The sequence below is a fragment of the Halobaculum rubrum genome, from assembly GCF_019880225.1.
Classification (GTDB): Archaea; Halobacteriota; Halobacteria; order Halobacteriales; family Haloferacaceae; genus Halobaculum; species Halobaculum rubrum.
On sequence record NZ_CP082284.1, the window covers coordinates 779,432 to 1,227,376 of the forward strand.

The following is a 447,945-nucleotide window of genomic DNA, read 5'->3' on the forward strand; positions in this document are numbered from 1 at the left end:
CGACGCCGCCCCCGTTCGGGACCGAAACGAGGCTCCACGTCGAGAGCACGGACGCCGGGAGCGTGAACCGAACGCCGACGTGAACGCCGTCGAACGCGAGCACGGACTGGATCTTGCCCGTATCCAACGCCGCGAGGACGAGGGGAACCAGCGCGAGCGGGAGATGTGAGAGCGCGTCGTCGACGCCGTCCGAGAGCCGCGTCGTGATGGAGGGCACGGACGGCCGTGTTCTATCCCCGCTCGATAGTCTTTGTGGGAAATGCTGTCGGCGGCGGCCGTGCAATCACTCGGCCACGACGAGTACCCGCGTGTTCCCGCGCCTGTCCGCGTACTGTCCGCCGGCCGGCGGCTTGATCGAGACGCTGAGCGTCCCCTGCTCGCGGTTCGGGCCGAGCGTCGGGGCGACGGCGACCGTCGCCGTGCCGTTCGCCCCGGTTCGGGCGGTTGCGACGCCGTCGAGGCGGGCCGTGTCGCCGGCGACGACGATCGTCGCGTCCGCGACCGGGCGGCCGTCGGCGTCGACGACCGTCACCGAGAGGTCCTGCTCGCCCGGCGTCGTGACCTCCGGCGTCGGGCGCGCGTCGAGTTCGGTGACGGCGAGCCCCTGCACGCCGCTGATCATGTTGAGCATCACGCTGAGGCTGGCGACGCCGACGACGAGCGCGATCACGAGTCTGACCGGGAGCCCCTCGATGGCGCGGTCGTCGCGGCGCAGTTCCGCGAGGCGGCGACGCTCCGTCGCCGCGGCCGAACGGAGTCGAGCGCGGAAGTCGTCTCGGGTCGAGGAGGTGCTGTCGGGAGACACACGTCCCGGTGGCCCCGGATTCGTATTTGAACGCTCGCACGAGGGTTCATCACGGATACCGAGACCATCCCCGCCGTGCACGTGATCGGCAGGGAGAACGGCGGGACCGGGTACGGACGCGAGCCGGAGGGCGACGACGAGTCCCGGTCGAAGGATCGACCGACCGCCGGACCGATCGCGCCGCTCGGGCGGTTTCGCGCCCCGGACGACAGCGTCGGCGCCCGCGTGGCCGTCGACGTCGACAGCCCACACGCGGCGCTCGTCGTCGGTAAACGCGGGGCGGGCAAGACGCACACGCTCGCGGTGTTGGCGGAAGGCGTGGTCGCGGCCGACGGGGTCGCGCCGGTGGTGATCGATCCGATGGGCGTGCTCTCCGGACTCGCGGCCGACGGCGGGACGGTTCACCGTCATCCCCGGGTCAGGCCTGACGCGGTCCCGCCGGCGGCGTGGCCGACGCTGCTGGATCTGGATCCGGCGGGCGCGGTCGGTTCGCTCGTGTGGCGCGCGGTCGCCGAGTCGTCGGCTCCGTCCGTCGCTGCCGCGCGCGAGTACGTCGACGACGCGGACGCCGCCCGCCCGGCCCGTCGTGCCGCGGACACGCACCTCGCGCTCGCGGCCGAGTGGGACGCGTTCGACCCCGACGGGCTCGCGCCGCGGGCGCTGGCCACGGGCGAGCCGACGGTGCTCGACTGCTCCGGTCTCCCGCCGGCCGCGGCCGGGGCGGTCTGTGCCGCCGTCGCCCGCGGGCTGTACGACGCGCGAGTTCGAGAGACGATCGACCGCCTGCCGTGGCTGTTCGTCGACGAGGCGCACGCGTTCTTCGACGGCGTCGCCGGCGACGCGCTGGCGACGCTGCTCACCCGCGGCCGCGCGCCGGGCGTCTCGCTCGCGTGTGCCACGCAACGACCCGCGGCGCTGCCGGCGGTCGCGGTCTCGCAGGCGGACCTGCTGGTGGCTCACCGGCTGCACAGCCGCGCCGACATCGACGCGCTCGCGGCGGCCAGGCCGCTCGCGGTCGCCGACGGCCTCGCCGAGCGGCTGCCGACCGGCGTCGGCGAGGCGCTCGTCGTCGACGACGCGAGCGAGACCGCGACCACGGTGCGGGTCCGCGAGCGCCGGACCCCGGACGAGGGTGCAAGTCCCAGGGCGAGCGACCGCGGTCGAGGCGACCCGGACGGCGAGAACTGCGACCGGGACGATCGAAACGAGCCCGACGAGTGAAGCGTTATCCGGGCCGACACCCAAGCGGGGGCATGGACGTGATGCGGTCGTGAGCGCCGGCGGCGGGGACGGCTCGATCCGAACGAAGCTCGTCGCCGGCGCGGTCGAGAAGCCGGTGCTCGGCGTGTTCGTCGTGGTGATGCTGCTGATGGCCGCCGGGTTTCTCGTCGCGTTCCTGCTGGTTGTCCTCTGACCGACTGATCGACAGTGCCCCATTTTCTAGGGAGGTCTCGCGGTGCGTCTCCGCCAACGGCAGCGTACGGTCGAACGCGGCGTACATCTCCTCGGTGACATCGGCGGTATCGACATGGAGCAGTCAGCACACGATCACTTGCCCCACGGCGGGAGGCTGTAGACTGAGGGGTTAGTGGCCGATCTGGACGTTGCCCCAATAACCTCGGAGAACCGGTTATTCGTACGGAATAGATCCGTCAAATTCGTACTCCTCAGCCCAGTTAATCGAAGGGTGGTCGATATCGGCGGAGAATCGAAGCTCCATCTTCTGTGATGTTGCGTCATCGACCCTGATCCAATAGAACGTTCCCGTCTCTGGATATCGAACGAGAAACGCATCAACCGAATCGGCGTACGTCGTCTCGTGATACGCGCCGTCCCGCGTCGTTTGTGAGTGTGTATTGAACCGTATCGTCTCAGACTTGTTCTGCCAAGCGGTCTTGCACTGAACACGGAACAGTCGGTCTCCGTTGTCGACGATCAGATCGTACGCGTCGTTGTCACCGAACGGGATCGAGACGTTGTATCCGTTCGAGATCAGAGTTCGAAGTGCGTCGGCTTCCGTTTCGTCGCCTACCTGTTTGGTGTTCACCGTTCCATGGGCCATATTCCAGATAGTTTGTCATGGAATATGAAATTGAGATCGGATCTCGCCACAACGAGCGCTTCCGAAGCTGAACGAGGATATGACACACAGGGGGTTCGAACTACGGTTGCATCAGATACCTCTGTTCGTTCAACACTTGAGGTTCGCGCGTACTGTGGATCCGCTGCGGCACGGATAGCTCGCACCGCACATCGTTCAAAACGTGTCGGAAGAAGCGCCCGGAGCGGGATTTGAACCCGCGTCACAACCGTGACAGGGTTGTATGATGGGCCACTACACCATCCGGGCGTGCATCGCGTCGGCGGGTTTCCACCACGCCTCTGCGCATTCATTCCTTTCCCGGGTACGTAATTAAGACTTCTCATCCGATCCCGCCGTGTCCCGCGATACCGTGCGCCGTAACGTTCATATCCGCGGGGACGGATCGGCTACCGTGCAAGCGGTGTGGTGGCCAGCTACCGGTCCCCAACTCGTTTGACAAGCGTTATGTGGCCGGGACGTATATACCGCCGTAGTATCTCGTGAAGACTTCTCCCCAGCAAACACGGCCGCGCGCGACCACGAACTTCCCCAAGCCATGGTAAACGTAAGCGAACACGAACTCGTACCCGATCACACGCTCCTCGAGGACGACGACGAGATCGAGGAGGTGCTCGACGAGTACAACATCAAACGGACAGATCTCCCCAAGATCAAGCGGACGGACCCCGCGGTGCCCGACGAGGCCGAGACGGGCGACGTGATCCGCGTCGAACGGGACTCACGAACCACCGACACGGCGATCGTCTACCGACTGGTGGTAGAATGAACAGGGAGGCACGACGCTCCGTCTCCCGGGAGTACTTCTCCCAGGAGCGGCTCGCGGAGCACCACTTCCGGTCGTTCAACAACTTCCTCGACCGCGGCATGCAGCGCGTGGTCGACGAGAAGGAGACGATCGAGACCGACATCGGCGACAAGGAGGGGCAAGAGCCCGTCTACGTCGAACTCGGCGACGTTCGGATGACGACCCCGCGCGTCCGCGAGGCCGACGGCTCCGAGGAACTGCTGTACCCGCAGGAGGCGCGCCTCCGGAACATCACCTACGCCGCCCCGGTCTTCATGGAGATGAAGATCATCCGCGGCGGCGAGGACGAGCCGGAGACCGTCGTCGACCAGACCGAGACGAAGGTCGGCCGGATGCCGATCATGGTCGGCTCGAACAAGTGCAACATCTCCGGGTTCTCCGACGAGGAGCTCATCGAGATCGGCGAGGACCCCGTCGACCCCGGCGGCTACTTCATCGTCAACGGCTCCGAGCGCGTGCTCATGACCAGCGAGGACCTCGCGCCCAACAAGATCCTCGCGGAGTACGACTCGAAGTACGGCGACGAGATCCAGGTCGCCAAGACGTTCTCTCAGCGCCGCGGCTACCGCGCGCTCGTCCTCTGTGAGCGCAACCGCGAGGGGCTGCTCGAGGTGAGCTTCCCGTCGGTGTCCGGCTCGGTCAACTTCGTCACGCTCGTGCGCGCCCTCGGGCTGGAATCCGACGAGGAGATCGTCCACCGCGTCTCCGACGACCCCGAGATCGTGAAGTTCATGCTGGAGAACCTGGAGGAGGCCGACGTTCAGACCGAGGAGGAGGCCATCGAGACCCTCGGCGAGCGCGTCGCCTCGGGCCAGGGGAAGAACTACCAGCTCAAGCGAGCCAACTACGTCATCGACCGCTACCTCCTGCCGCACCTCCACGAGGAGGGCGTCGAGGAGGAGGACGTCCGCATCAACAAGGCGTACTACCTCTGCCGGATGGCCGAGGCCTGTTTCGAGCTCGCGCTCGACCGCCGCGAGTCCGACGACAAGGACCACTACGCCAACAAGCGCCTCAAGGTCTCGGGCGACCTGATGACGGACCTGTTCCGGACGGCGCTCAACAAGCTGGCGCGCGACGTGAAGTACCAGCTCGAGCGCGCCAACATGCGCAACCGGCAGCTCACCGTCAACACGGTCGTTCGCTCGGACGTGCTGACCGAGCGGCTCGAACACCCCATCGCGACGGGGAACTGGGTGGGCGGCCGCTCGGGCGTCTCCCAGCTCGTCGACCGGACGGACTACATGGGCGTCCTGTCGCACCTTCGTCGCCTCCGCTCGCCGCTGTCGCGGTCGCAGCCGCACTTCGAGGCGCGGGACCTGCACGCGACCCAGTGGGGTCGTATCTGCCCCTCCGAGACCCCGGAGGGCCCGAACTGCGGGCTGGTGAAGAACTTCGCGCAGGCGATGGAGCTCTCCCAGAACGTCGAGGACGAACAGGGACTGAAGCGAGAACTCGCGTCCATGGGTGTCGAGGGGATCCCCGGCATCAAGGGCGTCGACCGCGCGTCCGCGGACGACTAACATATGGCAAGCCAACAACGAGAAGCGAAAGTCTACGTCAACGGGAGCCTGGTCGGGACCCACCCGGATCCGACCCAGCTCGCTGCACAGATCCGTGAGGCGCGCCGCCGCGGCGACGTCTCCGACATGGTGAACGTCTCGGTGAAGGACCGCACCAACGAGGTCATCGTCAACGCCGACGCCGGCCGCGCTCGGCGGCCGCTCATCGTCGTGGAGAACGGGGAGCCGCTCCTCGACGACGAGACGATCGAGGCGCTGGAGGACGGCGAGATCGAGTTCGAGGACCTCGTCGACCACGGCATCGTCGAGTTCATCGACGCCGAGGAGGAGGAGGACATCTACGTCGCCACCGACGAGGAGGACGTCAACTCGCGGACGACGCACCTGGAGATCGACCCGCAGCTCATCTTCGGCATCGGTGCGGGGATGATCCCGTACCCCGAGCACAACGCCTCGCCGCGCATTACAATGGGCGCGGGGATGATGAAGCAGTCGCTCGGACTGCCGTCGGCCAACTACCGCATCCGGCCGGACACGCGCCAGCACCTGCTCCACTACCCGCAGCTGTCGATGGTCAAGACGCAGACCACCGAACAGATCGGGTTCGACGAGCGTCCCTCGGCGCAGAACTTCGTCGTCGCGGTCATGTCCTACGAGGGGTTCAACATCGAGGACGCGCTCGTCATGAACAAGGGGAGCGTCGACCGCGCGATGCAGCGCTCGCACTTCTTCCGGACCTACGAGGGCGAGGAGCGCCGCTACCCCGGCGGCCAGGAGGACCGCTTCGAGGTCCCCTCCCAGGACGTGCGCGGCGCTCGAGGCGAGGACGCGTACACCCACCTCGACGAGGACGGCCTCGTCAACCCCGAGACGAAGGTCGACGAGAACTCCGTCCTGCTGGGGAAGACGTCGCCGCCGCGGTTCCTCGAGGAGCCCGACGACATGGGCGGGCTCTCCCCACAGAAGCGGCGCGAGACCAGTGTCACGATGCGTTCGGGCGAATCCGGTATCGTCGACACGGTCACGCTGATGGAGGGCGAGGACGGCTCGAAGCTCTCGAAGGTCTCGGTGCGCGACGAGCGGATCCCCGAGCTCGGGGACAAGTTCGCGTCCCGGCACGGCCAGAAGGGCGTCGTGGGGCACCTCGCTCCGCAAGAAGACATGCCGTTCACCGAGGACGGGCTCGTTCCCGACCTCGTGATGAACCCGCACGCGCTCCCGTCGCGCATGACGGTGGGCCACGTGCTGGAGATGCTCGGCGGCAAGGTCGGATCGCTGGAGGGACGCCGCGTCGACGGCACGGCGTTCCAGGGTGAAGACGAGGACGCGCTCCGCTCGTCGCTGGAGGAGCACGGGTACAAGTCCTCGGGGAAGGAGGTCATGTACTCGGGCGTCACCGGCGAGAAGATCGAGGCGGAGATCTTCGTCGGGACGATCTTCTATCACAAGCTGTACCACATGGTGAGCAACAAGCTGCACGCCCGTTCGCGCGGGCCGGTGCAGGTGCTCACCCGCCAGCCGACCGAGGGGCGCGCCCGCGAGGGTGGTCTCCGCGTCGGCGAGATGGAGCGGGAGGTGCTCATCGGCCACGGCGCCGCGCTGGCGCTGAACGAGCGGCTGCTCGACGCCTCCGACAAGGAGACGGTGTACATCTCCGAGGAGACGGGGATGGTGGCCGTCGAGGACGTGGAGCAGCGTCGGATCTACGACCCCATCACGGGCGACGAGGACGACATCCACGAGATGGAGATCAGCTACGCGTTCAAGCTGCTGCTCGACGAGATGAAGGCGCTCGGCATTCGACCGACCCTCGAACTTGAGGACGCAGTCTAACTATGGCAGGCCAGACACCCAAAGAGATCGGCGGCATCAACTTCGGGCTGATGGACCCGGAGACGTATCGAGACATGTCCGCGACGAAGGTCATCACCGCGGACACGTACGACGACGACGGCTACCCCATCGACATGGGGCTGATGGACCCGCGGCTGGGCGTCATCGACCCGGGACTGGAGTGCCGCACCTGCGGCAAACACTCCGGGTCCTGTAACGGGCACTTCGGCCACATCGAGCTGGCGGCGCCCGTCATCCACGTCGGCTTCACGAAGCTCATCCGTCGGCTGCTGCGCGCGACGTGCCGCAACTGCGGCCGGCTCGCGCTCACCGAAGAGGAGAAAGACGAGTACAAAGAGAAGCTCGTCCGCACGAAGGATCTGGGCGGCGACCCCACCGACGTGCTGAAGTCGGCGGTCCGACAGGCCCGCAAGGCCAGCACCTGCCCGCACTGCGGCGAGCCGCAGGCGGACATCAAACACGAGAAGCCGACCACCTACTACGAGGTGCAGGACGTGCTCTCGGGCGACTACTCGGAGCTCATCACCCGCGCGATGCAGCCCGACGAGCCCGAGGACGACGACGAGGAGGTCGACGAGAGCGAGGCGATGTCCCCGATGGATCTCGCCGACGAGACGGGCATCGCGCTCGACCGGATCAACGAGATCCTCTCCGGCGAGTTCCGCCCCCGCAAGGAGGACCGCAAAGCGCTGGAGAAGGCGCTGGGCATCGACCTCACCGTCGAGGACATGAACAAGCTGATGCCGAGCGACATCCGCGACTGGTTCGAGGACATCCCCGACGAGGACCTCGAACCCCTCGGCATCCACCCGCAGAAGTCCCGCCCCGAGTGGATGATCCTGACGGTGCTGCCGGTCCCGCCGGTCACCACCCGTCCCTCGATCACGCTGGACAACGGTCAGCGCTCCGAGGACGACCTCACACACAAGCTGGTCGACATCATCCGGATCAACCAGCGGTTCATGGAGAACCGCGAGGCCGGCGCCCCGCAGCTCATCATCGAGGACCTGTGGGAGCTGCTCCAGTACCACGTCACCACCTTCGTCGACAACGAGATCTCGGGCACGCCGCCGGCGCGCCACCGCTCCGGTCGCCCGCTGAAGACGCTCTCCCAGCGCCTCAAGGGCAAGGAGGGTCGCTTCCGCGGCTCCCTGTCGGGCAAGCGCGTGAACTTCTCCGCGCGGACCGTCATCAGCCCCGACCCCACCCTCTCGCTGAACGAGGTCGGCGTCCCCGAGCGGGTCGCCGAGGAGATGACACAGGTGATGAACGTCGCCGAGCGCAACCTCGACCGCGCCCGGCAGTACGTCCGCAACGGGCCCGAGGCCCACCCCGGCGCCAACTACGTCAAGCGGCCCGACGGCCGCCGGCTGAAGGTAACCGAGAAGAACTGCGAGGAGCTGGCCGAGAAGGTCGAGCCGGGCTGGGAGGTCAACCGCCACCTGGTCGACGGCGACATCGTGATCTTCAACCGGCAGCCCTCGCTGCACCGGATGTCGATCATGGCCCACGAGGTCGTGGTCATGCCGTACAAGACGTTCCGGCTGAACACGACCGTCTGCCCGCCGTACAACGCCGACTTCGACGGCGACGAGATGAACATGCACGCGCTCCAAAACGAGGAGGCGCGCGCGGAGGCGCGCGTCCTCATGCGCGTGCAAGAGCAGATGCTCTCGCCACGCTTCGGCGAGAACATCATCGGCGCCATCCAGGACCACATCTCGGGGACGTACCTCCTCACCCACGAGAACCCCGAGTTCACCGAGACGCAGGCGCTGGACCTGCTCCGGGCCACCTCGGTCGACGAGCTGCCCGAGCCGGACGGCACCAACGAGGCGGGCCAGGCGATCTGGACGGGTCGAACCGTCTTCTCGGAGCTGCTGCCCGACGACCTGAACCTCGAGTTCACCTCCTCGACGGGCGACATCGTCCGCATCGAGAACGGCCAGCTCGTCGAGGGGACCATCGACGAGGACGCCGTCGGCGCGTTCGGCGGCGAGGTCGTCGACACCCTCACGAAGGTGTACTCGAAGACGCGTGCCCGCGTGTTCGTCAACGAGGTGGCGTCGCTCGCGATGCGCGCCATCATGCACTTCGGCTTCTCGCTGGGTATCGACGACGAGTCGATCCCGCCGGAGGCGACCGAGCAGGTCGACGAGGCGATCGACTCGGCGTACGAGCGGGTTCAGGAGCTGATCTCGACGTACGAGGGGGGCGATCTGGAGAGCCTGCCCGGCCGGACGATCGACGAGACGCTGGAGATGAAGATCATGCAGACGCTCGGCAAGGCCCGCGACTCCGCGGGCGAGATCGCCGAGGACCACTTCGCCGACGACAACCCGGCGGTCATCATGGCTCGCTCGGGCGCCCGCGGGTCGATGCTGAACCTGACCCAGATGACGGGCTGCGTCGGCCAGCAGGCGGTTCGCGGCGAGCGCATCAACCGCGGCTACGAGGACCGCACGCTCGCGCACTACGAGGCGGACGACCTCTCGGCGGAGGCCCACGGCTTCGTGGAGAACTCCTACCGCTCGGGGCTCACCCCCGAGGAGTTCTTCTTCCACGCGATGGGCGGCCGCGAGGGACTGGTCGACACTGCGGTCCGGACCTCGAAGTCCGGCTACCTGCAGCGTCGCCTCATCAACGCGCTCTCGGAACTGGAGACGCAGTACGACGGCACGGTTCGGGACACCTCCGACACCATCGTCCAGTTCGAGTTCGGCGAGGACGGCACCTCGCCGGTGAAAGTGTCCTCCAACGAGGACACCCCCATCGACATCGAACAGATCACCGACCGCGTCGTCGACGCGGAGTTCGGATCCGAGGAGGAGAAGGAGCGCTTCCTCGGTCGCCGCGAGGCGCCGACGAACCTCTCGGAGTACGCCGGGCCCGGCCTCGACAAGGCGGGCGGCGTGGGGGTGAGCGATGACTGACAGCGGGTCGGTCGACCGCTTCGTCGACGCGCACGACGGGGTCACCGAGGACATCGCGCTGGTCGTCGAGGACACCGAGTTGCCGCGGCGACTGAAAGACGAGATCTACGAGAACATCGACGGGCGCGGCGGCGTGACCGTCGAGCAGGCCAACGAGATCGCCCAGGCCTCCGAGTCGCGCTACCTCGACACGCGCGTCGACCCGCTCGACCCCGTGGGGACCGTCTCCGCGCAGAGTATCGGCGAGCCCGGAACGCAGATGAGCGTCCCCGCGGACGAACGCGTGCTCGTCAGCCGGAACGGCGAGACCGACGTGGCCGAGATCGGACCGCTCGTCGACACGCTGATGGAGTCCCTGGAGGTTCGCGAGATCGACGGCCACGAGGTCGCACTCGCGCCCGAGGGGCTGGAGGTTCCGAGCCTGCGGACGGACGAACAGGTCGAGTGGAAGCCGGTCGAGGAGATCAGCCGGCACGAGACGCCCGAGGAACTGCTTCGGTTCGAGCTGCAGTCCGGGCGGACGATCCGGGCGACGAAGGCCCACTCGTTCGTCACCCGCCGCGACAACGATGTCGTCCCGGTGACAGGAGCAGACCTCGACGAGGGAGACTGGATCCCGGTCGTCGCGGACCTCGACGGAGCCAGCGACGCTCCGGACGCTGTCGACCTTCGAGAGCACCTCTCGGGCGAGAACTACTGGTTCACGTCGACGCTCACCGACGGAGGCGCGACCACCGATGCGACGTTCCCCGCCGGGAACTCGCAGGTCGCAAACAAGCGATCGGCGCTCGACGCCGGCGACATCGAGGAGGGATACGCGTATCCGGTTGGGGGGAGCGTCGGCCTGCCCGAGGAGCTTCCGCTCGATGAGACGACCGGATTCTTCTTCGGCGCCTGGCTCGCCGAGGGGAACGTGACGGAGTACTACACCTCCGTGTCGAACGTCGACGAGACGTTCCAGGAGGGCGTTCGGGCGTTCGCAGAGCGGTACGACCTCTCGGTGAACGAGTACGAGAACACGAGCGGGTTCGCCGACGGCTACGATATCCGTGTGAACGGAACGGTCCTCGCGGACCTGCTTCGCGCGACGTGTATGGACGACGGCGAGAAGGTCGTCCCCGGATTCGCCGTCGGCGCCCCGGACGAGTTCGTCCGCGCACTCCTTTGCGGCTACTTCAGCGGCGACGGCAACGTCGGGTCGAACTCGATCCGGTCGAGTTCCACGAGCGGGCGACTCACCGCCGGCATCGCGCTACTGCTGTCGCGTGTCGGAGTCTACGCCACGCTCGGCCGGACCGACGACTCCCGGACGCTTCGCGTCCCCGCGAAGCACGTCGGACGGTTCCACGATCGCGTCGGGATGGTCGGCGAGCGCGGCGCCGCGCTCGCCGACCTCGCCGACGCGGTCGACGCCGACGGACCGGACACGACCGACCAGGTCCCGAACTTCGGCGACGCGCTGCGCGAGGTCGCCTCGGAGGCCGGCATCCCGAGCCGGCAGGTGAACGCCGCGACGAACCGACAGCGGATCGGTCGGAACCGCCTCGCCCGACTCCTCGAAGAGGCGAAGGAGGCCGGCGTCGATTCCGAGGCGCTCGTCGAACTCGAACGCGCCGTCGACGGAGACGTAGTCTGGGACCGCATCGCCTCGATCGAGACGGTCGAGAGCGACCACGAGTACGTGTACGACTTCTCGGTGGAGGGGCTGGAGACGTTCACCACCGCCGAGGGCGTCGTCACGCACAACACGATGAACACGTTCCACTACGCGGGCGTCGCGGAGATGGACGTGACCCAGGGGCTCCCCCGGCTCATCGAGCTGGTGGACGCCCGGAAGACGCCGGACACGCCGATCATGGTCGTCCACCTGGACGAGGAGCACGCGACCGACCGCGAGAAGGCCCACGAGGTCGTCTGGCAGCTGGAGGCGACGAAGATCCTCGCGCTCGGGGACGTGTCGACGAACGTCGCGGACATGATCGTCCGCGTCGACCTCAACGAGGACACGCTGTTGGAGCGGTGGCCCACCCACGAGGACCCGACGGAGATCGCCGGCATCGTCGCCGACATCATCGAGGACTCGTTGGGCGTCTCCACACGCCACTCGGGCACGGCGATCGAGTTCGGCCCCGACGAGCCGAGCTACCGCGAGCTGCTCCAGCTCGTCGAGGAGCTCCGGGACATCGTGTTCAAGGGGATCGAGGAGGTCTCTCGTGTCGTCATCCGGAAGGAGGAGGTCGACGACGACGGCGACGAGGAGTACGTCCTCTACACCGAGGGGTCGGCGTTCGCCGACGCCCTGGAGATCGAGGGCGTCGACGCCTCCCGGACCACGTGTAACAACATCCACGAGATCTACCGGACGCTCGGCGTCGAGGCGGCCCGCGAGACCATCATCAACGAGACGATGGAGACGCTCGAGGAGCAGGGGCTCGACGACGTGAACATCCGCCACCTGATGCTCGTCTCGGACATCATGACGAACCGCGGCACCGTCGAGTCGATCGGCCGCCACGGCATCTCCGGGTCGAAGGACTCCGTACTCGCGCGCGCGGCGTTCGAGGTGACGGTGAACCACCTGCTCGACGCGGCGATCCACGGAGAGGCCGACGACCTCAACGGCGTCATCGAGAACGTCATCGTCGGGAAGCCGGTGTCGATCGGCACCGGCGACGTGGACCTCCGGATGGGCTCGGCCCCCGACGTGAAGTCCGCGGACGACTGACGGTGCGCGTCGAGATCACCGACGAGGCGCGGCGGTACATCGGGACGTTCGACGAGCTCGTCGGCGTCGCGCCGACGGACTGCCTCGTGGTCGAGGGCGGCGATCGGCTCGTCTTCCTCGTCCCCGCGGGCGAGATGGCCGAGGCGGTCGGCCCCGGCGGGAAGACCGTCGAGCGCGTCGAGGAACAGCTCGGCGCGTCGGTCGAGCTGGTCGAGGACGCCGACACCCCCGAGGCGTTCGTCGCGAACGCGCTCGCGCCGGCGGCGGTTCGGGGCGTGACGGTGAGCCGGCAAAACGACGTCGTCGCGTACGTCGAGGTCGCCGAGGCCGACCGCGGGGTCGCCATCGGCGCCGGCGGCTGCAACATCGAGATCGCGCGGACGCTCGCGAAGCGCCACTTCGACATCGACGACGTGCAGTTAGCCTGAGCCTCCCGTCGGTACGCGCCGACTGTTTTTCCGGCTCGACCGCGAGCCACGGCGGGATGAGGTCGTTCCGGATCGAGGCGCCCGAGCCGGTGCCGGTTCCCGTGCCGGTCGGCACCGCGACGGACGCGCTCGTGAGTGCGCTCGTCACGGCTGGCTGGATGCTCGCGGTCGCGATTCCGGCGTACGCTGTCGGTCGAGTCGTGGTCGTTCCCGCGACCGCCCGCGTCGTCCGCTCGCGGAACCCGCACAACCCGACGATCGTCGACGCGACGCGAACGTACGTGACCGTGCTGGTGCTCGTCGTCGCGGCGATGTTGGGGCTCGTCGCCGGCGGCTACGGGCGGACGCTCGCCAGTTCCACCGTCGTCATCGCCGCCGTGACGCTCGCGGTCGGCATCGCCGGGCAGGACCTCATCGGGTCGCTCGTCAGCGGCCTGTTTCTCGTCGCCGACCCGGAGTTCAACGTGGGCGACTGGATCGAATGGCCCGGCGGCGAGGGTCGCGTCGAGCGGGTCGACTTCCGCTCGACGCGTGTCGGAACCGTGGCAAACGCGGTCGTCACCGTTCCGAACACCGTACTGACGGCCGACGCGGTCGTTCGTCCGTACGCTCGAGGCCACGTGCGGGCGCGGGAGACGGTCCCGGTGGCATACGGCGACGATCTCGCGGGGGCGACGCGGGAACTCGCTGTCGCCGTGGCGACCGTCGAGGGCGTCGCCGACGCCACCGCTCCGAGAGCGTGGATCGAGACGCTCGGCGACGACAACGTGACCCTGACCGTCGAGTACCGGATCGACGATCCGACCGTCTCCCGCGTCAAACACGTCCGCGCGACCGTCAGGGATCGGGCCGTCGACGCGCTCCAGTCTATCGGAGCGACGCCCGGACCGCCGGCCGGTCGCGAACTCTCCGGAGCGGTCACGACGGGTGACTTCGAGTGACCCGTGGCCGGTCGGTGTCGACGACGCTCGCTGCGCGCCGTATTCGAGCGGAAACGCCCGCTGCGCCCGTCGACGTAAGCCGCGAAACGGACGCAGATCGGACGAGAGGTACCGCTAATCGCCTCTCGCGTCGTCTCGCCGTCGCGGAAAGGGAACCCTTAGGTAGCTCCGCTGAAAACCACAGTGCACGATGGCCAACGGCAAATACGCCGCGCGGAAGCTCAAGAAGGACCGCCAGAAGCGGCGGTGGTCCGACTCCGAGTACGCGCGACGCGAGCGCGGTCTCTCCGAGAAGTCCGACCCCCTCGAGGGCGCCCCCCAGGGTCGCGGTATCGTCCTGGAGAAGGTGGGTATCGAGGCGAAACAGCCCAACTCGGCGATCCGGAAGTGCGTCCGGGTTCAGCTCATCAAGAACGGGAAGCAGGTCACGGCGTTCTGTCCCGGCGACGGCGCGATCTCGTTCATCGACGAGCACGACGAGGTCACCATCGCGGGGATCGGCGGCGCGAAGGGTCGCGCCATGGGCGACCTCTCCGGCGTCAACTACAAGGTCGAGAAGGTGAACGGCGTGTCGATGATCGAACTCGTCCGCGGCAACGCGGAGAAACCCGTCCGATAATGAGCGAGTCAGAGCAAGACGCCGACGCCGAGACGTCGGAACCGGACGAGTCCGCCGACTCCGAGGAGGCCGTCGAGAACGCGCTGCTGTTCGGCGAGTGGGACGTCTCGGAGATGGAGTACTCCGACCCGTCCACGCGGAAGTACATGACCGTGACTCCCATCGCGCACACGATGGGTCGCCACGCGTCCAAGCAGTTCCAGAAGTCCGAGATCTCGCTGGTCGAGCGGCTCATCAACCGCCTGATGCAGACCGACGAGAACACCGGCAAAAAGCAGCAGGCCCAGCGCATCGTCCGCGACGCCTTCGACACGATCCACGCGCGCACCGAGGACAACCCGGCGCAGGTGCTCGTCGAGGCCGTCGAGAACGCCGCCCCGCGCGAGGAGACCGTCCGTCTGAAGTACGGCGGCATCTCGGTCCCGAAGGCCGTCGACGTCGCGCCCCAGCGCCGCGTCGACCAGTCGCTGAAGCTCATCGCCGAGGGCGTCCAGGGCGCCAGCTACAAGACGACGACCAGCGCCGCCGACGCGCTCGCGGACCAACTCGTCGGCGCCGCCCGCTACGACGTCCAGACGTACGCCATCTCCCAGAAGGAGGAGGCGGAACGCGTCGCCGCCGCCGCGCGCTGACCGCGACGGCACCGACGCGACACTCGCGGCACGGCCGCCGCGTCCGCTCCGTTTCGCGTTCGTCGGCAGAACTCACCCGCGAGCGACCGCGTTCGATCCGCTCCGTGCGCGCATCGGCTCTCTCCGTGCGCGCAGCGTCCCGCACACCGTCGCTCGATTCGAACCGCTCACGGAGGGTCGGTCGGCCGATACCCGGTCAGCGCTCGGGCCCGCAGATGTCGTCGAGGGACCGAACGGACCGGAGGAGCGGTCGAACCCGATCGTACGCGGGGCCACACGAGACCGTCCCCGCGTCGCGGTTCCAGTCGATAACGTTCGAGTCGGCGAGCTTCGGGAGGTGGACGTGTCTGAGATGGAGAGACAGCGCGTCGATGTCTTCCTCCGGTCCGGCGATGTCGTCGGGAACGGACACGGCTCCCTCGGACGGCGACCGGTCGGCCAACTCGAAGAGGAGCCGCCGCCGGGGTTCGTCCGCGAGGAGTTCGAACCACGTGTCGTACGTTTCCGCCGACACGTGCGTGTCCTCGGACATGAGTCCGAGAACACGTTGTAAGCACTTTGCCGTTTCGGCTGTATCTGCCGGAACCCAACCGCGACGGCGACCTCGATCGAGCGTCGCGACGGCGTGCCCGCCGGCTACTGCCCGTAGCCGTCGAACTGCTCGATGGCGGTGTCGAGTTCCGACTCCGGGAGTTCCGTCGGCTCGCCGACGGCAGACGACTGAAGATACAGCCGCGAGAGGTCCTCGACGTGGGTGGTGTGCTCCAGCGCCGTCTCGATGTCGTCGGCAGTGACGACGACCCCGTGGTTCTCGATGAACGAGGCCGTGGCGTTCGCCTCCTCCATCGCGGCGACGACGTTCGCGGCGAGTTCCTCGGTGCCGTAGGGGGCGTACTCGGCGACGGGAACCCGCTTGCCGACGGCGACGATCATGTAGTGGATCGGGGGGAGCTCCTCGTGAAGCACGGCCATCGTCGTCGCCCACGGCGAGTGGGTGTGGACGATCGCGTCGGAGCCGTAGCCGCGGTAGATGTGGCGGTGCATCGGCACCTCGCTCGAGGGCTTCATCCGGCCGGCGACTCGTTCGCCGTCCAGATCCACGACCGGCACGTCGGCGGCGTCGAAGGCGTCGTAGGCGACGCCGGTCGGCGTGACGGCGAAGCGGTCGCCGTCGCGGACGCTGAGGTTCCCGGTCCGCCCGGGCGTGAGCCGCGCGAGTTCGGGCGCGTGCTCGACGACGGCCTCGCGGGCCCCACGGAGAACCGCCGGGTTCGCCTCGTCGCTCACAGCGCCACCTCCGTCACCGCGGCCAACGAGTCCAGGCGGTAGTCCGGCGTCCGGATATCGTTCGGGTCGGCCGCGGTGCCGCCGGCGTCGGCGGCGTCCGCGTCGCCGGCTCCTCCGTCGGCATCGGCGTCCGGTCCGTTGAACAGCGCCGTTTCCATCCCGAGCGCGTTGCCGCCCTCGATGTCGTTTACGGGCGAGTTGCCGACGACGAGCGCCTCCGAGGGCGTTCGGTCGAGCCGGGCGAGCGCCGTCGTGAAGACCGGCGCCGCCGGCTTCTCGCGGCCGACCTCCTCGCTGGTGACGAGCGCGTCGAGGCGGTCGTCGATCCCGAGGCGCGCGAGTTTGCGCAGTTGGACGCGCGTCGTGAGGTTCGTCACGACCGCCACGTCGACGCCGGCGTCCCGGAGCGCATCGAGGGCGGGGCGAGCGTCGTCGAAGGCCGTCATCTCCGCGAGGTACGCGTCCCAGTAGGCGTCGCCGAGCGCGCGCGCGAGGTCGGCGTCGAACGACCCCGGGAGGTCCGCGACCAGCCGCTTGTAGTAGATGTGGCGGCTGTGGCTGCTGGCGGTAGCCCCGACCTCGCGTTTGGTCGCGCTGCGAGCGCACGCGCGTCGCGCCTCGAACGCGTCGGCGTCGAGGCCGCCGCCGCGGTCGCGGTACGTCTCGAAGGCGGCGCGCGTGCCCGCCTCGTTACACGGGCCGTACGGGTAGAGCGTGTCGTCAAGATCGAACAACACGGCGTCGACAGCCATGCCCAGTGCTGCGTCCCCTCGCCGCATAGGTGTTCGGTCCCCATCGACGTCGACCGGGACCGAGCCGGTCCCCGAACCGACGCCACCGCTCACCCTCGCGTTCGCGATGGTATCGTTAGTGATACCCGGAGGACGAGACATTTACCCGGGGAACGCGGTGGCTCGCGCATGGAACCGGTCACCCGCCCGTTCGTGGGTGTCGTCGTCGCGGTGCTCGCGGGCGCGGCCGCCGGCGTCCCGTTCCTGCGGACCGTGGCGGCCCGCCGGGCGTTGCGGCCGTTCGGCGGCGGTCCGGACGGCGACGACCCGTACGCTGCGGCGGGCGTGTTCGTCGGGCTCTCGACCGCGTACGCCGGGCTCGTGGTTCTCTCGGGTGAGACCGCCGTCGACGCGGGACCGTTCGGGCTCACGGTGACGCTGCTGCTCCCGTTCGGCTTCGGCGTCGCCGCCGCGACCGTGTGGCTGCCGTCGGTCGGGATCGAATGGCGGCCGACCGGTGAGGCACGCACGGACGCCACGCTCACGTTCACGGCGTTTCTCGCGACCCTCACCGCGACGGCCGCTGGCGGGTGGCTGTTGCTCGGGTGACCCGTCGAGCACGCGGTCGGCGCCCGGGGGACCCGGTCGGCGACGAACGTTCAAGTACTGAAACGGCACCAGTGGGGACCACGGGCGATGGGCGCGCCCGTCCGGCTCGCGAGCCATATCGGTTCCCCGAAGATAACCGTCGGTTTCAGGCGGACCGGCGGCCGAGCCGCCCGAACGCCAGCACGCGGCCGCCAGCGAGGAGCGCGAGGCTCGTCCCCGTGACCAACAAGAACGGGACGTAGTCGCCGCGGGCGTTCGCGGCGAACACGCCGACGGCGAGGACGGCGCCGACCACGCCGACGGTCGCGAGTCCCGACCCCGCGCCGACGTGCCAGCCGTCCCGCGCGCCGCGGGACCGGGCCGCCGATCCGCCGATCGCGGCGACGGTCGCGAGGGCGGCGAGGAAGCCGGCGAACGCCGCGTCGTAGGCGCCCGAAGTCGGGAACGTCGGGAGGACCGGTTCGAGCCAGTCGAACGCGACGACGAGGAGGTACCCGGGGACGCCGAACGGCGGCAACGGCACCGCGTACAGGAGCGCGTACAGCCCGACGACGACGACGGCCGCGGCGACCCAGTCGCGCAGGAGCGTCACCGGCGCGTACGGCGGTCGAGTCGTCCCGCCGCCGTCGGTCACGGGCGGGCTCGGAGCGACCGTGTCGCCGTCCGGTCGGTCGGCTCCGGTGGACTCCGTGGAGGGGTCGGATCCCATGGCCGACCCTTCGCGGTCGCTCGCGAAGTAGCTACCGCCGTCACCCACCATCGGAGTCCTCGGTTCCGTCGGGACCCGTCCCCGTGATCAGTCCGCGGCGGCCGAACCGCCGCCCGCGTCGACGGCGTACAGCCGCGCGGCGTCGACCAGCGCCTTGCGGTACTCCGACTCCGACGGGTCCGCCGCGAGCGACCGGAACAGCCGAGTGAAGCCCTGCACGTCGACCTCCGGGGCGTCGTCGGCGGCGGCGTGGACCAGATCGTACAGGCGATGTCCCTCGTCGACGAGACCGTGGCGTTCGCACATCGCCAGCGCGAACGCGGCGTTGACCGCGGTGATGTCCGGGTCCGAGCCGGGCGTCATGCGTCGCGAGTCGGGATGGGGGTGATCGCGCGGGCGGTCGGCGACGGCCGCGGCCAACTGCGACTCGAAGAACGTCGCCAGCTTCTCGCCCGGGCCGACGGAGAGCGTGATGTCGTCGGCGTACACGTCCTTCATGTGGTTCGCGATCTGGTAGCAGTGGTGCACCTTCCGGCGCTCGACCGACGCCCCCGACAGCGCGAGAAACAGCGCCTCGTCCGTCGACTGGTGGTGCGACGGGTGCGGCTCCTCGTAGCGAGCCATGTGCGACAGCTCGTGGAGCGCGAGCTCGCGTGCCATCGCCGAGGTGGCGGCCTTCCGGGAGACGTTGAGCACGTGGCGGTCGTCGTAGTGGCCCGCCCACGTCCGCTCGTCGGGATTCTCGCGAACCTGGACCTCGACGGGAAGCGAGAGGTCGTGTTCGGTCTCGAACAGCGTCGCCGCCCCGAGGAAGGGGTCGGGCGGGACGGCGCCGCGGACTCGGATATCCATGTGTGTGATTGGCATGGTCCGGATCGATTTGACTCTTGTGCCGATCGAGTGGGCGCACGACGGCGATCGAACCGACCCACGAGACGGCGTACCACGCGGTGTGGCCCGTGGATTCGAGGGTTTCGGCGTCGGCAAAGCACTACCCTTTTGACCGGGCGGAGAATACCGGTCGGTAATGGGCCGACGAAAGAAAATCGTACAGGAATGTGAGGAACTGATGGATCAGCCGGAGCAGATCCGGAACATCGCCATCGCTGCTCACGTCGACCACGGGAAGACGACACTGACGGACAACCTGCTCGCCGGCGCGGGCATGATCGCCGACGCGGACGAGGCGACGCAGCTCGTGATGGACACCGAGGAGGACGAGCAGGAGCGCGGGATCACCATCGACGCGGCGAACGTCTCGATGACACACGAGTACGAGGAGGAGAACCACCTCATCAACCTCATCGACACGCCCGGCCACGTCGACTTCGGCGGGGACGTGACCCGCGCGATGCGCGCCGTCGACGGCGCGCTGGTCGTGGTCGACGCCGTCGAGGGCGCGATGCCCCAGACGGAGACCGTCGTCCGGCAGGCGCTCCGCGAGGGCGTCAAGCCGGCGCTGTTCATCAACAAGGTCGACCGCCTCATCTCCGAGCTCCAGGAGGGGCCCGAGGAGATGCAACAGCGGCTTCAGGCGGTCATCTCCGACGTGAACGAGCTCATCCGCGGGATGACCGAGGAGATGGACGACATCGAGGAAGACTGGACCGTCTCCGTCGAGGAGGGTACCGTCGGGTTCGGCTCGGCGCTGTACAAGTGGGGCGTCTCGCTCCCGTCGATGCAGCGCACCGGCATGTCGTTCGGCGACATCATCGAGCTGGAACAGAACCACGAGCGGCAGGAGCTCCACGAGCGCACGCCGCTGTCGGACGTCGTGCTCGACATGGTCGCCGAGCACTTCCCGAACCCGCTGAAGGCGCAGCCGTTCCGCGTCCCGCGCATCTGGCGCGGCGACGACGAGTCCGATGTCGCCGAGAGCATGCGAACCGTCGACCGCGACGGCGACATCGTCTTCATGGCGACCGACATCGGGATGGACCCGCACGCCGGCGAGATCGTGACGGGTCGCGTCTTCTCGGGCACGCTCGAGAAGGGCCAGGAGCTGTACGTCTCCGGCACCGCGGGGAAGAACCGCGTCCAGTCGGTCGGGATCTACATGGGCGGCGAGCGCGAGGAGCTCGACCGGGGCGTCCCCGCGGGCAACGTCGCGGCCGTCACCGGCCTGAAGGACGCCATCGCGGGCTCCACGGTCTCCGACAAGGAGATGACGCCGTTCGAGTCGATCGAGCACATCTCCGAGCCGGTCATCACCAAGAGCGTGGAGGCGAAGTCGATGGACGACCTGCCGAAGCTCATCAAGACGCTCCAGCAGGTCGCCAAGGAGGACCCGACCATCCGCGTGGAGATCAACGAGGACACGGGCGAACACCTCATCTCCGGGCAGGGTGAGCTCCACCTCGAGGTCATCACCCAGCGCATCCAGAAGAACCAGGGCATCCCGGTGCAGACCGGCGAGCCCATCGTGGTGTACCGCGAGCAGCCGCAGGAGGGCTCTCGCGAGGTCGAGGGCGTCTCGCCGAACCGTCACAACAAGTTCTACATCACCGTCGAGCCGATGGCGGACGACGTCGTCGAGACGATCCAGCGGGGTGAGGCGTCGATGGACATGCCCGAACTGGAGCGCCGCGAGGCGCTGCAGGAGGCCGGCATGGACAAGGACACGTCCCAGAACGTGGAACACATCCACGGGACGAACGTCCTCATCGACGACACGAAGGGGATCCAGCACCTGAACGAGACGATGGAGCTGGTCGTCGAGGGCCTCGAGGACGCGCTCGACGACGGTCCTCTCGCCGCCGAGCCCGTGCAGGGCGCACTGTTGCGCCTGCACGACGCGCGGCTGCACGAGGACACCATCCACCGCGGCCCGGCGCAGGTCATCCCCGCCGTCCGGGACGCCGTCCACCGCGCGCTCATCGACGGCGAGATCCGCCTGCTCGAGCCGATCCAGGACGTCCGCATCGACGTGCCCAGCGAGCACATGGGGAACGCCTCCGGCGAGATCCAGGGCCGCCGCGGCCGCGTCGACGACATGTACCAGGAGGGCGACCTCATGGTCATCGAGGGCATCGCGCCCGTCGAGGAGATGATCGGCTTCTCCAGCGACATTCGCTCGGCCACCGAGGGCCGCGCCTCCTGGAACACGGAGAACGCGGGCTTCCGCGTGCTGGTCGACAACCTCCAGCGCGAGAAGATCATGGAGATCCGCGAGCGCAAGGGCATGAAGCTGGAACTGCCCCAGTCGATCGACTACATCTGAGGTAGCGCACCGGCCGGCGCGGTCGGAACCCGCTTTTCTCTCTCGTTCTCGCTCCCGGCGGGTCGCGCCGGCAGGAGCCGTCGGTTCGGTCGGCCGCGACTCCGTCGAACCGTCGATGGCTCCGTCGGTCCGTCGAACCGTCGACGATACCGCCGATACGCCGATGGACCGTCGGCTGATTCACAGGATCGTTCACACACTGGCAAGCATCGCCACGGTGGAAGGCTTATCATCTCCCCGTCTACACAGGGCAAGTATGCCAAGTGGCACGACCCACGGTCGGCGCGACGGCTGCGAACGAGCGACCCAGCCCCGCACGCCGATCACAATTATCGGGTCCGGAGCCACACCCCCCGGCGGAACACGGTCGACGGCGGACACGAGCGGCGAGGCCGGCAGTCGTCGCGTCGGCGACAGCGCCCCGGCGGGGACGGACGCGGCCGACCGGAGGGCACGGTAGATGCCCTCCGAGTCGACGCCCGCCTCCGGCGAGCAGCCGGTGGCGTCCGAGGAGGCCCCGGAGACGGACGGCGGCCACAAGACCGAGTTGCAGGCACACACCATCAGGCTCGAGTTGGTCGACGAACCCGGACAGCTGCTGGCGGCGCTGAAGCCCATCGCCGACCACGGCGCGAACCTGCTGTCGATCTTCCACGAGCGCGGGAGCCTCACGCCGCGGGGCCGGATCCCCGTCGAGGTCGACATCGAGTGTCCGCCGGACCGCTTCGAGGGGCTCCTCGCGGACCTCCGCGACCGCGGCGTCAACGTGATCCAGGCCGACGCCGAGGAGTACGGCGACGAGGTGACGGTCGTTCTCGTTGGCCACCTCGTGGACACGGACCTGTCGGACACGCTCAAGAAGATCCAGGACTGCTCGGGGGCCTCGGTCGCCGACATCGACCTGTCGGCGCCGGCGGGCGCCGGCTCGTCGGCACACTCGAGCGCCCGGCTCCGCCTGCGGGCACACGCCGGCGAGACGGCGCGCGTCGTCGAGACGGTCCGAGAGGTCGCCGCCGAGAAGGACATCGACGTCATCGCGCCCCTGGAGGGCAGCCGATGAAGCTCTGCGTCCTCGGGGCCGGCGCGGTCGGCCGCTCGGTCGCGGAGCTGGCACCCGAGTACGGCCACACGGTGACGGCGCTGGCCGACTCCTCGTCGGCGGTCCTCGATCCGAACGGCGTCGACGTGGAGACGGCGCTCGCGCGCAAGGACGCCGGCGAGGCGCTCGGCGGCGACGACCCCGGCGACGCGCTCGCCGCGGAGTACGACGTGCTCGTGGAGGCGACGCCGACGACGCTCGGCGACGCCGAGCCGGGGTTCTCGCATCTGCGCACCGCACTGGAGCGCGATAACCACGTCGTGCTCGCGAACAAGGGCCCGGTCGCCGAACGCTACGCCGACGTGCGCGCGCTGGAGGCCGACTCCGCGGGCGAGGTGTACTTCGAGGCGACCGTCGGCGGCGCCATCCCGGTGTGTGCGACCGTCGACGACCTGGGGGCCGAGCACGTCTCGGCGGTCCGCGGCGTGCTCAACGGGACGGCGAACTTCGTGCTCTCGCGGATGGCCGCCGAGGGACTCGACTACGACCACGTGCTCGCGGAAGCCCAGGATCTCGGCGTCGCCGAGGCGGACCCATCCTTCGACGTGGAGGGCACCGACGCGGCGCTGAAGTGCGTCATCCTGGCGAACGCGCTGCGCGAGGCCGACTGCGACTCCCTCGAGGAGCTTCGGGAGGTCGAGGTGACACTCGCTGACGCCGACGTGGAGGGGATCCGCGACATCCCGGGCAGCGCCCTGGAGTTGGCCGCCGAGGACGGCCGGACCGTTCGGCTCGTCGGCGAGGCGACCCGCGACGGCGTCAGCGTCGGCCCGCGACTGATCCCCGAGAACGGGACGCTGTCGGTGACGGGCACCCGAAACATCGTCGAGATCGACCACGAGTACGCGGGCGGACTCGCGATCTCCGGCCGCGGCGCCGGCGGCGAAGAGACCGCGAGCGCGGTGCTGGCCGACGTGGCCCGTCTGGAGTAGCCGGGTCGAGCGACCACCGGGCGACTCCCAGCGGGGCGATCGAACGACCGACAGCGGAGCCGCCGGTCGCCGACTGTCGCAGCCGCCGCGGTCGTCGACCGGCCGTGCAAATCCGACACACGGCACGGACACACACGCAAAATCGCATGAGGGCGCAGGGATACGCTGCTGAACGTATCGAAATGGTTTTAGGGCGTTCGGACGTTACAAGACCTTACAGAGCGCCTCAGCGCGTGATTCCACTATGAGCGACAAACCCCACCAAAATCTGGCCATTATCGGCCACGTCGACCACGGGAAGTCTACGCTCGTCGGGCGGCTCCTCTTCGAAACAGGGAGCGTCCCCGAGCACGTAATCGAGCAGCACCGAGAGGAGGCCGAGGAGAAGGGCAAGGGCGGCTTCGAGTTCGCCTACGTCATGGACAACCTGGCCGAGGAGCGAGAGCGCGGTGTCACGATCGACATCGCCCACCAGGAGTTCGACACCGACGAGTACTACTTCACCATCGTCGACTGCCCGGGCCACCGTGACTTCGTGAAGAACATGATCACGGGCGCCTCGCAGGCCGACAACGCGGTGCTCGTCGTCGCGGCCGACGACGGCGTCGCGCCCCAGACCCGCGAGCACGTCTTCCTGGCGCGCACGCTGGGCATCAACGAGCTGATCATCGGGATCAACAAGATGGACCTCGTCGACTACGACGAGGGCAAGTACAACGAGGTCGTCTCCGAGGTCGAGGACCTGCTCAACCAGGTCCGGTTCGGCACCGAGGACGCGAGCTTCATCCCGATCTCGGCGTTCGAGGGCGACAACATCGCCGATCGCTCGGACAACACGCCGTGGTACGACGGCGAGATCCTCCTGGAGGCCCTCAACAGCCTGCCGGAGACGGAGCCGCCGACGGACGCGCCGCTTCGGCTGCCCATCCAGGACGTGTACACCATCTCGGGTATCGGAACCGTCCCCGTCGGACGGATCGAGACCGGCGAGATGACCCCCGGCGACAACGTCTCCTTCCAGCCGTCCGACGTCGGCGGCGAGGTGAAGACGGTCGAGATGCACCACGAGGAGGTCGACTACGCGGGGCCCGGCGACAACGTCGGCTTCAACGTCCGCGGCGTCGGCAAGGACGACATCCGCCGCGGCGACGTCTGTGGTCCCGCGGACGACCCGCCGTCGGTCGCCGAGACCTTCCAGGCGCAGGTCGTCGTCATGCAGCACCCGTCGGTCATCACGGCCGGCTACACGCCCGTCTTCCACGCCCACACGGCGCAGGTCGCGTGTACCATCGAGTCGCTCGACCAGAAGCTGGACCCGTCCAGCGGCGAGGTCGACGAGGAGAACCCGGACTTCATCAAGTCCGGCGACGCGGCCATCGTGACGGTGCGCCCACAGAAGCCCCTCAGCATCGAGCCGTCCAGCGAGATCCCGGAGCTGGGTTCCTTCGCGGTCCGCGACATGGGTCAGACCATCGCGGCCGGCAAGGTGCTCTCCGTCAACGAGCGGTAAATGCCCGAGCAACAAGCGCGCGTCCGACTCGCGGGCACGAGCCCCGACGACCTGGACGCCATCTGCGACGACGTCCGCGAGATCGCGGACAAGACCGGCGTGGCGCTGTCGGGCCCCATCCCGATCCCCACGAAGACGCTCGAGGTCCCGTCGCGAAAGTCCCCGGACGGCGAGGGGACGGCGACGTGGGAGCACTGGGAGATGCGCGTCCACAAGCGGCTGATCGACATCGACGCCGACGAACGCGCGCTCCGTCAGCTCATGCGGATCCAGGTCCCGAACGACGTCTCCATCGAGATCGTCCTCGAGGACTGACCTGAGGCGCACCGGACCACACGGTCCGATATCTGACGCCGATCTCTCCGTTTTCCGCTCCGTAGCGACGCCACCGTTTTGCGCCACCGGCGCCAGCGATCGGTATGGACCCTCCGGCGGCGTCGGCACGGTCCCGCTCGAACCCGCTGCGTCCGGTCGCCGAGACGCTGGCGGCGATGGCGGTCGTCTCCGGCGCGTTCTGGCTCGTCGGAGCCGTCGCGAGGCCGCTGGCGAGCTCGCTGTTCGTGCTGTCGACGCCGGTGGTCGTACGGCCGTGGACGCTGGTGACGAGCGTGTACGCCCACGCCGGGCTCGGGCACCTCCTCGCGAACGCCGTCGTGGTGGCGGTCGCCGGCCTCCCGGTGGCCGCGAATACGACCCGGGCGCGGTTTCACGCGTTCGTGCTCGCGACGGGCGCGCTCGCCGGGCTCGCACAGGTGTGGCTCGGCGGCCTGCTCGCTCCGTCCGGTGTCGGCGTCGTCGGCACCAGCGGCGCCGCGTTCGCGCTCGTCGGCTACGTCGTCGCCGCCAACCCGGCCGTCGACGCGCTCGGACGGCTCGCCCGACGACTGGACGCGCCGCCGCGCGTCGTGGTCGGTGCCGTCGCCGTCCTCGCGCTCCTCGTCGCCGTCGCGTTCAGCGGCCCCGGAAGCGCGCTGATCGCCCACGTCGTGGGGCTGGCGTGCGGGCTGGGGGCCGGTCGGCTGCGGCTGCTTCGTGTGTGAGGAACGCACGAGGGAGGGTCGAAACGGAACCCTCAAGTGCGATCCCGGGGTTCGATACAGTGCGGGCTCGTAGATCAGTGGTAGATCGCTTCCTTCGCAAGGAAGAGGCCCTGGGTTCAAATCCCAGCGAGTCCACTCCCCTTCGCGGTTCTCAAGAAGGTCTCGTTATTCCGGTAGTGACCGGTGTTTCTCCACCGTTTCCGTCTTAGCGTCTCGTAATAATACCCCCCGGCACGGGAGAGTTCACAACGGGGAGTCTTCCGGGCCGTCGGAGTCTCACGATTACAGCGAAGGATTCGGGGGGCGATCAGCGTGAAACCGTTCGTCCGCGCGTCCCGCCTGTACGACGCCGCGACCTCCGTTCATAAGCACCGACTCGTTCAGCAACTCGGGTACCGCGGGATTCGGCCCCCGGTGCATACCCTTGACCACATGACCGACCGAACCAGCCTCAAGCTGACCGACGAGCGGAAACGAGAGTTCGACCGAGCCGCCGAGATCGTCGCCTCCGGCCCCGAAGACGATCCGCCGCGCTCGAAAGTGATCGATGCCGCGCTTCGGCACCTCATCGAGTCGAAAGAGAACATCGAGGGCGCCCGCGACGACGTGGACCCGACCACGATTCAGAAAGTCGCGAACACGTCCGTTCTCGGGTTGCGGTACCGGACGCGCGTCGAGAGTCGGTTTCGGTAGCTCAGAACGTGAAGCTTCGACTTGATTCGGCTTCGACCTCCTCAACGCCTGCGTAGTAGTATTCTTCCACGTTCCGGTGTGAGACAGCGATTCACGGGTATTCCCGTTCGACAGGTCAGCCATCTGCCGGGCCTTCGCCCGAGCGCGGTTCATCGCTTCCTCCGAGTAGAAGCGCGCGTCTTCCGTGTTCGCCGCGTCCCGCGCCTCCTCGAAACTGTCCGCCGCCGAGTCGAACAGCGACGACGCCGCGCCGTACTCGTTTTGTGCTCCTTCCGTGTTTCCAGCGTCTTTCATCTCGGCCGCCTGGGATGCCGTCGAGTTTGCTTCCCCGTACAGGGTGCGGCCCTCGCTGTACGACTGAACGACGGCATCGTTCGCGAGGCAACCCGTAAGTCCGCCGAGGAGGGCCAGAGACGCCGACGACGTGATGAACCCCCTACGGTTCATATTTTTAGCTCTACAACTGGGTTGATAAATCTATGAGCCGTCGGTATCAGAGCCGAGTACCACACGCAGAAAACGAACGTCTCTACTCCTCGCCGCCGTCCGCGATCCGCTTCCCGCCGGCACGGTAGTCCTCCGGGTCGCCGCCGAGATCTTCTGCGAGCGCTTCCCGCAGTTCCTCGCCCTGCTCTTCCATCGCCTCCTTGAACTCCGCGAGTTCCTCGTCGGTCATTGGTTCCGTATTCCGTGCCATTCCTCGTACCTCTTGATATACCGTTCACCGTGTTCGGATAAGTGTTCTTCGGCGAACGACAACGCCTCGCTCGGCGGCATCGGCGGGGACACCTCTCCACCGTCGATCTGCTCGCCGTCGCGGTACACGTCCATGTGGACGCCCTCTTCCAGCACGTCGTGCCCGAAATCCGATTCAGGGTCATGGTCAAAGCGCACGACGGGTTCCCACCCGTTGCCCCGGTCGTACTCGATCTGCACGACGAAGCGGGTTATCGTCCCGTTGTCGGAGGTGTAGCCGATTCGCCGCCGTACGCGGTAATCGAGCGGAGTGGTGAACTCGCGATCGTACTCGCGCGGGTCGTCACTCATCGTCGCGTTCGAGGTCTGAGGCGTCGAGGTCGCCCGAGAGGAATTCACGGCCGAGTCCCGAAAGCTCGTACAATCCGCTTTCCTCGCTCTTCTGGAGTAATCCTTCTTCGGCTAATTCTCTCAGACGCTTATTCACATACTGCCGATCGTACTCGATGTTGGCAGAGATCACCTTTGCGGACGCCTCTATGTCGTGATTCTCGAAGAATAGTAGAACCTCGTAATCAACAGGGCTGAACCACGACACTCGTTCTACCATTTCATCAATCCGGCTCATGCCGTCTCAAAAGGCGGTTCTATGTGGTTTCAATCTAACTACGTTCGTATATAGTCTAACACTACGTACGTCGTCAGACCTATACCACGGACCGGCATATCGGGGAGTCGAGCGCGATTCACCCGGGCCGCGTCGCTGCCGACGTGAGTCCGTGAAAACGAGAGCGGACCGACGGTAGGGCGTCGGTCCGGGTGGTCGCGCCAACGACCGAACCATGTTGACCAGGGGAACACGCGGGGAAATAGACCCGCGAACGACGACAGCACCGCTTCACTTCCGGTCGCGGCCACGCTCCGATACTGGCCGCCCACCCGTACGACGGCGTTCGATTCCGCACATCCGCCGGTTCCACTTACAGTCCGCCCACAAGGCTCGAGTTCTTTACGGGTTGGTCCCTTCAGCCACCTATGTCGGATCGAACACGACGAATCGAGTTGGACGACGACATAGATCGTCTGCGGTATCGCTGCCCCAAGGGCCACACCTCGTGGGAGCCGACGAACAATCACTTCTGGTGTGCGACGTGCGCGCGACGGCATGCCGACGCAGCATTCACGCATCTCGTCGATCACAAGACGCGCGAGGAGATCCGCTCGTCGAGGATGTCGTCGAGGAGCACTTCGGGATCGACGACGCGTACGGCCTCGCCGAGTAGTGGATCACCCCGATCCGAACACCGGCGCGTCGGCGATGGGGCGATTCAGTGAGCAGTTCGCAGGATCGGCTCATCTCCGCCCCGATCGTGTCGTGTTCGCGCTAGAGGGCGCGGTCCAACCGACAGCACCGTCGCTGGTCGGTGTGAGCGCGTCGAAAGAATGGGTCCGCGTGAAGCGGACGTGACCGGGTTACGGCCGGTCAGTCGTGATTAGTTAGTTGTTGCGACGAGCGGCCAGCAGCGCGGCGCCCATCAGGGCGATGACTGCCAGCACCGCGCCGAAGCCGGGCGTCGACGTCGAGGTCGTCGTCTCCTCGCCGCCGTCGTCGGGCGTCGCGGTCGCGGTCGGCGTGCCCTCGTCAGGCGTCGCCGTCGCGGTTGCCGTCGCGGTTGCGGTTGCCGTTGCCGTCGCGGTCGCGGTTGCCGTGCCGTCGTCGGCAGGCGTCGCGGTCGCGGTCGGCGTGGCCGTGCTCTCGACGAGCACGCCGTCAGCCGACGCTGAGAAGGCTGCCTGGCGGGCGCTCGCGGTGAACGTGTCGCCAGCAGCGTTGTTGCTCAGGTTGAACGTTGCCTCGAACGAGCCGTCCGAAGCGACAGTCACGGTCTGCGTCTCGATGAAGCGCGGCTGCGTCTCGTCGGTGGACTGGACGCGAACCGTGAACTCCGTCCCGGGCGCGACGTTCGTCGTACCCGTGATGGACGCGTTCCCGGCGACTGCTTCAACCTCGTCGTCAGCGTTCGTGTCGAAGCTGCCCGTTGCCTCCTCGACACTGAAGTTCGCTGCGGCGGTCTGGTACTCGTCCTCGGCGTTCTCTGCGGTGACATCGCTGTCGATGTCGAGGAGGTGCTCGTCCTGCACGTTGACCTCCGTCTCGACGTTGTCACCGTCCTCGAAGCCATTGCTCTCGAGGAGGCTCGAGTCAACGAAGACGTAGTAGTCCGAGGATTCCTCGTCGTACACGACCGTCAGGCCGTCAGGAGCACTGCTGCCCTGCTTGCTCAGGTTGAGCATAGCGGGGTCAGCGTTCGAGCCGGGGTTGGTCTCTTCGAAGAGAACCTCCAGCACGGGCTGGCCGTACGCGTTGTTGGTCTGCGTCGCCTTGTAGAAGGCGGTGGTCGTGGAGTCGTCGCTGGCACTCACGTTCGCGAGGATGCCCTCGAGACCATCAGCGGAAACCTGGTGGACCAGGACGTCGTCCATGCTACCATCGGGGTCGATAGCGACCGTGTCAGTCGGCGTGACCTGGCCGTCCTTCGCCGAGTCGATGGCTGCGACCTCGTCGACGTCCTCGTCGTCGATCGCGTCAGTCACAGTCTCGAGCGTGTCGTCGCTCGTCCGCCAGAGCTGCTGGCTCGGTGCCGAGCGCTCCTCGATGATGAGCGTGCCGACCTCGTCGGGGCTGTCGGCCGTCGCGGCCGCGTCGCCCGTGCTCGTACTGACGATGTAGTCGCCAGTGTCGAGAATGTCCGAGAGGTCCTGCTCGTCGTCGCCCTGGTTGTCCAGCACGACTGTGTCGTCAGTGCCCTCGCTGTCGCCAGCGAGCGTGACGATAGTGCTGCCGGTCGTGCCGGCAGTGTAGGTGTTGAAGTCGAACGTAACCTCGCCGTCGTCATTGCCGTCCGTGACAGTGACGTTGGCTTGGTAGCCGTCCTCAGCGATGTCGCCGATGAGGACGGTCGCCTCGGTGGCGCCGTTGTTCAGTTCGATCGTGAACTCAGCCTGGTCACCCTGCGTGACCGTGACCGTGCCCGCGCCGAGTGCGGACTCGCCCTCTTCAGTCTCGCTGACGGTCACGTCGTTGGTCGACGCCGTGACGCCGGTGTCGACGTCAGTGAGCTCGACCGAGTAGGTGCCCGTATCCGAGAGCGAGCCGACGTCGAACGTGCCCTCACCGGAGCCGTCAAGCGTGACGGTTGCGGTCTTGACAACGTCGTCGTCGGAGTCGGTAACCTCGACGGTGATGTCGCGGTTACCGGCGTTGGCGGTGACCTCGCCGGTCAGAGCGTCGGCAGTCGTGATGTTCTCCTCATCAACCGAGGCGTCTAGACCCAGGCTGCGGATACCGAGGCTGTAGGCCGCGTCAGTACCCGAGAACTGGTACGTGGTGCTCGTATTCCGGTCGGACGTGTCGAAGAGATACACGTCGCTGTTGACACCGGAAGTGCCAGAGAACACGAAGTCAGTCTCCGTGTCGATTTCGAAACTGGCGTCGGAAGTGGACTCGAAGTTCAGAGCCACAACTTCACCCTGGAACGAGTTGCTGTCCGGTGTATCGTCAGCCGTACCACCGTCAGCGTTGATCGTCTGGGACGAGACGGTAACGCTCACGTTACCAGGCTGGCTGGAGTTGCCGACCCGGTCCTGAATCGCGTTAATGTTGACCACAACATCATCCGAGGGGTCAACGGCGGAGCTGAGCGGGATCTCGAGCGCACCGTTGTCCGAGGCTGTTGCGATAGTTCCGGTACTGACAGTGTCACCGTTGACGTAAACCGTAACGTTTGCGCTGTCCAGCGCGGTCTCGGTCGTGGTGATGTCGGTGTTGTTCTTGAATACGGGGTCGTTGAACGCGACCTCAATGTCGTCAGTCGTGTCAGAGTTGTCGTTGGCGAATGCGACCGCACTACTGACCTGAGGGTCGTCCTCGTTGGTCACCCGAATGTCTCCGAGAGTACCGGAGATTGAGGTTCCACCAGAGTCACCACCACCGATAGAGACGGTGTAGTAGTCTTCGGTCTGCGGTGTCGTCACCGTCCCGTTGACGAAGACGCTGTAGTCACCTGCAGTACCACCGTTGAAGGTGACAGTAATCGTGTCAGCTTCTCCGTCAGCACCATCAGCAGAACTGGTAGCGACGGATGCTGTCACGGTGTTTCCGCTAGGGTCCTTTACAACGACTGAGTCAGTCGTCAGGCTGGTGAATTCTGTATCAGCGACCGAGGTGGTACCGTCGTTCGGGAGAGTGAACGTAACGGTGTCACTACCACCAGCAGTATCACTACTGAGTTCAACAGTAGTGTTGAATTCATAATCTATACTAGTGCCTGTTGCGGCCGATTCCGGAGAGAGACTCTGGTTAGAGAGGTCTCCGACTGCCGCAGCGGCTGTGCCTGCAAACGCGATAGTCCCAGCGAAGACGCTGAAGACCATCAGCGCTGTCAGGAACAGCGCGCGGATCGTATTGTTGTTGTCTGTCATGGTTTGCTTTGAATCGCACCGCACTGCATCGCATTGCACCGGCAGCGTCCTCCCGAGCCTGCTGCAGACGCCCGCCTGCCACACCCGACACCGGTTGTCGGTGGACAGCCGGACTCGGTCTGGGGCTGCGTGGCTACCAGCGTATTCGGGTAGGGGTATCAGAGACAAGTGGCGGTCACGGTAAATACTTTGTGCGAACGACATGGGTGTGATAACCCATCACACGGGCGAGAGAGGACTCCAGACGCCCGATCTCGAAAATCCGGTCTCGATCGACTGTGAACGGTATCGTCGACGTTCGACCCGAATCGAGACCGACGTGAGACCCACGCTGTCTGTACGGGCCCACAGCGGGGGGGCGCCACGTTCCTCGGGCCGGGAATTCGCCTGCCCCTGCCTTGTTTCACGCGGTAGTGACCCACAGGCCGTCGTCGGACCGTTCGCGAACGTCGCGGGCGCCCGCGGGCGCGGACAAGTTCGGCGGTTCACGTCGGCGACGGTGGGGCTCAGTCCGCGACCGCCAGTCGCTCCACGAGTTCGTGCAGCGAGTCGACGTCGTACTCCGGCGTCGGGTCGGGATCGGCGTCGGCGTTGAACTCCCGCCGGACGAGCGCGGCGTCGATGCCGGCGTTGTGGGCGGCCGCGACGTCGGAGGAACGGTCCCCGACGTAGACGGCCCGGTCCGCCGTGAGATCACGCAGGGCGCGTTCCATGTATCCCGTCGCCGGTTTCTCGGCCCCGACGTCCTCGATCCCCGGTCGAAGGCCGTACCAGGTGTCGAAGCGGTCCCGGAGGTCGAACCGGTCGAGGACGGTCTCGACGGCCGTGTGCTGGTTGTTGCTCACGATCCCGCGGGCGCCCGGGAGGTCGAGGGCCGCCCCCGCGTCGTCGTACAGCGCCTTCTCCCCGTCCTCGATCGCGGTCGCCTGGTTCGCGGTGACCAGCTCGTTGCGGCGGCGCCAGAGCCGGTCGAACGCGACCTCGTGTGTCGACTCGAAGCGGGCGGTCGCGTCCTCGAGGCCGCCGCGGAGCGTGCGAACCGCCCGGAACTCCTCGTCGGTCGGCTCGTCGATGCCCGCCTCCCGCAGCGCGCGCTCGGCGGCGTCGTCGAACACCCACGACGGCGACCGCTCGATCAACACCCCGTCCATGTCGAACACCACGGCGTCGTAGTCCATGCACTTCCCAGCGGTGCCGATCTCATCAGACTGGCGGCTCCGGCCGGCCGCCGCGAGGGCGGACCGCTCTGTCGAGGGTCCCCACGGACCGCAACGGTGCCGTACCTCGGTTTTACTTCCACTCCGCATGGCTCGCGTACAAGTCACCTCCCCCCGCATGGGTACGTATGAGCACGACACCGACCGTCGCCTCGCCCGAACGCGTCGACGTGGAGTCGAGCACCCGAGCGCGCATCGACGTGACGGGGACGAGCGTCACCGAGGTGGAGTCGTTCCTGGAGCGCACCGAGAGCCGGATCTACTTCGAGCGGCGCGGCGCGACGACCGACCTGGTGGTCGTTGCGGACCGACGGTAGGCCATCGGTCGCACGGACGGCGGGGGGATCGAGCGGACGCGCCCCCGCGCCGGCGGGATCACTCCGGAACGGTGTCCGGGCGGTCGTACTGGGCGTCCTCGGGGTCGTCCATCACCTCGACGCCGCGGTTGTTCACCGCGTACGAGTCGAGGCCGACCTCCTGCATGAACTGTTTGTACAGTCGCTCGGCCGTCTCGCCGTCCTTCTGCTTGTCGGAGGCGCTGTCGCACAGCTCGACGAGGGTCTCGGGCACGTCGTTCTCGTGGACGATCCAGTGGTTGATCAGGTCCGAGAGCCGACGGATCGGGCTCGTGAAGTGCCCGTAGATGTCGAAGTTGAGCGCGTGGTGGCCGCCGAAGGGGTCGTTCATGTACTTCGCGCGGGGCATCACCTTCAGCACCGCCCGTTGGATCTTGTTGAGCTGTCGGTCCGGCGCCTCCTCCAGGGCGGCGTTGACCGCCTTGCGCGGGTCGTCGCCCCACGCGTCGCCGGGGATCGAGACCCCGTCGAGCTCCTGGATCTCCTTGAGCGCCTCGTTCCACTGCTCGGGCGTCGGCTGCGGGTGGACGCGGTACATCGCCTCGACGCCGCGGTTCCACATCAGCTCGTGGGTGACCGCCTTGTTCGCCTTCAGCATGCACTCCTCGATGATGGTGTGTGCGCGGTCGCGGCTCGGGTTGAGCACGAGCGAGCCGTCCGCCTTGCGCTGCTCGTGGAGCTGGTCGGCCACCTCGTACGCGAGCGTGCACTTCTCGTGCAGCGGCGCGTCGGGGTCCTCGAGGCGCGCCTCACACTGCTTGTAGGTGAGGCGCTCGTCGGAGTTGATCACCGACTTGTAGATGTCCACCTCATCGAACGAGAGCGTCTCCTTGTCGATGTGCATCTCGACGGTGTGCGCGAGTCGGTCCTCGTTGGGGACCAGCGAGCAGACGGTCTCCGCGAGGATCGGCGGGAGCATGTGGACGGTGTAGCCCGGCAGGTACACCGTGTTGCCGCGCTCGACTGCCTCCTCCCACATCGCGGAGTCCGGGTGGACGTAGTGGCTCACGTCGGCGATGTGGACCCACAGGTGGTACTCGTCGGCCGCCTCCTCGACGGAGATGGCGTCGTCGAAGTCCTGGGCGTCGGCGGGGTCGGTCGTCCACGTGGTCAGCTCCCGGAGGTCCTGTCGCTCGTCGATCTCGTCTTGGATCTCCTGTTGGACGCCCTCGGTGCGGTCCTTCGCCTCCCGTTTCACCTCCGGCGGGAACTCGTCGCGGATCTCGAACTCCGCGAACAGCGACTCGCGTTTGTCCGCGAGCGCGTCCGCGAGGCCCTGCGTGATGGTGACCGGACCCTGGTCCTCGGCGGTGCCCTGGGCCGGCTCCTCTTCCGACTGTGCGTCACTCATGGCGCGAGCTACGGTTGTGTGGTACGTGAGGGTTTCGGGGAGTGCGTCGCCGAACGAACGAAGTGAGTGAGGCGACGGTCGAAGGGCGGCGCGCTTGCGGGCGCGCCGCCCACGAGGAGTGCGTGGTCGACGGAGCGAACGAAGTGAGCGACCGGGCCCACGGAGACACGACGGAGCGGTCCGTGTGCCGCGCCGTCCGAGAACTGCGTCAGCGAGCGGGTAACGCGACCGAGCGAGCCGACGGCGCCGCGGCCTCAGTCCTTGCGACCCCCGGTGTCCTCGGCGTCCTCGGCGTCGGTCTCCGCCTCGCCGTAGCGACGCGAGACCTCGCGCTGGTACGCCTCGACGTACGTCTCCTGTGTGTCGCCGCCGGCGGCCGCCTCGACGTCGACCAACAGCGCCTCCAGATCGTCGCGCGGCTGGTGTGAGAGGTCGCGATAACACCCCTTACAGAGGTACTCGAACTCCTTGTCGCGTCGGTTCCAACGATCGCCGTGCTTGTCGTACTCGCGAGCCTCCTCGCGGGGGAGCGACTCGCCGCAGGCGATACAGACGACGGCGGACCGGTCCCGGTCCCGCCGGGATCCCCACATGGACCGTACTCCGGCGTCGGTCGACTTAGCGTTTGTCGTGCGATCGGCACCCACGCCGCGGGTACCCCGGGCGACAGACGGGCCCCGACGCCGAGCGGTCGATTTATCCGCCGACGCGCGGAGGAACGAACATGGACGTCAAGTCACGTCACCACCTCCGAAGCGACGCCGTCTCGGAGATCCGCGACGCGCTCGCCGATCGCCTCGGCGTCGACCTGGAGGGCGAGTCCTTCGAGCTGGTCGAGCTGACCGGCTCCCCCTTCGATCTGGTGCTCGTCGACGGCGAGCCGGACGTGCTGTACTACGAGCCCGACGACGGCGACCGCGAGCCGTTTCTCACGGTCCGGGGCGCCAACGACCACCCGCCCGACCGGGGCGTCGTCACCGTCGACGCCGGCGCGGTGTCGTTCGTCTCCGACGGCGCCGACGTGATGCGCCCGGGGATCACCGAGGCCGACGACTCGATCGCCGAGGGCGACCTCGTCGCGGTCGCCGAGGAGACCCACGGGAAGGTGCTCGGCGTCGGCCGCGCGCTCGTCGACGGCGCGGAGATGGCCGGCGACTCGGGCAAGGTCGTGAAGTCGCTCCACCACGTCGGCGACGACCTCTACGAGTTCTCGATCTGAGCGGTTGCGACGGCGCCGTCGACCGCCGATCAGGCGACGAACACGGTGACCGCGATGGCGACGGGACTCCACACCAGCATGCCGATCCCGTAGAAGAACAGCCGGACGTCCGAGGGAAGCGACTCGGGCGCGTTGTCGGCGGCGTCGCTGACGGTCCCGGCGACGCCCATCGAGTCCGCGTTGGATATCGCCGTCGTCGTGCGGACGTTCCCGCCGCCACCGGCCGCCCACAGCAGCGTCGCGAGGCCGGCGACGAACGTCACGACCGCCGCGGCGGTGCCCGCGAGCGCGACGAGGACGGCGACGGTCCCGCCGGCGGCGAGGAGGCTGTAGCGGAGCAGTCCGCGACGGAGGAGGGCCCAGTCCATGCGCCGACGTGACCGCGTGTCGACAAAATGGTTCGGACGGAACGGTGCCCGCCCGCGATCCCGGCCGTCGGGATCGCGGTTCCCGTGGATCACTCGGCGGTGGCCTCGGCGTCCCCGTTCGGGTCGCCGTCGGCGTCCTCGTCCCGCCGATCCCCGGCGTCCGCCTCGTCCCCGTCCTCGTCGTCTTCCCGTTCGTCGGCGTACTCCTCCATGAGGATCTCCCGTCCCCGTCGCGCCTCCTCGAACGTCTCACGGAGGTCGGCGATGGGGGTCTCCGTGGCGTCGACGCGCAGGTCGTCGTAGTAGGTGCCGACCGCCCGCTCCTCGGTCGTCGCCACCTGCAGCGCGGCCGACTGCACCGGGAGGTGCTCGCGCTTGTCGCCCCCCTCCGCGTGGCCGGCCTCCAGCGCGTCGATCAACCGCTCCGCGAGCGGGGCGTCGCCGAAGGCGTCCGACTCGTAGGCGCTCGCGACCGCCTCGATCACCGCCTCGCCCGTGAGGAGGTTGCCGGCGACGGTGTAGTTCTCGCCACCGGTGTGGCCGTACCAGTCGTTGCACTCCTCGCCGGAGAACGTGAACGTGCCGTCGGCGTCGACGCCGTGAAGCTGGCGCTGCTCGGCGCCGTCGTCGGCGTTCAGAAGCGACTGGAGCGCGTCCTCGACGGCGAGGCCGTCGTCGATGTACTCGATCCCCTTGCGTCCCAACTCCACGTTCACGAGCGACTGCGTGGCGACCGCGCCGTTCTCGGAGACGAACGGACAGAGCGTGCCGACGCCGGGTAGCCGAGTCGTGACCGCGACGCCGAACCGAGTCTGTCGGTCGCCCTCCTCGTCGGTGTACTCCTCGCGGACGCAGATACTGAAGGTCACGTCGTCCCCCGCTGGGTGCGGTCGACGCAAAAAGGCGGGGGTCCCGGAACGCGGGAGGCCGAACGGCGAAGCTTCCGGAACGCGAGAGGTCGAACTGCGGGGTGCCCGGAACACGAACGCCGGAGTCAGACGCGCGTCCGCGCCGCGTCCGACGTACAGACTTATGGGTGGAGGGAGTTTGGTGGCGTACATGGGCATCATGAGCAAGATCCTCGGGGGCGGGGGGACCCACAGCGCCGAGGACTACGTCGAACTGGACCTCGACGACTTCGAGAACGCCCGGGGCGGCGCCGGGATGCAGGTCCACATCGCGGAGATCTCCGACCAGCGAGACGTCATCGACATCAAGGACGCCGTCTACGACGGCGACTTCGTCATCGCCGACATCACCCGCCACTCGACGACCGACCAGACGGTGGAACGCATCATCGACGAGCTCCGGCAGGTCGTCGGCGAGGTCGACGGCGACATCGTTCAGAAGGGCGACGACCAGCTCGTCATCACGCCCACCGGCGTGACGGTGAGCCGCGAGAAGCTCGGCGAGTAGGAGCGACGACCCGCACGGAGTTCCGGTTCAGGCGTCGAACTCCGTCAGCTCCGAGCGCTGTTCCTCTTCGGCAGGTGCGTCCGTCTCGTGAGCGGAGGTGTACGCCGTCCGGTACCGGTTGATCTTGCGCAGGAGAACCAACGCGAACACGCCGTCGAACATCGCGATGTAGACGAACGACGACGCCAGCGTCGGCAGCCCGACGAACGCGCTCAACGCCGCCGAACCGATCCCGACGGTGGAGTTGTACGTGGCGTGGATGAGCGCGGCGATGACCAGGCCCTTCACGACGATCGGCCCGCGGTTCTCGGGGTTGAACTTCGCCAGGCCGAGGTAGTAGCCCGCGAACGCCGAGTAGATGACGTGCCCCGGTCCGGCGAGCGCGCGAGTGAAGGTGATCCCGCCGCCGATCCCGATCAGCCCCAGCCCGAGGTCGAGTCCGCTCTGCTCGATGCCGCGGGAGATGTACAGCGCGTTCTCGATGAACGCGAAACCGAGGCCCGCCATCGCGCCGTACACCGCGCCGTCGAGCACCGAGTCGAAGCTGTCGTGGCTGTAGGCGTACAGCCGGACCGCCAGCAGCTTCACCGTCTCCTCGACGGGCCCGACGATCAGGAAGAAGAACGCGACCGTGCCGAGGAAGCCGATCGGGCTGAAGTACGGCTGCGCGACGGAGTTGAGTATCGCCGCGAAGTTCGCGGTGAGCACGCCGAGCATGAACGTCGCGACGAGCAGCCCGAGCGGCGCGCTCGTGGTGATGTCCGAGCGATAGACGTACGCGGCGAGCGCGAACGCGGGGATGGCAGACAGGAGCGTGAGCGCGCCGATCGCCGGGTTCGTCACCGCCGAGAACCCGCCGATCCCGACCAACAGAAGCCCCGCGACGAGGATCGTTCCCCACCGGGCCGATCCGGAGAGAAGCCGATAGATCGCGACCGAGAGTCCGTCGAGCGACGTTCGCTCCTCCCAGGTCGCCACGTCGTACAGATCCACCGAGGGGTCCGCCGCGTCCTCGATCGGGTCGGTGCGCTCCTTCTTGCCCATCGTGTGTGAGCCGGAGACGCGCCGGAGACTTGTGTCTTGTTGCAGGTCGGACCCGGAGGCCGTTCCGGCGGACCGCCGACCGGAACAGTCCCGCTTCCCGGACCGGTACGTTTGACACGCGCCCCGCCCAAGCCGCGGTATGCACTTCGACCCGCGCGAACAGGCGGCGCTTCGCGAGGTCGGCCTCGACGCCGACGACCTCGAAGCCGCCTCGGAGCTGGTTGCGGACGCGGTCGACGAGGCGGCGACCGACCTCGCCGACTTCTTCGAGGGCGACGGGCCCTACTACTCGGACATGGACACCGCCCACAGCGACGGCGGGGTCCGCGAGCACGACGTGGACCACCTCGACGTGTACACCCACGCGGCGGACCTCCGCGGCTACCTGCGGTTCGACCGCTGGGGCGTTCCCGTCGAGGACGGCCGCGTGCTGAACGACGAGACCGTCGAACTCACCCTCGGCGACACCGTGAACGACCGCGTGCGCTTCGCGACTGACCCCGACGCGTTATGAGCGGCGACGGGAACGGCGGCGCGGGAGCGGACGCCGACGGCGACGAAGCCGCGTCCCAGCGCGTCCGCGTCAGGGGTATCTACGCCACGGCGCTCACCCGGTCGCTGCTCGACGCCGGCCACGACGTGGTGCAGGCGAGCCCCCCGATCCGGCGTCGGTTCGACGCCGACCTCCCCGCCGCCGACCACGACGCCGGCGTCGAGACCACCGACGACCGACAGGGCGTCGGCGTCGCGGGCGACCCGGCTGCGGTGGCGACGCTCCGTGACCACCTGCTCGACGTGGGGCTCGACGCGCTCGCGTGGGACGATCCCGCGCCGCTGGGCGCGGTGTTCGACGGCGTCGTCTCGGAGACGCTCGGCGGCGGGGCGGTGATCGACCTCGGCGAGTCGGGTGCGGAGGGGTTCCTCCCGTTCGACAACGCCGACGGCTACGTCGGCGAGGACGACGTCCTCCGCGTGCAGGTGCTCACACCGGCGTCGCCGTGGGCCGACGACCGCCCGACGCTCGACACCCGCGTCCGCGCGATGGCCGGCCTCGCGACGCTCGTTCCCGGCCGCGAGGGCGTCCGCGTCAGCGGCGCCGACGACGCCGACGCCCGCGAGTTGGCCGGGATGACCGACCTCCTCTCGGCCGACGTGCCCGACGGCTGGGGGATCGAGTGGAGCCGGGACGCCCGCGACGCGGACATGGACGCGCTCGGCGACGCGCTGACGCGGGCGAGCGAGCACGCCCGGACGCTCGACGGCGCGCTGGAGAAGCCCCAGAACGAACCGGGACTGCTCGCGTCGCCGACCGCGGGCGCGTGGGTGTGGTTCGGCCGCGAGTGTCGCTTCGCGCTGGACGACCTGCGCCGCGAGGTGACGACGACGATGCCCGGCCACCACCGGACGAAGGCCGCCTCGCGGTCCGCCTCCGCCGGCGTCGATCTGGCGGAGGCGCTCGTCGCGTCGGGCGAGTTCGCGCGCGACCCCGGCGACGACACGGACTTCCCGTTCGGCGTCGTCACGGAGCAGTTCGGCCCGCACGTGGGCGACCGCGTCGCCATCGGCCACGGGAAGCCCGACGGCCGGCTCATCGTCCTCGGGCGCGGCGAGGTGACCGACCTCGACCCGTCGGACGGCTCGGTGACGGTCGAGCGTCGGATGAGCGCCGGCGGCAGCTACGACGCGCTCGACACCCGACGGGAGGCGGGCGACGTGGCGACGACGACGTTCCGAGAGGGGCGGTGGTGGTACCCGACGGTCTACCGCGGCGAGGACGGCAAGCGAAAGGGCACCTACGTGAACGTCTGCACCCCCGTCGAGGCGTTCCCGGACTCCCTGCGCTACGTCGACCTCCACGTCGACGTGGTGAAACACGGCGACGGCCGCGTGGAGCGCGTCGACGACGACGAACTCGACGAGGCGGTCGAACGCGGCAACCTCACGGAGGAACTGGCCGAGAAAGCCAGAAGCGTGGCGACGGCGCTGGAGCGGGCGCTGTAGTCGGGCGCGTCAACGGGACCTGCGACCGAACGGACGGTGCCTCAGAAGTGGTCCGACGACTCCGTCGAGTACTGGAGGTCGCCGCCGCGGCCGCCCTCGACGGTGCTGGAGCCCATGTCGCCGGTGTCGGGGACCTTCACGTGAACCTCCTCGACCTCGTCGAAGTCCATGATCAGGTCGCGTTTGATGTTCTGTGCGGTGAGATCGGAGATGCCACAGCCCGAACAGGTGCCGCCGAGCTCGACGACGACGACGCCCTCCTCGGCGTCGGCCTCGCGCACGACGCTCGTCCCGCCGTGCATCTGGATGATCGGCATCTGTCCGACCATCCACGTCTCGACGCGCTCCGCGAGGTCGCTCATTACCCCGTATTGGTCGCCGAAGGGTTGAAAGCTTGCGGTTGCACGGCCCCCGAAGTCGGCGGAAGAAACACCCTCACGGTCGTTACGGACGGATCCCGCGGCGTCGGCGACTCACTTCACGCCGACGGCAACTTACTTCGGGTCGTCGCCGTCGCCGCGGCCACCGTCACCGCCGGCAGTCCCGGCGTCGCCGAAGCCGGTCGGTCGCCACCCGGCGAGCGCCGCGGCGACGCTCGCGCCGACCCCCACGCCCGCCACCGCGCCCGCGACGCCGAACCCCGGGGCGGCCGCGCTGGAGTCCGTCGATGTGGTCTCGGTCCCTCCTGGGGTGTCGGTTTCCGTTCCCGTCGATCCCGTCGTCGGCGACCCGGTCGCCGGCGGCTGCCTCGTCTCCGTGCCCTCGCCGTCCAGCCGTGAGCGGTCGCCGCCGACGCCGGCGCGGTCGGGGAACGTCCACAGCCCCGCGGGGGCGCCGGCGCGCGTCCCCATCGACGGCGCGATGAAGAACTCCCCGGGAACCGCGAGGGAGGCTCCCCAAACCCGGGCCGCGTCCGGGTCCGCCCACCACGTCTCCTCGACCGGGTCGCTCGGGTCGGACACGTCGTGGCGCTTCACGCCGCCCTGGTACCACGAGGTGTACAGCGTGTCGTCGGTCAGGTCGAGGTTGTGCGCGGTCGTCCAGATCCCGTCGAACATGGGGTTCGGCGACGGCGGCGGGTCGATGCTCGACAGGTGAGCGGGGTCGCCGGGGTCGGACACGTCGTACAAGTCGACGCCGCTGGGCCCGCCGATCAGATCGCCGTCGTACTCGACGGCCCAGCTCTCGCGCCCGACCGCGAGGGTGTCGCCGCCGGGCGCGAGCACGGCGACGTGGTGGTTGCCGGGCGGTACGGTCCCCGCCCGCGGCGGCGGGTCGCGTAACGCGGCCGGGTCTCCGGGGTCGACAGCGCCCAGCAGGGTCGGGTCCGAGGGGTCGGACACGTCGAGCAGGTACGTCCCGGCGTCCCAGTACGAGGCGGCGGCGACGCCGTCGCGGACGGTCACGTCGTGGATCGGCCGGAGCGCGCGCGACACGTCGCGCCAGGACTCGTCGGCGTCGAACAGCGACCAGCGGCCGACCTCGGAGCCGTCCTCGACGTCGACGACGACGAGGGGGGACCCCTCCTCCCCGTTGCCCGTCAGATAGCAGTACCGGCCGTCGAGGTCGCAGTTGTGGATCGGGAACTCGGTCCGGTGAAAGGCCACCTCGTCGGGCTTCCCGGGATCGGAGACGTCGACCGCGAGGACGCCGTGTGGGCTCTCCTGACCCGGGTGCGCGGGTCCGACGGCGACGAGGCGGTCCCCCGAGAGCTTCACGTCGTTGACCTGTCCGAAGGGCCCGCTCTCGCGGTCGGCGAGGAGGTCGCGCCGCTCCGCCAGCACCGTCGGCTCGGCCGGGTCCGAGACGTCGACCGTCGCGTACCCGTCGCCGAGCGCGAGGTACGCCGTTCGACCGTCCGCCGAGACGACCGCCTCGCGGGTCCCAGCCACCTCGACGGAGCCGAGCGGAGCGTACGCACCGTCGGTCGAGTCGTCGCCGGAGTCGTCGCCGGCGGTGCCGGTGCCGTCGCTGTCGGTCGTGGAGTGTGCGCTCGCGAGAGCAACGGGGGAGGACCGACCGGCTGAACTGGAGATACCACCCGTGCCGAGGGCCGCCCCGGCAGCGCGGAGGACGCGACGGCGTCGCATACCTGACTGTCGGGGGCGGAGCCGGATAGGGCTAGCGGCGGTCGCCATCGGGCCGAACGGATCGACGGCCGGCGCCGAGGGAAACGATGCGATCGAATCCGGGAGCGACGTCGTGCGCTCGCCGGTGCCGCCGGGCTACGTCGTGCGCTCGCCGGTGCCGCCGGGCTACGTCGTGCGCTCGCCGGTGCCGCCGGTGATGGCGGACGCGAGCGCACCCTTGACGACCACGTCGTCGCCCATATCCGTGAGTCGCACGTCGGGGACGTTGACGAAGGTCGTCTCCTCCAAGCGCTCGCGGACGGGATCGAGCACGAGGTCGGGGTTGTTGAGCGCGACGGCGCCGCCGACGCGAACCACAAGCGGGGCGTACGCGTTCGCGAGGTTGGTGAACCCGATCACATTCCAGTCCGCGACGCGGTCGATGACGCGGTCCGCGAGCGGGTCCGAGCCGTGTGCTTCGAACACGTCGACCGCGGAGAAGCCGGGATCGTCCAACGGGAGGTCCGTGGGGAGGTGGTCGTCGGTCGTCTCCGCGAGGTGTCGGGCGTACGCCGGGATGTTGTTGCCCGAGCAGTACGCCTCCCAGTGCCCGTCGCGACCGCACCCGCAGGTCATCGCGCCGTCGGGGTCGACGACCATGTGCCCGACCTCGCCGGCGTTGCCGTCCCACCCCGAGAGGACGTGGCCGTCGACGCAGACCCCCGCGCCGAGTCCCGAGGAGATGGTGACGTACGCCATGTCGTCGGGGTTGCGGTCGCTGTGAAAGCGCTCGCCGATGACGCCCGCGATCGTGTCGTTGTGGAGGTACACCTCCTCGGTGTCGAGCAGCTCCGAGAGCGGTCCGACCAGCGGGACCTGACCGATCCCGGGGACGTTCGCCGGACCGTCGATGATGCCCTCGGCCAGGTCCAGCGGGCCGATAGAGGCGATCCCCGCCGCCGTCGCGTCCGCGGGGTCGACGCCGACCGCCGCGCACGCCTCGCGGACGACGCGCAACACGGCCTCGGTGATCGCGATGCCGGAGGTTCGTGGAGTGGCGGTCTCCGCACGCGAAAGGATGTCCGCCCGGTCGTCGCCGACGACGGCACGGAGGTTCGTGGCCCCCAGATCCACGCCCACGTAGTAGGCCATCACCACGATGGTTCGGGCGGCCGCACTTACGGATACCGCTTTCTCACACGGACCCGAGTGAACGACTGGCCGTCGACAGCGATCCGGCCGCCGCTAACCGAGGGACGGACGGTCGATCGACCCCGAACTGACGGTCGATCCCCCCGAACGAGCGTTACTCCTCGCGGACGAACGTCACCGGACACGGCGCCGACAGCAGGATCTGCTGGGCGGTCGACCCGAAGACGGCCTTCCCTGTCGGGGACCGCTTGCGGCCGCCGACGAACACGCGGTCGGCGCCGACCCGCTTCGCCAGGCCGGCGATCGCCTCGCCGGGGTCGCCGACGACGCCCTCGACCCCGAACTCGACGCCGGCGGCCTCGATCGCCTTCGTCGCGCGTCGAACGCTCCCGAGCCGCCGAGCCACGTCCGTCGGCGTTCCGTCGACGCCCTCCAGCCGCGAGAGCGCCTCGTTCACGGCCGACTGGCTCTCGAACACGTGGGCGACGACGATGTCCGCCCCGATCTGGGCGGCCAGATCGATCGCCTCCTGGGTCATGTAGTCGAGCCGGTCGCCGTCATCGCGCTTCACCGTCAGCAGGATCGTCTCGATGCTCATACCCGTACTACTCCCCCCGAGGGGAAAAGGCTAGTGCTGATTTACTCATATTCGAAGTAATGTTTATCATGGTCTGAAACATCCGTTTTCGATGCTCTCGACGTGTGCGGTCGCGAACCAAGCCAAGAACCAACGTGCAAACACTGGCCGCGAAACGAGGGGTCGATCCGTTGTCGCAAACCCGGAGAAAGGCGTGGATCGCGAGCTCAGTAGTCGGGCGCGTCGTCCTCGACGTCGCGCTTCATGGAGTCGCGGCGCGACTTGGCGTCGCGGCCGGTCGAGTCGAGCAGGAACGTGTTCTTCGCGTCGACCGCGTCGGCGGCGGCGTCGGCGTTGCCCTCGGCGATGACATCCTCCGCGGGGCGCTCCTCGAAGTGGACGGCGAGTTTGTCCTTCTTGCCCGAGTACGACGCCGCGCCGGCGACGATGCGCTCGAACACGGGGTTGTCGGGGTCCTCGACGACGTACAGTTCGTGTCCCTCCCACTCCTCTGTTCCGGAGACGGGTCCGAACCGCTCCTCGATCTCCGCTTTCAGGTCGGGCATTCGGTCCTCGAGATGTTCGCCGCGACGCATCTTGTACTGCTTCATGCCCGCTCGTTCGCCGGGGGACGGTAAACACGTTTCGTCAGCCGCCGCTGCGACGGGTCTGTCCGTCGGAGCCGTGCGATCCCGGACGTCGGCTGCCGTGCCGATACCGGCCCGTGCGGGATCGAGGCGAGTCGAACGCCGGGATCCGACGGCGACCGCTCGACTCGCGGCGAGGAACGAACCCGGACGGCACAGTCGACGACCGGCCGTCCCGGAACACCCGACGCAACGCGCTCGGACCGGTCGGGCTCGTGGCGTCGCGGGCTACTGGAGCTCGCGCTCCTCGATGTACCCGCGCTTGCACTCCGGACAGATGTCGCCGGCGCGCATGGAGGAGGCGCCGACGCGTTCGGTGTTGCCACAGTCCGGGCAGACGTAGACAGTGTCGACGTTGTCGACGGTCGTCCGTAGCTCGACGTTGGGGGTCGAGCGTCCGGCGTCGGCTGCGTCCGTCGGACTCCCGTCGCCGCCGCCGACATCGCCGCGTCCGTCGTCAGCGGCCGCGGGAGCAGCGGACTCCTCGTTCGCAGCAGCGTCGGCGTCGGCCTCGATGAACTCCACGTCCTCCTGGCGTGCGACCTCGGGATCGACCTGCGGGGTGAGGTTGCCGTCGACCGAGACGTCCGCGTCGTCGCCGTCGAGTTCCGCGTCGTACCCCTCGTCCTCGACCGCCTGCTCGGGCCAGTCGGCGGGGCCGTCGCCGTCGATGAACTCCGCGTCCTCGCCGGTCGGGTCCGCGGCCGCGCCCGGCTCGTCGGCCCGCTTCGCGTCCGGGACCACGTCCGTTCGGGCCTCGTTGGCGGCGTCGTCCTCGGCGGTCGGGTCGGCGTCGTCACCGAGGAACTCCACGTCCTCGTCCTCGCCCTCGGCGGGGCTGTGCGGGCCGTCGGCGTCGGGCCACTCCCCTCGCTCGGGTTCCCCCTCGGGAGCGTCGTCGCCGCGGCGGTTCGCGTCGGCGTCCGGCCACTCGCCGTGGCCTCGCTCGGCCGACTCGGACGGCTGTGCCGGCTCGCCGTCGGCGTCGAGGATCTCCGCGTCCCCCTCGACGTCGGCGTCGACGGAGCCGTCGGTCGGCTCCGCGGTCGGGTGGTCGAAGCCGTCCTCGGTCACCGCCGCGCCGTCCTCCGCGCTGTCATCCGCTGACACGTCGACTGCGACCGTCTCGTCGGCGGGGGAGTCTGACGCCGCGGCGCCCGTCGCGTCCGAGGTGCCGGTCGTGTCCGCCGTCTCGGCGGTCGTCGCGTCGGCGGTCGCCGTCTCGGCGGTCGTCGCGTCGGCGGTCGCCGTCTCGGCGGTCGTCGCGTCGGCGGTCGCCGTCTCGGCGGTCGTCGAATCGGCCGCCGCCCCGCCGTCGCCGCCGGTCGAGTCGGAGCCGTCGGCGTCGTTCCGGTTCCGTCCCGCCGTCGTTACCTCCTTGTTCTCGGAGACGACACGCGTCTCGCCGCAGCGACTGCACTCTTTCACCTCCGTGATCGTGGTGATGACCTCGTCCCCCCGCACCTCGCGGTCTCGTTCCGTCCTCGGCTCCGAGAAGTCGTGGCCGAGGAGACATCTGAGTCCCATTGTGCCTACGAATCACCCAAACCCATAAAAGGGTTCGCTCGCGTCCGACGCGCGGCACGCGCGCTGCGGCGCCGAGCGCCGGCGGCGTCCGCCGAGTCGAGGCTCGCGCCTCCGGTACACGTAAGCCGACTCCGGGCGATCACTCGAGCATGAGGGTGCCGCCCGAGTTCCGCGACAGGGACGACACGCAGGTGGCGGTTCTCGACGCGCTCGTCGGCCGCGCCGACGACGGGATGACGGTGCTGGAGCTCCGTTCGGGCGTCGACGCGACGATCGACGAGGTCGAGGACGCGCTGTCGGCGCTGAAGACGGCCGGACTGATCGACGTCGAGCAGGCGGACAGCCGGGTCCGGATCTATCCCGACGACCGCGTCGTTCCCGACGCCGGCGAGCACGTCGACGACGAGCCCGGGCTGCTCGAAGCGATCCGACGCCGGCTCGGGCTGTGACCGTCGCGGCCGGGGGTTCGATCCCCCGGCCGACGGACGACGGCTCCGGGCTTCGTTCTCCCCAGTGGTCCGTCCGACTGCGGTTCCGGTCCTCTTTTGCCGGCCGCGGACCTGCGTACGCGTATGAGTCTCGTCGCCGACGTGCACGCCGACCACGGCGCCACCTTCACCGAGCGGGGCGGACGCGAAGTCGTCGCCGACTACGGTCGTCCCGACAGCGCCGTCCGCGCCGTCCGCAACGGCGTGGGCGTGATCGAGATGGGCTACGGCGTCGTCGTCGTCGAGGGCGACGACCGCGTCGAGTTCGTCGACAACGCCGTCTCCAATCGGGTCCCGAACGCGGACGGCGAGGGCTGTTACGCGCTGTTGCTCGACCCGCAGGGCGCGATCGAGACGGAGCTGTTCGTCTACAACGCCGGCGAGCGCCTCCTGCTGTTCACGCCGCCCGAGCGCGCGGGACCGCTCGTCGACGCGTGGGCGGACAAGATCTTCATCGACGACGTGCAGCTGCGCGACGCCAGCGCCGAGTTCGGCGTCTTCGGGGTTCACGGGCCCACCTCGACCGAGAAGATCGCCTCCGTGCTCAACGGCGCCGGGTCGCCCGAGCCCGAGCGCACGTTCGTCCGCGGCCGGATGAACGACGTGGGCGTCACGGTGATCGCGAGCGACAACCCCACCGGCGAGGAAGGGTACGAGGTCGTCTGTGCCGCCGACGAGGCCGAGGACGTGTTCGATACGCTCCTCACCCGCGGGCTGAACTCGGCACCGTTCGGCTACGCCACCTGGGACACGCTCACCGCCGAGGCGGGCACCCCGCTGTTCGACACGGAGCTACGCGGTCGGCTCCCGAACGTCGCCGGGGTCCGCTCGGCGGTCGACTTCGAGAAGGGCTGCTTCGTCGGACAGGAGGTCGTCTCGAAGGTGGAAAATCGGGGGCGACCGAGCAATCGACTCGTCGGGCTTCTCCCTGCCGAGACTCCCGAATCCGCCGCCGCCGTGTTCGCCGGCGACACCGCCGTCGGCGACGTGACCCGCGCGGTCGACTCCCCGTCGCTCGACGCGCCGATCGCGCTCGCGTACCTCGACTTCGACGCCGAAGTCGACGACCTGTCGGTCCGGGTCGACGGCGACGAGATCGCCGCCGAACGCACCGACCTTCCGTTCGTGGAGGGGCACGCTCGCTCGTTGCGCCTGCCGACGTACTCCGAGGCTCCCGAGCGGACGTAGCGACGTCGGGGCTTCCGCGGTCGTCGTCGCCGGCTCACCCATCGAACGCCGAGGCCAGACGGGTTAGGAGAACAGCTTCTTCAGATGCTCCCGGGAGAAGAACGAGCTCGGCTCGTCCATGTGGACGCCGATCTCGCCGGAGAGCGCCCACAGCCCCGCCCGCTGCACCGGCTCCGGGAGCGAGTACGCGCGGCGAATCCAGTGGCCGAGCCGGATCTCCCGACTCAGCTCCTCGCGCCACCCCCCCTCGTAGCGCGCGAGCGTGGTCGGGTCCTGCGGGTCGATGACCTCGGCAGCAACGTCGGCCGCACGCATCCCGTAGAGGATGCCCCCGCCGGTGAACGGCTTCGTCTGGGCGGCCGCATCGCCCACCAGGAACCCCCGGTTCGCGACGGTGCGCTCGGGTGGACCGATGGGGATCGCGCCCGAGCAGAACCGGTCGGTCTCGACGCCGTACTCCGCGGTGAGCCGGTCGAACAGCTCGTTCACCTCGTGGCCCGGCGGCGCGGCGAGGCCGTACTCGACGCCGGCGTCGCCGCGGGGGATGCGCCACGCGAAGAAGCGCGGCGCGGTGAGGTGGACGTCGACGTAGTCGCCGTGATCCGCCTCGTCAGTGAACGCGAGCACGCCGTGGAGCGTCTCGTCCGGCTCCGGGAGGTCGAGTTGTTTCCGGACCCTGGAGACGGGGCCGTCGGCGCCGGCGACCATCCGCGCCTCGAACGTCTCCTCGTCGCCCCCGACGCTGGCGGTCACCTCGACGTAGCCCGGCCGCTCCTCGACGCTCGTGACGGTGTGCCCCTCGCGCACGTCGGCGCCGGCCTCCCGGGCGGCCGCCGCGAGCGTGCGATCGAGTTCGACGCGGTCGATGACGTTCGAGATCTCCTCGCGCTTGTAGAAACGGTCGCCCGGCGAGTCGGGGCCGCCGACGTGGAAGTCGGCGCCGAAGACGCGGTTCTGGAGCAGTCGCTCCTTCGCGTCGGCGGGAACGTAGCTCCAGATGTCGGTGGAGACGTGCCCCGAGCAGGCCAACGGCTCGCCGATCGTCCCCTTCTCGAGGGCGAGCACGTCGTAGTGGGCCTCCGCGGCCCGCCGAGCGAAGCGCGCGCCCGCCGGGCCGACGCCGACCACGACGAAGTCGTACATACCTCCCGGTTCGTGCGAACGGAGATATATCTCGTGGGTCGGCCCCGTGAGTGCTGTCGGGCGACGCCCGCGTGATCCATGGGCTGACAGGCGGCCGAACCGACGGAGTCCGACGGCTCCGTCCGATCGCGCGGCGGATGGCCGCACGCTCACGGCTCGCGCCGTTCGCATCGAGGCCTCCCGATGGTCGGCCTCGCACCCGCGAACCGCCGCGCGGCAGTCGTCAGGTCACGGGAGTGCTGGATCCGCTATCCGACTTGAACTTACGCGAGCACGACGAGTCCGCGAGCCGTCTGATCGCCGATCCGTTCTGCCCAATCAACGCCGACCGCGGACCACGACCCGCCCGCGTCGTCGCTCCGGAACAGCCCGCGATTCGACAGCGCGTAGAACTCGCCGGGGTCGCCAGAGGCGAGCACCGGCCGAGTGACGCCCGCTCCAAGTGGGAGACCTCGGTCGTCCAGCCGCTCCCAGCGGTCGCCTCCCTCCCGTCGATAGACGTACGTCTCCGCACGCTCGGCGGAGTGTGCCTCGCGTGCCCCGCGGGCTGCTGAGACGAGCACACGGTCCGGATCGCCCGAGTCGACGGCGACGCTCCAACAGTAGGTGCGGTCGAGTCCCTCCTGCGGGTGCGTCCACGTCTCGCCCCCGTCGGCCGTCTCGGCGAAGCCGTCGCCCGCGGCACACCACGCCCGGCCGGGAGCGTCGGAGTGGGTCGCCATCGAGTGGGTGTCGCGTCGGGAGTCCGCCACGCGGTCCGTCCACGTCTCGCCCGCGTCGCGGGTGGTCACGAGCGCGCCCGCCTCGACGGCGACATAGAGGTGATCGGGATCGTGCGGATCCGGTTCGATCCACCGGACGTGGTGGGTGTGCGGACGCGGCGGGAACGCCCACTCGTCGCTGGAGGGGAGATCGACGAGGCCGTCGCAGTGGGTCCATGTCTCGCCGCCGTCGGCCGAGCGATAGACGCGGGACGGCTCCGTTCCCGCCCAGATCACGTCGGGGTCGTGCGGGGACACGGCCGTCGCCATCACCGCGTCCTGCTCGATGGGCTCCGCGCCGACACGCTCGAACGTCTCGCCGGCGTTCGCCGAGCGCCACAACCCCGACTCGAACGTGCCGACGAACACGCGATCGGGGGCGTCGGGATGGACGGCGACGCATTCGAGCGCGCGGCCGTCGAGGTCGTCGGCGACGCGTGCGGTCGCCGTATCGGAACCGAGATCGACGACGCGGAAACTGTCACGCATCGCGGCGTAAACGGTGGGCATAGCTGTCCGTTCGCGACGGGAAGCGAAAAAGGTCGGCCGGTGGCCCGCGCGTGCGCCGGTCAGTCGTCGGTCGCGGGGGCCTCGACGGCGTCCTCGGCGTCGCCGTCCCCCTCGCCGGTCGTGTCGTCGGCTGCTTCGGCAGCCAACGCGGGCATGCGCCGGTCGCTGCGGGGGCCTTCGGCGGCCACCTTCGGGAGGTAGTCGCGGAGGTACCGGCCCGTGTGCGACTCCTCGATCCGTGCGACCTCCTCGGGCGTCCCCTCGGCGACGACCTCGCCGCCGCCGTCGCCGCCCTCCGGGCCGAGGTCGACGATGTGGTCGGCGTTCTTCACGAGGTCGAGTTCGTGCTCGATGATGACGACCGTGTTCCCCTTGTCGGTGAGCCGGTGGAGCACGTCGATGAGCTTCCGCTCGTCGGCCTTGTGTAGTCCCGTGGTCGGCTCGTCCAGCAGGTACAGCGTGTCGCCGGCGTCCTTCTTGCCCAGTTCCTCGGCGAGCTTCACGCGCTGGGCTTCCCCGCCCGAGAGCGTGGTTGAGGGCTGGCCCAGTTGCATGTAGTCGAGACCCACGTCCTTCAGCAGGCCGAGGCGACGTTCGAGCCCGGAGTGGGACTCGAAGAAGTCGTACGCCTCCTCGACGCTCATGTCGAGCACGTCCGCGATGGTCGCGCCCTTGTACGTCACGTCGAGCGTCTCGTCGTTGTAGCGGGCGCCGCCGCACTCCTCGCAGGGGACGTGCACGTCCGACAGGAAGTTCATCTCGATCTTGACGGTGCCCTGCCCGCCGCACTCCTCACAGCGACCGCCCTTCACGTTGAACGAGAAGCGGCCCTTGTCGTAACCGCGCTGGTTCGCCAGCTTCGTCTCGGCGAACAGCTCGCGGATGTAGTCGAACACGTCGGTGTAGGTCGCGGGGTTCGACCGCGGCGTCCGGCCGATGGGCGACTGGTCGATGAGCCGTACCCCCTCGATGTTATCCATCCCCGAGATCCGGTCGTGCTCGCCGGGGTCGACCTCCGTGTTGTCGTTCATCTCGCGGGCGAGCCCCTTGTACAGCACGTCGTGTATCAGGGTGGACTTCCCGGAGCCTGAGACGCCGGTGACGGCGGTGAACTGTCCGACCGGGATCTCCACGTCGACGTCCTTCAGGTTGTGCTGGCGCGCGCCCTCGATCGTAAGCGCGGCGTCGCTGTCGCGGCGCGTCTCCGGCACCTCGACGACCTCGCGACCGGCGAGGTAGTCGCCCGTCACCGACTCGTCGGTGTTCACGATGTCGTCGAAGTCGCCCTGCGCCACGATCTCGCCGCCGCGTTTGCCCGGCCCGGGACCGATGTCGATGACGTTGTCGGCGCGTCGCATCGTCGCCTCGTCGTGCTCGACGACCAGCAGCGTGTTGCCCAGGTCGCGCAGCCCCTCCAGCGTGTCGAGCAGGCGGTCGTTGTCGCGCTGGTGGAGGCCGATACTCGGCTCGTCGAGGACGTACAGCACGCCCACGAGCCCGGATCCCACCTGCGTGGCGAGGCGGATACGCTGGCTCTCGCCGCCCGAGAGGGTGGAGGCCTCGCGGTCGAGCGTGAGGTACTCCAGCCCGACCTCCTCCATGAAGCCGAGGCGCGCGCGGATCTCCTTGAGGATCTCCTCGGCGATGGTGCGCTCGCGCTCGGTCATCGTCTCCTCCATCCCCTCGAAGTGCGCCAGCGCGTCGCCGATCGACAGCTGATTCACCGCCGTGATCGACGTGCCGTCGACGTACACCGAGCGCGACTGCGGCTTCAGGCGCGTCCCCTCGCACTCGGGACAGGTCGTGACGGCCATGAACTCCTCGATGTGCTCGCGCGTGCGGTCGGAGTCGGTCTCGACGTGACGCCGCTCCAGGTTGGGGATAACGCCCTCGAACCGCTGGGTCTTCCGGCGGACGCCGTTCTTCGTCTGCTGTTCGAACTCGACCTCCGCGTCGGTGCCGTAGAGGAACTGTCGCTGTTCTGACGCCGAGAGGTCCTCGAACGGCGTCTCGACGCTCACGCCGAAGTGGTCGGCGACGTTGTCGAGGCGGGTGCGGTAGTACGAGCGGTTGTAGCTCCACGGCTCGAACACGTGCTTGATCGGCTGGGAGGAGTCGGTAACGACGAGATCCTCGTCGACCTCCTTGGTCGAGCCGATCCCCTCACACTCGGGGCAGGCGCCGTGCGGGGAGTTGAACGAGAACGAGCGCGTCTCGATCTCCGAGAAGTCGATGCCGCAGTGGGTACACGCGAGTTCCTCGGAGAACTCCACGACGAGGCGGTCGTCGCCGTCGCCCGCGAGGTCGCCCGTCGACCGCGACTCGTTGCCGCCGAGATCGAAGTCGCCCTCCTCGGGCGGGTCGGGGAGGATCAGCTTCAGCGTGCCCTCGGCCTCCTCGAGCGCGGTCTCGACCGAGTCGGTGATGCGCGATCGGTCCTCCTCGCGGACCGTTACGCGGTCGACGATCACGTCGATCGTGTGGTCGTAGTTCTCGTCCAGTTCGGGACGGTCCAGCGAGAGGTCGAACTGCTCGCCGTCGACCTCGACGCGCGAGTAGCCGTCGGCGACGAGCTCGTCGAACAGGTCCTCGAAGGCGCCCTTCTGGTCGCGGACGACCGGCGCGGCGATCATCGCGCGGGTGCCCTCGGGCAGGTCGAACACGCGGCGGACCATCTGCTGGGCCGACTGCTCGCCCACCTCGCGACCGCACTCGGGACAGTGCGGGTGGCCGACGCGGGCGTACAGCAGGCGCAGGTAGTCGTGCAGTTCGGTGACCGTCCCGACCGTCGATCGGGGATTGTTGGCCGCGTTCTTCTGGTCGATCGAGATCGCCGGCGAGAGCCCCTCGACGCTCTCGACCTGCGGCTTGTCCATCTGCCCGAGGAAGTTGCGGGCGTACGCCGACAGCGACTCGATGTACCGGCGCTGTCCCTCGGCGTAGACGGTGTCGAACGCGAGCGACGACTTTCCCGACCCCGAGAGGCCGGTGACGACGTTGAACTGCTCGCGGGGGATCTCCACGTCGAGGTCCTTGAGGTTGTTCTCCTCGGCGCCGCGGACCTCGATGAACTCCTTGGGCACTACGCGTCACCCCGCGATCGGGGAGTGAGTCGGTGACGCACGGCTCTGCCGTTCATTACGAACGTCCTGGGGGTCGGAGCCACTTAACGGACGCGTCATCCGGACACAGGCCGGCGTGAAGGTTCAAGTACCGGAACAGGACCAGTCGCCGTGTGACCTGACCACGGTCGTCGGGGACCCAAAGCGTGCGAGGCCGACAGAACGGCGGCCTCGATGCGAACGGCGCGAGCCGTGAGCGCGTGCGGTCCACCCTCGACGAGCACGCGGTGAGCCGACCGAGACCGCGACGCGAGGACCGCCTGTCAGCCCACCACGCCGCGGACGAGACCGCCGACGGCACCCCCCACGACGGCGACGCCGACCGCGACGCCGAGCGGCTGTGTCATCGTGAGCGCGGTGTCGAGTCCGCCCGCCAGCGACAGCGATACTGCCGTCGCCGTGAGCGCGAGGAGCCCGAAAGCGATACCCGCGGCGACGCCACGGGCCCACGTTCGCTGCGGGAGCGCGACGAGCGTCGCCCCCGCGACCAGACCGAGCCAGTGGACCGACGCGAGACCGAGGCCGGCGACCACCGCCACCGCCGTCGCGATCCACCGGGTCCGACGATCGCCGCCGGATGTCACTCGCCGTCACCCCCGACGAACCGCGCCGCGAGGTCGCCGCGCATCGCGCGGTCCATCGGCTTGTACTCGCCGTTCGCCCAGCGACGGAGTTGGCTGTCGTAGTCGTCGCTGTAGACGTTCCCGTCGTTGCCGCCGGGGAGGATACACCGCGAGGTCGTTCCGTCCATCGGACACACCTGTCGCCAGCTGCTGCCGGCGCCGGCCTCGACGCGGACGTTGAACAGCGTTGCCGCCGATCCGTCGGTCGGGTAGCGCGGATAGTTGAGCCACGACTGGTCGAACGGATGGTCGATTGCCGTGCGATTGTAGTCGCCGTACGTCTCCCAGCCCTCCGCTTCGATCCGCTCGCGCGCCTTCTCGAAGGCGTCCGCCGCCGCGCTCGCGCGCCCGCCGTCGAACCACTCGTCGCCGAGCGTCGCGAGCGCCCACCGGTTCGGAGCGTACGCCGACGCGTCGCGCCGACCGTCGAGATCGCCGAGGGCGTCGGCGACGAACCGACCCTCGTAGGCGTCGAGGAAGTGGACGAACAGCAGCGGCGCCCGCGCGCCGCGCTCGGCCTCGCCGTCCCACTCCAGAACGGCGTCGAGGTCGTCACGGGCGTCGCCGGAGAGTTCGGAGCGGGCCTCCTCCAGTACCGACCGGTAGTGCTCCAACCGGCCGTCGTGCACGTCGCGCTGGAGGTCGCGCAGGTCCGCGGGCGTCACGTCACCTCGCTCGACGAGCGTGTCGAGGCGCTCCCACAGTCGGATCCCGCGGAACGGCTCGCTGTAGTCCTCGGCGAGATAGTACGGGTAGTCCGCGTCGTCGACGACACGCTGGTTCGCGGTGCCGACGTAGTGGGGGTCGTCGTCGTGTGGCATCTCGTCGAACGGGATGAACCCCTCCCACGACGACTCGCCGTACGGCGTGTACCCGGCCCACTCTCCCTCCCGAGCGGAGCCGTCGAACACCCGCGTTCCGGGGACCAGCTCGCCGTCGGTTCGTCGGATCGGGACACGTCCGGTGACGCGGTAGCGGACCGAGCCGTCGCGACCGGCGTAGACGAAACACTGCGTCGGCTCGTCGAACTCGCGTAGCGCCTCGTCGATGTCCTCGGCGTCGCGCGAGCGGGTGATCCCGAGGATGCCGTTCGTCGCGTTCGTCGCCGAGAGGCCCGTCCACGCGACGCCGAGTTCATCGCGGAACTCGTCGCCGCCGGCACCGGCACTCAGCACCGCGCCGTGGACGGACTTCTTCACCTCGACATCCCGGTCGGGCGCCCCGGCGACTTCGATCGACCGGGTCTCGGTCTCGAACGATCGCCAGCGGTCGCCGTACCTGTACTCCGCCCCGTCAGCGCGGGTCTCGTACTCGTAGAAGTCGATCACGTCGCAGCCGGCGTTGGTGAACCCCCACGCGCCGCGGTCGTTCTCGCCGATGATCACGAACGGGACTCCCGGGAAGGTGACGCCGCGGACCTGATAGTCGGGGTGGCGAAGTACCTGCTCGTACCACACCGGCGGCGCCATCAGCGAGAGGTGCGGGTCGTTCGCCATGATCGGGTCCCCGCTGTCGGTGTGGTCGACTCCCACCGCCCACGAGTTGGATCCCGCCCACGCGGGCGGTTCGACTCCCGCGAGCCACCCGTCGAGGCCGGGATCGGTCCCCACCGCGGCGCGATCGGTTTCGTTCTCGGCGTCGCTGGTTGCCGGCGGAAGCCGCGACGCGTCGCCGTCGGGCCTCGCCCAGTCGTCGGTCGCGCCGGCGTGGCCGAGGATCGCCGCGTCGTGGTCTAGCCGGCGGGGCATGATCGTCTCGGCGGCGTCGGCGCCCAACTCCGCCCGGAGCGTCTCCCTGCGGAGCGTCCGGAAGCTGCCGGTGAGCGTCCACGCGATCTGCTTTTCCGCCAGCATCACGTCCGCGGGGGTCCACGGTGCCGGCTCGTAGTCGAGGAGTTCGAACTCGACGGGCGTCGGGAGGTCCTCGCGGGCGCGGTTCACGCCCTCGCAGTACGCCTCGACGAGCGGCCCAGCCTCAGTGTCGCGAACGAGATCCCACGTCGCGTCGGCGGCGGCCGCGAAATCCATCCGAACGTGGAAGCGGTCGGAGTCGAGCGTCGCCTCTCCGACGACCGCCGAGAGCTGCCCGCGCATCTGCCGCCGTTGGAGGTCCATCTGGAACAGCCGGTCCGCGCCGTGGGCGTAGCCGGCCGCGAAGTAGATCGCGGCCTCGCCGTCCGCCTCGATCCGAGGAACGGCCGCACCGTCGTAGCGGAGCGTCGCGTCGCCGTGGTCGCTCGCGATCCGTAGGGGCGGGTCGTCGCTCGCGGCGTCCCACACTCCCCCCGAGAGCGGCGCGAACGCCGAAAGGTAGCCGCGAACCGGCCCGAGGAAGCCGCCGGCCGCCGCGCCGCCGGCGACGGCACCCAGCAGCGCTCGCCTCGTCGTGTCGACTGAACGTTCGGTCACGTCCGTCGGGACGCGCGATCGGTTGATAAGTCCACAGGCACCCCGGCGGCGGAAAGATTCATTATCATGGGAGCTGTTGACACGGGTGTCAATGCCAGACACGAAGCGCGGACGCGAACGACAGGGGCGCAAGAAGCTCGAGCAGCTGGAACAACACCTCGCCGAGCGAGCGGTGGAGACGCTCGACGCCGACGACGCGCTCCCGGAGTATCCGCCAGAGGACACCGACTCCGAGCTGCTGTCCGCGCCGCCGCAGGAAGCCGAGTGACGGCGAGGCTGCAGGAGGACCCGTCTTTTTGCCGCGCGGTCGCCAACTCCGGTCGATGACAGAGCGTGCGACGTACGCCACCGTCTACCTTGGTGCGCAGCTCTCGCCGGCGGAGTCGACCCTGGATCTCGACTGGGCCGACGACGCCGGCGACCGGACCGACGACCACGAGTTCGCGGTGTCGACCGACGATCCCCGCGAGGCGTATCTGGAGATCCAGGCGTTCGACGTCGCGGAGTACGGCCACGAGGTGCTCGTGAACGGAGACCCCCTGTCCGGATTCGACATCCCGCCGAACGAGGGGTGGCAGCTGTGGACCGACACCGTGGCCGGTGCCGACCTTCGCGAGGGGACGAACACGCTCGCGATCGCGCGCGACACGGACACCGACGACGCCTTCGCCGTCGGGACGGTCCGCGTGCACTGGAAGGAGTCCGTCGACGGAGGTCGTCCGAAGAACCCAGTCGACGAGTAGCGACCGCGGTTTGAACACATATAAACGCAGATTCGTGTCGTCTTTGATCGGTCGGAATCACCGTGGATATTGTCACCAGTTACCATTCGGTGTAGCGTCTCAGTACTGCGATTACGGTGAGGAGTGCGGTCGCGGAACCGATGAACCGCAACCACACGAGACACAAGGTTTTATATAGAATCACAACCACAGTTACTCCTGTACATGAGCCAGCGACGTATGCAGGGTCAGCCCATGGTCATTATGGGTGAGGACTCTCAGCGAGTGAAGGACAAGGACGCACAGGAATACAACATCTCCGCGGCACGCGCCGTCGCCGAGGCCGTTCGGTCGACGCTCGGCCCCAAAGGGATGGACAAGATGCTCGTCGACTCGATGGGCGACGTAACCATCACGAACGACGGCGTCACCATCCTCCAGACGATGGACATCGACAACCCGACGGCCGAGATGATCGTCGAGGTCGCCGAGACCCAGGAGGACGAGGCCGGCGACGGGACGACGACGGCCGTCGCCATCGCGGGCGAGCTCCTCAAGAACGCCGAGGACCTCCTCGAACAGGATATCCACCCGACGGCGATCATCAAGGGCTTCCATCTCGCCAGCGAGCAGGCCCGCGCGGAGGTCGGCGAGATCGCCACCGACGTCGATCCCGACGACGAGGAGCTGATCAGGAAGGTCGCCGAGACCTCCATGACCGGCAAGGGCGCGGAGCTGGAGAAGGAGGTTCTCGCGGATCTCATCTATCGCGCGGTCAAGCAGGTCACCGTCGAGGCCGACGACGGCTCCCACGTTGTCGACCTCGAGAACGTCGCGATGGAGACCCAGACCGGCCGCTCGGCCGGCGAGTCCGAGCTCCTGCAGGGCGGCGTCGTCGACAAGGACCCGCTCCACGACGACATGCCCTCGTCGGTCGAGGACGCGAAGGTGCTCCTGCTGAACGACCCCATCGAGGTCGAGGAGGCCGACGTGGACACGCAGGTCTCGATCGACTCCCCCGATCAGCTCCAGTCGTTCCTCGACCAGGAGGAAAACCAGCTCAAGCAGAAGGTCCAGCAGATCAAAGAGACGGGCGCGAACGTCGTCTTCTGTCAGAAGGGCGTCGACGACATGGCCCAGCACTACCTCGCGAAGGAGGGCATCCTCGCGGCCCGTCGCGTCAAGAAGTCCGACCTGAGCTTCCTCAAGAACATCCTCGGCGGCAACATCGTCTCCGACGTCGACGCCGCCACCGAGGCCGACCTCGGCTACGGCTCGGTGTCGCGTGACGACGCCGACGAGCTGTTCTACGTCGAGGGCGGCGACGACGCCCACGGCGTCACGCTACTGCTGCGCGGCTCGACCGACCACGTGGTCGACGAGCTGGAGCGCGGCGTCCAGGACGCGCTCGACGTCGTCTCCACGGCCGTCTCGGACGGCCGCATCGTCGCCGGCGGCGGCGCCATCGAGGTCGAGCTCGCCTCGCGCCTCCGCGACTACGCCGACTCCGTCGAGGGCCGCGAGCAGCTCGCCGTCGAGGCGTTCGCAGACGCGCTGGAACTCGTCCCGCGCGTCCTCGCCGAAAACGCCGGCCTCGACTCCATCGACACGCTGGTCGACCTCCGCTCTGCCCACGAGGGCGGCGACCAGACGGCCGGCCTGAACGTGTTCTCCGGCGATGTCGAGGACACCTTCGAGTCGGGCGTCGTCGAGACGGCCCACGCCAAGGAGCAGGCGCTCTCCAGCGCCACCGAGGCCGCGAACCTCGTCCTCAAGATCGACGACATCATCGCCGCGGGCGACCTGTCCACCGGCGGCAACGACGACGAAGAGGGCGGCGCGCCCGGCGGCGGCATGGGCGGCATGGGCGGCATGGGCGGCATGGGCGGCGCGATGTAAGCGAGGCCGACCGAAGGGAGGCCTCGAAGCGAACGGGGAACGCAGTTCCCCGTGAGCCCGAGCGACCCGCGAGGTGTGAAACCGGGCACAGCCTGACCACTCACACGGGCACCCGACCGCCGCACCGCTTTCGATCGAACCGTCGACTTCTTTCGACGCCGCGACCGACTCGCGAGCGACAGCCACGATCGGGGACGGCGCCGCTCAGCAGATCACGTAGTACGGATACAACTCTCCGTCCCCCGTGATCTCGACGTAGACGTTCCCGTAGCACCGGGAGGTCTCGATCGTGACCGACTCCGTCGCGTTCAGCGCGGTCGCCGTGATCGTGAACCGCTCGATCCCGTCGGGGTCCGCCTCCGCCGTGTCGTAGACGGCGCGCTCCTCGCCGGCATCGAGATCGTCCGTCCCCTCGTGCACCGTCTCGTTCGTCGCCTCACGAACGACGGTCACTTGAACCGTCACGCTCCGGTTCCACTCGTTCGTCAGGGTGACCGAGTGGGAGGCGTCCCGCTGCTCGGAGGCGTACTCCGTCTCCGGGGGCGTGTACGTCGGTGTCGAACTCGCCGCCGTCGGCGAGGACGTGGGAGTCGGCGAGGACGTGGGAGTCGGCGACGAGGTTGGCGTCGGCGTGCCGTCGTCCGCCGGTCCCGTCCCCGGCGCCGGGCTCCCGAGACAGCCGGCCGTGACGATCACGACGAGGAGGACGGCCGCCAGCGGCGTCGATCTGGAGGGCATGACGCACCGTCGTACGACGCAGCACCGAAAGTGCCTTCGGGAGGGACAAACGGTCGTCTGACCGTATCGACGTCCGAGAAAACGAGGTCAGATCGCGTGAGGGCCGAGCGGGTCAGCGAACGGGTTCCGCACGTTACGCGTCCGCGGCGTCGTCGTCGCCGCCGTCAGCACCGTCGCCCGCGTCGCCGCCGGCGATGCCGGAGACGGCCTCACCGAGGGAATCAACGCCCCCGTCGAGGAACGACCGGATCGTGTCGTGGATGTCGCCCACGAAGTCCGGCACCGGGCCGGGGAGGTCGGTCGGCGGGCCGGCCTGGCCGACCGTTCCGTCGTTCGCGCCGGCGTCCGCGGGGGCGTTCCCCGGGGCCGCGGCGGCGACACCGGTCACTGCGAGCAGAGCCGCGAGTGCGATCGCGGCGAGTTTCGTTCGGGTCATGTTGCACTCATGCGTGTGCCCTCCGGGGTAAAGAGGGGTGTAGACCCGAAAGCCGAGTTCGAGTGTTTCGGCGCTCAATAAGCACGATTAACCCGAATTAATTCGAGATCGTCCCGTCGCCGACGCGGTTCGACGCCGGACCGACCGATCCCGCCCACGGTCCGACTCGCGCGCGGTGTCCCGTCGACCGCGACGCCGTACCGGTGGCTTCTAATCGGGTCGCGCAATTCTTGCGATCATGAAGACGCTGCTGCTCAACAGCGACGACGTGCACGAGAACGCGGCGATGGACGAGCTCGTGCCGGCCATCGAGGAGGCGTTCGCCGCCTACCAGCGCGGCGACGCCCAGATGCCGCCCAAGAGCTACATCGATCTCCCGACGTACAACGGCGACTTCCGCTCGATGCCCGCCTACCTCGACGCCGGCGACTGGGACGCGGCGGGCGTCAAGTGGGTGAACGTCCACACCGACAACGAGGAGCAGTACGACCTCCCGACGGTGATGGGAACGATGATCTACTCGGACCCGAAGAACGCGTTCCCGCTCGCGATCCTCGACGGCACGGAGTTGACGATGAAGCGCACGGGCGCCGCCGCCGCCGTCGCCACCGACCACCTCGCCGTCTCGGACGCCTCCTCGCTGGGGATCGTCGGCGCCGGCGTCCAGTCGTACACTCAGTTGGAGGCCATCTCGTCCGTCCGCGACATCGAGGAGGTCGTGATCTCCGACCTCTCGGAGGAGCGCGTCGCCCGGTTCATCGACGCCTTCGAGGACCGCTTCGACGTCCGCGCGGGCTCCATCGAGGAGGCCGCCGGCTGCGACGTGCTCTCGACGGTGACGCCCGTCGAGGACCCGATCGTCTCCCGCGACGCCGTCGGCGACCACACCCACATCAACGCGATGGGCGCCGACGCCGAGGGGAAACACGAACTCGCGGACGAGGTGCTGCTCGACGCGACGCTCGTCATCGACGACTACGAGCAGACCACCCACTCCGGGGAGATCAACGTCCCCTACGCGGCGGGCGTCCTCGGCGACGACGACATCGACGGCCAGATCGGCGAGATCGTCGTCGGCGAGAAGGCGGGTCGAACGACCGACGACGGTATCACCGTGTTCGACTCCACGGGCCTGGCGATCCAGGACGTGGCCGCCGCTCACGTCGTGTACGAGCACGCGAACGAGCGCGACAACGGCTACGAGTTCGATCTGCTCGGACTCGACGAGTAGCGTCGCGCCGGCCGCTCGATCGACACCTCGGGTCCGCTCACTCCGCGGACTCCGCCTCGCCAAAGATCGCCTCGATCACCTTGCTCACGCCCCAGACAACCGCGACAAACGGGAGCAACGGGACCAAGAGCACGAGCAGGCCGAGAAACACCGCCCAGCCGACCACGTTCATCTCGTCGTCCGAGTGCGATGTGTAGCCGGGCGTGACCGTCCGGTAGGTCGTCTTCAGGAGGCCGGCGTCGTCGTCCGCGTCGCGGATGTCGGTGTCGGTACTCATGTACAAGCATACGTTCGATGACAGCATATCGCTTGTGTCGGTTGGCACATCCTGAGACCGGTCGCGAGTCGGTACTACCGCCGTGTTCGATGGAAAGGTATAGGGGCGGAAGCGGCCGAACGAGCACATAAGAGATGTCCGAGGAGGGTTACGACCACACGGCGGTCGAACGACGCTGGCAGGAGGCGTGGGCGGAGGCCGACGCCTACCGGACGCCGGACGACGCCGAGGATCCGACGTACGTGCTGGGGATGTTCCCGTACCCGTCGGGGAAGCTCCACATGGGCCACGTCCGTAACTACACGATCACGGACGCGTACGCCCGCTACCGGCGGATGCAGGGCGACGACGTGCTTCATCCGATGGGGTGGGACTCGTTCGGGTTGCCCGCCGAGAACGCCGCCAAGGAGCGCGACTCGAACCCGCGCGACTGGACGATGGACTGCATCGACACCATGCGCGGGCAGATGGAGGCGATGGGGTTCGGCTACGACTGGGATCGGGAGATCACCACCTGCGAGCCGGAGTACTACCGCTGGAACCAGTGGCTCTTCGAGCAGTTTCACGAGGAGGGCCTGGTCGAGCGGCGCGCCGCCGAGGTGAACTGGTGTCCCTCCTGTGAGACCGTCCTGGCGGACGAGCAGGTCGAAGGCGAGGACGAACACTGCTGGCGCTGTGACACGCTGGTCGAGCAGCGCGAACTGGACCAGTGGACGCTGGGGATCACCGAGTACGCCGACGAACTGCGTTCGGCCATCGACGACCTGGAGGGGTGGCCCGACAGCGTCCGCGAGATGCAGCGCAACTGGATCGGCAAGCAGGAGGGTTCACGCGTCGAGTTCGAGGTGAGCGAGGCGCGAAGCGCCTCGGGGAGCGGCGACGGGGAGGAGCCGCGGACCTACGGTCCCGTGGAGGCGTTCACCACCCGGCTGGACACCGTCCACGGCGCGACGTTCTTCGCGCTGGCGCCGGACCACCCCATCTCCGAGGAGCTAGCGGCGGAGAACGACGAGGTTTCCCACTTCGTCGAGGAGGTCGCCGACCCCGACGGCGACGAGCCGAACGGCATCGAGACGGGGCTGACCGCCACCAACCCCGCGACCGGCGAGGAGGTGCCCGTGTTCGTCGCCGACTTCGTCCTCTCGGACGTGGGAACGGGCGCGCTGATGGGCGTCCCCGGCCACGACGAGCGCGACCACGCGTTCGCCGAGCGCATGGGCGTCGACATCGTCCCCGTCGTCGCGCCCGAACTCGAGGACGACGATACCGACGCGGCGCCCGAGCCCCCGGACGTGAGCGAGGACGCCTACACCGAGGACGGCGTTGTCGTCAACAGCGGAGAGTACGACGGCCTGTCGAGCGCGGCGGCGCGCGAGGCGCTGACCGCCGACATCGCCTCCGCGGAGTTCCACACACAGTACCGCCTGCGCGACTGGCTGATCTCCCGGCAGCGCTACTGGGGAACCCCGATCCCGGTGATCCACTGCGACGACTGCGGCCCCGTCATGGTGCCCGAGGAGGACCTGCCGGTCGAACTGCCGGAGTTCGTCAACACGACCGGGAACCCGCTTGACGCCGCCACCGAGTGGAAACACACCACGTGTCCCGACTGCGGCGCCGACGCAGTGCGGGAAACGGACACGATGGACACGTTCGTCGACTCCTCGTGGTACTTCCTGCGCTACGTCTCGCCGGACTTAGACGACGCGCCGTTCGACGCCGAGCGCGCGAACGACTGGATGCCGGTCGACCAGTACGTCGGCGGCCTGGAGCACGCCGTGATGCACCTGCTGTACGCGCGGTTCGCCACGAAGGCCATCGCGGACATGGACATGCTGGAGCACCGCGAGCCGTTCACGAACCTGCTGGGACAGGGCATGGTGCAGTTGGAGGGCGAGAAGATGTCCAAATCGAAGGGCAACACCGTCTCCCCCCAACGCATCGTCGACGAGTACGGCGCCGACACCGCGCGCCTGTTCATGATGCAGGCGGCCCGCCCCGACACGGCCTTCGACTGGTCCGAGGAGGGCGTCAAGTCGACCCACCGGTTCCTGGGGCGGCTGGCCGAGACCGTGCGTTCGTTCGCCGGGAGCGACGCCGACGGCGATGCTGACGAGGACGGCGACGCCGACCCGGCCGCCCGGTACGTCCGCTCGGAGGTCGACGCCGCGGTCGCCGTCGCCACGGAGAACTTCGACGGCCTGGGCTTCGATCTGGCGACGCGCGAGGCACAGCAGCTCGTCGGGACGCTACGGAGCTACCGCACGTACGTCGACGAGGTGCACGCGCCCACGTTCGAGCGCGGGCTGGAGGCGGCGATCAAACTGCTTGCCCCCGTCGCGCCGCATCTGACCGAGGAGCTGTACGCGGAGCTGCCCGCCGGCGACGGACTGCTGGTCGACGCCGACTGGCCGACCGCCGACGCCGACTTGGAGGAAGTCGACAAGCGCCGCCAGCTTGTCGAGAACACCCGCGAGGACGTGCGCAACATCGTCGACGTGGCGGGGATCGAGGATCCCGAGCGCGTCGACGTGGTCGTCGCTCCCGAGTGGAAGCACGAGGCGCTGGAGATCGCCATCGACAGCGACGCGCCGAACCTGGTCGGCGAGCTGATGCAAAAGCCGGAGATCCAGCGGCACGGCTCGGCCGCCTCCGACTACGCGAAGGACCTGCAGGCCGAGCGCGAGGCGTTGCGCCTCGCGTTGGCTCCCGACCGTGAGCGCGAGGCGCTGGAGGCGGCGGCGTGGCTCATCGAACGCGAGTTCGAGGCGCCGGTTCGGGTGCTGTCGGCCGAGGAGGCGGACGACGCGGTCGCGAACGAGGCCGAGCCGGCTCGCCCGGCGATCGATATCGCGGAGTAGCGGGCGCCGCGCGACTTCCCCTCACACTCACTCACGTTCGACTTTCTCACTCCCGTTCGTTCCAGTCGAGATCCACGTCGCGCCGTGCGTCGGGGCCCGCCGCGAACGGGCCGAAGCCGTACACGACGACGAACACCGCCAGCGCCGGCAGGAAGTTGCCGACGAGCGGGAGCAGGACGAACGGGAGGTCGACGAACACGGTTCGCGGGGCGAACGCTGCGAGCAGCGCCACCCACGCGCCCGGCAGGACGATCAGACCGCCGGCGACCTCGACTCGGCGAGCGCGGTCCGTCGCGCTCGCCGGCGCGCCGCCGCGCCACGCGCCCGCGAGGGCCGCCAGCGCGACGACACCCGCGAGGAGGCCGCCGTCGGCCGGCCCCGCGAAGCCGGCGGACCAGCCCGGGGCGTCGAGGAAGGCGAGGACGCCCGCCAGCGACACGCCGAGGTGGACCGCGGCGAGTCCCCACGCCGCGGCGGCGACCGCGCGGTCGCGGGGCGTTCCGGGCGTGGTCTCCGTCGACGACGTGGACTCGGACACGGACGATAGAACGCGATCGGCGCCCAAATCGGCGTCGAATCCGGCCGGCATCGGCCCCGGCGAGCGTCAATCGTGGTCGCTGTCGACCGGGGCGACAGGGAGTGACTGAAGAAAGAGAGGTGTGATAGCAGGGAAAGATGGAACGCGATAGCGAGGAACGAAATACCGATCGGAGGTCAGTCGATCCGCCCGATCAGTTCACGTCGATGTGGTGGCCCTCGTCGCCCTCCTCGTCCGCGTGGACCTTGGGGAGGGTGACGGTGAGCACGCCGTTGGCGTAGGTCGCGCTCGCGTCGTCCTCGCGGACCTCGGCGGGGAGGGTGATCGAGCGGCGCAGCGACTCGGCGCGGCGCTCGCGGCGCAGGTACGCGCCGGCGTCGTCGCTCTCCTCGTGGCTGATCTCGTGCTCGGCGCGGATCGAGAGGACGCCGTCGCGGACGGTCAGGTCGATGTCCTCCGTCTCGAAGCCGGGGAGGTCGGCCATTACCGCGATCTCGTCGTCGTACTCGGCCATGTCGACGTCGATACCCGAGCGTCGCATCCCGTCGAGGTCGCCCCAGTCCATTCGCCCGACGTTGCGGGACATGCGGTCGAACATCCGGTTCATCTCGTCGAAGGGAGTAATGTTACTCATGAAATATCACCGAGTTAAGAAACGTCTCATCAGGTATTAAACACCGCTGGACGCGTGATAGCCCGCTTCACGGCTCGATATCCGGTCTCGAGACGACACCTACGCCTCGCGGACGCGGGCACCGACGGGTAACCGTTTTCACCGCCCGTCCCGCAGGTCGGATATGAACGTCACCGTCATCGACTACGGCGTGGGCAACCTCCGGAGCCTCCGCCGCGGACTCGAACGGGCCGGCGCGGACGTGGTGGTCTCCGACGACCCAGACGCGATCCGCGACGCGGAGGCGCTCGTGCTCCCGGGCGTCGGCGCGTTTCAGGAGTGTGTGACCAACTCCGAGCCGTTCCACGACGTACTGATCGAGAAGGCCGAGGACACGCCGATCCTCGGCGTCTGCGTCGGGCTCCAGCTCATGTACGAGGAGAGCACCGAGGGCGCCCCCGAGGGCGAGACCGTCGAGGGACTCGGTCTCATCCCGGGGCGCGTCGAGCGACTCCCCGACTCGGTGAAGGTGCCGCACATGGGCTGGAACGAACTCGTGCCCGAACGCGATCACCCGATCACGGACGGGATCGACGCCGGCGACTACGCGTACTTCGTCCACTCGTACTGCGCGGACGTGACCGATCGCACCATCGCATCCTGCGAGTACGGCCGCCGATTCGCGGCCGTCGCAGCCAACGAGGCGGGGAACGTGATCGGCACGCAGTTCCACCCGGAGAAGAGCGGCGAGACCGGACTGAAGGTCCTGAGCAACTTCGTCGAGTACGCCGAGGCGTACCACGCCGGCGAGGTCGCCGCCGCCGAGTGACAGAGCAGATGAACCCGCTGCCGTCCCGGCCGTAGCTCGACCGCGACCGGCTGACGCGCCGCCGACCACACGGATCCGTTCTCCGCTTCCCGCGAACGTTGAAGTCGGAAGCCGGGACCAGGGCCGCCGTGCGGTGAGCACGGTCCCCGGCGGGAAGCGGGTGCGCGACGCCGGCGTCGGGGTGCCGTCGCGGGGCGTCGCCTGTTCGCCAGCCGATCCGACAGCCGTCGGTTCGGGTCGCGAACCGGCTCAGTACACCACGTGCTCGGTGTCGTACGAGCCGAGGACGCGGACCCAGCCGTCGCCGACGAGATCCTCCACATCGGCGAGCGCCGCCTGTGCTCGCTCCTCGTACAGGCCGGCCTCGAAGTCGATGTGGAACAGGTAGTCGCCGAGTCGCTCGCCGCTCGGGCGCGACTCGATGCGCGAGAGGTTCACGTCGCGGTCGGCGAACGCCTCGAGCAGCTCCAGCAGCAGCCCGGGGTAGTTCGCGCTGGGGTAGACGACGACCGAGGTCTTGCCGCCGGCCTCGGTCCGCTCGTCGTCGCCGGCGATGACGAGGAACCGCGTCGCGTTCGACGACTGGTCCTGGATGTCCTCGGCGAGCACGCGCAGGTCGACGCCGTCGTCGTCGGCGGCGTTCGCGGGATGGCCGATGCCGGCGACCGTCGGATCCTCGCGGGCTCGCTCGACGCCGCGAGCCGTGGAGGCGACGGCCTCCCGCTGGGCGTCGGGGTACTCGCGTTCCAGGTAGTCGCGACACTGCGCGAGCGCCTGCGAGTGGGAGGCGACCACGTCGAACGTCTCCGCTTGCGCCAACAGCGCGTGGCGGATCGGCGTGACGAGCTCGCGGACGACCGCCACGTCCGCCTCGATGAGCGCGTCGAGGCTCTCGGTGACGCTTCCCTCGATGCTGTTCTCGACGGGAACGACCCCGCGGTCGTACTCGCCGTCGGCCACGGACTCGACGATAGCCGTGACCGACTCGCGGAAGGCGACGTCGTCGGCGACGGCCCGCGCGGCGCGATGGGAGTACGTGCCGGCGGGACCGAGTGTGACTGCCTGCATACCCCGCCGTGCGCCGGCGACCCCGATAAGGACACCGGGTCCGTCAGAACTTCCACACGACGACCCGGACCGAGCGGGATCCGGCTCTCAGAAGCGATCGCGTAGCTCCGCCCGCAGGTCCGCCACGTCGAGGTCCTTCCGTGCGAACAGCACGAGCAGGTGGTACACGAGGTCGGCCGCCTCCGCAGTCAGCTCCTCGTCGTCGTCGTCTTTCGCCGCGAGGATCGTCTCGGTCGTCTCCTCGCCGATCTTCTCGAGCACCGCGTTCTCGCCTTTCTCGTGGGTGAACAGCGAGGCGGTGTACGAGCCCTCGGGGAGGCGCTCCTTTCGGTCCTCGATCGTCGCGAACAGCGCGTCGAGCACCTCCTCGTCGGCGACCGCGGTCGACTCGGGATCGGAGTCGCCGTCGGGGACATCGGAGTCTGTGTCGGCCGCGGCGTCGTCGCTCACGCGTCGACCTCCGCGTCCGCATCGGCGTCCGTCGGGATCGCCGCGTGCTCCTGCCCGAAGAACGCCAGATCGTGGATCCGGGAGTCGGGCGTCAACTCGGGGTGGAACGAGGTGGCGATCACCGAACCCTGCTTGACGGCGACGGGGTCGCCGTCCCACTCGGCGAGCACCTCGACCCCCTCGTCGAGCTCGCTCGCGGCTTCGCCGCTCCCCTTCGAGCCCACGGACTCGCTGTCGATGACCGGCGCGCGGATGAACACCGCCGGGAACGGGTCGTCGAGCCCGGTCACTGACAGCGGCGCCTCGAAGGAGTCCGCCTGCCGACCGAACGCGTTGCGGTCGACGCTCACGTCGAGGAGGTCGAGCGTCGCAACCCGGTCGTCCTTGGCGTCGCGAGAGGCGACGATGAGCCCCGCACACGTCGCGAGCAGCGGCTTGTCCGCGGCGACGTGCGCGCGGATCTCCTCGTCGATTCCTTCCTCACGCAACAGCCGGGAGATCGTCGTCGACTCCCCGCCGGGCATGAGCAACACGTCACACTCCGGGACGACGCCGGCGTCGCGGATCTCGACGACCGCCACGTCGACGCCGTGGCTCGCGGCCGCGCGGCGGACCGCGTCGGCGTGCTCCGAGACGTCGCCCTGGACGGCGATAACGCCCGCTTTCATGCGGGAGAATCGACGGGCTGCGAGTGAAAAGCTGTCGTTCGGACGGAGTCAGAACGCGAACCCGAGGATCAACACGAGGATGCCGAAGAGGAGCCCGAAGGCGACGACGGTCTTCGGGTCGATCCGGATCGCGTTGCGGTCCTCCGCGTCGAAATAGCGGACGAGCCCCGCGCTGGACATCAGGCCGCCGCTGTTTTCTCCGCTGCTCATACTGCGGTGATCGTGGGTCGTCCGCCTAAGCCTTTCGACCGGCACTCCCGCGCGGCCGGACGAGGGCGGCCAGTGAGTAATCCTTATGCGCGGCCCGTCGCAACGGGCGGTCGGCATGAGCGTTCGACTCAAGGACTTCTACGCGGACTGGTGTGGCCCCTGTAAGACCCAGGACCCGATCCTCGACGAGCTCGAGGCTGACTACCCTGACGTGAGTTTCGAGAAGGTCGACGTCGAAGAAGAGCAGGAGATCGCGAACCAGTATCAGGTGCGCTCGCTCCCGACCCTCATCGTCGAGAACGACGACGGCGTCGTCGACCGCTTCGTCGGCGTCACCCAGCGCGAGGACCTCGAGGAGGCGCTCGCGCAGGCCGGCGCGTAACGCCGAGTCGCCGCCGACCCGTCGCGACCGAGCGGTTCTCAGTCGGGCGTCCGTACCGATGACCAGCGCCGCTCGGGTTCCGACCCGACTCGCAACCGTTAACACGGGCGCGGCCGCTTCACACACGTATGGCATCTTTCGAGGCGGCCGAGCGCCGTACGCTCGATAAACTCATCTGCATGCGGTGCAACGCCCGGAACCCGAAGCGCGCGGACAACTGTCGCAAGTGCGGCTACGGGAACCTCCGCCCCAAGGCGAAGGAGCCCAGAACCGCCTAACGGCGACGGCCGGGCGTCGCGCCCGCCGGCGCCGCAGTTGTTTCGACCCACAGTGTCGCCAGCCGCCGTGCCGCCGACTTCCCGGCGGACGGCGTCGAACGCGCCCTACTCCTCCGGGTACTTCGGCTCGCGGCGTTCGGCGCGCGCGAGCGCCCGCTCGATCACGTCGCGGACGGAATCGCCGCCGGCCTCGGCGTGGAACGCGTCCCCGTGGCCGGCGTACAGCGACTCGACGGAGTCGGGGAGCCGGTCGAGCAGCTCCCGAAGGCTCTCGACGAGTCGCTCGCGCGACTGCCCCGCCATGTCGGTTCGGCCGAACGAGCCGTCGTCGAACGCGCCGTCGTTGTACACGACCACGTCGCCGGAGAACAGCGCGGTCTCCGCGACCAGCGAGACGTGGTCCGTGGCGTGTCCCGGCGTGTACACGACCTCGGCCGTCTCGTCGCCGATCTCGACCTCGTCGCCGTCGTCGAGCGCGTGGTCGCGCCGCGGGTGATCGCCGTAGGCGTACAGTTCGGCGTCGAACGCGTCGAGCACCGCGTCCAACTCCCCCACGTGGTCGTGGTGCTGGTGCGTGAGAACCACCCGGTCGAGGTCGTCGGTGTGCTCGGCCACCGCGTCGACGACGCCCGGCATCGTCCCCGCGTCGACGAGCGTCGGCACCCCGCCGTCGACGAAGTAGGCGTTGCAGGTGAACTCCTCGGCCTCGCTCGTGACGTTGACCGCGTCCATGTTCGAACGCTGTGGCGCCGCGCGTAAAAGCCGACCTGCCGCGGCAGCGACGCAGTCGCGGACTCGTCGCGTCGACCGGACCGACCCCCAGATATTTCTGGCGGTATCGGCTATGTATAGACGGTATGGGCTTCGGAAGCTACGACGAATCCGAACAGGAGAACCAGGCGCTCGATTCGGATCTCGACGAGGACACCGTCGACGGCGGCGGCGACGCCGACCACGACGGCGACATCGAGTTCGAGTTCGAAGCCTCGAACGACGAACTCCTCGACACGCTCGAGGAGATCAAGGACTGACGGTCGTCCGGTCGCCGAGCGGGCCCCGACTGCCGCGCCACACAGCACCGTGACCCCCGGAACCCGCGCGCTCGGCGTCGCCGTCTCGGCCGACGGCCGGTCGGACGACGAGCCGCCCGCCCGCGCGACGGTCGCGGCCGCGGTCGTCCGGACCGACCGCGTGGTCGACGGGCTCTCGTTTTCGACGTGTACCGTCGGCGGGAGCGACGCGACCGCCGCCGTGGTCGAGTGCATCAACCGGCTCGGGCGCCCGGACGCGCGCCACGTCCTGCTCGCCGGCGTCGCTCCGGCGTGGTTCAACCTGATCGATCTCCGCCGCGTCCACGAGGCGGCCGAGCGCGCGGTCGTCGCGGTCTCGTTCGAGGCGAGCTCCGGGCTCGAACCCCACCTACGCGAACACTTCACCGGCGACGCCCTCGACCGACGGCTGACCGTCTACGAGTCGCTTCCCGATCGGGAGCCGCTGTCCCTTGACGGCGACGAGATCGGCGGTGGCGGCGACGACGCGGTCGACATCGACGGGAGCGGTGACGACGACCGAAAGAGCGAGCGCGAACCCGACGTGTGGGTCCGTCCGGTCGGCGTCGACGCCGGCGCGGCTCGCCGTATCGTCACCGCGCACACGCCCGAGGGACAGGGTCGTCCCGAACCGCTCCGGGTGGCGAGGCTCGCGGCTCGCGCCGGTCGTACGTACGCCGAGCGGCGGGCGGAAGCCGCGTCGAATGCCGGACCGAGTTCGGCGTCGAAGGACGCCCGAGACGGGTAGGTTTACCTCCGCGGCGGGTCGCGTTCGCGTATGAGCGAGCAGTCGCTGGACGGGGACCTGTGCGTGTCCGACTGCGAGCGCTGTCCGGCGCTCGCGGAGTCGCGCTCGCGGATCGTCAATGGGACCGGGCCGACCGACGCCGACCTCGTGTTCGTCGGCGAGGCCCCGGGTGCCACCGAGGACGAGCAGGGCGAGCCCTTCGTCGGCCGTTCGGGAACGGTGCTGGACGACGCGCTGCGGGACGCCGGCCTCGCACGCGCCGACGTGCGCATCACCAACTGCGTGCGCTGCCGCCCGCCGGACAACCGCGACCCCCACAGCGACGAACTGGACAACTGCCGCGGCTACCTCGCCGAAGAACTCGCGCGCGTCGATCCCGAACTCGTCGTCACGCTCGGAAAGGTGCCCTCACAACACCTCCTCGGCCGCTCGGTCGCGGTAACGAACGAGGCGGGCGAGGTGTTCGACGCCCGCGTCGGCGACGCGGCGGTCCGCCTGCTGGTGTGTCTCCACCCGGCGGCGACGCTGTACGACCGGAGCCAGGCCGACGCGTTCGAGGAGACGATCCGGACGGCCGCGGAGCTTGCGGGGCTCACGGACGGGGATTCGGGCGGACAGTCGTCGCTGGGTGACTACTGAGCGTCGCCCGAGGTCGATCCCCTTCTCCCGGCGCGCCACAGCGCCCCGACCGCGAGCCCGAGGACGAGCCCGGACAGGTGGCCGCCGTTGACCTGGACTGGCGCGTGCGGGAGGCTCACCAGGAGGTTGCCGACCACCGCGAGGACGGACGAGAGCCCCACGAGCGCGGCGACGACGTCCAGTTCCGTGATCCGCCCCCGGAAGCGGATCCCGCGGACCAGCGCGAACCCGCCGAGCGCGTAGCCGAGCCCGCTGATCCCGTAGAACGCGACGTTCGACTCCGGACTGTACGCGAGCAGCACCGCGTAGCCGACCCCGAGCGTGAGGACTGCGCCGGTCGCCACGAACGCCCAGTAGCCCCGCGGCGAGAAGTGGCGCTCCTGCGGAGCCAACACCAGCAACACGAGGACGTTCGAGAGGAAGTGCGGCACCCCGCGGTGGAGGAACAGCGACAGGAGGTACACCGAGTCGTCGCCGCGGAGATAGAGGAACGCCGTCAGCGCCCGCACCGACGACGCGCCCGTGAGGTACGTTCCGACGACCTGCAGCAGGAACACGCCGGCGGTGAGCAGCACCAGCGTCAGCGTCGTCCCGGTGCGGGCCGACCGGTACTGGCGGACCAGCGACGAGACGAACGCGTTCCAGTCGTCGCCCGACTCCGGCAGCCCGTCCGTCTCCATCGCCCTCCGTTCGGGGACGGCCGACCTTAGGAGTTCCTCGATCGCGGCCAGCCGGCGACGGACCGGGATCGCCGGAGGACTGCGACCGGACGGGCCGCCGAAGGCGGCGCGACCGCTGTGGAGCGATGGATCGGCGAAAAACGGGAATTCGGTCGAGTCGCGGGCGTTACTTGCCGCCGCGGTCGCCGCGCGAGATCGACGGACGGGTCTTCTCGGTCCCCTTGCCGCGCTGATCCAAGCCGCGGTTGTTCTTGCCCGCGTTCGTGAGGCCGCGGAACGCGCGGCCGCGCTGGGAGTCGTCGCAGATCCAGTTGAGCTCGTCGTCGTTCTCGATCGCGGGGTGCTCGGGGTCGACGAGGATCACTTCGGTCCACTTCTGGGAGCCGTCCTGCCCGACCGGGTAGGAGGCGAGCACGCGGAGGTTCGGGTACTTCCGCGAAACGCGCTCCTCGCCGATGCGCTGGATCGACTTCCGGCGGCCGATGCGGTTGACGCCCTGGCGCTTCGAGCGGCGGCCCGCCTTGTGGCGCTGCTTGCGCGCGCCGCCCTTGCGGACGGAGACGCGCGTCATCACGACGCCCTGCTTGGCCTTGTAGCCGAGCTCGCGCGCCTTGTCGAGGCGGGTCGGTCGGTCGATGCGGACGATGGCGCCCTCGTCGCGCCAGTCCTGTTTGCGCTGCCACTGCAGTTCCGCGAGCTTGCCCTCGTCCTGGTTCCGCCAGGCTTCCTTGATGTGGGAGTAGAAGCTTCGTGCCATTGGTGGTCTCCGCGGGCGCTTGCGATTCAACCGCGTCGGGGAACCCCCGAGCGGTCACATTTCGTCCCGGCGTACCGGGTGCCCACTGGCGGCCCACCTGCCAGCGAGTTGGTCGTAGTTCCGTCCTATCGCTGTTAAGGGCTGCGTTTCGCGTCGTCGGTCCCGTCGGCTCCACCGAGGTCGTCCCGACGGACCCGGGGTCCGACCCCGAGCGCGGGGACGATAGCCACCCACCCGGCGATCACGAGCACGAAGCCCGCGACCCCGTAGTACAGGTGCGAGCAGCAGTAGTAGCCGCCGCCGAAGCCGCGAAGGAACTCCCGGCCGCCGTACGCGACCGCGAGGGTTCCGACGGCCGCGACGAACGGCCTGGAGAGCGGTTCGGGGTAGCGGGCGAGGAGGCGCGGGGACCAGACGGCGCCGACCAAAAGCGCCGCCGCGACGAGTTCGTTCACGGCCCAGTGCTCACGACGGGTCGTGAAAAACCCGCCGCAGCGGCGTGCGTCCGTCGCCTACGCCTCGGAGCCTGCGAACGCTCGCACCGACTCGAACTCGCCGTCGACGATCGCGTCGGCGACCGCGTCGGCGTCGACGTCGGGCGTCTCGCTCGGGTACTTCCGGACGAAGTAGCTCACGATGTTGTCCACGTCGCGCGCGAGCAGCTCGTCGGCGTTCTCGTGGTCCGTCTCGACCGACTGGGGCCAGTCGAAGATCACGATCCCGTCATCGCTGACGGCGACGTTGTACTCGGAGATGTCCGCGTGGACGTAGCCCGCGCGGTAGGCCAGATCCATCTCGCGGAGGACAAGATCCAGCACGCCCACCGCCTGCTCCGACCGAAGCTTCGCGTTCGCCAGCTCCGGGCCGGGGAGCTTCTCCATCACGATCGCGTGGCGGTTGTGGTCGATCGGCCGCGGCACCGATACCTGCGGATAGAGGTCCTCCAGCGCGCCGTACTCGCGCTCGGCGGCCTTGCGTGCGGTGTACTGCCAGGAGACGTGATTGTTGTCGCTGGTGTAGTCGCGCTCCTTGTTCACCTCGCGGAAGTTGGTGTACCCCTCGCGGTGGAACTTCAGCGCCATCGGACGGTACGTCTCCACCTCGTACACGTCGCTTTCCTTCCCGACGCCCAGCGACGAGCCCATCCCGGTGACCGTCTCGCGCTCGGCGAACGTGTGCAGCGCCAGCGCGTCGTATCCCATGAAGGTGAGCTGGTACCCCTCGTACTGGATCGTCTCGCGTCGGATCAGGTCGCGGTCGGCACAGCGATCGATCCGGTACTCGGCGTTCTCCTCGGAGAGCCCGGCGTACCCCGGGATCTTCTCGACGTTGACCCACTCCGAGAAGCGCATGCCCTGCTCGACCCCCGAGAGGAGATAGAAGTCCTCGGGCTCGAGCTCGGCCATCGTTTCGGCGACGTTTCCGACCATTACCCGTGTGTCGTCGCCGCGAGGTGAAAAGGAGTTCGCGGCGGGGACCGGTCGATGGCTCGGTCGTCGACCCGCCGGCTCGCGACCGGCGGCTCTTTGGTCGGCAACCGGCGGCTCTTTGGCCCGCGGCGCCGGACTTCCGCCATGAGCGATTCGGACGCCGAGCGCGACGCGGTCGGCGCGGACGACGGCTCCGCGGGCCCGCTCGCCGACCGGGAGTGGCGACTGATCCGCGAGGAGTCGCGGCCGGGACCGCTGAACATGGCGCTCGATGAGGTCGCCGCCGAGACCGCCGCCGACGGCGGCCCCCGCACGGTCCGCGTGTACCGCTGGGAGCCGTCGTGTCTCTCGATGGGATACACGCAGGACCCCGAGACGGTCGACTGGGACCACTGCGCCGACGCCGGGGTCGACGTGACGCGCCGGCAGACCGGCGGCGGCGGCATCTATCACGACCACGACGGCGACGTCTCCTACTCGATCACCGCACCCGCTTCGGAGTTGCCGGGGAAGCTCCTCGACGCCTACCACCGGCTGTGTGAGCCAGTCCTCGACGCCTTTCGCGCGCTCGGCGTCGACGCCGACTACGCCGACGAGGAGCGCCCGGCGATCTATCACCCAGCGTGCTATCTCCGCGCCCTCCATCCGGCCCACGACGTGTGCGCCGACGGCGGCGCGGGACGGAAGCTCTCGGGCAACGCGCAGTACCGGCGGGAGGCGAGCGTCATCCAGCACGGTTCTGTCACGTTCGACGCGAAGCCGCGCGAGCACCTCGCGGTCTTCCGCGACCACGGGGTCGAGGAGGAGCGATTCGCCGACCGCGTCGGCGGGATAACTGACTACGCAGACGCGACCCGCGAGGCGGCCGTCGCCGCGTTCGAGGACGCGCTGGCGAGGTGGGCCGACGCCGAGGCGGGCGGCTGGACCGACGCGGAACTCGACCGGGCCGAGGAGATCGCCGACGAGAAGTACCGCAGCGACGGCTGGGTTCGCGAGCAGCCGGGTCGGCGATAGTCGCTTCGGGCCGTCAGAACCCGAACGGCCGTGGTCACCTGGGCGTCGGCGAACTCCCGCGAGCGGCCGGTTTCGAAGCCGCTTTGACCCCCGACTCGTCACCGGAGGGTATGAGCGCAGACAGCGACGCGACGCTCCGGATCGGCGCCCACGAGTCCATCGCCGGCGGCACGTACAACGCCGTCGACGCGCTGGTCGACGACGGCGGCAACTGCGGCCAGATCTTCACTCACTCCCCGCAGGTGTGGCAGAGTCCGAACATCGACGACGACGAGGCCGAGCAGTTTCGCGGGCTGAGCGACGAACACGGCGTCGGCCCGTGGGTCATCCACTCGTCGTACCTCGTGAACCTCTGCACGCCGAAGGACGACCTCCGCGAGAAGTCGGTCGACTCCATGCAGGAGGAGGTCGACGCCGCCGCGACGCTCGATATCCCGTACGTGAACGTCCACCTCGGCGCCCACACCGGCGCGGGCGTCGAGCAGGGGCTCGACAACGCCGCGAGCGCCCTCGACGAGCTCGAGGTCCCCGACGGCGTGACCGTCCTCGTCGAGTCGGACGCCGGCTCGGGCACCAAGCTCGGCGGCGACTTCGAGCACCTCGCGGCCGTGCTGGAGCGCTCCGAGCAGGACCTGGACATCTGCCTCGACACCGCCCACGCGTTCGCCGCGGGCTACGACCTCTCGACGGCCGAGGGCGTCGCGGAGACGGTCGCCGAACTCGACGAGGTCGTCGGGCTGGAGCATCTGGAGTGCGTCCACCTCAACGACTCGAAACACGAGTGCGGGACGAACAAAGACGAGCACGCCCACGTCGGCGAGGGCCGCATCGGCGAGGAGGGCATGCGCGCGTTCATCAACCACGAGGACCTGCGCGACGTGCCGCTCGTGCTGGAGACGCCGACGGAGGACGGCAAGTCCTTCGCGTGGAACATCGAGCGCGTTCGCGAGCTCCGCGAGTAACCGAGTCGCTCTCCGACACCGCATCCGCAGCCCACCACACTCACCGTCCCCGACCCGATGACCCGGAGTCCCCGTTCCCTGCTCGGTCAGTTCGTCCTCTGGACCGCCGGTGCCGTCGGCGTGCAACTGGTTCTCGGCGTCTCCTGGGGAGCGTCCGGGAGCGTGTTCGACCCGGCCGCGCTCGCGGACGCCGCGGTCGTCGGCGCCTGCGTCGCCGCCGGCGGCGTCGCGGCGTCGCCGCTGTCCGTCCGCGGCCGGGACGTCGTCGGCGTGCTCGTCACCACCGCCCTCCTCACCGCGCTGGCGACGACGGCGTTCGGCGCCGACGCGACGACGGCGAACGACCTCGCCTCGCTGGTCGCCGGCTACGGCGTGTTCGTCGCGCTCGCGTACACGGTCGGGTGGACCGTCGACGGCGTGCTCCGGCGGGGCGTCGTCATCGATGACGGCGCGGTGACGTTCGCCGGGGACCGGTAGCCGCCCGCGGCGCGGAATCGGCCATCCGTGCGGGCCACCCGGAGGTTGATACCACGGCGCACGCTGGCTCCCGCATGGCACCTCCGACGACCGACCTCGACTCGACGGTTACCGACGACGCCTCCGACGCGTATCGAGAGTTGATGGGGCAGTACGAACGGATCGCCCACCTCGAAAGCGGCAGCGGCGTCCTCTACTGGGACCAGCAGGTGACGATGCCGACCGGCGGCACCGCCGCCCGCGGGAAACAGCTCGCGGCGCTGTCGGCGACGACCCACGAGAAGCTGACGAGCGACGCGATGGCCGACGCGCTCGACGGCGCCGAGGACGCCGACCTCGACGACGAGCGCGCGGCGAACGTCCGGGAGATCCGGCGGCGACACGAGCGCAACCGTTCGGTGCCCGAGTCGCTCGTCGAGGAACTGACCGAGCACCGCTCGCACAGCCAGCAGGTGTGGAAGGAGGCGAAGGCCGACGACGACTTCGCACGGTTCGCGCCGGCGCTGGAGACGCTGCGCGACCTCCAGATCGAGCGCGCGGAGGCGATCACGCCCGATCGCCCCGCCTACGAGGTCATGTACGAGGACGGCGAGCCGTACCTCCCCCTGGAGCGGCTGGAGGAGATATTCGAGGAACTGAAGACGGGACTCGTCCCGCTCATCGAGGAGATCGAGGCCTCAGACGCCGATCTCGCGTCCCCGTTCGTCGCGGCGGGTCCGTACGACGACGACACCCAGCGCGGGCTCTCGGAGGCCGTGCTGGACCTGCTGCACTACCCCGACGATCGCGGGCGACTCGACGTGTCCGCCCACCCGTTCACCTCCGGCAACCAGTTCGACGCGCGGATCACGACGCGCTTCAAGCCGGAGGACCCGATGGACGCGTTCACCGCGACCGTCCACGAGTTCGGCCACGCCAGCTACGAGCTCGGCCTGCCGGACGGCCGCTTCGGCGAGCCGCTCGGTGCGTCGCTGTCCTCCGGCGTTCACGAGTCGCAGTCGCGGTTCTGGGAGAACCACGTCGCCCGAACCGAGCCGTTCTGGGAGGGGTTCGTCGACGAGGCGAACGACCACCTCGGCACCGACGCGACCGCGCGGGAGGCGTACGAGGCGGTGAATCAGATCTACCCGGACAACCTGATCCGCGTCGAGGCGGACGAGCTCACCTACCACCTCCACATCATCCTCCGGTGTGAGATCGACCGCGCGATCGTCGAGGGCGACATCTCGATCGAGGAGGTTCCGCGGGTCTGGAACGAGAAGATGGACGACTACCTCGGCGTCGTCCCCGACACCGACGCCGAGGGCTGCCTGCAGGACATCCACTGGAGCGGCCGCTTCGCCGCGTTCCAGGGGTACACCATCGGCTCGGTGCTGGCGGCGCAGTTGGACCACGCGATGCGCGAGGACCTGGGCGACGTGGACGCGCTGATCCGCGAGGGCGACCTCGAGCCGCTGTGGGAGTGGATGACCGAACACGTCCACCGACACGGCCGGCGGTACCCGACGGACGAACTGGTCGAGGAGGCGACCGGCGAGCCGCTGACGGCCGAGTACTTCCTCGACTACGTCGAGGAGAAGTTCGGCGAACTGTACGGGCTCTGATCGGCGGAGGGAGGCCCCGCGTTCGCCGCGCGGGGCTCAACGCCGCGCACAACGAGGTCCGCTCGCTCACGGCGAACCGCGATCCGACCACTCCGCGGCGCCGCCTCGGACGATCGGAACCGCCTTCCGGCGGTTTCACGAACGATAGACTCGCCAGAAGGTATATGTGTACCCATGGTATAGCGTAACATGTATGGCGTCGGCACCGAGCCCGGATGGCGACCTGTTCGACGAGTTCCTGACCAGCCGCGGCCACGACGTGGAGACGGCCCGATGGGAGGAGTCCTATAACAAAAAGCAGTGTCCCGACTGCGGCGGGCTTCACGACGGCGACGCCGCGGAGTGCTCGGTGTGCGGCTGGCGACCCGAGACATCCCGCTGACCACGCCGTGAACTGACGACACGACGCATCGACGAAGCGATCGGCGGACCCGCGCCCCGGCCGCCGACAACGCGACGCGAGGGCGCCGATACGAACCTTCTGCCGACCGGACACGTCCGTTCGTGAGGGCGAGCCACGTCGCTTATGAGTCACGGACGAGTGGACATGGTAATGAGCGACCCGACGGTTACCCGCCTGTTCGGTGGTCCGGGCAGCGGGAAGACGACTGCGCTCCTCGACCGCGTCGAGGGGCTCATCGACGAGGGGACCGACGTCCGCGATATCCTCGTCGTTTCGTACACGCGCGCGGCGGCCGCCGAGGTCCGCGAGCGCCTCGCCGAACGCCTCGACACGACCCCGCGTCACCTGCAGGGGAACGTCTGCACCATGCACGCGAAGGCGTACGAACTGCTGAACCTCTCCCGAGGCGACGTGGTCGGCGAGGACGACAAGGAGGAGTTCTGCGACGACTACGGCGTCGAGTTCGAGGACGAGTACTCCGGCGGCGGCCGCCGCACCGCGCGCTCGACGACGCTCGGAAACAAGGTGATCGCCACCTCCCAGTGGCTCCAGCGCACAGAACGCGACGTGTCCGACTGGTACGACGTGCCGTTCCAGTGGGATGTCGAGGAGGTCCGGCTCCCCCCCGAGATCGACCCGAACGCCCAGGAGGGGAACAAGTACACCCCGACGTGGCCCGGCGACGACGACCGCCTCAACGTGCCCGAGGCGATCCGGGCGTGGCGCGCGTACAAGGGCGACGAGGGGCTGGTCGGCTTCGCCGACATGCTCGAACGGGTTGCACAACGCTCGCTGCTGCCAAGCGTCGATCACCTGGTGATCGACGAGTTCCAGGACATCACGACGCTGCAGTACGACGTGTACCAGGAGTGGAAGCCGCACATGGAGTCGTGCCTCATCGCCGGCGACGACGATCAGGTCGTGTACGCCTGGCAGGGCGCCGACCCCGCGCTGCTTCTGGACACCGAGGTCGACAACGACGAGGTGCTGCCGAACTCCTACCGGCTCCCCTCGAACATCCTCAACGTCGTCAACACGGAGATCCGCCACATCGACAGGCGCCAAGAGAAGGACCTCAAACCCCGCACTGAGGGCGGCGCAGTCGAGGCCATCGACTCCCCGTCGATGCTCGATCTCGTTCGGAACGTCCGCCACACCGTCCAGAGCACGGACGACGAGACGGTGATGGTGCTGTTCCGCGCGCGCTATCAGATGTTCGACTTCATCGACGAGTTCATCGCCGAGGGGATCCCGTTCTCGTGTCTCACCGACCAGCGGATGTGGACCGACCGCCTCACCGACTACGTGCGCGCGATCGAGGCCGTCGATCGCGACGAGGTGCTGACCGCGCTGCAGGCGCGCCGCCTCGCTGACATCCTACAGGACTCGGCGTTCGGCAGCAACGAGCGCGACGAACTGTACGACTTCCTCGACGACGTGGAGGAGACCGCCGACGAGGACGACCTCGCGGAGATACCGCTGTCCCCCGAGGACGTGAGCGAGTTCGTCCCGTTCATGCCCGACGGGCCGTCGGCCGCCGACATGGCCCGCAAGATCACCAGCTTCCAGCGGAAGTCCGTGAAGGCGTACTTCGCGGGCGGGTACGAAGGCGAGGACCCCAGCCGGGTCCGCCTCGGCACGATCCACTCCGCGAAGGGTCGCGAGGCCGACCACGTGTTCGTCAACACCGACCTCACCGAGAAGGTGGTCGAGCAGATGGCCGCCCAGGCCGAACAGCAGGGCCTCGACGTGACCGGCGTCGACGGCGAGGAGTTCACCAAGTCCACCAGCCCGGTGCCGGTGCTCACGAACAACGAGCGCCGGGTGTTCTACGTCGGCATGTCCCGCGCTCGCGAGCGGCTCGTCCTCATGGAGAACCTCGTCACCGGCGCGCCGACGCTGCCGATCTCGGTCGTCCTCCACAACGAGATCCGCGAGGCGGACCCCCAGGCGATCGTCGACGAGATCGTCGAGGAGGTCGAGGCGCCCGACCCCGAAGTCGAAGCGTAGATGCCCGCACAGCGAGACGGCCCCGCGTCCGGATCCGCCGACGCGCTCGACACCGACGACGCGCCGCTCGCGGCCGAACTCGCTGACCGCGACGCCGTCGGACTGGTCGCCGTCGGCGACCGCTTCGACGACGACATCCGGTGGCTGACCCGATTCTCCGGTCCGGACCGCGACTACGCGTTCGTGGCGACTCCCGCGAGCGATGCGGATCCGGACACGAACGAGGGTACGGACGGCGTCCACGCCACCCTGTGTGCGCCCGCGCTGTTCGACGAACAGGCGCGCCGGGAGTTCCCCGGCGACGCCGTCCGCGTCGACGACCAGGGCGATCCGGCTGGCGTTCGCGCCGCCGCCGCGCTCGCCGACCGCGGCGTGGAGTCGGGCACCGTGCTCGTCCCACGGGGGATCCCCCACGACGCGGCGGTGTACCTCGAACGGGCGGGCTACGAGGTCGCCTCGACCGACGCGGTCGCACGCGCCCGCGAGACGAAGACCGACGCGGAGGTCGGCCGACTGCGCCGCGTCCAGCGCGCGGCGATCCGCGGGATCGCCCGCGCCGAGGCGATCCTCGCCGAGGCGACCGTCGACCCCGATGCGGACGACGGCGCCGGCGCGGTGCGCTGGAACGGCGGCGTGCTCTCGACCGAGCGCCTCCGACGACAGGTGAACGAGGTGCTCGCGGCCCACGGGGTCCGCGACGCCGGCAACACCGTGATCGGCGCGGGCGCGACGGCCGCCGACCTTCACTACACCGGCACGGACGTGATCCGCCCGGGCGAGACGGTGCTGCTCGACGTGTCGCCACGTGGCCCGGACGGCTACTACGGCGACGTGACGCGGACGTTCGCGGTCGACCCCGACGGCGGCTGGGAGCGCCGAGCGTACCTCGCGGTCGAGGCGGCCCGGGAGGCCGCACTGGAGGAGGTCGCCGCGGGCGTCCCGGCCTCGACCGTCCACGAGGAGGCCGCCGCCGAACTCGCGGCCCACGGCTTCCGCGTCGACTCCCCCGAGGTGGGATTCACCCACTCGACGGGCCACGGCGTCGGCATCTCGCTCCACGAGGGGCCGTCGCTGGGGGGCGACGACGAACTGGCGGCCGGGAACGTGGTCACGATCGAGCCGGGCGTGTACGACCCCGAGGAGGGCGGCGTCCGCCTCGAGGACCTGATCGTCGTCACCGCCGACGGGTTCGAGTTCCTCGGCGAGTACCCGTTCTCGCTGGTGCCGCGCGACCGCGAGTAGTCGGTCCCGGCTCTATCGCTCGTCGGCGTCGTCGGGCTCGTCGACCACGGCGCCGACGGCCGTCTCGGCCGCCTTCGCCGGCACGTCGTCTGGGCTCGTGAGTCGACGGGGCAACACGACCATCAGGACCGCGATCACCAGCGCTACCGTGCCGAACACGGTGTCGCCGTTGAGGACGGTCTGGATCCCGTAGACGGCGACCGGGAGCGCGAAGATCAGCGTCGCCGCGAGTCCGACCTGTTCGAGGATGCCGAGCGCCACGCGGGCCGCTACAGCGGCGGGCGTTGAAACCCTGTCGCCCGGGTTCGGCTGTCGGACACCCGCACCGGAATCACTCGGCCGTTGAGACCGCCGCGGGGAGCCGGTCCGGATCGTCGACCGACAGCCCGGTCGTGACGAGCAGCCGGAGGCCGCGCGCGACGCTCATGTCGATCTCCGCGTAGTCGTCGGGGTGGATCATCACGAGCTTCCCCGCGGTCGGGTTGGGGCTGTGCGGGAAGAAGACGGTCATCAGCTCCTCGCCGGCCGCCCGGCGGACGCTCCGCGGGGCGGGGTTCGTGACGAACCCGATCGACCACGTGCCGTCGTGGGGGAACTCCGCGACGACGACTCGGTCGAAGCCGTCGCCGGGCGTCGCCAGCGACTCGCTCACCTGCCGGACGCCGAAGTACACCGCCCGGATCACCGGCAGGAGCCGAACGCCCCGCTCGAACCCGCCGAACAGCCGTCGCCCCGCCTCGTGGGAGGCGACGAAGCCGACGAGGGTGATCACCAGCGCGACGAACCCGATCGCCAGCGCCGTCGCGAGCGCCTCGTTGCCCGCCACCTCGGCGAGACCCGTGCCGCTCACGAGCGGCGCGAGCGTGACGGTGAGCCGGTCGACCGCCCAGTCGAGAACGAACAGCGTCACCGCCAACGGGAGCACGACGAACAACCCCGCGACGAAGCTCGAACGCAGCCGCGCGATCGTGTCCATATCTATCGACGCGGGCGGACCCCGGATAAGTTCACGCGTCTCCGGGGGCGTCTCGGTATCGGAACGCTTTCCGCTCGTGAGACACTTCTGTCGGGCATGTTCACCGGAATCGTGGAGACCGCGGGCGAGGTGGTCGGGCGCGAGGAGACGCCCGACGGGCTCCGCCTGCGCGTCGCGGCCGGCGGGCTCGACGACCTCCACCACGGGCAGTCGATCGCCGTCAGCGGCGTCTGTCTCACCGTCGAGGAGTTCGGCGAGCGCGACGACGACCGCTCGTGGTTCTCCGTGTTCCTCGCCGCCGAGACGGTCGCGAAGACGTACCTCGACGACCTGCGCGAGGGCGACGCGGTCAACATCGAGCGCGCGCTCGCCGCGGACGGCCGCTTCGACGGCCACGTGGTGCAGGGCCACGTCGACACCACAGCCGAGATCACCGGGATCGAGCGCGTGGGCGAGGACTGGCGGTTTACCTTCTCGGTCCCCGAGGGGTTCGACCGCTACGTCGTCGACAAGGGCTCGGTCGCGCTCGACGGGATCTCGCTGACGGTCGCGGAGAAGCGCGACGGCGAGTTCGACGCCGCGATCATCCCGACGACGTACGAGTTGACGAACCTCGGCGAGAAAGCGGTCGGCGACCCGGTGCACGTCGAGGTCGACGTGGTCGCGAAGTACGTCGAGGAGATGCTGGCGGGGTACGCGGAGTCGCTGGTGGAGGCGCCGGAGTCGGCGCCGTCGGCGGACGACTAGTTCTTCGCGGTCGGCGCGCGCCGGCGGGCCTGTTTGCCCGCCGGACACGCGCAAGGGACGAGCGAGCCGTGAGTGGAGCGAACGGTGAGTGAGTCGGCTGGGGAGGGTGTGGCTTCGGTGCGGTCGCTGTGGGCGGGACTGAAAGGGGCTGCCGCGCTCGTGAGACGAGACGACGTAAGCACCGCAGTGAACGCAGTGAGCGAGGAGCGCAGCGAGTCCCAGCCCACGAGCGTGGCAGGGGCTTTCGCGCTCATCACCACGGTTTTCCGCAGAGCACTCGACGGCGATCCGCTGTTGACGGGTACAGTTCCGTCACGCCAGATGACGCAAGACAGGGATTTGAACCACGCCGAGACGGGCCTGCTCGCTCGCGTTGCTCGCTGCGCGGGCTGCGACTCGTCTACTTCAAATCCCTGCGTACGGGTCTCACGGACTCGCGGCTCGCTCGGAGGTGTTCACTTCGTTCACGTCTCGCGTCGCTCGCGGTGCGAGTCCTTCAGAAGACGCCAGGACAGGGATTTGAACCCTGGATCCCATAGGGGAACACGCTTTCCAGGCGTGCGCCTTACCACTCGGCCATCCTGGCTCGTATCGATCCTTCCCCGCTGTGAGTTTTAAGCCTGTCCCTTCCGCGTCAGTCGATACTCGAACCGATAGGCGGCGACGGCCACCATCGCGCCCACGACCGCCGCGAGCGCGAACAGCCCGGCGAACCCGAACGGGAGCCCCGGCCCGACCAGCACCAGCGCCTGCCCGGCGACGAGCACGACCAACAGCCCGATCGCGCCCCACAGCAGCGCCGACTTCTCGCGGGACACCGCCTACGACACGTCGACGACCGCCTCGATCTCGACGCCGACGCCCTTCGGGAGCGCGCCCGCCTGCACCGCCGAGCGCGCCGGTGGCTCCGCATCGAAGTAGGTGGCGTACGTCTCGTTCATCTCCTCGAAGTCGTCGATGTCCGCGAGGAACACCGTCGTCTTCAGCACGTCCGAGGCGCCGCCCCCGGCCTCCTCCACGATCGCGAGGAGGTTGTCGAGCGCGAGCTCGGTCTGCTCGGCGATCGGCGCGTCGTCCCGCAACTCGCCGTCCGGCGTGAGCGGGATCTGCCCCGCCGTGAACAGGAGGTCGCCGTTCGTCGTCGCCTGGCTGTACGCGCCGACCGCGGCCGGCGCCTCGTCGGTGGAGACCACACGCTTCATACACGAGAGTGCGACCGGCCGGCGCATAAATCGCGGGGGAGTCGGTCGGCTCGGTGAGGCGTCGGCCCGCCGCCGCTACGGCGGCGTCGCGTCAGGCCTCCACATCGACCTCGTAGCCCGCCTCCTCCAGCGCGGCGACGACCTCCGCGGCGTGCTCGTGTCCGTGGGTCTCCAACTCGATCTCCAGGTCCGCGGCGTCGACGGCGATGTCGCGGGAGGTGCGGTCGTGGGTCAGCGCGTACACGTTCGCGTCCTCGCGGGCGATGATGCTCGCGACACGCTCCAACTCGCCGGGGCGGTCCTTCAGCTCCAGCGAGACCTTGAGGTACCGGCCCATTCGCACGAGCCCGCGGAGGATCACCGTGATCAGCGTGTTCATGTCGATGTTCCCGCCACACAGCGCCGGGACGATCACCTCCCCGTCCCCGTAGTCGAACCGCTCCTCCAGCACCGCCGCAAGCGCCACCGCGCCCGCCCCCTCGACGACGGTCTTCGAGCGCTCCAGAAGGAGGGTGAGCGTCTCGGCGATCGCCTCGTCGTCGACGGTGACGACCTCGTCGACGCGCTCGCGGATGTACGGGAACGTGTGCTCGCCGACCTCGCGAACCGCGATGCCGTCGGCGACCGTGTCGACGCCCTCCAGTTCGACTCGCTCGCCCTCGCGCACGGAACGGGCCGCCGAGTCGGCACCGGCCGCCTGCACGCCGACGACGCGCACGTCGTCGAGCGCGCCCTTCAGCGCCGTCGCCACCCCCGATATCAGCCCGCCGCCGCCGATGGGGACGACGACCGTGTCCACCTCGGGGCACTGGTCGGCGATCTCCAAGCCGATCGTCCCCTGCCCGGCCATCACGCGCTCGTCCTCGAAGGCGTGGACGTACACCCTGTCCTCCTCGCGTTCGAGCTCGTGGGCGTGCGCCTGCGCCTCGTCGTAGTCGATGCCGTGGAGGACGACGTCGCCGCCGTAGCGTTTGGTCGCCTCGACCTTCGAGACCGGCGCGTACTTCGGCATCACGATGGTCGAGTCGACGCCGGCCCGCGTCGCCGCCAGCGCGACCCCCTGCGCGTGGTTGCCGGCGCTGGCGGTGACGACCCCCCGATCGCGTTCCGCCTCGGAGAGGGCGGCGATGCGGTTCATCGCGCCGCGGATCTTGAACGCACCGGTCCGCTGGGTGTTCTCCAGTTTCAGGTTGATCTCCGCCCCAGTCAGCTCCGAGAAACTGTGCGAGTAGTTTAGAGGCGTCCGTACCGCGACCTGTTCGACGTGCTCGCGGGCGGCGAGCACGTCCTCGTAGTCGAGCATACTCCGGCTTCGCCGGTCGCCGGTGTATCGGTTGTGATCACCGCAGTCGGTCGGCCGGGGATCGAACGGAGTCGCCGCCCGAGACCGGTCGGCCCCAGGATCGGGCCGGCGGCTCGCGAACGGAACGTGGGGAAAGAGGGGGAATGCACGCGTGTGACGTGCGATCGCAGACAGACACCCCGAGTACATAAAAGTAAGTCACGCGGAGTGAAAGTGAAACCGCAAGACAGCAACCACGTATCCTCGGTGTCAGACGCTTGTCCGCCTCCCGTCGCGCGCTTCAACTTTGCGGCTGTATCCGTACCGTGACGCCGCGGTCACGGACCGTGCGCGCGACTCGCGCCTCGAAGGGTCCGTTCCCCGGCCACGCCGCCGGCGCGTCGAGCCGCTCGGGGTCGCCGACGTACACCGCGGCCTCGCCCTGTGGGTCGCCGTCGGGACGGATAAGTGGAACCGAGACCCGTACGTACAGCCCGTCGTCGACGCGCTCGTACGCGTCGAGCGCCGCGATCTCGTCGGTGCGCAACAGCCGACCGCCGACCGCCGCGTCGTCGCCGAGACCGTCGTCGCCGACGCGGTCGCTGCTGTCGTCCTCGACCGGCGGTGCGAGCGTCGGGTAGCGACCTTCGACGACGCGCAACCCCTCCAGCCTCGCGGCGCCGGCGAACGCGAACGAGTCGAGCAGCTCGCGCACCCGGGCGGGCTCCGTCAGCGTGCCGTACACGAACACGTCCATGGGAGCCACAACCCGCCCGCGGGCTTGGCTGTTGGGGCGGTCGGAGCCCGTGGGCCAACCGCGGCTTCCGGATCGAGCGTCCCGCGGCGTTCCGCTTCCGGAACCGCCAAACCGCGACCGTTCGACGGACCGATATGAATCGCGAGCGCCTGCTCGGCGTCTGGCGGCGCGTGCTCTCGCTCGCGTGGCCCGTGATGGCCGAGCAGACGTTCCGCACGGCCATGCGGACGACCGACATCGTCGTCACCGCGCAGTTCTCCCCCGCGGCGGTCGTCGCCATCGGCCTCGCGGACCTGTACGCCCGGTTCCCGCTCCGCATCGGGCTCGGCCTCGGCGGGGGCGCGATCGCGCTCTCCAGCCAGGACACCGGCGCCGCCGCCGACGCCAATCGCGACGAGGCGGTGACACAGGCGCTCCTGATGGGCCTGCTCGCGGGCGTGCCGTTCGTGTTCGTCGGGCTGTTCCTCGGCGAGCCGATCATCGCACTCCTCGGGGCGGACGCGAACACCGCGGCGCTGGGGGGAACGTACCTCGCCATCGTGTTCGCCACCGCGCCCGCGCGCCACGTCGCGCTCATCGGCGCGCGGTCGCTGCAGGGCACCGGCGACACCCGCACCCCGATGTACGTGAACGTGCTCGCGAACGCGCTCAACATCGCTGGGTCGGTCGTCCTCGGGCTCGGCCTGCTCGGCGCGCCGCGGCTCGACATCGTCGGTGTCGGCATCGCGACCGCCGCCGCGAACGTGCTCACCGCCGCGCTCCTGCTGGCGGCGATGGCGACCTCGTGGGCCGACGCGAGCCTCGTCCGCCCGCGCGACACGGTGATCGCGAGACAGCTCCTCCGGGTGTCGACGCCGCGGGTGCTGGAGGGCTTCTCCGCGACGATCGCGGAGTTCCCATTCAACGCGCTGCTGCTCGGGTTCGGCACGGAGGTCAACGCCGGGTTCCAGATCGGCCGGCGGATGTACCAGCAGGTGACCGGCCCGCTCTCGCGCGGCTACAACGTCGCCGCCAGCGTCGTCGTCGGGCAGTCGCTCGGCGACGGCGACGCCGACGGCGCCCGGTACAACGGCTACGCGGTGACGGGGCTCGGGCTCGCGACCGTCGGCGTCATCGGCGTCCTTCTCGTCGCGCTCGCGCCCGCGTTCGTCTCGGTGTTCACCGACGACGCCGGGACGGTTCCGCACGCGGTCGCGTTCGCCCGCGTGTACGGCGCGACCGCCGCGTTCCTCGTGGCCTTCACCGTCCTCTCGGGGGCGCTTCAGGGCGCCAGCGAGACGCGCGTTCCCCTCGTCGGACGGCTCGTCGGAACGTTCGGCTTCCTGCTGGGAACGACGTATCTCGTCGGCGAGGTGCTCGGTTTCGGCGCACGAGGGGCGTACCTCGCGGTCGGCCTCCAGTACGTCTGCATGACCGCGATCGTCGTCTGGGGGTTCCGCTACACGAACTGGGCGGATCGGGCGGCCGAGATGATGGCCGAACGCGGGAGCGCCGACGGCGACGAGGCCGAAGGCACGGGGGGCCCCGAGGGGGCGTGATCCATCGTTACCGCGTGACAATGGGCCGATAGCTACAAGTTTGGATCCCTCGCCCGGCCGGCGTGTCCCTTCGTTCCCGCGTCGCCGCCGGACTCGACGGCGCGCTGCCGGCCGGGTGGTACCCGACGTGGCGGCGGGCCGTCGGGCTCGGCGCCCCCGTGACCGCCCGCAACGGCGTCGGCCAGTTGATGCGGACGACCGATGTGGTCATCTCGGCGGCGCTGTCGCCGGCAGCGGTCGTCGGCCTCGGCATCGCCGACCTCTTCGCCTCGCTGCCGTTCCGCGCGAGCGGCGGCGTCGTCGGGGCATCCGCGACACTCACGAGCCAGGACACCGGCGCGGGCGCCGACGCCAACCGCGACGAGGCGTTCACTCAGGCGGCCCTGCTGGCGGCGCTCGTGACGCTCCCGTTCGCGCTCGTCGGGATCAGTCTCGGCGCGGAGGTGCTCCGGCTCGTCGGCGCCGACGCCGCGTCCGCCCGGGAGGGTGCGCGCTACCTCGCGCTCGTCTCCGTGCCGATGCCGCTCGGGGCGTTCGCGGCGGTATCGAGCGCGACCTTGGAGGCCACCGGCGATACCAAGACGCCAACGTACGTGTCGGTGCCAGCTTCGGCGTTCAACGCCGGCGCCTCACTCGTGTTTGGCCTCGGCCTGCTCGGCGCGCCCCGGCTCGGTATCGTCGGCATCGGCGCCGCCTCGCTCGTCGCGATGACCGCCCGGTCGCTCGTGCTCGTCGCCTACGCCCACCTGCGGGGTCCGGTGAGGTTCGTCCGTCCGCGCGACCCGACGATCGCGCGCCAGATCGTTCGCATCGGCGTCCCACAGAGCGCCGCGGGCGTCGTCACGGCCGTCGCGGTGTTCCCGTTCAACACGCTCGTGCTTCAGTTCGGAACGGCCGCGAACGCCGGCTACCAGCTCGCGTGGCGGGTGTACACGCAAGTGCTCGCGCCAGTCGGCAGCGGCGTCGGCCGCGGCGCGAGCATCGTCGTCGGTCAGCGTCTCGGCGAGCGCGCCGCCGCGAGCGCGGACGACACCGCCGACGGCGTGACCGACGACGATACGCCGGCGGCTCCGAGGGATGAGCCGGGGGTCCGAGGCGAGGCTGGGCTTCCCGTCGCGCGGGTCGCGACCGCGCTGGTCGTGCTCGGGGGCGGGATCGCGCTTGTACTCGGCGGCGGCGTCGCCCTCGCGGCCGGGTCGATCGCGCGACTGCTCGCCGAGGACCCGACGGTCGCCGCGGCCGCGACCCCGTTCGTCACGGTGCTCGGGCTCTCGGGGGTGCTCGGCATCACCAACGTCGTCGCGTCGGCGTCGCTCGACGCCGCCGGGGAGACGCGCGTCCCGCTGGCCTCGCGGGTGATCGGGATGTTCGGCGGCTACGTCGGGGTGTCGTGGGGGCTGTACGAGCTGGCCGGCTGGGGCATCGAGGCGGCCTACGCCGGTCAGTTCGCCTGCTACGTCCTCATGCTCGCGGTGACGGCGTGGGGGCTCGTCCGGACTGACTGGGTGGGCCGGGCGACCGCCATGCTCGACGAGCGAGGGAGCGTCGGCTCGGACGGGTGACGGAGCGAAAACGGACGACGAAACGCGGCGACGAGCCGGAAGCTGCGAGCGCGAGGTGGGTGTGGCGCCTACCGGCGCGCGTACCGGACGAGTTCGCGGCCGAGGAAGCCGACCGCGAGGCCGGCGCCGAACGCGCGGCCGAGTTCGGTGCGGCGGCGGGCCGCGTACTCCTCGGGGAAGTAGTCGGTCATGAGGTCGAACATGCGCTCGCCGACCTCGTGACGGACGAGCCGTCCGCTCTCGCCGGCTCGATTTCGCGCCTCGCTCCGGACCTTCTCGGCGTACTCGCTGTAGTCGTCGCTTCGGGGACTTTTGATCTTTAGATCCATACACACTATAGCCTCTCCATACGGATAACTGTTTCTCAGACGCGTGTGATCACGCATCTCGGATCGAGATTCCAGAAAAATCGATCGACCGTACTACCAGGTTTCGATCTACCGCTCGTCGATCGGCACCCACTCCGCGTCCGTCTCGCCCACGTAGCGAGCCCGCGGACGGATCAGCCGGTTGTCCTCGAACTGCTCCATCACGTGCGCGGCCCAGCCGCCGACGCGCGAGACGGCGAAGATGGGCGTGTAGACGTCGATCGGGATGCCCATCTGGTAGTACGTCGTCGCCGAGTAGAAGTCGACGTTCGGCGCGAGGCCCTTCTCCTCGGCCATGTACTCCTCAATGGCGACGCTCATCTCGTACCACTTCCGGTCGCCGGCGGCCTCGCCGAGTGCCTCCGAGCGGTCGCCGAGGATCGTCGCGCGCGGGTCCTTCACGTTGTAGACGCGGTGGCCGAAGCCGGCGACGCGGCGGCCCTCATCGAGCGCCCGCTTCACCCACTCGACGGGGTCCTCGTCGGCCTCGTCGACCTCCTGGAGCATCCGCATCACGTTGGCGTTGGCGCCGCCGTGGAGGCTTCCCGAGAGCGTGCCGACCGCGGAGGTGATCGCCGAGTGCATGTCCGCGAGCGTCGACGCCGTCACCGTCGCCGAGAAGGTGGAGGCGTTGAGGCCGTGGTCGGCGTGAAGCACGAGCGCCTGATCGAACACGTCGGCGGTGACCTCGTCGGGCACCTCGCCGTTGAGCATGTACAGGAAGTTCTCGGCGTGCCCCAGGTCCTCGCGCGGCTCGACGGGCTCGTCGCCGTCGCGGACGCGCGCGAACGCCGCCAGCGCCGTCGGCAGTTTCGCCGTGATCCGGCGCGCCTTGCGAACGTTCGCCTCGGGGTCAGTCGGGTCGGCGTCGGCGTCGGGGTCGGCCGCCGACAGCGACGACGCCGCGGTGCGCAGCGCCGCCATCGGCTCCTCGTCGGCCGCCGCGAGGCGCGTGACCGTCTCGAGGGTGTCGTCGTCGAGGCCGCGCTCGGCGCTCATCGCGTCCGCGAACGCGGACAGCTCCGACTCCGTCGGGAGTTCGCCGTTCCACAGGAGGTACAGCGTCTCCTCGTAGGAGGCGTGCTCGGCGAGGTCCTCGATGGTGTAGCCGCGGTAGACGAGTTTCCCCTCGTCACCGTCAATGAAGCTGAGGTCGGACTCGGCGACGAGGACGCCCTCCAGTCCCCGCTTGAGTTCGTCGGACATACCTCGGAGTTCCGAGGGGCGGCCGAAAAACGTTATCTTTCGGGAAGAACCCACGCATCCCGCCGGGCGCGACGCCGTCGCGCCGATCGACCGCGACGCGGCTCCATCGATCCCGCCGCGCCGGGCTACTCCGCCAGCGAATCGTCGCCGGGCGTGACGCCCCAGGCGCCGCCGTCGCCGCCGCCGCCCGTCTTGAACGTTCCCCGCGCGTCGGCGACGTGGGTGCCGTCGACGTCCTCGATCGTCACCTCCGCCGTGGCGACGGTGCCGCCGTCGCGCACGACCTCCGCCTCCGCGCGCAGGTCGGTCGTCGCCGGCGCGAGGTAGTCCATCCGCATGTCCACCGTCGGCGTCGGCTTGTGATGTAGCGAGATGACCGCCGCCCCCGCGGCGGTGTCCGCCAGCGCGTACGTGACGCCGCCGTGGGCGATCTGCCGCCCCGGCACCGACGACAGCTCCTCGCGCATGGGGAGTTCGACGACCGCGCGTCCCTCCGCGGCCTCCACCACCTCCATCCCGAGGTGGTCGGCGAACGGCATCCCGTTGAGCAGGTCGGCGACGCTCATCGCTCCCTCCGCTCGGCGTGCGCTGCGAGGTCGTGCATACGCTCGCGGTCGACACCGGGAAGGAAAAACGGACCGAACCGGCGTCGCGGTGGTCGCCGTCCCCGCCCGCGCGTCCGCCGGATCGCGCTCAGTCGGCGGTGACGCCGCAGCCGTGCTCGTAGTCGATCCCCTCGATCGAGTCGATGGGGTCGTCGCCACACACCGGGCAGTCCGGGTTGCGGCGGTACGGCACCGTCTCGAACGTCATGTCCATCGCGTCGTAAAACAGGAGCCGACCGTCCAGCACCTCGCCCGCATCGAGCAGGAGCTTCACGGCTTCGGTCGCCTGCACGCAGCCGACGGTTCCGGGGAGCACGCCCAGCACGCCCGTGCTCGCGCAGTCGGGGATCTCGCCCGGCTCGGGCGCTTCGGGGAACAGACAGCGGTAGCAGGGCCCCTCGGGCACCAGCGTGGTCGCCTGCCCCTCGAACTTGTAGATGGAGCCGTGGGCGACCGGCGTCTCGGTCAGGCGCGCCACGTCGTTGACGAGATAGCGCGTGCCGAAGTTGTCCGAGGCGTCGACGACGACGTCGTAGCCGGCGATCAGCTCCTCGGCGTTGGCGGCGTGCAGCCGCGTCTCGTGGGGCTCCACGTCCACGTCGGGGTTGAGGTCGCGGACGTACTCGGCGGCCGACTCGGCCTTCGGGCGCCCCACGTCGGCGTCCGCGTGGACGATCTGTCGCTGGAGGTTCGACCGCTCCACCTCGTCGTCGTCGACGATGCCGATGCGGCCGACCCCGGCGGCCGCGAGGTACTGGACGACCGGCGAGCCGAGCCCGCCGGCGCCGACGACGAGCGCCGAGCCCGAAAGCAGCGCCTGTTGACCCGCCGGGCCGACCTCGTCGAGGATGATGTGCCGCGAGTAGCGGTCGAGTTGGGTGGAGTCGAGCGCGAGTCCGGTCATGTCCGTTCGTCGTTTCCGTGAGGCCATAAGCGCCCTGCCGGCGGCGAGGCGGCCGGTGAACTGTTCGGCTCCGGCCGTCGAGAGGGACGATTCGGGAGCCGCGTTCCGCCCGTCGCTATCGATCGTCGACGGCGCCCCGGACGAGCGTGGCCTCCGCCCGCCGGATGTGCTCGGCCGCCGTGCTCGGGGCACAGTCGAGGCGCTCGGCCACGTCCGCCACCGTCGCACCCCGCGGCTCCTCGTAGTAGCCGGCGTCGACTGCGGCGGCGACGACCTCGCGCTGGCGATCGGTGAGTCCCCCGCCGGGAGCGACCGCCGCGCCGGCGCCGCTGCGAACCCGACGGACCGACACGTCCACGCCGTCGGGGATTCGGTCGATCGCCCGTCCGAGCGCGTCGCCGGTGCCGACGACCGAGAAGCGCATCGAGCCGTCGGTGTCGTAGACGACCGGCGGGACGACCACGACGTTCTCGTCGGCGAACGCCTCGACGAGTCCGCGGTCGCGCTCGGTGAGGCGTTCGCGGACGTACAGGTAGAAGCCGTCGACGGTGGACTCGGCGGACGGTTCGACGACCTCCGTCGTGTCGACGCCGTCCAGCGCGGGGAGGAACGGCTCGGGTGGCCCGTCGATGTGGAACAACAGGACGTTCGTCTCGCCGATCCGCGGGTTCCACTGGAGCAGTCGCGTCGGGCCGAACTCCGGATGGTCGGCGACGAACGCGTGCATCGGATGCGTCGACGCCTCGTCGGGGTCAAGCCGGAGGGCGAGCGTCTTCACGCCCGGACGGGTCGCGTGCCCGGCACATAAACGATCCCAGATATGCGGGAAAACGGTCAGCGTCCTGTGGGATCGACCACCGGACACGACCGGCGATCCGTCGCGTTCCTCGCGGCGGCCACCGGCTACCCCCGCATCCATGAGCACACAGACGCCAGCGGAACGACCCGACAGCGACGACCCGATCGCGCCACCCGACGAGCTCGCCGAGCTGCTGGGCGATCGCGTGATCGGTCGCGAGGAGCACCTGAACGCGCCCGGCTACGTGATCCGCCCGGACGCAGTACAGGACGTGCTCTCCACGCTGAAGAACGAGGCGGGCTACGACCACCTCTCGTGTGTCACCGCACAGGAGTACGAGAACCGCTACGAGTCCATCTACCACCTGAAGGCGTATGACGATCCGACTCGTGAGGTTTCGGTGGTCGTTCCCGCGGACACCGATGCGCCCCGAAGCGAGTCGGCGGAGCCGGTGTTCCGGACGGCCGACTGGCACGAGCGCGAGGCGTACGACCTGATCGGTATCGAGTACGACGACCACCCCGACCTCCGCCGCATTCTCCTCCCCGAGACGTGGACGGGGCATCCGCTGTCGCTCGATTACGACCGGACCCGTCCGCAGATCGTTAGATACGACGAGAACGCCAATCCGCTGGAGTCGGACACCCGCGCCGAGCGGGACACGGATACGATGATGCTCAACATCGGGCCACACCACCCCGCGACCCACGGGGTGATGCACCTGGAGGCGACACTGGACGGCGAGCAGGTCGTCGACGTGGAGCCGGACATCGGCTACATCCACCGCTGCGAGGAGCAGATGTGTCAGAACGGAACCTACCGCCACCAGATCATGCCGTACCCCGACCGCTGGGACTGGGGCGGCGCCGGCCTGCTCAACGAGTGGGCGTACGCCCGGGTCGCCGAAACGCTCGCGGACATCGGGGTGCCGGAGTACGCGCAGGTCGTTCGGACGATGAGCGCCGAGCTGTCGCGCATCCTCTCGCACCTGCTTGCGGTGGGCGCGTACGCGCTCGACGTCGCCGGCGACTTCACCGCGACGTTCATGTACGCGATCACCGAGCGCGAGACGGTTCAGAACATCCTTGAGGATCTGACGGGCCAGCGGCTCATGTTCAACTACTTCCGCCTCGGCGGGGTCGCGTGGGACCTCCCCGAACCCCGCGAGGAGTTCTTCGAGAAGACCCGCGACTTCCTCGAGGAGTTGCCCCGGCGGCTCGCGGAGTTCCACGACCTGCTCACGGGCAACGAGATCATCCAGATCCGAACCGTCGACACGGGCGTGCTGCCGCCGGAGGTCGCCAAGGACTACGGCTGTACGGGACCGGTCCTCCGCGGCTCCGGCGTCGACTACGACCTCCGCCGCGACGACCCCTACGGCTACTACGACGAACTGGACTGGAACGTCGTCACCCAGGAGTCCGGCGACAACTTCGCCCGACTGCAGGTCCGGCTTCGGGAGATGGAAGAGTCCGCGAAGATCATCGAGCAGTGTCTCGATCTCCTCGAAGGGTGGCCGGAAGCCGATCGCTCGGTGCAGGCGAACGTCCCGAGAACGATCAAACCCGACGACGACACCGAAGTGTACACCGCCGTCGAGGCGGCGAAGGGCGAACTCGGCATCTACGTCCGTGCCGACGGGACGGACGAGCCCGCGCGGTTCAAGATCCGCGGGCCGTCGTTCTCGAACCTTCAGGCGCTGCCCGAGATGGCCGAGGGCGAACACGTGCCCGATCTCATCGCGAGCCTCGGAAGCCTGGACACGATCATGGGCGAGGTCGACCGCTGACGCGGATCGGCCGACCGCGACGTTCGACTGGCTGTCCGCTTGGCCGGGTCCCCTCGGTGACGGGCCGTGACCGGAAACCGCCGGCGCGTCGTGTCCCGTTCCCGAAGGGTTACGCGCCGGGCGCCCGTCGTACAGTCCATGTCCGACAACAGACGCTTCCACCTCGCGAAGCGACCGGAGGGCGTACCGAGCACAGACACGTTCGACCTCCGCGAGGTCGACCGCCCCGACCCGGGTCCGGGCGAGGCGCTCGTGCGCGTGCTGTACCTCTCGGTCGACCCGTACATGCGCGACCGGATGCGCGCCGGCGAGTCGTACGCCGACCCGTGGGAGGTGGGTGACCCGCTTCGCGGCGGCGCCGTCTGCGAGGTCGTCGAGTCCAACGGCGCCGGGTTCGAGCCGGGCGACACGGTCGTCGGCAACCTCCCGTGGGCCGAGTACGCGACCGCCAGCGGGTCGGATCTCACGCCGGTCGACACCGGTGGCCTCCCCGTCTCGACGGCGCTGGGCGTGCTGGGAATGCCCGGCCGCACCGCCTACTTCGGCACCCGCGAGGTCGCCGAGCCGAAGGCCGACGACTGGATGGTCGTCTCCGGCGCCGCCGGCGCGGTCGGCTCCGTCGTCGGCCAACTCGGCGAACTGCAGGGCGCGAACGTGGTCGGGATCGCCGGCTCCGACGAGAAGTGCGAGTGGCTCACCGACGACCTGGGCTTCACCGCCGCGATGAACTACAAGGAGGAGGACGTCGGCGCTCGCCTCGACGAGGTCGCCGACGGCGTCGACGTGTACTACGACAACGTCGGCGGCCCCGTCACCGACGCGGTGTGGGGCCGGCTGAACGTCGACGCCCGCGTCGCGGTCTGCGGACAGATCGCCCTGTACAACGACGAGGAACTCCCCACCGGCCCGCGGAAGCTCGGCAAGCTCGTCGAGGCGCGCGCCCGCGTCGAGGGCCTGCTCGTGCGCGACTTCGCCCCGCGGTTCCGCGAGGCGACCGAGCACCTCGCCGGGCTGGTCGCCGCGGGCGACCTGCAGTACCGCGAGACGGTCACGGAGGGCATCGAGAACGCCCCCGACGCGTTCCTCGGGCTGTTCGAGGGCGAGAACGTCGGCAAGCAGGTGGTGAAGGTCGCCGAGACGGGCGAGTAGCGCGGGAGCGTCCGATCCGCGGCGACAGCCGACTCGACCCGCGCGGTGGTCAGTCGAACCGGACGCCCAGGTCGTGCAGGTCCTCGTTGTTCGTCGCGACGTTGATCAGCAGCGGCGTCAGCGACTCCACCTCCGCGGCGTTCGAGAGCCCGCCCGCCGACAGCGCGCGCAGTCCCTCGATCTCCTCGGCCAACCGCGAGACGGTGTCGGCGGCCGCGTCGTCGTCGGCGAGGACGAGCGTGTCGATGCCCAGGTTCTGCGAGAGATCCGAGAGCCGCCCGGCCGCGAGGTTGTGGAACGCGCCGACGACCGGCACCTCGTCGGGGACGGCGTCGCGCACGAGCGCGGTCACGCTGCCCGCGCCCGGCGGGTGATAGTGGAAGCCGTCGTCCTCCCGTTTCATTCCCGCCGCGGGCGTGACGACGACGTCGTCGGCGTCGAGGTTGCCGGCGACCGCCTCGACCGTGTCGGCGACGTGGTACGGCGGCACCGCGAGCACGACCACGTCGGCGCGGTCGGCCGCCATCGCGTTGTCGAAGCCCTTGACAGTCGCGTCGCCGCCGGCCTCTGCGACCGTCGCGGCGTAGTCGTCGGCCGCGGCGCGGGCCTTCTCGGGGTCGCGGGAGCCGACGAGCAGTTCGTGATCCGTGTCGCGGCCCCAGCGCACGGCGAGCCCCTCGCCGATGTCGCCGGTGCCGCCGAGCAGCGCGATTCGCATGGGCGGACGTGAGTGCGGGCCCGCGGTAAGCGTTGCGTGACCGGACAGGGCTGACGGTATCCCGCGGATCCCCTCCCGGCCGCCGTGTACGCCTCGGGATCCGCGGCGCCGCCGGCTTCATACGATCCGACTCGAATCCGAACGCATGGCCGTCCCCGACGCCGTCGACGTCCTCCTCCGTCCGACTCCCGACGAGCGCGCTCGCCCGGGGCGCGCGTTCCTCGGCGACGACGAACTCCTGCTGGCGACGACGCGTCACGGCCGCCTCACCCGGCTGCTCGCCGGGGCGGGGAACGGCCTCCTCGGCGACCTCCCGGAGTCGCTGGGGTGGTATGACCCGCACGCGGTCTCGCGAACCGAGGCGGTCCACGACCCCGAGACGCTGCGGATCCGCTACGGCGACCTCACGGGGCTCGCGCCGATCGCGCGACCGACCGGCTTCTCGCTGTACCTCCGCGTCGACGGCCGGAGCGAGGAGGTTCGGCTGGCGTTCCGCTCCGACGACGAGCGCGCGGAGGCCGTGTCGCTCGCGCGGGCGCTCCGCGATCGGGCGCGCGCCGCCGGGGGCGACCCCTCGGTGTTCGACCCCGGGGGACGGACGCGCCTGCTGCCGCTCGACGAGTGAGCACGCAAGTCACGACTGTGGCGGATCACCTCCCGACCGCACCGCCGCGCTTGTACACGAACCAGTACGCCAGCACCGGCGACACCACCAGCATCGGCCCGACCGTAAGCGCCAGCGTCAGGCGGTCCGGCGGGACGAACTGCGTCGCGAGCGCCAGCGCCAACAGGTCGAGCATCGCCACGAAGGTGAGGAATCGAACGAGTCGCGCGATCCGGGTCCGTCGGTCGTCGCCCCGCCCGTTACCGTCCTGTCCGTCGTCGCCCCGCCCGTTACCGTCCTGTCCGTCGTCGCCCCGCCCGTTACCGTCCTGTCCGTCGTCGCCCCGCCCGTTACCGTCCTGTCCGTCGTCGCTGCCTCGCTCGCTCACGGGGCGGTCACTCCAGCAGGTCCGGCAGGTCGTTCACGCTCTCGACGACGGCGCCGGCGCCGGCGTCGGCGTACCTCGCTCGACCGTCGTCGCCGGTGAGTCCGCCCGTGAGGACGCCGATCCCGTAGTAGGCGGTCGAGTCGTCCGCGGCGTCGGCGTTGACCGCGGTGCGCACGTCGTCGAGGGTGTCGCCGACGAACGCGACGGTGTCGGCGTCGGTTCGCTCGGCTAACGTCACGAGCGCCCGGGGATGAGGCTTGCCCTCCTCCCAGTCGTCCATCGTGAACCGGCGGTCCGCGGCCACGTCGAGGCCGACGCGGTCGAGGGCGATGTCCGCCTCCGCGGCGGGGCGGCCCGTGAGGACGCACACCGGGTAGCGGTCGGCGAGCGCCTCGACGGTCGCTTCCGTCAGGATCACCGGCTCGTCGTGGATGAACCCCGGCGCCTCGAACGGCGGCTCCCCGCCCTCGATGTCGCGGTACAGTTCGGCCCCGAGGTACAGCGCCTGGAACGTCTCGCGCAGCGCGTCGGGGTCCCACTGGGCTTCGATCTCGTCGGCCGCGTCGTCGCCGAGAGCGTCGCGGATCGTCGCGCGGGCGCCCGCGAGGCCGGTTCCGTTGGCGGCGATCGCGGCGGTGAACCCCGCGACGTCGGCGTCGAGTCCGCGCTCGCGGGCGAGCACGTACAGCGCGACGGCGTCGCTCAGCTCCCAGTCGTTGTTGAAGCCGCCGGCGTCCTTGAACGGCTGGAGGTCCTCCCGGGGAAGGGTGTCGCCGTACAGCCGCTCGACGCTCTCGACGACCGCCCGACGGTACGAATCCGCCACGTCGACGAGCACGCCGTCCACGTCCAACACGACCGTGTCGACTCGCATACGAACGGGAGGGGGTGGGCGGCGTATGGGCGTTGCGACTCCGTGTGATGGGCTGCTCCGCCACGACGGCGGTCACCTCACTCGACGAGCACGGCGACAGGCGCCTCACTCGACGAGCACGTCGTCGGGGTCGCGAGCGACGTACAGCGTGTCGCCGCCGGGCAGCGCCAGCGGCGTCGCGTCGACCGCCGGCGGGTCGCCGCCGAGCGTCGTGAAACAGCAGGCGGCGTCGACCGCGTCGGCGACGCCGACGAGTGGGCGGTGCAGTTCCGGCGGGGAGTTGAGCGCGTACACGCAGTCGACGCGGTAGTGGGCACCCGGCTCTCGACAGTCCGCGGCGGCGACGATATCGTCGCGGACGAACGCGACTCCCTCGGGGGGATCCCGCTCGACCACGTCCGTCGCGGCCACCGCGCGGCCGTCGCTCGCGAGGCCCGCGGCCACCGCGTGGCGGGTGCCGACTCCGACCTCGCAGAGTCGGTCGAACCGACCGAGTTTCCGGCGGACTGCGGCGCGACGATCGTCTGACACGGTCGGGTAACTTATGTTCGCACCCATCATAAGCACGTTCATGCTTGTCGACATCGTGCCCATCGGGGACGTCTCCGCGCAGGTGAAGCGGGAGGCGTCGGCGGGTCTCCGCTCGGTGTACGACTGCGACGTGACGGTTCACGACGAGCAGTCGATCCCGGAGGGCGCGTACGACCGCAGCCGCAACCAGTACCGCGCCGAGCAGTTCATCGAGCTCGTCTCGCGGACCGGCGGCGGCGAGAAGAACATCGGGATCACCCCGCAGGACCTGTACTACCGTCGACGGAACTACGTCTTCGGGCTCGCGTACCTCAACGGCAACGGCTCGGTCGTCTCCACGTACCGTCTCCAGACCTCCTCGGACGGCGGCGTCACCTCCAAGCCTTCCAGCGAGGTGTTCTCCGATCGCGTCCGCAAGGAGATCGTCCACGAGATCGGCCACACCCTCGGCTTGGAGCACTGCGACAACAGCAAGTGCGTGATGTCCTTCTCCCCGACGGTGCGCGAGGTCGACGTGAAAGAGGAACACCTCTGTGGCACCTGCGCCCGCGAACACCTGTAGCCCTCCGCACCGACCGTTTCGCGCGTTCGGGTCCCGTCGGTTCGTTCGATCTCTCGTTCCAACGTTCCCGCTCCGGCGGACAGCTATATTGCCGCGGGGCGACGACATCGAGTCGTCATGTCCGAGAAAGTCATCGACCTGCTGCGCGAGGCGTACGGCGACGAGATGGAGACGGTAATGAACTACCAGACGAACGCGATCGTCCTCGACGGCGTGCGCGCCGAAGAGATCAAAGAGAGCCTCCAGACGGACATCCAGGAGGAGCTGACCCACGCCGAACAGCTCGGGAACCGACTGAAGCAGCTCGACGCGCGGCCGCCGGGATCGGCGGAGTTCACCGCGAGCCAGGACTCGCTGCAGCCGCCGGAGGACTCGACGGACGTGCTGTCGGTTATCGAGGGCGTCATCGACGCCGAGGAGGGCGCCATCGCGTTGTACCGCGACCTCATCAAGGCGGCGGAGGCGGCGGACGACCCCGTCACCGAGGATCTCGCCGTGACGATCCTCTCCGACGAGGAGGCCCACCGCTCGGAGTTCAACGGGTACCGCAAGGAGTACAGGCGGGACTAGGTCGGGTCGTCGCGGCGGAGTTCGTTCCGGAAGCGTGACCGGCGACGAATCGAGCGAGAGAACCGAACCGGCCTACCGGGAGTAGTAGTACTCCCCGTCGCTTTTCTGCTGGCGGTCGAGCTGCGAATCGGGCTTGTTGATCCGCGGGCGCCCCGTCCGCTCGTCGCGGCGGAACGTGATGTCCAGGTCGCCGAGGAAGTCGTTCATTCCCGAGCGCATCCCCTGGGGCCGGGTCGCGTGTCCGTGCACGGCGGGCTCGCCGTCGAACACCATCAGCCGGTCGGCCAGCAGGTCGATCATGTAGATGTCGTGGTCGATGACCATCACCGTCGCGTCGTGGTTCTCGGCGTACCGGCGGATCGCGGTCGTCGCCTGCACGCGCTGTTCCACGTCGAGGTGCGCCGACGGCTCGTCCAGCAGGTACAGGTCGGCGTCCTCGGAGAGACACGCCGCGATGGCGACGCGCTGGCGCTCCCCGCCCGAGAGGTCGGTGAGGTTCTGCTCCATGATCGGGTTGAGCTGGAGCGGGCGGGCGATCTCGGTGTCCCAGTAGGAGGAGCCGAAGTCGTCGGCGATCGACGAGAGGAACGCGTCCACGCGGATCGGCTGGTCGATCTCGATGTACTGCGGCTTGTACGCGATGTCGAGCCGGACGTCGAGTTCGCCCTCGTCGGGCTCCAGCTTCCCGGCGAACAGCTTCGCCATCGTCGACTTCCCGATCCCGTTGGGGCCGACGATGCCCAGCACCTCGGACTCGTGGACGGCGCCGCCGTCGACCGAAAGCGAGAACTCCCCGTCGGCGTAGGACTTCTCGAGGTCGGGGTACTCGAACAGCACCTGCGAGCGCGTGATCTCGCGGGGCGCGTGCTCGTCGAAGGTGATCGAGTCCGGCCGGATCCGCATGTTCTCGTTGTCGAGATACCCCTTCAGGTACTCGTTGATGCCGTTTCGGGTGGACTTCGGGTCCGTGACGACGCCGTACGCGCCCGGCTCGCCGTAGGTGACGTGCAGCGTGTCCGCCAGCAGGTCGAGGATGGCGAGGTCGTGCTCGACGACCATCATCGAGCGCTCGCCGTCGTCGGCGAGCTCGCGGATGAGCCGCGCGGCGGTCATCCGCTGGCCGATGTCCAGATACGGCGTGATCTCGTCGAGGAAGTAGAAGTCCGCGTCGCGCGCGAGCGTCGCCGCCAGCGCGACGCGCTGGAGCTCGCCGCCGGAGATGGAGTCGATGTCCTGGTCCATCACCGGACCGATCGAGAGCCGCTCCACGAGGGAATCGAGCACGCCGCGCTCGTCGGTCCGTTCGAGCAGCTCGCGGGTGTTGCCGTCGAACTGCTTGGGGATCTGGTCGACGTACTGCGGCTTGCGGGCGACCTCGACTTCGCCCTCGATGACGCGCTCGATGTAGTTCTGGAGCTCGGTTCCCTTGAAGCGCTCCAGGACCGCGTCCCAGGTCGCCTCGTCGGCGTGATCGCCGAGGTTCGGGATCAGCTCCCCCGAGAGCATCTTCACCGCGGTCGACTTCCCGATCCCGTTGGGACCGAGGATGCCCGTCACCGTCCCAGGTTCGGGCACGGGAAGGCCGTACAGTCCGAACGCGTTGTCGCCGTAGCGGTGAACCGGATCGTTCTCCAGTTCCGACGGGAGGTTGATGATCTCGATGGCGTCGAACGGGCACTTCTCGACGCAGATCCCGCACGTCTCGCCCAGACAGATCTCCTCGGATATCCACACCTGGTCGGGGCCGCCGTCGTACGGTTCGTCCTCCGCGTAGTGGTCGCCGCGCTCGACGATGCAGTCCTTCCCGGTGCGGTTGGGCGGACAGAAGTTCGCGCACTCGTAGTTACACCGATCGGGCTGACACCGGTCGAGGTCGACGACCGCGATGCTGTCGTCGGCCATCTATCGGAGGTTCGCCGAGAGGATGACGCCGTAGGAGATGAACCACAGCGTGAAGGTCATGAACGCCACGTACAGGTTGTCCTTGATACCGAAGTCCTCGATTTCAACCCCGAGGAGCTTCAACAGTGGGATCTGAACGAAGACCGCGACCGCGACCACCAGAAGGGCGAGCCGGTTCGTCGCGGCGTCGACGCCGACCCCGAGAAACGGAAGGGAGGCGGAGACGAGCGCCGCGGCGATGCCCGCCAGACACGCGACGGTGGTGACGGTCACCCCGCGCAGGTGGTCGGAGAGCCCCGAAGCTGTTTCCGTAGCCATGGGCGTAGGTCCGCCAGCCGGCGACAAAAGGGGTTCGCTTGGCCGATGCCCGAACACGGACACCGAATAATGTTCGGTGTACCTTTATCAGTGTCCGGTGTTTCGATTCGTAACGATGGCCGGAACCGACGAGGAGTCACTCGACGATCTCCCTCCCAGCGCGAAGCTCGTGTTCAAAGTACTGGAGTACAACGGACCGTTGACGCAGAAAGGCATCGTCGAGGAGTCGATGCTGTCCGCCCGGACCGTCCGGTACGCGCTCGAACGACTCGAAAACATCGGTATCGTCGACGAGGACGTCTACTTCGCCGACGCCCGACAGAACCTCTATCAGATCGACGCACCCCAGAAGGCGGAAGCCGACGGCGGCCAGGAAGCGACCTGCGCCGAGTGAGCCGGTAGCCCCGCGACCGACGCGCGTCCACACGATTTCGGTGTTCTCGACCGGGTTGCGAGGGGGGAGCCACAGCCACGAGGATTCAAGTCGGAAGCCGGGACCACGCCGTTCCGTGCGGTGACGCCGACCGCGCGCCGTCCCGCGAAACCCCGGGACTCGACGGCGTGCGATCCCGACGGGTCCCGGTGTCAGCCCCACGGAACCCTACCCGACGCACGAGCGACCGCGTCGGCGTCAGGCCGGCACGACGGTGATCGTCCGCTTGCGATCGATGGCGTCCTCCAGCTCCTCGGCGATGGCGCTCCCCCGCGAGACCTGGATGTCGCCGCCGCGGCCGACCGTCGCCGTGAACAGGTACTCGTCGTCGGCGCGGACCTCGACCGTCTCCCCGACGTGTTCGTCCATCCGGATCACGACGTGGCGGCTCGTGATCTCCGGCTGGACGACCTCCCCCTGCGGCTTCGGCGTCGACGCGGGATCGCCCGCGCCCGAGGCGCCGGCGGCCCCCCCCGAGTCGCCGGGACGGTCGGCGTGGGTTCGCACGTCGATGTCGATGCCGAGGCGGTTCTCGATGTCGGTGATCCGGCCGCCGCCCTTGCCGATCACGTAGCTGATGTCGTCCTCCTCGACGTAGACGACGGCGTCGTTCTGGCCCTGCAGCTCCACGTCGACGTGGCCGCGCGCGACCGATCGGATCTCGCGTTCGATCTCCTGTCTGGCGAGGCGGTCGACGCCCGTCTCGCCGCCCCCGCCGTCGGCGCCGTCGAGCGGCACCGTGACGACCTGGTTGTTGAACGTGTAGATCTCGTACTCCGGAACGCCGGTCTCGAAGTCGACGACCTGGATCACGGGACGCGAGAGGTCCTCGGCGGTCAATCCCTCGGGCACCTTCACCTGGGTCGTCACGTCGTAGACGGTGTCGACGGCGCCGGCCTCGATGAACACGACGGTGTCGACGACCTGCGGGATCATCCCCAACTCGACGCGGCCGACGAGCCGCTGGAGCGCGTCGATGGCGCGCGTCGCGTGCGTGACGCCGACCATCCCGACGCCCGCGAGGCGCATGTCCGCGAACACCTCGAAGTCGTGGGTCTTGCGCACCTCGTCGTAGATGGTGTAGTCCGGCCGGACGAGCAGCAGCGAGTCGGCCGTGTTGGCCATGTCGCCGCCGAGCGCGGTGTACTGGGTGATCTCCTCGGAGACCTGCAGGTCGCGCGGCTTCTCCATCGTCTTCACCGCGTAGTCGCTGTCGTTGAGGAACTCCGCGACCGCCTGCGCGAACGTCGACTTCCCGGCGCCGGGCGCGCCCGCGATGAGGACGCCGCGCTGGCGCTCGGTGAAGCGGTCTCGCAGTTCGTCCGCGAACTCGTAGTCGTCGAGCGTCGTCTTCGCGATCGGCCGGACCGCCGTGATCTCGACGGCGTCCGAGAACGGCGGGCGAGCGACCGCGATCCGGTAGTTGCGGTACTGGACGATCGTCATCCCCGGCTCCGACAGCTCGATGAACCCCTGGTTCGACGCGCGGGCGGTTGCCTCGATCTCGTCGGCCCACACGGCCATCTGCTCCTCGTCGCTGAGGTCGCCCTCCTCGTCGATGTGGACGTAGTGGAGGTCGGTGATGTCGCCGCGTTTCGCCTTCGGACGGGTTCCCGTCTTGAGGTGGACGGACATCGTGTCGTCGGTGAAGAACCGCTCGACGTCGAGGCCGTCGTCCTCCGTGACGCCGCGGGGCACCGCCTCGACGTACTCCACGTCGAGACCGGTCGCCTTCCCCGCCTCCGCCTGCACGAAGTCGGAGGTGAGGAGGACTGCCTCGTGTTCGACCGCCAGCTCCCGGATCAACGCGTCGATGTCGCCCTCGCCGGCACCCTCCTGCTCGGCGACGGTCGGACGACGACCGACGAACTCGGCGGTGATCGTCCCCTCGTCGGCGAGCTCGGCGATGCGCTGGAGTTCGGCGAGGCCGTCCCAGCCGGTGTCGTGGCCGGCGTTGGCCTGCGCCTCCAACTCGCCGACGACGGCCTCTGGGACGAACACCGTCGCCCCCTCGTAGTCCCCGTCCGCGACCCGCTCCGACACGCGGCCGTCGATGACCGCGCTCGTGTCCGGCACGACGTTCATATCGGATGTGGGGTCGGGAGCGGTTTAAGACTGCTTGCACGCGGTCGGTCGGCCGGAACGCGGCGACGCCGGAGTTATGCTCGCGCCGACCGCCCGGACGGGTATGAGCGACGACGACGCGAGCGGTGGCCTCGACGAGGAGACGAACGCCACGGATCCCGACGGCCTCCGCGCGCTCACACGCGAACTGGTGTCGATCCCGAGCCACGACGACCCGACCGCCGCCGGCGACGCCATCGAGTCGTGGCTCCGCGCGGAGACCGACGCCACCGTCGACCGCGACGAGCACGGCAACGTGTTCGCCCGCACGGGCGACCCCGACGCGCCGACCGTCGCGCTCGTCGGCCACCACGACGTGGTGCCGCCGGCGAAGTCGCAGACGACCGTCGGCGACGACGGCGAGGAGCGGTACGTGCTCGACGAACGCGACGGCCGGCTGTACGGCCGCGGGAGCGCCGACATGAAGGGCGCCGTCGCCGCCGCGATGTGCGCCCTCAGGGACGCCGACCCCGACGGGGTGGAGCTGTGTTTCGCCTCGTTCGTCGGCGAGGAGCTGGGCGGCGTCGGCGCCCGCGCGGCCATCGAGGACGGCTTCACGCCGGAGTTCGCCGTCGTCGGCGAGGGGTCGACGAACTACTCCGGCGAGGGCGTCACCGACGTGGTCGTCGCGCACAAGGGGCGGCGCGCGAGCACGCTCGTCGCCTCGGGCGAGAGCACGCACGCGAGCATCCCGGAGAAGGGCGTCAACGCCGTTTACAGCGCGTGCGACGCCGTCGACGTGGTCCGCGAACTCGACTTCCCCGAGACGACCGTCATGGGCGAGCGTGTGCGCGGGAGCGTCGCGGTCACCGAGATCGACGGCGGGACGGCGTGGAACGTGGTGCCGGATCGCTGCGAGGTGACCGTCGACGAGCGGACGGTACCGGGAGCGCGCGCGCCGTTGGAGCGCGCCGAGTCGATCGACGGCGTCGAGTGGAGGGTCGAGCAGGACCTCCCGCCGATGGCCTGCTCGGACGACGCGTTCGCGGACGCGGCGCTGACGGTTGCCCGCGACGTGCAGTCGGGCACCCCCGAACACGTCGTGAAGCCGCACGCGACCGACGCCGGGTGGCTCGCGGAGGCGGGCACCGCCTGCGTGATCTGCGGCGCCGCCGAGACCGGCGAGGCACACACCGACACCGAGAGCGTATCCTACGAGGTGCTCGACCGCTGTTACCGGATCTACCGCAGCATGGCCGAGGACGCAGAAGCGTTCGCGTGAGCCGTTCACGTGAGTCGTGACGCTCGCTTGCGCGAGCGTGAGCGCGGTCGCGTAACGGTTGGTTGAAGGCGGGTCGGCGGCAAGGTTTGCGTGATGGCTACCGACGCACATGGGAGCGGGGCCGAGACGGCCGACGCGTATACGGAACTAGTGGAGCGATTCGAACGCATCAACGGCGTGCAGGGCGCCGCGGGCGTCCTCGGATGGGACCAGCAGGTGATGATGCCCGAGGGCGGCACGCCCGCCCGCTCACAGCAGCTGTCGGTGCTCTCGTCGCTGAGCCACGAGCTGCTCACCGACGACCGCACCGCGGAGCTGCTCGACGAGGTCGAGTCGATGGACCTGGACGAGGAGGGGGAGGCGCTCGTGCGCGAGGCCCGTCGCGAGTTCGAGCGCGCCGACGCGGTGCCGACCGAGCTGGTCGAGGAGATCTCCGAGACCTCCACGGAGGCGCTGGGCGCGTGGGAGCAGGCCCGAGCCGAGGACGACTTCGAGCAGTTCGCGCCGTACCTCGAGACGCTCGTCGACCTGAATCGACAGTACGCCGAGCACATCGATCCCGACCGCGACGCCTACGAGGTGCTGTTCGAGGACTACGAGCCGTGTCTCCCGCTCTCGCAGGCCGAGGACATCCTCGAGACGCTGAAGGAGACGCTCGTCCCGATGATCGACGAGATCCGCGAGTCCGACGCGGACGTGACCACCGACGCCTTCGACGGCGAGTTCCCCGCCGACGCACAGGAGGACCTCTCGCGGGACGTGCTCTCGACGCTCGGGTACGACTGGGACCGCGGGCGTCTCGACGTCTCCTCACATCCGTTCACCTCCGGCAACGTGTACGACTGCCGCGTCACGACTCGCTACGACGAGTCGGACCCGCTCGGCGGCCTGATGGCCACCGTCCACGAGTTCGGCCACGCGTTCTACAACCTCGGCCTGCCCGAGGAGCAGTTCGGCACGCCGCTGGGCGAGTCGCGCGACCTCTCGGTCCACGAGAGCCAGTCGCGCCTCTGGGAGAACCACGTCGGCCGCTCGCCGGCGTTCTGGGAGCTGGTGACCCCGAAGTTCGCGGAGCGCTTCGACACCGACGCGACGGCGCGGGAGGCGTACGAGTCGGCCAACCAGGTGTACGAGGACAACCTCATCCGCGTCGAGGCCGACGAGCTCACCTACCACCTCCACATCGTCATCCGCTTCGAGATCGAGAAGGCCCTCATCTCGGGCGAGCTGGACGTGGAGGACGTGCCGGAGGTCTGGAACGACAAGTACGAGGAGTATCTCGGGATCCGCCCCGAGACGGACACGAACGGCTGCCTGCAGGACATCCACTGGAGCCACGGCAACTTCGGCTACTTCCCGACGTACTCGCTGGGCTCGGTGCTGGCGAGCCAGCTGTTCAACGCCGCCGAGGACGACATCGGGAACATCTACGGGGCGGTCCGCGAGGGCGACTTCGAGACGCTGCAGGAGTGGCTCCGCGAGAACATCCACGAGCACGGGAGCCGCTACGAGACGAACGACCTGGTCCGCGAGGCTACCGGCGAGGACTTCACCGCCGACTACTTCGTCGACTACGTGACGACGAAGTACGGCGACCTGTACGACCTCGAGGAGTCGGTCTGAGCGGCACTCGCTAGTGGACTGACGAACGACTGTTCTCCCGACTCGCGGCCGTCCCGATCCTCGCGCGGTTACGATCGCTGCTGAGCGGCGACCTCTAGCAATTCCTTCAGGTCGTCGTACGGGATGCCGCCGGCCATCGACTCGTAGGTCCCCTCCTCGCGGAGTTCGGCGGCGACCTCGCCGAGCAGCCCGAGCGTCGCGCGCATCGGACCGGAGCCGACCGAAACCCGCGCGACCCCCGCCTCCGCCAGCGCGTCGACAGACGGCGCCCCCGGCCCGCCGAGGACGTTCAGCGGGGCGTCGAGACGGTCGACGAGCGCCCGGATCGTCTCGATGTCGGAGACGCCGGGCACGAACAGACAGTCGCTCCCGGCGTCGACGTAGGCGTTCGCGCGGTCGACCGCGCGGTCGAGGCGGTCGCCCTCCTCGCCGACGCCGAGCCAGAACACGTCCGTGCGGCCGTTGACGACGACCGGGACGCCCGCGTCCTCGGCGGCGTCGCGGGCGGCCCGGATCGCCGCGACGTGGTCGTCGACGGGGACGAGCGGATCGTCGGGGTCGCCGGTACCGTCCTCGAGGTTGACCCCGACGGCGCCGGCGTCGATGGCGGCCGAGACGGTGTCGTACACCGCGTCCGGCGTGTCGCCGTAGCCGGCCTCGATGTCGGCGGAGACCGGATGCGCGACGGCGTCGGCGATCCGCTCGACGACCGCGAGCATCTCCGCACGCGAGAGGACTTCGCCGTCAGGCACGCCCCGAGAGACGGCGATGCCGGCGCTCGTGGTTCCGATCGCGTCGAAGCCGGCGTCGGCGAAGACGATCGCGCTGGCGGCGTCCCACGCGTTCGGGAGGACGAGCGGCCCGTCGTCGGCGTGATGGAGCGCGCGAAGCGCCTCGCCCCGCTCGCGCTGTGTCTCGTAGTCCATTGGCGACAGTACGCGCGCGGCCGGCATGAATCCCGCCGGCGACCGCGGGAGCGATCCCCCGACTTATCACCGCCGGCCCGTCAGCAACGGACAACAGACGATGCGTCGCTTCACTGCGGACTATCTCGAACGTACGCGCCGCGGGATGTGGGCGTCGCGCGAGGCGCTCGCGCCGCTCGATCTCGACGGTCGCCGCCGGGTCCTCGATGTGGGGTGTGGGACGGGCGAACTCACCCGCGTGCTGGCCGAGGAGGCGCCCGAGGCCGCGGTCGTCGGCGTCGACGCGGACACGGACCTGCTCGCGGCCGCCCGCGACGTGGGTGGCGAGGCGATCCCCGGCGACCGCGACGACCACAGCGATCCGGAACACGATCGAGAGGACAACCCGGCCAGCCACGACATCGACTACTGCGCCGGCGACGCGACCCGCCTTCCGTTCCCTGACGACGCGTTCGACCTCGTCGTCTGTCAGGCCCTCCTGATCAACCTCCCCGAGCCCGCGGCGGCGGTGCGGGAGTTCGCGCGCGTCTCCTCGGAGTTGGTCGCCGCCGTCGAGCCCGACAACGCCGACGTGGAGGTGACCTCGACCGTCGACACCGAGGCGTCGCTGGAGGCCCGCGTCCGCGAGGCGTACATCGCGGGCGTCGAGACGGACGTGGCGATGGGCGATCGCGTGCGTGAAGTGTTCGCCGAGGTCGGCCTCTCCCCCATCGAGTCGCGGCGCTACCGCCACGAGAAGCGCGTCGAGCCGCCGTACTCGGAGACGGACCTCACGGATATCACCAGAAAGGCCAGCGGCGCCGGCCTCGCGGACCACGAGACGGAGCTCCGCCGAGCGCTCGACGGCGACGGCGAGAACGGGACCGGTTGTGGGAACGTGGACGGGGGTGGGGACGGAGACGGTGGGGGGGACGGCTACGACGAACTCAGGCGCGAGTGGCGCGAGATGGGTCGGGAGGCCGCACGGCAGGCACAAGCGCGGGAGTACGAGCGCATCGAGACGGTCCCGTTCGACGTGACGGTCGGTCGGATCTGAGGCGACGCGTCACGTGTCGCCCGGGTCGGCGATGTCCGTCCTACACCACGTCGCCGCGGACGGTCGTACCCTCCTGCCGCTCGCGATACGCCGTCATCGCCTCGGCGATCTCGGTCGCCTCGCCCTCGTCGACCCCGAGCATCTCCAGCGCGCCCGACAGCGTCGGGAACGGGAGTTCGCCGTTCCGGAGTTTCGCCGTCGTCTCGGTCGCCCGCTGCCCCTCGCCGTACAACTGCACGCCACGAGGGTCGAGCACCTGCTCGTGGGCGCCGCGGTCGAGCGCGCTCTGCAGGCGTTGTCTGACGTTCCGGTCGAACGGCGCGTTACACACCTCCAGGTGGATCGGCTCGTCCTCGGGCAGGAGGTGCGCGGCGAGGCATTTCTCGGGCGCGGCGTAGCCGTTGTCGTTGGCACGGATCTGCTCGGGGTACTCGCGTGCCCACTCGGCGGAGACGGACTTCCCGACGCCCTTCACCCCGTGGGATCGCTCGAACTCCGCGGCGGCGTCGGGGTCGTCGCCGCGCATCAGGAGGTCCTTCGTCACGTACACGTCCAGCCGGTCGATCGGGTCGAGACCGAGCGCCACGTCGCCGTACACCCACACCTCGCGGACGGGGACGGGCATCGGCCCCTCGTCGACGGCGTCGATGATCGCCTCCACCCGGTCGAGGGCCGCCTCGCGCTCCATGCCCTCGCTTCGGCACGCGCCGGTGAAGCGTCTTACGCGTCGCGTCCGGCGTCGGACGGGGACCGATCCGCCGTCCGCTCCGACGCCCGCGCCGCCCGAGCGCTGAAGTGAACCGTCCGCGAGGCGGCGACCGTGTTCGAACCCCTGTTCCCCAACTGGTCCTCGCCGGCCGCGGTCGCCGGGCTCGTCGCGCTCCTCGCCCTCTCGAACGCCACGCTCGTCGCCCTCGTCGCCACCGCCTCGTGGGGCGACCGACGCCGAACGGCGCTGGCGACGGCCGTCGCGGTCGGCTCCGTCGCCGCCGCGGTGTCGGTGCTTCGCGTCGGCGGCCTCGGCAACGCTGGCGGCAACGTCGAACTCCTCGCGCGATTCATGCTGATCCTCGTCGCCGGCCGCGCGGTCGTCTCCCGGCCGACGGCCGTCCGCCTCGTTGTCGGCGCAGTCGCGGTCGTCGGCGCGCTGGTCCTACTCCTGGTGACCGTGCCGCTGTACGGCGAGGCGACGGTCGCGCCCTGAACCGACGGACGCTCCGGCCCCATTCCGCCGGATGACGACCGGGCCTCGACGCCGCCCGTGCGAAACGGGTATGCCCGCGCCGCCGCAACTCGCCGCTAATGGACTGCGACAGGTGCGGCGCCGACGCGGTGATGCACGCCGCCTACTCGGGAGCACACCTCTGTGAGTCGCACTTCCGGGAGTCGGTCGAGCGGCGCGTCCGCCGTCGCGTCCGCGAGGACGACCTACTCCCCGACGACGCGACGCCCGAGGACCCCGAGCGCTGGGTTATCGGCCTCTCGGGGGGGAAAGACAGCGTCGTGCTCGCGACGGTCCTCGACGAGACGTTCGCCGAGGACCCGCGGATCGAGCTGGTCGCGCTCTCCATCCACGAGGGGATCGAGGGGTACCGCGACGAGTCGCTCGTCGCCTGCGAGGAGCTGACGGCCGATCTGGAGATGCGCCACGAAGTCGTGAGCTACGAGGAGGAGCTCGGCGTCCGCATGGACGACGTGGTCGAGGACGACCCCGAGAACATGGCCGCCTGCGCCTACTGCGGCGTGTTCCGCCGCGACCTGCTGGAAACGTACGCCGAGGACTTGGGCGCCGACAAACTCCTCACCGGCCACAACCTCGACGACGAGGCACAGACGGCGCTGATGAACTTCCTCGAGGGCGACGTGGCCCAGATGGCCAAGCACTTCGACGCATCGATCGGTCCGTTCCCCGAGCGGCGCGAGAGCGACCACTTCGTCCCCCGCGCGAAGCCCCTGCGCGACGTGCCCGAGAAGGAGGTCGCGCTGTACTGCCACCTCCGCGATCTCCCGTCGCACATGGCCGAGTGCCCGCACGCCAGCGAGGCGTACCGCGGGGAGATCCAGGAGCTCCTGCTCGATATGGAGGAGCGCCACCCGGGCGTCCGCCACTCGATCATGGCCGGCTACGAGGAGCTGTCGGGCGTACTCGCTGACGAGTACCGCGACGACGACGGCGAGGGCCCGGACCTGTCGCCGTGCGAACGCTGCGGGTCGGAGACCGCCCGCGACGTGTGCAGGAAGTGCGAGTTGGTCGACGCCATCGAGGCGGCGTGAACGGTCGCGACGGCCGTCTCGGTCGCGTAAACGGAGGAACCTGTGGCGAGTCGATGGCGGTCGCTGTCACGCGTGGAAAGCGATAGAGAGTCGAGATTGATCCGGAAAACGGCCGTTACCGGCCGGATCGGTTCGCCGTCCCGTCGATCGCGTCTCGTTGCCGCCGCCGGCTCCCACCCGGAGGCGTCGGCGTCGCCGTCAGCGGATGACGTCGAGGCCGTTGCTCCGCTCGGTGGACTCCTCGCGGCCGCCGTCGGACTGCCAGGCGGCCTCCTGGCCGTTACCGCTCTCGGCGTTGGCCTTCGCGTCGAAGTCGAGTTCCGAGGCCTCCCCGCCCTCGATGCTCTGCCGTGACTTGTCGGCCTGCTTTTGCGTGCTCGGGCCGAGCACCTGCGCGCTCTGGACGCCGGTCATGATGGCCATGACGCGGACCTTCCCCTTGTACTCCTCCTGGATGCGGGCGCCCCAGATCACGTTCGCGCTCGCCTCGAGGCGCTCGGTGATGTTGTCGGCGATGCCCTCGGCCTCCTTCAGCGTGAGGTCCGGGCCGCCGGTGATGTGGACGAGGCCGCCCGACGCGCCGCGGTAGTCCACGTCCAGCAGCGGGTGGTTCATCGCGTCGTTGACCACCTCCTGGGTCTTGTTCTTGTCCTGGGTCTCGCCGACGAGCATCACCGCGACGCCGCCCTGGTTCATGATCGTGGACATGTCCGCGTAGTCCAGATTGATCAGGGACGGCTGGGTGATGGTCTCGGAGATCCCCTTCACGGTCTCGGCGATGATCTGGTCCATCACCGAGAACGCCTTCCCGATCGGCAGGTTGGGGACGTAATCGAGGAGGCGGTTGTTGTCGAGCACGATGATCGAGTCGGCCTCGTTGCGGAGCTCCTCGAGCCCCTCCTCGGCCTTCACCGTGCGGGCGCGCTCGACGTTGAACGGCGTCGACACCATGCCGACGACGATGGCGCCCTGCTCTTTGGCGATCTTCGAGATGACCGGCGCCGCGCCGGTGCCGGTCCCGCCGCCCATGCCGGCGGTGACGAACACGAGGTCCGCGTCGCCGAGCACCTCCTTGATCGTTCCCTGGGCCATCTCGGTGGCGCGCTCGCCCATCGAGGGGTCGCCGCCCGCGCCGAGCCCGTTTGTCAGGGACTTGCCGACGAGGATCTTCGTGTCGGCCTCGATCATCTTCAGGTGCTGCTTGTCGGTGTTGATCGCGACCGTCTCGGCGCCGTCGACGCCGATGTTGTACAGTCGGTTGATCGTGTTGTTGCCCGCGCCGCCCGCGCCGACGATGACGATCCGGGGCTCCCCGAACTCGTCGTCGTCGTCGCCGACCGCCTCCATGTCGCGCTGCTCGGCTTCCGCGTTCGCCAGCGCGTCCTGAACGATGTCCTGCATCGTTACACCTTGGCCCAGCTGCGCTTACTGCGCTCGCCGCGCGTGCGCTCGCCGGACGTGTCGGCCTGCTCGTTGAGCATGTCGCGGACGGCGGACCGAATCGCCTCGCTGCGATTCGGGAACTCCCCCGTTTCGACCATCTGTTCGACCTCCTCGATCTGCTGTTTCGGGATTCGTAGTGTCACACGCTCCATTGTTGTATTCCCCCGGTAAGACGACGACACGCACATGCGTGGCCTCACATCGACGGCCGGAGTTTCCCCGCCCCGACACCCATGTAAGACAGGCCGTCTTACGCACCAGTACCAATATACCGTTTGTATATAAAGATGTCGGCGGTTGTATGACCGATACCGTCAATATGTCTTACGCCGGCCGTCGGGGACGGCCGAGCCGACAGGTCGTCTTACGGCGCGTCGAGCACGTCGGCGGCCGGCGTCCGACGACCGCATCCCGGGCAAAAGCCCCAGTCGGAACGGATCTCGTCGCCACACTCACAGAACAGGCGTCGCGTCGCCTTCTCGCCGCAGTTGGGGCAGAAGACGTGATCGTCGGACAGGTCCTCGCCGCACTGCGCGCAGCTTCGTTCGCCTGCGTCCGACGCGGCGTCCGCCGAGCGTGGTCCCTCGGTCGCGGGCCCCTCCTCCGACGCGGCGTCCGCCGAGCGTGGTCCCTCGGTCGCGGGCCCCTCCTCCGTCGCGGTCGCCGCGGGTTCCGCGTCCGCGGATGCGGGCTGTGAGACGCCCGCGGACGGGTCGACCGCGGCGCCCGCGCCGTCGACGTTTACCGTGAGGTTCACCGACGGAACGCGATCGCCGGCCCCGCCCGGAACGCCGAACGGACGCGCTCCGCCGACGGCCGCGTCGGTGGCGCGGCGGCGGGTTCCGAACTCCTCGTCGAGCCGGGCCGTCACCAGCTCGTCGACGCGGGCCGCGAGCGCGTCGTCGAGGGACCCGGCAGTGTCGACGGCAGCCCCCGACGGACTGCGCGTACCTGTGTCGGAAGCGTCGGCCGCGTCGGCGGCGTGCTGCTCCTCCGCGGCGTCGAGGTGCTCGCGGAGCGCCTCCCGCATGACCTCGCTTTTCGACCCCTCGAGCCTCTCGAGGCGGTCGACGAGGTCCGCGTCCGCGCGGAAGGTTATCTTGCTCATACGAACCGTATTTCGATAGGATACATATCAATCTATCCCACGGATCCGTCCGGATCCCCTCACACGCGTAAGACGGGCGCACGACTCCGCGTGTGGCCCTCGTGTCGTCGTCACCACGAGAGTCGCGGCGCGATCCCATCCGTCTTACACGTCGCCGGCGTGCGTCCGCGCATGCGACATCGCGAACACGGCGACGTGGGAGCGGTGACCGAGATCGGACTGGGCACGTGGAACATCGGCAGCGACTGGGGCGACGTGTCCGACGAGGCGGGTCGGGAGGCGATCCGGGCGGCCCTCGACGCCGTCTCGACGGTTATCGCCGGCCCCGCCTCCCCGGCGCACATCGGGAGCAACGTCGCCGCCGCGGATCTCGGTCCGGTCTCACCGGCTCCACGACGCCGTTCGCGACGTATACGAGGAGTACATGGCGAAGCACGTCCACGATCGCTGGTTAATTAGATTAGTCTAATCTTTTCTTTTGGTCGTAACGACTATACAGTTCAGTCGCACTCATACAGGTGAGCATGACCGACACACGCGACCCGGCGAGTTCGCCGGGAACGACCAGACGGCGGTTCCTCGCGGGGGGCAGCGGCCTCGCCGCGGCGGGGCTCGCCGGCTGTCTGGGCGACGCGGCGGGACGCGGCGGGAGCGACGACGGTCCGACGGTCGTCGCCTCCTTCTTCAGCTTCTACGATTTCGCGCGGAAGGTGGCGGCGGACACGCCGATCACGGTTCGGAACCTCGTTCCCACCGGGCTGCACGGCCACGGCTGGGATCCGGACGCGAGCGTCACCCGCGACATCGTCGACGCCGACGCGTTCGTTCACGTCGGCGAGGACTTCCAGCCGTGGGCCGATCGCGCCATTCAGACGCTGCGGGACGACGACGTGAACACGCAGCTCGTCAACGCTCGCGAGGGGATCGAGCTCGTCCCGCTGGCCGAGAGCCTGGACCGGGACGAGGAGGGCGTCGGCGAGGGCCGCGGGAACGACCCCCACTTCTGGCTCGACCCACGGCGCGCGAAGACGGCCGTCGACAACATCGCCGAAGGGCTCGTCGAGCTGGCGCCCGAGCACGAGGACAGTCTCCGCGACAACGCCGAGACGTACAAGACGGCGGTTCTGGACCGGATCGACGCCGACTACGAGGCGATCTTCGACGCCGCCGACCGCGACGTGGTCCAGCTGGCCGCCCACAACGCGTTCCAGTATATTGCCGACCGCTACGGCGTGCAGATGCGCCCGCTCGTGGTCAACCTCGCCGCCAGCGGCGACGTGAAGCCGTCCGACATCATCGAGGCCAAGCGCGTCATCGACGAGAACGACATCCGCTACATCGGCGCGGGCGTCTTCGAGACGCGCCGCCCCGCGAAGCAGCTGCTCGCGGAGACCTCGGTGGAGGCGTACTACCCGGTGACCCCGTACGCCGGCGTGCGTGAGGACTGGGTCGAGAACGACTGGGGGTACGAGGAGATCGCGGACAAGGTCAACATGCCAACCTTCGAGGTCGTCCTCGGGAACACGCCGCCCGAGGAAGCCGGCTACGACGGGTGGAACGAGGAGTGGAGGAACTTCGAATGAGTCACCCAGACGCCGGCGTCGCCGAGCGCAACGGGCAGGGGATATCGGACGCAGATGGCGAGAGCGACACGGCGATCGAGGTGTCCGACGTGACGTTCGGCTACACCGCCGCGCCGGTGGTCGAGGACGTCGATCTGGCGATCGAGGCGGGCGAGTACGTCGCCGTCGTCGGCCCGAACGGGTCGGGGAAGTCGACGCTGATGAAGCTCATGCTCGGTCTCCTCCGTCCGGACGAGGGCGAGGCCCGACTGTTCGGCGAGCCGGCCCACGCCTTCGACGACGGCGAGCGCGTCGGCTACGTCTCCCAGCACGCCAGCGCCGCCAAGGAGATGCCGATCACCGTCCGCGAGGTGGTGAAGATGGGACGGTTCGCGCACGTCGGCTTCGGACGGCTCTCGGCCGACGACTGGGCCATCGTCGACGAGGCGCTGGCGACGGTCGGCATGAGCGCGTTCGCGGACCGCCGGATCACGAAGCTCTCGGGCGGGCAGCGCCAACGGGCGTTCATCGCCCGAGCACTGGCGGGCGAAGCCGACCTGCTCGTGCTCGACGAGCCGACCGTCGGCGTCGATGCCGAGTCGGTGGAGGCGTTCTACGACCTGCTCGAAGCGCTCAACGACGACGGCATCACCGTCCTGCTCATCGAGCACGACCTCGGTGCCGTCGTCGACCACGCCGACCGCGTCGTCTGTCTCAACCGCGAGGTGTACTTCGACGGCCCGACCGACGAGTTCGTCGAGAGCGACGCCCTCGCGCGGGCGTTCGGTGCCGCCGCCGGCGTCGTTGGGGGCGACCGATGACGCTTCCGACCGGGGCCGCCGACGCGTTCGCGGGCCACTGGCCGAGTCCGCTCCAGTCGGGAGGGAGCGCGCTCGACCCGCTCCTCGCACCGATCTACTACCTGCTCGACCTGTGGTCGCTGTTGCTGGGCGCGCTGGGGAACGCGACCGGGCTGGAGCTACTCCAGTACGGCTTCATGCACCGCGCGATCCTCGTCGGCATCTGTATCGGCGTGATGGCGCCGCTCATCGGGACGTTCCTCGTCCACCGACAGCTGGCCCTCATCGGCGACGCGCTCGCACACACCGCGTTCGCGGGCGTCGCCGTCGGGCTGTTTCTCAACGGCGTTCTCAGTCTCGGCGTCTCGCCGTACCTCACCGCCGTCGTGGTCGCCGTTCTCGCCGCCCTGTTGATCGAGGTGATCTCGGAGGTGACCGACGCCTACAACGACGTGTCGATGGCGATCGTGCTCTCGACCGGATTCGCGCTCGGAACGGTGCTCATCAGCCTCAACGCCGGCGGACTCGCGGTCGGGATCAACCAGTACCTGTTCGGCAACCTCTCGACGGTGTCGGCGGAGAACGCCGCGATCCTCCTCGTGCTGTTCGCGGTCATCGTCGCCACCGTCGCGCTCACGCGAAACCAACTGTTGTACGTCACCTTCGACGAGACGGCCGCCGAGGTGTCGGGGATCCCCGTGAACTGGTACAACCGCGTGATGGTGATGCTCACGGCGCTGGTGGTCGTCGGCGCGATGCAGATCATGGGCGTCATCCTCGTCGCCGCGATGCTCGTCGTCCCCGTCGCGGGCGCGACGCAGGTGTCCCGCAGCTTCACCGGATCGCTGCTCACGTCGGTCGTTCTCGCCGAACTGGCCGTCCTGCTCGGCATCGGGGTCTCCTACTATGGCGAGGCGACCGCCGGCGGCGTCATCGTCCTCGTCGCCGTCGCGATCTACGTCGTCGCCGTCGCGATCGGGAAGCTCCGCGAGGCTCGCGGCGACGAGGACGCGCCCGAACTCGGCGGCATCGACGCCGACGACGGGGTCGCGTGATCGACGCGACGCGCGCAACAGCGGACACGGCGATTTCGTATAGCAGCAACTAGTTTATTTTCGGGATCGATCGACGCAGCAGCACCCGGCGCCGCTTCCCCGAGGCTTATCCCGCGAGCGGCGAAGCCGCTGCCATGGCGACGAAGCTCCCCGAATCGGAGTTCGACGCGCGGCTCGCAGAGGTTCGCGGGCGGCTCGCGGACACCGACGCGGACGCGGCGACGTTCCTAGGCGCGACGAGTATCGAGTACCTCTCGGGCTTTCATCACATCCAGACCGAGCGGCCGGTCGTCCTCGCGGTGACGGAGGACCGCATGGAGATCACGGTCCCGCGCCTGGAAGTCGAGCGCGTGGAGCCGAACCCCCGGATCGACGCCGTGCATCACTACTTCGACTACCCGCAGGGGAAGCCGATCGAGACGGCGGCGGCGATGCTGGAGGGGATGGGCGTCGACTCGGTCGTCTCCGACGCCGACGGCGCGCCCGGGGTGATGGGCTACGAGGGCCCCTCGCTCTCGGAGTTCGTCGAGGTGGACTCGCAGTCGTGGGTCGACCGGATGCGCTGGGAGAAGACCGACGCGGAGGTCGACCTCGTGCGCGAGTCGGCGAAGTGGGCGAACCTCGCGCACCGCCACCTCGCGGACTACACCGAGGTCGGCGCGCACCCGGTGACGGTGAGCCAGCGGGCCACGACCGAGGCCTCGCGCGCGATGCTCGACACGCTGGGCGATCGGTACGCGGTGCGGACCCGGGGAAGCGGCCCAGTCCACGCGGGCTACATCTCCGGCTCGGAGACCGCCCTTCCGCACGGCCACACTCCGAACGAACGGCTCTCCGAGGGGGACGTGTTGATCACGGGCGCGTCGGCCAACGTCGACGGGTACCACTCGGAGCTGGAGCGCACCATGTTCGTCGGCGAGCCGAGCGACGAGCAGGTCCACTACTTCGAGCTGATGCTGGAGGCGCAGGACATCGCGATCGACGCGCTCGGCCCCGGGCAGTCGATCGCCGGCGTCGACGAGGCCGTCCACGACTACTTCCTCGAACAGGGGATCGAGGACACCGCCCAGCACCACGTCGGCCACAACATCGGCCTCGGGGGCCACGAGCCGCCGTACCTCGACCGAGGCTGGGACGAGTACGACCACGTCGGCGAGAGCGACGCCCAGATGGCGCCGGGGCAGATCTACACCATCGAACCCGGGATCTACACCGACGAGTACGGCTACCGCCACTCGGACACCATCGCGATCACCGAGAGCGGGATCGAGTGGCTCACGTACTTCCCGCGCGATCTGGAGTCGAACGTCATCCGGTAGCGAGAGACCCCGAAAACCACTGAAACGCCGTTTTCCCGCGCCGTCGCGACAGTCCCGAACCACAGAGCGCCGGGCGGGTCGCTCGGTTATACACCGGTATCCGCGATATCGAATCGCCGAACCGGCCTCGATAGATTCATACCGACGCCGCGGACACCGCCGTGCGTGAGCGCCGTCTCCTTCGCCCTCTTCGACACACTGGTCGACGCGGACCTCCCCGACGACCCCGCCGCGGCCGTCGGCGACGAACTCCGGGGTCGCGGCGTCGACGTGCCCGACGACTGGGCGGACGCCTATCGCGAGACCCGCATCGATCCACCCGCCGGTGCGGAGGTACCGCTGCCGGCACACGTGAGCCGGGCGCTCGCATCTCGCGGCGTCGACGCCCCGGGCAACGCCGCCCGCCGGGCCGTCGTCGCCGCGTTCGACCCGTCGGTTCGCACCCGCGACGGAGCGGTCGACGCGGTCGCCCGTGCACGAGAGGACGGCCCGGTCGGCCTGCTCGCGAACTGTGCGGTGCCGGAACTCGTCGGGCGCGTCCTCGTGCGCTCGGAGCTGTCGCGCGACGACTTCGACGCCGTCGTGACGAGCGTCGCCTGCGGATGGCGCAAGCCGGACCCGCGGGCGTTCGAGCGCGTCGCCGACTCGCTCGGGGTCGATTCCGCGGGTCTCACACACGTCGGCGTCGACCCGACCGTCGAGGGCGGCGTCACGGCGGTCGACGGTCGGTTCGTCCGCGCCGACGCGAACGGGCCGGTGCCCCGAATCGGGTGACCGGCGGCCCGAAGGCGTCGAGTCCGCCGATCACGCACCGGTAACGAAGAACAGCAGCATCGAGATGGCCAGCGACGCGAGGATGACCGCCGCCGCCAGCGCGCCGCCCATCGAGACGGCGGCGTTGGCGTGGCTCGCGAGCGACTCGGTCCGGTCGTTGCCGAACACCGTCACCTCGGCGTGCTCGGTGGCCATCCCCGCCTCGACGGGGTCGACGTCCGCGACGGCCCGGGTGGCCACGTCCACGACCACGTCGGTGAGTTCGTCCCGGTCGATGGCGGCGCCGACCTGGTTGTCGGCCTCGACGGTGTTGACGATGTGCGTGTCGGTCGTCATCACCTCCGCCTCGTCGGCGTCGACCGCGTCGACGACGGCGTCGATCAGATGACCCCGGAGACCGGGCTCCATGTTGTTGCCGTCGACGAGCACGTAGGCGGTGGTCTGCGCGCCGCCGTCGCCGTCCGCGTCGACGTCGGTCACCATCGCGCGGATCCCGAGCGGGCCGATCCCCTCCTGGGGAGTCCACTCGGTTCGCTCCCAGGCGACCCCGGCCGAGAGGTCGCCACGCGGCGCGACCGCGAGACGCTCGGCGGCACGGCGCGCCGCCTGGATCATGTCGAACGACCGCGTCGATCCCGGCGTCACGTGGCCTAGGTCGGGGCCCTCGAGGCCGTTGTTGGAGTTGTGGGCGTCCGCGAGCAGCACGTCGTCGAGCCCCTCGGTGCGCGCCTCCGCGGCCGTCGAGAGCCCGACGGCGTAGTCCACGTCGTCCGCGAAGCCGGGCGCGAACGTCGAGACGAGCAGGGCGTCGTCGTCGAACGCCTGCCCGAGAATCGACGCCTCGCCGGCGGTCGTGCGGACGCTCTCGCTCGCCTCCGGGGAGTACGTGAGCCGCTCGTGGGCACGGTCGACCGCCTCGAGGACGGTGTCGACCTCGCGCTCGGTGACGAGATTGAAGTCGTGCCCGGCGGTCGCGTGCGGCGGAAACGCGAGCCCGTCGGTCGCGGCCGCGACGCGAACCGGGAGGTTGCCGCCGCCGATCTCTCCCATCGGACCGGGGTGGATCATCGGCAACACCCAGCGAGCCTTCTCGTCGCCGTCGGGCGTGCGGAACGCGAGGACGGTGACCGGGACGACCGCCTCCTCGCCCAACTGCTCGAAGAAGTCCTCCAGCTCCCGGCTTCCCTCGGCGACGTGCCCGATGAACCCCTGGAGGAAATCGAGCACGGAGACGCCGAGCGTGTTTCGCCACGGCCGGTCCACGACGTAGAGGAACGTCCACACCGCCGCCGCATACAGCGCACACGTCAGCCCGAGCACGAGGAAGTGGTCCGGGCTGATCGCCGACAGCTCGGGCGGCGCCTCTTCGGGCCGGGCGAGGTACGGCATGAGGAACGTGTCGAGCAGGGGACCACCCACTTCGAGCAGGCGGAGCGTGCCGCTGTAGACGAACAGCAGCACCGCCGCGACGACGGTCTGGATGCTCGCGGGCACCGCCGCCACGGGGAGCGACGACCGCGAGACGGCCATGATCACGAGCAGGCGGACCGCGAACACCGACGCCAGCGCGACGACGAGCACGTCGAAGACGAACCGCTGGGACAGCGGGGTCAGGTACGCGGCGAGTCCGCCCACCGCGAGGAAGGCGACGATGACGACCTCACACACCAGCGCGAGCAACGACGATCGGTTCGGCGTGAGTTTCCCCCCGACGAGCCGGTCGACCCAGGCGGTGGCGAGCCCGGCGACGACCGTCGGGATCCCGATGAAGAACACTCCTTCCCAGGCGTCGCGCCCGACAAACAGCACGCCGCGCCACACGACCGACGTCTCCGGACGCTCGAACGCCCCGACGCCGGCGACGGCCGCCAGCAGGAGGGCGAACGCGACCGACGTGTACCACGACGGCGCGCGGAAGATGAACCGCGAGAGGCCGGCGAGGTTACTTTGGGTCGCAGTCATACGCGTTGACGGTGGCGAACGCGTGCGGGACCTAAAAATGAGGCGTACTCGGCGCGCGGGACGGTGGTACGTGACAGGAACTGTGGAGGCTGTCCGATGGGTGGGGCGACTACCGGCAGATCTCGACGAAGTTCTCGAAGACCTCCTGCCCGCGCTCGGTGTGGCTCACCTCGGGGTGCCACTGGACGCCATAGAGATCGCGGTCGGTTTCGGACATCGCCTCGACGCCGCAGACGTCGCTGTCGGCGGTGACCGTGAACCCCTCCGGCGCCTCGACGACCTCGTCGGCGTGGCTGGCCCAGGTTCGTGTTCCCGGCGCGAGCGACCCGACCAGCGGGTCCTCGTCGTCCAGGATCCGCACGTCGACGTCGGCGTAGCCGCCGTAGTCGCCCGACTCGACGCGGCCGCCGAGTTCCTCGGCGATGAACTGCAGCCCCAGGCAGATGCCCAACACGGGCACGTCCAGATCGAGGTACTCGGCACAGCGGCCGACGCGGTCCATGCTCGGCCCCCCGGAGAGGACGAGTCCGTCGGCGTCGATGTCGGCGGGGTCGGTGTCGTTGTCGAGGATCTCCGTGTCGACCCCCACGTCGCGAAGCGCCCGGCCTTCCAGGTGCGTGAACTGTCCGTGGTTGTCGATGACCACGATGCGCGGCTCGCTCATACGGGGGATTGCGCGGACGTGGTGAAAAACCGCCCGCTTCGCACCGAGAGATGCACGGACGTGTGTATCCGTCCCGTCGTCGCCCGAGCCCTTCAGCCGTCGTCGCCGTAGCGTTCGCTGGCGGCCGAGAACCCCAGTTCGCCGAGTTCGTCGCTTCGGCGGCTCTCCCGTTCGGCGACCGCTTCCGGGTCGGGGCTCGCGTCGTCGTCGACGCGGGCGAACGACCGGTGGACCTTGGTGTGACACCACCGGCACAGGCCCACCGTGATCTCGTGAGACGGGCTTCGATCCGCGTCGCCGTCTTCGGAGTTTCGGGCGCCGCCGGCGTCACCCGCTCCCTCGCCGTACGAGAGGTGGTGTTCCTCCACGAGCGGCCGGCGCTCGTCGTGGGCGATGCGGACCTCCGCCAACCCACACCGCGCGCACTCCTTGGCGTCGGTCGTCGACCGGTAGTGCGGACAGTCACGCCAGTCCGCGTCCTCGTCGGCGGCGACGCAGTCGTAGTCGGCGCGGCGACGGTCCGCGGCGAACTCGGGGTCGTCGCCCGCGCGGTCGAGCGCGAACCGACAGCGCCCGTCGCCGGTGAGGTGATCGCAGCGGCCGGCGAACTCGTAGGGGTCGTCGACACCGACCGACGTGCCGTCCGGCGTCCGCTCCATGGGTCGTCTCGTGTCGGGTCGGATAAAAAACGCTCACTCCCGCGGGACGCTGATGTCCTGCAGGTCGCCGCCGCATTCGGAACAGGTTCCCGGACTGTGCTCCGCCTCGGTACGCGCCGAGCACTCCCGGCACTCGAAGACGCGCACCGTTCCGGTGTGGTAGGGGTCTGGGCGCATCGTTGTATGGTAACGTACCACACAGTAATAAGCGACGCGGTGGGTTCCCTCTCGACCGCATCGTTTCACCGCACAGTCGTTCGATCTCGTCGCGTAGGCATGGATCGGGACCGACGAAACGGATACGTTCATACCGACGGGCCGTCCACCACGCCCCGTGCGAGTGATTCACCGGTCCGGGGCCATCGACGCCGAGGACGAGTCGCCGTCGGCGCCGCGCGAGCACGTCCTCGCGACGGACGTCGACGTGGCTGACTCGTTCTGGTCGCAGGCGCGGGGGCTGATGTTCCGTCGGTCGGTCCCCGACGAGTACGCGCTCGTGTTTCGGTTCGACGAGCCCGACTCGCGGAGTCTCCACATGGCGTTCGTCCCATTCCCCATCGACGCAGTCTGGCTCGTCGACGGCGAGGTGTCGACGGTGAAACGCCTCCGCCCGTGGGTCGGGCTCGGGTGGGGAACCGCGGACACGATCGTCGAATTGCCGGCCGGCGCCGCCGACGGCGTGGAGTCCGGCGACACCGTCGAGGTCGTCGAGTAGCGGTCGCGAACGGGGCGACGATACCGGCGGTGTCCGCGTCTCACTGCCTCGGGAGGGCTTATATCGGTTCACAACATTGTTGCGGCCATGCGTCGAGCGACACTGGCGGGGGCGCTGCTCGTCGGGAAGGGGCTCGACGCCGTCTCGACGGTGGTCGTGCTCCGACACTCCGACTCCGTGCGCGAGTCGGTACCGCTGTCGCGGGCGCTGATGGCGTGGCTCGGACCGGCGGGGGGAATGGCGGTGCTCACCCTGATCACGATGATCGCGGTCGGGCTGCTTGCGGAGTCCGGCGTCCTCATCGACCGCCACCTCGACGGCGAGACGCCGGAGCGGTACGTACCGAGGCTGCGCGCGACGGTGTATCTCGGCTGTGCGGCGTGGTTCGGATCGGTCGGCCTGTGGAACTTCTCGCATCTGCTGTGACCGCGGCGGGGAGGTCGGCGTCGACGACGCCGGCGTGGTCGGTGCGTCGGATCTCCGGGAGTATTTATCCGATGCGGCCGAACCGCCCCGCGTGAGCTACGTCGTGGAGGTGAAGCCGTCCGCACGCAAAGCGAACGCGGCCGTCGGCCACGCCGTGCTGTACGGGGGTGCCCGCCGCGAGTTCGGCGACCGCGGCGCCGCGGAGGCGTGGGCCGAGGGGCTCTCGACGGGCGCCGACCGCCCGGTGTGGATCCACGCGGCCCACCCTGCCGACTGTAGCGACGTGGACGCGTACCTCGTCTCGCGCCAGCGGCAACTGCTCGACCTCGACGGCGCGTACGACAAACGACGGCGACGCCTCCGCGGCGACGACGGCGGCGATCCGGGGACCCTCGACGCGTACGCCGACGGCGGAGAGTGACGGGGCGAGCGGAAGCCCGGAAATGCACAACCGGAGTGGATTTAGTAGTCGGGCGACCGTACGGCTCGTCGACATGGTATCCGAAGGCGACGCCGCGCCGACGTTCACCGCGACGTACAAGGGCAGCGACCACGAGACGTTCGACCTCGCCGACCACCTCGGCGACGGGCCGGTCGTGCTCGCGTTCTTCCCGGGCGCGTTCACGCCCCCGTGTTCCAACGAGATGGTGGCGCTGCAGGGGCACCACGACGACTTCGCGGCCGCCGGCGCGACGCTGTTCGGCGTCAGCGCCGACTCGGCGTTCTCGCTGGGCGCGTTCGCCGACGAGTACGACCTCGCGTTCGATCTCGTCAGCGACATGCCCGGCGACGCCATCGAGGCGTACGGCCTCTCGCTCGACATTCCGGACCTCGGCCTGTACGGCGTCGCCAACCGTGCGGTGTACGTCATCGACGACGCGGGCGACGTGACGTACGTCTGGGAGACGGACGATCCGACGAACGAGCCCGACTACGGGGAGCTGCTGGCGGCCGTCGAGGACGCCTGAGGCGGCACGAGCCGGCTCCCGACCGGGTGACCGGCCCGTCTCACTTGTGATGGTGTATCCACTCGCTGGCCGGCACGAACTCCGATCCCCCACAGGCGCCACACGACTCCGGCGGTTCGAAGCTGTGCTCGCCGCCGTCGAGGTGGATCGGCGTGCCGGCGTGCGTCACGCTGCAGTGAACACAGACGTACTTCTTGAGGCTCTCCGGGACGTGTGCCATACTGAGAACGTCACGCTCAGCAAGCATAGTCGTTCGGCGGCACGGCTCCTCGCGACTCGCTCCGCTCCCTGCGCACCTCCCTCCAGGTAGTCGTTTCGCGCTCACGGGTGCGAGCGCCACAGCGGGCGCTCGCAGAGAGGTTCGCGCGAAAAGCGCCGAGGGGGAGAGTTGAACCACGCCCGGACGTGCTCGCTTCGCTGCGCGCCCGGTCTACTTCAAATCGTCCCGCACAGCCGACACCGGCGACACGGTCGCGAGCACACGAGGTGCTCGCGCTGTGGTGTCGCCGGAGAACGCCGAGGGGGAGATTCGAACTTCTGAAGACGGTCGCCTCGCTTCGCTCACGGCTCGCTTCACTCCCCGTTCGCAGTCGCGGTCTCACTTCGTTCGACCGCGCACCGCTCGGCGCTGCGACTTCCGTGTTCAAATCTCACCACGAGTTGTTCGACGCTCGCGAGGGCGGCTCGCACACGCCTCGCGGTGCTCGCCGTGTTGCTCGCGTCAGAAGCGCCGAGGGGGAGATTTGAACTCCCGAGTCCGAATGGACAGCAGATTTCGAATCTGCCGCCTTGGCCAGGCTAGGCTACCTCGGCTCACCTTCACGTCCGGCGGTCAGCCTGTAAACGGTTTCGGTTCGATCGACGGTGTGTCACCGCTCCCCGAAGCCCGAGGCTTCTTGCCGGTCGAACGCCCCAACCGGGTATGGACGTTCCCGACGCGAGCGCGGCCTGTACGGACGTGCTCGACACCCTCCGCGCCGCCATCGTCGCCGAGGACGCCTTCTTCGAGGACATCCTCCTCGGCCTGCTCTCCCGCGGACACGTGCTCATCGAGGACGTGCCCGGCACGGGCAAGACGCTCACCGCGCGGTCGATGGCGACCGCGCTGGGGCTGTCGTTCTCGCGCGTGCAGTTCACCCCGGACCTGCTCCCCTCGGACGTGACCGGCACGACCGTCTACGACGAGGGGACCGGCGAGTTCGAGTTCAGCGAGGGCCCGATCTTCGCGAACGTCGTCCTCGCCGACGAGATCAACCGCGCGCCGCCGAAGACGCAGGCGGCGCTGTTGGAGGCGATGGAGGAGGAACAGGTGACCGTCGACGGCACCACCTACCCCCTCCCGGAGCCGTTCTTCCTCATCGCGACACAGAACCCGGTCGAACAGGCCGGCAACTTCCCGCTCCCGGAGGCGCAGCTCGACCGCTTCACGGTGAAGACGTCGATGGGCTATCCCGATCTCGACGGGGAGATCGAGCTCCTGCGCCGGCGCGCCGGCCGCGGCGAACAGGACCCGAGCGTCGAGCCGGTGCTCGACGAAGAGCGGGTGCTCGGCGCCCGGGCTGCGCCCGAGTCCGTCCGCATCCACGACGACCTGCTGGAGTACATGGCGGCCGTCACGCGCGCCACCCGACAGGACCGCCGCGTCGCGGTCGGGGTGTCGCCGCGGGGCACCCAGCGACTCTTCGAGGCGAGCCGCGCGGCGGCGACGCTCGACGGCCGAGCGTTCGTCACGCCCGACGACGTGAAGCGCGTCGCGACCCCGGTGCTCGCACATCGGCTGGTGCTCACGCCGGACGCGAGCGTCGACGACGTGGCGAAAGTGGACGTGCTCCGGGCGGTGCTCGACCGCGTCGAGGTGCCGACCGTCAGCGACGCCGAGACCGAGGCGGCGGAGTAGTCGGGGCACCCCCGAGCGCACCGCACGCGCTCACCGAACCGCGCTCACCAACGCGATCGCCCCGACCAGCAGGAACACCAGCGCGACGACCGGCTGGCCGCCCGCGGCGGCGACGTAGACGCCGAACGACACCGCCGCGGCGACGGCGCCGACCGCGACGGAGCCGGCGGCGTGGGTCGCGACGTTTCTGGTCGCGTCCGTCTCGCGGCCGAGCTGCTCGCCGAGACCGACCGCGTGCTCGCCCAGATCCCACGACAGCGACGCCGCGACCCCGCCGACCAGAAGCGGTCCCGGTCCGGCGCCCGAGAGCCCGCCGGCCAACAGAACCCCCGCGACCAGCGCCGTCGCGCCCGCCCCGATCACGCGGCGAGAGCCGACCCGCGTGCCGATCGTGACGAGCAGGACGCCCACGCCCGCGACGCCGCCGCCGGGTGGGGAAACCAGCCCGAGCGCGGCCGCGCCCACGGCGGCCGCCAGTGCTGCCAGCGCGATCCCGAGCCGGGGCGGCTTCCGCGTGACCGTCACCGCGACCACCGCGCGCCCACGCGCTCCAGTTCGGTCGCCAGCGACGCCTCGCCCCAGTCGAGCACGCGGATGCCGGCCGATCGGAGCCGCGAGACGCGGTTCGCCCGTTCGACGCCGGCGAGGCGGTGGCCCGGCGTGTCGTCGGTCGTCGGGTCCGGGGAGATCACCGTCACCGCGTGGCCGTACGCGTCGAGCCGTCGGGCGACCGTCGCGGCGTAGTCGTCGGGCAGCGGCGTGCAGAACAGCACCTGCGCGTCCGCGGGGAGCCACCGCCGGAAGCGACGCACCCACGTGGTCGGGAGGAAGCGCTCGTCGCTCGGCGTCGGCGCCAGCGACGGGTGCGTCGCCAGCAGCTCGCGGGCGCGGGCGGCGTGGTCGTCGCCGACGCCGGGGTCGAGCCGGCAGTCCCCGGGGGCGAACGCCGCGACGCCGACCCGGTCGCCGCTGTCCAGCAGGGCGGGCACCGCCTGCGCGGCCGCCTCGACGCTCCGCTCGACGGCGTTGGGCGACTCCGGGTTCGGCGCGAGGTACGCCTCCTCTCGCGCGTCGATGCAGACGACGACCGTCGCCGCACGCTCCTCGCGGAACTCGAGCGTCGACAGCTCGCCCGTTCGTGCGTACCGCGCCCAGTTCACGCGCTTGGCGGGGTCGCCGTGGCGGTACTCCCGCGTCGAGTGGAACTCGATCCCGGCGCCGCCGACGTCCGTGGGGACCCGCCCCGAGTAGACGGTCGTGAGCCCCCGCAGGGGGAGCGACGCCGTCGCCTCCAGTTCCGGCGCACACCGCAGCGTCGTCGCGCCCTCGGCGTCGATCCGGGCGTCACGCTCCCTGGATCCGCTGGGGTTGCGCGCGAGCACGTGGACAGGATCCCACTCGTGGGCGCCGCGGATCGCCGTCACGCGGTAGCTGAACGTCGCCGTCCGTCCCGGTCGGAGCGCGGTTCCGAGCCGCGCGGGGTCGTCCGTCGCCAGCGCGGCGGGGACGCCGTCGACCGCCCGGAGGTCCGGCAGCACGCCGTCGCCCTCGTTGCGGATCCGCAGCGTGACCGTCACCTCGTCGCCGGGATCGGGGGTCGGATCCGAGAGTTCGCGTTCGATCGTCACGTCGAGGTCGGGCGCGGCGTCGCCGCGGGCGTACGCCGCGAACGCGACCCCCAGCGCGCCCACCAACACGAGCGGCGGGTGGCGCAGCAGGACGCCGAGTCCGACCGGAACGAGCGCCAGCGCGGCCATTCCCGTCCATCGCCCCGTGGGCACGACGCCCTTCGGGCGGATCTGTCCGAGCGGGTCGACGTTGCGGCCGTTGGCGCCGGTCGACCCGTCGGCCTGCTCCCGACCGCCGGCGGCGCCGCCCGTCACCGGCGCACCTCCGCGAACGCGTCGCGGGCGGCGTCGACTCGGCGTCGACCCGCCCGGCGGACGCCGGCGAGGACGTACCCGGGGACGCTTCGGGCGCGTTCGTCCCCCGTCGCGCCCGGGACGGCGCCGTCGGCGTCGCCGACCGCGAGGCCGTCGGCGTCCGCTCTGGCGGCCGAAAGCGCGTCGACGGCGTGGACGACCCCGTAGCGGAACTCCGCGTCCGCGCCCAGCAGCCGCCGCAGGCGCGCCCCGGGCGGCGGCGGTACGTCCGAGCCGAGGAACCACGCGGCGACGGGGTCGTCCGTCCAGCCGCCGCCGTCGACGGCGGCCGAGACCTCGCCGTCGGCGTAGTCGCCGCGGGCGCGTAACGTCTCCTCGGCGACCCGGCGGAGGTGCCGGTGGAACTCCCGACGGCGCTTGATACTGGCGCGAGAGAAGCCTCCTCGGGTGAGCAGTTCGTCGTCGGCGTCGCCGGGAACGGGGACCTCGTACCGCTCCTCGGGGTCGCCCGTCTCGATCGCGCGGTGGTCTGCCGTCCGCGCGTCGTTGGCGTATCGGATCCCCTGGACGAGCGCGAGCACGCCGGCACCGGTGACGAACACGTACGTCAGGTCGAACAGCCCCGCGAGCCCCCGCTGGGCGACGACCACGAAGCCGAACGCGACCGCCGCGACGCCGACCGCGGCGACGGCTCTCATTCGCCGTCACCTCCGCGGGCACGGTCGTCAGTGGGGTCGGCGTCGGGTGACTCCGCTTCGTCTGGCAGGTCCTCGCCGGCGTACGCCTCCTCGATCCGCCGGAGCGCGGCGACGGCCTCGCGCTCGCGCTCGGCGGTCGCCGGCTCGTCGCCGTATCGGACCGCCTCGAAGGCCTCGGTGAGCGTGGTCACGTCCTCGCGGGCCATCCCGGCGTCGACGGCGGCGGCCGCGAACTCCGCGGGCGTCGTCGACCGGGGGTTGTCGACCGCCAGCGCGCCCGTCATCTCGCGCCACGCACGGTACACCTCGTTCTCCAGGTCGGCGTCCGACTCCAGCCTGTCGGCGGCCTCCCCCGCCCGGGCGCCGACCGCCTGCCGGCGCTCGGGGGCGGGCGGCTCCGGCGCCTCGTCGGCGAGCTCGTCCTCGTCGTCGCCGGTGGAGACGAACAACAGGAGGACGCTCCCGAGGATCGCGACGACCAGCAGTAGTCCGACGAGGGCCGTCGGCGCCGAAAGCGCCTCGCCGGCGGCGTTGGCACCCGAGGACCCCCCGCCCGACGGGAGCAGCGAGGTGTTCTCGACGGCCGACTCGGTGGCGCCGATGGCGACCGCCGTCGGGTTCGATCCACACGAGATGAGCGCCAGGTACAACACCCCGAACGGGAACAGCGCCGCCGCGACGAACAGGCCGCTGATGAACCACGATCTCGTCGTGCGGTACATCGACGCGAGGAACAGCCCGACCCCGCCGAGGAGGGCGAGCTGTACCCCCGGCCGGGTGAGGAGCTCGACGCAGACGCTCAGCTGCAGCCGAGCCTCGCCGGACGGCTCGTCGCCGCCGAGGTCGATCGATCCGTCGCCGTCCGCGCCGATGCCCGCGTCGTCCGGGGCGGTGCCGGCCCCGACGCCGCCGGCGGCGCTCGTCGTTGCGGAGTCCAGCGTCGCGGCGGCGACGCCGAGCGCGAGCACCGCGAGGAGGGCCAACGCCGCGGTGACCAGCGTCCGTCTGTCCACGATGTGGTCCGGTAGCGCGTGCCCCGATTAAGGGATTTCGACGCCAGCGGGCGAACCCGGTTTCGATCGCCGCCGGCTGCATGGCGACCCCGTCACGGAACCGGTCTGGTCAGTACGTCAACAGTACCTGGAGCGCCTCCGCCGGCCGACGGTCGAGGAGGTCGTACGCGTCGGGCGCCTCGGCGACCGGGAGCCGATGAGTGACGAGGCGGTCGGTGTCGATCTCGCGCAGGCGACGCCACGCCGTCGCGAGGCGGCGTCCCACCGTCCAGCGTCCGCGACGCTCGGGCGCGAGCGTGCTCACCTGACTGGCGCGGATGTCGATCCTGCTGCGGTGAAATCGGCCGTCCAGCGACAGTTCCGTCGGCTTGGTGCCGTACCACGACCCGACGACGACACGGCCGTCATAGCCGGTCGCGTCGACGGCGTCGTCGAGCGCCGCGGGGTTGCCCGACAGCTCGTAGGTCAGATCGGCGCGGCCGGGTATCCGCGACTCGTCGCGGTCGTCGGCCCCCGTCTGCGGCGTCGCCGTCGCCGAACCCGATGGCTGGGTTGCGGACGGGCCGCCTCCTCCGTCGCTCGCCGGACCGTCCGCGAACAGGGACGCGGGATCGACGGCGTCCGGATCGACACTTCGATCGGCGCCCATCGCCTCGGAGCGGTCGCGTCGGCTCGCGAGCGGATCGACCGTCACCAGCTCCGTGAGAGGGAACGACGACAACAGCGCCGTCGTGAGCAGTCCGATGACTCCCTGCCCGAACACGACCGCGCGCTCGCCGATCGCGGGTTCGCCGTCGAGCGACAACGTCACCGCCGTCTCGACGTTCGGGAGGAACACGGCCCGCTCGGGCGGGACTCCGTCGGGCACGCGACTGACCGTGTCGACGCCGACGACGAACCGACTGGCGTGCGGGTGAAACGCGAGCACCGTCTCGCCGCGCCACGCCGGGTCCACCTCCGGGCCGACCGCGGTCACGGTGCCGACGGTGGCGTAGCCGTACGGGAACGGGTACGAGAACGATCCCGACAGCGACGGGAGGGTCTCGTCGACGGCGGTCTCCGGGTTCATCTCGCCCCGATACAACAACAGCTCCGTTCCGGGACTGATCGCCGACACCGTGGCTTCGACGACGAGTTCGCCGGGTCCCGGGTCGGACACGTTCGTCTCTTGTACCGCCACTTCTCCGGGGCCGGTGAAGTATACCGTCCGTCCCGTCACGGATCACCACGCCCCCGATGTGGCGAGGGTAGTGCGGGCGAGACCGACAGACGCGCTCGGCGGAGCGCGTCCCGTGCTGTGTCCTGCGCTGTCATCTTCCGTACCAGGAACCTCATCCGTATAATTGCTCGGACAGATCGCCGGACAGACCCGCGATGGCGTCGTCAGTCCTCGTCCTCGCGGTGACGAACCGTGAGTACCGGAACGTCCGAGAGGCGGACGAGCTTCTCTGTGACGCTGCCGAGCAGGTAGCGACCCACTCCCGTGCGCCCGTGCGTTCCCATGACGACGAGGTCGATCCCCTCGTCCTCGACGTACTCGAGGATCTCGCGGTGGGGAACGCCGGTCCGCACCGCGGTGATCGTCGTCACGTCCGCCGCCTCGGCGCGTTCGGCGACCTCGTCGGTCGACTCCTGTGCGCCCTGCTCGAGGGTGTCGTACACCGATCCGAGCCCCTCGTTGACGGTGTAGATGGGCTCGACGACCGCGAGCGCGTGCAGCGTCGCGCCGTACGTCTCGGCGAGACCGATCGCTCGATCGATCGCCCCGTCGACGGCCGTACTCCCGTCGGTGGGAACCAGAATGCGTTCGTACATGTGAACAGTGAGGCGAGCGAACATGTTAGATCCGATGGATGGTTCCCGGAACGTGGGGACAGGCGGCTATGTGACCGTGCCGAGATTCACGAGGAACGCCGCGTACAACACCAACAGCACGACCCCCTTCCCGGACGGTGGGTTCACCGTCTTGCGTGATGAAGTAGTACGGCAGCGTGGCGAGCAGCATCGCCGGGAGGGCGTACCTTCGGACACTTTCGGGGACCGCGACGGGTGCGATCAGACTCGGGACGCCCATCACGGCGAAGGTGTTGAAGACGTTCGACCCGAGGACGTTGCCGACGGCGATATCGAGGGCACCGCGACGGACTGCGGCGGCGCTGACGGCGATCTCCGGCAGCGACGTACCGATCACCGCCGTGACGGCGACGAGCTCCGCGCCGACGAGGAACGGCGAGGCCCCGGCCGCGAGGCTCACACGCTCGGCCGTCGAGGCGAACGCGTCGGACGCGATCAACAACGCCGCCGGCGCGACGACGGGTCCGGAGGGGACTATCGATCATGCGGTCGACAAGTCGTGAAACGGCTGCGGGGCGGTCGTCGAACGCTTCGACCCGACCGGGGAGCTCTCACGCGACGTCGCTGAAGGCCGCCTCCGCGCCGACGGCGTCTAGATGGTTGTCGAGATCCGCTCGGACCGACTCGAGATCGTCACACAGCGTCTCGTACGCGGCGGTCGAGGTCTCGCCCGCGATCTCCAGCGCCGCCTTCTTCGACGCGAGCGCGAAGAACTCCCGGCTGCGTTCGTCGTAGGAGGCGCGCTCGATCAACACCTCGACCAGCCCGACCAGTTCGGCCTCGTCGACCGGCTTGATACGGTAGTCGTCGAAGGGCATGTCGACGATGTCGGCCGTCGGCTCGACCGCGGTGAGCATCGCGACGCGACAGTCTGTCTCGGCCGCACGCAGTTCCCGGAGTACGTCGTCGCCGTCCATCCCCGGCATCCGTCGGTCGATCAGCGCCACGTCGACCGAGTCGTCGGCGACCGACAGCGCCTCCTCCCCGTCGGTCGCCGTCCTGACCTCGTATCGGTCCTCGAGGTACGCGCTGTACAACGAGACCAGTTCCGACTCGTCGTCGACGAGGAGGACCGTCGCGTCGTCGTTCACGGCTCCCCCGACCTCCGTCGCGTCGGATCGATCGTCCGAGGTCCCATACGGTACCTGTCCCGTCGCCCCAACAAATAGCCACTCATCGAGGTATCATATCCGATACTCCTCGGACTGTGTGCGGGGGGCCGGAAGTCCCACAGACGGGCGCGACGGGAGGACACCGGATCGGCGAGAGACGGCGTCGGAGAGCCCGAGCCGTCACCCTCATCGCGATCGAGCGATCACGCTCCGGCCAGCGTTTCCTCCAGCAGTTTGCGTTGTGCCGCCGCGAGGTGCTCGGCGAACGTCGAGGGCGCGATGTCGAGCGCCTCGGCGACCGCGCTCGCGTTGGCTTCGCGGGGGCGCTCGAAGTAGCCCATCCGGTATGCGATCCCCAACACCTCACACTGGCGGTCGGTGAGCCGCCCGCGGTCGACGAGAGTCCGATCCGGCGCCGCGTCGCCGCTCGCCGCGCCGTGGACGAGGTAGCGGACCTCGACGCGCTCGGCGATTCCGTCGAGCGCCGAGACCACGTCGCGGAGGCGTTCGAGGTCGGGCAGATGGAGCGTTACGACCAGAACGCCGTCCTCCGCGCGCGCGTCGGCGATCGGACAGTCGAGCTCCTCGATGATCCGGCAGGGGCACTCCCCGTCGCGCGGGCGGTCGTACCGGTACACCCGCTCGTCGCCGAGCTCGACGACGGACGCCGCCGCCGGGACCGCGTCCGTCCGGTCGACCGCGTCCGGGTCACGGGCCCGGAACTCCTCGGTGTGTGTGTCTTCCACATGCGTCCAGTTGATGCCCGTGAGCGGGCCGTCGTGCGCGATCGACGCCGCGACGACCGGACAGTTCCCCGCGCCGTGGATCGCGACGCCCGCGCGGACCCCGGCGGGCGTGTCTCCCGCACAGTCGTCGGCCGGCCTCCCTCCGGTTCCCATCGGATCGTGGAAGGGACGACGGACACAAAGGCATGATCCCGGACGAGTGAGCCGCTCGGCGGGTCCTCCGAGAACACCCACAATACTGTGGGTCGGTCGGTATCGGTTCGGGTCTCGGAGCCGGGCCCGTGCAACGGACGATCCACGCGGTCGGAGCGCTCGCCCTGGTCGGCTCTGGAGGCGGGATGAGCGTCGCGGCGGCCGTCGGACTGGCGGCCGGGGGCGACGCCCACTTGTGGGCCGGGGCGGGGATCGATACGGAGCTGCTGACCGGCGCTGTCGCCCTCGCCGTCGTCGCGACGAGCCTCGGCTACACCGCCGTCAAGGAGGCCCGATGGGCGCTGCGGGCGGACGGGTTCCACGTCACGCGAACCGATCTCGGAAACGCGGTCGCCGTCGCCGTCGCGGCGCCGGTCACCTACGCGCTCTCCGTTCAGGTTGGCGTCGGGCCGGTCGTGGCGTCCGCGCTCGTCGGACTCTGCGCGTTCCTCCTGACGGAGACGTACGGCGCTCCCGCGTACTGCGGCTCGTTCGTCGGGATGGCGACCCCGGCGGCCGACGCCGATCTCGGGGCGGTGACCGCCGCTGGCCTCGTCGCCGCCGGCGTCTTCGTCGCGGCCAAGCGCGCGTTCAACGGGTTCGGCGGGAAGCTCGGGACGACCGCGTTCGTCGGCTGTCTGTCGGTGGCGGGGCTCGGCGGCCTCACCCCCGGAACAGGATCGGTCCCGAGCCCGGCCGTCGCGGTGGGGCTCGTCCTCGCGGCGGCCGTCGCCGCTCCCGTCACCTTCGTCGTGAGCGTCCGGCTCGACCACGGCCCGGTCGTCGGCTCCGCGATCGTCGGAATCGTCGCCGGGATCGTCTGTCCCCCGCTGTTCGCGGCCGGCGAGGCGGTCGCGACGGTCGCCTTCTGCGCGTCGTTCGCCGGGATGGCCACGCCGGAGCGGGTTCCCGGTCCCGCCGCGATGCTGCTGGCCGGCGGGACCGCGGGCGCCGTGTACGTCGGCGCGGCGCCGTACTTCGTCGGGTTCGGCGGGAAGCTCGGCACGATCGCGTTCGCCGCCTGCCTCGTCACCGCCGGGGTCCTCTCGCTCGGTCACGTCCTCCCCTCGGTCGACGGCGACGCTGTAACGAGGTGACGGTGGACGTGGCCGACGGATGACGGTCGCTGGCGATACGAGCGATACTTAAAACACCACGCTACGCTGGTGTCATCGGGAGGACCGTGGAACCGCTACCGCGGCGTGATGACCGAGCCGACCGAGACGCCCGAGCGGAGCTTCGAGTCGAACCCCACCGTCTGTCCCTTTTGCGGCGTGGGCTGCAGCGTCGAGTACGCCGGCAACGGAAGCGCGACCGGCGTCGAGGGACCGGTGAACGCCCGCGGAGAGATCTGTCCGAAGGGCGCGGCCGCGTTCGATGTGGTCGACCACGAGGACCGCCTGACGGAGCCGCTCGTCGAGCACAACGGCCGCCTCGTGACGGCGCCGTGGGAGGAGGCTCTCGACCGCGTCACCGACGGGATCGAGCGGGTGGTCGACGAACACGGCGCGGACGCCGTGCAGTTCTTCGCCTCCTCGAACTGTACGAACGAGGAGAACTACGTTCTCCAGAAGCTCGCCCGAGTTCTCGGAACGAACAACGTGGACAACTGCGCGCGGCTCTGTCACGCCTCGACGGTCGCCGCGATGAACGAGCGGCTCGGCGCCGGTGCGATGACGAACACTCTCGATGACCTGCGGGAGGCGGACTGCCTGTTCGTTAACGGCGCGAACCCGGCGGAGCAACACCCGGTGGCGTTCCGTTCGTACCTTCTTCCGGCGATCCGCGACGGCGCGACGCTGATCCACGTGGACCCGCGGGCGACCGACACGACCGAGACGGCAGACGTCCACCTCCCGCTGCGCCCCGGGACCGACATCGAAGTGGCGAACGCGATCGCGGCGGTGCTCGTCGAGGAGGGTCTCGTCGACGAGGCGTTCCTCGCGGAGCGGACGGCCGGGTTCGACCGGCTGCGCGAGTACCTCGCCGACGTCGATGTCGCGGCGAACGCCCGAACGGCCGGCGTCGACCCGAAGACGCTTCGGGAGGCGGCGCGGGCGTACGGCGAGGCAAACCGCGCCGCGATCGTGACCGGGATGGGGACGAGCCAGCACCGCTGCGGCACCGATAACGTCCATGCCCTGCTCAACCTCGCACTGTTGACCGGCAATATCGGCCGGCCCGGAACCGGTGTGAACCCCCTGCGGGGCCAGAACAACGTGCAGGGAACCAGCGACGTCGGCGGGCTCCCGGGTGTTCTCCCGGGCTACGAGCCCGTGACGGATCCGGACGCCCGCGAACGCGTCGCCGCGGAGTGGGGCGTCGAGCCGTCCCCCGAACCCGGCCTCACCGAGGTCGAGGCGACACACCGGTTCGGCGACGAGGTGCGGGCTGCTGTCGTCTTCGGCGAGAACCCGGCGGTCACCGAGCCGAACGCGACCGCGGTCGCGTCGGCGTTCGAGGCGCTCGACTTCTGCGTCGTCATCGACCTGTTCGAGACGGCGACCACGGCCCACGCGGACGTGGTGCTTCCGGGGAGCGCGTGGGCCGAGAAGGCCGGCACCGTGACGAACACGGACCGCCGAGTGATGCGGATGCGGTCGAACGCCGACCGTCCGGGGAACGCCCGGCGCGACCTCGAGATCCTGAGTACGCTCGGGCGTCGGTTGACCGACCGGCCCGACGCGTTCGCGTACGACGGGCCGGCGGCGGTGTTCGAAGAGTTAACGCGCGTCTCGCCGATCTACGGGGGGATGAACTACGAGGAGATCGGCGATGGCTACCAGCGTTGGCCCCGCTCAGCGACGGACGACGCAGGGACGAACGTGTTGCACGAGGAGACGTTCGCGACGGGCGAACGGACCGCGCCCCTCAGGGTCGTCGACCCGGTCCCGCCCGCGGACGACCTCGAGACGGGCGAGCTGACCCTGACGACCGGGCGCGTGCTTCAGCACTTCAACAGCGGAGCGCTCACCCGCCGCTCGCGCCGACTGATGGCGATGTGCGGCGAGGACGTGCTCCAGATCCACCCGGCGGACGCGGCCGATCGCGGGATCGACGACGGCGACCGGGTCGTCGTCTCGAACGAGCGCGGGACCGTCGAGACGACGGCCGAGGTCACGCCGGCGGTTCGCGAGGGAGTGGTGTTCTGCACGTTCCACCACGCGGAGCCGCTCGTGAACGCCCTGACGGGGGACGCGCTCGATCCGGATGCGGGGATCCCCGAGTTCAAGCACTCGGCGGTCGCCGTCGATTCGGCCGCCGAGGTCGACGCGGTCGAATCCGACTGAGGGGGCGGCCAGAGACGTCGAGCGTATTGGCCTCGGCCTGGCGGGGACGGTTTCGTATCCCAGTTGACAGTGTACGGCTGCTGTTGGAGTGGTCGAACCATGGAACCGCTGGGCGGGTGTACTAACCTAGAACGGCGCGTCCGGACCCGCACCGCCGGTCGAATCGGTCTCGACCGCATCCGCGTCGACGTTGAGCGTCTCCGCGAGCTCGCCCCGCTCCTCCAGTTCCGCGAGGATGTCGCTGCCGCCGACGAACTCGCCGTCGACGAACGTCTGCGGGATCGTCTCCCAACCGCTCTCGGCCTCGAGGGCCTCGCGGAAGGCGTCGAGGTTCTCGAGCGTGTCCACCGTCGCCACGTCGTCGCGGTACTGGCTGATCAGCCCGATCGCGCGCTTCGAGTAGCCGCACTGGGGCATCCGGGCGGTTCCCTTCATGAACAACACCACCTCGTTGTCGGCGATCGCGTCGGCCGTGCGATCGTGTGCCGCCTCGGCGTCGATCCCTTGATCCGTTGGGTCGAAAGTCACAGTATCTCTCGTATCGGAGCGACCGTGTTAGGAGTTGTGCCGAGGTCGATCGTCGTCGCGGGACTCGCCAGTGTCGTCAGAGGCGTCCCGATCGGGACCGTCGGCGCCATCGTCACGGCCGTCGGCGCCGTCGGCGGACCCGTCCGTATCGTACAGCGAGACGTCCCGATTGCCGTCGAGGTCGCCGCCGGCGCGGACGACGGCCCGAGCGGCGACGGCGCTGACGAGGACGACGCCGGCGATCAGCGCGGCGTGGAAGCCGAGCAGCGGATCCGAGTCGAGGTCGCCGGGGGCGAGCATCCCGAACCCGACGACGAACGCGACGAGCATCGCGACGGGGACCGCGTTCACCGTCAGGTCCGAGAGCGTCCGTCCGGAGATCACGCTCCCGGCTGTTTCGGGCCGGGAATCGTCGGTCCCGTCCGCGGTGCCAGGGTCGGAATCAGAGTCGAGCGCCACGAGTTACCGTTAGTGAGTAACCGAGTGCGCCTGAACGTTGCGCCGGGTCAGTAGTCGCCGAGCACGCCGAGGCGACGCGCCCGCCGGGTCGCGAACTGGAAGACGACGTAGCCCCCCGCGAGGTAGCCCGCGGCGACGGCGACCAACAACGCGAGATCCGCGAGCGGGAACTCCCACAGACGGACGCCGTCGACCATCGCCCGCTGGAGCATCGCGCTCCCGTGCGCCAGCGGCAGCGCCCGCAGCCAGGGCTGGTCGAGCACCGGCGCGGAGACGAGCACGACGAAGCCGAACTGGAGGAGGTTCAACCAGTTGCCGACGCGCTTGTACAGGACGGTGACGCCGCCGGCGGCGAAGCCCAGCCCGAGCACGGAGACGATCGCCAGCCCCGCGACGACGACGACCGTGAGCGGCGCGATCTGCAGCGTCGTCCCCGTCGTGACGAGCATCACCGCCAGCACGACCGCGGAGGTGAGGAACGTCCGGATCACCTTGGCGACACCCTTCAGCAGCGCGACGGGGGCGAAGCCGAACGGCGTGGTGACGTGCCGCTCCAAGGTCCCCCACTGCACCTCGCTGGCGATGTCGTTGGACACCGACGAGTACGCGCCGACCGCGAGCGTCCACAGGAAGTAGCCGACGACGATCCCCGACAGCGAGTCGGCGAGCGCCCGCCCCGCCAGCAGCCGGCCGCCGAAGAACAACAGCCCGAAGAACACAAGCGAGATGACGATCCCGCCGACCGCGTTCGCCGGATACCGGACGAAGATCAGGAACTCCCGGTAGAGGACCGCCCGAGCGAGGTCGCGATACGTCGCCGGACGCGGGTCGTCGCGGGCGGCGGCGCCGTCGTCGCCGGCGGCGACGTCGTCGTCGATATCCGTGTTCGCGGCGGTCACTGTGCGCCTCCCTCGTCACCGATCGCGGCGGCGGGCCGGTTCGTCGCCCCTCCGGCTTCCCGTCCCACCGTGGACCGAGCCGGTTCCGTCGCGCCACGGTCGCCGGTCAAGCGGACGAACACGTCCTCGAGGCTCGGCTCGACCGTCTCGACGCGGTCGAGCGTCACGCCGGCCGCACGCAGCGCGTCGAACAGGTCGTACACCGCGTCGCCGTCGGTGACGACCTCCAGGGACGGCGGGTCCCCGTTCGCGTCCGCGTCGGCAACGTCGAACCGCCCCTGGAGGTCGTCGATCGTCGTCCGCGAGAGGTCGTCGCTCGCGACGCGCACGCGGTAGTCGTCGACCGTGCCGAGCAGTCGCTCGACCGCGTCGTCGGCGACGATCGACCCCTCCGACACGACGATCACGCGGTCGCAGACGTCCTCGATCACCCGCATGTCGTGGCTACTCACGACGACCGTGAGGTCTTCCTCCTCGGCGAGCCGGCGGATCTCTCGCCGGAGCGTCCGCGACCCCTCCACGTCGAGCCCCAGGGTCGGCTCGTCGAGGAACACCAGCTCCGCCCCGCCCGCGAGCACGCTCGCCAGCGACACCTTCTGTTTCATTCCCCGAGACAGCTCGCGAACGGGCGTGTCGGCCCTATCGGCCAGGTCGAGCCGGTCGAGCAGGCGGTCGTGGCGGTCGGCGACCGAGTCGGGGGCGACCCCGCCGATCGTCGCGAAGTAGCGGAGGTTCTCCCGAACCGTCAGCCGCCAGTAATCGTTGCGCGCGCCCTCCAGCATCGCGTCGACGTTGGCGTAGGCGGCGCGCCGCCCGTCGGTCGTGTCCCGGCCGAGGACGCGGACCGTCCCCTCGTCCGGGATGACGGTTCCGAGGATCGACTTGATCAGCGTCGTCTTGCCCGCGCCGTTGGGACCGAGCAGGCCGACGACCGACCCGCGCTCGATCGCGAACGAGACGTCGTCGACCGCGGTGACCGCGTCGTCGCCGGAGCCGAACCGCTTGGAGAGCCCCTGAACGGCCAACGCGGGCGTCCCCTCGGGGTCGGGGACGCGGCCGTCCGGTGTCGGTGTCATTGACAGGAGTAGTCGTGCGTGGCGGATAAGCGGTAGGGCGACGGTAGCAGCGACGGCGATCGCCCATCGGGACGTGTGCGGGACGTCCGCCCCCCTGTTCGACGATCGGCGTATCGGCACAGGGAAACAACGGGCATCGATATCGGAGATCTCACAGCCAACGTTATACTTCCTGTAGCGCTGATCGGACACAATGAACGGGGCATCCGACCGGGAGGATATCTCGGATCTGGGCGCGATCCGGCGGATGTACCGCATCACCGCCGACTACGAGCGGTCCTTCGAGACGAAGGTGTCGGACCTGTTGGAGCTCGGCCGGGCGTATCTCGGGGTGCAAGCCGGGTTCCTCACGGAGATCGACGACGACGAACAGCTCATCGTCAACGCCAGCGGCGACCACCCGCTGTTACAGCCGGGGGAGTCGTGTCCCCTCGAGAAGAGCTACTGCCGGCGGACGCTCTCACACGACGGCTCGCTCACCGTCCAACACGCCGAGGTGGAGGGGTGGGAGGACGACTCCGCGTACGAGCAGTTCGGACTGGAGTCGTACATCGGGGCCGAGGTGCTCGTCGACGGCGACACCTACGGGACGTTCTGTTTTGCCGACACCGAGCCGCGGGAGGACCCCTTCAGCGAGCCGGAGTCGACGTTCGTTGAGCTGATGGCCGAGTGGGTGAGCTACGAGCTCTTCCAGAAACGGGCGACCGAGCGCATCGAGCGACAACGTGACCAGTTGGAGGAGTTCGCCCGGGTCGTCTCACACGACCTCCGGAACCCGCTCAGCGTGGTACAGGGGTATCTGGACCTCGCAGAGCAGACCGGGGAGCCGGAGCATTACCACCGGTGCCGGAACGCGCTCGACCGAATGGAGTCGCTGATCGAGGACCTGCTGGTGTTGGCTCGGGAGGGCGAGCCGATCGCCGAGACGGAGTCCGTCGACGTGAGCGAGGTGGCGGGCGACTGTTGGTCGTTCGTCGAGACCGAGGGGGCGACGCTGACCGTGGAGATCGACCGCCGGATCACCGCCGACGGGAGCCGGCTCCAGCAGCTGTTCGAGAACCTCTTTCGGAACGCGATCGAACACGGCGGCGGCGACGTCGCCATCCGCGTCGGCGAGTTGCCCGACGGGTCGGGGTTCTTCGTCGAGGACGACGGTCCGGGGATCCCGGAGGCCGAGCGAGGGCGGGTCCTCGATCACGGCTACTCCACGGCGGAGGACGGAACGGGATTCGGGCTCACGATCGTCACGCAGATCGCGGACGCCCACGGCTGGGACGTGACGGTGGCCGAGAGCGACGACGGCGGAGCGCGGTTCGAGATATCGGGCGTCGAGTGACCGGCACCGCCGTCGATACCCGACACGAAGGCGATCGCCGAGAGTCGGTCACACGTGCTCGCCGGACTCGACGACGGCGACGAACGAGGCCGTGCTGGAGGAGGTTGCGCTGGAGACCCTCCGCGAGTTCGCGGTCGACTGGGACGACCGACGGGGACGCCGATGCCACGGCGCGCCGGCGGCGGTCGCGACAGCGGTCGGCCGACCCGCTACCTGGGAGCGTCAACCACGCGATCACGTGGGCATCGGGACCGCCGGCGTCGACCTGGATCACTTCGGATACACCAACCCTCAAGTGCGGTCGAAACCTCGGTGAACCGGATGAGGAACCGATCCCGTACTGCGGCGTCCCCCGTCACTCCGTACTACGGGGACGGGTTCGAGGACCGACGGGACGAACTCGAGGCGACAGTTGACCGCCTCTCGACGGACGCCGGCGTCCCGCTCGACGCCCTCCGCGTGCTCGACGAGCTCGGCGCCGGCGCGGCCGGGAGGCCCGACGCGCCCGCCGTGGTCTTCGCGACCGAGGCCGATCCGATCCCGGCGGGCGTCGACCGACCGGTCGTCTGGGTGACGCCGAAGCCGGGGGTCGCCGGGGCGGCAATCGACGCGGGCGCCACGGACGCGATCGTCTGGGAACCGGGCGAGGACATCGACCTGCTCGCGGCGAAGCTCGAGCGGCTCTCGACGTCCGGCGAGCCGGCGGAAGACCCCGACGGCGAGCCGCCGGTGGTGCTCGAACGAGATCCGGCGGCTGACGGGACCGCGACGCTCGTCGACGGCGAGCACGACGACGCGCTCTACGAGTACCTCGTCAAGACCGTCGGCGACGCGGTGTACGTCCTCGACGACGAGGGACGGTTCACGTTCGTCAACGACGCGCTGTGCGAGATGACGGGGTACGACCGGGAGGAGCTGCTGGGGTCGTCCGTGCACCGGATCAAGGACGACGAGACGGTCGAGGAGGCGGAGGAGGCCCTCCGGGACCTGCTCAGGGACTACGGCCAGCGCGAGGGCGGCGAGCTGTCGATCGCGAAGCTCGACGTCGAACTCGTCAGAAAGGACGGTCGGCGTGTTCCCTGCACGGACCGGATGACGCTCAGACCCCACGAGGGCGGCTCGTTCTCCGGCACGGTCGGGACCCTCCGCGACGTGAGCCGCCAGCGTCGGCGGGAACGTATCCTGAACAACCTCCTGCGGGCGACCCAGGGGATGGTCGGGGAGGCGACGGCCGCCGGCGTCGCCGAGCGCGTCGTCGACGTCGCGATGAACACGATCGACGCAGAGAGCGCCGTCGTCCGGGAGCACGACCCCGAGACCGACGAGCTCGTGCCGATCGCGGTCCCCGACGCCGTCCGCGAGCGGATGGGGGATCGCCCGCGGTACGGTTCCGACGAGGGTCCCGTCGGGACGGCGTTCACGGAGAACCGCATCGTCAGGGTCGACGACCTCGACCACGTGGACGCAGATCTCGACGAGACGGCCACGTACCTGCCGATCGGCGACACGCGCACCCTGAGCGTCGGTCATCGCAGCGACGGGTCGTTCTCGAGCGAGGGACGGCAGTTCCTCGAGCTGTTGGCGGCGACCGCGGCGTCGGTCTTCGAGCGGGTCGACCGCGACAGGGAGCGCCGCCGGTACCGGGCCGCCGTGGAGGCCGCCGACGACATGCTGTTCACGCTGGACAACGAGGGCGAGTTCACGCTCGTCACCGACTCGCTCGCGGCGATGCTCGGGACGACTCCGGCGGATCTCGTCGGGACGCACGTCGCCGACGTGCTCTCGGGGGGCGCGGTCGCGGACGGATTCCTCGATCCGCCGATCCGCCCCGGGTCGACGGCGACTGAGACCGAACTGGTCTCCCGGGACGGCGAGGCGATCCCCGCCCGGATAGTCGTCTCCTCGATCGACGGCGTCGGTGCCGACGGCGTCGTCGGGACGGTGCAGGACATCCGCGAGCTCCGGACGGCGAAGGCGGAGGCCTCGCGACAGCGCCGCCGGTTCACCGAGCTGTTCGAGACCCTCACCGATCCTCTGGTGGAACTGAGCTTCGAGGGGGACGAGGCGACGATCCGCGCGGTCAACGACCGCTTCGTCGGCCTGACCGACGCCGGCGCCTCGACCCTCCGGGACGCGCCGCTGTCCGCGGCCCGAGCGTCGATCCCCGGGCCGATCGTCGACGCCCTCGTGGAACTCGGCGGCGCCGAGGGGACGGTCGAGCGGGAGGTCGACGTGCAGACGCCCTACGGCCGCCGATCGTATCTGTTGCGGAACGTTCCCTACCGCGACGACGGCGTCGCGCGGGCGTTCGTCGTGCTGACCGACGTCACGGAGGTCAAACAGCAGGAGACCCACCTGCGGGTGCTCCACCGACTGTTGCGCCACAACCTCCGAAACCAGACGAACGTGATCCTCGGTCGAGCGGAGCTGGTCCGGGCGGCGGACGACCTCGAGGACGCGGCGAACCACGCCGGGAAGATCGAGGAGGCGAGCAGCTCGCTCATCGAGACGAGCGAGACGGCCCAGGCGATCCAGCGGACGCTCCACGACAGCGACGGCGAGGTCGGGGGCGAGCCGGTGCCGGCGGCGGCGATCGAGGAACGGCTCGGTCGGCTCGCCGGGTCGATCGCGCCGGGGACGGACGTTCGGATCGACGTCGACGTCGCCGGTCCCGTTCCGTACGACGGCACCGTCCACCGGGCAGTCACGGAGCTGCTCGATAACGCCGTCGAGTTCGGCACGCCGGAGCCGGGGTCGACGGTCGAGATCCGAGTGACGGATCTGGACGCGGAGACGGTCCGGATCACGGTCGCCGACGACGGGCCGGGGATCCCGGACGCGGAGTGGTCGGTCGTCGCCGGCGATCGAGACATAACGCAGCTCCAACACGCGTCCGGGTTGGGGCTGTGGCTGGTGAAGTGGGTCTCCGACATGCACGGCGGCAACCTGCGGCTGGTGTCGGCCGACGAGGGCGGGACGACGATCGCGCTCGATCTGCCGACCGCGTGAGCCGGGGCGATCCGCTCGCGTGCGCTGCCGGCGACTGATCCGCGATCCGCTCGCGTACGCCGGCAGCGACCGGTCCTCGGAACCGACACGAACAATTATGTCAATCCTGACCAATTATCGTGTGGTATGCGAGCAGCAGTCCTGCGCGAACACGGGGAACCGCTCGACGTAACCGAGGTCGACGACCCGGAGCCGGAGCCGACGGGCGTGGTCGTCGAGGTCGAGGCGTGCGGGATCTGTCGGTCGGACTGGCACGGCTGGCAGGGCGACTGGGACTGGCTGGGCATCCAGCCGCAGCCGGGACAGATCCTGGGTCACGAGCCGGCCGGCCACGTAACCGCCGTCGGCGAGGACGTGACGAACTTCGCCGAGGGCGACCACGTCGCAGTCCCGTTCAACCTCGGCGACGGCACCTGTATGCAGTGTCGAACCGGTCACGGGAACACCTGCGAGAACCCGATGCCGCTGGGGTTCGTCGAGCCGGTCCCCGGCGCCTTCGCCGAACTGGTTCACGTCCCGGCGGCCGATCACAACCTCGTCCACCTGCCGGACGGCGTGGGCTCCGTCGACATGGCGGGGCTGGGCTGTCGGTTCATGACGGCCTTCCACGGCTTGGCCCACCGAGCGCCCGTCGAGGCGGGCGACTGGGTCGCCGTCCACGGCTGCGGGGGGGTCGGCCTCTCGGCGGTCCACGTCGCCGACGCCCTCGGCGCGAACGTCGTCGCCGTCGACCTCGACGACAACAAGCTCTCGACGGCCGAGGAGCTCGGCGCCGCCGAGACCGTCAACGCCGGCGACGCCGACGACGTGCCGGGGGCGGTGCAGGCACTCGCGGGCGGCGGCTGTCACGTCTCCGTCGACGCGCTCGGCATCGCCGAGACGTGTCGTAACTCGGTACTCAGCCTCGGCACGCGGGGAACGCACGTCCAGATCGGCCTCACCACCTCCGAGGACGAGGGGATGGTGAGCCTCCCGACGGACGCGATGGTGATGAAGGAGATCGAGTTCGTCGGCTCGCTGGGACTGCCGCCGACGCGGTACGACGAGATCTTCCGGATGGTCGCCCGCGACAAACTCGACCCCAGCGCCGTCATCAGCGAGACGGTGTCGCTGGACGACGTGAACGACAAGCTCTCGGCGATGACCGACTTCGGCACCGAGGGGATCCCGGTGATCGACGAGTTCTGAGGGGGAGAAGCCGGGCAGTCGGTCTCCCCGGCCACAGGTGGTTTACTGTCGGCCCCGTGAAGTCGGACCGATGCACGCCGACGAGATCGATCCGCAGGCCCGGGCGGCGGTCAAGCGACAGGACCGGTTCCCTCTCCCGCATAGCCGGTACGGGCTGAAGCTCCTCCGACTCCTCATGCGACCCGTCACCTGGGTACAGAACCGGAACCCCCCGAGCGTCGGCGCCGTCGTCGACCGATCGATCCCCGGTCCCGCCGGGGACCTCGACGCCCGCCTCTACCTCCCCGACGGCGACGGGCCGTATCCGACGGTCGTGTTCTTTCACGGCGGCGGGTTCGTCCTCGGGAGCATCGAGACGCACGACTGGCTGTGTCGCCACCTCACGAGGGAGAGCGGCTGTGCGGTCTGTTCGGTCGACTACCGCCTCGCTCCCGAACACCCCTTCCCCGCGGCCGTCGAGGACGCGTCCGCCGCCGTCGAGTGGGCCGCCGCGAACCCGGACGCCGTCCGGGGGACCGGAACCGTCGCGGTCGCGGGCGACTCCGCCGGCGGGACCCTCGCGGCCGCCGTCGCCCTCATGGCCGCCGAACGCGACGGGCCCGAGATCGCCCACCAGACGCTTCTGTATCCCAGCGTCGGCGTCGACCCGGACCGGCCCTCGATGCGCGACCACGCGGGGATCGTGCTCGACGAGGCCGACATCGAGTGGTTCGGCGACTGCTACTACGGGAGCGACGTCCACCGGCGCAACCCGTACGCCGACCCGGCGAACGCGGGCGACGTCTCCGGCGTCGCCCCCGCGACCGTCGTCACCGCGGGGTTCGACCCCCTTCGCGACGGCGGCCGGGCGTACGCCGAACAGCTCGTCCGCGACGGCGTCGCCACGCGGTACGTGAACTACGAGGACATGGTTCACGGCTTCATGACGATGCGGGGCGTCGATCGAACCCACGAGGCGATCGCGGCGGTCGCCGACGAGATCGCGGACGCGCTCGCCGACGAGTGAGGCTCCGTACAGCCGACGTGCCGGCGCCGTGCGGTCAGGTCAGCAGGCGCCGCCGCCCGCGCCCGCCGCCGCCGCGCCGGCGCCCGCACAGCTGGCGGCGCTCGCGCTCGCGGCCGCCGCGGCGGCCGTCCCGCCGACCACGACCGCGGCGTCGTCGCTCCGGCTGTAATCGACCGGCTTGCCCCACGCGACGGGGGCGACCTCGTCGTCGATGTCGTCGGCCGCCTCGACGGCGGCGCGGAGGTCCGCGACCGAGTAGCCCGCGTCGGTCGCGAAGCGGTCGACGAGATCCGTGGTGAGCAGCACCCGTCGACACTCCTCAGCCTCGAACAGCTCGTCCCCATCGAACGTGAACTGCACGTCGTAGTGGCGGACGAACACGTCCTCGAACGGCTCGTGGATCGCGGCGGCGGCCTCGCCGACGAGGTCCCACACGAGGTCGCGGTCCGGTTGCTCGACGTGCTCGCCGAGCGAGAACCGTGCGACCGGGACGACGACCGGTTCGCCGTCGGGACCCTCGTTGACGACCGCGACGGCGGTGATCCCGCAGTCCTCGACCGGATAGCCGGCGCGGTCGACGGCGTCCCGAAGCGCCTCATCGGCGGTCTCCTGACGCGATTCGATGTCGACCTGTTCGTCGGGCGTGTCGGCTCCGAGCAGTCGCTCCAGCAGGGAGGGCATCGAACGAGGTATCGGGGGACTGGGACTTCGGTGTTCCGGCCGCGGTCGCCGCCGCCGTCCGGCGCGGCCTTTTCATCGTCGCGTCCGTTCGTCCGTCCGGGATGACCGAACCACGGACGGACGACGACGGCGCCGACGCGGAGGAACCGGAGCGGAACGTCCTCGGCGAACCGCTCCGAGAGTGCAGCGCCGACCCCGAGACCGGCTTTCTTCGTGACGGCCGCTGTCGTCACCTCGCCCGGGACCCGGGACGCCACGAGGTGTGTGCGGTCGTCACCGACGAGTTCCTCCGTTACTCGCGCGACCGCGGCAACGATCTGGTCACGCCGCGGCCGGACCTGGGGTTCCCGGGCCTGTCCGACGGCGACCGGTGGTGTCTCTGTCTGCCGCGTTGGGAGGAGGCGCGAGCTGCCGGCGTCGCGCCGCCGGTCGTGCTCGCGGCGACGAACGAGGCGGTACTGGAGGAGGTCTCACTGGAGACACTCCGCGAGCACGCCGTCGACGACGAGTGATACCACCGGCGGGCGACACTGCCGGTCAGCCGCCGTCGGTCATCGATCCGGCGAAGTACGCCGCGTCGGCGGCGAGTGAGTCCCGCCCGGAATCGGCGACGACCGTGGTAAAATCGTCGCCGTCGCAACGCGCACAGCGCGCCGGCTCGTCGAGGTCGGCGTGGACGAGCCCGCACCGGTCACAGGAGACGTACCGTAGTCCGAGCACGGCCGTCAGGAGGCACCGGCACCACAAAACGCCGCCGGCGATCACGGTCGGTGGTTACAGTCAGCTGTCCCCGAGTCCCGGGAAACGGGTCAGGGGCGTCCCTCCGGGACCCGCGTTCGCGCTCGGACCGCGGTCGTTGAGACCCGCTGTCGATGTCGAAACCCACCGACAAACCGTTACGGAAGTACGAGGAGAAAGTCCCGTGCTTTAGCGCGGGTATGAATCCGACACCTCTCCGCAAACACCGTCCGAACTACCCAAACCGATGGTTTAACTAACTCATCACCCTACTAACAGCCAACCGAGGCGGCCTGCCCGCCCGCTTAATCGGACAGTATCGGGATTCCCTGATTCCACGCAGAAGGCACCCCCTTCTGCCCGGAACACGGGGTGCAGTCACCAAAAGTATCTCCGAATCCCACGCCGGGATAGGAGTACCGGCTGGGTGGCACAGCCAGTAGCTGTCCGTCGGGGTGGCTACAAATCGTAACCATCCCAACCCAGCGGTGCGGTACCGTGGGAATCCTCGCCCTTTCAGCGCGGAGAGGATGTCAATCCTCCCGGATCGCGAAGACGAACTCGGTGCCGCTCCCGAGGGGGTCGTCGGCGGTGACGGTCCGGTCGACCCGGAACTCCGCGTCTTCCAACTGTGCGAGCGTCGCCTCCCGACCGGGCGTCGAGAAGAACATGTCCCCGTCCATCCAACCCCGGCGGACCGTCTCGTAGCGCCCGCCCGGCAGGGTCATCAGGAGGCGGCCGCCGGGGCGAAGCACCCGAGCGAACTCACGATACACCGTCGGCTGGTCCTCCCGCGGGACGTGAAAGACGGCGTGGTAGGCCGTGATCCCGTCGATGCTCGCCGTCCGAATCGGGAGACGGCTCATCTCGCCGTGAACCAGTCGACTCCCGGGAGCGCGCTCGCGTGCGAGGGCCAGCCCCGCCCGAGAGACGTCGAGGCCGACCGCGTCGTCGGGGAGGTTCGCGAGCGTGCGGGCCCCGTCGCCGCAGCCCGCGTCGAGCACCAGCGGCGCCGGCGGGAGGTCAGCGAGCAGGTCGTCGATCAACGCGGCGTCGGAGCCGTCCGGGTCTCGACGCCGGGCGTACGTCGCGGCGACCTCGTCCCACGCGCGCATCACCGCCTCCGAGTCCATCCGCGACATACGTCGAACACGTGCGCGGTCGACAAAGGTTCGATCCCGGCCGCGAGCCTGGGCGCCGCACGGAGGCGGTCCCCGACACCCGCCGGCGACCGAACTGGTTTATTCGGTCGGTCGAAGTCACGAGCGTGAACAGATACGAGGCTGTCCTCTTCGACCTCGACGGGACGCTCTGCCGGCAAACCGGGGACGTGACGGCGGCGTACGAGGCTGCCTTCGAGTCGGTCGGCATCGACCCGTTCGGCGAGCCGGGCGCGCTCTGGCCGCTGCTGGACGGCCCGCCGGACCCCGACGACCACGTGGGGTATCTCGCGACGGGATTCGCCAGGCTGGCGACTATCCACGACCGGCGGGTCGACCCGGTGGCGTTGTCGACGGCGTTCGTCGCCGCCGTCGACCACGGTGCCGTCGAGTTCACGCCCGGCGCGGAGGCGGCCCTCGACGGCGCCCGGGAGACGGCTCGAACCGGACTCGTGACGAACGGACCCCGGAGCAGGCAGTCACCGAAGGTCGAGGCGCTCGGACTCGCCGAGCGTCTCGACACGGTCGTGTACGCCGGGGATCTCCCGCGTCGAAAGCCCCACGTCGAGCCGTTCGACCGCGCGCTCGGGGCGCTCGACGTCGCGCCGGCGGACGCCGTCTACGTCGGGGACTCCCTGAAGTACGACGTCGCCGGTGCCTTCACCGCCGGACTGGACTCCGTCTGGCTCCGGCCCGATCCGGATGCTGACGACGAGGGGTACCGTCCGACGTGGACGCTCGATTCGCTCGACGCGTTCGACACCGTTCTGGAGTACCCGGGTGAGGCGGGTGACTGACCCGAGGGCGGCCGTGCGCCGGGCGTTCCCCGAACGGGACGTCGCGTCGGTCTCGCCGGTTCGGCGCGGGAACCGCAAGGCGACCGCCGTGGTCGAGTTCACGGTCGGCCCGCCGGTCGTCGTGCAGACCGGCGGCGACGTCGACGCGCTCCGGTCGGAGGCGGCCGTGACGATGGCGATCGACGACGCGACGTCGATTCCCGTGCCGACGGTGCTCGCCGGCGGCCTCGCCGGCGACGACGCGTACGTGATCACCGAACTGGTGCGAGGCGAGGACCTCCACGAGCGGTTCGCGGGTCTCGATCCCGGGCGACGGCGCGAGATCGCTCGTTCCTTCGGGCGGTACCTGGGCGAGATCCACGCCGCCGCCACCTTCGGGAGCTTCGGCGATGTGGAGCCAACGGGCGAGGAGTGGGCGGGCGAGGAATGGCCGACGGAGGCGACGGTATCGACGCTCGGGGTTCACGAGCACACGGAGCCGGTCGCGTGGCTCGGGCGCTACGGACGCGCCGCGCTCGACCGACTCCCGCCGGCGTTCGACGCGGTCGCCGCCCGGATCCGGCGACGACTCGACGAGGCCGCGGGCGACGCAGTGCGGAACGCGGCCGGGCGGGTGTCCGAGCCGGTGCTGTTCCCGTGGGACCTCCGACCGGGGAACGCCCTCGTCGGCGAGGGCGGCGTCGCCGCGGTGCTGGACTGGGAGTCGCCGATGGCGGCACCGGCCGCGCTCGCCGTCGCGAAGGTCGAGTACCTCGTCGTCGACTGGTACCTCGACGACCCGAGCGCGGAGCGAGCGGCGTTTCGAGCCGGCTACGAGGCCGTGCGTCGGTACCCCGAGGTCGACCCGCTCGCCCGGGCGCTCGCGATCGCGGACACCGCGGTCGACTCGACCGGCGCGGTGACGAACCCGATGTACCCCGAAGTCGGCCGGGAGGCGGCGATCGGGTTCCATCGACACGCGCTGGCACGGACGCTTTGACCCTCGGCTTCGGACAATCGCTCTGTCCGCCGTTAGTGAGACGGTGTCGATGGATGAGATGAACGACAAGCTCTCGGCGATGACCGACTTCGGCACCGAGGGCATCCCGGCGATCGACGGGTTCTGAGGGGTGAGAAGTCGGGCGGTCAGTTCCCCGGGGGAGTGCGGGGGAATGTCTACCGTGAGAAGGTGCATCAGCGCACGCCGGCGGGCGCGAACGCGCTCGCCGACAAGTGACCGCCCGGTCGACCGGCGCGCCAGCGACACTGACGGACGCGACTCTCGCCGGAACCGACGGAGCGCTCACGCAGAGCACGGGCTCGGTCGTCTCTCCCGGTTCCGAGCCGGGGCCGTCTCACCGATATCGTCGATATCGCCGGAGTCGTAGTACGTGCGGAGTTCGACGATCCGCCGCACAGTTATCTCCTCTTCGACAACCATTAATTTTCAATGTAAAGTACTAAATACCATATCGAGCCAGATGTGGTAATGACCGATCAGACGGGCGATCGGCCGAGCGTGCCGGCGCCCGAACCGCCCGACTCCGCCGATGCCTGGTACGCGCCGGACGTGCGGGCGCAGTACGAATCGTATCCGGGCGTCGTCGCCACCGTCCGCGAGCGGCGCGGCGCCGCGGGCAGCCAGTTCAGCTACGAGACGCGCGAGCCGAGCCTCGGCCCAGCCGGCGAGCGGGCGGTCGAGCGCGTCGCCGACCGCTTCGACGCGGGGCAGCACCGCCGACCGCTCACCCGGGCGGGTGCCCTCGAGCGCGCCGACGCCGGCTTCGAGCCGAAGTACGAACGCGCGCTCGACAGACTCGTCGACGCGACGCCAGCGTTGCGCCGGCGCGTCGACTACCACACGCTTCGGGAGTTCCGACTGCTCGGACGGGTGACGCCGATGGCGCTCGACGATCGGGTCGAGGTCGCCGACGTGAGCGGCGAGGACGGGCGAGTCGTCGTCCACACGAGCGACTTCGCGCCGGCCGTCACCGAGGTGCCCGTGAACGCGTTGTACGTGGGTCGGGTCGCCAGCGAGCGCCTGCGGACCTACGAGGTGAGCTTCCAAGGGTTCGCGGTCGAGGTCGCGGTGTACCGCGATCGACTCCTCGGCGACGACCGGTTCGCGACGAAGTACGCCGTCCGCGAACCGCCGCTGCTCCCCGGCGACGAGGAACTCATCGCCGAGTGCAAGGAGCGCGTCTGGGAGACGACCGCGACCGAGGTCGTCGAGGATCGGGCCGCGTTCGTGCGTGAACGCGCCCGCCGGTTTCTCTCCCGCCGACTCACGGCCCGAGACACTCGCGCGTGGCTCGACGCGACCCGCTTCCGGGTTCGGTCCGCCCTCGCCGAGTACGATCTCGCGGTGCCGCCGGTCGACTCCCGCTACGCCCCGGACCGGCTCGCGGACCTCGTGTACTACGTCCTCCGCGACTACGTCGGACAGGGCGTCCTCACGATACCGCTTCGCGATCCTCACCTGGAGGACGTGGAGGCGAACCGCGTCGGCGAGCGCGTGAAGGTCGTTCCACGGGCCGGGGCGGACGCCGACGGTCGCGTCCCGACGAACCTCGCGTTCGACTCGGAGACGGAGTTCGTCAACGTCGTCACCCAGCTGGCCGCGCTCGACGGGACCGAGCTGAACGCCTCGAACCCCAGCGCCAAGGTGAACGTCGACCTCGACGGCGTCCCGGAGACGATCCGGTGTGCGGTCGCGCTCCCGGTCATCTCGGGCGGCGGCCCGCACCTCTCGGTGCGCAAGCAGTCGAGCGACCCGCACACGCCGGTGGATCTGGTGAACTCCGGAACGCTCCCGACGGAACTCGTCACGCTCCTGTGGATGCTGTACGAGCACCGCGGCGTCGTCCTGTTCTCCGGCCCGACCGGCGCGGGGAAGACGACGTTGATGAACGCCCACACGCCGTTCATCCCGTTCGACGCCCGACCCGTCTCCATCGACGAGGGGAGCCGGGAGGTGTCGCTTCCCCACGAGACGGGCATCTCGCTGACGACGCGCGACCACGAGAACGAGTTCAAGCGCGTCACGATGGCGGACCTGATGACCGAGACGAACTACCTCAACCCCGACGTGGAGGTGATCGCGGAGGTGAACACCCCCGAGTCGTTCGAGACGTTCGGCGAGAGCCTCAACACCGGCCACGGCGTGCTCGGCACCACCCACGCCGACGACGTGGACGCGCTCGTCAACCGGGTCATCGAACAGGGGCTTCCGCCGTACCTCCTCGGCGAGATCGACCTCGTCGTCTTCCCGCACAACGCCGACGGCGACCGCTACGTCAGCGAGGCGATCGAGTTGAGCGACGGCGGCGCGTTCGACGACTGTGCGGGTGCGGGCGGCGTCGTCGAGAAGGACGGGACCACGGTGGGCTGGAACCAAGTCCTCGACCGCGGCCCGGACGGCGACTTCTCGTTCGCGTACGACCACTCGGAGTTGGGCGACGCGACCCGCCGGCTCGATCACCGGGTGTTCCACCGGATCGCCGACCGAACGGACCGGACCGTCGACGCCGTCGAGCGGGAGTTCCACCGGAAGCACCGCTACGTCCGCTATCTCGTCCGCGAGGACGTGACCGACGTCGAGGAGACGTTCGACTTCCTCGCGGACCTGCGCACCGACGAGGCGGCGACCGTCGAGCGCGTTCGGCGGGAGACGACCGCGCGCAACGGGGCAACCGACGGCGCGGACTCCGTTGCCGGGGATACTGCGGCCGGTAGCGGGCGCCACACCGACCGCGAACGGCCGAACGGGCCCGACGGATCGGAGGCCGACCGATCGGACATCGAACACGCGGAGGAGGATCGTCAGTGAGCGATCTCGCCTCCGGAGGCGGCACCTCGTCGGGCGAGTCGGAGTCGTCGTCCCGTGCGCGCGTCGGGATCGACGGCGGCAACGATCTCTCGGTGCTCGACCGGGCGCTGTACACACTGTTCTCACGTCACGCCGACACCCGCCGCCACGCGGCCGACCGGAAGCGCCACCGCGGGGCGGCGATGTCGACGAGCTTCGACGTGTACGTCGCACGAGCGTACGGCCTCTCGTGGGTCGTGTGTGCGCTCGTCACCGGCTGGACGCTCGTGATCGTTTCCGCGGTTTCGTCCCCGATCACGGCTGCTATCACGGCGAAGAGCGAGGCGTACATCGGCGTCGGCGCCGTCCCGCCGCTGTACGTCGCCGCCGCGGTCGCCGGCCTCGCGGGGACCGCCGCGAAGTACGCGACGGTCCGACTGGCCGGCGTTCGGCTCCGGTGGCGGACGAAGGCGCGTCGGACCGGCATCGAGCGGACGCTTCCGGGCGCGGCACGCTTCCTCACCGCGCTGTCGTCGGGGAGCGACGGGCCGCGAGCGATGCTGCGGCGCGTCGCCGACAACGACGCGTACGGCGAAACCGCGGTCTCGATCCGTGCGGCGCTCACGACGGCCACCCTCACGGGGAGCCTGAACGAGGGGATCGGCCGCGTCGCTCGCGACACGCCGTCGCGTGACGCGCTCGCCCCGTTCCTACTGAAGTTCCGCGAGCACGCCGCACAAGGTGAGGACGCGTTGAGCGGGTACCTCACGCTGGAATCGCGGATGCTCGGCCACCGGAGCGAGCAGACCCGCGAGCGCAACGCCGACATGATGGAGCTCGTCGCGGAGTTGTTCGTGGTGTTGCTCGTGCTTCCCGCGCTGTTAGTCATCGTCCTCACGGTGATGAGCGTGCTCACGCCGGGACTGTCCGCGGAGATCGTGACGCCAATCGGGACGGCCACCAGGCGTGCGATCGCGGTGTACGGCGCTGCCGGGGCGGTCCTCGTCGTTGGCGTCGCCGCGGCCGCGTTCGTCACCGAACTCCGGCCGACAGGCCAGCGAGCACACCACGCGCCCCCGAGCGACCTGTCGTCGTTGCTGCGGTCGGTTCCGAGCAACCCCGCAAGCGCCGCGATCGCGCTCACACCGGTCGGAGTCGTCGCGCTCGGCGGCCTGTTCGCGGGCGGCGTCGACCCGGTGAACGCCGCGCTGCTCGGCTACGCGGCCTACGCCGTCCCCGTCGGCGGGGTGGCGCTGCGTCGCGGGCGAATCGACGACGCGAAGGACCGCGAGATCAGCGACTTCGTCCACGCCGTCGCCGGTCGCGTCGCCCTCGGCGATCCGCTGGCCGCGGCGGTCGAACACACGGCCCGGAACGTGGACCTGGGTCGGTTGAACCCGGACGTCGCCGACCTCGCGTTCGCGCTCGGCATCAGTGGCGGACGCGAGGAAGATGTCCAGACTGAGGCGCTCAGGCGCTTCACCGAGCGCGTCGGGACACCGTTGGCGGCGCAGACGATCGGACTCGTCTCCGGCGCGCTCGACGCCGGCAGCGACGCGGACGCGGTGTTCGAGACCCTGCAGACGGAGGTCGGCCGGCTCTACCACGAGAAGCGCGCGCTCCGTGCCAACATGTTCGTGTACGTCGCCGTCGGCTGGACGACCGCGCTGCTCGTCGTCGGGATCGTGGTCGCGGTGAACCTCACCGTGCTCGACGGGTTCTCCGATCTCGCGTCGCTGTCGACCGGCGGCGGCGCGCTGGACCCGACGGCCGTCGACCCCGAGCGCGACCGCCGCCGGTTCTACGTGGTCGCACAGGCGACAGTCCTCTCCTCGGGGCTGTTCGCGGGCGCCGCGGGTCGCGGCGGCTACGCGATGCTCCTGCACTCCGGGGCGCTCGTCGTCGTGTGTTACGCAGTGTTCGCGGTCGCGGGGTTGCTGTGATCGCCGGCAGTCGCCCCGACGGGGGCGACGACCGCCGCGGCGACCGTCGGGCACAGTCGCACGTCATCGGCATCGCGCTGTTGCTCGGCATCACCGCGGTCTCGATGGCCGGCCTCACGGCGACCGTCGGCACCGTCGTGGAGTCGAACACCGCGGGCGTCGATGCCGGCCGGGTCTCGGCGGACCTCGATGCCGCCCTCGCACCCGTGGAGGTGACCGGCCATCACCGGGGCACCGTCTCGTTCAGCGACGGTCGGTTGCACACCGTGAACCGGACGGTCCGGATCTTGAACGAGAGCGGCCAGGTCCGACGACTGGAGGTCGGCGGCGTGGTCTGGGCGAGCCACGGCCACCGCGTGGCGTTCGTCGCCGGCGCGGTCGTGCGGGGGCCCCCGGGTAACGCCGTCATGGACGCCGACCTTCCGCTGGCAACGTCGGCCGGAACGACGGTCGTCGGCGTCGCCGTCCTCGGCGACGCGCGCCTCTCGTATGCGGGGGGCGGGCGCGTTCCCCTGTCGACGCGGGTCAGCCACGACCGCAGCGCCTACGGCGACGGCGAGTGGCGAGTCGCCGTCGAGACCGCCACGCCGCGCCCGTGGCGGGCGTTCTTCGAGGAACGCGGCGCGGTCACGACCGTTCGCGACTTCGACGACGACGGCGTCGACAGCGTCGTCGCGCGGTTCCCGGGCTCGCGTGAGCTCCATCTGGTCGTCCATCGGCTGCACGTGGAGGGGGGACGATGACCGGGGGGCCTGGAGAGGGCGGTCCGGCCCGCCGGCCTCGCGTGGACGGTCCGACCCGGCCGCGTCGCGTCGACGCCGCCGCTCGGAACGGCGATCGTCGCGATCGTGCGGTGACGCCGATCGTCTCGAAAACGCTAGAGATCGGACTCGTCTTGCTGTTCGTCGGCGGGCTGTCGACGGCGCTGTTCGGCGGCGCGGTTCCGGACTACCGCGACGCCGCGGCCGACCGCGTGGGCGACCGGGCGCTCGCCGGCGCCGCGACGGAGATCGAGAACGCCGTTCCGCCCCGCGCAGCGTCGGTTCGCGTCGAGCGCCGCGTCGACCTCCCGGCGACGATCCGCGGATCGAGCTACCGGGTCGTCGCCGGCGACGGGCGTGTCCGACTCGACCACCCGAACCCGTCGGTCGGCGGATCGCTCCGGCTCGCGCTTCCCGGACGCGTCGCGTCCGTGAGCGGAACGTGGCGCAGCGGCGCCGAGACAGTGATCACGGTCGCCGGTGGAGACGGCCGACTCTCGGTCGAGTTGGTGAGCCGATGATCCGACCGGCTCGGCGACGAGTCGACGGATCGCCCGACCGCGGGCAGGCGAACCTCGCGGCGCTGGTCGCCGCGTTGATCGTCCTCTCGGCGACGGTCGGCGTGACGCTCGGCCTCGCCGAAGGAGCGCTCGCGGGCGCCGACCGCCAGCCGACCGATCGGCGCGCGGCGGTCGCCTCGACCGAGCGGCTGATCGCGGCCGACTCGCCGGTGACGCGACGAAAGAACGTCCTGAACGCCAGCGCGCTCGATACGCTCTCGCCCGAACGACTGGTCGCGCTCGCGCCGCCGCTGACGGACGCCGCCTTCGTCGTCCGGGTCGACGGCCGACCGGTCGTCGAGCGGGGCGACCCGGCCGACGGCGTCTCGTTCCGTCGGATCGTCCTCGTCTCGGCCGTCGAGGAGCGAACGCTGACCGTCGCCGCCGACGGCGCGGTGACGCTTCCCCGGCGGACCGACAGCGTGCGGCTCGACTTCGCCGAGGCGGACGTGGAGACGGTCCGGGCGAACGGCCGGATCGTCCTCCACCGACCGGGCGGACTCCGCGGCGCACGGACAGTGTCCGTCAGCCGGTCGGAGACGCTCACGATCTCGTTCGACGCGAACGCGACCGGGACCGTCGTAGTGACGTCGACCCCGGAGCGAACCCGAAAGGCCACCCTGGAGGTGCGAGTCGATGCCCGATGAATCGCGTTCGGTGTGTGCCGTGTCGGACCGCGCTCAGCTCTCGCTTCCCGTCGTCGAGGTCGCCGTCGGCGTCGCGTTCCTGCTGGCGGTCGCGGCGTCGTTCGGACTGGCGCTGCCCGCACCGGCGACCGCGGAGGCACAACTCGACGCGTACGCCGACGACGCCGGCACCGTGCTCGCCGAGGAACCGCCGCGACATGCCGGCGATACGCGGCTCGGGGAGGTGACTCGATCGCCGGCGGCGTTTGAGCGCGAGCGCGAGGCACTGCGCGATCGAGTGCGGCGGATCCTCGGGGACAACCTCCTGTTTCGCGTGGAAACCCCACACGGCGCGGTCGGCTTCGACCGCCCGAACGGGGTGGCCACCGGCCGCGCGTCGGTCACGACCGCCGGGGGAGAGGTGGTGTTGTGGGTGTGGTACGTATGAACGGTCGCCGGGAGGACTGCGATCGTGCGCAGTTGGTGCTGCTCGCGGCTGCCGTCGCCGCCGCCGCGCTGGTTCCGATGGCGCTGGCGTACCTCACGCTGGGCGCACACCCCGACGTCGCCGCGACCGCCGAGCGCGACACCCCGGGCGAGGACACCCTTCGCGCGCTCGATCGGGCGGCGCAAAACGCTTCGGCCGCGGTCGGCCGGCACCCGTGGAGCGGGCGCGAGCGGGCGGTTGCGACGTTCGACGCGGCGCTCGCGAGCGACGTGCGCGGGATCGAGACCGCCCGGCTGTCGGAGACGGTCGCCGTTGACGTGACACGAAACGAGACCGCCGCGAGGGCGTGGGCGACGGGGAACTGCCCCGACGGCCCGAACCGCGCGTTCGGCGCCTGCGACGTGGTCGACGGCGTCGTCGTGCAGGAACGCGCCGGCGAGGCGACGCTGTTGGCGATCGCGTTCGACGTGCGCGTGACCGAGCAGGCGGGCACGACGAGGCTGACGGTCGTCCTTCGGGTCCGGTAAGGTGCCGCCGTGCGGACGGCGGGGTCGACCGCGTGGCGGGTCCGACCCGTCCGTGACGGAACACCCGACTCCGCGGCAGCGCGGGCGCCGATCGGGTTTTTGCATGCGGCGGAACGCCCCTCGAACGTGAGCGTACTCCTCGCCCTCTCGTACGTCGCCCACGTCGTCGCGGGCGGGCTCTGGACCGGCGGCGTCGCGTACGCGGCGGTGGCGGTTCTCCCGGCTGCACGCCGCGGCGACCTGTCCGCCCCGGGCCTCGGCCGCTCCGTGGACTGGCTGCTACAGACGACGCGGGTGACGGGCGTCGTGTTGCCCGTGACCGGCGGCTACCAGATCTGGCGACTGTATCCCCTCCCCCGGCTGTTCGGGACAACCCGCGGCCACCTCGTCCTCGGGATGGTGGCGCTGTGGGGGGTGATGAACGGCCTCGTCGAACTCGGCGTCTATCGAATGCGCATGGCGGAGGGCTCCCGGATGGGGCTCGGCCGGCACACGATCGAGCGGTTCGGGCTGGACGACGACGCCGACGCGCGAGGGGCTGCCGAGGTCGCCCGTCCGTACGTGCTGGCGGCCGCCGCGCTGGGTGTCCTGCTGCTCGTCGACGCGGCGCTGCTGGCCGGTAGTCCGGGAGGCGTCTAGCGACCGCGAACCGTCCACGGGATCTGGAGGTCCGGTCGATCACGGTTCGACGCCGTACCGTGCTCGAACATCATCGGGCGAACGACCAATCGGCTCCGTCGCGAACCTCCGAGTATGGCCCACGCCGACGCCGACGGCACCGGAACCGACACGGGACCCGCGACCGACACGAACGACCCTCGGGTGCTCGACGTTCGTGATATCGACGCGCCGCCGTTCGAACGTATCACCGGCGCGCTGGCGGATCTCGACCGCGACGAGACGCTGGTGATCGTCAACAGCTTCGATCCCGAGCCGCTGTACGGCGAACTCGACCGCCGCGGGTTCACCCACCGATCCTCGCAGGTGGCCCCGGACGAATGGCGCGTCCGCGTCGAACACGAGTGAGAGCCGGGCGCAGACGAAGGTGTTCGGGGGGAAGGCTACCGGGCTTGCGACCACACGAAAGAGCAGATGCCAACTGAAACGATCGACATCCGTGACATTCCGCCCGCGAAGCGACATCCGACGATCCACAACGCGTTCGCCGACCTCGACGCCGGCGAGTCGCTGGAACTGATCAACGACCACGACCCGCAGCCCCTGTTCTACGAGTTCGACGCCGAGGTCGACGACTTCGACGCCGACGGCTACGAGGTCGAACAGCGCGGCCCCGGGAAGTTCGTCGCCCGGTTGCCGAAAGAATAGCGCCGGCGGAGCCGAGGTCGAAGCGGTCGATCGGGAATCGGGAACCGGTCGGAACCCGACGGTCGGTCAGTCGTCGGCGGGCGCGGCGCTCTCCGTCCCGTCGGGCCCGCCGGCGGCGACGGTCGACTCGTTCGCGGCGACCCACCGGAGCAGCAGGAACGCGAACACGTACTTCGCGAGGATGTCCAGCGCCGAGTACGCCCACGACGTGAGGCCGACCGACTGGACGACGGCGAGCCCCTCGACGCCGAGCGCCCACACGATCGGGTAGCCGAGCCACAGGACGACCGTGAGGACCCTGAGCGTGTCGAATATCTCGTCGGTGCCGGCGGCGGTCGCGGCGTCGGCCCACTCGGTCAGCAGGGCGTACAGCACCACCGCGAAGAACGCACAGCTGATCAGGTAGAACGCCCACCGCAGGGGGTACGACGAGGTGACCAGCGCGGCCGCGAGACCGGTGACGCACATCCCGATGTCGGCGGCGATCACCGTGAACAGGCTTCCCCGGTCCACGTCGGCAAGCAGGCCGAGCGCGAGGAGGATCATCGGCGTCGACAGCGCCCACGTCAGGTAGCGACCCCACTGACTCAACACCTCCTGGCCGCCCAAGGGATGTCCGACCGGCATCGTGATCACGCCGACCGTCAGCCCGGAGACGAGCCCGGTGTAACTGGAGATCGACACCAGCGGGATCATGAGCGTCGCGGCCCAGATCAGCTTCGCCCGGGAGGACTCGACGTTCCGACCCATGTACACGAACAGCAGCGCCGACAGCCCGGCCAGCGCGATGTTCGCCCACAGCGAGGAACTGAGCAACACGTCGCCCTGGATCTGTGAGAACACCTCCGACTGTGTCACTTGGAGCGGCGATACGTGAACGGCTTGACTCCATCCGACTGACATACACCTACCACATGGCTCCGAAGCATATCAATATGACAGGAGAGGAAATCAGTTGTGGCCGATCCGTTCGTCAGCCTTCCGGTCCGTCGACGATCCGGGATCGGCCCAAAGGGAGCGGTCCCGCGAACCCGCGGAAGCGCGCGCCGGCGACCGGACGACGCAGTACCCGTTCGGGGTCGGCGACCGTGTCGGATCGGTACCGCGACGGCGATGCGAGGTCGGGAACGGAATTCACGACGTGTGTGAACGACCGCCGAAACCTTAACCGAGCGGTAAGCGAAACGGGAGGAGACGGAGACCCTGCGGAGAGATCCCGCGGGACGGAACACAACAATGTCCGACACCGACACAGATTCACCACCGACGCAGGGGAAGATGCTCGAGGGCGTGAAGGTTCTCGATCTCTCGACGTTCGTAACCGGCGGGTTCAGCTCGGCGATGCTCGCCAACCTCGGGGCCGAGGTGATCAAGATCGAGCAGCCGGGGTACGGCGACGCGATCCGTCACACGGGACCGCCGTTCATCCAGGGCGAGTCGCCGTACTACTGGACGGTCAACTACGGCAAGCGGAGCCTCGAACTCGACTTGAAGAACGACCGCGCGAAGGAGGCGTTCTACGAGCTGGTCGAGCACGCCGACGTGGTCGTCCAGAACTACCGCCCGGGCACCGCCGAGCGCCTCGACATCGACTACGACACCCTCTCGGAGTACAACGACCGGCTCATCTACCTCGCGATATCGGCGTTCGGACAGACCGGCCCGTGGGCGAAGCGCTCGGGGTACGATCTGCTCATTCAGGGGATGAGCGGGCTGATGAGCGTCACCGGCGAGGAAGGCCGCCAGCCCGTGAAGGTCGGCGTCCCGATGACCGACCTCATCACGGGGATGTGGGCCGGCTTCGGCGCAATGGCGTCGCTGTACCGCCGCGAGCGGACCGGCGAGGGCGAGTACATCGACCTGGGGATGCTGGATGCGACGCTGCCGTGGCTCACCAAGCAGGCGGGGCAGGTGTTCGCCGGCGAGGAGCCGAAACGCATGGGGACCAAAGACCCCGTACTCGCGCCGTACCAGACGTTCGAGACGGCCGACGGCTACCTCAACGTCTGCATCCTCAACGAGAAGCTGTGGCACGAACTGTGCGAGGTGATCGACCGCCCGGATCTCCCGGCTGACGAGCGGTTCGCGCGGAACGCCGACCGTGTGGCCAATCAGGACGCCCTCGAGGCCGAGATCGAGGCGACGCTCACGGAGAGGACGACCGACGAGTGGATCGAGATCGTCGCCGAGGAGGGCGGCGTCCCCGCCGGCCCGGTGTACGGGGTCGAGGAGGCGCTGAACAACCCGCAGGTCGACGCCCGTGGCGCCGTCTCGGAGATCGAACACCCCGAACTGGGCGAGATCCCGGTGATCGAGCACCCGCTGAAGTTCGCGAACGGCGAGAGCGGCTTCGACCGGGCGCCGCCGCTGTTGGGCGAGCACAACCGCGATGTGTTCGCGGAGTTGGGCTACTCGGAGGCGGAACTCGACGAGCTGGAGGCCGCGGGGATCTTCGGCGACGCGGACGACAGCGACGACTGACGTCCCGGATCGGACCCCTCGTCCGACTCGCCCATTGCCGGAAGCTTGCGCCGAGCCACACATCGCGCTGTGTCTCGAACGCCGACGCGCCGGTGCAGGCCCGCCAGATCACGCATTCGGGCCCCGTACGATGAGTGTTGACAACGCGTAACAATACGATCGCGTACGCTACCTCGTTCCGAAACCGACGCGACGCGGACGATCGGTCGATCCGACGGCGCGAACGGATAGATAAAAACACTGCCCGAGCGCGCCGCCGCCGCACGGCCACAGTCGAGTTAACCGTCGGCTTGCGGTACCGTACTTCGCATGACGAAGGCAGCCATCATCGTTCTGGCAGGAACTGACGGACACGAGAACCTCGGTCGTCTCGCGAACGGACTGGAGGCGGCCAAGGAGTTCGCCGAGAACGACGACGACGAACTCGAACTCATCTTCGACGGCGCGGGGACGCAGTGGATCCCGGAGCTCGAGGACGAGGACAGCGACTACCACGAACTGTACCAGACGGTCCGTGACGACACCGCCGTCTGTGACTACTGCGCGGGCGCGTTCGGCGTCGAGGAGGCGGTACAGGACGCCGGCCTCGTCACCGTCGACGACCACGACGGCCACCCGAGCATTCGGAGCCTCGTCGACGACGACTACGAGATCATCACGTTCTGAGGCGGCCGCCGCCGGCCTACCACCCGGCGAACTTGTCGCGGCGGTACAGGTCCAGTTCGCTCACGGTGTCAGTGCCCTCTTGGGAGAGACAAAAGCGGATTCCGTCGGCGATGGCATCCGGGTCGGTCACGTCCCCGGAGTCGAACTGCTCCTCGAAGGGTTCGCCCTGCTCGCTGGCGAACTCGGTGCGAACCTCGGTGGGGTTGATCACGCTGACGGCGACGCCGTCTGGCCCGACGCTCCCCTCGAGACTGTGAGCGAAGCCGCGTACCCACCACTTGCTCGCGGCGTACACCGGGTTGCCGGGGCGGGGGTACTCGCCGGCGAAACTGGCGACGAACACCAGCGTCCCCTCGGACTCGCGGAGGTGCGGAAGCGCCGCCCGAGCGGTGTGGAACGCGCCGTCGACGTTGACGCTCATCATGGTTCGGTAGTCGTCCATCGACATCGTGTCGAGGTCGCCGTCGAGGCCGATCCCCGCGTTGACGACCACGCCGTCAAGCCCGTCGAACGCCTCCGCGGCGCCCTCGATGAACGCCTCGACGCGCTCGCGCTCGGTCACGTCGACGGCGATCGCCTCCACGGCGACGCCGTGCTCGTCGCGCAACTCCGCGGCGAGGTCCGCCAGTCGACCCTCGCGTCTGGCGCCCAACGCCAGGTCGACGCCCGCCGCCGCGAGCGTCCGCGCCGTCGCCGCGCCGATGCCCGAACTCGCGCCCGTGATCGCGACCGCGTCGCCGTCGATGTCTCGCATGGACGGGCGGTCGACCCCGAAGCGCAAAAATCGGTCGGCAGCGCGGCGACAGGAGGCAGCACCCGGCGGAGCGGAACCGGAGATCAGTCGTCCGCGGGAACGCCGGTCGCGACGCCGGCGCCCGCGACTGCCGGCCGACTCTCGGCGACCCGCAGCGAGACGACGGCGGCGGCGCCCAGCGCGAGCACCGACGCCGCCACGAACGCCGTCGGGTACCCCGCGACCGTCGCGACCGCGCCCACGCCCAGCGGGCCGACGACGCCGCCGACCGACCGCGCGGTCGAGGCCAGTCCCATCAGCTCCGACTCGCGGTTCTCGGGCGCCACGTCGGCGACGAACGCGACCGAGCCGGTCCACATCGCCGAGAACGCCACCGCGAGGGTGACGTAGCCGAGGGCGACGACGCCGGCGGCGGCGATACCGCCCGGCGCGAACACCGCCGCGGCGGCAACGAGGCCGAAGACCGCCGAGCCGGCCATCCCGAGCGTGATCATGGGCTTGCGCCCGTGGTCGTCGACGACCCCACCGAGGTAGTACATCAGCGCGGTCTGCGAGACGGGGTTGAACGCCAGCACCGCGCCCATCCACGCCTCCGGGAGCCCGAGCGTCGCCACGATGTACACGGGCATGAGCGCGCCGACGCCGGAGACGGTCGCCTGCCGGGCGGACAATCCGAGGTAGAGCCACCCGAGCCCGTTCGTCGAGAGGTGACCGCGCTCGCCGGCGGCGGGGAGCAGCCGCGAGCGGATCTCCCGCGGGAGCGACTCCGCGTCCGGATCTGGCGCCGTGTCCCCTGGGTCGACGAGGGCGACGGCGACGGTCGCCAGCAGCGAGACGGCGGCGACGACGAGGTACACGTCGCCGGGGACGAGCGCGCCGAGGAGGAGGCCGGAGGTGAACTGCCCGGCCCCCGACCCCGCGGCGGTGAACGCGTTGTACGAGCCGACCGACTTCCCGCGGCCGGCCGGGCCGCCGCGTTCGGAGGCGACCGTCAACATCAGGGGGCCGAAGCCGGCGATGAAGACGGCGTACAGGCCGCGCACGAGCACCTGTATCCACACGGGATCGACAGAGACGGGAAGCGTCGCCGACGCGGCGTTCGCGACCGCGTCGACCGCGAACAGCGGCGTGAGCGCGAGCGTCGCGCCCAGACCGGTGCCGACGAGGATCAGCTTCCGACGACCGGTCACGTCCGCGAACGCGCCCCACACGGGCGCGAACAGGATGATACCCAGCGAGAACGCGGTCGCGAGCAGCGACACCTCGAGCGCCGACCCGGTGCGCCCGACGTGGACCGCCAGCGACGTGCCGAGGAGGGCCCCCGCGGTGACTCGCGTGACCGCCGCGAGTCCGACCAGCGCCGTCCCGCGATCGACGCGGGGGCGGCGCGCGGAGGGGAGGTTCATACGAATCGAAACATTCCAGCCGTCCAAAGCCCTCGCCTCCCGGCGGACATCGCCGGAAAGCGTGCGGTTCGACCCCACGAGTCGCGCGGACCGCTGTCACGAACCGCCGACCGGAGTTAGGATCCTCCATAACCTGCCGAACAGCCCGGATAAACCGTCTCGGGCGAGGAGAAACGGTCATAAACAGTGCCCGAAGACCCAGATACGGACCGCGAACGGTCGTGAACGCTCCGTGAACGAGTGAAGCGCCGCCAACGGTCTGGCGGGTATAGGTGGTCGTGAGTCCATGCATCGGACACGCCCGACCCATGTCCACCACCGACCGAACACCCTCCGTTCCCGTCCCCGACGCCGACGACGTGTCGGCGCCGCAGTTCGCCCGTCGAACGATCACCTCCGCGGCCGCGGGGCTCGACGGCGCCGCACGCGCCGCCGAGGCGATCGCCTTCTGGCTGGCCGCCCTCCTCCCGCTGGCGTACCTCCCGGCGCTCGCCTCCGGCGCCACGTCGACACGGCCCCTCCTCGTCGCCGGCCTGATCCTCGCCCACGTGGCCGCGCTGGCGCTCGGTCGCGGATACGCGACCGGCGCGGCCGACGCGAGCGAACCGACCGGCCGCTGACCGGACGACTGTCGACGCTCGGTCCCCTCGGTCCCTAGTGGTCCCACGCTGCCTCCCGACCGCAGTCAGTTCCGGCTCGCGCGGTCGAGCCGCCGCCGTTCCTCTCGGAGAACCCGCTCCCACACCCCGAACAGCGCCGAATTCAGCCGGTAGCTCGCGTCGATGTCCCTGACCCAGGCGTCGTCCGCGAAGAGCAGCCGCTGGAACCGCCGTACGTCGGGAGAGAGGGACTCGCGACCGCCGGTGTAGTGGGCGGCGGACTCGCGGACCGTGCGGTCGACCAGATCCTGTGGCACCACGATCCCGGCGGCGTCGGCGACGTGCGCGAACCACTCGGTGTGCAACACGGCGTCCGCGAGCACGAACGACCGCTCGAACGCCTCGAACCCGCCGGCGTCGCGCACCGCGGCGACCGCGTCGGCGTCGACCGCGAGATCGGAGGGAGCGGTGTACGCGGGCTCCGGCGACGGGCGGTCGGGGGCGTCGCCGCCGACGGTAGCGACCCCCTCACTGAACGGGGCCGCGATCCGCCGGAGGCGACGCGCCGCCAGCGCGACCGGACCCGCCAGCGCGAGGCGGTACCACCGCGGTGTGTACGCGAGAAACGGCCGGCCGAACGCGGCGTCGCCGAGATACGTCGCGGCGACGACCCGCGCGGGTTCCGGCGGGAGATCCGTCCGTCCCTCGCGCAGCGCCGCGACCGTCTCCGCCGGCTCGGCGAGCGGGTCCGCGCCCGTCGCGTTCGCTCCGGCACGGTCGAAGTCCATTCCGTCGGCGACGCGGTCGGTGTACTCGGCGCCCGCGCGGTACCACTCGGCGAAGTCCGCGACCTCGCGAGCGGCCAGCAGTCGAAGCAGCGTCACTGCCGGACACAGGAGCCCGACGACCGTAGCTCGCTCGATCACTCCGCGAGCTGATCGCCGAGCCCCCACTCGTCGGCGCGGGCTCGCGCCTCCGCTCTGGCCTCCCGGCGGACCGCCTCGACGCGCTCCTCGTCGGCGAGAAACGCCGCCAGCGCGTCGTGGTCGCCGCCGGCGGCGCGGCGTTCGGCCGGCGCGGCCTCGCGGGTCCGCTCGGCGAGGGCGTCGTCGCCCGCGAGTTCCCGCGCGGGCGCCCCGGGCGCGACGCGGAACGGGTCGTTCCCGTCGGCCGTCGGATCGTGGAGCGAGTCCAGCGCGTCGGCGGGGAGCCGGTAGCGCTCCACACGGACGGGCGTCGTCCCCGCCAGCGCCGCCAGCGCCGCGGGACCGTCGACGTCACCGCCGGCGTCGTACGCCAGCACCGGCACTCCGGATTCGAGCGTGATCACGGCCTCGCTTCCGCCGATACCGAGCAACGCGTCCCCGGGTTCGAGCCGGAGGTAGCCGGTGAGGTCGTCGTCGAGCGACGCCGCCAGCGGCGCGGCGAAGTCGGTGGCAACGCGGGCGCCGACGAGGTCGCCGCGGGGGAGGCGCTCGCGGACCGGCGCCGCCGAGGGCGGCGTCGGCTCGCCCGTCATGGCCGCTCGGGGACGACCGCGCTCCGGAAGCGATCGGCCACGTCGCCGGCGGCGTTCGGCTCTGGGTCGATCCCGGCGGCGACCGCGCGGTACGCCTCTGCAGCGTCGCTGTCGGGCGCGTGCGCGAGGAGGGGCTCGCCGGCGTCGCGGGCGGCCCGCGCGGCGTCGCTGTCGGGCACCGACCCGAGCATCGGTCCCTCGAAGTAGCGTTCGGCCTGCGTGCCGACCGAGCCGAGGTCGCCGCGGACCTTGTTGAACAGGACGCCCGCGATCCCCGTCCCGTAGGAGGCGGCGTACTCCTGGACCTTCAGCGCGTCCGAGAGCGCGGGGATCGTGGGCTGGGTGACGACGACCACCCGGTCCGAGAGGACGATCGGGAGGACGGCTGACTTCGACGCGAGCGTTGCCGGCGAGTCGAGGAGGAGCACGTCCGTGTCGGCGGCGAGTTCGGCGACGACTTCCCGGAGGCGGGCCGGGTCCGACCGCTCGAACCCCGCGAGACTGGTGCCGCAGGGGACGACGCGCATCCCGTGACGGTCGTAACAGGCGTCGTGTACGTCGATCGCGGCGCCGTCCGCGTCCCGCGCGTCGGGCGCGAGCAGGTCCTGGAGCGTGACTGGAGCGTCCCCGAGTCCGGCGTGAAACAGGAGGTTCGCCATGCCCGTGTCGGCGTCGACGACGGTCACGTCGTACCGCCGCGCGAGCGCCATGCCGAGCGCGAGCGTCGTGGTGGTCTTGCCGGTGCCACCCTTCCCGCTCGCAACCGCGAACGCCTCGACCATACGTTCGCTGTCTCGGGTTCGTACAAATACGTTCGGATCGATCTCGTCGAAAACTACGACGGGTCAGCGGTCAGCGATCGGCAGTCAGCGGTAGCCGAGCGCGTCGAGGCGACGCCCGATCTCGTCAGGTACGTCCTCGTCGCCGTCGTCGCCATCACCGTGAATATCGCTGGCTTCGCTGCCGTCCGAGAGGAGCGCGAGCCGATCGTCCGCCGCGCGTTCGAGCGATCGCAGCGCCTCGCGCGGAACCGCGTCGCGTCCGACCGGCTCGTGTTCCCCGGGGTCGCGTTTGCGGTCGTACACACTGACCGCGCCGTCCGGCTCGCGGATGTACGTCCACTCCTCGGTTCGGGCCGAGACGAGCGGCGTGCCGTCGCCGAGCCGGCGAGGAATGGGCTGGCTCGTCACCGACTCGCCCCGCAAAGCGATCGAGGTGACCGGTCCCCGCTCGGGCGGCGTCGCCTCCGTCACCGTCGGGAGGAGGCTCTCGCCGGCGAACGCCGCCGGCGGCTCGAGCCCCAGCGCGTCACAGACGGTCGGCGGGACGTCCCGCAGCGGCACCGGCGCCGACTCGCGTCGGGCGGGCGCGCCGGGGTGGTCGACGACGAACGGGACGCGGACGAGCTCGTCGTACAGCTTCGGGTAGTGCGCGAGGTGGCCGTGGTCGAGGAACTCCTCGCCGTGGTCGCCCGCCAGTATCACGGTGGTCTCCTCGCGCAGACCCGCCGACGAGAGCTCCTCGAGGACGCGCTCGACGGACTCGTCCACCTGCCGGGCGGCGGCGTCGTACAGCGCCCGCAGCGTACGGAGCGTCCGCTCGTCGACCTCCTTGCCGAGTCCGGCGCGAAGGTGTCCCAGCAGCGTCTGGAACGACCCGACCTCGCCGTCGGTGACCGCGCGAACGTGTCGCGGCGCGGGGACGTACGGCGTGTGCGTGTCCATGTAGTGGAGCCACAGGAAGAACGGACGATCCTCGTCGGCCGCGGCGTCGTCGACGGCGTCGAGCGCCCGACGCTCGAGCGCGTGGAGGTGGGAGGTGTCGACCGCGTGGCGTCGCTCGTGCCCGCGCAGCTTCGCGGCGGCGCTGCCGAGCGGCCAGCCGAGGTACTGCACCCAGCCGTTGACCGTGGGGTGGGTCGCGAGGAAGCGGCCGACCGGCGTGCGGGCGCCGTCGAGGAACGACTCGAACGCGTCGAACCCGCGGTCGTAGCCGTAGTACTCCGTCAGGAAGCCGTTCCCGGCGTTGACGCCGGCGGTACGCACGCCCGCGGTCGACAGCGCCTCCGCGAGCGTCGGGTCCGCGGCGGGGCCCGGCGTCGACGCGTCGGCGAAGACGGCGCGGGCGCCGAGGAGGTCCGGGAACGAGAACGGCGTCCAGTTGCCGCCCGCGACGGCGGTTTCGAACGACGTTCCGCGACGAGCCAGATCGCGAAGCGTCGGCGTATGAGGTCCGAGCGCGTCGGCACGCAGCGAGTCGACCGTGATCAGGAGGACGCCGCGTGACGCCGGATCGCCTGCAGATGTCACGAAATATCTTAGAGGGAAGCGAGCCTAAGCGTTACCATCCGCTGCGGGACGAGCACGGAGGAGGTCAGCAGCCGGTTCGGCGATCGACCAGATCGCTCGCTCTGCTCGCGATCGCTACCTCGCGCCGTCGAACCGGATCACACGCGTGTCGACTGCCGCACAGCGGGGGCAGTCGTGCCGGTAGACGAGGCGGCGTTCGTGGTACGCGGTCCTCCAGTCGGCACCGTCGTCGACGTACCCACACTCCGGGCAGGTAGGTGTCTCGCGGAGGCGATCGCGGTACGCGTCGAGCGCGGTCGCGCCGGCCGTCGGGCTGCCATGTGGTACCGCACTACACGGACCTGATTGAACGTTCCTACCAGTTGGCAATCAGAAGGTTCGAGCGACCGAGCCGCCGCGTTACGCGACGCCGAACAGCTCGTCGACGGCGTCGCGGGCGGCGTGAACGGCCTCCTCGGCCACCTCGTCCGCGTCCGATTCGGCGTCGGCCGGCGGGTTGACGTACACGTCCACGTCGAGCACGCCGTCCTCGAACGAGACGGTCACGTCGAAGTCGCGGAGTTCGGACTGCCGATACCGCTCGAGCACGACCCCTTCGGCCGCCTCGGAGGCGGTCTCGACGACCTCCTCGTCGGTCGGCTCGGGGCGGTCGTCGCTCACGGCTTACGCGCCGCCGGCGCCGGGGCCGCCGGGGCCCATGCCCGCCGGGCCGCCGCCCGCGCCGCCCTGCAGCATCTGCTGGAGCTCCTCCTGGAGCTCCTCGAACTGCTGTTGGACCTTCTCCTCCTGGGAGTCGAAGCGCTCGGCGCGCATTCCCAGCGTGTCGACCTTCTCCTCGAGGTCGTCGTAGGCGGTCTCGTAGTCGGTCTCGACGAGGATCTCGCCGATCTCGCGGTACATCGTCGAGTCTTCGTCGATGTCGTCCATCGCGTCCAGCGCGGACTGCGCCTCCGTCAGCGAGGTCTGCGTGGACTGCTTCTGCTCGGCGAGCTGCTGGGCCTGCTCTTGCAGGTCCTGGAGTTCCTCGATCTTCTCTTGTGCTTCCGGCGGCAGATTACCCTGCATACACCGACGGTCGGGCTTCGGGGTGAAAAGCCCGGTCATTGGGAGCGCGGCCGAGCGAAGCGAGGCCGCGGGGGACGGCGGCGAGGTCCGGAGGGCCGAGCCGCCCAGAAAAGGGAGCGCGGCCGAGCGAAGCGAGGCCGCGGGGGACGGCGTTCACAAATCGCGGCGCGATTTGTGAGCTCACGAGACCGGAGCGATCGCCTACCGATCCGCCGGCGCCGCCACCGCTTCGGCCGTCTCGACGAGCCGAGTCCAGGTGTTGACGCCCGCCCGGAGCGCGACGAGGTCGCGCGCGCGAACGGTCACCTCGACAGTGTCGCCCGCGCGGTCGACGGCGGCCGTCGACCGGTCGTCGTCGATCCCGCCGACCTCGACGCCGATCGCCTCGTGAACGACCCGAGCGCGTCGCTCGTCGGGGTACGGAAAGCGCAGAACCGCGCGGTGGTCGAACGCGTCGGACACGGGCACGTCGCCCGGGTCAGCTGACGTCGATTTCCTTCACGTCGGGCGCGCGCTCCTTGAGGAGCACGCGGTGGCCGCAGTACGGGCAGCGCACGCCGCCGTACTCGTCGAGCTCGACGTCGCGCTTGCACCGGGAACACTTGTAGCTCATCTATGTAGGGGGTCGCGGGGATTACTCGTCGTCGCTCTCTTCTTCGAGCGCGGCGCGGATGCTGCGGCGGACCGAGCGGCCGCCGGGCGTTTCCGGCCGGTAGGCGCCGCCGGTGAACGTCTCGCCGGTCTCCTCGTTGACCCACACGCCGGTGCCGAGGCGCTTGACCGAGTCGCCGTCGACCGTCGCGTTCTGCATCTCGTCTTCGATCTCCGACACACGCTTGCGTGCGACGCGCCCGTATCGCGCGCCGAAGCGTCCGGCGCTGCCGGTCTTCCGCGCCTTCGTCTGTTCAGCCATATGAACTCGACTTCGCCGTTGGGCGTCAAAAACCCCGCGAATTCCGGCCGTCGTTGTGCGGCGCGTGGGGTCGGCCGCCCGTCGCACCGCCACGAGCGGAACCGAGGAATCCGGGTCGATTCCCCGTCACTGTGTGGCACACATTTATTTCCGTGGCTGGCCGGTACGATCGTAGGAGACCGCCGGAATGCTCATCGCCGAATTCACGCTGTCGACCCCAGTCCTCCGCGACGCGCTCGCGGCCGCCCCCGAGGTGACAGCCGACCTCGAGCGGACGGTCGAGGGAGACACCACGCGCATCGAGTTCTTCGCCCGCGGCGACGACCTGACCCGCTTCGAGGACGCCCTCGGCAACGACGACTCCGTCGAGGACGTTCGCGTGCTCGGCGAGGGACCGGACTTCCGATTCTACCGGGCGACGCTCGCCCCCGAGACGACACAGCGGACCGCCTCCCACGTGTTCGCCGACACCGGCGCCCGTCCGGTGTCCGCGAGCGGCGACCACACCGGGTGGGACTTCCGCGTGCAGTTCCCCGACCGCGAGGCGCTGGCGACGTACCGCGACAGCTGCCGCGAGCGCAACGTCTCGTTCACCCTCCACGCGCTGTACGAGCGCGCCGACCCGCGCGCGGATGCCGACGAGTTCGGCCTCGCCGGCGATCAGGGCACCGTCTGACCCTATCGATCGCCGCCCTCCCCGAACCCCGACTCCTCCAGCACTTCGTTCAGGTCCGCGCGGACGCGCTCGCCCGTCTCGCGGTCGCCGGCGGTCGTGACGACGCGGTTCTCCTGAACGCTCGACCCGTCGCGCAAGAGGAGTCGGACGTTCCCGTGTTCGTCGGCTCGCGTCACCTTCGCGCGCAGACCCGTTCGCGACCCGGAGCCGCCGGCGTCGATGGGGCCCGGGATCACCTTCTTGACGTGCGGGTGCTCGGCGGCCGCGAGGATCGCTTTCATCCCCGTCCGCTTGCCGATAAGTGTCGAGTGCGAGCCGCCGATCTTCGCCTCCGGCGGGGCGTCGATCACCTCCAGCGCCGGTTCCCCGCGACGGGCGAGCACGGCGCCGACGGGGTCGTCGTCGGGGACGCGGTAGAACTCGTAGTGCAGTTGCGCGCGGGCCTCGCGGAGCGGGCCGCGCTCGCCGGCGGCGTACACCGTCTCCGGTCGCTTGCGACGCACCTCGTCGGCGACGCGGCCGGCGAAGTTCCGAAGCTGCACCGACGCGGTGCGCTCGCCGTCGTCGGGGACGGTCGTGATGGTCGTCTCGCCGATGACCAGCGATTCCGGGTCGAAGTCGTCGGGCGGGTGCTCGGGTTCGAAGCCGAGCATCGCGAGCGTCGCGCGGTCGACCCCGAAGTCGATCACGACGCTCTCACAGTTGGCGGTGTCGCACCCGAGACAGTAGTCCCCGGGCTTGCGGAGGGACGAGCCGCACCGCCGACAGTTCATGTGGGGGGAACGGTCGGCGACCGGATAAGCGCGTCCGTTCACCCCGTCGTGGGACCGCTTACGTCGTCGCGATCTCGACGAGGTTGCCGTCGGGGTCGCGGACGTACACCGACGAGATCGGCGCCACCGCGCCGGTTCGCTCGATCGGCCCCTCGACGATCTCGATCCCGCGCTCGCGCAGTTCGGCCTCGACGGTCTCGATCGACGCCTCCGTCAGCAGGCAGAAGTCGCCCGCGCCGACCGTCGGCTCCGCCGCGACCGGCGTCACGTCCCCGTCAGTCGGGTGGAGGTTGATCTTCTGGTCGCCGAACCGGACGGCCTTCCGGTCGTCGTCGAACGTCACGACCTCCGCCCCCAGCGACTCGTAGAAGTCACAGCTCGCGCTCACGTCCGAGACGGTGAGCACGAAGTGGTCGATCGCCGTGGCGTTCATCGTCGGGGCTCCGCTGTGTCGATCTGGCGTGCCATGACCGTCGTTCGCCGGTCCGCGAGAAATAGGTCAGGGTGGAGAGCGCCGAAGCGTCCACACCCTCCACGGTAGTTTAGAGCCGCTCCGGATCGCACCCTCCGCGCCTGCCCTAGAGCTGCTCCGGATCGCACCCTCCGCGCCTGCCCTACAGCCGCTCCGGATCACACTTCATGTACTCCCGAAGCACCGCCGTCGCGTACGAGCCGGACGGCAGCGCGAACTCGAACACCGGGTCCCCCTCCTCCTCGGAGACCGTCAGATCGGTCGGGAGCGCCACCGCCCGGCGGGTACCGCTGGAGGCGAACTCGCCGGGCAGTTCGAAGTCGCCCGGGTCGACATCCAGCTCTCGAAGAACCTCGCGTTCGATCTCGCCCGGCTCGCCGTCCGCGAGCTCCGTCTCGGTTCCCACGAGCGGCGCGGTGACGAACGCCCGGCCGCGCTCGCAGTGGCGCGCGAGGGTGTCGACGCGCCCCTCCGTCGCGCGCTGGAGCCGGTCCATGTCGGGCTTCGGGAACGGCACGTCGCGCTCGACGAACGCGACCACGTCGCCCGCGACGGGCCGGGTGAACGGCAGCCCGCGGCGCAGGCGCTCGCTGAGAATCCGGTTGAACACGTACGACTGCGCGGCGTTGACGAACAGCCGCTGGAGGTTCGACGGGACCGCCTCCAGCGCCTCGCGCCAGTCGGCGCCCTCGTCGAGCCGGTGGAGCATCGAGCGCTCGTATCGCAGGCGACCCGGCATCGCGTCGAGGGCGGCGCTCCAGTCGGGACTGTCCGCGTCGGCTTGGTCCTCAACGACCTCGCGGGCGCGCTGGGAGTCCCCGGGTTCGGTGTCGTAGGGATTCCCGCAGTACGCGAGTACCGCGCCGCGCCAGTCGTCGCGGATCGCCGCGAGGCCGACCTCGTGGGTGATCGGTCGATGGCTCCCGAAGCGCTGGTGCCCGAAGTAGTTGGGAACGGCGACCTCGACCGCGTCGGCATCGTCCGCCGCAGCGACCTCGTCGGTATCCTCGCGATCGACGCCGGCGGCGAACGCCCGCAGGTCCCGGGTGATCGGCGCGGGGTCGCCGCCGGTCTCGCGCACGCGGATCGCGAACTCGTTGCCCGCGAGGTCGCCGAAGGAGAGGTCACGCCCGACGCGGCCGAGAACATCGATCTCGGCGCCCTCGAGGTCCGGGATCGCCTCGGGCTCGGCGTCGCGAACCGTGAACAGCTGGGTCGTGACGGCGTGTTTGTCCTTCGTGCCGGCCCACGAGACGCGCTCGCGGCTGGCCCCCATCGCGTTCGACAGCGCGCTCGCGAAGTCGTTGGTGTCCCAGCGTCGGAGGGTCGCGCGCAGGAGGAGGAATGGATACGACCCCGCGTGCGCGTCGAGCGGTTCGGGGTCCATCCGCTCGCGCTCGCGGACCCGGAAGTCCTCGGGAGCGACGCGGAGGCGACCGCCGATGCCGTCGGCGTCGCTGACGTAGTAATCCACGCCGGTGGCTCGCTCGCGGGGGTGCGCTTCCCGCATCAGTACAGCGAGAGGTCGCCGGTCACCTTGTCGACGATCGACTCCTCGCCCGGGCCGACCGCAAGCGTCGTGACGGTTCCGGGATCGAGTTGGGTGTGCCCGGCGTCGCGAACGACCGCGTTCGGGAGCCCCTCGCGCTCGGCGCGGTCGGCCAGCTCGAAGATCTGCGACTCGCCGGCGGCCTTGAGGACGACCTTCTTTTGCCCCTCGCCCTTCCACGCCTTGCGAGTTTTCGAGCCGGTGTCCTCGTACGCCGACAGCGACGCGTGCGCGACCTGCGCGGCCAGCTTCCCCGTCCCCATCCCCAGATCGGTGCGGACGACGATGGCCTGCTTCATGCTCATACGTCGCGCTGGGCGGGGGGCGCGGAAAGCGCTTCGGGAGCGTGGTCGGAGGGCGGGAACTTCGGCGCTGGAATCGCGGACCGCCAGCGGGCTCCGCTCAACCGACACCGGCCCTGTTGGCGAGGGAAAAGCGGGCGCCTCGAATGCGCCCGGCCCGCACAGGGCACGGGGGTTCAACCGTCCGGGAGCCCTATCCGCGCGTGTGAGCATCAGAAACGACGACGGCGGCGACAACCGACCGATGACGGGCTCGTTCGCCGATCACGGGATCCGCGACGGGCGCGTCCTCCTCGCCGGCGCAGTCCGGAGCCTCGGCACCCCGCCCGAGGAGACCGCGGTCGTCGACGACCTCCTGCTGGCGACGGTCACGGCCGCCTTCCGCGAGTCGTTCGCGGCCGCGACCGGCGAGCGACCCCCCGACGACGTCGAGGCGGCGATCGACGACGCGGTCGCGTGGACGCGTACCGAGTCCGACGGGGAACGGCTGCATCTCCGCGACCGCCTGCTTCCGGAGTTCTACCGCCGGCTCGATCGGTTCCACGACGCGTACCACGGCGACGGCCGACCCGTCGTGACGGCCTGAGACAGGTCGACCGGCGGAGAGGATAAGACGTTTCACGGAGCCGGGAGAGCCGCCGACGATGGCAGATCCCCGCACGCCCCTCCTCCGCCCGGACAGCTACTTCGAACGCCACGACGGCTCCCCGCCGTTCGCCCACGCGGCCGCCGCCGTCGCGGTCGTCACGATCGCCACCGCGGGCGGGCTGGCCGTCTTCCTCGGCGAGTTCGCCGCCGCGCTCGACGTCCCGATCACCGTCGACAACCCGGCGTACCCCGGCGACGTGTTCTGCGAGGACTCCGCCCTCGAGGACACGCCCTCGGGGTGTGGCGAGCCCGAGACCGTCGAGCGCGAGCTCGGCGCGCTCGTCGCCGAGGAGCTCTCGTGGCTCCCGCCGGCGACCGTGGTGCTCGTCCCGCTGTTCTGGCTCGTGCAGGGCGGCGTCCTCCACGCCGCGAGCGCGCTCGCCGACGGCGAGGGCGCGTTCGCCGACACGCTCGCGGTCGCCGGCTGGGGGATGGTGCCGAGCCTGGCGCGGCTTTTCGGCGTCGGTGCGCTGGTGATCTACCGCCTCCGGACGGCCGCCCCCTCGGAATCGCCCGAGGGCGCGATCGACGCCCTCCGGGCGGCCATCGGCGGCGTCGAGGCGATCGGGGTGCTCGCGGCCGTCGCGGTCGCCCTCTGGGCGGGCGTGATCCGGACCTACGGGCTGGCGGACGCTCGTGACCACTCGATCGGGACGGCCGCGACGATCGTCGGCGTCCTCACTGTACTGGGGCTGGTGTTCGAGCTGTTTTGAGCGCCGGCCGGCCCGCGATGAGAGAAGCTTTACGCCGCCGGCGGCCCCGCCTTCGACAATGATACTCTCGGACACCGATATCCTCGCCCGGTTGGGGGAGGGCGACCTCGTGATCGACCCGCTCGACGACGTCGACACGCAGGTCCAGCCCGCGAGCGTCGACCTCCGGCTCGGCTCGCAGTTCCTGGAGTTCCGCCGGACGAACATCCCCTGTATCCATCCGAATGACGTCCGTGAGGTCGACGAGTACGTCGAGGAGACCCACGTCCCCGAGGGGGAGGACTTCATCCTCCACCCCGGCGACTTCGTGCTCGGAACGACCAAGGAGACGGTCGCCATCCCCGACGACATCGTCGCCCACGTCGAGGGGCGCTCCTCGCTGGGCCGGCTCGCGATCGTCGTTCACGCGACTGCCGGGCTCTGTGACCCGGGCTACCGGGGACAGATCACCCTGGAACTGTCGAACCTCGGCAACGCGCCGGTCGCCCTCTCGCCGGGAATGCGCATCTCACAGCTCACGTTCACCGAGCTGCGGACGCCCGCAGACCGCCCCTACGGCGAGGAACGCGGCTCGAAGTACCAGAACCAGTCCGGCCCGCAGGCGTCCCGTATCGGCGACGACCCCGAGTTCGCGGCCGATCCACCCGCCGACGGGGAGGGCGGCCCCCTCGACGGCGCCGGGGAGTCCGAGCGATGAGATTCATCGAGGAGGTCGTCGTCGACGAGTTCCTCCCGACGGTCCGGGCGATGTTGGCGGAGGCGCTGCGCGAGCGCGACCTGACCCAGCGGGAGGTCGCGGACGCGCTCGGCATCAGCCAGTCGGCGGTGTCGAAGTACGCCCACGGCGACGTGGCGACGAACGACCGCGTCGCCGCCGACGAGCGCGTCCGCGAGACCGTCGAGCGCGTCGCCGGGGGGTTGGCGTCGGGCGATCTCAGCCGCGTCGGCGCGCTCGTCGAGCTGGAGGTGCTGATCAGGCGGCTGGAGGCCGGCGATCTCCTCGCGGAGCTGCACGAGGCGTCGATGCCGGAGCTGGCGGGTGCCGACTACGACTTCGCCGTCCACGACCCCGACAGCGGGCTGCGCGACCGCGAGCGGACGCTCTCCTCGCTGCGTCGCGGCGTCCGCACCCTCACCGCGACCTCCGGGTTCGCGGGACTCATCCCGAACGTCGGGTCGAACCTCGCGGAGTGCGTCCCCGACGCCGTCGACATCGACGACGTCGCCGCCGTCCCGGGTCGGATCTTCGACGTGAAGGGGACCGCACGCGTGCCGAGCGATCCCGAGTTCGGCGTCAGCGAGCACGTCGCGGGCGTCCTGCTGTCGGCGCGGGCGGCGGGCGTCGACGCCCGCGCCGCGGTGAACGTCCGGTACGACCCCGACCTGGTGGCGGCGCTAGCGGACGCCGGCGTCGAGGCCGTCGAGTTCGAGCCGAGCGATCACGGGGAGACCGACGCCGGCGCCCCTGACGATCCCGTCCGCGCGGCCGTGGCGGGCCGACTCGGCGACAGGGGGACCGACGACGCGAAGGGCGGCGGCGACGCGGCCGCCGAACTCGGCGACGTGTTCGCCGTCTACCAGACCGGCGGCGTCGGCGTCGAGCCGGTGTTGTACGTCATCGGTCCGGACGCCCCGACCGTCGCCCGGGCGGTTCGGGACCTCGTGTAGCCGTGTCCCCTCGATTCGGTCTCCCGGAGTTCGCGACGCCACGGCTGTCCGCCCCGGAGTTCTACACCCGTCTCGCCCGCGCGTACGACGCCCTCGCCAGGCGCGGACCGTTCGTCGCGACGCTCCGCCGGGCGCTCGCGGACGCGCTCGACCCCGAGCCGGGCGCGACCGTCGTCGAGTTCGGCTGCGGAACGGGCGCGAACCGACCGTACATCGAGGAGCGGATCGGGGGCGGGACGTACGTCGGCGTCGACTTCGCGCCCGGCGTGCTCCGCGTCGCTCGCGAGCGAGACCGGGAACTCGGAGGAACGGGCGACAGCCGCGGAGCGTACGTTCGTGGCGATGCCACCCGGCCCCCGCTGTGCGCCGACGGCGTCGACGCCTGCTGCGGCGCGTTCGTCGTGGGGATGCTCCCGGACCCGGCGAGGACGGTTCGCGAGTGGGGTGACCTCGTCGGCCCGGGCGGGCGGATCGCCCTGTTAGATCTGGCGCGCACGACGCGACCCGGCTGGCGGGCGCTGAACCCGGCGTTCGATCTGTTCGTCCGCGCCGGGTCGCCGCCCGGAACCGCGCGGTCGCTGGCGCGGTCGCCGGCGACCGTGCAGGACGAGCGCGTCGCCGCGGCCCATCGGGCCCTCCGGGAGACCTGCGCGGACGTCGAGTACCGGACGCTCCTGGGCGGGTTCGCGCGGGTGAGCGCCGGAACCGTCGCGTCTCCGAGCGCCGTTGAGTAGCCGGCGCGAGCGCGGGGGTCCGTGTCGCTTCCGGCGCCACACGGCTTTAGCGTGTGGCCGCCCACCGTAGACTACCACCAATGAGCGACGCGACCAACATGCTCGTCGACGGCGAGTGGCGGACCGGCGTCCGGCGGGACACCGGCGACTCCGGCGAGTTCGAGCGAAGCGAGACGAGCTTCCGCGACTGGATCGACGGCTCGGTGCCCGAACCCGGGGCCGACCCCGTCGACAACCCGGAGTTCCCGGCCGAGCCGGATCGGTACCACGTGTACATCTGTCGGGCGTGCCCGTGGGCCCACCGCGTCGCGCTGACGCGCTCGCTGAAGGGGCTGGAGGATGCCATCTCGCTCTCGCTGACGCAGCCCGAGCGCTACGACGACGGGTGGGAGTTCTCCGACGAACAGCCCGACTCCCTCTACGGCGCCGACTACCTCCGCGAGATCTACCAACGCGCGGACGACGAGTACACCGGACGCGTGACGGTGCCGGTACTCTGGGACAAGGAGGCGGAGACCATCGTCAACAACGAGAGCGAAGAGATCATGCGGATGCTCGACACCGCCTTCGACGACCTCGGTAACGGGGTCGACCTGTGGCCGGCGGGCTACCGAGAGGCGGTCGACGACCGGATCGCCGACATCTACCCGCGCATCAACAACGGCGTCTACCGTGCCGGCTTCGCGAGCACGCAGGCGGCGTACGACGAGGCGGTCGGGGAGTTGTTCGAGGCGCTCGACGAGTACGACGACCTGCTGGCCGACCGGCGGTACCTCGTCGGCGATCGGCTCACCGAGGCGGACGTGTCGATGTTCGCCACGCTCGTGCGGTTCGACCACGTGTACCACACTCACTTCCGGTGCAACCGCCGTGGGATCCACGAGTACGAGCACCTCTGGGAGTACACGAAGGACCTCTACCAGACGCCCGGCGTCGCGGAGACGGTGAACATGGACCACATCACCCGCCACTACTACGGCTCACACGAGAGTCTGAATCCCAAGCGGCTGGTCCCGACGGGACCGGACATCGACTTCACCGAGCCGCACGACCGCGACGACCTCCCCGGTGGGCCCCCGACGGAACTGACGATGGACGCGACGACCGAGTAGCTCTAATTATTCCGGCTGATTTTTCGAGGCGTGAACTCAAGTACGAGTCCGCGGGAGGATCGGGTAGCTCCGACGAGGGAGCGGACAACCACACAATGTTCGAATTCATCACGGACGAGGAGGAGCGCGGGCAGGTGGGTATCGGGACGCTCATCGTGTTCATCGCGATGGTGCTGGTGGCGGCGATCGCCGCCGGCGTCCTCATCAACACCGCCGGCTTCCTCCAGAGCAAGTCGCAGGAAACGGGTCAACAGAGCAGCAAGCAGGTCAGCAATCGGCTTCAGGAGGTCGCCACCGTCGGAAACGTCAACAGTGAACAGATCGATATCGTCAACGTGACCGTGACGCAGGCGCCCGGCGCCGGCGAGATCGACGTTCACAACGCAACGGTCACGTGGATCGGCCCCAGCGGAACCTACCAGTTGGTCGCGAACAGCTCCGGAACGTATGATTCGCTGGCAGCCGGTATTCAGGGTGAGGAGTTCGGCTACGAGCCGGTCAAGGACGCCGACGACAGTTCGAACGTCCTGAACGACGCGGACGACCGCCTCAACCTCGTGTTCGACGTTAGCACGTTCGCCAGTAACCTCGACGAGGGCGAGGAGGTCACGATCAAGGTCAACACGATGGCCGGCGCGACCACGGAGATCCGCTTCACGGTGCCCGAGTCGCTCGGGAACAAGGAAGCCGTCGAGCTGTAACCGGGCAGACCGCTTTTGATCTCATTTTTCGTCTGATCCGCGCGCTGTCGCAAGCCGTGGCCGTATACAACCACGGCGTACGAACTGCAGACACGCGTACCTTCAACTCCCCACGCGAGAACCTGGTGGCATGCACGAACCGACCGCCCGCGTCCGCGCGTGTGACCGTTCCCGGATCCGCGTGATGTTCGACCTCGCGCAGGAACTGGAACGCGAGGGCCGCGATCTCGTCCGCCTCGAGGTGGGCGAACCCGACTTCGACACGCCCGAGCACGTCGTCGACGCCGCCGTCGACGCCGCCCGCGGGGGCCACACCCACTACACGAGCAACGCCGGTCTCCCCGAGTTGCGGGCGGCCATCTCCGACACCCTCGCGCGCGAGTACGACGTGGAGCACGCCGCCGACGAGATACTCACGACCACCGGCGGGATGGAGGCGCTCCACCTCGCGTTCCTCGCGACCGTCGACCCCGGCTCGGAGGTCCTTCTCCCCTCGCCGTCGTGGCCGAACTACTGGACACAGGCGAAGCTCGCGGACGCCACGCCCGTCGAGGTGCCGATGCCCGCGCCAGAGTACGATCTGGACGCCGACACCCTCGTCGCGGAGATGACCGAGGACACCTCGCTCGTAGTTTTGTGTTCACCCTCCAACCCAACCGGCAGGGTCGCCGACCCCGACGAGGTCCGGGCGGTCGTCGACGCCGCCGCCGATCACGACGCGTACGTGATCGCCGACGAGGTGTACGCGAAGCTGACCTACGACCGCGACCCGACCGGGATCGCGGCGCTGACGCGCCACCCCGACCACGTGCTCACGGTCGGCTCCTGCTCGAAGACGTACGCGATGACGGGCTGGCGCGTCGGCTGGCTCGCCGGCGACCCGACGGTCGTCGACGAGGCGACGAAGGTCAGGGAGTCAACGACCGCCTGCACCGGAAGCGTCGCCCAGCACGCCGCCATCTCCGCGCTCACCGGGCCACAGGAGCCCGTCGAGGCGATGTACGACGCGTTCCGGGAGCGCCGCGACTACGTGGCCGACCGCCTCGCCGACATGGACGGCGTGACGGCACCCGAGCCGGAGGGCGCCTTCTACGCGTTCGTGAACCCCGACACCGACGAGGCGAGCCTCCCGCTCGCGAAGCGACTGTGCGAGGAGGCCGGCGTCGTGCTCGCGCCCGGCGACGGCTTCGGCGAGGCCGGACAGGGTCAGCTGCGGCTCTCCTTCGCCAATTCGATGGAGCGGCTGGGGGAGGGACTGGACCGGATCGAGGCGGCGCTGTAGGAGGTTCGCGAGGATCGGGTCGTCCCTGCCCTCACAGCACCGCAGGTGTCCCAGATACTGGGAACCGCCGCAACCGAGGTAATCTTGGGTGTTCTATGCACAACCAGAGGTGGACACGATGGCAACGCTGCTCGGCGTACTCGCACAGACCGGTCCGCACGGACCGATGGGATCCGGAGCTGGCGGCGGCATGGCCGGCGGCGGCTGGGCCGGCGGGACGATGGGGGGCGGCCTGTTCCCGTGGCTCGGCCCATGGGGCGGACTGATCGGACTGCTGGTCGTGGTCCTCCTCCTCGGGGCCGTCGTGTACGCCCTCGGCACGCTCGCGACCCGCGAGGGTGGCGACGAAGGCGGCGGCGACGACGCACTCGAGATTCTCGAGCGTCGCTACGCCCGCGGCGAACTCGACGAGGAGGAGTACGAGGTACGACGGCAGTGGCTGCGGGGAGAGTGACGTCACGGCAGTTGTCGGGCGAAGCGGGCAGGAGACGGCCTACCGCATCAGCTCCCCGCCGTTCACGTTCAGCGTCTCGCCGGTGACGAAGCGCGCATCGCGGAGATACGCCACCGCGTCGGCGATGTCGTCGGGTTGGCCGTAGTAGCCCATCGGGATCCGTTCTTTCTCCGCTGTCGCCTCCTCCTCGCTGCGGTCGCTCGTCATGTCCGTCTCGACGTGTCCGGGTGCGACCGCGTTCACCCGGACGTCGGGCGCGAAGTCGCGGGCGTGGCTCTTCGTCACCGACAGCAGCGCACCCTTCGAGCCGGCGTAGTGGACCTCGATTGGCGCGCCGGTGTACGCGAGGATCGAGGAGACGTTCGTCACCGACGGCGTCGGCTCGGCGTCGCTCTCCCGGAGGTGCGGGAGCGCGGCCTTGGTGACGTTGAACACCGAGTTGACGTTCACGTCCATCACCCGGTCGAAGTCCGCCGGGTCGAGGTCCTCGGTGTAGACGTGCTGGTCGATGCCGGCGTTGTTGACGACGTGGTCGAGTCCGCCGAGTTCCTCGACCGCGGTGTCGACGAGGCGCGCGGCGTCGTCGGGGTCGGACACGTCCGCCTGTACGATCTCCGCGTCCCGCCCGTGCTGGCGGACGGCCGCGGCGGTCTCGGCCGCGGCGTCGGCGGAGGTGTGGTAATTGACGACCACGTCGTAGCTGTCGGCGGCGAAGCGTTCGGCGATTGCCGCGCCGATACCCCGCGACGAACCCGTGACGAGTGCGACTGGCATAGCGGGGACGACGGGCAACCGGGACTTGGGTGTTGCCGTCGGCGGTGGCGTCAGTGCGTGTGTCCGAGCATCTCGTTGACCGTCTCGTTGAGGCCGTGAATCTTCTCACGGGCCCCCGACGGGAGCGACGACTGTGGCTCGCTGAGCCCCGCCGCGTCGTGCGGATCCGGCTTTCCGACGACGACGGTCGCGATCATCCCGACTCCCTCGTGGGGCGTGCAGTAGTAGTCGTAGACGCCGGGCGTGTCGAGCGTCACCTCGCGCTCGGCGCCGGACTCCGTCAACAGCCCCGTGTCGAAGGCCGTTCCGCCCTCGGGGATGCGCCGGGGCTTGTCGTTCGCCGGCGCGTACGCCGTCGCCGAGTGGCTGCCGGACTCGTTGTGGAACGTGACGGTGGCGCCCTCCTCGATCCAGACCACGTGCGGGTCGAAGTGGTAGCCGCCGTCGGCCGTGACGAGGTTCACCGTCGCGGACGCCGACGGCTCCTCGGGTACCCCGTGGCCGTGGTCCGAGCTGCCCCCGTCGTCGTGGCTCGACTCGGTCTCCTCGTCGCTGTGGGTGTCCTCTTGGTGCCCGTCGTCGCCGTGGCCGTCGTCATCGTGAGTCTCGGTTCCGGTCGCCGTCGCCGTCGCCGTCGCCGTCGGCGAGTCGGCGCCGCCGGCGCCGCCGCCGGACTCCTCGCTGCTACCGGCCACGCAGCCGGCCGTCCCGGCCATGGCGGCGGCGGTCGCTGCGACGAACGTCCGTCGAGAGAGCGTGTCGTCTGACATCTGGGTCACCTACAGATGGGTAGAGGCACCCGATACACAAACACCCGCCAGCACGTTCGCTGGGCCGGCGACTCACCCCCGTCCTTTTATGTAGAAGGAGCAAACTCCCGCTGTGAGCGAGGACCGGACCGCCGCCGACGTGCTCGACCTGCTCGGGGACGAGTACGCCAGGTCTATCCTCGCGGCCGTGAGCACCGGCGCCAAGTCGGCCGCGGAACTCGGGGAACACTGCGACATGTCCGTCTCGACGGTGTACCGGCGGGCGGAGGCGCTCGTGGAGCGGGACCTCCTCGTCGAGCGGGTGCGCATCGACCCCGACGGCCATCACGAGTCGGTGTTCGAACCGGCCGTCGAGCGCCTGGCGGTGGAGGTACGGGACGGCTCGCTCGACGTCGACGTCGAGCAGCCGAACGAGGACGCGGTGGACCGGTTCACGCGCGTCTGGGAGGACATCAGGGAGAGCTAATGCACGTCGAACTCGTCATCGCGAAGGTCGCCACGGTACTGTTGGGAACCGCCATCTCGATTCAGGCGATGCGCGGGTATCGTCGCCACGGGAGCGAGCCGATGCTGTACCTCGGGGTCGGGTTTCTGATCGTCACGATCGGCTCGGTGCTGGAGGGAGTGTTGTTCGACGTGCTCGGCTGGAGTCTCTTCGCCGCCGGCGCGGTACAGACGTCGTTGGTTGCGCTCGGCATGCTCGTCATCCTCTACTCGCTGTTCGGGGAGGTGTCGATGTCGTGACCGACGGCACGCACCTCGCCCTCAGTGTCGTCCGCGCCGTCGTCTTCCTCCTGGGCGTCGCGGTGACCGCGACCGCGACTCGCGCGTACCACCGGGTCGGCGAGCCGTATCTCCGCGACGCCGCCGTCGCGTTCGGCGTCGTCACCGTCGGCGTTCTCATCGAGGGCGTATTGTTCCAGTTCACGAGCCTCGATCTCACCGCCGTCCACCTCGTCGAGTCCGTCGCCATCGGCGTCGGCTTCCTCGTCCTCCTGCGGTCGCTGCGCGCGTAGTCCCCCTTTGGTGCGGCCGACGATCGTGCGAGCCACGGCCCGGCGCGTGTGACAGAACATTTAACAAACCCGACACCGACACACGCGTGAGTGTCAGGGAGCTGTTCGTTCCGCATCGACCCGAACGGGGCGGTCGAAGCGGGAACCGACGGCGGAGTCGACGCGGCGACCGACGACGCCGACGCTCGGAGCGTCGCTGGCGCGCCGGGCGTCGACGCCAGTGAGCACCCCGGCGTGACCGAGTCGTGGTCGTGCCCGCATGAGGCGCACCCGGACACGGAGCGGTGCGTCTTCCATATGGGCGGGGACGCCCGCGCGAAGCGCGGCGTGAGCGACGCCGACGTCGCCGAGGCGCTTCGGGAGGTGGCGGGGCGTCACGGCGCGGCCGACAAACGACTGCTCGGGGCGCGCCTCGGCGACGTGACGCTGGACAACGAGGTGCTCGACGCGCCGGACACGTCGCCGCTGGACCTACGCGGCGCGCGCGTTACGGGGACGCTCTCGCTGGTCGAGGCGGAGGTGTGCCAGCCGGTCGATCTGCGCGGGGCCAGGCTGTCGAGCGTCGATATGACCGACTCGACCATGCGGGGCGACTGGGACCTGTCCGGCGCCCGCGTCGACGACGAGTTCGTCCTCCGAGAGGCGACGTTCGAGGGCGACGTGGACCTCGTCGGGGCGGCGTTCGACGGCCGCGTCTCGGCCGAAGAGGCCCGATTCGTCGCCGACACGTGTCTGCGCGAGGCGACGTTCGCGGCGGCCGCGCGCTTCGACGGCGCGGAGTTCCGCGGCGACGCGAACCTGCTGGACGACGACGCGTGCTTCGAGCGGGCCACCTTCGAGGCCGAGGCGTGCTTCCGGAAGGCCCAGTTCCGCTACGCCGACTACGTCGACGCGGCGTTCGGCGGCGACGTCGACTTCGACGAGGCGACGTTCACTGGCGACGCGGAGTTCGCGGGCGCGACGTTCGACGCCGGCGCCTCCTTCCGCGGGGCGGAGTTCCACGGGGGGGCGAACGTGCTGGTCGAGGACGTGACGTTCGCCGACGCCGAGTTCGCAGACAGCGTGGCCTTCGAGCGCGCGGAGTTCGCCGACGCGACCTTCGCCGGGACCGACTTCGGCGACGATGCCGACTTCGACCACGCGCGCTTCGAGGGGAACGCGGACTTCGCCGGCGCCGTGTTCGACGCCGACGCGGAGTTCCCGGAGGCGCGGTTCGCTCTCGACGCCGACTTCTCTCGCGTCCGGGTCGCCGGCGCCGTCGAGTTCGCCGGCGCGGAGTTCCGCGGCGGCGACAACGTCCACGCGGACGACCTCAGCTTCGCCGACGCGACGTTCGAGGGGCACGCGGACTTCGGCGACGCCGAGTTCCGGTACGCCGACTTCACCGGCGTCGAGACGGCGTCGATGGACATGGAGGGCGCCCGCTTCGCCCGCGACGCGGCGTTCGACGGCGCCGTCGTCGACGGGGCGTTCACCCTCGACGAGGCCCGCCTCGACGGCGACACCTCCTTCGCCGGCGCGACGTTCGGGGCGGCGGTGTCGATGCGGGGCGCGGAGTTCCGCGGCGACGACAACGTGCAGGACGACGACCTCACGCTCGCGGGTGCGACCGTCGAGGGCCCGCTCGACTGTTTCGCCGCCGTCTTCGGCGAGGCGACGTTCGACGGCCTCGCGGTCGCCGGGGACGCCGAGTTCGACGAGACGGAGTTTACCGAGACGGCGACGATGACGGGCGCAACGTTCGGCGCGGCGGTGCGATTCACGGAGGCACGCTTCCGCGACGACGCCGCCTTCGACGACCTGACCGTCGAGGGATCGGCGTCGTTCCGCGGGGCGGAGTTCCACGGCGGCGACAACGTCCGCGACGACGACGCCACGTTCGCCGGGGCCGACTTCGGCGACGACGCCGACTTCAGGCACGCGCGCTTCGAGCGCACCGAGTTCGACGGCGCCGTCGTCGCCGGCGACGCCTCCTTCGGGGAGGCCGCCTTCGACGACCAGGTCGTGTTCCGCGGCGTCGCCTTCGAGGGGGAGGCACGCTTCGACGAGGCCCGTTTCGACGGCGACGTGTCCTTCGGGACGGCGACGTTCGGAGGGGTCGCGGCCTTCCGCGGGGTGGAGTTCCACGGCGGCGACAACGTCCAGGACGACGACGCCACGTTCGCCGGGGCGACCTTCGGCGACGAGACGACGTTCCGGGCCGCCGAGTTCACCTACGCCAACGTGACCGATGCGACGTTCGAGGGGCCGGCCACGTTCGAGGCGACGCGCTTCGATCGCGACGCCGACTTCGACGGGTCGGCGTTCCGCGACGACGCGACGTTCGCCGAGGCGCGCTTCGAGACGGACGCGAGTTTCGAGGGCGTCGCCTTCGACGGCGACGCCGTCTTCAGCGGCGTCGAGTTCGTCGGCGGCTACCACGAGACGGACGACGCCGCGTTCAACGACGCCGTCTTCGGGGGCGACGCCGCCTTCGACGAGGTGGAGTTCCGCGTCGCCGGGTTCGACGACGCCCGCTTCGAGGAGAGTGTGACCGTCGAGCGGAGCACCTTCGAGGCGGTACACGCCGAGGCCGCGACGTTCGAGGCGAGCCTGAACGCCGAGCGCGCCCGGTTCGGTCCCACGGCGTTCGGCGGCGCCGAGATCGTCGGCGACGCGCTGTTCATCGAGGCCGCGTTCGACGGGGACGCGACGTTCCGGAACGCGACGTTCGGCGCCTCGGCCGTGTTCTCGCGGGCGGTGTTCGACGACCGGGCGGACTTCTCCAGCGTCCGGGTCGCCGACGAGGCGCACTTCGACGAGCTACACTTCCGCCGGGACACCACGTTCGCTGACGCCGAGTTCGGCGCGGAGGCGACCTTCCGGGCCGCCGAGTTCGAGGGCAGCGCCAACATGCACAACGACGACGCCAGCTTCCAGAGCGCCGTGTTCCACGGCCCGGCGAACTTCGACAAGGCGACGTTCCTGTACGCGAACTTCGTCGGGACGACCCTCCACGACCGCGCGCGCTTCAGCGAGACGCGCTTCGAGGAGTCGGTGCGCTTCCGGCCGACCGCCGATCGCGGCGAGGTGCTCGTGGACCTCTCGGGGGCAGTCGTCCGCGGCGGCCGGTTGGGCCAGCCCGAGGGGGGGAGCGTCTTCTACGACCTGACCGGGGCGCTCGTCGCCGCCGTCGACCTCGACGCGACCGACTGCGAACACGCGCTGTTCGACCACTTCCGGTTCTGCAACACCGACTTCGAGGGGTTCGATTTCACCGCGCACAAGGACCACCTCGCGCGGAGCAACTGGGTGATCCACGAGTTCGCCGTCGGCGAGGGGACGCTCGACCCCGAGGAGGCGGCCATCGCCGGCCCCGCAACCCTCGAGAGCACGTACCTGAAGGCGAAGAACTGCGCGGCCGAGTTCGGCGACCGCAAGGCCGCCGCCGAGTTCTTCATCAAGGAGATGTACTACCGCCGCCGGAAGAACTGGCTCATCGCGCGCAACCGCGACGACATCGCGGACGGCGACGTCTCGCCGGTGAACCGTCTGAAGGCGCTGGGCAAGTGGACCGGCAACAACGTCCTCCACCAGACGTGTGGCTACGGGGAACGCCTCTGGCGCTCGGTGTACGTCTCCGTGGTCGTCATCGTCGTGTGGGGCCTGCTGTACTCGACGGTCACGCAGGGGACCCGCGGGTCCAGCGGGCTGACGACACAGGGACTCCGGAGCGTCCGGCAGGCCGTCTCCCCCGAGGGGCTGCTCGTCATCGGCAAGAACATGTACTTCAGCATGGTGACGTTCACGACGCTCGGATACGGCGACATCCAACCGGTGGGCGCGACCGCGCGGACGCTCGCCGGCGTCGAGGCGTTCATCGGCGCCATGCTCGTCGCGCTCGTCGTGTTCGTGCTCGGCCGGCGCGTCGCCTGGTGAGCGGCCGCGGACCTATATCTCCCTGGCCCGTCGGATCCCCCGTGTCGAAGCGATCCGGCCGCGCCGCCCTCGCCCGCGCGCTCCGCCGCCTCGAGCCGCCGCCCCGCGTCGTCGACTGGGCCATCGCGGTCGCCGTCGCCGTCGAGGTCGCCTCCGGCCTCTACTCGTTCACCCGCGGGACGCCGAGCGGCGCGTGGGTGTTCTGGCTCCACTCGACGGTCGGACTGACGCTCGCGGGGCTCGTGGGGTTCAAGCTCTACCGCGTCCGGCGGCGCGTCACGTCGACGGCGGCGTGGGACCGCTTCACCCCGCTGTCGGTACTCCAGGCGGTCGTCACGCTCGCGGCCCTGGGAACGGGCGTCTTCTGGGTGCTCGGGGGCAACGTCCCGGTCCTGGCGTGGACCACCCTCAACCTCCACGTCGGCCTCGGCCTCCTGCTGGTTCCGCTGGTGCTGTGGCACCTCCGCGGACGATTTCACTCCCCGCGCGACGTGGACCTCGACCGCCGTGCCGCACTCCGCACGGGCGCGCTGCTCGTCGCCGGCACCGTCGTGTGGCGAGCGACCGAGACGGCCGACCGCGCCCTCGGCGGGGCGACGCGGCGCTTCACCGGGTCGAAGCCGACGGGCGACCTGTACGACACGGAGACGGAGGGCGGCGGCTTCCCCGTCACCTCGTGGGTCGCCGACGATCCCGACCCGGTCGACCGGGACGACTGGACGCTCTCGGTTCGCGGGCTGGTCGAGGAGGAGCTGGCTCTACCATACGACGAGGTCGCCGGGAACGGTCCCACGCGCGAGGTCGAGGCGACGCTCGACTGTACTTCCGGGTGGTACACCCACCAGACCTGGGGGGGCGTCCGCGTCGGCGATCTCCTCGATTCGGCGGGCGCGAGCGACGACGCGCGCTACGTCCGGTTCACCTCGGTGACCGGCTACCGCTGGTCGCTTCCCATCGAGGAGGCGCACGACGCCCTGCTCGCGACGCACGTCCGCGGCGACCCGCTCTCGCACGGCCACGGCGCCCCCGTCCGACTCGTCGCCCCGGGCCGCCGGGGATTCCAGTGGGTGAAGTGGGTCGAGTCGATGGAGGTGCGGAAACGCGGCGACCCGATGCAGTGGCTCGTGACGCTGATCTCGGGATTCGAGTAGTGCGTCGTCCGGGCGCAATGGAGCCGAGCGACGAGTCGCCTCCCGCCGGATCGTCACCGATGCACGGGTCCGGATCGTCGACCGCCCATCGATGTCAGTCGTCGACGGCCGCGGCGTCAGCATCCGGCGGGCTGACGAGGTGGACGTGTCCCGCGGACTCCAGCGCGTCCGCGACGCCCGCGGGGAAGAACGGGGCGTCCGCGGCCCGGAGGTCGGCGAGTGAGCGCCAGTACGCCTCGTATTCGATCCGGTTCTCCCCGCCGTGGTCGGCTCCGTCGTCGCCCCCGGCACCCTCGTGGCCGTCGACGCCCCGGAAGCGGTCACGGTCGTACAGCGAACCGTCGACGAACGCCGCCTCGCGGACGACGGCGAACTCGTGGTGGGACTCGCCGCCGAACTCGAACAGGTTCTCCACGGTGCAGACGGCCGGTCCCGCATCGATGTCGACGCCCAACTCCTCGCGGAACTCCCGCTTCAGCGCCGCGTCGCTGGACTCGCCCGGCTCGATGCCGCCGCCGATGAAGCGGTGGAAGTGCGTGTCGTCGGTGCCGGAGAGCCGCTGGACGAGGTACGCGCCGGAGTCCGGGTGACGGAGCGCGCCGAGGGCGACGCCGCGGATGTCGGACATGGGATCGTGTCGGTTCCGCGATCGATCCAAATCGGTTCCGGTTTGGGTCGGGACGGTCTCGGTCAATCGTGGTCTGGACCAGTCACTCCAGATCGCCCTCACGGATCGCGCGTTCCGCCTCTTCCAGCACTGCCTCGCGGTCGAACGACTCGACGATCTCGCGGAGCGCCTCGTCGCTCGCGTCCGCGAGGTCCTCGGCGTGGCGAGTTATGTTCGGCACCGCGCGGAGGATGTTGTCGACGATCGGGACCGCGGCGACCTGTGCCGACCGGCTCATCGGATTGAGGTCGATCACGATCTCGGTTTTCCCCATCGCCCCCAGCGCCTCCGCGCGGTCGCCGTCCTCCAGCGGGACGACGACCACGTCGGCGTCGCCGATGCCGTCGGCGTCGACCTTCGCGCGCTCGTGGCTCAAGCCGGGGATCCGACCGTCGGCGGTCAGGCCCATCACGTCGCTCGCGCCGTGCGCGCGGAGGTGGTCGGCGATCGCCCGCATGCGCTCGTCGGTGCGGTTGAACAGGTTTACCTCGATGTCGGCGCCCGTCGCCTCCGCGAGGTCGACGATCTCGCCGGGTACCAGCGCCGCGACGTTGCCGTTGACCGAGAGAACCGGATGCTCGGCCAGCAGAAGGTGTGCCGCGGCGGTACGGGCGGCCGTGTCCGCCGAGGGGAGCGTCTTCTCGCCCAGCAGGTAGTCGAACGCCTCGCCGCGACCCTCGGCGATGAGCCCCTGTTTCGAGGTGATCCCGATGTCGACGCCATGCTCGATGCGATGGCGGGTGAGCAGCGACTCGTAACGCGGGTGGTCCTCTGGGATCTCCGACTCGTGTTCGGGATCCGCGGGGACCTCGGGGTCGCCGGTGGCCTCGTCGGTCGCGTCCGTCTCGGCGTCGGCGTCGACGCCGGCGTCGTCGGTCATACCCCCGACTCGTCGTCGGGGGACGAAAAGCGCGTTCACTCGGCGCGGGCTACCCCTCGGTACGGAGCGTCGCGCCCGTCGGGTGGACCGTACACGCCTCGGCGTCGTAGCCGGCGTCCGAGAGCCCGGTGCCGAGCGCGTACACCGTGCGCCCGAGCATCGCCATCGACGCGAGACCGCCCTCGGCCTCGACGGCCTCGACCGCCTCGGCGACCTCGGGCACCAGCAGGCCGGCTTCGTCGGCGAACTCCCGGCCTGCCGCGAGCAGTTCCAGCTCGTCGGGGCCGCGCATCAGCCGCGTCAGGGCCGCCTCGCCCGCCTCGCGCACGGGATCGAGGGTCCCCCCGAGCACCCGTTCGGTGGAGAGTTCGCCGAAGGAAACGTACTCGACCCGGGGACGCGCGGGCACGCCGTCCAGGCGACCGTAGCCTGGAGCTCCGGGCTCCAGCCGGACCGGAAGGCCGCCGCGGAACTGCCCCACGACGTCGCCGAGGCCGGTGCCGGCGGCGGCCTCGGCGGCGTGAGCGACGCGCACGAGGTCGTTCTCCGAGCGCGACAGCCCGAACGCGTCGTTCGCCGCCAGCGCGGTCGCCAGCGCGGCCGCGCCGCTGACACCGAAGCCCGCGCCGACGGGCACGTCGCTCGACACCTCGACATCGGCGACGACGTTCAACTCCGCGAGCACTCGTCGCACCGGCTCCATCTCTGCGGCGGCGCCGTCGAGTTCGAGACCGGCCGCGGCAGTCGACTCGTCGGCGCTCGCCTCCGCGGCCTCGGTCGGTCGGACGATCACCTCGACGCCCTCCGAAAGCGCGAGACCGGCGCCGCGCGATCCCGCGCGGACCGGGTCGCGGTCGGGGTACGGCGCGAAGAAGGCGGTGATGTGGCCCGGCGCGAACGCGGTCGCCTCGTCCATACACCCGCACACGTCGGCGCGCGAGTAGGGGTTTCGGTTCCGAGCAACCGCCCAGTCGCCCGCGGACGCCGCCCGGCAACCGGGCCCGTCCGAACCCGCGGACTTTTGCGCGTCTGTGTGACTCGTGCACGCATGGACCACGTCGTCGTCGACGATCTCGACAACTCGCTGCAGCCGGCGGCGGTGATGCGCCACCTCACCGACCCGCTCGACTGTTCGGACCTGGCGATCAACTACTACGAACTCGCGCCCGGCGACTCGTTCGCGTTCGCGTACCACAACCACGAGGTCCAAGAGGAGGTGTTCGTCGTGCTCTCCGGGACGGCGACGTGGGCCGTCGGTCCCGAGCCGACGGACGGTGCGTTCGAGGACGCGGGCGATCCCGCCGAACGCCGGGAGGTCGAGGTCGGACCGATGGAGGCGATCCGGATACCGCCGGGACAGTTCCAGCGCGGGTGGAACCGGGCCGAAGAGGGCGGCGAACGGGTGACCGCGCTGGCGCTCGGCGCGCCGCTGGCGTACGGCGAGCAGTTGAAACGCGACGACTGTCCGGACTGCGGCCGGGAGCGGTCGGTCGACATCGAGCGCGCCCCCGACGACGAGGCGCAGTTGGTCACCGTCTGTGCGGACTGCGGCGCGGAGGTGGCGCGGTGGCGACGCGGCGCCGACGGCGAGAACGAGCGGGTTCGATAGCGGACGAGCGGCGAGCGGACTCGACGTCGTGTTCGTGAACCGGCCGTTCGAGGGAACGACCGAACACTCTTGAGTGTATACGCAGTAATAGTTCGTATACATGGGTTCGATCAGCGCACGTGTGCCGGACGACGAGCGCGCCGAGTTGGAGGAGGTCGCCGACCTGCTCTCGCTGGACCGGAGCACGACCATTCGCAAGGCGCTCCGTGAGGGCCTGCGCGAACTCCGGATCGAGGTCGCCGTCGAGCGGTACCAGTCGGGAGAGATGTCCGTCAACGAGGCGGCTCGGGTCGCGGGCGTCAGCCTCGGGGAGTGGCTAGAGATCGCTCACGAGCGGAACCTCACGACGCAGCTGACACCCGAGGAACTCGAGCGCGATGCCGAGACGGCGTTGGATCTGTGACGGAGATCCTCGTCGACGCGACGACGCTCATCGCGCTCGGAAACGTCGATGCGCTCTCGCTCCTCTCGACGTTCGACGGACCGATCCTCGTCCCTCGGCCGGTCGCCGCCGAGGTGACGATCGAACCGGCGAGCACGGCGCTCGAACGGGCTGTCGACTCGGACGTCATCGAGATCTCGACGGCTCGAACGAGGGACGAATCGGACGCGGGATTCAGCGATGCACGGCACCTCCTCGGCGACGACGAAACGAACGGCGACGTCGCGCTGATCGCTGATATCCTCCGACGCGGGTCCGAGCCCGATGTCGCGGTCGTCTCGGACGACCGACGCGTTCGCCGCGTCGCCGAGGGGTTGGGCGCGGCCGTTACGGGAACGATCGGTGTCGTCATCCGCGGCGTCGCGGACGAGTGCCTCGACGAGGAGGCCGCGCTATCCCTGCTCGATCGGCTTGAGGAACGCGGGCTGCATACGACTACCAGCCTCCGGACACGAGCGGAACGACTCATCCGCGACGCCGCGGGCGACCGGGAGTGAGTCGAGACCCCCGCACGCGTCGCGACCGATCCGCCTACGGGCTCAGCCGCTGGCGGTCGCGCGGGAAGAGCACGGCCTCGCGGATGTTGTCGAGGCCGAGCATCGTCATGAGGAGGCGCTCGGCGCCCATCCCCCAGCCGGCGTGGGGCGGCATGCCGTAGCGGAACATCTTCGTGTAGTACTCGAACTCCTCGGGGTCGAGCCCCTGCTGCTCGAAGCCGGCGATGAGCTCGTCGTGGCGGTGCTCGCGCTGGCCGCCCGACACCAGCTCCATGCGCGGGTGCATCATGTCGAAGCCGGTCGACTTCTCGGGGTCGTCGTCGTGGTCCTTGATGTAGAACGGCTTGACCTCCGAGGGCCAGTCGGTGATGAAGTAGTGCTCGCCGACCGCCTGCCCGAGCACGTGCTCGGCCTCCGTCGAGAGGTCGTCGCCCCAGCCGAGGTGCTCGTCGAGTTCGCCGGTGGCGTTGACGCGGTCGAGCGCCTCCTGATAGCTCAGGCGCGGGAAGTCGCCGGAGGGGACCTCGAAGTCGTCGGCGAGGCCGAGTTCCTCGAGTTCGCCCGCGCAGTTCTCCCGGACCGCCTCGTATCCCGCCCTCGTGACCGCCTCGGCGACGTCCATCGCCTCGGTGTGGTCACAGAAGGCGCCCTCGAAGTCGATGGAGTGGGCCTCGTTGAGGTGGCGCGGCGTGTTGTGCTCCTCGGCGCGGAAGATCGGCCCGATCTCGAAGACGCGCTCGAGGTTGGAGCCGGCCAGCAGCTGCTTGAACAGCTGCGGGCTCTGGTTCATGAACGCCTCCTCGCCGAAGTAGGAGATGGGGAACAGTTCCGTGCCCCCCTCGGTGCCGGTGGCGACGATCTTCGGCGTGTTGATCTCGGTGGCGTCGTGGCTCCGGAAGGCGTCGCGGACGGCACGCAGCAGCTCCGCGCGGATCTCGAAGACGGCCTGCACCTCGGCCTTGCGGACGTCGAGCGTGCGGTTGTCCAGCCGGGTCGGAAGCTCGGCGTCGACCTTGCCCGAGGGGTCCAGCGGCAGCTCGGGGTCGGCCGGGGCGACGACCTCGATGTCGGTCGGGACGACCTCGACGCCGGTGGGCGCGCGGGGCTCCTCCTTCACGTCGCCCTCGACCCTGAGGACGGACTCGCGGTGGGCGTCGAGACCGGTCTCGACCATCGCCTCGTCCATCTCGTCTTTCTCCAGTTTGACCTGGATCCGCCCCGACTTGTCGCGGAGGATCAGGAACGCGATACCGCCGAGGTCGCGGGTCTCGTGGACCCAGCCGGCGACGGTAACCGCGTCGCCCGGGGTCGCGTCAGCCGTGTAGGTTCGATCGTGCATACAGTCCAGTTCCGGCGCGAGGCTTTAAACTCGGTCGATCCCCGCTCTCATCCCTCGTGAAGACTTTTCACGGAGGAGCCGACCGCCGGGGGAGCGAACCCCGATTGCGCGCGATGATAGTGAGGAAGGTACGCTTATGCGTCCGGACCCGAATCGACGCCCAGTGACAGACGCGGGCCGCCTCGGGGGGGAGCGCAGCCGTGGCGACAGCGACGCGACTGGCTCGGGACGACCCGCCGGCGGCGCCGGATCGACTGCGAGCGAGGAGGTGGCCGACGCCGCCGACGACACCGGCGGGCCGGCGTGGTTCTCGCGGGCGTTGGCCGCCAGCGGGGCGTTCACCGGCGCGCTCGTCGTCGGGACCGGCGCACTGGTGTTCACCTCGACCGGGCGGAGTCCGGGGTCGATCGTGTTGGGCCTCGTCGGACCGCTGTGTGCGGTGTGGGCGTACGGGGTCGTCCTCGCGTGGGTCGCCCGGACCGACCTCCCGCGCGAGCACCACGCCCGCCTCGCCGGCTGGCTCGTCGTCGGGGTGATCCCGCTGGTCGTGGGCGCGGTGGTGATGCAGGCGTACAGCGCCGCCGTCGGGGCGCTCGACTCGTTCTCGCCGGCGGCCGCCGGCGGCTGGGCCTGCGGGGGCGTCGTGTTCGGCGCCGCCGTCGGCATCGGCGACGTGCGCGTCCGGATGCGGACCGCCGAGGCCGAGGAGGCGACCGCCCGCTACGAGCAGCTCGTCGAGGTCCTCACCGTCCTCAACCGGGTGTTGCGCCACGACGTGCGCAACGACCTCACGGTGATCTCCGGCTACCTCGACCACGCGCGCCGCGAGGGCGACGCCGACATCGCCGAGTACCTCGACGGCATCGAGGCGCGCGCCGAGCGGATCGAACGGCTGAGCGACCACGCCCGCCTCGCGGAGAACGCGGTGCTGGGCGACGACGCCGTCGAGGGGACCACCGACCTCACGCTGGTCGCCGAGCGCGTCGTCGGCACCATCGCCCGCGACTTCCCGGCGGCGTCGGTGTCGGTCCACAGCGAGGTCGACGACGCGCAGGCGCTCGTTCCGGGTCACGACCTGCTGGAGTCGGCGCTCCACAACGTCGTCGAGAACGCCGTCGAACACGCCGACCACGAGGCGCCGACCGTCGACGTGACCGTCCGCGTGCGCCCTGCCGACGCCGTCGACCGCCCACGACCGCGGCTGCCGAGCGGTTCGGCGGCCGACTCCGTGGTCGAGGTCGTCGTCGCCGACGACGGACCGGGGTTCCCCGAACGCGAGCGGGCCGTGCTGGAGGAGGGCGGCGAGGACGCTCTGGAGTCGAGTTCGGGGATGGGGCTGTGGGTGGTTCACTGGATCGTCGACGCCGTCGGCGGGGTCACGGCCGTCGAGGACCGTGCGGGCGGCGGCAGCGTCGTCACGCTCCGATTTCCCCGACTCGACGGGTGAGACGCCGCCCCGGACGGGAACGCGGTCGCCCGCGGGGCCACAACGGAGCGCGACGGGAGAAGCGGGTGATCGCGGCGCGACGGTCGCGGTCGCGCGGGTCCGGCCGGTCCGTTCAGGCGTCGGCGACCTCGGCGTGGGCGTCCTTGACGCCCTCGACGGTCTCGCGGACGGCGTCGGCGCCCTCGTCGTGGAGCAGGTCGCCGACGACGACGGCGTCGGCGACCCGCCCCATCTCGTGGGCGTCGTCGTAGTCGTGGATGCCGCCGCCGTAGAAGAGCGTGGAGTCGTCGAGCGCGTCGTGGGCGGCCTTCACCGTCTCGCGGTCGCCGAGCATGCCCGAGTACTCGACGTAGACGATGTCCTGCCCGAACATCTTCTCGGCGACGCGGGCGTACGCGCCGACCTCGTCGGGCGTGAGGTCGCAGTCGGCGCCGGTGAGCTCCGCGGCGGAGGCGTCGGGGTTGAGCACGATGTACGCCTCGGTGTGGGTGCGGTCCCAGTCGAGGTGGTCGGCGATGCGCACCCACTCCTTGTGCGCGCCGGTGATCCAGAACGGGTCGTCGGCGTTGAACACGGTCGGGATGAGGTAGCCGTCGAGCGCCTCGTCGTCGACGACGACCGCCGGGTTCGACGGCTCCTGGTACAGCGGGACGTTGTGCGCCTTGCACGCCTCGATGACGCGGGTCGCCTTCTCGGAGGTCACGTCCAGCGTGCCGCCGATCTCGATGGCGTCCGTGCCGGTCTCGCAGGCGTCCGCGAACGTCTCGTCGCCGTACAGATCCTTGTCCGGGTCTATCTTCAGGACGTGGTCCCACTCCGCCCAGGGAGCGCTCATGTTGGTGGGGATGGTGTACAGAGTGCTAAAAAGGGCGCGGATGTGGGCGGTTCCGTGGGGACTCGGATCTCACGCGGATATACACATCGCGTACGTCTACGGGCACCCCCAGCCGATCACCGATGTCGGTAATACCCTAGTGGTAACCGTCTCGCGACCGGCGCCATCGTCGCCGGCGCGACCCCGCTGTCGGGGCTTAGCGGGATCACCGAGTAACGGCCGTCGTTCGCGTTTCTGCTGTCAGTTCGCGGTAGTACGCCACCGAGAGCGTCCCGAAGAAGCCGCCGAACAGCGTCCCGAGCACGACGACCAGCGCCGAGGCGCCAACCGCCCCCGGCGACGGCAACGAGACGACGAACGGGTCGACGGGCGCGCCGGACATCGACGGCGCCGCCAGCGCGGACCCGAGGCCGACGACCAGTCCGAACGCGCCCGCGAGCACGCCGACGAGCAGCGAGTACCCGAGCACGCTCACCACGTTGCGGCGGACGACGCCGACGCTGTGTGTGATCGAGTCGATCGCGTCGTGGCCGTCGATCACGATCGCCTGCCCGTAGAACTGGATCAGGAACGCGACGACGAGGTACGCGAGCACCGCCGCGAGTACGACCAGCGCGAGGACCGCCAGCAGCGCGGTGTTCGGCCCGCCGGTGCCCGCCCCGCCGCCGGGGTAGAAGCTGACGGCGCCGACGATACCCGCGATGAACGCGATCGCGCCGAGGGCGATGTTCACGCCGAGGAGGATCAGGTACACCACGAACACCGACACGAAGTGCTTCTTTCCATTGGCGACGAACGTCGACAGCGACGTGTCCCCGTCGAGCGCCTCGTCGGCCATGCCGATGAATCCCGCCTGAACGAACGGAACGAGCACGAGATACAGCGCCGACAGCGCCAGCGAGACGAGACTGGCGAGGATCGGCGCGCTCGACTGCAGCAGCAACTGGGGCACCTGCAGCAGGGTCACCACGAGCACGGGCACGAACAGGACGGGGTTGGACGCCAGCGTCGACGGCGTCCGCCGGAGGGCTGTCTGGAGGGCCACGGCTGAACACTCGTTCAGCCACTGATAAATGTACTGACTGGTTGACCGTGGAGATCCGTCATCGGCGTGCTCCTCAGCGCGTGACCGGAGCGAACGAGCGGGCCGACGACCGAACGGAGCGATTCGAGATGACGGAGGAGTGCGTTCGAGTCACAGTTCGCCGAGCGACCGAGCACCGCGAGGGAGCGCAGCGTGGTTCGAGACGGCTTCGCCGTCTCGTTCATCACGAGAGAGCATCGCTCTCTCGAACGACAAACGGTGGGTGTTCAGTTCGCCTTCGCCTGCCAGTCACGCACCGTGTCCGCCCCGACGCCGTTGACCTCCTCCGCGAGCGCGTCCGGCTCCGTCTCCTTGAGCGAGGCCACGTCGTCGACGCCGGCGTCCTTCAGCTTCTCGGCGGTTTTCTCGCCGATCCCGTCGATCGTCTCCAGCTCCGATCCCCCCTGCTGGGACTCGTACTCCCGGTAGTTGCAGATCGGACAGCCCAGCTCCCACGGCTCGTCGCCCGAGTGGACCACGAGATGCGGGAGGTCGTGCTCCTCGCAGCGCTCGTCGGTCACCTCGATCTCCCCTCTGCGCGGCAGGGGCAGCGAGTAGTCGCAGTCGGGATATCGGGTGCAGCCGACGAGCCGCGACCCCGAGCGCAGGCGCTTGATCGCGAGTTCGCCCCCGTGCTCCGACGAGTCGCTCGACTCGCGGCTCACGTCGTTCGCCGCTCGCCCTTCCGAGGCGCTCGCGTCGATCGCGCCTCGCTCTCGCTCCTCGTCTCCGTCCGCGGCGCTTCGCGCCGCGCTCTCCCCACATTCTGGACAGACGCCGATCACCTCGTCCTCCTGCTCGTCCGCCTCGTCCGCCTGACACTGCGGGCAGCCGTGGACGAACGTCTTGCGCCCGGCGAGCATTTTCACGTGGTTGATGCCGTGGTCGTCGCACACCTCGTCGAGGATGAGCGGCTTCCCCGTCGACGGCAGCGGCAGGGTGTACTCGCAGTCCGGGTAGCCGTCACAGCCCACGAAGTACGAGCCGGCGCGCGACTTCCGGACGAGCAGGGTGTCGCCGCACTCGGGACACGGGCCGAGCTGTTTGTCCGCCTTCAGCGACGTCTGGAGGTGGTCGCCGACCTCCTCGCGCGACTCGGCCAACTCCTCGAACACCCGCGAGAGCATCTCCCGGGACTCGTCGGCGACCTCCTCGAACCCCTTCTCGCCCGCGGCGATGGCCTGCATGTCCGCCTCGAGTTGGGCGGTCATCTCGTCGCTCACGATCCGGTCGGCGAACTCCTCGGAGGCCTCGACGACGGCCTTCGCGAGGCCGGTCGGCCGCGGCGGGTCGCTTTCGATGTAGCCGCGGTCGTACAGCTTCTGGATCACGTCGTGGCGCGTCGCCTTCGTCCCGATGCCCATGTCCTCCATCGTCTCGATGAGCCGCGACTGGCCGTAGCGGCGGGGCGGCTGGGTCTGCTTGGCCTCCAGCGCGGTGTCCACGACCGCGAGCGCCTCCCCCTCGGACACGTCGGGGACGTAGCTTTCGTTGGTCGAGAAGTACGGGTACACCGCGTGATACCCCTCCTCGGTGAGCCGCTTGCCGTTGGACTTCAGCCGCAGGGGGCCGTCGTCGACGCCGACGGCGTCGTCGCCCGCCTCGATCTCGGTGACGACGCGGAGGTGCTCCCACTCGGCGTCGGGCGCACACGTCGCGAGGAACCGGCGCACGACCAGCTCGTACACCTCCCACTCGTCGTCGGACAGCTCCGAGGGCGCCGGCAGCTCGCCCGTCGGGTGGATCGGCGGGTGGTCGGTGGTCTCCTCGTCGCCCTCGGTCGGCGTGATGTCGTCCAGCTCCAGCACCGACTCGGCGTCGTCGCCGAACCGCCGGCCCATCGAGAGCTCCTCCAGCAGCTCGCGCTCGTCGAGGTCCTCGGGGTAGACGGTGTTGTCCGTCCGCGGGTAGGTCATGAACCCGGCCGTGTACAGGTCCTCGGCCATGCTCATCGCGCGCTGGGCGGAGTAGCCGATCGAGGAGGCCGCGCGGATGAACTGCGTCGTGTTGAACGGCGCGGGCGGCTCGTCGGTCCGCCGGCGGCGACGCACGGAGGAGACCGTCGCCGTCCCCGCATCGCGCAGGCGGTCGTAGACGGCGTCGGCGGTCGCCTCCTCCCAGACGCGCTCGGCCTCGGTGCCGTCGTCGTCCTCGTAGAAGTACTGCGCGTCGAACGAGTCGTCCTCGGTCGTCTCCTCGCCCTCACGCTTCAGCAGGTCCGCGAACAGCTCCCAGTAGTCCTCGGGGTCGAACGCCTCGATCTCCCGCTCGCGGTCGACGATGAGCTTCAGCGTCGGCCCCTGCACCCGGCCGACCGAGATGAAGTCGTCGCCGAGCTGTCGGGCCGACAGCGAGAGGAACCGCGTCAGCGACGCCCCCCAGATGAGGTCGATTATCTGCCGCGCCTCCCCCGCGGCTGCCAGATCGAAGTCGATCTCGTCGCGGTCATCGAACGCCTCGGTCACCTCGCGTTCGGTGATCGACGAGAAGCGAACGCGGTCGACGGGCACGTCCTCGTTGACCTCGCGGATCAGCTCGTACGCCTCCTTGCCGATCAGTTCGCCCTCGCGGTCGTAGTCGGTCGCGATGACGACCCGGTCGGCGTCCCGCGACAGCAGACGCAGCGCGCGGACGATCCCCTCCTTCGTCGGTCGCTTCCGGACGGGCGCGTCGATGAGCTCGACGGGCTCCACGTCCCGCCAGTCGTCGTACTCCGGGGGGAAGTCCACCGCAACGACGTGACCCGACAGCCCGATGCAGCGGGTGCCGCCCCAGCGGTAGACGTTGACGCCGGCGCGCCGCTCGGTGTCGAAGTCCTCGTTCGAGAGGATCTCCGAGAGGCGCCGCGCGGCGTTGTCCTTCTCGGTGACGATCAGTTCCATCAGTTGCCGGGGAGTATGCCGAATCCCCTTGTAACCCTTTCGCGTGTCGCGGTCACACGATCCGGCCGGCGGTCACGCCGACGAGCCGGGAGGGCGGCTACTTCGGCACGTCAGGGCCGTCGGCGACCTCGTGGAGGTGCCAGCGGTCGTACAGGAGATCGACGCCGAACTGATCCCTCGGCCCCGACCCCTCGTCGCCTCCGTTCCCGTCGTCGACGCGGAACTCGACGGGCACCCGCTCGCCAGCCTCGTTGGGTGTGGAGAACACGTAGGGGTCGTCGCCGTCGGCGGCTGTCAACGGCAGCGACTCGGTCCCGAGCGGCCCGGCCAGTTCGAGCCGCAAGCCGCCGCCGTCGCGGGCGACGACCGCGCGCATCACCCCTCGATACGAGGCGTACTCGCCGGTCAGACGATCGAAGCGGCGGCGACGCGCGAAGAACGGCACCGCCTCGGACGGCTCCTCCCCGAGCGCACACGCGAACACGCCCTCGGCGAGCCGGACCAGCGGATATCCGGGTGTGGCGTTCGCGGCCACCGCGACCCCCAGTCCCGCCTCGGGACTGAAGCCGACGTACGCCGTCGAGACGGCGATGGAACCGGAGTGGCCGACGAGTTCCCGGCCGCACGACTCGCGGGTCCGCCAGCCGAACCCGTACGGCCCGCCGGGCGTGTCGACGCGCCCCTCAGTGAGCGCCGCGACCGACTCCGGAGAGACGACATCGCGGCCGTCGAGGGTCCCCTCGTTCAACAGCAGGCGGGCGTACCGCGCGAGCCCCGCGACCGAGGCGAACAGCCCGCCGGCCGGCCGCGACAGCTCGCGGACGGGAACCGACGCCGCCACGAGATCGTCTCGACCCCCGCCGTCGCCCCCGTCACTGGCGGGGCCCGGGCCGACCCCACGGTCCTCGCGCAGGTACATGGTGGCGTGGTCGTCGTCCATCGCGAACGTCGCGTCGTCGAACGTGGCGCGGTCGAGCCCCAGCGGGTCGAGGACGTGTTCGGCGATGTAGCGGTCGTACGGGCGCCCGGTACACGCCTCGATCACGTCGCCGAGGAGGACGTACCCCTCGTTGCTGTAGGCGAACCGCTCGCCCGGGGCGCCGACGCGTTCGTCGCCGCCGGCCGGCGATCCACCCGCTGCGCCGCTCCCCGCCCCGACGGCGCCCTCGACGTGTGCACGGAAGTCCGCCGCCGTCGACAGCGGGAGCGTGTCGGTGTCGCGGCGGAGCCGGCGGCCGATGAGCGCCTCGCTCGTCCCCAGCGACGGGAGGCCGGACGCGTGCGACAGCAGGTGTCGCAGTCGGATCGGGTCGTCGGGGTCGCTTCCCAGATCCACGTCGAGGTGGTCCGACACGGGGTCGTCGAACTCGAGCATTCCCGCCTCGGACAGTTGCGCGAGCGCCAGCGCCGTCACCGACTTGGTGACCGACCCGACGCCGTACAGCGTCTCGGGCGTCGCCGGCCGGTTCCCCGCCAGATCGCGGGCGCCGAAGCCCTCGGCGTAGCGGACGCCGTCGCGGTCGACGACGGCGACGCTGACGCCCGGGAGCCGGTCGCGCCGCATCGTCCGCCGGATCAGGTCGGCCACCGCGGCGCGTGCCTCGTCGTTCATGCTCGTGGATCGGGCCGGCGCGACTTCAATTCGCGTGGCCCACCGCGGCGCCGTCGTGACCCTCACACGCCGTCACGGTTCTCGCGTGCCGGTTCCCGAAGGAGTATCATCCGGGCCGCCCGGCGGGACGGTATGCCCGAGACCGAACACGACCTCGCGACGATGACGTGGGAGGACGCCGGCGACGCCTTCCTGAGCGCCGACGCCGTCGTCGTCCCCACCGGCAGCACCGAACAGCACTCCGTCCACCTCCCGCTGTCGACCGACAGCCTCCGCGCGGAGCACCTCTCGGCGGAACTCGTCGAGGCAGCGCCCGACCACGGCCTCGACCTGCTGCGCGCGCCGACGCTTCCGTACGGCTACAGCGAGCATCACATGCCGTTCCCGGGGACCGTCACCCTCTCGCAGGACACGTACAAGCAGGCGTTGATCGACGTCGGCGCCTCCCTCGCGGAGCACGGCGCCGAGCGCGTGCTGTTTCTGAACTGTCACGGCGGGAACAAGCAGGCGCTGTCGCTGGCGACGGACCGGCTGAACCGCGATCACGACATCGGCGCCCACTTCGTCCACTGGACGGACTTCGGACGCGACGAACTGGAGGAGCACTTCGGCGAAGGGTGGGGCCACGCGGGCGACCACGAGACGAGTTTCATCGAACTCGTCCGCGACGACCTCGTAAAGGCTGATAAGAAGGAGCCGCAGGACGCCGACGACCTCCCGGAGACCCGTTCGTGGACGTACTTCTCGGACGTGACCGAGTTGGGCGGGATGGGCGACCCGACGAACTCCGACCCAGAGTTCATGGAACAGGTGGTGGAGAACACGACCGACCGGATCTTGGAGGCGTTGGCGGAGGACATCGAGAACGGGTGGTGAGGGGCGGACGGATACGGCGTCCCCCTGTCGATCGGACACACGCCCACCGAGGGATTAATCCGCCGACGCCGGACGAGCCGATATGCGCGACGACGCGATCACCGAGGCGGAGCTGTACGACCTCCGCCACCGTGACGACGAGCGCGACGACGTGGAGTTCTACGTCGATCGCGCGCTCGAGGCTGGCGGCCCGGTGCTGGAGATCGCCTGCGGCACCGGTCGGATCCACCTCCCGCTCCTTCGGGCCGGCGTCGACGCCCACGGCGTCGACGTGAGCGCCGAGCGACTCGACCGACTCCGGACGAAGGCCCGCTCGGAGGGGCTCGATCCCTCGGTCCGCGAGGCCGACATGACCGCTCTCGATCCCGACCACGCGTACGACCTCGCGATCTGCCCGTACAACTCGCTCCAGTTCGCGCGGACGCTCCCGGCCCTGCGGGCGACGCTCTCGGGCGTCCACGACGCGCTCGCGCCCGGCGGCCGGTTCGTGTTCGACGTGTTCGTCCCCGACTTCGACGTGATCTGTGAGACGTACGACGAGTGGGAGGAGACGACCGTCGAACGGGCGGGGCGGACGTACACCGTCCGGTCGCGGGCGACCGTGACCGGCCCCGTCGAACAGCTGTTTCGCGTCGAACGGGAGGCGCTGACGCCGGAGGGCGATGTCGTCCTCGCGGACGCCTTCGAGCTCGCGATGCTCCCGAAGCGCCTCGTTCAGGCGGTGGTCGAGGACTCCCCGTTCGCCTCGGTGTCGGTCGCCGGCGGCTTCGACGGCGACCCGATCGCGGAGGGGGACAGGACGCAGGTGTGGACGCTGGAGAAAGAGGCGTAGTCGGAGCGCAGGGGTCGACCCGTGGGCTACGCCGTCGCGTCGCCGGTTCCGCCAACCTCCGTCTCCGCGGGCTCATCACCACGGCGCCCGGTTCGGCGGGCGTTGAGCGCGAGGACCACCGCGCCCGCGCCGACGACCGTGAGCGCGAGCCGGAACAGGCCGCCGCCCGGGACGAACTGCGAGAGGCCGACGAGGAGCACGCCGACAACGAGCGCGATCCACCGCGCGGCGGAGCCCTCGTCGCGGTCGAGCGCCCGCAGCGCCGCCGTCCCGAGGACGTACGCGCCGAACACCAATCCGATCCAGACGAACAGGCCGTAGCCGGCCGCTCCCAAGAGCGCGAGCGGAATGCCGACGATCGTGATCGCGAACAGGACCAGCAGGACGGGCACGAGCACGAGCGCCGCGATGCCGACGCCCCCGCTGCGGGCAGCGCGCTCGATGCCCGTCGCCTCGACCTCGCTCACGAACCGCGGCACGGCCAGCAGCAGGACCGCACCTAACGCGAGGTGCGCGAGCACGGCGTACAGGGCGCTGAGCCACGTGGGGACCGTGAACTGTAGCCCGGTGAACGCCGTGTTGCCGAGATCGACCGCGCGCACCTCTCCGGCGACCTGACCGTCGTTGACGAGCGACTGGACGTCGTGCCGGAGGTCGCCCTCGATCGACGCCGACGAGCCCACGCGGAGCGTCTCGGCGGCGACCGTGACGGTCCCGCCGACGGCGCCGTCGAGCAGAGCCTCCCCGGCGGCGATGTCGAGGTCTCCGCCGACCTCGCCCGACTCGCGAAGCGTGAACGACCCGGTCGCGAGTTCGACCGACCCCTCGACCGTGCCCTCGACTGTCACTGCACCGGCGCTCCCGCTGAGGTCGCCGGTCACGACGCCCGTCTCGGCGATCACGACCGTTCCGCCAACGGCGTTCACGTCGCCGTCGACGGTTCCGCGGACGATCACGGTGCCGCCGACCGCGTCGAGATCGTCGCCGATCGTCTCGCCCTCGGCGACGACGACCGTTCCACCGAACTGCGATTCCGCGGCCGCGACGGGCGCGCTCGCCGTCACGACGACGAGGAGCACGACCACCAACGACCGCATCGCTGCGCTGTTCATAGCAACCCACTGTTTCAAATGTGAACGCATAAACACGTGTGGCGATTGCACAGCACGGCACACGCCGGGCGGGAGGAGGACGCCGACAGGGCAGCGAGTGGTGACGCGGTCAGACGTGCGCGTCGAGGAAGTCAGCGATCGCCTCGAACTCCTCGATCAGGTTCTCGCGGCTCGTCGTGTGGTGTCCCTCGTCCTCGAAAACCAGCGTCTCGACGGGGACGCCCTGCTCGCGGACCGCCTCGGCAACCTGCTTTGCCTCGCCGACCGGGACGCGCGGGTCGTTCGCGCCGTGCTGGACGAACAGCGGACACCGGACCTCCTCGATGTGCGAGAGCGGCGATATCGACTGCAGGAGCTCGTAGTCGTCCTCGAGACTGCCGTACTCGGCCTCGCGGTGGCTCCGGCGCCACTCGCCGGTGTTCTCGAGGAACGTCGTGAAGTCCGCGATGCCGACGAAGTCGACGGCCGCGGCCCACAGGTCGGGGTACTCGGTAATAGCCGCCAGCACCATGAAGCCGCCGTAGGAGCGCCCGTACGCGACGATGCGGTCGTCGTCGATCGCGGCCTGCCCGTGGAGCCATTCGACGCCGGCGGCGACATCCGCCACCGAGTCCATCCGCTTCTCCACGTCGTCGAGGTGCGAGTACGCTTTTCCGTAGCCCGAGGAGCCGCGGACGTTCGGCTCCAACACCGCGTACCCGCGGTTCAGGAAGTACTGCTTCGTCGGATAGAACCACGGTCGGCGCTGGTGCTCGGGGCCGCCGTGGATATCGACGATGGCCGGTACCTGTTCGTCCGGATCCGCCGGGTCCACGCCCGGCGGGAGCGTCCAGTAGGCCGGGATCTCGCGGTCATCGAACGTCTCGTAGTGGACCGTCTCCGGCGCGTGAAACGCCGTGTCCGGGAGGCCGTTGCGGCCGACGGGGGTCCAGTCGGTGACCGAGTCGTCGCCGGCGCCGAGCGCGACCTCCCGGACGCCGTACGGCTCCGTCGGCGACGTGTGCGTGTACGCGAGTCGCTCGGCGTCGGGGCCGAACGTGAGCCCCTGGACGATACCGTCGATCGCGGGCGCCTCGACCGGCCGGAGTTCCGGGTCGTCCGCGTCGCCGGCGAGCGTCCCCGCGTGCAGCGACGAGTAGCCGCCCTCGTTGACCGCGTACGCGAGACGGCCGGCGTCGCGGTCGAACGCGAGCGCATCCACGTCCCACGCCTCGGTTCCCGGCTCCCCCGCCCCCTCGTCGTCCCCGGCGACGGGTGTCACCGCGCCAGATTCGAGCGAAAGGCGGCCGACGTAGGCCGTGTCGCTGTCGCGGTTCGTCACACACAGCAGGCCGCCCTCGCCGTCGAAGTGGACGTGCGAGTACGTCGCCTCGGAGCCGTCCGAGAGCGTCCGCGTGTCCCCGGAGTCGAGGTCGAGCACGAACAGGTCCTCGTCGTAGCTCGAGTGCGCCTTCGTGAGCACCAGCCGGTCGCCGCCGGGGCCGAACGCGGCGACGTTCAGCCAGCCGCCGGGCCCATCGTACACGCGCTCGGGGTCGCCCGCCTGCGTCTCCGGACCCCCGACCTCCTGCACGTACACGTCGAACCGCCCGTCGTCCTCGCGGTTGGCCGCGTAGGCGATCTGGTCGCCGTCGGGCCCCCACGCGCCCCACGCGTGCTTCGACTCGGGATCGTCGGTGAGCGGGCGCTCGACGCCCGTGGCGAGGTCATAGTGGATGAGCTGGTCGCGCTCGTTGCTCCCGCGGTCCATGGCGTACACGAACGACTCGTCGGCGGGCGAGGCCGCGAGCGCGGAGACGCGCTCCTCGTGCGGGGTGAGCCGCGTCGGCCACGCGCCGGCCTCGTCGGCGGTCCACACCTGCGGGGTGCCCGAAGTGTCCGCGAGGAAGAGGAGGCGGCCCTCCGGGGTGAGCGTGGGCGAGTCGACGTGTTCGATCGCGAGGAACCGGGCGACGCCGGAGCCGGCGGCGACTGTGTCAGGCATACGCTCACGGCGTGCGCCTCGCGGCTAAAGCGTTCGGCAGGCGGCGAACGAGACGGGCCGGCGCCGACTACAGGTCGGCCTCGGCGACCCGCTCCAGGAACGCCGCCGTGGTCCGGATCCCGTTCTCGAAGCAGTCCAGGTCGAGGTGCTCGTTCGGCGAGTGGTTCCCCTGATCGGGGTTCGCGTACGGCACCACGAGCACGGGCACGTCCGACAGCGCGTCGACGCGGCGGAAGAACGCCGCCGGGAGCGACCCGCCCAGCACCGGTAACTCGACCGGTTCCGCGTCCCACACGGCCGACAGCGCGTCGATCACGGGCCCCGCAGCCGGCGACCCGACGGGCGTCTTCATCGGCGGGAAGCCGGTGCCCTTGGTGACCTCCACGTCCGGGTGTACGCCGGCGACGTGCTCCTCGATCCGCTCGAAGACCGTGTCGGGGTCCTGTCCGGGGACGAGCCGGGAGTCGAGCTTCGCGGTCGCGGTCCGCGGGATGGCGGTCTTGCTCCCCTCGCCCTGATAGCCGGCGTCGAGACCGTTCACCGTGACTGTCGGCTCCAACAGCAGGCGCTCGTAGTAGTCGCGCTCGGTCGCGAAGTGGGTGAGGTCCAACTCCTCGCGCACCTCGTCGGCGTCGTTCGGGAGGCGCTCGACCAGCTCGCGGTCGGCGTCGGTCAGCTCGATGCCGTCGTGGAAGCCGTCGACGGCGACGCGGTCGCCGCCGCTGGGGTAGCCCCGGTCTGGATCCGTACCCTCGCCGTACTCGGTGAAGGACGCGACGACCTCCGCGAGTTCGGTGGCGGCGTTCGGAACCGGCCCGCCGAAGTTGCCGGAGTGGAGGTCCGCGTTCGCGGTCTCGAGCTCCAACTGGAACGTGAGGATCCCGCGGTTCCCGTAGATGAGCGTCGGTCGCCCCGAGCGGTGCTGTGGGCCGTCGGCGACGTATATGAGATCCGCGTCGCGAACGGCGGCGGCCGCGGGAGCGTCCGAGTCGGCGCCGGGGTCGTCGACGCCGGTTTCTCCATCCAGATACGCCTTCAACCCGAGGCTCCCGCTCTCCTCGCCGCCCTCGACGAGCAGCTTCACCGTCACCTCCGGCACCGCGTCGGCGGCCGCAAGCGCGTCCAGCGCGAACGCGTGGGTCGTGAACTGCCCCTTGTTGTCGCCGGCGCCGCGGCAGTAGACGCTCCCATCGCGAACCGTCGGCTCGAACGGCGACGAGTCCCACTGCCCGGGGTGCTCGGCCGGCTGCACGTCGTAGTGGCCGTAGAACAAGACCGTCGGGGCGTCCGGGTCGGCGGCGACACGCTCGCCGTACACGAGGGGATAGCGATCCGTCTCGATCCGCCGGGCGTCGAGGCCGTGGTCGGCGAGCAGGTCCCGGACGGCGTCCGCGCCGGCGTCCATCCCCTCGCCCGTGGCGCTCACCGTCGGCAGTCGCAGGAGGTCGAACAGCGACTCGCGGTAGTCGTCGAGGCGCTCGGCGATCGCCGGATCGGCGGCGGTCGCGGACGCGGATGCGTCGGACATACCCGCTACTGTGCGACCGGAGCCTTCGCCCTTTGCCCGCCGGCGCGGCGTGCCGGTACCCCGAACCGAGGGTCGTTGCTAACACAGTACCACTTTCAATGCTAAAGTTAATATTCCAGTGGTCTTTATTAATAACCAGAGATGGAACACACGCGACGAGCCGTCCTCGGAGCCGTCGGTGGGGTCGGCGCGGGCACAGTAGCCGGCTGTCTGGGTTCGCGCGCGGACGGCGGTGCGACCGCCGGCGACGACGCGGGAGCGGGCGATGCGGCGGTACAGGCGACGTTCTTCGTTTTCGGCGATCTCGCGAGCGCGGTCGCCGGCGACGCGACGAGCACTGACCTGTTGGTTCCGGTCGGACAGCACGGTCACGGCTGGGAGCCCGGGCCGCGTGTCCGCGAGTCGATCCGGGCCGCCGACCTCCTCGTCCACGGAATGTCGGGGTTCCAGCCGTGGGCCGACGACATCGCCGTCGACCTCGCGGCCGACGACGCCGGCGTCCGGACCGTCGACGCCAGCGCCGACGTGGACCTGCTGGCGCCCGACGAGGAGGGTGACCACGACCACGGCGCCGAGGAGGACCACAACCACGACGAACACGAAACCGAGACCGACCACCACAACGAACACGAAACCGAGACCGACCACCACGACGAGCACGAGGGCGATGAGGATCACGGCCACGGAGCCGGAACGGATCCTCACTTCTGGATGGACCCGCTGCGCGTCCGCACCGCGGTCGGAACCGTCCGGGAGGCGCTCTCGTCGGTCGACCCCGGCGGGGCCGACGCCCACGAGGCGAACGCCGCGGCGTTCCGAGTGGAACTCGACGCGCTCCACGAGCGCATCGACTCGACGATCGCCGAGGCCGACCGCGACGTGCTTCTCGTTGCGGGCCACAACTCCGTCCGCTATCTTGGCGAGCGATACGGCCTCCACGTCGAGACGCTGACGGGATTGGCACCGGACGACCGCCCGACGACGCGCGACATCGAGCGCGCGCAGGCGGTCATCGCCGAGCACGACCTCCGCCACGTCTGTGCGGACCCGATCGAGTCGCAGCGGGCGGCCGACCAGCTCGTCGCCGAGACGGATGCCGAGGCGGTGCTGCCGCTGACAGCGATGCCCGGGCTGACCGACGAGTGGGCCGAACGCGACTGGGGCTACCTCGACGTGATGCGGGAGGTGAACGTCCCGACGCTGGAGCGGGCGCTGCGGCGATGACGGCGGCCGTCGACGTGCGCGAGGCGACGTTCGCCTACGGCGACCGACCGGTGATCGAGGACGTGTCGCTCACGGTCGAGGCCGGCGAGTTCCTCGGCCTCGTGGGCCCGAACGGGTCTGGGAAGACGACCCTCCTCGAACTGCTGATCGGCCTGCGCCGTCCGGACAGCGGCACGGTCTCGCTGTTCGGCGAACCGCCCCACGAGTTCGCCGACGGCGAGCGCGTCGGCTACGTCCCGCAGGACGTGGGCGAGGCCGCCGGCGGGATGCCCGTGACCGTCGAGGAGGTGGTCCGGATGGGCCGGTACCCGCACCGGCTCTTCCGGCGGTTCCGCGACGAGGACCGCCGGGCGGTCGCGGCCGCGCTGGAGCGCGTCGGGATCGCCGACATCGCGGACCGGCGGATCGGCCGCCTCTCGGGCGGCCAACGTCAGCGGGCGTTCATCGCCCGGGCGCTCGCCGCCGAGGCGGACCTCCTCGCGCTCGACGAGCCGACCGTCGGCGTCGACGCCGAGTCGCGGGAGGCGTTCTACGACCTCCTGCACGAACTGAACGACGAGGGAATGACGGTCGTGCTCATCGAGCACGACATCGGGGTCGTCACGACCCACGCCTCCGAGATCGCCTGTCTCAATCGGGAGCTGTTCTTCCACGGCGACCCCGAGACGTTCGTCGAGACGGACGCGCTCGCGGCGGCGTACGGGAACGCACAGCACGTCGTGGCCCACGACCACTGATGACGGCACCGACCATCCCGCTCACGGCCGCCGGAGGAGGCGTCGTCGACCGGGTGCTTGCGGTCCTGCTGGACGACCTGTGGGGCGGCCTCCTCGACGGTCTCGCGGGCGCGGCCGGCGTCGACGTGCTCTCGTTGCCGTTCATGCAGCGGGCGTATCTCGCTGCGGTGTGCGTCGCGATCGTCGGCCCGCTCGTCGGGAGCTTCCTCGTCCACCGCGAGATGGCGATGATCGGCGACACGCTGGCGCACGCGGCCTTCGCGGGCGTCGCCGCCGGCCTGTTCGTCAACGCGGTCCTCGCGGTCGCGGTGCCGCCGCTGGCGACCGCGCTGGTCGTCGCCGCCCTCGCCGCGCTGGTCGTCCAGACGCTCGTCGACTACGCCGGCGCCTACCGCGACACGTCGCTGGCGATCGTGCTCACCGGTTCGTTCGCGGTCGGGAGCGTGCTGATCACCGCCGCCGACGGCGGCATCGCCGTCGGGATCAACGCCTACCTGTTCGGGTCGCTGGCGACCGTCTCGCGCGCGAACGCCGGGGTCCTGCTGGCGATGACGACCCTGGTCGGCCTCGCGGTCGGCGCCGCCTACCGGCCGCTGGTGTACGTCACCTTCGACGAGGTCGGCGCCCGCGCCGCCGGCATCGACGTGACGCGGTACAACCGCCTGCTCGCGGTGCTCACCGCGGTGGTCGTCGTCGGCGCGATGCAGATCATGGGCGTCATCCTCGTCGCCGCGATGCTCGTGATCCCCGTCGCCGCCGCGTCCCCCGTGACCGGCTTCAAGCGGTCGATCGCCGCGAGCGTCGCCGCCGGCCTCCTCGCCACCGTCGCGGGCGTCACGCTGTCGTACTGGTACGACGTCGCCGCCGGCGGGACGATCGTGCTCACCGCGATCGCCGTGTACGGGGTCGTTGTCGTCGGGTCGCGCCTGCGCGGTCGCCTCGCGTCCAGTCGTCGCGAACGGGGCGCGCGGGCCAACGCGGACGCGGTCGGTACCGACGCGGGAACCGGATCCGGGACGGTCACGGCGGACGGCGGCGACGGCGCCGAGTGACTCGGTCGGTGGGATCGCCCCTTTCATGCCGGTTCCGGAACTGGCCAGCGCTATGGACACCCGTTCGCGCGCCCGTCTCGCGCTCGCCCTCCTCCTCGTGACCGCGCCCCTGTGGGGGCCGCCGTTGGACCTCACCGGCACGGACTACGCCTATCGCACCGCCGAGATCGACGTCGACGGCGGCGAGGTCTCGATGACGGAACGAGACTACTGGCGGGGACCGACCGATCGGATCGCCTGTTTCTCGACGCTCGCTGCCATCGATCGCGACCGCGGCTGCTATCTCGAATCGCGCCTCCGCGACGGGAACGTCAGCGTCGACTATCCCGGAATGGGGAGTTACGGCGGTGACCCGCAGGTATTCGGCCCGGACTACGTCGTCTTCGGGACCTCCGGCCCAGTCTACGAACGGACCGTCTCCCACGACGCGGCGAACGGGTCGTTCGTGCTCGGAGTCGACCGGGTCGACCCCGAAGTGGCCCTCGGCGACGTGGCGAGCAATCCCGAGGGTGCACCCCCCGCCGTCCGCGAGGCGCTCGACACGGGTGAGGCTCGCCGCGACGACCCGATCCGGGGACACGATCCCGGACGGATCTATCGCGACGACGGCCGGTTCGTCGTCGTCTACGAGGAGGAGATCCACGACGGATACTCCGAGCAACCCGGCGTCGAGCGCGCGTTGGAGGGGGTCGCGGTCCTGTTCGGCGCGCTCACCCTGTACCAGGTCGGGCGCGACAGCGTCCGGGAGTCGTAACGGCGGGTTCCACCTGAGGGACCGACGGGGGCCGGATTCCGGCCGCGACGACCGTCTCCACAACTGTTAGGCGCCAGCGAACCACCCGGACAGTAGACCCCTCCATGCCGAACACCGACGCGCGCGTCGACATGACCGAGGGAGCGGTGGCGCCCCGGTTGTTCAGCCTCGCGTGGCCGCTCGTGCTCGGCAACCTCCTCCAGACCCTCTACAACCTCGCGGACGTGTTCTGGGTGGGCCGAGTCAGCCCCGAGGCCGTCGCCGCGGTGTCGCTCATGTTCCCGCTCTCGTGGATGTTCGTCTCCACGGCGATGGGCCTCACCGCGGCGACCATCGCGCTCGTCTCCCAGCACGTCGGCGCCGGCGAGGACCGCCGGGCCGACGAGGTGGTCGGCCAGACGACGCTGCTGGCGATCGGCGTCTCCGTCGTGTTGGCCGCCGTCGGACTGCTCGCGCGCCGCCCGCTGTTGAACTGGATCGGCGCCGAGGGCGTCGTGTTCACGGAGGCGCTGGCGTACATCGAGGTGATCTTCCTCACCCTCCCGCTCACGTTCCTCTTCTTCGCCTTTCGTGCCTCCCTGCAGGGCGCCGGCGACACCAAGACCGCGATGTGGCTCGTGGCCGCCTCCGCAGGCGTCAACATCGTCATCGACCCCGTGTTCATCCTCGGGGTCGGACCGATCCCCGCGATGGGGACGCGGGGCGCCGCCGTCGCGACGTTCATCTCCCGCGCGCTCGCCGCCGCGGCCGGGATCTACGTCCTCGTGAGGGGGGACTGGGGGATCCAGCTCCACCTCGGCGACCTCCGGCCAAACCCCGCGGTGCTGCGCAAGCTCGTCGATATCGGGTATCCGGGCACGCTGGACGGCTGGGCCCGCTCGTTTGCCGCGGTGGCGATGGCCGCGCTGGTCGCGCGGTTCGGCCCGGCCGCGACCGCCGCCTACGGCGTCGGCGTCCGCCTGATGTCCGTCTCCTGGAGCGTCGCCGGCGCGGTCGGGCAGGCGACGGCGACGGGCGTCGGGCAGAACCTCGGCGCCGACACGCCCGACCGCGCGAGCCGGGTCGCGTGGACCGCCACCGGCGGCACGATGGCCGTCCTCGCGCTCGCGGGCGCCGTCGTCTGGTTCCTCCCCGCCCTCGCGATCCGCGTGTTCGTCAACGACGCCGCCGTCGTCGAGGAGGGCGTCTCGTTCCTCCGGATCACCGCGCCCGCGTGGGCCGCCTTCGGCGGGCTGATGGTGCTACAGGGGGCGTTCCGCGGCGCCGGCGACACCCGCACCGCGATGGGGCTGTCGCTGCTCTCGCGGTGGGGGCTGCGCATCCCCGCGGCCGTCGTGCTGGCGTACTCGTTCACCGTCGTCGTCCCCGGAGTCGGCCCGGTGTCGGGACTGGGGCTCGGCCCCGACGGCCTCTGGTGGGCGTGGACGTTCGGCGCGGTCGGGTCGCTGATCGTGGGAGCGCTGTGGTTCCTCCGGGGGACGTGGACCGAGGGCGTGGTCGAACGAGACGAGGGGCCGGAACCCGGTCTCGACGCGGCGGGAGGCTCCGACCGCGACGGCGAAACGAGACCCGACCACGACGGCGACGACGGCGATGGCGACCCCGCGACCGACGACTGACCCGAGATCGCCGTCGTCGCGGCCGGTGTATCCAAGCGGGTGGCGCCCGAATCCGAGGACATGGACGGATCGACGACGCGGCCGTACGGCGCGGCGATCGCGATCACCTCCGGCGTGTACTCGCTGGTGTCCGCGACCGTCGGCGGAACGATGACGGGGGCCGGCGGAGCGATGGGATCGGGCGGGATGACCGGATCCGGCGGAATGGCGGGGACGACCGGGATCGGGCTCGCGAGCTGGGTGATGCTCGCGATCGGCGTCGTCGTCGTGGTTCACGGCGCGGTCCTGCTGACGCCGGCGGTCAAGCGGCTCGGGAGCGCGAGCGGCCCCCTGATGATCGCCTACTCGCTCGTGATGCTGCTGCTCCAGGCGCTGGGAGGTGCCGGAATGACCGGCATGGGGATGACCGGCGGAACGGGGACGATGGGCAGCATGGGCTCGACCGCGACCGCCGGGATGGGCTGGGACCTCGGCATGGTCGCGCTCGCGGTGCTCATGCTGTTCAGCGGGATCGTCATGACGACACGCGAGGACGGGGAGCGCGGAATGTACCGCGACGTCGACGACGGCGGAACGTAGGCTGACGGATCGAGAGCGAAACGCGACGCACGGGTCGAGTCGCCGCCTACTCGTCCAGCCGCTCGCGCAGCATCGCGTTCACGTCACCCGGCGCCGCCGAGCCCCCGGTCTTGGCCATCACCTGCCCGACGAGGAAGTTGATCGCGCCGCCCTCGCCGGCGTGGTAGTCGTCGACCGCGTCGGGGTTCTCCTCGATCGCCTCCGCGACAGCCGTCGCGACCTCGTCGTCGCCGGCGGTCCCGAGCCCCTCGCGCTCGATGACCTCGTCGGGGGACAGGCCCTCGTCGAGCATCGCGCGGAGGACGACCTCCTCGGCGTTCTTCGTCGTCACCTCCTCGCCGTCCACGAGCTCGATCAGGCGGGTGAACTCGTCGAGCCGGTCGGTCACGTCCTCGATCGCCATGTCGCGGTAGTTCAGCTCTCCGAGCAGGGTGTCGGCGACCCACGCGGCCGCCAGATCGGGGTCGAACTGGCCGGCGACGTCCTCGTAGAAGTCGGCGACGGCCTTGCGGGAGGTGAGCTTCGAGGCGGCCTCCGTGTCGAGGCCGTACGCCTCGCGGAAGCGCTCGCGGCGGGCGTCCGGCAGCTCCGGGATGGCGATTCGCTCCTTCCAGTCGGACACCTGCAGCGCGGGCAGATCCGCCTCCCGGAAGTAGCGGTAGTCCTTCTCCTCCTCCTTCGAGCGCATCGAGACGGTGTTACCGTGCGTCTCGTTGAAGTGGCGCGTCTCCTGTTCGACGGCCTTGTCGCGCTTGATGAGGTTCTCCTGTCGGTTCCGCTCGTAGCTGAGCGCCTGCTCGGCGCCCTTGTGGCTGGAGATGTTTTTGACCTCCGTGCGGTTGGCGGAGTCGAGCACGTCGTCGTCGATACGACCGTCGTCGCCGACCGCACTCGCCTCGATCATCGAGAGGTTCGCGTCGATGCGGAGGCTGCCGTCGCGGCCGGCGTCGAACACGCCGAGGTACTCGAGGACCTCCTCCAGCTTCTCCAGGAAGGCGCGTACCTCCTTCGGGTCGCGGAAGTCGGGCTCGGTGACGACCTCCATCAGCGGCGTGCCCGCGCGGTTGTAGTCGACCAGCGAGTAGTCCGCGCGGTCGACGGACGTGGTGCGCACGTCGAGATCCGCCGGCCCCTCGCGGACGTGGCGCAGGCTCCCGGGGTCCTCCTCCAGATGGGCGCGGCGGACGCTGACGGTGCGGCGCTCGCCCTCGTGGGAGAACTCCAGCTCGCCGTCGGCACACAGCGGCGCGTCGTACTGGGTGATCTGGAAGTTCTTCGGGAGGTCGGGGTAGTAGTAGTTCTTCCGGTGGAACCGGGTCTCCTCGGGGATGTCGGCGTCGAGCGCCTTCCCCACCTTGACGGCGGCCTCGACGGCCGCTTCGTTGAGCACCGGGAGGGCTCCGGGGAGCCCGAGACAGGTGGGACAGACGCGCGTGTTGGGCTCCTCCTCCTCGACGGGGTCGGTGGAACATCCGCAGAAGATCTTGGTGTCCGTCTCGAGCTGGACGTGGACCTCCAGCCCGATGACGGGCACCAACTCGGCCCGTTCGGCTGCTCGTGCCATCGTTGAACCGAGATTTGCGACGCCGCAGGTAAAGCCTGACGGGACGGTCGCGGGGAGCGTGGCGGCCGCGCTGGCGAGGTGGACCGCGGCGGGCGCGAGCACGACGCGCCGGGGCGTGGCGCGTCCGCGGTCGCCGCGGCGACGGGCCGCAGTCAGTCGCTCCGGTCGGCGCCCCCGCGCATGAGGTTCAGCACCTCGTCGCTCACGTCGGATTGGGCGGCGACGACGTACGACCGACCGGCTTCGAGCACCGTCTCCGAGCCGGCGATGCGCTCGCCGTCGGCGTCGGAGACGACGAGGCTCCCGCGGGGCAGCGTCACGTCGGTCAGCGATCGGCCCGCGACGGGCGCCCCGTCGACGACCTCGATCTCCATGATCTCGAGGGCCCCCGTGACGTCCTCCAGCGAGCGAACCCCGTGCTCGACGGAGTTGACCGCCGCACGGGCGCCGGCACGCTCCGGGAACACCACGGAGTCGACGAAGCGATGGTACTCGTCCCCGATCGCGTGGTCGGTGCGCATCACCGTCCACACCTCCGGCGCGAGTTGCGAGACGGCCAGACACACCGCGAGGTTCGTCCCGGTGTTGCCGGTCAGCGCCGTGACGACGTCGACCCGGTCGAGGCCGGCCTGTTCGAGGATGCTGGGGCGTGTCGCGTCGCCCTCGATGATGGTGGCGACGTACTCGTCGGAGAGTTCGTCCACGAGGTCGGGGTCCTGCTCGATGACGACGATGTCGTGACCCCGATCGTCCAGCAGCTGGGCCACGTATGAACCGACGCGGCCGCCGCCGACGACGAGGACGCGAAGTGGTCCTGCCATACCTCACCCGTCCCGCTCGTCCGTGTTAGGCGCGTCGGCTGCGCCGTCCCTCGTCGCGCTCGCGTCGGCGTCGGCCGACCGCCCGCGGTACCGTTCCAGCGCGTAGTAGACGACGAGGCCGACGGCGATCCAGCCGGCGCTCAACGCGAGCGCGAGGCGGTCGGTACGGAGGAGGTACTCCACGAGCACCCCGGCCAGGATCGTGTTCAACGCGATCCCCAACAGCGGCGGGATCGGGTAGTAGGGGATCTCGTAGGGGCGCGCCATGTCGGGGCGGCGCCGGCGGAGCCGGATAACCGAGACGTTGACGACGATGAACGAGAGGAGGAAGAAGAGACTCGACATGTTGCCCGCGCTCGCAGTGGGAAGCGAGACGGACGCGAGCATCACGACCGCGCTGGCGAGGATGGCGACGAACGGCGTCCCGTAGCGGTGGTGGATGTCGCCGAAGGAGGGCAGCAGTTGCCCCTCCCGGCCCATCGAGAACGCCACGCGCGAGGAGGCGATGACGACGGCGTTCAGCGCCGTGATCGTGGAGAACACCGCGCCGAAGACGATGACTGCGCCGCCGTTGCGGATGACCGGCAGGTCCGTCGGCATGAACGAGGTGGCCGCGCGGGCGATCCCGGCCTCGCCCGCCTGGGCCAACCCCTCGGCACCGAGCGTCCCGACGGCGACGGTGACGACCGCGAGATAGACGAGAACCGTCGCCACGAGGCTGACGAAGATGGCCTTCGGGATGTTCTCGCGGGGGTTCTCGACCTCTTCGGTGACGGTCGTGATGAGGTCGTACCCCTCGAAGGCGATGAATGTCAGCCCCATCGCCGGGAGGATGCTCGCGGCCCCTCCCGCGTCGGGGAACAGCGGGTCGAAGTTCTGGAACGTGAAGCTCGTCTCCCCACCGCCGCCGGCCGACAGCAGCCCGAAGGCGACGAACACGACCAGGATGGACACTTTCACGATCGTGAAGACGGTCTCGACGCTTCCGCTGGCGGCCGTCGACACCGCGTTGACGAGGACGAGCAGGCCGACCGCGGTCATCGCGAGCGCGACCGCTGCGGGGATGTCGACGGGAACGACCGGGACCGCGATCGCGCTGACTGCCTCGGGCGGGGGGACGAACCCGTAGACGTGAAGCAGTTCCAGGAAGTTCGGGGCGAACCCCAGCGCGTACAGGCCGCCGGCGATCATGTACGCGAACCACAACATCCACCCCATCACGAACGACCCCACGTCGTCGAACACCTCCCGAACGAAGGCGTAGCCGCCCCCGGACTTCGGGATAGCCGCCGCGAGCTCGGCGTACGAGAGCCCAGTGAACGCGGTCACGACGCCGTTGAGTGTGAACACGAGCACAGCAGCGGGGCCGGATATCTCGGCAGCGAGACCTGTCAACACGAAGATCCCGGCACCGATCATCGCGCCCATGCCGATCATGGTCGCGTCGAGAAGCCCCAGTTCGGCCGCCGGCTGGCGGGTGCCTTCCCCGGACATGTATGTGCGTGCGAATTCGGAGGTAACGCGCAGCATAAAGTCCGGCGACTGCCGCGCGTCGGCGCGGCCGTCCGGACGCGGTCACCTCACCGCGCGTACAGCTTCGCGCCGAGCAACCCAGTCAGCCGCGAGCGGTCCGTCGGCGACACCGCGACGTAGGGACGCTCGACCGGGCCGAACACGTCGACGACGCGACCCGCCGTCGAAAGCGACTCGTCGACGACCTCGCTGCCGATGCGAGCCGGGTCGGTCCCCTCGGGGACGCGCACGACCGCGAGCCCCTGGGCCGTGCGGACCACCTCGCCGACGCGCTTCATGGGACCACCACGGCGCGGCGTCAGTCCCCGCGGATGACGCCGAGGTAGGCGCCAACCGCCTGTACGAGGTCGTTCTTGGCGGTCTCCTCGGTGCCCGTGACGATCACGCGCCCGCGGGGCTCGTACTCCCGGCTGTACGTCGTGTCCCGTTCGATCTTCGCGTCGTAGCCGACCTGCTGGACGGCCTGCGCGATCTCGTCGACCGTCGGCTCCGACACCGCGAGGTCCTCGGGGACGCGTCGCCCCGCGGCGCGGGTGAGCGCCGCGTCGAAGTACGCGGGGTAGAGGACGTTCTCGACCATACCGGAGGGGCGGCGCCCGCGCGGAAAAAGGGTGCTATCGGCGGACGGCGACCGCGGCCGCGACCGGCACGCTACTCCCGCTCGGCCTCGCGCCGCTCCCGCTCGCCCGTCCGGCGGTCACGCTCGACCCGGTCCTCCGCGTCCTCCAGCGACTCCGTCTCCAGGAGCCGGTCGAGCTTTCGCTCGAACTGCTCGTCGGTGAGTTCGCCGCGGGCGTAGCGGTCGCGGAGGGTCCCGAGGGCGTCACGCGTGTCGGGGTCGGCCGGCGGCTCCTCGGGGCGAGTGGTGGTCTCCCCGTCGACACCGTCGGGTCCCTCGACCCGCTTCGCCTCCTCGTTCCGCCACTCCTCGATGTCGTCCTCGTCGCCGAACAGCATCGCGGTGATCGGCACGACGACGACGTATCCGAACAGCAGCGCCGCGAGCCACCAGTCCTGGCCGGTGAACATGGCGGCGAGCCAGATCCCGGTGACGACGGTGCTCACGACGCCAGTGAGGTTCTCCCGGAGGCGTTCGGCGGGGCTCGCGCTCATGGAAGAGCGGTCCCCGCAGGGGAAAATAAAACTCGTGGAGGGAGTTACCGGCCGCGCCGCGCCAGCAACGCCGAGCCGAGCACGGCTAGCACCGCGATCGCGACGCCGAATCCGGGACCGGAGGTCGCGGTCGCGCCGGCGCTGGTCGTTCGCGCCTCGTCCGTCGTCTCGGTCGCCGTGTCGGTGATCGGCTGACTCTCGGTCGCGGTCGGCGTCTCGGTCTCCATCGCGGCCACGGCTTCCTCGCGCGACTGGAAGTCAGCCTCGGCGGCCGCCTCGGGGTGGAAGCCCTCGGTCAGCGTCCGCACGCCCATGACGACCGAGCGCGGGGCGGGCTGGTTCATCCAGTTGCGGTCAACGGAAACCGTGTTGTTGTTCTGCACCGCGGGCGTGCTCGCGTACGGCTCCTCACCGAGGAGGTACGACGAGTAGCCCGTGACGACGAGGTAGTCGGGCGCCAGCTCGAGGACGACCTCGTCGTTGATCTGCGGGTAGCCGGTGAGGTCGCGCTCGGCCGCGACGTTCGTGCCGCCGGCGGTGTCGATCATCGCGGAGATGAACGTCTCGCTGCCGGCGATGTAGCCGCCGCCGAGCGGGTACAGCACGCGCCTGTCCTCGGCGTCGGCGGTCGCCTCACGGGCGGTTTCGACGTTCGCGGTCATCCACGCGTTCGCCTCGGCGGCGCCCTCACAGTTGCCGGTGAGCCGGCCGGTGAGCGTCGTCTTCTCGCGTACGTCCTCGATCGTCGTCGCCCCGGAGAAGTGGAACACCGTCACCCCCGCGTCGCGCAGCGCCTGGATGGTCCCGGCGGAGGTCGCGTTCGGAGCGAGCACGAGGTCGGGGTTCGTGCCCACGACCTTCTCGACGCTCACGCCGAAGCCGGCCGCCGAGACGTTCGTCCGGGAGTCGGCGCCGTCGAGGTACAGCGCGAACTGGCTCACGCCGACGACCTGCGACTCGCCGCCGATCTCCCACATGGTCTGTGCCGCGCTGGGGTTCAGCGTCGTGACCCGCTCGGGGCGCTCCTCGAGCGTCACATCGGTTCCCGTCGCGTCCGTGACGGTGACCGGGAACTCGCAGGTCGCCCCCGTCTGTGCGCTCGATGCGTCGGCCGCGCCGAGCGCGGGGGACTCCCCGACGCCGCTCTGTCCGCCGTCCGATGCCGTTCCGGCGGCCGTCCCCGCGGCCGCGGCCCCGACCGCCGGGACCGCCGCGGCGACGACCAACAGCGTCGCGATCAACAGCGTCCGTGTCCGTCGTGTCACGTTCCCAGCGTCCGGATAAGACAATAAATATTTATCTAATGCAAGCGGCCTTGAGATCGTGACACGCGTCTGGCGCCGCACCGCCGGCTACTCGACTGCCCTCCTCGGGCTCCTCGTCGGAGTCGTGACGGCGAGCGCCGGCATCGGACCGGTGTCGATCCCCGCCGGAACCGTGGCGGCCGTCGTCGCCAACGCCGTCGCGGTCCCGGTGGGCCTCGAGTGGGCAGCCGACGCCGTCGGGGGCGGCGGGCCGTTGACCGCCGGCCTCCCCCTCCGCGTCGAGTTCGCGCACCCGTTCGCGTTCCCGGTGTCGAGCACACACGAGGCGATCGTCATGCGGGTTCGCCTCCCGCGGATCCTGCTTGCGGCGTTCGTCGGCGTCGGCCTCGCGTCCGCCGGCACGGTGATGCAGGGGTTCTTCCGCAACCCGATGGCGGACCCGGGGATCATCGGCGTCTCCTCGGGCGCGGCCGTCGGCGCCGTCTCGTGGATCGTCGCCCCCGCCGGAGTGCTGGCGCTGCTCGGGCCGCTCCGGCCGCTCCTGACCGACGGTGCCGGGCTCCAGATCGCCGCCTTCTGCGGCGCGCTCCTCGCGGGCTTCGGCGTCTACCTGATCGCCAGTCGCGACGGCCGGACGCCCGTGGCGACGCTGCTGCTCGCGGGCGTCGCAGTACAGACGTTTCTGGGGGCCGTGGTCTCGTATCTCCTGTTGCACTCCGGGGAGTCGATCCGCCGGGTGACGTACTGGCTGATGGGCCACCTCAGCGGCGCGAGTTGGTCGGAGGTGACCGCCGCCGCGGTGGTCGTCCCCGCGCTGACGCTCGTGTTGTTCGCGTACGCCCGGGACCTGAACGTGCTCTTACTCGGCGAGACGGACGCCGTCGCGCTCGGCGTCGACGCCGAGCGGAGCAAGCGCGTCCTGCTGGCCGTCTCCTCGGTGTTGACCGGCGCCGCGGTCGCCGTCTCGGGCGTCATCGGCTTCGTCGGCCTCATCGTCCCCCACGGCGTCCGCCTGCTCGTCGGCCCGGATCACCGAGTGCTCCTGCCGACGAGCGCGCTCGCGGGCGGGAGCTTCCTCGTCGCCGCCGACACCTTCGCGCGCTCGGGCGTCGCGGAGCTGCCGGTCGGGATCGTCACCGCCGCCGTGGGCGCTCCCTTCTTCCTGTACCTGCTGCGGACTCGGGAGGTGTACGACCTGTGAGCGATCGGATCGACGCCGGCGATGTGACGGGAGGAACTGACATCGACGCCGCCGGCGACCCCCCGATGATCGCCGTCCGCGATCTCGTCGTCTCCCGCGGCGGCGAGCGCGTCCTCGACGGCGTCTCGCTGTCGGTCGACCGCGGGGAGCTCGTGGGGCTCGTCGGCCCCAACGGCGCCGGCAAGACCACGCTCGTCGCCGCCGTGAACGGTACGCTCGGGATCGACGGGGGCACCGTCGAACTGGACGGCCGCGACCGCCGGGAACTGTCTCAACGCGAGGTCGCCCGTCGTGTCGCCACGGTCCCACAGAAGACGAACACGGCGTTCGAGTTCCCCGTCGAGGCGATCGTCGAGATGGGGCGAACCGCCTACGTCTCCCGGTTCGGGACGACGACCGAGGCCGACCGCGACGCCGTCGACCGGGCGATGGAGCGCGCCGAAGTCCGGGAATTCGCCGACCGCTCGGTGACGACGCTGTCGGGCGGCGAGCGCCAGCGCGTGCTGTTCGCCCGGGCGCTGGCCGCCGAGACGCCGGGCCTCCTGCTCGACGAACCGACCGCCAGCCTCGACATCAACCATCAGGTCCGGACGCTCGAACTCGTCCGGGAGAGCGTCGACGACGGCAAGGCCGCCCTCGCGGCGATCCACGACCTGAACCTCGCGGCGCGGGTGTGCGACCGGCTCGTGTTGCTCGCGGGCGGATCCGTCCGTGCGAGCGGAACCCCGCGGGAGGTTCTCTCGGACGACGCGCTCGCGGACGCGTTCGGCGTCCGCACGGCCATCAACGACGACCCCGCGGTCGGTTCCCCGATGGTGACGGCGCTGCGGGAAAGCGATCGAGACACGGGAGAGTCGTAGCGACGGGAGTCAATCGGATTTGTCCTAACGCACTCACAATTGTTATACCGGGCGCCGTGTCTCCTACTGGCATGCAGAAGTCATCGGCGACCCCACGCGGACCGGACTCACCCGAGCAGTCGGAGGTCGGTGCGTGAGACTCGTCCTCGTCGCCGGGACGACCGAGACCGCGGCGGAGCCGGGGATCAGCGCAGCCGGGGCCGACCCGGAGCTGATGCGTCACACGCCCGGAGCCGACCTCGACGTGGTCGTTCACGGCGAGCCGACGCTCGCGCCGGTCGTGCCGGTGAGCCCGACGGGCTGTCCCACGCCCGCGGTTGTGACGCGCGCGGCCAGGGAGCTGCTCGGGTTCGACGCGATCGGCGTCGACGCCGGGATCGCCGGCCGGACGGGGGCACCGGCCATCGACGTCGGCGAGGGACCCGGCGCGGACGTGCGGGAGCCGACGGCGGTCCCCGGCGCCGAGGGGACGTACGAGCGGGCGCGCGAACTCGGGGGCGCGCTCCCGGACGACCGGATCGTGATCGGGGAGACGATTCCGGGCGGCACGACCACCGCGCTCGGCGTGTTGACCGCGCTGGGCGAGGAGCCGGCGGTGTCGTCGTCGCTTCCGGAGAACCCCCTCGACCTGAAGCGGCGGGTCGTCGCCGCGGGACTCGACGCCGGCGGGCTCGCGCCCGGCGACGCTGCCGGCGACCCGCTTCGGGCGGTTACGGCCGTCGGCGACCCCGTACTCGCGGCGGTCGCCGGCCTGACGGCGGGCGCCGTGGAGTCGGACACGGAGGTGACGCTCGCCGGCGGGACGCAACTCGCCGCCGCCGCGGCGCTGGTCCGTCACGCGGGCGTCGACGCGCCGCTGACGCTCGCGACCACGTCGTTCGTCGCGGACGACGGCTCCGCCGGGATCGCCGGGCTCGCCGACTCACTGAGCGTCGACCTGACCGTCACGGACCCCGGGTTCGACGGGGTCGAGCATCCCGCGATGGCGGCGTACGTCGCCGGCGAGGCGAAGGAGGGTGTCGGCATGGGCGGGGCGCTCCACCTCGTCGAGGAGTCGGCCGCCTCGATGGCCGACCTCCGCGAGCGGATCGTCGACGTGTACGACCGCCTGCTCGCGGGAGCCGACGCCTCCGAGGGGGCCGTTGAGGGGTCGCCCGATGGGGCGGGGACGGCGCCGGAGGGGGAGCCGTGAGGGGACTCGTCCTCGGCGGCACCGCCTCCGGCGTGGGCAAGACCGTCGCGACGCTGTCGGCCATCCGGGCGCTCGACGCCGCCGGCTACGCTGTCCAGCCGGCGAAGGCGGGCCCGGACTTCATCGACCCGAGCCACCACGAGCGCATCGCCGGCACCCCCTCTCGGACGCTCGACGTCTGGATGCAGGGAGAGGAGGGCCTCCGCCGGAACTACTATCGCGGCGGCTCCGACGGGTGCGACCCGTCTTCGCGGGGGACGTCGTCCCCCGCCCTCTGCGTGGTCGAGGGCGTCATGGGGCTGTACGACGGCGACGGGTCCAGCACGGCCCGGGTCGCCGAGGCGCTCGACCTTCCGGTTGTGCTCGTCGTCGACGCGAGCGCGGGGATGGAAAGCGTCGCCGCGACGTCGCTGGGCTTTCGCGAGTACGCCGCCCACGCCGGCCGCGACATCGACGTGGCGGGCGTGATCGCCCAGCGCGCCCACGGCGGGCGCCACGAGCGGGGGATCCGCGACGCGCTGCCCGAGGGGATCGCCTACCTCGGACGGATCCCCCCGAACCCGGATCTGGCGATCCCCGACCGGCACCTCGGGCTCCACATGGGCGAGGAGTCGCCCCTTCCCGGCGAGGCGCTCGATTCCGCGGCCGACCACCTCGACGCCGAGGCGCTGGCCGACCTCGCGCGCGAGCCGCCGCGACCGATCGGGCGCGACTCGCGACCGCCCGAGCGTGACTCCGGATCCCCGACCGGGAAGCGCGTCGCGGTCGCCGACGACGCCGCCTTCGCGTTCCACTACCCGGCGGCGCTGGAGCGCCTCCGGGAGCGCGCCGAGGTGGAGACGTTCGCGCCGACCCGCGGCGACGCGCTGCCCGAGTGCGACGCCGTCTACCTCCCCGGGGGCTACCCCGAACTCCACGCGCCCGCGCTCGCCGACAGCGACGCGCTCGACGACCTCGCGGACAGAGCGGCGGAGGGCCTCCCCGTGCTCGGGGAGTGCGGCGGACTGATGGCGCTCGCGGAGACGCTGACGACCGCCGACGGCGACACACACGGGATGGCAGGCGTCCTCCCGGCGGACGTGCGGATGCACGACCGGTATCAAGCGCTCGACCACGTCGAGCTTCGCGCCCGCGACGACACGCTCACCGCCCGAGCGGGCGAGACCCGCCGCGGCCACGAGTTCCACTACTCCTCGGCCGAGGTGGCCGACGACGCCCGCTTCGCCTTCGAGGTGGTCCGGGGCGACGGCATCGCCGACGGAATGGACGGCCTGACCGAGCACCGGACGCTCGGCACGTACGCGCACGTCCACCCCGAGAGCGGCGCGTTCGACTCGTTCCTGGAGGCGATCTGAGGTGGGGGCGGGCGGGTCGGGCGGCGCCGTCGAGGACGACGCGGGCGGTCACGGCGGCATCGCCGCCGTCTCGTTCGACCTGTTCGGCACCCTCGTCGACGCCGACACGCCCGACGATCCGGCCGCGGCCGTCGCCGCCGAGCTCCGCGATCGGGGCGTCGCCGTCCCCGACGACTGGGCCGACGCGTACGCCGAGCCACACTTGGAGTACACGGCGGGGGTCGAACGACCGCTCCATCACCACGTCGCGGCCGCGCTGGCGAGCCGCGGCCCCGAGCACGAGGCGCGTCCGTTCGTGGACGACGCCGCGGTGGCCGTCCGCGCGGCGTTCGATCGCCCGGTCGAGACGCGACCCGGCGCCGCCGAGGCGGTCGCGACGCTGTCCGAAACGTACCCCGTCGGCGTCCTGTCGAACTGCAGCGTTCCCGGGCTCGTCGGGCGGACGCTGGAGCGGTCGGTCGTGGACGCCGGGGACCTCGACGCCGTGACCGCCAGCGTCGAGTGCGGGTGGCGAAAGCCCGACGCGCGGGCGTTCGAGGCGGTCGCCGCCGACCTCGGCACACCAGTCGGGCGGCTGCTCCACGTCGGCGACGACCCGGAGACCGACGGCGGGGCGACCGACGCCGGCGCGCGGTTCGTCCCGGTCGGGGAGGTGTCGCTTCCGGAACTGCCGTCGGTCGTCGCGGAGCGATGGGGCTGACCGCCCTCGCTGCCGTCGGGCTGGCGGCGACGCTCGACGCCGCGTTCGCGGAGCCGCCGAGTCGCGTGCATCCGATCGCGCTGTTCGGGCGGGTCGTCGGCGCCGTCGAGCGCGAGTGGACCCGACCGCGGGCCGTCGGGGTCGCCGTCGCGGTCGTCCTGCCGCTGGCGGTCGCGGCGGTCGCGTGGGGGGTCGTCACCGGCGCCGGTGTTCTCGGGGGCAGCGGGGGCGTCACCCCCGTCGCCACTGCGGTGGTCGCGGGACTCGCGCTGTTCTCGCTCACGAGCCTGCGGATGCTCGTCGCCGTCGCGAGCGAGGTGGTCGACGCGGCCGAGCGCGACGCCGACGCCGCCCGCGAGTCGGCGATCGCGCTCGTCGGCCGGGACACGTCGTCGCTGTCGGCCGCGGAGATCCGGAGCGCCGCCGTCGAGAGCGCCGCCGAGAACCTCGCGGACGGACTCGTCGCACCCCTGCTGGCGTTCGCGATCGGCGCGCAGGGCTCGGTCGCCGTCGGCGTCGCGGCCGCCGCCTGGGTGAAGGGCGTGAACACGCTCGACTCGATGCTCGGCTATCCTGACAGGCCGGTCGGCACCGCGAGCGCCCGCCTCGACGACGCGGTTATGTGGGTGCCCGCCCGCGTCTCGGCCGTGTTGCTCGCCGTCGCCGCCGGGTCGCCGCGGTCGCTCGTCGACGCCCGACGCTGGGTGCGCGTCCCCGCCTCGCCCAACTCCGGGTGGCCGATGGCGACCGCCGCGGCCGCCCTCGGCGTCCGACTTGAGAAGTCCGGCGCGTACACGCTGAACTCCGACGCCGCACTCCCCTCGCTCGACGAGGCGCGGCGAGGCGTCCGCGCGGTCGCCGTCGCGGGGGCGCTGGCGTTCCTGCTCGCCGGAGCGGCCGTGGCGGTGGCGAGGGTGGGGCCGTGACTCCGAGCCCCATCGCCGCCGTCGCGGGCGCGCTCGGGTTCCTCTCCCGCGTCCCCGTCGGCCACAGCGACGCGCGCTGGGACGCGTTCCGGCGGACGCCGGCAGCGATCCCGGCCGTCGGCTACCCGATCGGCGCGCTGCTCGCGCTCCCGATCGCGGCGGTCGCGCTGGCGCCCGGCGGGATCGGCGCCGCCGTCCCGACCGAGACGGTCGCGGTGGTGTTCGTCGCGTGGCTGTACGCAGTCACCGGGATCACCCACCTCGACGGCGTCGCGGACCTGGGCGACGCGGCCGTCGTCCACGGCGACGCCGAGCGTCGTCTGGAGGTACTGAAGGACAGTTCCCTCGGCGTCGGCGGGGCGCTCGCGCTCGCGGTGGTCGTCCTCGGGCTCGCGGCCGGGGCCGCGCTGGTCGTCGACCTCGCACGGGTCGCCCCGCTGCCCGCCGTCGGCCTCGTGATCGGCGCCGAGGTCGCCGCGAAGGCGGCGACGGCGGCGCTCGTCTGTGTCGGCGAGGCACCCCACGGGGGGCTCGGCTCCGCGCTGACGGCCGAGTCCGGACCCCGTTCGCTCGTGTGGGTCGGGGCAGTGGCGGCGCCCGTCGCGCTCGTGGGGTGGCCCGCGCTTGCGCCCGGGATCGCCGTCCTCGTCGCCGCCGCCCTCGTCGCCGCCGCGGCGCTGTGGTGGGCGAGCGCTCGGATCGGCGGCGTCAGCGGCGACGTGCTCGGTGCGACGAACGAGATCTCCCGAGTCGTCGGGCTGCACATGGGGGTGATCGCGTGGACGCTCTCGTGATGTGCGGCGGCCGGGGCACCCGCCTCGGAGCGGTCGGCGCCGACACCGAGAAGCCGCTGGTCGAGATCGGCGGCGTTCCGATGGTCGACCGTGTGCTCATGGCGCTCGCCGAAAGTCGGATCGAGGGCGTCCACGCCGTCGTCTCGCCGCACACGCCCGCGACCGCGACACACCTCATCGGACGTGATGACCTGACGGTCATCGAGGCCCCCGGCGACGGCTACGTTTCCGACCTCGGCTACGCGCTGGATCGGGTCGGCCGACCCGTGCTCACCGTCGCGAGCGACCTTCCGCTGCTCACGGCCGGGACGGTCGACCGCGCGGTCGACGCCGCCGGCGGCGACGATGCTTGCGCTTCCGGGTCCGGCGGCGCGGCCGCGTCGCTGACGGTGTACGTCCCCGTCGACCGCAAGCGGGAAGTCGGGGCGAGCGTCGACGAGCGGACGACGACTGTCGACGGCCGCAAGGTCGTGCCCACCGGGCTGAACGTCGTCGGCGACGAGGACGGAGAGCCTGTCGACGAAAGCGCGCTCGTCGTCGCCGACGAGCGCCTCGCGGTGAACGTGAACCGCCCGCGAGACCTGCGCGTCGCCGAGGCGCTCCTGCGTCGTCGACGCGAGAGAACCGAGACAGTGCCCGACCACCACGACCACGGAGACCACCCATGAACTTCGATACCGCACGCGACACGCCCCGAACACCCCACGGCAGCAGCGACGACCCCGACGTGCTCGACTTCAGCGCGAACACCAACCCGCACGTCCCCGACGGCGCCGAGGCGGCCTACCGCGACGCCTTCGAGGCGGCCCGGACGTACCCACGGGAGCCGCCCGCGGAGTATCGCCGGGCGGCCGCCGAGTACGTCGACTGCGACCGGAAGGAGGTGATCCCCACACCCGGGGGGCTGGCGGCGATCCGGCTGACGATCGATCTCGCCGTGGAGCCGGGCGACTCGGTCGCGGTGCCGTCCCCGAGCTTCGGGGAGTACGCCCGCGAGGTGCGCCTGCAGGGCGGCGAGCAGTCGTTCGTTCCGCAAGACGAGATACTGGAGACCGACCCCGCCGAACACGCGCTCGCGATCGTCTGTAACCCGAACAACCCGACCGGGAACGCCTACGGGGACGACGACCTGCGGGCGTTCGCCGCGCGGTGCCGGAAGGCGGGGACGCCGCTGCTGGTCGACGAGGCGTTCCTCGGGTTCACCGACCGCCCGTCGCTGTCGGGGATGGACGGCGTGATCGTCGCTCGCTCGCTGACGAAGCTGTTCGGGCTGCCGGGCATCCGCGCGGGGTTCGCCGTCGCGACCGGCGACTGGGGGGAGATGCTGGCGAACGCCCGTCGCACCTGGAACCTCGGGGCGCCAGCGCTCGCGACCGGCGCCCACTGCATGCGACAGACGGCGTTCGTCGAGCGCGCTCGCGAGCGCGTCGCCGCCGAGCGCGAGCGCATGCGCGCGGCGCTTTCGGAGGCGGGATACGGCGTCCACCCCTCGGACGCGCCGTATCTCCTGCTCGATGTCGGCGACCGCGGGGTCGACGCGGTCGTCGAGGGCGCCGGCGAGGCCGGGATCGCGATCCGCGACGCGACGACGTTCCGCGGGCTCGACTCCCACGTCCGGGTGGCGGTCCGGACGCCCGCCGAGAACGACCGCCTGTTGGAGGTGCTCCGTGGGCTTTGAGACCGCGGTCGCCGACGGCGTCCTCCGCCTGCGCCGCCCCGACACGCGCTGGCTCTCGACCGGCTGGGACGGCGGCTTCGCGGACGCCCCGGCGGCGTACAACGTCTCGGTCCCCGAGGGCTGGGAGCGGACCGACCTCGACGCGTACGCCACCGAAAGGCTCGCTGACGCCGGGTTCGCGGGAACGGGAGGCGACCCCGCGGGTCCGGCGCTCCTGACGGGCGTCGACATGCCCCACGCGCGGGTCGCGCGCTCCGGCTCCGTCGTCGCGGTCGCGACCGCGGGGGTGTCGAACCCCGCGGCGCTGCCGATGGCGGCGGACTCGGAGGACGCCGGCGCTCCCACGCCGGAGACGGACGCCGAACGCGGCAGCGACGGCGTCGGCCGTGGCACCGTGAACGTCCTCGTCGCGACGACCCGGCGGCTCGACGACGGCGCGCTCGCGAACCTCGTCGCGGTCGCCGCGGAGGCGAAGGCCGCGACCCTGCTCGCGACGACGGGCTTCCCGGGCACGACGACCGACGCGGTCGTCGCCGGCAGCGCGCGCGACGGCGAACCCGCGACGTTCTCGGGGAGCGCGACGCCGGTCGGGAGCGCCGCCCGGGTGTGCGTCCGCGACGCCGTTCGCGCGAGCCTCGAGTCACGGTACGCCGCCGGCGACGCGACCGTTCCGGACTCAGTCGCCGACGCCGAGCACGGCGTCGTTACCGACCGCGAGGCGGAGGTGACGCGACCGTGAGCCGCCCCCGGCGGACCGACTGCATCCGAACTGGCCCCGTCCTCGCCGACCCGGGATCGTTTGCCGATCCACACCGTACGAGACACCCATGACAGACACGAACGCCGCCCCCGACGACGAGGAACGTACCGCCGACCGAGACGAAGAACGCGACGGGGATCCTCGCGCCCGGACGCCCGGGAAAGGGGTTACTCCCGCCGCACGCGACATCGACGCGAGTGCGCCCGAGGAGTTCGGGCTGGTGCAGACGTGGTGGGGCGACGGGAAGGGCAAGACGACGGCCGCGTTGGGGATGGCGTTCCGTGCCGCCGGCCACGGCTACCGGGTGCACCTCCTCCAGTTCATGAAAGGCGGCGCCGACAGCGTCGAGGACGTCCGCGGCGAGTACAACGCCATCGCCGCGATCCCGGGGATCACCTACGAGAACTCCGGCCACTACGGCTGGCACGCGATGGCCGACGGCACCGACGAGGACGACCACGCCGCCCGCGCTGCTGCGGGGTTCGAGCGTGCCCGCGAACTGGTCGACGGCTGGGCGGACGCCGACCTGACCGCGCCGCTTCCGCTCGACGGCGACCCGGAGGACGGCGCGCACATGCTCGTCCTCGACGAGGTGGTGTACGCCGTCAACCGCGGGTTGGTCGACCCGGACGACCTGCTCGAACTGGTCGAGTCCAAACCCGACGCCCTCGAACTCGTCCTCACGGGCGGCCACGAGGAGCCCGAGTACCTCGCCGACGCCTCGGACCTGATCACGAACGTTCGCAAGGTGAAACACCCCTTCGACGAGGGCCACCGCGCCCGCAAGGGCACCGAGTACTGATGGCCGGGGGTGAGCGCGGGAGCGCGGAGGACGGCGACGGGGTTCTCGGGGACGCGGCCGGTCGCTGCGACGCCGGCGACGGTGACCGCGACCACGCCGCCACCCTCCTCGTCGCCGGCACGGCGAGCCACGTCGGCAAGAGCACCGTCGTGGCGGGGCTGTGCCGTCGCCTCGCCGACGCCGGCGTGTCGGTCGCGCCGTTCAAGGCGCAGAACATGAGCAACAACGCCCGCGCGGCGCTCACGGCCGACGGCGACTGGGGAGAGATCGGCGTCTCGCAGTTCGTGCAGGCTCGTGCGGCGAGGATCACGCCGACGACGGACACGAACCCCGTCCTGCTCAAGCCCCGCGGCGAGGGCGAGAGCCAGCTCGTGATCGACGGCGAAGCGATCGGCCACTACGGGGCCGGAACCTACTACGACGAGCACTGGGAGATCTCGCGGGGGGCCGCGCGCAATGCGTACGACCGACTCGCGGCCGACCACGACGTGATCGTCGCCGAGGGCGCCGGGTCGATCGCCGAGATCAACCTCCACGACCGCGACCTCGCGAACGTCGAGACCGCCCGGTTCGGGGACGCGTCCATCCTCCTGCTGGGCGACATCGAGCGCGGCGGCGTGTTCGCCAGCCTCTACGGCACGCTCGAACTGCTGCCCGGGGACCTCCGCGGGCGCGTCGCGGCGACGGCGATCACGAAGTTCCGCGGCGACGCCTCCCTCCTCGAACCGGGGATCGAGGAGCTGGAGGCGCGGACGGGCGTGCCCGTCGCGGCGGTGCTCCCGTACGACGACCCCGGGCTTCCCGAGGAGGACAGCGTCGCCCTCCCCGACGAGGACACCCGGGCGGTCGTCGGCGACGACGACGGCGTCGCCGACGCGGCCGCGGTGACGGTCGCGGTGCCGCGCCTCCCGCGAGTGTCGAACTTCTCCGACCTGGACCCGCTCGCGCGCACGCCTGGCGTCCGGGTCGCGTACGTCCCTCTCGACGCCGACCTCGCGGACGCCCACGCGGTTGTGCTCCCGGGCACGAAGAACACCGTCGACGACCTGCTGGCGCTGCGGGATGCGGGCCTCGACGAGCGACTCCGGGCGTTCGACGGCCCGATCGTCGGGGTCTGCGGCGGCTACCAGCTGCTCGGCGAGCGGATCACGAACGCGGCCATGGAGGGAACCGGCGACGCCGACGAGGTCGCCGGGATGGGCCTGCTCCCGGTCGAGACGCGCTTTCGCGAGGACAAGCGCGTCCGGGAGACGACCGTCCCGGCCGACGGCGCCGGCCCGCTCGCGGACGTGACCGGGACGGTGTCGGGCTACGAGATCCACATGGGACGGACGGAGCCCGTGGACGATGACGGCGTCGAGACGCCGCTTGAGCCGGGGAGCGCCGCCGTCGGCGACGTGCTCGGCACGTACCTCCACGACGTGTTCGCGACCGAGACCGTTCGGGAGGCGTTCGTCGACGCCGTCTTCGCCCACGCGGGTCGCGAGCGTCCCGCCGAGCCCACCGCCGCGCGCGACCCGTACGAGGCCGCCGCGGCGCTCGTCGCCGACCTCGACGTGTCGGCCCTGCTCGGCGGCGACGTGCACGCGATCTCGGAGTCGAACGCGGACCGGTAGCCCTTTTCGCGCGGCCGGCCGAGGCCGGGTATGCCCACGCCGTGCGTCCGCGCCCCCGTCCGCGAGGGCGAGGCGACGAGAGCCGCGCTCGCCGAGCGCGACCTGCTCGACGGCGACCGCGAGATCGACGTCGAGGACGGCGATATTTTCGTTCCCGTCGTCGACGCGGCCGCCGCGCGCGACGCCGGCTACGAGGTCGTCGACCGCGAGACCGCCGAGCGCGACGGACCGACGCCGCCCGCGGAGGTCCTCGGGTTCGAGCCCTCCTACGAGCGCCTCGGCGACATCGTGATCCTCGACGAGGACGATCCCGAACGTGCGCGGCGGATCGCCGAGGCGATCGTCGAGTCGGACGTGCCCTGCGAGACGGTCGTGAACCGCGCCTCGAAGGTCGCCGGCGAGTACCGCGTCCGCGAGTGGGACGTGCTCCACGGCGACAGTACCGAGACGGTCCATCGGGAGTACGGTCACGAGTTCGCCCTCGACGTCGCCGAGGTGTACTTCTCGCCGCGGCTCGCCACCGAGCGCCACCGCGTCACCGAGCAGGTCGAGTCGGGCGAGCGCGTGGTCGACATGTTCGCGGGCGTCGGCCCCTTTGCGGTGCCGATGGCCGCGCGCGGTGCCGAGGTGGTCGCCTGCGACGTGAACCCCGCCGCGATCGAGTACCTCCGGGCGAACGCCGAGCGCAACGGCGTCGGCGACCGCGTGACCGCGCTGGAGGGCGACGTGCGCGAGACGACCGCCGACTACGACGGCTGGGCCGGCCGGGTCGTGATGAACCTCCCACACAGCGCCGACGAGTTCCTCGACACCGCGGTGCGGCTCGCGGGCGACGACTGCGTGCTCCACCTCTACGACATCGCCCACGAGGACGACCCCTTCGGCCCCGGCGAGCGCGCGATCCGGGCGGCCGCCGAGCCCGCGGGCTACGAGGTCGAGGTGGTGACGCGTCGGGGGGTGCGGTCGTACGCGCCCCACGAGGAGAACGTCTGTCTGGACGTGCGGATCCGCCGGTCGTAACGGCGTGTCACTCCGAGTCACGGCGACGCACATTCGCAACCCTTATTCCCGTCATGGCAGTACGACTGATCGCACGCGCCGGTGTAGCTCAGCTGGCAGAGCGATTCCTTCGTAAGGAATAGGCCGAGGGTTCAAATCCCTCCACCGGCTCTCCTCATTTTGTTTACAATCCCACTACTTAACCCCGTATAGCGGTTTCGAATGTTCATATCAGAATAATGTTATCGGTTGGGTGGGGTGGTCGGCGTGAGCCCCGCCGACGATGTCCCGGCTCACCCGCTTCTTGAGGGGCTTCTTGGCCGCCCGCAGGACCGCGCAGGCGGCTGTCAAAGACCCGGGGGTCCGCACACCCCCTGGGATGCGCCCTGGCGCGACACCGCCCGCGAAGCCGATAAGACCCGGCTCTACCGCTATACCCTGGATTCGCCGGAAGGAACGCCGCTATCGAAGGTCGTTGCCGACGTCTTCGGTGACGGCCCCGGCGACTACTCCAACACTGACTACCAGTTGGCCCGTCGGTTTTTCGAACGGCACGACTGTTTCCTAATCGCCCGACGTGGCGGGAATCTTTGGGTCGAACCCACCCCAGATGCCTTTCACTTGACCGCTGTAAGCAAACGGCAAGAAACGCAGACGGCGTCGGGATCGGGCTGTCAGACGGGACGCGACGGTGACGGCGGGGGTGGTTCGGGGTCAGCGAAGGACCGCGCCCAGGGTCTGCTGTCGTCGGTGTCGACTATTGGGAGCGACAGCATCCGCGCCGATCTGCTGGGTGAACTAGCGACGGAACTGGAGTCAATTGACGGACGGTACAACATCTTAGAGCGGATTCGGGGGACCGGCTCTGAGTACCTGCTGTGTCCGTACAAGAATCGGTTCAACAGTCAGGACAGGGTGGCCGACCTACGAACGTCCTGGCGTCGTGCATGGCGTCGTGCGGCCCGTCAGTACGACGACGCTGTTTGCCTGACCCTGACGACGGATCCGGGGATGCACGACTCTGTGATGGATGCGACGGCGTCTCTGCTGGAGAACAAGAACCGGCTGGGTGAGTGGTTGGCGTACGATCCGAAGAGTGACGACCGGCCTGATCGACTGGGATACCGTCCGACGAATCTCTATGCTCTGGAGTTTACTGACTCCGGGTTGCCACATCTGCACGTTGTATACTTTGGCGTTCGGTGGCTGACGACACAGGCGGCGCTATCGCGGTATTGGGGCGACCGACAGGGGAAGATTGTTCACGTCCGCCGGCTGGCGAAGCGCGATGATCGGTTCGTGATGTCGTCGACAGTGGACGTCGACAACCGTGACCCGCGGACGGCCAGGGAATACCTGGGGAAGTCCCTGAGGACGCTGGATACGCTGGCCGGGATGCAGCCTGCTGATGTATCTGACACCGTCGATCAACGTCGGAACAGGGACACGGATGACAGAGACGCCGACCTCTGGAAAATGGCGATCTACTGGGCGACAGGCAAACAGTTCTGGGGCGGGTCACCGTCATTAACAGCGGATGAGTGCGATGATGGAGAGGGAATTTCTAGAGGTGACCTCCCGCATATCCCCTGCTATCGGTTCGTCGGGTCTGCACTCTTCGACCAAATCCCTGGACACGTCCGTCAGAACGCTCAGCTCATCGGAGGTAATTCAATTAAGAGATTACCACCACCTCGTTGATCAAATCCAACTCAGTCCTTACCAAATCCATCAGCTGTATAGAATTGTGACCGGTTGGGGGATGAGCCGGGAACAACACTATGTTACAGCGGATTATCTGTCATTTGTGCTCAGTCACTGGAGAGAGATTGATGCTACAAAGTATAGTTACAGAGTCATACAAGTCATCGGATTCGGTGGAAACGCAGCTACGTACCACGTAATAAGGAATCAGTTACTTGATGATCAGGACGGACCGCCAACACATGGAGTCGGAGCAAACTATGCGATGAAGTTAGCGCATGAAGACCTATCCGATGAAAGGTTGGACCGGTTTGAGACAGAAAAAGAGTTTTTGAAAGATGTAGATCATCCACTAATTCTACCCTACTATGAGGAGGGTGAATTCTATGATTCTCCCTTCATGATCATTGAATATCTGCCGAATACGATGGAAGAGATCATTTTGTCTGATAATGCGACTATCTCTGAGAAATTGAATTATGCCACACAGCTGATCTCATCTCTTGTTTATATCCATAATCTGGACGACCCTGTCGTTCATCGTGACATCAAACCTTCGAACATATTCGTGAGGCAAAACACCGCTTTCCTAGGAGACTTTGGATTAATCAAGCGACAAAGCACAGACCCTGATGAAGATAACTTCGAAATGAATAAAGAGAGTGAGGAACGGGCAGTGCCATCTAAACATCCCACCCCGGACTTAATAGAATATGAACAAGGAGGTGAGTTGACAACTGCTTCCGATATATACCAGATGGGGATTGTGCTAACTAAGTTATTTACTGGGAGCAATCAGAACCCTGTACAAAACGTACACAATAGAGAAGAGGGAGACCCGGTGGTTACTGCGGAAATAGACAACGTGCCCGGGACAGTAGTGAGTGATGACATTCAGCGGTTACTAACGGATATGACTATAGAGGATGCTGCTGACCGACCAAATGCTGAGGAGTTACTCTCCGACTGGAAGGAACTCCTCAGAGAAGCAACTTTGGAGGCACGACGTCTGGACGGAAGAGTCCTGTAGCGTCAGTCCGTTGCCAATCCTGTCTATTGAGGACGTTCAGGCAACGCCATTGTACGCTATCTAAGGAATTGGGGCGATTCCGTTCCCCTTTCGGGACCCACATGTGGAGACTGCAGATGTCATCGGTCCTGGAGTAGCCAATCATCGTGTCGCTGGTCAGTATATACCGTCAAGACTCCCATTTTTTTGGGTCATAATCTCCTTTACGCCAGTCTCTGCGGGTTTTTGGTTTCATTGGGACCGGCTTGTGGACTATTGGATCAACCTCTGTGGACTCAAGATGCGTGTTGATTTCTCGCGTCAAGAGCTCTGATACAAAATGGTCAATATCTTCTGCCCTTTCTGCTGATACTGTTTCCATATCATGTACCACCTTGTTCCGCTTTTTCCGATGTCGATCTAATTCTGAATACAAGTCATCATCAATGACTCCCGTGATCTCGGCTAATTCGATTCGATGGCTGATGAACCAATTATGTCCTTGAATCGTTTCACGCCGATCTCGATTCACTTCATACTCATCCCTAAGGGTGCGATTGAGAAGTTCCTCAATGTGTTGTTCGATAATGTTCCAATTCAACAGAAAGGACGCCGTATATTCGTCGTCGATAAAGTGAGTATGTGCCTGTAGATGGAGTGTCACCCGTTCACGCAGGTCTTCGACTTCGAACACGACTTCCGTAGCACGTAATAGATACTCGATTAGTTCGACACTGATCAGACTTCGCTCATGGTCAGCAGGACCTGACTCCCCATGCCACAATTGGTTCCTTCCTGATGGCGTAGACAATTCTGCATGGCTATTGGCAAAACCGCCTGGTCCAGCCTGGCCTGAGATGAACTCTCTTGGTTGTAGTGATCTCCACTGAAAATGATCTCCGTAAATCCCGATCCCAAAAAAGGTATTCAACAACTTTAGGATATGGTCGCCATCGTCATCTAAAACCGCTAGCAGGCCATCTCTGAATGCCAAGAAACCTTTACCAAGAATTTCATCTTGATATACAACCTCGTTTTCTCTGAAGTAGGACCCCCAGACCTTTTCTTCAAATTCTCTTTCTGGAGGTCTATCCACCCAGACTGCAGGGTATATGAATCCTCCACCCGCCGGCTGAGATTCCATCTCTTCATCTTGGTTATCGTGTCCGGAGCTACTGTCGTCATCAGATTCGGGCTCTACCTTAGACTCTTCATCTGATTCTGATTGATCATCATCGGAGGTGAATTCACCGGGTAGGTCAAAATCGACTACGTTACCCACTAGAACATGATATGAACTATTTCCCCAGATTCGCTCCCCTTCCAAGAAACGGATCTGTGATGACGAAAAGTCGTTGAAAATCGATTCCTCAAGTCGACTGACCAACTTCGATATGACGATAGCCAGTGCGTCCTCCCTAATTGGCTGCCGTCCTGGGGGTGTTTTGAGAGCCTGAGGAGGTAGTGCCTGTCGCCATCTTTCTTCCTGACCCACGGTAGCAACTTCTTCGATGAATCGATCTCCTTGATACGGCCCGTTGATCGTGATTTCCTTATCAGACCGATTTCTGTCGTGAGTGACCATAACCGCCTGCCCTTCGATTGGCTCTTGAATCCAGAATACCTCTACCTGTGCTGGCGAATTGAAATCTTGGAGTCCGTGGAACAGTGAACCCTCATTTTCCCGTATCTGGTCGATGGATGATTCCCACCAATCTTCGACATCCTCTGCTGTAGTCTCAGACATTATATCACATGATATTGCAGCAACCTGAACCTTTTTCGGGTTATCAAATACCGCTACCAGCTGTAATCAGGCGCGCCTATGGACTTCCTCTGCGGTCATCCAATTTCTGTTTCAGTTTCCTGTTGAATTGCTTTCCCCGCCGACCGTGGTGCACCCTCTGATGACAGTTGGGACAGAGAGCAATAACAAAGTCTGGATGATCCGGTCCTCCATCTCCTAATCGATGTACGTGGTGGGCTTCCAGATACGGCTCACCATTGCGATTGGTAAACGGAGCCTCTTCCTCACACCCTTGGCAGACCCCGTCAGCCCAGTTGAGGGCATACTCTCTCACTGCTTCAGATGTTTCGTACTCAGTTGTCGTGGACGTTCGATGACTGGGAATGTCTGATGCACTCTCTTTCGCTTCCTCCCAGAGTTCCTCTTCGGTGACTGTCTCAGGTTCTTCATCAGCAGAACCCCCGATCACCTGTTCCAGTCTAAATCTGATTGCGGATCGTTCGTCGCCGTTTTTGTCTGGGAGAGTTTCCCTGTGCCAATCAACACAAGAATACTGACCAAGGTAGACTACGTGGGCGTCTTCAATGAGGGACTTTTCGAACAGATGGAGTTCATCGCCGTTTTCATCGTGGTCCCGGACATCAGAGTTCCACCGGCCGGTATTCGTTGTCCGGTCGAACGTCATATCACCTTCCTGGCCGGCTCCGGTGTAGACGAACTTCCCATCCGGTTTGAATTCGTCCTTGTATCCATACTTCTCCCCCTCTTCCCCCGTGAATATGAAAACGAAGGGGTTGTCTGCGGGCGATGAAATTCCCCCTCGACGTCCACCACCGTATCGGTCGTGGAGTTCGCCACGACGGATAACGTCACCAATGCTGTATGGAAGTCCTGACGTCATGGCGTCGAAGACTCTCTGATGCTAGTTAGGTCTTGGGCGGGCAATGGGGATTCCCCAAACTCAACGCCGGTCCAACTCCTGATCTATCTCATCCAGAATCTCTCTGATACGGTCGTCAAGCTGCTCGACTGAGTAGGGATACGGCTCATAGCCAGCGGTATCAAGCTCCTCCGCCAATCCTTGAATCTGTTCGGAGATGCGATTTCTGGCCTGTCTCTGGCGTTGGCGTTCCTTCGCATTTCCATCGATCATCACAGGCTGACCACACTCCTGGCATCGCCAATCCCACATCGTATCCGATTGGTTCACCGGGATCACCTCTACCTGATTTTCGCAAAACGAACAGACAGTCTCTGGCATGTCTTCAAATCTGTCGGCCTACCATTTGTAGAGTTGTCCCTCCTCAGGCGGGAATTCAGTTAGGTCAATGTCGCTAGGGTACGGGTCAGAAACAATCTCACGGTGATCACGGATGATCCTCATCTCCTCATCCTCTAACGTTTCTGAACCGAAAGTTCCGATGTATGCCCCTTCGGGGTACTGTTCGATATTGTGACCCGACAGAACCCGTCGTATGCGGACTTCTGCGTCAGCCGGAAGTCTGTCGATGTGTCGTGGTAATCCGTAAGCGACCAGATCGTCATCATCGTCACTCCCGGCCCGGATGTGGATACGAAGTCGATTATCCTTCGTGTCTATTCCAATGATCTTCATGGAGGATACTACATACATGCCGAACAATATTCGTTTGGCTAGTAGTCACTGTATTTCCTCAAAATAAGCCTCAACATCCGATGACGTGATCCGCCCCTGGTTGAAGAGCATCTGCATCTCTAATGTAGTGACTTGTTCTCTTGCTTCGAAACGCTCCTCAACCTGTTCCAAGCGCCCCTGAAGAATGTCGGAGCCGAACAAATTCACTCTCTGCTGATCCACGGTTACATCGACAGAGTCGATCTGGGGCATCCGTTGTAGTGAAGCCTGAAATAGATCCTCCACTTCTATGCCCATATCATCGGCACACTGGGAAGCAAAGGCGACCATGCTCATCAGCCCCTCTGCGAATATTTGGCTGTCCCGTAGTTCTTCTTCCCGGTCAGCTGTGGTGAACTCCGATTCGTGGTCGAAGTCCGTTAGTTGCTCCCGGTCACGGGCTTCCAGATGATTGAATACGATATCGAAATCTCCAATACCAGCTTTGATCCGCTCCCGAATCCGACCACGTTTGACCCGTTCGTTGGCCTTCGAAATTTCGCTGGGTTTGTCTCTAAGGTATTCCCGCTGATCAGGCGTGAGTATGGAACTGACCTTTGGACCACTTTCCATAACGCCCTGGCGTTACGCCAATACAATAATTGTTATGGTGGCCGTGGTGACGCATATGGGTTCAAAGAGTGAAACCACGCTCCCCTGCTCAGAATCTGTCCGTGACAGCATCAGGTCGTTCAAGACTGGAGGAGAGTCCTATGACGACGTCCTTCGTCGAATGATCTCCTCATTGGAGGAAGAGTGAAAATGTCGGGAGAGACGTCAGCCACCCTTCGAAAAGGCGACTTCAATGCGCCTGATGACGAACAAGTCGAAATCACGATAGAGGAACCGCTTGAGGCTCGATTGCTCTTGCCCCGCGCAGACATCGAACTTACCCGTCCAGGGGTTTCCTTTGTGACAATTTACGCCGACCTGACTGCTCCGGAAACAGGTGGCGCAGGGGAAGAACAGTGACCACGAAAACTTCCGGGCACTCTGAGACGGCAATACGGCCCTATGTTTGCTGGATACCACAATCTGCAAATTCCGGTTTAAAACAACGCCGTCATGCGGTTCAGAGAGCCACCAGTCCGCTGTATAGTGACGTCACCCCGGGTACAAACAATCTGACCCGTGAATCATTCGACGCCGGCCAACTGACCCCCGCCAAGAGATCGGATGGCCGACGTCGGGACCGCCCCGCCAGATGGCAAGAGGCAATCCATGCAGAACAAGGATTCTAAGCGAAATAAAACCAGCGTGGAGGTAGTACGGAACAAGAATAGTGGTGACGACGGAGTCACTGACGTCGACCAGTTCGTCAGTGAACATTCAGACTTTCTTGGACGGGTGCTGGCCCGTGGTGACAGGGAAGCCAGGGGTCATGCCTTGGCGCTGATAGCGAACGGTGGGACGGTCAGCGACATCGACCGTATCCAGCAGGTGCTGGATGACCTGAAAGAACAGAAAGAGGAATGACGGCGTCGTCAGTCGGTCGACAGCGCGTCAACGAACTGCTGGGCTTCCGCTTCCAGTTCTGGATGCTGTTCAAACAGGTCCATGAGCGACTGGGCCTGATCGATTTCATCCAGCATATCGGGGTTTTCTTTCGCCAGCCGAAGGACCGCCCGGCGGACCTCCTGCTGTTCCTGACGCTTCTGTTGCAGGGATTCAGAGTCATATTCCAGCGCCTGTCCGCAGAAGACGCATTCGTCCCTGTCGTGCGGCGTGTCCTTCCCGCACCGGGGGCATTCGACGGGGGCGTGGCTCTCAGGTTCGTTGGTTTCGACTTCTTTCCCCTGGAGTCGGGCGTACTGGGCGTCGGTCGCCTCTCCGAACTTGGCGATATAGCGGGCTACCGCCTCACTCCCACGGCGTCGACCCTGTCGGTCTTCGATCAGCGAAGCCTTCGCGTCCCGCTGTTTCGCCAACCAATATGCGTTCGATTTCCTGAAGTTGGTCGGCGTCACCTTCTTGGTGACGTCCGCCCGGTCAGCCGCTTCTTTGAACGTCTGAAGGAACCGCTGGTAGGAGTAGCCTTCCGGCTTGCTGAGTTTCGACCACAGGGGCGCGTCGGGGTTATCGGGCGCGGGATGGCCCTGATTCCGGTCATTCAGCCACCGTTGGAGCGGGGGGATGCTGAAGTCCGCGGTCAGCAGTACCGACCGCTGTCCGGTCTTTCCGTCGACGCGAATGTGGATGCCGTGATCGGCGTCGGAGACGTCCCCCACGGTCAGGTCGTAGAGTTCGCCACCTCTGAAGCCACCTTCGTACTGCACGCCGATCAGTGCGGCGTCCCGGGGGTTCGCCGTCTCTTCGATCATGGGTTTGACGTCGTCCTCCAGGTCCAGCATCTCCGCGGGGTCGGGCGACGGGTCGTAACTCCGCGACGTCTTCGAAGACACCCAGGAAACACTAGCAGGTGGGTCGCCGTCGTCGTCGGGGTTGACGCGCCTCCCGAACACTCTGAGCGCGACCCGGTAGTCCCGGTTCGTCTCTTCGTTATCGTAGGTGGTGTGAATCCAGCGAACGATATCTTCCGCGGCGTCCTTATCCTCCAGCGCGTCGGCCAGCCCGCCGACCTCTTCCGCCATGCGGGTGCAGTGACGCAACAGTTTGAGGTGTCGGTACGCGCCGTACTCTTCTTTGAGCAGGTCCAACTGCTTGCTGAAGTCGATCAGGACGTCAGCGTCGGCGTCGGACACGTCCCGGTCGCCGGCTTCGATGCGGGACCGCAACGTCTCTACCTCTTGGCGGGGGTCAGTCGTCATGCCTCTAATAGTATTAATAGTGGGATTGTAAAGGTTAGGTTGAATGCCCTCCACCGGCTCTTCTGCCGAACGAAGTGAAGCTGGAGAGCCTCCAGTGGAGGGATTTGAGGTAGGTCGGAGCGAGCTCCGACCGTGGTCCACAATTCCCTCCACCGCACTTCAACTTCGCTCCGTTCCACGAGGAAGTACGTTCGTCAGCGGCCTTGATACGGAGGGCACCGATCTGTAGTGCCTCCATCGTTCGTCGATGACAGGACGCGGAGCCGTGGTGACACCGGCGAACGACGGTGTCGGTTCAATCCCCGGTGACGGGGCGACGCCGCGCAGGAGCGAAACCGGGAAGCGCCGGGCGGGCGTTCTTCGGGCATGCTCACCTTCATCGGCCTCGGCCTCTGGGACGAGCGCTCCGTCACCGTCGAGGGTCGAGAGGCGCTCCGGTCGGCCGACCGCGTCTTCGCGGAGTTCTACACCAGCCGGCTCGCGGGAACCACCGTCGAGAACCTCGAAGCCCACCACGGGATCGACATCGAGGTCCGCGATCGGGCGGGCGTCGAACAGGACCCGACACCGATCCTCGACGCCGCCGCCGAGGAGGACGTCGCCTTCTGCACCGCCGGCGACGCGATGATCTCGACGACACACGTCGACCTCCGTGTCCGCGCGGCGGAACGCGGCATCGACACTCGGGTGATCCACGGGATCACCGCCCAGTCGGCCGCCTCGTCGCTGACAGGGTTACAGAACTACCGCTTCGGCAAGGCCGTGACCCTGCCGTTCGAGTACGCCCACGGCGCCGACGGAACCCCTCGGAGCGTGATCGACGGGGTCGAGGCGAACCGAGAGCGCGGGCTTCACACGCTTGTGTATCTGGACATCAAGGTCGCGGGGTCGTCTCCGGCCGGGCCAGCCGATGGCGAGCCGGACGAGTTCATGACCGCCGACCACGCCGCCGCCGCGCTGGCGCGCGACTGGGACGAGGACGCCGTCGGGGTGGCAGTCGCGCGAGCCGGGAGCCCCGAGCCGGTCGTCGCCGCCGACACGCTCGCGGCCCTGGGCGAGCGCGACTTCGGCGACCCGCTGCACATGCTCGTGATCCCGGGAGAGTTGCACCACCTGGAGGCGGAGGCACTCGCGGAGTTGGCCGGGTGTCCGCGGGACGCGTTGCCGGCGGTCGAGTGAGGCGTGACCGGGGCGAGTCGGACTACTCCCGTCCGGTCCGGCCGCCGTCGGTCCGAACCGGCTCCCTCGGCAGGTCCAGCGACTCCAGCAGGTCGTACTCCTCGTTGGTGACCATGTACAGCACGTCCTCGATCACGGTGACGAGTTCGGGCAGTTCGCGGACGACGAGGTAGGTGACCCCCACGAGTGCGACGACCGCGAGCACCTGCGAGATGACCCGGTCCGAGAGGAAAAACGACACCATGTACGGGTCCGAGGAGCCGAACAGGAACAGCACCTCGTCGACGAACAGTTGGAGGTACTGGTTGCCGAAGGCGATCCCGATGAACGTGGTTCGAGCGATGTTGAGCAGCCAGATGATCGGGATCGAGACGGCCAGCGCGCGGATCTTTCGACCGAGGGGGGCATGCACCGCGGCGATGAGTCCCGCGAAGATGGCCATGCTCCCCAGCCCGGTGCACGCGAGGACGATCTCGAACAGGAGGCCGTGCCCGTCGGCGGTGACGAACCGGTAGGCGTTCCGATAGCCGAGGATCGGTCCCTCGACCAGCGCGGGCTCGTAGCCGAGCCGCGCCATCGTCCAGCCGGTCTGTCCGGTGACGACGAGGATGAGGGTGCGCTTGAGCGGCTCGATCGACTCGAACGGGAAGTAGACGATCCCCATGGCGGCGACCGCCCGCGAGAGCACGAGCAGGGAGTCGCGGCCGTTCCACAGCAGCCATCCGGCGTACAGGCTCGCGGGGACGGCGAACAGGGAGAGTGCGCCCTCGACGTAGCTCTTCTGGGTGAACGCGAAGTGCGGGAACAGCGCCAGCCAGAAGGCGGCGAACAGCACCCAGCCGGCGGTCGCGAGCGTTCGCTCGGGGGGTGTCTCGAGCGCGTCGAGGCGGCCGCGGAGAGTTGCGAGCGCGCCGGCGTCGCCGCCGCGGTTACGGCGGACGTACTCGACGCCCGCGCCGGCGAGGAACGTCGCGATCACCACCCACCCGAGCAGGTCGGTGTAAATGCTCGCCATTCGTTCGGGGAAGGGTGCTGTCGGGTAAAGCCCTTGTCGTCTCGTGTGTGGCGGGTGTCGAGCCGCGGCTACCGGCGCGGGTCGTTCGGCGTGTCGAGTCGGGTTCGGCTCGCGCGCACTCCCCGATCGAGTCGTTTTGTGCCGAAACGGTACTGTCAGCGTCCGACGAGAAACGCGAGGAGGTCGCCGAGGAACTGTCGCGGCGGCTCCGCGACCGCCGCGACCACAACTACGGAGAGGCCTGACGTGGCGACGTACACCGCCGACGCCGTCACGCTGCTCGTCTATCTCGTCGATGCGCTTCCGGAGGCGGCCGAGCGGGCGTTCGCGGAAGCCGAGACCGGAGAAACTGTCGTACAGTCACCGAGCACGGGACGCGGACGCGACCCTCACGACCGCGGGCACCGTCCGCGACGCCGGCTATCGGACACTCTGGAATTGAGTGCCCACAACGGATGGCCAACGAGTACACTGGCGTCGCGAGCACAGCCTCTACGCGTCGGCGCCGAAACGGGCGCAGTCGTCACCGAGGTCGTCGGTTCGATCGGAGAGCGTCAGTGAGTAGAGACGGAGTATCGCGATACCGGCCTCGCGGTCTCCTCGGACCGATCCCGAGCGAATCACGAACGGCCTGCCCACAGGATCACAGTCACTCGCGCTTCAGCGCCCTCACTCGCGTTCCAGCGTCCGCGCCACCGCGGCGCTGGCGTCGCCGACCGACCGCGCGACCGCCTCGATCCGGACGTAATCGCGCAGCTCCCAGTTCAGCCGCGCGAGCGCGATCTCGTCGTCGGCGTCGACGTGCGCCAACTGCTCGTCGACGTACCCCAACACGGCCGCGAGCCGGTGCGTCTGCAGCCGGTCGAGTCTCGGATGCTCCCCGTCGGCGTGGACCGCAACGACCGCCTCCCGGGCACGGGTACGGATCGTATCGACGTCCTCGACCGATGCGGGGTCGATCGCGTCCCCGGCGTCGATCCGCGCCCGGAGCGTCTCGACGGCCCCGATCGTCGCGAGCGCGTTGTGTGCCCCGACGATCGCCTGCGGGAACGCGCCGGCGTCCCGCGTCTCTGCGATGTCGCCGCGGCGAACGTCGTCGCGGAGGTCGCGCAGCGTCCGCTCGGCGGGTGTCGCCTCCCGGTCGGCCTCCGCAGTGAACACACCTTCATCGAGGCCCGTCGCGGCGCGGCCCTCGTCCACGCTGTCGACGAGCGCGTCGGCCGCCGCCGCGAGCGCGTCCCGACGGTCCCGAACCCCGTCGCGTTCGCGGAGGCGATCGAGGAGGTGGGCCGCGTCCTGTAGTTCCCCGCGGGCGGACGACAACCGCTCGTCGACCTCGGCGACATCGAGCGCCGTCGTCGAGTCACGCTCGCGCACTGACAGCACATGGTTCAGATCTCCGATGCACGCCCGAACGAGCCCCGCGATCGCGGCGTTGACGACGACCGCCTCGATCGCGTCCGCGCCGAGGTACGTCCACCTCCGGCGCAACGAGTCGAGTTCGCCGCGAACGGCCTCCCCGTCTTCCCGTACGTCGGGGATCGTCCGACCGTCGTCGATCGCCGTCCAACCGCCGATCACGAACCCTGTCTCCCGACGCGCACGGCGGAGGCTGCCGGCGCGTTCCCAGGGTGTCGGCTCCTCGCCCGTACCGGCAAGCGCCTCGCGAGCGGTCTCCGACTGCCGGTTGAGCTGGGCGCGGATCGCGCCGTTGGGAATCTGCGCGGCGTCGAACGGCGTCGGAACCGACGCCAGCGCCGACTCCAGTTCGTTCGCGATCTCGTCGAGATACGACGCTTCGATCCCGATCGGGATGCGATCGGGAATCGACGGCGGCGCCTCCTCGAGGACCTCTGAAAGCCGTTGGCCCGTGATCGTCGCCTCGTCGTCGTCGTCGAACGGGAGCCCCGAACAGCCCGCGAGCGACGCCGTGACGGCCGCACCCGCGCCCGCGAGGACCGCGCGCCGCGTCCGCCCGGACGACTCACGCATCGTCGCCCTCCGCGGTCGCGTTCGGTGCCGGAACCGCGTCGGCGGTGATCGGGTGCTCGCGCTCGGGCGGGCGACGCCGCTCGCCACACGAACTCCCGCTCATGCCCGAACTGTAGCTCGTGATCCGCTCGGGATCGAGCGCCTCGGGGACGCGAACGAGCCACGCCGTCGAGTCGCGGGCGTCGTGCTCGCAGGCGACGTCGGCGTCGCGAACCACCCGGCCGAACTGCGTGTCGATGTCGGTCGCCGACCACGACACGTCACACAACTGGAGCTCGTAGCAACTCGGAACGGGAACCCGTTCGAGGAAGACCGTCTCCGAGTCGAACGCCGTCTCCTTGAGGAGCGCCCGGGCGGCCTCGACGCCCTCGACGTCGGCAAATCGGAGGCGGTCGACCTGATCGCGGGACGTGAGGAACGTGGGCGTCCGACGCCGCGGCTCTCCGTTGGTCTCGGTTTGCGTCTCGTCAGGCAGCCACACCAGCGGCCCGTCGATCGTCCCACGGAGGCGCCGGTGCGGAGGCACCGACTCGGGGTCGAACGGTTCGCGTGCAGGCTCGGTCGGCGTCACGCGGTCACCGCTGCTGTCGCTTCCGCTGCAGCCCGCAAGCGCCGCGAGCGCCCCGGCGGCGCCGAGGAGGGTTCGGCGTCGAGTGAGTTTGGAGGGGACCATCGCCCGGAACTGCACGCGAGCGTGCCAAGTGTCTTGTTCTTCGGTAGCCCGCGTGTCCGGTTCGGCGGAAGTCGTTCGTGTCGGCTACCCGGTCGGGTCGGGATCGACGCCAGCGCCGTCGTCGACATCCGCGCCCGCCCCGTCGTCCACGTCCGTGCCGGCTCCGTCGTCGACGCGTGGGTCCGTATCGTCGTCGCGCTCACGGTCGCCCTCGGGGTCGTCGGCCCCGGACAGCGTCGTCCGGGCGTCGTCAGCGCCGAGCAGCCGCGGGAGGGCGGTGTTCGCGAACGTGAGCCCGATCACGAGCACGATCGGCGCGAAGAACAGTCCGTAGAAGCCGAGCACGACCGGCCCGAGCGTGTACGCGAGCATCAGCAGGCCGACGTGGGTCTCGTCGCCGCTCAACAGCGGCCGCAACACCAGATCCGGGACCGTGTCGACGACGACGACCGCGACAACGAGGAACGCGAGGACGTACCCCAGTTCCGCGAACGCCCCGTCGAGCAGCGGCGGGACCGCCATCGCCGCGGTCACCGGGAGATAGACGATCTTCATCCCGACGATCGGAACGAGGCTCGCGATCCCGGTGATCGCGCCCGCGAGGGCGGGGTACGGCACGCGGACGCCCGCGGGAGCGAGCGCGTTGTACGTGCTGAACGTCGCGATCGCGATGAGCGAGATGGCGACCACGTTCAGGAGGTTGCCGAACAGCACCGCCTCGAGTTCGCGGTCGACGGCCTCCAGGTACTCGCGGACGATGGCGTCGTCGTCGAACCGGAGCAGCCAGTCGCTGATGCGGTCGCCGTCGACGAGCAGGTAGTAGGTGACGATGGTGACGACGAGGAGGTTGAGCGCGAACTCCGAGACGACCGTCGTGAGGAAGGCGGCGTTCTCGGTCGCGAACTCGACGAACGGCTCCAGATCGCCCGAGCGATACGCCTCGTAGATCCCCTGAACGGTGAACTCCGGGATGCGCTCGATCGCGGCGAACCACGCGATGTTCGACGCCGCCGCGCTCACCAGCGCGGTGTCGGCGACGAACTGCCGCGCCTCGACGACGAGCAGGACGCCCGCGTAGCTGATGAGCAAGATCAGCGGGATCGCCAGCGACGCGAGCACGACCCCCGCCCGCACTCGCGGCGGGACCCGGAATCGCGCCAGGAACCGGTGATACCGCCGCGTCGAGTAGTAGAGGAACACCGAGACGGTGAACGCCGCGATGAATCGGTACGCGAGCGCCCCGATGACGACCGCGACCGCGACCCCGAACAGCGCGACGACGAGCCGCTTCTCGTTCACGTCATACGGAGGTCAGCAGTTTGACTTAACTGATTCGGAGGCGAGCGCGAAGACCACTACAGCGTCGCCGGGTCGAACCGCTCGACGAGCCCGTCGAAGTCGTCGTCGAAACTCAGTACGCCGTCGAAGCCGTGGCGCCGCACCGCCGCGATCGTCGCCGCGTCCGTGAAGCTGAGCCCCTGGTCGTCGTACCGTTCGAACACGTCGACCGCCTCGTCGAAGGTCGACTCCGAGAGGTGGAGTTGCTCGTACGCCTGCGGGAACGGCTCGACGCCGCGAAGTCGCTCGCCGAGTCGCTTCGCGGCCGAAAACGACCCTCGTCGAAGCGTGAGCGTGATCGCCTCGTCGTACACGTAGTCGCTCACGTACGGCTGTCCGAGTGCACCGTCGTACACCGCATCGAGCGAATCGACCGCGGCCTCGTGGCGCGCGGCGTCGGTATCGTGGTCGGCGTAGATCACGCCGGTGTCCACGAGCACACTCATCCGTAGAGGATCCCGTCGATATCGTCCTCGTCCGTCTCGACGCCCGAAGAGAATCGTCCCTCAGCCATGGCTTCCTTCTCTTCGGCCGACAGCGGGACGGTCGTGTCTCTGAACGAGTCGATCACCGCTTCCCGCGAGGTGTACGCATCGTCGATGATCCGCGAGAGCAGTTCCTGTTGGGTGACGCGTGTTCCGGTTTCGAGCCTGATCTCGGCCTGTAACTCCTCCAACCGGGATTTCGCGTCCTCGTCTACTTTGACCGCGGTCGTCATGATCGATAGTAGCTGTTGCTACCGAGTAAACGTTTCCACAAGGAAACCAGGGGATGCGGATCGGTGCTGATCGCGAACTGACGGCGCCAGAACCCGGACGGACAGGGATGCCCTACCGCTCCAGCAGCTCGATCTCGTGCCCGTCCGGGTCCTTCGTGAACCCGTAGGCGTAGTCGCACGACTCGGGGTCGCGGTAGTCCTCGGTCTCGCGCGTCATCAGGGTCTCCCAGTCGTCCGTCAAGTCGTCCGCGCGGACGCACACGTGCCCCCACGCGTCGCCCAACGTGTAGCTCCGGCCGTCGTAGTTGTACGTGAGCTCGATCGCCATCGCCTCGTCGGCGGCGTCCTCGGGCTTCATGAAGTAGTTCGCGAACGTGTCGGCCTCCCAGCGCCCGGTGTGTTCGTACTCGAACGTGCGCGTCCAGTAGCCGAGCGCCTCGGTGGCGTCCTCGACGCGGATCATGGTGTGATCGATCGACCAGCGGGCGCCGTGGTCGCGCTCGACGATCTCGATCTCGTGGCCGTCGGGGTCCGTCACGAACGCGTATCCGGGGTTCTCCTCGGGCGGGCGATAGTCCTCGACGCCCTCGTCCATCAGCTCGTAGTACGCCTCCTCCACGTCCTCGACGCGAACGGCGATGTGCCCCCACGCGTCGCCCAGCTCGTAGGTGTGGTCGCCGTGGTTGTAGGTGAGCTCCAGCAGCGCGCCCTCGTCGTGCACGTTCTCGGGCCCGAGGTAGTAGTTCGTGAAGTCGCCGCCGTCCATCTCGCCTTTGATCTCGTAGTCGAGATGCTCGGTGTACCAGTCGAGGGATTCCTCCTCGTCCTCGATCCGCATCATCACGTGGTCGAGCGTGTACGCCATACACGAGACACCGGCCGCGCGCTCGAAAAGGATACCGGACGGGGAAGCGACCGTGTCGCACACGGCGGAGCCTCACACAACAAGGGAGTCCGAGCTGTCCGCTCAGAACCGCTTTTTCCGTTTCTCCGGTACGTACCCCGGATCGACCCCGCCCATGACCTCGGCGGCCGAGTCGTGAGCGAACGACGGCTCCTCGGTGAGCGAGAAGGTGTCCGCCCGCGTGCCCGTCTCGTATCGGAGCGCCGCGCCCGCGACCCCGGTCGAGAACGGCGTCAGCGACGCGCCGAACTCGTCGGCCAGCGTCTCGAGGAACTCCCCGCGCGTCGCCGCCACCTCGTCTTCGTACGCCGGCTCGGTCTCGTTGCGCGCGATCGCGGCGAACCGCTCGTCCGTCTCGCCGTGGCGGACGTGCCAGAGGTGGCTCGCGTACCGCCACCGGAGCCGGGCCGTGTCGCGCAACGCGAGCGTGAGCGACTCGTCCAGCGACCGGGCCGCGTCCTCGGGGGGCGCGTAGTCGAGAAACAGCAGGTCGCGGTCGATGCGTTTGAGCGCGCCGGTGTCGAGCAGGTCCAGACACAACACGCCGTCGCCGTCGCGGACGCGCATCGTCGGGTGGTCGCCGTCCGTATTCACGACGCCGGTCCGGGGACCGACCGCGAGCCGGTAGGCGGCCTGCAGCGCGAACAGGTGGAACCACTCGATCCGGCCGCCGGCGGCCGCTTCCCCCGACAGCGGCGGATCGAACGCGTCGGTGTCGACGACACGCGTCGGCGTCGCGTCCGGCCCCGGAGCCAGCGTCGGATCCGAACCGTCGGTGTCGCAGTCGCTCGCGGCGTACTCGCGGGTTCGAAGTCCGCCCGCGAGGACGGGCACGATCTCGATCGCCATCGGCACGACCAACAGCGGCCGGACCGTCTTGTGCGTGACCACGTACACGTCGGGCGTCGTGAACGGGACGAGGTTCTCGCCCAGCTCCGCGAGGCGGCACTTCCCCTCGGGGCCGTCGGCCGTGTCGAACCAGTGGGGCGCCGTGACGGGGCCGTCGAAGTGCGTCCGACGGACGTACTCCCCCATTCGGTCGACGAAGCCGTCGGGGGAGTCGACGCCGACGCGGTACACCTTGTACCACCGCTCGCCGGTCCCCCGGCGAGTCTGCTGAAAACACACGAGCGCGTCGGACTCCATTCGATCCGAGAGAGCCGGGCGGGCGGGCATAACGCTTCGGCGCCGAATGTCACGACTGATTCTCGCACCGGCGCCGGGGGGGAGGAGCGGTTGCGCGACGAGCGATCAGTGTCGTGGGATTTTGTGGCGTCACCTCGTCGGCACCCGGCATGTACTCTCGCCACCACGCGGCGATCTCGGGCGTCGTCGCCGGCGGGCTGGGTCTCGTGTTGCCGCTCGGGACGACGCCCGCCGTCGCGGCGGGCTGGTGGGCGCTGCTCACCGCCGCCGGCGTCGTGATCGACCTCGATCACTTCCTGATGGCGCGGCTCGTCCGGGGGGACTGGGCCAACACGCGCCGAGCACTCGCGAACCCGCGCGTGGCAGTCGTCGACCAGTCCGAGCTGTTCGATCCCGGCGACTTGTGGCCGCTCCACCGCCTGCTCAGCCACGCGATACTCGCCCCGATCGCCGTGTTCGGGGCGTGGCTCCTCGGCGCCGCGCTCGGCGGCGCCGGCCTAGGCGTGACCGCGACCGCGGCCGCGCTGTCGACGGCGACGGTGCTGTACGTGCACGTACTCACGGACCTGATATGGGACGTGTGGCGCCTGGACCGGTACCACGAGGACGTTCGCCGCGTCGCGGCCGACGACGACGCGTCGGGACCGTGAATCGTCCAACCCCCACAAAACACATCCCAGCGGCCCGGGACACTCCCGACATGGTCCCCACACGACGCAGATCCCTCCTCGCCGCCCTCGGAGCGCTCGGGGCGACCGCCGTCGCGGGCTGTCTCGGGGATACGCCGACCGAGTTGTCGGACGGGAACCCCTTGGCGACAGTCGATACCCTCCGACTCTCCGCTGCCGACGGACTGCCGACCGACCGCCCGGTCCGAGTCCACCCGCGCCCGCTCGCGTCGCTTCTCGAACGCGGCGCGACCACGGGCGATCGGGTTCGAGCGACCGGTTCGATCCTCCTGACCGGACGACCCCCCCTCCTCTCGGGCGAGCGGACGGTCAGGCTCACGGGCGAGGGGGTCGACGACGGCGCGTACGTGCTCGACATCGACGGCGGCCTCCTGTACGAGTGGCTCCTCGGCGCGACCGCCGTCGAGGATCCGCCGACGGACGCCGATATCGTGGCCGTCGACGACCTCGACGACGACCGCCGGTCGCTCGTGGTCGAGGCCATCGAGGGTCGTCGTGCGACCGTGGAACCGCAGACGCCGCTGGGGACGTGGGCAAGAACGGAGTTCGTCGACGGCTACGTTCGCCACGAAGGAACTGTGTATCGGGGGCGCGAGCGGCAGCAGACCGACGCCGCGTTCTTCTCGAACGAGGTGTGGTACGTCGCGAGTGTGACGCCGGCCGACGCCGCACCCGACGACGCGCTGACGCTGCACCTCGACCCGCTCCCCCCGGCGGCCCGCAGGGCGGTCGACGACCTGCTCGGGGACTGGGCGTCGACCCGTGACCTCGTCGAGGCGGACGTGTCCGATCTCGGCGACCGATCCCGGCGGGCGCTCGCGGAGACCGACCGGCTCCTCGCCCACGTCGCAGTACTCGAAGTGAGTCTCTCGTGAACCGCGGTGAAAGCCGACCGAGGATCACTCCCGCTCCCACGCCCGGTACCGCCACGCCGCGACCGCCCACAGCACGAGCGTCCCGACCGGGTAGCCCGTCCGCAGCGGCTGAAGCCCGAAGCGGACGGCGACAGAAGCGTTCACCGCGCCCGCAAGCACGAGCAGGCCGGCGGTGACCCGCAGGTCCTCACGGTCAACGAGCCCCAGCGACGCGGACGCGACCGCGAGGAGCCAACACGCCGCGGCGACGACCCACGGAACCAGCAGCGGCGACCCCGACAGCGCGAGATATCCGGGAAGCGTCCGCGCGTACAGGACCGGCGTGAACGAGAGGCCGCCCCACGCGAACCGGAGGAACGGAACGCCGCTGTCCGCGAACGTCTGCACCGACCACGGGACGAGCCCGCACGAGAGGACCGCCACGAGGACGCGCCACGGCGTCGGTCGTGGGAGCCGCGGGGGCGTGTGGGTCACGCTACTTGCGGGCGACGATCCGGAGCACGTCCTCGTCGGCGAGTTCGTGTCCCTGCCCGACCTGCTGGTCGTCGTGTTTGGCGGAGTCGCCGGAGACGCGGGCGAACTTGAACCGGTCGTCGAAGCTTCCCCCGAGCTTCGAGCAGGCGTCGCCGACGGTGTCACCCTCGCGCAACACGAGCGGCTCCTCGTAGTCGATTCCCCGGCCGGGCTTGTCCATGTAGATTCGGATGAGCCCCAGCTTCTCGAAGATCCGCTCCGTCAGGGCGTCGAGCCCTTTCTCCTCCTCGGCGGAGATGAACGTCGCCTCCTCGGGGTCGATGCCGTGCTCCCGGAGGTCCTCGTACACCGTCGGGAGGTAGTCCTCGTCGATGAGGTCGGCCTTGTTCACCGCGACCATCGAGGGGAGGTACTCCCGGTTGTCCATCACGCCGTCGATGAGCTCGTCGATGGTCAGGTCGTGGGGGATCGTCACGTCCGCGTTGACGAAGTTGTGCTCCCGAAGGACGTCTTTCACCGTCCCCTCGTCGAGCGACACGTCGTCGCCCATCGTCACCCGGATGCCGTCCTTGTGCGTCTTGCGCACCGAGATGTTCGGCGGCTCCGTGTCGAGGCGGATCTTGTTCTCGTACAGTTCGTGGGCGAGGCGCTCGTACTGGTCGATCTCGAACACCGACAGGAGGTACACGACGAGGTCCGCGGTGCGCACGACCGACAGCACCTCCTTGCCGCCGCCGCGACCGCCGGCGGCGCCCTCGATGAGGCCGGGCACGTCGAGGATCTGGATGTTCGCGCCCCGGTATTTGAGCATCCCGGGGTTGACGTTGAGCGTGGTGAACTCGTAGGCGGCGGTCTCGCTGTCGGCGTTGGTGAGCGCGTTGATCAGCGTGGACTTACCCACGGAGGGGAAGCCGACGAGCGCGACCGTCGCGTCGCCGGTCTTCTCGACGGCGTACCCGTGGCCGCCGCCGGAGGAGGACTGGTTCTCCAGTTTCTCTTTCTTCTGGGCGAGCTTCGACTTCAGCCGGCCGATGTGGGCCTCGGTGGACTTGTTGTACGGGGTTTCGGCGATCTCCTCGCGGAGTTCCTCGATCTCGTCCTCCAGTCCCATCACTAGCCGGTGGGCCGTCCGCGCGCCTAAACGCTTCCCTTCGGCGGACACCTCCCTTCGGCAGGCGGCCCTCGGCGGACAGCAGCCACCGACGCACCCTCCACGGCTGGGTGCTCCGCCCGCGGACGACGGTGACGGGACGAACGGTTCGAACCGTGCCGGACGGACGCGATCGGAGAAGTCGACCGTCCGTCGCTGTTCCGCCCGCGAGACGGACTTCGGTACCACTATATCACGGCGGACGCGATATGAATTCAAGGACGGCATGCCGGACCCCTCCAGCCTCCGAGACAGCACGCAGATCGTTCTTCCGAAGCGGGAACTGGACGGGATCCGGTCGTCGATCGAGTCGGAGTTCACCGTCACGGTGTTCACGTCGGGCGATCAGTACCGGATCATCGGCAGCCCCGTCGAGATCAAGGCGGTGTCGAAGTTCCTCGCCCGTCACGGCGTCACCATCCCCTGATCGAGACAGCCGGGACGACCGACAGGCTTTGGACGTACAGGCCCGTCGATGTGATATGGACGAGACTCCGGGGTTGAGCGAGGAGTACCGGATGGTCAGCCCGTGGCCGCTGTTCGTCGCGTTGGGGCTCCCGATCGCCGAAATCGGGATCCTGTTCGGTCTGATCCCGCTGGCCGTGGGCGGTCTGCTCCTGTTTTGCGGGTCGATCGCCGGGATCCTCCGCGAGAACGGGTACGTGTCCTCGACTTGGCGCGGGCTCGCCGGGCTGTCGGTGCTCGTCGTCGCCGGGGGACTGGCGCTGTGGTACGCCGACATGACGACCGCCTCCGACCTGCTGATCCGGGCGTACGCGATGATCGGCACCGGCGTGTTGATGCTGCTCGCCGGGGTCGGCGGCGATCTGTTCGCGCGCGACGCCGAACCGGGTGTGTAGACCGATACGAGCCGGCCGCCGCGAGCGCTGGCGCCACGGGCCGACCGGAGTGTCGCCGCGAGCGCCGAAATGGGCAAGGTATTAGGTCGGGACGGTGTACGTTCCGCGCATGGCAGAGATCTTCGACAGGGACACCCTGCTGGATCTGACGGTCAACGTCATCCCGCTGGCCATCCTCCTGTTCTTCGTCGCGGCGTTCGTCCTCGTCGACCCGTTCGGCGGACTGGATTTCTACGGCCGCGTGCTCCAGATGGGGCTGTTGGCGTTCCCCTTCGTCGCGCTGGCCATCCTGACGTACGTCTCCGGGAAGGCGATCGCGGGCGACGAGAAGCGCTCGGCGGTGTTCTTCCAGGGGCAGGCGACGCTCGAGGGCGCACCCGAGAAACACGAAGTCGAGGAGGCGATCGAGGCGGAGGCGACCGGCGAGGCCGACGTCGAGGACCCGTACGACGACGCCGGCGACGACGAAGCTGACGACGCCGACAGCGACGATGCGGCCGACGAACCCGACACCGACGACGACGCCGGCGACGACGAAGCTGACGACGCCGACACTGGCGACGATGAAGCCGAGGGGACCGATGCTGAGGAAGCCGGCGACGACGAAGCGTAGTCGAATCTGACCTCCGACCGAGCCCGGAACCGGGGGCCCTGACCGGAATCGACCCGAATCTTTCTTGTGCATTCGCTGCTGAACCGTGTCCATGGAGACTACCGGCCAACTACTGCTGACGGTGCTCATGGGGGCGTTCCTCCTGGGCGTGGCCGCCTTCCTCGCGCGGGTCGAGGACTGGCGGTCCTACACGCCCCTGGGTACCGGCGGCGGCGCAGTCGGCGAGTCCGGCTACGGGCACTCGGAGAAGCCCGCAGGGCTCATTCGCTGGTTCACGACGGTCGACCACAAGGACATCGGGTTACTGTACGGCGCGTACGCGACGCTCGCGTTCGTCGTCGGCGGACTGATGGTGGTGCTGATGCGGGCGGAGCTCACCACCCCGGCGACGGACGTGCTGGGGTCGGCGACGTTCTACAACTCGCTGCTCACCAGCCACGGCATCACGATGCTGTTCCTGTTCGGGACGCCGATCATCGCGGCGTTCTCGAACTACCTCATCCCGCTGATCATCGGCGCCGACGACATGGCGTTCCCGCGGATCAACGCCATCGCGTTCTGGCTGCTGCCGCCGGCGGCGCTGCTCATCTGGGCCGGCTTCTTCCCGCTTCCGGAGGTCATCCCCGCCCAGACCGCCTGGACGATGTACACGCCGCTGTCGGCGGGCGTCGGCAACGGCAACCAGGCGAACGTCGGAGTTGACCTGATGCTGCTTGGCCTGCACCTCTCGGGCGTCTCGGCGACGATGGGCGCGATCAACTTCATCGCGACCATCTTCACCGAGCGCGCCGAGGAGGTCACCTGGGCGAACCTCGACATCTTCTCGTGGACCGTCCTCACGCAGTCGGGGCTCATCCTGTTCGCGTTCCCCCTGCTCGGGAGCGCGCTGGTGATGCTCCTGCTCGACCGCAACTTCGCGACGACGTTTTTCGCCGTCGACGGCGGTGGCCCCATCCTGTGGCAGCACCTGTTCTGGTTCTTCGGCCACCCCGAGGTGTACATCCTCGTGCTCCCGCCGATGGGGATCGTGAGCTACGTGCTCCCGCGGTTCGCCGGGCGGAAGCTGTTCGGGTTCAAGTTCGTCGTCTACTCCACGCTCGCGATCGGGGTGCTCTCCTTCGGCGTCTGGGCACACCACATGTTCGCGACGGGGATCGACCCGCGGCTGCGCGCCTCGTTCATGGCTGTCTCGTTGGCCATCGCGATACCATCCGCGGTGAAGACGTTCAACTGGATCACGACGATGTGGAACGGGAAGATCCGCCTCACGGCGCCGATGCTGTTCTGTATCGGCTTCGTGAGTAACTTCATCATCGGCGGCGTGACTGGCGTGTTCCTCGCGTCCATCCCCGTCGACCTCGTGCTCCACGACACCTACTACGTCGTCGGCCACTTCCACTACGTCGTGATGGGCGCCATCACCTTCGCCGGGATGGCCGGGATCTACTACTGGTTCCCGCTCATCACCGGTCGCTGGTACCAGCGTCGGCTCGCGAAGGCGCACTTCTGGCTGTGGATGATCGGCACGAACATCACGTTCTTCGCGATGGTGCTGCTCGGCTACGGCGGCATGCCGCGCCGGTACGCGACGTACCTCCCGAAGTTCGCGACGCTGCACCAGATCGCGTCGCTCGGGGCGCTCCTGCTCCTCGTCGGCGGCATCATCTGGGTGTACAACGTCTTCGTCTCGTGGATGGAGGGCACCCGCGTCGAGTCGGGCGACCCGTGGAAGCTCGACGAGACGGACCTCAACACCGCCGAGTGGGACTGGTTCGACGCGAAGCGTGAGACCGCGCTGGCGGCGACCGACGGCGGCGAGGAAGTGACGACCGACGGCGGGCGGGAGATCGAGGGCGACGACGACGCAGCCGAGTAAGCGACGCGTTCGCGCCGGCCGCGACGGCGGGGCTTTTGTTCGCGCGGCCCCGAGCGGGGGTATGAGCGACAAGGACCTCCTCGGATTCGTGCTCGGCGGCATCGCCCTGCTCATGTTCGCGACCGGCCTGATCCTCGTATTACAGTGACGGCGCCCCGAAACGACGCGACCGAGGACGACCGGGCACGAGGCGAACGGTTCGACGGACCGCGGCTGGTGATCGTCCTCTACGTCCTCCTCACGGCCGTCGGCGGCGTCGGCGGCGTACTCGTCGCCACGTTCGTCGACGGCCTCACCGCGCCCGCGCTGTACGCGGTGATCCCCCTGCCGCCGACGGCGCTGGGGTTCGGAGTGTACGGCGCCGTCACGATCGCGACGGTCCTCGGGATCCCGCTCGCGCTCGTGGTGTACGTCTCGCGGCGGATCGACGATCCGAACGCGGTCGACGAGTGAGGAGACTACACTCGAACGGCTGGTGACGACGCCGGAAGGCGGAACGAGACTCGCAGCGTCGCCGGCGGCGAAAGGACTAATCCCTACCCGGGAGTGGTGCGGTGTATGTATCATGCAGTACTCGGTGTCGACGAAGACGAGGAGCACGCACGCGCCACCGCAAAGGAGATCGTAAACCTGCCGGGCGACGGAAGCGAAACCGAGGTCACGATCGTCCACGTCTTTCAGGACAACCCCAGCGGCGCCTCCGCGACGCAGGTCGCGTCCGTCCGCGCGGCGCAGAAGATCCTCGAGAACGCGGGGATCACCGTCGACGTGACCGAGTCCAGCGGCGACCCCGCGGACGCGATCATCGAAGTGAGCGAGGAGGCGGACGCGGACCTGATCGTCGTCGGCGGGCGCAAGCGCTCGCCGGCGGGCAAGGCGCTGTTCGGGTCGGTGACCCAGACGGTCATCCTCAACGGCGGCTGTCCGGTGATGGTGACCGGCGTCATCGACGACGAGTAACGCACCGAGACGGGCACGTCGCGGTCCGCGGACGCCGCGACCGGCCCACACACGTATACTCACACAGCCTGTAGCGACCGCTGTGCGATGCGGGTCAGGCTGATCGCGTTCGTCGCCATCGTCGTGTTCGCCCTCTTGGCCAGCGTCGCGGTCGACCCGTCGACGCCCGGAACGGGATTGGACCCGGCCCCTGAGCGTCTGTATGCGCCCGAAGGGACCGGCGATCACCTCTGGCCGTACACCAGTCGCACGCGGTCGGTCGACGGGCGGACGCTGGGGTGATCCGTCGACCGCGTCAGGCGACCGACCCGCCGACGTCCGGACGGGTCGTTCCGTCGGCCTCGGTGCGGGCGTCGGCGTAGCCGCCGGCCCACAGCCGCGCGGCCACGACCTGCGCGTAGAAGAACACGAACGCCCCGACGACCACGCCGAGGATCGGGATACCGTTCAACACGCCGACGAGCACGCTCGCCGCGAGGAAGACGACGAGCGAGAACACCCACGCGGTCGCGTACGCCCCGCTGAGGACGACCGGCTTGAGGATATCGAGGTCGAACGCCGCGCCGACGCGCCGTTCGTCGGCGAAGGCGACGACCGCGGCCACGGCCACGTAGCCGAAGACGAGCGAGAGAAGGACCGTGAGCAGCCCGCCGATAACGAACCCGGCGATCCCGGTGGCTGTGCCGCCTCTCGTCCCCGTCGCGATAGCGACGAGCGAGCCGCCGACGGTCACCCCACCCACGATCCCGGGGATCAGCATGTACACCGCGCCGACGAGGACCGCCTTCGCGCCGTCGACGACGAGCTCCTCCCAGTCGCCGAACGTCGGCGGCCGGGGATCGCCCTCCAGCGAGTGTCGGATGACGCGAACGACGTAGCCGTACACCGGCAGCAACGGGAGCAGCAGGAATCCGAAGACCGACAGGACCCCGCCGATGAGGATCGTGGTCACCCAGTCGTCGTGTTCGGTCGGGTACGTGATCGCGTCGCTGATCTGTGGCATGATCGGCCGACAGTTCGGCTTGAATGTCCTTAGTAAAGCGCAAAATACGGGAGTACGGAGGCGGTACCGTCCCGAATACGGCGACCGGGTCAGTCGTCGCCGAACGCGTCCGCAACCAGATCGGCGACGGCGGCCGGCGACTGGTACCCGGTCTCGATCCCCGCCCGCCGACCGTCGGCGACGCACACCACCGCGGGCGCCACGTCGACCTCGAACCGTTCGCGAACGGTCGGTACCGCCTCGCCGTCGACGCCCGCGACGGCCACGTCGTCGGGGAGCAGACCGAGGGTCTCCTCGAGCTCGGCTTTCATCGACTCACACGGGTCACACCGGAGGCGCCAGACGAACACGACCGCGCGGTCGTTCGCGTCGAGGAACGACTCGACCTCGTCGTCCTCGAGTTCGCGCATCACCTGCGGGACGGGTGTCGCGGGCGCGATATCGACGACGAGGGACGCCATCGTCGCGCGTTCGAGGGAGTCGGGCACCGGCTCGTCCTCGTCCTCGAAGTGCGCGCGAAGCGAGAGATACGCGACGAACTCCTCGCGGGTGACGCCCTCCTCGTCGATCCTGCGGACCGCCTCCGAGTAGTCGAGGCCGAACGCGTCGGCGACGGCCTCCGTGAACTCCTGTTCGGGCAGGTCGCCGTAGCTTTGCTCGTACAGGTCGATGATGTCGTGAAGCGCCGCGGAGATCCGGAGCGTGCCGTCGTCGTCCTCGCGGATCGCGCCGACCTCGATGAGCCGATCGAGCATGGCTTCGGGGTCGGGCTGGTCGACCGGCGGACCGGGATTGGAGTTGGCGTTCATTCTCAGACACCCAGATACCGCTCGCGGGTTTGCTCGTCGTCGCGCAGTTCATCGGAACTGCCGGCGAACACGATGCTTCCCTGGTCGATGACGTACGCGCGATCCGCGATGTTCATCGCCGCCACGGCGTTCTGTTCGACGAGCAGGATCGTCGTCCCGGCCTCGGCGATCCGCTCGATCGCCGCCGCGACCGTCTCGATGATCTGCGGTGCCAGCCCCTCGTAGGGTTCGTCGAGCATCAACAGGTCAGTGTCCTGCTTCAGCGCACGGGCGATCGCGAGCATCTGCTGTTCGCCGCCCGAGAGCGTTCCGGCCTTCTGTGATTCGCGCTCCTCCAGCCGTGGGAACACCTCGTACACTTCCTCGGTGGACATGCCGGGGTGGTCCATCGAGACGTCGCGCCCGACGATGTTCGACCAGTTGCGCGCCACGTCGGACAGATGGAGGTTCTCTCCGACCGTGAGGTTCGGGAAGACGCGGCGCTCTTCGGGTACCAGCGAGATACCGAGCGAGGAGATGTCCTCGGTCGTTCGGTCGGTGATCTCGTCGCCCTTGAACCGGACGGCGCCGTCGCGAACGTCCGGCGGGCGAGCGCCGGCGATCGACCGCAGCGTCGTCGTCTTGCCCGCGCCGTTGCGCCCCAGCAGCGCACACACCTCGCCCTCCTCGACGTGCAACGAGAGGTCCCGGAGGATGTGACTCTGGCCGTAGTAGGCGTCGACGTCCTCGACGGAGAGGATGTGGCCGCCCTCGGCGGCCGCGGCGGTCGCGCGCGCGGCGTGATCGTCGGCGACCTCGGTGGCCGCAGCGTCGGCGACGGCCTCCGCAGCGTCCTCGGGCGTGTCCTCGGCCGGCCCGGAGGCGTCGGAGCTCACAGCTCCACCCCCCCGAGGTACGCCTCCTGGACCTCCTCGCTTTCCTGTACCTGTTCGGGAGTGCCGTCGGCGATGACCTGCCCACGATTCAACACGAGGATGCGGTCGGCGATTTGGAAGATGATCTCCATGTCGTGTTCGACGATGAGGATGGTGAGGTCGAGTTCGTCCTGGAGCTGCTCCACGAGGTCCACGGTCGCGGCGGTCTCGTCCGGCGACATGCCGGCGGTCGGTTCGTCCATCAGCAACAGGTCCGGCTCGGACGCCAGCGCGATCGCGATCTCCAGGCGACGCTTGTCGCCGTACGGGAGGCTCGCGGCCTCGACGTCGGCGTCCCCGAGCAGTTCGACGGACTCCAGCATGCGGTCCGTGATCTCGTGGACCCCGTCGAACCCCGACAGCCGCTTGAGGAAGTCGAAGCTGAACGAGCCGTGTTCGGCCGCGATCGCCGAGATCTCGACGTTCTCCCGGACGGTCATCTCGGGGAAGATCGACGCCGTCTGGAACGACTTCGAGACGCCCGCCTGCACCGTCTCGTGCGGTTCCAGGTCCGTGATGTCCTCTCCGGAGAACTCCACGCTTCCGGCCGTCGGTTCGAGCGCGCCCGTGATGCAGTTGATGAGCGTCGACTTGCCGGCCCCGTTGGGCCCGATGACCGCGCGGGTCTCGCCGGAGTCGACCTCGAAGCTCACCTCGTCGACCGCGACGAGGCCGCCGAACTGTTTCGTGAGCCCGTCCGTGCGGAGAAGGCTCATTCGTGCTCACCTCCGTCGGCCGCGGCGGATTCCTCGCTGCCCCCGCCGAGGAGGCGCGAGCCCAGATCGGAGAACGCGCCGTAGATGCCCCGCGGGAACACCCACACGATGAACACGAACACGGCGCCGAGCACGAACCGCCACAACGACCCGATCGAGCCGACCACCGGCAGGGTGACGCCGGAGATGACGTTCGCGACGTACTCGAACACGAGCGCGCCGAACACCGGTCCGACGAGGCTGCCGGTGCCGCCGAGAACGGTCATGATGACGAAGTCGCCCGACTGGATCCAGTACAGCCCCGTCGTCGGGTGGATGTACTGCTCGTGGATGACGAACATCGCGCCGCCCACGCCCGCGAACACGGCGGAGATGACGAACGCCATCAGCTTGTAGCGGAACACGTTGAGCCCGACGAACTCGACGCGCTCCTCGTTCTCGCCCAGCGCCTCGAAGATGAGGCCGTACGGCGAGTTGATGATCCGGTTTGCGACCCAGACTGCGATGAGCATCACGACCGCCGCGAACGCGTACATCACCGTGTACGAGTCGAAGACCGGGATCAGTTGGGCGTCCAGCGGGATCGCCCCGACGAACAGTCCGTGTGCCTCGATCCCCGAGAAGCCGTTGTCGCCGTTGGTGAGCCACGCACCCGGGCCGAGCGCGTAGAAGTACAGCGCCTGTCCGAACGTCAGCGTCAGGACGGCGAAGTACACGCCCGAGCGACGGATCGACACGAACCCGATCGGCCACGCGAGCAGCGTCGCCACGATCGTCCCGACGATCACCATGAGGATCGGGCTCGGGACGACCTGGCTGAACAGCGCCGCGGAGTACGCCGCCGAGCCGAAGAAGGCCGCATGGCCGAACGACAGCAGGCCGGTGTACCCCAGCAGGAGGTTGAAGCCGATGACGATGATGCCGTAGATGAGCACCAGCGACGGCAGCCCGGAGTAGCCGCCGATGGAGATGCCGATCACCTCGCCGATCGCACCGAGGACGTCGATCAGCAGGAACGGGAACACGACCAGCGCCGCCGCCATCGCGACGACGACGAAGTCGTCGCGGTCGCGCAGCCCGGCCAGCGCGGAGCCGCCGGAGCCGCCCGCGGTCCCCTCGGTCACGGTGCCGCCGTCGGGCACCACATCGGTTCCACCGTCGGAGCGGTCGCCGCTCATTCGCCCACCTCCCCCGAGCCGAACAGTCCCTCGGGACGGAAGACGAGCATGAGCGCGACGAACAGGTAGAGGACGATCTGCGCCCACTGACTGTACGTCTGTGTCATCGCCGAGATGATGAGCCCCAACACCAGCCCGCCGGCGATGGCCCCGCGAACGGAGCCGGCGCCGCCGACGACGATGGTGAGGAACGCCGGCAACAGCGCCTGGTCGGTTCCGATCTGTGGGCTGAGCGTCTGGATGGACGCGCCGATGAGGCCCGCGAACGCGGCGAGGGCCGCGCCGAGAGCGAACACGAGGCTGTACGAGCGGTTGATCGGGATCCCGAGGATTCGGACCATCTCGGAGTCGTGGGTGCCCGCCTGGACGACGAGCCCGAAGTCCGTCCGCTCGATTGCCAGCCACGTCGCCGCGATGACGACGAACGCGATCACGATGATGAACAGCCGCCACGAGGGAAACAGTCCGACCACCGGGAGGTTCACCGGCTGGGAGACGTTGACCCCGAATATCGTCTGTGGCGCGATCGACTGAAAGGTGTTCCCGCCGATCACGTTCTTGATGGTCTCCTCGACGATCAGCGCGAGCCCGAACGTCACGAGGAGCTGGTCCGTCTCCGGACGATCGTAGAACGGCTCGGCGACGAACCGTTCCATGAGAAGCCCGACGCCGAACCCGACGATCGGGACGACGATCAGCGCGGCGAGAAACCCACCCTCGAACCCGATCGTCGTGATTCCGGAACTGTACAACAGCCCGTTCGTGAGGGCCGTCTCCTGAAACACGATCAGTCCCGTGTACGCGCCGACGAGATAGAGCGCGCCGTGCGCGAGGTTCAGGAACTCCATCGTCCCCAGGATGATCGTGAGGCCGATACCCAACAGCGCGTATATCGCGCCCTGCTGGAGGCCGTTGAGGAGTATCGATGCGATGTCTAGCTGTAAAGGCAACATTATTGATCGTGTACGTTCAGTGTGTCGGTCCGCTTGATAGTAGTTGTCGATGGTGTCATTCGTTGACGGGATCCGCTGGTCGACCGAAGAAAGTACCGATGTGACGGCCGGGGCCGTCGCGTCGGTCGTTACTCGTCGCCGTACTCGCCCAACTCACACTCGGCCGCGGGACCGGCGTCGCACGCGTACCCGAGCTTGTCGCGGGAGGTCTGGTTGACTACCTCAAGCAGCCGGTCTTCCGTCTGCTCTCCGGACGGTAGCCCGCGCGTTACGAGCACGTCTCGCTGGCCCTGATGATCGCACTTGCGCAGGGTCTCCGAGCCGAGCCCGGCGTTGTCGTACTCGTACCCCTCCATGGCGCGGATGACCTCCGGCGGGTAGAACGTTCCGGCCCGTTCGGCGGCCGCGGCGTACTGCATCGTCTGCGTGTACGCGATCCGCGCGGCGTAGCTGGGTGCGCGGTCGTGCTCCGCACGGTACTCCTCGACGAACGCTTGACTGGGGCTGTTGTCCAGCTGCCAGCTCCAGTCGACCGTGCCGAAGATCCCGCCGATGGAGTCCGCCGCAGCCTCGGCCATCAGGCGGTTGTACAGCGGAACGACGATCTCCATGTCCTGGTCGAGGCCGGCCTCGAGCGCCTGCGGGAGGGAGTTCGCCGCGTCCAGCCCGTAGTGGTTGAGCACGAGCACGTCCGTCTCGTCGCGGGGCACGTCCGAGAGGTACGACGAGTAGTCGGAGGTGCCCAGCGGCGTCGCGACCGACTCGAGCTGGCTCCAGTTACCCACCTCGGTGAAGAACTTCTCCATCGACGCCTGCTGGGTCTGCCCCCACGAGTAGTCGGCGTACAGCTGGTAGAAGTTCAGGTCCTCACCGTACTCCTCGGAGAGCACGGGCGCGAGGGCCTGTCCGGTCATGTACGCGTTGAACATCTCCCGGAAGGAGTAACGGACACACTCCGGTCCGGTCGTGTCGTTCGAGTGGGTGACGCAACACTGGAACTGGACCTTCTCCTCTTGACACAGCCCCTGGACGGCGATAGCGACCGCCGACGAGGATCCGCCGGAGATCATGACCGCGTTGTCGCGGTCGATCATCCGCTGGGCGGACTGTCGTGCGGTGTCCGGGTTCGTCGCCGTGTCACCTTCGACGGACGTGACGGTCTTGCCGAGGACGCCGTCCCCGGAGAGGTCCGACCAGGTGTCGGCCCAGCCGCCGCCGTTGTTCAGGTGGTCGACCGCGAGGTTGTAGCCGCGCAGTTCGTCGGCACCCTCCTGGGAGTACGATCCCGACTGCGGAACGTTGAAGCCGAAGACGACCTCGTCGCCCTCGACCGGGTAGTTCCCGAGGGAGGGATACTCCGAATCGCCGCCGCCGCCGCCGCCGGCACAACCGGCCAGTCCTGTCAATCCTGCGGCGCCGGCCGCTCCGGACGCCTTGAGCACGTCACGTCTGCTGAGTGCGGTGGTCTCTCGCGCCATGGCCGGATCGGCGGATGCAACCTTAATGAACGTTCCGCCATATCTCCTTAAATTATGTTAATATTGATAATATGTGTTGCCGAGATTCCCCATGATAATGGTTATCACACGTAGGACGTTTCAGTCGGCCGATCAAAGAGGGAATGAGGGGATCGCTCGACGTGCGGTTCCCGGCCGAGCGCGCCGATCAGGCGAGTTCGTCGGCGACGCCGGCCAGCCCCGTTACCTCGAGCGAGGGGCCGACGCCGATCTCCTCAAACGGGTCGTTCGCTCGGTTCACCCAGGCGGTCCGCATCCCCGCGGTCCCGGCGCCCGCGACGTCCCAGGCGTTGCCGGAAACCAGCCGACAGCGGTCGATCGGCGTGTCGGTCCGAGCGGCCGCGTTCTCGTACACCGCGGGGTTCGGCTTGAACGTCGACACCTCGTCGGCGCTGATCACGTCGTCGAGATGCGGGGCGAGCCCCGCGTTGTCGGCGAGCGTCTCCAGCATCTCGGGGTTGCCGTTCGACAGCACCGTCACCGTGTGGCCGGCCTCCGAGAGCCGGGTCAGCGTCTCGATCGCGTCGGGGTACGGGTCGAGGTGCTCGTAGGCGGCCAGGATCCGCTCGCGGGTCGCCCCGTCGGCGTCGACGCCCCACTGGTCGAGCGCGTACGCGAGCGCGTCGCCCGTCACCTCCCAGAACGGCCGGTACTCCTCCATCAGCGCCGACTGGTAGGAGTACTGGAGCTGCTTCGCCCGCCAGGTCGCGTCCAGTTCCGCCACGAGCGCGTCGGGCGCATCGAGCTCGTCCGCGAGCGTGCTCGTCACGCTACTCGTGTCACACAGCGTTCCGTACATGTCGAAACAGAGCGTCTCGGGCATACCTCACCGATCCGCATCGTGCGTCATAGTACCACGGGAGGCGGCGGTTCGTGACGGTGGCGGCGACCCCGTCCGCGACGGCAGGGTGCCGACCCCGTCCGCGGCCGGTGGTATGCGGAGCGTACCGGGTCGACGGACGGGTAAGCGCCCGGATGATTAAGTGGTATCCGTGTCACTCACCCACATGGACCTCAGAGACGCGACGACCGAGGACGTCGACGACATCCGTGAGACCGCACGCGCGTCGCTGTCGACCTCCTACGGCCACGCGCTCTCGGCGGATCTCATCGCCGACGCGGTCGAGTCGTGGTACGACGCCGAGACGCTCGCCGACTCGCTCACCGACGAGGGCGCGGTGTTCGTCGTCGCCGTCGAGCACGGCGACATCGTCGGATTCGTACAGAGTCAGCTCGTCGAGCGGCGCGAGCCGGTCGGCGAGTTGGACTGGCTCCACGTCCACCCGGACCACCGCGGGAAGGGGGTCGGCGACGACCTGCTCCGCCGGGCGGAGACGGAGCTGCTTGAGTTGGGCGCCGAGCGGCTCGAGGGGCGCGTGCTGGCGGCCAACGAGTCGGGTGGCGAGTTCTACGAGGGCGAGGGGTTCTCCGAGATCGGCGAGCGAACCGTCGAGATCGGCGGCGAGGAGTTCCTCGAGCGCGTGTTCGCTCGCTATCCCAGCGGCGACGGCGAGCAGGTGCTCACGGAGGCGCGCGTCACAGACGACGGCGAGCAGGTGTACGTCGCCTACGACGAGGCCGATCGCGCGTCGATGGCCCCCTTCTACGCGACGTACGGCGATCGCGAGCGAACCGAGCGGGAGGGCTACGTCTGCGGCAACTGCGGCGGGTTCGCGGTGAACGTCGACACCATGGACCGCGTGCAGTGCAGCGAGTGCGGGAACGAGCGAAAGGCGAGCCGCTGGGACGCGGGCTGGTGAGGGCGGACACCGCGGCCGTCCGAGCCGGGGAGCGTCGCGAGTCTCGACCGGCGGGAGTCGACGGGCACACCGGACAGTCTCAGGCGCGATAGTTCGGGGGCGGCAGTTAAGTCACGGCGGCGTCGTCCGGGACACATGGACGGACGCGTGCTCGCCGTCGTCGGCGCGAAGGGGGGCGTCGGCAAGACGACGACGAGCCTCAACCTCGCGGCCGCGCTCGCGGAGGACGGTCGCGCCGTCGCGGTCGTCGAGGCGGATCTCGCGATGGCGAACGCGGTCGACTTCCTCGACATCCGCGTCAACGGCGGACGAACCCTTCACGACGTGCTCGCCGGCGGCGCCGGCGTCACGGACGCTACCTACCCCGCGCCGGGCGGCTTCGATGTGGTCCCCAGCGGCGTCACCCTCGACGGCTTCGTCGAGTCCGACCTCGACCGCTTCCCGTCGGCGATGGACGCGCTGAAGGCCCGCTACGACGCCGTGCTCGTCGACACCGCCGCCGGCGTCAGCAGCGAGACGGTCGTGCCCATGTCGGGCGCGGACGCATCGGTGCTGGTGTCGACGCCGCGGGTGGCCTCCATCCGCGACGCCGACAAGACGATCACCGTCGCCGAGCGCGCGGACGCGCCCGTCGGCGGCGTCGTGCTCACGAAGTCGGGGACGGGGCGCTCGCCCCCGGCCGACCGGATCGCGAGCTTCCTCGACACCGAACTGCTCGGACACGTCCCCCACGACGAGTCGATCCCGGAGGCGCAGGACGCGGGGCAGCCGGCCGTCTCCTACCGCCCGCACAGCGACGCCGCAACCGCGTACCGCGAGGTCGCGGCCGCCCTCCGCAAGCGCCCGGACATGCTCGGGATGACGGTGACGACGAACGCCGGCGGGTTCCGCTTCGGCGACGGCGACGACGGGACGTTCGCCGACGGCGGCGCCGGCGAGGACGCGACCGACGGTTTCACCAACCCGTTCGGATAGTCGGCCACGCCACGGAGGTGCGACCCCGACCGGAACAGCTACCCGGGAGCGCCCCGCTCGCGGCCACGTGGACGAACGGATCCTCGCGGTCGTCGAACGCTGGGCCGGCTGTACCATCGACGACGCGACCCTCCTCGACGGCGGCGAGGTCGGGACGGTCCGCCGCCTCGACCTCGCGGACGGTCGCCGGGTCGTCGTCAAGACCGGCCCGACCGACCCGGACGTCGAGGCGGGGATGCTCCGCCACCTCCGCGAGGCGGGCGGGCCCCGCATGCCCGCGGTCCGTCACGCGGGCGACGGTGTGCTCGTGCTAGAGCACGTCCCGAACGACGGCGATGCGGCCGTCACGCCCGCCGTCGAACGGGACCTCGCCGAGCGGCTCGCGGCCCTCCACGCGACGACGCCCGACGCCGACGCCTTCGGCTTCCCGTTCGACACGCTCACCGGCCCGTACACGCAGCCGAACCCGTGGACCGACTCGTGGCCGACGTTCTTCGGCGAGCATCGACTCGCGCACGCGGCGACACGGGCGCACGAGGAGGGCGTTCTGCCGGCGACGGACCGTGGACGGATCGAATCGCTCGTCGCCGACCTCCCGGCGCTCCTGGGTCACGAGCCGACGCCGTCGCTGATCCACGGCGACGTGTGGCGCGGAAACGTCCTGATCGCCGACGGAGCGCTCGCGACGCTGCTCGACCCCGCCTGCTACTACGCCGATCCGGAGGTCGAGTTGGCCTACGTCGAGTGGACGGGAACCGGCGGCGACGCGTTCCTGGACCGCTACCGCGAGGTCGCCGGGATCGCCGACGGCTACCGGGACCGCGAGCCGACGTACCGACTGTATCCGCTGCTCACGCACCTGCGGTATTTCGGCGACGAGTACCTCGACGACGTGCGGGCGACGCTGTCGGCGCTCGGGTACTGAGTGTCGGCGTCGAAAGCTGGGAGCGATACGGTCGGCGGTCGGTATGATAGTCGATCGATTCGGCGTCGGTCGCCGGAGCGCGGACTATCCCTCTCCGACCATCCGGTCTTCCTCTTCCCACTCCTCCTGCCGGAGCTCGTACTTCTGGACCTTCCCGGTGGAGGTCTTCGGGAGCTGTTTCACGAAGTCGATCCGCGTCGGCGCCTTGTAGTGGGCCATGTTGTCGCGGGCGTACTGGATGAGGTCGTCGGCGGTGACGCCGGGGGTGTCGGGGTCGCCGCTGGTCGGAACGACGTACGCCTTCGGCGTCTCGCCCCAGTCGTCGTGCGGCGAGGGGATGACCGCCACGTCGTCGACCTCGTCGTGGCTGAAGAGGGTGTCCTCGACCTCGATCGACGAGATGTTCTCGCCGCCGGAGATGATGATGTCCTTCTTGCGGTCCTGGATCGATATCATCCCGTTCTCGTCGACGACCGCGAGGTCGCCCATGTGGTAGTACCCCTCGAGGCGGTCGGTGAACGCCTCCTCGGTCGCCTCGGGCTTGTTCCAGTAGCGGTCCATCACCTGGTTTCCACGGACGACGACCTCGCCGATCGTCTCGCCGTCCTCGGCGACGTCGTTGCCGTCGTCGTCGACGACGCGGATCTCCGTGCCGATGTAGCCGAACCCCTGGGTCTTCTTCACCGCGAACCGGTCCTCGGAGTCGTCGTCGAAGAAGCGGCGCGCGTCGCTGGTGGTGATGAGCGGCCCCGTCTCGGTCGCGCCGTACACGTGCTTGATGTACCAGCCGAACTCGTCTTCGGCCGTGCGGATCGTCGCCTCCGGCGGCGCCGCGCCGGCGACGGCGACGCGCACGTCCTGGCCGGCGTCGGGCTCGCCGCCGTGCTCCTCGAGGTGGTCGCCGAGCATCTTGACGACCGTCGGCGCCGCACAGAAGTACGTCACGTCCTCGTTTCGGAGCCTGTCGAACACGTACTGGGCGTCGACGCCACGGGTGCACACGTGGCGTGCGCCCATCCCGGTGATCGCGTAGATGTGTCCCCACCCGTTCACGTGGAACATCGGGAGCGTCCAGAGGTACGTGTCGTCGTCGCCGATCCCCTGGTGGATCGTGACGATGTACGCGTGCAGCGTCTCCGTCCGGTGGGTCCGGCACACGCCCTTCGGGTCCCCGGTGGTGCCGGAGGTGTAGTTGATCGTGATGACCTCGTCCTCGGCCATCTCGGGGCGGTCGTAGTCGGTCGACTCCGCGATCACCTCGTCGAACGACTCCCAGTCGCCCTCGACGGCGTCGACGTCGTTCGTGATGAACGTCTCCGTGGGCACGTCGTCGCGGATCGCCTCGATCTTGTCGGCGTACGCGTGATCGGCGTAGACGGCGTCGACGCCGGCGTCGTTCAGGATGTACTCGAAGTCCGACTCGACGAGGCGATAGTTCAGCGGCGTGTGGACCGCACCCGCCTGAAAGCTCCCGTAGGCGGCCGCAAGGTGATAGTGCGTGTTCGGGTCCAGCACCGCCACGCGGTCGCCCTTCTCGATGCCGCGCGCCTGCAGCGCCGCCGCGAACCCGTCGGCGCGCTCGCCCAGTTCGTCGTACGTGAATCGGTCGCCGTCGACGCCGAGAACCGCCTCGTGGTCCCCGTAGTTGCGGCGAGCGCGGTCGAGGAAGTCGGTTACTAACAGCGGTTTTTCCATAGACAGGGGAAATTCAGGCACGTTCGTGATAATCGTTGCGGGGGCGGTACCACCTGCCAGGAGCGGGTCCCAGGGCGTCCGGCCGTGTCACCCACGCCGCGACGCGGTACCGCTGGTCGCCCGGCAGCCGCGCACACAGTCGCCCCCACCTGTGACGCCGAACTGGAACTGTCCGAGCGACACGTCCCGGTCACCTCCTCGGAGGAGATCGGCGGCGACGAGCGCCACCACCTCTGTGACGAGCGGTGTGGCGTCGTGGCTGGCCGACGAGTAGCGGGAAAACACGAGATCGACGGCGAATCGGCGCGATCCGGCGCGGTCAGTCGCCCTGAACGACCTGCCGGATGTCCTCGACGATCTCGGGGTTGCGAAGCGTCGAGGTGTTGCCGAGTTCCTCGCCGTTGGCGATGTCCTCCAGCAGGCGGCGCATGATCTTCCCGGAGCGCGTCTTCGGGAGCTCGGGGGTGAAGATCACCTGCTCGGGGCGGGCGATCGGGCCGATAGCGTCCTCGACGGCCTCGACGATCTCCGCGCGGAACTCCTCGGACTCCGCTTGCCCGTCCTCGGTGATGACGTACGCGTAGACGGCCTCGCCCTTCACGGGGTGGTCGCCGCCGACGACGGCGGCCTCGGCGACGCCCTCGACGCCGACGATGGCCGACTCGATCTCCATCGTGCCGAGGCGGTGGCCCGAGACGTTGAGCACGTCGTCGACGCGGCCGAGCACGGTGATGTAGCCGTCCTCGTCGATCTTCGCGCCGTCCTCGGGGAAGTAGATCCAGTCGTCGGAGTCCGAGGAGTCGGTGTCGGAGTACTCGGCCCAGTACTCCTCGATGAAGCGTTCGTCGTTCTTGTACAGCGTCCGGAGCATCCCGGGCCACGGCTTGTTCACCGTGAGATAGCCCGCACGACCGGGTTCGACCTCCTCGCCGTTCGTATCGACGATCTGCACGTCGAGTCCCGGCAGCGGCGGCCCCGCGGAGCCGGGCTTCATGTCCTTCACGCCCGGCAGCGTCGTCACCATCATGCCGCCGGTTTCGGTCTGCCACCACGTGTCGACGACGGGGCACTCCTCGTCGCCGATGTGCTTGTAGTACCACTTCCACGCGCGCGGGTTGATCGGCTCGCCGACCGTCCCGAGCAGGCGGAGGCTGGAGAGGTCGTGCTCGTCGGGGTACTCCGGTCCCCACTTCATGAACGCGCGGATCGCGGTGGGCGCGGTGTACAGCTGCGTCGCCCCGTACTCCTCGACGATCTCCCAGAGGCGGTCGCGCTCCGGGTGATCGGGCGTCCCCTCGTACATCATCGTCGTCGTGCCGAGCGCGAGCGGGCCGTAGACGATGTAGCTGTGCCCCGTGATCCAGCCGATATCAGCCGAGCAGAAGTACGTGTCCTCGGGCTTGATGTCGAGCACCGACTGGGAGGTCCACGCGGTCCACGCGAGGTAGCCGCCGGTGGTGTGTTTCACCCCCTTCGGCTGGCCGGTCGTGCCGGAGGTGTACATCAGGAACAGCATGTCCTCGGCGTCGCGGTCGACCGGCTCGACCGTCGCGCCCTCGTGGGCGGCCATCAGCTCGCCCCAGTCGTGCTGGTCGTCCGCGAGATCGTGGCCGAAGTCGTCGCCGTTCGGACCGAGCCGGTCGACGACGACCGTGTCGGTGTCGTGGTCGACGCCCGCGAGCCCCTCGTTGGCCTTGTCGAGATGGTCGAGCGGGTCGCCACGGCGGTAGTAGCCGTCGCAGGTGACCAGATACTCCGAGTCCGCCGAGTTCATCCGGGTCGCCAGCGCGTCCGCCGAGAAGCCGGCGAACACGACCGAGTGGGGCGCGCCGATGCGCGCACACGCCAGCATCGCGATCGGCAGCTCCGGGATCATCGGCATGTACATCGTCACGACGTCGTCCTCGCCGACGCCCAACTCCCGCAGCGCCGCGGCCGCCTCGTTCACCTTCTCGTGGAGGTCGTTGTAGGTGAGCGTGACGTTGTCCTCGTCGACGGGCTCGCCGACCCACTCGATGGCGGCCTCGTCGCCGCGCTCGTCGAGATGGCGGTCGAGACAGTTCGCCGAGGCGTTCAGCGTGCCGTCGGTGAACCACTCGTAGAACGGCGGGTTCGAGTCGTCGAGCACCTGATCGTACTCCTCCTCCCAGTCGAGGAGGTCCGCGGCCCCCTCCCAACACTCCGGCCAGTTCTCCTCGAACTCGTCGTAGATGGCGGCGTCCGAGACGTTCGCCTGTTCGACGAACGAGTCGGACGGCTCGAACACCTCCTGTTCCTCGAGCCGGGCCTCCAGTTCCACGTCATCGTCAGACATAGTCACGCGATAGGTCGGAATCGACCGTGATAAAACTGCCTCACTCCGTCAACATCCACGTGTCGTCGGACGGTTTCGCGGTAAAAAAGCGGGCGACGGTCCGGGAACGAACACGCCGGGCGTCGCCGCGCCCGGGCATCCGATGGGGTATCGGCGGCCGGACGGACAGCGCTCCGGGGTACGACCGGCCGAACCTGACTACGACGCGAGGCCGATCGTCTCGCGGTAGGCGCCGTGGTGCGTCTCGAACACGTCCATGATCTCGCCCATCGTCGCGTACGTCTTCACGGCGTCGACGACGTACGGCATCACGTTCTCGTCGTTCTCGATGGCCGAATCCAGCGCCGCGAGCGCCTCCTCGACGGCGTCGTCGTCGCGCTCCTCCTTCACCTCGGCGAGCCGCTCCAGCTGCCGGTCTTGCACTTCCTCGTCGACGTGGAGCAGGTCCGGCTCGGGGTCGTCCTCGACGGTGTACTTGTTGACGCCGACGACGACCTCCTCGCCGTCGTCCACGCGTTCTTGGTACTCGTAGCTCGCCTCCTGGATCTCGCGGTGGAAGTAGCCCTGTTCGATCCCCTCGAGGACCCCGTCGCGCACGGAGCCGTCGCCCATCTCCTTGAGTTCCTCCAGGTACGCCATCGTCTTCTCCTCGACCTCGTCGGTGAGGCTCTCGACCATGAACGAGCCCGCGAGCGGGTCCGTCGAGTCGGCCGCGCCCGACTCCTCGGCGATGATCTGCTGGGTTCGCAGCGCCACGCGGACCGCCTGTTCGGAGGGCAGCGCCAGCGCCTCGTCGAAGGAGTTCGTGTGCAGACTCTGGGTGCCGCCGAGCACGCCCGCCAGCGCCTGGATCGTCACGCGGACGATGTTGTTGAGCGGCTGCTGGGCCGTCAGCGACTGCCCGGCCGTCTGCGTGTGGAACTTCAGGCGCTTGGAGGCGTCCTCCTCCGCGTCGTACCACTCGTCCATGATCCGGGCGTAGATGCGCCGACCCGCGCGGAACTTGGCGACCTCCTCGAAGATGGAGTTGTGGGAGTTGAAGAAGAACGACAGCTGCTGTGCCACGTCGTCCACGTCCATGCCGCGCTCGACGGCGTCCTCGACGTACGCGAAGCCGTCCGCGAGGGTGAACGCGAGCTCCTGGATCGCCGTCGACCCGGCCTCCCGGATGTGGTATCCCGACACCGAGATGGGGTAGATGCCGGGCGTCTCGTCGATCGCGAACTCGACGGTGTCGGTGACCAGATCCAGCGACGGCTCGGGGGGGATCACCCACTCCTTCTGGGCGATGAACTCCTTGAGCATGTCGTTCTGGAAGGTGCCCCGAAGCTCATCGCGCGGGACGCCCTTCCGGTCGGCGAGCGCGACGTACATCGCGAAGATCACGGGCGCGCTGGGGTTGATCGTGAACGAGGTCGACACCTCGCCGATGTCGATGCCGTCGAAGAGGATCTCCATGTCGCGGAGGGTGTCGACGGCGACGCCCTCCTTGCCGACCTCGCCGTCCGAGAGCGGGTCGTCGGAGTCTTTCCCCATCAGCGACGGCATGTCGAACGCCGTCGAGAGGCCGGTCTGCCCGTTGTCGGTGAGGTAGTGGAAGCGCTCGTTGGTCTCCTCTGCGGTGCCGAAGCCGGCGAACTGGCGCATCGTCCACGTCTGCCCGCGGTACATCGTCGGGTACGGCCCGCGCGTGTACGGCTCCTCGCCGGGGAAGCCGATGTCCTCCTCGAAGTCGATGTCGGCCACGTCGTTCGGACCGTAGAGGTCCTTGACCTCCAAGTTCGAAACCGTCGCGAACCGATCCTTGCGCTCGCCGCGTGCGTCTATAACCGGGTCACGAGTCTCCTCCTCCCACTCCTCGCGGGCTTCACGGATCTCTGCGAGGTCATCATCGTCGTACATGGCTTCAACAACTGCCGGAAGGACCATTAACGATTCGGGTGGCGGGGGTCCCTGCGAGCCACGCGAGTCGAGTTCCCCGGGCGAAACATGCGGCTCGGTGCGCTCCGAGCGAAACACGAAACACGCCGGCGGCCCAATCCCCGACGACAGCCCGTGCAGGAGTTCCAACGAAAACAGCTCCTCGAACGCGTCAACAAGGAGAGCGCGACGATCGGCGCGGACATCCCGGACAGTATCGAGGTCCAGGGCGAGGAGATCGACCTCCGGACGTTCGTCTTCGAGATCAAGCGCCGCGAGACGATCCCCGACGGCGAGCGCGAGCGCGTCGAGCGGGCGAAGCGCAACCTCCGGCGCGAACGCCTCGAACGCCTCGAACGGATCGAGGAGAACCGCGTCGACTTCGAGACCGGCGAGGAGCTCGCGGCGTCGATCATCGGCATCGACCGCGCGCTGGAGGCGCTCGACACCCTCCAGCCGGCCGACGTGAACACGGAGGCAGAGCGCCAGGAGGCGATGGACCGGAAGCGCTGGATGAGCTTCCTCAAGAAGGCGCTCGGGCGGGACGACGCCAGCGGGAGCAAGCGCGGCGGCTACTGACGCGGGGGCCACGCCGGTGTCCGCGGTACCGCCGGATCCGGCCCGTCGTTCTAAGTTCCGGCCGCCCGGACGAACACGCGTATGCGAAACGCCGAGGTCGCCGCGCTACTCGAGGAGTTCGCGGACCTGCTGGAGGCGCAGGACGTCGAGTACAAGCCCACCGCCTACCGCCGCGCCGCCGAGAACGTCCGCGACCACCCGCGCGCGATCGAGGACCTCGCCGACGAGGGGGGCGAGGACGCAGTCGCCGAGATCGACCGCGTCGGCGACGCCATCGCCGCGAAGATCGTGGAGTACCTCGAGACCGGCCAGATGGAGGAGCTCGAGGATCTCCGCGAGGAACTCCCGGTCGACATGGCCGCCCTGACGCGGGTGGAAGGTGTCGGCCCCAAAACCGTCGGCACACTGTACGAGGAACTCGGTATCACGACGCTCGAGGAACTGGAGGCGGCCGCGGAGGCCGGCGAGATCCGCGAGGTCAAGGGGTTCGGCGCGAAGACCGAGGAGAACATCCTCGACAAGATCGCGTTCGCGAAGGAGGCCGGGCGGCGCCAGCGCCTCGGCGACGCGCGCCCGCTCGCGGAGGACGTGATCGGCCACCTCGATCACGAGGCGGTCGTCGAGCGGATCGACGTAGCCGGGTCGATCCGGCGGTGGAAGGACACCATCGGCGACGTGGACGTGCTCGTCGCCAGCGACGACGGCGAGGCGGTCGTCGACCTGTTCGTCGACTGGTCCGACGCCGACGACGTGATCGAGGCGGGCGAACAGAAGGCGAGCGTCCGCGTCGACGGGATCCGGGTCGACCTCCGCGTCGTCGTCCCCGAGGAGTTCGGGTCGGCGCTGCAGTATTTCACCGGCTCGAAGGCGCACAACGTCACCCTCCGCAACCTCGCGATCGACCGCGGGCTGAAGCTCAACGAGTACGGCGTGTTCGAGGTGAGCGACGTTGACGACCCGGATTCGGGCCAGCGCGTCGGCGAACGCCTCGGCGGCGCCGACGAGTCGGAGATGTACGGCGCGCTCGATCTCCCGGTGATCCCCCCCGAGATACGCGAGGACACCGGCGAGATCCAAGCGGCGCTCGACGGCGACCTACCTGACCTGCTCACGGAGGGCGAGGTCCGCGGCGACCTCCACACCCACACCGCGTGGTCCGACGGAGCCAATACGATCGCGGAAATGGTCGAGGCCGCCGCCGATCGCGGCTACGAGTACCACTGCGTCACGGATCACGCGGCGGGACCGGGCGTCTTCGGCGACACCGGACTGACGGACGAAGCGGTCGGAGAGCAGGCCGAGGCGGTCGCGGCGGTCCGCGGAGACGCCGAGATCGACGTACTTCACGGCGTCGAGGCGAACATCGACGCCAATGGTGACGTGACGACGAGCGACGACGTGTTGGCCGACCTCGACATCGTCATCGCCTCCCCACACGCCGCGTTGGATCAGGGCGAGGCGACGGACAGACTGATCCGCGCCGTCGAACACCCACACGTCGACGTTTTGGGCCATCCGACCGGCCGACTGATCAACCAACGCCCGGGCCTGGAGGTCGACTTCGAGCGCCTCGCGGAGGCCGCCGCGGCGGCAGGGACGGCGCTGGAGGTCAACTCGAACCCCGCCCGCCTGGACTGCAACGGCGACGCCGTGCGGGCGGCCGTCGAGGCCGGCGCGCCGATCGCGGTGAACACCGACGCGCACTCGCCGGCCGAGCTCGACAACGTTCGCTACGGCGTTCACACCGCCCGACGGGGATGGGCCGAGACGGCGGACGTGCTGAACGCGCGCGACGCCGAGGGGCTGCGCACGTTTCTGGAGTGACGGACACCCGCACAGAATGGACGACGCGACAGACGACACCGACGACGAGCCCGCAACGATCACCCCGGAGCACGACACGCTACTGCTCGATGTGATGCTCGGGAAGCTCGCGACGTACCTCCGCGTGTGCGGCTACGACGCGGTGGACGCGCTGGACGAGGGGATCGAGCGCGACGACGAGATCCGCGAGCGCGCCGCGACCGACGGACGCCGCCTGATAACGCGTGATCGCGACCTGGCTGCCGCGACCCCCGGCTCGGTCCTCCTCACGAGGCGCGACGTGGTCGCCCAACTCCGTGAACTCCGTGCGGCGGGAGTCGAGCTGACGCCGACGGACCGCCTCACGCGGTGCGGCACGTGCAACGGCCGGCTCGAACCGACCGAGGACGACACAGATCGACCCGAATACGCGCCCGAAACCGGATTCGTGTGGCGCTTTGTCGACTGTGAACAGTACTTCTGGTAAGGGAGCCACTGGGACGACCTGACCGAGACGATCGAACGGCTGTAAGCACGAGGCAACAACAACGGGGAGAGTACCGTTCGCGCCGGTCAGCGCGGGCGCCAGTCGTCGCAGGCGTCCATGTCCTCCATCAGGTCGTCGTGGAGGCCACAGTACGGCTGCATCCCCTGGTCGGTCCGGACGTACTGGAAGTGACTGCAGGAACCGCAGTAGGAGTCGCCCGGCGACTGAGACCGCGCCGTGTCACGCTTCGGGGAGACCGATGACTCGACGGCGGCTTGCTCGGCCGACGGACCGATACGATCGATCCCGGGCGTCGAGTCGGGGTGTTGCCGGTCCGCCAGCGGGGTGATGTCCGACGACGACGCCCCGCCGTCGCTCGTCGGGCTCGCGGCCGCCCCGGCGGCCGATCCGGAGTTGCCGACGCTGTCGTCACCGGAGTCGGCGGCGGCCGACGCCGACTGCGCCGTCCGATCGCGGCGCTCGTCGAGATCGGGACGGTTCGTCTGCGTCTCGATGTTCCCGTCCGGAGTGGTGCCGAGCAGCCCGACGCCGCCGACGCGTCCGGTGGTTCCCGTGTCGCCGCGCAGTTCCTCGGCCGTCGATCTCGGCACCTCGATCACCTCGGTCTCGCCTTCGCGAGTGATCTCCAGGGTCACCGTCCCGCCGGGGTTGTTGCGCGCCTTGAAGTTCGCGACGCCGGTGAACAGACACCAGAACGTGGTGAACGCCCCGAGGAAGTACACGCCCGCCGTCGGGAGCGTGAGGTCGGCGTACTCGCCGACACAGCGCGCGCCCGACCAGTGACACGGGTACGCGTGGGCGAACATCGCCACGCCGAGGACGGCGACGCCCGCGCCGACCACCGCGGCCGCCTGCGTCCGACGGCTCGTCGGCATCACCACCAGCACGCCGAGAAACGTCGCCGGGAGCCCGAGTCCGGCGAGTATCCCGGCAGTCTCGCGCGCCTGGCCCAGGTTCCAGCCGAGCGTCGCCGTCGTCAGGTCCGTCGCCGCGACGACGATGCCGACGACGACGAGGAGCGCACCCAGCGAGAACAGTCCGACACCGAGATACAGCCGCTGGAGGCTGGCGTACTCGCCGACCTGCCCCTCGTACACCTCGGCGAGGCTGCTCATACACCCCTGTTATATCACGATCAGTTAAAAGGATACGTCAGACATCGGCATGACGGGCGGCCCTCTGGTCCTCCGATCCCGCTGCGACCGCCGGCGATCGAGCCGATATCAACCGCGTGGCGCGAGAGACGACCCGCAACGGCGCTCCGAAAGGATTAGGCGGACCCTGGGCGAATCCGGAGACATGGCTGACGACGACGACCCCGAGGAGGAAGAGGCGCCCGCCGTCGAACTCGGCGAGGGTCCGACCGTCGAGGGCGCGCCGCTGGCGCGCGTCGCCTCGCGACTCACGTGGCCCCAAGAGAAATCGAAGGTACTCGACAAGGAAGGAGACGCGACCATCCGCACGCCCGACGGCCCGCGGGAACTCTCGGACGTGCTGAGCGAGGTCGACATCACCTACTTCGACCGCCGCCAGACGTTCGTCGACGCCGTGGAGGACGTGATCGGTCGCGGCTCCGTCCGGACCGCAGAGTAACACCCGCGAAGGGACCGCCTGATTCGCCCTCGGATCGACAGACTGCGGGCGGGCGCGACGCGCGCACTGGCGCCAGTTTTTCCACCGCCGCCGTCGAACCGGAAACCATGAGTCTGCCAATCGATCCGGCGGCGGTCAAGGCCGGCGACATCGGTGAAAAACGCGCGACCCTCGAGATGGACCACGAGGAAGCTATCGAGCACGTCCGCGAGGTGTTCACCGAGAACGGCTTCGGGATCCCCGTCGAGTTCTCCGTCTCGGACATGCTCAACGAGAAGGTCGACGCCGGCCGCGACCCGTACTACGTGCTCGGCGCGTGCAACCCATCGGTGGCCGACCGCGCGCTCGAGGCGACCGACAACAGGCTCGGCGCGCTCATGCCGTGCAACGTCGTCGTCTGGCAGGAGGAACCCGGCGTTCAGACCGTGTACCACGTCTCGATCATGCGGGTCGCGCGGCTGCTCGGGCTCGACGCCGACGGCGACGCGATGGAGGAGATCATCGACGAGACCGGCGAGCTCGTCGAGGCCGCTTACGCCGACCTCGGCTCGTCGTAATCGTCTCCGCCGTCATCGGCGTCGACTGCGTTCTCGGCTACGGTCCGGTCCTCGGATTCGGGGTCGCGATCGTCACGAAGTTCCGCGAGCTCGGCACGAGTCTCTGCGAGCTCGCGTTCGAGTGCGGCGACGCGCTCGTCGTCGGCTCGACCGGCGCCGTCGCCGCCCGAGAGCCTGAGCCCGCCGAGGCCGAGAACGAGTACCAGCACGGCGGTTCCCCCGAACAACAACAGGAGGATCAGGAGGATGATCAACAGCTCGGGACCGCCCGGTACGCCGCCGAACAGCGGGACCATATGTGACAGGTCGCTGTAGAGGATGGTAATACTGTGGTTCCGCTCTGCCGACGCGGATACCCGCTTCCGAAGAGTGAACGGGGCGACCGCAACTACGTCGTGAAGTCGGCGAGGCTCGATTGGAGCCCCGCGACCATCGTTGACTTCCTGCGGAGCCGCGCGAGCGACACCGGGAGCTGCTCGCTCACGCCGCGAACCGCGTCCTCGAACGTCTCGGCTTCCCCGTGTTCACCCTGGAACGCGTTACGGACGCTCTCGCGCACCTGCCAGACGCCGACCGGCCCCCAGTAGTCGTCGGAGACGTGCCGGACGACGAGCACCTTCGCCTGTCGGCCGCGCTCGGAGAGCTGCTCCAGCACGCCGAACCGGGAGGCGTAGTACGCGCCCGCGGTTTCGTCGACGTATCGCGTGCGCCCCTCGCGGTTCTCGTGGGCCGACGAGAGGTACGTGTCGCCCTCGGGATCGGGGTGCCAGATGCTCCCCGGGGACTTGATCTCGACCAGCTCGAACTCCCAGTCGCCCGGCGCGAGGATCACCCAGAAGGCGTTGCCGAGATACTCGTTGCGCCACACCTGCACGGTGTCGACGCTCCGCCGGTCGCGGATCGTTCCCCGGAGGTACTTCCCGATCGTGTCGTCGACGGCAGTGATCGACCACCGCGTCGGCACGAGCCGTCGCTGGTCGCCCCGACCCAGCGCGCCCGCCGAGAGCACGGTGTTGATGTCGTACACGTCGAACCCGCGCCGATACAGGTAGTTCATCGCGCCCTCGGCGCGCCAGTCGTCGTCCTCCAGCGTCTTCTTCACCGGTCGCGGGACGTGGGGGTTCTCGGTCAGGTCCGCGGCGGCGGCACGAGCGCGCGGGCCCGTCGGCGTCGCGACGTCGTCGGGCGAGACGTCGTAGTCGATGTCGGGGCCGTCGTCGAGGAACACCTCCACGTCGACCGGCTGGTCCGCGATGGCGACCTCGCGCTGGACGCCGAGGAAGCCGTCCCACGCGTCGTGGACGGAGCCGACGTCCCGTGCGTCGACACCCTGCGTCGAGTTCAACAGCGAGGTGCGCCGCTCGAAGACGTCCGAGATGGAGACGCCCTCCTCGTACCACGCGCCGCTGGTCTCGTAGGTCGCGGCGTCGTCCTCGTGGCCGACCGGCGAGAGCAGCCCCGTCGAGAGGTTCGGGTAGTTCGACGAGCCGACGAAGATCGACGGCGAGACGGAGCCGAACACGGAGTCGCCGCCGGTGACCTCGTCGAAGCGGTGCTGGAACGACTCGAGGTGGTCCATCAGCTCGTAGGACTTCTCCTGGGCGAGCCGTCGGCGCTCGGCCCGCTCGTTCGCCTCGAACTCGACGTAGTCGTCCAGCTTCACGGTCGGTTCAGCGTAGCCGCTCCGCGGACATGAACGTTCCCCGCGCGGCCCCGTAGCGGCGGACCCAGCACTCGTCAGTGGCGACCGCATCGCTCGAAAAGTGGCTGACAGGCGGTCGGTGGGTCGCCGGCGACGGCCCCGACGGAGGCCGGCTGACGACGCGGCGCGCGACGGGCGACCGCACGCTCACGGCTCGTGCCGTTCCCGTCGAGGGCTCCGGTTCGTCGACCTCGCACCCGCTGACCGTCGCGCGGCGGCGATCAGGTCACGATGGGGCTGGTTCCGGTATCGCAGAAAAACGTTCGTGAGGTCTCGACGAGGGCGGGAAGCGAGGTGGCCGTCGAGCCCACGATCACCTCAGCCGTGGATCCCCATCGCTTCGATCTGTTCCTGATAGCGGTTGCGGATGGTGACCTCGGTGACCTGCGCGACGTCGGCGACTTCGCGCTGGGTCTTCTTCTCGTTGCACAGGAGGGAGGCCGCGTAGATGGCGGCGGCCGCGAAGCCGGTGGGCGATTTCCCCGACAACAGTCCCTGCTCGGCGGTCGTCTCGATGATCTCGTTGGCCTTCGATTTGACCTCCTCGCTGAGGTCGAGTTCCGAGCTGAACCGGGGAACGTACTGCTTGGGGTCGACCGGCTTCATCTCGAGTCCGAGTTCCTGGGAGACGTAGCGGTACGTCCGGCCGATCTCCTTGCGCTCGACGCGCGAGACCTCGGAGATCTCCTCCAACGAGCGGGGGATACCCTCCTTTCGACAGGCGGCGTACAGCGTCGCCGTGGCGACGCCCTCGATGGAGCGGCCGCGGATGAGGTCCTCCTTGAGCGCGCGGCGGTAGATGACGGAGGCGACTTCCCGGACCGAACCGGGGACGCCCAGCGCTGAGGCCATGCGGTCGATCTCCGAGAGCGCGAACTGGAGGTTGCGCTCGCCGGCGTCCTTGGTGCGAATGCGCTCCTGCCACTTCCGCAGCCGGTGCATCTGGGAGCGTTTTTCCGAGGAGAGGCTCCGGCCGTAGGCGTCCTTGTCCTTCCAGTCGATAGTCGTGGTCAGTCCCTTATCGTGCATGGTCTCGGTCACGGGCGCGCCCACCCGCGACTTCGACTGCCGCTCGGAGTGGTTGAACGCCCGCCACTCCGGCCCCCGGTCGACGTGGTCCTCCTCGACGATGAGCCCCGTCGGCTCGTGCATCAACTCGCCGTCGGCCGTGCGAACGAGGTCCTCCTCGTCGAGGTCGTCGACGTCGACTTCGTCGCCGTCCTCGGTTCGCTCGTCCGCGCCGGTCGACTCGGACTCCCCGGCGCGCGCGTCGCCGGTCCACTGCCGTCGCTCGCGTTCGTCTCGCTGACGGGGGCCTGACATCGTACTTATCACGTGTCCCTCGCAGTACAGTTAAGCGTTGGTCCCGATGACAACGCTTTCTCCCCCTCGTCCGCCAACGATCGGTATGCCGGTCATCGACTGCGACCCCGAGGCGGCCCGCCGACGGGTGACGGAGGCGGGCGTCGAGGTTGTCGCGGGCAACACCGACCACGAACGCTGGCGCGCCGAACGTGACGGGGCCGTCGCGGTGGCGTACGACGACAAGGTCGTCGTTCAAGGGGGAGACCCGCAGCGACTCGCCGCGCTCGTCCGCGAGGGGGGCGGCCGGGGGCACGTCTACTTCGACGGCGCCTCCAGAGGAAATCCCGGCCCCGCGGCCGTCGGCTGGGCGATCGTCACGGGCGACGGCATCGTGGCCGAGGGGAGCGAGCGGATCGACGACACCACCAACAACAAAGCGGAGTACGAGGCGCTGGTCCGGGCGCTGGAGGCGGCCGTCGACTACGGACTCGACGACGCCGACGTGCGCGGCGACTCACAGTTGATCGTCAAGCAGGTCCGGGGGGAGTGGAGCGTGAACGATCCCGGCCTCCGCGAGCGGCGCGTTCGGGCGGTGGAGTTGCTGGAGCGGTTCGACCGCTGGAGCATCGAGCACGTCCCGAGAGAGATAAACGAGCGCGCCGACGAGTTGGCGAACGAGGCGTTCGAGGCCTGAAATGGACCACGCAGAGGACACTACCGACGCGACGCGAGCGGCATCGACCGAAGAACACCCGAACGACGTCGGATCCGACGGCGCCGAGGCTGACGATTCCGAACACGCCGAAGTGGACTCGGGCGACGACGAGTGGAACGAGGAGCTCCCTGAGCCGACCGTCGACGCCGCCGAGCGGCTCACCCGCCTGGCCCGCGAGGCCGTCGACGAGGCGGAGGCGGAGGCCTACCGCGAGGACCGCGCCGAGCGGCTCGCCGACCACGGCTTCACCGCCCGCGTTCGCGAGGACGACGACACGCTCGTGTGTTACCCGGACGAGTGGATCGAGGACGGGACGGTGCAGATCGACCGCATCGACAACACCGACCGCGCCGTCGAGGTGTCGCTGTCGGGACCGGGCGATCCGGACGACTGGAGCGAGGTTGAGGAACACAATGCCGCACTCGTCGAGCAGGTCGCCGAGGAACACACCGAGGTTCACGCCGCGAACGCGCGGGCGTTCGCCGACTTCATGGGCAATCACTACGCGCGGCCGATGGACTCGGCCGACGCCGACGAGGTACAGGAGTTCCTCGACGAGTACTTCCCGCGCAACGCGTGGCCGTCGGAAGAACAGCGCGACGCCGTTCGGGCGTCGCTGCGGCACGTCTTCGAGGCCGCGGACGAGCGGACTCCCTTGTGAGCCCGTCCGGGCGGTGACGTTCCGCGAGGGTCGGTTCTGCGAACCGTACGGTTGGTTCGGTGGGTAGTGCGTCTACGCGTCGAGCGCGTCGTCGACGAGGGTACGGACATCGTCCGCGCGCGACTCGTCGGTGACGTACTTGTCGACGACCCAGTTCAGCCGGTCGAGTACGGCCTTGCGGCCCGTCTCGGTCAGCTCGTACTGGTTCGTCCGCTTGTCGAGTTCGCTCTTTTCCACCAGGTCGAGCTCGACGAGGTCGTCGAGGTTCGGGTAGAGTCGACCGTGGTTGACCTCGGCGTCGTAGTAGCTCTCGAGCTCACGCTTGATCGCGAGCCCGTACATCGCCTCCTCCGAGAGGATGACGAGAATGTTCTGCTGGAACGCGGTGAGGTCGCGCGCGACATCGACCACTTCGTGTTTCGATTGTGCCTCTGACATGGTCAGCCGATTGGAGGGTATGGGAGTATTTAATTGTTGCCAACACAACATAGAATTCGGAGTCCAGAACCCTTGAGAAGCGACTATTCAGACGATCCGTGATCTGTCATCCCCCGGATTGCCAGTCGATCGCTGTGTTCGAAAAGACGGGTGACAAACATAAACGCCTTGCCGTCTATATTCGGTTAGTCGGATACAGGCCTTCCCGGGAGACTATCATCGCCACCCTGACCGCAGCGGTCGGACCCGCGTCGCCGTCGATGGGGACCGCCGTCCGGCGGCGCCATCGCGTGCCGAAAGGTCTTTGCTCGCGTTGACGGAACCGTCGGGCGCATGACGAACCTCTGGGAAGATCTCGAGACGGGGCCGAACGCTCCCGAAGAGATCTACGCCGTCGTGGAATGTCTGAAAGGCGAGCGCAACAAGTACGAGTACGACAAGGAGATCCCGGGCGTGATGCTCGACCGCGTTCTCCACTCGAACGTCCACTACCCATCGGACTACGGCTTCATCCCGCAGTCGTACTACGACGACGGGGACCCCTTCGACGTGCTGGTCCTCGTCGAGGATCGGACGTTCCCCGGCTGTGTCATCGAGGCCCGCCCGGTCGCGCTCATGAGGATGGACGACGACGGCGAGCAGGACGACAAGGTCATCGCCGTCCCGAGCGAGGACCCGCGGTACGACCACATCGAGGACTTGGAGGACATCCCGCAACAGCAGCTCGACGAGATCACCGAGTTCTTCGAGACGTACAAGAATCTCGAGGAGGGGAAGGAGGTCGAGACGCTGGGGTGGGAGGACAAACGGACCGCGATGGACGCGATAGCGCACGCCCAGGACCTCTACGACGAGAAGTTCGCGTAACGCGCCGAACCGTCCCGTTTTTCGCTCTCTCACTGCCCCAGGATTAGGCGTGAGCATCGCCCCGTTCCCGCGGATACATTATGCGCATGGGTAATCTTTAGTGGCACAACCGGCAAGGTGTATCCGACCATGGCCGCGAAACAGCCCGCCGTCGGCATCGACCACGTGACCGTCGTCCCGACGAACGCCGACACCGACGACGAGCGGCCGACCGTCGACAGCGACGAGAAGGGAACCGCCGGGCGCGACGGTAACGACAACGGCGACAGTGTCGAGTCCGCCGACGACGACGCGTGATCGAGCACGCCTGAGCGGGAAACGACGTGTCCGAGAACACCTGAGTGGGGCGGGACGGGCGTCGGAGTTCTGACCGCGATCGCCGACTTCCAGGTGTGCGCTCTCGTTCCCGAGAGGGGCAGACATATACCCCGCCCGCGGCTAGGGCGGGTAATGGCGAAGTGCGCGGAGTGCGGCGAGTACGAGAACCTCCCGTACCAGTGCAGACGCTGCGGACAGACCTTCTGTTCGGAACATCGCCTCCCGGAGAACCACGACTGTCCGGGGATGGGCGAGTGGAACGATCCCGGCGGCGTCTTCGACTCCGGCTTCGACGACGGCGTCGAGGGCGACGAATCCGGCGGCGTCGGCGCGCGGGTGAAGTCCAGGATCGAGCGCGAGACGGGGACCGGCGGCATCATGGGCGCGTTCCGCGGGAACATGACGTACGTGTTCCTCGCGCTGATGTGGGTCACGTTCGCCGCCCAGTGGGCGGTGATCCTCACCGGGGGGCCGTGGCAGGACATCTTCGTGCTCAGCGAGAGCGCCCTCCTGCAGGGATACGTCTGGACCGTCGTGACGTCGGTCTTCTCGCACTCCCCGACCGTCTTCTTCCACATCGCGGGCAACTCGATCGCGCTGTACTTCTTCGGCCCGCTGGTCGAGCGCTACCTCGGGTCGAAGCGCTTCACCGCGATGTTCCTGGTGACCGGCGCGGTCGCCGGCCTCTCACAGATCGGCGTGGGCGCGCTGTTGGGCGCGTCGCCCGCCGGCGGCGTCCTCGGCGCCTCGGGCGCGATCATGGCCGTTATGGGCTTCCTCTCGGTCGTGAACCCGAACCTGAAGGTGATGCTGCTCATCCCGCCGATTCCCCTGAAGATCCGGACGATCACGCTGCTGTACGCCGGCTTCTCGCTGTTCGGCGTCGTCTCCAGCGGGAGCGTCCTCGGCGGCGCCGGCGGCATCGCCCACGCCGCCCACCTCTCGGGGCTCGTGCTCGGCGTCCTCTACGCGACCGTCGCCGACGGTCGACGGGGCGTTCCCGACCAGATCGGCAGTGGCGGCGGCGGACTGGGCGGCGGCCGGCGACGGCTCTGACCCGATGCCCGAGCCCGTTCGTCCGGAGTTCCTCCCGGATCCCGAACTCGACCGCGAGGCGATGGAAACGCTCCAGCGCGACATCGCCGAGGCCGCCCGCTTTCGCGACGATCTCCCGTTCGATCCAGCGAGCGTAGCCATCGAGGACACCGCGAGCCCCGACGCTCCGCCGACGGCGACAGTGACGGGGGCGACGCCGACGGAGACGGCGAGCCCGGGCGAACGCCCCTCGGACCCGCCGCTCGTCGCCGGCGTCGATCAGGCGTTCCTCGACGACCGTGCGGTGTCGGCGGTCGTCGTGTCCCGCGGCGGCGAGGTCGTCGAGCGCACGTACGCGGTGACGGACCTCTCGATCCCCTACGTCCCCGGCCTGCTCGCGTTCCGAGAGGGTGGTCCCATCGTCGACGCGCTGGCGACCCTGGAGTCCAACCCGGACCTGTACGTCCTCGACGGCAGCGGTCGGATCCACTTCCGGCAGGCCGGCATCGCGACCCATATCGGCGTGCTGTTCGACGCGCCCGCCGTCGGCGTCGCCAAGAGCCTCCTGTGCGGGAGGCCCGAGGCGGGGGTCGACGGTCGCCCCGCCGGGTGGCGAGCGCCGATCCTCGCCGACGAGCGCGTCGACGCGCCCCCGGACACCACGATCGGGTACGCGTACCAGTCGCGCCAGTACGACTCCTCGCCGGAGATCAACCCGCTGTACGTGAGCCCCGGCCACCGCGTGAGCGCCGAGACCGCGGTCGACCTCGTGGCGGCGCTGTGTGACGGCTACAAGCTGCCCGAGCCGACCAGGCTGGCGGACGCGTACGCCGACGAGGCGAAATCGGACGTCGCCGGCGACTGACGACCGCTCGGGATCGCTCGGTGGCGACAGCGACCGGCAGCGACGGGGAGCGGGCGGAGACGAGACGACGGGAGTTAACTTCGGGGCCCCCGACGGCGTTGACATGACCAGAACCGTACTCATCACGGGGTGTTCCTCCGGCATCGGCCGAGCGAGCGCCGAGGCGTTCCTCGAGGAGGAGTGGACGGTGTACGCGACCGCACGAAATCCGGCCGATATCGAGACGCTCGGCGACCACGAGGACTGCCGGATCGCGACCCTCGACGTGACCGACGAGGCGGACATCGAGCGCGTCGTCGACCGGATGCTCGAGGAGAAGGGGCGCATCGACGCGCTCGTCAACAACGCGGGCTACGGCCAGATGGGTCCCATCGAGGACGTCCCCACCGAAGCCGTCCGCGACCAGTTCGAGGTGAACGTGTACGGTCCCCACCGGCTGATCCGCGAAGTGTTGCCGGCGATGCGTCGCCGCGAGGACGGCGCCATCGTGAACGTCTCCTCGGCGGCCGGCCGGATCGCGTTCCCCGGCGGCGGCGTCTACTGCGGCTCGAAGTACGCCCTGGAGGCGATGAGCGACGCCCTCCGCAACGAGGTTCGCGAGTACGGCATCACCGTCTCGCTGATCGAACCCGGCCCCGTCGAGACCGGCTTCGATGACCGCGTCGAGTCCGAGATCGACGGTCTCGACCGCTCGGGCGCCTACGAGTCGTTCTACGATCTGGTCGAGGACTACGACGCCGTCGGCGGCGGCGGGTTCGCGGCCGTCGCGCCGGAGCGCGTCGCCGAGGACGTGGTCGACGCCGCGAGTTCGACGAAGCCGCCCGCGCGCTACCCGGTCGGCCCGCTCGCGACGGTCGCGGAGATCGGACGGTTCGTCCCGACCCGGATCGCCGACTCGCTGTGGTCGTTCGCGTCGAAGCTGTCGTGAGCCCGTGAGCGACGACGACCCGACCGTCGACGACCGGCTCGACGCGCTTCACGAACACCTCGCCGCGACCGCCGAGCGGCCGGTCGCGCGGGCCGCGAGCGCCCACCTCGGGGAGGCCGAGGCCGTCGCGCGCGACCTCGCGGACCGGCCCGCGGACCCGGACACCGTCCGCGAGCGTGTGGGCCACGTCGTCCGGCTCCTTCGTGAGGCCGGCGACACCGAGGACGAGGCGGCCGACGAACACGTCGCCGCGGCGTTGGAGCTGGCCGAGGACCTGCTGGCAGAGCTGGCCGACAGGGACGACAGATCGACGTAGCCGACCCGCTCAGGCCAGACAGGCGGCGACGACGCGCAGGGCCTCCTCGCCGCGCACCTCATCCGCAAGCAGGGGAACGCGCTTCACGTCGCGGCCGCGGTAGAGATCGGTCGCCTTCGAGAGGCTGTTCTGTTGGACTTCCCACCGACGCTGACAGAACTCACAGTCCTCCAGGTTCGGCGTGACGATCCACGAGGGGTCGACGCCGTCGCCGAACGCCGCGACCTCGCGTGGGTCCTCCATCACGCGATTCACCACGAGCGTGTTCACCGGAATGGAGAACTCGTCGAGCCGAGAGACGAGCCGCTCGGACTCGACGACGCTCATCTCCTCGGGAACCATCACGACGCGGAAGTCCGTCTTCGAAGGGTCCTGTAACGTCTCGCGTAGCCGGGTGATTCGCGCCTTCAGCTCGTCGAGATCCGGCTCCTCGCCCGCGCCGTCGCCCATCCCGAACATGCCCTTCATTCCCTCCATCATCCCGGAGAACTGCTGTTTGAGCTTCATGATACGCCCGACCATCGAGTCGAGCGTCTCGGGCAGTTGCAGCAGGCGGAGCGTGTGCCCCGTCGGCGCGGTGTCGACGACGACGCGGTCGAATCGGGGGTCGTCGAGGTGTTCGAGCAGCTGTCGCATCGCCGCCGCCTCGTCGGCGCCGGGCATCGTCCCGCCGAGCAGTCCGCCCATCGGCGAGTCGGCCATCGCCTCGCCCATCCCGCCGAGGCCCCCAAGGGGATTCTCTCCGGGAGTCGCATCGCCGGACCCGGTCCCGGTGTCGTCGTCCTCGCTGCCGGTCGCCATTCCGGCGCCGAACAGCCCCTCCTCCATCGCGGCGTCGGGGTCGATCTCGGCGGCGTACAGCGGGACGTCCTCGCGGATCCGAGAGGGGTGAGCGGGGATGTCGGTGTCGAGGGTGTCCGACAGCGAGTGCGCCGGGTCGGTCGACACCACGAGCGTCGAGACGCCGTCGTGGGCGCTCGCGAGCGCGGTCGCGGCCGCGCACGTCGTCTTCCCGACGCCGCCCTTCCCGCCGTAGAGGACGTACTTCGGATCGTCCGGGTCGGCGAGCCCCGTCTCGCCGCTCATGTCGATCTCGGCGCCCATCCGTGAGGCGTCCGGCTCGGGCGGCTGACCGTCCTCTCCGTCGTCGTCGATCTCGTCGACGGGCTCCACGTCGATATCGCTCATTGGCTGGACCGAGGAGACGGGAACTTGTCTATCCGTTGGTCGCGACGCACCGGGGTCCACGCGAGGATTGAAGTACGATACCGGAAGCAACACCGCCGGACGTTCCGGGTCGCTGGCGTCGACCCACAGTCCGCGTCGCCCCTCGCGTGCCGTCGGAGCGCCGGGGGCCGAGCAACGAGAGCGCGCGACCGGGTTCGCCGTCCGTCAGGCGAAGTAGTCGGCCAGCCGTCCGGCCGCCTCCTCGGCACGCGGGGTCACGAGCGCGAACCGGAGCCACTCCTCGCGCGCCGAGCCGAAGGTCTCGCCCGGCATCCCCGCGACGCCGGCCTCGTCGATCAGTTGCTTGGCGTTCGCCATGGTCCCGGGGAAGCCGTCGAAGCGGGCGAGCACGTAGAACGCGCCCCCGGGAGTTGTGTATTCGGCCCCGGCGGCGTCGAGCGCGTCGGTGAACGTCGTCACGCGCTCGCGCAGCATCGCGCGGACATCGGCGTAGTAGTCGGCGTCGGTCTCGCGGAGCGCGCGCAGTACCGCCGCCTGCGGCGGGCGGGATGTGGCGACGTTGACGAGCATGTGCCGGGTCTTTGCGGCGTCGACGAGGTGCTCCGGGAGCACCGCGTAGCCGACGCGAAACCCGGTGATAGCCATCGATTTCGAGTAGCCGGTCGTCACGATCACCCGGTCGCTGTCGAGCGTCAGCGCCGATTCGAACTCGCCGGTGAAATCGAAATGGTCGTACACCTCGTCGACGACGAGCGTCGCGTCGACCTCCTCGGCTATCGCCGCGAGCTCGGCCATCGTCTCTCGCGAGTACACGGCGCCGGTCGGATTGTTCGGCGTGTTCACGAGGACGAGACCCGTCTCCTCGCTCGCCGCGTCGCGGAAGCGGTCGGGGTCGATGGACCCGTCGCGCTCGGTCGGCACGAGCGTCGCGTCGGCGTCGAGCAGCTCGGCTTTCCCCGGGTAGTACGGGTACACCGGATCGGCCAAGAGTACCTCCGAGCCGGCGTCGCGATCCAGCGCGGCGGCCATCGCGAGGTAGTTCGCCTCGCCGGTGCCGTTGGTGACGACGATCCGACCGGCGTCGACGTTCCGGCGGGCGGCGATCTCCTCGCGGAGGGCTCGCAGCCCCTCGCTGGGCGGGTACTGGAACTCGTCCGGACTCGCGTCGGCGTACTCGCGCAGCCCGTCGCGCAGCGCGGCGGGCGGCTCCCAGTCGGGGTTGCCCGACACCATGTCCACCACGTCGCGGTCGGCGGACGCGGCGTACTGCATCACGTGGAAGAACTGCGGGCGCTGATAGTGCACGGCTTGTCAGCGGTACTGTGAGCCGTCGCTCCTTCACTCCCGCGGTCTTAAGCCGCAGCCGGGACACCGGACGGTATGTCCGAGTCCGAGGGGGGTGAATCCGGATCCGATCCGCCCGTCGAGGAGCGCGTCGGCGACGCGCTCCGGGCCGCAGGCCAGACCGTCGCGATCGCCGAGTCGTGTACCGGCGGCCTGATCGGATCGTTGTTGACCGACGTTCCGGGCTCCAGCGACTACGTCGACCGCTCGGTCGTCACCTACAGCTACGACGCGAAGCTGGAGGAGCTGGCGGTCCCGCGCGAATATCTCGACGAGGAGGGTGCCGTCTCCGAGTCGGTCGCCCGCGCGATGGCCCGCGGCGTCCGCGACACCGCCGGCACCGACTGGGGGGTCTCCACGACCGGGATCGCCGGTCCCGACGGCGGCAGCGACGAGAAACCGGTGGGAACCGTGTTCATCGGCGTCGCGTACGCCGGCGCGTGGGGGACCGGCGACAGCGACGCCGCCGTCGAGCGCTACGAGTTCGACGGGACGCGAACGGAGATCAAAGCACAGATCGCGCGGCAGGCGCTCGCTGACCTCCTCGCGGCGGTCGGCAGACGCGACTAGGATCGGTTACGGATAGGACGGGGCTCCCCCACGACACCGGCGTGATCGATCCGGAGGAGCCGAAACGGTTTGGTCGCTCGCGGCGGCACGGGTGGACGTGAACAAGAAGGGCCACGTGCTGAACGCGATCCTCCTCGCGATCGGACTGGGATACGTCCTCCAGCCGTCGGGGGACGTAGAGACGTTTCGCACCATCGCCGAGCTGTTCGTCCCAATCGTGCTCGGCGCGCTGTTTCCGGACGTCGACACGGCCTTCGGCAAGCACCGCAAGACGCTGCACAACCTCCTCGTTCTCGGGGTGGTTCTCGCGTACCCGATCTACTTCGGGAACCTCCAGTTCGTCTGGATCGGCGTCGCCACGCACTACCTCCTCGACGTGGTCGGGAGCAAACGCGGCATCGCGCTGTTTTACCCGCTCTCGTCGACGGAGTACGGCCTCCCGGTCGGCGTCACGACGTCCAGCAAGTGGGCGGACACGTTCACGGTCGTCATCACGCTCGGCGAACTCGCGGCGCTGACAGTCGTCCAGTTCTACCTCGTCGACCTCAACACGGGGACGCCGAGAGCGATGGTCGCGACCGCCATCGCCAGTCTGCCGGTGTGATCGCCCCCGGTTCGATCGGAGGATGGCACCAGCCACGACCGGAAGTCAGTAAACAGACACGTCGTCGAAGCGCCCGTTGTAGGCGATGTGTCGTGGGTGGGTCGCCTCCATCCCCGAGAGCAGCAGGCGGTCGAGCTTCCCCCACGAGTTCTCGTAGCCGAGGTGGGCGAACTCCACCAGCCGTCGCAGCCGCGTCGCCGGGTCGCCTCGCCTGACGACCGTACGGGGCCGCCGTTCTTTCAGCGCCGTTACGAGCGCCTCCTCCCCGCGAACGTCGCCCTCGAACTCCGTCCACGCCGTGCCGACAGTGCCGTGGAGGTGTGCGTACGAGGACCCGAACGTCGACAGGTCGAACGCCTCGGCGATCCGACGGCCGCGGTCGTTCTGTCTGCCGAACAGCTTCGCGTTGTACGCCTCGACGGCGTCGATCCGGTCGCGGTAGGCGCCCGCCTCCGCGCGGGTGAGGCTCACGTTCATGAACCCCGGGTGCGGAACGAGCACGGCCGCACCCTGGCGTTCGAACTCCGCCAGCGCCGCCTCGAACGTGATGAAGTCGGGGACCGGGTCGTCCAGTCCGACGGCGAGGAGGTGGCGTCGGTTCCCCCAGTCGCCGGTGAACACTTCCCGCGCCGGCACCACCGTCACGTCCTCGGTCGAGAAGCGCTCGGCGCGCTCGCGGATCTCCGGGAGCCGCGTGAAGTGCGGGGCGTACACGAGCGTGTCGATACCCGACTGTCGCGCCCGCTGGACGACGCGCTCGTCGAGCAGTTTCACGTGAGCGTCGACCCGCGTCGGTCCTGCAGTCACACACGGAGGTACGTCGGGCCGACGTTAGTGATTCCGCTTTTCGGATCAGGTGTGGGCGGGCCCACCGGCAACTGCGGAGGGGGACGGCACCGGGAACGCGCCTCCACGGGAACGCTTATGCGAGCCTGTCGTCTGCATCCGGGTATGTCCCGGTGGGCCTGTGGCCTCGAAGGGTGCGACGCGGCGTTCGACGCGGTCGAGGACGCCGTCGTCCACCAGACGACCGCACACGAGCGACACGAATGTCAGGTGTGTGGCGCCGTCGTTCCCGACGGCTACTTCGCCATCCGTCACGCCTTCGACGAGCACACCCGCGCCGAGTTCGTCCGCGCGTACGACGCGGACTCCGACGACGTCCGCGAGCGCGAGCGGATCAAGGCCGACATCGAGGATATCGCCGATATGGACCTGGTCGTCGAGCGCGTCGACGGCGACGTGTGACGCGGGCGACCCCCGCGAACGCCGGTCGCACTTCCGATCGAGAACAGTCCTGACAGCCAACTCGGGCGCGTTCGTCCGACTATCGCTCGTCGGAGTCGAGCACGCGGATCTGGTCGCCCCGCACCGTCACCGGGATCGGGACGGTCGCCTCGTACAGTTCGACGGTCACCTGATCTTTGCCCTCGTCGATGCGCTGCACCTGCGCCTTCTCGCCTTTGAACGGACCGGCGATCAGCTCGACGATGTCGCCCTCCGCGATGCCCTCCACGTCGGGCGTCGGGGAGAGGAAGTGCTCGACCTCCGACATCGACGATCGGCCGGCCTCGCCGCCGGGGCCCTCGACGAGCCCGCGGGCGTGCGGAACTTCCTCCAGCACGCGCCGGATGACGGCGTCGCCGTCGGCCTCGACCATCACGTAGCTGGTGAGCTGGTCGGGCGCGAGCACGGCGTAGATCCCGGCCATCTCCTTGCTGGCGATCATGTCGGCGACCGTTCGCTCCTGGCTGGCCGTCGTCTTCACTGAGTAGATCGGCACCGTCAGATCCCTCCGGTGAGGACGGACATGACCGCGAAGATGATGAATCCGAGGAACCCGACGAGGAAGATGCCCGCACCGGCGATCTTGGATATCTGGGAGAACTCCTCCCAGGAGGGCGTGCTCGCCAGTTTGAGCACCCTGACGTAGCTTGTCAGGTCGTACTTGACATCCATGGGTACTGGGCGTACTTCGCCGCACCTTCTATATCTGTTGCTCTGACCCCGAAGCGCCCGTCACGGCGACGCACGCGCCGCGGAGGAGAACTGCGTGCGCCGCGTGACGTGCGGGACGCCGAACCGTTGAGGGCTCCGCGACTGGGGTAGCGCCGCCGCGGGACTCCGTCGTCGACGACGAGCGGCCGCGCTAGTCGACGTAGTCGATATCCTCGAGGTTGTCGCCGGCGGCGACCTGCGCGGCCTCGTTGCGGCCGTAGATCTGCGGGGAGTCGACACCGGTGACGACGATCATCGTGCGCATCTGGCCCTCGAGTTCCTCGTCGATCGAGGTGCCCCAGATGATCCGCGCGTCGGGGTCGATCCGGTCGTAGATCTCCTCGACGACACCCTCGGCCTCCTCGATGGACATGTCCGAGCCGCCGGTGACGTTGACGAGCGCGGAGTTGGCGCCGGAGATGTCCACGTCCAGCAGCGGCGAGCGCAGCGCCGACTGAACGGACTCCTGTGCCTTCGTGTCGGAGTCGGACTCGCCCAACCCGATCATCGCGACGCCGCCCTTCTCCATCACGGTGCGGACGTCGGCGAAGTCGAGGTTGACGAGGCCGGGCTTGGTGATCAGCTCGGTGATGCCCTTCACGCTGCGCATCAGCACCTCGTCGGAGATCTTGAACGCCTGACGTACGGGGAGCTTCCCGACGGCGTCGAGCAGGCGGTCGTTCGGTACCACGATCACGGTGTCGGCCACGTCGCGCAGGCGTTCGAGGCCGGCCTCGGCGTTCGTCCGTCGAACCTCGCCCTCGGCGGTGAACGGCGTCGTGACGATGGCGATGGTGAGCGCGCCGATCTCGCGAGCCGCCTTCGCGACGACGGGCGCCGAGCCGGTGCCGGTGCCGCCGCCCAGTCCGGCGGTGACGAACACCATGTCCGAGCCCTCCAGCGACTCCCGGATCTCCGACTGCGACTCGATGGCCGCCTCCTCGCCGACCTGCGGGAGTGAGCCCGCTCCGCGACCCTGGGTCTTCTCTTGGCCCATCAGGATCTTGGTGTCGGCCTGGATGTTGACGAGGTGCTGGACGTCGGTGTTGGCCGCGACGAGATCGGCGCCGTGGATCCCCTCCTCGGCCATCCGGTTCACCGTGTTGCCGCCGGCCCCGCCGCACCCGACGACGGTGATGTTCGTCTGGAGGTCCTTCAGGACGTCCTGAAGCTCCTCGTCGGTCATCTTCCCTGTGCGCGAAGCGTCGTCCCCCGATCCGGACGACTCCGCCCCGGCGTCGCCGCCGGCCTCGCCGGACGCCGGGTCCGCGGAGGCGCCGTTTTCCCCCGCTTCCCCGGCCTCCTCGGCCTCGTTGATCGCGTCCTCAACGATGGAGTCCATAGGTATGGACAGCCGTTGCCGACGGAGAGTTATTATCCTTCCCCCTCGTGTCTTGCACCCGTCAGACGCGTTCTCGGCGGCCGACACGCGCTCGGAACACGGAGACTGCGCCGGCATCGACTCCATCGGCGACGACCGATTCGCCGCCCGTTCGAACGGAGCCGGCCGATCGGTCAGACGGAAAACAGTTCCTCGTGCTCGCGAGCGACCGTCTCCGGGCGGATCGTCTTCCCGTCGACCTCGACCGGGTCGCCCGCCGAGAGCGCGCCGAACTTGGGTCCCTCGGGGACGCCCAGCGTCGCCGCCCGTTCGGGGTCGAACGACTCGATTCGCGCGCGAACGGCGCCCGTCTCGCGGATGACCTCGTCGTACTTCTCGGCCAGCACTGCGGCGAGATCGTCGACGAGTGCGTCGTACGGATCCGGGGAGTCGCCGCCGTCGGCCTCGCCGGCGGTTCCGGAATCGGCGGGAAGCGCGGCCCGGCCGGCGGCGCGCGTGCCGGCCTGCTCGGTCTCGAAGCCGACCGCGTGGCGCTCGACGGCCGCGCGGGCGGCGTCGGCGTCGATCCCCTGCGCCTCCGCGAGCAGGTCGGCCGGCAGGTCGACGACGCGGTAGGCGTCCGCGGGGTCGCCGTCCTCGCCCGTCCCGGCGCCGGCGACGCGGTCGCCGAACCGGAGCCCGTCCTCGACCGCACGGAGGTCGGCCTCCAGCGACGCGACGAGACCGAGCGGGCGATCGTCGACCGCGCGGAGCCACGTCTCGCTCACGACCCGCACGTCGCGGGCCGCGAGCGCCTCCCGAAGCACGGGGTACTCGCCCTCGACGAGCGCGAACTCCGCGTCGCTGGCGCGAACGGCCGCATCGAGCACGTCGGGGTGCTCCTCGGGGTGGCCCAGTTCCTCCAGCTGCCAGTCCGAGGCGATGTGTCCGACGCCCCACGCGGTCTCGCGGACCACCCGCTCGAACCGCGGGGCGTAGTGGCCGCCGCCGAAGCCGACGACGTGGCGCGGGCGGTCGGGGTCGCCGACGGCGACGCTCGCGCGACGAGCGGGGAGGTCGAGGACCGCCCGGGCGACCGCGGCGGCGCCGTCGGGGTCGTCCCACTGCTCGTCGTCGCTGCCGAGCTCCGCGAACACCGCGGGCGTCGCGAGGTCGGTCGGTCCGTGGTGGGTCCCCTCGATGGCGACGTCGTATCCCTCGGGCGCGTGCTCGTCGAAGCCGGCGACGAGCCCGCGCTGGACGCCGGGACAGGCGGGCGCGAACGACCCCGGCTCGCCCCCGTACTCCGCGTCCCCGAAGTTCCCTGTGAAGTGACACGTCAGGAGCGGGCCGGTGTCCCCGGAGTGCCGCGAGACGAACACGAGGAACCCGGGCTCCTCGGAGAAGGCGGGGGTCGGATCGTCGAGGTGGATGTGGAGCCCGTCGAAGGTCCGGAGTTCGAACCCGCAGCCCCCGTCCGCCCCGTCGCCTGCGGCGGCGGCAGGAGCGTCGACGGCGTCGAGCGTGTGGTACGTGCCGCCGCCGTCGCCGTCGGCGCGGGACGGGTCGGTCCGCTCGGTCCACTCCGCCCGCGCGAGCAGTCGCTCGGCGATGTGGGTCGAGGCGCGGTCAGCTCGGGAGACGACGATACCGATCACTGACGGGGAATAGCGGCCCGGCGCTGGAATACGCGTCGGTTCCGGACGAACGGGCGGAACGAACGACGAGGGCGAGGCGAACGGGAAGCCCGGAGGAACGACCGCCGGCGGTCCGTCAGTCGGCCGGTTGTTCCGAGTCGTCGCCGACGGCGTCGCGGACGGTGGCTCCCGTGAGCGATGCGACGGTGCGGATCTCGTCCCGGCGGGTCGCGAGGAGCCCGATCGTGAGCACGAGATAGAGGACCGTGTACGCCTCGAGCAGGAGGATCGAACTGGCCTCGGCGGCCGCCTCCGTCATCGTCCGGATGAAGTAGAACTCGGTCACCACCTGCGAGAGGAACAGCACCAGCAACACCAGCGCCTCGCGTACGGAGATCTGGAAGTTGATCAGGATGGCGAGCGCGAAGAAGCTCTGTGCGGCGGTGATCCAGATCTCCGCCGCCTGCTTCTCGTCGAACATGAGCACGCCGTACTGGCCCGCGGAGATGCTGTACACGACCGCGAGCGTCCCGATGAGCAGCGTCCACTGGTTCAGCTTCGAGGAGATGAGCGCGTTGAACGCCGCCGTCGCGCGCGCCTTGTTGACGAGATACGCGGTGACGATGAGCTCCGGGCTCTCGGAGGCCAGCGGCGCGATCCACTGGATCATGAAGAACTCGGGGATCCCGTACTGGAGACCGAGGGCCTCGAGCCCGTGGGCGAACGGCTCGACGGCGGTGAAGATGAGCAGCCCGGAGTAGCCGAACAGCGCGAGCACCGAGGCCGCACGAACGCCGAACGGCTTCGACTGGAGGTATGCGGGAACGCCGACCTGCTCTTCGACCTCCTCGACGTCGCCGCGGATGATGACGAGGATGTACGCGGCGTACAGCCCGACGAGCACCAGCGTGTCGATGCCGCCGATGCCGCCGCCCAACGGAACGAAGAACGCGAACAGGGTGGCGGCGAACAGGAACGCGATCTCCAGCGAGATGTCGCGGTCGAGCGAGACGTAGTCGCCGAACCTGCTGTCGGTCGTGACGACGTTGGGGTCGCCGCTGCCGGCGTACGCCTGGTAGATGGAGAACAGCGCGATGCCGGACCAGCCGATGCCGATGAGGATCCGGTTCGCGCCGGTCATGTTCGCGACCGCGAGGTTCGCCGCCGCCGCGTCGCCCTGACCCGCCTGCCAGGCGTACAGCGCGTCGACGGCGTACTCCGGGGCGACCGCAAGCACCGCCAGCACGGCGATCGCGAACGCGCGCGGCACGTCCTTCTCGGCGGTCTCGGCGCCCCACGCGAGCAGGAACGACGCCCCGAGCACGGCGACGCCGCTCACGGCGACCGTTCCGAGCGTCGAAAAGCCCGCGGCTCGGCCGGTCAGCCACGAGACGATCCAGGGGAGTGTCAGCGCCAGCCCGCCGAACAGCGCGACGAGCGGACTCCGAAGCCGTGAACTCATTATCGCCACGGAACCGGGGGCTCTCCCTTACTCTTGCGTTTCGCGGTGATCCGTAGAAGTCGAACGACATCGCCCGCTCGTCCCAGCCAGTGTGCCGTTTTCGGTCGATGAGTCACGGCAAGGGCAGAGAGAAGCACACGAGAGACCAGTCGATCGGTGCGATCGCTTGGACCGGTCGAGCCCGTCGTCGGGACCCTTTTCCGGCCGCTCCGGGAGGGACCCGTATGGACGTGTACGGACTCATCGGGAGCCCGGTCGAGCACTCGCTGTCGCCGCCGATGCACGAGGCGGCGTACGACGCGCTCGGGCTGGACGCCCGCTACGTCACCTTCGAACCGGACGCCGACGACGGGGCCGCCGCCGTCGAGGCCGCGGCCACGCTGGGCGTCGCGGGACTGAACGTGACGGTGCCGTTCAAACGGGACGTGCTGTCGGCAGTCGAGCCCGACGATCTGGCGGCCGAGGTCGGCGCGGTCAACACCGTCGACTTCTCGGCCGACCCGCCGCGGGGGTACAACACCGACGTGGCGGGCGTCCGCCGGGCGTTCGACCACTACGGCGTCGAACGCGAGGGCGCCGCCGCCGTCGTCGTCGGCGCCGGCGGAGCGGGACGGGCGGCGGCGTTCGCGCTCGCGGAGGGCGCGGTCTCGCTCCACGTCGCCAACCGCACCGCCTCGCGAGCGGCATCGCTCGCGGCGGAGATCCGTTCGGCGCTTCCCGACGACCCCGACACGTCGACCGCCGTCTCCGCGAGCGGACTCGACTCGCTGGCCGAGCGCGTGCCGGAGGCGGACCTGCTGGTGAACGCGACGACCGTCGGGATGGAGTCCGACGACACGCCCGTTCCCGCGGAGTATCTGCACGACGAACTGGCGGTACTGGACGCCGTGTACGCCCCGCTGGAGACGCGCCTGTTGCGGGAGGCAGCCGACGCCGGGGCGACGACGATCGACGGCGCCTGGATGCTGTTGTATCAGGGCGTCGAGGCGTTCGAGCGCTGGACCGGCGAGGGCGCGCCGGTCGACGCGATGAACGAGGCGCTCCGCGCGGAACTCCGGTGACACCGGGGCGTCACCGCTCCTCCGCGGTGTTTTCCCGAGGATCTGCGCTGGATTTTTAAAAAGCGGCGGCGTGGGTTCGCTCAATGGGACTCCTTCAGCAGATCAAACGACTGCTTGGTATCGGGCGCGATCAGTCGGGCAGTCGTTCGACCGAGACGGCGGTGACGGTGGAGCGCGAACGCGACGAGCCGGACGCGGCGTCGGCGCCGGAAACGACGACCGAGGGCGCCGTCAAGGGCACTGACGAGGACGCCGGGGCCGGCGGCGACGACAGCGAGGCCGACGACGAACCCGTCGCCACGGGGACGGACGCCGCCGCCTCAACCGGGTCGACTGTCGATACGGACCACGAGGACGCCGCCGAGCCCGCGGAAGCCGCCGCGAGCCCCGGAACGGAGTCGGTCGGCGACGGTGAAGACGACGAGGTCGCGGGGACTGACGGCGAGTTGGCGGAGGACGACGACGAACCCGTCGCCACGGAGACGGACGCCGCCGCCTCCACGGATTCGCTGGTCGACGAGGCGGAAGCGGCCGACGACGCCGCCACGAGGGCCGAGCCCGCGGAGGCCGCCGGTCCGGAGTCGGAGGACGTCACGACCGACGTCGACGAGCTTGAGCCGGCGACCGACGAGAGCGAGTCGGCCGCCGACGAAGCGACGGACGACGGCGATGACGCCGACAACGCTGACGACGGCGATGCCGACGTTCCGGTCGACCAGATCAAGGGGATCGGTCCGGCCTACGCCGAACGCCTCGAGGAGATCGGGATCGAAACGGTCGCGGATCTCGCGGCCGCCGACGCCGAGGACGTCGCAGCACAGACCAGCGTCTCCGAGAAGCGCGTCGGGCGCTGGATCGACCGCGCGGTCGACTTCGAGTCGTAGCGAACCGGGCTGTCGGACGAGCGTCCCGGTCGGAACCGAACCCGCTTTTTCGGTGCCGCGACACCACCACCCATGGAGACGGTTACGGACCGCGAGGCGTTCCGTCGCCTCGCGGTCGACGCCCCCGCGGACGCCCGGATCCCCGTGGAGCGCCGGGTCGCGGTCGACGACCCGTTCGACGCCTACCGCCGCGCCCGACGCGGCGATCGATCGGGCGTGTTCTACGAGACCACCGGCGGCCAGCCCGGTTGGGGATACTTCGGCGTCGACCCCGCGGAGACGCTGACGGTCGGTCCCGACGCGGCCGTCCGCGACCCCGATCACCCGGGCCACGGTGACTACGCCGCGCCGTCGCCGACGCTGTCGGCGCTTGAGGGACTGCTCGACTCCGGAACGCTCGTGCGCGGCGACTGCGACGTGCCGTATCCGTGCGGCGCCTTCGGCTGGCTCTCGTACGACGTCGCTCGGGAGCTGGAGTCGTTCCCCCACGACGGCGCGGTCGACGACCGCGGTCTCCCCCGCCTCCAGGCCGCGGTGTACCCGACGCTCGCGTCGTGGGCGGAGCCCCGAACGGACGGAACGACCACCCTTCGGATCACGTCCTGCCCCCGGCTCGATGATCACCCGGGCGCCGACGCGGCCTACGAGGCCGGCCTCGCCGCCGCCGGCGACCTCGCCCGGCGGGCACGGACCGGCGACCCGTCGGTCGCCCCCGCGCCCGCCGCCGGCGCCGACGCCGCGTCCGCGACGTTCGAGAGCGACTGCGGCCGCGAGGCGTACGCCGAGCGCGTTCGCCGCGTCAAGGAGTCGATCCGCGCGGGCGACACCTTCCAGGCGAACGTGAGCCAGCGCCTGGCGGCGCCGGCAGCGGTGCACCCCGTCACGGCCTATGCGGCGCTGCGGGCGCGCAATCCCGCGCCCTACTCGGGGCTGGTGGAGTTCCCCGGCGTCGACCTCGTGAGCGCGAGCCCGGAACTCCTGTTGCGCCGGGTTCCCGGAGCGGATCCGGACGGCGACGGCAATGTGGAAACGGACGACCGGGAGGACGGCGCTCGACTCGAAACGGAGCCCATCGCCGGGACCCGGCCGCGCGGCGGCGACCCGGAGGCCGACGCCGCGCAGGAGGCCGAACTCGCCGGCGACGAGAAAGAGCGCGCCGAGCACGCGATGCTGGTCGACTTAGAGCGAAACGACCTCGGAAAGGTCAGCGAGTACGGCAGCGTCTCGGTGCCGGAGTACCGCCGCGTCGACCGCTACTCGGAGGTGATGCATCTCGTCTCGCTGGTCGAGGGCACCGAGCGCCCCGACCGCTCGCTGGCGGACACGCTCGCGGCGGTGTCCCCCGGCGGCACCATCACCGGCGCGCCGAAGCCGAAGACGATGGCGATCATCGACGCGCTGGAGGGCACCCGGCGCGGGCCGTACACGGGCTCGATGTTCGCCGCCGGCCTCGACGGGCGGCTCGTCGCCAACATCGTCATCCGAACGCTCGTGCGGACGGACGATGAGTACCACCTCCGTGTGGGCGCGGGCGTCGTTCACGACTCCGACCCGAACGCCGAGTACGAGGAGACGCTTGCGAAGGCCCGCGCGCTCGTCAGGTCCGTGGACGACGCCCTCGACGCGGACATGGCGGTCGAGGGGGACGGTACGGGCGGGGAGAAGCGCGACGCGGAGGGGCGCGACACAGCGGAGCGCGACACAGCGGAGCGCGACACGGGGGGAGACGAGTGACCCGCGTCCTCGTCGTCGACAACTACGACTCGTTCGCGTACAACCTCGTCCAGTACGTCGGCGAGTTGGCCGACGAAGTGCTCGTTCGGCGCAACGACCGGATCGAGGCGGACGGGATCGGCGCCCTCGACCCGGACGGCATCGTCGTTTCGCCCGGTCCCGGAACCCCCGAGGATGCGGGCGTCTCCATCCCGGTGTTCGAGGAACTGACGTACCCCACGCTGGGCGTGTGTCTGGGCCACCAAGCCCTGTGCGCCGCCAACGGCGCCGCGGTCACGCTCGCGCCGGAGGTCGTCCACGGGAAACCCTCCGAGGTGCGCCACGACGGCCGCGGCGTGTTCGCCGGCCTGTCCGACCGCGTCGATGTCGGGCGGTATCACTCGCTGTGTGTCGAGCACGACGCGATCCCGCCGGAACTCGTCGAGACCGCCTGGACCGACGACGAGCGCGAGGTCGTGATGGGCGTTCGCCACACGAAACGACCCCACGTCGGCGTGCAGTTCCACCCCGAGAGCGTCCTCACGCCCGGCGGGAAGCACATGATCCGAAACTTCCTGGGGGTCTGTGAACGAGGTGGGTTCGAATGAGCGACGACGAGGACCACGCCGGTACCGACGGGAACCGCGCCAGCGACGACGACGCGACGGCGGCCGTCGGCGACCGCGTCTACCACGTCGACGGCGAGTTGGTTCCCGCGACCGAGGCGTCGGTGTCGGTGACGGATCGCGGCTTCCAGTACGGCGACGCCGCCTTCGAGACGGTCCGCGCGTACGGCGGAACGCTGTGGCGGTGGGACGCTCACGTCGAGCGCCTGTTCGGCAGCCTCGACGCCCTCGGGATGCCGGCGGACGAGCTCGGGCTGTCGGCGCTGGATCTGGAGGCCCGCGTCCGCGACACCCTCCGCGCGAACGACCTCGCGAACGCATACGTCCGCCTGTCGGTGACGCGCGGGGAGACGGCGGGATTCGCGCCGCCCGCGGCCGGCGAGACGGACCCCACGGTCGTCGTCCTCGTGAAGCCGCTCCCACGGGGCGGCAGCCCCGACGCCGGCGGCGAGTCCGTCTGGGACGGGCCGGCGACGCTGCAGACGGTGAAGACCCGCAGAGTGCCCGACCGCGCGGTCCCGAGCGACGCGAAGACGCACAACTACCTCAACAACGTCCTCGCCCGCGTGGAGACGCGCGTGACCGGCGCCGACGAGGCGGTCATGCTCGACGACGACGGCCACGTCGCCGAGTGCGCGACGGCGAATCTGTTCTTCGTCGCCGACGACGCCATCCACACTCCCTCGCTCGACGGACCGATACTCCCCGGCGTCACCCGCGCCGAGGTGCTCGATATCGCCCGCGAGGAAGGGTTCCCCGTCGAGGCGGGCGCCTACACCCCCGACGACGTGCGCGGCGCCGACGAGGCGTTCATCGCCTCCTCGATACGGGAGCTCCGACCCGTCGGGACCTACGACGGCGTCGACGTGGGAGGTGGCCCGGTGACGACGCTCCTGTCGCGGCTGTACGACGAGCGCGTGGAGGCTGTATGCTACGCCGACGACCCGGCGGAGGGAGCCGGCGCCGGCGGCACCGACGGCGACGGCGGGCACGATCCGGAATAGGGACGCATACAAGCGCGCCGCCTTACCTCGCCGTATGGACGAAAACGCGCGTGTCGCCGACGGCGACGAGGTCGTCGAAGGCGAGACGGTGTTGTTCACCCTCCGCGACGACGAGGGCGAACTGGCGGAGGCGTTCTGCACCCGCCTGGCGGACGGAACGGTCGTCGCGTACCGCAACTACTGCCAGCACTGGACCGACGTGCGCCTCGACAAGGCCGACGGCGCGCGCGTCACGAACGGCGAGGTGTGGTGTCAGAAACACGGGGCCACCTTCCAGCTCGACACCGGCTACTGCGACTTCGGCCCCTGTGAGGGCTCGGTGATGGAGGCCGTCGACGTGACCGTCGCCGACGGCGGCGTGTACGTCGACGACGAGGGGTACACCTTCGAGCAGCTCGGCCCCGGCGGCGTCGACGAGGGCGACGGCGGCGACAGCCGGATCGACTTCACCGGGAACTGAGCTGGCGGTCGGGCCGAGCGGACGACTGCTCTCAGGCGTCGGGCGAGGAGAGCGAATCGCCCGTCGCGCCCAGATCCCGGTCGATCGCGTCCCGGACGGCCTCGACGGCCGTCGTCACGTTCGCGTCGGGATCGAGCGTGAGCAGCAGTCCCTCCCGCCCGGTGTACACGCGGACGATCGTGAGGTGCTCCATCCCGGTGGCGACGTACTCGACGCCGCCGCCGACGGGGAACAGTTCGTCGACGAACAGCCCGATCTCCGAGAAGTCGATCCCCGCGTAGCGGTGAATCCGGTCGAAGTGGCCCGCCATCTCCTCGTCGTCGGCGTAGAACGACCGCGTGAACTCGTCGCAATGGACGATATCGTACGTCTCGGCCGTGAACGCGGCGGCGACGTGGAGGTCGGAGTTGTCGTCGATCGCGTCTCGGATGGCCGCCGTCGCGGCATCGACGTCGAACGAGACGACCTCGTCACCCCCTGTCATGGCATCGGATTTCGGCAGATGTGTGAAAATATCGTCGGTCAGTCATCGAACGTATCAGCGAGGTGTTGTGTCGGTGCGGTCGAACGATGTGCCTCGGCGTTACACGAACTTCTCGGCGACGGAAGTGTCGATCCGAAGGAAGTAGCGGGAGGTAGATTTGAACTACCGATCTCCGGGTTATGAGCCCGGCGGAATCTCCTGGCTATCCCATCCCGCTACCGGAGACAAAACGACCGCCGCTTGTAAGGGTTGTGTTTCACATCCCGCCGCCGTGTGGGAGTTTCCCCCACGATACGCGACCGCACCGAGACGCGACCGCTCGCCGGAGCGTCACTCCAGCACGCGCCAGGTGAACACGCTCTCGGCGACGTAGTTGACGACCATTCCGACGCCGATGCCGCCGGCCCGGGATATCACGAACCAGAGATCGATCCCGGCGACCGACACCGGGAGCGCGAGCCCGCGGAACAGCGCCGTGAACACGAGCAGTTGGACGGCGATCCCGCCGGCGCGCACGAGGTTCGACTTCGCGAGCCGGCGAAGCGTCGGAGCGAGCCCGCCGAGCCCCTCCTCGGCGAACGTCACGCGGTCGTTGAGCAGGAACATCACGACCACCGCCACCTCGATCCCGACGAAGGCGGCGAGTTCCGGGAACACGCCGAGCTCGCGCAGCGCCGTCGAGGTCGCGATGTCGAAGGCGAAGCCGACGACGCCGACGGAGACGAACTGCCCGATCCGCGTCCCCGAGGCCAGCGCGGCGAGCGCACCGTCGTCGGTCATCGCGACTCGGTCCCGTCGGTTTCGCGGCCGTCGACGGCGGTCTCCACGCCGGTGCCGCGGTCGGCCGTAGCTCTCGGGGTCGCACTCCCGTCGCTCACGGCGCCGCTGTCGTCGGACCGGTCGATCAGTGCGACGCCGTCCTCGCGGTCGATCAGGCGGTGGAGCCGGTCGTCGCGGATGAGTCGCGCGCGGTGGCGCGCCACCAACAGCCCGCGCCCCATGTCGAGCGTGTCGCCGACGGGCGACACCGTCGACCCGGGCTGGTCCTCCCACGCGATCGGCACCTCCGCGATCCGGTAGTCCAGCGCCGCCGCGACGGCGACGAGTTCGATGTCCCACGCGAACCCCGGCTCGTACAGGTGGTCGCGGACGCGCTCCCACGCCGTCGCCGTGATCGCCTTCGCGCCGCACTGGTAGTCGTACAGCTCCGCGTCCAACAGGCGGCGGGCGATCCACGCGAACCCGTCGCCGAGGAACCGCCGGGCGAACGTCTGGTGGGATCGAACCACGGAATCCGGGTGGCGCCGCGACCCCGCCGCGAGGGCGGCGTCGCCGTCGCACGTGGGGGCGATCACGTCCGCCAGCGACGCCGCCGGAGTGGCACCGTCGGCGTCTGCGAAGGCGTACACGTCCGTCGAGAGCGCCTCGAACCCGGCGGTGACGGCCGCTCCCTTCCCGCGGCGGCGGCGGACGACGCGGCAGTCCACCTCGTCCGGGAGATCGAAGGGCACGGAAGCGTCGGATGCGGCGGCGGAGTCGGCGTCCACGCTGTCGGCGCCGTCCGGGAGGTCGAGTTCGACGCGGAGCTCGGCGGGGTCGATCGTCTCGCGGATCGCACGGAGGTACGTCCGGAGCCGACCGGGGTCCGGATGGTAGGCGGGGACGACGACGCCGACGGTCGGCTGCATGGGGGTGGCTTCCGCGCGGTCGGGTAAAAACGGTGCGAACGTGGTCGGCGCCTACCGCCGAAGGATCGACCCGACCAGCACGAGCAGTCCGAGGAACGCGACCACCGTGAACACGGGGAGCATGGTCGCGTCGGTCCCCTGAGGAAGCGTTCCCCCGGCGACCAGCGTTTGGACGGCGAGGTTGCCCGCGACCGCACCGACGAGCGCGAGTCCGCCGACGATCGGCAGCCGACTGCCGCCGAAGGCCGCCCCGTCGTCGATCGCGTCCGCCTCGGCTCCGTCGGTCCCATCGTCGCCGGGAGTCGTATCCTGACGTGGCACACGCTCACTCGGGGCGGTCGACGCTTAGTGGTTGGTATCGGGGCGGCGAGAGCGGGACGCACGCCGCGGGCGACGGAGCGGGGCGGAGGGAAAGGAACTTACCCCGGCGGCGACCCGTGGGAAGCGATGGAGTACGGTCTCGTCGTCCGCTGGCTCGTGGTCCTCCTCGCGCTCGGCGCCGTCGGCGTCCCGATCGCCGCCCGACTGTTCCCGCGGTCGGCGACGCGGGGCGCGGGGTTCGGGCTGCCCGTCGCCGCGCTGATACTGGGCCTCGCTACCTTCTGGATCGGCCGCGTGGCGTTCGGTCCGGTCGCGCTCATCGCCGGCCTGCTGGTCCTGCTCGGGCTCGCCGCGCTCGCGACGGTCGATCGCGGGGCGCTCCGCGACGGAACCGTCGCGCTCGACGGGGACGCCCTCGATCGGCTGCCCGACCGGGGCGTCGTCGCCGAGACGGCCGCGGTGTTCGCGGTCGCGTTCCTGTTCGTCGTCCTGATCCGCGCGTTCGACCCCGGCGTCGACCCGAGCGCGGGCGAGAAGTTCCTCGATTACGGCATCCTCAAGTCGCTGCTGCGGGCCGGAACGCTCCCGCCGGAGGACATGTGGTTCGCCGGCGAGCCGGTGCGCTACTACTACGGCGGCCACCTGCTCGCGGCGCTGTTCACGACGCTGACGGCGACGCCGGCGCGCTTCGGCTACAACCTCGCGCTCGCGGGCTTTTACGCGATGCTCGTGACGGCCGTCTACGACCTCGCGGGGTCGGTCGCCGCGAGCCGCGGACGCTCGCGCCGAACCGCCGGGGTGCTCGCGGCGTTTTTCGTCGGGATCGCGGGGAACCTGCACACCGCCGGCTGGGTGTTCGTCCGCGCGCTCCCGTCCGGCCTCCGGGGCTCGGTCGCCGGCGCCTTCGGGCTCGACGCGACCGAACTCGTCACGCGGGAGTTCTCCTACTGGACCGCCAGCCGCATCATCCCCCGGACGATCAACGAGTTCCCGCTGTTCGCGTGGCTCAACGGCGACCTCCACGCGCACATGACGATGACGCCGTTCCTCCTGCTCGGGGCGGCACTCGCGTTCGCGCTGTATCGCACGCCCGCTTCGGAGCCGCGCCGCCGGCGACTCCTCCTGTTCGGCGCCGTCCCGCTCGTGGGCGGCTTTCAGGTCGTGCTCGACACGTGGAGCTTCCCGAGCGTGTTCGGGCTCGCGTGGCTGGCGGTGGCGGCCGCGCCGGCGGCGCCGCGGACACTGCTCCCCGCCTCGCTCCGGGGCCGCCTCGACGCGCGGCTCGACGGCGACGACGCCGACGCTCGACTGCCCGCGGAACTCGCCCGTCCCGTCGTCGCGGCCGCGCTCGTCGCGGGCGCCGGACTGCTCGCGGTCGCCGTGGCCGCGCCGTTCCTGCTCGTCGCCGTCGCCGGCGGCGGGAGCGAGCGCGAGCTCGCGGTGTTACCTCTCGAGATGCGCTCGTCGCTGGGTAGGCTGCTCGTCGTCCACGGCGCCTTCCTCGCGACGTTTTTCGTCGGGCTGCTCGGTGCTGTCGGCCGAGAGCGCCCCCTAACGGTGATCGCCGGCGCCGTCGCGCTGACGCTCGCCGGCATGGCCGTCGGGCTGCCGGCGCTCGGGCTCTTCGGCGTCCTACTGGTCGCCGGCTGGGTCGCGCTCCGGACCGACCGCGCGGGCTTCGAGACGGTGTTGATCGTCGGCGGCGCGGGACTGGCGCTCGTGGTCGAACTCGTCTACCTGAACGAGCAGGCCGGCCCCGGGCGGATGAACACCGTGTTCAAGACGTACGCGCAGGTGTGGCCGCTGTGGGCCGCCGCCGCGGGCGTCGTTCTCGCCGGGATCTTGGAGGCCGTGCCCCGCCCGGACGCCTCGATACTGTGGCCGAGCTCGGGCACGCGCGACGTGGCGGCGGCGATGTTCGTCGCCGTCCTGGTCGTGTCGACGGGGATGTACGCCGCCTTCGCCCTCCCGGCGCACGTGGACGAGGGGTATCCCGACGAGCCGACGCTCGACGGCACGCACTTCGTCGGCGCGTTCCATCCCAGCGAGGAGCGCGCGATCGACTGGCTGGACGCCCGCGAGGGCCAGCCCGCGATCCTCTCGGCGCCGGCGACGAGCGTGTACCCCGGCGCGGAGTCCAGGTACGGCCACTCGCCGACGATGTACCGGTGGGACGCGAGCCCCGCCGCGAGCCTCACCGGCCTGCCGACGGTCGCCGGCTGGCACCACGAGGTCGGCTATCGGGGTCCCGAGGCGTACTTCGCGCGGGTCCGCGCGGTCGACGACGCGTACACGTCGCGGGCGGCCGCCGTCGAGGCGTTCCGCGAGCACGACGTGCGCTACGTGTGGGTCGGCCCCGCCGAGCGCGAGCGCTACGACGGCCGCGGCATGATCGACTTCGCGTCCATCGACGGCGTCGAGGTGGTCGAGGCGGCCTCGACGCCGTCGGTGACGGTGTTCGAAGTGACGGAGGCGGAGCTGCCGGCGTCGTCGTCGCTGCGGGACGACGAGAACTGACGGAGAAGATCGGGGCGGGGTTAGCGGACTCTCAAACGTTGAGGTCGCCGCCGGACTTGACGATGTCCAGCGCCTCGCCGTCGATCGTGTCGACCTCCAGCCAGTGGGGGACGTACGTCTTCGTCTCGAAGTCCTCGCGCTCGTCGTCGGTGCCGATGGTGCACCACAGCTGCGGCTCGTCGGGGCCGTGGTAGTCGCCCTGCCGCTGAATGGAGAAGACGCGCATCTCCTCGCCGTCGTACTCGATGATACCGTCCTTGCGCAGGCCGGGATCCCCGTGGACGATGAGCTTCTTCATGCGCCCGGCTTGGCGGGTTCATACACTAAGGGTTTCGATGGCGCGCGTCTTCAGGCGCCGCGGCGGCGTGATGACACCGACGTGGCAGCGACGACGCAGCGTCGACGACTGGACGACAACGGGGCGACGACTACCCGCCGAGATACAGCCGCGACACGTCGGGGTTGTCGAGCAGCGCGTCCGCCTCGTCGGCGTACGCGACGGTCCCCTGATCGAGCACGTAGCCCGAGTCGGAGATGGACAGCCCCTTGCGGGCGTTCTGCTCGACCATCAGGATCGCCGTCCCGAGGTCGTTGACCGCGAGCACGTCGTCGAACACCTCGTCGGCGGTGTTGGGCGCCAGGCCCGCCGACGGCTCGTCGATCAGCAGCACGTCCGGCTCCATCACGAGCGCGCGCGCGAACGCCAGCACCTGCCGCTGACCGCCCGAGAGCGTCCTTGCTTTCGCGTTCCGCTTCTCCGTGAGGATCGGGAACCGGTCGTACAGTTGGTCGATCACCGGTCCGAGGTCGTCGTCGCGGGCGACGCCGCCCATGCGGAGGTTCTCCTCGATCGTGAGGCTCCCGAACACGTTCTCGGTCTGGGGGACGTAGCCGATCCCCTCGCGGACGATCTCCTCGGGAGCCAGCCCGCCGATGTCGTCGCCGCGGTAGCGGACGTGCCCCGACCACGGCGTCAACAGCCCGAACACCGTCTTCAGCACCGTCGACTTGCCGGCGCCGTTCGGCCCGATGAGACACGCGACCTCGCCGGCCGACAGCGACAGCGAGAGGTCGTCGAGCACCTGCACGTCCCCGTAGCCGCTGTCGACGTGCTCCACCGAGAGCACGGTCTCCTCGGTGGCGGTGTCGCCGGCGGCGGCAGCGGTGCCGTCGCCTGCGACGTTTTCGTTGTCGTCTCCGCCGCCGTCCCCGGCGTCGCCGTCGGTCGCGGACGAGGTCGGTCGATCGCTCATTCGCCCGGCCCTCCGAGGTAGGCGTCGATGACGCGGTCGTCGTTACGGACGGCGTCGGGCGTTCCCTCGACGAGGACGCTTCCCTGGTCGAGAACGACGATCGGGTCGGCGAGGTTCATGATGAACTCCATGTCGTGTTCGATGATGCACAGCGTGACGCCCTCCTCGTTGAGGCGGGCGATATGGTCGCGCAGTTTGTTCGCGAGGGTCGGGTTGACGCCCGCGACCGGTTCGTCCAGCAAGAGCAGTTCGGGCTCGGCGAGCATCGCCCGCGCGAGCTCCACCAGCTTCAGCTGCCCGCCCGAGAGGTCGGTCGCGGGCTGGGTCGCGAGGTGGTCGATCTCGAATCGCTCCAGCATGCGCTGGGCGTCCTCGATGTTGCGCGTCTCCGCGGCCTCGACCTCCCCGGGGCTCGTGAACAGCTTCACGAACGACTCGCCGGGCTGGCGCTGCGGCCCGACGAGCATCGCCTCGCGGACGGTCATTCCCTCCAACGTGCGGGGCGTCTGGAACGTCCGGATGAGCCCCTCGTCGGCGACCTCGTGGGGTTCGGCGCCGGTCACGTCGACCCCGTTGACCGTGACGGTGCCCCCGTCGGGCTCGTAGAAGCCCGAGACGAGGTTGAAGATCGTCGACTTGCCGGCGCCGTTCGGGCCGATGAGGCCCGTAACCGTCCCTCGCTCGACGGCGAAGGAGGCGTCGTCGGTGGCGACGAGGCCGCCGAACGTCTTCCGGAGCCCGTCGACGCGCAACACGACGTCCTCCTTGTCGAGGTTCGGACCGTCGGTCAGCGCGGGCGTCCGTTCGCCCTCACTCATCGTCCTCACCTCCGTTTCGGGCCGCGGGATCGTCGGGCTCCGCGTCGGAGTCGGAGCCGGTCTCGGGCGCGCCCGCGGCGGCGTCCTCCGTGACCGTCTCGCGGGGGTCCGTCTCGCCCGGTCCCGCCGAGGCGGCGACCGACGCCGGCCAGATGAGTTCCCGCTGGGGCGGGAGCACGCCCTGGGGGCGGAACCGCATGACGAGGATGATCAGCAGGCCGACCGCGAGCAGCCGCGTCGACGCGAAGTTGTTCACGACCGTCGCGTACGTGCTCGTCACGAGCGGCAGGTCCAGCGGGAACGACGCCGGCAACACCTCCCCGAGGAAGCGGGTCCCCTCGCGGATGGCGATGACGACGAAGCCGCCGAAGATCGCCCCGCGGTTCGAGCCGCTCCCGCCGAGGATCACCGCGATCCACACGTAGAACGTGTTGATCGGCTCCAGGTTCCCCGGGCTGACGAACAGGTTCAGGTGCGCGTAGAACACGCCCGCCAGCGCCATGATCACGCTCCCGAGCACGAACGACTGCATCTTGAACGCGTAGGTGTCCTTCCCCAGTGCCTCCGCGAGGTCCTCGTCCGAGCGGATCGTCCGAAGCACGCGCCCCCACGGCGAGCGATGAACCCGGCGAAGGACGGCGAAGACGACGGCGACCATCGCGAGCACGAGCCCGACGTTCAACAGCGCCTGCCAGAACGGCGCCCCGAGCGTGAACCCGAGCAGCCGCGTGGACCCGAGTCCCGGGACCGCCACTTCGTGGACTTGGACCCCGGGCAACGTCTGCGGGAGCGTTCCCAGCACCGGCCAGCCGTCGAAGAACCCCGGGAGGCCACGAAGGCCGGCGCTCCCGTTGGTCACGCCGCGCTGGTTCAAGAACAGCAGGCGGACGACCTCCGCGAGCCCGAGCGACGCGATAGCGAGGTAGTCGGCGCGCAGGCGCAGCGTCGGGATCCCGATGGCGACGGCGACGACCGCCGCGAGCGCCACCGCGACCAGCAGGCCGAGCACGGTGAGCGGGAGGAGGCCGTAGAGGCGAGCCCCCGAGACCCACACCAGCTCCACGCCGGCGAGGCTGAACTGCCATCCGTCAGCCCCGATCGGGGAGTTGTCGGCGGTGAGCAGCGCCGTGCCGTACGCGCCGATCCCGAAGAACGCCGCGACCGAGAAGTTGATCAGCCCGGTGTACCCCCACTGCACGTTCAGCCCGAACGACAGCAGGACGTACATCCCGACGAGGCCGACGAGATACAGGAAGTACGTCGGCGCGAGCCCGCCGGTGACGAGGCCGAACAGCAGCAGCGCCGCCAGCAGGACGACGAATCCCACGACGCCCTGTTCGGCGCGAGTGAGGTCCGCGAACCGTCCGCGGGCTGCGTCCACGGCGCTCACGTCGCCTCCTCCCCGGCGATGCCGGACGGTCGCACGAGCAGCACGGCGACCATGATGAGGAACACGATGGCGTTCGCGTACTCGATGCCGATGGGGATGCCGAAGCTCTCGGGGACGAACGGGATCTCCTGTCCGAGCCGCGGGAGGATCGGGGTCAGTTGGTTGATCATTCCGATGAGGAAGCCGCCGACCATCGCGCCGTAGACGGAGCCGATCCCGCCGAGGATGACGGCCGCGAACACGACTAGGAGGATATTGAATCCCATCCGGGGCGAGATGTTGTTGTAGAGCCCGAGGAAGACGCCGCCGGCGCCGGCGAGTCCGGCGCCGATGACCCACGTCCAGATCTCGATCCGGTCGGTCCGGATCCCCGAGACGCGTGCCAGCGAGGGGTTGTCAGCCGTCGCGCGCATCTTCCGGCCGAGGTCAGTGTACTGGAGCAGGGCGTGGAGCCCGGCGACCAGCACGGCGGCGCTGCCGACGATCGCCACGTCGTGGAGCGTCATCCGGATCCCGTACGGGAGCAGCGCCTCGATCGGTCGCAACAGCGGGATCTGGAACTCGACGAACCCGGTTCCGAAGCCGAGTTGGATGATCGCGCGATACACGAACGCGACCCCGATAGACGTGATGAGCAGCCCGATCGAGCCGATATCGAGCGGCTCGTAGACGATCTTGTGGGTGAGCACCGCGACCGCCGCGGCGACCGCGACGCCGACGACCAGCGCGAGGAAGAAGCCGAGCGGCAGTCCGAGCACCTCCGCGCCGAGCGTGCCCACGAAGCCGAACGTCACCAGCGCGGTGTAGGCGCCGACGGTCATCGTGTCGCCGTGGGCGAAGTTGGCGAAGTTCGCGATCGAGTACACCAACGAGAGCCCGATGCTGGACAACACGATGATGCTGCTGAACACGAGCCCGTTCGCCAGATATTCGAGAACCGACATCGAGGGTTAGCCCTCGATCGTGCCCGAGGAGACGTACTCGTGGTTCTCCACGGTGAGGATCTGCAGGAACCCGACCGGGTCGCCGTTCTCGTCGAAGTCGATCGGGCCGGAAACGCCCTGGTAATCGATGTCGGAGGGGGAGCCGTCCTCGCCGAGCACCTCCATCGCCTCCGCGAAGGTGAACACCTCCTCGCCCTCCGGACGCGTCACGTCGCGGACGGTCTCCTGCAGGGCCGCGCCGGTGAACTCGTCGGCGGTCGCGACCGACAGCGCCGCCGTGACCACGCAGTCGTAGGCGAACGCCGACCACGAGGACGGGGTCTCGCCGTACTCCGACTCGAACTCCGAGGCGAACGTCTGGTAGTTGTCCTGGTCGACGGCCGCGGAGGGAACGACGACTTTCATGCCGTCGAGGCTCCCCTCGGGCGTGTTGCCGAGCACGTCCGACCCCTGGACGGAGTCGGCGCCGTAGAACTGGGCCTCGTAGCCGTTGGAGTACGCCTCCTGTGCCATCGAGGTGAACTCCGGCTGGTAGGTGATGAACAGCCACGCGTCCGCGCCGGAGTTGGCCATCCCGGACACCGTCGAGGAGTACGACGACTGCCCCTGATCGTGAGGCTCGTCGTAGACGATGTCGCCGCCCCACTCCTCCCGGAACGCCTCGGCCAGGCCCTGCCCGTAGTCGTTGTTGACCCACGCGAGCGCGACGGAGTCGTAGCCGTCCTCTCCGATGATGCGCGCCAGCGCCGTCGACTGGGTGCTCCCCGTCGGCGACATCCGCAGAAGCCCCGGGAAGTCCGTCAAGTCCGGGCTGGTGGAGTTCTGGCTCAACTGCACCACGTCGGTCCCCTGGATCACCGACTCGTAGATGGCCAGCGAGACGCCCGAGCCGACCGCGCCGATGACGAACGGCACGCCGTCCTGGTTGACGAGCTTCTGTGCGGCCGAGACGCCGGCCTGCGACTGGCTCTCGGAGTCCTCGACGGTGATCTCCAGATCGCGACCGCCGATGCCGACCTCGTTCACGTCCGCGAGCGCGAGCTCCTTCCCGCGCTGGTTGCGCTGGCCGAACGCCGACAGCGACCCGGTGAGCGAGTTGACCATTCCGATCGAATACGATCCGGTCTCCCCGCCGCCTCCGTTCCCGCCGTCGTCGGCGGTCGTCTCCTCGTCGCCGCCGCCACCGTCGCCCGATTGCTCGGTGTCGGTCGCCGCGTCGTCGGTCGTGCTACAGCCGGCGAGTCCCGCCAGCCCTGCGAGGCCCGCAGCCCCTGACGCCTTCAGTACGTCCCGCCGGTTCGGTCCGATGTCATCCGATACCATGACTAACGATATCCCCCTCCAGAACCGTATGCCTATATCCCACCCCGACCATGGTCGGAGCCGTGACGACGACGCCGGCGGTCGCGCCGAACTGATACCGTCAGCGAGGTTGTGTTCACGTGTATCGACGCGGATTATTTGGTCGGGGTTCGATTGATGGGGAAACCGGTCGGACGGGAAGCCGTGATACCGCCTATCGCGAACAACTTCGTCGCCGGGGAGACGCCCGAGGCGGCCCTGTCGCACGTCGAGGACCTGAACGGGCAGGGGATCGGGGCCATCCTGAACCTCCTCGGCGAGCACTACCACGAGCGAGACGCCGCCGACGCGGACGCCGACGCGTACGTCGCACTGGTCGAGACGATCGCCGAGCGCGACCTCGACGCCTGCGTCTCGGTGAAGCCCTCGCAGATCGGGCTCGGCGTCTCGTCGGCCGCGTTCGAGGAGAACCTCGCGCGCATCGTCGACAGCGCGTCGGGTTCCGACGCGGACCGGACGACCGGGCGGGGCCCGGGAGCCGACGACGACTGCTTCGTCTGGATCGACATGGAGGACCACGACACCACCGACGTGACGCTCGACGCCTTCGAGCGCCACGCCGTCGAGACGGACGGAAACGTGGGCGTCTGCGTGCAGGCGAACCTGCAACGGACGCCGGATGACCTCGAACGGCTGGCGTCGCTCCCGGGGACGGTTCGACTCGTGAAGGGCGCCTACGACGAGCCGGGGGAGATCGCCCACCGGAAGAAGGCGCGGGTCGACGAGGCGTACCGGAACTGTCTGGCGTTCATGTTCCGCGAGTTCGACGATGGCGTCGCGGTCGGGAGTCACGACCCGGCGATGATCGACCACGCTCGCGACCTCCACGCCGAATACGGGACGCCCTACGAGGTGCAGATGCTGATGGGCGTCCGCGAGGAGGCACAGGTCGACCTCGCCGCCGAGGGGATCGAGGTGAACCAGTACGTCCCGTACGGCAGCAAGTGGTTCCAGTACTTCACGCGGCGGGTGCGCGAGCGCAAGGAGAACGCGCTGTTCGCGCTGCGGGCGGTCCTCGGGTAGTCAGGGGTCCAGCAGCTTCGACTCGGCCTTTCGCAGATGTTCGAGCAGCGTCGTCTTCGAGCGGTCCACGCGGTCGGCCAGCTCCCGCGTCGAGCAGCCGCGGGGCCACTCGTAGTAGCCGGCCGCGCGGGCCGCCTCGAACACTTCCCGCTGGGTCGGCGTGAGCGTGTCGAGGCGCTGTTCGCGCTCCGTGCGGTCGGCCGCGCCGTCGGCGGCCGTGATCGAGACGACGGACACCTCCGCGCCGGCGTCCTCCCGGACGTCGTCGAGGGCCGCCTCGATGCCCGACCGATCGCCGGTGAAACAGAGCTGCCACTCCTCGCGACCGTTCTCGATCCGGACCGGCGCGCTGTGGACGAAGCCGTGGCGCAGCAGCGTCGGACAGACCATGTCGTTCGGGTCGTACTCGAGGAAGAACTCCCGGACGACGTTGCCCGGGGCGTCGCGGGCGCGACCGAACCGCTCCTGGAGTTCGAGCACCTCCCCCGCGTACTCCGACGCCCGGATCTCCTCAAGGAGCGCCTGCACCTCCCGGTTCGTGTCGCCGAAGGCCGTGAACAGTCCGTTGACCGACTCGGGTGCCGTCTTCGGGGTGTCGTAGATGGCGTGGGCCAATACGCCGCCTCCGGCCCGTTCGGTCGCCTCGATAGCCCAGCAGTTCGGGTGCCAGAGGTCGAGCGTGAGTCGGGTCCCGGCGTTCATCTCCTGGTGCATCATGGCACTGGTATCACGCGAGCAAATATATGCTACCGGTTACCAACCCCGACCCGACCATGGTCGGTTCGGGAGTTACCACCGCCGGCAGCGCAGTCGGATCCATGCCGGCAGCCTACCAGCACTACATCGACGGCGAGTGGACCGACGGGACGGGCGAGGAGACGTTCGTCTCGGAGAACCCCGCGAACGGCGAGGAGCTCGGCGAGTTCCGCCGCGGCACCGAGGCTGACGTCGACCGCGCCGTCGCCGCCGCCGACGACGCGTTCGAGGAGTGGAAGGAACTCTCCCACATCGACCGCGCGGAGTACCTCTGGGACATCTACCACGAACTCAAGGATCGCCACGACGAACTCGGCGAGATCGTCACCATGGAGTGCGGCAAGGAGATCTCCGAGGGGAAGGCGGACGTAACCGAGGCGTGGCACATGGTCGAGTGGGCCGCCGGCGACGCCCGCCACCCGAAAGGCGACGTGGTTCCCTCCGAGATCCCCAGCAAGGACGCCTACATGCGGCGCAAGCCGCGCGGCGTCGTGGGCTGCATCACTCCCTGGAACTTCCCCGTCGCCATCCCGTTTTGGCACATGGCCGTCGCGCTCGTCGAGGGCAACACAGTCGTGTTCAAGCCCGCCGAGCAGACGCCCTGGTGTGCGCAGATCCTCGCGGAGATGTTCGAGGACGCGGGCGTCCCCGACGGCGTGTTCAACCTCGTCCAAGGGTTCGGCGACGCCGGCAACGCCATCGTCGAGGACGACCGCGTCGACACGGTCCTGTTCACCGGGAGCGCCGAGGTCGGCCACAAGATCGCGAGCAAGGTCGGGGGCGAACCCGGGAAGCTCGCGGCCTGCGAGATGGGCGGGAAAAACGGGATCGTGGTCACCGAGAACGCCGATCTCGACACGGCGGTTCACTCGGCGACGATGTCGAGCTTCAAGACGACGGGTCAGCGCTGCGTCTCCTCCGAGCGCCTGATCGTCCACGAGGACGTGTACGACGAGTTCAAGGAGCGGTTCGTCGAGAACGCCCGGAACGTCGCGGTCGGCGACCCGCTCGACGAGAGCACGTTCATGGGGCCGCTCATCGAGCCAGAGCACAAGGAGAAAGTCTCCGAGTACAACCAACTCGCGAAAGACGAGGGCGTGAACGTCCTGGTTGACCGCGAGGAGTTAGAGGACTCCGAGATCCCCGAGGGCCACGATGATGGCCACTGGGTCGGGCCGTTCGTGTACGAGGCCGACGCGAAGGAGGACCTCCGCTGCACTCACGAGGAGGTCTTCGGCCCGCACGTGGCGCTGTTGAAGTACAGCGGGGACATCGAGGAGGCGGTGGAGATCCACAACGACACGGACTACGGGCTCGCCGGAGCGATCATCTCGGAGGACTACCGGCAGATCAACTACTTCCGAGACAACGCGGAGATCGGGCTGGCGTACGGCAACCTGCCGTGCATCGGCGCGGAGGTCCACCTCCCGTTCGGCGGCGTGAAGAAGTCGGGCAACGGCTACCCCTCGGCGCGTGAGGTCATCGAGGCGGTGACCGAGCGCACCGCGTGGACGCTCAACAACTCCAAGGAGATCGAGATGGCGCAGGGCCTCTCGGCCGACATCAAGACCAGAGACGACTGAGGCGACCCGCCCACCGCGACGCCTTCGGGGGGCTTATTCGGCCCGCCTTCGCACGCCAGCGTATGCCAACTATCGCCGAGAAGCGCGTGTTCACGAAGCGCGACGACGTGGTTCGGGCGCTCGTGGCGAGTTCGATGGGCGTCGTCGGGGTCTCCCTCTCGGGCGACATCGTGGGCGAGTTCGGGATCGAACACCGCTGTGACGCCCGCGACGTGGCCGCCCGCGGCGACGCCGTCGCGGTGGCGACCGACGAGGACGTGCTCGTCGGCGACTTCGAGCCGACGGGCCACGGCCCCGCCGTCGCCGTGGGCGTCGCGGACGAAGGTGTCATCGCGGCGGCGCCCGACGGCGCCGTTTCGGTGCTCGCCAGCGACGCGGACGCCGACGGTTCGAACGCCGACAACGCGGACGCCGACGACGACGTGTGGACCGCCGTCGGCTCGGTCGACGACCCACGCCGGCTGGACGGTCGGCTCGTCGCCGCCGCCGACGGCGTCCACCGCCTGGCCGACGGGAGCCTGGAGTACGCCGGGCTGGACGACGCGAGGGACGTGAGCGACCGGGGCGTTCCGCTGGCGGTGACCGACGAGGCGCTGTACACCCTCGGCAACGGCTGGATGCGCGACCTCGACCCGGCCGACGACGAGACCACGGATCCGGGCGTCCAGGCCGGGCCCGGGTTCCGCTGCGTCGCCGCGGACGGAGGCGGGGAGCGCGCAGTCGCCGCGACGGGTGCGGCGCTGTACGAGCGCGCCGACGCGACGGCGACCGACTGGGTCCGGCACGACGAGTCGGGCGTGGTCGACGCCGCGTTTGCGGGTCGCCACCTCGTCGCGGTCACCGGCGGCGGCGAGGCCCGGGTGTACGCCGACGGAGGGTGGCGCGGACGGACGCTCGGGCTGCCCGAGGTTCGGGCGGTCGCAGTCCCGGGCGACCACTGATCGGTCGGCAGCGACGCCGCGATCACGGGTCCCGGACCCGCGTCCCGTACGGGTGTCGCCGCCGCTTCCGTCGGCTGTGACGCCGCCGCACGCGTCGGCCGAGTAGGAACGCGTTTGTATCCGGACGCGGGAACGACGTGTATGATCGTACCCGGGTCCGCATCGCAGGCGCTCGCGGCCGCGCTCGCCGACCACGCCGAGCGGCCGCTCGCCACGCCGGAGTACCGCTGGTTCCCGGACGGCGAGGCGTGCGCCTCCGTGCCCGACTTCGCCGGCGAGGAGGCCGTCGTCGTGGCCGCGACCGACTCCAACGACGCGCTCGTCGAACTGCTCCAGTTACAGGACGCCGTCCGCGAGGCCGGCGCCGAGACCGTCACGACCGTCCTGCCGTACATGGGCTACGCCCGCCAGGACCGCGCGTTCGAGGAGGGACAGCCCGTCTCCGCGCGGGCGGTCGCCCGCGCTGTCTCGACCGGAACCGACCGCGTCCTCCTCGTGACGCCCCACGAGGCCGGCGTGGCCGACTACTTCGACGTGCCCGTCGAGGTGCTCGAGGCCGCGCCGTTGCTGGCGGAGCCGCTCCCCGCGGACCTGTCGGAACCGCTGTTTCTCGGCCCCGACGCCTCCGCGGAGGAGTTGGCCGTCGCCGTCCGCGACGCCTACGGCGGCGGCGAGACGGACTTCTTCGAGAAGGCGCGCGACTACGACACCGGCGAGGTGACCGTCACGCCCGGCGACGCCGACGTGGCCGGCCGCGACGTGGTCGTCGTCGACGACATCATCGCGACCGGGTCGACGATGAGCGAGGCGGTCGCCGCCCTGCACGAGCGCGACTGCGACGACGTGTACACCGCCTGCGTCCACGGGATGCTCGCGAGCAACGCCCGCACGAAGCTCGCCGCCGCCGGCGTCACGCGCGTCGTCGCCAGCGACACGCTCGAGCGTGCCGAAAGCGACGTGTCGGTGGCGCCGCTGGTGGCCGACGCGCTGTAGTCGCGGACGGGACGGACGGGCCCCCTCGGAACGGGCGTCGCCATCGGGACCCGAACGCGCGATTTCCAGACTGGTCCTCGGTCGGCGTGCCGAATCCGGATGTCGATCGGATAGCGATCGTATATTTTGTGTATCGCATTCGATATTCAACCAGTATATTTATTGTACGTGCAGAGAGGTTTGACACGAAGATGAGTAACGAAACACCCGGAGCGGACGAGCAGTTCTGCAGCAGTTGCGGTTCAGTGATCAAGAAGGAAGCGGAGATCTGCACCGAGTGCGGCGTCCGTCAGTCGACCCCGTCGAGCGGTGGTTCGAAGGACAAGACCAGCGCGGCGCTCCTCGCGATCTTCCTCGGCTGGATCGGGGGGCACCACTTCTACCTCGGCAACACCACCCGGGGGATCATCTACCTCCTGTTCTCGTGGACGGCGATCCCCGCGCTCCTCGGCATCATCGAGGGGATCATCTACCTCACGAAGTCCGAGGACGAGTTCCAGCGCCAGTACAGCAACTGAGGTCTCACCCCGACATTTTCCGATGTACACCACACCAGTAAGCCCCGAGACCGGCAACAGCCGATCGCCATGAGCAAACGGAAGGCCGCCGACGAGGTGTTCTGTCGCTCCTGCGGCGAGGCGATCAAGCGGGCGTCGGAGCTGTGCCCCAACTGCGGGGTCCGCAACGACAAGTACAGCCCGACCGGGGGCGGCTCCGCGGACGGTTCTCGCGACCTCACGCAATACGAGACGTCGGTGTCGGACACGTGGTGGTACGGGGTCGCCGCGGGAACGGGGATCTGGCTGCTGCTCGTGATCGCGTCCGCCGCGACCAGCGACCTGGGCGCAGCGGGCGGGTTCCTCGTCCTGATCGGGTGGGTCGGCCTCCCGCTGTCGGTGTACTTCGACACCCGATACGTCCGGGCGAACTCCGAGTGGGATCCGAACGTCGCGGTCTGGGTGGTCCTGACGGCGGTGTGGTTCCTCAACGTCCCCGCCGGCGCGGCCTACCTCTACCGGCGCCACCAGGTGCTCGGCGTTCCCTGACCGCGCCCGGACCGAAACCTCCAATCGCGCAGCTCACCGATCCGGCCCCGTGACGGGCTCGGAGGACTCGCTTCGCCACCCCGACCCCGAGGACCGGCTTGTCCTCGACCCGGGCTGTTCGCGCTGTCCCGCGCTGGTGGAATCACGGACCCGCATCTCGTGGGGCACCGGTCCCCGGGACGCGAGCGTGCTCGTCGTGGGCGAGGCGCCCGGCGCGGGCGACGCCGACGCCGAAACCTGGAGGGGCGGCAACCACACCGGCTGCGCGTACACCTCCCGTCATTCCGGTCGCCGGATCCGTCGCCTCATTCGGGACCTCGGCTACGGCGACGACTGCTTCCTCACGAACGCGGCGAAGTGCCATCCCGAGAGCGACCGCGATCCGACCGACGAGGAACTGGCGAACTGCCGCGGCCACCTCGAGACCGAGCTGGACGTCGTCGATCCGGAGGTCGTCGTCACGACCGGAAAGCACGCGACCGCGACGCTGCTCGCGTTCGAGGGGATCGAGCTGGACGGGTTTCTCGACGCGGTGTGCGAGCCGATCGAGTGCCCGACGCTCGGCGTGACGTGTCTGCCGATCCTTCACCCGAGCTATCGGGAGGTGTGGCTGTCGCGGCTGGGACTGAGTCCCGAGGAGTACAGGGAGCGGATCGCGGCGGAGTTGCCGTGAGCTGGGGCCGGCAGCTCCCCTCGCCGCCCGCAGTTTCAAGCGCCCGGACGACGGACGGTCACGTACATGAGCGACGACTGCATCTTCTGCTCGATCGTCGCGGGCGACATCCCCGCCCGCGTGGTCGCCGAGACCGACGACGCGCTCGCGTTCCTCGACGCGAACCCGATGGCCCGCGGCCACACCCTCGTGATCCCCAAAGGCCATCACCAGCGCATCGCGGACCTCTCGCGAGCGGAGTCGCGCGCCGTCTTCGACCTCGTACACGAGCTCGCCCCCGCGGTCGAGGACGCGGTCGACGCCGACGCCCACACGATCGGCGTCAACGACGGCCCGGACGCCGGTCAGGAGGTCCCCCACGCGCACGTGCACATCATCCCACGCTTCGAGGGCGACGGGGGCGGGCCGATCCACGTCGCCGCCGGGGACCGGCCGGACCTGGGGGACGACGAGTTGGACGAGATCGCCGACGCGATCGCCGAGTAGTCCGGCTTGTTCCGCGGCCGAACACACGCAATTATTTATCGGATGCGGGCACAGCAGTCACATGGCCAGCATTCGATCGCTCGCGTTCGTCGGCGCCGTCGGCGGCGCCGGCACGACCCGAACGGCCGTCGAGTGCGCCGCCGCGCTCGCTCGCGACGGCCGCGAAGTCGTCGTTCTCGACGCCGCCTACGCCACCCAAGGGCTCGGCGAGTTCGTCCCGGGGCGCATCGATCCGGACATAACCGCGCTGTGTCTCGACCCGCAACGGCCGCTCGCCGACGGGCTGTACGACCTCGATGCGGCAGTCGACGGCCGAGTCGCGCTCGCGCCGGCGCAGGCACCCTTCGAACGCGTCGCCCGCGCGACCGGCGACGACGCGGCGCAGGCGCTCGCCGACAGAGTGGCGGAGGCCGTCGCCGGCTTCGATCACGTCCTCCTCGACGTGCCGCCGGTCGCCGCCAACCCGGCGATCGCCGCGGTCCACGCCGTCGACCGCGTCGCGATCGTCGCGCCCGACACGGAACACGGCGCCGACGGTCGACGGCGACAGCACGACGTGCTTCGGGACATCGACGCGCCCGACGGTGACCCCGCCAGCGTCGGGGTCGCCGTCTCCGGGCCCGACGAACGCGACGACGGGACCGGAAACGGGGGCGACGAGCCCGGGACCGACGCGACGATTCCGCACGGGCCCGGCGAGTTCACCGCCGCGCCCGCGTGTCTCGGGACGGACGCGTTCGCCGCCGGAGTCGTCGCCGCAACGGAGACGCTGTTCGAGACGCAGGTGAGTGTCGAGTTCGAGGACGGCGGGGTGATCGGCCGTCTCAGCGCCGGCGTCGACCGCGTCCGCGGCGGCGAGTGACACGTACCGAGCGTCGGCCGAGGACCGGCACCCGCGCCGCTGTGAAGGCCGAGAACCATCCACAGGAGAGATCGACGGTTGCGGAGGTCCTTGACATCGGTCAGTGAGTTCCGTTTCGAACGGCACGCCCACCGAAGTCAGCGCAGGTCCGAGACGGAACTCATCGACCGATGCCGCGAACGTGTGCCCCGACCGGAGTCAGCGCAGGTCCGCGGCATCGGTCATCGTCTCCCCGAGTTCGTCCCGTTTCTCCACGCTCGCGTTGCCGCCGTCGGCGAGCGCGCCGCGGGCGACGTCGGCCAGTTCCGGAACCGGCTCGTGTGACTCGACGTAGCTCGCGAGCGCGAACGCCGCCTCGTCGCCGCCGGTCAGTTCGAGCGCGTCCACACGCGAGATGTCGCCGGAGAGCCAGTCGCGGACCACGCGACGGGCCGTCGGCGCGAGCGGAGAGACGCCCTGTACGCCACAGCGGTGAAGCACCTTCGCGGCGGTCATCGCGGAGACGCCGGCCTCGCGGGCGCTCGCACCCACGCGCTCGCCTCGGGCGTAGTGCTCGAGCACGACCGCGGCCGCCTCGGGCGTACACGCCAGCGCGTCGGCGTGTGGGGCGAGCCGGGACACGAGGTCGCCGCCGGTGTCGTCCACCGAGGCGACGCCGCGTGGCTCCTGCCGGGCCGTCACCTCGATACCGGCGGCGATGTCGGAGAGCGCCATAGTCACTCTCGATCGGCATGCGGTATAAATTCGTCTGCCAGGATTGCTACGATAACGCTCGATCTCCCTGCAACGTACCGGTTATCGGTACGTTCGAGCGCGCTCGAACGGTCGGCGGGCTGCCGATCTCCCCACACATAAGTATGGGTTCGCGACCGACGTTCGAGTATGGCAACGAGCACGACGGTGTGCCCGGAATGCGACGGTCGAGTGCAAGCCGACGGCGACGAGGCGGTGTGCAGCGAGTGCGGACTCGTCGTCTCGGCGGACCGTATCGATCGCGGTCCCGAGTGGCGGAGCTTCGCGGACGACGACCACGATCCCAGACGGACGGGAGCGCCGTTGACGCGCTCGCGTCACGACCGCGGGCTCTCGACCGAGATCGGTCACACGCGAGTGAAGGGCCGCAAGCGTCGCCAGTGGGCGCGGATGCGCAGACAACACACGCGAGCGCAGATCTCCTCGAAGCGGGACCGCAACAAGGTGTACGGCTTCACCGAGATCCGGCGGATCGTCTCGTGTGCTGGACTTCCTGATTCGCTTCGCGATCAGGCGTGTTCGCTGTTCACGTCGGCGCAGGACGCCGACCTGCTTCGGGGGCGGTCGCTGGAGGGGTTCGCCGCCGCGTCGGTGTACGTCGCCTGCCGGGTCGCCGGCGTCTCGCGCACCCGCGGCGAGCTGGTCGCCGACGCCAAAGCCGACGCCGACGAGCTCCGCGCAGCCTTCGACGCGATGAACCGTGAGCTCGGCCTCCCGGTGGGTCCCATCGATCCGGTCGAGTACCTCCCGCGGTTCGCCACGGAGCTGGGACTCGACACCGACGTCGAGCGCGCCGCCCGCGAGTATCTGAGCCTCGCCCGCGACGAGGGACTCACGAACGGCCGGAACCCCTCCGGCGTCGCCGCGGCGTGTCTGTACGCCGCCGCGCGCGACGCCGGCGCCGACTGTACGCAGGCGGCCGCAGCCGACGTCGCCGACGTGACGCCCGTCACGCTCCGCTCGTCGTACGTCGAGCTTCGCGAGGAGTAGCCGGTCGGCGCCGGGGCGGGTGAACGGGTCGCCGTTCTCGGCTACCCGACCGCGCAGCGCCGGACGGCCCCGGCGAGTTCCTCGACCGCTCGGGCCGCGGCCGACCCCGGAGCCGTCCTCCCCACCGGTTCCCGGGCGACGATCGACTGTCCGAGCCGCGGGTCGGCCGGCACCGCCGTCGTCGGCGCGCCGAGCGCGCGCTCGACCGCCTCCGCCGGCGGGTCGTCGACGACGCGGTTGAGCGCGACGGCCGCGAGCCCGCAGTCGAGCTCCCGGGCCAGCTCGCGGGCCGCGACCGCGTTCGCCAGCGCCCACCGCGTCGGCGACGCGACGAGGAGACACGCGTCGGCGACGGCCAGCGGCGCGCCAGCGTCGACGCGGAGTCCGGCGGGCGAATCGACGACGACGTGTTCGTACCCGTCGACCGCGACCGCGTCCGGGAGCCGGCGCACGTCCGCCAGCCGCGCGCCCGCGAGAGTCCGACCGCACGGGAGCACGTCCACGGGCCCCGGCCGAACGGCCTCCGCGGGCGTCGCCCGACCGGCGAGCACGTCGTGGAGGTCCGGGCCGCGCTCGCGCCCGCCCGGCAGGTCCGCCATCGCGAGGTCCGCGTCGACGACGAGCGCGTCGAGCGCGTCCGCGACGTTGTACGCCAGCGTCGACTTGCCGACCCCGCCCTTTCCGCCGGCGACCGCGACGATCACGCGAGTCGCTCCATGGCGTCCGTGGGCACGTCGACGACCTCCGCCCGCGCGACGAGCGACTCGGCTCGCTCCGCGATCCGCGCCAACGTCCGGGCGTCGGTCGCGACCAGTTCCTGTAACCCGGCGGGACCGATGCCGGCATCGAGCACCGCCGTCACGTCCGACACCGATCCGTTCTCGAGGGTCTCCGCGTGCGAGATCCGACCGTCGGCCGCCTCGAGGTAGCGCGCCACTCCCGGCGGGAGCGTCGCCGGGTCCGGATCCGACCCGTCGGAAGTCGACCGTGGAGAGGTCGATCCACCCGAGTTCGCGCCACCGGACGCCGGTCCGTCCGAACCCGCTCCATCGGCCGACGGTCCGTCGACGGCGGCTCCACTGGATTCCGGCGGGCCGCCAGCCTGACCGCCGACCGGACCGAGCGCGTCCGGCGGCGGCCTGTGATCCGCCAACTCGGCGAGCGCGTCGTTCAGCGGGTCCGCCTCATCGGTCGAGGGATCGGAAACGGCGACGAGTTCGACCGGATCCTCCGTCCCCGAAGCGTCTGGTCCTTCCCGTGAGAGCGCCTCATCGCCGGACGTGGCGCCGTCCGCGAGTCGACAGGCGTAGCCGAGCGCGAGCTCGTCGTGCGCGTCGACGACGCCCGCGTACCCGTCGGCCGACCAGCCCGGTTCGGGCACGCCGTGTCGCCGCGGCGGGAGTACCGAGCCCTGGAGACGGTTCTCGACGGCGACACGTCGGTCGACCGGCTCCGTGTTCCGGACGTGGACGGCGACGAGCGCGATGCCCGATTCAGTCGTCACGCTGGAGTCCAGCGATATCGGCATGCCCGGAGTGGTCCCGTCATCGGCGATAAACGTCCGCTCGGGCGAGTCGACGGACGGAACTCGTGCGGTCGCCGGGGAGGGGTTCCGCGGTCGGTCAGTCGGGGCGGACGAACACGACCGGCGCACGGAGCCACTCGCGCGCCGCCGCCGGGGTCGAGAACCGGTCGACGCCGACGACGACAGGATCGCTCCGGCGGGCGACGCGCACCGCGGCCGCGTGCGCGACGACGGCGTCGCCATCGAAGTCCGCCGGACCGTCGCCCGGTCGAGCAGTGAGAGACGCTTCGGCGACGGAGTCGCCGCCGAGGACGCACGCGGCCTCCGAGCGGAACGCCTCGACCGCGTCCGCGAAGGCTGGATACATCTCACGAGCGAGATCACGCCGGACCGTACGGCGGCGGTTATCGAGCGCGTCACGCAGACGGAGGCGGTGCTCGCGTGCGTCGCGAGCCGCCCGCGAGCGCTCGGCGGCGTCGGCGAGCGCCTGTTGGGCCGCGACTCGGTCGGTCTCCGCCTCGGTCAGCGCCCGCGTCGCCGCGTCGAACTCCGCCTGCAGCGCGTCGACCGTCGATTCCCCGGCGTCCGCGTCGGCGTCAGTGTCCGCGTCGGCGTCCGTCCGCTCGCGAGCCTGGGCGAGCCGGCCACGGAGCGTCGCCGCCCGCTCGCGCAGCCGCTCCACGTCGGCGCCGGCCGCCGCCGCGCGACGGCGCGCTGCCGCCAGCGCGTCGCTCGTGTCGCCCGCGGCGTCGACGTCCGCGACGACGGCCTCGAGTTCGCTCCGGAGCCGACGGCACTCGTCGTCCAGTCGATGCGCCCGTCCACGCTCGCGAGCCGCGGCTGCGAGGGCACGCCACAGCGACGGGGGGCGTTCCGTCACCGTCGCCAGCGGGTCGTCCGGGTCGAGATCGAGCGCGACACACGCGCCGTCGACGGTTCCCTCGGCGGCGGCACGCCCGAGTTCGGTCGATCCCGCCGGGGCGAACCGGTCTTCGAGCCGCTCGGTCACAGCTCGGCGTCGCGCATCGCCGCCGGGTCCGGGTGATCGGCCCCGACGGCGAACTTCGCGTACGGCGTGCTCGGCGCGTCGCGGTCCTCGTAGGCGACGGCGGCCTCGCGCACCGCCGGTCGAACGGCCGCGAACTCGTTGAACGGCTCGGTGTGTTCGACCTGCACATCGGCGCCGTGTTTCGCACGGAGGCGACACGCGAGAAAGGCACCCAACTCCGTCTCCGCGAACAGCGCCGCTCGACCGAACCGCCGGATGACGGTGTCACAGTGGCTGCGACAGACGTTGCGGAGCGTCGTCCGCGCCCCGCGGGAGTACGTCACGACGAGGATCATACGGTCACAGGTTCGAGATGAAATATAAACGTTCGGAGTCGCGTATCGAAGTCGAGACCGCCGCGCCCTACAACGGTTCGACCAGCACGTCTTCCGGGTCGACGTCGTCGTCGACGGCGGCGAGCGAGGCGATCCGTTCGCGGGCCTCGAGTGGGTCGGCGGCGACGACGACACGCCCCTCGCCGGGACCGTCGACGGCGTGGTACGCGCGGCGGTTCTCCACCTCGAACTCCGTTGCGTACGTCCGCAGGACGGTCGCGACGCGGCGCTCGGTGTCGGCGAGGTCGGCCTCGCCGTCCTCGAACGCGCGGATGGCGTCCTCCACGTTCCGGAGGGCTGAGATGCGGTCCATCGGTGTTACGTCGTCCGGACGTACCCCGGCTTCGGCTCGTAGATCTCGCCTTTCGTTCGGAACTTCTCGATCTGCTTTTCGGCCTTGTCCGCGTCCATTCCGGCCTCCTCCGCGCGTTCGAGGATCGTGTCCACCGGTGCGCCGGGCTCGTCGTCGTACTCTTCGACGATCGTCTCGATCAGCTCCTTGACGCTCTTGATCCGGTCGCGCTGGCTCTTGCTGGTTCCGGTTTCGACGACATCGGCGTCGAACTGCCCCGTCTCCGGGTCGACGCCGATGTCCTGCAGACACGAGCGGACGATCTCGATGATGCGCGTGGCGTCCTCCTCCTCGACGGTGTCCGAGAGGCGCACGCGGGCGCTCGCCTCCGAGAGCCGCACGAGCGCCTCCAGCTTCCGGGCGGTGACGGGGACGGGCGCGTCCTCGTCGGCGCCCTTCGCCCGAAGGTCGACGTAGAACTCGCGGATCGCCGCCCGCGCCTCGTCGCTCATCGTCGGGTAGCAGTTGCGCTTGGCGTACGCGATGTACTTCCGGAGGAGCTCGGCGTCGATGACGGGCGCGACCTCCTGAGTCACCTCGTCGACCTGCTCCTGGGTGAAGTTCGAGGTCGCCATCTCCGTGCGCTGGGTGTTCAACTCGCCCGCGTAGTTCGTCGTCAGGATGTGGTCGGCCAGCTTGGCGTCGTGCTCGGGGTCGGGGCTGTCGGTGACGGTGAAGATGAGGTCGAACCGGGAGACGAGTGCGGGCTCGAGGTCGATCTGCTCGCCGATCGGCTCGTACTGGTCGAAGCGGCCGTACTTGGGGTTCGCAGCGCCGAGGAGGGAGCACCGAGACTTGAGCGTCGCATTGATTCCGGCCTTGGAAATCGAGATGGAGTTGTGGAGCGCCACCCCCGAACTGACGAACGTGTTCGTCGGCTCGACCGTGACATCGTACACCCACTCCGTCTCGTACTCACCCGCGTTCGCGACGGATTCGACGTCCGTTACGCGGTAGTACCGGAGGTCGCACCGGTCGGCGAGCGTCTCCGTCCGCCGTTCGGCCTCGTGCATTGCCTCGTGAACCGCCGTCGCCGCCCGTTCAGCCAGGCTCTCACGAGTCTCGGAGTCGTATCCGCCCTTCTCGGCGTAGTGGATTCGGCTCGTCGGTACGCCGTCCAACCGTTCCGCGAGTTGCCGCCCCGACCAACCGACCGCCGACCGGATCGCACCGAGTTCGCCCGCATGGTCGATCGTTTCGCGGACGGTTCCGATCCGTTCGTGAAGCGTCTCGATCTCCTCGGAGACGGTTTCGACGCGAACCCCGTACCCTTCATCGAGGTTCTCTCGGAACCGCCCTGTCTTTCCGAGTCCGGTAAGCGTTCGTAGTTCTCGGATCTCCCGAGCAGCGCTCGTCGGCAGTACGTCGTGATGACGCGGTGTCCGTTCGCTCCGGTCGACGAACTCCTCCGCCTGTTCGTGACGGTCGTCCGCCGGGTCGACGACCGCGTCGACGAATCGCTCGGTCGAGTCACCCATCACGTACGTCTTCCACGAGTTCTCCGCGGCGTCGTGACGGATCCGGGAGGCGATCCCGAGCTTCGCGAGCGCGTCGGCGTAGTCGCGAGCCAATCGCTCTGAGGCCGTCGAAAAGGACATCGCCTCGCTCTCGACGCCGCCGTCGCCGGCGAACGCTCCGACGAGGAACCGTCGGATCTGATCCTCGGAGCCGCCGAGGACCCGGGCGGGAATCCGTTTTTCGCGAGCAGTGTGCATGAGTTCGGGGAAGTTCTCCTCGAACCACCGGTAGAGTTTGGTCGACACCCATCGCTGAGTTACTGTTCCCGCAGCGTTCGTCGTGTCAGTACTCTCGAACCCGAATACGCAGGACATCAGTTCGGCCATCCGCGCGAGAAGTCGTTCGTCCTGGTTCGAGAACCCGATCTCGTGTGTCGACCCCGCGTACGAATGCCCCTCCGCGGTGAGGAAGCCGAGGATCTCGGCGAGGTCCCCACTCAGATTCTCCGGGAGCGTAACGTCGCGTTCCGTCCCGACGTGAGGCTCGTCGGCGAGGTCGACTGGCTTGGCGGAGTTCGGGAGTTTTCGGGGTGCCGGAACGAACGCTCCCTCGTCGATGTCGTTCGCGTCGACCGTTCCGATCGAACCGTCGTCGTCGACGAACATCGGGTGATCCGGAGTTACGAGTACGTCGCGGCCGTTCGAGAACGTTACACGGACGAACTCCTCGGGTGCCTCGTGTCTGCTCACTCGATCGATCGGGAGTTTCGTCGTCTCGTTCGTCTCGAAGTCGACGGAGTGAACGCGAGCGTCCTCGATCGGAAGGATCTCACAGTCGACACCCTCTACCACGTCGTCCGAGCGTGCAGCCATTCGATCGTCCACGAACTCGCCGATCCGAACGCGTCGGCCATCCGCGAGGAACACCTCCGATCTCGGGTGATATGACTGCTGTTCGAGCGCTTCGTGCATTGCCGACCGGTCGTTCGAATCCATCTTATCCAGCTCGTCGACGGCGGCGATCCCCTTGTCGGCGAGCACGAGCGCACCGGCCTCCAACGTCCACTGCTGGCCGTCGCCGAAATCGTCGCGAACAGCTGCAGCAGTAAGCCCTGCAGCCGAGCTGCCCTTCCCGGATGTGTAGACCGACCGCGGAGCGATGTTCTGAATGTATGAGAGCATCTGGGAGTTGTGGGAGACCACCCCGTTCGAGACGTAGCTGTGCGTTCCTTCGACTTCGAGGTCGTAGACCCACTCCTCGTTGGGTTCGACGCGTTCGATGGACTCGATCCGTTCCCACGTTCGCTTGAACGACGTAGATCGGGGCGCCGACTCCGACGTGCGAATAGCGGCCGTTCCGCCGTCGGGTAGCGGCTCTGACACGGCAGCGATCGCTGTCGATTCGGAGAGTTGGTCGGCACGAACCGCATGGTGGCTCTCACCTGCTTGGACGAACAGCGGATGCGACGGCGTCATCTCCAACTCTCGCCCGCTGTTCGTGCGGACCCGGAGCATCTCATCGGGTGCCTCACGCTTCCACACCTTCGTCGCCCGCCGCGACTCGATATCGCCGTTCGGTCCGAGCGACGGCACCGAGAAGTCGGCGTGGTCCCACACCCCGTCGTCAACTGGCTTCGAGTCGTCGAGATTCGACTCGACCAACTCCCGGATCGGCACGTCACGGCCGTCTGCGAGCGAGACCCGCGTGTCCCCGTCGAGACACTTCCCCGTACCCGGATCCCCTATCAGAAGCATATGTAAGTCGCCCCGGATCCGCGACCCGTCCGGGAGGTGCTTCGTCACCCCCGAGAACAGTTGAAGGATCATCGAGAGCTTCTCCTGCTCGTAGCCGTAGATGGAGGGCGCGACCGAGGCGACCATCTCGTCGTAGATGTTCTCGTGCGTCGAGAGCTCGAGGATCTCCTGTTTGTCCTCGTCGGTGATGTCCATGTCCTCGAACTCCTCGTCCTCGATGACGACGGAGACGCCCTCCATGTACGGGTCGAACACCGTCGTCTTCTCCTGCCCGCTCGTCACCTGCTCCATCTCCAGGCGGCCGACGACGGTGACGTGGTCGCCGGGCGTCACCTTCCCACAGATGTCGTCCTCCAGGTTCACGTCGATGCTCTGGGGCGTCTCCCCCCCGCGCAGGCCTTCCGGCGACTCCTGCACCCGGAGCTGCTGGGAGTCGATGAACTTCGACTCGTTGTTGTTCACGCGGAACGGCCCCTGCCGCTCACAGCCCTGGCACTCGTGGGGCTCCTGGAACCCGGAGTCGTTCTGCGGGATGTACGTCATCGTCCCGCAGCGCTGGCACTCGAAGGCGGCCTCGACGATCTTCGGGCGCACGTCCGTCGCCTTGCGGACGATCCCCATCACGGCGACCATCGAGCCGATGTGGTCGTCGCTGACGCGGATACCGCGGATGTCGAGGGTGTTCTCGCGGGGGAGGTTCCGGAGGCGCACGTGCGCCTGTCCCAGCGAGATGTCGACCGGGAGGTCGTACGTGCGCAGCGCCTCTTCGGCGACCTGCTGCATCTCGCCGGGGCGGTTGAGGTAGCGTTCCGCGAGGTCGGGGTCGAACGTGTACAGGTCGTCGTACTCGACGTACAGCGACCGCTGCTCCTTCGGGTAGTTCTGGGCGAGGCGCGCGATGTCGTCCGCGCAGTAGGTCCGGTAGAAACTGAGGAAGGCGTCGACGTCCTGGCTCTCGGAGACCTGACTCATTGCACGGAGGTAGCCACCTCATCGGGTAAGAACTGTCGCCTCTCGGTGGAAGTGGATCCGGCGTCGGGAGACATCGACTCGGCCGTGGAGACCCTCGAGAACGGAAGTGGGACCGCCCGGATTTGAACCGGGGTCACGGGCACCCAAGGCCCGAAGTATACCAGGCTAACCCACGGTCCCCTACCGTCCAGTCCCCGCCCGCCGAACTAAACCGTTCCGTTCGCGTCGCTCCCGCGACCGGCTCACAATCCCAACCCGAACACGACCGGGATCCCGAGGGTCGTCACGACCGCGAAGATCGCCTGCAGCGGCGCCCCGACTCGCACGTAGTCGGTGAACCGGTAGCCGCCCGGACCGTACACGAACAGGTTCGTCTGGTAGCCGACGGGGGTCATGAACGCCGTCGACGCCGCGAACGTGACGGCCATCGCGAACGCGAGCGGGTTCGCGCCGAGCGTCGCGGCCACCTGTAGGGCGACGGGGATCATGAGCACGACGCTCGCGTTGTTCGAGATGACGTTCGTGAGCAGCGCCGTCACGACGTAGAACGCCCCGAGCAGCGCCAGCGGGGAGAGCACGTCCGCGCTCGCGACGATGGCGTTCGCGATCAACCCCGCGGCGCCGGAGGTCTGCATCGCGATGCCCAGCGGGATGACGCCCGCGAGCAGGAAGATCACGTCCCACTCGACGGCCTCGTACACCTCCCCGGGCTTCAGACAGCCCGTGACGACCATCGCGAGCGCCCCCGCGAGCGCGGAGACGACGATCGGGACCGCGTCGACCGCGGCGAGCCCGATCGCGAGCGCGACGATCCCGACCGCGACGGGCGTCTTCGACTCGCGGTAGTCGTGGCGCTCGATCGTCTGCGCGACGATGAGGTTCCGGTTCGCGTCCAGTCGCTCGACGGACGCCTCGCTCGCCTGCACGAGCAGGGTGTCGCCCACCCGTAGCGGGACGTGATCCATGCGCTGGCGGAACAGCTCCCCCCCGCGGCGGAGCGCAAGCACCGTCGCGTCGTAGCGCTGGCGGAAGCTCGCGGAGGCGAGCGACTCGCCGACCAGCGACGACCCGGGAGCGACGACGACCTCCACGAGGTTCTGCGCCTCCTCGGCGGTCTCCAGTTCCGCCTCGTCGACGACATCGGGAACGAGGTCGAGGCCCTCCACGTCGAGCAGCTCGACGAGGGTGGCCCGGTCGGTCCGGACGGCGAACAGGTCGCCCGCCTGGATCTCCTTTTGGCCGAGCGGTTCGAGGAACGTCCGGTTGTCGCGGACGAGTTGAACCAGGTCGATGTCGAACTCCGTCTCCGAGAGCGCCGCCTCGACGCGCTGGCCCACCAGCGGCGAGTCCTCGCGCACGACGACCTCCGTCAGGTACTCCGCCATCCGGAACTCCTCGGTGAGGTCCCCCCGTGGGGGGATCCGGGCCGGCGTGAGCCACCGCCCGATCGTGAGCAGGTACAGCGAGCCGACGATCAAAAGCACCGCGCCCAGCGGGAGGAACTCGAACATCCGGAACGGGCGGGCCACCGCGGCCGGTGCGAGCGTCGCGTACAGATCCGACGCGAGGATGTTGGTCGACGTGCCGATGAGGGTGAGCGTCCCGCCGAACATCGACGCGTAGCTCAGCGGGAGCAGCAGCTTCGACGGCGAGGTCTTCCCGCGCTCGGCCAGGTCGATCACCATCGGGAGCAGGATGGCGACCGCGGCGGTGTTGTTGATCAGCCCGGAGACCGGGCCGACGACGCCGATCGTCGCGCCCAGTTGCTTGGTCTCGTCGCCTTTGGTGATCCGGGCGATGAACGAGCCGAGCCGCTGGACGATCCCGGTCATGCGGATCCCCTCCGAGAGAATGAACATCGCGAGCACCGTCAGCGTCGCCGGGTTCGCGAACCCAGATAGCCCCTGCTCGACGGACACCAGCGCGAACGATTCCGCGAGCACGCCGACGTCCGCGAGCGCGGTCGTGACCGGTCCCGAGAGCAACAGCGCGACGAGAACGCCGATCGCGGTGATGTCGACCGGCACCGGCTCGGTGACGAACAACACGAGCGCCGCGAGGATCACCGCGAAGACGAACAGGATCTCGGGCGCGAACACGCCGAGTGCGACGCCCGGGGCGAGCAAAAAGGGTGAGGGAACGGACCGACGTAGCGACGGACCGCATCCGCGAACGGTCCGCGTTCGTACGGCCCGACAATCGGACACGGAGTTATGCGGATCGGGCGCCAACGCTAGACGAATGGCAGACGACAAACGCGGACGTGACAAGCAGGCGCACGACGCCGAGAAGCGCCGGCAGGAGCGAGCCATCGCCACGTATCTGGAGCGGTACGACGAGGAAGCGCCGGCGGTCGACCCGGACGTCCTGGCCGATATCGAACGGGCAGTCGAGACGCTGGAGTTCCCCGCGACCGGAGCCGAGATCGTCGCCGTGATCGGTGAACACGAGATCCCGACGGACACCGAGATGTACACTGCCGATTCGCTCCTCCCGGACGCCAACGAGGAGCTGTTCGACTCCCCTGCAGCCGTCCGTGTCCGGATACAGCGACCGACGGTCGCCGCGGCGATGAAGCGGATCGTCGAGGCCGCCGGATCGATCCGGGAGGTGAAACTCACCGGGTCACAGCGCGACGCCTACGAACGAACGCTACAGGAACTCGTGGATATCGACCCGGTCGACGAAAACGAGGGGATTCCGGTCGTCGCCGAGTGGGTCATCGAGCGGATCCACGACGACGACGCTCCTCCCGGCTCCCGGTCTGTCCGGCGAAAGGCGGCCGAATACTGTCGGGCGAACGGCTACGAGGTCCGAAACGACGAGTGGCTCGGCGTCTGACGGACGGATCGCGTCCCGGACGACCGAACCGGGAGTCGGGTCCGCGGCCGCAGATCAGTCGCGACCGAGATACTCGTCGAGCCGTTTCTCGATGAGTTCCGTGACGCGCTCGGCGTACGTCCACAGCGCCGTGTTGATCCGTTCTTCGGTCTCGTCGTCGAGGTCGTCGAGGCCGCGGAGAACCGAGTCGCTCGTCACCTGCGGGTGGTACACACAGACGACCCTGAGCGCGTCGGTCGACCCACGGCCGTCGGCCGAGTGGACGCCGTACTGATCGGTTCCCCAGACGCCGTCACCGCCGTGGCGCTCCAAGCGCGAGTCGATCGCATCGAGCAGCCGGAGTTCCTCTTCCGAGAGGATCGGATCGTCGCCCTCGAACAGTTCGGCGTACGCCTCGGCACGGGCGCGGGCCGTCCATCCGTCGAGCTGGGATCGAACCTCGAGAACGAGCTGTCGGCGGTCGGAAGCGTCGGCCATACCGAGACGACGACAGCGACGGCAATCAACCTTGGTACACGCTTCGGCACGTCCGGAACGTGATCGGCCGCGTCCGCTCCGCGGATCGAACGGCCGGGTCGCTCCGCGGCTCGTGCCCGGCTACAGCTCTTGCTCCGCGAGTTCCATGTCCGCGACGATCTCGTAGGGGTGGTGATCCTTCCGGATCCCGTCGAGGATGCGGAACGCGTCGTCGGGGGCGAGGAAGTGCTCGGTGACCGCCCGACCCAGCGGCGTCGGCGACAGGCCGTCGATGAACTCCCACTCCAGTAGCTTGCCGATCGCGTGGGTGGTGGGGACCTCGCCGATCATCCGGTCGTTCAGCTTCTTGGCGCGCTTGCCCGCGACGACGACGTTCGCGAGCGTCTCTTCGGCGGCGGAGGTCGTGTCGTACACCGTCGTCACGTCCTCCATCTCACCCTTCAGGAGCTTGAACGCCGTCTCGTCTTCGGTGCCCTCCATCGAGGAGTGGTAGCTCGCGTCGGGTTCGACGAGCACGTACACCGTCCCCTCGTCGTGGTAGTCGGGGCGCCCCGCACGGCCGAGCATCTGCTCGAACTCCTGCACGGAGAGCCACTCGATCCCCATCGCGAGCGTGTCGAAGATCACCTGCGAGGCGGGGAAGTCGACGCCGGCCGCGAGCGCGGCCGTAGTGACAACTGCTGCCAGCTCCTGGTCCCCGAATTTGCGCTCGACGGTCTTGCGGCGCTTGTAGTCGAGGCCGGCGTGATACGGCGCGGAGTCGTACTCCAGCTTCCGGGAGATCTCGTGACAGCGTCTGCGGGAGTTGGTGAAGATGATCGTCTGCCCCCGGTACCCCTTCGAGGACTTCGTGTCGAACTCGCGTCTGACGAGCTTCTTTTCTATCTCCAGCTTCTCGCGCTCGTCGGCGAAGGTGACGTGGCGCTCGATGGGGATCGGGCGCTCCTCGAACTCGATGAGCGTCGCGCGGAGGCGCTCGGCGAGGAACTCGGGGTTGCCGACGGTCGCCGAGAGGTACACCCACTGCGCCGAGGAGTTCCGGGTCTCGGAGTAGTGTTTGAGCCGCGAGATCATCCCGTCGAGGCGGTGGCCGCGGCCCTCCTCTTTCAGGGTGTGGACCTCGTCGATGACGACGGTGCCGATGTCGCCCATGTCCTTGCCGGTGCGCAGCGCGTGGTCGATCCCCTCGTAAGTGCCGACGATCACGTCCGCGTTCGGATCGAACCGGGTGCCGTCGTCGTTGATCCGGGAGGCGCCCACGCGGATGGTCACGTCGAGCACGTCGCCGTAGCGCTCCTCGAAGTCCTCGTGTTTCTGGTTCGCGAGCGCGACCAGCGGGACGAGAAACAGCAGCTTCCCCTTCCCGTTGAGCGCGTTGTCGACGCCGGCGAGTTCGCCCACGAGCGTCTTCCCGGTCGCCGTCGCGCTCACGACGAGCTGGTCGTCCCCGTCGAACAGCCCGTTCTCGACCGAGAGGCTCTGCACCGGCAACAGTTCGTCGAACCGGCCCTCGACGCGCTCCTGGAGCGCGGGGTGGAGGTTCAGCGAGCTCGTGGGGACGGGGTCGATCTCGTCGGTCGTCGCCGAGATGGTGTCGAACTTCGTGAGGTCGGGGTCGAGGTTCCCTTGCAGGAGGTTCGTGATGCGCTCCAGGTCCTGCACCTCGAACAGGAGGTCCTCGAGGCGCTCCTGTGCGTTGCCGGTGAACTGTCCCTTGTAGGAGAGCTCGCGTTCGAGTTCCCGTTTCGCGCAGTCGGGACAGATGAAGTCGCGGTCCGCCTTCACCGCGGTGTCGGCAGTGACCGGCGAGTAGCGCCCGGCGTTGGCGCAGTAGCGGCAGGTGCGCACCTGCTTGGCGTCGAGCTGGTAGGCGTCGAGCATCTCGACGAGCCGGTCGCGGGCGCCCGCCCCCGTCTGCTCGGAGATGCGGATGCGGCGCGCGTTGCGCGCCAGATCGACGAACTGGTCGGGCTGGCGCGGCTCCTCGCCGCCCTTTCGCTTGACGCGGAAGCGACGCGGGCGCGGACCGGCGTCGGCCTCCTTGAGTTCGAGGACGCCCTGGAGGACGCGCGAGCCGTCGCGCTCGACGACGACGGTGAACTCGTCGGCGTCGCTGCGCTCGTGGAGGAACAGGGTCTCGACCTGCGGGAGTTGCTCGGACACGGTGATCTGGTTGTGGGTGATAGGCGGATGCGGTATTTCAGGGATTCGGCTTCCGTGTGTGAGTTGGTACCGTGATCACTGTCGGGGGAGTTGTCGAGCCGTCGTCGTCCCGTCGAGAAGCCGGACGACCGCGAAAGCGGCCTACTCCTCGTCGATGACGCGGATCGTGTCGTCGCCGTGGGGGACCACACAGATGAACGCGGCCGGTTCGTCGCCGTCGTTGCGGTACCAGTGCCGGACACCCGCGGGGATGAGCAGCGCGTCGCCCTCCGCCACCGTGTACTCCTCGCCGTCGAGCCCCACGGTGTACTCGCCCGCGAGGACGTACTGCTCGTGTTCGACCTCGTTGGTGTGGTTCGGGACGTGCGCGTCGGGCGCGAGCTCGAACCGCCGCATCGCGAAGTGCGGCGCGTCGTCGGACTCGTCGATGAGCACACCCTTCGACATCCCCTCGCCCGCGTCGACCTCACTCGTCGCGAGCTCGTCGCCGCGCTTCACCACGGCCTCGGTTGTCGATCCGTCCGTCGTCGGTTCGTCCGTCGTCGTCGCATCGGGTTCGCTCATGGCCGCCGGTTTCGCGCGACGGGGGATAAATCTCGGCGGCCGGGTTTATACGCCGTGGGAAACTACTCAGAGGTATGCGAGGAATCCGTGTCGGGCGGGTCGCCGGTATCCCGATCCAGCTGAACTGGACGTTTCTCCTGATCCTCCCGCTGTTCGCGTATCTCATCGGGAGCCAGGTCGGGGAGTTCGCCGGGATCGTCGGCGACACGTTCGGCGTCGCGATCGCTGCGGACGCGCTCACCGGTGGGACCCTCCCGTGGGTGCTCGGTACCGCCGCGGCGCTGGGGCTGTTCGTCTCCGTCCTGCTTCACGAGTTCGGGCACTCGCTGACCGCGATGCACTACGGCTACGAGATCGAGTCGATCACGCTGTGGCTGTTCGGCGGCGTGGCCTCCTTCGAGGAGATGCCTGAAGACTGGAAACAGGAGTTCGCCGTCGCGATCATGGGCCCGGTGGTTTCGGTCGCGCTCGGGGTCGTCACCTACGTCGTTCTCGTGAGCGTCAGCCTCCCGCCGACGGTCGCGTTCGTCGTCGGCTATCTCGCGCTGATGAATCTCGTGCTCGCGGCGTTCAACATGCTGCCCGGCTTCCCGATGGACGGGGGACGGGTGCTCCGGGCGCTGCTTGCGCGGAACCGCCCCCACGCCCGAGCGACCCAGATCGCCGCCGAGGTCGGGAAGGTGTTCGCGTTCCTGCTCGGCCTGTTCGGCCTGTTCGGCGGCAACTGGCTCACCGTCGGGCTCGCGTTCTTCATCTACATCGCCGCCTCCAGCGAGGCCCAACAGACGACGATGCGCGCCGCCTTCGAAGGGGTCATCGTCGACGACATCATGACGCCGCGCGAGGAACTGAACGTCGTCCACCCGAACGACAGCGTCGCGACCCTGATGGAGCGGATGTTTCGCGAGCGCCACACGGGCTACCCCGTCGTGAAGAGCGGCTCCCTCGTGGGGATGGTGACGCTGGCGGACGCACAGGGCGTCCGCGAGGTCGAGCGCGACGCCTACACGGTGCAAGACGTGATGGAGACGGACATCCCCAGCGTCACGTCCGACGCGGACGCGGTGACGGCGCTGGAGACGATGCAGCGGCGCGGCGTCGGCCGCCTCGTCGTCGTCGACGCCGACGGCGAACTCGTGGGACTCATCTCGCGGACCGACCTCATGACCGCGTTCAACGTCATTCAACAGGGTGGCCGGGAGTCGCTCGGTATCGGCGCCGAGACGGGCGTCCTCCCGGACATCGGCGGTCGGAGCGTCTGACCGCGGCCGTCGCTACAGTGTCGGCGGCGAGACAGGATCGGCCCCCGGGTGCGAGAACCGAACCACGGTCGTTCCGCTCACTTCGTTCGCGTCACTCCTGCTTCAGTTCTCTTCGCGGCGGACCGTCGGCTGCGCGCGTTCGTTCGCGGCGAGAAGTCCAGGTGCGAGAATTGAACCCGCGTCTCAGCCTCCACAAGGCTGAAGGATAGTCCACTACCCCAACCCGGACACGCACCCGTAGGTAGCCCGGTGCGATTCAAATACGTTACGACTCGACCGGGCAGTCCGAAGAGGATCGGCGACGGCAGGACGACAGCGGGACGACGGTGGGGGGTGGATCACTCGACGCGCACAGAACGGCCGAACTATCGACTCCCGCTGGTTCCATCCGGCTTTATTACCCGCCGGGGAAGACTCCGCACGATGGTCGCTTCCGCGTATCGATGGGACGTGTCCTCGGCGGGCGTGACGTTCCTCGGCGCGGCTCTGATTGTCGCGACCGCGTATCATCACATCGTCCACGAGCCGTCAACCGTTGGTCAAGTGATCGCCCCGACGGCCGCGTTCCTGCTCGACGGAGGCCTCGCGGTCGGCGTCGCCGCCGCGGGTATCGCGATGGCGCGGTCGGATCGGGGCCCCGAACACAACCGGACCGTCGCCGCGTTCGGCGCCGGAACCGGACTCGCCTTCGTCGCGGCGGTGGCGCTCACGATCGGGATCCGGGCGGCCGAGGGGCGGACGGTCCCGGAGCCGGAGTTCGTCTTGTTCACCGCCGTCGGCGCTGGATTCCTCACTGGCGCTCTCGCCGGGGAGTACCGAGCGCGCAGCCGCTCCTACGCCCGGTCGGCCGCCCGAAAGCGCGATTCGCTGGCGTTCGTCAACGGGATGCTCAGACACGACGTCCGCAACGACGCCGCGGTCATCGCCGGCTACGCCGAGGACCTCGACGGCGGGGAGGTGGCGACCGGCGACCGGACCGCGGCGACGGTCGTCCGCGACCGTGCACAGCGAGTCGTCGAGCGGACCAAGCTGGCCCGAGCGGTCGCCGAGACCGTCTCCGGGGAGGCCGATCCCGACGCGATCCCGCTCGCGCCGCTCGTCGACGAGGCGGTCGCGTCGGCCCGGGCCGCGTACCCGTCCGCGACGGTCACGAACGAGGTGCCGGAAGGGCTCGCCGTGCCCGTGAACGAGGCGTTCCGGCTCGTCCTCGATAACCTGATCGAGAACGCGATCGAACACCACAACGGCGACGCGACCGTCCGGATCGACGCCGCTCGGAACGACGATCGCGTCCGGATCCGCGTGCTGGACGACGGACCTGGGATCGACCCGGAGACGCGGTCCGGGCTGTTCGACCACGCGGCGGGAACTGCGAAGGGGCTCCACATCGTGAACACCGTCGTCGACGGGCTCGGCGGCGATGTACGCGTCGAAGACCGGGAGCCGGAAGGAACGGCGTTCGTGATCACGTTTCCGGCGGCGCCCGACGAACGGCAGGACGGATCGGAGACCCAAGAGTCCCCAGAGCCGTACGTTTCCGGCGGCCGTCAGGAAGACTGACCGTCGCGCTTTTCTCGTCCGATCGAGTATAGGAGATCGTCGTGGCCATCACGGACAAGATCTACCTGAAGAACCACCGGCAGATCGCCTCACAGCTCGACGCGAACGTTCCGAAAGGCGCGTTCTCGGGGGCGACGCTGGATCTGGTGTTCTCGGGCGACGGGCTCGCCGAACTCGATGAGACCACCCGCGACCGGGTGCTGGAGTTCGCCGAGGACTTCCTCGACTGCGCCTGCGACGACGCGCCGTACTGTGGCCACCCCGAGCGGAAGTTCGTTCGGTACCTGCTGGAGTTGCGCGCGCAGGGACTCGGCCCCGACGCCATCGTCGACGTGATGGGCGACGATTACATGCTGTACGCCTACCCCGGCGACGTGCTCTCGTTTCTCGACTCGGCAGTGCGCACCCTGGAGGCGACGGAGTCGCTCGCGGCCGTCGAGGGTGACGGGGAAGCAAGAGACCGGGCGCGGCAGGCACGGAACGAACTGGCGCGGTAACCTGAGTTCCGGGATAGTAACTGCCTACCAGCCGGATCGGGGGACTGCACCGGCTTAATTCACCTCAATTCAGATTTATAACACTTCCATGTTTACTCGTTGGCGGTCCGTCCTCGGTACTATGTCCGACAGCGATGCCAGCGAGGACGAGCGCGACGACGTGCCGGTGGGGACCGCTCGGGCGCCGAGCAGCCGCATCATCGACCGGGTCGCCGCGGCGGAAGGAACGGAACCCGCGGATCTCCATGCGCGCCTGTACGATGTCGTCGACCCGGAGGCACTCGATCGGGTTGTCGAGCGGAGTTCGCCGGGTCTGACGGTCGCGTTCCGATTCAACGGCTACCGCGTGCGTGTCGGCGGCGACGGCGCGGTCACCGTGTCGGCTCCGGTACGCAAGTAGGGTCTGTTGACGGGATCGATCGTTCAAAAGCGGATGCTCGGCGGGAAACCGACCGTGGGAACGGGACGCCCGACCGATGGGGATCTGTGATCTACCCGAGCTGGTACGGCTCGTCGTCGTCGCGGTCGCCGTCGAGTTCCTCGAGGAACACGACCTCCTCGCCGTCGTCGGCCTCCTCGAGCCGGTCCTGCAGGTACGTGACGAACGCCTTGTACTCGTCCAGCTGCTCGCGGAGGTGCTCGGCCTCCAGCTCCAGGCGCTCGTGCTCGCGCACGAAGCTCTTGGGCACCTCGACGGTCGGCGGGAACGACTCGCCGTCGGCGTCCGTCTCCTCCACTCGGTTCTCGGGGACGACCTCCACCTGTCCGTCGTGGGCGACGAGAGTGTCCACGTAGTCGCGAAACACCGCCGACAGCGAGAGGTCGCGCTCGTCGGCGATCTCGCGCAGCGCCTCGAAGGCATCCTCGTTGACACGGAACGAGACCGTCTTGTTCTTGCTCCCCATTGCCGGATGCTCGTTCGCGTCGCCACTTAACCGTTCGTCAGACACTCGCACGGGGGTCTCGGTATCGAGCGCGAAAAAACGGAACGCCGGCTACCGAGTTACGCGGGCGCCTCGCCCTCGAGTTCGTCGGCGTCGTCGAGCGACTGCAGCGCCGCGACGGCGGCGTCGCGGTACTCCTCGACGGGCAGGTCGTACTGCTCGCGGGCCATCCGCGCGTACTCGTTGCCCTCGTCGTCGAACGCCTCGATGCGGTCGAGCGTCCGCGCGGCCGTCTCGGCGACCCAGCGATCGCGGGTCGCGGCGTCGACGGTCGTGATCGACTCGGGGCGCACGGAGACGTTCACGTTGCCGTCGTCCGTCTCGTAGGTCCGTGGCTTGCCGACGACGGCGACGTACGCGGGCGGCTCCAGTTCCCGGAGGGCGCTGGCGGCCTCGGGCTGGTACTGCCCGGCGTAGGTGAAGAACGTCCCCGTCGGGTCGACGATGCGCCCGCGCCAGTACTCGCTGTCCTCGCCGACGTCCTCCTTCTCGGTGAGGGTGCCGACGACGAACACGCGGTTGGCACGCTCGCCCGTCGGGAGCAGCAGGTACAGGGGGGCCCGCTCGTCGTCGGACTCCTTGAACGTGTAGCTGGCGTCGTTGTACTCGGCCGCGAACACGCGGCGTGCGACCTCTCGGGATGGAACGGACTGGCTCATTACAGGGACCTCGCGCGGATCAGCAGCGATTCGGCGTCGACGGCCTCGTCGCCGTCGGCGGCGCCGGACAGTTCCTCGAACTCGTCGGCGAGCACGTACCGGCCCAGCGTCGGGCCGCGCACGCGGTAGTACCGGCCGACGATCCGGTCGGCCATCTCCTCGCCCACGACGGTCGTGTCGAGCGCGTCCTGGGCCATCTCCTTGGCCTCCTCCAGATCGATACCGGTCAACTCGGCGGTCGCCTCCTCGTTGAAGATGACCTCCTGGACGGCGTCGCCGTCGTCCAGCACCGCCTTGATGCGGAGGTCGAACTCGCCGTCGGCCTGGCCGTGCTCGCTGCAGCGGCCGTTCTGGAGCACGCGCGTGCAGTCGTCCTCGGGACAGCGCTTGATGAGGCCCGAGCCCGACTGGATGTCCACCAGCGCACCCTCGACCTCGTCGCTGTCGTCGCCGACCTCGATCTCCTCGTCGAGTTCGGTGATCGTGGTCGTCCGGTTGAGCTTCACCGAGTAGTTGCCCTGATACTCGTCGGTGACGACGTTCGAGAGCGCGTAGCTTTTGCCCTCCTCGAGTTCCTCCAGTTCGCTCGTGGAGAAGGAGACGAACTTGATCGTGCCCGACTCGTCGCCGAGCAGACCCACCTGCGCGATGGAGTCGTGGTTGGGGTCCCACAGGTCGGCCACCGTCACGCGAAGGTCGACCCACTGCTCGTCCTCGTCGATGTCGCCGACGAGCGCCTGTTCTGCGCCGCCGGAGCCGATCTCGTCACGCTCCAGCCCCGCCTCGTCGAGGTAGGAGTTGACGACGCTCCGGCGCGCCTCGTCGACGGGGACGCTGTACTCGTTCACCAGCGAGGCGAGGCGCTCCTCGATCTCCTCGGTGGTGAGGTCCAAGTGGTCTGAAAACTGCTCGTGTATCTCTTCCGCGTGGGTTTGCAGGTCTGCCATGGTTCTCTCGCCTCCGGTTGTTGTTTCGGTGGGAGGCGTACGACGGTTGGTTCGGGATCCTATTTAGTATTCCGTGACCGGGGTGAAAGTGGAGACACGGGACGGCGTGGGAGCCGTCGCCGCGACCGTTCGCGCGCGGGCAACGGACTGATAGTCGGGGCGCGCCCACACGTGGACATGGGACTGGGCGACAGGCTCCGGCGTGTGCTCGAACAGCAGGCTCGCAAGGCCGGCCGCGAGTACGCGCGCAGCAAGCGCGCCTACCGCGAGGGCCGCGAGTGGGGCGAGAACCACGCCGGCGACTTCGACCTCCCGACGGACGGGGAGGACCGCGCCCGTATCGTCTGTCGCCGCCACGCCGAGAAGCGCCGCGTCGCCGTGAACGCCGACGGGGAGCCGGCGTGTTTCGAGTCGGGGCACCCGGACTGTGAGGGGTGCGCCGAGGACGTGCGGGAGGGGCGTGTACAGACCTGGTAACGTTTTCCCCGCCGCGGGCGAGGGGGTCGACATGGATCGACCCGTCGTCGCCGTGATCCTCGCCGGCGGCACCGGCTCGCGGCTGTACCCCGCCTCCAGGAGCGACCGCCCGAAGCAGTTCCTCGCGCTGGGCGACCCCGACGACGACCGGAGCCTCCTCGCCAGAACCGCCGCCCGCACGGGCTTCGCGGACGCGACGCTGGTCGCCACCCGGCCCGAGTTCGCCGACGAAGTCCCCGAACACGCCCCGGACGCCGAGGTCGTGGTCGAGCCGGCGGGCAAGGACACCGGCCCCGCGATACTGTACGCGACCCACCGCGCACGCGAGGCCGTCGACGGCGACCCGGTCGTTGTCGTCCTCCCCGCGGACCACCACGTCCCCGACGGCGACGCCTTCGAGACGACGATGGCGCGGGGGGCGCACGTCGCCGCCGACACCGACCGACTGGTCGCCTTCGGCGTCGAGCCGACCCGGCCCGCCACCGGATACGGCTACATCGAACCCGGCGACGAGCGAACCGGCGACGAGCGAACCGGCGACGGCTCCGCGGTCGACTACCGCGAGCTCGCCGCCTTCCACGAGAAGCCGGACGCCGACAGCGTCGCGAGGTACGTCGACGCCGGCTACTACTGGAACGCCGGGATCTTCGCGTGGACGCCCGCGGCGCTGTTCCGGGAGGCGCGCGACACGCCGCTTGGCCCGCTTGCGGACGCGCTCGACGGCGACGATCCGGATCCGGAAGCCGGCTTCGCGGCCGTCGACCCGGTCAGTATCGACTACGCGGTGATGGAGCACGCCGAGCGCGCGGCGGTCGTGCCCGCGGCGTTCGCGTGGGACGACCTCGGGGCGTGGGACGCGCTCGACCGCGTGCTCGACGCGGACGCCGACGGCAACGTCGTCGCCGGCGGCGCCGAGACGCTGGCCGTCGACGCCGCGGACAACGTCGTCGCCGCGGACGGGAAGCACGTCTCGCTGGTCGGCGTGGAGGGGCTGTGCGTCGTCGCCTACGACGACCGAGTGCTCGTCGTCCCGAAGGAACAGGCACAGCGTGTCCGCGACGCGGTCGACCGGCTGAAGGAGAGCGGGCAGTTCTGAGCGCGGAAGCGGGGTTTGCCGAGGTCTCAGGACCGAAGGCGCCCGCCGTCGACGGGCAGGGCCGCGCCGTTGACGAACGACGCGCGCTCCGAGGAGAGGAACGCGACCACGTCGCCCAGCTCGCGCGGGTCGCCGATGCGGTCCAGCGGGATGTCGCTGGCCCAGTCGGCGACGCCCGCCTCGTAGCTGTCGTACTCGCCGCGGTCGAGCGCGTCCTCGACGAGCTCCTCGATGCGGGCCGTCTCGTGTGCGCCCGGGAGCACCGCGTTCGCGCGCACGTCGGGCGCCCACTCCCGCGAGACGGTCTTGACGAGACCGATCACCGTCCGGCGGACGGCGTTCGAGAGGACGAGGCCGTCGATGGCCTCCCGAACCGACGTCGAGGTGATGCAGGTGACCGTTCCCGCGTCGCTGTCCGTGAGGTACGGGCGCGCCTCCCGGAGCGTCCAGACGGCGCTCATGACGAGCGTGTCGAAGGCGCCGCGCCACTGCTCGTCGGTCATCTCGTCGAAGGTGCCCGGCGGGACGCCGCCCGCGCTCGTGACGACGTGGTCGAGGCCGCCGAACTCGTCGACGGTCGCCGCCACGAGCGCGGCCACGTCGTCGCCGTCGGTGATATCGGCCTCGACCGCGAGCACCTCGCCCGGTTCCTCCGCCAGCGCCGCCTCGGCCTCCTCGAGGCGCTCGGGCGTTCGACCGCAGATCACCACGTTCGCGCTTTCGGCCGCCAGCGACGCCGCAGAGGCGAAGCCGAGGCCGCTCGAACTAGCCGTCACCAGCGCCGTGTTCCCGTCGAGTCTGAGGTCCATACCCGCGATTTCGACCGTTGCATCAAAAAGCCGCCAGAGTCGGCAGGGCGTGCGGTTACTCGGTGCGCGGCTGCTCCGAGCGTCGGACCCGGACGGTTCCACCGCCGGTGATACCGACGAGGATCGGGTCGACGACCTCCCGACCCTGGACCGCGTCGCCCGCGTCGTCGCTCACGAGTTTCATCAGGTCCGGCGCGGTGTGGTTGACCTTCACCTCCGCCTCGTCGCAGGCGTCGTACACCCGGTCGGGCACGTCGTAGAGGTCGGTTCCCGCGGCGATCTCGATCCGGACGGGCGCCGACAACGCCTCCGCGAACGCGACCGTCTCGCGCGCCTTCTCGACGTTGTCGCGGGCCGACGACTCGACGCTCGACACGTTCGCTCGCGACGTTCCCAGCAGATCGGCGATGTCGGCCTGCCTGACGTCGCGCTCGCGCAGCGCGAGGACCTCCGCCTGCCGGCGGGTGAGGACGCTGTGCTCGGCGTCGAAGCCGGCGCGGTCGAGCAGTTCGGCGACGTCGACCGCGTCGACGCTCCCCTCGGTAGTCATGGGTATCGATCGAACCCCGGCACACAAAAAGGATAGTACGGACTGTCCAGCCGCGACCGTCCGGGGCGAGTCGGCGCTACGATCCCCAGAAGTTGTCGCGCGATCCGAGCCGTTCGCCTCGCTTCGCTTCGGTCTCCTCGTCGATCTCCGCGTTCTCGTGTTCACCCTCGTCTCCCTCCTCACCCTCCTCGGGCACGTCGGGAAGCCGCTCGATGACGCGTTTCGCCTTCGCGTGGTTGTGCTTCACTCGATCGATGCGGACGACCGCCCGTGCGGGCGGGAGCAGGCCGTCGACCATGACGATGTAGCCGTCGTCGGTGCGCCCGACGCCCGCGCCGCTCTCGTGGATGTCGTCGACCTCGACGACGACCTCCTCGCCGGGTTTGACCGGCTGCTGTTTCAGATCCGAGATCGGCATGTCGTAATCGTTGCACCACTCGGCGCCGCCGCGGTCGCCGTAGTGCTGACAGCCCATGCCCTGGATCCGCTCGGAGAACCGGGGGCAGTCATCCGCAAGTGGACAGTCCGCCATGCGGAGATGTACCTCCGGCATCGTCTAAACGCTTCCGTCTGAACGAGTCGCCGTGCGCGGCGGCCGACGAGAGGACCGCGATCCGGCCGAAGAAGGGCGACGAGGGGCTTTTGCTCGCCCCGCCCGTACCGCGACCGTGAACCGCCGCGCTCCTGAGCTCGCGCTTGTGACCGGGCTGCTCCTCGCCGCACCCGTCGGCGCGTTCGCACTGTGGGCGACGGGCGACCTGTCCCGGTCGCTGCTCACCGGCGTCGGTCTCCTGTACCCGTTCGCGGTGTACGCGATCTATCACGACGACGATCCGACGAGCGTGCTGCCGCCGCGGGCCGTGGCGGTCGCCGGCACGGTGGCCGGTGCCGTGCTCGTCGTCGACGCGGCAGCGACCGCCGGGGTCACCGACGCGACGCTGCGCGGCACCTTCCTCGGGCTGCTCGTCGCCGCGCCCGCGTGGACGTACGCCGTCACGTACACCCCGGTCCGTACGCTCCCTGACGGCCGAGTGCTCATGCTCGCCGGCGCCGTCGGCGGTGCAGCGCTGCTGCTGGTCGGATTCTCCGTCGAGACGCCGTTCGGTGCGGCGGCGGCGCTGGTGCTGTGGATCACGGGCGCGATCGCCGCCCGAGCCGCCGGGTTCGCCGCGACGCCGACCGCCCGGCTCGGCGCCGTCGCCGCCGGCGTCGTCCTCGGCGTCGCCGTCCTGTTCGCCGCGCTGTTCGCCGGGTCGGTGTCCTCCGCGGCGGTCCTTTCGGCGGTGACGCTGGCGCTTGCTCCGGCGGTGTACTACGGGCTCACGGTCGAAACGGCGTCGTTCGAGTGACCAACGGTTCGGCGGGCAGCGCATCGGGGACACTGGCCGCGTAGTCGGGTATAACCGTTGGGCGGGCACCCTGTGCCCCGGTTCGATCAGAGGAACTCGGCGACCTCGGAGTACCACATGTCGTGGCGGTCGACGCGGTCGACGCGCTCGGCGATGTCGACGGCGAGCGCGTGCCAGCAGCGCTCGCTCGGGTCGGAGCTGTCGAGGTTGTAGGTGGCGTCCCGGCAGTCACAGCCGCCGTCCTCGACGATGTGCTCGTCCCGATAGCCGACGACGACGGTGAAATCCCGGTACCGTTTCACCCGACCCTCCGCGACGGCCTCGATCGCCCGGCGACCGCGGTCGCCGTGGAGGGTGATGATCTCGGCGACGACGGGGGGCCGAAGCTCGCCGGCGGCCGCCAGCGCCGCGCGCCAGTCGTCGGCCGCGAGGTCAGCGAGCGCGCCCGGATCGAGGTCGACCGCGTCCGCCGCGGTCGGTTCCTCGTCGGCGACGGGTTCCGCATCGGTGGCGGCGGAGTCCCCGCCGTTCGCGGCGGATCCATCGTCGGTGGCGGCGGCCTCGGATGTCGCGTCCGGATCGGCGTCGCCGTCGCCTCTTGTCACGTCGCGTCGGTTCGCGTGGCCGCGGCAAAACGCTTCGGTCCCGTCAGGAGGCGGGCGGAGTCGCCGGCCGCTCGGGGGCGCGCCGATTCCACGCCAGTTAACCCCGCGGACGGCGCACGTCCGGCAACGATGGAGGTCACGGAGGGCGGCGTCACCGTCGAGATCGAGGGCGCGCGCGACGGCGCGAGCGAGGGGCGCGCCGACGAGGTGTTCTACAACCCGGAGATGGAGCTGAACCGCGACATCACCGTCGCCGTGTTGCGAGCCTACGCGGACCGCGAGTCGCGCGCGGAGACGTACCTCGATGCGATGGCCGCCTCGGGCGTCCGCGCCACCCGCGCGGCCGCCGAGGGGTGGGACGCGACCGCCGCCGACGTGGACGACGACGCCGTCGCGCTCGCGGGGCGAAACCTCGCGCAGTACGGCGGCGAGGCGGTTCAGCGCGACGCGAACGCGCTGCTGCACGAGGGGGTCTACGACGTTGTCGACGTCGACCCGTACGGCTCGCCGATGCCGTTCGCCGACGCCGCCGTCGCCGGCACGCGGAACCTCCTGTGTGTCACCGCGACCGACACCGCGCCGTTGTGTGGCGCCCACTTCGAGTCTGGCGTCCGCCGCTACGACACGCTCCCCCGAAACACCGAGTATCACCCCGAGATGGGGCTTCGCGTGCTGATCGGCGCGCTCGTCCGCCGGGCCGCCAGCCGGGACAAGGCCGCCGTGCCGATCTGCTCGCACGTCTCCCGGCACTACGCGCGAACGTACCTCGAACTGGAGGCCAACGCCACCGAGGCGACGGCGACCCTCGACTCGCTGGGGTTCGTCCACCACTGCGAGGACTGCCTCGAACGCGACCACGAGTTCGGTCGCCTCCCCGAGGTACCCGAGTCGTGTCCGTACTGCGGGTCGAACCGGGTCCTCACCGCCGGACCGATCTGGCTGGGACCGGTTGCCGACGCCGGGTTCACCGAGCGGGTCGCCGCCGAGGTAACGGACGACATGGGCGAGGCGAAACGCGCGCGGAAGCTGCTCCCGACGGTCGCCGGGGAGTTGGAGACGCCGACGCACTACGACCAGCACCGCCTGTGCAAGCAGTGGGGCCGTCCGGCCGTCGGCATGGACGAGTTCGTCGACGCCCTTCGGGAGGCCGGCTTCGACGCCTCTCATGCCCACTACTCCGGGACGGCGTTCAAAAGCGCCGCCACGGTCGCCGAGATGCGCGAGGCGACCGCCGATCTCGCGTGAGCTGGTCGGGCGATCGCTCCGGTCGCGGTCGCCGCCCTCTTAGCCCTCGACCGACAACGCGGTCGGTGTGTCGAACGACGCTCGTGCCCCCGAGTCGTCCAGCGACAGGGGGTCTCGATCCGACGCCGCCGGTCCGATAGCGGTCGCGGGCGCCGTCGTCCGTGCTCTCCGCGCCGCGGACGCCACGTTCATGGCGGGGAGCCTCGCGTACTACAGCGGCGTCGCGACCCTTCCGGTCACGGTGCTGATCGTCGCGTTCCTGACCCGGGCCGGGGAAGGGGTCGTCGCCGCCGGAGCCGTCACCGCGGGAGGGGAACTGCTGACGCCCCGGGGGCGAGCGTTCCTCCGGGCCTCGCTGGCCGACGTGTCGGAGCGACGCGGGATCGTCGTCATCGCCGGGACGTTGGCGGCCTTCTCGGTCGTGCAGCTGTTTCGGGGGTTCGATCGCGCGTTCGCCGCCGTTTACCGGGTCGAGAAGCGGGGCATGCGGTCGCGCGTCCACGACACGGCGTTCGCGCTCGGCGTCGGCGGGCTGGGCGTCCTCGCGGTGCTGCTCGCGGCGGGAGCCCTGTCGCTGTACACCAACGAGTCGCTCGTGCGCGGGAGCGTCCCCGTCGCGGTGTTGCTGCTGTCGACCGTGGCGCTGTTCCCGCTGTTCTACTCGCTCCCGGCGACGCCGGTGTCGCGCACGGAGGTGGTCCCGGGGACGCTCGTCGCCGCGGTCGGGTGGACGGTCACCGGCGCCGTGCTCGGCGCGTACGCCGCCCTCGGCAGTGGTGTCGGGATCTACGGCGTCCTCGGGGGGCTCGTCGTGCTCGTCGCGTGGTTCTACGCGGCGAACCTGCTCGTGCTCGTCGGAGCGGCGACGAACGCGGTGCTGGCCGGACACGTCTGATCCGGCCGGCGTGTCGTGTGCGACCCATCGAGTGGAACGGGAACGCATCGACTGTCCGCCGATCGTCTCACCTCGCCCACGCAGTTCACACCGTGTCAACACGAACCGTGCGCTTTTCTCGCGGTCGCGTGAACACCGTGACGTGCAGGCCGAATCCGAACCGGCGGGAGCGACGGGAGTGTTCCGGCGGGCAGTGTCGTTCGCCCGCGAGATCGTCGCCCGGACGAGCGAGGAGAACGTCACCTTCCTGGCGGCGGGCGTGGCGTACTACGCGTTCGTCTCGCTGTTGCCGGCGGCGGTCCTGGCGTTGGTAATCGCGGTGACCGTCGGAGGACAGCAGCTCGCGGCCGCGGTCGTCGACGCGAGCGCGAACGTCCTCACCGCCAGCGGGCAGGAACTGCTCGTCACCGCGCTCATCGACGGCCCCGGACAAGGGTCGGCGACGCTCATCAGCCTCCCGCTGACGCTGTGGGGGGCGTTGAAGGTGTTTCGCGGCCTCGACATCGCCTTCTCGCAGGTGTACGGGATCGAGGGCGCCGTCGGGCTCGCGGACCAACTTCGCGACTCGCTGGTGGTCGCCGCGAGCGTCGGCGGGAGCCTCGGTGCGATGATCCTGCTCGGGGCGGTCGTCGCCGTCGTCGACGTGGTCGCCGTGGCCGTCGTCGCGAACGCTCTCGCACTGCCGGCACTCCTCTCGGCCGCGTTTCTCCCGATGTACTACGTGTTCCCCGACACGGACGTGACCCTCCGCGACGTGCTCCCCGGCGCCGTCTTCGCGGGCGTCGGCTGGACCGTGCTCAGGGTGGCGTTTCAGGCATACGTCGAGTTCGCCGGGGGGAGCAGTGGCGGCGAGGGAACCGTATACGGCGTGCTCGGCGCCGTGCTGCTGTTCGTGACGTTCCTCTACTTCGGCGCGACGCTGGTGCTCGTCGGGGCCGTCGTCAACGTCGTATCCAGTGACAGCGGCCGGGAGAGTTGGGGCGGTGACGGGGACGACCCGACCGCCGCGACGGAAGAGACCGGCAGGATAAAGGGACAGACACGCGTGCGGAGTGACGAATGAGCGGCGAGACCGCGAGCGCCGAGGCGGACGTCGACGGCGAGGAGGACGACGGCCGTCCGGCGCCGGACATCGGGGAGTTGGACGAGCGCGTCGCCGAGCTCCGCGCGGACCTCGACGCGATCGACGACCGAACCGTAGAGAAGCCGACGCTGGAGGCCGATCTGAAGCGATACGTCCGCCGACGGATGCGCCGCGGCCACGCCCGCGGGTGGGGACCGTACCTCGTGTTGCTGTACGGCACCGTGATGACGCTGGGCGCGTTCTACTTCCTCGAAGGGTGGGTCGCGATCACCGCGATGCTCGTGTTGTTCCTCTCGACGCTCGGGCTGTACACGCTGTTCGTCCTCGTCGGCGTCGGACTCAACCTCGTGTCGGTTCCCGGCCGCGCGATCGACGCCGTCCGGGACCGCCGGTAAGGGGGCGGATGTTCCGCACTATCACCGCCGCCGCGGCCGCGCTGCCCGACTGGCTCGTCGTGATCGCCGCCCTCCTCACCCAGCTGGGTGACGCGTGGTTCCTCTATCTCGGCCTCGCGCTCCTGTACTGGCTTGCCGACGATCGACTGGCCGCCAATCCCCGCCGCGTCGGCGCGACCGTCGTCGCCGTCGGCCTCGGCGCGCTCGCGGTGACCGTCGGCCTCAAGAGCCTGTTCGCGTTCCCGCGGCCGCCCGGCGCCGGCGAGGCGACCGTCCCGTTGTGGCTCCCCGAGCTGCTTCACGGTGTATACGTCAACACCGCCACCGGCGACGGGTTCGGCTTCCCCTCCGGGCACGCGATCGGCGCGACGATGGTGTACGGCGCGCTCGCGACGTTTCTCGACGTGGGAACGCGGCGGAGCCGTCGCCGCGTCGCCGCGGTCCTGATCGGCGTCGTCGCACTCACGCGGGTCGCGCTCGGCGTGCACTACCTCGCCGACGTCGCCGTCGGCGTCGCGGTCGGACTCGCGGGGCTGTGGCTGTTCCACCGAGTCGCCCGGAAGGGGTTCCGTCCGAACCCCGACCGGGCGTTCTTCCTGTCGGCCGTACTCGGCGTCGCGGCGCTGATCCTCGCCACGGCCGGCGGCCACGACGGCGAGATGGTAGAGGCGGGGATCGTCGTCGGCGGCGGGCTCGGCGGGTACGCCGTCTGGCGGGTTCGTGGGACGGACTCGACGACCGTCGGTGTCGTCGGTACGGTCGTGGGACTCGCGGTCATCGGGGCGGTGTTCGGCTCGGCGTACGCCGTCGCCTCGATCGGGCTCCCGTACGTGTTCGGGGTCGTCCCCGACACCACCCCGTTCCGTCTGCTGGCGACCGTTCCCCTGTCGTTCGCGGGCGTCGCGCTCGTCGTTGGCTGGCCGACGATCCTGGGCCGGGTTCGAGCGTCACGAGCCGACAACGACGACGCGGAGCCCGTCGAGGATCTCATCAGCGAGGCCGAATCCGACGCCGACGGGGGCGGAGCGAATCGATCCGAGTGAGCGGCCGCACGCGTCGATCGGCGAAACGAAACGAAAAAAAAAAAAAACGAGCGGCCGATGACCGACCGGCGACGCCTCAGAACGTCTCGAGGTAGCGATCGAGCTCCCACTGGGAGACGTCGATGCGGAACTCGTCGTACTCGGCCGACTTGGCCTCGATGAACTTCTCGGTGATGTGCTCGCCGAGCGCGTCCTGCACGACCTCGTCGTCCTTGAGCTCGGCGACGGCCTCGCCGAGGTTCGACGGGAGCGTGGTGATGCCGTACTCCTCGCGCTTCTGCTCGTCGAACTCGTAGATGTTCTCGCGGACGGGCTCGTCGCACTCCAGTTCGTCCTCGATGCCGTCGAGGCCGGCGTGGATGAGTGCCGCGAACGCGAGGTACGGGTTACACGAGGGGTCGGGGAACCGCGCCTCGATGCGCGAGGCGGCCGGCACGCGCGCGGCCGGCTTGCGGATGAGCGCCGAGCGGTTGCGGTCGGACCACGCGACGTAGACGGGCGCCTCGTAGCCGGGGACGAGCCGCTTGTAGCTGTTCACCGTCGGGTTCGTCACGGCCGCGATCGCGGGCGCGTGCTCGAGGATGCCCGCGGTGAACTGCTTGGCCGTCTCCGAGAGGTCGAACTCGTCGTCGCCGTCGTGGAAGGCGTTCTCGCCGTCCTCGGTGAACAGCGAGATGTGGGTGTGCATCCCCGAGCCGTTGATCCGCGGGATCGGCTTGGGCATGAACGTCGCGTGGAGGTCGTGCTGGGCGGCGATTGCGCGCACGACGGTGCGGAAGGTGCCGACGTTGTCGGCGGTGGTGAGGGCGTCGTCGTACTCGAAGTTGATCTCGTGTTGGCCCTCGGCGACCTCGTGGTGGGACGCCTCGATCTCGAAGCCCATGTCCTCGAGGCCGTAGATGATGTCCCGGCGCACGTCCTGTGCGAGGTCCTTGGGCGCGAGGTCGAAGTAGCCGCCGGCGTCGTTGGTCTTCGTCGTCGCGCGCCCGTCCTCGTCCTCCTCGAACAGGAAGAACTCCGGCTCGGGGGCGGCGTTGACCTCGTATCCCATGTCCGCGGCGCGCTCCAGCGCGCTCTTCAGGACGCGACGGGGGTCGCCCTCGAACGGCTCGCCCGTCGAGGTGTTGATCACGTCGCAGATGAGGCGGGCGGCGCCGCCGCCGTTGTCGCCCTCGCGGGTTCTCCACGGGAGCACCGCGAACGTCTCGGGGTCGGGCTTGAGGCGCATGTCCGACTCCTGGATCCGTACGAAGCCGTCGATCGAGGAGCCGTCGAAGTAGATACCCTCGGTGAACGCCTTCTCGGCCTGCGTCGCCGGGACCGAGACGTTCTTGACCGTCCCCAGGATGTCCGTGAACTGGAGGCGGAGGAAGTCGATGCCCTTCTCGTCGATCTCGTCGATGACGTCCTGCTCGACGGCGCTGAGCCCGCCGTCCGGTTTGGTGTTTCCGTCCGTCATGTTGTGACGTTTGTCTTCATACACTCCCTGTATATAGGAGTTGACGGTCAGTGCAATTACCCCTTCAGCTCTCTCGCAGTGGACATCCGTCAAATTCTAAAGGGAGGCACCCGTGGACGAGTGTAATGACGTACGAAAACCTCGATGCCAAGCTCGTCAACTCGCTGTTAGGGAACGGTCGCGCCAGCCTCCGCTCGTTGGGCGAGGATCTCGACGTGTCGGTGACGACCGTCTCGAATCACCTCCGCGACCTCGAGGACGAGGGCGTGATCGAGGGGTACACGCCCCGGGTGAACTACGACCGGCTCGGCTACGACGTGACGGCGATCGTCCAGCTGAAAGTCGAAGGGAGTGCGTTGCCGGAGATCGTCGACCGCCTGCGCGAGCAAAAGCAGATGGTAACCGTCTACGAGGTCACCGGCGACTACGACGTCATCGCGGTCGGCAAGTTCCACGACACCGACGAGATGAACGAGGGGATCAAGGGACTGCTCGCCGATCAGGACATTCGCGAGACGAACACGTCGGTCGTGCTCAACACGGTCGTGGAGAACGCGCAGTTCGACCTCGACGTCGAGGAGTGAACTGTCGCTCGCGGCGGGCCGCGAGCGGTGAGAACGGTCGATCCAGCGAACGCCGAGTTCAGACCATGAGCTCGGTCACGTCTTCCATGTCCGTCTGACAGAACGGACAGCGGTACCGGGTCGAGAAGCCGCCGGACTGGGCCGTCGTCTTCGCTTCGAGTTCGTGCATTCCGATCTGACGGCCACAGTCGGGACAGTTCACCTTGGGCACGTCCGAGTGACACGGTCACACACGCATAAATCCCGGCACCGGCGTACAGAGAGAAATCTATTAGTACACGCACTTCCGTGAACGTTGGCGGTTCCGTGGGGTCGCGGTGACGCGAACGGCGACGCCGGATCCGAACGTGCTGTGTCTCACACCGGCGTACTGACGGCTCCCCAGCGGTCCCCATGAGTTCGACTGGAGCGCCGGGTCGATTCGGGGATCGTCCTCGCGCTCTTCGTGGGCTCGCGTACTCGCCCTCGCGCTTTTCGTGGGCTCGTGCGCTCGCCGTTCGCCATCGCGGTCTCACGCTGTTCGACCGCGAACGCTCCCCGCTCGGTTCGAGGGCTCGTTCGCGCTCCGCGCTCACTCGCCCTCGCCGTCCTCGAACGAGAACGTCCCGTCCCGCTGGACGACCTCGCCGTCCAACTCGATCACGGAGTCCTCGCTCATGTCGACGATCATGTCGACGTGCTCGGCGGACTCGTTGACCTCGTTACCCTCGCCGACCGTCTCGGGGTACGCCGAGCCGACGGCCATGTGAACGGTGTCACCCATCTTCTCGTCGAACAGCATGTTGTACGTGAACCGGTCGATGGCGCGGTTCATCCCGATCCCGAGTTCGCCGAGGTAGCGGGCGTTCTCGTCCGTGTTGAACACGCCCTCAAGGACGTCCTCGTTGCGCTCGGCGGAGAACTCCTCGACGCGGCCGTCCTCGAAGGTGAGGCGGACGTCCTCGATCTCGCGACCCTGGCGGTACAGCGGCAGGTCGAAGTACACCTCGCCGTTCACGCTGTCTTTGACCGGCGCGGTGAACACCTCGCCGCCGGGGAGGTTCGCCTTCCCGTCGTCGTTGAGCGCGGTGTTGCCCGCGACCGACATCGTGAGGTCGGTCTCCTCGCCGGATCTGATGCGGACCTCATCCGCGTCGTCGATCAGTTCGACCATCTGCTGCTGGAACTCCGCCTGCGCCTCCCAGTCGAGGCTGACCGCGTCGTACACGAAGTTCTCGTACTCCTCGCTGCTCATGCCCGCCAGTTGGGCGTGCCCGCTCGTCGGGAACTGGGTGAGACACCACGTCTTCGAGAGCCGCTCCCGCTGGACCGGCCGACGCGCGCGGTTGTAGTCGGCGGTCGTCTCCGGGTCGATGTCCGCCTTCTCGGAGACGTTACCGCCGCTGCGGGCGATGACGAACGCGTCGGCCGCCTCGTAGAGGGCCAGCTCGTGGTCGGGCAGCTCGAAGTCGTCCTCGCGGGCGCGGAGGTACGCGCGGGCGGCGCGCTGGGAGTTGTTCAGGTAGACCGGGTTCGCGCCGATGTCGCCGGCGTACTCGTGGAGGGCGACCGCCAGGTCCTCGGCCTCGGCGGGGAGCTGGATGACGAGGTCGTCGCCCGCCTCGAGCTCGATGGAGTGGTCGACGATGGTCTCGGCGTGTTCGCGGATTCGCGGGTCCATGTCACGCGCTTGCCGTCCGGCGGAGTAGGGGTTTCGGTCACGGCCCGCGAACGGGTTCAGGACCGAACCGAGTGTGCCGGCTACGGCCCGCCGTACCCCTGCTCGGTCGCCCACTCCCGAAGCTCGGCGTACACCGCCTCGCGGTCGTCGCGGTCGCCCGACGCCAGCACGCGGTAGCGCTCGGCCTCGCGGTCCTCGACGACGGCGAACGACCTCGTCTCGGTGGTGATCAACAGCGCCGGCACAACCTCAGTCCCGGAGCGTTGTGCGATCACCTCGTGGTGCGCCTCGACGATCCGCTCGGAGTCGGCGAGGCCCCGCACCGCCGCGGCGCCCATCGGGTACGGGAGCGCGTCGATCAGCGACATCGGGTGCGGGGGCTCACGCCTCCAGCTTCTGCCGGAGGATGTCCGCCGCGCCGTCGAGCGCGTCGTCGAGCGCGTCCACGTCGGGACCGCCGCCCTGCGCGAAGTCGGCCGGGCCGCCGCCGCCGCCGCCGACGCGGCCCGCGAGCTCGCCGACGACCTCGCCGGCGTTGACGCCGACGCCGTCGGGGACGCCGACGACGAACGTCGCCGCGCCGCCGTCGCCGGATCCGAGGACGGCGATCCGGCCGTCTTCCACGTGGGCGTTGGCCGTCGCCCGAAGCTCGTCGCTGTCGGCGTCCGTTCGCTGGACGACCGCGACCGCGTCGCCGACCTCGACCTCCTCGCCGCCCGCGGCGGCGCGAAGCTCCGCCAGTTCCTCCGTCAGGCGGTCGATCGTCTTGCCGCGCTCCTTCCACTCGGTGAAGAAGCGCTCCGCAGTCTCGGGCACCTCCTGTGGGTCGATCGAGAGCACGTCCGCGGCGTCGTACAGCGCGTCCTCGGTGCGGTGGGTCGCATCGAGGGCGGCTTCGCCGGCGGCGAACACGAGGCGCTCGACGCCGTCCTGGACGGGTTCGGTCTTCAGCAGCTTGATCGCGCCGATATCGCCCGTGCGGGCGACGTGGGTGCCGCCGCACGCCTGCACGTCGTCGCCGACGCGGATCAGCCGGATCTGCTCGCCCGGCGGGATCCCGCCCTGGTAGAGGTCGAAGCCGTGCTCGGACTCGGCCTCGTGACGGTCGGGCCACTCCTGTTTCACCGGGAGGTTCCGTCGCACGATGTCGTTGGCGACCCGCTCCATCGCCTTGACCTGCTCGCGAGTCACGCGGTCGTAGTGTGTCACGTCGAGCCGCGAGGAGTCGAGTCCCTTCTGGGCGCCCGCCTGGCGGACGTGCTCGCCGAGCACCTGCCGGGCGGCGTAGCCGACGATGTGGGTCGCGGTGTGGTGGCGCATCAGCCGCCGGCGACGCTCGCCGTCGACCTGTCCGGTCACGAACTCGCCTTTCCCGGGATCGTCGTCGGTGCGGTGGAGCACCACGTCGCCGCGGATCTGGACGTCCTCGACCTCGACGGTGGCGTCGTCCGTCGAGAGCGTCCCGCGGTCGGCGGGCTGGCCGCCGCCCTCGGGGTAGAACATCGTCTGGTCGAGCACCACGTCGTAGCCGTCCTCGCGCTCGAACACGTCCAGCACGACCGCCTCGAACTCCGTGCGTTCCTGGTCGTCGTAGTAGAGCCGCTCCGTCGCCGGGAGGTCGTCGATCCGATCGTCGGTGTCGGTCTCGCGATCGAACGCCTGCGCGGAGTCGTGCCGGGAGGCGACGAGCCCGTAGAAGTCGTCGGGCACCTCGACGGTCGCGCCGCGGTCGGCGGCGATCTCCTCGACCATGTCCGGCTGGATCCCGTGAGAGTCGTACAGCTCGATCAGCTCCTCGACCGGGATCGGCTCGCCGGCGCCGGCGTACTCGTCGGCCAGCGCCTCGACCTTGCGACCGCCGCGCTCGAGCGTCTCGCGGTACTTCTCGACCTCGGTGCGCACCATGTCGCGGATCGTGTCGCGGTTCTCGTAGCCGAGGCGCTCGGCCTGCATGTCGACCAGCTCGTCGAGCGGAGCGTCGACGCCCACCTCGTCGACGAGGCGCTTCGTCCGGCGAAGTACCATGCGCGCGAGGTAGCCCGTCCCGACGTTCGAGGGGACGATCTCGTCGCCGAACATGTACGCGAGCGTCCGGCAGTGGTCGGCGATCGCGTAGATGTCCTCCAGCGGCTCCAGCAGCGCAGTCAGCTCGGCGGTGTCGACGCCGAGCTTGTCCGCGATGTTGTCGCGGGCGGCCTCGACGTCCTCCGCCTCGTCGATGTCGAGGTGTCCCGCCAGCGTGGAGGCGCGGCGGACCAGCTCCTCCTCCTCGTCCGTGAGGTCGATCCCGGCGTTGTCCTTCAGGAACTCGATCGTGTCCGGGTAGATGGCCTCGTAGACGGTCGGCGTGCCCTGGCTCATCCAGGTCCACCGCTCGAGCCCGTACCCCGTGTCCACGATGTACGTGTCCATCTCGGAGTAGGTGTTGCCGTCCTTCAGCTCGTAGTCGCCCTCGGGGTCCTGCTCCAGCGACATGAAGACGAGCGTCGCCAGCTCGGCGCCCTTGTAGATGACCTCGATGGCGGGACCGGCGTTGCCGCCGCCGACCCACGGGTCCTCGATGTAGGTGATCTCCGAGAGGTCCGCGCCCATCTCCTCGAACAGCCCGTCACACAGCCGGACTGTCTCGTCTTTCCAGTACACCTCCCCGGAGTAGGCGTACTCGTCGCCGACCTCCTCTCTCGCGTTGAACGCGTGGTGGGCCATCATCTCGAAGGCCATCGTGTGGCGGCCGGTCTTGCCCACGTTGTCGATGTCCTGCATCCGGATACACGGCTGACTGACCGTGAGCGGGTTCGCCGGCGGCGGCGTCTCCCCGGAGGTGACCAGCGGCTGGAAGTCGTAGATCGACGCCTGCGTGAGCAGCACGTCGTCGCGCCAGCGGTTCGCCGCCACGGGGTACGGCTCGATCCGTTCGTGGTCGTGCTCCTCGAAGTACGAGAGGAACGCCTCGCGCATCTCCTCGAGGGTGTACGCCTCGTCGAAGCCGGGGTCGCCGATGAAGGAGTAGTCCTCGCAGGGGGGCTCGCCGCACAGCTCCCGCTCGTCGTCGCGGGTCCAGAAGTGGTCCCCGCAGGAGGAGCACTCCCGTCGGGAGAACCCCTCCTCCTCGAAGTAGTCGAGGCGGTACTCCGCGGTAAGGTCGCTCATTACCACGTTGTGCCCCGTCGCCGCGCAAAAGGGTTCCGGGCCGCGTTCGCCGGCGGTCGGTCCCCCGGTACGCTTAAATGAAGAACCGACAACATCGAGTACCCATGGCGGATTCTGTCGCGGGCCCGTCGGTCGCTGTCCTCGTCTTGGCGACGGCCGACGCGACGGTCCCCGACGGATTGGTCGAGACCCTCGCGGCCGCCACCGACGGCGAGGTCGAAGCCGTCGATCCCGCCGCGCTCGCCGGACGGCTCGGCGGGGAGCGCCGTCCGAACGCGGTCGTGTTGGTCGGCGACCCGTCGCTTTCGGCGGACGCGGTGGACGCGCTGTCGACGACGACCGCGCTGGTCGTCGCGTACGCGGAGCGCGAGCCGGATCCGGACACGTCGTACGTCGACGGCTACGTCACGCGAGCGGCCGACGCCGACCGGGTCGTCGAAGAGATCGACCGTGCGCGCGCCGGCAAGACCCGCCGACAGCTCCGAGCGGCGCGGCGACGAACGACCGAACTGCACGCCGGAACCGCCGAGATCGCGGCCGCCGAGACCGTCTCGGAGCTGTTCGACCGGACGATCGCGGTGGCACGGCGCGTGCTCGAGTTCGACCACTGCGCGATCGCCGTCCACGACGACGGCGAGATGGTGGTCCGGGCACGGTCACGGGACGTCGACTGGCTTCGGACGCGGGTCAACGCGGACGAGTCGGTCAGCGGACGGGCGTTCCGGCGCGGCGAGACCGTGCACGTCGACGACATCTCGACGTGGGACATCTCCGACGCCGACGCGACCGGGTCGGGGATCTCCGTCCCGTTCGGCAGCGACGCCGTCTTCCAGGCGATCTCGACGACGCCGTACGCGTTCGACGAGATCGACCGCGAGCTTGCGGAGCTGTTGGCGACGCACGTCGGGCAGGCGTACGGGCGCCTGCGTGCCCAGGCAGACCTGACGCGACGCGAACGGGTGATGACCGAGCTCCACGAGGCGGCCCCGCGACTCGTCGACGCCGACAGCGAGCGCGAGCTGTACGACCTGGTCGTCGAGATCGCCCGTCGGGTGCTCGCGTTCGATCGCTCCTGCGTGTACACGGCCGACAGCGAACGGTTCACGATGCGGGCGACGACCGACACCGACCTCCCGGCGGAGTTCCCGCGCGGGTTCGGCGCGATAGAGGAGAGCCACACCGAGAACCGCTCGTTGGTCATCGGCGACGTCACCGATCACGAGTTCGCTGAGTCGCACGACGGCGTGGCACGCGCGCTCATCTCGGTCCCGTTCGCCGGCGACGCCGTCTTTCAGGCGGTCACCGACAGCGTCGACGCCTTCGACGACGGCGACCTGGAGTTCGCGGAGCTGCTCACGTCGTACGCGACGGCGACGCGCGAGCGGATCCGCTCGGAGGCGGCGCTCCGTGATGCACGTCGCGTGACCGAGCAGCTCCACGAGGCGACCGCGGATCTCGCGGCCGCGGACGACGAGCAGACCCTGATCGAGCACGCGATCCGCGCCTCCGAGGAGGTCCTCTCGTTCGACAAGTCGACGATCACACTCAGGGAGGGTGGCAAGCTCGTCCCCAAAGCCGACTCCACGGGGAGCCCGCCCGACAGCTCCCGGCCGATGGACCTGGACGAGGGGGTCGCCGGTCGGACGTTTCAGACCGGGGAGTCGCTGCTCGTGGACGACGTCGCGGACAACGACGACGCGTCTCCGGCGCGATCGGAGTACCGCTCCGGGCTGTCGGTCCCGATCGGCGATCTCGGCGTCTTCCAGGCCGTCGCCACCGTCCCCGGCTCGTTCACCCGCGACGACCTCAACCAGGCGGAGCTGCTGATGGCACACGTGGCGGTGTCGCTGCAGCGCGTTCGCGCGCAGGCCGACCTCCGCGCGGAGCACGACCGGCTGTCGGCGCTGTTCGAGAACGTCCCCGACGCGGCGCTGTCGTTCGAGCTGGTCGACGGAGCCCCCGTCGTCCGCGATATCAACTCGGCGTTCGTCGACACGTTCGGCTACGGCGAGGAGGTGATCGGCGAATCGCTCGACGAGTACATCGTTCCCGATGACCCCGATTCGGAAACGCAGGCCGCCGAGTTCAACGATCGGCTCCACCGCGGCGAGAACCTGCGAACCGAGTGTCGCCGCGAGACGGCGGACGGCATGCGCGATTTCCTGATGTACGTCGTTCCGCTGGAGTTGGGCACCGAGAACGTGGGAGGCTACGCCATCTACTCGGACATTACCGAGCGGAAGGAGCGCGAGCGGGCGCTTCGCCGACAGAACGAGCGGCTCGACGAGTTCGCGAGCGTCGTCTCACACGACCTGCGTAACCCGCTGTCCGTCGCCGAAGGGTACCTGGAGCTCGCCCGAGAGACGGGCGACCTCGAGCACCTCGCCACCGTTTCCGACGCCGTCGAGCGCATGCGCACGCTGGTCGACGACCTGCTCAGGCTCGCCCGCGATGGACGCGTCGTCGGCGACACAGAGCCGGTTGACGTGTCGGTCGCCGCCCGCACGGCGTGGGGGAGCGTCGACACCGGCGACGCGACGCTCGCGGTCGATGACGGCCTCACCGTTCAGGCCGACGAGGACCGTCTGCGCGAGCTGTTCGAGAACCTGTTCCGCAACAGCATCGAGCACGGCGGCGACGCCCCGGCCGTCCGCGTGGAGGCGACGCCGGCGGGGTTCGCCGTCGCCGACGACGGGCCGGGGATCCCGGCCGACGGCCGCGAGGAGATATTCGAGGTCGGCGTCTCCACCGTCGATGAGGGCACCGGCTTCGGCCTGGCGATCGTCCGTCGCATCGCGGAGGCCCACGGCTGGTCGGTGACGGCGACGAACGGCGAGAACGACGGGGCGCGATTCGAGTTCGTCACCGACGCCGGGTAGTCGTCGGCCGGGTCCGTGATCCGCGGTCCCCGACGCGACGGGTGCCGAGCGTTCAGCGACGCGACGGGGAGCGCGCACTCAGTTCAGGGCGAGAAAGCGGTAGTTCAACACCGCGGCGAAGCAGACCCACGCGAGATACGGCACCAGGAGCGCCGCCGCGCGGCGGTCGACGCGCGCGAACGCGGCGACCGTGCCCGCAAGCAGGACCGCGAGGACGACGATGATCGCCAGCGCCGCCGCGATCCGTTGAAACGCGAAGAACGTCGGCGTCCACGCGACGTTGAACGCGAACTGGAGGACGAACGCGCCGAGCGCGAGCCGGCGCGCAGCCGAGGGCTCCGCACGAACGAGGAGCCACACCGCGACGGCCGACAGCGTGAACAGCGCCGTCCACACGACGCCGAACAGCCACGACGGCGGGTAGATCGCGGGCTTGGTCAACGCCGCGAACCACGCGGAGTCCGGCCCGCCGAGGACGGCGGGGACCGCGCCGGCGACGTTGACCGCGAGGATCAGCGCGGCGAGTCCGACGAGCCCGTCGAGGCGGTCGTCGAGAGCGGATATCGGACCGCCGGGACCCCGAGGACCGCTGGATCCGCGGGTCGTCGTTGTGTCGGTCATGGACGGACGTACATCGTCCGACGCCATAAAAGGGAAGCCGGCGGGTCAGTGGTCGTCGGGATCGAAATCGCGGAGAACACGATCGAGACGGGAGCCGACTCAGGCCTCGGCGACGGCCGACTCGATCCGGTCGAGTCCCTCCGCCACGTCGTCCTCGTCCACGTCGAGGTGCGTGCACAGCCGGCAGGTGTACTCGCCGAAGGCGTGGAACTTCACGTCGGCGTCCTTGCAGGCGGCGGACAGCTCCTCGCCGGTCAGCCCGGCGGCCTCGCTGTCGACCATCACGATGTTGGTGTCCGGGTCGGGCGCCGACAGGCCCTCGATCTCGTTCAGTCCCTCGGCGAGCCGGGCGGCGTTGGCGTGATCCTCGGCGAGCCGGGCGACGTTCTCCAGCGCGAGCAGGCCGGGCGCGGCGATCAGCCCCGCCTGCCGCATGGCGCCGCCGAACAGCTTCCGGGTTCGGCGGGCGCGCTGGATGAACTCCTCGCTACCCGCGATCACCGACCCGACGGGCGCGCCCAGCCCCTTCGAGAGACAGAACATCACCGAGTCCACGCGCTCGGTCATCTCCGCGGGGTCGGTGTCGAGCGCGACGCAGGCGTTGAGGAAGCGCGCGCCGTCGAGATGGACCGGAACGTCCAGATCGTGGGCCGCCGCCGCCGCCTCGTCGATGTGCGCCTTCGGGACGGCGACGCCGCCGCGGGAGTTGTGGGTGTTCTCCAGGCACAGCAGCCCCGTGCCGGGACGGTGGAGGTCCTCCTCGACGTACCCCTCTCGCACCTGCTCGGGCGTCGGAACGCAGCGGTCGCCGCAGTCGAGGATCCGCGGTTGCACCTGCGAGAGCTGCGGGATACCGCCCAGTTCCCACTTGTAGACGTGTGCCTGCTCGTCGCACAGCAGCTCCTGCCCGCGGTCGGTGTGGGTGCGGATGGCGATCTGGTTGCCCATCGTGCCGGAGGGGACGTACAGCGCGTCCTCGAAACCGGCGAGATCGGCCGCGCGGGCCTCCAGCTCGTTGACCGTCGGGTCGTCGGCGTACACGTCGTCGCCGACGGCGGCGTCGCGGGCGGCGTCGCGCATCTCGTCGCTGGGGCGGGTCACCGTGTCAGACCGGAAGTCGATCATGTGCGTCGGGTCGCTCTCGTCGCGGAAATACGGTCCGGTCACGGAGCGGACGCGGCACCGCGGCATCGCTCGGGACGGCCGCCACTTTGGACGGCCGGCGGCCGGAACCGACCACGGTCACGACCGACCAGCGCACGGCCGCGACCGATCATCGGGATTGACACCCCGCGGCGACGAACGCCCGAGCGTGCCTGACGCAGCGAACGGAAACGTGAACCTGTACTACGAGATCGACGGCGAGGGCGGCGACCGCGACGTCGACGCCGTCGCGTTCTGCGGCGAGATCGGCTACGGGCCGTGGCAGTGGGGGTGGCAGCACGCGGCCGTCGCCGGGCCGTACCGGGCGGTCGTTCCCGCGACCCGCGGCACCGGCGGCTCCGACGCGCCGCCGGGGCCGTACACGGTCGGACAGCTCGCCGCGGACCTGGACGCCGTGCTCGCCGACGCAGGGGTCCGCGCGGCCCACGTCGTCGGCGTCGGCCTCGGCGGAATGGTCGCGCTGCACGCGGCGCTGCACTCCCGGCGCGTGCGGAAGATCGTACTCGTCGGCACGTCCGCGTACGGCGACGGTGTGAACCCCGGCTCGCTGTGGGCCGACCCCGCCGACCCAGAAGCGGTGGAGTCGTCGCTGCGGGCGGCCGTGACCGGCGAGTTCCTCGAGTACCAGCCGTCGGTCGTCTCGCGGATCGTCGAGTGGCGCGCCGCCGAGGACGCCGACCGCGACGCCTGGGAGGCCGCGCGGGCGGCCGTTCGTGAGTTCGACATCGCCGATCGGCTGTACGAGGTGTCGAACGAGACGCTCGTGCTCCACGGGAGCGAGGACGCGGTGTGTCCGCCGGCGAAGGGGCGGGAACTCGCCGAGGGGCTGCCGCGCGGCGAGTTCGTGGAGGTCGACGGCGCGGGCCATCTCGCCAACGTGGAGGCGAGCCGGGAAGTGAACGACCGGATCCTTGCGTTCTTCGAGGGCGAGGACTGACGCGTCCCCACCGGCCACAGCACCACCCGCCTCGTCCGCGCCCCCCGCGTCGGCGACGCCGGCGGGACTCGGCGGTGGCACAAACCCTTTGCCCGCGAGCGACACAGCAACGCCAATGACACGCCTCCGGCTCGCGCTGCTCAACGCGGCCCACGACGGCGCGAACACCGCCCGGAACTTCCGGCGGGAGCTCGACGCCGACCTCGTCGAGTTCGACGCCAACGCACAGCAACTGCCCGATCACTTCGAGTTTGACGGGGTGGTGATAACCGGCTCGCGCTCCTCAGTCTACTGGGACGAGGAGTGGATCCCGCCGCTGGTCGAGTGGACCGCCGAAGCGGCCGAGCACGGCCTGCCGATCCTCGGCGTCTGCTACGGCCACCAGGTGCTCGCGGAGGCGCTCGGCGGCCGCGTCGGCGGCATGGACGACTTCGATATCGGGTACAACGAGATCATCCACCGCGGCGACGACGAGCTGTTCGCCGGCATCGACCGCGAGTTCACCGTCTTCACCACCCACGGGGACGCCGTCGTCGAGCTCCCGCCCGGCGCGGAGCTGCTCGCGGAAAACGAGTTCGGCGTCCACGCGTTCCGCAAGGGCGACTGCTGGGGGGTGCAGTTCCACCCCGAGTACGACGTCGAGACCGCCGAAACCGTGACCGAGGGAAAACGCGAGCGCATCGGCGACGAGCGGGTCGACGATGTGCTCTCGGAGATCACCCCGGAGCGCTACGACGCCGCCTGCGAGGCGAAGACGCTGTTCGACAACTTCACCGCGCACTGCCGCCGCGTCCGCGACGCGGAGTCGAGCACGGAAATCGAAGCTTGACATCCTCCCCGCCCTGAAGGGCGAGGCTTTCTCCTCGCACTTCCGTAAGCCCGGTCGACCCTCCGCTCTCCCTGTCGAAACCCCTATGGCCCGCAGCGTCGCATCGGGGGGCATGGCAGTTGTCGACACGCTGATCGAGGCCGTCGCCGCGAACCCCGCGTTGACGATCATCCTCGTGGTGCTGCTCGCGCTGGTGTTCGGCGCGTACCTGTTCATCCGCCGGATCGTCGTCAACGTCGCCGAAGGGTACGATCAGGGACGGCAGTGACCGCGTCCGCGTCGCCCCGGGCTCCGAGCGCCCGACACCGGACCCAACAACGACTTACCCGCGGGGCCTGACGCCCGGGTATGGTCGCAGCCGGCACCCTCGCTACGCTCCTCATCGCCGCCCTCGCATCGCTGTTCATGGCGTGGGCCATCGGCGCCGGATCCTCCGGGTCGACGCCGTTCGCCCCCGCCGTCGGCGCCAACGCCATCTCGGTGATGCGCGCCGGGCTGATCGTCGGGGTGCTCGGCTTCCTCGGCGCCGTGCTCCAGGGCGCAAACGTCACCGAGGCGGTCGGAAACGACCTCGTCGTGGGGGTGTCGATCACCGCCACCGCCGCCATCGTCGGCCTGATCACCGCCGCCGTGCTCGTCGCGATCGGCGTGTTCGCCGGCTATCCGATCGCCACTGCGTTCACCGTCACCGGCGCCGTCGTCGGCGTCGGCCTCGCGCTCGGGGGCGACCCCGCGTGGGGGAAGTACCGCGAGATCGTGGCGCTGTGGGTCGCGACCCCGTTCGTCGGCGGCGGCATCGCCTACGCCACGGCGCGACTCCTGCGCGCGGACCGCGTTCCCGAGCGGATCGCCGTACCGACGCTTGCCGGCCTCGTCGCCGCCCTCGTCGCCAACATCGGCTTCACCGTCCTCGGCCCGCCGGGCGTGCAGCGCTCGCTCGCGGGCGCCGTCGCCGACGCGCTCCCGGCCGTCGGCGTCGCGGGCGTCGACCTCGGCTGGGTCGCCGTCACGGTGGCGTTCGCGATCCTCGTCGCGCTCGCGCTGTTTCGCGACATGACGCTCGACGAGGCCCGCGGACAGCGACGCTTCCTGCTCGTGTTGGGGGGGCTGGTCGCCTTCTCCGCCGGCGGCTCGCAGGTCGGCCTCGCGATCGGCCCGCTCGTCCCGCTCATCGGCGGCGAGGGCACGGCCGTGCAGGTCCCCCTGATCGCCGTGCTCGTCGGCGGCGGGCTCGGCCTGCTCGTGGGGTCGTGGACGGGTGCCCCGCGGATGATCAAGGCGCTCGCGCAGGACTACTCCTCGCTGGGGCCGCGGCGCTCGATCGCCGCGCTCATTCCCAGCTTCGCCATCGCCCAGACCGCCGTCGCGTTCGGCATCCCCGTCTCGTTCAACGAGATCATCGTCTCCGCGATCATCGGGTCGGGGTACGCCGCCGGCGGCGCCGGCGTGAGCACGCGGAAGATGGCGTACACCGTGCTGGCGTGGATCGGATCGCTCGCGCTCGCGCTCGGGATCGGCTACGGCGCGTTCACCGCGGTCGACGCGGTGCTGTAGGAGAAGTCGCAGCGCTATCCGGAGACGAGCCGAGAGCGACGGCGCGCCGGCGCGTCAGCCCGAGTACGCGAGGACGCCGCCGGCGGCGAGGCCGCACGCGACGCCTTGGAGTGCGGCACTCGATAGGTCGCCGTCGAAGAACGGCAGTTCGATACCGACCCAGATCGCTGCCGAGAGCGCCGTGGTGAGTCCGACGAACCCAACCCCTCGCTTCGACGGGATCGAGTGCACGGTCAGTTCTCGATCTCGGGCTCGTCGCTCTCCTCGTCGTCCGTCGCGAAGTACTCCTCGGTGACGGTGACGCGGGCCCGCATGATCCGGGTGTTGTCGACCTCCTCGATGCGGATCTTCACGCCCTCGTAGTCGATCTCCTCACCCTCCTCGACGAGCCGACCGGCGCGGTTGAACACGAAGCCCGCGAGCGTCTCGAACTCCTGTCCCTCCGGCAGGTCGATCTCGAGCACCTCGTTCACCTCGTCGATGTTCACCTCGCCGCGCACGAGGACGGTGTCGTCGTCGACGAACTCGAACGGCTCCTCCTCGTCGCCCTCGAGGATCTCGCCGACGATCTCCTCGACCATGTCCTCCAGGGTGAGGATGCCCTCGGTGGTACCGAACTCGTCGATGACGACGACCATCTGCATCCGGGAGTCCTGCATCTCCTCGAGCAGCTCGTCGGCGTTCTTCGACTCGGGGACGTGCAGCGTCGGCTGCACGACGCTCGCGAGGTCGTTCTCCCCCTCGCCGTAGTAGCGCGCGCGGACCAAGTCGCGAATGTTCACGACGCCGATGATGTTGTCGAGGTTACCCTCGTACACCGGGACGCGTTCGTGGTCTGCCTGCACGCACGTCTCGATCGCCTCGTCGATTGAGGCGTCCTTCGGCACCGCGTTCACGTCGAGCCGGGGCGTCATCACTTCCTTCGCGATCGTCTGGTTGAACCGGAAGATGCGGTCGAGCATCTCCCGCTCCTCCTCCTCGATGACGCCCTCGCGCTCCCCGGTCTGGATCATGTTCTGGATCTCGTCGCGGGTGACGTACGACGTCTCGATGGCCGACCGGCCGCCGGTGACCTTGTTGACGAGCCGGGTGAGGTAATCGAACGTGACGACGAGCGGGAGGAGGAGGTACTCCGAGAGCTGGAGCGGCCGAGCGATCCGGAGCGCCCACGACTCGGTGTTCTCGACGGCGTAGCTCTTCGGGGCGGATTCACCGAACAGCAGCACCAGCGTGGTGATCCCGAAGGTGGAGATGAGGACGGCCGCGCCGGCGCTCTCGACGTAGATCCCGACGAGCGCCGTCGCCAGCGACGACATCGCGATGTTGACGAGGTTGTTCCCGACGAGGATCGTCACCAGCAACCGGTGCGGATCGGACTTCAGCTCCGCGACGGCGTCGGCACCGCGGCGACCCTCCTCGACGAGCAGGTCGATCCGGTGGGCCGCCAGCGAGAACATCGCGATCTCCGAGGAGGAGAAGAACGCCGAGAGCGCGATGAGAGCGGCGATGGCGACGACGCCACCGATCGAAACGGTCGCGTCGTTGATCGGCACCACGTTCGTGAGCCCGGCGAACTGCGCGGGCGCGACTACTGGAGCGTGTACCGGCGACAAACCCATGCGATACGATGGCTTGACGGTCCCCCGAATTAAGCGTTGTCCTCGGGTGGCGCGGCGCCGTCGTCCGCTCTCGGGGAGCCCGTCCGCGCGACGAGCGTGACGACGCACCGCGAGACCTCGCGGCGGCACGACGCGGCGAGTGCCGCGGGCGAAGACGTTACCAGACTCGCCGTCGTAGCCGTGGTCATGACAACGTCCGACATTACGCTGTACCGGCTCCAGGCGTGTCCGTACTGCGAGCGCGTCGTTCGAACGCTCGATCGCTACGGGCTGGAGTACGAGTCACGGTTCGTCGAGCCGATGCACTCGGACCGAAACGCGGTCGCGCGACTCACCGGCAAGCGGTCGGTGCCGGCGATCCGCGACGAGAACACCGGCGTGACGATGTCCGAGTCCGGCAACATCGTCGAGTACCTCGACAACACCTACGGCGACGGCGCGGCGGGGGGTTCCTGAATGGTCGACTTCGACGTCGTCGAACTCCCGGAGGCCGACCACGTCGCCGTCGGCGAGGAGGCGCCCGACTTCACCCGGCCGCTCGTCGGCGACGAGTACTGGAGCGACACCGCGCTGTCGGCCCTCGACGGCCCGGTGGCGCTCGTGTTCTTCCCGATGGACGGCGCGTTCCCCGCGACGTACGTCTGGAACGAGATCCGGGACCGCGAGTGGGGCCACGGCGACACCGACGACGTGACCGTGGTCGGCGTCTCCATCTCGACCCCGTACGAGCACAAGACGTTCATCGAGGAACGCGGGATGGACTACGAGTTGTTCTCCGACCCCTCGGCGGAGGTCGGCGAGCAGTATGGTGTCGTCCACGACCTCGACGGGATGACGGGGATCCGCGAGCACCGTCCCGCGGTGTTCCTCCTCGACGAGGACCACACGGTCGAGTACGCGTGGGTCGCCGCCGAATGGCCGGAGTTCCCGGACTACGACGAGATCGAATCGCACGTCGAACGCCTGTAAGCCGCCCCATGAACGCCGACGGATCGAATCATGGACCGGATCACGGGGCGGACCACGAGCCGAATCCCGGGGTGACGGACGCCGACATCGAGGACGCCGCCGAGGCGCTCCGTGGGGGCGGGGCCGTCGTCTACCCGACGGAGACCGTGTACGGGCTCGGCGCCGACGCGACTGATCCGGCCGCCGTCGAGCGCGTGTTCGCGCTGAAGGACCGCCCGCGGGACAAGCCGCTGTCGGTCGCGTTCGGGAGCGTCGAGGCGGCGCTGTCGCTGGCGCCCGCGAGCGACCGGGCCGCCCGCTTCGCGCGGGCGTTCCTTCCCGGCCCCGTGACCGTCGTCGTCGACCGCGGCGACGTCCTGGCCGCCGAGCTCACCGACGGCGGGCCGCGCGTCGGGATCCGCGTGCCGGATCACGAGGTCGCACGAGCGCTCGCGGACGCCGCCGGCCCGATCACCGCGACGAGCGCGAACCGCTCGGGCGCCGGGAGCGTCCGCCGGGTCGCCGATCTCGACCCCCGAATCCGCGACGGCTGCGCGGCCGTGCTCGACGGCGGCGAGACGCTCGGCGGCGAGAGCACCGTCGTCGACCCCGATCGCGGCGTCATCCACCGCGCGGGACCGCTGGCCGACGAGATCCGCGAGTGGCTGGCGAGCCAGCCCTGAGCCGAACGGCTCGCCATCCCGGAGCTACAGCCCGACCAGGCTCCGCAGACTCCGGGTTCTCACCCCGCAGTTCGTCCGGTGACGGCACTCCCGACACTTCGGGCTCCCGGAGAGCCGGGCCGGCGGGCCGTCCATCTCTCGAACCGATCTGAGCACCCGTCGGTAGGTCCCGGAGCGTCGCACGGACAGCGACATGTCCCTGACGACGCCGTGGGTCGGGTACTCGACGAGCGCTCGTCGGATCCGTCGCCCCTCCTGCCAGGAGAGCGCGTGCATCGCCGCGACCGCCTTCACCGACTGTGGCTCCCAGACGCCCTGCTCGGGCGGTTCCCCCGGCGAGACGATCACCGGAACCGGCGGATCCCCGATCGGGTTCCCGTCGTCGTCGCGCGGCGCGTCCGCGCCGATAGCGCCGATCACCTTGTGCGCGACGCCGCGGGCGTCCTTCCCGTCGAGGAGGACGCGGGTGTCGGTCGGACTCGACAGCGACTCCCAGTCCGCTCGGTCGGCCAGCCGAGCGAGCGCCGCGCGGTACTCCCCGGGCGGGCGATCGATCGGCTCGGCCGCCAGCGCCGCGTCGTCCAGATCCCGCAGCTCGGAATACCGGAAGGCGAGGTCGATCCGGGCGGTCGTCTCCGACGGTGGCCCGCGGTCGTCCTCGCGCCGGTCGTAGTACAGTTGGCGCGGGCAGTACGTCGCCGTCGCGAGATCCGTGAACGTCGCCTTCTCCCGGGGCACGGGGGTGGTGGTTCCGGGTTCGTATTTGAACGTTCGGCGAGGGGCAGTTCGCGTAGCGGTTGCCGCGATACCATCGAGTGCAAAACAGGTGCAGTGGCGGTCGCGGCTGCGGTGCGGTCAGTGGGTGCGGCGCGGTAGCGGGGTCGCTAGAGGTTGTACCGCGAGCGAGCCGGCCGAAGGCCGGCGAGCGAGCGGCCTTTTGATCATGAACGGGTTTCGGCCGCCGGGTTTCCTCGCGAGCGGCGGAGCCGCTCGCTGCGGGGAACCCGGCGGTGAAAAGCGGTTCAGAAGGAAACGTTCGTCTCGATGTCCTCGGCGGCCTCCCGGAGCCCGTCCTCGCGGGCGTCCCCGGTGTGGCCCCCCTTGAGGTCCTGCTCCGCGAGCAGGTCGGCGAACTCGTCGCGGAAGCGGTCGTTCGCCCGCGTCGAGCGAGCGTCCGCGGCGGCGACCGCCGAGTAGCGGGCGACGAGTTCCTCGTCGGCGTCCAGCGCGGCCGCGCGCTCCGCGAGCGGGACCTCGTCGACGACCAGCGAGCGGAGACGCGAGAAATCGAACGGCGCCTCGCGGTCCGACTCGCGTACGAGGTGGAGGTCCATCCGGGCGTCGAACACGGCCTCCTCGGAGACGCCAAGATCGTCGGCGATCGCGGCGTCGTCGCCGTCGTCGAAGTACAGCCGGACGAGCCGAACGAGGTCGTCGTCGGACCAGTCGGAGTCGAACTCGTAGCGCTCGCGCATCCGCGCGACGAGGTCCGAGAGCCGCTCGGCGGCGTCGCCCTCGTCCGCGAGCGAGCCGTGCCCCTCTTCCTGACGCTCGGTGACGGTGTCGCCGCCCGTCGTGTCGAGGAAGATGTCGCGGAGTTCCTCCGTCTTTTCGTCCATAGAATGAAACGATGACAGCCGTCGGACAAAAGGGTGTTGCCGGCGACGACGACCGTCGTCGCGGACCGTCACGCACGAAAGTGTGGGAAGATTTAATCGGGGCCGGCGACGCGCTATCGACATGCAATCCGACGTGACGCGCGAGACCTTCTGGACGATCGGTCCCGTCGGGAAGGCCGCGTTCTACTACCTCGCTGCGGTCGCGATCGCGGTGTTCCTCTACGGGACGTACGCGCGGTTCGCGCGCTACGCCGCCGGGGAGGACGACTGGTTCGACCGCCTCGACGACCTGCCCGGGCGTGTCCTGCGGGCCGCGCGGATCGTGGCGTCGAACCGGAACCAGTTCGACCGCGACCTGTACGCGGGCGTCATGCACGCGTTCATCCTGTGGGGGTTTCTCACGCTGCTCATCGGGACGACCATCCTCGGCATCGACCTCGACTTCTGGCGCCCCGTCACCGGCGAGTCGTTCTTCGTCGGCGACTTCTACCTCTCGTACTCGTTCGTGATGGACGCGATGGGGCTGCTGTTCGTCGTCGGCGTCGGGATGGCCATCTACCGGCGCTACACCGAGCGCGAGGGTCGTCTGTGGGGCAAACACACCTCGCTGGAGGACGACGCGTTCGTCTGGACGCTGCTGGCGCTGGGCGTCGGCGGCTACGTGCTGGAGGCGTTCCGCATCATCGGCTCCGCCGAGTTCGCCGCATACGAGCAGGTGTCGTTCGTCGGCTTCTTCCTCGCCGGCGTGTTCGCCGAGGCGGGCGTCACCGTTGGAATGGCCGAGACGCTGTACACCGTCACGTGGTGGAGTCACGCGCTGCTGGCGTTCGCGTTCATCGCGCTCATCCCGTACGCCAAGCCGTTCCACATGATCTCCTCGTTCGCGAACGTCGTCACCCGCGACGAGAAGGCGGGCGTGCGCCTGCCGGGCGTACCCGAGGACGCCGGCCCCGACGAGATCGGCTACGGCTCCATCGAGGACTTCTCGTGGCGCCACATCCTCGACCACGACGCCTGCACGAAGTGTGGCCGGTGCTCGTCTGTCTGTCCAGCGAAGGCTTCCGGCCGGAACCTCGACCCGCGGGACGTGATCCTCGATCTCAAGAGCTACCGCGAGTCCCTCGACGCCGGCGAAACGGAGCCGGTGGAGATCGTCGCGGACGGCGGCGACTCCGTCATCGCCGCCGAGTCCATGGAGTCGTGCATGTCCTGTATGGCCTGCATGGATGCCTGTCCCGTCGACATCGAACACGTCTCGGAGTTCACGCAGATGAACCGCCGGCTCACCGAGACGGGGCAGATGGACGAGATGGTGCAGGACGCGATGATGAACGTGTTCCAGAACGGCAACACGTTCGGCGACCCCGCCCGCAAGCGGCCGGACTGGACCGACGACCTCGACTTCGAGGTGCCCGACGCCCGCGAGGAGGACGTGGAGTTCCTCTGGTACGTCGGCGAGTACCCCAGCTACGACGAGCGCAACCGGCGCGTCGCCCGGTCGCTGGCGACGCTGTTCGAGCGCGCGAACGTCTCCTACGGCATCCTCTACGAGGACGAACAGCACGACGGCAACGACGTGCGCCGCGTCGGCGAGGAGGGGCTCTTCGAGATGCTCGTCGAGGACAACGTCGAGGCGTTCGAGTCGGCGACCTTCGAGAAGGTCGTCACCACCGACCCCCACTCGATGAACACCTTCCGCAACGAGTACCCCGAGGTCAGCGAGTTCGACGACCCCGTCTTCCACTACACGGAGGTCGTCGAGAACCTCGTCGAACAGGGCCGCCTCGGGCTCGACGGCACGGAACTGGACTACACCGCGACGTACCACGACCCGTGTCACCTCGGCCGAATGAACGACGTGTACGAGGCGCCGCGGGACCTGATCCGCGCCACGGGCGTGGATCTCTACGAGATGCCGCGCAATCGCGCGGACTCGTTCTGCTGCGGGGGCGGCGGTGGCGGCCTCTGGATGGACCACGAGGAGGAGTCCAAGCCCAGCGAGGAGCGTCTGCGCGAGGCGCTGGAGGACACCGACGCCGGCGACGCCGTCGAGAAGTTCGTCGTCGCCTGTCCGATGTGCGGGACGATGTACGAGGACGGCCGCAAGACGGGGAACTTCGAGGACGACATCGAGGTCGTCGACATCGCGGAGCTGCTGTGTGAGGCGCTAGCGGCGAAGGAGGGCGTCGGTGTCGACGCACCCACGGACGCTGACGCCGACGCGTCGCCGACTGCGGCCGACTGAGCGGTCGAATCGGCGGCTTCCAGACTCGGCGGGGCCGGAAACCCGGCCGCGGTTACGACCGCGAGGCGTCCACGTCGATCGCGTCGACCGGGCAGATATCGACACAGAGCATGCAGTCGATACACTGGTCCTCGCGGGTCGGCTCGACCTTCGTCTCGCTTTCCGGGTGGTCGGGCGTGTCGACCCAGTCGAACACGTCGACCGGGCAGTTCTCCAGGCAGGCGCCGTCGGCGATACAGATGTCGTAGTCGACGGCGACGTGGGCGCCGTGGATCCCCAGCTTCTCCGGCGGGTCGACCGGCCCCCACACGTCGAGGCCGTTCTCCTCGCCGACGTGCTCGCGGTTGTCGTCGAAGTTCGGATCGATTCCCATTGGCGACCCTTACCGCGACACGTACAAAAACGCCGGCATCCGGGGGCTGCGGGAGCAGCGGCGGGGGAAGTCGCTGCGGGCGATACGATTACCGTCGACGCAGGAGACCTCGGAGGCATGAACCGCGTTAACGCCGACGGCCTCGACTGGGAGGAGACCGACCGCGGCGAGTCGGTCGGCTCGCGACGCAAGAAGCTGGCCGCGGCAGCCGGCGGCGAGGATCTGGGCTGTAGCCTCTACGAACTCCCGGCGGGCAAGCGCGCGTGGCCGTATCACCATCACGCGGGCAACGCGGAGCCGCTGTACGTCCTCGCGGGCGAGGGAACCTTGCGCCACGCCGACGGGACGAGTCCGCTGCGCGCGGGCGACTACGTCACGCTTCCGGCGGGCGAGGACGGTGCCCACCGCGTCGTCAACGACTCCGCGGGCGCGCTCCGGTACCTGATGGTCTCGACGATGCGCGACCCGGAGGTGCTCGTGTACCCCGACTCCGACAAGGTGGGCGCGATGGCGGGCGCGGCGCCGGGGGAGAACGGGGAGCGCGACGTGGACGCGTACTTCCGCCGCGGCGACGCCGTCGACTACTGGGACGGCGAGGAAGAATAGCGGGACGGACGGGGACGACCGCCCGAAGCGACATATCCGCCGAGCCCGTACATCGGGTATGGCAGTCCCCCGCCTCGTGTACGACGACGACTGCGGCTTCTGCACGTTCGCCGTCTCGCACGCGCTGGAGCTGGGCGAGTTCGAGGCCGTCGGCTTCTCCGAACTGCCCGAGGACGACGAGTTGCGCGCGCGTCTGCCCGACGACTACGAGGAGTGCGTGCACCTCGTCACCGACGCCGCGGTGTACTCCTGCGGCGAGGCGCTCGAACAGGTCACAAGGCGCACCGGCGCGGCCGGCTGGTGGCTCACCGCGGCCGCGAAGGGGCTGCCGAAGTATCCGGAGGCCCGCGAGACGCTCTATCACTGGGCCGCCGATCGACGCGCGCTGTGGGGGACGTTCGCGCGGCGCGACTCGCTGTCGAACGGGGACGGCCCGACGTAGCGCATCACGTATCCGGAGCCCCGGGAACGCCAGTCCGCCGCAGGGCCGCCCGCCCGGGCGCCAGATCTCGCGGGGGTGCGGATCTGAGGTACACCTCGAGGGCCCGCCGGACGACCCCGATCTCGTCGGGAGCGAAGCGCTCGCGTCCGTCCTCGAGCGCCGTCAACGCGTCGAGTTCCGGGTACCCCTCCGCGGTGTCGCCCGCCTCGACCGCCGTCCGGACCCGGTCGAGGAGCGCGGCGTGGACCACCCACGCCTCCTCGCGGGAGAACGCAAGCGTCCGCCACCCGCCCTCGACTGGTTCGGCCATCTCGGTTGGCGCGTCAGGGTCTACCTACTTAGCTATGATCATGGTTGTCACGCCGTTACCGCGGCGGGTACGGGTTCGATTCCGCTCGACGGCGTCGCGGCACCGCAGCTCGGAACGGCGCGATCGGACGGCGTGAGCGGGAAGCCGACGAGTACCCGCGCGTGAGCGCGGTCTCCCGGGTCGCACGCGACGGTAGGGCGTCGTTCGTTCGAGGCGGCTTCGCCGCCTCGCTACGAGAAGGCTGACAGGCCGGTCAGATCCTCCCCGAGGATGAGCGAGTGGATGTCGTGGGTTCCCTCGTAGGTGTACACCGTCTCCAGGTTGCTCATGTGCCGCATCGGCGAGTAGTCCGTCGTGATCCCGTTGCCGCCGAGCATCTCGCGGGCCACGCGCGCCTGATCGCGGGCCATTCGGACGTTGTTGCGCTTGGCCATCGACACCTGCTGGGGCCGGAGGTCGCCGCGCTCCTTCAGGTCCGCGAGCCGGTAGGCGAGCAGCTGCGCGAGGGTTATCTGCGTCGCCATCTCCGCGAGCTTCTCCTGTTGGATCTGGAAGCGGGCGATGGGCCCGCCGAACTGCTCGCGGCCGGTCTGATACTCGCGGGCCGTCTCGAAGCAGTCGCGGGCGGCGCCGACGGCGCCCCAGGCGATGCCGAACCGGGCCTGCGTGAGACACGACAGCGGCCCCTTCATCCCCTCGACGTCCGGCAGGACGTTCGCCTCGGGGACGCGCACGTCGTCGAGGACGATGCCGCCGGTGACGGAGGCGCGCATCGAGAGCTTCTCGTCGATCTTCGGGGTCTCGACGCCGTCGCGGTCGGTCTCGACAAGGAAGCCGCGCACGGGCGAACCCTCCTCGGAGGTGAGCTTCGCCCACACGACCGCCACGTCGGCGATGGGAGAGTTGGTGATCCACGTCTTCTCGCCGTTCAGGACGAACCCGTCGGCGTCGCGCTCGGCACGCGTCTCCATTCCCGAGGGGTTCGAGCCGTGCTCCGGCTCGGTCAGGCCGAAGCAACCGACGGCCTCCCCCTGCCCGAGGGCCGGGAGCCACTCCTCCTTCTGGGCGTCGCTCCCGAACGCGTGGATGGGGTACATCACGAGCGCACCCTGCACGCTGGCCATCGAGCGTAGGCCGGAGTCGCACGCCTCCAGCTCCTGCATGAGCAGTCCGTACGCGCGCTCGGAGACGTTCGGGGAGCCGTACCCCTCCAGGTTCGGCGCGTAGAATCCCAGCTCCCCCATCTCCGGGATGAGCTCCGTGGGGAAGGTCCCGGCCTCGTAGTGGTCGGCGATGTCCGGGGCGACCTCCTCGGCGACGAACTCCCGGGCCGTGTCCCGGATCAGCTTCTCCTCCGCCGAGAGGTCCGCCTCCAGACCGACGTAATCGAGCATACGAGGACTCGGTGACACGTCGACAAAGGGGTGTCGGGATCTTCCGGATCGACGATGAGTGATGTGATCGGACCGACCCGGACGAAAGCGGAGCGGGAGACGAGCGAACGCCGTCAGGTCGGCACCGATAGCTACGACGCCGGTTTGTCCCTCCACGAGGCACTTGCCGGTCGCGTTCGAAGCCCGAGCCATGCCTCGATCGTCAGGTCGTTCCGCGTTCACCTACGCGGCGTGTCTGCTGTGCGTGCTCTGGACGGTTGCCGGGGTGGCGGGCGCGACGACAGCGTCGGCGACGCCGATAGCGCCGGCCACGACGGACGATCCCGGCCCGGGCGACGACGTTCGGATCGACGGGACGGTCACCGGCGTCGACGGGGAACCGGCCGCCGACGCGGCGGTGATCGTCGGCGAGTCCGGAACCCTGCGTGAGCTGTCGACCGACGGTCTCCGTGCGCTCGCGGCCGCCGATCCGCCGAACGTGACCGTGGTCCGGGTCGGCGACGACGGCGGGTTCGCGGCAACCGTCGACTGGGATCGCGCCGACGCCGCCGTCGCGGTGAGCGACCGGGGGGTCAGCGAGCTTCGGATCCTCGGCCACGAGAACGCGACGCTCGCGCTTCGTCTGCACGAGCGGCGGCCGCAGACCGTCTTCGCCCACCTCGGCTCGATCGGTCAGGGAGAGCGACGCGGGGACCTGTATCTCAGTCTCGTCAACAACGACGGGACGGCGGTCCGAACGCTCTCCGTCCGCGTCACGTCGCTGCCCGAAGGGTGGTCGATCGCGGCCGTGCGTGGCGACGGTCGGTTCCACCCGACGAACCGGACGATCGAGTGGTCGTCGGTGGCGCCCGGCGAGGAGATCGACACGACGGTTGTCGTCGCGACCCCGCCGACCCCCTCACCGGGAGCGTACGCGGTGGGGCTGCGGGCCGCCAGCGCGACCCACCCGGTCGCGATCGAGAACGAGACCGTCGAGGTGCGCCCGGCGGAGACGCCGGGGCCGACGACCGCGCCGCTGCGGACCGGCGGCACGGACACGACGGGCGCGGCCGGGCGCGGTTCGGCGACGGGGGACGAGTCATCGACGGAGACGGCCAGGGCGTCCGGCCGGTCCGGAACGGCCGACGCCACCGGGACGAACGCGACCGGAGACGGCCTCGGGATCGCGACGGCAGTTGTCGGGGCGGCGGCCGCCGTGCTGCTCGGCGTCGCGCTCGGTCGCGGCCGCCGGAGGTGACGCGTCGTTCGGGGGCGTGAGGGCCGTTAGTTCGTGAGGACGGTCAGCGCTCCGACGACGGCGAGCGCACGGAAAGCTTACCAACTCCACCGTGAAAGAGGAACGACGAATGGCCGACATGCCCTCCTCCATCCCGGGGATCGGCGGGCCGTGGTCCCGCGGCGACGACGACGGCGACCGCGACCCGCGGGTGATCGGCGTCGACGGCGACGACGCCGACGACGTCCTCGCGGCCCTCTCCTCGGACACCGCCCGCGCGATCCTCTCCGCCCTCCACGACAGCCCCGGCCCCGCCAGCGACGTGGCCGACCGCGTCGACACGTCGCTGCAGAACACCCAGTACCACCTGAAACGCCTGCGCGAGGCGGGCGTCGTCGAGGTGGTCGACACCGCCTACTCACAGAAGGGCCGCGAGATGGACGTGTACGCCCCCGCCGACGGGCCGCTCGTGCTCGTCGCCGGTCCCGAGTCCGAGGCATCTGGCGTCCGCGCGACGCTCAGCCGCCTGCTCGGCGGGGTCGGCGCCGTCGGCCTCGGCGCCGTCGTCGTCGAGACCGTCCTCGACGGCCCGTTCGCGCCCGCGGTCGGGTTCGGCTCGGCCGGCGGCGCGGACGGCGCCGGCGGGGGCTCCGAGGACGGCACCGACGTGAGCGTCGAGTCGACGAACGCGACGGCCACGGAGGCTGCTGCCGACGACGCGGCGACGCCGACGCCCACCGAGTCCGCGGACGACGGCGGAATAGGTGTCCAAGAGGTGACCGAAACCGCCGCGGAGACGGGGACGCCCGCGCCGACGGCGTCGCCGGCGCCCGAGTCGACCGCGACCGAACTGGCGCGCGAGACGACGTACGCCGTCGCCGGTGACGCCGGACCGACGCTGATCGACCAGCTCGCCGCCTCGCCCGGGTTCCTGTTCCTGTGCGGGGGGCTGCTCGCGCTCGCTGTCGTCGCGGTCGTCGCCCGCCGTCGCGGCGGCGCGTGAGTCGTCGCATCCGTCCGTGCGCCTGTTCGCCTGTCCTCCGTTCGTCCGTTCAGTCGTCCGGCCGCTCGTCCGTCCGCGCCGCCGGCGCGGTGACTAAAAACGGCGTTTGACCATAGAGAAAGTACTTGACACGAGCCACAGTATGAACTGGTACCGGTTCCCGGTGGCGCGCCGGCCCTCCGTTCGCGGTTCCCCGTCGGCCCTCCAACCGCCGCGCCCGAGTCGCCACCAGCCACCGTCTCCCCGACACCCCCGACCGGGCGCGCGGGCGGCCGGCGGCCCGGGAACCCGGTCCCCGTTGACGCGATCCGCACCGTCGTAGACGCGATCCGAACGAGCGAGACGGGTGCGGCACACGCTTCTCGACCGTCACAACGGACGGTTCGACTATCTCGGAACAGGGCTCGGACGTCCCGACCCGAGCGATCTCACGGCGACCGTACCGGGACGGAGAACCGCTCGAACGCCTCGCCGTCGGGGGTCACGAGTTCTCCCGAGAGCGCCTCGTCGGTCCGCGTCACCTCGGCGTGTGCCGGGCGATTTCCCCTCGGCTGCGCGTAGCTTCCCGGGTTGAGCAGCGGTATCTCCCCGGAGTCGTCGAACTCGGGACGGTGGCTGTGGCCGAAGACGACCAGATCAGCGTCGCGCTCGCGGCCGAACATGACGAGGCCGGTCGCGCCGCTTCGCGACCGGTGCCGAACCGCGACGGTCGCGCCCTCGTAGCCGACGACGCGGTCACGGGGCAGTCGCTCGCGCAGCGCGTCGTCGTCGTTGTTGCCGGTGACGCCGTACACAGTCGACGCCTCGCGCCGGAGGTCGTCGAGCACCGCCTCGCGGTAGAAGTCGCCGGCGTGGATCACGGCGTCGGCCTCCCGGACCGCGTCGAGGGTCCGTCCCCGGAGGCGGTGGCCGTCGGTGGCGTGCGTGTCGGAGAGGATCACGAGCATACAGACGGGTCGGGGCGACCGGTACTAACGGTTCGGGAGCCCGCCGTACTCCCTGGGGTTGATTACGGTCGGCGGAGACGTGCCGACAATGGCTGGAGGAAGCAGATCGGTCGTCATCGCCGCGCTGATCGCCAACGGCGCCATCGCGGTGCTGAAGTTCTTCGGCTTCCTGCTCACCGGGTCGCCGTCGATGCTCTCGGAGACGTACCACTCGATCTCCGACACGGGGAACCAGGTGTTCCTCCTCATCGGCATCCGCTCCTCGAGCAGGAAGGCGAGCCGGGCGCACCCGTTCGGCTACGGCAAGGCGCAGTTCTTCTACGCGTTTCTCGTCTCCGTGCTCCTCTTTGGCATCGCCGGCTGGGAGTCGCTGAAACACGGATACGAGGCGATCATGCACCCCGCCCACGGCGGCGAGCGGGCGGACGTGATCCTCGCCGGGGTCAACTTCACCGAGCTGATTCCGGTCGACCCGTTCTGGATCAACGTCGCCGTCCTCCTCGGTGCAATCCTGTTCGAGGTCTACGCGTTCGAGAAAGCGCGGGCGGAGTTGAACAGACAGATCGACGCATACGGCTGGTCCGGGCTCCGCGAGGCGTTCTCGAAGACCAGCGACGTGACAACGCTCACCGCGTTCACCGAGGACGCCATCGCGCTCGCCGGCGCCGTCATCGCGCTCGTCGGAATCTCGCTCGCGCGGTTCCTGGAGATGCCGGTCTTCGACGCGATCGCCTCGGTCCTCATCGGCGCGCTCCTGATGTTCTTCGCGGTCGCGCTGGCGTGGGAGAACAAGCGGCTCATCCTCGGGGAGTCGCTGCCGGCGGACGTGGAGGCCGAGCTCCGGGAGGCGATCTCGGAGCACGACGGCGTCGTCCACATCGACGGGTTCCGGACGGTGTTCGTCGGCCCGGGCGAGGTGCTCGTCACCGCCGACGTGAGCTTCGACGGCGACGCGGCCGCCCGCGGCGTCGACGAGGACATCACACAGATCGAGGCGACGCTCCGCGATATCGACGACCGCGTCCGGATCATCTACATCGAGCCGGAGGTGTGAGGTCGCCGCCCGCGAGCGAACGCGAATACGACACGAACACGAAACCCCCGCTTCCCCGTCTACTGCCTACTCGTTCGCCAGCGCCAACGACGCCAACAGCGCCTCTAACTGCACCTGCTCGTTGGCGCCCTCGGTGATGCGGAAGTCGGTCTCCCCGATGTGTTCCATCAACCGCACCGCCTCCCGGTCCGAGAGGCCGAACTCCCACACCGACCGGTGGAGCTGGTCGATGATGTCGCCGCCGGCCATCCCGGTCTCGGTGAGCAGCGTGTCCAGCGTCGCCCGCGACTTCGAGAAGTCGCCCGCGAGCGCGTCCTCGACCATCGCCTCGATCTCCTCCGGACGGGCGGTCGCGGTGATCTCGTAGACGGCCTGCTCGTCGACGATCTCCCCCGTGGTCGCGGCCGCCTGCAGGGAGTTGATCGCGCGACGCATATCGCCGTTGGCGGCGTACACCAGCGCGTCGAGCCCGGCGTCGGTGATCTCGATGTCCTGGTCGGCGGCGATGTCGCGAACCTGCGCCTCGACGGCCTCGTCGGAGAGCGGCGAGAAGCGGAACACCGCACACCGCGACTGGATCGGATCGATGATCTTCGAGGAGTAGTTACACGAGAGGATGAACCGCGTGTTGTCGGAGAACTGCTCCATCGTGCGCCGCAACGCTGACTGGGCGTCGTCAGTGAGCGAGTCGGCCTCGTCGAGGAAGATGATCCGGTAGTCGTGGCCGCCGAACGACGAGCGCGCGAAGTTCTTGATTCTGTCCCTGACCACGTCGATGCCGCGCTGGTCGGAGGCGTTGAGTTCGAGGAAGTTCGTCCGCCAGTCGTCGCCGTAGATCGTCTTGGCGATGGCGACGGCTGAAGTAGTTTTCCCGACGCCGGCCGGGCCTGCAAATAAGAGGTGCGGCAGGTCGTCCTGCTCGATGTAGCTTCGGAGCCGGGAGACGATCTGCTCGTGTCCGTACACGTCCTCCAGCGTCTGCGGGCGGTACTTCTCGATCCAGACCTCCCGCCCGGGGGAGGACTCGGCCTCGCCGTCGTCGGCCTCGCTCATGGACGGTCGTCGGCGGCCCGGGGGGATAAACGCCCCGAGATATCGGCCCGGCGGTCCCCGACCGGGGGCTCGCGGCCGACGGTCCGACCGACGCGACGGCAACGCTGAAAGCCGCGCGGCGGCGACTGCGAGCATGGACGTGACCTGCGAGGTCGTCGGCGAGGGCACCGAGACCCTCTCGCTCGCCGACGACGCGACCTACGCCGACGTGTGCCGGGCGGCCGACTACTCCCCCCACGAGGTGACGGTGCTCGTGGACGGGAACCCGGTTCCGGAGGACGCCCCCGTCGAGTCGAGCGAGGTCAAGGTGCTCAGGCTGATCAAGGGCGGATGACCGGCGGCGACGGCGGCGGCGACGAGCCGAACCGAGATGCGGACGCCGGCACCACCCCCGACGCCGACACCGTCCCCGATACCGACGTGTCGATCCGGGCCGCCCGCGACGACGAGACGGGCGCCATCAGGCATCTCCTCGACGCGGCGATGTTGACCGTTCCGGCGAACCTCCCCGAGCGCGTCGCCGGCGGCGACGCACTGGTCGCAGTGCCGGGGGAGATCGGAACCGAATCGGCCGACGTGGTCGGCGCGCTCGTCCTCGACGGCACCCGCGTCGAGGCGGTCGCGGTGCGCAAGCGCCGGCGGGCCGACGGCGTCGGCACCGCGCTCGTCGCGGCGGCGGCCCGGCGAACCGACGGGCCGCTGACGGCGACGTTCCGACCGCAGGTTCGGCCGTTCTACGAGGCGCTCGGGTTCGAGGTGGCGGAACGCGACGAGCGACTGTTCGGGACGCTCGCGGCCGACGCGGACGCGACGCGGTGACCGCCGCGGTCAGGTTGGAGTAGACGATCAGATCACGTCAGACAGCGGCGCGACCGCGAACGGCGTCATCATCTCCTCGGGGGTCAGCCCGCCGTGCCAGCCGACGTAGCCGAGTTTCCCCGGCTCGTCGCCGCGCCAGACGGCCTTCCGACGGTGGACGAACACCACGTCGCCGCACCGGCGGCGGAAGCGGTCAGAGACCCCCCGGTCGCCGAACAGGTCCCGGTCGAGGGCCTCCTCCCGGGTGAACGCCCGTCCCTCGAAGGTCCGATCGAGGTATTCGATCACCTCCTCGGTCGTCCCCGGCCGCAGGTGGAGGTGGACGTTGCGCGCGCCGCCGACCGGCGGGAGCGGATCGCCATCCGCCGCGCGGTCGTCGCCCCCGGCGTCGTCGCCGGGGTCGTTCCCACCCTCGGGCTCCTCCGCGAACGGGTACCCGTCGGGGGCGCCCGTCTCGTAGCGGCGCATACGCTCGGTGATGAAGTCGTGCTCCCAGATGTCGATGTTGGTCTCGGGGTCGGTGTCGACGTGACCGTGGTCCGCGGTGAGCACGAACAGCGTCGAGTCGGCGACCTCGTCTGGAACGTCGGCCAACGCCGCCGAGACGGCGTCGGAGACCGATTGCAGCGTCTCCCGGTAGTGGTCGGACTCGGTGCCACTCTCGTGGGCCGCGCCGTCCACGTTCGAGAGGTACGCGTAGCAGTAGGTGCCGGGGTCGGACTCGGCCAACGCCTCTGTCAGCAGCGACCGGAAGCCGTCGAGGTCCTCGTACCCGCGGGAGTCGGCGCCGGCGAGGGCGTGTGCGGAGTAGGCCCCCGTCGCCGCCTTCGTCGGCTGGACGGTGACCGAATCGACGCCCGCCGCCGCCATCGTCTCGTATATCGACCCGCCGGCGAAGAGGTCGCCGGCGTCGACGCCGTACGCCTCGTCGGCCGGCTCGCCGGACTTCGACGCGAACGGCAGCGTCTGGACCACGCGGTCGACCTCGGGAAGGTACATATCCCAGCCGATCACGCCGTGTTCGGCGGGCGTGCGGCCGGTGTGGACGGTCGTGATCGCCGCCGCGGTCTCCGAGGGATAGACGGAGGTGAGCGGCGTCACCTCCGCGGTTTCTGCGAGGTCGTCGACCCAGTCTGGCGCGCGTCCGGCGGCGATCTCGCGGCGCCACTGTTCGTAGCCGAAGCCGTCGACGAGCACGTGACAGACGCGGTCGTAGTCGGCGTCGTCGCCGGGAGCGGTGCCGGCGAGCCCGGGCACGTCGGCGACGACGCCGTCCGGGAGCGGGTCGCCCGGGAGGTCGACGCCGAGCACCCCGCCGAGGGTGGCGGGGACGCCGGCGAAGCAGTACCGGCCGTAATCCGGGAAAAAGTAGCCGTCGCGCTCGCGGTCCGCACGCAGGCGGGCGGCCGCCTCGTCGTCGAACATGGCAACCGAAGCGGCGGCCGCGCACTCAAGTCTGTGGGTCCCGGTCGGGAGCCGGGATGGGCGCGGGACAGGGAGATCGGCACGGGACGCGGGAACGAGGAACCGAAACGGGACGCAAGAGGGCGGGAGCGAGCCTCAGACCAGCGGCTCGACCAGTTCGCGGCCGTCCGCGAGGATGGCCGCCGTGTCCGCCTCGGAGCCGGATTCGGCGTACACGCGCATCTTCGGCTCGGTGCCGGAGGGGCGCACGAGCAGCCACGAGCCGTCCGCCAGCAGGAGCTTGAAGCCGTCGACCGTCACCACGTCGGCCACCGCCTCCCCGGCGACCTCGTCGGGGATGTGATCGGCGAGGTCGTCGATGACGCGCGCCTTCTCGCTGTCGGGGCAGTCGACGCTCACCTTGTCGGCGACGATGCGACCGTGTTCGTCCTCGAGGCGCTCGACGCGGTCGTCGTACGACGCCTCGCTGGCGGCGACCGCCGCAAGCAGCGCCAGCAGGACGCCGTCCTTCTCGCGAACGTGCCCGCGCACCGAGAAGCCGCCCGACTCCTCGCCGCCCATCAGCGCGTCGTGTTCGCCCATCGCCTGCGCGACCCACTTGAACCCGACCGCGGTCTCGTACACCGCCTCGCCGTGCGCCTCGGCGATGCGGTCGATGAGGAACGTCGTCGAGACGGTGCGGATCGCGGCTCCGGAGTCGTCTTCGAGGAGGTGGTCGTACGTCGCCGCGAAGAAGAGGTTCTCGTCGAGGTGGCCGCGCTCTGGCGTGACGACCGCCAGACGGTCGGCGTCGCCGTCGTTGGCGATCCCCAGATCCGCGTCGCCCTCCCGGACGTGCGCGACGAGTTCCTCCAGGTTCTCCGCGGAGGGCTCCGGCGACCCGCCGCCGAACTCCGGATCGCGCTCACAGCGGATGCGCTCGACCGCCGCGCCCGCGGACTCGAGGAGCGCGTCGGTGACGCCGCGGCCGCTGCCGTGCATCGCGTCGTAGGCGACCGTCAGCCCCGAGAGGTCGAGCGTCCCCCCCTCGCCGGCGACGAGGTCGCGGGCGTGCTCGGCGTGGGGCGTCACGAGGTCGACGCGGTCGATCTCCCCCCCGTCACCGGTTCCGGCGGCGTCGAGGGCGGGCTCGCGGAGGTTCGCCTCGATGCGCTCGGTGACCTCGGGGAGCGCGGGCGCGCCGTCGTCGGGGATGAACTTCACGCCGTTGTACTCCGGCGGGTTGTGCGAGGCCGTCACCATCAGCGCGCCCGCGGCGTCGCGCTCGACGATGGCGTGCGCGACCAACGGCGTCGGGCAGTCGCGCTCGGGGAGAAGCACGTCGAAGCCGTTGCCCGCGAGCACCTCTGCGAGCGACTCGGCGAACCCCTCGGAGGTCGGCCGGGCGTCGTAGCCGACGAGCACGGGGCGCTCGGAGCGGTCCGCCGCGGTCTCGGCGAGCGTGTCGGCGACCGCCTGGCCGACGATCCGGACGCGTCGGTCGGTGAACGTGTCGAGGGTGGCGCGCCACCCGTCGGTTCCGAAGGAGATCTCGTCCATGCGGGAGGCGTCGGCGCCGGACGGCAAAAACCCGGGTGCCCGGCGGCGCTCCTCGGAGAGCCGCCGGGCACCGAACCGCCGCAGCGACCCCACCGAACCCCCGTCGCGACCCGACGGGCTTTTGCACGCGCTCGGAAAGCCACGCACATGTCGCAGACGCCCACCGTCGTCGCCGTGAACGGCTCGCGGCGCGACGGGAGCTACGGCCGGGCGACGCTGGGGTACGCCCTCGACGCGGCCGCCGAGTACGGCGCCGAGCCGGACTTCATCGACCTCGGCGACCCCGACCTCGACGTCCCGCTGTATCATCCGGACGTGGACGCCGCCGACGCCGGCGACGTGCCCGAGCTGCTCGCGCGGATGCGCCGCGCCGACGGCGTGCTGCTGTGCTCGCCGGTGTACCACGACTCGTACTCCTCGGCGTTCCGCTCGTTCCACGACTGGTGCAGCTTCGACGAGTACGAGGACACCGTCGTCGGCCTCTTCGCGGTCGCCGGCGGCGGCTCCTACGGCGGCACGCTCGAACACATGCGCGCGACGATCCGCGGCGTCCACGGCTGGGTCGCACCCCTCCAGGTCGGGATCCGAAACGCGCGCAACCGCTTCGAGCCGTGGGACGACGGGGAGCGCCCGCCGGCGGGGGCTGCGGGGGCGGAGACGCGATACGAGTTCGTCGACGACGACCTGCGCGAGCGCACCGAGACGCTGGGCCGCCGGATCGCCCACTACGCCGGCCACACGGACGAGTTCCTCGACGTTCCCGAGTAGCGGCTCGACAGAGCGGCCGGCGAGTCGGGAAGTCGGCCGAGTCCCCCGCCGACTGCCGGGGTTACTCGACCAGCGACTCTTTCGCCCGGCGCGAGAGCTGTTTCACCGCGTACTCCCGGCTCATCGCCCCCGACTTCGAGTCGAACGCCTCGACATGGACCAACTCGACGGGCGTTCGCCCGCGGGTGTACTTCGCGCCGTCCCCGGCGTCGTGCTCGGCGACGCGGCGGACCACGTCGGTCGTGTAGCCGGTGTACAGCGACCCGTCGGCACACTCGAGGACGTACACGTAGTGGTCGGCCGGCGGGACGGCGACGCCGTGGATGCGGTCGGGCCCCTCGATGCGCTCGGGACCGTCGCCGACGCCGGCGCCGTCGACGGTCGGATCGCGATCGCTCACGGCGCGAGGTTCGAGACGCGGGTGAAAAACTGACGCGGTGCTGCACGGAGCCGTCAGTCCCGGGTCCAGCGGGGGAACGGGAGACGGATGGGTGGTGGCCGTCGCGGCGCGGCGAGGTGGTCGCGGCGCGGTTCAGTCGTCTGCGCGGGTCCGCTCTCGTGCCGCTTCGGCGATGCCCGCGTTCGCGGAGCAGGACGGGCACGCGTTCAGGTTCCCGCGTTCGTCGCCGAACACGCGGGCGAAGCGGTCGGATACGTGCGACCCGCAGTGGTCGCAGCGTGGCATGTGGTCGTCCGGCATCCGCCGCTGCCGGTACCAGTCGTAGGGGAGCATGACACATATACCCTTTCACGGCGAACACCGCGGGTAGCGGCGGGTAGCGGCGCCGAATCGGCCGGTCAGCGATCCGGATCGTCGGGGGATCCGTCGACGCCGAGCGCGATCAGTCCGGCCTGTGTCCCGGCGACGAAGCCGGCGTCGACGTTCACCACCGACAGCACGGTACACGACTGGAGCAGTCCCAACAGTGCCGCGACGCCGTCGCCGCCGACGCCGTACCCCGTCGACGTGGGCAACCCGATCACGGGCGCACCGACCAGTCCCGCGACGAGCGTCGGGAGCGTCGCCTCCCGCCCGGCGGCGACGACGAGCACGTCGGCCGACCGGAGCGTCTCGATCTCGTCGAGGACGCGCGTGAGGTTCGCGACGCCCACGTCCTCGATCGTCTCGATGCGAGGGCCGGCCTCGCCGGCGACGACGGCCGCCTCCCGCGCCGCGTGCGCGTCGGCGGTGCCGCCGGAGACGACGACCACGTCGGCGTCGACGCCGGACTGCTCGTAGTCCGCCGCGTGGATCACGACGGTTCGCGCGCGGGCGTCGCGTTCGACCGTCGCGTCGGGATGCTCCCGGTCCATGTAGGCGCGCACCTGCTCGGCCGTGTCGTCGTCCGCGCGCGTGACGAGCGCGCGCCCCGTCGAGTCGACGGCGGCGTCGGCCATCGACGCCACCTCGGCGGGCGTCTTCCCCTCCGCGAGTATTCCCTCGGGGATCCCGCGGCGATGCTCGCGGGCGGCGTCGAAGCGCCCGGCCTCCGTGGTCGCGTAGCCGCGCAGCGCCGCCTCCGCCTGTGCGGGCGTGAGGTCGCCGGCGGCGACCGCCTCAAGCGTTTCGCGCATGCCCGCACCTGCGCGACGGAACGACTCGAACCCTCCGACCGGAGATAGTATATAAACTGGGAGTCGGAAACCCCCGTGAACGGCCGCGAGGGGCCCCGCTTCGCGGGTTAACTTGGGAAACCTTATAAGGAGGCGTCGGGAAAACCCGGTTGCATGGCAGACCTCATCGTCAAGGCAGCCGTCAAGGAGTACCTCGAGGAGAAGAACGTCGCGTCCGATTTCTACGACGCACTCGACGGGGAAGTCGAGGAGCTGCTCGAGGACGCCGCCCGCCGCGCCGAAGAGAACGACCGGAAGACGGTCCAGCCGCGCGACCTGTAAACTCGGATAGTATTCCTCCACTTCTTTCAGCGACCGCGTAGCCGCGGCGCCGTCGCGATCGGCGGCTCGCCGGGGGCGGTCCGACCGTCAGGGCCACGTGTAGATCACGGCGACCGCCGAGTCACGGCGACCGCCGGGTCGCGCCGCCCTCGTCGTCGCCGACGAACACTGCGTCGGCCATCCCGACGAACAGGCCGTGTTCGACGACGCCCGGGGTCTCCGACAGCGTCCGCGCCAGCGACGCCGGCTCCTCGACGGCGCCGAAGTCACAGTCGAGCACGAGGTTTCCGTTGTCGGTGATCACGGGGCCGTCCTTGCGTTCGGCGGCCCGGGGTTCCGGGTCGCCGCCGGCGTCACGGACCGCCCGCTCGACGCGGGCGAGCGCGTCCGGCAGTACCTCGACGGGGACCGGATGTTCGAGCGGCTCGGCGAGCTTCGAGTCGTCGGCGACGACGAGAAAGCGGTCGGCGGCCGACGCGACCACCTTCTCGCGGGCGTGGGCGGCGCCCCCACCCTTCACGAGCGCGTTGGTACCGAGAGCGGCCTGATCGGCGCCGTCGATCGCGAGGTCGACGCGGGCCACGTCCGACAGCGACAGCAGCGGAATGTCGACTTCCTTGGCGAGCGCACGCGACTGGTAGGACGTGGCGACGCCCTCGATGTCGAGCCCCTCGGCCACCCGGTTCCCGAGGTCGCGGATCGCGTGCGCCGCCGTCGAGCCGGTGCCGAGGCCGACCACGTCGCCCTCGTCCACCTCGGCGGCGGCCGCCTCGCCGGCCGCCCGCTTCGCCGCCTCCGTCCCCGCGGTGTTCTTCATGTCCGGGTCCTCCGCCGGGGCGCGCAAAACGCTTGCCCGTCGGGAACGAGCCCGGGGCGTGCAGCCGACACGCCGCGAACGCGCGGCCGGGACGAAGACGTTACGGGCGCCGACGACGAGGACGGGGTATGCGAATCGAGTACGACCGCGATACGTGTGTCGGGATGTTCCAGTGTGTGGCCGAGTGGGACGCCTTCGAGAAGGACATGAACGCCGGGAAGGCGACGCTCGTCGACGCCGAGGAGACCGACGAGGACGTGTTCTCGCTGGAGGTTCCCGACGGCGAGGAGCTGGACGCGAAGTTCGCCGCCCGAACCTGCCCCGTCGACGCGATCCGGCTGTACGACGACGACGGCGAACAGGTGATCTGACGGGACCGCGGCCGCGAACCCTCGACCCCGGGGCAACGCATGAGGGGAGGCCGGTGCGCTCACCCGAGTGCGCGCTCTCACGAGTGATTCGCGCGGGCCCGACCTTATGATGCTTCGATCCGTCCATCGGATATGATTCGGGAGCGCCGGAAGGACGCCAGCGCGGGTGGACACCGGTGACGCTTACCTACCTCGGCGTGCACGCCGTGTTCCTGCTTCCGGTGCTCGCGCTGTTGCTGTGGCGGCGGCCGACGCTGCCGGTCGAACGTCGTCGGACCGCGCGTATCGGCCTGCTGCTCATGGGGACCGTCGCGTTCGCGTACACGACGCCGTGGGACAACATCCTCATCGAGCGCGGGGCGTGGGCGTACGGGGAGGGTCGCGTCCTCGCACGGGTCTGGGCGGCACCGGTCGGCGAGTACCTCTTTTTCGCGCTTCAGACCACGCTGGTCGGCCTGTGGCTCTACCGCGTCGGGTTCGACCCGACGCCCGTCGAAGGCGATACGGCGCGCGTGCCACGAGCGCTCGGCGCGCTCGCGTTGCTCGGTCTCGCCGGCGTCGGCGGCTGGCTCGTGCTCGCGGGCCCGACGCGGTTCCTCTATCTGGGCGCGATCTTCGCGTGGGCGTGCCCGGTGCTGGCGCTCCAGTGGGGCGTCGGCGGCGCGTTCCTCCTTCGCCGTCTCCGCCCGGTCGCCGTCGCCGTCGGCGTCCCGACGCTGTACCTGTGGGTCGTCGACCGCCTCGCGATCGCCGACGGCGTGTGGACCGTCGCCGCCGAGACCTCGACGGGTGTCCACCTCATCGGGCTCCCGATCGAGGAGGCCGTGTTCTTCCTCGTCGCCAGCGCGCTCGTCGTCAACGGGCTCGTGCTGTTCGAGTGGGCGCTGTTACGCTTCCGCCCGCAGTCCGCGGGAAGCACGAAACGCGATCGCCTTCGGACCCTCGACGACGGCAACGGTCCAGCTCCCGGAGCCGCCCTCGGTGCCGACGACGGCGCCGACGACACCACAACTGACCACGATCCGACCCCGATAGCCGACTGATGGGGGTGTCGGATCGCTCTCGGTCGGGAACGGCCCTCGGCGGCGCTCTACACCGCTGGGGCGTCCGCGCGCCGTGGATCGCGCTGGCGCTCGCGGTCCCGTTCGGGCTGCTCGCGCCGTCGCTTCCGCCCACGGTCCGCTACGCGCCGTTTCTCGCGTCCGTGCTGCTGTTCGGGTTCCCGCACGGCGCCGTCGACCACCTCGTTCCCGCGCGTCTCGCGGGGATCGACCTCGGGCGGTCCGTGGGTGCCGTCGTCGCGGTCTACGCGGTGCTCGGCGTCGGCTACGGACTCTGGTGGCTGCTCGCCCCCGCCTCGGCGTTCGTCGCGTTCATCGCGATCACGTGGGTTCACTGGGGGCAGGGCGACGTGTACGCGCTCCTCGCGCTCGCGGACGCCGAACATCTCCCGACCCGAGCCGAACGCGCGCTGTCGCTCGTCGTCCGCGGCGGCCTGCCGATGCTCGTCCCGCTGGTCGGCCATCCGGAGGCGTACCGTCGGGTCGCGGCCGCGCTGGTCGGGCTGTTCGCCGGCGACGCGGCCGCCCTCGACGCGGCGTTCACCCCGACCGCTCGCGCCGGCGTCGCCGCCGCGTTCGGGATCGTCACGCTGCTCGCGCTCGCGGCGGGCGCGCGACGGGTGCGCCGCGACGACGCCGCCCGGCGACCGTGGCTCGTCGACGCCGGCGAAACCGTGGGCCTGTGGGCGTACTTCCTGCTCGTGCCGCCGATCCTCGGCATCGGGCTGTACTTCTGTTTCTGGCACGCGCTTCGCCACGTCGCCCGGCTGGAACTGCTCGACCCGGACGCGCGCGCGGCGCTCGCGGAGGGCGATCTGTCCGGGACGCTCCGTCGGTTCGCGCGCGACGCCGCGCCCGCGACCGTCGGCGGCCTCCTCGTCGTCGCCGGCGTGTGGGCGCTCGCACCCCGCCCCTCGGCCGGGCCGGAGGGCCTGCTCGCGGTGTATCTCGTCGCCATCGCGGTGTTGACGCTGCCGCACGTCGCCGTCGTCACGTGGATGGACGCGCGGCAGGGCGTCTGGTGAGCCGCGAGGGGGTCCCCCGACCGTCCCCCTAAGAAGCGACCGTCCACGCCCGAGCGAGTGAGAACGCGAGAAACAATTATCAGGGACTCCCGTGTTGAGTCGACCGATGCCTGTATCCGAGCGCTGTCACATCACGGAGTGGGCCGCGCTCCTCGAGGAATCCGTGCCCGAGACGGCGTGCGACGAGCGTCGACTCGAGTTCCGGCCGCGTGGGGAGCGCTGAACTGTCCGGTTGAGTCGGGACACGGTTGGTTTCACTTCCGCCGCGGTTCGCGAAGGTTTACCTCGCGTGAGGCGCAAGTGTGAGCGATGGCCGAGGCCGCCGCGAAGACCGAGTACGTCGATCATCCCCTGCTCGTCGAGGGGTTCATCGAGGACCGCCGCTACCAGACGGAGCTGGCGGCGACTGCCCGCGAGGGCCACACGCTCGTGTGCCTCCCGACCGGCCTCGGAAAGACGACCGTTTCGCTGCTCGTCACCGCCCACCGGCTGTACGAGACCGGGGGCAAGGCGCTGTTCCTGGCGCCGACGAAGCCGCTGGTGCAACAGCACGCCGACTTCTACCGCGAGGCGCTGGACATCGCCGACGAAGAGATCGTCGTGTTCACCGGGGAGGTCCGGCCCGACGACCGCGCCGAGCTGTGGGAGGGCGCGAGCGTCGTCATCGCCACGCCGCAGGTCGTCGAGAACGACCTCGTCGGCAACCGCATCTCGCTTTCGGACGTGACCCACCTGACGTTCGACGAGTGCCACCGCGCGAGCGGCGACTACGCGTACGTCTACATCGCCGAGCGCTACCACGCCGACGCCGAGAAGCCGCTCGTCACCGGGATGTCCGCCTCGCCCGGCGGCGACCGCGAGGAGATCACGGCGGTGTGTGAGAACCTCGGCATCGACCAGGTCGAGGTGATGACCGAGGACGACGCCGACGTGGGCGAGTACACCCACGACACCGACGTGCAGTGGGAGCGCATCGACCTCCCGGAGCCGATCGTCGAGATCCGCGACGCGCTCAACGAGGTGATCACCGACAGGCTGGAGAGCCTGAAGGAGTTGGGCGTCACGAACACCACCCAGCCGGACGTCTCCCAGAAGGACCTCAACAGGATGCGCGGGGAGCTCCAGCGCATGATGGACGGCGGCGACTCCGACGCCTACACCGGGATGTCGGTGCACGCGGAGGTCATGAAGCTCCGGCGGGCGGTCGAACTCGTCGAGACACAGAGCGTCGAGGCGCTGCGCCGCTACTTCGAGCGCCAGCGCAACGCCGCGCGCTCGTCGGGCGCCTCGAAGGCGAGCCAGCGGATGGTCTCCGAGCCCAAGGTCAGAGAGGCGATGCGCAAGGCAGAGAGCTTCGACGACCTCCACCCGAAGTTCCGGCGCACGCGGGTGCTGCTCGCGCAGACGCTCGGCATCGGCGGCGGCGAGCGCGTCATCGTGTTCACGGAGTCCAGGGACACCGCCGAGGCGCTGACGGAGTTCCTCTCGGCCTCCTTCGACACCCGACGATTCGTCGGGCAGGGCGACAAGGAGGGCTCCGACGGGATGACCCAGAAGCAACAACAGGAGACGCTCGACGCCTTCCGCGCCGGCGAGTTCGAGGTGCTCGTCTCCACCAGCGTCGCCGAGGAGGGGCTGGACGTGCCGGAGGTCGATCTGGTTCTCTTCTTCGAGCCGGTGCCGACCGCGATCCGCTCCATCCAGCGGAAGGGCCGGACCGGCCGGCAGGCGGAGGGCGAGGTGGTCGTCCTCCTCGCCAACGACACGCGCGACGAAGCCTTCTTCTGGATCTCGCGGCGGCGCGAGCAGGAGATGGAGGACGAGCTTCGGAAGCTGAAGGGCGTCGCCGACGAGTTGAGCGACGAACTCGACGACGGACAGTCCGGGCTCGAGGAGTTCGACGGCGAGGCCGAGCGAAGCGAGGCCTCGAAAGGACGAGCGGGGAGTGAAACGACCCGCGAGACGGGCGAGGCCGATCGAAGCGCCGGCGGCGGAGGCGGCGCCGACGGCGACGAAGACGGCGATCCCGACTCCGCGACCGACTCGACGTCCGCGGCCGCCGCCACGAACGGCCAGCCCGGGTTGACCGACTTCGAGCCCGACGACGACTCGTCGGAGGCTGACGCCGACGGCGACACGACCGAGCGCGACGACGAGGCGACGGCGGACGACCCAGGCGAGGACGAGGACGAATCCGACGCCGACGACGGCGTCGTCGCCGCCGCAGGCACCGACGCCGACGGCACCGAGATCGTCATCGACCAGCGCGAGCTCGAGTCGACCATCGCGCGCGACCTCTCCACCCGCGAGGGGATCACCACCCGGCTGGAGACGCTGGCGGTCGGCGACTACGTGCTCTCCGACCGCGTCGCCGTCGAGCGCAAGTCGGTCGCGGACTTCCTCGACACGCTCGTCGGCGGCGACCGCTCGATGTTCGAGCAGATCCGCGACACTGCGCGGGCGTACGCCCGGCCCGTCGTGATCATCGAGGGCGAGGACCTGTACGGCGAGCGCAACGTCCACCCGAACGCGGTCCGTGGCGCGTTGTCGTCGCTGGCGATCGACTTCGACGCGAGCGTCCTCCGGACCGAGGACGAGGCCGACACCGCCGACCTGCTGGAGGTGATCGCCCGACGCGAGCAGGAAGAGAACGACCGCGAGGTGTCCGCACACGGCGAGAAGGGCGCGAAGACGCTCGCCGAGCAACAGGAGTACGTCGTCTCGTCGATCGCCGACATCGGCCCGGTCACCTCGCGGGCGCTGCTGGAGCACTTCGACACCGTCGAGGCGGTGATGTGCGCCCGCGAGGAGGACCTGCTGGAGGTGTCCGGCGTCGGGCAGGTGACCGCCGAGCGCATCCGCGAGGTCGTCGGCAGCGACTATCCCAAATGAACTGAGCCGTCCCGGAGTTCGGTCGCCGTCAGCGACGCAGCGCCGCCAGCGCCTCGGCCGCCTCGCGGGCGGCTTCGAGATGCGTGGTCGCCGTCCGTGGGTCAGTCGCGTCGCGAGCGGCCTCGGCGTGCTGCCGGAGTGCCGTCGCCAGCGCGTCGCCGGCGGCGGCGACCGCGTCGTCCCCGGTGCCGGTGGCGGCAGACGTCGTGGCAGCCGCTCGGTCGACCGCTCGGGTCGCCTCCGCTGACCCTGCCTTCCCTGTCGATCCCGTCGCTTCCGTCTGCCGCGTCGTGTCCGCGGTCGAGCGTGGCTCCGCGCTCGGGTCATCCCGAGCAGCAGATGTGTCGGCGACGGTCGTGTCCGCGGTCGCATCGGCGGGGGCCGACTCGTCCGTCGGAGCGGTCGGCGTCGACCGATCGGTCCCGGCGGTTGCGGCGTCGGTTGCGTCGGCCCCGACGGTTGTGGCACCGACTTCGGCATCGGAATCGTCCGGCGCCGAGGGCTCCCCCTCACGCGACGCGGCGGCACCCTCGCCGGAGCCGCCGTCGCCGCCGGCACACTCCGGACAGAACTCCTGTCCGTTCTGTCGGAAGATGGGCGACCCGCAGGCGTCGCAGTGGGAGTTCGTCATCGTCGCGCCCTTGAGCAGGAGTTCGCTCATCCGGCGGGTGGACTCGCGCTTTCGCTCGTCGCGGGCGAACTTCTCGCGAAGCTTCTCGCGTTCGGCCTCCTTGTCGAAGCCGGAGTCGTCCTCGGCGGTGTCGCTCATGTCCGAGGGGTGGGCACGAGCGGCGAAAAAGTCAGCGGCGGCGGTCGACGCGGCGGCGACACCCACGTCGCGAGCGGGCGTCGGTTCGTCCGCACCGCGGCACCCGTAGGTTCAAAGCCGATGAGGCGAAAGACCGGGTGTGTCGACGACGGACGGCTACCTGCGCTTCTTCCCGTACGACGAGCCGTATCCGAACCAGGAGGAGGCGATGGACCGGATCTCCAACTCGCTGGAGCGCGGGCAGGACGTGCTGTTCGAGGGCGCGCCCGGGACCGGAAAGACGCTCTCGGCGCTGGTGCCCGCGCTGCAGCACGCCCGCGATCACGACCGCACCGTCGTCATCACGACGAACGTCCACCAACAGATGCGACAGTTCGTCGAGGACGCCCGCGCGATCAACGAGACGGAGCCTATCCGCGCGACGGTGTTCAAGGGAAAGTCGTCGATGTGTCACATCGACGTGGACTACCAAGAGTGCCAGACGCTCCGAGACACCACGCGCTCGCTCGTCGAGGACCGGTCCGACAGAGAGCAGTTGGAGCAGCGGCTGGACGACCTCACCGACGAGATGCGCGAGGGCGCGGAGGGCACCGACGAGAGCGGCAGTGCCGGAAGCGCCGCCGAGGCCAGACAGGCCGTCCAAGAGGAGTTGGAGCGACTCGACGACGAGATCGACGACGAGGCCGCGAACACCTGCGACTACTACCTCCAGAACCTCACCGGCGACACGGGCGAGTTCTTCTCGTGGCTGTTCGACGACGTTCGAACCCCCGACGAGGTGTACGAGTACGCCGGCAGCCGCGGCTTCTGTGGCTACGAGCTGCTGAAGGAGGGGATGGAGGAGGTCGAGCTGGTCGTCTGCAACTACCACCACCTGCTCGATCCCCAGATCAGAGAGCAGTTCTTCCGCTGGCTCGACCGCGACCCGCAGGACGTGATCACCGTCTTCGACGAGGCGCACAACGTCGAGGACGCCGCCCGCGATCACGCCTCGAAGGCGCTCACCGAGAACACGTTGGAGTCGGCACTCACCGAGTTGGAGGAGAGCGACGACTCCCGCGCCGAGCCCGCCGAGAACGTTCTCCGAGCGTTCATCGAGGCGCTGCGCGACACCTACGAGGACACCCTCGGCTTCGGCGCGCGCGAGGGGGTCGGCGAGAGCTGGGAGGACGTGAGCATCGCGAACGACGACCGCCGCGACGACCTCACGCTCGCGTTCCTGGAGCGCTACGAGGGGAGCGGGATCCGGGCTGAGTGCGACCTCGCGCTCCAGCTCGGCAAGCGCCTGGACGAGGAGTACGAGGAGGCGTACCGCGAGGGCGAGACCACCACCCGACGCGAGTGTCAGACCCTCCAGGCCGCCGCGTTCGTGTCGGCGTGGATGGACGGCGGCGGCGAGTTGGGCCAGCATCCGGTCGTCTCGGTGCGCCGCGACGCGGGCACCGACGAGGTGTACGGCCGCGCGGAGCTGTACACCTGCATCCCGCGGGAGGTGACCGCGGAGCTGTTCGACGAGGTGTACGCGAGCGTCCTCATGTCCGCGACCCTCCGACCGTTCGACGTGACCGAGGACGTGCTCGGCCTCTCGAACCCGGCGACGCTCGCGTACGGGCTGGCGTACCCCGAGGAGAACCGCCGGACCTTCTCGGTGGCGACGCCCGCGCTGTTCGCCTCCGAGCGCGACGACCCCGCCACCCAGGAGACGATCGCGGCGACCCTGTCGGATGTCGTACGGTTCACGCCCGGCAACAGCCTGCTCTTCTTCCCGTCGTACGCCGAGGCCGAGCGCTACCACGAGCTCCTCTCGGGCGACCCGAACCTCGGCACGCTCCTGCTCGACGGCTCCGAGCCCGATACCGAGCAACTGCGTCGGCGGCTCGTCGACGGCGATAGCTCGACCCTGTTCACGTCGCTGTGGGGCACCCTCGCGGAGGGCGTGAGCTTCGACGGCGACGACGCCCGGACGGTCGCGGTCGTCGGCGTGCCGTACCCGCACCTCTCCGAGCGGATGGAGGCGGTGCAGGACGCCTACGACCGCGCGTTCGCCGAGCGCTCGCGCGACGCCGGCTGGGAGTACGCCGTCGAGATCCCGACGGTCCGCAAGACGCGACAGGCGCTCGGGCGGGTCATCCGCTCGCCGGACGACTTCGGCGTGCGCGCGCTGCTGGACAAGCGCTACACGTCCGCCGACATGGGGAAGTACTCCGTTCGCGACGCCTTCCCGCCGGAGGAGCGCGAGGAGCTGATCGACATCGGTTCCGAGAAGCTGAAGTTCGCGATGCTGAACTTCTTTACCGACCACGCGGCGTACGACGGGTCGCCGCCGGAGCCGTAGCGGATCGGGAGAACGGGAACGGCGTGCGGATGACTACTCCAACAGTTCCACCAGCAGCCCCTTCTGTGCGTGCATCCGGTTTTCCGCCTGCTCCCACACGAGCGAGCGCTCCGACTCCAGCACCGCGTCGGTCACCTCCTCGCCGCGGTGGGCGGGCAGACAGTGCATGAACGCCGCGTCGGTGCCGTCGAGGAGCGCATCGTTCACCTGGTACCCCTCGAAATCGGGGAGTTTCACCTCGCGGCGGTCCTCCTCGCCCATACTCACCCACACGTCGGTGTACACCACGTCCGCGTCGGCGACCGCCTCCTCGGCGGTATCGGCGACAGTCGGCTCGGTTCCCAGTTCCGCACACCGCTCGTACACGTCGTCACCGAGGCCGTAGCCGTCGGGCGTGGCGACCGTGAGATCCAGGCCCGCGAGCGCGGCGCCGACGGCGAACGAGCGCCCGACGTTGTTGCCGTCGCCGACCCACGCCGCCTGCACTTCCGAGAGGTCGCCGACCGACTCGCGGATCGTGAGCAGGTCCGCCAGCGTCTGGCAGGGGTGGGCGTCGTCGGTGAGCCCGTTGATCACCGGGACCTCCGCGTACTCCGCGAGTATCTCGGCGTTCTCGTGAGCGAACGTCCGCACCATGATGGCGTCGGCGTAGCCGCCGAGCGCGCGGGCGGTGTCCTTCAGGGGCTCGCCGTGACCCAGTTGGATCGCGTCGGGCCCGAGGAACATCGCGTGGCCGCCGAGTTGGGTCATCCCCGTCTCGAAGCTCGCGCGCGTCCTGGTCGAGGGCTTCTCGAACAGCATCGCCAGCGTCGTCCGCGGGAGCTGCGTGAGGTCCTTGCCCGCCTTCAGGTCGGAGGCGCGAGCGAGGACGCCCGCGAGTTGGTCGGTCGTCAGGTCGTCGATGTCGAGGAAGTCGCTCGGGAACTCGTCGGGTTCGTCGATCGCTGTCGATGTCGTGTGGGTGCTCATCGTGATCGTGGGTCGTGGAGTAGTGTCGTGTGTGGCGAGTGGTGTCGTGTGAGGGTACGTGAGAACGGGGGCGGGCGACGGTCGGAGCCGCCGGGTCCGCCGTGGGTCAGTCGTCCGTTCGACCTCGCAGTCGTTGTGAGGCGTCCGTCAGCACCTCGATCGCGCGGTCGAACTCCTCCAGCGGGAGGCGTTCGTCGGGCGCGTGGTCCAGCGAGGAGTCGCCGGGGCCGTACGTCGCCATCGGCACGTCCCACGCGCCGGCGAAGACGTTCACGTCGGCGGTGCCGGTCTTGCGGAGCAGGCGTGGGTCGCCGCCCGCGCGACGGATCCCGCCGCGGAGCGCCGTCGCCACGGGGTCTCGGGGGTCGCCCATCACGGGGGGGATCGGCTCGTTCCAGTGGACCGTCCCGACGTCGAGTTCGGCGTCGGCGCGCTCGCGGACGTCCTCCGGGTCGAGCGACGGCGGCACGCGGAACTGCACGTCCATCGTCGCCTCCATCGAGAGGCCGTCCTCGGAGAGGCCGCCCTCGACCGCGACGGGCTTGGTCGTCACCTGCTCGAAGACGGCCCCGTAGTCGTAGTAGTCGAACGCGCCCTCGACGCGCTGCCACCAGTGCATCGCGTGCTGGACCGCGTTGGAATCCGGGCGGGAGGTGTGTCCCGACTCGCTGGTCGCGACGTACGTGCCCGAGATGAGTCCGCGGTAGCCGAGCGTCACGGCGTCCCAGCCGGACGGCTCGCCGTTGATGACGGCCTCGGGCGCGTCGCGGCTTTCGACGAGGTGACGGGCGCCGCGGGAGTCGGTCTCCTCGCCGGTCACGCCGACGAACGAGACGCCGGCTTCGACGGCCGCGACGGCCATCGCCGCCAGCGACCCCGTGGCGTCGACGCTGCCGCGGCCCCACAGCACGGGGCCGTCGGCGCCCAACTCCTCGTCGCCGTCGGCGATCTCGACCGGGATGTCGCCCGGGACGGTGTCGACGTGGGAGGTCAAGAGGAGCGAGTCGTCGCCGGGCGCGCGAACGTTCCCGACCTCGTCGGTGTACGTCTCGCGGCCGTGGTCCTCGAGGAACTCCACGAGCACCGCCGCGGCGTCGGCCTCCTCGCCGGAGACGGACGGCGTCGACACCAGATCGTACAGCAGTCGGCGGCCCTCCGTGTCGAGCGCCTCCGTCAGGTCCAGCGGATTCGACACCGCCATCACGCGATCTCCCCCATGCTCACAGCACCTCCGCCAGCGCGTCGACGACCTCGCGGGCGTGCCCCTCGTTGATCACGAGCGGCGGGAGCAGGCGAAGCACCGAGCGCCCCGCCGGCAGCGCGAGGATCTGGTGGTTCAGCGCCAACTCGCGCAGGTAGCGGTTCGCCCCGCGCTTCACCTCGATGCCGATCATCAGCCCCTCCCCGCGCACCTCGCGCACGGGGAGGTCGTGCTCCTCGATCGCCGCTTCGAGTTGGGTGGTGAGGTAGTCGCCGACCGTCGCCGCGTGGCCGGGCACGTCGTTGGCGACCAGCTCCTCCAGGGTCGCGTTGGCCGCGGCGGCGACGACCGGGTTGCCCGAGAACGTCGACCCGTGGCTGGCGGCGCCGTCGGCGATCCAGTCGGCACACAACGTCGCGCCCAGCGGGAGACCGGAGGCGACGCCCTTCGCCGTCGTGAGGATGTCCGGCTCGACGCCCGCGCCCTCGCAGGCCCACAGGTCTCCCGTGCGGCCCATCCCGGTCTGGATCTCGTCGAACACCAGCGCCGCGCCGGCGTCCTCGGTCAGGTCGCGTGCGGACTGGAGGTACTCGGGGTCGGCGGGGTTGATCCCGCCCTCGCCCTGCACGGGTTCGAGGAACACCGCGGCCGTCTCGTCGTCGACGGCCTCGGCGAGCGCCTCGCTGTCGCCGTAGTCGACGAACTCGACGCCGCCGGCGACGGGCTCGAAGGGCGCGCGGTACTTCTTCTTCCACGTCATCGCCAGCGCGCCCAGCGTCCGACCGTGGAAGCCGCGCTTCGTCGCCACGATCTTCTCGCGGCCGGTGGCCGAGCGCGCGAACTTCATCGCCGCCTCGTTCGCCTCCGTCCCGGAGTTACAGGGCCACACCTTCGAGATGTCGCCGGGGGCGACCGCGCCGAGGCGCTCGTACAGCTCCGTGCGGGCGGCGTTGGGATACGACGCCTGCACGTACAGCAACTCGGCCGCCTGCTCTTGCACCGCATCGACGACGGCGGGCGGGCAGTGACCCAGCGGCGTACACGCGTAGCTGGCGCCGAAGTCGAGATACTCGGTTCCGTCGGCGGCGGTGAGGTGGACTCCCTCCCCGGACTCCAACTGGATGGGTTTCTCGGAGAAGACGAACCCCTCGCCGGCGTCGCTCAGGTCCTCGAACGCGGTCATCCGTCCACCTCCGCGTCGGCGGCGGCGTCGGCGTGGCGATCTTCGTCGACGACGGCAGAGCGCTCGATGCGCGTCCCCGCCCCGTCGAGCGCGGCGACGACGGGGTCGCGGACGTTCGCGTCGGCGACTGTCACCGCGCTGGCGCCGGATTCGAGGGCCTCGGTCGCCGCCATCACCTTCCGGGTCATGAACCCCTCGGCCGCGTCCGTGAGCGCGTCGTACTCCTCGCTCGTGACGACCGACTCGATCAGGGTGTCGGGGTCATCCGGGTCCGCATACACGCCGGAGACGTCCGTGAGGACGACCAACTCCGCGCCGAGCGCACCAGCGACCGCCGCGGCCGCGCGGTCGGCGTCGGTGTTCACCGGGGTCCCCTCGCTCTCGGACTCCGTGCCGAACATCGGCGGGGAGACGACCGGCGTGTAGCCGTCCGCGAGCAGCGTATCGAGCAGGCCGTCGTTCACCTGCTTGGGGGTGCCCGAGTGGTCGCCGCGTCTGATCTTCTTCTTGCCGTCCTCGACGACGCGCACCGCAGACTTGCGCGGCCCGGTCAGGAGGCCGCCGTCGACACCCGACAGCCCCACGGCGTCGACGCCGGCGTTCTTCATGGCCGTCACGAGGTCCGTGTTCACTCCCCCTGCCATCGCCATCGTGAACGCCTCCATCGTTTCGGCGTCGGTGAAGCGGCCGGTGACGCCCGAGGGCGTCTCGACGTACTCCGACTCGATGCCGAGCCGATCCAGCAGGTCGTCGACGGCGGTCGAGCCGCCGTGGACGACGACCACGCTGCGCCCGTTAGCGACGAGGTGGGCCACGTCGCCGACGGCGCCCGCGGGGTCGACCGCGCGCGCGCCGCCCAGCTTCACGACGACCGGCGGAACGTCGCCGGAGCCGTCGGTCAGCGGCGTCGATCCGAAGCCGGTCACGGCGATCCCACGGGGTGGAGCCCCTGGAACTCCAGACCGGCCGTCTCCTCGAGCCCGAGCGCGACGTTGGCGGCGTGGACCGCCTGCCCCGCCGCGCCCTTCATCACGTTGTCGATGGCCGAGAACGCGACCACGCGGCCGTTCTCGGGGTCGAGTTCGAAGCCGACCTCGGCGTGGTTCGTCCCGGCCACGGCCTTCGGCTCGGGGTAGCGGTACACGCCGCCGCCGCCCGCGACGAGGCGGACGAACGGCTCGTCGTCGTACGCCTCGCGGTAGGCGCCCCACAGATCGCCCGTGGTGACGCGCTCGCTCGGGAAGGCGTGACACGTCGCCGCCGCCCCGCGGGTCATGTCGACCGCGTGGACGGTGAACGACAGCGAGAGGCCCAGCTCCTGCTTGATCTCCGCCTCGTGGCGGTGCCCCGTCGGCGCGTACGGGCGCACGACGCCCGAGCGCTCGGGGTGGCTGGAGGCGGCGCCGCCGCCGGCGCCCCCCTCCGAGGAGCCGACCTTCAGGTCGGCGACCACCTGATCGTCGGGCGTGATGACGCCCGAATCGACCAGCGGCTTCAGCGCCAGCATCGTCGCCGTCGCGTTGCAGCCGCCGGAGGCGATGAGGTCCGCGCCCTCGAGTTTCTCGCGCCCCAGCTCGGGGAGCGCGTAGGCGGCGTCCGCGAGGTGCTCGGGCGCGACGTGGCCGTCGTACCACTCGTCGTAGTCCGCCTCCTCGCTGAGCCGGAAGTCCGCCGAGAGGTCGACCACGGTGCCCGCGGCGTCACGGAAGGCGTCGATATGCTCCATCGAGACGCCGTGGGGCGTCGACGCGAACAGCACGTCCACCGAGTCCAGGTCATCGGGCGAGGAGAACCGCACGTCGACGCCGCGGAGGTTCGGGTGGACGTAGCCGAGCGTCTTGTTCTCGTACTCACGGCTGGTCGCCTGCACGAGTTCGAAGTTCGGATGCCCGGTCAGCAGGCGGCACAGCTCGCCGCCCGCGAAGCCGGAGGCGCCGACGACGGCGGCGGTGAGTGTCGCGTTCTCGCCCGCACTCATGCCGTCATCACGGCTTCGTTCGCCGCCTCCGCCTTCAGTTCGAGCCAGTCGACGACCGCCGCGGGCACGTCGACCTCGCTGGCCTCGTTCAGCGCCTTGAACTCGACGGTGTGGTTCACCTCGTGAACGGTGTACCTCGACTCGCCGTCTCGCGGGTCGCTCCGCTCCCCGCTCGATTCCGAGGCGCTACGCGCCTCGCCCGTCTCCATCAGGTCGACGCCGAGCAGGCCGCCGCCGACGGCGTCGCTCGCCTTCCGCACCAGCTCCGTCGCCTCGTCGTCGAGATCGAAGGTGTCAGTCTCGCCGCCCTTCGCGGCGTTGGTGAGCCAGTGCTCGGAGGTACGCGTCATCGCGGCGACGGGCTCGCCGTCACACGCCAGCACGCGGATGTCGCGGCCGGGCTTGTCGACGTACTCCTGCACGTAGAACACCTTGTGCTCGTAGTGGCCGAGCGTCGCCTTGTGTTCGAGGATCGCCTCGGCGGCGTTCTCGGTGTCGAGCTTGGCCATCAGCCTGCCCCACGAGCCGACGACCGGCTTGATCACGCACGGGTAGCCGAACTCCTCGATGGCCTCCATCGCGGCCTCCGTCGTGAACGCGACCTCGGTCGCCGGCGTCGGCACGCCCGCGCTCTCCAGCGCGAGGCTGTTCTTCACCTTGTCGGCGCAGACCGCCGCGGTCTCCGGACTGTTGATCACGGGGACGCCGTACGCCGAGAGGAGCCGCGTGGCGTACAGCGAGCGCGAGGTGGCGAGACAGCGGTCGATCACCAGATCGCAGTCGGCTATCTCGGCGGTCGTCTCGTTCAGGCCGAACCGCTGCTTGCGCACGTCGATCTTGGCGACCTCGTGGCCGCGGTCGCGAAGCTCCGACAGGAGGAGCTTCTCGTCTTTTCGGATCCGGGAGTAGAGCAGGCCGAGCTTCATCTCACTCCCCCCAGTCCTCTTCGAGCTCCGGGGCTCGATCGAGGACCGGCGGGGAGACGTCGACGACCTCCAGCTCGGCGCCGCATGTTTCACAGTCGACGATCTCTCCGACCTCCAGGTCGTCGTGCAGGGCCACCGTTCCCCCGCACTCGACGCATTCGGATTCGGTCATGGCGTACTCATCTCTATCGGGGAAGACACCTTTAATCCGTCGATTTTGTCAGCGAAAAATACTGTCGGAGTCGCCGCTATCGAGCGGGAGCGGGCGATTCGGCGCGGATCTCGAATCCGATGTTCGAAATCTGAGTAGTGTTGGCCCCGAGGGGGGCCGGCGGGGCCACCGCCGCCGGCGGTCGCGGGGCGGCGGCCGGGACCGGTCGAGGTCGGGTCCCCGGTCGCGGTCGGCCGCCCCGCGGTCGTCGCGGAACTCGGAGCGGTCGTGGATGTCGCGGAAGCCGGCCGCCCGCCGGAGCCGTCGCTCGCGGTCGGGCGAGCGGTCGTCTCGCGGCTTCGCCGCTCGACTGTCCGAGGCGCTCCGCGCCTCGCATTCGTCGGGTCGTCGGGCGTCCGGTCATGAGTGGACTCCAGGTCGGTCGGTGATCAGGTGTACGATTCGACCGCATCGGTCAAGTCCGTTTCGGCGGCCGCGAGCGCGTCGCGGCGGGCGTCGACGGCGGCCTCGTGGTCGTCGTACGTCTCGGTCATGCGCGCGAGGGAGGCGGCCACGGCGTCGGGCGCCGGGCCGCCCCGCGACGCGCGGGAGGCGACGCTCCCGACGGGGTCGAGCGCGGCCTCGAGGTCCTCGCGGCTCACGTGCTCGTAGAGGGACTCCCCAAGGACCTCCTGTGCGGCCGCGTCAAGATTTGCAGCGAGCGTCTCCGGGTCCGCGTCGTCGGGCACGGTCGCGGCCGCCTCGGCGACGACCTCGTGGGCCGTCCGGAACGGGATCCCCGCCGAGGCCAGCGCGTCCGCGACGCCCGTAGCCGTCGAGAAGCCCGCGCCCGCGTCGGCCGCGCACGCCGACTCGTCCCAGTCGCCGGTCGCGACCGCGCCGGCGACGACCTCGGTCGCCTCGGTCGCGTCGTCGACGGCGTCCCACGCGTGCGGCGTCGCGCGCTGAAGGTCGCGGTTGTACGCCCGCGGCAGCCCCTTCAGCGTCGTGAGCAGCCCGGTCAGGTCGCCGGATACGTCGCCCGCGACCGCGCGGACCAACTCCAGCGTGTCCGGGTTCACCTTCTGGGGCATGATCGACGAGGTGGACGCGTAGTCGTCCGAGGGGAGGAAGTAGCCGTCCGTGGCGTGCTCGATGAGGTCGGTCGAGAGCCCCGACAGCGTCGCCGTCAGGGTCGCCAGCGCGGCGGTCCCCTCCACGAGGAAGTCCCGCGCGGACGCGGCGTCGGTGGCGTTCTCGACGACGCCGTCGAACCCGAGCAGGTCGGCCGTCCGCTCGCGGTCGATGTCGAAGGTGGTGCCGCCGAACGCCGCGCCGCCCAGCGGCGACTCGTTCGTCCGGTCGAACGCCGCGAGCAGCCGGGCGGTGTCGCGCTCGACCGCGCCCGCGTACGACGACAGGAAGTGTCCGACGGTGACGGGCTGGGCGTACTGCCGGTGGGTGAACCCCGGCATGACGGTGTCGGCGTGCTCGGCGGCCGCGTCCAGCAGCGCCTCGCGCAGGACGAGCGTCGCCTCGGCGGCGTCGAGCAGATCCTCGCGGTAGCGGCGGCGGATGCAGGCGGCGACCTCGTCGTTGCGCGAGCGCGCGGTGTGCATCTTCCCGCCGACCGGTCCGACCTCGGCGACGACCGCCGACTCGATCGCCTCGTGCACGTCCTCGCCGTCGGGGAGCGCGCCGTGGCCCGCGTCCTCGACGGCCGCGAGCCCGGAGAGGATCTCGGCGGCCTCGTCGTCGCCGACGATCCCCTGTTCGGCGAGCATCACCGTGTGCGCGCGGTCGACGGCGAGGTCGGCCGCGAAGATGCGCTCGTCGGCCGCGAGGCTCGACATGAAGCCGCGGGCCGGGCCCCCGGCGAAGCGGTCGCGCCGGACGACCGTCTCGGTGTCCGCGTCAGTATCGTCCGCGTCGTCGCCGCCGGCGCTCCCGTGGTCAGTCATCTATTCGTCTGCCTCGCCGCTCCCGTCGGCTGCCAGCGTCTCCCCGCCCTCGCCGGTCTTCACGTTCTCGAGGACCTCGTTCGCGAGGCGCTCCTGGAAGCCGTGGTACTTCGCGACGCCCGTCGCGTCGGCCTGCTCGATGCCGTCGACCGTCTCCGTGTTGAACGAGGCGGCCGACTCGGAGTAGACGCCGTACTCGGAGTCGCGTGCGACGGGGCGGCACTGGCCGCCCTGCAGCTTGACGGTGACCGTGCCGGTGACCTTCTCCTGGCCGGCGTCGAGGTAGCCCTCCAGGGAGTTCACGAGCGGGGAGTTCACGAGGCCCTTGTACCCCTGCTGGGCCCACTGGTCGTCGATCTGTTGCTTGAAGTCGCGCTCGGACTTCGTGAACACGAGTTGTTCGAGCGCCTCGTGGGCCGTCAGGAGGACGGTCGCCGCGGGGTGCTCGTAGTTCTCGCGCACCTTCAGGCCGAGCATGCGGTCCTCCATCATGTCCGTGCGGCCGACGCCGTACGCGCCCGCGATCTCGTTCAGCTCCTCGATGAGCTCGACGGAGTCGACCGCCTCCCCGTTCTCGGCCGACAGCCGAGAGCCAGTCGAGGTCTCCTCGACGATGTTCAGCGTCACCGGGTAGCCCATCTCGAAGCCGATCTCCACCAGCTCCTCGCCCTCCGCGTCGCCGGGCGTCGTCGTCCAGTCGTAGATGTCCTCCGGCGGGACGTACGTCGGGTCCTCGAGGTCGTCGCCCTCGACCGAGCGCGACCAGAGGTTCGTGTCGATCGACCACGCGCCCTCGTTGCCGCCCTCGACGGGGAGGTCCTTCTCGTCGGCGTACTCGATCTCCCACTCGCGGGTGAGGCCGAGCTCGCGCACGGGCGCGATGACCTCCTTGTCGGAGCCGCGCCACACCGTCTCGAAGCGCAGTTGGTCGTTCCCCTTGCCCGTGCAGCCGTGGGCGAGGGCGTCGCAGTCGTGTTCCTCGGCGACGCCGAGGATGGCTTCCGCGATCACCGGACGCGCGAGCGCCGTCCCGAGCGGGTAGCCCTGATACGTCGCGTTCGCGCGCACGGAGTCGAAACACAGCTCCGCGAACTCGGTCTTCGCGTCGACGACGTAGTGCTCCAGATCGAGCGCCTCGGCGGTCTCCTCGGCCTCGTCGAACTCCTCGGCGGGCTGGCCCACGTCGACGGTGACGCCGACGACCTCGTCGTAGCCGTACTCCTCCTCGAGGAGCGGGACGCAGACGGTCGTGTCGAGTCCACCGCTGAATGCGAGCGCAACGCGTTTCGTCATATCTCACGCTCGCACGCCGACGCCCATAAATTCGACGTTTGTAAACTTTGAAAATTAATCGCGGACTGCACGCTACCCGGAGAAAGGCGAGCGGATCGAGTCGATGAGAAGTGGTGTTGATGGGCCTAGCGGCCCGGTCGTCGCGGCGCGGGGACTCGGCTCCGAGCCGCGGCACCGCGGACGCGTCGCTCGAATGAGGCGCGAACGTGAGCGACGGCGTCCGCTGTCATACGCGAAGCTACACCCTCGATCGGTAAAAACGGTACCGGTCCGGCGAAGGTTGCGACGGTGCCGAACAGGGAGCGACTGTGCACCGGTGCCGTATCCCGCCGTATCGGCGAAGCGAACCCGTTTTCCCCGGCGGCGACGGAGTTTCGGGCATGACAACCGGGACGCTGCGGCTCGCAACCCGCGGCTCCGACCTCGCGCTCCGACAGGCGGCCGGCGTCCGAGACGAGCTCTCGACGCGCCGCCGCGACGTGGAGCTGGTCGAGGTCGAGACGCGCGGCGACCGACTCGACGAGGATCTCATCACCGAACTCGGCCGCACCGGCGCGTTCGTTCGCGCGCTCGACGAGGAGGTGCTGTCGGGCGAGGTCGACGCCGCGGTCCACTCGTTGAAGGACATGCCCACCGACATGCCCGACGGCCTCGTCGTTGCCGCCGTCGGCGAGCGCGCCCCCGCCGGCGACGCGCTCGTCACTCGCGAGGGCGGCGACCTCGCTGACCTCCCGCGCGGCTCGGTCGTCGGCACCTCCTCGCTGCGGCGGAAGGCGCAGGTGCTCGCCGAGCGCCCCGACCTGGAGGTGCGCCCCCTCCGCGGCAACGTCGACACGCGGCTCCAGAAGCTGATCGCGCCCGCGCTTCAGGCCGAGCACGAGCGCCGCGTCGAGGCCGAGGCCGACCACAAGGGGGATCCCGGCGCACGCGAGGAGGATAGCGAGGCGCGGAGCGCCTCGGACAGTCGAGCGACGGAGTCGTCCGAGACGGCGAAGCCGTCTCGTGATGACGGAAGCCGCGACGCGGCTTCCGAACCATCGCGAGACCGCGAGTACGAACGCACCGTCGAGGAGTGGTTCGACGACCGCACCGAGTTCCAGCGCGCCGCGTTGGAACACGAGGTCGACCACGAGTACGACGCCATCGTGCTGGCGGAGGCCGGCCTGCGTCGCTCGGATCTGTTCTACCGCGACGAGTACGAGGTCGAGCGCCTCGACCGCGCGGACCACGTCCCCGCGCCCGGCCAGGGCGCCGTCGCCGTCACCGCGAGCGACCCCGACGTGATCGACGCGATCCGGTCGGCGATGGACCACGAGCCGACCCGCGTCGCCACCAGCGTCGAGCGCACGATCCTCGCCGAGTTGGGCGGCGGCTGTATCGCCCCGATCGGCGTCAACGCGCTCGTCCAGGGCGAGCACGTCAGCGCCCGCGTTCGGGTGCTGTCGGCCGACGGCGACACCGAGGTGAAGGCGAACCGCGACCTCCCGCTGCGTACCTACCGCGAGGGCGCCGCCGAGTTCGCCGGGTCGCTGCGCGATCAGGGCGCCGCCGAACTCATCGAGGCCGCGAAGCGCGCCGCGGACACGGAGACCGCGAAACGCGTCGAGGAGGGTGACGAGTAGATGAGCGACGAGCGCGACGCGACCCGCGACCGCGACGGCATCGACCGCGACGGCGGCTTCGTCTCGCTGGTCGGCTCGGGCCCCGGCGACCCCGAACTGCTCACGGTGAAGGCACGCCGCCGACTCGATGAGGCGGACGTGGTGCTGCACGACAAGCTCCCCGGCCCCGAGATCCTCGGATCCATCTCCGAGGACAAACGCGAGGACGTGGGCAAGCGCGCCGGCGGCGAGCGCACCAGTCAGGAGTACACGAACGACCGGCTCGTCGAACTCGCGGAGGCCGGTGAGCACGTGGTCCGCCTGAAAGGCGGCGACCCGTTCGTCTTCGGACGCGGCGGCGAGGAGGCCGAACACCTCGCCGCCAACGGCGTCCCGTTCGAGGTCGTCCCGGGCGTCACCTCCCCCATCGCCGCGCCGGGCGTCGCGGGCGTCCCCGTGACCCACCGGGACCACGCCTCCTCCGTCTCGTTCGTCACGGGCCACGAGGACCCGACAAAGGACGAATCCGTGGTGGACTGGGCGGCGCTCGCGGCCACCGGCGGCACCATCGTCGTCCTGATGGGCGTCGGGAAGCTGCCGCTGTACACCGCCGAACTGCTCGACGCCGGGATGGACCCCGCTACGCCCGTGGCGCTCGTCGAGCGCGGCACCTGGCCCGACATGCGCGTCGCGACCGGCACGCTCGCCGACATCGTCGACGTGCGTGACGAGGCGGGGATCGAGCCGCCCGCGATCACCGTGATCGGTGAAGTCGCCGGCGCTCGCGAGCGAGTGGTCGAGTTCCTGCGCGGACGCGGCGACGCGGCCGCGACCGTCGACACAGCGACCACAGCCCGCACGGAGGAGGACGAATGAGCGACGACGACCGCCCCCGCGTCGCGGTGTTCCGGCCCGACGACGAGCGCCTGACAGAGGCGGTCGAGACGCTCGACGCGCTCGGCGTCGACGCCCTCGCGGACCCGATGCTGGAGATCCGCCCGACCGGCGCGGTGCCGGAGGGCGCCGGCTGGATCGTGTTCACCTCGAAGACGGGTGTCGAGTTGGCCGACGAGGCCGGCTGGTCCCCCGCCGACGCCGGCGGCGACGAGCGAGACGGAGCAGCCACCGAGGAGCGTGACGGCCCCGCGATCGCGTGTATCGGCCCGTCGACCGCCGACGCGGTCCGCGAGGCCGGCTGGCCGGTGGACCTGATCCCCAACGAGTACTCCTCGACGGGCCTCGTCGCCGCGTTCGACGCGCTGGGCGTCGACGGCGTCCGTATCGAGGTCGCCCGGTCGGACCACGGGAGCCAGGTGCTGCTCGACGGCCTCCGCGACGCCGGCGCGACCGTCCACGAGACGGTGCTGTACGAACTCGTCCGACCGGAGGGAAGCGGCGACTCGGCCGAGGCGGCCGCCCGGGGCGACCTCGCGGGCGCGTGCTTCACCTCCTCGCTCACGGTCGAGCACTTCCTCGACGCCGCCGACGAGCGGGGCGTCCGCGACGGGGCGCTCGCGGGGCTTGACGACGCCGTCGTCGGCTGTATCGGCCACCCGACCCGCGAGACGGCCGAGTCACACGGCGTCGCCGTCGACGTGGTGCCCGCGGAGGCGTCGTTCGAGGCGCTCGCGGAGTCTGTCGTCGCCGAGTTGGACGGCTGATCGCGCCTCCGCGCAGCGAGTTCTCTTTCTCGCACTCGTTCACGTCGCCACCGTCCCGAACGGGAAGCGCGCGCGAGCGAACTCGCCCGAAACGCCGGATATCCGTGTTAATATACCAAATTCAGTATACTATGTACGTCTACGTCGCTCGCAACACTTGCCCAGCGTGCGGCGATGTTACAACCTTATATGACCTATATTCACTCCAATATTCGACGCGTATCCGAATATCCACAGTATAATTCCGTATTGTCAACTCCAGGGTTTATGTGGTTCCAAATCGGGTCTTCTCGCGTGGAGATGTACCAGAACGACACGGAATACGCTGAAGGGCTGAACGAATGCGGAACTATTGAGGTGGCACTGTGAGTCCCCTGCAGGTCGACCCGGCGGTCCTGGCGGAGGGGATAAACCTGATGTGGGTGCTGGTGGTCACCTTCCTCATCTTCTTCATGCACGCCGGCTTCGCGATGCTGGAGGCCGGGCAGGTGCGCTCGAAGAACGTCGCCAACCAGCTGACGAAGAACCTCCTGACGTGGAGCGTCGGCGTGACGGCGTTCTTCCTCGTCGGCGCGGGGGTCTCCTCGCTCGTCGGCGGGCTCACCGGCGGCGGCGGCTACTCGATGGCCGAGGCGTTCGGCGTGTTGACGACCGGGAACTCCGCCGACTGGGTCGGCTGGCTCTTCGGCGCCGTCTTCGCGATGACGGCGGCGACCATCGTCTCCGGCGCCGTCGCCGGGCGCATGAAGCTGCGCGCGTACGTGAGCTACACGATCCTGCTCGCGGCGGTCATCTACCCGGTCGTCACGGGGCTGACGTGGGCGGGCGGCTTCCTCGCGTCGCTCGGCTTCGCTGACTTCGCGGGCGGCATGATCGTTCACGGGATGGGCGGCATCGCGGGCCTGACGGCCGCCTACATGGTCGGTCCGCGTCTCGGCCGCTACAACGAGGACGGGTCGTCCAACGTCATCCCCGGCCACTCGCTGACGTTCGCGGTGCTGGGCACGCTCGTGCTCGCGTTCGGCTGGTACGGGTTCAACGTCGGCACCGCCGCTTCCGTGTTCGCCGTCGAGAACGGCGAACTCACGCTCGGGGCGTTCTCGTACGTGGGTCGCGTCGCGCTGACGACGACGCTCGGCATGGCCGCCGGCGCCATCGGCGCGGGCGCGCTGTCACTGTACAAGACCGGGAAGGTCGACACGCTGTACGTCGCGAACGGACTGTTGGCGGGGCTCGTCGGCGTCACCTCGAACACGGACGCGATCATCTGGCCCGGCGCGCTGGTCATCGGTCTGCTCGCCGGCGCCCAGCTCCCCATCGTCTTCGAGTTCGTCGAGAAGCGCCTGAAGATCGACGACGTGTGCGCGGTGTTCCCGGTTCACGGCTCCGCCGGCGTGCTCGGCGCGGTGCTGTTGCCGTTCTTCGCCGTCGACGGCTTCACCGTCGGCGCGCTCGTGTCGCAGGTCGTCGGCGTCGGCGTCATCGCCATCTGGACCGTCGCCGCCACCGCCGTGGTGTTCGGCGTCATCAAGCTCCTCGGTGAGATCCGCGTCGACCGCGACCACGAGATCGAGGGGCTCGACGCCTCCGAGCACGGCGTCGACACCTACCCCGAGTTCGGGAGTCCGGACACGGCCGTGACCGACGGCGGCACCGTCGACGGGAACGGCATCGTCCGCGCCGACGGCGGCGAGGCCAACGACGGCGGCATCAAGCTGGTGACCGCCTTCATCCGCCCGGACAAGCTCTCGGACGTCAAGACCGGGCTCGCGGAGGTCGGCGCGCCCTCGCTGACGGTGACGAACGTCTCCGGCCGCGGCAGCCAGCCCGCCAAGAAGGGCCAGTGGCGCGGCGAGGAGTACACGGTCGACCTCCACCAGAAGGTGAAGATCGAGTGTGTCGTCGCCGACATCCCCGCGGGCGACGTCGCGGAGGCGATCAGCGACGCCGCGACCACGGGCGAGAAGGGCGACGGCAAGGTGTTCGTCCTGCCCGTCGAGAACGCCTACCAGATCCGGACCGGGGAGGTGGGGCGCAGCGCGGTATAGCTCCCCCGACCGGATCGCCGGTTCGGCGGTCCGGCGCTTACGGATCCGACTCGCACCGCTCGCCCACCGACCTCGGTCCGCACCCCGCACGCGGCGCGGACGCGGCCGCCGGGGGCACGCGACGGAGGACCCCACTGGTACTGGTGCTCACCTCCTCGCGCCCGCCACCGTGCCACGTTCCGTGTCACCGCCCCCGCGGCCGCCGCAGCCGCCTGCCGGGTGACGCGTCCGGCTACGCCCGCGACGGTCCGCCAGCCCGTCGCGGGTCGTCACCCGATTCTGCCGGATACACGACGCCGATAGCGGCGGCGCCCGCCGCGACCCAGTAACTACTTTCGGGGTCACACTCGAAGGGCGGCGTATGAACCACGACCGCTCGCGGGAGCTGTACGACCGCGCCCTCTCAGTGCTGGCCGGTGGCGTCAACTCCTCGGTCCGCGCGACGCGACCGTACCCGTTCGTGATCGAGCGCGGCGACGGCGCGCACGTGATCGACGCCGACGGAAACCGCTACCTCGACTACGTGATGGGGTACGGCCCCCTCCTGTACGGCCACGACGCCCCCGAGCAGGTGCAGTCGGCGATCCAGCGCCACGCAAGCCAGGGGCCGATGTACGGCGGGCCGACGGAGATCGAGGTCGACCACGCGGAGTTCGTCGCGCGCCACGTCCCCGGCGTCGAGATGCTTCGGTTCGTCAACTCCGGCACCGAGGCCACGGTGTCGGCCGTGCGCCTCGCCCGCGGGTACACCGGCCGCGACAAGATCGTCGTCATGCAGGGCGGCTACCACGGCGCCCAGGAGTCGACGCTCGTCGAGGCCGGCGACGACCCGTCACACACCCAGCCCTCCTCGCCGGGGATCCCCGACGAGTTCGCCGAGCACACCATCGCCGTCCCGTTCAACGACGAGGCGGCGATCCGCGAGGTCTTCGAGGAGCGCGGCGACGAGATCGCGGCGGTGTTGACCGAGCCGATCCTCGCGAACTACGGCATCGTCATGCCCGTCGACGGCTACCACGAGACGCTTCGGGACCTCTGTGACGACCACGGCTCCCTGTTGATCTTCGACGAGGTGATCACCGGCTTCCGCGTCGGCGGCCTCCAGTGTGCGCAAGGGAAGTTCGGCGTCACGCCCGACCTCACCACCTTCGGGAAGATCATCGGCGGCGGCTTCCCGGTCGGCGCGATCGGCGGGCCCGCGGAGGTGATCGAGCACTTCACCCCCAGCGGGGAGGTGTTCCAGTCGGGAACCTTCTCGGGACACCCGGTCACGATGGCCGCCGGCCACGAGTACCTCCGCTACGCCGCCGAGAACGACGTGTACGACCACGTGAACGCCCTCGGGGATCGGCTTCGATCCGGGATCCAAGACATCTGCGAGGACCAGGCGCCCGAGTACACCGTCGTCGGCACCGACTCGATGTTCAAGACGGTGTTCACCCGGGAGGCGCCCGAGACGTTCGAGAACCACTGCGGCGGCGGGTGTCGCCAGCGCGAGTCGTGCCCCCGCTTCGAGACCTGCCCGAAGACCGGCGCCGACACCGCCGCGGCCGCCACCGAGCGCTGGGAGCGCGTGTTCTGGCAGGAGATGAAAGAGCGGGGGATCTGGCTCACGGCCAACCAGTTCGAGTCGCAGTTCGTCTCCTACGCCCACACCGAGGCGGACATCGAGGAGACGTTGGAAGCGTACAAGGAGGCGTTGTAGGCCGGCGTTCGTCGCGAACCCCTCCCCGACGACGGCTATCCCCGAATCCGGCGGAGGAGTCGCGAGACGAGCCCGCCGCCGTGCCGCTCGGGCACGTCGTCCCACAGCGCGAACGCGGCGACGACGTCCGCTTCGCGGCTGGCGACCCCCTCCTCGCGGTCGGGCGCGACGACGCCGAGGTTGATCTCGTAGTGGCCGTAGTAGCCGAGCTTCAGCAGCTGGCGCTCGCGGAAGCCGACGACGAACTCCCGGACGTCGTCGGGGATCTCCGGGGCGACGATGACGAATGAGAAGTCGGTCCCGAAGTGCTCCTCGTCGGCGTCGACCAGATCGTCGGCGAGGGCGTGACCCAGTTCGACGAGCCGCTCCAGGTCCCGGACGGTCACCGAGTCGACCCGGCGGGCGAACAGGTGCTCGTCGCTGTGGTGGTTCGCATAGTCGAGCGACGGGTGGAAGAACTCCTTCTGTGAACGGATCTGCATCGACGCGTACAGATCGAACGGCTCGCCCCGGGCGCGGTAGTCGCGTTCGAGGTCGTAGTTGAACATGAGCCGGTCGCTGACGCGGTCGAGGTACCTGTCGTCCCACGTGGGTACGTCCTCGTAGGCGTCGCCGTCGAGGATCCGCCCCTGCTCGTCGGTGCGGGGCTCCTCGCCGGGGGCGGAGTCGGCGGCGCGCTCCGGGTCGGTCCCGCTTCCGTCGGCTCGAACGGCGTGTTCACGGGTCGATCTCCCGGCTCGCGGGTCGCATCGCTTGCGGGTCGCGTTGCTCGCGGGTCGCCTCGCGATCTCGCTCCGCTCGACCGCGCACCGCTCCCCGCTCGACGGTCCGGGGCGCTCGCTTCGCTGGCGCCCCGCACTCCTCGCTCGCTTCGAGGACTCCCTTCGGTCGTCCTCGCTCATCTCACGCCTCCGGCTCGTACGGATGGACGTCGTCGACGGCGGGGGCGCCGATCGCCAGCGCGGCCACGCGCCCGTCGGCGTCGGCGGGGTTGTGGGCGCGCTGGGGGCTGTCGGGTTCGACCGCGAACAGCGATCCCTCGGGCACCTCGAACGTCCCCTCGGGCGTCTCGACGTGGAGCGTGCCCTCGATCACGTAGAACAGCTCCTCCTGATCGTCGTGGTAGTGGTACGCGAGCGGGAGATCCTCGCCCGGTTCGGCGCGGAACAGGTTAGCGGCCATCTGCTCGAAGCCCACGGCGTCGCTCACGCGACGGAGCTCGCAGGGCCGGTCCGGCACTTCCGACAGATCGTCGGGGTTCACGGCGTGATATCCCATACCTCGCGGGATGACGACGGGGCTCAAAAGCCCGTCGTCCGCGTGTGCGGCGGGCCCGGAGACGAGGGTTTAATATCGTCGTCCGCCACACTGTGAACGATACCCATGGGATTCGGAGAGCAAGAGACGTGCGGCCGGTGTTCGATGACGACGATCGTCGACGCGGCCGAGGACGGCGAGGGCGACGCCGACCGCGACCCCTTCGGCGACGAGCGGATCGAGGTCGACGACGACGAGCTTCGGCGGACGTCCCCGAGCGCGTGGCTCAGCGGCGTCGTCTCGGCGCTCGACGAGATGGGAACGCGGCTCACGTACGGCCGACGGTGATCCGGGCCGACGGCGACGTGAGCTGACGGACGCGCGACGACAGAGGGACCCTTATACCGCTCCGGAACATACGCGGCTGCTACTCGCATGGAAGAGAGCATCTCCGGCTTCAAGATGCGCGGAGAGTGGGGGGACGCCGTCGAGCACGGCGAACGCATCACCCGCGCGCTGCAGGACGCCGGTGCGTCCGAGGAGTACTCCGAGGCGTTCGCCGCATGGGACGAGTGGCGACCCAAGGCCCACGAGCGCCTCGGCGAGGACGTGAACGAGAAGACCGCCGATCAGGCGAGCGTCGCCGAAGGGAAAGGCGAGCAGGAAGGCAAAAGTCCGGAGGAGGACCTTCAGACCGCCGGCGAGAAGCTCTCCGAGTCGTATGACCGCGTCGAGGACGGCGACAACGGCGGCGCGCTCGACTCGTGGAAAGACTCCATCGACCACGTCGCGCGCGCGGCCGACTCGGCCGGGCGCAAGGCCGTTCGGAGGCTCGAGAACACGGTCTACCAGCGCGTGATGACCCAGATCGCGCCGTACTACTTCGACAACGAGCTCGTCTCCGCGAACATCCAGAAGTCCACGCGCGGCGAGGGCGGCCCGGAGTTCGTCTTCGAGGTGAACGTCAACGACGACGAGTTGAAGTCCGCGGTGTCCGATCGGCTCTCGTCGTACGAGGACGACATCGACCGCTGGCACGTCGACACCCCGAAGGTCGTCGAGGCATCCGAGGCGGCGGAGGGCGCGGAGCCCCCCGTCGAGACGGTCGAAGACGGAACCGACGGGGAGTCGAATCCCACAACGAACTGAGGGCGCTCTGTCGCCCGTGTCGGTCATTGTGGGATTCGAAGACCCCCACAACTAACTGAGGACGCTCACTCGCCCGACTCCGTGACGGCGCTCACTCGGCCGGCGCTTTCAGTTCCACGCGGTAGCCGAACGGGTCGCGGACGTACACCGCGGGCGCCTCGCCGGTCGCGCCGAGCGGACTCGCGAGTTCCTGTTCCACCTCGACTCCCGCGTCGGCGAGCCGGTCGGTCACCGCCTCGATCGCCTCGTCGACGACGAGCGCGACGTGATCGTAGTTCGTCGCCCTCGGGGCGTCGAACGCGTCGGTCGGCCACAGGTGGATCACGTGCTCGGGAGCGAGCCGCACGTCGAAGAACGGCTTGTCGCCGGCCTCGAAGCGGTCGACGCCCTCCAGTTCGAACCCGAGCGCGTCGGCGTAGAACGCGCGGGCGTCTGCCAGTCCGTCGGCTGGGATGCGGAGATTGACGTGATCGATGGTGCGGACGTTCACACGGGAGGTACGCGGGCGGGAGACAAGAACCATTACGGCCCACCTCCCATGCCCGGGCATGACACCGCTCGAGGTCGACGCCGGCGAACTCACCGCCGAGGAGATCATCGACGCGATCCGGGAGGGGCGGCGCGTCGTCGTCACGGCGGACCTGTTCGGGAGCGAGCAGACGCTCACTCTCCGGCACGACGGCGAGACGTTCTACTGCGACACGCCGACGCGCCTGCACAAACACGACGACGAGGCGGGGATGCTCACGTGCATCGAGAAGATGGGGTACGCGAAGGGGGACGACGCCTGAGGCGGACGGGAGCGCGAGACGACGGCCGCCCCGCCGTGCTGTCGCCGCGGTGTCGCCGGGGTGTTTCTGGGGTGTCGTCGCGACCGCCGGGGTTTATTCGCGCCGCGGCCGTCGGTCGAGTCGACATGAGCGACGCGCCGGACTTGGAGGATCTCATCGAGACGAACGACCCCAGTTTCGGGCACGTGATGGCGTGCGTCTTCGGTATCCAGGAACACGAGAGCCGGACGTACCTCCGCCTGCTCGACAATCCCGGGAGCACCGTCGAGGAACTGGCTGGCGTGCTGGAGCGCGACCGCTCGAACGTGAACCGCTCGCTCACGACGCTGCTGGAGAAGGGACTGGCGGAGCGCGAGCGGCGGCTGCTCGACCCCGGAGGCTACGTGTACCAGTACACCGCGACGCCGCTGCCCGAGGCGAAGGAGCTGCTTCACGGGGCGCTCGACCAGTGGGCCGAGACGGTCCACGAGGTCATCGAGACGTTCGACGAGCAGCGCGACGCGGGCGACGAGTAAGCGACGGCCGTCGACCGTACGGCACACCGGTTCGCGTTTCCGAGGGCTCGCTGTGTCCGCTGTGCTCACGCTCACGTCGTTCACCGTTCGCAACGAAACCCGAACGGGGTGGGTGCCCCGCTCGACCTCGTTTTTGCGCGGAGCGGTCCTGTGCCGCTCCGCCGTCCGTCGAGGCCTCCCCCGGTCGGCCTCGCCGGCACTACCCGCCACGAACGGCCGACTTTTAGTCCGCGAGGTCGACATCTATCCATGAGCCTCTCTCTGGATGCGCCGACACAGGACGCCCCGTCCGTCGCCGACGACGGCGTCTGGCTGGAGTGCATCGCCTGCGGCGGACAGTTCGCCCCGTTCGACGACGTCCGCTTCACCTGCGACGACTGCGACGGCCTGCTGGAGGTCCGCTACGCCGACCCGCCGACGTGGGACGACTTCTCCGGCGAGGGCGTCTGGCGGTACTCTGCCGGACTGCCGTTCGATGAGGGCGTCTCGCTTCCGGAGGGCCACACGCCGCTGCACGAGGTGCCCCGCCTGCGCGAGGACCTGGGCGTGAACCGCCTCCGCGTGAAACACGAGGGGATGAACCCGACGGGCTCGTTCAAGGACCGCGGGATGACCGTCGGCGTCCGCGTCGCCGAGGAGCTGGGCGTCGGCCGACTGGCGTGCGCCTCGACCGGCAACACCTCCGCGGCGCTGGCGGCCTACGGCGCCCGAGCGGGCCTGGAGACGCTGGTGTTGCTCCCGGCGGGAAAGGTCGCCGCCGGCAAGGTCGCGCAAGCGAGCCTCCACGGCGCGCGGATCCTCGAAGTCGACGGCAACTTCGACGCCTGCCTCGACATCGTGCAGGACCTCGCGAACGAGGGCGAGGTGTACCTCCTCAACTCCCTGAACCCCTTCCGGCTGGAGGGACAGAAGACGATCGGCTTCGAGATCCTCGAGGAGTTCCGCGACGACTACGGCCGCTTCCCCGACCGGATCGTCCTCCCCGTCGGCAACGCGGGCAACACTTCGGCGCTGTTCAAGGCGTTCCGCGAACTCGTCGCCGCCGGCGCGATGGACGCCGACGAGGTGCCGAAGCTGACGGGCGTGCAGGCCGCCGGCGCCGCGCCGATGGTCGAGGCCATCGAGAACGGCGCCGACGAGGTCCGCCGCTGGGAGTCCGTGGAGACGATCGCGACGGCCATCCGCATCGGAAACCCGGTGAACGCCCCGAAGGCGCTGCCGGGGATCCGCGGGACCGGCGGCACCGCGGTCGCCGTCGACGACGAGGCGATCACCGGGGCCCAGCGCGACCTCGCCCACGAGGGCGTGGGCGTCGAGCCCGCCTCCGCCGCTTCGGTCGCCGGCCTGCGGAAGCTCCGCGAGCGGGGCGTCGTCGACGCCGACGAGGACGTCGTCTGTCTCACGACCGGCCACCTGCTGAAGGACCCCGACGCCGCCTACGAGGCCGGCGGCGACCCCGAGCCCGTGGCGAACTCCACGGACGCGGTGCTGGAGCACATCGGCGCGAAGTGAGGGAGGACGGTGCGGCGAAGGGGAGTCGGAACGAGCGCGAGCGCGGAGCGAGGGCGCGACGCCGACGAACGGCGCCCGTCACCGGTCCGTCCGACGAAGCTTTTTCCGGGTTCGTGAGGTACTGTGTAACATGGGGGATGAGCGTGCGGACCGCGGCAGCGGCGGCGTCAGCGAGGACGCCAGTGACGGCGAGCGCCCGCGTTCGATGGTCGTAACGGACCTGCGACGGGAGAACCGGCGGCTCCGCGAGCGCGTGGCCCAGCAGCAACGCGAGCGCGAGCGGATCGTCGACCACTACGAGACGCTGCTCGACGCCGCGCGGGCCGACGACGGCGGTGAGGAGGACGACACACAGGGGTCCGTCGTCGCGCGGCTGTTCGACAGGCTACGGAGAACGTAGTCGGGAGACGGCAGAGCGGGCAGCGTCGGCGACGGCGCGGCCGCCGTCTCAGCGACCGTTCTCCGCGTCGTCGAGGACGATCCGGTCCACGGAGATGATTCGGTCGTCGTCGAGGAGTCGGTCGACGGCGTCGTCGGGAAGGCGCTCGTCGAGGTTGTACACGGTGAGCGCCTCGCCGCCGATCGTCTCGCGGCCGTTGAACATCCCGGCGATGTTGACGCCGGCCTCGCCCAGCACGGTTCCGATGAGGCCGATGACGCCCGGCTCGTCGCGGTTGCGCGCGACGAGCATCTGGCCGTACGGGCGCGCGTCGACGCGGTAGCCGTCGATGCGGACGATTCGGGGGTCGTCGCCCGCGAAGAGGGTACCGCAGACGGACAGCTCCGTGTCGCCGTCCTTCACGGTCACCGTGACGAGGCTCTGGAAGTCCTCGGCCTGTCGGGTCTTGCTCTCGGTCACCTCGATGCCGCGGTCCTCGGCGAGCTGCGGGGCGTTGACCGCGTTCACCTCGTACTCCAGCGGCGAGAACACGCCCTTCAGCGCGCTGGCGGTGACGAGGTCGACCTTCTCGCCGGCGATGTCGCCCTCGTAGTGGACCTCGACGCTCGAGATGCGCTCGCCCAACAGCTGGGCGGCGATCCGCCCGGCAGTGTCGGCCACGTCGAGGTACGGCTCGATGCGCGGGAACGCCGACTCGTCCACCGAGGGGGCGTTGAGCGCGTTGATAACCGGTTCGTCCGCGAACGCCGCCAGCACCTGCTTGGCGGTGTCGACGGCGACGTTCTCCTGGGCGGCCTCCGTGCTCGCGCCGAGATGGGGCGTGACGATCACGTCGTCCACGTCGAGCAGCGGCGAGTCCTCGGGCAGCGGCTCCTCGGCGAACACGTCCAGCGCGGCGCCGGGGACGGGCCCGTCCTCGACGGCCTCGGCGAGGGCGTCCTCGTCGACGATGCCGCCGCGCGCGCAGTTGATCAGGTAGGCGTCGCCCATCGCCGCCAGCTCCTCGGCGCCGATCATCCCCTCCGTCTCGGGCAGCAGCGGCGTGTGGATGGTGACGAAGTCCGAACGGGCGAGGCAGTCGGTCAGCTCGTCGACGAGTTCGGCGCCGAACTGCGCGGCGCGTTCCTCGTTGATGTACGGGTCGTAGACGACCAGATCCATGCCCAGCGAGTCGAGGCGCTTGGCGACCTCCTGACCGACGCGGCCCAGCCCGACGACGCCGAGCGTCTTGTTGTTCACCTCGCGCCCGAGGTAGTCGCCCTTGGCCCACTCGCCGTCCTTGAGCCGGCCGTGCGCCTGCGGAATGGAGCGGGCAGCCGCGAAGGTCATCGCGACAGTGTGCTCGGCGGCCGCGCGGACGTTCCCGTCCGGGGCGTTCGCGACGACGACGCCGTGGTCGGTCGCCGCCTCGATGTCGATGTTGTCGACACCGATGCCGGCGCGCCCGACGATGACGAGCTCGGGTGCCGCCTCGAACACCTCGGCGGTCACCTCGGTGCCCGAGCGGACGATCAGGGCGTTCGCGTCCGCGACGGCGTCGAGGAGGTCCTGCCCCTCGAGTTCGTAGCCCGTGACGACCTCGTGGCCGGCGTCTCGGAGCGATTCGATCCCCGCGTCAGCGATGGGATCCGTGACGAGTACCTTCATGCGCGACCGGAGTTTCGGGGCGAGGTAAAGGCTTTCCACCTCGGCGGAACTCGCCCGGCAGTGTGATCCAAGAGTGTGGATACACTACCCCCTTATTTCGAGTGGAGAGACCACATGTGTGCGGCATTCGGCCGGAGGACACGTCGCCGCGGGGCGACGCGAACCACAGGAGTTGAAGCCGCGGCCCGCCAACGGCCGTCCATGACTCGACTCGTGGCGTTCGACTTCGACGGGACGCTCTCGGACTCGGAGATGACGGTGCTGCTGGGCGAGCAGTGCGGCGTGGCAGAGGAGATGGCCGACATCACCGAGCGCGCGATGAACGACGAACTCAGCTACGCGGAGAGCCTGCGCAAGCGCGCGGCGCTGCTGGAACACCTCGAAGAGGAGGACGCCGAGGCGGCCTACGGCGAGGTCGAACTCCGCGAGGGCGCCGCGGACGTGATCGAGCGCCTTCGCGACCGCGGCCACTACGTCGCCATCTTCACCGGCGGCTTCGAGCGCGGCGTCGCCGCCGCGCTGGAGAAAGCCGGCGCGGAGGTCGACGAGATCGTCGCCAACCGCCTGCCGATCGAGGGCGGCCGCCTCACCGGCGAGGTCGAGGGGCCGCTGATCGAGGGAACGAAGGACGAACAGTTGGAGCGCGTCGCCGACGAACAGGGCGTGCCGATGGGTCGGACCGTCGCCGTCGGCGACGGCGCCAACGACCTCCCGATGCTGGAGGTTGCGGGGCTGGCGGTCGGCTACGAGCCCAAGCCCGCGGTCGAGCCGTCCTGCAACGTGGTCGTCGAGTCGATGTTCGAGCTCGCGGACCTGTTCGAGGACGAGGGGGTCCTCGTCCCCGACGTACGAAACGAGCGGTGAGGTGAGCACCCCGCCGGCGGTCGTCCCATTTTAGCCATCGCCCCGCCAACCGCCGCCAATGAGCCAGCCAGCCGAGGTCGACGACGACGACCTCCGCTACGCCGACCCGGACAACCCCTATCTGACAGAGCCGGACACCGAGTTCGCGCCGGTCGAGGACCTCGACGCCGACGCGGCGGCGGCCGAGGCCGACCTGTTGCGCGCGGCGATCCGGGAGCACGACCACCGCTACTACGCCCGAAACGATCCGCTGATCGCCGACCGAGCGTACGACGCGCTGTTCGCGCGGCTGGAGAAACTGGAGGAGACGTTCGACCTCGACACCGCCGACACTCCCACGCGCCGCGTCGGCGGCGGCACGCTGGACGAACTCGGGGAGGTGGAGCACGCCGCACCGATGCTGTCGATCGATCAGTCGGGTGACGCCGAGGACGTGCGCGAGTTCGACGAGCGCGTGCGCCGCACGCTGGACGACGACGCCGATGTGACCTACTCCTGCGAGCCGAAGTTCGACGGCCTCTCCGTCGAGGTGGTGTACGAGGACGGGCGCTACGTGCAGGCGGCGACGCGGGGCGACGGCCGCGTCGGCGACGACGTGACCGAGCAGGTGCGGGCGATCCGCTCGGTCCCGGAGCGGCTCGCGGGCGATCCCCCCGAGACGCTGGCCGTGCGCGGCGAAGTGTTCATCCCCCGCGACGCCTTCCAGGAGCACAACCGCGAGCGCGTCGAGGCGGGGAAAGAGCCGTTCGCGAACCCCCGCAACGCCGCCGCGGGCACGCTCCGACAGCTCGACATCGACGCCGTCGCCGAGCGACCGCTCGACTGTTTCTTCTACGACGTGCTCGGGTGGGAGTCGGACGGCGACGTCGATCCGAACGTCCCGACCCAGCCCGACACGCACCTCGGAGAACTGGACGCGCTGCGCTCGTTCGGCCTGCACGTGAACGACCGCGCCGAACTCGCGGCCGACATCGAGGCGGCGATCGACTACCGCGACCGCCTGGCCGAGGCGCGCGAGGACCTGAACTACGAGATCGACGGCGTCGTGATCAAGGTGAACGGTCGCGCCGCCCGCGAGGAGTTGGGGACCAAGTCCCGGAGCTATCGCTGGGCGTTCGCCTACAAGTTCCCCGCCCGCCACGAGGTGACGACGGTGGAGGACATCGTCGTGCAGGTCGGCCGGACCGGTCGCCTGACGCCCGTGGCGCTGCTCGACCCGGTCGACGTGGGCGGGGTGACGGTGTCGCGCGCCACGCTGCACAACCCCGACGAGATCGCGTCGCTGGGGGTGAGCGTCGGCGACGAGGTGCGCGTGAAGCGCGCCGGCGACGTGATCCCGCAGGTCGCCGAGGTCGTCGAGTCCCGCAGCGACGCGGCCTACGAGTTCCCCGACGAGTGCCCCGTCTGCGGGACCGCGGTGGAGCGCGACGGGCCGCTCGCGTTCTGTCCGAACGGGCTGGCGTGTCCGGCACAGGCCGAGCGTGCGGTCGTCCACTACGCGAGCCGCGGGGGGCTCGACATCGAGGGGCTCGGCGAGGAGTCGGTCGAACAGCTTCGGGAGGCGGGGCTCGTCGAGACGCTCCCCGACCTCTATCGCCTTCCCGACCGCCGCGAGGAACTGATCGAGTTGGAGGGGTGGGGCGAGACGAGCGCGGACAACCTGATCCGCGAGGTCGAGGCGAGCACCGAGCCGGAGCTCGCGGAGTTCCTCGCGGCGCTGGGCATCCACGAGGTCGGCGCCGCGACGGCCCGAAACCTCGCGCGCCACTTCGGCACCTTCGAGACCGTCCGGAACGCGAGCGAGGCGGAGTTGCAGGAAGTGGACGACATCGGCGAGACGGTCGCCCGAACCGTCCGCGACTTCTTCGAGACCGAGCAGAACGCCCGCGTCATCGACGACCTCCTCCGGTTCGTCGACCCACAGTCCGACGACACCGAGACGGGCGACGCCCTCGACGGGCTGACGGTCGTGTTCACCGGGTCGCTGTCGACCGCCCGCAGCGAGGCGCAGGATCTCGTGGAGGCGCACGGCGCGAACGCCACCGGCTCCGTCTCCGGGAACACGGACTACCTCGTCGTCGGCGAGAGTCCCGGGACGAGCAAGCGCGAGGACGCCGAGGCGAACGACGTGGCGGAACTGGACGAGGCGGCCTTTTCGGACCTCCTCGCCGAGCACGGGATCGAGTGGCCGCCCGAGAGCGAGAACTGATCAGCCGCGGTGGCGCGTGCCGGCTGCGCTCCGTCGCAGCCGCAAGCGCGCGAGGGATGAGCGAGACCGGGAGCGGAGCGACCGGGCGAGCGAATCGGCTGGGGAGGTCGTGGCTGCGGCGCGGCGCCCTGGGGTGGGACTGGAAGGGGCCGGCGGCTACGCGAACCCCGGTACCGCAAGCACCGGAACCGAGTGAGCGAAGCGAGCGAGGTGACGAGCACAGCGCGTGCCGCGGGAGCGTAGCCGCCGGGGCTTTCGAGTACCCCCGCGGCAGTCAACTGCGTCCCGACCGACGACCCGAAACCGCCGAACGCGCCGACTACAGATCTGCGCCCTCGAACCGCCACAACCCAAGCAGCGGCGGCACCAGCAGCCACGCGCCGAGCATCGCGAACGCCGCGATCTCCATTTGCGTCGCGTACCGCCCGGCCGCCTCGGTGCCGGCCTGCCCGGCCGCGAACAGGACGCCGTTGACGAACTCGCCGGAGACGATCTTGAACGAGCCGGTGGGGTTGACCAGTCGGAGGAACTCAAGCAGCGACGACCCCGAGATCGGGAGCCAGTCGGGGCCGCCCGTTCCCAGGTACAGCTGCAGCGGGAACTGGATGGCGCCCCACAGCGGGACGAACAGGAAGTACAGCCCGACGGCGCCGCCGATGGCGAGCCGGTTCGACGCCACCGCCGCCGAGAAGCCGACGGCGATGGCGACGAACGCCGCCGACAGCAGCAGCGTCAGCAGGATGTAGCCGACGAACGTGAACGGCCGCAGCGACAGCGGCCCGATCGCGGCCACCAGCCCCGGCAGGAGGAACCCGACCGAGACGGGCACCGCGATGGCGCCCGCGCGGCCCGCGACCTTTCCGAACACCACGTCCCCCCGCGAGTGCGGCAGCGCGAGCAGCAGCTTCAGCGACCCCGACTCGCGCTCGCCGACGACCGCGTTGTACGAGACGACCAGCGCGATGAGCGGGATGAGCGTCGTGACCAGCGCGTCCCGGATGAACACCGACCCGAGAAGCGCGCTCGTCGAGAGCGTCTGACCCTCGCCCGGGCGGACGAGGTAGACGACCACCGACACGAGCAGGACGAAGAACGCCGTCAGCCCCAGCAGCCAGCGCGAGCGCACCGCGTCCTGGAAGTCCTTGCGCGCGACGGCCTCCAAGCTCACGCGAACCACCCCCAGTGAGTGTGAGCACGGGAGTCGCAGCCCGCGAAGCGAGCGGTGCGAGGTCGAACGGGATGAGACCTCAGTGGCGAACGGGGAGCGAGCGCGGTCGAACGGAGTGAGACCGCGACAGCGAGCGGCGACCGAAGCGAGCCGTGAGCGGAGCGACCCGTGAGCGACGCGAGCGAGCAGGACCGTCTCCCGAAGCTCATTCGGCCACCTCCGTACCCGTGGCGTCGCCGCCGGTTCCGGCGCCCGAACCGTCGTCCGTCGCGTACGTGAGGAACAGGTCCTCCAGGCTCGCCTCCTCCGTCGAGAAGTCCTTCACCGTGACGCCGGCGTCCTCCAGCGCGCCGATCACACCCGTCTTCGCGTCGCTTTCACACGAGACGGTGACGGTGCCGCCGTCGGTCGCCGCCGAGGAGACGCCAGAGAGCGCGCGAACGCCCTCCAAGTCCTCCTCGGCGGCTGTGTCGACGGTGACGACGAGTTGCTCCTCGCCGCCGACGGCCTCGCGTAGGCCCTCGATGGAGTCCTCGGCGACCAGTTCTCCCTCGCGCATGATGCCGACGCGGTCGCAGACCGGTTCCACCTGACCGAGCACGTGGCTGGAGAAGAACACCGTCGCCCCCCGATCAGCCTCCTCGCGGACGATCTCGCGCATCTCCTTGGCGCCGGCGGGGTCCAGTCCCGAGGAGGGCTCGTCGAGGATGAGGATGTCGGGCTCGCCGACAAGCGCCATCCCGAGGACGAGCCGCTGGCGCATCCCCTTGGAGTAGCCGCCGGCGCGGCGGTCGGCGGCATCGGCGATCCCGACACGCTCCAGTACGGCGTCGACGTCGCCGTCGAGCTCCTTCGAGCGCATGGCGAACTCGACGTGCTGGCGGCCGGTGAGCCGCTCGTACACGTCGTACCCCTCGGGGAGGACGCCAGTGTGGCGGCGCACCGCAACCGACTCCGCCTGCGCGTCCCGCGAGAGCACCCGAACGCTGCCGCTCGTGGGGCGGACGAAATCGAGCAGTATGTTGATCGTCGTCGACTTGCCCGCCCCGTTGGGACCGAGGAAGCCGAACACTTCGCCCTCCTCGACGGTGAGGTCGAGGTCGCGGACGGCCGTTACGTCGCCGTACCGCTTCGTGACGCCGTCCAACTCGATGGCGGCCATATACCGCCCGATTCCGGCGGTCTCCGTTTTATGCTTTGGGAGTCGGTCCGTCACCCGGCAGACGTTGCCGTAACTGTCGTGCATATCCGTTTGAGTGAATATTCCCGTAGTACATGACCGACGACGCCGACGCGCCGACGGGCGAGTGGGGCGCGCGGACGCGGGCGCTCCACACCGGCTGGACCGGCGATCCGGCGACCGGCGCTCGGGCGCCGCCCATCTACCAGACGACATCCTACTCGTTCCCCGACGCCGACACCGCGGCCGACCTGTACGCCCTCGAGCGCGAGGGCGACGTGTACTCCCGTATTTCCAACCCCACGACGCGGGTGTTGGAGAAGCGGCTCGCGGACCTGGAGGGCGGCGTCGACGCCGTCGCCACCGCCTCGGGAATGGCCGCCATCGACACGGCGACCAGTCTGCTCGCGCGCGCCGGCGACAACGTCGTCGCCAGCGCCGACATGTACGGCGGCACGAGCACCTATCTCGCACATATGGCTTCCCGGCGCGGCGTCGACCTTCGGACCGTCGACACCGCCGACTACGCGGCCTACGAGGAGGCCGTCGACGATGACACCGCGTTCGTCCACGTCGAGACGGTGGCGAACCCGTCGCTCGTGACGCCCGACTTCGAACGGGTCGCCGAGATCGCCCACGAGCACGCGGTCCCGCTGGTCGTCGACAACACCTTCGGAACCCCCGTGCTGTGCAACCCCATCGACCACGGCGCCGACGTGGTGTGGAACTCCACCACCAAGTGGATCCACGGAGCGGGAACCACCGTCGGCGGCGTCCTCGTCGACGGCGGCACCTTCCCGTGGGACCACCCGGACGCCGATTATCCCGAACTGTCGGGAGAGAACGCCGCCTTCGGCGTCGACTTCTCGGAACACTTCGGCGAGCGTGCGTTCACGCAGGTCGCGCGCCACCGCGGCGTCCGCACGCTCGGCAATCCCCAGTCTCCCTTCGACGCCTGGCAGACACTTCAGGGCCTCTCGACGCTCCCCGTCCGCATGGAGAAACACTGCGAGAACGCCCGGATCGTCGCCGAGCACCTCCGCGACCACCCCGAGGTCGCGTGGGTTACCTACCCCGGGTTCGCGGATCACCCGACTCACGAGACCGCCGCCGAGTATCTCGACGACTTCGGCGGCATGGTCGTGTTCGGGCTCGCGGACGGCTTCGCCGCCGGGAAACGCCTGTGTGAGGAGGTGGAACTCATCTCGTTTCTCGCGAACATCGGCGACGCCCGCTCGCTGCTCATTCACCCGGCGAGCACGACCCACGCACAGCTCACCGAGGCGGAACAGGCGGCTGCGGGCGTGAGCCCGGACCTGCTGCGCCTGTCGGTCGGGATCGAGGACCCCGCGGACATCGTGACCGACCTCGACCGCGCCATCGCGGAGGCGACGCGATGACCGCCGTCGAGTCGGTCGGCGAGTTCCGGTTCGAGTGCGGTGAGTCGGTCGACGACCTCGAACTCGCGTACGAGACGTACGGGGAGTTCGACGGGGGCACGGCGGGAACCGCCGCGAGCGAGCGGACGGAGTCCGCGAGCAACGCGGTCCTCGTCTGCCACGCGCTCACCGGGAGCCAGCACGTCTCGAACGCACCCCGCAGCGAGGACCACGACGCCGGCGCGGTGGACGGGAGCGACGCGGGCGACGACGGCGACACGGGCGTCCAGACGGCCGGCCAGGCCCGCGCGTGGTGGGACGACGTGGTCGGACCGGGGAAGGCCATCGACACGACCGAGTACTACGTCGTCTGCGTGAACGTCCCCGGCTCCTGTTACGGCTCCTCCGGCCCGCCGTCCGAGGGGCCGGACGGCGAGCCGTGGGGTACCGACTTCCCGCCCGTCACCGTCGGTGACTGGACGCGCGCACAGCGGCGGCTGCTCGACCGTCTCGGCGTCGGCCGCCTACACGCCGTCGTCGGCGGCAGCGTCGGCGGCATGAACGCGCTCGACTGGGCGAAGCGCTTCCCGGACGACGTGCGCCGCGTGGCCGCCGTCGCGACGGCCGCGCGCCTCGACACGCAATGCCTCTCGCTCGACGCCATCGCCCGCCGCGCGATCACTACCGACCCGAACTGGAACGGCGGCGACTACTACGGCGCCGACCGGCCGAACCCCGACGACGGCCTCGCACAAGCCCGTCGGATCGGCCACGTGATGTACCTCTCGAAGGCATCGATGGGCCGGAAGTTCGGCCGCCGCGCGGCGGGCCGGGGCGCCTTCGGCGACGCTCCGGCGGACCCGACGGATCGGTTCTTCCCGTATCGCGAGGTCGAGTCGTACCTCGATTACAACGCCGACTCGTTCACCGGCCGGTTCGACGCCAACAGCTACCTCTATCTCACGCGGGCGATGGACGAGTACGACCTCGGGGCGGACTACGGCTCCGACGCGGAGGCGCTGGCTGCGTACGAGGGAGAGTTGCTCGCGCTGTCGTTCACGGGGGACTGGCACTTCACCGTCGAACAGTCGCGTGCGCTCGCGGACGCCGCCCGCGACGTGGACGTGCCGACGGCACACCACGTCGTCGAGTCGGACCACGGCCACGACGCGTTTCTCGTCGAACCCGAGTCGGTCGGACCGCCGCTGCGCGATTTCCTCGCCGACGGCGTCGGCGGACGCGCCCTCCGCGACGAGGGGGACGACCGCGACGATCGCGGTGGCTCGGGCGGCCACTCCGGCGATCCCGACCGCGCGCCGGTCCACGCGAGCCTGTTCCCGGGGTAGTCCTGCGGCTCGAACGGGGCGGTGGCGTCACGAACGCCGGCGAATTTCCGTGGCGACGGCAGTGCTTAGCCGTCGGCCTCGGTACGAGCGAACGAGATGTCCGACGAAGACACCGACGACTACGGCTTCTGGACGCGCAGCGTCCACGAGGGCGCGGACCCCGACCCGACGACGGGCGCGCGGGCGCCGCCGATCCACCAGACGACCTCCTACGTGTTCGACGACGCCGACCACGCGGCGCGGCTGTTCGCGCTGGAGGAGGAGGGGTACATCTACAGCCGGCTGCTCAATCCGACGGTGGCACGGCTGGGCGAGCGGCTCGCGTCGCTGGAGGGGGGCGTGGGCGCCGTGCCGACGAGCTCCGGGATGGCGTCGTTCGATCTCGCGACGTTCCTGCTCGCGTCCGCCGGCGACAACATCGTCTCGTCGTCGTCGCTGTACGGCGGGACGTACACCTACCTCACGCACACGGTGGAGCGCCGGGGAGTCGAAACCAGGTTCGTCGATACCCTCGACTACGACACCTACGCGGAGGCGATCGACGGCGACACGGCGTTCGTCCACCTGGAGACGATCGGCAATCCGGCGCTCGTCACGCCCGATATCGAGCGGATCGCCGACATCGCCCACGAGCACGGCGTGCCGCTGTTCGTCGACAACACGTTCGCCACGCCGTATCTCTGCCGGCCGATCGAGCACGGCGCCGACCTCGTGTGGGAGTCGACGACGAAGTGGATCCACGGCTCCGGATCGACCGTGGGCGGCGTGCTCGTCGACGGCGGCTCGTTCCCGTGGGGCGAGCACGCCGAGCGCTTCCCGGAGCTGGGCGCCGACAACCCCGCATACCACGGCGTCAACTTCGCCGAGCGCTTCGGAGAGACCGCGCTCACGTACGGTGCCATCGCTCGCGGCCTGCGCGACCTGGGGAGCGCGCAGTCGCCGTTCGACGCCTGGGCGACGATGCAGAAGCTTGAGTCGCTGCCGATGCGGATGGAGCGCCACTGCGCGAACGCCCAGCACGTTGCCGAGCACCTCGCCGACCACCCGGCCGTCGAGTGGGTGACGTACCCTGGGCTCCCGGACCACGAGACCCACGCGGAGGCGTCGGAGTATCTCGACGGCGGCTACGGCGGCATGATCGCCTTCGGGCTGGCCGACGGCTACGAGGCAGCGCGCGGAACCGTGGAGAACACGGAACTCGCGTCGCTGCTGGCGAACGTCGGCGACGCCAAGACGCTCGTCATCCACCCCGCGAGCACCACTCACCAGCAGCTCACCGAGGAGGAGCAACTGGCCGCGGGCGTCACCAGTGACATGGTTCGGCTCTCGGTCGGCGTGGAGGATCCCGCGGACATCGTGACCGACCTCGACCGTGCCATCGCCGAGGCGACGCGATAGCTGCTGCTCCGAAGGGGCTGACAGGCGGCCTGTGTGACTGATCGAAATCGCCCGGGGATCGATCGATTCACGTCCGCACGCCGACGGTCGGACCGCGCACCCGCCTCGCCGTCGGCGACAGGTCTCAGCGTCGCATCGTCGGTGCTGGTCCCGGCATCGGATTTGAACCCTCGCCCGCCGGGCGGGGCGTCGGTCGGGCGCGCGCGGCCGTCTCCCCTCCCGCGGCGGCAACGTTTTACTGCCGGTCGGTCGACGAATCGGGTATGGACTACCGGGAAGTCGAGGTCGCCGGCGAGTACATGGCGAGTCTGGACAACGGCGCCGACTGGCGCGAGGAGATCGAGTCGCTCGCCGACGAGGTGGATGCGGACGCCGCGTGGTTCAACGCCATGGGCGCCGTCCAGGACGCCGAGGTGTGGTTCTACGACCAGGACGACCAGGAGTATCAGTCGGTGACGTTCGACGAGCCGCTTGAGGTCGCCGCCTGTGTCGGCAACATCGCGCTGCTGGAGGGCGACCGCTTCGCGCACACCCACGCGGTGCTGTCGCGCCGCAGCGGGCAGGCGCTGGCGGGCCACCTGAACGCGGGGACCGTGTTCGCGGGCGAGGTGTATCTCCGCGCGTTCGAGGAGCCGCTGGAACGCGAGCACGACGCGGTGACGGACCTGGACCTCTGGCTGTAGGGGGTGCGGCCGGGACCCCGCCGGCGACGACGAACCGCTTATCACCCTCCCCCGCACAGGAAGGTGACGTGCACAGACGACCCCGACACGCGAGCCGAGGCGACGCGTTCGTCGCCGGCGTGACGCCGGCTCCGGGGCCGTCACCGACGACGCGACCGCGGTACTGGACGACGGGAGAGGCGACCGATGAGGCGAGCGGGCGGGCGACTGCCGACGGGGCGAGCGGGAAAGCGACGGAGGAGACGACATGAGACCGGACGACGAGCGCTACTTCACACGGATCGAGGACAGGCTGGACGAGGCGTTCGAGCGCGCCGAGGCCGCGAAGGCGCAGGGGAAGGATCCCGAGACGGAGATCGAGATCCCCGTCGCCCGCGACATGGCCGACCGCGTCGAGAACATCCTCGGCATCCCCGGCGTCGCCGAGCGCGTCCGCGAACTGGAGGAGGAGTTCTCCCGCGAGGAGGCCGCCCTCGAACTCGTCACCGACTTCGTGGAGGGCACCGTCGGCGACTTCGACTCGCGGGCGGGCAAGATCGAGGGCGCCGTACGGACCGCCGTCGCCCTGCTCACCGAGGGGGTCGTCGCCGCGCCCATCGAGGGGATCGACCGCGTCGAGATCCTCGAGAACGACGACGGCACCGAGTTCATCAACGTCTACTACGCCGGCCCGATCCGCTCGGCCGGCGGGACCGCGCAGGCGCTGTCGGTGCTCGTGGGCGACTACGCCCGCGCGCTGTTGGGCATCGAGGAGTACCGCGCCCGCGACGACGAGGTCGAACGCTACGCCGAGGAGATCGGCCTCTACGACAAGGAGACCGGCCTTCAGTACACGCCGAAGGACAAGGAGACGAAGTTCATCGCCGATCACATGCCGATCATGCTGGACGGGGAGGCCACCGGCGACGAGGAGGTCTCCGGGTTCCGCGACCTCGAACGGGTGGACACCAACAACGCCCGCGGCGGGATGTGTCTCGTCCTCGCGGAGGGGATCGCGCTCAAGGCCCCCAAGATCCAGCGCTACACCCGCCAACTCGACGAAGTCGACTGGCCGTGGCTCCAGGACCTCATCGACGGCACGTACTACGACGCGAGCGATGACGCGGCCGACGACGACACCGACGGGGCCGGCAACGACACCGAGGACCGTGAGGAGGCCGCCAGCGACGGTGAGGACGGGAACGAGGGCGACGCCGACGGGGCCGTCGAGGACGACGGACCGGACGGCCCGCTCCGCCCCGACCCCTCCAAGAAGTTCCTTCGGGACCTGATCGCCGGGCGACCCGTCTTCGGCCACCCCTCCGAGTCGGGCGGATTCCGGCTTCGGTACGGCCGCGCGCGCAACCACGGCTTCGCGACTGCCGGCGTCCACCCGGCAACGATGCATATCGTCGACGACTTCCTCGCGACGGGGACCCAGATCAAGACCGAGCGCCCCGGGAAGGCCGGGGGCGTGGTACCCGTCGACTCCATCGACGGGCCGACGGTCAGGCTGGCGAACGGCGACGTGCGCCGCATCGACGACCCGGCGGAGGCCAAGGAGGTCAGAAACGGCGTCGAGGAGGTGCTCGATCTGGGCGAGTACCTCGTCAACTTCGGCGAGTTCATCGAGAACAACCACCCGCTCGCGCCAGCCTCCTACGTTCGCGAGTGGTGGGAACAGGACCTCGCCGAGGCGGGAGCGGATCTCCAGGCGCTGGAGGACGACCTCACCACGGACCTCGACAACCCCGACGCCGAGCAGGCGCTCGCGTGGGTCGACGAGTACGACGCCCCGCTGCACCCCGCCTACACGTACTGCTGGCACGACATCTCCGTCGCGGAGTACGACGCGGTCGCCGACGCGGTCGCCGCCGGCGAGGTCACCGGCGACCTGCTCGTCGTCGAGCACACCGACACGGTGCGCCCCGCGCTGGAGACGCTGCTCGTCGAGCACACCCAGACCGAGGACGCCCTCCGTATCCCCGACTTCCGTCCGCTGCTCCGGCAACTCGGGGTCACGGACGGCCTCCGGCGCGAGTGGACGCCGGAGGATCTCTCCGATGAGGCGCGCGAGTGGGACGGCGGCGACAACGCCATCCGAGCGGTCAACGAGGTGACCGACTTCGAGGTCCGCGAGCGCGCGCCGACCCGGATCGGCAACCGGATGGGGCGCCCGGAGAAGTCCGAGAGCCGCGACCTCTCGCCGGCGGTCCACACGCTGTTTCCGATCACGGAGCTCGGCGGCAACCAGCGCTCCATCGGCGAGGCGGCCCGGAACCGGACGGACAAGGGGAAGGGCGTCTACGACGTGCTGGTCGGCGAGCGGGAGTGCCCCGACTGCGGCGAGCACACGTTCAAACCCGAGTGTCCCGGCTGCGGCGCACACACCGAGCCCTACTACGAGTGCGACGAGTGCGGGACGCTGTGCGAGCCGGACGAGTCCGGCCGCGTCGAGTGCCCCCGCTGCGAACGCGAGGTGGAGAGCCCCGACTGGCACGAGATCGACCTCAACGACGAGTACTGGTCGGCGCTGGAGCGGACCGACGAACGCGAGGCGAGCTTCGAGATCCTGAAGGGCGTCAAGGGGCTGTCCTCCGCGGATAAGACACCCGAGCCCATCGAGAAGGGGATCTTCCGGGCGAAACACGGCGTCACGTCGTTCAAGGACGGGACGGTTCGCTACGACATGACCGACCTCCCGGTCACGTCGGTCCGGCCGGAGGAACTGGACGTGACGGCCGACCACTTCCGGGAGCTGGGCTACGAGACCGACATCGACGGCGAGCCGCTCGTCCACGACGACCAGCTTATCGAGCTGAAGGTGCAGGACATCGTGCTCTCGGACGGCGCCGCCGAGCACATGATGAAGACGGCCGACTTCGTCGACGAACTCCTCACCGACTTCTACGGGCTGGAGCCGTTCTACGAGGTGAACGAGCGCGACGACCTCGTGGGCGAGTTGGTGTTCGGGATGGCGCCCCACACGAGCGCGGCCGTGGTCGGTCGGGTCGTGGGGTTCACGAGCGCGGCCGTCGGCTACGCGCACCCGTATTTTCACGCGGCCAAGCGTCGGAACTGCTTCCACCCGGAGACGAAGCTCTGGTACCGCGATGAGGCCGACGAGTGGCACCACGGCCGGATCGACGAGTTCGTCGAGGCGCGGCTGGATGATCTCGAGGAAGACGATTTCGGGACGCTCGTGTCTGAACTCGACGGCGACGTGTTTGTCCCGTCGGTGACGGAGGACGGCGAGGAGTTACTGAAGCCGGTCGAAGCGGTGTCGAAGCACGTCGCGCCCGACCACATGGTCCGTGTGGAAACGCGAAGCGGACGGGAGATCACGGTGACGCCGGATCACGAGATGCACGTGTTCGACGGTGAAGAGATCCGGTCGAAGGCAGCGAGGGATCTAAGTGAGGACGATCACGTCGTCAAGCCGGCACACCTCGACAGCGTCAGAGCAAGTGGTACCGAGACGTTCGATCTTCTCGGGGAGTTCATCGATTCCGAGGCGGTCGGTAACGACCGGTTGATGATAAAGGGGCTGGAAAAGGACGAACTCTATGACCTGTTCACGGACCGGTTGGCAGATGAGTGGGACGGCCGGTTCTACCCGTTGAAGAGTACCGCCGAATACCTCGGGCTCTCGAAGAAGGGGCTAAGCAACTATCTCTACCGGAGAAGCCTTCCTGCGGAACTCCTGCTGGAGTTATTTGACTCGGTCGAGGAGATGCTTGATTTCGTTCCGTTCGAGGCGAAGCTCGGCGTGAAGCGAGATTCGGCAGAGGTCGACAGACACGTCGAAGTGAGCGAGCGGGTCGCGACGCTCCTCGGATACTACGCCGCCGAGGGATTCGCGCGGGAGCAGGAGACGCCCAAAGGCACGATCCATCAGACGACGATCTGTGGAACCGAAGCGCAGGCGCGTGACTTCTACGTCGATGTTCTTCGCGAGGAGTTCGGCGTCAACCCGTACTGCGAGAATGAGGCGAAGATTACGGCCTCGGGCAGGTTACTCCGTGCGTTCTTCGACAGTATCCTCGACGCGGGAGTTCGTGCCGAGACTAAACGCGTCCCGCAGTGCGTGTTCGACGCCGACGAACGGATCGTTGAAGCATACCTCAGCGGCTACTTCAGCGGCGATGGAACTGCCGAGTGCAACGCGGCCGTCGTGTCCGCAACCACGGTGAGTCCGGAACTGAAAGAGGACCTAATCGCGCTACTCTCGCGGCTCGGCATCGTCGGTCGTGTCGACATCGAGGATCCGGTGCCGCTTCACACGAAGTTCCCCGACTACTATGCGGTCGACGACCCCTCACGGTCGGCCCGGAGTTACGTTCTCCGTGTCAGTTCCGAAGACGCCGTTACCTTCTCCGATCGTGTCGGATTCCACCTCGACCGGAAACACGACCGACTGCGTGAACAGATAGAAAACAGAGCGACGACACCACGGCGCGCGTTCGACGGTGGCGGAGAGGACGCGCTCGTTGAGTCCGTTGCAACGGTGGAATACGTCGATTCGAACACCGACTACACCTACTGCCTCACCGTCGAGGACACCCACTCGCTCGTTGCCAACGACCTATCACAGAAGCAATGCGATGGTGACGAGGACTGCGTCATGCTCCTCATGGACGGCCTGCTCAACTTCAGCAAGGCGTTCCTCCCGGACCAGCGCGGCGGCCAGATGGACGCGCCGCTGGTCATGTCCTCGCGGATCGACCCCTCGGAGATCGACGACGAGGCGCACAACATGGACATCGTGCGACAGTATCCGCGGGAGTTCTACGAGGCGACCCTCGACATGGCGGACCCGGGCGAGGTCGAGGACCTGATCCGGATCGGCGAGGACACCCTCGGCACCGACGACGAGTACCGCGGCTTCGACCACACCCACGACACGACCGACATCGCGCTCGGGCCGGATCTGTCGGCGTACAAGACGCTCGGGTCGATGATGGATAAGATGGACGCCCAACTCGCGCTCGCACGCAAGCTCCGCGCCGTCGACGAGACCGACGTGGCCGAGCGCGTCATCGAGTACCACTTCCTGCCGGACCTGATCGGGAACCTCCGAGCGTTCTCCCGACAGGAGACCAGATGTCTGGACTGCGGGGAGAAGTACCGCCGGATGCCGCTCACCGGCGACTGCCGCGAGTGCGGCGGCGACATGACGCTCACCGTCCACCGCGGCTCCGTGAACAAGTACATGGACGTGGCGCTGCGGGTCGCCGAGGAGTTCGGCTGCCGCGAGTACACCATTCAGCGGCTGGAGATCCTCGAACGCTCGCTGGAGTCTGTGTTCGAGAACGACAAGAACAAGCAGGGGAGCATTGCCGATTTCATGTGATCTGTCGGGCCGAGCGCTCCGATCCATCGTCGAGTCGTCCGGTGTTCTGCCGACGGTCGTCCGGCCCGAGAAGAGTTGGCGCCGCTCGAAACCGCCCCGCGGTTCCCGTCGCGCCGAACCCGTGAGATAGCTTAACACGATTCGGAGCGTACCGTGGCGTATGCCGGCAGAACAGAGCGGGAAAGGCGTATACAGCTGACGGATATCTCGGCCGGACAGCCGGTGTACGACGGGGGCGACAACCAGCTGGGGTCGGTTCGGGGCGTCGACGACGCCGGCTTCTACGTCCTCGCGGGCGAGGGCGCCGGCGCGGTGACGCTGGACGAGGCGCGCGATATCTTCGGCAAGGCGTACGTGATGTGGCGCTGCTGGGAGTGCGGCGAGATGGACCAGATCGACGGCGACCCTCCGGCGAACTGCCCGAGTTGCGACGCCTCGCGCGAGGAGTTGTATTACTGGGCCGAGGACTGGCTCCGGCGGCGGGCAGACCGACGGCCGACCGACCGAACCGCTCTTTTCGTCGCGTGACCAGCCGCAGACATGGACATCGTCGTGTTCGGCGCCGGCGCGCTGGGGAGTCTCGTCGGCGGACTGCTCGCGCGCGAGCACCACGTCACGCTCGTCGCCCGCGACCCGCACGCCCGCCGCGTCGCCGGGCAGGGCCTGCGCGTCGTCGGCGAACTCGATTCACACACCCGGCCGCGAGCGACGACCGATCCGACGCCCGCGGACCTGACCTGCGACCTCGCGCTCGTCACGGTGAAGGCGTACGATGCAGAGGCGGCCGGAAGCGCGCTCGCCGGCGGCGACCCCGAGGTGGTCTGCTCGCTGTCGAACGGCCTCTCCGAGGAGACGCTCGCCGAGGCCCTCGGCGACCGCGTCCTCGCCGGCTCGGCCACCTACGGCGCCGAGCTCGTCGGCCCGGGCGAGGTGCGCTGCACCGGAATCGGGCGGATCCACGTGGGCGAGTTCGCGGACGACCGGCTCGACGGCGACGGGGGCGACGCCGCGAGCCCTCGAGCCGAGCGCGTCGCCGCCGCGTTCCGCGGGGCCGACCTCGACTGCACGGCCGACCCGGGGATGCCGCGGCGACGCTGGGAGAAGCTCGCCGTCAACGCCGGCATCAACGCCGTGACCGCGCTCGCGCGCGTGTCCAACGGGGCGCTCGCGGACGGACCGGGCCGTTCGGTCGCTCACCGTGCCGCCCGTGAGACCGCGCGCGTCGCCCGTTCCGGGGGCGTCGACCTCGCCGACGACGAGGCGGTCGCCGCCGTCGACACCGTCGTCGCGGAGACCGGGGCCAACCGCTCGTCGATGTACCGGGACGTCGAGTCGGGGAGTCGGACCGAGGTCGACGCGATCAACGGCGCCGTCGTGGACCACGGCGCGGCCGCGGGGATCGACACGCCGACGAACCGAACGATGGCCGACCTCCTCCGGGCGTGGGAACGGGAGCGGGTCGAGGAGTGAACGGCTGTCGGCCGAACCACAGGATAGGCTCTGAATCCCGACTACTGTTGGCGATTATCTGATGCCGAAT

The 447,945-nt window shown here is 69.6% G+C and carries 467 protein-coding genes, 8 tRNA genes and 2 pseudogenes (1 of these 477 running past the window's edge); 240 read left to right on the forward strand and 237 right to left on the reverse strand.

Translation table 11 applies throughout. The features are described from left to right. Both K6T25_RS04090 and K6T25_RS04095 read right to left on the reverse strand, forming a co-directional pair. A protein-coding gene (locus K6T25_RS04090) for a hypothetical protein (protein ID WP_222916709.1) crosses the window boundary here: on the reverse strand, window positions 1-217 show its 5' portion. The gene continues 662 nt to the left of window position 1, outside the view; 217 of the gene's 879 nt are visible here — the first part of the coding sequence; the start codon lies at window positions 215-217; the stop codon falls past the left edge of the window. 66 nt (window positions 218-283) lie between these two features. Continuing rightward, the gene (locus tag K6T25_RS04095; protein WP_222917843.1) at window positions 284-715 is read right to left on the reverse strand and encodes an Ig-like domain-containing protein; all 432 of its coding nucleotides are present in this window, start codon (window positions 713-715) and stop codon (window positions 284-286) included. A gap of 165 nt (window positions 716-880) precedes the next feature. Between K6T25_RS04095 and K6T25_RS04100 the strand changes: the two genes are divergently transcribed. Together K6T25_RS04100 and K6T25_RS04105 are read left to right on the forward strand one after the other, a co-directional pair. Next, window positions 881-2,026 carry an ATP-binding protein gene (locus K6T25_RS04100; protein WP_222916711.1) on the forward strand — a complete coding sequence of 382 codons (1,146 nt, stop codon included), beginning with the start codon at window positions 881-883 and terminating at the stop codon, window positions 2,024-2,026. 49 nt (window positions 2,027-2,075) lie between these two features. Then, window positions 2,076-2,219: a hypothetical protein gene (locus K6T25_RS04105; RefSeq protein ID WP_222916713.1), complete on the forward strand. Its 144-nt coding sequence runs from the start codon at window positions 2,076-2,078 to the stop codon at window positions 2,217-2,219. A 216-nt stretch (window positions 2,220-2,435) separates the two neighbouring features. Here K6T25_RS04105 and K6T25_RS04110 read toward each other — a convergent pair whose 3' ends face one another. Both K6T25_RS04110 and K6T25_RS04115 read right to left on the reverse strand, forming a co-directional pair. Beyond that, window positions 2,436-2,867 carry a group I intron-associated PD-(D/E)XK endonuclease gene (locus tag K6T25_RS04110; RefSeq protein WP_225917802.1) on the reverse strand — a complete coding sequence of 144 codons (432 nt, stop codon included), beginning with the start codon at window positions 2,865-2,867 and terminating at the stop codon, window positions 2,436-2,438. A gap of 215 nt (window positions 2,868-3,082) precedes the next feature. Beyond that, window positions 3,083-3,155: transfer RNA gene (locus K6T25_RS04115), tRNA-Asp, on the reverse strand. Window positions 3,156-3,444: 289 nt separating this feature from the next. Between K6T25_RS04115 and K6T25_RS04120 the strand changes: the two genes are divergently transcribed. The 9 genes from K6T25_RS04120 (at window position 3,445) to K6T25_RS04160 (ending at window position 15,369) form a co-directional block, all read left to right on the forward strand. Then, window positions 3,445-3,675 (forward strand): DNA-directed RNA polymerase subunit H, encoded by a 231-nt coding sequence (locus tag K6T25_RS04120; RefSeq protein ID WP_222916715.1) that lies wholly within the window; start codon window positions 3,445-3,447, stop codon window positions 3,673-3,675. Beyond that, entirely contained in the window at window positions 3,672-5,237 is a 1,566-nt protein-coding gene (locus tag K6T25_RS04125) for a DNA-directed RNA polymerase subunit B'' (protein WP_222916717.1), read from the forward strand. Before K6T25_RS04120 ends, K6T25_RS04125 begins: the two co-directional genes overlap by 4 nt. Window positions 5,238-5,240: 3 nt before the next feature. Beyond that, the gene (rpoB, locus tag K6T25_RS04130) at window positions 5,241-7,070 is read left to right on the forward strand and encodes a DNA-directed RNA polymerase subunit B (protein ID WP_222916719.1); all 1,830 of its coding nucleotides are present in this window, start codon (window positions 5,241-5,243) and stop codon (window positions 7,068-7,070) included. 2 nt (window positions 7,071-7,072) lie between these two features. Further along, window positions 7,073-10,024, forward strand: a complete 2,952-nt coding sequence (locus tag K6T25_RS04135; protein WP_222916721.1) for a DNA-directed RNA polymerase subunit A' — start codon at window positions 7,073-7,075, stop codon at window positions 10,022-10,024. Beyond that, the gene (locus tag K6T25_RS04140) at window positions 10,017-12,749 is read left to right on the forward strand and encodes a DNA-directed RNA polymerase subunit A'' (protein WP_222916723.1); all 2,733 of its coding nucleotides are present in this window, start codon (window positions 10,017-10,019) and stop codon (window positions 12,747-12,749) included. The genes K6T25_RS04135 and K6T25_RS04140 overlap by 8 nt, the downstream gene beginning before the upstream one ends. A gap of 2 nt (window positions 12,750-12,751) precedes the next feature. Next, a complete protein-coding gene (locus K6T25_RS04145; protein ID WP_222916725.1) occupies window positions 12,752-13,177 on the forward strand; it encodes a NusA-like transcription termination signal-binding factor in 426 nt (141 codons plus the stop codon). Between the two features lie 56 nt (window positions 13,178-13,233). Continuing rightward, complete coding sequence (locus K6T25_RS04150) at window positions 13,234-14,118, forward strand: mechanosensitive ion channel family protein (RefSeq protein ID WP_222916727.1); 885 nt, start codon at window positions 13,234-13,236, stop codon at window positions 14,116-14,118. Window positions 14,119-14,308: 190 nt separating this feature from the next. Continuing rightward, window positions 14,309-14,737, forward strand: a complete 429-nt coding sequence (locus K6T25_RS04155) for a 30S ribosomal protein S12 (RefSeq protein ID WP_073306653.1) — start codon at window positions 14,309-14,311, stop codon at window positions 14,735-14,737. Further along, window positions 14,737-15,369 carry a 30S ribosomal protein S7 gene (locus K6T25_RS04160; protein ID WP_222916729.1) on the forward strand — a complete coding sequence of 211 codons (633 nt, stop codon included), beginning with the start codon at window positions 14,737-14,739 and terminating at the stop codon, window positions 15,367-15,369. The genes K6T25_RS04155 and K6T25_RS04160 overlap by 1 nt, the downstream gene beginning before the upstream one ends. A 196-nt stretch (window positions 15,370-15,565) precedes the next feature. Here the strand turns inward: K6T25_RS04160 and K6T25_RS04165 are convergent, their stop codons facing one another. The 3 genes from K6T25_RS04165 to K6T25_RS04175 form a co-directional block, all read right to left on the reverse strand. Further along, a complete protein-coding gene (locus K6T25_RS04165) occupies window positions 15,566-15,901 on the reverse strand; it encodes a DUF7344 domain-containing protein (protein ID WP_222916731.1) in 336 nt (111 codons plus the stop codon). Window positions 15,902-16,005: 104 nt separating this feature from the next. Next, entirely contained in the window at window positions 16,006-16,656 is a 651-nt protein-coding gene (locus K6T25_RS04170; protein ID WP_222916733.1) for a ribulose-1-phosphate aldolase, read from the reverse strand. After that, a complete protein-coding gene (locus tag K6T25_RS04175) occupies window positions 16,653-17,408 on the reverse strand; it encodes a ribulose-1,5-bisphosphate 5-phosphatase (RefSeq protein WP_222916734.1) in 756 nt (251 codons plus the stop codon). The genes K6T25_RS04170 and K6T25_RS04175 overlap by 4 nt, the downstream gene beginning before the upstream one ends. Before the next feature lie 168 nt (window positions 17,409-17,576). On the opposite strand from K6T25_RS04175, the gene K6T25_RS04180 reads away from it, so the two are divergent. After that, a complete protein-coding gene (locus tag K6T25_RS04180) occupies window positions 17,577-17,996 on the forward strand; it encodes a hypothetical protein (RefSeq protein WP_222916736.1) in 420 nt (139 codons plus the stop codon). A gap of 145 nt (window positions 17,997-18,141) precedes the next feature. Here the strand turns inward: K6T25_RS04180 and K6T25_RS04185 are convergent, their stop codons facing one another. Continuing rightward, window positions 18,142-18,756, reverse strand: a complete 615-nt coding sequence (locus tag K6T25_RS04185) for a hypothetical protein (RefSeq protein WP_222916738.1) — start codon at window positions 18,754-18,756, stop codon at window positions 18,142-18,144. Between the two features lie 36 nt (window positions 18,757-18,792). Next, entirely contained in the window at window positions 18,793-19,557 is a 765-nt protein-coding gene (locus tag K6T25_RS04190; RefSeq protein WP_222916740.1) for a DUF5781 family protein, read from the reverse strand. Between the two features lie 175 nt (window positions 19,558-19,732). Between K6T25_RS04190 and K6T25_RS04195 the strand changes: the two genes are divergently transcribed. The 8 genes from K6T25_RS04195 (at window position 19,733) to K6T25_RS15750 (ending at window position 27,199) form a co-directional block, all read left to right on the forward strand. Beyond that, a complete protein-coding gene (locus K6T25_RS04195) occupies window positions 19,733-21,925 on the forward strand; it encodes an elongation factor EF-2 (protein ID WP_222916742.1) in 2,193 nt (730 codons plus the stop codon). Between the two features lie 460 nt (window positions 21,926-22,385). Beyond that, entirely contained in the window at window positions 22,386-22,985 is a 600-nt protein-coding gene (locus K6T25_RS04200; protein ID WP_222916744.1) for an amino acid-binding protein, read from the forward strand. After that, window positions 22,982-23,956: a homoserine dehydrogenase gene (locus tag K6T25_RS04205; RefSeq protein ID WP_222916746.1), complete on the forward strand. Its 975-nt coding sequence runs from the start codon at window positions 22,982-22,984 to the stop codon at window positions 23,954-23,956. Before K6T25_RS04200 ends, K6T25_RS04205 begins: the two co-directional genes overlap by 4 nt. A 244-nt stretch (window positions 23,957-24,200) precedes the next feature. Further along, complete coding sequence (tuf, locus tag K6T25_RS04210) at window positions 24,201-25,466, forward strand: translation elongation factor EF-1 subunit alpha (RefSeq protein ID WP_222916748.1); 1,266 nt, start codon at window positions 24,201-24,203, stop codon at window positions 25,464-25,466. After that, the gene (gene rpsJ, locus K6T25_RS04215) at window positions 25,467-25,781 is read left to right on the forward strand and encodes a 30S ribosomal protein S10 (protein ID WP_222916750.1); all 315 of its coding nucleotides are present in this window, start codon (window positions 25,467-25,469) and stop codon (window positions 25,779-25,781) included. A 104-nt stretch (window positions 25,782-25,885) separates the two neighbouring features. After that, entirely contained in the window at window positions 25,886-26,506 is a 621-nt protein-coding gene (locus K6T25_RS04220) for a rhomboid family intramembrane serine protease (protein WP_222916752.1), read from the forward strand. Window positions 26,507-26,569: 63 nt separating this feature from the next. Further along, window positions 26,570-26,641, forward strand: a tRNA-Ala gene (locus tag K6T25_RS04225). A gap of 297 nt (window positions 26,642-26,938) precedes the next feature. Further along, on the forward strand, window positions 26,939-27,199 hold the full coding sequence (locus K6T25_RS15750) for a DUF7386 family protein (protein WP_345778229.1): 261 nt from the start codon (window positions 26,939-26,941) through the stop codon (window positions 27,197-27,199). Window positions 27,200-27,728: 529 nt separating this feature from the next. On the opposite strand, the gene K6T25_RS04235 is transcribed toward K6T25_RS15750, so the two are convergent. The 5 genes from K6T25_RS04235 to K6T25_RS04255 all read right to left on the reverse strand — a co-directional run bounded on the left by K6T25_RS04235 (window position 27,729) and on the right by K6T25_RS04255 (window position 33,555). Continuing rightward, on the reverse strand, window positions 27,729-27,875 hold the full coding sequence (locus K6T25_RS04235; RefSeq protein WP_222916755.1) for a hypothetical protein: 147 nt from the start codon (window positions 27,873-27,875) through the stop codon (window positions 27,729-27,731). Beyond that, window positions 27,872-28,246, reverse strand: a complete 375-nt coding sequence (locus K6T25_RS04240) for a DUF7718 family protein (RefSeq protein ID WP_222916757.1) — start codon at window positions 28,244-28,246, stop codon at window positions 27,872-27,874. The genes K6T25_RS04235 and K6T25_RS04240 overlap by 4 nt, the downstream gene beginning before the upstream one ends. Continuing rightward, the gene (locus K6T25_RS04245) at window positions 28,239-28,523 is read right to left on the reverse strand and encodes a MarR family transcriptional regulator (protein WP_222916759.1); all 285 of its coding nucleotides are present in this window, start codon (window positions 28,521-28,523) and stop codon (window positions 28,239-28,241) included. The genes K6T25_RS04240 and K6T25_RS04245 overlap by 8 nt, the downstream gene beginning before the upstream one ends. An 869-nt stretch (window positions 28,524-29,392) precedes the next feature. Then, window positions 29,393-32,377: a DUF7827 domain-containing protein gene (locus K6T25_RS04250; RefSeq protein ID WP_222917845.1), complete on the reverse strand. Its 2,985-nt coding sequence runs from the start codon at window positions 32,375-32,377 to the stop codon at window positions 29,393-29,395. 506 nt (window positions 32,378-32,883) lie between these two features. Next, window positions 32,884-33,555 (reverse strand): HAD family hydrolase, encoded by a 672-nt coding sequence (locus K6T25_RS04255; protein WP_222916760.1) that lies wholly within the window; start codon window positions 33,553-33,555, stop codon window positions 32,884-32,886. A gap of 167 nt (window positions 33,556-33,722) precedes the next feature. Between K6T25_RS04255 and K6T25_RS04260 the strand changes: the two genes are divergently transcribed. Continuing rightward, on the forward strand, window positions 33,723-33,911 hold the full coding sequence (locus tag K6T25_RS04260; protein WP_222916762.1) for a hypothetical protein: 189 nt from the start codon (window positions 33,723-33,725) through the stop codon (window positions 33,909-33,911). A gap of 58 nt (window positions 33,912-33,969) precedes the next feature. On the opposite strand, the gene K6T25_RS04265 is transcribed toward K6T25_RS04260, so the two are convergent. Both K6T25_RS04265 and K6T25_RS04270 read right to left on the reverse strand, forming a co-directional pair. Further along, a complete protein-coding gene (locus tag K6T25_RS04265) occupies window positions 33,970-35,301 on the reverse strand; it encodes an RNB domain-containing ribonuclease (protein WP_222916764.1) in 1,332 nt (443 codons plus the stop codon). Window positions 35,302-35,555: 254 nt separating this feature from the next. Next, window positions 35,556-35,894 carry a DUF7562 family protein gene (locus tag K6T25_RS04270; protein ID WP_222916765.1) on the reverse strand — a complete coding sequence of 113 codons (339 nt, stop codon included), beginning with the start codon at window positions 35,892-35,894 and terminating at the stop codon, window positions 35,556-35,558. 131 nt (window positions 35,895-36,025) lie between these two features. On the opposite strand from K6T25_RS04270, the gene K6T25_RS04275 reads away from it, so the two are divergent. Continuing rightward, window positions 36,026-36,520, forward strand: a complete 495-nt coding sequence (locus K6T25_RS04275) for an RNA-binding protein (protein ID WP_222916767.1) — start codon at window positions 36,026-36,028, stop codon at window positions 36,518-36,520. 29 nt (window positions 36,521-36,549) lie between these two features. Here the strand turns inward: K6T25_RS04275 and K6T25_RS04280 are convergent, their stop codons facing one another. Together K6T25_RS04280 and K6T25_RS04285 are read right to left on the reverse strand one after the other, a co-directional pair. Then, complete coding sequence (locus tag K6T25_RS04280) at window positions 36,550-36,888, reverse strand: DUF8070 family membrane protein (protein WP_222916769.1); 339 nt, start codon at window positions 36,886-36,888, stop codon at window positions 36,550-36,552. An 89-nt stretch (window positions 36,889-36,977) separates the two neighbouring features. After that, window positions 36,978-37,757: a DUF1028 domain-containing protein gene (locus tag K6T25_RS04285; RefSeq protein WP_222916770.1), complete on the reverse strand. Its 780-nt coding sequence runs from the start codon at window positions 37,755-37,757 to the stop codon at window positions 36,978-36,980. Between the two features lie 190 nt (window positions 37,758-37,947). Between K6T25_RS04285 and K6T25_RS04290 the strand changes: the two genes are divergently transcribed. After that, window positions 37,948-38,304: a cell division protein SepF gene (locus K6T25_RS04290; protein WP_222916772.1), complete on the forward strand. Its 357-nt coding sequence runs from the start codon at window positions 37,948-37,950 to the stop codon at window positions 38,302-38,304. 27 nt (window positions 38,305-38,331) lie between these two features. Here K6T25_RS04290 and K6T25_RS04295 read toward each other — a convergent pair whose 3' ends face one another. Continuing rightward, a complete protein-coding gene (locus K6T25_RS04295) occupies window positions 38,332-39,348 on the reverse strand; it encodes a PrsW family intramembrane metalloprotease (protein ID WP_222916774.1) in 1,017 nt (338 codons plus the stop codon). 139 nt (window positions 39,349-39,487) lie between these two features. Here K6T25_RS04295 and K6T25_RS04300 point away from each other — a divergent pair, with 139 nt between their 5' ends. Both K6T25_RS04300 and K6T25_RS04305 read left to right on the forward strand, forming a co-directional pair. Next, entirely contained in the window at window positions 39,488-39,862 is a 375-nt protein-coding gene (locus K6T25_RS04300) for a DUF7532 family protein (protein ID WP_222916776.1), read from the forward strand. Next, complete coding sequence (locus K6T25_RS04305) at window positions 39,859-41,349, forward strand: ribonuclease FAU-1 family protein (RefSeq protein ID WP_222916777.1); 1,491 nt, start codon at window positions 39,859-39,861, stop codon at window positions 41,347-41,349. Before K6T25_RS04300 ends, K6T25_RS04305 begins: the two co-directional genes overlap by 4 nt. 41 nt (window positions 41,350-41,390) lie before the next feature. Here K6T25_RS04305 and K6T25_RS04310 read toward each other — a convergent pair whose 3' ends face one another. The 6 genes from K6T25_RS04310 to K6T25_RS04335 form a co-directional block, all read right to left on the reverse strand. After that, on the reverse strand, window positions 41,391-41,711 hold the full coding sequence (locus K6T25_RS04310; RefSeq protein ID WP_222916778.1) for a NifU family protein: 321 nt from the start codon (window positions 41,709-41,711) through the stop codon (window positions 41,391-41,393). Between the two features lie 132 nt (window positions 41,712-41,843). Next, window positions 41,844-43,439, reverse strand: coding sequence for an LVIVD repeat-containing protein (locus tag K6T25_RS04315; RefSeq protein ID WP_222916780.1), 1,596 nt, complete (start codon window positions 43,437-43,439; stop codon window positions 41,844-41,846). 165 nt (window positions 43,440-43,604) lie between these two features. Then, window positions 43,605-44,570, reverse strand: a complete 966-nt coding sequence (locus tag K6T25_RS04320) for an ROK family protein (RefSeq protein WP_222916782.1) — start codon at window positions 44,568-44,570, stop codon at window positions 43,605-43,607. Between the two features lie 154 nt (window positions 44,571-44,724). Continuing rightward, complete coding sequence (locus K6T25_RS04325; RefSeq protein WP_222916784.1) at window positions 44,725-45,168, reverse strand: universal stress protein; 444 nt, start codon at window positions 45,166-45,168, stop codon at window positions 44,725-44,727. A gap of 206 nt (window positions 45,169-45,374) precedes the next feature. Then, complete coding sequence (locus K6T25_RS04330) at window positions 45,375-45,758, reverse strand: DUF5611 family protein (protein WP_222916786.1); 384 nt, start codon at window positions 45,756-45,758, stop codon at window positions 45,375-45,377. 264 nt (window positions 45,759-46,022) lie between these two features. Next, a complete protein-coding gene (locus K6T25_RS04335) occupies window positions 46,023-47,321 on the reverse strand; it encodes a DUF7093 family protein (protein ID WP_222916788.1) in 1,299 nt (432 codons plus the stop codon). A 149-nt stretch (window positions 47,322-47,470) separates the two neighbouring features. Between K6T25_RS04335 and K6T25_RS04340 the strand changes: the two genes are divergently transcribed. Further along, window positions 47,471-47,770 (forward strand): DUF6432 family protein, encoded by a 300-nt coding sequence (locus tag K6T25_RS04340; RefSeq protein ID WP_222916790.1) that lies wholly within the window; start codon window positions 47,471-47,473, stop codon window positions 47,768-47,770. Window positions 47,771-47,893: 123 nt separating this feature from the next. Then, the gene (gene ygfZ / locus K6T25_RS04345) at window positions 47,894-48,997 is read left to right on the forward strand and encodes a CAF17-like 4Fe-4S cluster assembly/insertion protein YgfZ (protein WP_222916792.1); all 1,104 of its coding nucleotides are present in this window, start codon (window positions 47,894-47,896) and stop codon (window positions 48,995-48,997) included. Between the two features lie 63 nt (window positions 48,998-49,060). Here ygfZ and K6T25_RS04350 read toward each other — a convergent pair whose 3' ends face one another. The 5 genes from K6T25_RS04350 to K6T25_RS04370 form a co-directional block, all read right to left on the reverse strand. Then, window positions 49,061-50,140, reverse strand: a complete 1,080-nt coding sequence (locus K6T25_RS04350; RefSeq protein WP_222916794.1) for a geranylgeranyl reductase family protein — start codon at window positions 50,138-50,140, stop codon at window positions 49,061-49,063. A 263-nt stretch (window positions 50,141-50,403) separates the two neighbouring features. Beyond that, window positions 50,404-51,411, reverse strand: a complete 1,008-nt coding sequence (locus K6T25_RS04355; protein ID WP_222916796.1) for a WD40/YVTN/BNR-like repeat-containing protein — start codon at window positions 51,409-51,411, stop codon at window positions 50,404-50,406. 59 nt (window positions 51,412-51,470) lie between these two features. Further along, on the reverse strand, window positions 51,471-54,494 hold the full coding sequence (gene uvrA, locus K6T25_RS04360) for an excinuclease ABC subunit UvrA (protein ID WP_222916798.1): 3,024 nt from the start codon (window positions 54,492-54,494) through the stop codon (window positions 51,471-51,473). Between the two features lie 302 nt (window positions 54,495-54,796). Then, window positions 54,797-55,117 (reverse strand): hypothetical protein, encoded by a 321-nt coding sequence (locus K6T25_RS04365; protein ID WP_222916800.1) that lies wholly within the window; start codon window positions 55,115-55,117, stop codon window positions 54,797-54,799. Beyond that, complete coding sequence (locus tag K6T25_RS04370; RefSeq protein WP_222916802.1) at window positions 55,114-57,564, reverse strand: penicillin acylase family protein; 2,451 nt, start codon at window positions 57,562-57,564, stop codon at window positions 55,114-55,116. The genes K6T25_RS04365 and K6T25_RS04370 overlap by 4 nt, the downstream gene beginning before the upstream one ends. Before the next feature lie 91 nt (window positions 57,565-57,655). Here K6T25_RS04370 and K6T25_RS04375 point away from each other — a divergent pair, with 91 nt between their 5' ends. The 3 genes from K6T25_RS04375 (at window position 57,656) to thsB (ending at window position 60,185) form a co-directional block, all read left to right on the forward strand. Then, the gene (locus K6T25_RS04375; protein ID WP_222916804.1) at window positions 57,656-57,832 is read left to right on the forward strand and encodes a hypothetical protein; all 177 of its coding nucleotides are present in this window, start codon (window positions 57,656-57,658) and stop codon (window positions 57,830-57,832) included. Window positions 57,833-57,887: 55 nt separating this feature from the next. Beyond that, window positions 57,888-58,307, forward strand: a complete 420-nt coding sequence (locus tag K6T25_RS04380; RefSeq protein WP_222916806.1) for a DUF7383 domain-containing protein — start codon at window positions 57,888-57,890, stop codon at window positions 58,305-58,307. Window positions 58,308-58,541: 234 nt separating this feature from the next. Continuing rightward, window positions 58,542-60,185 carry a thermosome subunit beta gene (gene thsB / locus K6T25_RS04385; RefSeq protein ID WP_222917846.1) on the forward strand — a complete coding sequence of 548 codons (1,644 nt, stop codon included), beginning with the start codon at window positions 58,542-58,544 and terminating at the stop codon, window positions 60,183-60,185. Window positions 60,186-60,389: 204 nt separating this feature from the next. On the opposite strand, the gene K6T25_RS04390 is transcribed toward thsB, so the two are convergent. Together K6T25_RS04390 and K6T25_RS04395 are read right to left on the reverse strand one after the other, a co-directional pair. After that, window positions 60,390-60,923, reverse strand: a complete 534-nt coding sequence (locus K6T25_RS04390; protein ID WP_222916808.1) for a hypothetical protein — start codon at window positions 60,921-60,923, stop codon at window positions 60,390-60,392. Window positions 60,924-61,056: 133 nt separating this feature from the next. After that, window positions 61,057-61,359, reverse strand: coding sequence for a hypothetical protein (locus K6T25_RS04395; RefSeq protein ID WP_222916810.1), 303 nt, complete (start codon window positions 61,357-61,359; stop codon window positions 61,057-61,059). A gap of 235 nt (window positions 61,360-61,594) precedes the next feature. Between K6T25_RS04395 and K6T25_RS04400 the strand changes: the two genes are divergently transcribed. Continuing rightward, window positions 61,595-62,590, forward strand: coding sequence for an ornithine cyclodeaminase family protein (locus K6T25_RS04400; protein WP_345778243.1), 996 nt, complete (start codon window positions 61,595-61,597; stop codon window positions 62,588-62,590). Between the two features lie 37 nt (window positions 62,591-62,627). Here K6T25_RS04400 and K6T25_RS04405 read toward each other — a convergent pair whose 3' ends face one another. Further along, a complete protein-coding gene (locus tag K6T25_RS04405) occupies window positions 62,628-62,867 on the reverse strand; it encodes a DUF7535 family protein (protein ID WP_222916814.1) in 240 nt (79 codons plus the stop codon). Between the two features lie 134 nt (window positions 62,868-63,001). On the opposite strand from K6T25_RS04405, the gene leuS reads away from it, so the two are divergent. Then, entirely contained in the window at window positions 63,002-65,728 is a 2,727-nt protein-coding gene (gene leuS, locus K6T25_RS04410) for a leucine--tRNA ligase (protein WP_222916816.1), read from the forward strand. A gap of 46 nt (window positions 65,729-65,774) precedes the next feature. Here the strand turns inward: leuS and K6T25_RS04415 are convergent, their stop codons facing one another. Further along, complete coding sequence (locus K6T25_RS04415; RefSeq protein WP_222916818.1) at window positions 65,775-66,266, reverse strand: hypothetical protein; 492 nt, start codon at window positions 66,264-66,266, stop codon at window positions 65,775-65,777. A 193-nt stretch (window positions 66,267-66,459) separates the two neighbouring features. Beyond that, the gene (locus K6T25_RS04420; RefSeq protein WP_222916820.1) at window positions 66,460-66,900 is read right to left on the reverse strand and encodes an Hsp20/alpha crystallin family protein; all 441 of its coding nucleotides are present in this window, start codon (window positions 66,898-66,900) and stop codon (window positions 66,460-66,462) included. Between the two features lie 163 nt (window positions 66,901-67,063). Here K6T25_RS04420 and hisH point away from each other — a divergent pair, with 163 nt between their 5' ends. After that, on the forward strand, window positions 67,064-67,708 hold the full coding sequence (gene hisH / locus K6T25_RS04425) for an imidazole glycerol phosphate synthase subunit HisH (RefSeq protein ID WP_222916821.1): 645 nt from the start codon (window positions 67,064-67,066) through the stop codon (window positions 67,706-67,708). 249 nt (window positions 67,709-67,957) lie between these two features. Here hisH and pheA read toward each other — a convergent pair whose 3' ends face one another. The 4 genes from pheA to K6T25_RS04445 form a co-directional block, all read right to left on the reverse strand. Then, entirely contained in the window at window positions 67,958-68,776 is an 819-nt protein-coding gene (gene pheA / locus K6T25_RS04430) for a prephenate dehydratase (RefSeq protein WP_222916822.1), read from the reverse strand. Window positions 68,777-68,863: 87 nt separating this feature from the next. After that, window positions 68,864-69,226, reverse strand: coding sequence for a phosphoribosyl-ATP diphosphatase (gene hisE, locus K6T25_RS04435; protein ID WP_222916824.1), 363 nt, complete (start codon window positions 69,224-69,226; stop codon window positions 68,864-68,866). Beyond that, window positions 69,223-69,894: a pyridoxal 5'-phosphate synthase glutaminase subunit PdxT gene (gene pdxT / locus K6T25_RS04440; protein WP_222916825.1), complete on the reverse strand. Its 672-nt coding sequence runs from the start codon at window positions 69,892-69,894 to the stop codon at window positions 69,223-69,225. Before pdxT ends, hisE begins: the two co-directional genes overlap by 4 nt. A 48-nt stretch (window positions 69,895-69,942) precedes the next feature. Continuing rightward, on the reverse strand, window positions 69,943-70,104 hold the full coding sequence (locus K6T25_RS04445) for a preprotein translocase subunit Sec61beta (protein WP_222916827.1): 162 nt from the start codon (window positions 70,102-70,104) through the stop codon (window positions 69,943-69,945). A gap of 115 nt (window positions 70,105-70,219) precedes the next feature. Here K6T25_RS04445 and K6T25_RS04450 point away from each other — a divergent pair, with 115 nt between their 5' ends. Together K6T25_RS04450 and K6T25_RS04455 are read left to right on the forward strand one after the other, a co-directional pair. Next, on the forward strand, window positions 70,220-70,486 hold the full coding sequence (locus K6T25_RS04450; RefSeq protein ID WP_222916828.1) for a thioredoxin family protein: 267 nt from the start codon (window positions 70,220-70,222) through the stop codon (window positions 70,484-70,486). A gap of 128 nt (window positions 70,487-70,614) precedes the next feature. After that, window positions 70,615-70,764 carry a 50S ribosomal protein L40e gene (locus K6T25_RS04455; protein WP_222916830.1) on the forward strand — a complete coding sequence of 50 codons (150 nt, stop codon included), beginning with the start codon at window positions 70,615-70,617 and terminating at the stop codon, window positions 70,762-70,764. A 105-nt stretch (window positions 70,765-70,869) separates the two neighbouring features. Here the strand turns inward: K6T25_RS04455 and K6T25_RS04460 are convergent, their stop codons facing one another. Further along, entirely contained in the window at window positions 70,870-71,496 is a 627-nt protein-coding gene (locus K6T25_RS04460) for an MBL fold metallo-hydrolase (RefSeq protein WP_222916831.1), read from the reverse strand. Between the two features lie 125 nt (window positions 71,497-71,621). On the opposite strand from K6T25_RS04460, the gene K6T25_RS04465 reads away from it, so the two are divergent. Genes K6T25_RS04465 through K6T25_RS04475 form a run of 3 tightly spaced genes read left to right on the forward strand, consistent with a single transcriptional unit; the run spans window position 71,622 to window position 73,200 of the window. Continuing rightward, complete coding sequence (locus K6T25_RS04465; RefSeq protein WP_222916833.1) at window positions 71,622-71,795, forward strand: DUF5786 family protein; 174 nt, start codon at window positions 71,622-71,624, stop codon at window positions 71,793-71,795. Window positions 71,796-71,844: 49 nt separating this feature from the next. Then, window positions 71,845-72,561 carry an endonuclease dU gene (locus tag K6T25_RS04470; protein WP_222916834.1) on the forward strand — a complete coding sequence of 239 codons (717 nt, stop codon included), beginning with the start codon at window positions 71,845-71,847 and terminating at the stop codon, window positions 72,559-72,561. A gap of 30 nt (window positions 72,562-72,591) precedes the next feature. Continuing rightward, window positions 72,592-73,200, forward strand: coding sequence for a uracil-DNA glycosylase (locus K6T25_RS04475; RefSeq protein WP_222916836.1), 609 nt, complete (start codon window positions 72,592-72,594; stop codon window positions 73,198-73,200). Here K6T25_RS04475 and K6T25_RS04480 read toward each other — a convergent pair. The 4 genes from K6T25_RS04480 to K6T25_RS04495 form a co-directional block, all read right to left on the reverse strand. Next, complete coding sequence (locus K6T25_RS04480) at window positions 73,194-73,880, reverse strand: rhomboid family intramembrane serine protease (protein WP_222916837.1); 687 nt, start codon at window positions 73,878-73,880, stop codon at window positions 73,194-73,196. The two genes, K6T25_RS04475 and K6T25_RS04480, sit on opposite strands and share 7 nt — an antisense overlap. 166 nt (window positions 73,881-74,046) lie before the next feature. Continuing rightward, the gene (locus K6T25_RS04485) at window positions 74,047-74,637 is read right to left on the reverse strand and encodes a 50S ribosomal protein L15e (RefSeq protein WP_222916839.1); all 591 of its coding nucleotides are present in this window, start codon (window positions 74,635-74,637) and stop codon (window positions 74,047-74,049) included. Window positions 74,638-74,771: 134 nt separating this feature from the next. After that, on the reverse strand, window positions 74,772-75,092 hold the full coding sequence (locus K6T25_RS04490) for a hypothetical protein (RefSeq protein WP_222916840.1): 321 nt from the start codon (window positions 75,090-75,092) through the stop codon (window positions 74,772-74,774). Between the two features lie 57 nt (window positions 75,093-75,149). Further along, window positions 75,150-76,067: a serine/threonine-protein kinase RIO2 gene (locus tag K6T25_RS04495; RefSeq protein ID WP_222916842.1), complete on the reverse strand. Its 918-nt coding sequence runs from the start codon at window positions 76,065-76,067 to the stop codon at window positions 75,150-75,152. 144 nt (window positions 76,068-76,211) lie between these two features. Here K6T25_RS04495 and K6T25_RS04500 point away from each other — a divergent pair, with 144 nt between their 5' ends. The 7 genes from K6T25_RS04500 (at window position 76,212) to K6T25_RS04530 (ending at window position 83,779) form a co-directional block, all read left to right on the forward strand. Continuing rightward, on the forward strand, window positions 76,212-77,081 hold the full coding sequence (locus tag K6T25_RS04500) for a lipoate--protein ligase family protein (RefSeq protein ID WP_222916843.1): 870 nt from the start codon (window positions 76,212-76,214) through the stop codon (window positions 77,079-77,081). Between the two features lie 110 nt (window positions 77,082-77,191). Then, window positions 77,192-78,043, forward strand: a complete 852-nt coding sequence (locus K6T25_RS04505) for a deoxyribonuclease IV (protein ID WP_222916845.1) — start codon at window positions 77,192-77,194, stop codon at window positions 78,041-78,043. A gap of 57 nt (window positions 78,044-78,100) precedes the next feature. Continuing rightward, window positions 78,101-78,520 (forward strand): hypothetical protein, encoded by a 420-nt coding sequence (locus tag K6T25_RS04510; RefSeq protein WP_222916846.1) that lies wholly within the window; start codon window positions 78,101-78,103, stop codon window positions 78,518-78,520. A gap of 74 nt (window positions 78,521-78,594) precedes the next feature. Further along, the gene (locus K6T25_RS04515; protein WP_222916848.1) at window positions 78,595-80,124 is read left to right on the forward strand and encodes a carboxypeptidase M32; all 1,530 of its coding nucleotides are present in this window, start codon (window positions 78,595-78,597) and stop codon (window positions 80,122-80,124) included. A 193-nt stretch (window positions 80,125-80,317) separates the two neighbouring features. Beyond that, window positions 80,318-80,506 (forward strand): HVO_0416 family zinc finger protein, encoded by a 189-nt coding sequence (locus K6T25_RS04520; RefSeq protein ID WP_222916849.1) that lies wholly within the window; start codon window positions 80,318-80,320, stop codon window positions 80,504-80,506. Window positions 80,507-80,671: 165 nt separating this feature from the next. Continuing rightward, window positions 80,672-82,537 carry a UvrD-helicase domain-containing protein gene (locus tag K6T25_RS04525; protein WP_222916851.1) on the forward strand — a complete coding sequence of 622 codons (1,866 nt, stop codon included), beginning with the start codon at window positions 80,672-80,674 and terminating at the stop codon, window positions 82,535-82,537. Further along, the gene (locus K6T25_RS04530; protein WP_222916853.1) at window positions 82,538-83,779 is read left to right on the forward strand and encodes a M24 family metallopeptidase; all 1,242 of its coding nucleotides are present in this window, start codon (window positions 82,538-82,540) and stop codon (window positions 83,777-83,779) included. A 12-nt stretch (window positions 83,780-83,791) separates the two neighbouring features. Here the strand turns inward: K6T25_RS04530 and K6T25_RS04535 are convergent, their stop codons facing one another. Together K6T25_RS04535 and K6T25_RS04540 are read right to left on the reverse strand one after the other, a co-directional pair. Further along, window positions 83,792-84,040, reverse strand: coding sequence for a DUF7533 family protein (locus K6T25_RS04535; protein WP_222916855.1), 249 nt, complete (start codon window positions 84,038-84,040; stop codon window positions 83,792-83,794). Between the two features lie 70 nt (window positions 84,041-84,110). Further along, window positions 84,111-84,755 carry a DUF502 domain-containing protein gene (locus K6T25_RS04540; RefSeq protein WP_222916857.1) on the reverse strand — a complete coding sequence of 215 codons (645 nt, stop codon included), beginning with the start codon at window positions 84,753-84,755 and terminating at the stop codon, window positions 84,111-84,113. 96 nt (window positions 84,756-84,851) lie between these two features. On the opposite strand from K6T25_RS04540, the gene K6T25_RS04545 reads away from it, so the two are divergent. Beyond that, on the forward strand, window positions 84,852-85,502 hold the full coding sequence (locus tag K6T25_RS04545; protein ID WP_222916859.1) for a riboflavin synthase: 651 nt from the start codon (window positions 84,852-84,854) through the stop codon (window positions 85,500-85,502). A 504-nt stretch (window positions 85,503-86,006) separates the two neighbouring features. On the opposite strand, the gene K6T25_RS04550 is transcribed toward K6T25_RS04545, so the two are convergent. The 5 genes from K6T25_RS04550 to K6T25_RS04570 form a co-directional block, all read right to left on the reverse strand. Next, window positions 86,007-86,088, reverse strand: a tRNA-Ser gene (locus tag K6T25_RS04550). 28 nt (window positions 86,089-86,116) lie between these two features. Next, window positions 86,117-86,320 carry a DUF7981 family protein gene (locus K6T25_RS04555; protein ID WP_222916861.1) on the reverse strand — a complete coding sequence of 68 codons (204 nt, stop codon included), beginning with the start codon at window positions 86,318-86,320 and terminating at the stop codon, window positions 86,117-86,119. Between the two features lie 3 nt (window positions 86,321-86,323). Next, window positions 86,324-86,704 carry a Rid family detoxifying hydrolase gene (locus tag K6T25_RS04560; protein ID WP_222916863.1) on the reverse strand — a complete coding sequence of 127 codons (381 nt, stop codon included), beginning with the start codon at window positions 86,702-86,704 and terminating at the stop codon, window positions 86,324-86,326. Window positions 86,705-86,795: 91 nt separating this feature from the next. Then, the gene (gene ilvA, locus K6T25_RS04565) at window positions 86,796-88,007 is read right to left on the reverse strand and encodes a threonine ammonia-lyase (RefSeq protein WP_222916865.1); all 1,212 of its coding nucleotides are present in this window, start codon (window positions 88,005-88,007) and stop codon (window positions 86,796-86,798) included. 280 nt (window positions 88,008-88,287) lie between these two features. Beyond that, a complete protein-coding gene (locus K6T25_RS04570; protein WP_222916867.1) occupies window positions 88,288-88,743 on the reverse strand; it encodes a gamma-glutamylcyclotransferase family protein in 456 nt (151 codons plus the stop codon). 134 nt (window positions 88,744-88,877) lie between these two features. Here K6T25_RS04570 and K6T25_RS04575 point away from each other — a divergent pair, with 134 nt between their 5' ends. Both K6T25_RS04575 and K6T25_RS04580 read left to right on the forward strand, forming a co-directional pair. Beyond that, on the forward strand, window positions 88,878-90,281 hold the full coding sequence (locus K6T25_RS04575; protein ID WP_222916869.1) for an MATE family efflux transporter: 1,404 nt from the start codon (window positions 88,878-88,880) through the stop codon (window positions 90,279-90,281). A gap of 62 nt (window positions 90,282-90,343) precedes the next feature. Then, window positions 90,344-91,843, forward strand: coding sequence for an MATE family efflux transporter (locus tag K6T25_RS04580; protein WP_222916871.1), 1,500 nt, complete (start codon window positions 90,344-90,346; stop codon window positions 91,841-91,843). A gap of 68 nt (window positions 91,844-91,911) precedes the next feature. On the opposite strand, the gene K6T25_RS04585 is transcribed toward K6T25_RS04580, so the two are convergent. From K6T25_RS04585 to K6T25_RS04605, 5 genes are all read right to left on the reverse strand, one after another. Further along, entirely contained in the window at window positions 91,912-92,172 is a 261-nt protein-coding gene (locus K6T25_RS04585) for a hypothetical protein (RefSeq protein WP_222916872.1), read from the reverse strand. 108 nt (window positions 92,173-92,280) lie between these two features. Continuing rightward, a complete protein-coding gene (gene citZ, locus K6T25_RS04590) occupies window positions 92,281-93,417 on the reverse strand; it encodes a citrate synthase (RefSeq protein WP_222916873.1) in 1,137 nt (378 codons plus the stop codon). A gap of 125 nt (window positions 93,418-93,542) precedes the next feature. Beyond that, on the reverse strand, window positions 93,543-93,983 hold the full coding sequence (locus tag K6T25_RS04595) for a PaaI family thioesterase (RefSeq protein ID WP_222916874.1): 441 nt from the start codon (window positions 93,981-93,983) through the stop codon (window positions 93,543-93,545). 127 nt (window positions 93,984-94,110) lie between these two features. Next, window positions 94,111-94,926 (reverse strand): SAMP-activating enzyme E1, encoded by an 816-nt coding sequence (ubaA, locus tag K6T25_RS04600; RefSeq protein WP_222916875.1) that lies wholly within the window; start codon window positions 94,924-94,926, stop codon window positions 94,111-94,113. Window positions 94,927-95,041: 115 nt separating this feature from the next. Continuing rightward, on the reverse strand, window positions 95,042-95,704 hold the full coding sequence (locus tag K6T25_RS04605) for a helix-turn-helix domain-containing protein (protein ID WP_222916876.1): 663 nt from the start codon (window positions 95,702-95,704) through the stop codon (window positions 95,042-95,044). Window positions 95,705-95,843: 139 nt separating this feature from the next. Between K6T25_RS04605 and K6T25_RS04610 the strand changes: the two genes are divergently transcribed. Then, window positions 95,844-97,514 (forward strand): NADH-quinone oxidoreductase subunit D, encoded by a 1,671-nt coding sequence (locus K6T25_RS04610; protein ID WP_222916877.1) that lies wholly within the window; start codon window positions 95,844-95,846, stop codon window positions 97,512-97,514. A gap of 138 nt (window positions 97,515-97,652) precedes the next feature. Beyond that, complete coding sequence (locus K6T25_RS04615; RefSeq protein ID WP_222916878.1) at window positions 97,653-98,663, forward strand: NADP-dependent oxidoreductase; 1,011 nt, start codon at window positions 97,653-97,655, stop codon at window positions 98,661-98,663. Window positions 98,664-98,712: 49 nt separating this feature from the next. Here K6T25_RS04615 and npdG read toward each other — a convergent pair whose 3' ends face one another. Next, the gene (npdG, locus tag K6T25_RS04620) at window positions 98,713-99,381 is read right to left on the reverse strand and encodes an NADPH-dependent F420 reductase (RefSeq protein WP_222916880.1); all 669 of its coding nucleotides are present in this window, start codon (window positions 99,379-99,381) and stop codon (window positions 98,713-98,715) included. A 145-nt stretch (window positions 99,382-99,526) separates the two neighbouring features. Here npdG and K6T25_RS04625 point away from each other — a divergent pair, with 145 nt between their 5' ends. After that, entirely contained in the window at window positions 99,527-100,006 is a 480-nt protein-coding gene (locus tag K6T25_RS04625; protein WP_222916882.1) for a hypothetical protein, read from the forward strand. A gap of 25 nt (window positions 100,007-100,031) precedes the next feature. On the opposite strand, the gene K6T25_RS04630 is transcribed toward K6T25_RS04625, so the two are convergent. The 3 genes from K6T25_RS04630 to K6T25_RS04640 form a co-directional block, all read right to left on the reverse strand. Beyond that, a complete protein-coding gene (locus tag K6T25_RS04630; RefSeq protein WP_222916884.1) occupies window positions 100,032-100,373 on the reverse strand; it encodes a DUF7534 family protein in 342 nt (113 codons plus the stop codon). 7 nt (window positions 100,374-100,380) lie between these two features. Further along, on the reverse strand, window positions 100,381-101,247 hold the full coding sequence (locus K6T25_RS04635) for a TIGR01548 family HAD-type hydrolase (RefSeq protein WP_222916886.1): 867 nt from the start codon (window positions 101,245-101,247) through the stop codon (window positions 100,381-100,383). A 105-nt stretch (window positions 101,248-101,352) separates the two neighbouring features. Then, window positions 101,353-101,778, reverse strand: coding sequence for a UPF0146 family protein (locus tag K6T25_RS04640; protein WP_225917803.1), 426 nt, complete (start codon window positions 101,776-101,778; stop codon window positions 101,353-101,355). Between the two features lie 40 nt (window positions 101,779-101,818). Here K6T25_RS04640 and K6T25_RS04645 point away from each other — a divergent pair, with 40 nt between their 5' ends. Next, window positions 101,819-102,340 carry an archaemetzincin family Zn-dependent metalloprotease gene (locus tag K6T25_RS04645; protein WP_222916888.1) on the forward strand — a complete coding sequence of 174 codons (522 nt, stop codon included), beginning with the start codon at window positions 101,819-101,821 and terminating at the stop codon, window positions 102,338-102,340. Between the two features lie 117 nt (window positions 102,341-102,457). Continuing rightward, complete coding sequence (locus K6T25_RS04650; protein ID WP_222916890.1) at window positions 102,458-102,910, forward strand: ferritin-like domain-containing protein; 453 nt, start codon at window positions 102,458-102,460, stop codon at window positions 102,908-102,910. Window positions 102,911-102,982: 72 nt separating this feature from the next. Here the strand turns inward: K6T25_RS04650 and K6T25_RS04655 are convergent, their stop codons facing one another. Together K6T25_RS04655 and K6T25_RS04660 are read right to left on the reverse strand one after the other, a co-directional pair. Next, on the reverse strand, window positions 102,983-104,812 hold the full coding sequence (locus K6T25_RS04655; RefSeq protein WP_222916892.1) for a ribosome biogenesis/translation initiation ATPase RLI: 1,830 nt from the start codon (window positions 104,810-104,812) through the stop codon (window positions 102,983-102,985). Then, on the reverse strand, window positions 104,813-105,130 hold the full coding sequence (locus tag K6T25_RS04660) for an EMC6-like membrane protein (RefSeq protein ID WP_222916894.1): 318 nt from the start codon (window positions 105,128-105,130) through the stop codon (window positions 104,813-104,815). A gap of 115 nt (window positions 105,131-105,245) precedes the next feature. Here K6T25_RS04660 and K6T25_RS04665 point away from each other — a divergent pair, with 115 nt between their 5' ends. Beyond that, window positions 105,246-105,524 carry a MarR family transcriptional regulator gene (locus K6T25_RS04665; RefSeq protein ID WP_222916896.1) on the forward strand — a complete coding sequence of 93 codons (279 nt, stop codon included), beginning with the start codon at window positions 105,246-105,248 and terminating at the stop codon, window positions 105,522-105,524. Window positions 105,525-105,761: 237 nt separating this feature from the next. Here the strand turns inward: K6T25_RS04665 and K6T25_RS04670 are convergent, their stop codons facing one another. Continuing rightward, window positions 105,762-107,648 carry a PINc/VapC family ATPase gene (locus K6T25_RS04670; RefSeq protein ID WP_222916898.1) on the reverse strand — a complete coding sequence of 629 codons (1,887 nt, stop codon included), beginning with the start codon at window positions 107,646-107,648 and terminating at the stop codon, window positions 105,762-105,764. A gap of 103 nt (window positions 107,649-107,751) precedes the next feature. Between K6T25_RS04670 and K6T25_RS04675 the strand changes: the two genes are divergently transcribed. Then, the gene (locus tag K6T25_RS04675) at window positions 107,752-108,909 is read left to right on the forward strand and encodes a M20 family metallopeptidase (RefSeq protein ID WP_222916900.1); all 1,158 of its coding nucleotides are present in this window, start codon (window positions 107,752-107,754) and stop codon (window positions 108,907-108,909) included. Window positions 108,910-109,002: 93 nt separating this feature from the next. Further along, complete coding sequence (locus tag K6T25_RS04680) at window positions 109,003-110,532, forward strand: carboxypeptidase M32 (protein ID WP_222916902.1); 1,530 nt, start codon at window positions 109,003-109,005, stop codon at window positions 110,530-110,532. Between the two features lie 68 nt (window positions 110,533-110,600). Here the strand turns inward: K6T25_RS04680 and K6T25_RS04685 are convergent, their stop codons facing one another. Then, complete coding sequence (locus K6T25_RS04685) at window positions 110,601-111,458, reverse strand: isocitrate lyase/PEP mutase family protein (protein WP_222916904.1); 858 nt, start codon at window positions 111,456-111,458, stop codon at window positions 110,601-110,603. A 100-nt stretch (window positions 111,459-111,558) separates the two neighbouring features. Here K6T25_RS04685 and K6T25_RS04690 point away from each other — a divergent pair, with 100 nt between their 5' ends. Continuing rightward, window positions 111,559-112,494, forward strand: coding sequence for a class I SAM-dependent methyltransferase (locus K6T25_RS04690; protein ID WP_222916906.1), 936 nt, complete (start codon window positions 111,559-111,561; stop codon window positions 112,492-112,494). 40 nt (window positions 112,495-112,534) lie between these two features. Here the strand turns inward: K6T25_RS04690 and K6T25_RS04695 are convergent, their stop codons facing one another. After that, window positions 112,535-113,182 carry a DUF7095 family protein gene (locus K6T25_RS04695; RefSeq protein WP_222916908.1) on the reverse strand — a complete coding sequence of 216 codons (648 nt, stop codon included), beginning with the start codon at window positions 113,180-113,182 and terminating at the stop codon, window positions 112,535-112,537. Window positions 113,183-113,314: 132 nt separating this feature from the next. Between K6T25_RS04695 and K6T25_RS04700 the strand changes: the two genes are divergently transcribed. Both K6T25_RS04700 and ncsA read left to right on the forward strand, forming a co-directional pair. Continuing rightward, on the forward strand, window positions 113,315-113,698 hold the full coding sequence (locus K6T25_RS04700; protein ID WP_222916910.1) for a hypothetical protein: 384 nt from the start codon (window positions 113,315-113,317) through the stop codon (window positions 113,696-113,698). A gap of 98 nt (window positions 113,699-113,796) precedes the next feature. Then, window positions 113,797-114,768 (forward strand): tRNA 2-thiolation protein NcsA, encoded by a 972-nt coding sequence (gene ncsA / locus K6T25_RS04705; protein ID WP_222916912.1) that lies wholly within the window; start codon window positions 113,797-113,799, stop codon window positions 114,766-114,768. A 198-nt stretch (window positions 114,769-114,966) separates the two neighbouring features. Here the strand turns inward: ncsA and ftsZ (K6T25_RS04710) are convergent, their stop codons facing one another. From ftsZ (K6T25_RS04710) to K6T25_RS04720, 3 genes are all read right to left on the reverse strand, one after another. Then, the gene (gene ftsZ, locus K6T25_RS04710; protein WP_222916914.1) at window positions 114,967-116,169 is read right to left on the reverse strand and encodes a cell division protein FtsZ; all 1,203 of its coding nucleotides are present in this window, start codon (window positions 116,167-116,169) and stop codon (window positions 114,967-114,969) included. A gap of 2 nt (window positions 116,170-116,171) precedes the next feature. Beyond that, on the reverse strand, window positions 116,172-116,363 hold the full coding sequence (locus tag K6T25_RS04715; RefSeq protein ID WP_073306558.1) for a ribbon-helix-helix domain-containing protein: 192 nt from the start codon (window positions 116,361-116,363) through the stop codon (window positions 116,172-116,174). 212 nt (window positions 116,364-116,575) lie between these two features. After that, window positions 116,576-117,319, reverse strand: coding sequence for a double zinc ribbon domain-containing protein (locus tag K6T25_RS04720; protein ID WP_222916917.1), 744 nt, complete (start codon window positions 117,317-117,319; stop codon window positions 116,576-116,578). Between the two features lie 171 nt (window positions 117,320-117,490). Between K6T25_RS04720 and K6T25_RS15755 the strand changes: the two are divergent. The 6 genes and pseudogenes from K6T25_RS15755 to K6T25_RS04745 form a co-directional block, all read left to right on the forward strand. Further along, window positions 117,491-117,622 (forward strand): annotated as a pseudogene (locus tag K6T25_RS15755) (aldo/keto reductase); the annotation flags it as partial. Between the two features lie 221 nt (window positions 117,623-117,843). After that, window positions 117,844-118,902, forward strand: coding sequence for a metal ABC transporter substrate-binding protein (locus K6T25_RS04725; RefSeq protein ID WP_222916919.1), 1,059 nt, complete (start codon window positions 117,844-117,846; stop codon window positions 118,900-118,902). After that, complete coding sequence (locus K6T25_RS04730) at window positions 118,899-119,702, forward strand: metal ABC transporter ATP-binding protein (RefSeq protein WP_222916921.1); 804 nt, start codon at window positions 118,899-118,901, stop codon at window positions 119,700-119,702. The genes K6T25_RS04725 and K6T25_RS04730 overlap by 4 nt, the downstream gene beginning before the upstream one ends. Beyond that, window positions 119,699-120,736 (forward strand): metal ABC transporter permease, encoded by a 1,038-nt coding sequence (locus K6T25_RS04735; protein ID WP_222916923.1) that lies wholly within the window; start codon window positions 119,699-119,701, stop codon window positions 120,734-120,736. Before K6T25_RS04730 ends, K6T25_RS04735 begins: the two co-directional genes overlap by 4 nt. A gap of 134 nt (window positions 120,737-120,870) precedes the next feature. After that, entirely contained in the window at window positions 120,871-122,055 is a 1,185-nt protein-coding gene (locus tag K6T25_RS04740; protein WP_222916925.1) for a M24 family metallopeptidase, read from the forward strand. A gap of 165 nt (window positions 122,056-122,220) precedes the next feature. Further along, entirely contained in the window at window positions 122,221-122,829 is a 609-nt protein-coding gene (locus K6T25_RS04745; protein WP_222916927.1) for an HAD family hydrolase, read from the forward strand. Window positions 122,830-122,859: 30 nt separating this feature from the next. Here the strand turns inward: K6T25_RS04745 and K6T25_RS04750 are convergent, their stop codons facing one another. The 4 genes from K6T25_RS04750 to K6T25_RS04765 form a co-directional block, all read right to left on the reverse strand. Beyond that, the gene (locus K6T25_RS04750) at window positions 122,860-124,791 is read right to left on the reverse strand and encodes a DUF2070 family protein (protein ID WP_222916929.1); all 1,932 of its coding nucleotides are present in this window, start codon (window positions 124,789-124,791) and stop codon (window positions 122,860-122,862) included. Between the two features lie 109 nt (window positions 124,792-124,900). Then, entirely contained in the window at window positions 124,901-125,455 is a 555-nt protein-coding gene (locus K6T25_RS04755) for a GMP synthase subunit A (protein ID WP_222916931.1), read from the reverse strand. A gap of 92 nt (window positions 125,456-125,547) precedes the next feature. Beyond that, window positions 125,548-126,114 carry a DUF7097 family protein gene (locus K6T25_RS04760; RefSeq protein WP_222916933.1) on the reverse strand — a complete coding sequence of 189 codons (567 nt, stop codon included), beginning with the start codon at window positions 126,112-126,114 and terminating at the stop codon, window positions 125,548-125,550. A gap of 33 nt (window positions 126,115-126,147) precedes the next feature. Next, complete coding sequence (locus tag K6T25_RS04765) at window positions 126,148-126,291, reverse strand: rubrerythrin-like domain-containing protein (RefSeq protein WP_222916935.1); 144 nt, start codon at window positions 126,289-126,291, stop codon at window positions 126,148-126,150. 157 nt (window positions 126,292-126,448) lie between these two features. Between K6T25_RS04765 and K6T25_RS04770 the strand changes: the two genes are divergently transcribed. From K6T25_RS04770 to K6T25_RS04785, 4 genes are all read left to right on the forward strand, one after another. Continuing rightward, a complete protein-coding gene (locus K6T25_RS04770) occupies window positions 126,449-126,829 on the forward strand; it encodes a DUF192 domain-containing protein (protein ID WP_222916937.1) in 381 nt (126 codons plus the stop codon). Window positions 126,830-126,916: 87 nt separating this feature from the next. Next, on the forward strand, window positions 126,917-127,255 hold the full coding sequence (locus K6T25_RS04775; protein WP_222916939.1) for a hypothetical protein: 339 nt from the start codon (window positions 126,917-126,919) through the stop codon (window positions 127,253-127,255). Window positions 127,256-127,346: 91 nt separating this feature from the next. After that, the gene (locus K6T25_RS04780) at window positions 127,347-127,676 is read left to right on the forward strand and encodes a DUF8081 domain-containing protein (RefSeq protein WP_222916941.1); all 330 of its coding nucleotides are present in this window, start codon (window positions 127,347-127,349) and stop codon (window positions 127,674-127,676) included. Between the two features lie 73 nt (window positions 127,677-127,749). Further along, entirely contained in the window at window positions 127,750-128,223 is a 474-nt protein-coding gene (locus tag K6T25_RS04785) for a redoxin domain-containing protein (protein ID WP_222916943.1), read from the forward strand. Between the two features lie 40 nt (window positions 128,224-128,263). Here K6T25_RS04785 and K6T25_RS04790 read toward each other — a convergent pair whose 3' ends face one another. Continuing rightward, complete coding sequence (locus K6T25_RS04790) at window positions 128,264-128,443, reverse strand: hypothetical protein (protein ID WP_222916945.1); 180 nt, start codon at window positions 128,441-128,443, stop codon at window positions 128,264-128,266. Window positions 128,444-128,951: 508 nt separating this feature from the next. Further along, window positions 128,952-129,036, reverse strand: a tRNA-Ser gene (locus K6T25_RS04795). 109 nt (window positions 129,037-129,145) lie between these two features. On the opposite strand from K6T25_RS04795, the gene K6T25_RS04800 reads away from it, so the two are divergent. Next, window positions 129,146-130,120, forward strand: coding sequence for an AAA family ATPase (locus K6T25_RS04800; RefSeq protein ID WP_222916947.1), 975 nt, complete (start codon window positions 129,146-129,148; stop codon window positions 130,118-130,120). 30 nt (window positions 130,121-130,150) lie between these two features. Here K6T25_RS04800 and K6T25_RS04805 read toward each other — a convergent pair whose 3' ends face one another. The 9 genes from K6T25_RS04805 to K6T25_RS04845 form a co-directional block, all read right to left on the reverse strand. Then, complete coding sequence (locus K6T25_RS04805) at window positions 130,151-130,645, reverse strand: DUF7519 family protein (protein ID WP_222916948.1); 495 nt, start codon at window positions 130,643-130,645, stop codon at window positions 130,151-130,153. Next, entirely contained in the window at window positions 130,642-132,003 is a 1,362-nt protein-coding gene (locus K6T25_RS04810) for a DUF58 domain-containing protein (RefSeq protein ID WP_425600877.1), read from the reverse strand. Before K6T25_RS04810 ends, K6T25_RS04805 begins: the two co-directional genes overlap by 4 nt. After that, complete coding sequence (locus K6T25_RS04815; protein ID WP_222916949.1) at window positions 132,000-132,701, reverse strand: DUF7269 family protein; 702 nt, start codon at window positions 132,699-132,701, stop codon at window positions 132,000-132,002. The genes K6T25_RS04810 and K6T25_RS04815 overlap by 4 nt, the downstream gene beginning before the upstream one ends. Then, window positions 132,698-133,714 (reverse strand): DUF4129 domain-containing protein, encoded by a 1,017-nt coding sequence (locus K6T25_RS04820; protein ID WP_222916950.1) that lies wholly within the window; start codon window positions 133,712-133,714, stop codon window positions 132,698-132,700. Before K6T25_RS04820 ends, K6T25_RS04815 begins: the two co-directional genes overlap by 4 nt. A 109-nt stretch (window positions 133,715-133,823) precedes the next feature. Further along, complete coding sequence (locus tag K6T25_RS04825) at window positions 133,824-134,933, reverse strand: zinc-dependent alcohol dehydrogenase (protein ID WP_222916951.1); 1,110 nt, start codon at window positions 134,931-134,933, stop codon at window positions 133,824-133,826. A gap of 164 nt (window positions 134,934-135,097) precedes the next feature. Beyond that, window positions 135,098-135,529, reverse strand: coding sequence for a universal stress protein (locus K6T25_RS04830; protein WP_222916952.1), 432 nt, complete (start codon window positions 135,527-135,529; stop codon window positions 135,098-135,100). 25 nt (window positions 135,530-135,554) lie between these two features. Then, on the reverse strand, window positions 135,555-135,968 hold the full coding sequence (locus tag K6T25_RS04835; protein WP_240009225.1) for a sodium:calcium antiporter: 414 nt from the start codon (window positions 135,966-135,968) through the stop codon (window positions 135,555-135,557). 151 nt (window positions 135,969-136,119) lie between these two features. Beyond that, complete coding sequence (locus K6T25_RS04840; protein ID WP_222916955.1) at window positions 136,120-136,659, reverse strand: response regulator; 540 nt, start codon at window positions 136,657-136,659, stop codon at window positions 136,120-136,122. Window positions 136,660-136,883: 224 nt separating this feature from the next. Then, window positions 136,884-137,579 carry a helix-turn-helix domain-containing protein gene (locus K6T25_RS04845; RefSeq protein WP_222916957.1) on the reverse strand — a complete coding sequence of 232 codons (696 nt, stop codon included), beginning with the start codon at window positions 137,577-137,579 and terminating at the stop codon, window positions 136,884-136,886. 185 nt (window positions 137,580-137,764) lie between these two features. Here K6T25_RS04845 and K6T25_RS04850 point away from each other — a divergent pair, with 185 nt between their 5' ends. Together K6T25_RS04850 and fdhF are read left to right on the forward strand one after the other, a co-directional pair. Then, window positions 137,765-138,715 carry a hypothetical protein gene (locus K6T25_RS04850; RefSeq protein ID WP_222917849.1) on the forward strand — a complete coding sequence of 317 codons (951 nt, stop codon included), beginning with the start codon at window positions 137,765-137,767 and terminating at the stop codon, window positions 138,713-138,715. 108 nt (window positions 138,716-138,823) lie between these two features. Continuing rightward, window positions 138,824-140,908 carry a formate dehydrogenase subunit alpha gene (fdhF, locus tag K6T25_RS04855; RefSeq protein WP_222916959.1) on the forward strand — a complete coding sequence of 695 codons (2,085 nt, stop codon included), beginning with the start codon at window positions 138,824-138,826 and terminating at the stop codon, window positions 140,906-140,908. Between the two features lie 126 nt (window positions 140,909-141,034). On the opposite strand, the gene K6T25_RS04860 is transcribed toward fdhF, so the two are convergent. The 4 genes from K6T25_RS04860 to K6T25_RS04875 are packed head-to-tail and all read right to left on the reverse strand — an operon-like array spanning window position 141,035 to window position 143,870. Continuing rightward, the gene (locus tag K6T25_RS04860; RefSeq protein ID WP_225917805.1) at window positions 141,035-141,436 is read right to left on the reverse strand and encodes a glutaredoxin family protein; all 402 of its coding nucleotides are present in this window, start codon (window positions 141,434-141,436) and stop codon (window positions 141,035-141,037) included. A 27-nt stretch (window positions 141,437-141,463) separates the two neighbouring features. Then, complete coding sequence (locus tag K6T25_RS04865; protein ID WP_222916961.1) at window positions 141,464-141,895, reverse strand: DUF6684 family protein; 432 nt, start codon at window positions 141,893-141,895, stop codon at window positions 141,464-141,466. A gap of 47 nt (window positions 141,896-141,942) precedes the next feature. Then, the gene (locus K6T25_RS04870) at window positions 141,943-142,773 is read right to left on the reverse strand and encodes an ABC transporter permease (RefSeq protein ID WP_222917851.1); all 831 of its coding nucleotides are present in this window, start codon (window positions 142,771-142,773) and stop codon (window positions 141,943-141,945) included. Between the two features lie 17 nt (window positions 142,774-142,790). After that, window positions 142,791-143,870, reverse strand: a complete 1,080-nt coding sequence (locus K6T25_RS04875) for an ABC transporter ATP-binding protein (RefSeq protein WP_222916963.1) — start codon at window positions 143,868-143,870, stop codon at window positions 142,791-142,793. Between the two features lie 193 nt (window positions 143,871-144,063). Between K6T25_RS04875 and K6T25_RS04880 the strand changes: the two genes are divergently transcribed. From K6T25_RS04880 to K6T25_RS04895, 4 genes are all read left to right on the forward strand, one after another. Then, window positions 144,064-145,206 (forward strand): GAF domain-containing sensor histidine kinase, encoded by a 1,143-nt coding sequence (locus K6T25_RS04880; RefSeq protein WP_222916964.1) that lies wholly within the window; start codon window positions 144,064-144,066, stop codon window positions 145,204-145,206. A 321-nt stretch (window positions 145,207-145,527) separates the two neighbouring features. After that, a complete protein-coding gene (locus K6T25_RS04885) occupies window positions 145,528-148,215 on the forward strand; it encodes a PAS domain S-box protein (RefSeq protein WP_222916965.1) in 2,688 nt (895 codons plus the stop codon). A 126-nt stretch (window positions 148,216-148,341) separates the two neighbouring features. Continuing rightward, window positions 148,342-149,403, forward strand: a complete 1,062-nt coding sequence (locus K6T25_RS04890) for a zinc-dependent alcohol dehydrogenase family protein (protein ID WP_222916966.1) — start codon at window positions 148,342-148,344, stop codon at window positions 149,401-149,403. Between the two features lie 70 nt (window positions 149,404-149,473). Then, complete coding sequence (locus K6T25_RS04895; protein ID WP_222916967.1) at window positions 149,474-150,409, forward strand: alpha/beta hydrolase; 936 nt, start codon at window positions 149,474-149,476, stop codon at window positions 150,407-150,409. Window positions 150,410-150,448: 39 nt separating this feature from the next. On the opposite strand, the gene K6T25_RS04900 is transcribed toward K6T25_RS04895, so the two are convergent. Continuing rightward, entirely contained in the window at window positions 150,449-151,090 is a 642-nt protein-coding gene (locus K6T25_RS04900) for a hypothetical protein (RefSeq protein ID WP_222916968.1), read from the reverse strand. 101 nt (window positions 151,091-151,191) lie between these two features. On the opposite strand from K6T25_RS04900, the gene K6T25_RS04905 reads away from it, so the two are divergent. Next, a complete protein-coding gene (locus K6T25_RS04905) occupies window positions 151,192-151,602 on the forward strand; it encodes a DUF2237 family protein (RefSeq protein ID WP_222916969.1) in 411 nt (136 codons plus the stop codon). Window positions 151,603-151,627: 25 nt separating this feature from the next. Here K6T25_RS04905 and K6T25_RS04910 read toward each other — a convergent pair whose 3' ends face one another. Continuing rightward, complete coding sequence (locus K6T25_RS04910; protein ID WP_222916970.1) at window positions 151,628-151,810, reverse strand: hypothetical protein; 183 nt, start codon at window positions 151,808-151,810, stop codon at window positions 151,628-151,630. 551 nt (window positions 151,811-152,361) lie between these two features. Beyond that, window positions 152,362-152,961 carry a class I SAM-dependent methyltransferase gene (locus K6T25_RS04915; protein ID WP_222917853.1) on the reverse strand — a complete coding sequence of 200 codons (600 nt, stop codon included), beginning with the start codon at window positions 152,959-152,961 and terminating at the stop codon, window positions 152,362-152,364. 134 nt (window positions 152,962-153,095) lie between these two features. On the opposite strand from K6T25_RS04915, the gene K6T25_RS04920 reads away from it, so the two are divergent. The 12 genes from K6T25_RS04920 to K6T25_RS04975 all read left to right on the forward strand — a co-directional run bounded on the left by K6T25_RS04920 (window position 153,096) and on the right by K6T25_RS04975 (window position 163,763). Next, the gene (locus K6T25_RS04920) at window positions 153,096-153,785 is read left to right on the forward strand and encodes an HAD family hydrolase (RefSeq protein ID WP_222916972.1); all 690 of its coding nucleotides are present in this window, start codon (window positions 153,096-153,098) and stop codon (window positions 153,783-153,785) included. Next, window positions 153,778-154,764 carry a phosphotransferase family protein gene (locus tag K6T25_RS04925; protein WP_225917806.1) on the forward strand — a complete coding sequence of 329 codons (987 nt, stop codon included), beginning with the start codon at window positions 153,778-153,780 and terminating at the stop codon, window positions 154,762-154,764. The genes K6T25_RS04920 and K6T25_RS04925 overlap by 8 nt, the downstream gene beginning before the upstream one ends. Window positions 154,765-155,253: 489 nt before the next feature. Beyond that, window positions 155,254-157,593, forward strand: a complete 2,340-nt coding sequence (locus tag K6T25_RS04930; protein ID WP_222916975.1) for a type II/IV secretion system ATPase subunit — start codon at window positions 155,254-155,256, stop codon at window positions 157,591-157,593. 68 nt (window positions 157,594-157,661) lie between these two features. After that, window positions 157,662-159,515 (forward strand): type II secretion system F family protein, encoded by a 1,854-nt coding sequence (locus K6T25_RS04935; protein WP_222917857.1) that lies wholly within the window; start codon window positions 157,662-157,664, stop codon window positions 159,513-159,515. Then, window positions 159,512-160,258, forward strand: a complete 747-nt coding sequence (locus K6T25_RS04940) for a DUF7289 family protein (protein WP_225917807.1) — start codon at window positions 159,512-159,514, stop codon at window positions 160,256-160,258. Before K6T25_RS04935 ends, K6T25_RS04940 begins: the two co-directional genes overlap by 4 nt. Window positions 160,259-160,299: 41 nt before the next feature. Next, window positions 160,300-160,797 carry a DUF7266 family protein gene (locus tag K6T25_RS04945; RefSeq protein WP_225917808.1) on the forward strand — a complete coding sequence of 166 codons (498 nt, stop codon included), beginning with the start codon at window positions 160,300-160,302 and terminating at the stop codon, window positions 160,795-160,797. After that, entirely contained in the window at window positions 160,794-161,483 is a 690-nt protein-coding gene (locus K6T25_RS04950) for a DUF7263 family protein (protein ID WP_222916977.1), read from the forward strand. The genes K6T25_RS04945 and K6T25_RS04950 overlap by 4 nt, the downstream gene beginning before the upstream one ends. Further along, entirely contained in the window at window positions 161,473-161,910 is a 438-nt protein-coding gene (locus tag K6T25_RS04955; RefSeq protein ID WP_222916979.1) for a DUF7262 family protein, read from the forward strand. Before K6T25_RS04950 ends, K6T25_RS04955 begins: the two co-directional genes overlap by 11 nt. After that, entirely contained in the window at window positions 161,907-162,437 is a 531-nt protein-coding gene (locus K6T25_RS04960) for a DUF7261 family protein (RefSeq protein ID WP_222916981.1), read from the forward strand. The genes K6T25_RS04955 and K6T25_RS04960 overlap by 4 nt, the downstream gene beginning before the upstream one ends. A 126-nt stretch (window positions 162,438-162,563) precedes the next feature. Continuing rightward, a complete protein-coding gene (locus K6T25_RS04965; RefSeq protein WP_222916983.1) occupies window positions 162,564-163,076 on the forward strand; it encodes a copper resistance protein CopD in 513 nt (170 codons plus the stop codon). Between the two features lie 114 nt (window positions 163,077-163,190). After that, window positions 163,191-163,463, forward strand: a complete 273-nt coding sequence (locus tag K6T25_RS04970) for a DUF2249 domain-containing protein (protein WP_222916985.1) — start codon at window positions 163,191-163,193, stop codon at window positions 163,461-163,463. A gap of 66 nt (window positions 163,464-163,529) precedes the next feature. Then, window positions 163,530-163,763 (forward strand): DUF2249 domain-containing protein, encoded by a 234-nt coding sequence (locus K6T25_RS04975; protein WP_222916987.1) that lies wholly within the window; start codon window positions 163,530-163,532, stop codon window positions 163,761-163,763. Window positions 163,764-163,829: 66 nt separating this feature from the next. Here the strand turns inward: K6T25_RS04975 and K6T25_RS04980 are convergent, their stop codons facing one another. Next, complete coding sequence (locus K6T25_RS04980; RefSeq protein ID WP_225917809.1) at window positions 163,830-164,666, reverse strand: bacteriorhodopsin; 837 nt, start codon at window positions 164,664-164,666, stop codon at window positions 163,830-163,832. Window positions 164,667-164,999: 333 nt separating this feature from the next. Between K6T25_RS04980 and K6T25_RS04985 the strand changes: the two genes are divergently transcribed. Beyond that, complete coding sequence (locus K6T25_RS04985; RefSeq protein ID WP_222916990.1) at window positions 165,000-166,244, forward strand: CaiB/BaiF CoA transferase family protein; 1,245 nt, start codon at window positions 165,000-165,002, stop codon at window positions 166,242-166,244. 309 nt (window positions 166,245-166,553) lie between these two features. Continuing rightward, the gene (locus K6T25_RS04990; RefSeq protein WP_222916991.1) at window positions 166,554-166,910 is read left to right on the forward strand and encodes a hypothetical protein; all 357 of its coding nucleotides are present in this window, start codon (window positions 166,554-166,556) and stop codon (window positions 166,908-166,910) included. A gap of 16 nt (window positions 166,911-166,926) precedes the next feature. On the opposite strand, the gene K6T25_RS04995 is transcribed toward K6T25_RS04990, so the two are convergent. Further along, window positions 166,927-167,664: an SDR family oxidoreductase gene (locus K6T25_RS04995; RefSeq protein ID WP_222916992.1), complete on the reverse strand. Its 738-nt coding sequence runs from the start codon at window positions 167,662-167,664 to the stop codon at window positions 166,927-166,929. Between the two features lie 83 nt (window positions 167,665-167,747). Further along, on the reverse strand, window positions 167,748-169,070 hold the full coding sequence (locus K6T25_RS05000; protein ID WP_222916993.1) for an MFS transporter: 1,323 nt from the start codon (window positions 169,068-169,070) through the stop codon (window positions 167,748-167,750). Between the two features lie 308 nt (window positions 169,071-169,378). Between K6T25_RS05000 and K6T25_RS05005 the strand changes: the two genes are divergently transcribed. Then, complete coding sequence (locus K6T25_RS05005) at window positions 169,379-169,690, forward strand: DUF8028 family protein (RefSeq protein ID WP_222916994.1); 312 nt, start codon at window positions 169,379-169,381, stop codon at window positions 169,688-169,690. Between the two features lie 65 nt (window positions 169,691-169,755). On the opposite strand, the gene K6T25_RS05010 is transcribed toward K6T25_RS05005, so the two are convergent. The 10 genes from K6T25_RS05010 to K6T25_RS05050 form a co-directional block, all read right to left on the reverse strand. Continuing rightward, window positions 169,756-170,595 (reverse strand): DUF8116 family protein, encoded by an 840-nt coding sequence (locus tag K6T25_RS05010; protein WP_425600878.1) that lies wholly within the window; start codon window positions 170,593-170,595, stop codon window positions 169,756-169,758. Beyond that, the gene (locus K6T25_RS05015) at window positions 170,592-171,188 is read right to left on the reverse strand and encodes a DUF8054 family protein (protein WP_222916995.1); all 597 of its coding nucleotides are present in this window, start codon (window positions 171,186-171,188) and stop codon (window positions 170,592-170,594) included. The genes K6T25_RS05010 and K6T25_RS05015 overlap by 4 nt, the downstream gene beginning before the upstream one ends. Further along, window positions 171,185-171,970, reverse strand: a complete 786-nt coding sequence (locus tag K6T25_RS05020) for a nucleotide-binding protein (RefSeq protein WP_222916997.1) — start codon at window positions 171,968-171,970, stop codon at window positions 171,185-171,187. The genes K6T25_RS05015 and K6T25_RS05020 overlap by 4 nt, the downstream gene beginning before the upstream one ends. A gap of 84 nt (window positions 171,971-172,054) precedes the next feature. Beyond that, on the reverse strand, window positions 172,055-173,497 hold the full coding sequence (locus K6T25_RS05025) for a sulfatase (protein ID WP_222916999.1): 1,443 nt from the start codon (window positions 173,495-173,497) through the stop codon (window positions 172,055-172,057). Between the two features lie 114 nt (window positions 173,498-173,611). Beyond that, a complete protein-coding gene (locus tag K6T25_RS15760; RefSeq protein WP_345778230.1) occupies window positions 173,612-173,866 on the reverse strand; it encodes an HVO_0649 family zinc finger protein in 255 nt (84 codons plus the stop codon). A 30-nt stretch (window positions 173,867-173,896) separates the two neighbouring features. Continuing rightward, window positions 173,897-174,157: a DUF3194 domain-containing protein gene (locus K6T25_RS05030; protein ID WP_222917001.1), complete on the reverse strand. Its 261-nt coding sequence runs from the start codon at window positions 174,155-174,157 to the stop codon at window positions 173,897-173,899. 3 nt (window positions 174,158-174,160) lie between these two features. After that, window positions 174,161-174,562 carry a prefoldin subunit beta gene (locus tag K6T25_RS05035; RefSeq protein WP_345778231.1) on the reverse strand — a complete coding sequence of 134 codons (402 nt, stop codon included), beginning with the start codon at window positions 174,560-174,562 and terminating at the stop codon, window positions 174,161-174,163. Window positions 174,563-174,763: 201 nt separating this feature from the next. Further along, the gene (locus tag K6T25_RS05040; RefSeq protein ID WP_222917003.1) at window positions 174,764-175,024 is read right to left on the reverse strand and encodes a KEOPS complex subunit Pcc1; all 261 of its coding nucleotides are present in this window, start codon (window positions 175,022-175,024) and stop codon (window positions 174,764-174,766) included. Window positions 175,025-175,040: 16 nt separating this feature from the next. Continuing rightward, window positions 175,041-175,175, reverse strand: a complete 135-nt coding sequence (locus K6T25_RS05045; RefSeq protein ID WP_222917005.1) for a DNA-directed RNA polymerase subunit P — start codon at window positions 175,173-175,175, stop codon at window positions 175,041-175,043. A gap of 21 nt (window positions 175,176-175,196) precedes the next feature. Then, window positions 175,197-175,475 (reverse strand): eL43 family ribosomal protein, encoded by a 279-nt coding sequence (locus K6T25_RS05050; RefSeq protein WP_222917007.1) that lies wholly within the window; start codon window positions 175,473-175,475, stop codon window positions 175,197-175,199. A 187-nt stretch (window positions 175,476-175,662) separates the two neighbouring features. Between K6T25_RS05050 and K6T25_RS05055 the strand changes: the two genes are divergently transcribed. After that, window positions 175,663-176,151 (forward strand): bacterio-opsin activator domain-containing protein, encoded by a 489-nt coding sequence (locus K6T25_RS05055; protein WP_222917009.1) that lies wholly within the window; start codon window positions 175,663-175,665, stop codon window positions 176,149-176,151. Between the two features lie 2 nt (window positions 176,152-176,153). Here K6T25_RS05055 and K6T25_RS05060 read toward each other — a convergent pair whose 3' ends face one another. The 4 genes from K6T25_RS05060 to pth2 form a co-directional block, all read right to left on the reverse strand. Beyond that, entirely contained in the window at window positions 176,154-176,924 is a 771-nt protein-coding gene (locus K6T25_RS05060) for a DUF2103 domain-containing protein (RefSeq protein WP_222917011.1), read from the reverse strand. A 58-nt stretch (window positions 176,925-176,982) separates the two neighbouring features. After that, entirely contained in the window at window positions 176,983-177,357 is a 375-nt protein-coding gene (locus K6T25_RS05065) for a VOC family protein (RefSeq protein WP_222917012.1), read from the reverse strand. A gap of 181 nt (window positions 177,358-177,538) precedes the next feature. Continuing rightward, complete coding sequence (gene truD / locus K6T25_RS05070) at window positions 177,539-178,906, reverse strand: tRNA pseudouridine(13) synthase TruD (protein WP_222917013.1); 1,368 nt, start codon at window positions 178,904-178,906, stop codon at window positions 177,539-177,541. Continuing rightward, the gene (gene pth2 / locus K6T25_RS05075; RefSeq protein ID WP_222917867.1) at window positions 178,906-179,244 is read right to left on the reverse strand and encodes a peptidyl-tRNA hydrolase Pth2; all 339 of its coding nucleotides are present in this window, start codon (window positions 179,242-179,244) and stop codon (window positions 178,906-178,908) included. The genes truD and pth2 overlap by 1 nt, the downstream gene beginning before the upstream one ends. Before the next feature lie 208 nt (window positions 179,245-179,452). Between pth2 and K6T25_RS05080 the strand changes: the two genes are divergently transcribed. The 9 genes from K6T25_RS05080 to K6T25_RS05120 all read left to right on the forward strand — a co-directional run bounded on the left by K6T25_RS05080 (window position 179,453) and on the right by K6T25_RS05120 (window position 186,559). Beyond that, window positions 179,453-179,833, forward strand: coding sequence for a hypothetical protein (locus K6T25_RS05080; protein ID WP_222917014.1), 381 nt, complete (start codon window positions 179,453-179,455; stop codon window positions 179,831-179,833). A 58-nt stretch (window positions 179,834-179,891) separates the two neighbouring features. Continuing rightward, on the forward strand, window positions 179,892-180,608 hold the full coding sequence (locus K6T25_RS05085) for a YIP1 family protein (protein WP_222917015.1): 717 nt from the start codon (window positions 179,892-179,894) through the stop codon (window positions 180,606-180,608). A gap of 58 nt (window positions 180,609-180,666) precedes the next feature. After that, entirely contained in the window at window positions 180,667-181,305 is a 639-nt protein-coding gene (gene dcd / locus K6T25_RS05090; RefSeq protein WP_222917016.1) for a dCTP deaminase, read from the forward strand. After that, a complete protein-coding gene (locus K6T25_RS05095) occupies window positions 181,302-182,276 on the forward strand; it encodes a thiamine-phosphate synthase family protein (RefSeq protein ID WP_222917017.1) in 975 nt (324 codons plus the stop codon). The genes dcd and K6T25_RS05095 overlap by 4 nt, the downstream gene beginning before the upstream one ends. 2 nt (window positions 182,277-182,278) lie before the next feature. Further along, window positions 182,279-183,010, forward strand: a complete 732-nt coding sequence (locus K6T25_RS05100) for a class I SAM-dependent methyltransferase (RefSeq protein ID WP_225917810.1) — start codon at window positions 182,279-182,281, stop codon at window positions 183,008-183,010. 80 nt (window positions 183,011-183,090) lie between these two features. Beyond that, window positions 183,091-184,122, forward strand: a complete 1,032-nt coding sequence (locus K6T25_RS05105) for a glutathione S-transferase family protein (protein ID WP_275671159.1) — start codon at window positions 183,091-183,093, stop codon at window positions 184,120-184,122. Between the two features lie 95 nt (window positions 184,123-184,217). Beyond that, a complete protein-coding gene (locus tag K6T25_RS05110) occupies window positions 184,218-184,823 on the forward strand; it encodes an archaellin/type IV pilin N-terminal domain-containing protein (protein ID WP_222917018.1) in 606 nt (201 codons plus the stop codon). 130 nt (window positions 184,824-184,953) lie between these two features. Further along, window positions 184,954-186,105, forward strand: coding sequence for a pyridoxal phosphate-dependent aminotransferase (locus tag K6T25_RS05115; RefSeq protein ID WP_222917019.1), 1,152 nt, complete (start codon window positions 184,954-184,956; stop codon window positions 186,103-186,105). A 118-nt stretch (window positions 186,106-186,223) separates the two neighbouring features. Continuing rightward, entirely contained in the window at window positions 186,224-186,559 is a 336-nt protein-coding gene (locus K6T25_RS05120) for an SHOCT domain-containing protein (protein WP_222917020.1), read from the forward strand. Between the two features lie 39 nt (window positions 186,560-186,598). Here the strand turns inward: K6T25_RS05120 and K6T25_RS05125 are convergent, their stop codons facing one another. Together K6T25_RS05125 and K6T25_RS05130 are read right to left on the reverse strand one after the other, a co-directional pair. Next, entirely contained in the window at window positions 186,599-187,333 is a 735-nt protein-coding gene (locus K6T25_RS05125; protein WP_222917021.1) for an SDR family NAD(P)-dependent oxidoreductase, read from the reverse strand. Between the two features lie 50 nt (window positions 187,334-187,383). Next, the gene (locus tag K6T25_RS05130; protein ID WP_222917022.1) at window positions 187,384-188,103 is read right to left on the reverse strand and encodes a cupredoxin domain-containing protein; all 720 of its coding nucleotides are present in this window, start codon (window positions 188,101-188,103) and stop codon (window positions 187,384-187,386) included. A 112-nt stretch (window positions 188,104-188,215) separates the two neighbouring features. On the opposite strand from K6T25_RS05130, the gene K6T25_RS05135 reads away from it, so the two are divergent. The 5 genes from K6T25_RS05135 to K6T25_RS05155 all read left to right on the forward strand — a co-directional run bounded on the left by K6T25_RS05135 (window position 188,216) and on the right by K6T25_RS05155 (window position 194,188). Further along, on the forward strand, window positions 188,216-188,569 hold the full coding sequence (locus tag K6T25_RS05135; protein ID WP_222917023.1) for a winged helix-turn-helix domain-containing protein: 354 nt from the start codon (window positions 188,216-188,218) through the stop codon (window positions 188,567-188,569). Continuing rightward, window positions 188,569-188,847, forward strand: coding sequence for a DUF7521 family protein (locus K6T25_RS05140; RefSeq protein ID WP_222917024.1), 279 nt, complete (start codon window positions 188,569-188,571; stop codon window positions 188,845-188,847). The genes K6T25_RS05135 and K6T25_RS05140 overlap by 1 nt, the downstream gene beginning before the upstream one ends. Further along, window positions 188,844-189,119, forward strand: a complete 276-nt coding sequence (locus tag K6T25_RS05145) for a DUF7521 family protein (protein WP_222917025.1) — start codon at window positions 188,844-188,846, stop codon at window positions 189,117-189,119. The genes K6T25_RS05140 and K6T25_RS05145 overlap by 4 nt, the downstream gene beginning before the upstream one ends. A 90-nt stretch (window positions 189,120-189,209) precedes the next feature. Further along, the gene (locus tag K6T25_RS05150) at window positions 189,210-193,037 is read left to right on the forward strand and encodes a pentapeptide repeat-containing protein (RefSeq protein WP_225917811.1); all 3,828 of its coding nucleotides are present in this window, start codon (window positions 189,210-189,212) and stop codon (window positions 193,035-193,037) included. Window positions 193,038-193,078: 41 nt separating this feature from the next. Then, on the forward strand, window positions 193,079-194,188 hold the full coding sequence (locus K6T25_RS05155; RefSeq protein ID WP_222917026.1) for a molybdopterin-dependent oxidoreductase: 1,110 nt from the start codon (window positions 193,079-193,081) through the stop codon (window positions 194,186-194,188). A 94-nt stretch (window positions 194,189-194,282) separates the two neighbouring features. On the opposite strand, the gene K6T25_RS05160 is transcribed toward K6T25_RS05155, so the two are convergent. The 3 genes from K6T25_RS05160 to K6T25_RS05170 form a co-directional block, all read right to left on the reverse strand. After that, window positions 194,283-194,816, reverse strand: a complete 534-nt coding sequence (locus K6T25_RS05160; protein WP_222917028.1) for an NUDIX domain-containing protein — start codon at window positions 194,814-194,816, stop codon at window positions 194,283-194,285. 82 nt (window positions 194,817-194,898) lie between these two features. Next, window positions 194,899-195,735 (reverse strand): 4-phosphopantoate--beta-alanine ligase, encoded by an 837-nt coding sequence (locus K6T25_RS05165; protein ID WP_222917029.1) that lies wholly within the window; start codon window positions 195,733-195,735, stop codon window positions 194,899-194,901. 49 nt (window positions 195,736-195,784) lie between these two features. Next, window positions 195,785-196,651, reverse strand: coding sequence for a pantoate kinase (locus K6T25_RS05170; RefSeq protein ID WP_222917030.1), 867 nt, complete (start codon window positions 196,649-196,651; stop codon window positions 195,785-195,787). Between the two features lie 132 nt (window positions 196,652-196,783). Between K6T25_RS05170 and K6T25_RS05175 the strand changes: the two genes are divergently transcribed. From K6T25_RS05175 to K6T25_RS05185, 3 genes are all read left to right on the forward strand, one after another. After that, window positions 196,784-197,344, forward strand: a complete 561-nt coding sequence (locus tag K6T25_RS05175; RefSeq protein ID WP_222917031.1) for a cupin domain-containing protein — start codon at window positions 196,784-196,786, stop codon at window positions 197,342-197,344. A gap of 100 nt (window positions 197,345-197,444) precedes the next feature. Continuing rightward, window positions 197,445-197,747 carry a UPF0175 family protein gene (locus K6T25_RS05180; RefSeq protein WP_222917032.1) on the forward strand — a complete coding sequence of 101 codons (303 nt, stop codon included), beginning with the start codon at window positions 197,445-197,447 and terminating at the stop codon, window positions 197,745-197,747. Next, entirely contained in the window at window positions 197,744-198,283 is a 540-nt protein-coding gene (locus tag K6T25_RS05185) for a PIN domain-containing protein (RefSeq protein WP_222917033.1), read from the forward strand. Before K6T25_RS05180 ends, K6T25_RS05185 begins: the two co-directional genes overlap by 4 nt. Before the next feature lie 34 nt (window positions 198,284-198,317). On the opposite strand, the gene aspS is transcribed toward K6T25_RS05185, so the two are convergent. After that, window positions 198,318-199,622, reverse strand: coding sequence for an aspartate--tRNA(Asn) ligase (gene aspS / locus K6T25_RS05190; protein WP_222917034.1), 1,305 nt, complete (start codon window positions 199,620-199,622; stop codon window positions 198,318-198,320). A gap of 163 nt (window positions 199,623-199,785) precedes the next feature. Between aspS and K6T25_RS05195 the strand changes: the two genes are divergently transcribed. Beyond that, window positions 199,786-201,069: a sensor histidine kinase gene (locus tag K6T25_RS05195; RefSeq protein ID WP_222917035.1), complete on the forward strand. Its 1,284-nt coding sequence runs from the start codon at window positions 199,786-199,788 to the stop codon at window positions 201,067-201,069. A 112-nt stretch (window positions 201,070-201,181) separates the two neighbouring features. On the opposite strand, the gene K6T25_RS05200 is transcribed toward K6T25_RS05195, so the two are convergent. From K6T25_RS05200 to K6T25_RS05215, 4 genes are all read right to left on the reverse strand, one after another. Continuing rightward, window positions 201,182-201,904, reverse strand: a complete 723-nt coding sequence (locus K6T25_RS05200; protein WP_222917037.1) for a phosphoglycerol geranylgeranyltransferase — start codon at window positions 201,902-201,904, stop codon at window positions 201,182-201,184. A 205-nt stretch (window positions 201,905-202,109) separates the two neighbouring features. Next, window positions 202,110-202,949, reverse strand: coding sequence for a DUF7847 domain-containing protein (locus K6T25_RS05205; RefSeq protein WP_222917039.1), 840 nt, complete (start codon window positions 202,947-202,949; stop codon window positions 202,110-202,112). A gap of 266 nt (window positions 202,950-203,215) precedes the next feature. Continuing rightward, window positions 203,216-205,870 carry a DNA topoisomerase I gene (locus K6T25_RS05210; protein ID WP_222917041.1) on the reverse strand — a complete coding sequence of 885 codons (2,655 nt, stop codon included), beginning with the start codon at window positions 205,868-205,870 and terminating at the stop codon, window positions 203,216-203,218. Between the two features lie 97 nt (window positions 205,871-205,967). After that, on the reverse strand, window positions 205,968-207,482 hold the full coding sequence (locus tag K6T25_RS05215) for a serine hydrolase domain-containing protein (protein WP_222917043.1): 1,515 nt from the start codon (window positions 207,480-207,482) through the stop codon (window positions 205,968-205,970). Between the two features lie 132 nt (window positions 207,483-207,614). Between K6T25_RS05215 and K6T25_RS05220 the strand changes: the two genes are divergently transcribed. Together K6T25_RS05220 and K6T25_RS05225 are read left to right on the forward strand one after the other, a co-directional pair. After that, window positions 207,615-208,358 carry a creatininase family protein gene (locus K6T25_RS05220; RefSeq protein ID WP_222917045.1) on the forward strand — a complete coding sequence of 248 codons (744 nt, stop codon included), beginning with the start codon at window positions 207,615-207,617 and terminating at the stop codon, window positions 208,356-208,358. Between the two features lie 82 nt (window positions 208,359-208,440). Further along, entirely contained in the window at window positions 208,441-209,190 is a 750-nt protein-coding gene (locus K6T25_RS05225) for a class I SAM-dependent methyltransferase (RefSeq protein ID WP_222917047.1), read from the forward strand. Window positions 209,191-209,216: 26 nt separating this feature from the next. Here K6T25_RS05225 and K6T25_RS05230 read toward each other — a convergent pair whose 3' ends face one another. From K6T25_RS05230 to K6T25_RS05240, 3 genes are all read right to left on the reverse strand, one after another. Further along, window positions 209,217-210,302 carry a bactofilin family protein gene (locus K6T25_RS05230; RefSeq protein WP_222917049.1) on the reverse strand — a complete coding sequence of 362 codons (1,086 nt, stop codon included), beginning with the start codon at window positions 210,300-210,302 and terminating at the stop codon, window positions 209,217-209,219. A gap of 109 nt (window positions 210,303-210,411) precedes the next feature. After that, window positions 210,412-212,286, reverse strand: a complete 1,875-nt coding sequence (locus tag K6T25_RS05235; protein WP_222917051.1) for a S9 family peptidase — start codon at window positions 212,284-212,286, stop codon at window positions 210,412-210,414. 67 nt (window positions 212,287-212,353) lie between these two features. Next, a complete protein-coding gene (locus K6T25_RS05240) occupies window positions 212,354-213,814 on the reverse strand; it encodes a M20/M25/M40 family metallo-hydrolase (protein WP_222917053.1) in 1,461 nt (486 codons plus the stop codon). Between the two features lie 141 nt (window positions 213,815-213,955). On the opposite strand from K6T25_RS05240, the gene K6T25_RS05245 reads away from it, so the two are divergent. From K6T25_RS05245 to K6T25_RS05270, 6 genes are all read left to right on the forward strand, one after another. After that, window positions 213,956-215,038, forward strand: a complete 1,083-nt coding sequence (locus K6T25_RS05245) for a metal ABC transporter substrate-binding protein (protein WP_222917054.1) — start codon at window positions 213,956-213,958, stop codon at window positions 215,036-215,038. Then, a complete protein-coding gene (locus K6T25_RS05250; RefSeq protein WP_222917055.1) occupies window positions 215,035-215,775 on the forward strand; it encodes a metal ABC transporter ATP-binding protein in 741 nt (246 codons plus the stop codon). The genes K6T25_RS05245 and K6T25_RS05250 overlap by 4 nt, the downstream gene beginning before the upstream one ends. After that, window positions 215,775-216,827, forward strand: a complete 1,053-nt coding sequence (locus tag K6T25_RS05255; RefSeq protein ID WP_222917056.1) for a metal ABC transporter permease — start codon at window positions 215,775-215,777, stop codon at window positions 216,825-216,827. The genes K6T25_RS05250 and K6T25_RS05255 overlap by 1 nt, the downstream gene beginning before the upstream one ends. Before the next feature lie 52 nt (window positions 216,828-216,879). Then, window positions 216,880-217,581 carry a DUF8127 domain-containing protein gene (locus tag K6T25_RS05260; RefSeq protein ID WP_222917057.1) on the forward strand — a complete coding sequence of 234 codons (702 nt, stop codon included), beginning with the start codon at window positions 216,880-216,882 and terminating at the stop codon, window positions 217,579-217,581. A 104-nt stretch (window positions 217,582-217,685) separates the two neighbouring features. After that, the gene (locus K6T25_RS05265) at window positions 217,686-219,200 is read left to right on the forward strand and encodes an MATE family efflux transporter (RefSeq protein WP_303646389.1); all 1,515 of its coding nucleotides are present in this window, start codon (window positions 217,686-217,688) and stop codon (window positions 219,198-219,200) included. A gap of 39 nt (window positions 219,201-219,239) precedes the next feature. After that, window positions 219,240-219,779, forward strand: a complete 540-nt coding sequence (locus K6T25_RS05270; protein ID WP_225917812.1) for a hypothetical protein — start codon at window positions 219,240-219,242, stop codon at window positions 219,777-219,779. A 46-nt stretch (window positions 219,780-219,825) separates the two neighbouring features. On the opposite strand, the gene gatB is transcribed toward K6T25_RS05270, so the two are convergent. The 7 genes from gatB to K6T25_RS05305 all read right to left on the reverse strand — a co-directional run bounded on the left by gatB (window position 219,826) and on the right by K6T25_RS05305 (window position 226,075). Then, window positions 219,826-221,343: an Asp-tRNA(Asn)/Glu-tRNA(Gln) amidotransferase subunit GatB gene (gene gatB, locus K6T25_RS05275; RefSeq protein ID WP_222917058.1), complete on the reverse strand. Its 1,518-nt coding sequence runs from the start codon at window positions 221,341-221,343 to the stop codon at window positions 219,826-219,828. A gap of 152 nt (window positions 221,344-221,495) precedes the next feature. Next, window positions 221,496-222,164, reverse strand: a complete 669-nt coding sequence (locus K6T25_RS05280) for a potassium channel family protein (RefSeq protein WP_222917059.1) — start codon at window positions 222,162-222,164, stop codon at window positions 221,496-221,498. A 3-nt stretch (window positions 222,165-222,167) separates the two neighbouring features. Continuing rightward, a complete protein-coding gene (locus tag K6T25_RS05285) occupies window positions 222,168-223,658 on the reverse strand; it encodes an APC family permease (protein WP_222917061.1) in 1,491 nt (496 codons plus the stop codon). An 86-nt stretch (window positions 223,659-223,744) separates the two neighbouring features. Next, window positions 223,745-223,975 carry an H/ACA ribonucleoprotein complex subunit GAR1 gene (locus tag K6T25_RS05290; protein ID WP_222917062.1) on the reverse strand — a complete coding sequence of 77 codons (231 nt, stop codon included), beginning with the start codon at window positions 223,973-223,975 and terminating at the stop codon, window positions 223,745-223,747. Between the two features lie 20 nt (window positions 223,976-223,995). Beyond that, on the reverse strand, window positions 223,996-224,277 hold the full coding sequence (gene srp19 / locus K6T25_RS05295; RefSeq protein ID WP_222917064.1) for a signal recognition particle subunit SRP19: 282 nt from the start codon (window positions 224,275-224,277) through the stop codon (window positions 223,996-223,998). A gap of 71 nt (window positions 224,278-224,348) precedes the next feature. Then, a complete protein-coding gene (locus K6T25_RS05300) occupies window positions 224,349-224,810 on the reverse strand; it encodes an SHOCT domain-containing protein (protein WP_222917066.1) in 462 nt (153 codons plus the stop codon). Window positions 224,811-224,854: 44 nt separating this feature from the next. Next, window positions 224,855-226,075, reverse strand: a complete 1,221-nt coding sequence (locus tag K6T25_RS05305) for a PGF-CTERM-anchored ABC transporter substrate-binding protein (RefSeq protein ID WP_222917068.1) — start codon at window positions 226,073-226,075, stop codon at window positions 224,855-224,857. 58 nt (window positions 226,076-226,133) lie between these two features. Here K6T25_RS05305 and btuC point away from each other — a divergent pair, with 58 nt between their 5' ends. From btuC to K6T25_RS05380, 16 genes are all read left to right on the forward strand, one after another. Continuing rightward, window positions 226,134-227,276 carry a vitamin B12 ABC transporter permease BtuC gene (gene btuC, locus K6T25_RS05310; RefSeq protein ID WP_222917070.1) on the forward strand — a complete coding sequence of 381 codons (1,143 nt, stop codon included), beginning with the start codon at window positions 226,134-226,136 and terminating at the stop codon, window positions 227,274-227,276. Further along, window positions 227,273-228,136, forward strand: a complete 864-nt coding sequence (locus tag K6T25_RS05315) for an ABC transporter ATP-binding protein (protein ID WP_225917813.1) — start codon at window positions 227,273-227,275, stop codon at window positions 228,134-228,136. Before btuC ends, K6T25_RS05315 begins: the two co-directional genes overlap by 4 nt. Before the next feature lie 133 nt (window positions 228,137-228,269). Beyond that, window positions 228,270-229,328, forward strand: a complete 1,059-nt coding sequence (gene cobT / locus K6T25_RS05320) for a nicotinate mononucleotide-dependent phosphoribosyltransferase CobT (RefSeq protein WP_222917072.1) — start codon at window positions 228,270-228,272, stop codon at window positions 229,326-229,328. Next, window positions 229,325-230,683, forward strand: a complete 1,359-nt coding sequence (locus K6T25_RS05325; RefSeq protein WP_222917074.1) for a cobyrinic acid a,c-diamide synthase — start codon at window positions 229,325-229,327, stop codon at window positions 230,681-230,683. Before cobT ends, K6T25_RS05325 begins: the two co-directional genes overlap by 4 nt. A gap of 58 nt (window positions 230,684-230,741) precedes the next feature. Further along, a complete protein-coding gene (locus tag K6T25_RS05330; RefSeq protein WP_222917876.1) occupies window positions 230,742-231,383 on the forward strand; it encodes an HAD family hydrolase in 642 nt (213 codons plus the stop codon). Then, window positions 231,374-232,309, forward strand: coding sequence for a CobD/CbiB family cobalamin biosynthesis protein (locus K6T25_RS05335; protein WP_222917076.1), 936 nt, complete (start codon window positions 231,374-231,376; stop codon window positions 232,307-232,309). Before K6T25_RS05330 ends, K6T25_RS05335 begins: the two co-directional genes overlap by 10 nt. Next, window positions 232,306-233,103, forward strand: a complete 798-nt coding sequence (gene cobS / locus K6T25_RS05340; protein WP_225917814.1) for an adenosylcobinamide-GDP ribazoletransferase — start codon at window positions 232,306-232,308, stop codon at window positions 233,101-233,103. The genes K6T25_RS05335 and cobS overlap by 4 nt, the downstream gene beginning before the upstream one ends. Further along, complete coding sequence (locus tag K6T25_RS05345; protein ID WP_222917878.1) at window positions 233,103-233,771, forward strand: NTP transferase domain-containing protein; 669 nt, start codon at window positions 233,103-233,105, stop codon at window positions 233,769-233,771. Before cobS ends, K6T25_RS05345 begins: the two co-directional genes overlap by 1 nt. Beyond that, entirely contained in the window at window positions 233,768-234,781 is a 1,014-nt protein-coding gene (locus K6T25_RS15515; RefSeq protein ID WP_225917816.1) for a threonine-phosphate decarboxylase, read from the forward strand. Before K6T25_RS05345 ends, K6T25_RS15515 begins: the two co-directional genes overlap by 4 nt. Then, on the forward strand, window positions 234,771-235,520 hold the full coding sequence (locus tag K6T25_RS05350; RefSeq protein ID WP_225917817.1) for an adenosylcobinamide amidohydrolase: 750 nt from the start codon (window positions 234,771-234,773) through the stop codon (window positions 235,518-235,520). The genes K6T25_RS15515 and K6T25_RS05350 overlap by 11 nt, the downstream gene beginning before the upstream one ends. Window positions 235,521-235,608: 88 nt before the next feature. After that, window positions 235,609-236,343 (forward strand): cob(I)yrinic acid a,c-diamide adenosyltransferase, encoded by a 735-nt coding sequence (locus tag K6T25_RS05355; protein WP_222917080.1) that lies wholly within the window; start codon window positions 235,609-235,611, stop codon window positions 236,341-236,343. Further along, window positions 236,343-237,959: a cobyric acid synthase gene (locus K6T25_RS05360; protein WP_222917082.1), complete on the forward strand. Its 1,617-nt coding sequence runs from the start codon at window positions 236,343-236,345 to the stop codon at window positions 237,957-237,959. Before K6T25_RS05355 ends, K6T25_RS05360 begins: the two co-directional genes overlap by 1 nt. 30 nt (window positions 237,960-237,989) lie before the next feature. Beyond that, window positions 237,990-238,979, forward strand: a complete 990-nt coding sequence (locus tag K6T25_RS05365; RefSeq protein ID WP_222917084.1) for a class I SAM-dependent methyltransferase — start codon at window positions 237,990-237,992, stop codon at window positions 238,977-238,979. A 77-nt stretch (window positions 238,980-239,056) separates the two neighbouring features. Beyond that, window positions 239,057-239,129: transfer RNA gene (locus K6T25_RS05370), tRNA-Thr, on the forward strand. Between the two features lie 96 nt (window positions 239,130-239,225). Beyond that, complete coding sequence (locus K6T25_RS05375; RefSeq protein ID WP_222917086.1) at window positions 239,226-240,659, forward strand: DUF8148 domain-containing protein; 1,434 nt, start codon at window positions 239,226-239,228, stop codon at window positions 240,657-240,659. 61 nt (window positions 240,660-240,720) lie between these two features. Continuing rightward, window positions 240,721-241,692, forward strand: a complete 972-nt coding sequence (locus tag K6T25_RS05380; protein ID WP_222917088.1) for a serine/threonine protein kinase — start codon at window positions 240,721-240,723, stop codon at window positions 241,690-241,692. A gap of 169 nt (window positions 241,693-241,861) precedes the next feature. On the opposite strand, the gene K6T25_RS05385 is transcribed toward K6T25_RS05380, so the two are convergent. The 5 genes from K6T25_RS05385 to K6T25_RS05405 form a co-directional block, all read right to left on the reverse strand. Continuing rightward, a complete protein-coding gene (locus tag K6T25_RS05385) occupies window positions 241,862-243,418 on the reverse strand; it encodes a hypothetical protein (RefSeq protein WP_222917090.1) in 1,557 nt (518 codons plus the stop codon). A gap of 76 nt (window positions 243,419-243,494) precedes the next feature. Beyond that, window positions 243,495-244,319 carry an HNH endonuclease gene (locus K6T25_RS05390; protein ID WP_222917092.1) on the reverse strand — a complete coding sequence of 275 codons (825 nt, stop codon included), beginning with the start codon at window positions 244,317-244,319 and terminating at the stop codon, window positions 243,495-243,497. A gap of 60 nt (window positions 244,320-244,379) precedes the next feature. Beyond that, complete coding sequence (locus tag K6T25_RS05395; RefSeq protein WP_222917094.1) at window positions 244,380-244,679, reverse strand: hypothetical protein; 300 nt, start codon at window positions 244,677-244,679, stop codon at window positions 244,380-244,382. Window positions 244,680-244,697: 18 nt separating this feature from the next. Continuing rightward, complete coding sequence (locus K6T25_RS05400; protein WP_222917095.1) at window positions 244,698-245,033, reverse strand: hypothetical protein; 336 nt, start codon at window positions 245,031-245,033, stop codon at window positions 244,698-244,700. 45 nt (window positions 245,034-245,078) lie between these two features. Beyond that, the gene (locus tag K6T25_RS05405; RefSeq protein ID WP_222917097.1) at window positions 245,079-245,645 is read right to left on the reverse strand and encodes a DUF8102 family protein; all 567 of its coding nucleotides are present in this window, start codon (window positions 245,643-245,645) and stop codon (window positions 245,079-245,081) included. Window positions 245,646-246,248: 603 nt separating this feature from the next. Between K6T25_RS05405 and K6T25_RS05410 the strand changes: the two genes are divergently transcribed. Then, on the forward strand, window positions 246,249-246,548 hold the full coding sequence (locus tag K6T25_RS05410) for a hypothetical protein (protein ID WP_222917099.1): 300 nt from the start codon (window positions 246,249-246,251) through the stop codon (window positions 246,546-246,548). Window positions 246,549-246,556: 8 nt separating this feature from the next. On the opposite strand, the gene K6T25_RS05415 is transcribed toward K6T25_RS05410, so the two are convergent. Continuing rightward, a complete protein-coding gene (locus K6T25_RS05415; RefSeq protein WP_222917101.1) occupies window positions 246,557-247,840 on the reverse strand; it encodes a site-specific integrase in 1,284 nt (427 codons plus the stop codon). A 366-nt stretch (window positions 247,841-248,206) separates the two neighbouring features. Between K6T25_RS05415 and dph5 the strand changes: the two genes are divergently transcribed. Then, entirely contained in the window at window positions 248,207-249,019 is an 813-nt protein-coding gene (gene dph5 / locus K6T25_RS05420; protein ID WP_222917103.1) for a diphthine synthase, read from the forward strand. A gap of 22 nt (window positions 249,020-249,041) precedes the next feature. Here dph5 and artA read toward each other — a convergent pair whose 3' ends face one another. From artA to K6T25_RS05460, 8 genes are all read right to left on the reverse strand, one after another. Further along, window positions 249,042-250,034 (reverse strand): archaeosortase A, encoded by a 993-nt coding sequence (gene artA / locus K6T25_RS05425; RefSeq protein WP_222917105.1) that lies wholly within the window; start codon window positions 250,032-250,034, stop codon window positions 249,042-249,044. A gap of 669 nt (window positions 250,035-250,703) precedes the next feature. Continuing rightward, on the reverse strand, window positions 250,704-252,026 hold the full coding sequence (locus tag K6T25_RS05430; protein WP_222917107.1) for a hypothetical protein: 1,323 nt from the start codon (window positions 252,024-252,026) through the stop codon (window positions 250,704-250,706). Further along, entirely contained in the window at window positions 252,019-252,699 is a 681-nt protein-coding gene (locus K6T25_RS05435; RefSeq protein ID WP_222917109.1) for a hypothetical protein, read from the reverse strand. The genes K6T25_RS05430 and K6T25_RS05435 overlap by 8 nt, the downstream gene beginning before the upstream one ends. Before the next feature lie 84 nt (window positions 252,700-252,783). Continuing rightward, the gene (locus K6T25_RS05440) at window positions 252,784-253,998 is read right to left on the reverse strand and encodes an AI-2E family transporter (RefSeq protein WP_225917818.1); all 1,215 of its coding nucleotides are present in this window, start codon (window positions 253,996-253,998) and stop codon (window positions 252,784-252,786) included. 56 nt (window positions 253,999-254,054) lie between these two features. Then, complete coding sequence (locus tag K6T25_RS05445) at window positions 254,055-254,483, reverse strand: type II toxin-antitoxin system VapC family toxin (protein ID WP_222917111.1); 429 nt, start codon at window positions 254,481-254,483, stop codon at window positions 254,055-254,057. Continuing rightward, window positions 254,480-254,755 carry a hypothetical protein gene (locus K6T25_RS05450; protein WP_222917113.1) on the reverse strand — a complete coding sequence of 92 codons (276 nt, stop codon included), beginning with the start codon at window positions 254,753-254,755 and terminating at the stop codon, window positions 254,480-254,482. Before K6T25_RS05450 ends, K6T25_RS05445 begins: the two co-directional genes overlap by 4 nt. A gap of 112 nt (window positions 254,756-254,867) precedes the next feature. Continuing rightward, entirely contained in the window at window positions 254,868-255,620 is a 753-nt protein-coding gene (locus tag K6T25_RS05455; protein ID WP_222917114.1) for a VOC family protein, read from the reverse strand. A 102-nt stretch (window positions 255,621-255,722) separates the two neighbouring features. Further along, window positions 255,723-256,805, reverse strand: a complete 1,083-nt coding sequence (locus K6T25_RS05460) for a hypothetical protein (protein ID WP_222917115.1) — start codon at window positions 256,803-256,805, stop codon at window positions 255,723-255,725. 149 nt (window positions 256,806-256,954) lie between these two features. On the opposite strand from K6T25_RS05460, the gene K6T25_RS05465 reads away from it, so the two are divergent. Next, complete coding sequence (locus tag K6T25_RS05465) at window positions 256,955-257,455, forward strand: hypothetical protein (protein ID WP_222917116.1); 501 nt, start codon at window positions 256,955-256,957, stop codon at window positions 257,453-257,455. A gap of 50 nt (window positions 257,456-257,505) precedes the next feature. Beyond that, window positions 257,506-258,369: a DUF7979 domain-containing protein gene (locus tag K6T25_RS05470; protein WP_222917117.1), complete on the forward strand. Its 864-nt coding sequence runs from the start codon at window positions 257,506-257,508 to the stop codon at window positions 258,367-258,369. A 24-nt stretch (window positions 258,370-258,393) separates the two neighbouring features. Here the strand turns inward: K6T25_RS05470 and K6T25_RS05475 are convergent, their stop codons facing one another. After that, window positions 258,394-258,843, reverse strand: coding sequence for a DUF8050 family protein (locus tag K6T25_RS05475; protein ID WP_222917118.1), 450 nt, complete (start codon window positions 258,841-258,843; stop codon window positions 258,394-258,396). A gap of 1 nt (window position 258,844) precedes the next feature. Then, window positions 258,845-259,954: an OBG GTPase family GTP-binding protein gene (locus tag K6T25_RS05480; protein ID WP_222917120.1), complete on the reverse strand. Its 1,110-nt coding sequence runs from the start codon at window positions 259,952-259,954 to the stop codon at window positions 258,845-258,847. Between the two features lie 265 nt (window positions 259,955-260,219). On the opposite strand from K6T25_RS05480, the gene K6T25_RS05485 reads away from it, so the two are divergent. The 7 genes from K6T25_RS05485 (at window position 260,220) to K6T25_RS05515 (ending at window position 264,584) form a co-directional block, all read left to right on the forward strand. Beyond that, a complete protein-coding gene (locus K6T25_RS05485) occupies window positions 260,220-260,420 on the forward strand; it encodes a VNG_1110C family protein (RefSeq protein ID WP_222917122.1) in 201 nt (66 codons plus the stop codon). A 55-nt stretch (window positions 260,421-260,475) separates the two neighbouring features. Continuing rightward, entirely contained in the window at window positions 260,476-260,853 is a 378-nt protein-coding gene (locus K6T25_RS05490) for a DUF7541 family protein (protein ID WP_222917124.1), read from the forward strand. A gap of 109 nt (window positions 260,854-260,962) precedes the next feature. Beyond that, window positions 260,963-261,466: a DUF6684 family protein gene (locus K6T25_RS05495; protein WP_321170890.1), complete on the forward strand. Its 504-nt coding sequence runs from the start codon at window positions 260,963-260,965 to the stop codon at window positions 261,464-261,466. A gap of 127 nt (window positions 261,467-261,593) precedes the next feature. Further along, window positions 261,594-263,342: a cbb3-type cytochrome c oxidase subunit I gene (locus K6T25_RS05500; RefSeq protein ID WP_222917879.1), complete on the forward strand. Its 1,749-nt coding sequence runs from the start codon at window positions 261,594-261,596 to the stop codon at window positions 263,340-263,342. A gap of 144 nt (window positions 263,343-263,486) precedes the next feature. Beyond that, window positions 263,487-263,795, forward strand: a complete 309-nt coding sequence (locus tag K6T25_RS05505; protein ID WP_222917126.1) for a DUF7520 family protein — start codon at window positions 263,487-263,489, stop codon at window positions 263,793-263,795. Window positions 263,796-263,900: 105 nt separating this feature from the next. Next, complete coding sequence (locus K6T25_RS05510) at window positions 263,901-264,302, forward strand: universal stress protein (protein WP_222917128.1); 402 nt, start codon at window positions 263,901-263,903, stop codon at window positions 264,300-264,302. Between the two features lie 87 nt (window positions 264,303-264,389). Further along, a complete protein-coding gene (locus K6T25_RS05515; protein ID WP_222917130.1) occupies window positions 264,390-264,584 on the forward strand; it encodes a hypothetical protein in 195 nt (64 codons plus the stop codon). A 13-nt stretch (window positions 264,585-264,597) separates the two neighbouring features. Here K6T25_RS05515 and K6T25_RS05520 read toward each other — a convergent pair whose 3' ends face one another. The 8 genes from K6T25_RS05520 to K6T25_RS05555 form a co-directional block, all read right to left on the reverse strand. Beyond that, entirely contained in the window at window positions 264,598-265,305 is a 708-nt protein-coding gene (locus tag K6T25_RS05520) for a DUF4013 domain-containing protein (RefSeq protein WP_222917132.1), read from the reverse strand. A gap of 89 nt (window positions 265,306-265,394) precedes the next feature. Then, on the reverse strand, window positions 265,395-266,114 hold the full coding sequence (locus K6T25_RS05525; RefSeq protein WP_222917134.1) for a thioredoxin family protein: 720 nt from the start codon (window positions 266,112-266,114) through the stop codon (window positions 265,395-265,397). Window positions 266,115-266,116: 2 nt separating this feature from the next. Beyond that, entirely contained in the window at window positions 266,117-266,854 is a 738-nt protein-coding gene (locus K6T25_RS05530; RefSeq protein WP_222917881.1) for an ABC transporter ATP-binding protein, read from the reverse strand. 131 nt (window positions 266,855-266,985) lie between these two features. Next, on the reverse strand, window positions 266,986-267,744 hold the full coding sequence (locus K6T25_RS05535; RefSeq protein WP_222917136.1) for an ABC transporter ATP-binding protein: 759 nt from the start codon (window positions 267,742-267,744) through the stop codon (window positions 266,986-266,988). After that, window positions 267,741-268,922 (reverse strand): branched-chain amino acid ABC transporter permease, encoded by a 1,182-nt coding sequence (locus tag K6T25_RS05540; RefSeq protein ID WP_222917138.1) that lies wholly within the window; start codon window positions 268,920-268,922, stop codon window positions 267,741-267,743. The genes K6T25_RS05535 and K6T25_RS05540 overlap by 4 nt, the downstream gene beginning before the upstream one ends. Then, the gene (locus K6T25_RS05545) at window positions 268,919-269,872 is read right to left on the reverse strand and encodes a branched-chain amino acid ABC transporter permease (protein WP_222917883.1); all 954 of its coding nucleotides are present in this window, start codon (window positions 269,870-269,872) and stop codon (window positions 268,919-268,921) included. Before K6T25_RS05545 ends, K6T25_RS05540 begins: the two co-directional genes overlap by 4 nt. A 131-nt stretch (window positions 269,873-270,003) precedes the next feature. Further along, window positions 270,004-271,353: a substrate-binding protein gene (locus K6T25_RS05550; protein ID WP_222917140.1), complete on the reverse strand. Its 1,350-nt coding sequence runs from the start codon at window positions 271,351-271,353 to the stop codon at window positions 270,004-270,006. A gap of 187 nt (window positions 271,354-271,540) precedes the next feature. Then, entirely contained in the window at window positions 271,541-272,215 is a 675-nt protein-coding gene (locus K6T25_RS05555) for a haloacid dehalogenase type II (protein ID WP_222917142.1), read from the reverse strand. 184 nt (window positions 272,216-272,399) lie between these two features. On the opposite strand from K6T25_RS05555, the gene K6T25_RS05560 reads away from it, so the two are divergent. The 3 genes from K6T25_RS05560 (at window position 272,400) to K6T25_RS05570 (ending at window position 275,052) form a co-directional block, all read left to right on the forward strand. Then, window positions 272,400-273,152 (forward strand): GNAT family N-acetyltransferase, encoded by a 753-nt coding sequence (locus K6T25_RS05560; protein WP_222917144.1) that lies wholly within the window; start codon window positions 272,400-272,402, stop codon window positions 273,150-273,152. A 135-nt stretch (window positions 273,153-273,287) separates the two neighbouring features. After that, window positions 273,288-274,127, forward strand: coding sequence for a P-loop NTPase (locus tag K6T25_RS05565; RefSeq protein ID WP_222917146.1), 840 nt, complete (start codon window positions 273,288-273,290; stop codon window positions 274,125-274,127). 67 nt (window positions 274,128-274,194) lie between these two features. Beyond that, a complete protein-coding gene (locus tag K6T25_RS05570) occupies window positions 274,195-275,052 on the forward strand; it encodes a fructosamine kinase family protein (RefSeq protein WP_222917148.1) in 858 nt (285 codons plus the stop codon). Window positions 275,053-275,136: 84 nt separating this feature from the next. On the opposite strand, the gene K6T25_RS05575 is transcribed toward K6T25_RS05570, so the two are convergent. From K6T25_RS05575 to K6T25_RS05585, 3 genes are all read right to left on the reverse strand, one after another. Continuing rightward, window positions 275,137-276,747 (reverse strand): long-chain-fatty-acid--CoA ligase, encoded by a 1,611-nt coding sequence (locus K6T25_RS05575; protein WP_222917150.1) that lies wholly within the window; start codon window positions 276,745-276,747, stop codon window positions 275,137-275,139. Window positions 276,748-277,066: 319 nt separating this feature from the next. After that, window positions 277,067-279,061, reverse strand: a complete 1,995-nt coding sequence (acs, locus tag K6T25_RS05580) for an acetate--CoA ligase (protein WP_222917152.1) — start codon at window positions 279,059-279,061, stop codon at window positions 277,067-277,069. Window positions 279,062-279,259: 198 nt separating this feature from the next. Then, entirely contained in the window at window positions 279,260-280,963 is a 1,704-nt protein-coding gene (locus K6T25_RS05585) for an acyl-CoA mutase large subunit family protein (protein WP_222917154.1), read from the reverse strand. Window positions 280,964-281,116: 153 nt separating this feature from the next. Between K6T25_RS05585 and K6T25_RS05590 the strand changes: the two genes are divergently transcribed. The 3 genes from K6T25_RS05590 to K6T25_RS05600 all read left to right on the forward strand — a co-directional run bounded on the left by K6T25_RS05590 (window position 281,117) and on the right by K6T25_RS05600 (window position 283,850). Next, entirely contained in the window at window positions 281,117-281,560 is a 444-nt protein-coding gene (locus K6T25_RS05590; protein ID WP_222917155.1) for a DUF5788 family protein, read from the forward strand. An 81-nt stretch (window positions 281,561-281,641) separates the two neighbouring features. Further along, the gene (gene polX / locus K6T25_RS05595; protein WP_222917156.1) at window positions 281,642-283,384 is read left to right on the forward strand and encodes a DNA polymerase/3'-5' exonuclease PolX; all 1,743 of its coding nucleotides are present in this window, start codon (window positions 281,642-281,644) and stop codon (window positions 283,382-283,384) included. Window positions 283,385-283,400: 16 nt separating this feature from the next. Beyond that, complete coding sequence (locus tag K6T25_RS05600) at window positions 283,401-283,850, forward strand: Mut7-C RNAse domain-containing protein (protein WP_222917157.1); 450 nt, start codon at window positions 283,401-283,403, stop codon at window positions 283,848-283,850. A gap of 86 nt (window positions 283,851-283,936) precedes the next feature. Here K6T25_RS05600 and K6T25_RS05605 read toward each other — a convergent pair whose 3' ends face one another. Next, window positions 283,937-284,986, reverse strand: coding sequence for a cell division protein CdpA domain-containing protein (locus K6T25_RS05605; RefSeq protein ID WP_222917158.1), 1,050 nt, complete (start codon window positions 284,984-284,986; stop codon window positions 283,937-283,939). A gap of 184 nt (window positions 284,987-285,170) precedes the next feature. On the opposite strand from K6T25_RS05605, the gene K6T25_RS05610 reads away from it, so the two are divergent. Beyond that, window positions 285,171-285,464 carry a DUF5789 family protein gene (locus K6T25_RS05610; RefSeq protein ID WP_222917159.1) on the forward strand — a complete coding sequence of 98 codons (294 nt, stop codon included), beginning with the start codon at window positions 285,171-285,173 and terminating at the stop codon, window positions 285,462-285,464. 107 nt (window positions 285,465-285,571) lie between these two features. Then, a complete protein-coding gene (locus tag K6T25_RS05615; RefSeq protein WP_222917160.1) occupies window positions 285,572-286,021 on the forward strand; it encodes a DUF302 domain-containing protein in 450 nt (149 codons plus the stop codon). Here the strand turns inward: K6T25_RS05615 and K6T25_RS15660 are convergent. From K6T25_RS15660 to K6T25_RS05630, 3 genes are all read right to left on the reverse strand, one after another. Beyond that, the gene (locus tag K6T25_RS15660) at window positions 285,997-286,317 is read right to left on the reverse strand and encodes a preprotein translocase subunit TatA (RefSeq protein ID WP_222917161.1); all 321 of its coding nucleotides are present in this window, start codon (window positions 286,315-286,317) and stop codon (window positions 285,997-285,999) included. The two genes, K6T25_RS05615 and K6T25_RS15660, sit on opposite strands and share 25 nt — an antisense overlap. A gap of 92 nt (window positions 286,318-286,409) precedes the next feature. Then, complete coding sequence (gene nreA / locus K6T25_RS05625; protein WP_222917163.1) at window positions 286,410-287,684, reverse strand: DNA repair protein NreA; 1,275 nt, start codon at window positions 287,682-287,684, stop codon at window positions 286,410-286,412. A 357-nt stretch (window positions 287,685-288,041) separates the two neighbouring features. Beyond that, the gene (locus K6T25_RS05630; protein ID WP_222917165.1) at window positions 288,042-289,046 is read right to left on the reverse strand and encodes a transcription initiation factor IIB; all 1,005 of its coding nucleotides are present in this window, start codon (window positions 289,044-289,046) and stop codon (window positions 288,042-288,044) included. Between the two features lie 85 nt (window positions 289,047-289,131). Here K6T25_RS05630 and rnhA point away from each other — a divergent pair, with 85 nt between their 5' ends. Together rnhA and K6T25_RS05640 are read left to right on the forward strand one after the other, a co-directional pair. Next, window positions 289,132-289,722, forward strand: a complete 591-nt coding sequence (gene rnhA, locus K6T25_RS05635; RefSeq protein ID WP_222917166.1) for a ribonuclease HI — start codon at window positions 289,132-289,134, stop codon at window positions 289,720-289,722. A 1-nt stretch (window position 289,723) separates the two neighbouring features. Next, window positions 289,724-290,404 (forward strand): DUF7108 family protein, encoded by a 681-nt coding sequence (locus tag K6T25_RS05640; RefSeq protein ID WP_225917820.1) that lies wholly within the window; start codon window positions 289,724-289,726, stop codon window positions 290,402-290,404. A gap of 72 nt (window positions 290,405-290,476) precedes the next feature. On the opposite strand, the gene K6T25_RS05645 is transcribed toward K6T25_RS05640, so the two are convergent. Continuing rightward, window positions 290,477-290,842, reverse strand: a complete 366-nt coding sequence (locus K6T25_RS05645) for a PadR family transcriptional regulator (protein WP_222917167.1) — start codon at window positions 290,840-290,842, stop codon at window positions 290,477-290,479. A 333-nt stretch (window positions 290,843-291,175) separates the two neighbouring features. On the opposite strand from K6T25_RS05645, the gene K6T25_RS05650 reads away from it, so the two are divergent. The 6 genes from K6T25_RS05650 to K6T25_RS05675 all read left to right on the forward strand — a co-directional run bounded on the left by K6T25_RS05650 (window position 291,176) and on the right by K6T25_RS05675 (window position 295,171). Further along, the gene (locus tag K6T25_RS05650; RefSeq protein WP_222917168.1) at window positions 291,176-291,709 is read left to right on the forward strand and encodes an inorganic diphosphatase; all 534 of its coding nucleotides are present in this window, start codon (window positions 291,176-291,178) and stop codon (window positions 291,707-291,709) included. Window positions 291,710-291,838: 129 nt separating this feature from the next. Next, window positions 291,839-292,006 (forward strand): hypothetical protein, encoded by a 168-nt coding sequence (locus K6T25_RS05655; protein ID WP_222917169.1) that lies wholly within the window; start codon window positions 291,839-291,841, stop codon window positions 292,004-292,006. A gap of 153 nt (window positions 292,007-292,159) precedes the next feature. After that, window positions 292,160-293,083, forward strand: coding sequence for a rhomboid family intramembrane serine protease (locus K6T25_RS05660; protein ID WP_222917170.1), 924 nt, complete (start codon window positions 292,160-292,162; stop codon window positions 293,081-293,083). Window positions 293,084-293,087: 4 nt separating this feature from the next. After that, entirely contained in the window at window positions 293,088-293,927 is an 840-nt protein-coding gene (locus tag K6T25_RS05665; RefSeq protein ID WP_222917172.1) for an endonuclease V, read from the forward strand. A gap of 103 nt (window positions 293,928-294,030) precedes the next feature. Next, complete coding sequence (locus K6T25_RS05670; RefSeq protein ID WP_222917174.1) at window positions 294,031-294,855, forward strand: SDR family oxidoreductase; 825 nt, start codon at window positions 294,031-294,033, stop codon at window positions 294,853-294,855. 4 nt (window positions 294,856-294,859) lie between these two features. Then, entirely contained in the window at window positions 294,860-295,171 is a 312-nt protein-coding gene (locus tag K6T25_RS05675; protein WP_222917176.1) for a DUF8152 family protein, read from the forward strand. Between the two features lie 9 nt (window positions 295,172-295,180). Here K6T25_RS05675 and K6T25_RS05680 read toward each other — a convergent pair whose 3' ends face one another. Both K6T25_RS05680 and K6T25_RS05685 read right to left on the reverse strand, forming a co-directional pair. Continuing rightward, window positions 295,181-296,359, reverse strand: a complete 1,179-nt coding sequence (locus K6T25_RS05680; protein ID WP_222917178.1) for an ArsA family ATPase — start codon at window positions 296,357-296,359, stop codon at window positions 295,181-295,183. A 204-nt stretch (window positions 296,360-296,563) separates the two neighbouring features. Beyond that, the gene (locus K6T25_RS05685; protein WP_425600887.1) at window positions 296,564-297,631 is read right to left on the reverse strand and encodes a pyridoxal phosphate-dependent aminotransferase; all 1,068 of its coding nucleotides are present in this window, start codon (window positions 297,629-297,631) and stop codon (window positions 296,564-296,566) included. Between the two features lie 108 nt (window positions 297,632-297,739). On the opposite strand from K6T25_RS05685, the gene K6T25_RS05690 reads away from it, so the two are divergent. Together K6T25_RS05690 and K6T25_RS05695 are read left to right on the forward strand one after the other, a co-directional pair. After that, a complete protein-coding gene (locus tag K6T25_RS05690; protein WP_222917182.1) occupies window positions 297,740-298,273 on the forward strand; it encodes a CinA family protein in 534 nt (177 codons plus the stop codon). Between the two features lie 97 nt (window positions 298,274-298,370). Beyond that, window positions 298,371-298,877: a metal-dependent hydrolase gene (locus K6T25_RS05695; protein WP_222917184.1), complete on the forward strand. Its 507-nt coding sequence runs from the start codon at window positions 298,371-298,373 to the stop codon at window positions 298,875-298,877. A gap of 45 nt (window positions 298,878-298,922) precedes the next feature. Here K6T25_RS05695 and K6T25_RS05700 read toward each other — a convergent pair whose 3' ends face one another. Next, on the reverse strand, window positions 298,923-299,684 hold the full coding sequence (locus tag K6T25_RS05700; RefSeq protein ID WP_222917186.1) for a PHP-associated domain-containing protein: 762 nt from the start codon (window positions 299,682-299,684) through the stop codon (window positions 298,923-298,925). Window positions 299,685-299,828: 144 nt separating this feature from the next. Here K6T25_RS05700 and K6T25_RS05705 point away from each other — a divergent pair, with 144 nt between their 5' ends. Continuing rightward, window positions 299,829-300,125 carry a DUF7565 family protein gene (locus K6T25_RS05705; RefSeq protein ID WP_222917189.1) on the forward strand — a complete coding sequence of 99 codons (297 nt, stop codon included), beginning with the start codon at window positions 299,829-299,831 and terminating at the stop codon, window positions 300,123-300,125. Between the two features lie 79 nt (window positions 300,126-300,204). Here the strand turns inward: K6T25_RS05705 and K6T25_RS05710 are convergent, their stop codons facing one another. The 5 genes from K6T25_RS05710 to K6T25_RS05730 form a co-directional block, all read right to left on the reverse strand. Beyond that, the gene (locus tag K6T25_RS05710) at window positions 300,205-300,660 is read right to left on the reverse strand and encodes a transcription elongation factor Spt5 (protein ID WP_222917191.1); all 456 of its coding nucleotides are present in this window, start codon (window positions 300,658-300,660) and stop codon (window positions 300,205-300,207) included. 2 nt (window positions 300,661-300,662) lie between these two features. Then, entirely contained in the window at window positions 300,663-300,836 is a 174-nt protein-coding gene (locus tag K6T25_RS05715) for a protein translocase SEC61 complex subunit gamma (RefSeq protein ID WP_222917193.1), read from the reverse strand. 190 nt (window positions 300,837-301,026) lie between these two features. Further along, window positions 301,027-302,217: a cell division protein FtsZ gene (gene ftsZ, locus K6T25_RS05720; RefSeq protein WP_222917195.1), complete on the reverse strand. Its 1,191-nt coding sequence runs from the start codon at window positions 302,215-302,217 to the stop codon at window positions 301,027-301,029. Between the two features lie 173 nt (window positions 302,218-302,390). Then, the gene (locus tag K6T25_RS05725) at window positions 302,391-303,854 is read right to left on the reverse strand and encodes a D-aminoacyl-tRNA deacylase (RefSeq protein WP_222917197.1); all 1,464 of its coding nucleotides are present in this window, start codon (window positions 303,852-303,854) and stop codon (window positions 302,391-302,393) included. A 115-nt stretch (window positions 303,855-303,969) separates the two neighbouring features. Next, the gene (locus tag K6T25_RS05730) at window positions 303,970-305,295 is read right to left on the reverse strand and encodes a sodium:calcium antiporter (RefSeq protein WP_222917199.1); all 1,326 of its coding nucleotides are present in this window, start codon (window positions 305,293-305,295) and stop codon (window positions 303,970-303,972) included. A gap of 224 nt (window positions 305,296-305,519) precedes the next feature. Here K6T25_RS05730 and K6T25_RS05735 point away from each other — a divergent pair, with 224 nt between their 5' ends. From K6T25_RS05735 to K6T25_RS05760, 6 genes are all read left to right on the forward strand, one after another. After that, window positions 305,520-306,356, forward strand: coding sequence for a shikimate dehydrogenase (locus tag K6T25_RS05735; RefSeq protein WP_222917201.1), 837 nt, complete (start codon window positions 305,520-305,522; stop codon window positions 306,354-306,356). Window positions 306,357-306,439: 83 nt separating this feature from the next. Beyond that, complete coding sequence (locus K6T25_RS05740; protein WP_222917203.1) at window positions 306,440-307,240, forward strand: helix-hairpin-helix domain-containing protein; 801 nt, start codon at window positions 306,440-306,442, stop codon at window positions 307,238-307,240. 72 nt (window positions 307,241-307,312) lie between these two features. Next, window positions 307,313-308,974, forward strand: coding sequence for an anthranilate synthase component I family protein (locus tag K6T25_RS05745; RefSeq protein WP_222917205.1), 1,662 nt, complete (start codon window positions 307,313-307,315; stop codon window positions 308,972-308,974). Further along, on the forward strand, window positions 308,971-309,561 hold the full coding sequence (locus K6T25_RS05750; protein WP_222917207.1) for an anthranilate synthase component II: 591 nt from the start codon (window positions 308,971-308,973) through the stop codon (window positions 309,559-309,561). The genes K6T25_RS05745 and K6T25_RS05750 overlap by 4 nt, the downstream gene beginning before the upstream one ends. Beyond that, the gene (locus K6T25_RS05755; RefSeq protein ID WP_222917209.1) at window positions 309,558-310,583 is read left to right on the forward strand and encodes an aminotransferase class IV; all 1,026 of its coding nucleotides are present in this window, start codon (window positions 309,558-309,560) and stop codon (window positions 310,581-310,583) included. The genes K6T25_RS05750 and K6T25_RS05755 overlap by 4 nt, the downstream gene beginning before the upstream one ends. Window positions 310,584-310,617: 34 nt before the next feature. Then, window positions 310,618-311,043 (forward strand): Rieske (2Fe-2S) protein, encoded by a 426-nt coding sequence (locus K6T25_RS05760; RefSeq protein WP_222917211.1) that lies wholly within the window; start codon window positions 310,618-310,620, stop codon window positions 311,041-311,043. Window positions 311,044-311,074: 31 nt separating this feature from the next. Here K6T25_RS05760 and K6T25_RS05765 read toward each other — a convergent pair whose 3' ends face one another. The 5 genes from K6T25_RS05765 to K6T25_RS05785 all read right to left on the reverse strand — a co-directional run bounded on the left by K6T25_RS05765 (window position 311,075) and on the right by K6T25_RS05785 (window position 313,536). After that, complete coding sequence (locus tag K6T25_RS05765; RefSeq protein WP_222917213.1) at window positions 311,075-311,527, reverse strand: hypothetical protein; 453 nt, start codon at window positions 311,525-311,527, stop codon at window positions 311,075-311,077. A gap of 142 nt (window positions 311,528-311,669) precedes the next feature. After that, window positions 311,670-311,744: transfer RNA gene (locus K6T25_RS05770), tRNA-Met, on the reverse strand. A 113-nt stretch (window positions 311,745-311,857) separates the two neighbouring features. Continuing rightward, window positions 311,858-312,307 carry a GtrA family protein gene (locus K6T25_RS05775; protein ID WP_222917215.1) on the reverse strand — a complete coding sequence of 150 codons (450 nt, stop codon included), beginning with the start codon at window positions 312,305-312,307 and terminating at the stop codon, window positions 311,858-311,860. Then, window positions 312,304-313,215 (reverse strand): glycosyltransferase, encoded by a 912-nt coding sequence (locus tag K6T25_RS05780; RefSeq protein WP_222917218.1) that lies wholly within the window; start codon window positions 313,213-313,215, stop codon window positions 312,304-312,306. Before K6T25_RS05780 ends, K6T25_RS05775 begins: the two co-directional genes overlap by 4 nt. A 51-nt stretch (window positions 313,216-313,266) precedes the next feature. Then, window positions 313,267-313,536 carry a hypothetical protein gene (locus K6T25_RS05785; RefSeq protein ID WP_222917219.1) on the reverse strand — a complete coding sequence of 90 codons (270 nt, stop codon included), beginning with the start codon at window positions 313,534-313,536 and terminating at the stop codon, window positions 313,267-313,269. 126 nt (window positions 313,537-313,662) lie between these two features. On the opposite strand from K6T25_RS05785, the gene K6T25_RS05790 reads away from it, so the two are divergent. Continuing rightward, entirely contained in the window at window positions 313,663-316,053 is a 2,391-nt protein-coding gene (locus tag K6T25_RS05790; protein ID WP_222917220.1) for a DUF2298 domain-containing protein, read from the forward strand. A 31-nt stretch (window positions 316,054-316,084) separates the two neighbouring features. On the opposite strand, the gene K6T25_RS05795 is transcribed toward K6T25_RS05790, so the two are convergent. The 6 genes from K6T25_RS05795 to K6T25_RS05820 form a co-directional block, all read right to left on the reverse strand. Next, window positions 316,085-316,351: an HAH_0734 family protein gene (locus K6T25_RS05795; RefSeq protein ID WP_222917221.1), complete on the reverse strand. Its 267-nt coding sequence runs from the start codon at window positions 316,349-316,351 to the stop codon at window positions 316,085-316,087. A gap of 130 nt (window positions 316,352-316,481) precedes the next feature. Continuing rightward, on the reverse strand, window positions 316,482-317,306 hold the full coding sequence (locus K6T25_RS05800; RefSeq protein ID WP_222917222.1) for an ABC transporter ATP-binding protein: 825 nt from the start codon (window positions 317,304-317,306) through the stop codon (window positions 316,482-316,484). Further along, on the reverse strand, window positions 317,303-318,124 hold the full coding sequence (locus tag K6T25_RS05805; protein WP_222917223.1) for an ABC transporter ATP-binding protein: 822 nt from the start codon (window positions 318,122-318,124) through the stop codon (window positions 317,303-317,305). Before K6T25_RS05805 ends, K6T25_RS05800 begins: the two co-directional genes overlap by 4 nt. Continuing rightward, window positions 318,117-319,514, reverse strand: a complete 1,398-nt coding sequence (locus tag K6T25_RS05810) for a branched-chain amino acid ABC transporter permease (protein WP_222917224.1) — start codon at window positions 319,512-319,514, stop codon at window positions 318,117-318,119. Before K6T25_RS05810 ends, K6T25_RS05805 begins: the two co-directional genes overlap by 8 nt. Then, window positions 319,511-320,458, reverse strand: coding sequence for a branched-chain amino acid ABC transporter permease (locus K6T25_RS05815; RefSeq protein WP_222917226.1), 948 nt, complete (start codon window positions 320,456-320,458; stop codon window positions 319,511-319,513). Before K6T25_RS05815 ends, K6T25_RS05810 begins: the two co-directional genes overlap by 4 nt. A 6-nt stretch (window positions 320,459-320,464) precedes the next feature. Then, window positions 320,465-321,781 carry an ABC transporter substrate-binding protein gene (locus K6T25_RS05820; protein ID WP_222917228.1) on the reverse strand — a complete coding sequence of 439 codons (1,317 nt, stop codon included), beginning with the start codon at window positions 321,779-321,781 and terminating at the stop codon, window positions 320,465-320,467. Window positions 321,782-321,964: 183 nt separating this feature from the next. Here K6T25_RS05820 and K6T25_RS05825 point away from each other — a divergent pair, with 183 nt between their 5' ends. After that, window positions 321,965-322,843, forward strand: coding sequence for a proline dehydrogenase family protein (locus tag K6T25_RS05825; RefSeq protein ID WP_222917230.1), 879 nt, complete (start codon window positions 321,965-321,967; stop codon window positions 322,841-322,843). Here the strand turns inward: K6T25_RS05825 and K6T25_RS05830 are convergent, their stop codons facing one another. Next, window positions 322,844-323,557 (reverse strand): helix-turn-helix domain-containing protein, encoded by a 714-nt coding sequence (locus tag K6T25_RS05830; protein ID WP_225917821.1) that lies wholly within the window; start codon window positions 323,555-323,557, stop codon window positions 322,844-322,846. A 104-nt stretch (window positions 323,558-323,661) separates the two neighbouring features. Here K6T25_RS05830 and K6T25_RS05835 point away from each other — a divergent pair, with 104 nt between their 5' ends. From K6T25_RS05835 to K6T25_RS05870, 8 genes are all read left to right on the forward strand, one after another. Beyond that, window positions 323,662-325,182: an aldehyde dehydrogenase family protein gene (locus K6T25_RS05835; RefSeq protein ID WP_222917234.1), complete on the forward strand. Its 1,521-nt coding sequence runs from the start codon at window positions 323,662-323,664 to the stop codon at window positions 325,180-325,182. 62 nt (window positions 325,183-325,244) lie between these two features. Continuing rightward, a complete protein-coding gene (locus K6T25_RS05840) occupies window positions 325,245-326,123 on the forward strand; it encodes an HVO_0234 family beta-propeller protein (RefSeq protein ID WP_222917236.1) in 879 nt (292 codons plus the stop codon). A gap of 141 nt (window positions 326,124-326,264) precedes the next feature. Further along, the gene (gene prs / locus K6T25_RS05845; protein WP_222917237.1) at window positions 326,265-327,116 is read left to right on the forward strand and encodes a ribose-phosphate diphosphokinase; all 852 of its coding nucleotides are present in this window, start codon (window positions 326,265-326,267) and stop codon (window positions 327,114-327,116) included. Between the two features lie 191 nt (window positions 327,117-327,307). Beyond that, a complete protein-coding gene (locus K6T25_RS05850; RefSeq protein ID WP_222917240.1) occupies window positions 327,308-327,634 on the forward strand; it encodes a TM2 domain-containing protein in 327 nt (108 codons plus the stop codon). Between the two features lie 69 nt (window positions 327,635-327,703). Further along, on the forward strand, window positions 327,704-328,162 hold the full coding sequence (locus K6T25_RS05855; protein ID WP_222917242.1) for a hypothetical protein: 459 nt from the start codon (window positions 327,704-327,706) through the stop codon (window positions 328,160-328,162). A gap of 49 nt (window positions 328,163-328,211) precedes the next feature. Next, window positions 328,212-328,835, forward strand: coding sequence for a uracil-DNA glycosylase (locus K6T25_RS05860; protein ID WP_222917244.1), 624 nt, complete (start codon window positions 328,212-328,214; stop codon window positions 328,833-328,835). 66 nt (window positions 328,836-328,901) lie between these two features. Continuing rightward, a complete protein-coding gene (locus K6T25_RS05865; RefSeq protein ID WP_222917246.1) occupies window positions 328,902-329,321 on the forward strand; it encodes an HIT family protein in 420 nt (139 codons plus the stop codon). 61 nt (window positions 329,322-329,382) lie between these two features. Next, window positions 329,383-330,183, forward strand: a complete 801-nt coding sequence (locus tag K6T25_RS05870; RefSeq protein ID WP_222917248.1) for a CpaE/TadZ family protein — start codon at window positions 329,383-329,385, stop codon at window positions 330,181-330,183. Window positions 330,184-330,381: 198 nt separating this feature from the next. Here K6T25_RS05870 and K6T25_RS05875 read toward each other — a convergent pair whose 3' ends face one another. Continuing rightward, window positions 330,382-330,897, reverse strand: coding sequence for a DUF7858 family protein (locus K6T25_RS05875; RefSeq protein ID WP_222917250.1), 516 nt, complete (start codon window positions 330,895-330,897; stop codon window positions 330,382-330,384). Between the two features lie 168 nt (window positions 330,898-331,065). Between K6T25_RS05875 and K6T25_RS05880 the strand changes: the two genes are divergently transcribed. Continuing rightward, window positions 331,066-331,926 carry a transcription initiation factor IIB gene (locus K6T25_RS05880; RefSeq protein ID WP_222917251.1) on the forward strand — a complete coding sequence of 287 codons (861 nt, stop codon included), beginning with the start codon at window positions 331,066-331,068 and terminating at the stop codon, window positions 331,924-331,926. A 41-nt stretch (window positions 331,927-331,967) separates the two neighbouring features. Here K6T25_RS05880 and K6T25_RS05885 read toward each other — a convergent pair whose 3' ends face one another. From K6T25_RS05885 to K6T25_RS05920, 8 genes are all read right to left on the reverse strand, one after another. Further along, window positions 331,968-332,630 carry a nucleotide-binding protein gene (locus tag K6T25_RS05885; protein WP_222917253.1) on the reverse strand — a complete coding sequence of 221 codons (663 nt, stop codon included), beginning with the start codon at window positions 332,628-332,630 and terminating at the stop codon, window positions 331,968-331,970. Next, window positions 332,627-333,454: a DUF7857 domain-containing protein gene (locus tag K6T25_RS05890; RefSeq protein WP_222917255.1), complete on the reverse strand. Its 828-nt coding sequence runs from the start codon at window positions 333,452-333,454 to the stop codon at window positions 332,627-332,629. The genes K6T25_RS05885 and K6T25_RS05890 overlap by 4 nt, the downstream gene beginning before the upstream one ends. A 94-nt stretch (window positions 333,455-333,548) precedes the next feature. After that, complete coding sequence (locus K6T25_RS05895) at window positions 333,549-334,460, reverse strand: DUF7856 family protein (RefSeq protein WP_222917257.1); 912 nt, start codon at window positions 334,458-334,460, stop codon at window positions 333,549-333,551. After that, a complete protein-coding gene (locus K6T25_RS05900; RefSeq protein ID WP_222917259.1) occupies window positions 334,457-334,795 on the reverse strand; it encodes a DUF7855 family protein in 339 nt (112 codons plus the stop codon). The genes K6T25_RS05895 and K6T25_RS05900 overlap by 4 nt, the downstream gene beginning before the upstream one ends. Before the next feature lie 67 nt (window positions 334,796-334,862). Continuing rightward, entirely contained in the window at window positions 334,863-335,147 is a 285-nt protein-coding gene (locus K6T25_RS05905) for a DUF7854 family protein (protein ID WP_222917261.1), read from the reverse strand. A gap of 5 nt (window positions 335,148-335,152) precedes the next feature. Then, window positions 335,153-339,370, reverse strand: coding sequence for an LAGLIDADG family homing endonuclease (locus tag K6T25_RS05910; protein WP_222917262.1), 4,218 nt, complete (start codon window positions 339,368-339,370; stop codon window positions 335,153-335,155). 107 nt (window positions 339,371-339,477) lie between these two features. After that, window positions 339,478-339,550: transfer RNA gene (locus K6T25_RS05915), tRNA-Pro, on the reverse strand. A 62-nt stretch (window positions 339,551-339,612) separates the two neighbouring features. Continuing rightward, window positions 339,613-341,469: an SLC13 family permease gene (locus K6T25_RS05920; protein WP_225917822.1), complete on the reverse strand. Its 1,857-nt coding sequence runs from the start codon at window positions 341,467-341,469 to the stop codon at window positions 339,613-339,615. A 142-nt stretch (window positions 341,470-341,611) separates the two neighbouring features. Here K6T25_RS05920 and K6T25_RS05925 point away from each other — a divergent pair, with 142 nt between their 5' ends. Continuing rightward, a complete protein-coding gene (locus K6T25_RS05925) occupies window positions 341,612-342,211 on the forward strand; it encodes a DUF5789 family protein (RefSeq protein WP_222917264.1) in 600 nt (199 codons plus the stop codon). Between the two features lie 54 nt (window positions 342,212-342,265). Here the strand turns inward: K6T25_RS05925 and K6T25_RS05930 are convergent, their stop codons facing one another. The 3 genes from K6T25_RS05930 to K6T25_RS05940 all read right to left on the reverse strand — a co-directional run bounded on the left by K6T25_RS05930 (window position 342,266) and on the right by K6T25_RS05940 (window position 345,415). Beyond that, complete coding sequence (locus K6T25_RS05930) at window positions 342,266-342,688, reverse strand: DUF7539 family protein (RefSeq protein ID WP_222917265.1); 423 nt, start codon at window positions 342,686-342,688, stop codon at window positions 342,266-342,268. Window positions 342,689-342,808: 120 nt separating this feature from the next. Continuing rightward, window positions 342,809-344,851, reverse strand: a complete 2,043-nt coding sequence (locus K6T25_RS05935) for a DEAD/DEAH box helicase (RefSeq protein ID WP_222917266.1) — start codon at window positions 344,849-344,851, stop codon at window positions 342,809-342,811. 141 nt (window positions 344,852-344,992) lie between these two features. Beyond that, window positions 344,993-345,415 (reverse strand): cupin domain-containing protein, encoded by a 423-nt coding sequence (locus K6T25_RS05940; RefSeq protein WP_222917267.1) that lies wholly within the window; start codon window positions 345,413-345,415, stop codon window positions 344,993-344,995. A gap of 74 nt (window positions 345,416-345,489) precedes the next feature. Here K6T25_RS05940 and K6T25_RS05945 point away from each other — a divergent pair, with 74 nt between their 5' ends. Further along, a complete protein-coding gene (locus K6T25_RS05945) occupies window positions 345,490-346,677 on the forward strand; it encodes a site-2 protease family protein (protein WP_222917269.1) in 1,188 nt (395 codons plus the stop codon). A 155-nt stretch (window positions 346,678-346,832) separates the two neighbouring features. On the opposite strand, the gene K6T25_RS05950 is transcribed toward K6T25_RS05945, so the two are convergent. After that, window positions 346,833-346,905: transfer RNA gene (locus K6T25_RS05950), tRNA-His, on the reverse strand. 195 nt (window positions 346,906-347,100) lie between these two features. Between K6T25_RS05950 and K6T25_RS05955 the strand changes: the two genes are divergently transcribed. The 3 genes from K6T25_RS05955 to K6T25_RS05965 all read left to right on the forward strand — a co-directional run bounded on the left by K6T25_RS05955 (window position 347,101) and on the right by K6T25_RS05965 (window position 349,134). Then, on the forward strand, window positions 347,101-348,237 hold the full coding sequence (locus K6T25_RS05955; protein WP_222917271.1) for an ATP-binding protein: 1,137 nt from the start codon (window positions 347,101-347,103) through the stop codon (window positions 348,235-348,237). A gap of 41 nt (window positions 348,238-348,278) precedes the next feature. Then, on the forward strand, window positions 348,279-348,734 hold the full coding sequence (locus K6T25_RS05960; RefSeq protein WP_222917273.1) for a DUF5814 domain-containing protein: 456 nt from the start codon (window positions 348,279-348,281) through the stop codon (window positions 348,732-348,734). Between the two features lie 121 nt (window positions 348,735-348,855). After that, window positions 348,856-349,134, forward strand: a complete 279-nt coding sequence (locus K6T25_RS05965) for a HalOD1 output domain-containing protein (protein WP_222917275.1) — start codon at window positions 348,856-348,858, stop codon at window positions 349,132-349,134. A 91-nt stretch (window positions 349,135-349,225) separates the two neighbouring features. Here K6T25_RS05965 and K6T25_RS05970 read toward each other — a convergent pair whose 3' ends face one another. From K6T25_RS05970 to K6T25_RS05980, 3 genes are all read right to left on the reverse strand, one after another. Next, on the reverse strand, window positions 349,226-349,639 hold the full coding sequence (locus K6T25_RS05970; RefSeq protein ID WP_222917277.1) for a DUF8146 domain-containing protein: 414 nt from the start codon (window positions 349,637-349,639) through the stop codon (window positions 349,226-349,228). Between the two features lie 98 nt (window positions 349,640-349,737). Then, window positions 349,738-350,337 (reverse strand): RPA family protein, encoded by a 600-nt coding sequence (locus tag K6T25_RS05975; protein WP_222917279.1) that lies wholly within the window; start codon window positions 350,335-350,337, stop codon window positions 349,738-349,740. Then, window positions 350,337-351,284, reverse strand: coding sequence for a replication factor A (locus K6T25_RS05980; protein ID WP_222917281.1), 948 nt, complete (start codon window positions 351,282-351,284; stop codon window positions 350,337-350,339). Before K6T25_RS05980 ends, K6T25_RS05975 begins: the two co-directional genes overlap by 1 nt. 183 nt (window positions 351,285-351,467) lie before the next feature. Between K6T25_RS05980 and K6T25_RS05985 the strand changes: the two genes are divergently transcribed. Both K6T25_RS05985 and K6T25_RS05990 read left to right on the forward strand, forming a co-directional pair. Further along, window positions 351,468-351,761: a DUF7091 family protein gene (locus K6T25_RS05985; RefSeq protein ID WP_222917887.1), complete on the forward strand. Its 294-nt coding sequence runs from the start codon at window positions 351,468-351,470 to the stop codon at window positions 351,759-351,761. Between the two features lie 31 nt (window positions 351,762-351,792). Then, window positions 351,793-352,857 carry a mannose-1-phosphate guanylyltransferase gene (locus K6T25_RS05990; protein ID WP_222917283.1) on the forward strand — a complete coding sequence of 355 codons (1,065 nt, stop codon included), beginning with the start codon at window positions 351,793-351,795 and terminating at the stop codon, window positions 352,855-352,857. A 26-nt stretch (window positions 352,858-352,883) separates the two neighbouring features. Here the strand turns inward: K6T25_RS05990 and K6T25_RS05995 are convergent, their stop codons facing one another. From K6T25_RS05995 to K6T25_RS06005, 3 genes are all read right to left on the reverse strand, one after another. After that, complete coding sequence (locus K6T25_RS05995; RefSeq protein WP_222917284.1) at window positions 352,884-353,666, reverse strand: SDR family oxidoreductase; 783 nt, start codon at window positions 353,664-353,666, stop codon at window positions 352,884-352,886. A gap of 55 nt (window positions 353,667-353,721) precedes the next feature. Then, window positions 353,722-354,216: a Tfx family DNA-binding protein gene (locus K6T25_RS06000; RefSeq protein ID WP_222917285.1), complete on the reverse strand. Its 495-nt coding sequence runs from the start codon at window positions 354,214-354,216 to the stop codon at window positions 353,722-353,724. Window positions 354,217-354,292: 76 nt separating this feature from the next. Next, window positions 354,293-354,748: a TRAM domain-containing protein gene (locus K6T25_RS06005; protein ID WP_222917286.1), complete on the reverse strand. Its 456-nt coding sequence runs from the start codon at window positions 354,746-354,748 to the stop codon at window positions 354,293-354,295. Window positions 354,749-354,884: 136 nt separating this feature from the next. On the opposite strand from K6T25_RS06005, the gene K6T25_RS06010 reads away from it, so the two are divergent. Continuing rightward, window positions 354,885-355,565 carry a hypothetical protein gene (locus K6T25_RS06010; RefSeq protein WP_222917287.1) on the forward strand — a complete coding sequence of 227 codons (681 nt, stop codon included), beginning with the start codon at window positions 354,885-354,887 and terminating at the stop codon, window positions 355,563-355,565. Window positions 355,566-355,651: 86 nt separating this feature from the next. Here K6T25_RS06010 and K6T25_RS06015 read toward each other — a convergent pair whose 3' ends face one another. After that, window positions 355,652-355,969, reverse strand: a complete 318-nt coding sequence (locus K6T25_RS06015; RefSeq protein ID WP_222917888.1) for a hypothetical protein — start codon at window positions 355,967-355,969, stop codon at window positions 355,652-355,654. A 330-nt stretch (window positions 355,970-356,299) separates the two neighbouring features. Between K6T25_RS06015 and K6T25_RS06020 the strand changes: the two genes are divergently transcribed. The 5 genes from K6T25_RS06020 to K6T25_RS06035 all read left to right on the forward strand — a co-directional run bounded on the left by K6T25_RS06020 (window position 356,300) and on the right by K6T25_RS06035 (window position 360,832). After that, entirely contained in the window at window positions 356,300-357,415 is a 1,116-nt protein-coding gene (locus tag K6T25_RS06020) for a tRNA (guanine(26)-N(2))-dimethyltransferase (protein WP_222917288.1), read from the forward strand. 67 nt (window positions 357,416-357,482) lie between these two features. Beyond that, entirely contained in the window at window positions 357,483-358,310 is an 828-nt protein-coding gene (locus tag K6T25_RS06025; protein WP_222917289.1) for a YhjD/YihY/BrkB family envelope integrity protein, read from the forward strand. Window positions 358,311-358,452: 142 nt separating this feature from the next. Continuing rightward, window positions 358,453-359,373, forward strand: coding sequence for a YihY/virulence factor BrkB family protein (locus tag K6T25_RS06030; protein ID WP_225917823.1), 921 nt, complete (start codon window positions 358,453-358,455; stop codon window positions 359,371-359,373). Further along, the gene (locus K6T25_RS15520; protein WP_225917824.1) at window positions 359,370-359,789 is read left to right on the forward strand and encodes a hypothetical protein; all 420 of its coding nucleotides are present in this window, start codon (window positions 359,370-359,372) and stop codon (window positions 359,787-359,789) included. The genes K6T25_RS06030 and K6T25_RS15520 overlap by 4 nt, the downstream gene beginning before the upstream one ends. A gap of 8 nt (window positions 359,790-359,797) precedes the next feature. Then, entirely contained in the window at window positions 359,798-360,832 is a 1,035-nt protein-coding gene (locus K6T25_RS06035; protein WP_222917290.1) for a phosphatase PAP2 family protein, read from the forward strand. Between the two features lie 76 nt (window positions 360,833-360,908). On the opposite strand, the gene glnA is transcribed toward K6T25_RS06035, so the two are convergent. Further along, on the reverse strand, window positions 360,909-362,291 hold the full coding sequence (gene glnA / locus K6T25_RS06040) for a type I glutamate--ammonia ligase (protein ID WP_222917292.1): 1,383 nt from the start codon (window positions 362,289-362,291) through the stop codon (window positions 360,909-360,911). 125 nt (window positions 362,292-362,416) lie between these two features. On the opposite strand from glnA, the gene lrp reads away from it, so the two are divergent. Then, window positions 362,417-362,875 (forward strand): HTH-type transcriptional regulator Lrp, encoded by a 459-nt coding sequence (gene lrp / locus K6T25_RS06045; RefSeq protein ID WP_222917294.1) that lies wholly within the window; start codon window positions 362,417-362,419, stop codon window positions 362,873-362,875. A 58-nt stretch (window positions 362,876-362,933) separates the two neighbouring features. Here lrp and K6T25_RS06050 read toward each other — a convergent pair whose 3' ends face one another. The 4 genes from K6T25_RS06050 to alaS all read right to left on the reverse strand — a co-directional run bounded on the left by K6T25_RS06050 (window position 362,934) and on the right by alaS (window position 367,685). Beyond that, a complete protein-coding gene (locus K6T25_RS06050; protein WP_222917295.1) occupies window positions 362,934-363,086 on the reverse strand; it encodes a hypothetical protein in 153 nt (50 codons plus the stop codon). A 360-nt stretch (window positions 363,087-363,446) separates the two neighbouring features. Beyond that, window positions 363,447-364,535, reverse strand: coding sequence for an aminopeptidase (locus tag K6T25_RS06055; RefSeq protein WP_222917296.1), 1,089 nt, complete (start codon window positions 364,533-364,535; stop codon window positions 363,447-363,449). A gap of 80 nt (window positions 364,536-364,615) precedes the next feature. Next, window positions 364,616-364,903 (reverse strand): DUF7964 domain-containing protein, encoded by a 288-nt coding sequence (locus K6T25_RS06060; protein ID WP_222917298.1) that lies wholly within the window; start codon window positions 364,901-364,903, stop codon window positions 364,616-364,618. Window positions 364,904-364,916: 13 nt separating this feature from the next. Continuing rightward, window positions 364,917-367,685: an alanine--tRNA ligase gene (gene alaS, locus K6T25_RS06065; protein ID WP_222917299.1), complete on the reverse strand. Its 2,769-nt coding sequence runs from the start codon at window positions 367,683-367,685 to the stop codon at window positions 364,917-364,919. A 104-nt stretch (window positions 367,686-367,789) separates the two neighbouring features. Between alaS and K6T25_RS06070 the strand changes: the two genes are divergently transcribed. Continuing rightward, window positions 367,790-370,564 carry a GAF domain-containing protein gene (locus K6T25_RS06070; RefSeq protein WP_222917301.1) on the forward strand — a complete coding sequence of 925 codons (2,775 nt, stop codon included), beginning with the start codon at window positions 367,790-367,792 and terminating at the stop codon, window positions 370,562-370,564. A 78-nt stretch (window positions 370,565-370,642) separates the two neighbouring features. Here K6T25_RS06070 and K6T25_RS06075 read toward each other — a convergent pair whose 3' ends face one another. Both K6T25_RS06075 and K6T25_RS06080 read right to left on the reverse strand, forming a co-directional pair. Further along, a complete protein-coding gene (locus K6T25_RS06075; protein ID WP_222917302.1) occupies window positions 370,643-371,185 on the reverse strand; it encodes a TspO/MBR family protein in 543 nt (180 codons plus the stop codon). A 99-nt stretch (window positions 371,186-371,284) separates the two neighbouring features. Then, a complete protein-coding gene (locus tag K6T25_RS06080) occupies window positions 371,285-372,310 on the reverse strand; it encodes a threonine aldolase family protein (protein ID WP_222917304.1) in 1,026 nt (341 codons plus the stop codon). Between the two features lie 187 nt (window positions 372,311-372,497). Between K6T25_RS06080 and K6T25_RS06085 the strand changes: the two genes are divergently transcribed. The 4 genes from K6T25_RS06085 to K6T25_RS06100 all read left to right on the forward strand — a co-directional run bounded on the left by K6T25_RS06085 (window position 372,498) and on the right by K6T25_RS06100 (window position 375,669). Next, complete coding sequence (locus K6T25_RS06085; RefSeq protein ID WP_225917825.1) at window positions 372,498-373,286, forward strand: alpha/beta fold hydrolase; 789 nt, start codon at window positions 372,498-372,500, stop codon at window positions 373,284-373,286. 115 nt (window positions 373,287-373,401) lie between these two features. Then, a complete protein-coding gene (locus tag K6T25_RS06090) occupies window positions 373,402-374,115 on the forward strand; it encodes a type 1 glutamine amidotransferase (RefSeq protein WP_222917305.1) in 714 nt (237 codons plus the stop codon). Between the two features lie 112 nt (window positions 374,116-374,227). Beyond that, a complete protein-coding gene (locus K6T25_RS06095) occupies window positions 374,228-374,383 on the forward strand; it encodes a DUF7859 family protein (RefSeq protein WP_222917306.1) in 156 nt (51 codons plus the stop codon). 80 nt (window positions 374,384-374,463) lie between these two features. Further along, window positions 374,464-375,669, forward strand: a complete 1,206-nt coding sequence (locus tag K6T25_RS06100; protein ID WP_222917307.1) for an inorganic phosphate transporter — start codon at window positions 374,464-374,466, stop codon at window positions 375,667-375,669. A 54-nt stretch (window positions 375,670-375,723) separates the two neighbouring features. Here the strand turns inward: K6T25_RS06100 and K6T25_RS06105 are convergent, their stop codons facing one another. Together K6T25_RS06105 and K6T25_RS06110 are read right to left on the reverse strand one after the other, a co-directional pair. After that, on the reverse strand, window positions 375,724-375,900 hold the full coding sequence (locus K6T25_RS06105; protein ID WP_222917308.1) for a hypothetical protein: 177 nt from the start codon (window positions 375,898-375,900) through the stop codon (window positions 375,724-375,726). A gap of 2 nt (window positions 375,901-375,902) precedes the next feature. Beyond that, window positions 375,903-377,288 carry a hemolysin family protein gene (locus tag K6T25_RS06110; protein WP_222917309.1) on the reverse strand — a complete coding sequence of 462 codons (1,386 nt, stop codon included), beginning with the start codon at window positions 377,286-377,288 and terminating at the stop codon, window positions 375,903-375,905. 186 nt (window positions 377,289-377,474) lie between these two features. Here K6T25_RS06110 and K6T25_RS06115 point away from each other — a divergent pair, with 186 nt between their 5' ends. The 3 genes from K6T25_RS06115 to K6T25_RS06125 are packed head-to-tail and all read left to right on the forward strand — an operon-like array spanning window position 377,475 to window position 378,919. Then, window positions 377,475-377,744, forward strand: a complete 270-nt coding sequence (locus K6T25_RS06115) for a glutaredoxin family protein (protein WP_222917310.1) — start codon at window positions 377,475-377,477, stop codon at window positions 377,742-377,744. Continuing rightward, window positions 377,745-378,257, forward strand: a complete 513-nt coding sequence (locus K6T25_RS06120) for a redoxin domain-containing protein (protein WP_222917311.1) — start codon at window positions 377,745-377,747, stop codon at window positions 378,255-378,257. A gap of 8 nt (window positions 378,258-378,265) precedes the next feature. Next, entirely contained in the window at window positions 378,266-378,919 is a 654-nt protein-coding gene (locus K6T25_RS06125; RefSeq protein ID WP_222917313.1) for an L-threonylcarbamoyladenylate synthase, read from the forward strand. Between the two features lie 24 nt (window positions 378,920-378,943). On the opposite strand, the gene K6T25_RS06130 is transcribed toward K6T25_RS06125, so the two are convergent. Then, window positions 378,944-379,657 carry a CRISPR-associated protein Cas4 gene (locus K6T25_RS06130; protein ID WP_222917314.1) on the reverse strand — a complete coding sequence of 238 codons (714 nt, stop codon included), beginning with the start codon at window positions 379,655-379,657 and terminating at the stop codon, window positions 378,944-378,946. Between the two features lie 284 nt (window positions 379,658-379,941). Then, window positions 379,942-380,538: a conditioned medium-induced protein 4 gene (locus tag K6T25_RS06135; protein WP_222917316.1), complete on the reverse strand. Its 597-nt coding sequence runs from the start codon at window positions 380,536-380,538 to the stop codon at window positions 379,942-379,944. A 121-nt stretch (window positions 380,539-380,659) separates the two neighbouring features. Between K6T25_RS06135 and K6T25_RS06140 the strand changes: the two genes are divergently transcribed. Further along, on the forward strand, window positions 380,660-382,783 hold the full coding sequence (locus tag K6T25_RS06140; protein WP_222917318.1) for a heterodisulfide reductase-related iron-sulfur binding cluster: 2,124 nt from the start codon (window positions 380,660-380,662) through the stop codon (window positions 382,781-382,783). A gap of 52 nt (window positions 382,784-382,835) precedes the next feature. Here K6T25_RS06140 and K6T25_RS06145 read toward each other — a convergent pair whose 3' ends face one another. Further along, window positions 382,836-383,156 carry a 4Fe-4S dicluster domain-containing protein gene (locus K6T25_RS06145; RefSeq protein ID WP_159666659.1) on the reverse strand — a complete coding sequence of 107 codons (321 nt, stop codon included), beginning with the start codon at window positions 383,154-383,156 and terminating at the stop codon, window positions 382,836-382,838. Window positions 383,157-383,273: 117 nt separating this feature from the next. Between K6T25_RS06145 and K6T25_RS06150 the strand changes: the two genes are divergently transcribed. Further along, entirely contained in the window at window positions 383,274-383,762 is a 489-nt protein-coding gene (locus K6T25_RS06150; RefSeq protein ID WP_222917320.1) for a cupin domain-containing protein, read from the forward strand. Window positions 383,763-383,820: 58 nt separating this feature from the next. Next, window positions 383,821-384,204, forward strand: a complete 384-nt coding sequence (locus K6T25_RS06155; RefSeq protein WP_222917322.1) for a DCC1-like thiol-disulfide oxidoreductase family protein — start codon at window positions 383,821-383,823, stop codon at window positions 384,202-384,204. Between the two features lie 4 nt (window positions 384,205-384,208). Here the strand turns inward: K6T25_RS06155 and K6T25_RS06160 are convergent, their stop codons facing one another. Continuing rightward, a complete protein-coding gene (locus K6T25_RS06160) occupies window positions 384,209-384,514 on the reverse strand; it encodes a DUF7853 family protein (protein WP_222917324.1) in 306 nt (101 codons plus the stop codon). A gap of 230 nt (window positions 384,515-384,744) precedes the next feature. Continuing rightward, window positions 384,745-385,908 (reverse strand): acyl-CoA dehydrogenase family protein, encoded by a 1,164-nt coding sequence (locus tag K6T25_RS06165; RefSeq protein WP_222917325.1) that lies wholly within the window; start codon window positions 385,906-385,908, stop codon window positions 384,745-384,747. 190 nt (window positions 385,909-386,098) lie between these two features. Between K6T25_RS06165 and K6T25_RS06170 the strand changes: the two genes are divergently transcribed. Then, window positions 386,099-387,145, forward strand: a complete 1,047-nt coding sequence (locus K6T25_RS06170; protein WP_222917328.1) for an NEW3 domain-containing protein — start codon at window positions 386,099-386,101, stop codon at window positions 387,143-387,145. Between the two features lie 109 nt (window positions 387,146-387,254). After that, window positions 387,255-388,127: an ArsR/SmtB family transcription factor gene (locus K6T25_RS06175; protein ID WP_225917826.1), complete on the forward strand. Its 873-nt coding sequence runs from the start codon at window positions 387,255-387,257 to the stop codon at window positions 388,125-388,127. Window positions 388,128-388,555: 428 nt separating this feature from the next. Here K6T25_RS06175 and K6T25_RS06180 read toward each other — a convergent pair whose 3' ends face one another. Beyond that, entirely contained in the window at window positions 388,556-389,074 is a 519-nt protein-coding gene (locus K6T25_RS06180) for a metallophosphoesterase (RefSeq protein WP_222917330.1), read from the reverse strand. An 88-nt stretch (window positions 389,075-389,162) separates the two neighbouring features. Between K6T25_RS06180 and K6T25_RS06185 the strand changes: the two genes are divergently transcribed. Continuing rightward, entirely contained in the window at window positions 389,163-390,128 is a 966-nt protein-coding gene (locus K6T25_RS06185) for a cation diffusion facilitator family transporter (RefSeq protein ID WP_222917333.1), read from the forward strand. Window positions 390,129-390,194: 66 nt separating this feature from the next. Here K6T25_RS06185 and K6T25_RS06190 read toward each other — a convergent pair whose 3' ends face one another. After that, entirely contained in the window at window positions 390,195-391,181 is a 987-nt protein-coding gene (locus K6T25_RS06190; RefSeq protein WP_222917336.1) for a replication factor C small subunit, read from the reverse strand. Between the two features lie 133 nt (window positions 391,182-391,314). Between K6T25_RS06190 and samp2 the strand changes: the two genes are divergently transcribed. Together samp2 and K6T25_RS06200 are read left to right on the forward strand one after the other, a co-directional pair. Next, window positions 391,315-391,515 (forward strand): ubiquitin-like small modifier protein SAMP2, encoded by a 201-nt coding sequence (samp2, locus tag K6T25_RS06195; RefSeq protein WP_222917337.1) that lies wholly within the window; start codon window positions 391,315-391,317, stop codon window positions 391,513-391,515. Next, window positions 391,512-392,000, forward strand: a complete 489-nt coding sequence (locus K6T25_RS06200; protein WP_222917338.1) for a GNAT family N-acetyltransferase — start codon at window positions 391,512-391,514, stop codon at window positions 391,998-392,000. Before samp2 ends, K6T25_RS06200 begins: the two co-directional genes overlap by 4 nt. A gap of 27 nt (window positions 392,001-392,027) precedes the next feature. On the opposite strand, the gene K6T25_RS06205 is transcribed toward K6T25_RS06200, so the two are convergent. Continuing rightward, the gene (locus K6T25_RS06205; protein WP_222917340.1) at window positions 392,028-393,425 is read right to left on the reverse strand and encodes an alkaline phosphatase family protein; all 1,398 of its coding nucleotides are present in this window, start codon (window positions 393,423-393,425) and stop codon (window positions 392,028-392,030) included. A gap of 135 nt (window positions 393,426-393,560) precedes the next feature. Further along, a complete protein-coding gene (locus tag K6T25_RS06210) occupies window positions 393,561-394,964 on the reverse strand; it encodes a phosphoglucomutase/phosphomannomutase family protein (RefSeq protein ID WP_222917341.1) in 1,404 nt (467 codons plus the stop codon). A gap of 147 nt (window positions 394,965-395,111) precedes the next feature. On the opposite strand from K6T25_RS06210, the gene K6T25_RS06215 reads away from it, so the two are divergent. Beyond that, entirely contained in the window at window positions 395,112-395,732 is a 621-nt protein-coding gene (locus K6T25_RS06215; RefSeq protein ID WP_222917343.1) for an NADPH-dependent FMN reductase, read from the forward strand. A gap of 61 nt (window positions 395,733-395,793) precedes the next feature. Here K6T25_RS06215 and K6T25_RS06220 read toward each other — a convergent pair whose 3' ends face one another. From K6T25_RS06220 to larB, 3 genes are all read right to left on the reverse strand, one after another. Continuing rightward, window positions 395,794-396,057: a GIY-YIG nuclease family protein gene (locus K6T25_RS06220; RefSeq protein ID WP_222917891.1), complete on the reverse strand. Its 264-nt coding sequence runs from the start codon at window positions 396,055-396,057 to the stop codon at window positions 395,794-395,796. Between the two features lie 207 nt (window positions 396,058-396,264). Beyond that, complete coding sequence (locus tag K6T25_RS06225) at window positions 396,265-396,417, reverse strand: DUF7563 family protein (protein ID WP_201289568.1); 153 nt, start codon at window positions 396,415-396,417, stop codon at window positions 396,265-396,267. 113 nt (window positions 396,418-396,530) lie between these two features. Beyond that, complete coding sequence (larB, locus tag K6T25_RS06230) at window positions 396,531-397,307, reverse strand: nickel pincer cofactor biosynthesis protein LarB (protein ID WP_222917345.1); 777 nt, start codon at window positions 397,305-397,307, stop codon at window positions 396,531-396,533. 153 nt (window positions 397,308-397,460) lie between these two features. On the opposite strand from larB, the gene K6T25_RS06235 reads away from it, so the two are divergent. Further along, window positions 397,461-397,628: a DUF1931 domain-containing protein gene (locus tag K6T25_RS06235; protein ID WP_073308856.1), complete on the forward strand. Its 168-nt coding sequence runs from the start codon at window positions 397,461-397,463 to the stop codon at window positions 397,626-397,628. A gap of 121 nt (window positions 397,629-397,749) precedes the next feature. Here the strand turns inward: K6T25_RS06235 and rpiA are convergent, their stop codons facing one another. After that, on the reverse strand, window positions 397,750-398,445 hold the full coding sequence (gene rpiA, locus K6T25_RS06240) for a ribose-5-phosphate isomerase RpiA (protein WP_222917347.1): 696 nt from the start codon (window positions 398,443-398,445) through the stop codon (window positions 397,750-397,752). A 128-nt stretch (window positions 398,446-398,573) separates the two neighbouring features. Here rpiA and K6T25_RS06245 point away from each other — a divergent pair, with 128 nt between their 5' ends. The 4 genes from K6T25_RS06245 (at window position 398,574) to K6T25_RS06260 (ending at window position 403,794) form a co-directional block, all read left to right on the forward strand. Continuing rightward, window positions 398,574-398,816, forward strand: coding sequence for a ferredoxin (locus K6T25_RS06245; protein WP_222917349.1), 243 nt, complete (start codon window positions 398,574-398,576; stop codon window positions 398,814-398,816). Window positions 398,817-398,992: 176 nt separating this feature from the next. Beyond that, window positions 398,993-399,859 carry a lycopene cyclase domain-containing protein gene (locus K6T25_RS06250; protein WP_222917351.1) on the forward strand — a complete coding sequence of 289 codons (867 nt, stop codon included), beginning with the start codon at window positions 398,993-398,995 and terminating at the stop codon, window positions 399,857-399,859. Next, entirely contained in the window at window positions 399,859-400,902 is a 1,044-nt protein-coding gene (locus K6T25_RS06255) for a Brp/Blh family beta-carotene 15,15'-dioxygenase (RefSeq protein ID WP_222917353.1), read from the forward strand. Before K6T25_RS06250 ends, K6T25_RS06255 begins: the two co-directional genes overlap by 1 nt. A 309-nt stretch (window positions 400,903-401,211) precedes the next feature. Beyond that, complete coding sequence (locus tag K6T25_RS06260) at window positions 401,212-403,794, forward strand: DEAD/DEAH box helicase (protein ID WP_222917354.1); 2,583 nt, start codon at window positions 401,212-401,214, stop codon at window positions 403,792-403,794. Window positions 403,795-403,822: 28 nt separating this feature from the next. Here the strand turns inward: K6T25_RS06260 and K6T25_RS06265 are convergent, their stop codons facing one another. Next, window positions 403,823-404,563, reverse strand: coding sequence for an Sjogren's syndrome/scleroderma autoantigen 1 family protein (locus K6T25_RS06265; protein WP_222917355.1), 741 nt, complete (start codon window positions 404,561-404,563; stop codon window positions 403,823-403,825). Between the two features lie 139 nt (window positions 404,564-404,702). Between K6T25_RS06265 and K6T25_RS06270 the strand changes: the two genes are divergently transcribed. Beyond that, window positions 404,703-406,898: an ATP-dependent DNA helicase gene (locus K6T25_RS06270; RefSeq protein WP_222917356.1), complete on the forward strand. Its 2,196-nt coding sequence runs from the start codon at window positions 404,703-404,705 to the stop codon at window positions 406,896-406,898. Window positions 406,899-406,931: 33 nt separating this feature from the next. Here the strand turns inward: K6T25_RS06270 and argF are convergent, their stop codons facing one another. The 9 genes from argF to K6T25_RS06315 all read right to left on the reverse strand — a co-directional run bounded on the left by argF (window position 406,932) and on the right by K6T25_RS06315 (window position 416,560). Beyond that, window positions 406,932-407,867 (reverse strand): ornithine carbamoyltransferase, encoded by a 936-nt coding sequence (argF, locus tag K6T25_RS06275; protein ID WP_222917357.1) that lies wholly within the window; start codon window positions 407,865-407,867, stop codon window positions 406,932-406,934. Between the two features lie 106 nt (window positions 407,868-407,973). Then, window positions 407,974-409,068 carry a [LysW]-lysine hydrolase gene (locus K6T25_RS06280; RefSeq protein WP_222917358.1) on the reverse strand — a complete coding sequence of 365 codons (1,095 nt, stop codon included), beginning with the start codon at window positions 409,066-409,068 and terminating at the stop codon, window positions 407,974-407,976. A gap of 19 nt (window positions 409,069-409,087) precedes the next feature. Beyond that, window positions 409,088-410,251, reverse strand: a complete 1,164-nt coding sequence (locus tag K6T25_RS06285; protein WP_222917360.1) for an aspartate aminotransferase family protein — start codon at window positions 410,249-410,251, stop codon at window positions 409,088-409,090. After that, entirely contained in the window at window positions 410,248-411,177 is a 930-nt protein-coding gene (locus tag K6T25_RS06290; protein WP_225917827.1) for an acetylglutamate/acetylaminoadipate kinase, read from the reverse strand. The genes K6T25_RS06285 and K6T25_RS06290 overlap by 4 nt, the downstream gene beginning before the upstream one ends. Continuing rightward, window positions 411,174-412,229: an N-acetyl-gamma-glutamyl-phosphate reductase gene (gene argC / locus K6T25_RS06295; RefSeq protein ID WP_222917364.1), complete on the reverse strand. Its 1,056-nt coding sequence runs from the start codon at window positions 412,227-412,229 to the stop codon at window positions 411,174-411,176. The genes K6T25_RS06290 and argC overlap by 4 nt, the downstream gene beginning before the upstream one ends. Beyond that, window positions 412,226-413,155, reverse strand: coding sequence for a lysine biosynthesis protein LysX (lysX, locus tag K6T25_RS06300; RefSeq protein ID WP_222917366.1), 930 nt, complete (start codon window positions 413,153-413,155; stop codon window positions 412,226-412,228). The genes argC and lysX overlap by 4 nt, the downstream gene beginning before the upstream one ends. Before the next feature lies 1 nt (window position 413,156). After that, window positions 413,157-413,327, reverse strand: coding sequence for a lysine biosynthesis protein LysW (gene lysW / locus K6T25_RS06305; protein ID WP_222917369.1), 171 nt, complete (start codon window positions 413,325-413,327; stop codon window positions 413,157-413,159). Between the two features lie 428 nt (window positions 413,328-413,755). Continuing rightward, entirely contained in the window at window positions 413,756-415,267 is a 1,512-nt protein-coding gene (gene argH / locus K6T25_RS06310) for an argininosuccinate lyase (RefSeq protein ID WP_222917372.1), read from the reverse strand. Continuing rightward, window positions 415,268-416,560, reverse strand: a complete 1,293-nt coding sequence (locus tag K6T25_RS06315; protein WP_222917374.1) for an argininosuccinate synthase — start codon at window positions 416,558-416,560, stop codon at window positions 415,268-415,270. A gap of 380 nt (window positions 416,561-416,940) precedes the next feature. Here K6T25_RS06315 and hemC point away from each other — a divergent pair, with 380 nt between their 5' ends. From hemC to hemL, 5 genes are all read left to right on the forward strand, one after another. Then, the gene (hemC, locus tag K6T25_RS06320; RefSeq protein WP_222917376.1) at window positions 416,941-418,182 is read left to right on the forward strand and encodes a hydroxymethylbilane synthase; all 1,242 of its coding nucleotides are present in this window, start codon (window positions 416,941-416,943) and stop codon (window positions 418,180-418,182) included. Beyond that, complete coding sequence (gene cobA, locus K6T25_RS06325; RefSeq protein WP_222917378.1) at window positions 418,183-419,037, forward strand: uroporphyrinogen-III C-methyltransferase; 855 nt, start codon at window positions 418,183-418,185, stop codon at window positions 419,035-419,037. Next, window positions 419,034-419,822: a uroporphyrinogen-III synthase gene (locus K6T25_RS06330; protein ID WP_222917380.1), complete on the forward strand. Its 789-nt coding sequence runs from the start codon at window positions 419,034-419,036 to the stop codon at window positions 419,820-419,822. Before cobA ends, K6T25_RS06330 begins: the two co-directional genes overlap by 4 nt. Window positions 419,823-420,238: 416 nt before the next feature. Further along, entirely contained in the window at window positions 420,239-421,870 is a 1,632-nt protein-coding gene (locus K6T25_RS06335; RefSeq protein ID WP_222917893.1) for an ammonium transporter, read from the forward strand. Window positions 421,871-422,231: 361 nt separating this feature from the next. Beyond that, the gene (gene hemL, locus K6T25_RS06340) at window positions 422,232-423,575 is read left to right on the forward strand and encodes a glutamate-1-semialdehyde 2,1-aminomutase (protein ID WP_222917382.1); all 1,344 of its coding nucleotides are present in this window, start codon (window positions 422,232-422,234) and stop codon (window positions 423,573-423,575) included. A 35-nt stretch (window positions 423,576-423,610) separates the two neighbouring features. Here the strand turns inward: hemL and K6T25_RS06345 are convergent, their stop codons facing one another. Continuing rightward, entirely contained in the window at window positions 423,611-424,198 is a 588-nt protein-coding gene (locus K6T25_RS06345; protein WP_225917872.1) for a DUF8052 family protein, read from the reverse strand. A gap of 280 nt (window positions 424,199-424,478) precedes the next feature. After that, complete coding sequence (locus K6T25_RS06350; RefSeq protein WP_222917384.1) at window positions 424,479-424,853, reverse strand: cupin domain-containing protein; 375 nt, start codon at window positions 424,851-424,853, stop codon at window positions 424,479-424,481. Between the two features lie 105 nt (window positions 424,854-424,958). Between K6T25_RS06350 and K6T25_RS06355 the strand changes: the two genes are divergently transcribed. Together K6T25_RS06355 and K6T25_RS06360 are read left to right on the forward strand one after the other, a co-directional pair. After that, entirely contained in the window at window positions 424,959-425,180 is a 222-nt protein-coding gene (locus K6T25_RS06355; protein WP_222917386.1) for a DUF8007 family protein, read from the forward strand. 87 nt (window positions 425,181-425,267) lie between these two features. After that, on the forward strand, window positions 425,268-425,981 hold the full coding sequence (locus K6T25_RS06360) for a DUF5828 family protein (RefSeq protein WP_222917388.1): 714 nt from the start codon (window positions 425,268-425,270) through the stop codon (window positions 425,979-425,981). A gap of 91 nt (window positions 425,982-426,072) precedes the next feature. On the opposite strand, the gene K6T25_RS06365 is transcribed toward K6T25_RS06360, so the two are convergent. Next, entirely contained in the window at window positions 426,073-426,471 is a 399-nt protein-coding gene (locus K6T25_RS06365) for a VOC family protein (protein ID WP_222917894.1), read from the reverse strand. A 58-nt stretch (window positions 426,472-426,529) separates the two neighbouring features. Between K6T25_RS06365 and K6T25_RS06370 the strand changes: the two genes are divergently transcribed. The 4 genes from K6T25_RS06370 to K6T25_RS06385 all read left to right on the forward strand — a co-directional run bounded on the left by K6T25_RS06370 (window position 426,530) and on the right by K6T25_RS06385 (window position 429,199). Then, on the forward strand, window positions 426,530-426,772 hold the full coding sequence (locus K6T25_RS06370; protein WP_222917390.1) for a DUF8001 family protein: 243 nt from the start codon (window positions 426,530-426,532) through the stop codon (window positions 426,770-426,772). A 125-nt stretch (window positions 426,773-426,897) separates the two neighbouring features. Further along, window positions 426,898-427,287: a helix-turn-helix domain-containing protein gene (locus K6T25_RS06375; RefSeq protein ID WP_222917392.1), complete on the forward strand. Its 390-nt coding sequence runs from the start codon at window positions 426,898-426,900 to the stop codon at window positions 427,285-427,287. A gap of 249 nt (window positions 427,288-427,536) precedes the next feature. Beyond that, window positions 427,537-428,799, forward strand: a complete 1,263-nt coding sequence (thrC, locus tag K6T25_RS06380; protein WP_222917394.1) for a threonine synthase — start codon at window positions 427,537-427,539, stop codon at window positions 428,797-428,799. 130 nt (window positions 428,800-428,929) lie between these two features. Then, a complete protein-coding gene (locus tag K6T25_RS06385; RefSeq protein WP_222917396.1) occupies window positions 428,930-429,199 on the forward strand; it encodes a hypothetical protein in 270 nt (89 codons plus the stop codon). Between the two features lie 48 nt (window positions 429,200-429,247). On the opposite strand, the gene serA is transcribed toward K6T25_RS06385, so the two are convergent. After that, on the reverse strand, window positions 429,248-430,846 hold the full coding sequence (gene serA, locus K6T25_RS06390) for a phosphoglycerate dehydrogenase (RefSeq protein WP_222917398.1): 1,599 nt from the start codon (window positions 430,844-430,846) through the stop codon (window positions 429,248-429,250). Between the two features lie 201 nt (window positions 430,847-431,047). Between serA and serB the strand changes: the two genes are divergently transcribed. Together serB and ligA are read left to right on the forward strand one after the other, a co-directional pair. After that, window positions 431,048-431,710 carry a phosphoserine phosphatase SerB gene (gene serB / locus K6T25_RS06395; protein ID WP_222917400.1) on the forward strand — a complete coding sequence of 221 codons (663 nt, stop codon included), beginning with the start codon at window positions 431,048-431,050 and terminating at the stop codon, window positions 431,708-431,710. Window positions 431,711-431,768: 58 nt separating this feature from the next. Beyond that, window positions 431,769-433,919: an NAD-dependent DNA ligase LigA gene (ligA, locus tag K6T25_RS06400; protein ID WP_222917402.1), complete on the forward strand. Its 2,151-nt coding sequence runs from the start codon at window positions 431,769-431,771 to the stop codon at window positions 433,917-433,919. Between the two features lie 319 nt (window positions 433,920-434,238). Here the strand turns inward: ligA and K6T25_RS06405 are convergent, their stop codons facing one another. Together K6T25_RS06405 and K6T25_RS06410 are read right to left on the reverse strand one after the other, a co-directional pair. Continuing rightward, window positions 434,239-435,087, reverse strand: coding sequence for an ABC transporter permease subunit (locus tag K6T25_RS06405; RefSeq protein ID WP_222917403.1), 849 nt, complete (start codon window positions 435,085-435,087; stop codon window positions 434,239-434,241). A 205-nt stretch (window positions 435,088-435,292) separates the two neighbouring features. Continuing rightward, on the reverse strand, window positions 435,293-436,249 hold the full coding sequence (locus K6T25_RS06410) for an ABC transporter ATP-binding protein (protein ID WP_222917405.1): 957 nt from the start codon (window positions 436,247-436,249) through the stop codon (window positions 435,293-435,295). A gap of 113 nt (window positions 436,250-436,362) precedes the next feature. Here K6T25_RS06410 and K6T25_RS06415 point away from each other — a divergent pair, with 113 nt between their 5' ends. From K6T25_RS06415 to K6T25_RS06450, 8 genes and pseudogenes are all read left to right on the forward strand, one after another. Continuing rightward, window positions 436,363-437,667, forward strand: a complete 1,305-nt coding sequence (locus tag K6T25_RS06415) for an O-acetylhomoserine aminocarboxypropyltransferase/cysteine synthase family protein (protein WP_222917407.1) — start codon at window positions 436,363-436,365, stop codon at window positions 437,665-437,667. Continuing rightward, window positions 437,664-438,992, forward strand: coding sequence for a homoserine O-acetyltransferase MetX (metX, locus tag K6T25_RS06420; RefSeq protein WP_222917408.1), 1,329 nt, complete (start codon window positions 437,664-437,666; stop codon window positions 438,990-438,992). The genes K6T25_RS06415 and metX overlap by 4 nt, the downstream gene beginning before the upstream one ends. A 96-nt stretch (window positions 438,993-439,088) precedes the next feature. Further along, window positions 439,089-440,390, forward strand: a complete 1,302-nt coding sequence (locus K6T25_RS06425; RefSeq protein WP_222917409.1) for an O-acetylhomoserine aminocarboxypropyltransferase/cysteine synthase family protein — start codon at window positions 439,089-439,091, stop codon at window positions 440,388-440,390. 263 nt (window positions 440,391-440,653) lie between these two features. Beyond that, the gene (locus tag K6T25_RS06430) at window positions 440,654-441,073 is read left to right on the forward strand and encodes a PPC domain-containing DNA-binding protein (protein ID WP_222917410.1); all 420 of its coding nucleotides are present in this window, start codon (window positions 440,654-440,656) and stop codon (window positions 441,071-441,073) included. Window positions 441,074-441,141: 68 nt separating this feature from the next. Continuing rightward, complete coding sequence (locus K6T25_RS06435) at window positions 441,142-441,324, forward strand: hypothetical protein (RefSeq protein WP_222917411.1); 183 nt, start codon at window positions 441,142-441,144, stop codon at window positions 441,322-441,324. Beyond that, a complete protein-coding gene (gene polC, locus K6T25_RS06440; protein ID WP_222917412.1) occupies window positions 441,321-446,405 on the forward strand; it encodes a DNA polymerase II large subunit in 5,085 nt (1,694 codons plus the stop codon). The genes K6T25_RS06435 and polC overlap by 4 nt, the downstream gene beginning before the upstream one ends. A 189-nt stretch (window positions 446,406-446,594) precedes the next feature. After that, window positions 446,595-446,873: pseudogene (locus K6T25_RS06445) on the forward strand (DUF7130 family rubredoxin-like protein); the annotation flags it as partial. A gap of 72 nt (window positions 446,874-446,945) precedes the next feature. Continuing rightward, the gene (locus K6T25_RS06450) at window positions 446,946-447,875 is read left to right on the forward strand and encodes a ketopantoate reductase family protein (RefSeq protein WP_222917413.1); all 930 of its coding nucleotides are present in this window, start codon (window positions 446,946-446,948) and stop codon (window positions 447,873-447,875) included. Window positions 447,876-447,945 lie beyond the last annotated feature (70 nt).

Coding starts and splice junctions, on each gene's coding strand:
- K6T25_RS04110 (WP_225917802.1), bottom strand. CDS start 2,867: ATGGCCCATGGAACGGTGAACACCAAACAGGTAGGCGACGAAACGGAA.
- K6T25_RS04120 (WP_222916715.1), top strand. CDS start 3,445: ATGGTAAACGTAAGCGAACACGAACTCGTACCCGATCACACGCTCCTC.
- K6T25_RS04125 (WP_222916717.1), top strand. CDS start 3,672: ATGAACAGGGAGGCACGACGCTCCGTCTCCCGGGAGTACTTCTCCCAG.
- rpoB (WP_222916719.1), top strand. CDS start 5,241: ATGGCAAGCCAACAACGAGAAGCGAAAGTCTACGTCAACGGGAGCCTG.
- K6T25_RS04135 (WP_222916721.1), top strand. CDS start 7,073: ATGGCAGGCCAGACACCCAAAGAGATCGGCGGCATCAACTTCGGGCTG.
- K6T25_RS04140 (WP_222916723.1), top strand. CDS start 10,017: ATGACTGACAGCGGGTCGGTCGACCGCTTCGTCGACGCGCACGACGGG.
- K6T25_RS04150 (WP_222916727.1), top strand. CDS start 13,234: ATGAGGTCGTTCCGGATCGAGGCGCCCGAGCCGGTGCCGGTTCCCGTG.
- K6T25_RS04155 (WP_073306653.1), top strand. CDS start 14,309: ATGGCCAACGGCAAATACGCCGCGCGGAAGCTCAAGAAGGACCGCCAG.
- K6T25_RS04160 (WP_222916729.1), top strand. CDS start 14,737: ATGAGCGAGTCAGAGCAAGACGCCGACGCCGAGACGTCGGAACCGGAC.
- K6T25_RS04165 (WP_222916731.1), bottom strand. CDS start 15,901: ATGTCCGAGGACACGCACGTGTCGGCGGAAACGTACGACACGTGGTTC.
- K6T25_RS04175 (WP_222916734.1), bottom strand. CDS start 17,408: ATGGCTGTCGACGCCGTGTTGTTCGATCTTGACGACACGCTCTACCCG.
- K6T25_RS04180 (WP_222916736.1), top strand. CDS start 17,577: ATGGAACCGGTCACCCGCCCGTTCGTGGGTGTCGTCGTCGCGGTGCTC.
- K6T25_RS04185 (WP_222916738.1), bottom strand. CDS start 18,756: ATGGTGGGTGACGGCGGTAGCTACTTCGCGAGCGACCGCGAAGGGTCG.
- K6T25_RS04190 (WP_222916740.1), bottom strand. CDS start 19,557: ATGGATATCCGAGTCCGCGGCGCCGTCCCGCCCGACCCCTTCCTCGGG.
- K6T25_RS04195 (WP_222916742.1), top strand. CDS start 19,733: ATGGGCCGACGAAAGAAAATCGTACAGGAATGTGAGGAACTGATGGAT.
- K6T25_RS04200 (WP_222916744.1), top strand. CDS start 22,386: ATGCCCTCCGAGTCGACGCCCGCCTCCGGCGAGCAGCCGGTGGCGTCC.
- K6T25_RS04205 (WP_222916746.1), top strand. CDS start 22,982: ATGAAGCTCTGCGTCCTCGGGGCCGGCGCGGTCGGCCGCTCGGTCGCG.
- tuf (WP_222916748.1), top strand. CDS start 24,201: ATGAGCGACAAACCCCACCAAAATCTGGCCATTATCGGCCACGTCGAC.
- rpsJ (WP_222916750.1), top strand. CDS start 25,467: ATGCCCGAGCAACAAGCGCGCGTCCGACTCGCGGGCACGAGCCCCGAC.
- K6T25_RS04220 (WP_222916752.1), top strand. CDS start 25,886: ATGGACCCTCCGGCGGCGTCGGCACGGTCCCGCTCGAACCCGCTGCGT.
- K6T25_RS15750 (WP_345778229.1), top strand. CDS start 26,939: ATGACCGACCGAACCAGCCTCAAGCTGACCGACGAGCGGAAACGAGAG.
- K6T25_RS04235 (WP_222916755.1), bottom strand. CDS start 27,875: ATGACCGACGAGGAACTCGCGGAGTTCAAGGAGGCGATGGAAGAGCAG.
- K6T25_RS04240 (WP_222916757.1), bottom strand. CDS start 28,246: ATGAGTGACGACCCGCGCGAGTACGATCGCGAGTTCACCACTCCGCTC.
- K6T25_RS04245 (WP_222916759.1), bottom strand. CDS start 28,523: ATGAGCCGGATTGATGAAATGGTAGAACGAGTGTCGTGGTTCAGCCCT.
- K6T25_RS04250 (WP_222917845.1), bottom strand. CDS start 32,377: ATGACAGACAACAACAATACGATCCGCGCGCTGTTCCTGACAGCGCTG.
- K6T25_RS04255 (WP_222916760.1), bottom strand. CDS start 33,555: ATGGACTACGACGCCGTGGTGTTCGACATGGACGGGGTGTTGATCGAG.
- K6T25_RS04260 (WP_222916762.1), top strand. CDS start 33,723: ATGAGCACGACACCGACCGTCGCCTCGCCCGAACGCGTCGACGTGGAG.
- K6T25_RS04265 (WP_222916764.1), bottom strand. CDS start 35,301: ATGAGTGACGCACAGTCGGAAGAGGAGCCGGCCCAGGGCACCGCCGAG.
- K6T25_RS04270 (WP_222916765.1), bottom strand. CDS start 35,894: ATGTGGGGATCCCGGCGGGACCGGGACCGGTCCGCCGTCGTCTGTATC.
- K6T25_RS04275 (WP_222916767.1), top strand. CDS start 36,026: ATGGACGTCAAGTCACGTCACCACCTCCGAAGCGACGCCGTCTCGGAG.
- K6T25_RS04280 (WP_222916769.1), bottom strand. CDS start 36,888: ATGGACTGGGCCCTCCTCCGTCGCGGACTGCTCCGCTACAGCCTCCTC.
- K6T25_RS04290 (WP_222916772.1), top strand. CDS start 37,948: ATGGGCATCATGAGCAAGATCCTCGGGGGCGGGGGGACCCACAGCGCC.
- K6T25_RS04295 (WP_222916774.1), bottom strand. CDS start 39,348: ATGGGCAAGAAGGAGCGCACCGACCCGATCGAGGACGCGGCGGACCCC.
- K6T25_RS04300 (WP_222916776.1), top strand. CDS start 39,488: ATGCACTTCGACCCGCGCGAACAGGCGGCGCTTCGCGAGGTCGGCCTC.
- K6T25_RS04305 (WP_222916777.1), top strand. CDS start 39,859: ATGAGCGGCGACGGGAACGGCGGCGCGGGAGCGGACGCCGACGGCGAC.
- K6T25_RS04310 (WP_222916778.1), bottom strand. CDS start 41,711: ATGAGCGACCTCGCGGAGCGCGTCGAGACGTGGATGGTCGGACAGATG.
- K6T25_RS04315 (WP_222916780.1), bottom strand. CDS start 43,439: ATGCGACGCCGTCGCGTCCTCCGCGCTGCCGGGGCGGCCCTCGGCACG.
- K6T25_RS04320 (WP_222916782.1), bottom strand. CDS start 44,570: ATGGCCTACTACGTGGGCGTGGATCTGGGGGCCACGAACCTCCGTGCC.
- K6T25_RS04325 (WP_222916784.1), bottom strand. CDS start 45,168: ATGAGCATCGAGACGATCCTGCTGACGGTGAAGCGCGATGACGGCGAC.
- K6T25_RS04330 (WP_222916786.1), bottom strand. CDS start 45,758: ATGAAGCAGTACAAGATGCGTCGCGGCGAACATCTCGAGGACCGAATG.
- K6T25_RS04335 (WP_222916788.1), bottom strand. CDS start 47,321: ATGGGACTCAGATGTCTCCTCGGCCACGACTTCTCGGAGCCGAGGACG.
- K6T25_RS04340 (WP_222916790.1), top strand. CDS start 47,471: ATGAGGGTGCCGCCCGAGTTCCGCGACAGGGACGACACGCAGGTGGCG.
- ygfZ (WP_222916792.1), top strand. CDS start 47,894: ATGAGTCTCGTCGCCGACGTGCACGCCGACCACGGCGCCACCTTCACC.
- K6T25_RS04350 (WP_222916794.1), bottom strand. CDS start 50,140: ATGTACGACTTCGTCGTGGTCGGCGTCGGCCCGGCGGGCGCGCGCTTC.
- K6T25_RS04355 (WP_222916796.1), bottom strand. CDS start 51,411: ATGCCCACCGTTTACGCCGCGATGCGTGACAGTTTCCGCGTCGTCGAT.
- K6T25_RS04375 (WP_222916804.1), top strand. CDS start 57,656: ATGCCAGACACGAAGCGCGGACGCGAACGACAGGGGCGCAAGAAGCTC.
- K6T25_RS04380 (WP_222916806.1), top strand. CDS start 57,888: ATGACAGAGCGTGCGACGTACGCCACCGTCTACCTTGGTGCGCAGCTC.
- thsB (WP_222917846.1), top strand. CDS start 58,542: ATGGTCATTATGGGTGAGGACTCTCAGCGAGTGAAGGACAAGGACGCA.
- K6T25_RS04390 (WP_222916808.1), bottom strand. CDS start 60,923: ATGCCCTCCAGATCGACGCCGCTGGCGGCCGTCCTCCTCGTCGTGATC.
- K6T25_RS04395 (WP_222916810.1), bottom strand. CDS start 61,359: ATGACCCGAACGAAACTCGCCGCGATCGCACTCGCGGCTCTGCTCGCA.
- K6T25_RS04405 (WP_222916814.1), bottom strand. CDS start 62,867: ATGAGTACCGACACCGACATCCGCGACGCGGACGACGACGCCGGCCTC.
- leuS (WP_222916816.1), top strand. CDS start 63,002: ATGTCCGAGGAGGGTTACGACCACACGGCGGTCGAACGACGCTGGCAG.
- K6T25_RS04420 (WP_222916820.1), bottom strand. CDS start 66,900: ATGAGTAACATTACTCCCTTCGACGAGATGAACCGGATGTTCGACCGC.
- hisH (WP_222916821.1), top strand. CDS start 67,064: ATGAACGTCACCGTCATCGACTACGGCGTGGGCAACCTCCGGAGCCTC.
- pheA (WP_222916822.1), bottom strand. CDS start 68,776: ATGCAGGCAGTCACACTCGGTCCCGCCGGCACGTACTCCCATCGCGCC.
- pdxT (WP_222916825.1), bottom strand. CDS start 69,894: ATGAAAGCGGGCGTTATCGCCGTCCAGGGCGACGTCTCGGAGCACGCC.
- K6T25_RS04445 (WP_222916827.1), bottom strand. CDS start 70,104: ATGAGCAGCGGAGAAAACAGCGGCGGCCTGATGTCCAGCGCGGGGCTC.
- K6T25_RS04450 (WP_222916828.1), top strand. CDS start 70,220: ATGAGCGTTCGACTCAAGGACTTCTACGCGGACTGGTGTGGCCCCTGT.
- K6T25_RS04455 (WP_222916830.1), top strand. CDS start 70,615: ATGGCATCTTTCGAGGCGGCCGAGCGCCGTACGCTCGATAAACTCATC.
- K6T25_RS04460 (WP_222916831.1), bottom strand. CDS start 71,496: ATGGACGCGGTCAACGTCACGAGCGAGGCCGAGGAGTTCACCTGCAAC.
- K6T25_RS04465 (WP_222916833.1), top strand. CDS start 71,622: ATGGGCTTCGGAAGCTACGACGAATCCGAACAGGAGAACCAGGCGCTC.
- K6T25_RS04475 (WP_222916836.1), top strand. CDS start 72,592: ATGAGCGAGCAGTCGCTGGACGGGGACCTGTGCGTGTCCGACTGCGAG.
- K6T25_RS04480 (WP_222916837.1), bottom strand. CDS start 73,880: ATGGAGACGGACGGGCTGCCGGAGTCGGGCGACGACTGGAACGCGTTC.
- K6T25_RS04485 (WP_222916839.1), bottom strand. CDS start 74,637: ATGGCACGAAGCTTCTACTCCCACATCAAGGAAGCCTGGCGGAACCAG.
- K6T25_RS04495 (WP_222916842.1), bottom strand. CDS start 76,067: ATGGTCGGAAACGTCGCCGAAACGATGGCCGAGCTCGAGCCCGAGGAC.
- K6T25_RS04500 (WP_222916843.1), top strand. CDS start 76,212: ATGAGCGATTCGGACGCCGAGCGCGACGCGGTCGGCGCGGACGACGGC.
- K6T25_RS04505 (WP_222916845.1), top strand. CDS start 77,192: ATGAGCGCAGACAGCGACGCGACGCTCCGGATCGGCGCCCACGAGTCC.
- K6T25_RS04510 (WP_222916846.1), top strand. CDS start 78,101: ATGACCCGGAGTCCCCGTTCCCTGCTCGGTCAGTTCGTCCTCTGGACC.
- K6T25_RS04515 (WP_222916848.1), top strand. CDS start 78,595: ATGGCACCTCCGACGACCGACCTCGACTCGACGGTTACCGACGACGCC.
- K6T25_RS04520 (WP_222916849.1), top strand. CDS start 80,318: ATGGCGTCGGCACCGAGCCCGGATGGCGACCTGTTCGACGAGTTCCTG.
- K6T25_RS04525 (WP_222916851.1), top strand. CDS start 80,672: ATGGTAATGAGCGACCCGACGGTTACCCGCCTGTTCGGTGGTCCGGGC.
- K6T25_RS04530 (WP_222916853.1), top strand. CDS start 82,538: ATGCCCGCACAGCGAGACGGCCCCGCGTCCGGATCCGCCGACGCGCTC.
- K6T25_RS04540 (WP_222916857.1), bottom strand. CDS start 84,755: ATGGACACGATCGCGCGGCTGCGTTCGAGCTTCGTCGCGGGGTTGTTC.
- K6T25_RS04545 (WP_222916859.1), top strand. CDS start 84,852: ATGTTCACCGGAATCGTGGAGACCGCGGGCGAGGTGGTCGGGCGCGAG.
- K6T25_RS04560 (WP_222916863.1), bottom strand. CDS start 86,704: ATGAAGCGTGTGGTCTCCACCGACGAGGCGCCGGCCGCGGTCGGCGCG.
- ilvA (WP_222916865.1), bottom strand. CDS start 88,007: ATGCTCGACTACGAGGACGTGCTCGCCGCCCGCGAGCACGTCGAACAG.
- K6T25_RS04570 (WP_222916867.1), bottom strand. CDS start 88,743: ATGGACGTGTTCGTGTACGGCACGCTGACGGAGCCCGCCCGGGTGCGC.
- K6T25_RS04575 (WP_222916869.1), top strand. CDS start 88,878: ATGAATCGCGAGCGCCTGCTCGGCGTCTGGCGGCGCGTGCTCTCGCTC.
- K6T25_RS04585 (WP_222916872.1), bottom strand. CDS start 92,172: ATGGATCTAAAGATCAAAAGTCCCCGAAGCGACGACTACAGCGAGTAC.
- citZ (WP_222916873.1), bottom strand. CDS start 93,417: ATGTCCGACGAACTCAAGCGGGGACTGGAGGGCGTCCTCGTCGCCGAG.
- K6T25_RS04595 (WP_222916874.1), bottom strand. CDS start 93,983: ATGAGCGTCGCCGACCTGCTCAACGGGATGCCGTTCGCCGACCACCTC.
- ubaA (WP_222916875.1), bottom strand. CDS start 94,926: ATGACCGGACTCGCGCTCGACTCCACCCAACTCGACCGCTACTCGCGG.
- K6T25_RS04610 (WP_222916877.1), top strand. CDS start 95,844: ATGAGCACACAGACGCCAGCGGAACGACCCGACAGCGACGACCCGATC.
- K6T25_RS04615 (WP_222916878.1), top strand. CDS start 97,653: ATGTCCGACAACAGACGCTTCCACCTCGCGAAGCGACCGGAGGGCGTA.
- npdG (WP_222916880.1), bottom strand. CDS start 99,381: ATGCGAATCGCGCTGCTCGGCGGCACCGGCGACATCGGCGAGGGGCTC.
- K6T25_RS04625 (WP_222916882.1), top strand. CDS start 99,527: ATGGCCGTCCCCGACGCCGTCGACGTCCTCCTCCGTCCGACTCCCGAC.
- K6T25_RS04635 (WP_222916886.1), bottom strand. CDS start 101,247: ATGCGAGTCGACACGGTCGTGTTGGACGTGGACGGCGTGCTCGTCGAC.
- K6T25_RS04645 (WP_222916888.1), top strand. CDS start 101,819: ATGCTTGTCGACATCGTGCCCATCGGGGACGTCTCCGCGCAGGTGAAG.
- K6T25_RS04650 (WP_222916890.1), top strand. CDS start 102,458: ATGTCCGAGAAAGTCATCGACCTGCTGCGCGAGGCGTACGGCGACGAG.
- K6T25_RS04655 (WP_222916892.1), bottom strand. CDS start 104,812: ATGGCCGACGACAGCATCGCGGTCGTCGACCTCGACCGGTGTCAGCCC.
- K6T25_RS04660 (WP_222916894.1), bottom strand. CDS start 105,130: ATGGCTACGGAAACAGCTTCGGGGCTCTCCGACCACCTGCGCGGGGTG.
- K6T25_RS04665 (WP_222916896.1), top strand. CDS start 105,246: ATGGCCGGAACCGACGAGGAGTCACTCGACGATCTCCCTCCCAGCGCG.
- K6T25_RS04670 (WP_222916898.1), bottom strand. CDS start 107,648: ATGAACGTCGTGCCGGACACGAGCGCGGTCATCGACGGCCGCGTGTCG.
- K6T25_RS04675 (WP_222916900.1), top strand. CDS start 107,752: ATGAGCGACGACGACGCGAGCGGTGGCCTCGACGAGGAGACGAACGCC.
- K6T25_RS04680 (WP_222916902.1), top strand. CDS start 109,003: ATGGCTACCGACGCACATGGGAGCGGGGCCGAGACGGCCGACGCGTAT.
- K6T25_RS04685 (WP_222916904.1), bottom strand. CDS start 111,458: ATGGACTACGAGACACAGCGCGAGCGGGGCGAGGCGCTTCGCGCGCTC.
- K6T25_RS04690 (WP_222916906.1), top strand. CDS start 111,559: ATGCGTCGCTTCACTGCGGACTATCTCGAACGTACGCGCCGCGGGATG.
- K6T25_RS04695 (WP_222916908.1), bottom strand. CDS start 113,182: ATGGAGCGCGAGGCGGCCCTCGACCGGGTGGAGGCGATCATCGACGCC.
- ncsA (WP_222916912.1), top strand. CDS start 113,797: ATGGACTGCGACAGGTGCGGCGCCGACGCGGTGATGCACGCCGCCTAC.
- ftsZ (WP_222916914.1), bottom strand. CDS start 116,169: ATGCAGGACATCGTTCAGGACGCGCTGGCGAACGCGGAAGCCGAGCAG.
- K6T25_RS04715 (WP_073306558.1), bottom strand. CDS start 116,363: ATGGAGCGTGTGACACTACGAATCCCGAAACAGCAGATCGAGGAGGTC.
- K6T25_RS04720 (WP_222916917.1), bottom strand. CDS start 117,319: ATGAGCAAGATAACCTTCCGCGCGGACGCGGACCTCGTCGACCGCCTC.
- K6T25_RS04725 (WP_222916919.1), top strand. CDS start 117,844: ATGACCGACACACGCGACCCGGCGAGTTCGCCGGGAACGACCAGACGG.
- K6T25_RS04730 (WP_222916921.1), top strand. CDS start 118,899: ATGAGTCACCCAGACGCCGGCGTCGCCGAGCGCAACGGGCAGGGGATA.
- K6T25_RS04735 (WP_222916923.1), top strand. CDS start 119,699: ATGACGCTTCCGACCGGGGCCGCCGACGCGTTCGCGGGCCACTGGCCG.
- K6T25_RS04740 (WP_222916925.1), top strand. CDS start 120,871: ATGGCGACGAAGCTCCCCGAATCGGAGTTCGACGCGCGGCTCGCAGAG.
- K6T25_RS04750 (WP_222916929.1), bottom strand. CDS start 124,791: ATGACTGCGACCCAAAGTAACCTCGCCGGCCTCTCGCGGTTCATCTTC.
- K6T25_RS04755 (WP_222916931.1), bottom strand. CDS start 125,455: ATGAGCGAGCCGCGCATCGTGGTCATCGACAACCACGGACAGTTCACG.
- K6T25_RS04760 (WP_222916933.1), bottom strand. CDS start 126,114: ATGGAGCGGACGCCGGACGGCACGTCGGTCGGTGTCGACGACCCCTAC.
- K6T25_RS04765 (WP_222916935.1), bottom strand. CDS start 126,291: ATGCGCCCAGACCCCTACCACACCGGAACGGTGCGCGTCTTCGAGTGC.
- K6T25_RS04775 (WP_222916939.1), top strand. CDS start 126,917: ATGCGTCGAGCGACACTGGCGGGGGCGCTGCTCGTCGGGAAGGGGCTC.
- K6T25_RS04785 (WP_222916943.1), top strand. CDS start 127,750: ATGGTATCCGAAGGCGACGCCGCGCCGACGTTCACCGCGACGTACAAG.
- K6T25_RS04790 (WP_222916945.1), bottom strand. CDS start 128,443: ATGGCACACGTCCCGGAGAGCCTCAAGAAGTACGTCTGTGTTCACTGC.
- K6T25_RS04800 (WP_222916947.1), top strand. CDS start 129,146: ATGGACGTTCCCGACGCGAGCGCGGCCTGTACGGACGTGCTCGACACC.
- K6T25_RS04815 (WP_222916949.1), bottom strand. CDS start 132,701: ATGAGAGCCGTCGCCGCGGTCGGCGTCGCGGCGGTCGCGTTCGGCTTC.
- K6T25_RS04830 (WP_222916952.1), bottom strand. CDS start 135,529: ATGTACGAACGCATTCTGGTTCCCACCGACGGGAGTACGGCCGTCGAC.
- K6T25_RS04845 (WP_222916957.1), bottom strand. CDS start 137,579: ATGGGAACCGGAGGGAGGCCGGCCGACGACTGTGCGGGAGACACGCCC.
- K6T25_RS04850 (WP_222917849.1), top strand. CDS start 137,765: ATGAGCGTCGCGGCGGCCGTCGGACTGGCGGCCGGGGGCGACGCCCAC.
- fdhF (WP_222916959.1), top strand. CDS start 138,824: ATGACCGAGCCGACCGAGACGCCCGAGCGGAGCTTCGAGTCGAACCCC.
- K6T25_RS04875 (WP_222916963.1), bottom strand. CDS start 143,870: ATGACACCGACACCGGACGGCCGCGTCCCCGACCCCGAGGGGACGCCC.
- K6T25_RS04880 (WP_222916964.1), top strand. CDS start 144,064: ATGAACGGGGCATCCGACCGGGAGGATATCTCGGATCTGGGCGCGATC.
- K6T25_RS04885 (WP_222916965.1), top strand. CDS start 145,528: ATGAGGAACCGATCCCGTACTGCGGCGTCCCCCGTCACTCCGTACTAC.
- K6T25_RS04890 (WP_222916966.1), top strand. CDS start 148,342: ATGCGAGCAGCAGTCCTGCGCGAACACGGGGAACCGCTCGACGTAACC.
- K6T25_RS04895 (WP_222916967.1), top strand. CDS start 149,474: ATGCACGCCGACGAGATCGATCCGCAGGCCCGGGCGGCGGTCAAGCGA.
- K6T25_RS04900 (WP_222916968.1), bottom strand. CDS start 151,090: ATGCCCTCCCTGCTGGAGCGACTGCTCGGAGCCGACACGCCCGACGAA.
- K6T25_RS04905 (WP_222916969.1), top strand. CDS start 151,192: ATGACCGAACCACGGACGGACGACGACGGCGCCGACGCGGAGGAACCG.
- K6T25_RS04915 (WP_222917853.1), bottom strand. CDS start 152,961: ATGGACTCGGAGGCGGTGATGCGCGCGTGGGACGAGGTCGCCGCGACG.
- K6T25_RS04930 (WP_222916975.1), top strand. CDS start 155,254: ATGACCGATCAGACGGGCGATCGGCCGAGCGTGCCGGCGCCCGAACCG.
- K6T25_RS04950 (WP_222916977.1), top strand. CDS start 160,794: ATGATCCGACCGGCTCGGCGACGAGTCGACGGATCGCCCGACCGCGGG.
- K6T25_RS04955 (WP_222916979.1), top strand. CDS start 161,473: ATGCCCGATGAATCGCGTTCGGTGTGTGCCGTGTCGGACCGCGCTCAG.
- K6T25_RS04960 (WP_222916981.1), top strand. CDS start 161,907: ATGAACGGTCGCCGGGAGGACTGCGATCGTGCGCAGTTGGTGCTGCTC.
- K6T25_RS04970 (WP_222916985.1), top strand. CDS start 163,191: ATGGCCCACGCCGACGCCGACGGCACCGGAACCGACACGGGACCCGCG.
- K6T25_RS04975 (WP_222916987.1), top strand. CDS start 163,530: ATGCCAACTGAAACGATCGACATCCGTGACATTCCGCCCGCGAAGCGA.
- K6T25_RS04980 (WP_225917809.1), bottom strand. CDS start 164,666: ATGTCAGTCGGATGGAGTCAAGCCGTTCACGTATCGCCGCTCCAAGTG.
- K6T25_RS04985 (WP_222916990.1), top strand. CDS start 165,000: ATGTCCGACACCGACACAGATTCACCACCGACGCAGGGGAAGATGCTC.
- K6T25_RS04990 (WP_222916991.1), top strand. CDS start 166,554: ATGACGAAGGCAGCCATCATCGTTCTGGCAGGAACTGACGGACACGAG.
- K6T25_RS04995 (WP_222916992.1), bottom strand. CDS start 167,664: ATGCGAGACATCGACGGCGACGCGGTCGCGATCACGGGCGCGAGTTCG.
- K6T25_RS05000 (WP_222916993.1), bottom strand. CDS start 169,070: ATGAACCTCCCCTCCGCGCGCCGCCCCCGCGTCGATCGCGGGACGGCG.
- K6T25_RS05005 (WP_222916994.1), top strand. CDS start 169,379: ATGTCCACCACCGACCGAACACCCTCCGTTCCCGTCCCCGACGCCGAC.
- K6T25_RS05015 (WP_222916995.1), bottom strand. CDS start 171,188: ATGACGGGCGAGCCGACGCCGCCCTCGGCGGCGCCGGTCCGCGAGCGC.
- K6T25_RS05020 (WP_222916997.1), bottom strand. CDS start 171,970: ATGGTCGAGGCGTTCGCGGTTGCGAGCGGGAAGGGTGGCACCGGCAAG.
- K6T25_RS05035 (WP_345778231.1), bottom strand. CDS start 174,562: ATGCAGGGTAATCTGCCGCCGGAAGCACAAGAGAAGATCGAGGAACTC.
- K6T25_RS05045 (WP_222917005.1), bottom strand. CDS start 175,175: ATGAGCTACAAGTGTTCCCGGTGCAAGCGCGACGTCGAGCTCGACGAG.
- K6T25_RS05050 (WP_222917007.1), bottom strand. CDS start 175,475: ATGGCTGAACAGACGAAGGCGCGGAAGACCGGCAGCGCCGGACGCTTC.
- K6T25_RS05055 (WP_222917009.1), top strand. CDS start 175,663: ATGCTCATCGCCGAATTCACGCTGTCGACCCCAGTCCTCCGCGACGCG.
- K6T25_RS05060 (WP_222917011.1), bottom strand. CDS start 176,924: ATGAACTGTCGGCGGTGCGGCTCGTCCCTCCGCAAGCCCGGGGACTAC.
- K6T25_RS05065 (WP_222917012.1), bottom strand. CDS start 177,357: ATGAACGCCACGGCGATCGACCACTTCGTGCTCACCGTCTCGGACGTG.
- truD (WP_222917013.1), bottom strand. CDS start 178,906: ATGCGGGAAGCGCACCCCCGCGAGCGAGCCACCGGCGTGGATTACTAC.
- pth2 (WP_222917867.1), bottom strand. CDS start 179,244: ATGAAGCAGGCCATCGTCGTCCGCACCGATCTGGGGATGGGGACGGGG.
- K6T25_RS05085 (WP_222917015.1), top strand. CDS start 179,892: ATGGCAGATCCCCGCACGCCCCTCCTCCGCCCGGACAGCTACTTCGAA.
- dcd (WP_222917016.1), top strand. CDS start 180,667: ATGATACTCTCGGACACCGATATCCTCGCCCGGTTGGGGGAGGGCGAC.
- K6T25_RS05095 (WP_222917017.1), top strand. CDS start 181,302: ATGAGATTCATCGAGGAGGTCGTCGTCGACGAGTTCCTCCCGACGGTC.
- K6T25_RS05105 (WP_275671159.1), top strand. CDS start 183,091: ATGAGCGACGCGACCAACATGCTCGTCGACGGCGAGTGGCGGACCGGC.
- K6T25_RS05110 (WP_222917018.1), top strand. CDS start 184,218: ATGTTCGAATTCATCACGGACGAGGAGGAGCGCGGGCAGGTGGGTATC.
- K6T25_RS05115 (WP_222917019.1), top strand. CDS start 184,954: ATGCACGAACCGACCGCCCGCGTCCGCGCGTGTGACCGTTCCCGGATC.
- K6T25_RS05120 (WP_222917020.1), top strand. CDS start 186,224: ATGGCAACGCTGCTCGGCGTACTCGCACAGACCGGTCCGCACGGACCG.
- K6T25_RS05125 (WP_222917021.1), bottom strand. CDS start 187,333: ATGCCAGTCGCACTCGTCACGGGTTCGTCGCGGGGTATCGGCGCGGCA.
- K6T25_RS05130 (WP_222917022.1), bottom strand. CDS start 188,103: ATGTCAGACGACACGCTCTCTCGACGGACGTTCGTCGCAGCGACCGCC.
- K6T25_RS05140 (WP_222917024.1), top strand. CDS start 188,569: ATGCACGTCGAACTCGTCATCGCGAAGGTCGCCACGGTACTGTTGGGA.
- K6T25_RS05160 (WP_222917028.1), bottom strand. CDS start 194,816: ATGTCCGACATCCGCGGCGTCGCCCTCGGCGCGCTCCGTCACCCGGAC.
- K6T25_RS05165 (WP_222917029.1), bottom strand. CDS start 195,735: ATGACCGACGACGCCGGCGTCGACGCCGACGCCGAGACGGACGCGACC.
- K6T25_RS05170 (WP_222917030.1), bottom strand. CDS start 196,651: ATGGACGAGGCGACCGCGTTCGCGCCGGGCCACATCACCGCCTTCTTC.
- K6T25_RS05175 (WP_222917031.1), top strand. CDS start 196,784: ATGGACCACGTCGTCGTCGACGATCTCGACAACTCGCTGCAGCCGGCG.
- K6T25_RS05180 (WP_222917032.1), top strand. CDS start 197,445: ATGGGTTCGATCAGCGCACGTGTGCCGGACGACGAGCGCGCCGAGTTG.
- aspS (WP_222917034.1), bottom strand. CDS start 199,622: ATGCACGATCGAACCTACACGGCTGACGCGACCCCGGGCGACGCGGTT.
- K6T25_RS05200 (WP_222917037.1), bottom strand. CDS start 201,904: ATGAGCGCTCCCTGGGCGGAGTGGGACCACGTCCTGAAGATAGACCCG.
- K6T25_RS05210 (WP_222917041.1), bottom strand. CDS start 205,870: ATGGAACTGATCGTCACCGAGAAGGACAACGCCGCGCGGCGCCTCTCG.
- K6T25_RS05215 (WP_222917043.1), bottom strand. CDS start 207,482: ATGAACGACGAGGCACGCGCCGCGGTGGCCGACCTGATCCGGCGGACG.
- K6T25_RS05220 (WP_222917045.1), top strand. CDS start 207,615: ATGCCCGAGACCGAACACGACCTCGCGACGATGACGTGGGAGGACGCC.
- K6T25_RS05225 (WP_222917047.1), top strand. CDS start 208,441: ATGCGCGACGACGCGATCACCGAGGCGGAGCTGTACGACCTCCGCCAC.
- K6T25_RS05230 (WP_222917049.1), bottom strand. CDS start 210,302: ATGAACAGCGCAGCGATGCGGTCGTTGGTGGTCGTGCTCCTCGTCGTC.
- K6T25_RS05235 (WP_222917051.1), bottom strand. CDS start 212,286: ATGCCTGACACAGTCGCCGCCGGCTCCGGCGTCGCCCGGTTCCTCGCG.
- K6T25_RS05240 (WP_222917053.1), bottom strand. CDS start 213,814: ATGTCCGACGCATCCGCGTCCGCGACCGCCGCCGATCCGGCGATCGCC.
- K6T25_RS05245 (WP_222917054.1), top strand. CDS start 213,956: ATGGAACACACGCGACGAGCCGTCCTCGGAGCCGTCGGTGGGGTCGGC.
- K6T25_RS05250 (WP_222917055.1), top strand. CDS start 215,035: ATGACGGCGGCCGTCGACGTGCGCGAGGCGACGTTCGCCTACGGCGAC.
- K6T25_RS05255 (WP_222917056.1), top strand. CDS start 215,775: ATGACGGCACCGACCATCCCGCTCACGGCCGCCGGAGGAGGCGTCGTC.
- K6T25_RS05260 (WP_222917057.1), top strand. CDS start 216,880: ATGGACACCCGTTCGCGCGCCCGTCTCGCGCTCGCCCTCCTCCTCGTG.
- K6T25_RS05265 (WP_303646389.1), top strand. CDS start 217,686: ATGCCGAACACCGACGCGCGCGTCGACATGACCGAGGGAGCGGTGGCG.
- gatB (WP_222917058.1), bottom strand. CDS start 221,343: ATGGCACGAGCAGCCGAACGGGCCGAGTTGGTGCCCGTCATCGGGCTG.
- K6T25_RS05280 (WP_222917059.1), bottom strand. CDS start 222,164: ATGGCAGGACCACTTCGCGTCCTCGTCGTCGGCGGCGGCCGCGTCGGT.
- K6T25_RS05285 (WP_222917061.1), bottom strand. CDS start 223,658: ATGTCCGGGGAAGGCACCCGCCAGCCGGCGGCCGAACTGGGGCTTCTC.
- K6T25_RS05290 (WP_222917062.1), bottom strand. CDS start 223,975: ATGAAGCGCGTCGGCGAGGTGGTCCGCACGGCCCAGGGGCTCGCGGTC.
- srp19 (WP_222917064.1), bottom strand. CDS start 224,277: ATGGTCGAGAACGTCCTCTACCCCGCGTACTTCGACGCGGCGCTCACC.
- K6T25_RS05300 (WP_222917066.1), bottom strand. CDS start 224,810: ATGAGCGCGAGCCCCGCCGAACGCCTCCGGGAGAACCTCACTGGCGTC.
- K6T25_RS05335 (WP_222917076.1), top strand. CDS start 231,374: ATGGGGCTGACCGCCCTCGCTGCCGTCGGGCTGGCGGCGACGCTCGAC.
- K6T25_RS05345 (WP_222917878.1), top strand. CDS start 233,103: ATGTGCGGCGGCCGGGGCACCCGCCTCGGAGCGGTCGGCGCCGACACC.
- K6T25_RS15515 (WP_225917816.1), top strand. CDS start 233,768: ATGAACTTCGATACCGCACGCGACACGCCCCGAACACCCCACGGCAGC.
- K6T25_RS05355 (WP_222917080.1), top strand. CDS start 235,609: ATGACAGACACGAACGCCGCCCCCGACGACGAGGAACGTACCGCCGAC.
- K6T25_RS05360 (WP_222917082.1), top strand. CDS start 236,343: ATGGCCGGGGGTGAGCGCGGGAGCGCGGAGGACGGCGACGGGGTTCTC.
- K6T25_RS05365 (WP_222917084.1), top strand. CDS start 237,990: ATGCCCACGCCGTGCGTCCGCGCCCCCGTCCGCGAGGGCGAGGCGACG.
- K6T25_RS05380 (WP_222917088.1), top strand. CDS start 240,721: ATGAGCCGGGAACAACACTATGTTACAGCGGATTATCTGTCATTTGTG.
- K6T25_RS05385 (WP_222917090.1), bottom strand. CDS start 243,418: ATGTCTGAGACTACAGCAGAGGATGTCGAAGATTGGTGGGAATCATCC.
- K6T25_RS05390 (WP_222917092.1), bottom strand. CDS start 244,319: ATGACGTCAGGACTTCCATACAGCATTGGTGACGTTATCCGTCGTGGC.
- K6T25_RS05395 (WP_222917094.1), bottom strand. CDS start 244,679: ATGCCAGAGACTGTCTGTTCGTTTTGCGAAAATCAGGTAGAGGTGATC.
- K6T25_RS05400 (WP_222917095.1), bottom strand. CDS start 245,033: ATGAAGATCATTGGAATAGACACGAAGGATAATCGACTTCGTATCCAC.
- K6T25_RS05405 (WP_222917097.1), bottom strand. CDS start 245,645: ATGGAAAGTGGTCCAAAGGTCAGTTCCATACTCACGCCTGATCAGCGG.
- K6T25_RS05410 (WP_222917099.1), top strand. CDS start 246,249: ATGGCCGACGTCGGGACCGCCCCGCCAGATGGCAAGAGGCAATCCATG.
- K6T25_RS05415 (WP_222917101.1), bottom strand. CDS start 247,840: ATGACGACTGACCCCCGCCAAGAGGTAGAGACGTTGCGGTCCCGCATC.
- dph5 (WP_222917103.1), top strand. CDS start 248,207: ATGCTCACCTTCATCGGCCTCGGCCTCTGGGACGAGCGCTCCGTCACC.
- artA (WP_222917105.1), bottom strand. CDS start 250,034: ATGGCGAGCATTTACACCGACCTGCTCGGGTGGGTGGTGATCGCGACG.
- K6T25_RS05430 (WP_222917107.1), bottom strand. CDS start 252,026: ATGCGTGAGTCGTCCGGGCGGACGCGGCGCGCGGTCCTCGCGGGCGCG.
- K6T25_RS05435 (WP_222917109.1), bottom strand. CDS start 252,699: ATGGTCCCCTCCAAACTCACTCGACGCCGAACCCTCCTCGGCGCCGCC.
- K6T25_RS05445 (WP_222917111.1), bottom strand. CDS start 254,483: ATGAGTGTGCTCGTGGACACCGGCGTGATCTACGCCGACCACGATACC.
- K6T25_RS05450 (WP_222917113.1), bottom strand. CDS start 254,755: ATGACGACCGCGGTCAAAGTAGACGAGGACGCGAAATCCCGGTTGGAG.
- K6T25_RS05455 (WP_222917114.1), bottom strand. CDS start 255,620: ATGGCGTACACGCTCGACCACGTGATGATGCGGATCGAGGACGAGGAG.
- K6T25_RS05460 (WP_222917115.1), bottom strand. CDS start 256,805: ATGGAGTCCGACGCGCTCGTGTGTTTTCAGCAGACTCGCCGGGGGACC.
- K6T25_RS05465 (WP_222917116.1), top strand. CDS start 256,955: ATGTACTCTCGCCACCACGCGGCGATCTCGGGCGTCGTCGCCGGCGGG.
- K6T25_RS05470 (WP_222917117.1), top strand. CDS start 257,506: ATGGTCCCCACACGACGCAGATCCCTCCTCGCCGCCCTCGGAGCGCTC.
- K6T25_RS05480 (WP_222917120.1), bottom strand. CDS start 259,954: ATGGGACTGGAGGACGAGATCGAGGAACTCCGCGAGGAGATCGCCGAA.
- K6T25_RS05485 (WP_222917122.1), top strand. CDS start 260,220: ATGCCGGACCCCTCCAGCCTCCGAGACAGCACGCAGATCGTTCTTCCG.
- K6T25_RS05490 (WP_222917124.1), top strand. CDS start 260,476: ATGGACGAGACTCCGGGGTTGAGCGAGGAGTACCGGATGGTCAGCCCG.
- K6T25_RS05495 (WP_321170890.1), top strand. CDS start 260,963: ATGGCAGAGATCTTCGACAGGGACACCCTGCTGGATCTGACGGTCAAC.
- K6T25_RS05500 (WP_222917879.1), top strand. CDS start 261,594: ATGGGGGCGTTCCTCCTGGGCGTGGCCGCCTTCCTCGCGCGGGTCGAG.
- K6T25_RS05510 (WP_222917128.1), top strand. CDS start 263,901: ATGTATCATGCAGTACTCGGTGTCGACGAAGACGAGGAGCACGCACGC.
- K6T25_RS05515 (WP_222917130.1), top strand. CDS start 264,390: ATGCGGGTCAGGCTGATCGCGTTCGTCGCCATCGTCGTGTTCGCCCTC.
- K6T25_RS05520 (WP_222917132.1), bottom strand. CDS start 265,305: ATGCCACAGATCAGCGACGCGATCACGTACCCGACCGAACACGACGAC.
- K6T25_RS05525 (WP_222917134.1), bottom strand. CDS start 266,114: ATGAACGCCAACTCCAATCCCGGTCCGCCGGTCGACCAGCCCGACCCC.
- K6T25_RS05535 (WP_222917136.1), bottom strand. CDS start 267,744: ATGAGCCTTCTCCGCACGGACGGGCTCACGAAACAGTTCGGCGGCCTC.
- K6T25_RS05540 (WP_222917138.1), bottom strand. CDS start 268,922: ATGAGCGGCGACCGCTCCGACGGTGGAACCGATGTGGTGCCCGACGGC.
- K6T25_RS05550 (WP_222917140.1), bottom strand. CDS start 271,353: ATGGCGCGAGAGACCACCGCACTCAGCAGACGTGACGTGCTCAAGGCG.
- K6T25_RS05555 (WP_222917142.1), bottom strand. CDS start 272,215: ATGCCCGAGACGCTCTGTTTCGACATGTACGGAACGCTGTGTGACACG.
- K6T25_RS05560 (WP_222917144.1), top strand. CDS start 272,400: ATGGACCTCAGAGACGCGACGACCGAGGACGTCGACGACATCCGTGAG.
- K6T25_RS05565 (WP_222917146.1), top strand. CDS start 273,288: ATGGACGGACGCGTGCTCGCCGTCGTCGGCGCGAAGGGGGGCGTCGGC.
- K6T25_RS05575 (WP_222917150.1), bottom strand. CDS start 276,747: ATGGAAAAACCGCTGTTAGTAACCGACTTCCTCGACCGCGCTCGCCGC.
- acs (WP_222917152.1), bottom strand. CDS start 279,061: ATGTCTGACGATGACGTGGAACTGGAGGCCCGGCTCGAGGAACAGGAG.
- K6T25_RS05585 (WP_222917154.1), bottom strand. CDS start 280,963: ATGTACGACGATGATGACCTCGCAGAGATCCGTGAAGCCCGCGAGGAG.
- polX (WP_222917156.1), top strand. CDS start 281,642: ATGCGAAACGCCGAGGTCGCCGCGCTACTCGAGGAGTTCGCGGACCTG.
- K6T25_RS05600 (WP_222917157.1), top strand. CDS start 283,401: ATGGACGACGCGACAGACGACACCGACGACGAGCCCGCAACGATCACC.
- K6T25_RS05605 (WP_222917158.1), bottom strand. CDS start 284,986: ATGAGCAGCCTCGCCGAGGTGTACGAGGGGCAGGTCGGCGAGTACGCC.
- K6T25_RS05610 (WP_222917159.1), top strand. CDS start 285,171: ATGGCTGACGACGACGACCCCGAGGAGGAAGAGGCGCCCGCCGTCGAA.
- K6T25_RS05615 (WP_222917160.1), top strand. CDS start 285,572: ATGAGTCTGCCAATCGATCCGGCGGCGGTCAAGGCCGGCGACATCGGT.
- K6T25_RS15660 (WP_222917161.1), bottom strand. CDS start 286,317: ATGGTCCCGCTGTTCGGCGGCGTACCGGGCGGTCCCGAGCTGTTGATC.
- K6T25_RS05630 (WP_222917165.1), bottom strand. CDS start 289,046: ATGTCAGGCCCCCGTCAGCGAGACGAACGCGAGCGACGGCAGTGGACC.
- rnhA (WP_222917166.1), top strand. CDS start 289,132: ATGCCGGTCATCGACTGCGACCCCGAGGCGGCCCGCCGACGGGTGACG.
- K6T25_RS05640 (WP_225917820.1), top strand. CDS start 289,724: ATGGACCACGCAGAGGACACTACCGACGCGACGCGAGCGGCATCGACC.
- K6T25_RS05645 (WP_222917167.1), bottom strand. CDS start 290,842: ATGTCAGAGGCACAATCGAAACACGAAGTGGTCGATGTCGCGCGCGAC.
- K6T25_RS05650 (WP_222917168.1), top strand. CDS start 291,176: ATGACGAACCTCTGGGAAGATCTCGAGACGGGGCCGAACGCTCCCGAA.
- K6T25_RS05655 (WP_222917169.1), top strand. CDS start 291,839: ATGGCCGCGAAACAGCCCGCCGTCGGCATCGACCACGTGACCGTCGTC.
- K6T25_RS05660 (WP_222917170.1), top strand. CDS start 292,160: ATGGCGAAGTGCGCGGAGTGCGGCGAGTACGAGAACCTCCCGTACCAG.
- K6T25_RS05665 (WP_222917172.1), top strand. CDS start 293,088: ATGCCCGAGCCCGTTCGTCCGGAGTTCCTCCCGGATCCCGAACTCGAC.
- K6T25_RS05670 (WP_222917174.1), top strand. CDS start 294,031: ATGACCAGAACCGTACTCATCACGGGGTGTTCCTCCGGCATCGGCCGA.
- K6T25_RS05680 (WP_222917178.1), bottom strand. CDS start 296,359: ATGAGCGATATCGACGTGGAGCCCGTCGACGAGATCGACGACGACGGA.
- K6T25_RS05685 (WP_425600887.1), bottom strand. CDS start 297,631: ATGCAGTACGCCGCGTCCGCCGACCGCGACGTGGTGGACATGGTGTCG.
- K6T25_RS05690 (WP_222917182.1), top strand. CDS start 297,740: ATGTCCGAGTCCGAGGGGGGTGAATCCGGATCCGATCCGCCCGTCGAG.
- K6T25_RS05705 (WP_222917189.1), top strand. CDS start 299,829: ATGTCCCGGTGGGCCTGTGGCCTCGAAGGGTGCGACGCGGCGTTCGAC.
- K6T25_RS05715 (WP_222917193.1), bottom strand. CDS start 300,836: ATGGATGTCAAGTACGACCTGACAAGCTACGTCAGGGTGCTCAAACTG.
- ftsZ (WP_222917195.1), bottom strand. CDS start 302,217: ATGGACTCCATCGTTGAGGACGCGATCAACGAGGCCGAGGAGGCCGGG.
- K6T25_RS05730 (WP_222917199.1), bottom strand. CDS start 305,295: ATGAGTTCACGGCTTCGGAGTCCGCTCGTCGCGCTGTTCGGCGGGCTG.
- K6T25_RS05735 (WP_222917201.1), top strand. CDS start 305,520: ATGGACGTGTACGGACTCATCGGGAGCCCGGTCGAGCACTCGCTGTCG.
- K6T25_RS05740 (WP_222917203.1), top strand. CDS start 306,440: ATGGGACTCCTTCAGCAGATCAAACGACTGCTTGGTATCGGGCGCGAT.
- K6T25_RS05745 (WP_222917205.1), top strand. CDS start 307,313: ATGGAGACGGTTACGGACCGCGAGGCGTTCCGTCGCCTCGCGGTCGAC.
- K6T25_RS05755 (WP_222917209.1), top strand. CDS start 309,558: ATGAGCGACGACGAGGACCACGCCGGTACCGACGGGAACCGCGCCAGC.
- K6T25_RS05760 (WP_222917211.1), top strand. CDS start 310,618: ATGGACGAAAACGCGCGTGTCGCCGACGGCGACGAGGTCGTCGAAGGC.
- K6T25_RS05765 (WP_222917213.1), bottom strand. CDS start 311,527: ATGACAGGGGGTGACGAGGTCGTCTCGTTCGACGTCGATGCCGCGACG.
- K6T25_RS05775 (WP_222917215.1), bottom strand. CDS start 312,307: ATGACCGACGACGGTGCGCTCGCCGCGCTGGCCTCGGGGACGCGGATC.
- K6T25_RS05780 (WP_222917218.1), bottom strand. CDS start 313,215: ATGCAGCCGACCGTCGGCGTCGTCGTCCCCGCCTACCATCCGGACCCC.
- K6T25_RS05790 (WP_222917220.1), top strand. CDS start 313,663: ATGGAGTACGGTCTCGTCGTCCGCTGGCTCGTGGTCCTCCTCGCGCTC.
- K6T25_RS05795 (WP_222917221.1), bottom strand. CDS start 316,351: ATGAAGAAGCTCATCGTCCACGGGGATCCCGGCCTGCGCAAGGACGGT.
- K6T25_RS05800 (WP_222917222.1), bottom strand. CDS start 317,306: ATGAGCGATCGACCGACCTCGTCCGCGACCGACGGCGACGCCGGGGAC.
- K6T25_RS05805 (WP_222917223.1), bottom strand. CDS start 318,124: ATGAGTGAGGGCGAACGGACGCCCGCGCTGACCGACGGTCCGAACCTC.
- K6T25_RS05815 (WP_222917226.1), bottom strand. CDS start 320,458: ATGTCGGTTCTCGAATATCTGGCGAACGGGCTCGTGTTCAGCAGCATC.
- K6T25_RS05820 (WP_222917228.1), bottom strand. CDS start 321,781: ATGGTATCGGATGACATCGGACCGAACCGGCGGGACGTACTGAAGGCG.
- K6T25_RS05830 (WP_225917821.1), bottom strand. CDS start 323,557: ATGCACCAGGAGATGAACGCCGGGACCCGACTCACGCTCGACCTCTGG.
- K6T25_RS05835 (WP_222917234.1), top strand. CDS start 323,662: ATGCCGGCAGCCTACCAGCACTACATCGACGGCGAGTGGACCGACGGG.
- K6T25_RS05840 (WP_222917236.1), top strand. CDS start 325,245: ATGCCAACTATCGCCGAGAAGCGCGTGTTCACGAAGCGCGACGACGTG.
- prs (WP_222917237.1), top strand. CDS start 326,265: ATGATCGTACCCGGGTCCGCATCGCAGGCGCTCGCGGCCGCGCTCGCC.
- K6T25_RS05850 (WP_222917240.1), top strand. CDS start 327,308: ATGAGTAACGAAACACCCGGAGCGGACGAGCAGTTCTGCAGCAGTTGC.
- K6T25_RS05855 (WP_222917242.1), top strand. CDS start 327,704: ATGAGCAAACGGAAGGCCGCCGACGAGGTGTTCTGTCGCTCCTGCGGC.
- K6T25_RS05865 (WP_222917246.1), top strand. CDS start 328,902: ATGAGCGACGACTGCATCTTCTGCTCGATCGTCGCGGGCGACATCCCC.
- K6T25_RS05870 (WP_222917248.1), top strand. CDS start 329,383: ATGGCCAGCATTCGATCGCTCGCGTTCGTCGGCGCCGTCGGCGGCGCC.
- K6T25_RS05875 (WP_222917250.1), bottom strand. CDS start 330,897: ATGGCGCTCTCCGACATCGCCGCCGGTATCGAGGTGACGGCCCGGCAG.
- K6T25_RS05880 (WP_222917251.1), top strand. CDS start 331,066: ATGGCAACGAGCACGACGGTGTGCCCGGAATGCGACGGTCGAGTGCAA.
- K6T25_RS05890 (WP_222917255.1), bottom strand. CDS start 333,454: ATGCCGATATCGCTGGACTCCAGCGTGACGACTGAATCGGGCATCGCG.
- K6T25_RS05900 (WP_222917259.1), bottom strand. CDS start 334,795: ATGATCCTCGTCGTGACGTACTCCCGCGGGGCGCGGACGACGCTCCGC.
- K6T25_RS05905 (WP_222917261.1), bottom strand. CDS start 335,147: ATGGACCGCATCTCAGCCCTCCGGAACGTGGAGGACGCCATCCGCGCG.
- K6T25_RS05910 (WP_222917262.1), bottom strand. CDS start 339,370: ATGAGTCAGGTCTCCGAGAGCCAGGACGTCGACGCCTTCCTCAGTTTC.
- K6T25_RS05925 (WP_222917264.1), top strand. CDS start 341,612: ATGGCAGACGACAAACGCGGACGTGACAAGCAGGCGCACGACGCCGAG.
- K6T25_RS05930 (WP_222917265.1), bottom strand. CDS start 342,688: ATGGCCGACGCTTCCGACCGCCGACAGCTCGTTCTCGAGGTTCGATCC.
- K6T25_RS05940 (WP_222917267.1), bottom strand. CDS start 345,415: ATGAGCGAACCCGATGCGACGACGACGGACGAACCGACGACGGACGGA.
- K6T25_RS05945 (WP_222917269.1), top strand. CDS start 345,490: ATGCGAGGAATCCGTGTCGGGCGGGTCGCCGGTATCCCGATCCAGCTG.
- K6T25_RS05955 (WP_222917271.1), top strand. CDS start 347,101: ATGGTCGCTTCCGCGTATCGATGGGACGTGTCCTCGGCGGGCGTGACG.
- K6T25_RS05965 (WP_222917275.1), top strand. CDS start 348,856: ATGTCCGACAGCGATGCCAGCGAGGACGAGCGCGACGACGTGCCGGTG.
- K6T25_RS05970 (WP_222917277.1), bottom strand. CDS start 349,639: ATGGGGAGCAAGAACAAGACGGTCTCGTTCCGTGTCAACGAGGATGCC.
- K6T25_RS05975 (WP_222917279.1), bottom strand. CDS start 350,337: ATGAGCCAGTCCGTTCCATCCCGAGAGGTCGCACGCCGCGTGTTCGCG.
- K6T25_RS05980 (WP_222917281.1), bottom strand. CDS start 351,284: ATGGCAGACCTGCAAACCCACGCGGAAGAGATACACGAGCAGTTTTCA.
- K6T25_RS05990 (WP_222917283.1), top strand. CDS start 351,793: ATGGATCGACCCGTCGTCGCCGTGATCCTCGCCGGCGGCACCGGCTCG.
- K6T25_RS05995 (WP_222917284.1), bottom strand. CDS start 353,666: ATGGACCTCAGACTCGACGGGAACACGGCGCTGGTGACGGCTAGTTCG.
- K6T25_RS06000 (WP_222917285.1), bottom strand. CDS start 354,216: ATGACTACCGAGGGGAGCGTCGACGCGGTCGACGTCGCCGAACTGCTC.
- K6T25_RS06005 (WP_222917286.1), bottom strand. CDS start 354,748: ATGGCGGACTGTCCACTTGCGGATGACTGCCCCCGGTTCTCCGAGCGG.
- K6T25_RS06020 (WP_222917288.1), top strand. CDS start 356,300: ATGGAGGTCACGGAGGGCGGCGTCACCGTCGAGATCGAGGGCGCGCGC.
- K6T25_RS15520 (WP_225917824.1), top strand. CDS start 359,370: ATGAGCGGCGAGACCGCGAGCGCCGAGGCGGACGTCGACGGCGAGGAG.
- K6T25_RS06035 (WP_222917290.1), top strand. CDS start 359,798: ATGTTCCGCACTATCACCGCCGCCGCGGCCGCGCTGCCCGACTGGCTC.
- glnA (WP_222917292.1), bottom strand. CDS start 362,291: ATGACGGACGGAAACACCAAACCGGACGGCGGGCTCAGCGCCGTCGAG.
- lrp (WP_222917294.1), top strand. CDS start 362,417: ATGACGTACGAAAACCTCGATGCCAAGCTCGTCAACTCGCTGTTAGGG.
- K6T25_RS06055 (WP_222917296.1), bottom strand. CDS start 364,535: ATGGACCCGCGAATCCGCGAACACGCCGAGACCATCGTCGACCACTCC.
- K6T25_RS06060 (WP_222917298.1), bottom strand. CDS start 364,903: ATGTCGCTGATCGACGCGCTCCCGTACCCGATGGGCGCCGCGGCGGTG.
- alaS (WP_222917299.1), bottom strand. CDS start 367,685: ATGAGCGACCTTACCGCGGAGTACCGCCTCGACTACTTCGAGGAGGAG.
- K6T25_RS06070 (WP_222917301.1), top strand. CDS start 367,790: ATGGCGGATTCTGTCGCGGGCCCGTCGGTCGCTGTCCTCGTCTTGGCG.
- K6T25_RS06075 (WP_222917302.1), bottom strand. CDS start 371,185: ATGACCGACACAACGACGACCCGCGGATCCAGCGGTCCTCGGGGTCCC.
- K6T25_RS06080 (WP_222917304.1), bottom strand. CDS start 372,310: ATGATCGACTTCCGGTCTGACACGGTGACCCGCCCCAGCGACGAGATG.
- K6T25_RS06090 (WP_222917305.1), top strand. CDS start 373,402: ATGACACGCCTCCGGCTCGCGCTGCTCAACGCGGCCCACGACGGCGCG.
- K6T25_RS06095 (WP_222917306.1), top strand. CDS start 374,228: ATGGCAGTTGTCGACACGCTGATCGAGGCCGTCGCCGCGAACCCCGCG.
- K6T25_RS06100 (WP_222917307.1), top strand. CDS start 374,464: ATGGTCGCAGCCGGCACCCTCGCTACGCTCCTCATCGCCGCCCTCGCA.
- K6T25_RS06110 (WP_222917309.1), bottom strand. CDS start 377,288: ATGGGTTTGTCGCCGGTACACGCTCCAGTAGTCGCGCCCGCGCAGTTC.
- K6T25_RS06115 (WP_222917310.1), top strand. CDS start 377,475: ATGACAACGTCCGACATTACGCTGTACCGGCTCCAGGCGTGTCCGTAC.
- K6T25_RS06120 (WP_222917311.1), top strand. CDS start 377,745: ATGGTCGACTTCGACGTCGTCGAACTCCCGGAGGCCGACCACGTCGCC.
- K6T25_RS06125 (WP_222917313.1), top strand. CDS start 378,266: ATGAACGCCGACGGATCGAATCATGGACCGGATCACGGGGCGGACCAC.
- K6T25_RS06135 (WP_222917316.1), bottom strand. CDS start 380,538: ATGGACGAAAAGACGGAGGAACTCCGCGACATCTTCCTCGACACGACG.
- K6T25_RS06140 (WP_222917318.1), top strand. CDS start 380,660: ATGCAATCCGACGTGACGCGCGAGACCTTCTGGACGATCGGTCCCGTC.
- K6T25_RS06145 (WP_159666659.1), bottom strand. CDS start 383,156: ATGGGAATCGATCCGAACTTCGACGACAACCGCGAGCACGTCGGCGAG.
- K6T25_RS06150 (WP_222917320.1), top strand. CDS start 383,274: ATGAACCGCGTTAACGCCGACGGCCTCGACTGGGAGGAGACCGACCGC.
- K6T25_RS06155 (WP_222917322.1), top strand. CDS start 383,821: ATGGCAGTCCCCCGCCTCGTGTACGACGACGACTGCGGCTTCTGCACG.
- K6T25_RS06160 (WP_222917324.1), bottom strand. CDS start 384,514: ATGGCCGAACCAGTCGAGGGCGGGTGGCGGACGCTTGCGTTCTCCCGC.
- K6T25_RS06165 (WP_222917325.1), bottom strand. CDS start 385,908: ATGCTCGATTACGTCGGTCTGGAGGCGGACCTCTCGGCGGAGGAGAAG.
- K6T25_RS06170 (WP_222917328.1), top strand. CDS start 386,099: ATGCCTCGATCGTCAGGTCGTTCCGCGTTCACCTACGCGGCGTGTCTG.
- K6T25_RS06175 (WP_225917826.1), top strand. CDS start 387,255: ATGGCCGACATGCCCTCCTCCATCCCGGGGATCGGCGGGCCGTGGTCC.
- K6T25_RS06180 (WP_222917330.1), bottom strand. CDS start 389,074: ATGCTCGTGATCCTCTCCGACACGCACGCCACCGACGGCCACCGCCTC.
- K6T25_RS06185 (WP_222917333.1), top strand. CDS start 389,163: ATGGCTGGAGGAAGCAGATCGGTCGTCATCGCCGCGCTGATCGCCAAC.
- K6T25_RS06190 (WP_222917336.1), bottom strand. CDS start 391,181: ATGAGCGAGGCCGACGACGGCGAGGCCGAGTCCTCCCCCGGGCGGGAG.
- samp2 (WP_222917337.1), top strand. CDS start 391,315: ATGGACGTGACCTGCGAGGTCGTCGGCGAGGGCACCGAGACCCTCTCG.
- K6T25_RS06200 (WP_222917338.1), top strand. CDS start 391,512: ATGACCGGCGGCGACGGCGGCGGCGACGAGCCGAACCGAGATGCGGAC.
- K6T25_RS06205 (WP_222917340.1), bottom strand. CDS start 393,425: ATGTTCGACGACGAGGCGGCCGCCCGCCTGCGTGCGGACCGCGAGCGC.
- K6T25_RS06210 (WP_222917341.1), bottom strand. CDS start 394,964: ATGGACGAGATCTCCTTCGGAACCGACGGGTGGCGCGCCACCCTCGAC.
- K6T25_RS06215 (WP_222917343.1), top strand. CDS start 395,112: ATGTCGCAGACGCCCACCGTCGTCGCCGTGAACGGCTCGCGGCGCGAC.
- K6T25_RS06225 (WP_201289568.1), bottom strand. CDS start 396,417: ATGCCACGCTGCGACCACTGCGGGTCGCACGTATCCGACCGCTTCGCC.
- larB (WP_222917345.1), bottom strand. CDS start 397,307: ATGCGCGAAACGCTTGAGGCGGTCGCCGCCGGCGACCTCACGCCCGCA.
- K6T25_RS06235 (WP_073308856.1), top strand. CDS start 397,461: ATGGCAGACCTCATCGTCAAGGCAGCCGTCAAGGAGTACCTCGAGGAG.
- rpiA (WP_222917347.1), bottom strand. CDS start 398,445: ATGAAGAACACCGCGGGGACGGAGGCGGCGAAGCGGGCGGCCGGCGAG.
- K6T25_RS06245 (WP_222917349.1), top strand. CDS start 398,574: ATGCGAATCGAGTACGACCGCGATACGTGTGTCGGGATGTTCCAGTGT.
- K6T25_RS06255 (WP_222917353.1), top strand. CDS start 399,859: ATGGGGGTGTCGGATCGCTCTCGGTCGGGAACGGCCCTCGGCGGCGCT.
- K6T25_RS06260 (WP_222917354.1), top strand. CDS start 401,212: ATGGCCGAGGCCGCCGCGAAGACCGAGTACGTCGATCATCCCCTGCTC.
- K6T25_RS06265 (WP_222917355.1), bottom strand. CDS start 404,563: ATGAGCGACACCGCCGAGGACGACTCCGGCTTCGACAAGGAGGCCGAA.
- argF (WP_222917357.1), bottom strand. CDS start 407,867: ATGAGCACCCACACGACATCGACAGCGATCGACGAACCCGACGAGTTC.
- K6T25_RS06280 (WP_222917358.1), bottom strand. CDS start 409,068: ATGGCGGTGTCGAATCCGCTGGACCTGACGGAGGCGCTCGACACGGAG.
- K6T25_RS06285 (WP_222917360.1), bottom strand. CDS start 410,251: ATGACCGCGTTCGAGGACCTGAGCGACGCCGGCGAGGGGTTCGTCTTC.
- argC (WP_222917364.1), bottom strand. CDS start 412,229: ATGAGTGCGGGCGAGAACGCGACACTCACCGCCGCCGTCGTCGGCGCC.
- lysX (WP_222917366.1), bottom strand. CDS start 413,155: ATGAAGCTCGGCCTGCTCTACTCCCGGATCCGAAAAGACGAGAAGCTC.
- lysW (WP_222917369.1), bottom strand. CDS start 413,327: ATGACCGAATCCGAATGCGTCGAGTGCGGGGGAACGGTGGCCCTGCAC.
- argH (WP_222917372.1), bottom strand. CDS start 415,267: ATGACTGACCACGGGAGCGCCGGCGGCGACGACGCGGACGATACTGAC.
- K6T25_RS06315 (WP_222917374.1), bottom strand. CDS start 416,560: ATGACGAAACGCGTTGCGCTCGCATTCAGCGGTGGACTCGACACGACC.
- hemC (WP_222917376.1), top strand. CDS start 416,941: ATGACAACCGGGACGCTGCGGCTCGCAACCCGCGGCTCCGACCTCGCG.
- cobA (WP_222917378.1), top strand. CDS start 418,183: ATGAGCGACGAGCGCGACGCGACCCGCGACCGCGACGGCATCGACCGC.
- K6T25_RS06330 (WP_222917380.1), top strand. CDS start 419,034: ATGAGCGACGACGACCGCCCCCGCGTCGCGGTGTTCCGGCCCGACGAC.
- K6T25_RS06335 (WP_222917893.1), top strand. CDS start 420,239: ATGTGGGTGCTGGTGGTCACCTTCCTCATCTTCTTCATGCACGCCGGC.
- hemL (WP_222917382.1), top strand. CDS start 422,232: ATGAACCACGACCGCTCGCGGGAGCTGTACGACCGCGCCCTCTCAGTG.
- K6T25_RS06350 (WP_222917384.1), bottom strand. CDS start 424,853: ATGGGATATCACGCCGTGAACCCCGACGATCTGTCGGAAGTGCCGGAC.
- K6T25_RS06355 (WP_222917386.1), top strand. CDS start 424,959: ATGGGATTCGGAGAGCAAGAGACGTGCGGCCGGTGTTCGATGACGACG.
- K6T25_RS06360 (WP_222917388.1), top strand. CDS start 425,268: ATGGAAGAGAGCATCTCCGGCTTCAAGATGCGCGGAGAGTGGGGGGAC.
- K6T25_RS06370 (WP_222917390.1), top strand. CDS start 426,530: ATGACACCGCTCGAGGTCGACGCCGGCGAACTCACCGCCGAGGAGATC.
- K6T25_RS06375 (WP_222917392.1), top strand. CDS start 426,898: ATGAGCGACGCGCCGGACTTGGAGGATCTCATCGAGACGAACGACCCC.
- thrC (WP_222917394.1), top strand. CDS start 427,537: ATGAGCCTCTCTCTGGATGCGCCGACACAGGACGCCCCGTCCGTCGCC.
- K6T25_RS06385 (WP_222917396.1), top strand. CDS start 428,930: ATGGGGGATGAGCGTGCGGACCGCGGCAGCGGCGGCGTCAGCGAGGAC.
- serA (WP_222917398.1), bottom strand. CDS start 430,846: ATGAAGGTACTCGTCACGGATCCCATCGCTGACGCGGGGATCGAATCG.
- serB (WP_222917400.1), top strand. CDS start 431,048: ATGACTCGACTCGTGGCGTTCGACTTCGACGGGACGCTCTCGGACTCG.
- ligA (WP_222917402.1), top strand. CDS start 431,769: ATGAGCCAGCCAGCCGAGGTCGACGACGACGACCTCCGCTACGCCGAC.
- K6T25_RS06410 (WP_222917405.1), bottom strand. CDS start 436,249: ATGGCCGCCATCGAGTTGGACGGCGTCACGAAGCGGTACGGCGACGTA.
- K6T25_RS06415 (WP_222917407.1), top strand. CDS start 436,363: ATGACCGACGACGCCGACGCGCCGACGGGCGAGTGGGGCGCGCGGACG.
- metX (WP_222917408.1), top strand. CDS start 437,664: ATGACCGCCGTCGAGTCGGTCGGCGAGTTCCGGTTCGAGTGCGGTGAG.
- K6T25_RS06425 (WP_222917409.1), top strand. CDS start 439,089: ATGTCCGACGAAGACACCGACGACTACGGCTTCTGGACGCGCAGCGTC.
- K6T25_RS06430 (WP_222917410.1), top strand. CDS start 440,654: ATGGACTACCGGGAAGTCGAGGTCGCCGGCGAGTACATGGCGAGTCTG.
- polC (WP_222917412.1), top strand. CDS start 441,321: ATGAGACCGGACGACGAGCGCTACTTCACACGGATCGAGGACAGGCTG.
- K6T25_RS06450 (WP_222917413.1), top strand. CDS start 446,946: ATGGACATCGTCGTGTTCGGCGCCGGCGCGCTGGGGAGTCTCGTCGGC.